This window comes from Amycolatopsis alba DSM 44262 (assembly GCF_000384215.1).
GTDB lineage: Bacteria > Actinomycetota > Actinomycetes > Mycobacteriales > Pseudonocardiaceae > Amycolatopsis > Amycolatopsis alba.
This window is the reverse complement of record NZ_KB913032.1, coordinates 6,040,522-6,501,894: the sequence shown is the minus strand read 5'-3', so window position 1 is coordinate 6,501,894 and position 461,373 is coordinate 6,040,522. Positions and strand designations below refer to the sequence as shown.

Here is a 461,373-nt window from a genome sequence, read left to right as displayed (position 1 = left end):
CCGCCCTGGGTGAGCAGCAGGAACGGGAAGGCGTACATCAGCACGAAGGTGGCGCCCTTGCCGATGTAGGTGACCTCCGGCGGGGCGAACCCGCGGCGCCGGAGCAGCAGCACGCAGACGCCCAGCACGGCCTCCCGTACGACCAGCGGGACCACCAGCCACCACGGGATGATGTCGCGGAGCAGGAAGGCGATGAGCGTCGCGAGGATGTAGAGCCGGTCCGCGGCGGGGTCGAGCAGCTGGCCGAGCCGGGACATCTGGTTGAGCCAGCGGGCGAGTTTGCCATCGAGCCAGTCCGTGAGGGCGCTGAACACGAGCAGTGCGAGCGCCCAGCCGTCCTCCTTCGGGCCGAGCAGGAGCCACAGGAAGACCGGCACCCCGGCGAGCCGGAGGATGGAAAGCATGTTGGGGACGTTCAGGGCCTGCCGCAGCAGGGAAGGCTCTTCGCTGGTCACGCTCGGTTCGGGGGGCGTACTCACCCGCTCAGCCTAGCCAGCGGCGGCAGGTCCTCCCGCGTCAGCTGGCCCTGGTGTGGGTCCAGCCGCGGCGTTGCAGGTCCGCGCTGGTCAGCGCCACGGGCCTGCCTCGATGGTCGGTGCCCATCCAGCGCGTGTGGCCGGCGGAGCTCTCGAGGACGTACGGGCGGCCGCCACACCAGACGACGGTGCACGGTGCCGTCGGTGGCAGCTCCGTGTTCGCCGGTGCGGTGGCCTGGGGTGACGCGGGATCGGTCTGTTCGTCGGTCTTCATCGCTCTCACGGTTTCGGTGACGGGGACTGGGACACGCCGGAGCGCTACCTTTGTTTTCGGCAGAACGGGGCCGCGTGTTAACGGTTACGGGCCGGATTCGTCCGATCGGTTCGCCACGGCAACAGGGTGTTGTCGTGCCGTGAACGGCATGTTAATTGTCCACAATGGACACTGCTTGGGCGGTCCTCGCGTATCACCGCGCGCTCGACGCGATAGCCTCCCGCGAACCGAACATGGCTCAATGCCACGTCATCGGGCCCGGCCGGGTCAGAATGGGCCGGCCACGACCGGCCGACGAAAGGATCGCCTTGCCCGTCTCGACGACCACGGGAACGTGCAGGCGCTTGTTCGCGGCCTGCGCCGCCGCCGGAACGCTCGCCGCCTGTTCGGGCGAGACCCCGCCACCGCCAGTCAACTCGATGACGGTCTCGCAGCCTTCGCACTCCTTACCCGTGTCCACCGTGCCGCTACCGCCGATCCCCTCGCAAACCGCGCCGAGTCCGTCCGCTGCCCCGGCTCCCGCCCCCAAACCGAAACCCGCTGAACCGGTACAGGGTTCGTGCGGGACGGTGACCGCGGCGAGCGGGCTGACCCTGCAGGTGCTCAACGGGCCGGGAGTCTCCTGTCCGGACGCGACAGTGATCGTCGGCTCGTTCCACAAGAGAATCGCCGGACGCCAGTCCGCGGGCTCGGACGAGCCGGTCAGCGAGACCGTCGACGGCTGGCTGTGCGTCTCCGGCGCTCCCGCCGCGCAAGGCGGCACCAGTTGCAGCAAGGGCGAACAGAACGTGTTCGCCGCCGTCGTCCCCGTCGAATGAACCATCCCCGAGAAGAAGGGCCCATGAAGACCCTCGCCGTACTTCCCGCCGCGCTCGCCGTCGTCCTGCTGAGCGGCTGCGGCGCCGATCCCGCCCCGGCGGCCGCGCCGTCGCCGTCCTCCCCCTCCGTCGCGCCCACCCCCGCCGGCACGCCCTGCGGCGAAGTCGCCGGGCTTCAGGGCTCGAAGAACAAAGTCATCGCGCACGGAAAGACCGACTGCGCCGAAGCGACACAGGTGCTCACGGACTACTTCACCAAGCTGACACCCGACGAAGCCGCGTCACCCCAGGGCCCCGGCCCGGTGGTGATCGGCGCCTGGACGTGCGGGAGCGGGCCGAACGATCCGGTGACGACCTGCTCGACCGAGGACGAACGGCAGATCGAAGCGACCCGGCCCTGACGGGCACCCGGCGGCGTCAGCTCTTCTGACGCCGCCGGATCGCGTCCAGCCGCCGGTACAGGACGCAAAGGGTGATCGCCATGCCCAGCAGCACCACGCCGATCAGGCCGGTGACCACCGTGGTCCAGATCAGCGAGGACCTCGACCGGTAGACGAATCCGTCGCCGGCGTAGATCTTGTCGCCTTTCGCGACCTTGTCCCCCTCGATGCTCCCGCTGCCGGTGCGTCCGTCGTCGAACCGCCACTCCCCCGAGCAGAAGGGGAGCTGACCGCTCATCGGCGGTCCGCCCTCGTCGCATCCCGAGATCTCGGTGACCGTGACTTCCTCGCCGATGTTCAGTTCACGCACGTGGGTGCCGAAGTATCCCCAGGCGGCACACAACAGGTAGACAAGCGGGGCTCCGACCAGCAACACCCGGAAAAGAATTCTGGACTTCCGCGATCTGTCCGGCACGCAGGTCCTTTCCGTCGGTCGTTTCAGGCTATTTCCCGAAGCGGCGAAACGGCACGGGATTTGTGCCCACGTGCCGGCGGTCACCCGAGTACCCCTTGCCGCCCCAGGTAAGAGTCGTCTAGACTCAAACTATGCTCACCAGGGACGACGCCGTGACACTGATCGAGAACTCGGTCGACGCGGCAACACTGTTCGCCCACCATCGCTACCGCGACCTGGCGGCGGCGCTCCATCCCGACCGCAACCCCGGCGACAAGCGGGCACACCAGGCGGCCGCGGTCCTCAATCGCCGCTACGACGACTGGAAACGCGCCCGGCGCCAGACCGTCACCACGGCGACATCGGCGTACACCCTCACGACCCCGCACGCCGTGGGCAGTGTCGCGACGACTTACCGCACCACCGGACCGCATCTGGTCAAACTCGTCCGCGACCCGGCGCTCAACCCGCTCGTCCACGCCGAGTGGACGGCGTTGCGCACGCTCGACGGCTTCACCGAACGGCACCGCTGGCTTCGCCCCTACTATCCGCGGCTGCTCGACACCTCGGGCCCGGTGGCGCGGGGCGACCGCGCGTTCAGCGTCCTCGATCCGCTCGTCGACGGGTTCACCACCCTCGCCGAGATCGGGAAGGCCTTCCCGGACGGGCTCGACGGCCGCGATTACGCCTGGATGCACCGGCGTCTGCTGCGCGCCGTCGCGGGCGCGCACCGCGCGGGGGTCGTCCACGGCCACCTCACCGCGGACAACGTGCTCGTCCATCCCGGACAACACGGCATCGTCCTGATCGGCTGGTCCTTCGCCGTCGAAAGCGGCACTCTGCCGCTGGCGGTGGACAACTCCGCCGAGTACCCACCGGAAGTCCACAAGGGACTGCCGATGACCGCGGCCACCGACGTCCACATGCTCCACAGCCTGATGCTTTCCCTGCTGGCGCACGGAGAAACCCGCCAACGCGAGTTCGCCAGGTGGTGCACGCAGGACGACCCGGCACAGCGACCCGACGCGGCCGACCTGCTCGACGAGTACGACTGCCTGCTCGGCGAGCTGTACGGCCCCCGCACCTTCCGCCCTTTCCTCATCCCCGAGACAGGAGCCTGACCATGGGACACGGACACTGGGACGACAACGCCTACGCCGCCGCGAAGACCTTCCGCGCGGCCAAGGGCGAGGACGATTTCGGCTACAGCGCCGACCTCCGCGCCAAACCCGCGAAAGACTGGAAGGCCGCGGCCGCGCTCGACCCGCGGAACGCCGTCCGGGAATGCCGGGATTCAGCCGACCACACCGATTCGACGCCGATCGCGGTGCTGTTCGACGTCACCGGCTCGATGCGCCGGGTACCGCGGATCATGCAGGGCAAACTCGGCAAACTGCACGGCCTGCTGAAGCGCCGCGGGTACCTGGCCGATCCGCAGGTGCTGTTCGGCGCGATCGGCGACGCCGACAGCGACCGGGTCCCGTTGCAGATCGGGCAGTTCGAATCGGACAACCGGATGGACGAGCAGCTGCGCACGATGTTCCTCGAAGGCGGTGGTGGCGGGCAGAAGAGCGAGTCCTACGAGCTGGCCGCCTACTTCATGGCCCGGCACGTGGTGACCGACGCGTGGCAGAACCGCGGCCGCAAGGGCTATCTGTTCCTCATCGGCGACGAGCTGAACAAGCCCGCGCTGGAGGCACGCCACATCCGCCGTGTGCTCGGCGACGACGTGCGAGAGGACATCGACCCGGCGTCGGTGTACCGGGAGCTGGCCCGCAAGTGGCACGTCTACTTCGTGCTGCCGAACCAGTCCTCGTACTACAACGACCCGGAGATCGGCGAGCACTGGAGCGGCCTGCTCGGCCAGAACTTCCTCAAACTCGACGATCCCGGCGCGGTGTGCGAACTGATCGCGGCCACGATCGGGCTGGAGGAACGGGTCGTCGACGTCGACCGGGCGCTCACCGACCTCGCGGACATCGGCTCGGTCGCCGAGAGCAAGGCTGTCGGCAAGGCGCTGGCGAAACTGGGCGCCAAATCGGTCGTCACCTCGGCGGTGCCCGAGCCGGACGGCCCGAGCGACGTGGTGCTGCGGTGAGCCTCCTGGACGGGCACGTGGTGGTGGTCGGGCTCGGGTTCGGCGACGAGGGCAAGGGGGCCGTGGTCGACGCGCTCTGCGCCGACCGGCCCACCACCGCCGTCGTCCGCTTCAACGGGGGCGCGCAGGCCGCGCACAACGTCGTCGTGGACGGACGGCACCACACCTTCAGCCAGTTCGGGGCGGGCACGTTCGCCGGCGTGCCCACCCACCTGTCGCGGTTCGTGCTGGTCGAGCCGTTCGCGCTGGCGGCGGAAGCGCGACAGCTCGAAAGCAGCGGCGTCCGGGACCCGCTCTCGCTGCTGAGTGTGGACGGTCGTGCGCTGCTCACGACGCCGTTCCACATCCACGCCAACCGGGCAAGGGAGGAGGCCCGCGGCGCGCGGCGGCACGGCTCGTGCGGGAAGGGCATCGGCGAGACCGTCTGGTACTCGCTGCTGTCCGGGGCCGTGCCGGGTGAGGTGGTGGAGAACCAGGAGGTGATCGGGACGCCGGGGGAAGCGCCCACGGTCGCCGACTGCGTGCGGCCGTCGGTGCTGCGGCGCAAACTGGACGCGCTCGCGCGGTTCTACGCCCCGCTCGCCACGCCGTCGCACGGCGTGGACGAACTGGTGGCGCTGTACCGCGATTTCGCGGGCGCGGTGCGGATCACCGGCGGGGACGAGACAGCACGGCTCGCGGCGGCCGGGCGGCTGGTTTTCGAGGGAGCGCAGGGGGTTCTCCTCGACCAGCACCACGGGTTCCATCCGCATACGACCTGGTCCACCACCACCCCGCACAACGCCCGCGAGCTGCTGGGCGGACATCCGCATACGGTCCTGGGGGTCACGCGGACCTATCTCACCCGGCACGGCGCGGGGCCGCTGCCCACCGAGTCCGCCGCCGTGCTGGCCCGCTTTCCCGAGGCGCACAACGGAACCGGCGAGTTCCAGGGCGCGTGGCGGGCAGGACACCTCGACGAGGCGCTGCTGGACTACGCGATCGCGGCCTGCGACGGCGTGGACGCGCTCGCGGTGACCCATCTCGACGCGACCGGGCTGAAGGTCGTCCCCGGTGACGGCTCCGCCGTCGACCTGCCGGACCCACTCGCGTGGTTCCGCGCGCGGAAGCCGGTGGCCGTCGCCGGGTACGGCCCGGACAGGGCGGGTTACCGGGTCGCCGGGGCAAGGTCGACAATCAACGCGTGATCGAGTCGACGCCGGTGTCCGTTGACGTGCTCGTGGTGCGGTTCGCCCCCGGCACCAGGACCGTGCTGCTGGGAATCGCGCCGCGAGCCGCCGAGCCGTTCGCCGGGGAGCTCGCCCTGCCGGGGGTGCTGCTCGGGCTCGGGGAGCGGCTGCGGGACGCGGCGGGGCGGGCGGCCGTCACCAAACTTGGGCTGCCGCCGGACGCGCTCTCGGCGACGGGACAGCTCGCCACCTTCGACGAGCCGAACCGTGATCCCCGTGGCCCGACGCTTTCGATCGCCTTGTGGGCCACCACGTCCCCCGCGCTCGACGAGCCGGGGAACGTGGTGTGGACTCCGTTGAACGAGGTGCCGCCGCTGGCTTTCGACCACGACCGGATCGTCGCGGATTGCCGTCCGCTGCTGGCGGACAAGCTGTGGCGGGACGTCGCCTTCACCGCCGGGCTGCTGGGCCCGGTCTTCACCACGGCGCAGGCGCTGGACGCGACCGAAGCACTCACCGGGGACCGCCCCTACCCGGCCAATCTCGGCCGGATCATGGAGCGCGTCCCTGGGTTGAGGCGTACGACGGAACACGCGGCCGCCCTCCCCAAGGGAGGACGGCCGCCGTCGTTGTGGCGCTGGGAATGACGCCGGTCAGATCCCGCAGGACGATGCCGACCAGAACCGGTTGGCCCGGTGAGCCACGTGCGTGTGGTCGCTGTGGCCGGGGTAGCCCGGCCCGAGGATCTCACTGAACCCGTGGTTGCGGGCCTGCTTGGCCAGCCCGCAGAAGCCCTGCGAGCCCGCCCCGAGGTCGACGGCGTCGCCGTAGAGATGACGGCTGGCGGCCGCTCCGCCGACCGCGTTGTTGCAGGCGACGCTGCGGAAGCCGCCGTTCACGGCGATCGGCCGGTCACCCATGGCGTGCCGCATCGCCTGCAGCTTCCACATCGACACCAGCGCGTTGGCCTTCGCCGTCGCGGGTGAGACGTTGCCGCCCGACCAGTCGGAGTTGCACCGGTTCAGTTCGGCGAAGGTGAAGTTGACCGGCGAGCAGTCGTTGTCCTGCAAGGCGTAGATCTTCGTGAACGTGGCCGGTCCGGCGATGCCGTCCGCGCCAAGCCCGTACGCCTGCTGGAAGCGGGTGACCGCGGCCTTGGTGCCCGCGCCGAACTGGCCGTCGATGGCGAGCACGCCACCGTAACCGGGGTAACCGGCGACCCGGATCTGCAGTTGCCGGACGTCCTCACCGGACGCCCCCTGGGACAGCGTGCGTCCCCAGCTGTAACAGGCGTCGGAGGCGGCGACGTCGCCCGCCGTCACCGGGCCGGGATCGGCGGCGGCCGGGGTGGCCACCGCGGTACCGAGGCCCGCCACGAGGGCGAGCATCGGCAGGAGGAAACGAATGCGCATGACAGGAACACCTTTCAAGGCAGGGAAGGTGAGACCCGTGACCCCCACGGGTTGTCAACGATTCACTGCACGGGATGCTAACGCGGTTCCTGTCACCATGCTGTGGGTCGTTCGACCCACACCCCTGCCCCCTCACGGCGATCACGCGTGATCAGATGGACATCTCGCGTGATTGGAGAGCGATCTCGCGTGATCAGAGACGGAACTCGCGTGACTGGATGCCGCACACGGGTGTGCGGTATTCGATCACGCGAGTTCCGCCCCCGATCACGCGAGTTCCGTCTCTGATCACGTGAGTGCGGCGGGGCGGGGTGTCAGCCTTTCAGGTGCGGGAAGTCCTCTTCGCGGAACTCGCCCGCCGGCCGCTCGGCCGCGGCGTTCTCGCGGCCCCGCAGTTCGACCCGCCGGATCTTGCCGGAGATCGTCTTCGGCAGTTCGGTGAACTCCAGCCGCCGGATCCGCTTGTACGGCGCCAGATGCTCGCGGGTGAAGGCCAGGATGGACATCGCGGTCTCGGCCGTGGGCTCATGCCCGTTCGCGAGGACGACATACGCCTTCGGCACCGCGAGCCGGATCGGATCGGGCGCCGGGACCACGGCCGCTTCGGCGACCGCGTCGTGTTCCAGCAGGACACTTTCCAGTTCGAACGGCGAGATCCGGTAGTCCGACGCCTTGAAGACGTCATCGGTCCGGCCGACGTAGGTGATGTAGCCGCGTTCGTCGATCGAACCGACGTCCCCGGTGTGGTAGTAGCCGCCTCCGAAAGCGGCGGCGGACCGCTCGTCGTCGTCCGCGTAACCGGTCATCAGGCCGACCGGACGCTTGTCGAGGTCGAGGCAGATCTCGCCCTCCCGCGACCGCTCACCGGTGACGGGATCCACGAGCACGACGGAGAATCCGGGCATCGGACGGCCCATCGACCCCGGCACGACCTCCTGTCCGGGGGTGTTGGCGACCTGAACGCTGCTCTCGGTCTGCCCGAAACCATCGCGAATCGTGACACCCCAAGCCTTTTGGACCTGGTCGATCACTTCGGGATTGAGCGGCTCGCCCGCGCCGACCACCTTGGACGGCGGCGTCTTCAGCACGGTCAGATCCGCTTGGATGAGCATCCGCCACACCGTCGGCGGGGCGCAGAAGCTGGTGATGCCGCATCGTTCCATCTGCGCCATCAGGGCGACGGCGTCGAAGCGCGCGTAGTTGTAGAGGAACACCGTCGCTTCGGCGTTCCACGGCGCGAAAACGTTGCTCCACGCGTGTTTCGCCCAGCCCGGCGAGGAGATGTTGAGGTGGACGTCGCCCGGTTCGAGGCCGATCCAGTACATTGTGGACAGATGCCCGACGGGATACGAGACCTGCGTGTGCTGAACCAGTTTCGGCTTCGCGGTCGTCCCCGAGGTGAAATACAGCAGGAGCGGGTCTTCCGCCCGCGTCGGGGCGTCGGGGGTGAAAGCGTCCGCTTCCTCGTAGGCGTCCACGAAGGACTGCCAGCCCTCCACCGGCTCGCCCACGACGATCCGGGTGTAGTCACCCTCGACGTCGTCGAACTTGGGCACGTCGACCGAGCGGATCACCACGTGTTTCGCGGCGCCTCGCTCGACCCGGTCGGTCAGATCCGCCGGGCCGAGCAGAGGTGAAGCCGGGATGATGACCGCGCCCAGTTTGATCGCGGCGAGGATGGTCTGCCACAGCTCGCCCTGGTTGCCCAGCATCAGGATGAGCCGGTCGCCCCTGGCGACGCCGAGCGACCGCAGCCAGTTCGCGACCTGGTTGGACCGGCGGGCCATCTCCGGATAGGTCCAGCGGTTCTCGATGCCGTCCTCTTCGACGATCCACAGCGCGTACCGGTCCTGATTGACCGGGTCGGCCGCGATGACGTCGAACCAGTCCAGCGCCCAGTTGAACTCGGCCTGCCGAGGCCAGGTGAAGTCGCGATAGGCGGTTTCGTAGTCCTCGCGATGGGCCTGCAGATAGTCCCGCGCCTCGCGGAACGTGCGGTATGCCTCCGAAACGCTCACGATCGTCCTCCTGGTCCTGGGTGGCCGCCGGTTCTTTCTACTCGCCCTTGAACTCGGGCGCGCGCCGCTCGAGGAACGCCTGCACGGCCTCGCCAAGGTCCTTGCTGGGCAGGAACGCCGCGTTCCAGGCCGAGACGTAGCGCAGGCCTTCGGCGACCTGACGCTCGGTGTTGGCCGACAGCACGTTCTTGGTGCCGTGCACGACCAGCGGCGGGTTGGTGGCGATCTCCCCCGCCATCTTGCGCGCCTCGGCCAGCACGGTCTCCTGGTCGGCGTAGACGTCGTTGACCAGGCCGATCTTCTCCGCGCGGGTCGCGTCGATGTCCTTGCCGGTGTAGGCCAGCTCCCGCAGGTGCCCTTCGCCGATGATCGGCGCGAGCCGCTGCAGGCTGCCGAGGTCGGCCACGATCGCGACCTTGACCTCGCGCACGCTGAACTTCGCGTCCGCGCTCGCCAGGCGGATGTCTGCGGCCGCGATGACGTCGACACCGCCGCCGATGCACCAGCCGGAAATAGCCGCGATGACCGGTTTGCGGCATTCGGCGATCGAGGACACGCTCGCCTGGAGGGTCTTGACCTCGTCGAGGAACTTCGTCCGCGGGCCCGCGAGCGCGTCGCCGCCGAGCATCTCACCCCAGCTGGGCATCATCGCGGGCAGATCGAGCCCGTAGGAGAAGTGCTTGCCGCTTCCGGCCAGCACGACCGCCCTGACCTGCGGGTCCGCGTCGAGCGCACGGAACACGATCGGCAGCTCACGCCAGAAATCGGGGCCCATCGCGTTGCCCTTGGACGGACCGAGCAGCGTCACTTCGGCGACGTGCCCGTCGATCTCCACCTTGAGCGAAACGAGATCGGGAAGACTGTCAGCTGTAGCGGTCATGAGGTCATCTTGACTCATGTGATTGGCAGGCTGCCAACGGCCACTGTGCCACGGTGGGTACAAGATGCTTTCCTGGTACCAGCGAGTACTACCGGTGAGTACCGACGATCGACGAAGGACGGTGGGATATGAGCCCGGCCAGCAGCGCCACCGCGGTCGCCGACCTGCCCGCACTCATCCCAGGGCGGCGGCGGGAGCGATCCTCCCGGCCGATCGAATTGTCGGGGTCTTTCACCCATGAGGGTCACCGGCTCGCCTACACCGAGTTCGGCTCCGGCGACCGGGTCGTGGTGCTCACCCACGGCATCATGCTGACCAGGCGGATGCACGCGCCGCTCGCCCGCAGGCTGGCGCGGGCGGGCTTCCGGGCGGTGACCCTCGACCTGCTCGGGCACGGCGACTCGGACCGGCCCACCGACTCGTGGCTGTACTCGATGCCCGCGTTCGCGGAGCAGACCGTCGCCCTGCTCGACCACCTGGACGTCGGCGCCGCCGTCATCGGCGGGACGTCGCTGGGCGCGAACGTCGCGCTCGAAGTGGGGGTCTCCGCGCCGGAGCGCGCGCTCGGCCTGGTCGTCGAGATGCCCGTGCTGGACAACGCGATCGTCGCCGGGCTGATCACCTTCACGCCGCTGCTCATGGCGGCCCGCTTCCTGCCGGTGACCGTGCAAGGGGTGGCGCTCGCGGCGAAACTCGTCCCGCACGGCAACCAGTGGGTCGACGTCGTCACCGACACGCTGTCCCAGCAGCCCGCGCCGATGGCCGCGCTCCTGCACGGCGTGCTCTTCGGCCGGATCGCACCGCCCAAGTCGATCCGGCGGACCATCGAGACCCCGGCGCTGGTCATCGGGCACGAGGGCGACCCGATCCATCCCTTCGGCGACGCCGACACACTGGCCGAGGACATGCCGGCGGCGGAGTTCGTCCAGGCCCGCAGCCCGGTCGAACTGCGCTTCGACCCGACCCGCCTGACCGACGCCATCACCGACTTCTCGGCGCGCTGCCATGACCGCTGACCCGGCGCCGACCCGCGACACGGGCGCCGAGGAACTGCGGGCCGGACGCCTGCTCCTGCGCCGTCCCGTGCCTGAAGACCTCGACGCGATCTTCGCCCTCCACACCGATCCGGAGGCCTGCGCGCACAATCCCTCGGACCTGCTGGAAACGCGCAAAGACGCGGAACTGCTACTGCTCCGCTGGTCGCATCAGTGGAACCGGTACGGGTTCGGGTACTGGACCGTCCGGCGACACGACTCGGCGGAGACGCTGGGCTTCTGCGGCGTGAAGATCGTCGGTTTCCGGCGCCGTCCGGTCCTGAACCTCTTCTACCGGCTCTTCCCGGCCTCCTGGGGTTCCGGGTACGCCAGTGAGGCCGCCACGGCGGCGGTGGACTGGGCCCGCGCCCACCGGCCGGACGACCTCGTGATCGCCCGTGTCCGGCCGGAGAACCTCGCCTCGCAGCGGGTGGCGCTGCGAGCCGGTCTGGTCCGGGCCGCCCACCTCGACACCGCGGGCGACGACGGGACCGACTGGCTCTACGTCGACGGCAACGAAGGCTGAGCCAGCCCCGCCACCGGCCCGAAGACGATCACCGCGGGCGGCCGCACGCCCGCCGCGGCGGCGTCCTCGACCACACTGTCCAAAGTGGAGCGGAGAACCCGCTGGGTGCGCATCGTGCCGTCCTCGACGATCGCCACCGGCGTGTCCCCCGGCCGCCCTTCCAGCAGCGCCTTGGTGAACAGCGGAAGCCGCTCGACCCCCATCATCAGCACGACGGTGCCGCGCATCTTCGCCAGCAATTGCCAGTCCACCAGCGACTTCTCGTCGTCCGGCGCGACGTGCCCGGACACCACCACGACCTCGTGGGCGACACCGCGATGGGTCACCGGGACGTCCGCGGCGGCGGGCACGGAGAACGCGCTCGTGATGCCGGGGACCATCGTCACCGGGATGCCCGCTTCCGCGCAGGCGAGGACCTCCTCGAAGCCGCGGCCGAAGAGGTACGGGTCGCCGCCCTTGAGCCGCACGACGAACTTGCCCGCCTTGGCCCGGTCGATCAGCGTGGAATTGATCACGTCCTGGCTGGCGGCGCGGCCGTACGGGATCTTCGCGGCGTCGACGATCTCGACATGGGGCGAGAGTTCGTCGAGCAGTTCGCGCGGGGCCAGCCTGTCGGCGACGACGACGTCGGCCCTGGCGAGGAGACGGCGGCCGCGGACGGTGATCAGTTCCGGGTCGCCGGGACCGCCACCCACCAGGGCGACGCCGGGGAGCTCGTCGCGCGCGTCCGGTACGCGGCCGTCGGCGACGGTACCGGCGCGGAGGCCGTCGAGGATGCTGTCCCGGACGGTGGCCGACCGCAGGGGCTCACCGCCGGAGAGGACGCCGACCAGCAGTCCGCCGTGCCTGCCCGACGCCGGAGTGACCGCGCTGCCGCGATCGCCGTCGTCGGCGCGGACGCAGAACACCCGCGCGTTTTCTGCCTCGGCGCAGACGGCGGCGTTGACCTCGGGGTCGTCCGTGCACGCCAGCGCGTACCAGGCGTCGGTGAGGTCGCCCTCGGCGTAGCGGCGTTCGTGCCAGACGATCTCCCCGGCGTCGGCCATGGCACTCACCGACGGCGTGGTGTGCGGCGAGACCAGTTCGACCCGCGCGCCGGCGCCGATCAACCGGGGCAGGCGGCGCTGGGCGACCGACCCGCCGCCGATCATCACGACACGACGGCCGGCCAGGTCGAGGCCGGAGAGGTAATGCGGGTCATCCATGCGGGGCAGTGTAAGGATTCAGTGGCCCGGACCGCGATCCGAGTGAGAACCGCCTCAGCGCTCGAGCAAGGCCAGCAGTTCGGTGTTGCCGAACATCCTGGCCGCGTCGATCGCCGACGGCTCTCCCGCCGCCGCGTCCGCGCCGCCCTTGAGGAGCGCCTTCACGACGTCGGGCTCGTTCTTGAAGACAGCGCCCGCCAAGGGGCTCTGCCCACGGTCGTTCTCACGGTTCGGGTCGGCGCCGCGTTCGAGCAGCGCCGTGACCGTCTCCGCGTGCCCGTGATAGGCCGCGAGCATGACCAGGGTGTCGCCCCGGTCGTTGGTCAGGTTCGCCGAGATGCCCGCGTCCACGTAGGCGATGATCTCCGCCGTCGCACCCGAGCGGGCGAAGCCGAACACCTTCGCCCACAGTTCCAGCAGTTCGGGATCGAATTCCTCGGCCTGTCCGGGGTTCTCCGTCATGGTGCCGATTCTTCCACGCCGAACCGCGGTCCGGGCGGCGTGTCGCACCGCCCGGACCGGCGGGGTCAGCGGCCCGCGTTGGGGTAGGGCAGCAACGCCATCTCACGGGCGTTCTTGATCGCCGTGGCGACCTGCTTCTGCTGCCGGGGGGTCAGCCCGGTGACCCGGCGGGCCCGGATCTTGCCGCGGTCGGAGATGAACTTCCGCAGCAGGTCGGCGTCCTTCCAGTCGACCTCGGTGATCTTGTTGGCGTGCAACAGGTTCGTCTTGCGCTTGAGGGGACGGTCCCGGTTCGGCCTGCCCATCGCGCTCACCAGCTCGACTTCGTGACGCCGGGCAGTTCGCCGTTGTGCGCCAGCTGCCGCATCCTGACCCGTGAGAGCCCGAATTTCCGCAGGTAGCCGCGGGGGCGGCCGTCGGCGGTGTCGCGGTTGCGGATCCGGGTCGCGCTGGCGTCGCGCGGCATCGCCTGCAGGGCCGACACCGCGGCCGCCTTCTCCCCCGGCGACGCGGACGGCGAGGCGATGGTGGCCTTCAGCTCGCGCCGCCGTTCGACGTAGCGGGCGGCGATCACCTTGCGCTGGTCGTTCTTGGCGATCTTGGACTTCTTGGCCATCAGCGCTCCTCCTTGAACTCGACGTGCTTGCGCGCGACCGGGTCGTATTTGCGCAGCACCATGCGATCCGGGTCGTTCCGGCGGTTCTTCTTCGTGACGTACGTGTAGCCGGTGCCCGCCGTCGAGCGGAGCTTGATGATCGGCCGGATGTCGGTGCTCTTGGCCATCAGAGCTTCACCCCTTTCGCGCGGAGCCCGGCCACGACGGCCTCGATCCCGCGCTTGTCGATGGTCTTCATGCCCTTCACCGAGACCCGCAGCCGGACCCAGCGCCCTTCGCTCGGCACGAAGTACCGCTTGGCCTGCAGGTTCGGCTCCCAGCGCCGGGACGTGCGCCGATGCGAATGCGACACCTGCTTCCCGTAGCCCGGTTTGCGGCCGGTGACCTGGCACACGGCGGACATACACCCTCCCGAGTTGATATCGATAGTCGTTTTCATTTACTGTACACAGCCGAACCAGCCCGCCATCGACGCCCCGGAGCTTCAGTGACCGACAACCCCCGCGTGCCCCTCGTCCTGATCAGTGGCCTCGCACCGGGACCGAACGCCGACCTCGCCGAACGCCTGCGCTCGGCCGGGCCCGGCACCGCCGTCGTGCACCACGACCTGAGGGAGATCCACTCCGGAGTGGTCCGGCGGCGGATCCGGCTCGGCGACCGCGATCAGCTGACGGTGCTCGAACTCGCGCACGGCTGTGTCTCGTGCACGCTGCGCGAAGACCTTCTGCCGTTGCTGCGACGGCTTTCGCGGATGCCGCAGGTCCGGCGCATCGTGGTGCGGCTCGACGAGGCCATGGAGCCCGAGCCGGTCAGCTGGGCGCTGCACCACGTCCTCGTCGGCGAGCGCCCGGTGATCGAGGACGTCGACCTGCGGGCCGTGCTGACCGTCGTCGACTGCGCCGGCTGGCTGGCCGACAGCACCGGCGACGACACCCTGGCCGAACGGGACCTGCGGGCCAGCCCCGAGGACGAGCGCACGGTCGCCCAGGTCGCGCTGTCGCAGGTCGAGTTCGCCGACCTGCTCGTCCTCGCCGGCGCGGCGACGGACGCCTGGTCCGCGGCGAAGGCGTCGGCGGTACTCGACCGGGTCGCGCCGTCGATCCCCCGCGTCGGACTGTCCGAAGTGGACGGGAAGACCGTGCTCGACGCGGTCCCGGCCGACGCCCGGCGCGGCGAGGTCACCGACATGCACGGACCGCTGCTGCGCGGCGAACCGCCGTTGCACACCGACTGCGGCATCGGGCTGCTCACCTTCACCTCGCAGCGCCCGTTCCACCCCGAACGGCTCCACGACGCGATCGACGTCCTGCTCGACGGCGTCGTCCGCACACGGGGACGGCTCTGGGTGGCGAGCCAGCCGGACATGGCGCTGTGGATCGAGTCCGCGGGCGGCGGTCTCGGCGTCGGGCACGCCGGGGCATGGCTCGCCGCCCCCGGCGGACCGGACTGGGCCGACGTCTCCCCCGAGCGCCGCACCCTGGCCTCCCTGCGCTGGGACCCGACGTTCGGCGACCGCGCCCAGGAACTGGTCGTCGTCACCGACCAGGCCACGCCCGACGAGATCGAGGCCGCCCTGAACGGCGCGTTGCTGACCGAAGACGAGCTCGCCGCCGGTGAACAGGAATGGCTCCGCTACCCGGACCCGTTCGGCGAGTGGCACGAAGAACCGTGCGAGGACACGGAAACCGACCCTGAGAAGCACGACGTGAACGCGTCGAACCGAAAGGACGAAACGCAGTGAAACCCGGAATCCACCCCGACTACCACCCCGTGGTGTTCAAGGACCTCTCCACCGGGGACGCCTTCCTGACCCGGTCCACCGCGACGTCGGAGCAGACCATCGAATGGAGCGACGGCAACACCTATCCGGTGGTGAACGTCGAGATCAGCTCGTGGTCGCATCCGTTCTGGACCGGCAACCAGCGGATCATGGACAGCGCGGGCCAGGTCGAGAAGTTCCACCGCCGCTACGGCCGTCGCGGAGGGTCGAAGTAATGGCCGTCCCGAAGCGGAAGATGTCGCGCAGCAACACCCGCTCCCGGCGCTCGCAGTGGAAGGCGGCCGTACCGGACCTGGTGCCGATCAAGGTGAACGGCGAGACGAAACTCGTGCCGCGCAAGCTGATGAAGCACTTTCATCGAGAGGGAGAGTGACGACGCCGGTCACGGTGCTGTCCGGGTTCCTCGGCGCGGGCAAGACGACCGTGCTCAACCACATCCTCGGCAACCGCGAGGGGCTGCGAATGGCGGTGATCGTGAACGACATGAGCGAGGTCAACATCGACGCCGCACTGGTGCGGGACGGGAACAGCCTGTCCCGCACCGAGGAGCGGCTCGTCGAGATGACCAACGGGTGCATCTGCTGCACCCTGCGCGACGACCTGCTCGAAGAGGTCTCGCGGCTCTGCGCGGACGGCCGGTTCGACTACCTGCTCATCGAATCGAGCGGGATCTCCGAGCCGATGCCCGTGGCGGCGACGTTCTCTTTCCTGGACGCCGCGCGTCTCGACACGATGGTGACCGTGGTCGACGCGGTGAACTTCGAGCGGGAACTGGCGTCCGGGGACGCGCTGACCGAACGCGGGCTGGACCAGTACGAGGACGACGAGCGGACGGTCAGCGACCTGCTGATGGACCAGATCGAGTTCGCCGACGTCCTCTTGCTGAACAAGGCGGACCTCGTCGCGGGCGCCTCCCTCGAACGGCTGACGGCGGTACTGCGGCGGCTCAACCCGGCCGCCGACGTCGTCGTCTCGACGCACGGCAGGGTCTCCCTCGACCGGCTGCTCGGCACCGGGCGCTACGACGTCGAGCGGGCGCAGGAAGCACCCGGCTGGGTGGCCGAACTCAACGGCGACCACGTCCCGGAGACCGAAGAGTACGGAATCTCCAGCGTGGTCTTCCGTGCCTCGCTCGCTTTCGATGCCGTGCGGCTGTGGGACTTCGTCGGGAGGCTCGATTCCGGGGAGTTCGGGACGGTGCTGCGGTCGAAGGGGTTCTTCTCGCTGGCGTCGCGGCCGGGGGTGACCGGGCTGTGGTCGCAGGCCGGGTCCGTCGTGCGGTTCGAGCCGCAGGGTGTCGAGGAAACGCCGCGGCAGGAACTCGTGTTCATCGGGGTGGGGCTGGAGAAGGACGCGCTGGTGGACTCTCTGCGGTCTTGCCTGGCGACCGGTTTCGCCGGTGCGGACCCGTTTCCGGAGTGGGAAGCGGTGCACGTCCACTGAAGCACACGATGCCCCGAGCGCCACGCTTGAGGCGGTGAGCGTCCCCAGCGTGGCGCTCGGGGCGTCAGCAGCAGCCGGAGGCGGAGGGAGTGGGAGTGGAGCCGTAGGCGTCGTGCCAGTTCCACCACTCGTAGGGCGGGCTCTGCGGGTGTCCGTCTGGCGAGTCTTCCCACTGTTCCTGCCGCCCCAGCGCGGTGATGTCGAGGTAACTCCAGGTCCCGCCCATCACCTCGTCACCGCGGTTGTTGATGAAGTACGTCCGGTACACCTGGTCGCCTTCGCGGATGAAGGCGTTGGTGCCGTGCCACTCACCGACGCCGAAATCGACGTCGAAGTCACTGGTGATCGTGTACCACGGCATCGTCCAGCCCATCCGTGCCTTCATGCGCGCGAGGTCCGGTTGCGTGCCTCGCGAGGCGAACGCCAGGGTGGTGTCGCGGGCGTTCAGGTGCGAGACGTGCGCGACCTGGTCGGCCACCAGTGAGCAGCCTTTGCAGGCGTGGTCCGGAAAACCTTCGACGCCGGGATCGAAGAAGGCCCGGTAGACGATCAGCTGACGGCGTCCCTCGAACAGGTCGAGCAGGTTCACCGTCCCGGACGGGCCTTCGAACTCATACGGCTTTTCGACCGCGACCCAGGGCATCCGCCGCCGTTCGGCCGCGAGCGCGTCACGGGCGCGGGTCAGCTCCTTTTCCTTCACCAGCAACCGAAGGCGCGCTTCTTCCCATTCGGCCGGGGACACGGTCGTGATCTTCATGATCCCTCCAGATGCTCTTTCAGAGCCGCGAGCGGCCCGTCCCAATCACGGGCGAGCGCGGCGAGGAACTGCTGGGCGACCTGCATCGGGGCGGAGCGGAGCGCGTACCGGATGCGGCGCCGCTCCCCTTGTTCAGGGATCACCAGGCCTGCGTCGGTGAGCAGCGCGAGGTGCTTGGCGATGGCCTGCCGCGTGATGGGCAGCCGGTCGGCCAGATCGGTCGCCGTGGCGGGACCGCCCGAGGCGAGGGTGGCGAGGATGCTCCGCCTGCTCGGGTCGGCCAGTGCGACGAAGACCTGTTCGGCGATCGCTTCGATGTCAGACGGCATCGAGGTATTCGATCAGTTCGCCCAGTTCGGCCGCCCACCCCTTCGTGTTCCCTTCGAACGCGACGCGGTGGGTCTCGTCCGGCAGCTGGGAGAACCCGGTCTCGACGACGGTGAGCCGCGTGCCCGCGCCGACCGGTTCGAGGGTGAACTCGACGTAGGTGCGGCGAGGGTCGTCGTCGGGCAGGCCGTAGATGTTCCAGGTGAAGCCGAAGATCTCCGGCTCCTCGACGCGTTCGACGCGCATGTTCGCCTTGTGCCCCTCGTCCCATTTCATCTCGGCGTCGCCGCCGGGCCGCAGGTCGATGCTCGCCTGGTTCCCGAACCAGGTTCCGAGTCCTTCGGCCGTGGTCAGCGCGGCCCAGACCTTCGCGGGCGGGTGGGCGATTTCGACAGTGCGTTCGATGCGGTCGGGGAATCCCATGACAGCCTCCTCAAGTAGCAATCAAGCGGTTGCTATAACTTTGTATAGCAACCGATCGATTGCGTCAAGGCTGGTTCAGGAAGCCGTGTACAGCGCGCCGAGGAACTCCAGCAGCAGCCGCTCCCGCAACGGACCGGGCGCGGTGGCCAGGAGCGCGTTGATCTCCGCCATCCGCGTGGGCAAACCCGCTTCACCACCGAGGCCCGCCGCCGCCAGCAGCCCGGCGAACTGCTCCGGTGTCAACGTCGCGGGGTCCAGCGCGGCGACGAACTCCGCCACCTGCGGGTCGACGACGACCGGTCCGGACTCGTGGGCCGCGGCGACGGAAGCCGCGAGATCGGCCAGGAACACCTTCTCACTCCCCCGGTTCGCCGCCGTGACGGTCAGGTGCAGATTGGCGGGCGACGTTTCGTGAGCGAACTGGGGCTGGACGTACCAGCCGCGCTCCCGCATCTCGTCCGCCACGGTGAACAGATCGAAGCCCGCGCCGGCGTCCACGGTGAACGCGAGCAGGGTCGACACCGGATCGCCGAGGACACGCAATCCTTCGATCGCCTCGACACCGGCGCGGAACTCCACCGCGGCCTCACGCGCGGCCGAAGCCAGCTTCGCGTATCCCTCGTCGCCGACGTGGCGCACGACCGCCCACGCCGCGGCGAGCGGGCCACCCGAACGCGTGCTTTGCAGCGTGGTGTTCAGCATCGTGTAGCCGGGCCAGTCCGCGCTGGCGAAGTACTGCGATCGGCGCAGCCCGGCGTTGGCGTGCAGGAGGACCGACACACCTTTCGGACAGTAGGCGTACTTGTGCAGGTCCACGGAAACACTCGTGACGCCGGGGACGTCGAAGCCGAACGGGCCGGCATCCAGGTACGGCAGCACCCAGCCGCCGATGCAGGCGTCCACATGGAACCGGACGCCGTCCAGCAGCGCGGCGATCTCCGGGATCGGGTCGAGGACGCCGTGGGCGTACGACGGCGCGCTCGCCACGACGAGCACCGTGCTGTCGTCGGCCGCCGCGGCCATCGCCTCGGGAACGGCGCGGAAGGTCACCGGATCGACCGGCACCGAAACCACGCGGACACCGAAGAAATGCGCCGCCTTGTGGAACGCGGCGTGCGCCGTCGTGGGCAGCACGATGCTCGGCGAGGGCACTTCGGGACGCGCGTCGCGGGCGGCCAGGACGGCGAGCATGCACGACTCGGTGCCGCCCGAGGTCACCGAACCGACCGTCTCCGCAGTACCGCCCAGCAGCCGCGCCGCGGTACCGACGAGGTCGTTCTCCATCCGCAGCAGGCTGGGGAACGCGGTCGGATCGAGGCCGTTGGCCGACGACGCCAGCGCGTGCGCCGCCGCCCCGAGTTCGTCCACTTCGGACAAACCGCTGTCGTAGACGTAGGCAAGGGTCCGGCCCCCGTGGGTCGGCAGGTCGCCCGCGCGCAGCTCCCGCAACTCCCGCAGGACGTCGTCGGCGGTCACGACCGGCGCTCCAGTACCGACTTCCGCAGCAGCGGGATACCGAACAGGATCAGCACCGCCGGAAGGATCGACGCGCCGAGCAGGATGGCCGTGAGCGCGCTGTCCGGCTGCGCGGCGCCAGGGGCGAGGCTGGCCTGGTAGCCGCCGAACTGCAGCACGAGCCCCCAGATACCAGGGCCGAGCGCGAGCCCCAGCGTCTCCGACGCAGTCCAGACCCCAGCCGCGACACCGGCCCTGGTCTCACCGGTCCGCTCCTCCTCGTCGCTGATCAGATCCGGCAGGATCGCCAGCGGGAACACCGAGATCCCCGCGTACCCGACACCGCAGAACGCGACGAACACCATCGTGACGGGGAACGGGAACACCTTGGCGCCGAGCAACCCGAACAAACCGACACCGAACGCGGCGGTGGCGAGCCGGAACCCGACCAGCTTCCCCACGCTCGCGCCGAGTTTCGGCCACAGGGGCATGGTCAGCAGCGCCGGGCCGACGAAACCGACGAACAGGACCGTCGAGTAGCCGGAGCTGCCGAGGATCCGCTCCGCGAAGAACGGGATCGCGGCCAGCACGGTGCCGATGCCGAGCGCCTGGATGAAGTAGACCCCGAGCAGCCAGCGGAACGGACGCCACTGCGCGAGCGTCCGGAACAGTTCGCGCGGGCTCACCGTGTTCGGTCGCAGCGCGCCGACCGGCGCGTCCTTCAGCCCGAAGTACACGCCGAGGGTCGCCAGCAGGATGATCACGGCGATGAACACGCCCATGACGCGGTAGCCCGCGATGCCGCCGACAGCCTCGGTGATCGCGGGCGCGCCGCCGCCGCAGATCAGGATGGCGACCGCGAGGAAACCGATCCGGATACTGGTCAGCTTCGTGCGCTCGTCGGCCGAGTCCGTCAGTTCGGCGGGCAGCGCGTTGAACGGCACCTGGAAGAACGCGTACGCGGTGGCACACAACAGGAATACGACGACGACGTAGATCGCGTCAGGCACCGGGCCGCCGAAGCCCGGATGCGCGAACAGGGCCGCGAAGAGGATCGAGACGCCGATGCCGCCGAAGAGCAGGAACCGGCGACGACTGCCGGTTCGGACCATGTCCGCGTCCGACAGCCTGCCCGCGATCGGGTTGAACAGCACGTCCCAGGCCTTGGGAACGAACACGATCAGCCCGGCCACGCCCGCCGCGACGCCCATCGTGTCGGTGAGGTACTTCAGGAGGAGCAGGCCGGGGACCGTGCCGAACGGGCCGGTGACGAACGAGCCGAGCGAGTAGCGGTACCTCGTCCGTGCTGGCAGCGATGCCATGATCCTCCTCGAGGCGATTCTCCCGATGAAGGCCTCAGTATTGGATCTTGGCCACCACCGGGTAGTGGTCGGAAGGAATCGTGCCACCGTCGTAATGCACGAGCTGTACCGGGCCGACAGCGGCGAGTGGACGGCCGCCCGCGCGCACGGCGCCAACGTAGTCCAGCGAGTCGCGATAGGTCGCCGGAACGGACTTCGCGGCGTTCGGGTTCGTCGCCGCGTCGAAGGTGTAGTCGCCTTCGCCGGCCGTGCGGAGGATACCGCCGAGGAAGGCTTCGCCCTGCTGGACCTGGGTCCGGCCGAGGGAGTCCTTGCGCCCCTGTCCCGCCCAGTACTCGATGTTCAGGTCGCCTGCGATGACGACCGGCTCGGCCGCGGGCGCGTATTTCGTGACCAGGTCCCGGATCTCGCCGAGCTGCGCCATCCGGACGTCGTGCGCCTTCGGCAGCGTCTCCGGTCCCTCGTCGGCCTGCATGTGGGTGCCCGCGATCCAGAGCGGCTTGCCGTTCACGACCAGCCGGGCGAGCGCGGCGCCCTTGTTGGACAGGTAGTCCGCGGTGCCCGAGTAGGAGTTGCGGAAGACCAGCTGGTGCTGTTCGGTCACCGGCGCCTTGCTCAGCACCGTGACGCCGCCGTTGACCACGACGGGCGAATTCGAGCAGTTCCCGTTCACCGTGGTCCAGCCCGGCGACGTCTTGCAGTACTGGCCGATCAGGGGCGTCTGGTACGGCCAGACGTCCTTCAGCCGGTTCCGCATTTCCTCCGCCTGGGCGCTGAAAGCCTCGTCCAGGACGACGACGTCGGCGTCGTTCGCGCGGATGACGTCTTCGGCGGCGCGGGCCCTTGCCTGCTTGTCCGAGGTGTTCGGGTTGGCGATCCAGGGCAGCTGCCAGATGTTGAACGCCATGACCTTGACCGAGACCGCCGCTTGGGCGGGGACGGCGGTTCCGGCGAACAGGGCGGCGGCGATGGCGACTACGGCGAGCTTCCGCACGAAAGACCTTTCCGGGGTCAGGAGACGACGAATGTCCGGGAGGTTCCGCTGAACGCGGAGATCGTCCCGTTCCAGCCGTTCTTCCAGTTGCCGAAGTGGACCACGCGATATTTGCCGATCGGGGCGTTCGCGGGGATCTTCCAGTGGACGACGGCTTTCGATTCGGCGACGAAAGTCCGCGCCCAGTGGTACTTCGTGTCCCAGTCGCCGTCGTCGGCGTGCCGGACCCACTTGCCGTCGACCAGGCGCTGGATCTCCAGGAACGTGCCGCCGCGCCGGAGGTCGTTCTTCGGGTGCCCGGTGACGAACTCGACCGCGACCTGCTCGCCGCGCGCGTAGGTGCTCTTCGCGTCGACCGTGACATCACCGAAGTTCTTGAACGCGGGCGCGCTGTCGAAGACGACACCGGGCTGGAAGTTGATCAGCTTGCCGCGCAGATCCCGCGGCGTCGGCCCGTGCGGGACGGTCTTCCCTGCCTTCATCGCGGCCGCGAGTTTGGCGAATTCCTGCTGGTAGGCCGGAAGCGTGTAGCGGCCGTACAGCGTCGACGCGCCTTCGTACTGCTGCGAGTCGTATTCCTCGGGCGTGGTGACGTACTGGCTGTAGGCGTTGGAGTAGCCCTGGACGAGCACGTTCTCCAGCGGGACGCCGAGTTCGCCTGCCACGGTCCGGCGCAGGCGCAGCCCGGAGACGATGGTCAGCTCGGCGGGCACGGCCACGAGATGCAGCTGTCCGATGCGGACGATCTGCAGCGGCAGGACCTCCGGCGTCCACGGATACGGTTTCATCGCGCCGAACGGCACCGCGATCACCTTCGGCGCGTGCGCGTCGGCGAGCGCCTGCGGGATCGGCGCGTCGATGCCGCCGAGCCAGTCGATGAACGGGTTCTTCACGCCTTCCGGGAGCGGCAGGCCGGGGCCGTCCTCGCGGCTGCCCGCGAGCATCGACACCCCGATCGCGGCCGTGCAGGTGCGCTGCGGCCGCCCGTTCGGGGTGTACTTCGCGTCGACGGCCACATCGGACATGTCCACGTAACACATGCGGTGGTCGACGCCGCCGGTCACGGCTTCGGCCGCGGCGTCGAAGGCGCTCTTCGCCGCGCGGAACTGGAGATCGCCGATGGTGCGGGTGTTCTCGAACTCCGTCTCCGGTGTCCCCGGCGAAAGGTTCAGGTTCGGGCTCATGTCGCCGGTGTTGGTCTGCGGGAACGCGGCGACGAACCGCGGGTTCCCGTCGAGGTAGCGCACGCCGACGTGGTCGTGCTCCCACTCGTAGGCGGCGTAACCCTTGTTGTCGCCGCTGATCAGGTGGTTCCCGTTGCTCATGGACGTGCCGTGCGTGGCGAACCAGCTGATCGCGCCGACGTCGACACCGTTCTGGCTGAACCGCAGCACCGTGACGGCCGGGTCGATCGCCTGCGGGAAGTGGTCCTTGTCGGCCTTCGGGTTCAGGTCGAAGGCCTTGCGGGAGCGGTTGACGCTCGCCTTGGTCAGTTCCGCGCGGCCGAGCCGGATCGAGCCTGGCGCGAGGTTCGCGTGCGCCCGGCTGATGGCTTCGAAGATCCCGTCGACGACGGCGTCGTAGACCTCCTGCTGGAACCCGAGGATCGCGAGATCGTAGGCGGCGTAGTGGGAATCGCCGCCGCACGCGGAGTGGGTGTGCGTGGCGTTGAGGAGCACGTTCTGCTCGGTGTAGACGTCGCCGAACGCGGCCTGGAGCTTGCGCATGACGCCCTGGTGGACGGACTGGAACAGGGCGCCGAGGTCGGCGGTCACGAAGGCGATCCGCTTGGCGCCGTCGTCGACCACGAAGGCCCGCGCCCTGGTGCGGAGGTGGATGCCGGCGGTCTGCTGCTGCGGCATCGAGTAGCCCATCATGCCGTTCTCGGCGGCGGGACCGGTGACGTCGGAGATGCCGGCGCCGACGCGGAAACCCTTCGATGGCGCCGCTTGTGCTTGCTGGGCACCGAGCACACTCGCCGCGACCGGCAAGGCCGCCGCACCCGCGAGAACCCGCCTCCGGCTCACCGTCATGAGTCGCACCTCCCGGCCACGAACATGAACCGACTTCATGTTCGTGGCCGGGACGCTACGTGATGGGCCTCACGGTCGCAACCCACGAACGGCGCGGGGCCGAAGGGGGCTTTCCCCGCGTCTCACGCAGCGAAGGGCGCTTTCCCCGCATGCGGCGCGGGGAAAGCGCCCTTCAGCTCCCAGCCGGCCCAGCCACAGCGGACTTGTCCCCAAGGGCCCCTTCAGGACGTTGAGCGTCTGAAAGGTGGCCTTCAGGACCTGTCCAGCACCATCCACCCAGCCCGTGAGCGGCAAGGCCATACCGGTTCGGTCAGGCTGGTCGTGAGTGGCGATTCGGGTTATCGGGCCGAAGGCAAAGGTGTCGTGCCCACCGCTCGTGCGGCTGCCGGGTTCGGGTGTCGCGAAAGCCACTTTCGGGACGTCCGATGCCCTGAAAGTGGCTTTCGCGACGCCGGAGCACCAGTGCGATACGCGCCGAGCGCCACGTTCGAGACGATGAGCGTCCCAGGCGTGGCGCTCGGGGCACCGCGACCAACCCGTCTACGAGAGGGTTTCGGCGACCTTCGTGAGTGTGGCGGCGTCGCCTCGCAGAAGCAGCGTGGTCACCACGGTCTCCTCCCAGCGGGCCAGCTCGTCCCGGATCTTTTCCGCCGGTCCGATCAGCGACGTGTCCTCGACCAGCGACGTCGGGATCGCGGCGGTCGCCTCGTCCTTGCGGCCGGCCAGGTACAGCTCCTGCACCTTGTCGGCGACGTCCTCGTACCCCATCCGGGCGAAGACGTCGTGGTGGAAGTTCACCGATTTCGCGCCCATGCCGCCGATGTAGAGCGCCAGCGACGGTTTGATCCAGCTCGCGGCCTCCTCGACGTCGTCGTGGACCAGCACCGGGACGGACGCGGCGACCTCGAAGTCGTCGAAGCCGTGCCTGGCACCGGGGCGCGAGAAGCCTTCCTGCAACGCCGTCCGATAGAAGGCGTCGCTCTTGGGCGAGAAGAACAGCGGGAGCCAGCCGTCGCAGATCTCCGCCGACAGCGCCACGTTCTTGGGCCCCTCGGCGGCGAGGAAGATCGGGATCTCCTTCCGGAACGGGTGCACCGTGGACTTCAGCGCCTTCCCCAGTCCGGCCCCGCCGTTGAGCGGCAGCTGGAAATGCTGCCCGTCGTGGGTCACCGGAGCCTCGCGCGCGACGACCTTCCGCACGATGTCGACGTACTCGCGGGTGCGGGCCAGCGGCTTCGGATACGGCTGCCCGTACCAGCCCTCGACCACCTGCGGTCCGGAAGCGCCGAGCCCGAGCACGAACCGGCCGCCGGACAGATGGTCCAGGGTCAGCGCGTGCATGGCCGTCGCGGTCGGGGTGCGCGCCGACATCTGGACGATGTTGGTGCCGAGCTTGATCCGGCTGGTCGACGCGCCCCACCAGGCGAGCGGCGTGAACGCGTCCGAACCGTAGCCCTCGGCGGTCCACACGGAGTCGAAGCCGAGTTCTTCGGCCTTCACCACCGCGTCCAGCGCGCCCTCGGGCGGGCCGGAGGACCAGTAACCGAGGTGGTAACCAAGCTTCATCGAGGCTCCTCGTCAGACGTTCGGTGAGTAGTGCTCGGGTTTGCCCCGCTCCGAAAGCGGCGGAAGGTTCCTCGCCGGAGTCTCGACCAACGGCGCGTCCGTGGCCAGTTCGCCACGCTCGCGACGCCAGCCCGCCCTGGCGCGAGGGTGGTAACGACGGTCTCTCGGAACCAGCTTGAACGCCGCGTTGATCACCTTCCCGGTCCGCCGGTGCCGCCGCTCGTCGCGTTCGGTCCAGGTGTAGCCGAGCCGTTCGCGGATCGGCGGGTCGTACAGTCCGACGGTCAGCCAGACGAAGTTCCGCGCGACCTGCCCGCGCACGAGTTTCCACGCGAAGTCCGGCAGCCACGGCAGGAAATGGGGCTTCGGGAGGTCCTTGATGTCGAGGACGTCGCGTGTGGCCTTGTTGTCCTCCAGGACGTCCTCGCACATCCGCTTCCAGTACAGCTGGAAGTCCTCCCACGATTCCGGCACCGGGCGCATGCTCATCCCGTACATCTCGTACCACTGCACATGCTCGTCGAACAGCTTCCGCTTCTCGGTCTCGCCGATGCCGCCGACGAAGTTGTCGGCGATGAGGATCGCGCTCATGAAGAACGTCGAGTGCGCCCAGTAGAAGGTGTCCGGGTTGAGCGCGTGATAGCGCCGCCCGTGTTTGTCGACGCCCTTGATCCGATCGTGGTAGCCGCGTACCTCCAACGCCGTCTGCCGCGCGCGAGGGCCGTCGTAGATGACTCCCCCGATCGGGTACAGCGAGCGGAACAGCCGCTGCCAGCGTTCCTCGAAGAACCGCGAGTGCTCCTCGACGCCCGCGCCCAGCTCGGGGTGCATGTTCTGCATGGATCCGGCCCAGAGGGCGATGAGCAGCCCTCGCCAGTCGCCGAAGTACTTCCAGGTCAGCGAATCCGGTCCCAGCGGCCGCGGCTGTGTCATCCCAGGTCTCCTCACTGAGCTGGTTAAATTGACCACAACTGTTGTCAGGTTAAAGTTGACAACAGTCGTAGTCAACTGTCGCGTCAAGGGGAGGAGCCGATCATGGCCGGCCGGAGCTGGGCAGGCACGACCCTGGACGACCGCAAGGCCGCTCGGCGGGAACAGCTCGTCGAGGCCGGGCTCGACCTGCTGGGCACCCAGGGCAGCGCCGGGGTGAGCGTCCGCGCGGTGTGCCGCCACGCCAAGCTGACCGAGCGGTACTTCTACGAGAGCTTCACCGACCGCGAGGAACTGGTCGTCGCGGTCTACGAGCACATCGGCGAACAGGCCCGGCAGGCACTGGTCGACGCCGTCAGCGACACGGCCGAACCCGCCGAACGGGCGAAGGCCGCCGTCCGCGCCTTCGTCGGATTGATGCTCGACGACCCGCGCAAGGGCCGCGTGCTCCTGCTCGCGCCGATCACCGATCCCGCGCTGACCACACGCGGGATCGCGCTCCTCCCCTCCTTCGCCGAACTGGTCAGCGGGCAGCTGTCCCACGGTGACGCGGCGGAACGGCAGATGACGTCGATCGGGCTGGTCGGCGCGCTGAGCAACGTGTTCATCGCCTACCTCGACGGCTCGCTCAAGGTGAGCCGCGACCGCCTGATCGACCACTGCGTCCGCCTCGTGCTCGGGGCCGACCGTCAGCCCTGAGACCGTTCGGCGACCAGCTGCAACGCGATGTCGATGATCATGTCCTCCTGCCCGCCCACGTACTTCGCGGCGCCGACGCGGTAGAGGATCTCGTGCGCCGGGACGTCGTAGCGCTCGGCGGCCCGTTCGGCGTGCAGCAGGAAGCTCGAGTACACGCCCGCGAAACCCTGCACGATCGACGACCGGTCCATCACCGGAAGCCGGGTGATGTACGGCTTCACGACGTTCTCGGCCGCGTCCATCAGCACGTCCTTGTCGACGCCGGTGCGGATCCCGAGCCGTTCGAACGTCGCCGCGAGGACCTCGGTCGGCGAGTTCCCCGCGCCGGCGCCGAGCGCCACCAGCGAACCGTCGATCTGCCGGGCACCGGCCCGGTAGGCGATGACCGAGTTGGCGACACCGAAGCTCAGGTTCTGGTGCCCGTGGTAGCCGACCTGGGCCTCGTCGCCGAATTCCGCCACCAGCGCGGCGACGCGTTCGCCCGCGTCCTCCAGGATCAGCGCCCCGGCCGAGTCGACGACGTACACGCACTGGCAGCCGGCGTCGACCATGATCCGGCCCTGCTTCGCCAGCGCCTCCGGCGTCGACATATGGGACAGCATCAGGAAACCGACCGTCTCCAGCCCGAGATCGCGCGCCGCGCCGAAGTGCTGGACGGAGACGTCGGCCTCGGTGCAGTGGGTCGCGATCCGGACCGCGCCAGCGCCGAGGTCGGCCGCCACCTTCAGGTCGCCGACCGTGCCGAGGCCGGGCAGGAGCAGCACGGCGATCTTCGCGTGCCGCGCCTCGTCGACCGCCGCGGCGATCAGCTTCCGCTCGTCGACCAGGGAGAACCCGTAGTTGAACGTCGAGCCGCCCAGCCCGTCGCCGTGGCTGACCTCGATCAGCGAGACGCCGCCGTCGTCCAGCGCCCGGACGGTGTCACGGACGTTCTTCTCGGTGAACTGGTGCGCCATGGCGTGGCTGCCGTCGCGCAGGCTGGTGTCGACCAGCCGGACCTCACGGTCGATCTCGTCCCACTTCACGCCGCCACCTCCTCCTGGGTCGCCAGCAGGTCGCCGACGCGGGCGGCCGCGGCCGTCATGATGTCGAGGTTCCCCGCGTACTTGGGCAGGAAGTCCCCGTTCCCGGCGACCTCCAGGAACACCGCGACCCTCGCTTGCCCGCTCCAGCCCTCTCGGGGTGGATCGAATTGCGGATCCGCCTTGAGCGTGTAGCCCGGCACGTAGCCCTGGACGGTCTCGACCATCCGGTGGATGGATTCGGTCACCGCGTCGAAGTCCGCGTCCGGGTCGATCGCGCAGAACACCGTGTCGCGCATGATCATCGGCGGGTCGACGGGGTTGATGATGATGATCGCCTTGCCGCGGCTCGCTCCCCCGACGAGCTCGATCCCGCGTGCCGTCGTCGCGGTGAACTCGTCGATGTTCGCACGGGTACCAGGGCCCGCCGAGCGCGAGGAGACGGACGCGACGATCTCGGCGTAGGGCACCGGCGTCACCCGCGACACCGCGTGCACGATCGGGATCGTGGCCTGACCGCCGCAGGTGATGAGGTTGACGTTCGGCACGTCGAGCCGCTCCGGCAGGCCCACGGCCGGGCACGTGAACGGGCCGACCGCGGCCGGGGTCAGGTCGATCGCGCGGATCCCCGCGGTCGCGTAGCGCGGCGCGTTCGCCAAATGCGCCTTCGCCGAGGTCGCTTCGAAGACCAGGTCCGGCAGTTCGTCGCGGGACAGCAGCCAGTCGACGCCGCCGGCGGAGGTCTCCAGCCCCAGCTCGGCGGCCTTGGCCAGCCCGTCCGAGTCCGGGTCCACGCCGACCATGTATCGCACCTCGACGTGTTCGCTACGCCTCAGCTTCGCGAGCAGGTCGGTGCCGATGTTTCCGGGACCGACGATCGCGGCCACCGCTTTCCGTTGCGCCATGTCAGGTGACGCTCCCCGAGCGGATAGGGCACACTCAACCCATGCGTGCCGCTGGGCGGAACGACGACCCGGAACGAACCGGAGCGGACGGCCTCGTGGCCGCCCGTGTCGCCGCGCTGCTCTCCGCCTTCCGTCCCGGCGACGACGCCCTCGGCGTTTCCGAGCTCGCGCGGCGGACCGGACTGGCGAAGTCGACCGTCCACCGGCTCACCGGCCACCTGGTCGCGACCGGGTTGCTGGAACGGGAGGGCTCGGCGCTGCGGCTCGGGCTGAAGCTGTTCGAGATCGGCCAGCTGGCGGTGCGGCGCCGTGGTCTGGTCGAGGCGGCGCGGCCGTATCTCGCCGATCTCCGCGAAGCGACCCGCAACACCGTGCATCTGGCGGTCCTGGAAGGCACCGAGGTCGTCTATCTCGACATCCTCCGCGGGCCCGACGCGCCGTCGCTGCCGTCCCGCATCGGCGGCCGTTTTCCCGCGCACGCCACCGGGGTCGGCAAGGCCATTCTCGCGTTTTCGCCGGAATCCGTGGTGACACAAGTGATCGACGCGGGATTGCCCAGGGTCAGCGTCCGGACGATCACCGCCGCCGGTCTGTTGCGCCGTCAGCTCGCGAAGGTCCGCGACGAAGGAATCGCTTTGGAGCGGGAAGAATCCGGTGTCGGCGTCGTCTGCGCCGCGAGCCCTTTGCTCGACTCACAAGGTGTCGCGGTGGCAGCCTTGTCGATCTCGGGCTGGGCGAATCGCATGCACACCAACCGGGTCGCGCCCGCGGTCCGGACCGCCGCGCTGGCCCTCTCTCGTACTTTGTAAGAAATTCTCCATGCCGACAACGGTTTCGCGTCCGGATGGAGCACTGCAGACCCATACCGGGAACGCGTTTTCGGGGCTACGCTTCGTGAGTGGCCCAGCACTGGGGGGACGCGCCACCGGGTCGATCCCCCGTCAGCGTCGACGGCCGTCTCCGGGTCGGGGCGGCCGCGCTCCGCCTGCTGTCGATCGACGTCGTCCTCACCCTCCTCGTGATCACAGGTGGTGCGCGCGTCCTCAATCTCGCCTCGCTGACGCCGTCCACCGCTACCGAACCGGCGACAGTCGCGCACGTCTTCGCGTTGAGCCACCTCACTTCCTTCACCGACACGGGCGTCACCGGGACGTCGCCGTTCGGCTGGGCGCAGCTCGCCGGGTACGCGCTGCTCTCGCGGGCGTTCGACCGGACCCCCGTCCCGGTCACGGCGGTCCGCGAGACGATGGTGCTCGCGGCCGTGCTGTGCGCGGTGCTGCTGTGGATGCTCGCGCGACGGCTGGGCCTGCCGTTCTGGGCGGCCACCATGGCCGTCGTGCTGATGGCGGTGTCCCCGCTCGCGATCGGGCTGCAGCGGGTGGTGCTCGTCGAGCACCTCGCGGTCGCCTGGGTCCTGGCGGCGCTCGTCCTCGTCACGACTCCCCGCGCACGGGCGCGGCCATGGCACGACGTCTTCGCCGCGTCGTGCCTTCTGGCCGCTGTCCTCACCTCACCACTGGCCTTGCTGGCGCTGCCGTCGGCGGGCTGGCTGCTCGTCCGGCGGCGTGAGGCGTCCCGCGTCGCGTTCACCGCGGTGACGTTCACCCTCGGTCTCGGTATCGCTTTCGGCCCGGCAGGTCCGGCGCTGCGCCCGAAGCTGCCGGAGCCGGGTCCGCCGGGAATCGCCGCCTGGGTCGCGTTGGATCCGGTGCTGGTCGTCCTGTCGATGGTCGCGATCGTCGCCGGGATGGTCTTTCCCCGCACCCGGCCGCTCGCCGTGACGGCGCTGCTGATCGCCGCGGTCCTCGCTCTTCCCTCGATCCCCGTCGAACTCCCGCTCGCACTGCTGATTCCGCTGACACCGCTGCTCGTCGCCGAGGTCGCGGCGACGGTCGCGGCGGGCAGGCCACCCGCCGGGCACCGGCTGGTCCCGACGCGGCGTCCCGTGTCGGCCGTCGTGCTGGCCACGGTGCTGACCTTCGTCTCGGCGGCGGGCTGGGTGCACGGGTTCGGCAGGCTCGGCCAGCCCGGCGACCCTGCGCTCACCCAAGCGCGGGAATGGTTGCAGGACAACGCTTCCGGTGACGTCATCCTGGTCGACGACGCGAGCTGGACCGAACTCGCCGCGGACGGCTGGCCGACCGGCTCCCTGATCCCGCTCGGTTCCTGCGCGGCCACCTGCGTCGTCCCGGACTGGGCCGTGCTGACCGCTTCCGGGCAACGCGACCGGCCGCGTTTCCGTGCCGCGTCGGCGGTTCTCGCCGGTGCCACCACGGTTGCGGTCTTCGGTTCCGTCACGGTGTCCCGTTTCGGCGAACCCGCGGATTCCCCCGGCGAGACCGAGGAATCCGGAGCACGCTCACGTGCCGGTGCGGCTTTGGCGGCGTCGGGCCAGGTTCAGTGCGAAGGACATACCCGCGACGCGCTGCACGCGGGAAAGGTCGATCCCCGGCTGATCGCCACCGTCGCCGCGCTCGCCACCCTCCAACCGGTCCGGCTGGTCGATTTCCCTTCCGCGCCCAGTGAAGCCGCCGCGGATCAGCCGCTGCGCCGGCTGGTCGTCTCCGGTAACGACGTAACCGCCATCGCCGACTTCTACACCGGTCAACGCGCGACGTTCCAGCCCGCGTCCGTCACCCGTGTACCGGGCGGGGTCCTCGTGACGTACCCGCTTTTCCCACCGTCCGGACTGCTCACGCCGTTCTCGTTTCCCTGATCCCCGGCAAAGAAAGGTCCCGTCATGCGTTTCCCCACCGTCCTGCTGAGACCCGCAGGCGTGCTCGCGGCCACCTTGCTGCTGCTCGGCGGTTCCTCGTTCGCCGCGCACGCCGCCCCTGGCCCCGGTGTCGGCTGGATCCGCGTCGGGCACCTCGCCCCCAAGGTCCCGCCGGTCGACATCTACTTCGCCGCTTTCGGCAAACCCGAGAAGGTCGTCATCCGCAAGGCGGGCTACGGCGCGGTGACCCAGTACTCCTCGGTCGCTCCCGGCGCGTACACGGTTTCGATGCGGCCCGCCGACGCGGCCGCGTCCTCGCCTCCCGCGCTGAGCGCGACGATCGAGATCAAGGAGGCGAGCGCGCACTCCATGCTGGTGTTCGCGAACGGCCCCGGCGGCGGGCTGCAAGGCAATCTGGTCCAAGACGATCTGACCGCGCCCTCGGCGGGCAACGGACGGGTGCGCGTCGTCCAGGGCTCGGCCGCCCTCACACCGGTGAGTGTCGCCGGATCGGACGGGAAGTCCGTGGTGAGCGGCGCCGCGTACGGCATCACGACGCCCTACACCGAACTTCCCGAGGGACGCTGGCCGCTGAAACTGACCTCCGGCAGCACGACCTCCGACTCCACGGTGGACGTCAAGGCCGGGTCGACGACCAGCCTGCTGGTGACCGAGAACGGCACCGGATTGAAGACCGAGGCGATCGCCGACGGCGCCACCCTGCCGGACCCGCCGAAGCTCGGGGTCGAGACCGGTGGCGGCGGGACCGCTCCGGAATCCTTGCCCTGGTGGCTTCTCGTGCTCCCGGCCGCACTCGCGTTCCTGGTGCTCCTGCGGCGCCCCGCCCGTGATCGCTGAGCGCGCCTTCTTTGTCCTTTTAGGACTCGCAGCGCTCACCGCTTGCGCCCCGGCCCCGACGGCTCCGGCCGGGGCTGTCGCTCCGGCCGGGACGGTCCCACCAGCCGTGTCCGGCCCGCTTCCGCTCCCCGCCAGGGCGAAGGTGTCCCCGGTCCGGCTGGCCATCCCGGCGATCGGCCTCGACCAGGCCGGGCTGATCCCGCTCGCGCTCGGCGCGGCGGGCGAACTCCAGCCACCCGGACGGTTCTCCGACGTCGGCTGGTACGAGGGCGGCCCGGTGCCGGGCGATCCCGGCCCGGCCGTCCTCGCCGCGCACGTCGACTCGCGTTCGGGACCGGCGCCGTTCTTCCGGCTGCGCGACCTGCGCTCCGGTGACGAGGTGCGGGTCACGCGATCCGACGGCGCCGACGTCGTGTTCCGGGTCGACTCGGTCCAGCGTTACCCGAAGAGCGAGTTCCCGACGCAGGCCGTCTACGGACCGGCGCCGGGAAACGCGCTGCGGTTGATCACCTGCGGCGGCAGTTTCGACCCGGCCAAGCGGTCCTATCGGGACAACGTCGTCGTCTACGCCTCACAGCGCTGGGACTAGGCCCCGGCGCGCCAGCTCCGGCCGCACGCCCTCGCCGAACCAGTAGGCCTCCTCCAGATGAGGGTATCCGGAGAGGACGAACTCCTCGATGCCGTGCGCGTGGTACTCCTCGATGAGGTCGGCGACCTCGCGGTGGCTGCCGACCAGCGCGGTACCCGCACCGCCGCGCACGAGACCGATGCCCGCCCACAGATTCGGGTGGATCTCCAGGCCCCGGACACCACCGTCGGTCTTGCCGCCGTGCAGTGCCGCCATCCGTTGCTGGCCGACGGATTCGCTGGCGGACAACTGCTTCTGCGTGTGGGCGATCCGCTCGGGATCGATCGCGTCCAGCAGTTTGGCCGCCTCGGCCCAGGCTTCCGCGGCCGTGTCACGGGAAAGGGTGTGCAGCCGGATGCCGAAGCGGAGCTTCCGGCCCTGTTCGTCGGCGAATTCGCGGACCTTGGCGATCTTTTCGGCGACCTGCGCGGGCGGCTCGCCCCAGGTCAGGTAGACGTCGGCGTGCTTCGCCGCGATCGGCAGCGCGGCCGGGGACGAGCCGCCGAAGTAGATCGGCGGAACCGGATCGGGTGCCGCTCGCGTGGTCGCGCCTTCGACCTTGAGATGCTCGCCTTCGTAGTCGAACGGCTTGCCGCTCCACACCCCGCGCACGATCTCGAGGAACTCGCCGGTGCGGGCGTACCGCTGGTCGTGATCGTGCCAGTCGCCGAAACGCCGCTGCTCGACCGCGTCCCCGCCGGTGACGACGTTGAGCAGCACGCGTCCCTCCGAGATCCGCTGGAAGGTCCCGGCCATCTGCGCGGCCAGCGTCGGCGAAACCGTCCCCGGCCGGAACGCGACCAGGAACTTGAGGCTTCTCGTCTCCCGGATGAGCGCGGCCGTGGTCAGCCAGGCGTCCTCGCACCAGGTGCCGGTCGGCGTCAGGACGCCTTCGAACCCGTTGGCCTCGGCGGCGCGGGCGACCTGGGCGAGATAGTCGAGACTCGGCTCGCGCGCGGAGGACGCCCCGGCGGCGCGACTGGCGTGGAAGTGCTCCACGATCGTCCGGCCGTCGCCGGTGGTGGGCAGGAACCAATGCAGCTTGAGCGTCACGGTTCCGAGCTTCGGCTTTTCGGGCGGGCCCGGTCAATCGGCGGGCTTCGCGTCCCGCGATCTGGACTCGTGCGTGGTAACTACCGGATTCTGGGCGCGTTTGCAGGTTCGGTCCGTGAAGGCCTCCTTGAGGGACTCAGAGTCCCTCAAGGAGGCCTTCACGGACTTGCGGCTGACGGTTGGAACCAGTCAGCCGCCGAACATCAGCCGCCATTCGGCCGGCGACTTCGGCTGGAACACGAAGTTGGTGTCCTTCACCCGCGAAAGGTTCGCCGACGGCTCGGCCGAGTACTGGTGTCCCGGATAGACGACCGGGTCCCCGTCCAGCCCGGCCAGCCACTGCAGGCTCCGGTAGATCGCGTCCACGTCGCCACCGGGGAAATCGGTCCGGCCACAGCCTTCGAGGAACAGCGTGTCGCCCGAGACGAGCCGTCCGTCGACCAGGAAGCACTGGCTGCCGGGGGTGTGCCCCGGCGTGTGCAGCAGCCGGATCGGCACCGCACCGACCTCGAGGACCTCGTCGTGCTCGTGCGAGCGCAGGTCGGTTCCGGAGACACCGGTGATGCGGCGAACCCATTCGGCTTCGGCGCCGTTGACGTGGATCGGCACCTGGACGCGCTCCAGCAGCTCCGCGATCCCCGGTAGCGAGAACCCCATCATCTCGCCGCCGACGTGGTCGGGATGGTGATGCGTGGCGAGGACACCGGTCAGCCGCATGCCGTCGGCTTCGAGCAGGTCCAGCAGATCGCCGACGGCGTACGCCGGGTCGACGATCACAGCCTCGTTCGTCTCCCTGTCGCCGATCAGATAGGCGAAGTTGACCATCTGCGTCGCGACCGGATCCCCCACCGCGAAGTCACGGCCCGCGAGCAACTGCCGGAAATACAGCCTGTCAGCCATGCGGACACCTTACGGCCCTATTCACCCGTGCTGCCGTCGGCCAGCTCCCGCAGGACGTCCAGATGCCCGGTGTGCCGCGCGGTCTCCTGGAGGACGTGCGCGAGCACCCACCGGACGGTGAACTTCCCCGATCTGCGCGCACGTTCGCCGGGCGAAACCCCGGCCAGGGCCGACTCCGACAACTCCCACTCCGCGCGGTACGCCTCGACGACCGAGCGCGGCTCGTCGTCCTCGGTCAGATCCCAGCTCGGATCCGGTGAGCCTTCCCACAGCGACGGCAGATCGGCGCCGCCCGCTTCGATCGAAAGCCACCAGCGCTCCACCGCGGTCAGGTGTTTGAGCACCCCCAGCGCGCTCATGCGCGGGGACGACGGAAGCGGTGTCGCGGCCGCCTGTTCCCTGGTCAGCCCGGCGACCTTGTTCACCGCTGTCGCGCGGAGGAAGCGCAGGAAGTCCCACTGGATCCCGGCCTCGTCCTCGGCGATCCCGTCCGGCCATGACCGGTCCACCGGCTCGGCTCTCGAACTCGTGTTCGACATCCGGCCACTCTACACATCGGGCAGGACTAGGCTGACCCGTCATGTGGTGGGGACTGATTTGCGCGCTCTTCGCGGCCTGTGCGTACGGCGTCGCTTCGGTGATGCAGGCGATCGCCGCGAAGGCGACTTCAGGCGCCGAAGACCGCGTCGATCCTCGGCTCCTCGTGCGCGTGCTGCGGCAGTGGAAGTTCGTCGCGGGCCTCGCGCTGGACGTCGTCGGGTTCGTCGCCCAGCTCGCCGCCTTGCGTGTGCTTCCGCTGTTCGTGGTCCAGGCGGCGCTGGCGGGAAGCCTGGCCGTGACGGCGGTCGCGGCACGGGTGCTCGGTGTCCGGCTGGGACGTCGTGAGTGGACGGCGGTCGCGGTCGTCTGCGCCGGTCTCGCGCTGCTCGGGATGTCGGCGGAGAGCGAGGGTTCGGACGCGACCGGGCTGGGGTTCCGGCTCGTGCTGATCGGCGCGGTCGTCGTACTCGGCACGGCCGGGATGCTCGCCGGCCGCGCGTCGCGGCGGATCCGGACACCGGCGCTGGGCCTGATCGCCGGGCTCTGTTTCGGCGTCGTCGCCTTGTCCGGCCGCGTGCTCACCGGTTTCGCCCCACTGGAGCTGCTGACCGACCCGGCCGTCTACACCCTCGGCGTGGCGGGCGCGCTGGCGATGTTGTTCTACGCCACCGCGTTGCAACGCGGCAGTGTCACCACCTCGACCGCGATGATGGTGATCGGCGAGACCGTCTTCCCGTCCCTGATCGGGGTTCTCGTACTGGGCGACACCACACGCCCCGGTTTCGCGGTCGTGGCCGTCGTCGGGTTCGCGCTCGCGGTTTCGGCGGCGCTGGCGCTCGCCCGCTTCGGCGAGCCCACCCCGATCGAACCGGTCAGCGCGCCGCTCGGCTGACTCCGCGCCGGGACACCAGCAGCCAGGCCAGGTACAGCCCGCCGATCGCCCCGGTCACCAGGCCGACGGGCAGGCCTGCGAACAGCTGCTGGGTGATCAGATCGCTCGTCACCAGCAGGAGCATGCCCATCAGCGCGGACGCGGCGAGTCCGGGGCCGGAAGACCGCGTGAGCCGTTTCGCCAGCTGAGGCGCGGCGAGCGCCAGGAACGCGATCGGGCCGGCGGCCGCAGTCGCGATCGAACACAGCCCGACGCTGACGCCGAGCAGTACGAGACGGCTCCGCTCGACCGGCACGCCGAGTCCCTTGGCCGAATCGTCGCCCATCTCCAGCAGTGAAAGCCTCCTGCCGTAGACGAAGGCTGGCGGAAGCAGGACGGCGATGGCGATCGCGACCGGGACGACGTGCTCCCAGCCGCGCCCGTTGAGCCCGCCGACCAGCCAGGCCTGAGCCGCCAGGCCGTCCTGATGGGCGGCACGGGTGATCAGGTACGAGTTGAACGCGATGAGCATCGCGTTCACGCCGATCCCGACGAGGATCAGCCGGAAGGCGTGCACGCCGCGTTTGAACGCGAGCAGCGCGATCAGCGCCGCCGTCGCGACGCCGCCGACGAGCGCGCCGAACGAGACCTGGAGCATCCCGCCGTGCACCACGATGATCGTCAGCAGTGCCCCGGAAGCGGCTCCTTCGGTGAACCCGATGAAGTCGGGGCTGCCCAAGGGGTTCCCGGACAGGCTCTGCAGGATCGCGCCGCTGACCGCGAGCGCGCCGCCGACCAGCAGCGCGGTCAGCAGCCGCGGCAGCCGCAGCGTGGTCACGATGAATTCGGTGCTCCGGTCACCGAAGCCGAACAACGTCTGGATGACCTCGCCGACGCTCAACGGGTAGTCGCCGGTCGTCATGCTCACCGCGCCGACGAAGAACACGGCGACGGCCAGCACCACGACGACGATCGCCGCCCTCGGGGTGACGCGCAGGGACAGTCCCCCGCCGGGGGTGCGCAGGACGCGGGTGGTCATCGGCGGGCGCTCCTTGGTCGTGGTCCGCTCGTTCGTCGTGGTCACAGCCGGGCCAGCTTCCTGCGGCGGCACAGCGCGATGAACACCGGCGCCCCGAGGAACGCGACGACGATGCCGGCCTGCAGTTCCTCCGGCGGGTTCAGCACGCGGCCGACGATGTCGGCGCCGATCAGCGCGATCGGCGCGAGCAGCATCGAGTACGGCAGGACCCAGCGCTGATCCGGGCCGACCAGCAGGCGGGCGGCGTGCGGCACGGCGAGCCCGAGGAACAGGACCGGTCCGATCGCCGCGGTCCCCGCGCCGCAGAGCAGCATCACGACGATCGCGCCCAGCACGCGGGTGCGGCCGACGTGGGCGCCGAGCGCCTTGCCGGTCTGGTCGCCGAGCGCGAGGACGTTGAGCGGCCGGGCCAGCAGCAGCGCGATGATCACGCCGAGCGCGACGAACGGCGAGATCTGCAGGAACACATCCCATTTCCGGCCGCTGAGCGAGCCGACGTTCCAGAACCGGAACTGGTTGAACGTCTCGGGCATCAGCAGCAGCACGCCGACGATGTACGCCTGGAGCACCGCCATGACGGCCGAACCGGCGAGCACGAGGCGGTCCGGGGTGGCGCTGCGGCCCGCCGAGCCGAGGACGTAGACCACGATCGAGGCGATCGCCGCCCCGGCGAAGGCGAACCAGATGTAGCCGAGCACGCTGGTGACCCCGGCGAACGCGATCCCGGACACGACCGCGGCCGCGGCGCCGGTGTTGACGCCGAGCAGGCCGGGGTCGGCGAGCGGGTTCCGCGTGAGTGCCTGCATCACCGCGCCCGCGAGGCCCAGCGCCGCGCCGACGACGAGACCCAGCAGGGTCCGCGGGATGCGGAGGTCGTGGATGATCACCGCGTCGGTCGAGCCGTCGTTGTGCCACAGCACCGACCAGGTGGAAGTGAACGGGATGCTCTTCGACCCCACCCAGATGCTGAGCAGGCACACCAGCGCCAGCACGGCGAGCCCGAGCACCAGGCCGCCGGCGCGGAACGTCCGTGCCGTGGCGCTCGGCGGGGACGCCGCGACGGGCGCGCGTTCGGTGACGACCACGGGGCCCTCCTTGTGAATGAGGCGCCGGAGTTCACCTCAACGAGCTATCAACTTAGACTAGCCTTACCTACCCCGAACGATCGGAGGCGCCGGTGCCCGCAACGGCCACCACCAGCCGGAGCGTCCTGCGCCAGGCGATTTCCGGACAGCGTCGGCAGGTCACCCTCGCGTCCGTGCTCGCCGCCGGGCATCAGGGCGGTGAAGCACTCGTCCCGGTGATCATCGGCGTGGTGATCGACCAGGCCGTCGACGGCGGTTCGGCGGGCACGCTCGTGTTCTGGCTCGCCGTGCTCGGCGTGGTCTTCGCCGGACTGTCCTACAGCTACCGGTTCGCCGCGCGGGCGGCCGAGAGCGCGTCGCTGCGGGCGGCGCACGACCTCCGCATCGCGATCAGCCGGCGCGTCCTGCATCCCGGTGGCGGCGCCGAAAACGGCAAGCTGGCGGGCGAACTGGTCAACATCGGCACCAGCGACGCGCAACGGGTCGGGGTCGTCAACGCGGTGCTGCCGTTCGGGATCGCCGCGCTCGCCGGGGTGCTGGTCAGCGCGGTCGCCCTGCTGCGCATCTCGCTGCCGCTGGGCCTCCTGGTCCTGCTGGGCACACCGCCGCTGCTGTACCTCGCGCATCTCATCGGCAAGCCGCTCGAACGCCGCAGCGAGGCCGAACAGGAGCGTTCCGCGCACGCTTCGGGGGTCGCCACCGATCTGGTCTCCGGTCTGCGGGTGCTCAAGGGCATCGGCGCCGAACCGGCCGCGGTCGCCCGGTATCGCGACACCAGCCAGAACTCGCTCAAGGCGACGTTGCGCGCCGCGCGGGCCAAGGCCTGGCACGACGGCGCCGTGCTCGCGCTGACCGGGATCTTCATCGCGATCGTCGCCCTCGTCGGCGGAAACCTCGCGTCGTCGGGATCGATCAGCGTCGGCGACCTCGTCGCGGCCGTCGGCCTCGCCCAGTTCCTGCTCACCCCGTTCCTGATCTTCTCGTGGGTCAACGGCGAACTGGCGCAGGGCCGGGCGTCGGCGTCCAGGGTCGCCGACCTGCTGACCACGCCGGCCGCGGTCGAAGCGGGTGACGGCGAACTCCCGGCACCGGCCACCGGGAACGTCCGGTTCACCGGGGTCTCCTACCGCAGCCTCCGCGGTGTCGATCTCGACATCCCCGCCGGGCAGCTGATCGGTGTCGTCGCCGCCGATCCGGCCGCCGCGACCGATCTGCTCGACTGCCTCGGCCGCGCGGGCGATCCTGCCGAGGGCAAGGTCCATGTCGACAGCGTCGATCTGTCCACTGTGGACCCCGATCGGGTGCGGGAGGTCGTCCTGGTCGCCGCGCACGACGCGGACCTGTTCGAAGGGACGCTGGCGGAGAACGTGGGGGCAGCCATGGACGAGGCGCTCGCCGCGTCGGCGGCGGACGAGGTCGCCGCCGCGCTTCCGGACGGCACCGCGACCGTCGTCACCGAACGCGGGCGCTCGCTGTCCGGCGGCCAGCGGCAGCGCGTCGCCCTCGCCCGCGCGCTCGCCGCGGACGCGCCGGTGCTCGTCGTCCACGATCCGACGACGGCGGTGGACACCGTGACCGAGGCGAAGATCGCCACCGGGCTCGCCCGGCTACGACAAGGACGGACCACGATCCTGGTGACCACGAGTCCTGCCCTGCTCGCCGTGACCGACCGTGTCATCGTCCTCGAAGGCGGCCGCGTCACCGGCGAGGGCGGCCACGCCGAACTCGCCCGCGATCGCGCCGACTACCGCGCGGCGGTGCTGTCGTGAACCGCGAACTCCTCCCCACCGCCGACGGCAAGCGGATCCGGGCCGTCCTCGGCGAACTGCTCCGCACCTCGAAAGCCCGCGCCGCCGGCGCGCTCGTCATGCTGGTCGGCGCGACCGCGATCGGGCTGCTCACCGTCCGCCTGCTCGGCCACATCGTCGATCTCGTCATCGAGAAACGGCCCGCGACCGAACTGACCACCCCGGTGGTGGCGCTGGTCCTGGTCGCCGTCACGCAGGCGATCGCGACGGCGCTGGGTGTTTCGCTGACCGCGAGGCTCGGCGAAACCCTGCTCGCGGAATTGCGGGAACGGTTCGTCGACCGGGCGCTGAGTCTCCCGCTGGAGCAGGTCGAACGCGCGGGCTCCGGCGACCTGACCGCCCGTGTCACCAACGACGTCACCGTGGTCGCGAGGGCGGTCCGCGACGCCTTGCCCGAACTGGGCCGCTCGGTGCTCACCATCGTGCTGACCCTCGGCGCTCTCGCCGTCCTCGACTGGCGGTTCCTCCTGGCGGCACTGCTGGCGACGCCGATCCAGCTGCACACCGTGCGCTGGTACGTCCGCAACGCCGTCCCCCTGTACGCGAAGCAGCGGATCGCGACGGGTTCGCAGCAGCAGCAACTGCTCGACACGATCGGCGGTGCGAAGACCGTCCGGGCGTTCCGCCTCGCCGACGCCCACGTCGAGCGGGTCCGGCAGCGGTCCGAGGGCGCGATGGACCTGATGCTGCGCGGTGTCCGGCTGATGACGAAGTTCTTCGCCCGGCTCAACCTCGCCGAGTTCGTCGGCCTCTCGGCCGTCCTCGCGGCGGGTTTCCTGCTGGTGGGCGCGGACGCGGTCACCGTCGGCGCGGCGACCGCGGCGGCGTTGTACTTCCACAGCCTGTTCGGCCCGATCAACTCCGCGCTGGCGCTGGTGGACGACGCGCAGGCCGCCGCCGCGAGCCTCGCCAGGCTGATCGGCGTCGCCGACCTTCCCGCGCCGCACGAGCCCGAGCGACCGGGGAAACCCCTTGACGCCTCGGTGAAGGCGGCCGGGATCTCCCATTCCTATGTGGACGGACATCCGGTACTGCGCGACGTCGATCTGAGCCTCTCCCCCGGCGAGCGGGTCGCTTTGGTCGGCGCGAGCGGGGCGGGGAAGACGACGCTGGCCAAACTGATCGCCGGGATCCACTCCCCCGGCTCGGGCACGATCTCCGTCGGCGGCGTGCCGCTCGACGAACTGGGGCCGTCCGCCACCCGGCAGGCGGTCGCGCTGATCAGCCAGGAGGTGCACGTCTTCGCCGGTTCGCTGGCCGACGACCTGCGGCTCGCCCGGCCCGGCGCGTCCGACGCGGAACTGTTCGCGGCGCTGGAAAAGGTCGGCGCGCGCGGCTGGGCGGAAGCGTTGGGCGAAGGTCTCGCGACCGTGGTCGGCGAAGGCGGGCATCAGCTGACGGTCACCCAGGCCCAGCAGCTCGCGCTGGCCAGGCTGGTGCTGGCGGACCCGCCGATCGCGATCCTCGACGAGGCCACCGCCGAAGCCGGGAGCGCGGGCGCGAAGACCCTCGAAGCCGCCGCGGCAGCCGCCCTCGAAGGCCGGACCGGCCTGGTCGTGGCGCACCGGCTGACGCAGGCGGCGGCCTCGGACCGCGTCGTCGTGCTCGACGCCGGCGTCGTGGTCGAGAGCGGGACGCACGACGAACTCGTGGCCTCGGGTGGTCGGTACGCAACGCTGTGGGCGGCCTGGTCGGACAACCGTTCACGGACGTGACCCGAGACGCAGCGTCGCCGGTTGCGTTCGGCCGTCCATCGTCTTAGGTTAGGCAAACCTGAATCTCGATTAATCCGGCATTTCGCCGGACCGCCGATCATGAAGGACGGACGATGGCCCGGATCCCCACTCTCTCCGCCGCGCGCGGGCGCCTGAAGACCGCCGGTTTGCTGGCGTCCACCCTGGTGCTGGCCGCCTCGCTCACCGCGTGCGGAGGAAGCGGCGATTCAGCCGCCCCGGCCGCGCAGAACTCCGCCGGCTCGGCGGTCGACGCGAACGCGTTCCCGACCACGATCGAGCACAAGTACGGCAGCACCACCATCACGCAGGAGCCCAAGCGGGTCGTCACGGTCGGCCTGACCGAGCAGGACGCGCTGCTCGCCCTCGGCGTGGTGCCGGTCGGTGTCACCGAGTGGCTCGGCAAGTTCCCCGGCACCATCGCCCCCTGGGCGACCGACAAGCTCGGCGGCGCGGCGCTGCCCGAGGTCCTCAAGGACGTCGACGGGCCGCAGTACGAGAAGATCGCCGCGCTCAAGCCGGACCTGATCATCGCGCTGTACTCCGGGCTCACCAAGGAGCAGTACGACAAGCTGAGCCAGATCGGCGTCCCGGTCGTCGCGCAGCCCAAGGAGTACAACGACTACGGCATCCCCTGGAACGAGGCGACCAAGAAGGTCGGCCAGGCCGTCGGGCGCTCCACCAAGGCGAACGAACTGGTCAAGGGCGTCGAGGACAAGTTCGCGCAGGCCCGCAAGGACCACCCGGAGTTCGCGGGCAAGACGGCGCTGATGGCCTCGACCTACGAGGGCTACTTCGTCTACGGCAGCCAGGACGGGCGCTCGCACATCCTCGAATCGCTCGGCTTCAAGCTGCCCGCCGACCTGGACGGCGTCATCGGTGACAAGTTCGGCAAGAGCCTCAGCGCGGAGCGGACCGACCTGCTCGACCGCGACGCGCTCGTGTGGCTCATCGACACCCCGGCCAAGGCCGCGGAGATCCTCGGGAAGGACGCGCTGTACACCGGCCTGAAGGTGGCCAAGGAAAAGCGTGAGGTCTTCATCGAGAACGACGGCACCTATGGCAGCGCGGTCTCCTTCGTGACCGTGCTGAGCCTGCCGTACGTGCTCGACCGGATCGTCCCGCAGCTCACCGCCGCGGTCGACGGCGACCCGAAGACCGAGGTCAAACCGGCCAGCTGAGCCAGTCCGGAAGGAAACGGGGCCGCGAGCTCGTCGCTCGCGGCCCCGTTTCGTTTCGGGTCAGCGCGACTCCGGCCGGGTGTCGCGAAAGCCACTTTCGTGACGTCTGATGTCCCGAAAGTGGCTTTCGCGACACGGTCGCCGGCGGTCCATGAGTAGCGAGTCCGTGAAGGCCTCCTTGCCTACCCTGAAGGTAGTGAAGGAGGCCTTCACAGCGAGTAAGCGTCGGTCGGGATGGTCGTGAGTGGTAGGACGCGCTCTACCACTCACGAGGTCCTGGACTGGGGCTGCGCGGGGCTTGAGCGCTGATGGCGGCGTTGCGAAAGTGGCTTTCGCAACGCTGCCTTCCCGCTGAACCGACGCGGTATCGGCACCCTCACGATCAGTGCGGGAAGCCCAAGGAGTCGTGCAGGGGAACGGTGATCTGCTTCAGCCAGGTCTTGGTGGTGAAGTCACGGGCCTTGATGACCACCGAGCCCGGCGCGACCTCGATCTGCAGGCCCTGGTTGAACGCGCCGCCGAGAGACACTTCCCCGCCCTTGCCGTCGTCGGTCCAGCCCACCTGGACGGCGGCGGTGTTGACCACGGTGAACCCTTCGAGGTTGCCGGTGCCGGGGACCACCCTGCGGACCACCCAGTCCGACAGGTTGAGATCCCAGTGGGTGTGCCCGGAGAACAGGAACACGTCCCGGTAGCGGCCGAGGATCGACAGCAGCCTGTCGGGCTGGAGATAGTCGGACCGGTAGAGCTTGTTGTGCGTGCCGGAGACGGTGTTGGGCAGCGGGTGGTGGGTCATCACCATCACCGGGCTGCGCCGGATCGACCAGTACCGGAGACGCTGTTCGAGCCAGGTGAACTGCCGGTCGCTCATCCAGACCTCGTCCCACAGCTTGGGGTCGTGGTACTTCGAGTACTGCTCGGTTCCGAGGCAGAGCACCGGAACCCCGCCGAACGACGTCTCGCTGTAGACGGTGTTGCGGCCCGCGAACCGGTAGAAACTGCGGAAGAGGGAGTCCTCGGTCGTCCCGTTGGGCCAGGTCTCCTGGGCGAGGGTGTCGGGATCCCGCCATTTCGGGACGTAGAACTCGTGGTTGCCGATGGCCCAGGCGACCTCGCGCGGATGCGGATGCTTGTCCAGGGTCGCGCGAAGCTGGGCGTATTCGAAGTCGTAGCCGCGCGGGGTGAGGTCACCCGCGATCCCGAGTCCCGCGCTGCCGGGGTTGATCGCGTGCAGATCGTCGAGCGCGCTGCCGAAGTCGGTGAGGTCACCCTGGATGTCGCTCAGGATGTTGAAGCGGACAACCGGCCAGTGCGGCCCCCACTTCGTTTGTGCCTGGGGTTGCGCCTCCGCCTGACCCGGCAGCATCGCCGCCCCTGCCGCGCCGCCGGCGGCCACCATAAATGCTCTTCGATCCATAAGCCGAACTTTAATCACGTTTCACATCGCCAGAAGAAACCGGGACCGGCGGCGCTGTTCGATGATTAACCGCGGCTGACGTGCGGCTTTCCGGTCACCGAATTCAAGGCGGACAAAGTGAGACGGGATTTTGAACAACGCGTTTCGGCGGGAGCGAAAACGCCTTTCCGGCGGTCGCGGCGAAAAGTCGTGGAGGTCACTTTACCAAGTAGTCGCGTCTCTTAAGTGGTAAGAGCGGTGAGACCAAGGGTGTCTTAGGTACCTACGGGCGGGGGTGTCGTGTGACCGGCGGGACGACACACGTGATCAGACGGACGACACACGTGACTGGACGGACGACACGCGGCGGAACTCGGCCGTAGCCAAGTGACGTCCATCTGGCCACGGGTGTCGTCCATCTGATCACACGTGTCGTCCACTCGGTCACGCGAAAGTACCGGGTCTCGTGAGTGGCGAGGACGGTGAGAACCATCCTTGCCACTCACGAGACCAAGACGGCTCAGGACTCCATGGCCTTGATGAGCGACGCCGGCCGCAGGTCAGTCCAGTTGGTCTCGACGTATTCGAGGCACTCCGGACGCGAGGCCGGACCGAACCTCGTGGTCCAGCCCGCCGGGACCTCGACGAACTCGGGCCACAGGCTGTGCTGCCCCTCGTCGTTGACCAGGACCAGGTATGTGCCGTCAGGATTCTCGAACGGGTTCGTCATTTCTTGCTCTCCTTCTGTGTATCCGATGATTCAGCGCGCCTGGTGAGCGCGTCCAGCGCGAGGAACCAGCCCTCCGCCAAGTCCCGCACCGACTCTTCGGTCAGCACGGCCTCCGGCCAGGACCAGTGAGCTCCCAGTTCGGGGCCACCGGGACGGTCCTCGGTCAGGGCGTTGATCGTCAGCGCGTGCGAGACCGGCATGCGATCGTCCGCACCGATCTCGGCCGCTTCGGCCTCCGCCGCGTACGACCAGTCGGTCGCTTCGGGGACACCGATCCGGCCCAGGTAGTTGAACTCGATCTGCGGCTTCGCGAACTTCGCGAGTTCAGGACCGGTCCGCGGGTCGAGGTACCGGAGCACGCCGTGCCCGATCCCCCCGTCCGGCAGCCCGTCGAGGTGCGCCTGGACCCGCTCGAGCGCGACACCGGCGGCGGCACCGCCCGCGAACGCGTCGCCCAGGTCGAGGTCGCCCAGGTCGAGGCACACCGGGACGACGCTGGTGAACCAGCCGACCGTCCGCGAAAGGTCCGCGCCACCGGCGAGGTCCTCCTCGCGGCCGTGCCCTTCGACGTCGACCAGCACCGCCTGTCCCCCGTCGCGGCGCCACCGGGCGACGGCGAGCGCGAAACCGGTGAGCAGGACGTCGTTGACCGTCGCCCCGAACGCCGACGGCACCCTGGACAGCAGCGGGGCCGTCCGCTCGGCGGGCAGCGTCAGTGACACCTTCCTCACGGTTCCCAGCACGTCACGGGCCGGGTCGAGCGGCCGGTCCAGCGGGATCGGCTCGCCGCCGCCCAGCACCGACTTCCACCGGTCCAGTTCACCACCACGCTCCTGTGTGGACAGATTCCGCGACCACCGCCGGAACGAAGTGGGGACCGGGGGCAGCTCCGGCGGCTCACCGGCAACGACCGATTCCCACGCGGAAGCGAGGTCCGGCAGCAGGATCCGCCACGAGACCCCGTCGACCGCCAGGTGATGGATCATCAGCAGCAACCGCCCTGGCCCGGCCGGTCCCGCGTCGAACCATGTCGCGCTCAGCATCACGCCGGCGTCCGGGTCCAGGCGGGACCTGGTCTGCTCCGCCTGCCTTGCGATCAGCGCGGCCAGATCGTCCTCGACCTCGACGCGTTCGATGAGGACGTCGGCGGAGCCGGACACCCGCAGCGCCCAGCCCGGCACCGACCGGTCGAGCCGGGCACGCAGCAGGTCGTGCTGTGCGACGACGGCGCCGAGCACGGATTTCAGCTGCGCGCCGGTCATCCCGGACGGCGTCTGCAGCAGCGCCGCCTGGTGGTAGCCCGCGATCGGCCCGCCGAGCTCGCGCAGCGCGTGCATGATCGGCGTGAGCGCGACCGTGCCGTCGTCCTCCAGGCTCTCGGCGACCTCGGCCAGGGCCGCGACCGTCCGGCGTGCGAAGACCTCGTGCGGGGTGATCTTCAGTCCTGCCGCGCGCGCACGGCTGACCAGCCGCATCGCGACGATACTGTCCCCGCCGAGGGCGAAGAAGTCGTCGTCGGCGCCGAGTTCCGGCACGTCGAGCACCTCCGCGAAGAGCGCGCACAACGTCTTCTCCCTCGCGGTCTCGGGTGCCCGGCCACCGGCGAGTTCCGCGTAGTCCGGGGCGGGCAGCGCCTTCCGGTCCAGCTTCCCGTTGGACAGCACCGGAAGCGCGGCGAGCGTGACGAACGCCGCCGGGACCATGTAGTCCGGCAGCCTCTCGGCCGCGAACCGGCGCAACTCCACTGCGTCCACAGTGGACACCACGTAGGCCACCAGCTGTTTGACGCGCGGCCGGTCCTCCCGCACCAGGACGATGGCCTGCGCGACCTCGTCGTGCCGCTCGAGCACGGCTTCGATCTCTCCCGGTTCGACCCGGAAACCGCGGATCTTCGCCTGGTCGTCGGCGCGGCCGCCGAAGTCCAGCCGTCCGTCCGCGGTCCAGCGGGCGAGATCGCCGGTGCGGTACATCCGGGCGCCCGCCGGACCGAACGGATCAGCCACGAACCGCTCCGACGTCAGCGTGGACCGCCCGAGGTAGCCACGGGCGAGACCGGACCCGGCGAGGTACAGCTCACCGGTGACGCCGGGCGGCACCGGGCGCAGCGCGGCGTCCAGCACGTAGGCGCGCGTGTTCGCGACCGGGCGGCCGACCAGCGGCCTTTCGCTGTCACCGATCCGCGCGACCAGAGCGTCCACTGTGGATTCCGTCGGCCCGTACAGGTTGAAGGCCTCGGTTCCGTCCAAAGTGGCCAGACGGCGCCACAGGCTCTCGGGCACCGCCTCGCCGCCGACGCCGATCACAGCCAGCGGGCACCGGTCGCCGTCGAGCAGGCCTGCCTCCGCCATCTGCGCGAAGAACGACGGCGTGACCTCGATGAAGTCGATGCCCTCCCGGACGATCATCGCGGCCAGCAGTTCGGGATCGCGCCGGGTCTCCTCGTCGACGACGTGCACGGCGTGCCCGTCGAGCAGCCACAGCTGCGGCTGCCAGGAAGCGTCGAAGGAGAACGACCACGCGTGCCCCACCCGCAGGTGCGGCTTGCCGGTGGCCTCGACCGCGGGCCGGTGCAGCGTGGCGCGGTGGCTGTGGAACAGGTTCACCACACCGCGATGCGGGACGACGACTCCCTTGGGCGTCCCCGTCGAACCCGACGTGTAGATCACGTACGCCGGATGTTCCGGATCGAGCGGGCGGACGCGGTCCCGGTCGGTCAGATCGTGTGCCTGCCGGTCCTCGGTGACCAGCGCGCACAACGCCAGCGTTTCGATTTCGTTCCGCGGCAAGGACTCGAGCAGCTCGGGTTCGGTCAGGATCACCTTGGGCCGCGCGTCGGCCAGCATCGCGGCCAGCCGCTCCGCCGGGTGATCCGGGTCGAGCGGCAGGTACGCCGCCCCCGCCTTGTGGACCGCAAGGATCGCCAGCAGGACGTCCGCCGAACGCGGCAGCGCCAAGGCGACAAAGTCCTCCGGCCCCACACCGTGGGCGACCAGCGCCCTGGCGAGCCGGTTGGCCCGCTCGTTCAGCTCGGCGAAGGTGTAACCGACCTCGCCGGACACCACCGCCGTCGCGCCGGGCGAACGCCGGACCTGCTCCTCGAACAGGCCGGCCACGGTGGACGGCGCGACGGCGAGCGCCGTTTCGTTCCACTCGCGCACGATCCGGTCGAGATCGCCTGCGGCCAGGATGTCGACCCTGCCGACCGGGGTGTCCACATCGAACACCATCGCGGCGAGCACCTGTGCCATCGCCACCGGAAGCCGTTCCGGCAGGCCCGCGTCGAACAGGTCGGAGCGGTACTCGGCGGTGAGCTTCAGCCGGGCACCGGGTTCCACCGCCCAGGTGAGCGGATAGTGCGTGGAGTCCTCGTGGCGCACGATCTCCCCGCGCAACCCGGCTCCGGTCTCGTCCTCCTCCGCGCCCGGATAGCTCTCGAACACCATCAGCGTGTCGAACAGCTCCCCCAGCCCGGCCCCGCGCTGGATGTCGGCGAGCCCGAAATGCTGGTGCGCGAGCAGGGCGGACTGCTCGTCCTGGACCCGGTCGAGGAGGGTGCCCAGCTTTTCGGCGGGGTCGAGCGTGCTCCGCACCGGGATCGTGTTGATGAACAGGCCGATCATCGCCTCGACCCCGGCCAGCTCGGGCGGGCGCCCGGCGACCGTAGCCCCGAACACGACGTCCGACCGGCCGGTCAGCCTGCCGAGCACGATGCTCCACGCGGTCTGGACGAGGGTGTTCAGCGTCAGTCCCCGCGAACGGGCGAGTTCGGCCAGCGCGCTGGTCGCCTGCTCCGGCAGCTCCAGTGACACGCGTTCCGGCGGGGCCGGGACCCGCTGCGGGTCGTGCGGGACGAGGTGGGTCGGCTCGGTCAGCCCGTCGAGTGCCTGCCGCCAGGCGGCTTCCGCCGCGTCGCGATCCTGGTCCCCGAGCCAGCCGAGATGGTCGCGGTACTGCCTGGCCGGTGCCAGGTCGGCGCCCGCGTACAGCTGGGACAGTTCGGCGAACAGTCGCGGCACCGACCAGCCGTCGAGCAGGACGTGCTGGTGCGTGAACACCAGCCGGTGCCGCCCGTCGGGCAGGGCCAGCAGCAGGAACCGCAGCACCGGTGCGGCCGCCGGGTCGAACCGGCGCCGATCGTGGGCAAGCTCCGCTTCGAAGGCGTCCGCCGCGTCCACGAAGCGCCAGGGAACCGTGACCGAACGCGCCACCAGCGCGACCGGACGGCCGGAAGCGAGGTAGCGGTACCCCGTGCGCAGGACTGCGTGCCGGTCGACGAGCGCCTGAGCGGCGTCACGCAACCGAGCCGGCTCCAGCGGCCCGTCGAGGTCGAAGGAAACCTGGACGGTGTAGACGTCGGGCGCGTCGCCGTCCATCGTCGCGTGGAACAGCAGCCCGGCCTGCAACGGCGTCAGCGGCCACACTTCGGCCGTGTCCGGCGCGACGTCCAGGATCTCGGCACGTTCGGTGGCGTCGAGCTCCAGCAGTGCTTTCTCTGCCGTGGGCGCGTCGAGCCGCACCGAGCTGACCTCGGCCAGCGCGGCGACGGTCCGGTGCCGGAAGACGTCACGCGGGCTGAGCAGCAGCCCGGCGCTCCGCACGCGGCCGACCAGCTGCATCGCGACGATGCTGTCGCCGCCGAGGCGGAAGAAGTCGTCATGGACGCCGACCTTCTCCAGCCCGAGGACACCGGCGACCAGCGACGCCAGCAGTTCCTCCCGTGGCGTTCGCGGGGCGTCACCGGAGACCTCGACGGCGAAGTCCGGGGCGGGCAGTGCCTTGCGGTCGAGCTTCCCGCTGGGTGTCAGCGGGAACGCGTCCACCACCACGAACGCCGACGGCACCATGTACTCGGGTAGCACCGCCTCGGCCAGCCGCCGGGTTTCTTCGACGTCGGCTTCCCCGGTCAGGTAAGCGACGAGCCTGCCTTCCCGCAAGACCACCCGTGCGGAAAGCACGGACTCGATCTCGCCCGGCTCGATCCGGAATCCCCGCAGCTTGACCTGGTCGTCGGCGCGGCCGAGGTAGTCGAGCGCGCCGTCGGCACGCCACCGGGCGAGATCGCCCGTGCGGTACAGCCGCTCCCCCGTCGCGAACGGGCTGGCGACGAACCGTTCGGCGGTCAGCCCGGTCCGGCCGAGGTAGCCGCGCGCGAGTTGCGCTCCCGCGAGGTACAGCTCGCCCGGCACCCCCGGCGGGACCGGGCGGAGCCTGGCGTCCAGCACGTGGACACGGGTGTTCCACACCGGACGTCCGATGGGGACGGTGTCGTCGACGATCGTCCAGGAGGTCACGTCGACGGAAGCCTCGGTCGGTCCGTAGAGGTTGTGCAGCGGGACGTCGACGCGGGCGGCGAGTTCCGGCGGCAGTGCCTCGCCGCTGCACAGGACCCGGCGCACGTCGTGCCATCGCGGCTCTTCGGCGAGGAAGGCTTCCAGCATCGACGGGACGAAGTGCAGGGTCGTGATCCGCTGGTCGCGGATCAGCGCTTCGAGGTACCGCGGGTCGCGGTGGCCGTCCGGTTTGGCGACCACGAGGGTCGCGCCGGTGATGAGCGGCCAGAAGAACTCCCACACCGACACGTCGAAACTAGACGGCGTCTTCTGGAGCACACGATCCTCGGCTGTGAGGCCGTATTCGCCCTGCATCCACGACAACCGGTTCACGATGCCCGCGTGGGGCACCACGACGCCCTTGGGACGCCCGGTCGAACCCGACGTGTAGATCACGTACGCCGGAGACCCCGGATCCACCACCCGGCCCAGGTTCTCGCCCGAATATCCGTCCAGAACGGGCAGCTCGTCGAGAACGACCGCGGGAGCGGCGTCTTCGAGCATGAAAGCGATGCGCTCGGCCGGATAGTCCGTGTCGAGCGGCAGATACGCCGCTCCCGCCTTGTGCACCGCGTACAACGCGACGACCAGATCGATCGACCGCGGCAGCGACACCGCCACCAGCGATTCCGCACCCGCCCCCTGCTCGACCAGCCACCGCGCGAGGCGGTTCGCCCTCGCGTTGAACTCGGCATACGACAGCTCAGTGGCCTCGAACACCACAGCGGGAGCATCCGGCGTCCGCGCCACCTGCGCCTCGAACAGTTCGGGCAGCGTCACCGCCGGGACGTCGTGCGCCGTGTCGTTCCAGTGCCCGAGCAGCCTGTGTTCGTCCTCGTCGAGGACGTCGAACGCGCCGACCGGGATCGCGGGATCGGCGGCCACCTGCTCCAGCACGGCGACCAGCCGCCGCGCGAACCCTTCGGCCGTGGTGTGGTCGAACAGGTCGGCGCTGTACTCGATCGCGCCCGAGATCCCGTCGGTGTGCTCCAGGAACCCGAATTCGAGGTCGAACTTGGCGACGCCCTGCGCGAAGTCCTCCTGCTCCGCGCGAAGGCCGGGCAGCCTCAGCCTGTCACCGGATTCGGGCAGGTAGACCACCATCACCTGGAACAACGGGTGCCTGGCCAGCGAACGTTCCGGGTTGACCGCGTCGACCAGGCGCTCGAACGGCAACTCCTGGTGCTCGAAGGCGGCCAGATCCGTCGCCCGCACCCGCGAGAGCAGATCGGTGAACGCCGGATCGCCGGTCAGGTCGGTGCGCAGGACGAGCGAGTTCACGAAGAAGCCGACCAGCGGCTCCAGCCGTTCGTCGGTGCGGCCGGAACTCGGCGCGCCGAGCGGGATGTCGTCCCCGGCGCCGAGCCGGTGCAGCAGGACCGCGACCGCGGCCTGCGCCAGCATGAACATGCTGATGTCGTGCCGCCGCGCGATCGCGCGCAGACGGCCGGTCAGCCCGGCGTCGATCGGGAACGTGACGAGACCGCCGTGATGACTAGATTCGGCGGGCCGCGACCGGTCCGACGGCAGCGCCAATTCGTCCGGCAGTCCCGCGAGGGCTTCCTGCCAGAACTTCAGGTGCCCGGACGCCGTCGAGCCGAGCAGTTCCCGTTGCCACAAGGCGTAGTCCGCGTACTGGACCGGCAAGTCAGTCCACTGTGGACTGCGCCCGTCCGATCGGGCTTCGTACGCGGTGGCGAGGTCTGCCATCAGCGGCTTCTCGGACCCCTCGTCCGTGGCCACGTGGTGCAGCACCAGCAGCAGGACATGTTCCCGTGGCGACACGGCGAAGACCGTGGCCCGGATCGGGAGCTCCTCGTCGAGGGCGAACCCACGACCGGCTTCCGCGGACAGTTGCGCAGGCAGATCCACGGCGTCGGTGAACACGACGTCCGGGCGCGCGCCGGTGAGGATCCGCTGCGCGACGACGTCGCCTTCCTCGACGAACACGGTCCGGAGCGTTTCGTGCCGTTCGACGACGTCGCCGATCGCCGCGCGCAGCGAGTCCGCGTCCAGTTCGCCGTGCAGGCGCCAGGCGAGCGGGATGTTGTAGGTGGGCGTGACCCCTTCGAGCCGGTACAGGAACCACAACCGTTGCTGCGCGGGCGAAAGCGGCAGCGTGTCCGGCCGGTGCCCGGCGGTCAGGACCGGGTGGGCCGACGGTTCCGCGAGCCGGTCCGCCAGCGCCGCGACGGTGGGGGCGTCGAAGACGTCGCGGACCGAAACCGTGGCGTCCAGGCTCGCCGAGATCCGGCTGACCAGGCGCATCACCAGCAGCGAATGCCCGCCGAGCGTGAAGAAGCCGTCGTCGATCCCGACCCGCTCGACGCCGAGCACGTCGGCGAACAGCGCGCACAGGGCCTCTTCCCGCGAGTTCCGCGGCCCGCGGCCTTCGGCGGTCGCGAATTCCGGTGCGGGCAACGCCTTGCGATCGAGTTTGCCGTTCGGGGTCAGCGGGATCTCGTCGAGCACGACGAACGCCGACGGCACCATGTGCTCGGGCAGCCTCGCGGCCACCTTCTCCCGCAGTCCGTCGGCGGAACCGACGACGTAGGCGACCAGCCGGTCTTCGCGGGCGACGACCACGGCACGGGTCACGGACTCGGCCAGGGCGGCCTCGACCTCGCCGAGTTCGACCCGGAAGCCGCGGATCTTGACCTGGTCGTCGATGCGGCCCAGGAACTCCAGCACGCCGTCCTCCGACCAGCGCGCGAGATCCCCGGTCCGGTACATGCGCTCGCCAGGCCCGCCGAACGGGTCGGCGACGAACCGCCCGGCGGTCAGCCCCGGCCGGGCAAGATACCCGCGCGCGAGCTGGACACCGGCGAGGTAGAGCTCACCGGGGACACCCGGCGGGACCGGGTTCAGCCGGGCGTCCAGCACATACGTCCGGGTGTTCCACACCGGCCGCCCGATCGGCACCGACGGCGTCGTCGCGATCCCGGCCCGCCAGGCCGTCACGTCGACCGACGCTTCGGTCGGGCCGTAGAGGTTGTACAGCGGGACGTCCACGCGGGCGGCGAGTTCCGCCGGGAGCGCCTCACCGCTGCAGATAACGCGCCGCAGCCCGGTGCAGTCCGGGCGGGCCTCCAGGAACAACGCGAGCATCGACGGGACAAAGTGGACAGTGGTGATCCCGGCGGTGCGGATCAGCTCGGCGAGGTACGCCGGGTCCTTGTGCCCCTCGGGCCTGGCGACCACCAGCGTGGCGCCGGCGATGAGCGGCCAGAAGAACTCCCATACCGACACGTCGAAACTCGACGGCGTCTTCTGCAACACCCGGTCCTCGGCCGTGATGCCGAATTCGTCCTGCATCCACAGGAGACGGTTCACGATCCCTTCATGAGGCACCACAACGCCCTTGGGACGTCCAGTGGAACCCGAGGTGTAGATCACGTACGCCGGAGAGGACGGATCCACCACCAGGCCCAGGTTTTCACCGGAGTAGCCGTCCAGAACGGGCAACTCGTCGAGTACGACCGCGGGAGCGGCGTCTTCGAGCATGAAAGCAATGCGCTCGGCCGGATAGTCGCTGTCGACCGGTAGGTAGGCCCCACCGGCCTTGTGCACCGCGTGCAAGGCGACGACCAGGTCGATCGACCGGGGCAGCGACACCGCGACCACCGACTCCGCACCCACCCCCTGGTCCGCCAGCCACCGGGCGAGCTGATTGGCCCGCGCGTTGAACTCGGCGTAGGAAAGCTCAGCGGACTCGAATACCACGGCAGGAGCATCCGGCGTCCGCGCCACCTGCCCCTCGAACAGCTCCGGCAGTGTCACCGCCGGGACATCACGGGCCGTCCGGTTCCACCCGGTCACCCGCGCGAGTTCGTCGCCGACGAGGACGTCGAGCAGGGCGACCGGCCGGTCCGGGTCGATGGTGACCTGCTCCAGCAGGGACGCGAGCCGGACGAGCAGCAGCCGGGCCGTCGCCCCGTCGGCGAGGTCCTCGGCGTACTCCAGCATCAGCGTGGCGGTGTTCCCGTCGTCGACCATCGTGAAGTGCAGGTCGAACTTCGCCATGCCGGTGTCCATCTCGAACCACTCGGCGGGCAGGCCGAGCACGTCGTGGGCACCGCTCTGCCGGTGGTAGCCCACCATCACCTGGAACAGCGGGTTGCGGCCCGGCACCCGTGGCGGGTTCAGCTCCTCGACGACACGCTCGAACGGCAGGTCGCCGTGCGAGAACGCGGCGAGATCGGCCTCGCGCACCCTGTCGAGCAGTGCCGCGAACGTCGGTTCGCCGGAGAGATCGGTCCGCAGGACCAGGGTGTTCACGAAGAACCCGACCAGATCGTCGAGTGCCGCGTCGGTGCGCCCGGCGATCGGGGCACCCAGCGGGATGTCGTCCCCGGCGCCGGTCCGGTGCAGCAGCGCGGCCACCGCCGCCTGGAGCACCATGAACGGGCTCGCACCGGCTTTCGCGGCCAGGTCGCGCACGGTGGCCGACAGCGCTCCGGAGAGCGGAGCCTTCACCTTTCCGCCCTTGCCCGTCGGGCGGAGCGGACGCGGACGGTCCAGCGGCAAGGACAGCTCGTCCGGCGCGCCGCGCAGGGAATCCGCCCAGAAGGCGACTTGCCCAGCGCCGTGCTGTTCGAGAAAGTCCCTCTGCCACAACGCGAAGTCGGCGTACTGGACCGGAATGTCCGTCCACACAGGACTCTGGCCACCGAGCCGCGCTTGATACGCCGAGGTCAGGTCGCCCAGGAACGGGCGGTCGGACCATTCGTCGGTCGCGCTGTGGTGCAGGACCAGCGAGATCACCTGGTCGCCGTCGCCGAGCCGCAGCACACGCAGCCGGACCGGGATCTCCCGTGCCAGGTCGAACGGTGCCCTGGAAAGCGCGGCGATCCGGGCATCCAGTCCGGCTTCGTCGCACTCCTCGACGGCGAACGGGATCTCCGGCGCGTCGAGAACGCGCTGGCAGGGCTCGCCGTCGTGTTCGGCGAACACGGTCCGCAGCACCTCGTGCCTGCCGAGGACGTCACCGAGCGCGGCACGCAGGGCTTCGAAGTCCAGGTTTCCCCGCAGCCGGAAGGTCAGCGGGAAGTTGTAGGCGACCGCGTTCGCTTCCATCCGGTCGACGAGCCAGAGGCTGCGCTGCGCGGACGACAGCGGGATCCGTTCGGGGCGTTCCGCGCGGACCACCGCCGGCCGCGCGGGTTCGCCGTCACCTGCGCGAGCGGCCAGTTCGGCGACCGTCGGTGCCTCGAACAGGTCACGGATGGCCAGTTCGGCGCCGAGTTCGGTCCGGGCCCGGCTGATGAGCCGCGTGGCGAGCAGCGAATGACCGCCGAGGTCGAAGAAGTTGTCCTCGACTCCGACCCCGTCCACGCCGAGGACTTCGGCGAACAGCCCGCACAGCGTCTCCTCCGCCGCGGTCTCGGCCGGGCGGCTTTCGGCGAGCCGCACGGTCTGGTCGGCGTCCGGGAGTGCTCGCGTGTTGAGCTTGCCGTTGTCGGTCAGCGGCAGCGCGCCCAGCGTGACGAACGCGGCCGGGACCATGTAGTCCGGCAGTTCCGTCTTGAGCCGGTCCCGCAGGCGCTGCACCAGTTCGCCGCCGCCGCGGGCCGCTGTCGGGCTGGTGGCGTACCTGGCCAGGTTCGTGCCCACCGAGACCGGCTGGTACACACCGGTGACCAGCGCGCCTGACTGTCCCTTGTGGACGAACACCGCCTCGAACGCGCCGTCGGCCGACCACGTGCCGTACACCCGGAAGCCGAGCCGCTCCCCGAGTTCGTGCACGTCGTCGGGCTCGATCCCGCCAGGGGCACGGAACAGGTCCAGGACGTCGATGAGCGGCGCACCGGCGTCCAGCGCGCGGGTCGCCTCGACCTCCGGGGTCTGCCGGGCGTCCGGGATCCGGCTCACGCGCAGCGTTCGGGCTCCGGTCAGGTGCTCTTCCAACGCGGCAAGAGAACCGATCTCGTCCCAGGACAAGCGTGGTGCCTGCGCGACGGACAGGGTCTCGGCGGGTTCCTTGACCAGGACGGCGTCGTAGCGGTACCGGCTCAGCTCGTTGTGCAGCCGGGCCCGTTTGAGCCTGACCTGCGCGGCGACGTCCGGAAGCCGCCGCGCGAGCGCGGTGAAGTAGTCCGGGTCGATCAGCAGTTCCTTCTCCAGTGCGGCGCCGCGTTCGATCGCGCGCCGCACCAGGGCGACGTCGGAGGTCGCGTCGGCGCGGGTCAGCTGGATCGCGGTGTGGAAGGCGCGGGCGAGCCGCAGGTTCCGGACGTCGCCGACGAACAGCGCGCCGCCTGGCGCGAGCAGGCCGATCGCCTTGGTGATGACGTCGGTCAGGTAGTCGACGCTCGGGAAGTACTGGATGACCGAGTTGATCACGATCGTGTCGAACCGCCCGGCGGGCAGGCCGTCGAACACGTGCGCCGGTTGCGCCCGCAGGTTCACCTTGGCCGCCAGCGCCGGATCCCGCTCCAGCTCGCGGTTCAGCTTCGCGATCACCGGCGCGGCGAGGTCGGTGCCCCAGTACTCCTGGGACAACGGCGCGATCTGCCCCATCAGCAGACCGGTGCCGACACCGATCTCCAGCACTCGTTCCGGTTTCAGTTCGGCGATCCGCTCGACGGTCGCCCGCCGCCATTCCCGCATGTGCTCCAGCGGGATCGGGTCGCCGTCGTAACTGGAGTCCCAGCCCGCGAAGTCCTCGGTGAACAGCGCCGTCGGGATCTCGGTGTACTCGTCGGAGTAGATCTGCTGCCATTCGCCGACCTGGTCGGCTTCCGCCTCGGCCCGCGCGTCCCCGCTCAGTTCGGCCGGGACGACGTACCCGATGAGCCGCTGCAGGCCGGGCGCCGACGGATCCGGCCGGGCGATGACGGCGGCCTGCGCGACCTCCGGATACCGGCTGAGCGCGGTCTCGATCTCGCCGAGTTCGACGCGGTAGCCGCGGATCTTGACCTGGTCGTCGGTGCGGCCGAGGAAGTCGAGGTTCCCGTCCGCTCGGCGGCGCACCAGGTCGCCGGTGCGGTACATCCTCCCGCCTCCGGGGACGAACGGGTCGGCGACGAACCGCTCGGCGGTCAGGCCGGGACGGCCGAGGTAGCCACGGGCCAGCCCCTCACCCGCGATGTACAGCTCACCGGCGACGCCGTCCCGGACCGGCCGGAGCCAGGCGTCCACGATGTAGGCGCGGGTGTTCCAGATCGGCTTCCCGACGGTCGGGGTGTCGCTGTCGGTCGTGCCGCCGCCGAGGGTGTTGATCGTGTACTCGGTGGGGCCGTACAGGTTGTAGCCGTAGGTCCCGTCGGTGTCCCGCAGCCGGTTCCACACCGACTCCGAGACCGCCTCGCCGCCGAGCAGGACGAGCGCGGGCCGGTGCCCGTCCAGCAGCCCTTCCTCGATCAGCAGGTGCGCGTACGTCGGCGTCACGTTGACGACGTCGACCTCGTGCTCGTCGCAGTACGCCACGAGCGCCCGCGCGTCGCGCCGCAGTTCCTCGTCGCAGACGTGGACCTCGTGGCCCTCGACGAGCCACAGCAGCTCTTCCCAGGACATGTCGAAGGCGAACGACACGGTGTGCGCGATCCGCAGCCGCCGCCCGCCCGCCGCCGCGATGGCCGGGGCGAAGATCGCGCCCTGGTGGTTGAGCTGCATGTTCGTCAGGCCGCGGTACGGCGTGACGACTCCCTTGGGCTTTCCTGTCGAGCCCGACGTGTAGATGACGTACGCCGGGTGTTCCAGGCGGTCCGCTCGGCCGCGCGCGAACAGGGGGCGTTCGGCGTCGGAGATCGGGCCGCCGCCGAACGCCGTGTCCTCGTGATCGTCGACGAGTACCCGAGGCGTGGCGTCGGGCAGCGTCACCGAGACGTCCTTTGTGGACACAAGGCACAGCGGTGCGGCGTCCTCCAGCATCACCGCCAGCCGGTCGGCCGGGTAGTCGAGTTCCAGCGGCAGATACGCGGCGCCGGTCCGCAGCACGGCGAACAGCGCGACGACCATGTCGATCGACCGGGGCAGCCCGAGCGCGATCACCTGTTCCGGCGCTGCCCCCTTCGCCAGCAGCAGCCGCGCCATCCGGTTGATCCGCGCGTCGAGTTCGGCGTAGGTCAGCTGTTCGTCACCGAAAACCAAGGCCGTCGCGCCGGGCGTCCGCCCGGCCTGCACGGCCAGCAGGTCCGCGATCGTGTCCTCGATGACCGGATGTTCGGCCTCGGCCCAGCTCGCCTCCAGCGCGGCACGGTCCTCGGTGGACACTGTCGCGAGCGCGGCGACGGGTTTCGCCGGGTCGTCGACGATCTGCGACACCAGCGAGGTGAACCGCGCCAGCACCGACGCGGCTTCTTCCGCGTTGATCACGTCGTCCCGATACGACAGCGTGATCCGGATTTCCTCGCCTGGCGTCACCACGAGCGTCAGCGGGTAGTGCGTCGCGTCGATGTTGAGCAGATCGGTGATGCCGTGCCGGTGACGGAGGCCGTCGCGCCGTTCGTCGCCGTCCGCGTTGCGCAGCACGAAAAGGGTGTCGAACAGGACGCGATGACCGGCTTCCCGCTGCAGGACACCGAGGCTCATGAACTCGTACGGGGTCAGGTCCATCCGCTCGGACTGCAGCCGCCGCACCAGATCCAGCACGGACTCGCCCGCGTCGAGCCGCACGCGCGTGGGCACGGTGTTGAGGAACAGGCCGATGGTGTTCTCGATCTCGGGCACGGCGGCGGGCCTGCCCGCGACCGCGGCGCCGAACACGACGTCGTGGCGCCCGGTCATGGTCGAAAGGACGAGGCCCCAGGCGGCGTTGAGCACGGAGTTGACGGTCAGGCCGTGGCGCCGGGCCTGTTCACGCAGCCCCTGGCTGAGGTCGCCGGGCAGCACGGTGTCCAGGTTGACCGGGGTGGCCGGGATCAGGTCCCGGCCCTCCGGTCCGATGACGGTCGGCTCCGCGAGACCGGACAGCGCCTCGCGCCAGGCGTTCGTCGCCGCCTCGATGTCCTGCCGGTCCAGCCAGCGCAGGAAGTCCATATAGGACCCGGCGGCGGGCAGTGTCCGGTCGTCCCCGCCGAGGTCGTACAGCGCGAACAGTTGCTCGATGAACAGCCAGGCGGACCAGCCGTCCCACAGCAGCAGGTGCCGGTTCAGCACGACACGATCGCGCCCGCCCCCGAGCCGCACCAGCTTCAGCCGGAACAGCGGCGGCGCGCCGAGGTCGAACCGCGTCGCGCGGTCCTCGGCCATCAGTTCGTCGAGCCTGGCCCGCCGCTCGGCCTCGGGCAGCCCGGAAAGATCTGCTTCGGACACCGGCGGTGCGACCTCGGCCGCCACGAACTGGACCGGCCCCCGCAGCCCCTCGCTGGTGAAACCGGCGCCGAGGCTCGGGATCCGGCGGAGCAGCGCGGACACCGCCGCCCGGAGCCGCCCGGCGTCCAGGCGATGATCGAAGTCGATCGCCTCCTGGATCGTGTAGATGTCGACGCGGTCGGAGTTGTAGCTGGAGTGGAAGAACAGGCCTTCCTGGAGCGGGGACAGCGACCAGACGTCGGCGACCGGCGCGGGGCTGAACCGCTCGACGCGGGTGATCTCCTCCTGCGTCAGCGAGACCAGTTCGAGGTCGGAGGGTGTGAGCCCCGGCGTCGCGCCCGTGTCCGTGGCGGCGAGTTCGCGCAAGGCGGCGGCCCAGCGTTCGGCGAGCACTCCGGCCGGGCCCGCGAAGGTCGCGGTCAGCCTCGGGCCGTCCCTGGTCTCCTCACAGGCGACCCCGATGCGCACGAGATGGTCCCCTGGCGGTGGCGTGGCCGTGTGCCCGGCGACCTGCCACTCCCCCGGTCCCGCCGGAACCCGGCCGTCGTACCGCAGCGCGATCCGCGGTTTCGCGAGCCCGGCGAGCAGCGGACCGGTCTGGGCGTTGAGGTAGCGCAGCGGCCCGTAACCGTCGGGCGTCCTCCGGACGGTCTCCTTGACCGCCTTGAGCATCGCGAGCGGTTCGCCGGTCGCGGTGATCCGCACCGGGCGCACCGACGTCAGCGCGCCGATGGTGTCCGAAGGGTCAACCCTGCCATGGAGATCGACGAGCAGATCGCCGTCGACAGCGGCTTTCAGCGCCGTCAGGAGGACCTCGGTCACCTCGCCGTGGAGGGCGACGAGCTTCCGGGTGTCCTCGACGGACAGCGAGATCCGGTGCTCGACGACGTCACCGCCGGCGGGAAGCTCGACGGCGCCGGGCGCCAAGGTCTCGGCCCAGTGCCCGATTTCGCCGAGCAGCGCGGGATCCTGCGCGCTTCCGGCGATCCGGCTGGCGATGGTCCGCAGCGAGGTCCGGACCGGGGTGAACACCGGCGGATGACCGCCGGTCACGGCTTCCCAGGCGATCGCGAGGTCGGCAGCCAGTGCCGTGAGGCTCCGCGCGTCCAGCAGGACCGGATGCGCGATGAGGAGCAGCCTGCCCGGTTCGTCGAACCAGACGGCTTGCAGCAGGTTGTCCGTCAACCTGTCGACGGCGGCCCTGTGCTCGGCCTCGATGGAAGCCGTCGCGTGCCGAAGCAGGTCCGCGGCCTGCACTGTCCCTTGTGGACGGACTTCGAGCGACCACAGCACCGAAGCGACCCGCGACAGTTCGAGCCGCAGGCCGTCGTGGTGGTCGAGCACGGCTTGCAGGGCGGCGGCGAGCGTCTCCATGTCGGCGCCGGACGGCACGGTCAGCAGCACGGACTCGGGCTGCACCGCGGCACCCATTTCCCGCAGACGCAGCATCTCCGGCAGAAGCGGGACCGCGCCGATGCCGTCCGCGTCGGCCGCCGGCCCGGCAGGCGTGACGGAGGCGGCGAGCGCGGCCGGGGTCCGGAGTTCGAAGACGTCCTTGGGGCTCAGTTCGAATCCGGCCCGCCGGGCTCGGCTCGACACGGCGATCGAGGAGATGCTGTCGCCGCCCAGCAGGAAGAAGTCACCGTGGGCGCCGACGGTGCCCACTCCCAGGACGTCCGCGAAGATCCCAGCCAGTGCGCGTTCCCGCTCGTTCTCGGACGCTGTCGCGGGCCGGCTGTCCTCCGGTGCGGGCAGAGCCCGGACGTCGAGCTTTCCGCTGGGGGTCAGGGGGAATTCGTCGAGGACGACGAACGCCTGCGGGACCATCGGCGAGGGCAGGGTCTCGCCCAGCGCGGCCCGCAGCAGCTCCGGATCCGCCTTGCCTGCCACATAGCCGACCAGCGCGCCGTCCTTCGCCACGACCGTGGCCGCCGTGACGTCCGGCTGCGCGGCGAGGACGGCTTCGATCTCACCGAGTTCGATCCGGTTGCCGCGGATCTTCACCTGGCGGTCGGTGCGGCCGAGGTACTCGATCTCGCCGTCGGCGCGGCGCCGCACGAGGTCTCCGGTGCGGTACAGTCGCTGTCCCGGTTCGCCGAACGGGTCGGCGACGAACCGCTCGGCGGTCAGGCCGGGCCGTCCGTGATAGCCACGGGCCAGCTGGACACCGGCGAGATACAGCTCACCGGCCACGCCGTCGGGCACCGGGCGGAGGCAGGTGTCGAGGACGTGCGCCCGCGTGTTCCACACCGGGCGTCCGATCGGGACTCCCGTGCCCTCGGCCCTGGCGGCGTCGAAGAAGGTCACGTCCACGGCGGCCTCGGTGGGGCCGTAGAGGTTGTGGAGCGGGACAGCGGTGAGCGAACGCCAGCGGGCGGCGGTCTCGCCGGTCAGGGCCTCACCGCTGGAGAAGACCCGGCGCAACGACCGGAGATCACCGGCGGCGGGCTCGCTCCCGAGGAACGCCGCGAGCATCGACGGGACGAAGTGCAGGGTGGTGATCTCCCGGTCCCGGATCACCCGAGCGAGATATGCCGGATCGCGGTGGCCGTCCGGTTCGGCGAGCACCACCGTGGCGCCTTCGCACAGCGCCCAGAAGAATTCCCACACCGACACGTCGAAACTCGACGGTGTCTTCTGTAGCACGCGGTCCGAGGCCGTGAGCCGGTACTCGTGCTGCATCCACGCGAGCCGGTTGACGATCGCGCGATGGGTGACGGCCACGCCCTTCGGCCGTCCGGTCGACCCGGAGGTGTAGATCAGGTAGGCGGTGTCGTCCGGCCCGGCGGGCGCGCCCTCGACGTCCTCGACGTCCGGCTCGCCGGTCACGGAGACCTGCGTCAGCCCGGCCACGACCGGGATCCGGGCGGCCGTCGCGGGTTCGGAGAGCACGAACCGGGCCCCGGAATCGGCCAGCATGAATTCGAGCCGGTCGGCCGGGTAATCGAGGTCGATCGGCAGGTACGCGGCCCCGGCCTTGAGGACGCCGAGGAGAGCGACCATCAGCTCGGCCGACCTCGGCACGGCGACGGCCACGATCTCGTCCGGACCGGCGCCCAGCGAGCGCAGCCTGCGGGCCAGCCGCTCCGCGCGGGCGTCGAGGTCCTCATAGGACAGTTCGGTGTCCTTGAACAACACCGCTGTGGCGGACGGGGTCCTGGCGGCCTGTTCGGCGAAGGCACCGGCCAGCGTGCGCTCGGGCACCGGATGCGCGGTCGCGTTGAGTTCGGCCAGGCGGCCGCGTTCGGCGGGCGAGAGCAGGTCGACGGCGGCGACCGGCAGTCCGGGGTTCGCGGTGAGTGTCTCCAGCAGCCGGGCGAAACGTTCGGCGAGCTGCCCGGCCGCGAGCGCGTCGATGCGGGCGGCGTCGAATTTGAGGGTGAAGCCCAGGTCCTCGCCCGGTGTCGCGATCACCGCGACCGGGAAGTGCACCGCGTCGGTGACCTCGACGCCGGTGAGGCGCACGGCCCCGGACGGATCCGCGTCACGCGGGAAGTTCTCGACGACCACCAGGGTGTCGAACAGTTCGTCCTGCCCGGCACCGGCGATGCGCTGCAGTTCGCCGAGGCCGAGATGCTGGTGGTCCAGCAGTGCCGCCTGCTCGTTCTGGAGCCGCCGCAGCACGGCGGCGACGGTTTCCGACGGGGACCAGCTCAGCCGCACCGGCACCGTGTTGATGTACAGGCCGACAGCCGAGTCGAGGCCGTCGGCGCCGGTGTCGCGGCCGGAGACCGTGCTGCCGAAAAGCACGTCGTCCCGGCCGGTCAGCCCGCCGAGCAGGAGACCCCAGGCACCGTGCAGGACGGTGCCGAGGGTGAGCCCCTGTGCGCGGGTCATGGCGGACAACTCCGCGGTGGCGCGCTCACCCAGGCTCAGCTGCACTCGCGACGGCTGTCTCCCGGCCGCGGGACGGCCCTCGATCAGCCGGGTGGGTTCGTCCACTCCGGACAGCGCGGTCCGCCAGGCGTCCCGCGAAGCCTCGCGATCGCGCGACGCGAGCCGCCGCAGGTGGTCCGCGCGCGTCGCCGGTTCCGGGAGCGGAGCGTCCACGCCGGCGCAGCCCGCCAGCAGTTCACGGAGCAGCACGACGACCGACCAGCCGTCGGCGATGACGTGGTGGAACGTGAGCGCCAGCTTGGCGCGATCCTCGCCGAGCCGGGCGAAGGTCGCTCGCAGCAGCGGCGGCCGGGCGAAGTCGAACCGGCGCGCACGATCGGCCTCGAACGCTGCCGCGGCGTCTTCGGCGGTCACTTCGCGCCAGGGCAGTTCGGCGTGCCGGGTCACCGTCTGGACGACCTGGCCGCCGTCGAGCTGCCGGAATCCGGACCGCAGCGACGAGTACCGGTCCAGCAGCGCCTGTGCCGACCGCCGCAAGGCGTCGGCGTCGACGTCTCCTTCGAGGTCCAGCACTTCCTGGACCGTGTAGACGTCGGCGGCCTGTCCGCCTTCGAACTCCGCGTGGAAGAAGAACCCTTCCTGCAACGGCGTCACGGGCAGCACGTCGGCGAACTCGGCGAGCGACGCGCGTTCGACGTCGGTCAGGTCCAGCAGCGGCCGGTCGTCCACAGTGGACTCGGCGGATACGGTCTCCGCGCAGGCGGCGAGCGCCTCGGGAGTCCGGTGCTGGAACACCTGGCGCGGCGTGATGGCGAGGCCATGGTCCGCCGCGCCGAGCACCAGCCGGATGGACAGGATGCTGTCGCCACCGAGAGCGAAGAAGTCGTCATCGGCTCCCGCCGAAGGCAGTCCGAGGACCTGCGCGACGACGTCACACAGGATCCGTTCTCGCTCGGTGCGCGGCGCGCGGCCGGTGGCGGAGGCGCCGAGATCCGGCAGGGGCAGCGAGGTGCGGTCCAGTTTGCCGTTCGGCATGATCGGCAGCCGGTCGAGCGCGACGAACGCCGACGGCACCATGTAGTGCGGCAACGCCGTTTCCGCGTGGGTGCGCAACTCCTTGAGCAGCGCCGGAGACGCGCCCGCTTCCGGAACGACGTACGCCACCAGTCGCCGGTCACCCGGCTTGACCTCGCGCGGTACGACGGCGATCCGCTCGACCCCTGGATACGCGGCGAGCGCTGTTTCGATCTCCCCCGGTTCGATCCGGAACCCGCGGATCTTGACCTGGTGATCGGCGCGGCCGAGGAAGTCGAGGTTCCCGTCGGCGCGCCAGCGGACCCGGTCGCCCGTGCGGTACATCCGCTCGCCACCGCCGGTGAAGGGGTCGGCGACGAACCGTTCCGCCGTCAGCCCCGGACGTCCGGCGTAGCCCCGCGCGAGACCGCGGCCGCCGACGTACAACTCCCCTTCGACGCCGACCGGGACCGGCCGCAGCGCGGTGTCGAGGACGTAGCACCGGGTGTTCGGATCCGGTCCGCCGATCGGGATGGGCCCGGTCCAGCCGGGTTCGGCCGCCCACAGCGTCGAGTTCACCGTCGCCTCGGTCAGCCCGTACGCGGCGACGACCTTCAGCTCCTCGGCCCAGCGCGCGATGAGTTCCGGCGGGACGGTCTCGGTACCGACGATCAGCACCGCGCCCTTCGGCAGTTCACAGTCCTCCGGCAACGCCGCGACCAGCGACGGCGGCAGGATCATGTGCGTCGCCGCGTTGCCTGCGATGTACCCGGTCAGCTCGGCGCCCGCGACGCGGCGGTGCGACGGCACCACGATCACCGTCCCGCCGACGCACAGGGACATGACCAGATCCCAGACCGTCACGTCGAATCCGGTCGAGGCGAACTGGATCACCCGGCTGTCCTCGCCGATGCCGATCCGTTCGGTCGCCGTGCTGATCAGGCTGCCGATCCCGTCATGCGACAGGACCACACCCTTCGGCTTCCCTGTCGACCCCGAGGTGTAGATGACATACGCGGCCCGGTCCAGCGAGATCCCGCTGACGTCCACAGTGGACGCTTTGAGTTCCGCGAGTTCCGCGGCGACGGCCGGATCGTCGAGGAGGACCCGTTCGACGTCCGCACCGGACGGCAGCTGCGCGGCTTCATCCTTTGTGGACACCACGACTTCCGCGCCCGCGTGCGACAGCATGTACGCGAGGCGATCCTCGGGGTGGTCGAGATCGAGCGGGAGGTACGCGGCCCCGGCCTTCATGACGGCGAGGAGCGCGACCACGAGATCGGCCGAACGCGGCATCGCCACCGCGACGACATCCTCGTCACCGACGCCGCGTCGCCGCAGCAGGCGGGCGAGGCGGTTGGCGGTGGCGTCGAGCTCGGCGTAGGTCAGCCGGACGTCCTCGCAGACGACGGCCTCGGCGTCCGGTTTCCGCGCCACGATCCGGTCGAACGCCTCGGGCCAGGACACCTCCGGCGAATCCGCCACCGCTGTCCCGAGCTCCAGCATCCGGGCCCGTTCCCCGGCCGTGAGCAGGTCGATCGCCGCCAGCGGCAGGTCCGGCCCCGCCACCAGGGCGTCCAGCACCGCGGCGAACCGGCGGCGATGTTCGGCGAGTTCACCGTCGGAGGAGACGGCCGCGTCCGCGTCGAAGTCGAACCGGAGCCCACGGCCCTCACCGGCGTCGTACACGGCGATGGCGACGTCGCTGATCGGCCCGAGTTCGAGGTTGTGCACCGTGGCGCTCGCGTCGCCGAACGCGAGTTCGCCGTCCACGGCCATGAAGTTCACGCTCAGCCCGACGAGTTCGTGCACCCCGCCGCTCGCGCCGAGGTCACGCGCGAGCTCCTCACCGCGGTACCGGCTGTGCTCCAGCAGCACGGACACCTTCTCCGCGACCTGAGCCACGAGTCGCGCCGGCGTCGTCTCGGGGCGCACGGTCAGCCGCAGCGGCAGGACGTTGGAGACCATGCCCGGCTGTTCACGCAGCGCACGGGTGGTGCGCGCGGTGACCGGCAGGCCGAGGACGAGGTCTTCGGCGCCGGTCACCCGGTGTGCGTACGCCGCCACGGCGGCGATCGCGACGCGGGACAGCCTCGTTCCCGTGTCGAACGCGAACTTCCGCAGGCGTCCGGTCTTCGCCGCGGGCAGCTCCCACGAATGCCGCCGCAGCCGGATCGGCCCGGACGACGCGCGGCCGAGCAGCCGCACCGGGTTCGGCCTGCCCGCGAGTTCGCCGGCCCAGTACTCGCGGTCGCCTTCTCCGTGGTCGACGGCCTCGGTCAGCCCGGAAAGCGGCCAGGAGATTTCGCCGGCGGTGCCCGAATAGAGGGCGGCCGCGCGGCGGGTCAGGACGGCCTGCCCGTGCGCGTCCATCACCAGGTGGTGGTAGCGCTGGACCCAGCGGACCCGGTCCTCGGCGAGGATCAGCAGCGCGTGCCCGGTGAGCGGACCCCGGCCGAGGTCGGCCACCACTGCCAGCTCCGCCTTGGCCCACTCGTCCGCCGCGTGGTCCGGGTCCGGCTCGCCGGTGAAGTCGAGGACGGCGACCTCTCCGGGGGTGACCGGACGCTGGACCGGCGTGTCCCCCTCCAGCCCGACCGTCACGTGCAGGCATTCGGCCTCCGCGACCGCCCTCCGAACGGCGTCACCCAGCCGGGTGACATCGATGTCGCCGCGGAGCTCCGCGACCCAGCCGATCGTGTAGACCGGATCGGCCGGGTCGAGCTGCTGCGCGAGCCAGATCCCCTGCTGTGCCGGGGTCAGGGGAAAGCCGCGGTCCATCGGGAGTGCCTCCACCATTCGAAGAGCGCGAAACGTCGTCTGCGGGTCAGGCGGGCCCTGTGCCACTCACCGCGTACTCGGGCCGGGAAGCGTCGGCGACCCGGCGGTCCACAATGGACTGGAGGATCTCCCCGACCCGGACGGCGGTGTTGGACAGCAGCGACGACGTGATGCCGTGCGTGTGCTCGGTGCCGCCCTGCAGGTAGATCCCGCCGTCCAGCGGCGGTTCGGTGACGATCCGGTAGTCGCGTTCGACGCGGAGCCTGCCCTCGTCGTCGCGAGCGCAGGCGGAGGCGAGTTCACCGAGGAGCGACGTCGGGTCCGCCGGGCTGTACCCGGTGGCGTACACGACGAAATCGGCGTCGATCCTGGTCCGCTCGCCGCTCTCCAGCGCTTCGACGGTGACCCGCACCTCGGAGCCGGTGTCGACGACTTCGGTGGGACGGGAGACGTTGATCAGCCTCAGCCGCTCGACTCCCTGGACCTTCTCGCGGTAGACGCGCCGGTACAACTCATCGATCAGGTCGATGTCCACGGCCGAGTAGTTGGTCGCCCCGTGGTAGCGCATCAGCCGGTCCTTGACCGCTTCCGGCGCCTCGTAGAACCGCCCGACCGCCTCGGGGTCGAAGATCCGGTTGGCGAACGCGCTGTCGTCGGCCGGGCTGTAGCCGTAGCGCGCGAACACCGCGCACACCTCGGCCTGAGGGAAGCGATCGTGCAGCAGCGCGCTGACCTCGGCCGCGCTCTGGCCGGCGCCGACGACGACGAACCGGCGGGGCTCCTCGGCGGCCATCCCCTCGACGCGGTGCAGCAGTTCACTGTTGTGCCAGACGCGAGTGCCCGGCGTCACACCTTCGGGGAGGTTCGGCCGCAGCCCGGTGCCCATCACCAGGTTGCGGGCGCGCAGGTTCACCAGCTCGCCGTCGGTGCGGGCGTGGACGTCGAAGAACTCGATCTCGTCGCCGTCGAAGACCGGCGTGACCGAAAGCACTTCCGTGCCATAGGAAACCAGGTCGTCGACCTTCTCCGCCGCCCATTCGAAGTAGTCGTGGAACTCGATCCGCAACGGGAACAGGTTCTTGTGGTTGATGAAGTCGACCAGCCGGTCCTTGCTGTGCAGATACGACAGGAAGCTGAACGAACTCGTCGGGTTCCGCATGGTCGCCAGATCCTTGAGGAAGGAGACCTGCATGGTGGCGTTGTCGATCAGCATCCCGCGGTGCCAGCCGAAACAGGCCTGGCGCTCGAGGAAGTGAGCGGTGACGGTCTCGGCTCCAGGCGCGGCGTTGTGCTCGGTGACCGCGATGGCGAGCGCCAGGTTCGAGGGTCCGAACCCGACCCCGACCACGTCGTAGACCGGAACCCGTTCACCGAACACTGCTCGTGCCATCTTGAACCCCTTGCGCGGCTCAGCCGCATCTCGGTACTTCGACAGGAAGACCAGGGAACCCTAACCTAAGTTAGGTGAGGCTCAACTAGTACTTTCAGTGGTGATGTTCATCCCTCGACCAGGAGGAGGCCGGTCCCATGCGGGTCGCCATGTTCGGATACCAGACCTGGGGACACCGCACCCTGCGGGCGTTGATCGACGCGGGCCACGATGTCGCCCTCGTCGTCACCCACCCGAAGAGTGACCACGCCTACGAGAAGATCTGGGCCGACTCCGTCGCGGATCTCGCCGAGGCCAACGGGATCCGCACCCTGCTGCGCCAGCGTCCCGACGACGCGGAACTGCTCGCGGAGCTGAAGGAAGCCGATCTCGACCTGATCGTCGCCAACAACTGGCGCACCTGGCTGCCGCCGGAGATCTTCGAGATGCCGCGCCACGGCACGCTGAACGTCCACGACTCGCTGCTGCCCGCCTACGCCGGTTTCTCACCGCTGATCTGGGCGCTCATCAACGGCGAGCAGGAGGTGGGCCTCACCGCCCACATGATGGACGCCGACCTCGACGCGGGTGACATCGTGCTGCAGCGCTCCGTCCAGGTCGGGCCGAAGGACACGACGACCGATCTCTTCCACCGGACCGTCGACCTCATCGCGCCGATCACCACCGACGCCATCGAGCTGATCGAGAAGGGGAACTTCACCCCGGTCAAACAGGACAGGTCGAAGGCCAGCTTCTTCCACAAACGCGCCCTCCAGGACAGCCTCATCGACTGGTCGTGGCCCGCTGACGAGATCGAGCGGCTGGTGCGCGCGCAGTCCGACCCGTACCCCAACGCCTTCACCCATCACCGCGGGAAGCAGCTGCGCGTCGTCCGCTCTTCGGTGTCGACGGGCCTCTACGGCGGCACTCCCGGCCGGATCTTCATCCGGGAGGGTGAAGGCGTCGTGATCGTCACCGGCCCCGAGTCGCGCCGCGGCCGGTCGCACGGACTCGTCATCGAGCGGGTCCGGACCGAGGACGGCACCGAACTCTCCGCGAACGAGTACTTCCGCACCCTGGGCGGCTACCTCACCAACCGTCCCTGACCTGCCGTTTCGCGGTCCCGCGAAAAAAGTCATCGCGGGACCGATGAGTTCTCGCGAAGGGCGCCGTTACATCGGGTAAGAACACTCGATGGGAGGCGCCATGATCGAAACGATCGCCGCGGCGAAGGCGGGGGACGAAACCGCCTTCGCCGCGCTCACCGGACGGCACCGGCGAGAGCTGCACGTCCACTGCTACCGGATGCTCGGCTCGTTCGACGAGGCGGAAGACGTCGTCCAGGAGGCGCTGCTCAACGCTTGGCGCGGGCTGGACACGTTCGACGGCGGGAACTTCCGCGCGTGGCTGTACCGGATCGCCACCAACGCCTGCCTCGACGCGATCCGCAAGAACGAGCGGCGCGTGCCGTCGCTGCGGTCGTTCGCCGAAGTCCCTTGGATCCAGCCGTATCCGGACCGGCTGCTGGACGAGATCGCGCCGTCCGAAGCCGGACCGGACGCGCTCGCCGTGGCCAGGGAGACGATCGAACTCGCCTTCCTCGCGGTCCTGCAGATGCTGCCGCCGCAGCAGCGCGCGGTGCTGATCCTGCGTGACGTCCTCGGCTGGCAGGCCGCCGAGACCGCCGCCCTGCTCGACCTCTCGGTCCCCGCCGCCAACAGCGCCCTGCAGCGCGGCCGCGCGACCCTGCGCGAACGCCTTCCGCAGCAACGCGGCGAATGGTCTGTCGCGGAGGCACCGTCCGAAGAGGAACGGGCGCTGGTGCGGCGGCTCATCGAGGCCCACGACAGCGGTGACTTCAGCACGCTGAGCAGCCTGGTCCGCGACGACGTCCGCCACACCATGCCGCCGGAGCCGAACTGCTACATCGGACTCGAACACCTCGCGCAGCACGGCCGGATCGCCGAGGAGATGGGCGAATGGCGCGCCGTCGCTGTCGACGCCAACCGGATGCCCGCCTTTGCCTCGTACCTCCGTCGCCCAGGCGACACTCTCTTCCGTGCCTTCAAACTCGACGTCCTGCGCGTCGTCGACGGCAAGGCCGCGGAGTTCACCACGTTCGACAGCCACCTGTTCCCGGCCTTCGGCCTGGACGCCACCCTGGAGGGATGAAGCCATGCCGGAGAAGATGACCGACGAACAGCGCCGCGCCTTTCTCGCCGAAGGCACCCGCACCGCCGTCTTCGCGACGGTCCGCCCGGACGGCAGGCCGCACGCGGTCCCGGTCTGGTTCGCCCTCGACGGGGACGACATCCTGGTCAACCTGGGCGCGGACACCGTCAAAGGCAAGGCGCTCAAGGAAAACCCGCGCGTTTCGGTGGTCGCCGACGATCCGCGTCCGCCGTTCTCGTTCGTGAGTGTCGAAGGAGTCGCGGAGATCGTTTCGGATCCGGGCGAGGTGCGCGCGGGTTCGTCGTTGATCGCGCAGCGGTATCTCGGGGAGGCGGGACCGGAGGCGATCGAGGGCTGGCTGGCGTACGCGACGTCGCCGGGGAAGGTGATCGTACGGGTGCGGCCGGAGAACATCGTGGCGATCGCGAAGGTCGGCGGCTGAGGAGCCCGGAACTCACGTGATCGAACCCGGAACACACGTGATCAGGGCCGGAACTCGCGTGACTGTATGCCGCACTCGGGTGATCGGCCTCTGATCACGTGAGTTCCGTGCTCAAGCACGCGAGTCCCGTGTCCGATCACGCGAGTTCGGTATCGCGTCACCCTGGGCACCACCCGATGTACCGCCGAGCGGGAGCCACCTGGCCCCCGTCACGATCCGGGGCCAGGATGGCGGCGTGGCCGAGATCGTTTACGACGAAAGCACCCGTTCCTGGCTCATCCGCACGGCGGCCACGAGTTACGCGCTCAGGCTGACCGAGGACGACGCGCCCTCCCACGTCTACTGGGGCCCGGCGCTCACTCCGGAGCAGCTCGCCGACGTCCTCCCCCGGACCAAGGAACGCTGGGACGCCTTCAACGATCCCAACGAGGGCCTGGACGAACTCGCCGCGGACGGCGGCACCCGCTACTGGACCCCCGCGCTCCAGCTCCGGTTCGCCGACGGCACCCGCGCCCTCGAATGGCGGTACCTCTCCCACGACATCGACGGCGGACAGTTGCGCGTCCACTTCCGCGATCGCCACTACCCCCTGCGGATCACGCTCGGCTATCGCGTCCCGGCGGGCACCGACGTCGTCGAGCGCTGGACCGAACTCACCCACGACGGCACGGAAGGCCCGGTCGAGGTCGTCCGCGCCGACTCGGCGACCTGGGTCGTGCCGCTCCGGCCGGACTACCGGATCAGCCACGTCACGGGCCGCTGGGCCGCGGAAAGCCAGCTGCTCCGCGAGCCTGTCCCCCACGGCGAGACGACTTTCGGCAGCAGGCGCGGCATCACCAGCCATCACGCCAATCCGTGGGTGATGCTCGACGACGGTGAAGCGACCGAGCGGTACGGCGAGGTCTACAGCGCCGTGCTCGCGTGGAGCGGTTCGTGGCGGATCACCACCACCCGCTCGTCCACCGGCCGCCTCACCGTGACCGGTGGCTCCGGTCAGGACGGCGTCGTCCCCCGGCTCGGCCCCGGCGACACACTCACCACACCGGTCTTCGCCGGGCTCTACACCGACGGCGGGTTCGGCGCCGCGAGCCGCGCCTGGCACGCGTACACCCTCGGCCACCTCCTCCCCCATCCCGGCGAGCTCCGGCCGGTGCTCTACAACTCTTGGGAGGCAACGGGTTTCGACGTCACTGAGGCCGGGCAGCGCGAGCTGGCGGAGAAGGCGGCAGCACTCGGTGTCGAACTGTTCGTGATGGACGACGGCTGGTTCGGCGCCCGCGGCGGCGACCACGCCGGGCTCGGCGACTGGCAGGTCAACCGGGACAAGTTCCCCGACGGCCTCGAACCACTGGTCGGCGAAGTGCACCGGCTCGGCATGAAGTTCGGGATCTGGGTCGAACCGGAGATGGTCAACCCGGACAGCGATCTGTACCGCGCGCATCCGGACTGGGTCCTGCACTATCCACAAAGGACACGTTCGGAGCTCCGGCGGCAGCTGGTGCTCAATTTCGCCCGCCCGGACGTCGCGGAGTGGGCGTTCGGCACGCTTGACTCCCTCGTCGGCGAGCACGGCATCGACTTCCTGAAATGGGACATGAACCGCCCGTTCAGCGAAGCCGGCTGGCCTGCCGACGGCGATCAGGACCGGCTCTGGGCAGAGCACACCCGCGCGGTCTACCGGATCATGGACCGCCTGCGCGCGGGCCATCCCGGCCTGCGGATCGAGGCGTGCAGCGGCGGGGGCGGGCGGATCGATCTCGGGATCATGGCCAGGACGGACCAGGTCTGGACCTCCGACAACACCGACGCGCTCGACAGGCTCGTCATCCAGCACGGCTATGGCCAGGTGTACCCGGCGCGCGCGATGTCCGCGTGGGTCACCGACGACCCGAACTTCGTCACCCGGCGGTCCACCCCCTTGCGGTTCCGGTTCCACGTCGCGATGGCGGGGGTGCTCGGCATCGGCGGCGACATCGTCAAGTGGCCCGAGGAGGACCTCGCTTACGCACGCGAGCAGATCGCGCTGTACAAGGAGATCCGGCCGGTCGTCCAGCACGGCAGGCTTCACCGGCTGGTGGCCCCGGCCACCGACGGCGTCTCCGCGCTGCAGTACGTGGCGGCCGACGGCGGGCGCACGGTCGTGTTCGTGTTCCGGCAAGCGGCACATTTCCACACTCACGAACGACCGATCCGGCTCGACGGCCTCGACCCCGCCGCCCGCTACCGCGACGAGGACACCGGACAGGTGCGCCACGGTGCCGCGCTGCTGGCACACGGCCTGGTCCCCGGCCTGCCGGACGGCGATTTCGCCAGCGTGATGATCCGGCTGACCAAGCTCTGAACCCGCAATAGATCAGATGTATCGCCCCAATTCACCCACGAATGACGCACCTGGTCGCTTGACATCGCCCTAGACATCCGATCGAATGCCGTCGTCTGCGCGACGCCGCGAGAAGGGTGACTGGGGTATGAGAAGGTCCTTCGCGTGGGGAGCGGCGCTACTGGTCGCCGCGAGCCTCACCGGCTGCACGGTCGGCGGCGGGACGACCGCCTCGGGCAACGAGATCACCTTCCTGACGTTCGAAACGCCGAACCTGCCACCGTCCTATTGGGACTCCGCGATCAAGCGGGTCACGGACCGGAATCCCGGTCTGAGCGTGAAGAAGCTGGTCGCCCCGTCGACCGACCGCACCGGCTACGCCAAGCAGCTGCTGCAGTCCGGCCAGTTCCCCGACGTCGCGATCGCCGTCGACTCGGCCGGTTTCGCCGAATCGGGCAACCTCTACGCGTGGACGCCCGAGGAACTCAAGGACTTCCAGTTCCCCGCGGCCAACCCGATCAAGGGCGGGCACCACCAGCTGCCGGCCAACACCCAGACCATCCCGCCGGTCTACTACAACAAGAAGCTCTTCGCCGACGCCGGGATCACGTCGGCACCGAAGACGTGGAACGAACTCCTCGCCGCGTCGGAGAAGCTGAAGGCGAAGGGCGTCACGCCGTTCACCATCGGCGGCGGCAAGGAAGGGTTCCCGTCCGCGATGCTGTTGGACGGCCTGGTCAGCGTCGAGGTCTACGGCAAGACCCCGGACTGGCTTTCCCAGCGCCGGGCCGACAGGGTCAAGTTCGCCGACCCGGCGTTCCAGCAGGCGTTCGGCAAGTTCGCCGACTTGGTCGCCAAGGGCTACATCGACAAGACCCAGGTCTCGCGCGACTACTCGGCGACCGAGGCGGCCTTCCTCAACGGCGAAGGCGCGATGTACCCGATGGGAAACTGGTTCGCCGCCAGCGCCGACGCGAAGAAGCCGCCGTTCGAGATCGGCGTCTTCAACTTCCCTTCCGAGGACGGGAAACTCGTCGTTCCCGCGTACACCGGCGGCGGCATCGTCGTCAACGCCAAGTCCCCGAACCTCGACGCGGCAAGGAAGTTCGCGCTCGCGTTCCAGCTCGACAAGGAACAGATCGACGCCTCGGTCAAGGCCGACGGCCTGTTCCCCGCGATCAAGGGCTACACGCCGCCGTCCGACGCCGGCCCCGTCTTCAAGGCGGGCTACGACCTCTACCAGGAGGCCGTGGCGAAGAACGCCGTCGTGAACGCCTTCAGCTGGGAGACCGCGGACGACGGGCTCCTGCCGGGGATGAAGGACAAGGTCTACCAGGCCGCGCAGGACGTCATCACCAGCCGTAAAACGGTGGCCGACGCGTGCGCGTTCCTGGACGCCGAGTGGGCGAAGGCGCGCTGACACCACGATGGGGAGAAAACCGATCCTGCCGCGGGTGTGGCATTTCGCCTCGTTCGGCGCGCCCGGAGTCGTCGTCTATCTCTGCTTCGTCATGGCGCCGATCCTCATCAGCTTCGGCTACAGCCTGACGAACCACAACCCGTTCAACCCACCCTCGGAGTTCGTGGGGCTCGCGAACTACAAGCTGCTGTTCCAGGACGAGCAGTTCCTGACCGCGCTCCGGGTCACCACGATCCTGACCGTGATCGTCGTGGTCGTGCCGAACGTGCTCGGACTCGGCGTCGCACTGCTGCTCGATCGGAAAGGCTGGCTGTACAACGCTTTGCGGAGCGTGTTCTTCACGCCCGTGATCCTCAGCTCGGTCGTGGTCAGCATCATCTGGACGAAACTGCTCGACGACCGGGGCCCGGTCAACGACGTCCTCCGCGCGCTCGGCGTCGAGCATCCGCCGGGCTGGCTCTCGGATCCGGATCTCGCGCTGTACTCGGTCGCGTCGATCGTGTGCTGGCAGATGCTGGGGTTCTGCGTGGTCGTCTACCTCGCGGGCCTGCAGGGCATCCCGGCCGAACTGCTGGAGGCGGCGGAGATCGACGGCGCCGGACCGGTCCGGCGGTTCCGCGCCGTGACCTGGCCGCTGCTCGCGCCTTCGCTGACGATCAACACCGTCGTCCTGCTGATCTCCGCGTTCAAGACCTACGACTACGTCAAGGTCGTCACCAACGGCGGGCCGGGTTCGGGAACCACCGCCACCATCGCGTTCAACGTCCTGGCCACCGGCCTCGACGCGAACCACGTCGGCTACGCGTCCGCGATGGCCGTGGTGATGCTGGTGATCGTGGCGACGCTGACCACGATCGTGCTGCGGTTCCTGCGGCGGCGGGAGGTCGACCTGTGACCACAAAGGACGGTTCGTGGCTCCGGCCGACTGCGGCGATCGTGGCGAGCGCGATCTTCTTCGTGCCGCTGTACTACGTGCTCGTCAACGTCTTCAAACCCGGCGACCTGATCGCCAGGGAACCGGCGTCGGTCCCGCTGCCGCCGACGCTGACCAACGTCCACGCCGTGCTCACCCGGCCCGACGGCCTGTTCTGGGTGAGCCTGGCGAACAGCATGCTCGTCACCCTGCTGTCGATCCTCGTGCTGACGGTGCTTTCGGCCATGCTGGGCCATTACCTGGCGCGCTCGGACAAGCGGTGGACCAAGGTGCTCGCGCTGATCCTGCTGGCGGGCTTGATGATCCCGCCGCAGGTGATCCTGATCCCGGTCACCGAGGTACTGCGGCTGACCGGGTTGATGGCGACACTGCAGGGCCTGGTGCTGTTCAACGTCGGGTACTACGTGCCGTTCGGGGTCTTCGTGTTCACGGGCTTCATCCGCGGGGTGCCGGTGGAACTCGAGGAGGCCGCCCTGCTCGACGGGGCGAGCCGGGCGCAGGTGTTCTGGCGAATCGTGTTCCCGCTGCTGCGCCCGGCCACGGCGAGCGTCCTGATCTTCCTCGGGGTGTGGATCTGGAACGACTTCATCGACCCGCTGATCATCCTCGGTCCCAGCCAGGGAACCACGGTCACCACCGGGATCTACCGGTCGATCGGCCAGTACCAGGCGGATCTCGGCAGCGTGTTCGCGCTGATGTTCCTGGCGACGCTGCCGGTGCTGATCTTCTACCTGGCTCTGCAGAAGCAGTTCGTGAAGGGCCTCACCGGCGGCGCTACCAAGGGCTGACTCTGGCGCGTTTCGGCGTCTATAGAGCGGTAGGGCAAAGGTGTCCTGTTAGGTGCCAAGTCCGTGAAGGCCTCCTTCGCTACCTTCAGGGTAGGGAAGGAGGCCTTCACGGACCGGTGTTAGGCGGCGGTCAGCGGGGCGAACGGGACCTTTCCCTCATCGCACGAGCGGAAAGTCCCCTTCACCGCGGATCTTGCGTTCTCGTGGGCGGCGGAGTCCCGGAAACGTTGCGAAAGCCCCTTTCGCAACCTTCAACGTTGCGAAAGGGGCTTTCGCAACACCCGAGGTCGGCCTGCGGGCGAGTGGCTGAGCCCCCCTTGCCTTGCCCCCAATGAAGGCTCAGAGCTCGGTGACCTTCCCCTCGGCGACCTCAAGCCGTCGTGTGGTCGCCACCGCGTCCAGCATCCGCCGGTCGTGCGTCACCAGCAGCAGCGTCCCCGGATACTCCGAGAGCGCCGACTCCAGCTGCTCGATCGCGGGCAGGTCGAGGTGGTTCGTCGGCTCGTCGAGCACCAGCAGGTTCACCCCGCGCGCCTGCAGCAGCGCCAGCGCCGACCGGGTCCGCTCCCCCGGCGACAACGTGGCCGCCGACCGCAGGACGTGCGCGGCCTTCAGCCCGTACTTCGCCAGCAACGTCCGCACGTCGGCGTCGGCGAGCTCCGGGACCTCGCGGGCGAAGGCCTCGACGAGCGGAAGGTCGCCGAGGAACAGCTTCCGCGCCTGGTCGACCTCGCCGACCACGACACCTGAGCCGAGCGACGCGGCACCCTCGTCGACCGGGACCCGGCCGAGCAGGGCGGCGAGCAGGGTCGACTTCCCGGCGCCGTTGGCCCCGGTGATCGCGACCTTGTCCGCCCAGTCGATCTGCAGGTCCACCGGGCCGAGGGTGAACTCGCCCCGCCGCACCATCGCGCCGCGCAGGGTCGCCACGACCGCCCCCGCGCGGGGTGCCGCGGCGATCTCCATCCGCAGTTCCCATTCCTTGCGCGGTTCCTCGACCACCTCGAGCCGTTCGATCATGCGGTCGGTCTGGCGCGCCTTCGACGCCTGCTTCTCCGTCGCCTCGCTCCGGAACTTGCGGCCCACCTTGTCGTTGTCGGTGGCCTTGCGCCGGGCGTTCTTGACGCCCTTCTCCATCCATGAACGCTGCATCGACCCACGGGCCTCGAGCGAGGCCTTGGTGTTCGCGTACTCGTCGTACTCCTCGCGAGCGTGCCGCCTCGCGACGGCGCGCTCCTCCAGGTACGACTCGTAACCGCCGCCGTAGGTCCGCACCTGCTGCTGGGCGTAGTCGAGTTCGACGACGCGGTCCACGGTGCGGGCGAGGAACTCCCGGTCGTGGCTGACCAGCACGGTCCCGGCGCGCAGCCCGGTCACGAACCGTTCGAGCCGTTCGAGGCCGTCGAGGTCGAGGTCGTTGGTCGGCTCGTCGAGCAGGAAGATGTCGTACCGGCTCAGCAGCAGCGAGGCCATGCCCGCCCGCGCCGCCTGCCCGCCGGACAGCGAGAGCATCGGCTGGTCGAGGTTGACCGTGAGCCCGAGGTCCGCGACGACCTCCCCCGCCCGGTCGTCCAGGTCGGCGCCGCCGAGCGCGAGCCAGCGGTCGAGCGCCACACCATAGGCGTCGTCCGAGCCGGGTTCACCCGCGGTGAGCGCCTCGGTGGCGGCGTCGAGCGCAGCTTGCGCGGCGGTGACACCGGTGCGGCGGGAGAGGAACGCGCGGACGGACTCACCCTCGCGCCGTTCCGGCTCCTGCGGGAGGTGACCGACGGTGGCCGTCGGCGGGTTCAGCCGGACGCTGCCCTCTTCCGGCGGCACGAGGCCGCCGAGGGTCTTCAGCAGGGTCGACTTGCCCGCGCCGTTCACGCCGACGAGACCGATCACTTCGCCAGGGGCGACGACCAGGTCGAGACCGGAGAACAGAACACGGTCGCCGTGGCCGGCGGCGAGATCCTTGGCAACGAGTGTGGCGCTCATGAGATCGGTAAGTCTACGGGGCCCGATTGAACAGCTCGTGGTCCCTCGGAAGAGTGGCAAGTATCCAAGCGATCACGGAACGTGGGTAGCCTGGATGTTCTTCTGGACCCGAACGAATCCCCGAGCATTGAGGTCGGTGACAGCAAATGGCGGACTCCGCCACCCCGGTCCCCGTCGTCCCCCAGCAGAAAGGCGGTACCCGTAGGCCGACGTTGAGCAGGCGGCGGGAAGTCAGTCATGCCAGCGCGCGGTCGCTGCTGATGACGATCCTCGGCGAGTACGTCCTGCCGCGTGACCAATCGATTTGGACATCGACGCTGGTCGAAGCGCTGCGAGTGCTGGACATCGAAGAAAAGTCCGCCCGGCAGGCGCTGGCCCGGTCCTCCGCGGAGGGCTGGGTGGTCTCCGAACGCGTCGGACGAAGAGTGCGCTGGTCACTCACTCCACCAGGCAGACGGCTTCTCACCGAAGGCGCTGAACGGATCTACGCCTTCGGTAACGAGGAGAACGAATGGGACGACCGCTGGCTGATGCTGATCGTGTCGGTCCCCGAGGCGAAGCGGGATCTCCGGCATCGCCTGCGTACGCGCCTGACCTGGGCCGGCTTCGGCTCGCCGGTGGCGGGCGTCTGGGTCAGCCCGGATCTCAGCCGTCAGCGGGAAGCCCAGCAGATCGTGCAGGAACTCGGCCTCGACGCGCAGGCGATGTCGTTCTCCGCCGCCTACGGCGAAGTCGGCGATCAGGAGACGATGGTCAGCCGGTCCTGGGATCTCAGCGATCTCAAGGACCGCTACGAGGACTTCATCGACCGTTTCACCGGTACGCACCCCTCCGGTGAACGCGGTGTCCTGCGCGCGCAGACCGAACTCGTCCACGAATGGCGCAGCTTCCCGTTCCTGGATCCACGCCTTCCGCTGAAACTCCTCCCGGACGGTTGGAGCGGCGTGCGCGCGGCGGATCTCTTCCATCGCAAGCACGTCGAATGGCGACCGGAAGCACAGGCGCAATGGGACGAACTCGCGGCCACCTCCGGCTAGGGTCACGGGAAAACGACCTACCGGGAGGTAACCCGCCTTGGCCACCTCGATCCGCCTCGACCGTGAAGACGATCTCGCCGTCCTGACCATCGCTTCGCCGCCGCTGAATCTGTACACGGCGGAACTACAGGACGAACTGGGCGAGGCGATCGGCGAATTGGAGACCACGCCGCCGCGCGCGGCCCTGATCCGGGCCGAGGGGAAGATCGTCAGCGGCGGCGTCGACGTCTCCCTGTTCGATGCCCAGGCCGATGCCGCCGAGGCCAAGGTGCTCTTCGACGAGATGCTGGCGATCCCCGACCGGATCGCCGCGCTCCCGTTCCCCACCGTGTTCGCCGCCCATGGCCTGTGCCTGACCTGGGCCTTCGAGGTCGCGGTCGCCTGCGACATCATTCTCGCGAGCGAAAAGGCCAAGTTCGGTCTCGTCGAGCGGGTCGTCGGCCTGACCCCGACGATGGGCGGCACCCAGCGGCTCGCCGCCCGCGCCGGCGTCGGCCGTGCCAAGGAGTTCGTGATGACCGGCGCGACCTACGACGCCGCGACCCTCGAACGCTGGAACGTGGTGAATCGGGTGCTCCCGGTCGAAGGCTTCGACGAGGCGGCGCGCGCCTTCACGACGGACCTCGCACAGGGGCCGACGCGGGCGCACGCGGCCACCAAGAAGGTCCTCGAGCACTACGAGCACGGCGGCGTCGCCGAGGCGAACGCGCACATCACGACGATCGCCGCCGGGCTGTTCGACACCGAGGACCTGCGCGGCGCGGTGAAGTCGTTCCTCGCCGACGGCCCCGGCAAGGCGACCTTCACCGGCCGCTGATCCCACTAGGGCCGCCGACCGACCGCGTCCACCACCCCGGACGCGGTCACCGCGGTCGAATTCGTGCCCAGGTACAGGAAGGTGTCGGCGGCGAAGACGATCACGACCGGCTTCGCCATCTTGGGGTCGTCCTCCGGCCTGAGCGGCCAGGTGATGCCTACACCGGGCCTGCCCGCTCCATCCTTGACGTGGTCGACGGCGCGGAGACCGGGCACCTTGGCCGCCGCGCCGTACAAGGCCGCCCGGACGGCGGGCGGAAGGTAGGTTTCGTTCGCCAGCGCGAGGATGTCCTTGCCCAACGCGTTGAAGTCGCCCTTACCGCCGCTGTGATGGGCGTTGAGGTAGGCGAACATCGCGTCGGCGTCGGTGGGGAGATCCTTCCGGTAGCCGGGTGACGGCGTGCACGGCTCCGTGACGCCCTTGAGCGGCTCTTCGCCCTTGTACACCTGCGCCTGCCCGTTCCGGCAGCCCGGAAGCGGGAAGGCGCTTCCATCCGTCATCTTGATCATCCCGTCGTGGGTGCCGTCCGCCGAAACCCACGATTCCCGCTCGCCGTCAGGCTGCTTGGTCTTCGTGTAGACGAATTGGCCCGGTTTCGGCGGTGTGTCCGGCGTTTTCAGCGCGGCCGCGGCGGCGTTGCGCAGGACCGCCACCGGATCCGCGGCGGCCGCGGGCGGTTCGAGGCCGACCTGTTCGACCGGTGCCAGCGCGACGACCGCGGTGATCGCCGCGGCGAGGCCGACCGCGCCGGCGCCGATCCAGACCCAGCGCCGCGGTTTCTTCAATGGCACCACGTTTTCCCCCAATGGCACCACGTTTTCCGCTTCGGCGGCGGCGATCTCGGCCATCAATCGCGCGCGGGCCGCGCCGAGGGCGCCGGATTCCGCCAGAGGCACCGAACCGGTCCGCTCGGCGATCAGCTGCAACTCATCCATGGGTGGTGATCTCCTTCGCGATCGTGATGTCCGGGCGCCCCAGCGCCTCTCGGACCTTTCGGCGGGCACGGTTGAGCCGTGACCGGACGGTGCCGAGCGGGATGTCCAGCGCGGCGGCGATCTCCTCGTAGCCGAGCCCTTCCCCGGCGAACAGCGTGAGCGTGTCGCGGTCGCCGTCGGCCAGCTCCGCCAGCGCGGAGTCCAGCAGCTTCCCCATCGCCTCGGCGGTCACCTGATCGGCGACACGTTCGGCGTGCCCTTCTTCGTCGGGCGGCGGGCCGAGGGCTTCACGGAGTTTCAGCTCCCTGACCTCGTCACGGCGCCGCTGCGCCACCAGGTTGGTCGCGATGCCGTAGAGCCATGGCCGGGCGTCGCGGCGCTGGACGTCGTAGCCCTCGCGTTTGCGGAAGGCCACCAGGAACGTCTCCCCCAGCGCGTCCTCCGCGGCCGAGGGCCCGATGCGCCTGACCAGATAGCGGTGGACGTGCGCGGCATGCCGGTCGAAGATCGCGGAGAACCAGTCCGGGCTGGTCACCGACCTCGCGATCACTTCCGCGTCTTCCAGATCGCCCGGATCCGCCCCAGATGAGCTCATGAACCACCCTTCGCCGTTCGTCAGTGTCACTTGTTGTCCGCATCCGGCGCCGAATGGGTTCACGACCGACGAATCGGTCTAGACCTTTTATGCATGCCGCGCTACATTCATCTGTGGTCTAGACCACACGCGCCATTTTCCGAGCAGGTCAGTCTCGCCGCCTCTTTGGAGAGAACCGCCATGAGACGCACCAGAAAACGACTACTCAGCGCACTCACCGTGACACTCCTCGCTGCCGGGCTACTCGTAGCCGCAGGTACTCCGGCGCTGGCGGCGGGCCGCCTCCGCGCCGCCTTCACCCTCACCGGGAACACCGGTGAGTACACCGTCACCAACCCCAGCAGCGAAACCGTCGCCGACTGGTCCATCACCTTCACCGTCCCCGCCGGCGTGACCGCCTCGAACGGCGCCAACGCCACGGTTTCCCAATCGGGCAACCAGGTCACCCTCAGCCCGGCCTTCTACATCAAGTCCCTCGGGCCGGGCCGGTCGACCTATCCGTACAGCCCGACGTTCCAGCTCAGTTCCGGGGGCACCCCGACCACGTGCCGGATCGACGACGCCAACTGTGACGGTTCGGGCGACGCGCCGCCGTCGACCCCGGCCAACCTGCGGCTCGTGGCGAAGACGACCACGACCGCCGCGCTGGCCTGGAACGCCTCGGCACCGGGTTCCCTGCCCGTCACCGGCTACGACGTCTACCAGGGCACGACGCTGGCGACCTCGGTCACCGGCACCGAAGCGAGGATCACCGGGCTGACGCCGAACACGGCCTACAGCTTCACCGTCGTCGCCAAGGACCGGAAGGACGCCAAATCCCCGCCCACCGCGGCGCTGGCGGTGACCACCAACAACCCGAGCGACGACACCCAGGCGCCGACCGCGCCGACGAACCTCCGCTCGACCGCGGTCACGTCGAGTTCCGTCGCCCTGGCGTGGAACGCGTCGACCGACAACACCGGCGTCGTCTCCTATGACGTCTACAACGGCTCGAACCTCGCCACCACGGTGAACGGGACGACCGCGACGGTGAGCGGGCTTTCACCGTCCACTTCGTACTCTTTCACGGTCAAAGCCCGTGACGGGTACGACAACGTCTCCGCGGCGAGCGCGGCAGTCAGCGCTCGCACCGGCGACATCGTGAGCGGGTACGCCCGTGTCGGCTACTTCGTCCAGTGGGGCATCTACGGCCGCCAGTTCTTCGTCAAGAACCTGGTGACCAACGGATCGGCCGCCAAGCTGACACATCTGCTGTACGCCTTCGGGAACATCGACCCGGTCAACCACACCTGCCTTTCGGGTGTCACCAAGGGAACGACGTCGAATCCCCAGGACCCGAACCAGGGTGACGGCGCCGGTGACGCGGAAGCCGACTACTCGCGGCCGATGTCCGCGTCGCAGTCCGTCGACGGCGTCGGCGACACCGGCTGGGAAACGTTGCGCGGCAACTTCAACCAGCTGAAGAAGCTCAAGGCCAAGAACCCGAATCTGAAGGTCCTCATCTCCCTGGGTGGCTGGACCTACTCGAAGTACTTCTCCGATGTCGCGGCCACCGCCGCGTCGCGGCAGAAGTTCGTCGCGTCGTGCATCGACACGTACCTCAAGGGGAACGTCAAGGCGTACGGCGGAGCGGGCGGGCCGGGCACGGCCGCGGGCATCTTCGACGGCATCGACATCGACTGGGAGTGGCCGGGCAGTCCCGACGGGCACCCCGGCAACCACTGGAGCGCCAACGACAAGACGAACCTGACCGCCCTGCTGGCGGAGTTCCGCACGCAGATGGACGCCTACGGCGCGACCACCGGCAAGCGGTACGAACTGCAGGCGTTCACCCCCGCCGACCCGGCGAAGGTGAGCGGCGGCTGGGAGATCCCGAAGATCTTCGACTACCTCGACGTCGCCAACGTGCAGGGTTACGACTTCCACGGCTCGGGCAGCGACAACTCGTGGGAGCCGAACATGACCGGCCATCAAGGGAACCTCTACCCCGACGCGGACGATCCGTACAAGTTCAAGTTCAGTGTGGAGGCGGCGATCAACGCCTACACCAGCGCCGGGGCCAATCCACGGAAACTGACCCTCGGGCTCGCCTTCTACGGGCGTGGCTGGCAAGGGGTCGCGGACGGCGGCAAGAAGGGTGAATGGCAGACCGCGACCGGCGCCGCGCCGGGCCAGTTCGCCGAGGAAGCAGGTACTCGTGGCTACGCGAATCTCTTGGCCAGTGTCCCGAACTGCACCGTCCAGCACGACACCGCGGCCGTGGCCACGGCGTGCTACACGGGCAACGGCGGGCAATGGTGGACTTTCGACGACGCCTGGTCCATCCAGCAGAAGGTCGCCTGGCTCAAGTCCAAGGGATTGCTCGGAGTCATGGCATGGGAGATGTCGGGTGACACCGGCGCCCTCATGACCGCAGTGGACAGCTCGCTGAAGTAAACCCTCGTGAGTGGCAGGGACGGTCAGAACCGTCCCTGCCACTCACGACGCGATCGCACCGGATGCGGTCAAAAGTGTTCTCCTCCGCCTCCGGTTGCTGCACAGTGTGCGTCGTGACTTCTGCGAACGACGACCGGACTCTGATCATCGTCGGCTCCTACACCGCCGCGAGTGACGGCAGCGGCGAAGGCATCGGCACCTTCTGGCGCGACGAGCGGGCCGGGGAGCTGACCCCGGCGGGTTCGCTCGAACTGGACTCGCCGAGCTGGCTGACCCCGCATCCCACGCTGCCGGTGCTCTATGCCGCGAACGAGACGGCTGACGGCGCGATCACCGCCGTCGCGGTCGCCGGAGACGGCACACTGGAGGCCTTGAACTCGCTCCCGACCGGCGGGGCCGATCCGTGTCATTTGGCGGCCACTCCCGACGGCCGGTTCCTGGTGTGCGCCAACTACAGCGGCGGCAGCCTGGCCGTGTTCGCGCTGGGCAAGGACGGGGTGCCCACCGTGCGGACGGCGCTCGTCCACCACGAGGGCACCGGCCCGAACCTCGAGCGACAGGAAGCAGCGCACGTCCACATGGCCGTGGTCGACGAGACCGGCACGCTGGTCAGCGCGGTCGACCTCGGCACCGACGAGATCCGCAGCTACTGCCTCGGCGAGGAAGGCGAGCTGATCCCCTTGTCGGTCTCGGCACTGCCCGCCGGAACCGGCCCGCGCCAGCTGGTTCGCCGCCCCGGCACGAACCACGCGTACGTCGTGGGCGAACTGGCCGCCTCGCTGGTGACCGTGCGCGAAGACCCGCCGGGCACGTTCGCCGTGGAGAACTCCATTCCCGCGACCCTCGCTCCCGGTGGCGACAACCTCCCAGGGCAGCTGACACTGCACGGAGACCGGCTGTTCTTGTCGAACCGCGGCCCCGAAAAGATCACGGAGTTCGCTTTCGACGGCGTCCTCCCGAAGGCCGTCGCCGACCACGGGACCGGCGCGTGGCCGCGGCATTTCTCCGTTGTCGGCGAGCATTGTTATGTCGCGTCGCAGAGCGATGACGTGATCCAGGCCTACGAACTCGCGACATGGCGCCTGATCGGCAGTTATCCGATCGGCAGCCCGGCCTACATCGGGCCTTGGCGTTCAGCCCGCTGAACAAAGACAGATCTCTTTCTTTGCGAGGCGAATTAAGGTCTTGACGCAACTGGTTCAGACCACGACACTGAATGACGCGCCGCCGGTGACCTGGCTCACACCCGTCCGAGGAGAACCATGTCCCTACCGAAGAAACTGTTCGCTCTGGCAACGCTCATCCCGTTGACACTAGGCCTTTTCAGTGCCCCGGCCCAGGCCGCGCCCGCCACCTTCACCCACCCCGGCGTACTGGTCAGCCGTCCGCAACTGGATTTCGTACGCGCCAAGGTCCAAGCCGGCGCGCAACCGTGGAAACAGGCATACGACGCGATGATGTCGAGTCCGTACGCCTCACTGTCCCGGTCACCGAAACCACGTGCCGTCGTCGAATGCGGTCCCTATTCGAATCCGAACATCGGCTGTACCGATGAACGGCAGGACGCGATCGCCGCGTACTCCCTTTCCCTCGCGTGGTACATCACGCGCGACGCGAAATACGCGACGAAGGCGATCGAGATCATGGACGCCTGGTCCGCGGTGCTGAAAGATCACACGAACAGCAACGCTCCCCTGCAATCGGCATGGTCGGCCTCGTCGTGGCCACGCGCGGCGGAAATCATCAAACACACGTACACGAGCTGGCCGAATTCCGGCCGCTTCGGCACCATGCTCCGGAACGTGTACCTGCCCAAGGTGATCAACGGCAGTCACAGCAACGGAAACTGGGAACTCAGCATGACCGAGGCCGCGATCGGCATCGCCGTGTTCCTCGACGACAAGGCGAACTACGACAAGGCCGTCGCGAAGTTCCGCACCCGCGTCCCCGCCTACCTCTACCTGACCAGCGACGGCGCGCTCCCGAAGACCGCGCCCGGCAGCGGCCTGGACACCCGCGACAAGATCGTGAAGTACTGGCAGGGCCAGACGACGTTCGCCAACGGCCTCTCACAGGAGACCTGCCGGGACTTCACCCACACCGGCTACGGCCTCGCCGCCATCGCGAACTTCGCCGAGACCACCCGCATCCAGGGCCAGGACCTCTACCCCGAGATCGCCGACCGCCTCCGCGAAGGCCTCGGCTTCCACGCGAAGTACCAGATGGGCGCGGCCGTCCCGTCATGGCTGTGCGGCGGCAACCTGAAGCTCGGCCTCGGCCCGATCACCGAGGTCGGCTACAACCACCTCCACACCCGCCTCGGGCTCACCATGGCCAACACCGAGGCCCTCACCCTGCGCCAGCGCCCGGCGGGCACCAACGGCCTGTTCGTCTCCTGGCAGACCCTCACGCACGCCGACAACCCACAGTGACTCCGTGAGGGCCGCCTGATTGCGGCAGGGCGGCCCTCACGGTCCGTTTCCCCAGCTCAGACGCACAGTGACCCCTGGTTGCAAGCCCCACTTCGGGACCCGCTAAAGTACTCACATCGCACTCCACGGAGTACGGGTCCGGGCTGTGGCGCAGTTTGGTAGCGCACTTGACTGGGGGTCAAGGGGTCGCAGGTTCGAATCCTGTCAGCCCGACGGACGAAGCGGGTTTCCGCAGCTCAACAGCTGCGGAAGCCCGCTTTTTCATGTGGTCAGACGTGTCGATCCGGTCTAGCACAGCGCTCGGTAACACCTTGACTGGAGGCTCTCCTCATGACCACGAATTTGACCAAACAGGGTCTACCCCGCCCGAAGGACGACATGTGGCGCTCCTACATCGAGGAGTGGGATCGCAGTCTCCGCGCGTCGAACCGCCCGCACACCACCCGGTACAACTATCAGCTCGCAGTCACCCAGCTGTCAGATTTCCTCGGCGGACCGGAACTCCCGGACTTCCTCACGAGGATGGACATGCCAGCCGACGACGACAGCGACGCCGCCCAGGACCCCACTGACGTCAGCCGTAAGCATGTCGAGTGGTACATCGCCTGGATGATCGACACACGCTCGGCATCCACCGCGCTGAACAAGTACAAGGGCGTCCAGCAGTTCTTCAACTACCTCGTCGAAGGCGAGGAGATGGACCGTCACCCCATGGACAAGCTCAGCCAGCCTGACACGCCTGCAAAGCTCATCCCGGTTCTCTCCGACGATGAGATCGTGAGCCTGCTGGAGACGTGCCGGGGGAAGACCTACAGCGATCGACGTGACACTGCCATCATCCGACTATTCCTGGATACCGGCGCCCGGCTCAGCGAGATCGCGGGTCTGCAGGTGGACAACCTTGATCTCAAGCGGGATGGAATCCTTGTCCATGGGAAGGGAGACCGTCAGCGCTTCGTGCCCTTCGGTGAGCGCGCAGGACAGGCTATGAGCCGTTATCTTCGCGTGAGGTCTCGCCATCCGGCGGCAGACCTTCCTGACTTGTTCCTCGCCGAACGAGGACGGAAAGCGTTCAAGCCGAACGGTATCAAGATCATGCTACGCCGCCGCGGTAACGCAGCTGGCGTTTCCCACATGCACGCTCACCGCCTACGGCACACGCTGTCCCACGTCTGGCAGCGCGAGCAGGGCAACGAATCCGACCTCATGGCCATCATGGGATGGCGCTCCCCCGAGATGCTCCGCCGATACGGCGCCAGCGCCGCTGCCGAACGAGCCGAAAACACGCACCGGACCCTGAACCTGGGAAATCGAATCTGACGTTCTCGCTGTATGCGGGCCGGTCAATATCAATCCGACCGGCCTGCTGCCGTCTCGTCTCCCCGCTGATCTGCGCATCCACAACATCCACCACTTGCGCTCGCCGTCGGCCAGCCGTAGACCAGCGACGAGACCCGCGCTGGCGTGGCGATCGCCGCGATCCTGGTCAGCGGAGTGCGCGACGAGGTGACGCAGGGCGCCATCCGGGACCTGGCGCTCGCACCGAAACGCACGTCAGGCCCGGCACGGTGCCCGGATGAAGCGAAGACGACCTGAACATCTGGTACACCGAACGACAACTCGACCCGATCCGGGAGTTGCCGCGCAAAGACATCCGCCGCTACCAGTTCCCGGTCTTCAGGAGGGTTTGCCAGGCTCAATACTCGCGAATCGCGTGACGTAGTCGGCGTCACCGACCAGCGCTTCCTGCGCACCGCGCCAAGCACTCATCGCGCTCGTGAACCGTTCCCGAACTGGCTCCGATACACCCCGGCAGGTACCTGTCGATAAGCAACTGACGTAGCGGCTGCGGCAGGCTTTTCTGGCGCACAGGTGGCATAAGTCCGGGAATGGCACCACGGCGGCCTCCACTTTGCGGCGTAACAGATCGAGCGGGCTTGGCCCAAGCCGCGAACGCTCGGCTCCGCTGCGTTCGTGCTCGATCCGCACCTCGCCGACCTCAGCGAGCAGGCTCGTTCGACGCCGTCGCACAAGGTTTCGACCGGTAGCTCGATACGCTGGGTCGCGGCGATCGCCGATGGGCGGATGGCCAAGGAGATCGAACCGGGTGACTCGAAGACGTTGAGATATCGGACGACGTCGGCGTCGCCAAGGTCGTCTTGGCTCAGGCGCGCCGCGTTCTCAGTGTTCTCGTCTCGCCAACCCCGCTCCACCGTGAGGTCTCTGGCTCGGAGTGCGACGCGGTACAGGAAGAACTGGGCGCCGCCGTCGTCCTGGTCACCCATCCGGCGCAGCATCGACTCGATCGCCGCTTCGTACGTGCCCACATGCAGTGCCAGATTCTCATGACGGGCACGGGCGCCCTCAGCCGCTCCCGCCGGCATGTGTTCCCGGTACGCCTCGATGGTCGCGGCCGGCATCGTGCGGCTCCCCACGGGCCAGTCGGAATACGTGCTGGTGTGATACCAGGCAACGGCGGTGAGGCAGCCGTCGTCGAGGACCGGGTCGTCGGCGTTGCGCAGCGTCATCACGGCTCGCCCGAAGTGGATGACGGCGCCACACCCGCGGCACGCAATGTGCGCCTCGTTGACTTCCTGGTGGTAGTCGGTGCTGGTGAGCGGGGTGATCGCCGGGCAGGCCGAGCACGCCATGTTGAAGTCGTAGCTAAACGTCACCGGTCTCTCAGCGAGGTCGCGCATGGCTCATTCTGCCTGTTGCGTGGTTTGCATGGCGGAGGTGGCATGGACGTGGGCGGGTCGGTGCTACCTGATCTCATCGGCGCATGGCGTTGACTAGCGATCGCCGCAGCCGTCTGCCTGCATCGTCGTCCGCCACGTCGGAACGCCGACGGGCTGCCCGAACACCCAGACAGCACCGACCTGATCATCGGCGAACCCGAATCACAGGTTCACGGCTCACCGCCCCTCGAAGTCCTCGATCACCTCGGCTGGCACAGGATCCCCGTGACCGCCTGACACCTGGCCCGAAACACGGGGTGCAGCGGTCCGTCCGGCGTGTCAGACAGCTGCTTCTGCCTCCGCGGCGGCGTAGATGATGTGATCGGCAGATGGCATCGACGTATACGTCACTGGAGACCGAGTTCACACCCGTCGGCGCCCACCAGGATTGGTGGCCTCGCGAGGCGATGAAGTCGATCACTCCCTATCCCACGCAGTGGGTGAAGATCGCCGAGCTGACACCCGGCCCGGTGTCAGACGTGCGTCAGTGTGCCCTGATCCCTCTGGCGGATGTGCCCGACGAGCTGGCGCGTCCGCACTCACGAGTCTTCCACGTCGGACAGGTGGAGATCTTCGACCGACGCGGCTTCCACGACGGGCTGCTCGACCTGTTCGGCGGCCGCGCCGAGTTCTTTTGCCACCTGCGCTGGGCGGCCTCCGTGGCGGAGCCGTCCATTGAGTGGGCGTGGCCGTTCCTCTGGTACTGGCGCGCAGTCCGCTGAGGTAACAGCTGGATCTACCTTGACGCCGCCGGACGTGACGTCGAGCTGGCCCGTGTGCGCGTCCAAGGCCAGGACGACTACTGCGTCGAGGTCCAAGCGATGGCCCTGCGCAACTACCTGCACACCCGCGGCATGGCCATGCTCCTCGCAATTCAGATCGATCAGGACCACACCGAAGCACCATCGGTCACCACCGAAGAACACACCATGCGGTGTGACTGGGCCTCCATGGAGTTCCAGACCTACGACTACGACGGCGATCGCGCCCGAGGCAAGCTCCTTGCAGCCAGCTCACTGCACGGCCAGTACGTGATCCTTCCCGCGAAGAACGCGCCCGGACCCGCGTGGTGCAGCGACGAGGAACCCGCCGACTACCCAGCTTTCATCTACGACACCGATGCCTCTACGGGAGGCCCGCTCACCGTGGAGCCCAGCCTCGCCAACGTCGGAACCGACGGCAGCCCCGGCCCGCACTTCTGGACACGGGTGTACTTCCAACCCCAGGTCCTCGACCGCTACCTCGACGAACCACGCCGCTACACCGTCACCGCAAGCCGGATCACCTGCCTCAACGTGTGGGGCCTCTCGATCGGGCGAAGCTCCGACGGACTCGTCGAAGTCGACCTCTACGACCTCTCACGAATGCCCACGCCGGAGTGGAGCCATTGGAAGAGCCACAACGTCCCGCCCTCCGGTGGCCAACCCGACTCCGGAAAGCGCGACCGAGAGCGCCTCAACAGAATCGCGTCGAGCCCTGACACCGTCCGAGATCTGCGAACCGCGGTCGCTCGTGCCAACGACGCCGCTCAACGCCACCAGAACTGGCCACTATGGCGGCCACTCGCCGAACCCGCGGCCACCGAATGGCAGACCCTGCATGCACCCGTCGTCAACGACATGAGCGCGCTTCTGAGCCCGCTGCTGACCTTGACGAAGGTCCTGGTCGACAGTCTCGACGAGGTCCGGATCAAAGGTGCGCTGTCCACACCGCCGACGGATCCTTCGACACGGAGCTTGGGGCTGCTCCAGCTCTACCTCACCGAGCGCGGTGGCACGCCAGACGCCGTCAAGCCGCTCAGGGACCTCCAGCGGCTTCGATCAAAGGGCGGCTTCGCCCACTACGGAGGCGGAGCCGTCCAACTCGAGATCTCGACGATAGCGCCGGGACTGCACACACCCGCCGAGATCTTCGACTACCTCTGCCGCAACATCATTCAAGCGCTCGACACGATCACCGAAACACTCACGGCAGCTACGGAAGCGGGACCATAGGACCGGGCCGAGTACTAGCACGTCTCCGTACGCGACCGGCCACGACACAGCGGCCGGTGACAGCTGGACAACGGTCACCGCGACGGCGTAACGCGAAGCCCTTCGCTCGTCGACCATGCGATGGCGCAACTTGTCGTCATCAGGTGCAGCAGGAGGTCAGCATGCGGCTCACGGTGAACGGCGACCACTTCGACCTCGACCAACCCACGGTGGAAGCCCGCCTTCGGGGCCGGCCGCCGGAGCCGATTCAGGTTCACTGGGTCGAGATCGAAGGAACCCGCTTCCCCGTCAAGCAAGCCCTCGAAACCATGCTCGGGATCAGCCGCGCCACCTTCACCTCACACACCGCCCGCTACCAGTTCGACAGGCTCGGATTCCCCACCAGCACCACCACAGCAAACGCCACCGGCGGGCCGACGCCACCATCGGCAGCGATCGAATCCGCAGCGACGGAACATCAGCCGACGGTCGAGGAGGCGGGAGCCGCGTTCGCGACCCTGGTCGCGTTCCTCCGCACAGGCCCGCTCACCACCGGCATCAGCGCACTCGAACACAACCTGCTCAACGCCGACCGCACCACCGCGGCCGACATCACTGCGGCCGCCGGCCTGACCGAAGAACTGCTACACGCCGCGCTGACCGTCCGCCGCGACGTCGGCAGGGTCAGCGACGTCATCCACGCCACCGTCATCACCCTCGCCCTGCCCCACATCCTCGAGGACGATGAAATCGTCTCCAACCGGCCCTCCCTCGGCCCAGGCAACGACCAGTCGCGACCCTTCGACCTCGAAACCAACAAGCGAGTCGCCGAGTTCAAAGTCGCCGTCTGGTCCGGCGGCGACATGATGCGCAAACGCGGCCTTACCAAGGATCTCGTCCACCTAGCCCTGCACGACGACCAACGCCGTCCGGAACTCTGGGTCACCGGCACCGACCCGATCCGGTTCCTCCAGACCAGCAGCAGCCCAGTCGGCAGTCTCCTCTCGCGAGCCTCACACCACCAACAGGCACGCTACGAAGCCCGCTTCGGAACTACCGAGATCGCACTCCGCGACTTCGTCACCGAACACGCCGCTCACATCCGGCTCCGCAACATTGCGGACGCGCTCCCGTCTCTCGCCGAGGCATTCCTCTGACATGCGCCCCGGGATCTCACGTTTCACACTTCGCGTAGCGGCCGGTCAGCCACAACTGCCTGCGCGGACTGCGCTTCGGAAGCGTCCGGCGGACCGCACACGAGACCGAGGCGTGTGCGGGAACAGGACAGGATCGTCGGCCGCCGTCGCGTCCGCAGCACCAGGCGACCTAGGGCCGTCATGAAGATCCGTTGAGGAAGTCCGTTGACGATGGGTGTCGTTGGGCAGAGCCCGCGTCGAGTATCAGATGCAGCTCAGTGGTCTTTCGCGGTTTGTCGACGCAGTGTTCATTGTCGTCGAACACCACCCAGTTTTCTTCGTTATCATTGCCGTCGAGGCTGCTCTTAAAGCGGATGGCTTCGGGTCGAATGGTCTCGGGGCCGTCAAGAAGAAACTTCACAAAAACCTGAGTTGGGGCGTAGTGGCGCGGGTCGTCGTCGTACTTAGGTTCACTCATCGTCTCAGCGAAGCGGTCGAGGAAGTCCAGTGCTTCTCTTCGCTCGCGACCATCTTCCGAAAATATACTGGGCCGATCTGGGGTTTCGAAGATGTCCAAGTTGCAGATCTCGCGAGACGGAGTGAATCTACCGGCGGCGAACGGTACGTCGTCGCCCTGCGATACTTCGCGCACCGCGCAGGCCAGCGTTTTGCTCCCGTAGAAAGCCGAGTGCCCTTTGGTTGTCATTCGGCCATGGTTGCCCCGGCCCAACGGTGGGCTTCCGAGCTCTTTGGCGACCAGCGGGAACGTGTTCCATGGTCGGCATCGCCATAAGGCTGGAGAGGACATTTGGAAGGTGTCGTACAGAAGAGCCACTTGCCGGATCTCCGTCAAGAGTCCGGCAGTCTCTTCAGGAAGGTGCTCCGTAGCGGCAGAATCCCTCGGTTCACCGGCTTTTTTAAGCTTGTGCGCCAGGCTTTTCCAGTGACTGGCCGTGAAGTCGTAAACTGTCGCCCAAAGGTCAGACTTCTTGACCCAACCGTAGTCTGTGCCGTCTCGGTCGGCGATGTATGCAGACAAGACTGGGAACAGATTCGCACATACCGCGCCATCCAGAATGTCGTCGACGATATCTTTGATGTCGTGCGTCGTCTCGCTTAGTTCGCCCTCATCGTGGTAAGCCCCGGACTCTGCCACCGTGGAATACCACTCGTCCACAACGCTTTCGACGACGCCGGCAAGCTCATGGAACGTGGTACAGGATTGCGCCTGCCCGCAGAACGCGCACGTCGCGTGGACCACGTCGTCTCCCGCGCGCCTCCACAGGTCGGCATCCAGTACGCAGGTCACGCAGACACGGGTCTCTGGATGCTTCAAGTTCTCTTGTTCAGCCGCGTACTCTTCAAGTGCGCTGTGGTAGTCCGCTCCCATAGCCGGTAATCCTAAGTCGTGCACCGTCCAGGACACCGCGATCTGTTTGTAGTCAGCGGATAGTCCGCTCCCTTAGATGGCAACGTCGGTTCGGTACGGCATACGCGGCGGGCGTACAGCATGGCGACGCCAGAGACTACTGGTGCGGTCCCGATGGTCCGGCCGAAGGCCGGTTCTAACCGGGTGCAGCTTGTCAGACCGCGGTGCCGGTGCGCCGGGCGAAGTCGTGCAAGCCCGGCAGCCGGTTGGCAGCGGGGTGGCTCAGCAGGGTGGCGGTCATTGTCGTGGTCGGTTTGCGGTAACGGACCTCGTCGGGCGAGGCATGCTCGGCGGCGAGCAGCGCGCGGTAGCAGTGTTCGGGTTTGCCCCATTGGTGGTAGGCGCGGGCGACGTCGACCCCGTAGCGGGCGCGGCGTTCGGTGCTGGGGATGCTGGCTGGGTTGATCCGGCGGGCGTGCTCGATTGCGGTGCCGGAGTCGCCCATGACGCGGGCGATGCTGAGCTGGTAGAGCCCGACGCCGGTGGGCCCGAAGCTGGTGTACCGGTGGTCGGCGTCGGTTCCCAGCCGGGTAGCGGCGTCGACGGCTTCGGCGATGAACGTTTTGGCGGTGTCGCGGTCGCCGTCCGCGGCGGCGGTGTAGGCGGCGGTTTCCATCAGCGACCCGTACACCGACAGCTGATCGGGTGTGCGCAGGTCGGGCTGGAGGGCGAGCGCGGTGTCGATCTCCATCTGCTGGGCGGTGTCGCCGTGCCCGGCGCGGCACAGCACGATCGCCCAGACCCGCCGCGCGGTGGCCTGGGTCAGCAGATCACCGCTGGCGTCGGCGGCCTGCGACGCGCGGTCGGCAACGGTCCAGGCGAGTCGGTCGCGGCCGGTTTTGATCGCGAGGTCGGTGGTCAGGGTGTAGAGCTCGGCGAGCTGGGCGTGCGCCGCCGTGGCGGTGTCGCCGGGGCGCGGATCGGCGCGGGTGGCCGTCGCGGCGGCGATCAGGTTGGGCAGCCGCGTGGGGTGCGCCGCACTCTGCCCCGGCCAGAACACGGCGGATCCGCAGCTCACGATCCGCAAGAGCGAATCCACCCGGACGGATGAACTAGCCGATCAGTGCTAACGAAGCAATCTGCTGCTTGTCGGCCTGAAACGACCGTTTGCCGCAGGACGCGGCGCGTGGATGGACTCGTCGACAGGAGCTCCGGCACGGTCGCATGACCTGCATGACGTGGGATCTCGATGGAGGAGCAACCTCGGTGCGTATGGATGATCTCAAGCGGCAACCTGAGGGCGTCCTCAGGCGTAGTGTCGGTTCACCACTCCTGAACTGTGTGCCTGGTCAGTTTGAGCTTGTTCCACTCCGAGTAGCCGCAGGCGGTCGCGAAGATCTGACCGACTTGCCTGCCTACGTTGTCCGCGAATTCGACGACGAGCTCCGGACAAGGATTGTCCGTGTCGCAGAAGGCTCAAGCAAAATGGTGACATTAGTCAGTGACTTCGCTGCGGGAAAGAAGCGAGCACTGTGGGAGTCCTTGTGGCAATCGGTCGAAAGAACCGGGGAACTGCTGCTGCGCGACTGGACCGTATGGCCAGCAGCTAGCCCTAGCAGTCCGGAGGCCTTGATTAACGCGGCGGAGACGGCATTGCCCAAGACGGTGTTCTTCTTGCCGAGTCTCGATCGATATCTCGGCGGGCACGATCGAGAGCTCGGAGACGCCGTCGCCCGCGTTCTACGTGAGACACTCAGCGATCCCAGACGGGGTCCGATCTTGATTCTCGGCACTATTCGAAATGACCCTCTGCGTGAACTAAGAGCCAACAGCACCCGTTTTCCACATGCGAAACTGCTTATTGAAGGTAGTGAGATCAGGGTCGCCGACGAGTTCAGCTTTCGAGAGATGAGAAGTGCGCTAGCATCCGAGGATCCTCGTGTAGTAGAAGCTGCGACGCGAGCCGATGATGATCGATATGTCATCCAGCACATGTTGGATGTCTACGACATAGACGACCGCATGGAGAATGCTGGCTTCCTTGAGCGTGCCATCTTCGAATTTGCTATCGCTGCAAGACGCTTTGGTCACGACCGCACATTGGCGCGCGATCTGTTAATAAATGGTGCTGGTGCATATCTAAAGCAGAAAGTTCAACATGTCGTGGACGAAGCTAGCATCGATGCCACGTTTGCAGAGTTGACGCGGCGGGGACCTGGGGGTGCGAGCGTAATGACTGAGACTGACTCAGCCATCGTTGACGACACCGTTATTATGCACTATCGGCTTGACGATTACATAGAGCGCAGATATGTTGCCAGTATTACGGATTCGGTGATGCCTGAACCGCAACTAATGCCCGTCCTGGTTGATACAGCAAATGACGCAAGTCTTGTGCCACTCGCTCGACAGTGTCGCAAACACTGCCTACTGTACTGGGCAATGCGTTTCTATCTACGCGCCGCAGAGGGTGGCGATCGGGCGGCTCGGTTGGAGTTGGCCGAGATGCTTCGGCTCGCGGACCGCATCGACGACGCGCTCGATCAGTACCGGCGCTTAGTGGATGGGGGTGACCAGCAGGCGATCATACTCGGAGCCGAGATGCTAATCGCGGCTGGCAGGAATTCGGATGCCGTCGACTTGCTAGGAGACTCAGACAGGCAGGGCCGACAGGAAGCTAAGTTGATGACTGCTAGAGCGTTAGAGGGCATGAAGAGACGAGGAGACGCGCTTCGGCTGTATCGTGAACTCGCCGAACAAGGTCATTTCGGTGCGGCGGCAGTAGCAGCGGACATAATGATCGATCAAGCCGAGGGGTCGCGGCGAACTGCAGCGAGAGACGAAGCCGTTGAATGGCTCATGAGGCTAGCTGATAGGTGTGGGTTCGAGGCTGTTGAACTCGCGACGGAACTATTGGTAGACAATCAGCAGGTTGACGCCGCCGTGCGCCGCCTCGACGTCTACGCGATGACAGGTAAGCGCTACGCCTGGCTACTTGGAGCGAGGATACTGTTTACGCAGGGCAGGGCAGAAGAGGCGTTAGAATGGTGTCAGGCAGCTGTAGAGTATGGAGTACCTCAGGCTGCCACCTTTGCCGCGAAGATCAACGCTCAGCTTGGCCTCGCCGAAGTCGCTATGGGGCACGCTTGGAAAGCGGTCGCAAAAGGGAGCCCTGAGGCCTTGACGGAGGTTGGAAACGTTCATGCCGAGAATGGTCTGACCGGGCGTGCTCTGGAGTGCTATCGCTCTGCTTTCGGCGCAGGAGACCGCCATGCGCTAGCTAGGGCGACTTTGGTTGCCGCAGCGGCAGGATGGAGCGGCGAAGCGGCCGAGTTTTATCGGCAAGCGTGTCGGGCGAGGTGCGAACCGCCGGTGGTGGAGGTTGCCGCCGCCTTGTGTAGGGCCAGCCAGCCAGGAGAAGCATTCGCCTGGTACTTTAAAGTGGTTCCGGATGTTGCAAACGCGGACATCATCGTTCCGTTGATAGATTTCTTCCTTACTCGGCAGGGTGGGTTAACGTTGCGATGGGATATCGCAGAACTTGCCATATCTGGCTATGTGAATGCAGTCAAGGTTGCTCGAAAAAATGCGATCTCTTGGTTAGCGGAAGGGTTCATACGGGCAGGCGAGCAAGAAGATCGAGCTGCGGCAGACCAATACGGCGGAAGGATGTATGCGCCGCCTGTATCACGAAAATTTCTTGCCGCTGCAGACTTACTAAATAGGGCTGCGGTTGATGGCGACTATGAGGCAAGGGTAAAACTTGTCGCAGTGTTGTGCCGAATTGGTCGATTCACTGAAGCTCACCGACATCTTGATACCATCAAAAGGAAAACGACGACAAATGTTGATGTCGAAATGACGGTCGCTTTAGCGGGGCAAGGCAGGCTTGACGATGCTGCGGCGGGCCTTTGGGCTCAATTAAAGAAGGCGAACGCTGTAGCTGTGGCGCCTGTTGCGAATTCTCTGCTGAAATACGACCACGAGGACGCGGCTGTCGCCTTCTTGGAGCAAGGCGTCGAGCTTGGCGACATTAATTCGCATATTTTGCTCGGTGATCACAAGTTGATTAAACGTCGATACGTCGATGCGCTTGATCTCTACTTGTTCGCACTGCTTCATGTTCATGCAGATGCGGAAAAAAGGATTGACGTGTTGTTCACCTTAACTAAAGATCATAACACGCAACGTGACCTGCGACGATACGGTGTCAATCTCGCGGCTCAGATTGCTGAACCGTGGTCAGTATCTGTGGATTCACAGTCTCTCTAGACATATCGACGTGCAATGCTTATCCCTATGAGCCAGCGTACTGAGCCTGGCGGCTTCGCGCTCGACGGGGACCGGGTTCGGAGCATTCCGGGAGCCGTGTCACGGAGTGTTCACGGTACAGAAAGTCCGGATGGGAACTCTCGCACTGCTCAGAACTCGCGTTGTCGGCGGACCTGATCACGAACAGGGATCTCCACTTCAACAAGCGGTAGCTAGGTGTGTGGAGCCCGCTACGACCGGGACACCGGCCAGCAGCCCACTGCCGTGTTCCAATGCCACCTCACCGACGAGAACAGCCGCCCGGCCACACTCTCGTCCCACGGCAACACGGGCACCGGTCTCGCCCGGATATGCGCCGGCTGGGCGGGCTGCCACGACGGCGACAACCTCCTCAGCCTCCGCATGGGCGTCCTGTCCGGCCTGATCACCCCGGAGACCGCCTACCTCACCGTCACCTACTCGTCGCCGGTCCCCTTGTGGGACTCCGGGGTCGCAGCCGCCGTATACGGCCTCACCTCGATCCTGAACCCGTCCGATGAGGCCCGCCGGGTCATCGACAAACTCGTCCGGGTGTACGGCAAAACCGGTCCCCAGGACTCCGACGGCACCTCGGCGATCTCCGGGGTGGGCGTTCTCTCGGCCGATGAGCAGGCCGAGTCAGCGGCCCATTCTGCAACAAGCGGGGTCCGGAGTCGGACAGCTACGGTCATTCACGGTTTCCTGGTCGACAACGTCGGGTTCGACGCCGGCGACCCTATGCTCGAGGACGCCGCCGAGGTCGCCGACACAGGGGTGCTCACCAGCCGAGCATCGACTTCGGGCCAAGACGCCGTTGCTGTGATCCGCAGCTACATCGTGGCCCGCAGCGGCGAAGACCTCGGCCCGCTCACCACCGACCAGGCCGAGCAGCTCCGCGACACCCTCGCCAGCGCCGGGCTATCGCGCGGGCCTGCGACGGTTCCTGGCCGAGTTCACGACAGGCTCCCCGTTCTCGGTCGTGGACCTGTTCGCCGCGGTGCACGAGACGTTGCCCGCCGGCGTCGACCCGGCGGTGCGGGCCTTGCTTGACACGCGCCTGGCCCGATTCGTCGAGGCCGGCGCGAACATCGCCGCGGCAAACGCCTCGCCGATCTGACCCGCCGAAGGGTGTCAGGCCATAGTGCTCAGGGCGTGCCGGGGCCACGGCGTCACCGCGCGGCCCCGGCACGGGTTCACTCAGTCGTCCTCGTCATAGTCGTCGTTGCGGTCGGCGGCGGCCTGGGCGCGGTCGTCGAAGCCGCTTTCCGCGGTCGGCGATGCCGGGTTACGGTCTGCGGCCGCCGAGATTCGGTCGGCCGCCTCGCGGTCCATCGGGGTCTCCTTGGCCATCACGATTCACCTCCCTCCCGGAGTCCGGGCGCGCGCGAGGGCACGGCTGGGTGCCGTGCGATGCGCACGGACGTGTTTCAGCGAGAGACGGAGAACATCATCGGGAGCGCCCGGCAGACGCGGGACCGTCCTCCCACACCATGCCCGCCTGATCAGGGCACGGTGTGCGCCACCCACGGAACGCCCGCAGGTGCGCTCACGCACCGGCTCCGGATGCCGGGCGCTACACATCCATCGTGATAAGGCCCCGATCGAGGACTCCCGGCCGTCACCCCGGGCCTGTCCTTCCCGCACGGACAAACCAATTACCGGCGAGCGGGCCTTACCCTCGCCGACACCATGCTCGGCCACCAGCTCGCGGCCGCTTCCCGATCGTGCGCTTCCTGCCGTGTCTCGTCCAGCACCGGACGGGTGCCCACGGCCGTCACCACGCGACCCGGTCAGCGGTCCTGCACGGCGAGGTAGTGGGCCGCCGCGCAACCTCAGGGCCGATGAGCACTCGACGACCATCGAGCGGTGATCAGGCCGGCGGAGCCGCCGGTCGAGACCTTGCCACCGAGCGAAGGTCTCGACCGCAGTGCGCTAGTAGACCTGCTGGCTGCATTTGAACGTGACGCCACCCAGCCATTTGACACTAAGATTGGCGGAGACCGACTTCGTGTGTCTGAGGGCCGAGTTGTAGTTGAAGTTGCCTGGATCGACCCTCTCTTTGCGATGCGTCGTTCCATCGGCCCGGTTGAAGCGCAGCTCCAACACTCCGTCAGGATCGCTGGAGCGGAACCCGCCGTCGAGGTACACCCGGTCGCCGCGAACGGTCACGGTGCCCCAGCTCCACATGGTGTTGGAGCACGACTGGTTCCACCCCCCGGCGCTCTTCGCGCCGGTCTCGGAGAACGCGATCCGAGAGGCCGAGCTCGGCTCGGCACTGGCTATGGCCGGTGTCAAGACCATAGCCGCGAGCACACCGGTCACCGCCAGCGTGACGAATTTCCGTTCCATGGACTGCTTCCTTTCCCGACTTTGCCGACCGGAATCAGGCATCTTCTCCGCATTCCGGGTCGCCAATGATTTCTCTTGTCTTTTCCGCACTTCTTCATCGTTCTCGGGGCAGCCTCGTCGGCAAGAACCCCGCCGGAGCGGCCCGAGCCATCCAACTCTCCCCAGAGAACCGCTGATCAGAGCCTTTTCCGGGCTTCCCGTCCGCCGATCCGCGGCATCGCGGTTGATGCCGCGGAGGCCAAGCCTCGTCGAAGTGCGCCGAGAACCCCCGCCTAATGCGTGTTGAATCGCCTGCCCGGAATCGCTCTCGAGCGATGAGGTGAGGCCTTGCCTGACCAGTGGGTGTCAGCTTGCCAAGGCTGCGGTTCGCGTCGCCAGCGTTGTCCACCGTCCCGGACAGAACTGCCGTGTCCTGCCTGGTCGGAGGGTTTTGTCCGGGCTGTCGGACAAACCCTCCGACCAGTCGATCCCTCGCGTGTGGGGTGTTCGGCCACGTTGGGATCGTGACCGGGGACTGCGTCCAGCCGGAATCAGCGCGGACGGCGGCGAACTCAAGTGACGGCGTTCCCGCCGCTGCCCGCGCCCGGTGACCTGGTGCCCAGCGAGCCGGTCTGGTCTTACCCGGCCACCGCCCGCAGCGGCGGCTACGCGCACCTGCGCCTGTTCACCGTGCCCGGCGGTGGGCACCTGGCCCTCGTCACCGACCCGGGACTCGGGACCTCGGTCACCAACGCGGCCGAACACATCCACGCCGCGCTCACCAGCCAGTACGGAGAGCCGCTGTGGATGATCGAGCACTACCCCGCCGCCAGGACCATGCCCGACGACGGCGAGACCCTCGACCTGGTCGACCTCGTCGGGCGCGAACCGGTGTGGCGGCAGATCTGGCCCCCGCTGCCACGGCACCGCCGGCGATCAGTCTCGGTAGCAGGGGTCGCCGACTGGTGAGGTCGCCTATTCAACTATCGCGAGTTCTCCGGTGGTTGTAGCGGAAAGTGATCGTCAGTGGCGTATCGGCTCGCATGTGGCGACCTAACTCGAGCGACCAACCAAGGCGGGGAACGGGCTTCACTGACCGGGTGACGGGGTGACGAAGAGTTCGAACGGGTCGCGGTCACCCCGAACGTGCTGTACCCGGTCTGCTTGAATCTCGCCTAAGCTGCGACAGCAGCCGATCGGTCCAGACTCAGGCAGGTGACGTGCCTTCGTGGTTCTTGGCGACCCTGCCTGTGGTCGCGAGCCTGCTCACTGCTGGGGCGGCCTATCTCGGGGTACGGCACGCCGCCCGAGGGAATGACCGCGCTACTGGGCAAAGGGAAGCCGCTGCTCGCAGGGAGGAGTGGTGGCGGCGATTCACCTGGGCCGTCGACCTTGCCAGGGACCAGTCCTCGGAGGAAAATAGGGTCCTAGGCCTGACCCTGTTGACCGCGCTAGCTGAATCAGATCTTGCTCAGGAGGACGAGCTACGCTTGCTGGAGGTTTTCTCACAACGTCAGTTGGAAGAGCACACATGCGGCCTATCCAACTTGGTCGAGGAACACGAAGCGCAGGCGGAAGAAGCATGAACAAGCCGCTGACGGTCACATCAGAGCAGGTCGCTGCCGCGAAGCTCCAGATTGTGCTCGACAGAAAACGCGGCCAGGCGTCCTCCGAGATAGTCCGACGCATCGCAGCCACAACCAGCGGCAACGTCGGAGTGGCCAGCCGCTCGGCGTCCGTGGCTGGGCAACCCCCAGCCAACCTGGTAGATGACACCGGAGGGCAAGTCGTCGAACTCAGCACCGGGCATAGCCATGTCAATCCCACGAGTCTCGCAAATCTTGCGGACGCCTTGCGCGCGTTCGGACGGCACGACGAAGCACTCGCAACTGTTCGGCAAGCCCATAGGGACGCATCAGAGCGTCATGATCGGTTTGGCGAGTCTAAAACACTGAGGGTTCTCGGAACTACCTTGAACCAGCTCGGACGCTACAAGGAAGCAATCGACGCTCATTCACAGGCACTGTTGATCGCGCGACAACTAGGCCACCTCCACGGCGAAGTCGAGTCGCTGATCGGCCTCGGCGACGCGTGGAAAGAGGAGGGTCGGCTGGAGGAAGCACTCGATGCATTCCAGCGAGCGGCTGACTTTGCCCATGAACTCGATAGTCCGCAGACCGAAGCGGAGACGAGGGTCGGCCTCGGTCGCGTGTTGCAGACCATGGGCCGCCATGACGAAGCACTCACTCAACTGCGAAAGGCTCTTGACCTCCATCAGAAGTTCAGCGAACGAACCACTGAGGAAACGTCAACACCGGTCCCTGAAGTGTAAAACGGTCGTGTATTCAGCTGTTGCGGGTTCGTCGTGGTTGTGGCGGTGAGTGATCGCCTGGGGTATCAGCGAAACACACGATCGTGAGCCAGGACAGTGTTGCTCAGCGCTTGAGGGCGGGGTCGTTCTGGCGGACCACGCGGCTCGCGGCGTTGACCATGTTCCGGGCGAGGTGTTCGTTGACTCGGTCGCCGGGGATGAGTGGCTGGCCGGAGAGGTCGTCCCAGTCGGCGTAGAACGCGCTCATCTTGCTGCCGGTCACGGCTTTGGCGAATGTGCTGTTGGGGATGGTCATGACGTCACGGGCGCGGTTCCAGGCGTCTTCCCCGCCGCCCCCGGGCGGCTGCATGCTGTCGAGGAGCTCCCCCGACCAGGCCCGGATCTTGGGGTCGTGGGTCTTCAGGGCGTGCCAGAAGGTGCTCCAGTCCGCGGGCGGGCTGATGGCGACCTGTTTGCATAGCTGGAACTTGCCGTACTCCTCAGCGGCGAGGGCAGCGAGGGCGCAGGCCCGAGCCCATTTGTGGTGATCGAGCAGGATCTTGGCGTCATCCAGCAGCGCGGCGGCGTTGGCCAGGGCCGCTTCCCCGAAAGCACGTGCTTGCTCGGGTGTGAGAGCTGATGTCCGCTGGGCCATGGCGTACTCCTCCGATTAGGAGGAGAAGCCTGATCGGTTGGTGATCGCCAGTCAAGCCGGTTACGGTGGCTTCGAGCGCTAGGCACGAGGCCGTCGTCGATAACCTGGATCCGTGATCTCCCGCTACCACCTCAAGTGTCCCGGCTGCGAGGAAATGTTTGTCGCGCGGCTCGGGGTTGGGCCGACCCGCGGCACTCGCTTCTATCTGCCGTGCCCCGAGTGCCGCTTGCCGATTCGAGGGTCAATGTCGGGTTCCGAGCTTTCGGACTACCGGATCGACATCGACTGCGAGGTGCTGAGCAGCCGCGATCCCGAGCCGGACGGCGTATCGGTGGTGACCATCGATCCGTTCGTGCCGTCGCTCTATGAAGCAGACTCGTTCGCTCCCGCCGGGGCGTTCCCCACGATGACGCTCTTGCGGATCCTCGGTCGCGACGTCCTTGGCGAGTTCGAGTCGGAGCGCCACCAGACCCTCGAAGCTGGCCGGGCCTTGTGGCCCAAGGTCCGGATGCTGTTCCAGTACTACCTCCAGGGCAATGCCGAGATGTTCACTCGCATCGCGCAGAAGCATCTCGGGCTTGAGTGGGAGCCGCGCACGAGCCACGAGCGGACCACCGTCGCGTACCACGCTCTGCAGGTTGTCACGACTACGATCACAGGGACCACCGGGAACTCCAGTGCGAGAGTGTTAGCCCGCTTCGCGCGGAAGCACGCCGCGGCGCTGGACCGGCATCCGGACCATGCCTTGACCTTCCGGCGTCGGGGGCAGGCGTCTGCCGTGTTGGAGCGAGATCTGTTCACCGAGCTCAACCGTTTCGTGGAACAGCAAGACTCGTGGGAGATGGGCCTGCTCGGCAGGTTCGTCGGCGCGGAGGAGAAGAGGGCCTTCGATGAGCTGGTGCTGTTCCGGGACGAGTTCTCGACGGTAAGGGATCTCTATCAGCATGGATTCGAGCTCGCTTGTAAGTGCCTATGGCCGTTGGTGGCAGCTCAGAACACTGTTAGGCGGGACAACCCCGATGACTTCGGGGACGTCCACCCCGAGAGCGTGCCCGTGAAGAAGCATCCCAAGAGCCTCAAGCAATTCGACAGTCTGTCGAACGCGTACAAGATCGCCTACGTGGCTCAGGTTCCTGGCTGGGAGTCGTTCGCGGTTCTGCTCGACAACCGTCGACGCAACACGATCGGGCACGCTACGGCGCACCACGATCTTCAGAATGGTCAGGTAGTCAGCGATAAGGACCCGGCAGGGATGACGTACCTGGAGTTCCTTGGCGAGACCCTCGGCGTCTTCGAGGCGCTCTCGACGCTCGCCCAGGTCTTGAGAGCAAGTCGCGTGGCTTCATCGCCGGACTTCGACCTGCCTGAGTAAGAGAGTCAGAGACTCGCCCTTCAAACACGGTCGTGGTCGCCTGGGGCGTAGCGGTTCCAGGTGGTTCCGGCTCTCGTGGCGATTTTGGTGGTGGTGACGGGGTGGTAGCCGACGGCGTCGGCGACCACGGGTGCGGGCATGGTGAGCACGTGGTGTCCGATGGCCGAGGTGCGTCCGGTGGTGGTGGGGACGCCGAGCCCGATCACCAGCATGCCGAGTGATCTGGGGTGCATTGGTTGTCCGGCGCGGCGGCAGGGGAACAGCCAGCGGGAATTCGGGTTGGTGGCGGTGTTCATGTTGTCTCGCTGGGCGATCCAGGCCAGGAGGAGGTCTGTGACTGGCGCTGGGACTGGTGAGGGTGGTTCGCCGAGGCGGAGCAAGGCTTCGTCGCCGTCGCGGGTGAGGTCGTCGACGGTGAGCCGGACGATCCGGCTGAGCGGTTGTGCGTAAAGCAGCACGATCACGCCGGCGACCTGGGGCCGCAGTGGCAGGTCGTGGCCGGAGAGTAATCGGCCCAGCAGCGCGATCCGCTCCGGTTCTGGCAGCGGGGCCTTGCGGGTGATGAGTTGAGCCGGCAGCCGTAGTGGCCGGAGGAGTTTGCTGGTCATGCCCCAGATCAGGAAGCCGCGAAGCGATCTCCGTTCGTGCTCGCTGTGGCTGGCGTGCCAGTCGTCGATGCCAGCTTGGTTGCAGAGCTCCAGGGTTCGTTCGTGGTCGGCGAGCCAGGTGAGGAACCGGGTGGCCAGCTTGACCTGGTCGGAGGCGAACGAGCGTGTGGATGGGGTGAGCGGCCTATGCGCGGCGCGGTTGCGCAGCCGGGGCAGGACTTCCCAGGTGATGAACCGGCGCACGATCTTCTCGTGGTCGGGGACGCTGATGCCGTCGAGGTGCGTGCGAAGCCAGCGTTCGAACGAGCAGATTTGCTTGTCCACCAGTGGCAGCACGCCGCAGGACATGAGCAGTTCCCGCAGATGCGCGGCCGCCCGCCAGGGCTGGAGGCGGTGGAACGCCTCGTGCGTGAGTTCGATGTCGCCGTTTCCCAGACCGCGCAACAGCTTCGCCGCCGCCCCAACGTTCGGTGGTCGCCCGTCGAGCCAGTTCAGCCCGGTGCGCGGGTTCTTCATCTCCACGAGCATGCGGTGCAGCGGAACCAGTTCGGGTCGAACCTGGCCGGTGCCGTCGTCCAGCAGCGCGGCGAGCTGGTCGGACAGGGTGCAGCGGAGGCAGAGGCGGCCCGCGCGCAGCTGGCTTTCCTGGCCGCAGCGCGAGCAGGCGTAGGACGGGCGGAAATCGGCGCAGCCGGTGCAGATCGCGACGGCGTCGGCAGGCCGGAGGCCAGGGAGGAGCCGGTGCTCGCCGCACTCGGGACAGCGCCCCTGAACGCGCAGGGCGCGGCATTCACAGGTGCGGCAGACCTGCCCGTCGGGCCAGACCGCGGCGAAGAAGCCGAACCGGCCGCAGCGCGCGCAGGTCCGCTTGTGCCAGCGTTCCCGCTGTTCGGGGGTGCGGTAGGCGGGACTCACTCGCCGGGCAGGATCCGGGCGGCGCGAGGCCGCAGCCTCGCGACCGCAGCCGACGATGCGGGGCGGTCATCGGTGGCGGTCTTGCGGACTCCGGCGTTCTCCGCAGTGATGGCCACCAGGTCGGCCGGCGTGCAGCCGAGGATGTCGCAGAACGCGGACAGCACCTGCAGTGAGAGTCGTTCCGGAGTGCCGGAGACCAGGCGGTGAACCTGGGACGCGGACAGGTCGATGCCCCGTTCCTGCAACAGCGGAACCAGCTCGGTGGCGGTGAAGATCCCGCGGCTGGCCATGACCTCCCGCAGCCGCCAGGCATAGCCGACTTTCCGCTTCATGACAGCACTTCCGGACCGGCCAGAGCCGCGGCGACCACGCTGTCGAGGTGACGACGCAGGGTGCGCTCGCGGAAGTCCGAGCCAACGCAGGTGTAGATCGAAGTCGTGGACGCGTGCTCGTGACCGACCTGCTCCTGAACGAAGCGGGGATCCCAGCCGCCCTCGATCAAGTGCGTGACGTAGGAACGGCGCAGCGAGTGGAAATCCAACCCGTCGTCCAGGCCCAGTTCGCGGCGGTAGGCGACGAACCGGGAATCCAGCCGCTGGCAACCCACCCGTGCTCCGCGCTCGGACGGCCAGGCCGCTGGGCTGCCATCCGCGCCGAGCAAGGGCCGGATCTCACCGAACCACTCGTCCAAGATGTCGGGGGTCCAGTCCCAGACGGTCATCACGCTGCGCTGCTTGGGCGGTGAGCCCTTCTTCGCCTTACCGAACCGGACTCGACACAACCCGTACTCGCCGAACTCCGCCCCGGCCACGTTGCGAGCGAAGTCGGCCGCGTCCAACATCCGGGTTTCGTTGCGCCGCAACCCGAAGGCGTAGGCGGTCTTGAACAGCGTCGCGTCCCGGAGCGCCGGCAGCCAGCCCTTGCGGCCGAACGCGCGGATGCGCGCCACCTGATCGTCGGCGTAGGCGAAGAACTCGTGCAGCTCCTTCCTCGTGAAGGCCCGCTCCTTCGCGTCCGCCTCGCTGGCCTGAACGTGCTGGGCAGTGTTCCACTCGTGCACGACCTGGATCGGGTGCGTGCCGAACCGCTCCTCGCAGGTCGCGGTCCATTCGTAGGCGGGGTCGGTGACGAAGTGGCAGAAAGACCGGACCGCTTCGGAGTATGACCGGATCGTCGAGCGCTTCAGCTCCCGCAGCGACCGCAGATCACCCAGCCACTCGTCGATCATCGCCGGGGACCACTGCCACGGGAAAGCGTTGACGTAGTGGGAGAACGCCCGAACCGTGTGCTCGCGGCCCTCGACCGTCGAGCGGGCCAGGTTGCGGGCGAGCTGCTGATTGGCGAACCCGGCCAGCATCGCCGAGAACACCTGCTCCTCCGGCCGCAGCAGTGACACCCCGCCCACCAGTTGCAGGCTCGCCGCACCCGGCGCCACGCCGATCGGCCTCACTCCGGCCACCACTCTCCGTTAATCGCATCAAACGCGACTGAATCGCATCTGATGCGAGTCGTCCAGAAAACCGCAGTACAACCAGCCGAACGAGTGACCGACGCGATCCGAGCTGGTCCGTCGGGTGGGCCGGTAGGCTCACCTCGCCGCGCCGCTTCGAGTGCTGGCCGCACGGCAAGCGCGGCATCCACTGTGGACGTCTTCGCGAACTGTCGCGAATTCGCATCTGCTGCAATTGGCGGCGCTTGTAGTATTCGCGGAATTTTGGGCGGATATACCCCTGACCTGCGAGAACTTGACTGCCGGAACGGCCTAGCCTCGCCGTCGTGGGCTGGACAGCGTCTCGGTAGCCGTGTGCACGGCGGCCAGACCGGGCTGGACGTAGCGCTGCACGCTGCGCAGCGACTTGTGCCCGGTCTTGGCCATGATCACGTTCGCGGAGGTGTTGGCCTCCCCGAGGTGGGTGGCTGAGCTGTGCCGCAGTTGGTGCAGTTCCAGCCCGTCGGAGTACTGGCCGAGCAGGATCCGGGCTCGGTTGTAGCCCGGCCGGGCCCGGCCGGTCTCCAGGCAGATGTCGTCCGGGTCGAGGGTCGCCCGCCGGTGCGGGCCGGGCCGGTACTCGGACAGGAACAGCGGCCCGCTCGTCCGACCGGCGATCAGCCTCGGCAGCAGACGGGCGGTGTCGGTGCCCCAGGTGATCCACCGGGTGTCGCCGCCCTTGACCACGACCGGCGCCTGCCGGTTGGCCAGGTCTAGCTTCTCGATGTTGACCGAGAGGACCTCGGCCGCCTGGGCGGAGGTCTCGTAGAGCATCCGCCACAACGTCTTCTCCCGTAGCGGGACGTCGCGCCGGCGGCACAGCCAGTCGATCCGGGACCTGGACACGGCCTTGGTCTCGTCGACGTGCTCGCGCCGCCGTTCGGCCGGCGCGGTCCAGTGCTTCTTGTCCGCGTACCAGGTCAGCCACGCGCACGGATCCGACCCGACGAAACCGCCCACCTAGACCACGAGCCCAGCCGCACTTGACGTTCGACACTGATGTTGCGCTTCGCGGTGTTCCGGCGATATATCCGGTGCGACCAGGCCCGCCGGGCACGAGCCCGCACCCGACGTGATGGCGATGCTCCACGCCTGGGCCAAGGACATCGCCAGCGAGCCCTTCTCCGACGCGGTATCGCTGGAGACGTTGATCGAGACGTGGCGACACCGGAAACGCTCGCCGCCAGGCGAGGCCAGCGCCGCGTAGACCCTCTTTGAAGGCGAGTTCCTCTAAGAAGGCCCATTCAGCAGGGGCCGCAGTGCCAGGGACACGGCCGGGTCGTCCCAGCTCTCCCCGCTCGGGTCGATGTCCGGGAACCGGTTCAGGTCCGCCCAGGCCCGTGTGGCGTGCGTGGCGACCCGGTCGCCGTGGCCGGTGAGCACGCGGGATCCGGGTAGCGGCCGCTCCCAGTCGCCGCCGGCGCTGTCGAGCCAGGCGGTGAACTCGGCGTCGGTGAGGGAGAGGGTGTGGTGGTCGACGGCGGCGGCGTAGCGCGCCACGGCGTAGCCCTGGGCCGCCGACATCGCCGAGCCCACCCCGGATGCCTCCAGCGCCCGGTGCACCCGTGCGCCCGGCTCCGGAACCGCGCCGACCGCGGTCGGTGTTAGGGCCGGGCGCACGTATCATCGTCTGTGGACGACGCAGCTCAGCCGGGCGTGCCGATCCGACCGGCGACCTCGTATGCACTGAGGCGGCTGTTGTGTTGGTAGAGATCGAAATCGTGCTGTCCGCGCCCGCGGTCGGCGTGGTCGGTGAGCGCTTGCGCGTTCAGGGCGCGGATCGTTCGCAGGGCCGCCTCGAGCGGTAGCCCGCCGGCGGGGGTCGCGGTGAGCGCGGCGACCGTGCTGGCGGTGAGCGCGATGGTGGCCCAGTTGACGGTCGTGAACGCCTGCAGCGGAATGTGGTCGTCGAGAACGTCGGTCAAGGCCAGGCGGATGCCGGTGTGGCCGACCGGGAGTTCACGCAGCCGCCGGAGGATGGCGGGGTGTCCGGTGAGGGCGTGGGCGGGAACGGCGAACTGGAGCCGGTCCGGCTGGATTCCGGTGTCGGCGGCGATGGTGGTGAGGTTGTCCAGCAGCGGCTCGTCGTGGACCGTGCTGCCAGGCAGCCCGAGCAGGATCGTCGGTGCCTCGCCGTGCGCGGACCAGGTGACGCAGTCACGGGCCGTGCGGGCCAGAACCGCGGGGATTGCCGCGGACAACAGCCCCGTGTGGTCGGCCAGGTCCGCGATGTCGCACAGGTCCCGTCGGGTCCCGTCGGGACTTCGCCAGCAGGGCAGGGGACGGACCGCGGCGAGCCGTCCGATGGCGGTGTGGATGGGCTGGTAGTCCACGTCCAGGTCGTCACTGTCGAGGGCCGTGGCCAGTTCCGCGAGGAGTTCGAGCTGGTGATGGTCGTCGCGGCCGGGCTGGTGCGCGGGCGGATCGGCGTGGATCCAGGGGGCGCGGGCGTCGTCGGTGTCGTGCAGGGCGCGGCGAGTACGGCGCAGCAGGTCGTCGAGGGTGTCGGCGGGGCGGGCTTCGGCGATGCCGATGCGGGGCCGCAGGCGGATCTGGTGCGCGTCGATCCGGACCGGGTCCCGTAGCCAGTCGGAGAGTTGTTTGACCAGGTGGATCACAGTGGTCCAATCGGTGAGATCGTAGAGCAGCACGAGAACGTCATCACCGCGGCGACCGACCAGTTGCCGGTGCCGGGCGGGGTCGTGCACGCCGCGGATCCGGGAGTGCAGCTGCGCGAGGAGCCGGGCGCGCAGGTCCTGCGGGAGGACGTGGTCGAGGTGGGCCCAGCCGACGAGGCGGATGGTCAGCAGCGCGGCGGGATCCGGGGTGTCGGCGAGGATCCGGCGGGTCTGCTGCGCGAAGGCCACTTCGGTGAGCAGGCCGGTGGTGGGTTCGAGGTCGACGCCGTGTTCCAGCGCCCGCAGGAAGGTGACGTTGGTCAGCACGACGGTGACATCGCCGTCCTCGCCCGCGTCGTGGTCGCGGCCGATGGTCGCGGTCGCCCACCGCGGCGGCTGCTGGGCGTCGGCGCGGATCCGAAACTCGGTGGTCACCTGAGGAAGATCGGGCAGGCCGCCACGGTCGCGCGGCAGGGTCGCCAGGGCGCGGCGGAGTTCCTCGGCGTCCTCGGCGTAGAACGCCAGATCCGGTAACGGGACACCGCGCACCTGGCAGAGCGGCCGGCCGAGCAGGGTCAAGGCCGCGGTGTTGGCTTCGGTGATCGCGCCGTGCTCGTCCACTCGCAGGATCGCGGTGACCGCGCTGGTGACCGCGGCGCGGAACCGGCGGGCCCGGGTGCCATCGCCGGTCACGGCCAGCCCCAGGTTCAGGACCGCGGAGGTGAGCGCGGTCTGGTCGTCGCGGACCCGTTCCTGCAGGCCTTCGGCGAAACCGCCGCTGAACTCGCCGATCACACGGGCGGTGACCGCCCGGCGGGCACGCGGGGTGAACTCGGCGGCCAGGTCCGACAGCAACGACACGCACAGGCCCAGGGTCTCCGCCGCGAGCCGGTGGCCGTAGGCGAGGTCATAGCCGATCTCGGCGGGACTCACCACCTCCCCGACCGGCGACACGGTGCCGCCGGGATCGGGGATCGGTGCTCCGAACGCGGCCAGCAGCGCGGCGGTCCAGCGGCCGAACAACCGCTCGGCCTCCGCGCGTTGCAGCGGCAGGCAGGTGCTCGCCGCGAGGGTCCGGTACCAGCGGCGCCCGAACTCGACAGTGTCATCCACGGTCAGTTCCAGGCCCGGCTGCAGCGGGTTGTCCGCCTCCGCCACCGCGGCCGCGACCATCGCCTCCACCGCCGGGTCGGTGATCTCCGGATCGGCGGTGACCTCCCACGCTGCGGTGATCGGAGCCTGCAGCGGGTCAGGCACCCCGGCCGCCTCGCCGCTCCCCTCCGCCGAGGACGGAGCAGGCACGGTGTGCCGGTCGTGGTGGTCGCCGCCAGGCGGGAGCGCCGCTGTGGTCATCGATCCGTCCCTTCACGAGTGCCATTGCCGGAATCAGGCGCGTAGATCTCGCGGGTCAGCTCCTTCTTCGCCCGGGAGATGTAGGACCGGACGGTCGCGCAGTTCACGCCCAGGTATTCGGCGATGTCCTCCAGGCGCCATCCCTTGTCCAGGAACGTCAACGTCAGCCCGAGATGACGCGGTAGCGCGCCGATCGCGTCGATGAACAGCATCCACTCCCCCGGCCGCGGCGGTATCCAGGACCCCACCAGCACCGACCGGCCCGGTATGAGTCCGGCCTCGTCGATCTCCGTGTGGCCGAAGTTCTTGTCCCGCATCGCGTCCATGGCCTTGTTCTGCGCGACCCGGTACAGCCAGGCGAGTTTCTCACCGCGGATCTTGTGCCAGTTCATGTACAGCGCGAGCAGTGCCTCGCCGACGACGTTGTCGTGATCCACCGACGGTGCGGACCTGCGGACGAACTGTGTGAGACCGGCGCGTTTCTCGCTGACGATCATCGAGCACTCCAGGTAGTCCTGCTCTGTCCACGGTGTCCGTGCCGGCGGGTGAGCCGAGTGGGTCACTCGACGCCCTGCGCCTGCTGCGAGGCCAGCACGACCGTCAGCGCGACACCCGGAGCGCGCAGCCCCACGGCCGCCATCCGCACACCACCGTGCGGCGCGCCGATCTCACGCAGGACGCGGACCGCCGCCCAGGTCTGGATCATCGCGACCCACCACGCCAGCAGCATCGTCGCGGCACACCGCCCGGCGCGGGCCAGGCCGGGCCGCGCAGGACCCCAGCCCATCGCGGCGAACACCGCGACGATCAGCAGCGGTGACCAGTTCGGGGACATCTCGGGGTTTTCCTTCCATCGGGATAGTGGATCGACAGACCCGCCCCGGGGAAAGCGCGCCGTCACCCTCTACTCGGAAGAACCCGGCGATTTTTGATCTCGTGTCCCTCGAAAGAACGCAGACAACCCCCACCGGATGAACGCGCGCCAGGAATAAGGCCCTGTTACCGAGTCGCGTCTCACTCGGATCGGTGACAAGGTTGGGCCGTTCCCGCGACCGTGGTGCACGCACCGGGCAACCCCCTGCCTGGAGGATGCAACCGGCAACATGCCATTGCTAGCCTGAATATTCGGGCGAAGGGAGCACAGGTGCCGGACGCGAATACTCCCCCGGCACACCGTTCCCTCGATCCAGAGAAACCCAGCATCGCCCGCGTCAACGACTACTTCCTCGGCGGCTCCTTCAACACCCCCGTCGACCGCGCCTTCGCCGCACGCGCACTCCGCGCCCTGCCCGCCATGAAAACGGCGGCCATGGCAAACCGCCACTTCCTCCGCCGCGTCGTCACCTACCTCGTCGAAAACGGGGTTCGTCAGTTCGTCGACCTCGGCTGCGGGATCCCCACCGTCGGCGGCGTCCACCACGTGGCCCGCGCGCTTACCCCGGACACCCCGGACACCGCGGTCGTCTACGTCGACAACGACCCCATCGCCGTCGCGCAGAGCAAGCGGCTGCTGCGCGACGACCCCGCCACCGTCGTCCTCGACGCCGACCTCCGCCACCCCACCGAGATCCTCGACCACCCGGCCGTCCACGGCCTGCTCGACTTCACCCGGCCCATCGCGGTCCTCATGATCGGTGTCCTGCACTTCATCCCCGACCGCGACAACCCACACCGAATACTCGCCGGCTACCGCGACAACCTCCCCCGCGGCAGCTACCTCGCCCTGTCCCATCTCAGCGACGAGGCGGCCTCGCCTGAACTTCAGGCACAAGTGCGTGACGGCATCCGGACCTACCAGAACGATGCCGGCCCGCTAGCCGCCCGCAGCCACGCCACCCTCGCCAGCTGGCTCACGGAACTCGAGATCATCCCGCCGGGCATCACCATCGCTAACGCCTGGCGCGCCACCACCAACGACCCCACCGGCACCGATCACGACCTCGTGCTCGGTGCCGTCGCCCGCCTGCCCTGACGGCCGCGGCGAACGAACCTCACCGGACCTGCGATACCGCGACAACAGGGTGCCGACTGGACCTCGCCTGGAGCGATGGTCCTGTGTCGTCTCGGCCCGTGCCGATCCGCCGGCCCCGGCGTGGATCGGCCCGAGGGCCGCGCCCAGGGCGAAACCATCCACGGCCGCGGTGACTGATCGACGGACCGTCACCTCTCCTTGTCTGACGGCTGGGACGAACTGACGTACTACCTCGACACCGGCGAACAATTCTACCCCGCCAACGCCGAAATCCCCGCGCCGGAAGTGCACGCCGCCGCACACCATCTCCCGACACACCAGCAACTTCCCGGCAATATCACCTAGGTGACCGAGAGCGGCGACATCCATCGCTTACCCGTCAGCCGAGGTTCAGAAAGGCCTGGACTATCCCGACGGCCCGTCGCCGACGGATCCAGCACCGTCGCTAGAGCGCCAGCTGAATCGACCCCTAGCTCGTCCGATTCTCCACGGTCAGCACGACCAGTTCCTTGCGTAGCCACGTTCCGATCGTGAAGCCGTCTGAGTAGTCACGGATCCACGTGCCGATGAACCGCATCCGCCCGTCGGTCCGGAGCTGAAGCGGTCATTATCCTCTTCACGGGCTTCCAGGGCCGTGGGCGCAGTCATCTGCTTGCAGCCGGACCAAGTACCTTATCGCAGTTCGATGGTGAAGGAGGCGTACCGGTGTGCCACATCGACCTCGCCGCGGCAGCGACGGCCATCACGGCTCTGACGGCGGCGTACCCGCAGCTCGCGCAGGAAGGCTCGCCGCATCCTGCGTTAGTCGGATGTGAGAATGTGGCGTGGTCAGCGATCCCCGGGTGCCCAGAGGGAGTCCCGGTCGTGTTGCGTGGCCTGCTCGACGCCGACGCGGCCGAGGAAGCCGAGCGGGTGTTGGGTTGGCTGGTGATGTCATCGCCGTTGCGCATCAGCGCTGTGATGCCGGCGGTTGTGCCGTTCCTGTTGCGGCTAGCGGCTGATTCCACTGTGCTCGGCCGACGGCAACTGTTCGACATGGTACTGGTGGCCGCCGCTCTCTCCGAGCCCACCGACCCCGACAACGCTACGGCCCTAGTGATCAACGGCCGCGAGGAAGACCACCCTGAACGAGCACTGTGCAGGTCAGCGTTCGTCGCGAACGCGGACCACGTGACCCGGCTGCTGGCCGATACCGGATTGTCGGCGGATATCGGGCTGTGCGACTACGAACGCACCTGCCTGCTCCAGGCCGCCGGACTGTAGAAACGAACAAATCTGTCGCCGCTCCGAGCTGCACCACACCGCAACCGCCTTCGCTGCAACCTGTTCCATTCCGCAGCGCAAGTGAACATCGTGTCAGCGATCCCGGTAAGCGAATGCCCACTGGTGTCCGGCGCCTTTCAGACAGGTCGCCGCAGCCACGGCAGCGTGGCCGCAGTGCCGACGCTGTGCCGTTCGCGTTCTCGACAGGATCCATCGATCGGTACATATGGGCTGAGAGGAAGGCTCGGATCGTTTCAATCGGCCACGAGGTGAACCGGGACGTCAGCGGCACCTCTCGTTCCACTGGCGGGAGTGTATGAGCCGGCACGGGTGACCCGTTGGCGCCGAGAGGAAAGGCGCTGGCGACGTAGCTGACGCCGGTGTCGGCGGCGGCCCTTCGTGGTGAAGATACCGTCAGGGCCACCGCCTTGGGATCGCGCGGTGTCAACGCCAGTCCGAAAACGCAGACCGGCTTCTAGAGTTCCGCGGCGAGACTCCGCGGTTTGCGGCACGGGTGCCGCGTTCGCCCCGGCCAGGTGAGGACCCTTGAGGGGTTCGCGCACGGCATCGTCACGCCGAACGCCGATCGACCACGACTCAGAGTTTCCGGCAGTACTTCGCTGTCACCACCGGGTCGTTGGTCTGACGCGCCCAGACAACCGAGCAGCACCCCGCACCTGTAGGTCGCGGTGGCCAGCAGAACGCGTGGATAGGCGGTCGGGCCCACGAGGGGCAGGTGATCGATCGTGTAGGGCCGGTAGCCGATCGGGGCACGCATCAGGGCAGCGGTGCTGAGACGGCGGTCGAGTATGCGGGTGGAGTCGCGGATCACTGTCGCGATCTCGTCCAGGGTCGCTCCGTCATGGGGGACGGGGTCGAGGGTGAGCCGGTTCGTCGCGCCGAGGTAGACCGTCCCGGCTGCGCGCGGGACGAGGTGCGTGCCGCAGGCGAAGGCGGAGTTCGGGGTACGCACGGTGTGTTCGGTCGCCAGCGCCGGGGCGTCCATGAGCAGGCTGGCCCCGCGTCCGGCCAGGATCGGCGGTAATTCCAGCTCCCGTCCGCGGTCATCGAGCAGAGCGGGGATGCCGGCGCCCGCCGCGAGCACCGTCTGCGCGCACGTCACGAGCTGGTGGTCCGCGCAGTGGACACGGACCTCAACGGCGCCGAGGTCGACGTCGGTCGCGGGCGAGGTGTGCCACCGGGCGTGGGGGTGTCTGGCCACCACGGCGGCGAGGACAGCCAGGAGCCGGGTGATGTCGATGCTCGGTTCGCTTGGCAGCCACAGCGCCGCCGCCGGCGGGATCTGCGGCTGGAGTCCGTCGATGACCGGGTGGTCGTGGACTTCGGCGGGATGAGCGGCCGTGTAGGCGGCGCGGGCGATCGTGGCGAGGTGGTCTCGGTCGGTGCTGGTGGCCGCCACCCACGTTCCTGGGGTCAGCGGGACGTCCGGCTGGCCGGAGAGTCCGGTGAGCTGGTCCAGCCACGCCGGGTAGCGGGCGAAGGCCTTGAGCCTATGACTGACTTCCAGCTCGACCCGGTCCGGAGGTTGCCCGGCGCCGGCCTCGGAGAACAGCGACAGCATCGCGCCCGCCGCCGCGCTGGCCTGCCCCGGCGCGCTGCCGGGACGCGGGCCGATGACGGTGACGGTGAGGCCGCGCGAGAGGAGTTCGTGCGCGGCGGCCAGCCCGACCACGCCGGTGCCGATGACCGCGACGTCCGCGGTGTCCCGGCCGGTCACGCCGCGCACCGCAGCGTCTCGTGGATGGGGGCGTCGGCGTCGAATCGGACCTTGGCCTGGCACAGCAGCCGCCGGGCAGCCGGGGCGACGTGGTCTTGGCGGCCCAGGGCGGTACGGCCGTGCGCGACCCGCCACTGATCGGCGATCAGCAGTTCCCCGCGCCGCAGCAGGGCCTGCCGCGCGGTGGTCTCCAGCAGGGACGCGAACCGTGTCAGGACCGGCAGGTAGGCGGCATTGCGGTCGTCGGTCAGCAGTTTCCCCGCCCAGCGGATCCACGTGTGCTCCGAGGACCGTTCGTTTAGAACCGAGAACGTCGACAAAGGCTCGCCTACCCCTTGCAGGCGCTCGGCTCGGCCCTCGGCGAACACAGGGCGGGTCAGCAACTCCCGGCCGTCCTCGTCGAGCTGATCCATGGCCGCGCGGAGATCGGCAATCACCGACTTCCCGCCGCCCGCCGGGTCCGGGCGCAGCGTCAGCAGGCTGGTGTAGTCCGGGGCCCGTCAGGCCCGAACGGGGTCGACGAGCGCCGCGAACACGAGGTCCACCTCCCTCTCCAGTTCCGCAATCCGTGCAAGCTCGCCTGGATCGCAGGCTTGCCCGTGGTGCTGCTGTGTCACACCGCAAGCGCCGCATACCTTCAGGTCGTCATCAAACACACATTTCACCCTACGGAACCGGTACCAGAAGCCGATCACGGGCACCCAGCCCCGCCAAACAACTCTGCCTTCAGGTCATCGCCGAACGGCGTGTACAAGGACGACAACTCCAGACGCGCCACCTGGCAACGCGCGACACACGGATTCCAGCGCACTGTAGTGGAGTTGCCCCCTGGGAGCGGACACCCTGATTCCAGACGTTGGTCTGGAGGGAGGATGTCCTGGTGTCTCGCAGGTCGAAGTATCCGGAGCAGTTCCGTCGTGACGCGATCGAGCTGGTCAACACGAGTGACAGGCCGTTGCGTCAGATCGCTCGTGAGCTGGGGGTCAATCACGAGACCCTGCGGTCGTGGGTGAATGCCGCCAAGCAAGCCGCTGAAGCCGGGCCGGCGGAGGATCCCGCAGTCACCGACGAGGTCCAACGACTGCGGAAACAGGTCGCTGAACTGCAGAAAGAGAAGGAGATCCTGCGCAAAGCAGCCGCCTATTTTGCCAAAGAGATGGATCGATGATCTACCGCTACCGGTTCATCTCCGAGCATCGCGCCGAGTTCGGCGTGAAGCGGCTGTGCCAGGTTTTGGGTCTGCGCCGGCAGGGCTTCCACGAATGGGCCGCCGCCGAAGCCGTCCGGGAGGCCGCCGCGGAACAGGAGCGGGAACTGATAGCGGTGATCGCCTCGATCCACGCGCAGCACCGAGGCGCCTATGGGCAGCCCCGCATCACCGCGGAACTGCGCCGCCGCGGACACGTGGTGAACCACAAGCGAGTCGAGCGGTTGATGCGGGAGCAGGGCCTGACCGGGATCACCCGCCGCAAACGCCGGAGCCTGACCAGACCCGCCGCCGCTGCGGTGACGGCGGTGGCGGATGTGATCCGCCGCGATTTCACCGCGCGGGAGCCGGGGCAGAGGTTTGTCGGGGACATCACCTACCTGCCCACGTTCCAGGGCTGGCTTTACCTGGCCACGGTGATCGATCTGCACAACCGTGAGGTCGTCGGGCACGCGATGGGCGATCACCTGCGCGCCGATCTGGTCTGTGACGCGATCACCCTCGCCGGCGCACGCGGCCTGATCGGCCCCGGCGCGGTGTTCCACTCCGACCGCGGCGTCCAGTACACCTCCGGCCAATTCCGGGCCGCGCTCACCGAGCACCGGATCAGGCCGTCGATCGGACGGACCGGATCCTGCTACGACAACGCCGTCGCCGAAGCGTTCTTCGCCACCCTCAAAACCGAGATCGGCACCACCATCTGGCGCACCCGCGACCAGGCACGACACGACCTATACCGCTACCTCCACTACTACAACCACAACCGTCTACATTCGACACTCAACCACCGAACACCCCACGAAACCCGAACCAGCTACCATCAGCAACAAGCCGCGTGAAAACCCCGTGTCCGGCAACCGGGGGCAACTCCAGTAGGGGTGAGGATCGCCCGTTCGTGTCACGCCCGGCAAGGCCAGGTTCCCTGGCACAACCGCGGAATCCACAGAGGTCATGGTGAACACGGAACTGGTCGGGACAGGATGGGGTGACCATGGGCAGAAGTCGTCGACGTCGGCGCAACGACCGCGCACGTCCGGCCGCAGCGCCCCAGGCCGCCTCGTGGCTCGTGGTGTCGGAGTACTTCGAACAGTTTCCGATCATGGTGTTGCACCGGGCGCTGATGGCCCGCGGTTGGAAGTGGAACTGGCCTGTGGGCCAGTTCCCGCCACCGGGAATGCGCCCTGAGGACGAGTGGGCCCGCTGCATCCCCGAGGACTGCGCTTGGCTCTATCCCGGATCGGTGGAAGGTCAGGGCGAGCCGGGGCCGTAGAGTTGAGCCGTGGTTGAGCAGCAGCGACTGGCCTCGGTCGAGATCGAGGACTTCACCTCGATCCGTTCGGCGCGCGCCGACCTCGGCGCGATGAACGTGCTCATCGGCGCGAACGGCGCCGGGAAGAGCAACCTCCTCCAGGCCATCGCGCTGCTGGGCAGTGTCGGCGACGGCTCGTTGAACCTGTTCGTCGGACTCAACGGCGGCGCCTCATCGCTGATCAACAACAGCGCCGAGCGACAGCGCCTCACTATGACCTTGACGTCGCCGCCCTTCACCTACCAGGTGAGCCTCACGGCGACCCCGAACGAGGACATGACCTTCGAGAACGAGGCGATCTCGTGCCACCGCCCTGGCAAACAGCCGTGGACGAAATCACTCGGGCAAGGACACCGGGAAAGCCGCCTCTCCTCCCCCGTTGACGATCCCGACCTCGTCGCAGCGTGCTCACGTGTCGGGGACCTGCTTCGCGGCTGCCGCGTCTACCACTTCCACGACAGCAGCACCGACACACCGGCCAGGAACGTGACATCCACCGCCGACAACCAAACCTTGCGACCGGACGCCGGGAACCTCGCCGCGGTCCTGTTGAGACTGCGTGACAGCACCCAGCCGGCGGACACGGCCGCGTATCGACGGATCATCGGCGCGATCCGGCTGATAGCGCCGTTCGTCAGCGACTTCGTCCTCCAGCCCGACACCACCGGCCGGATCCAGCTCCGGTGGCGAGACCAGAACACGGACACCGTCTACACAGGACATCAGATGTCCGACGGAACCTTACGGTTCGCAGGCCTGGCAACGTTGTTGCTCCAGCCCGAACTTCCGGCACTTATCGCTATCGACGAACCAGAACTGGGTCTTCACCCAGTGGCCATCGGACTGCTCGCCGACATGCTGACCGCGGCGTCGACGCGAAGTGAGGTACTGATCGCGACGCAGTCGGTGACGCTGCTGAACCAGTTCACCGCCGAGGACGTCATCGTCACCGAACTCCGCGACGGCGGCACGGCCTTCGCCCGGCCAAACACGGCTGCCCTGCGCCCCTGGCTCGCCGACTACTCACTCGGCGAACTCTGGGAGAAGAACATCATCGGCGGCCATCCGGGATCGTCGGGCAGTGTCCTCGATCCCCCGCGCAGGAACACCTAGCCCGCGACCTGCGGTTCCAAAAGGTGGACGACACCCAGGCCCGAACCCACCATCATCGCCACCGAAGTCAACCGGCCCCTCGCCACACCACAGGCATGGGGCACCGAACCTGGCCATCTACCCCACCGCTGAGAGCAAGTTGTCGCGCCTCACCCTCGCCGGGCTGCCGTGGCGCATCCGCGGACACCGTGTGCATGATGACGACACCCGCGAGTTCCTGAAGCAGCTTCGCAGCTCGGCCTCGAATCGCCGACGGAACACACAGGCCCGCAGTAGCACCGCGACTCGCGGGACCGGTTGCGCTCCTGCCCCTCCGGCATGACCGGCTAGGTGGCCACGATGTCTGCGGCAGTTGATCAGGTTGAACGCGGCGCGCCTGGGCAGTCACGATCCCTGGCGGTGTCTAGTGGTGTGTAGACGACGGGATGAACTCCACTGGGAGTTCGGTGAAGTCCCACCCGAGGATGTTGTCTTCGCCTGTGTTCGTGAGGATCTCGTAGAGGAGTCGCGTGACGGGGCCGGGATGTTCGCGCCACTCGTCCGAGCCTTGGCTGTAGTAGGTGATCCGCCAGGTGTCCGGATCGGCTGGTTCGGTGATCCAGCAGAAGGTTCCGCCTTGGCCGTCGCTTCCCCAGGGCAGCAGCCCTCCAGGTTCGGGAAAGACCCGATAGTTCACCTTTGCGAGATATTCGAGATCCTCGTCTCCGAGGATCTGCAGTTCCTGATCGAGATTGTTCTTGAAGTCGTTCCATGCCTGCTCGCTGGCGGCAGGGCTGTGGATGTTGATGTTACGGAACACGCCGCCGGGCAGCCGGGTCAGCAGCGCTTTGTAATCTGACGGGAGTCGTGTCCCCAGCTCGCGTTCGACGTCGGACCAGGGCTTTTTCGGCCTGGCCGTGTCATGCCAGCCGACGAGGCGGGCGATGTCCTCGACGAGCGAGGTGGGGTGCTCGTCAGTCATCGCCCCTCCAGACGAGGTTGCGGATATCAGGGCCGGGTTTCGGCTGCTTCAGCATCGGACCTTGGTCGCGTTTCCTTGCGGGACGTTCTGGATGTCGGCGGAGCAGGTGAAGCCGTTGGACCCTACCGCGTCGATGAACACCCACTGTGGCATGGCGGCTGTCGGGCTGGGGTACTGCAGACACCCGCCGCTGGTTCGACACCACCCAGCAGACTCGAGCCACCATGACCTCCGCTCCACGAGCCTGCTCCGCGCCCTGCGCACCGCCGTACGACCGGCATCGACAACCTGGCCGTCACGCTCGAGGAACACGGGCGACGGGCGCTCGAGGGGCCGCAACAAAGACATCTTCGCCTGGACCACAGCGACCACGCCGACCTGTATCAAGCTCTACAAGAAACCGACCGGCAGCGCGTCAAGCGGGAGTGGCGCGGACTCACCCACGCTGACGGCCTGGGCAGTACACCGACACCGCTCTGGCTCGACGATGATCCCAGCCAGGCCGCACTCGGCATGACGCTGCTGCCCGGCTCCCCCGTCGTCAGCCATCAAGGCGCTCGCTGAGACGACGCGCACGCTACAGAGCGTCCCGCTGAACGAGCCGCTGGCGAGTCTGGAACGCGTCGACTCCATCAGCCACTACATCGCCCGGCTTACCCACCCCACGCTGCCCAGCTACACCTGGAATGCCCCAGCGCACAACTCGCGCTCGGCTCCCCACCGGCGGCGGCATCCCCCTCTACCTCGGCCCCGGAACCTACGCCGCCACCGTCGAGCACCACGGCCGCGACGCCGCCGCCACACTCCGCCAGGCAATACGCCACCAGCGCACCTCATCCGACGACTTCGAAGCCCTTGTCGACGCCACAGGGTGACCGAGCAGTACACGATCACCCTGTGGCGCACCGGCGACATCGACGACACCGAAGACGAAGACTAGGCAGCGGCGAGTCGAGGCGGATTTTCTGTCGGTACCGCTCTGTAGGCTCGCCGCCGTGTTCGACACCAACCTCGAAGTCTGCGGCGCCTGTGGTGTGACAAAACAACACCACAGAGAAACCTGCGATCCCACCGCTCTTGAGCGAGTATCGCAACTGGAGGGGCACCTCGACCGCGAACTTGACGCACTGCTCAAACCCGCCACCCTGGCGTGACCCCTGTCGGGGCAGGATGCGCCCCCATCGGCGATACCTCAGCCCAGGAGGCTTTCTCCCATCAGGCGATACCTTCGCGGTTTTGACGATAGCCCTGTATCCCCCGGCGACACCGTCTGGTACCGACATTCACCACAGCCGCGAAGAGGCGAAAAACAGGGGTCACACTGCCTTCTGTGCGGGGCGTAGTCTCAGACGACCGAGCACACCCCCGTGTGCTCACGTCTCGAGCCCCCGGACGGTGCCGCACCACGGCAGCTTCACCGGGAGGTTCACATGGACTCACTCAGGAAGACCGCGGTCGTCGCGGGCACGTTCTACTTGATCACCTTCGTCTCGATCCCGATTCTCGCGCTCTACGGCCCGGTCCGGGACCGGAACTACATCCTCGGCTCCGGGCCGGACACCGCCGTCTTCGTCGGCGGGCTGCTGGAATCGATCGTGGCCATCGCCGGGATCGGCACGGCCGTCGCACTGTACCCCGTGGTGAAACGGCAGCACGAAGGAGTCGCGCTCGGGTTCGTCAGCGCGCGAGTCCTCGAAGCCGCGTCCAACGGCGTCGGCGTAGCCGCCCTCCTCGCGGTCGTGACCTTGCGGCGGACCGGAACCGGAGCGGACGGAGTGGTCACCGGACAGGCACTGGTCGCCCTCCACGACCAAGCCTTCCTCCTCGGGCAAAGCCTCATCCCCGCCTTGAACGCCGTGCTGCTGGGCTACCTGCTGTACAAGTCACGCCTGGTGCCACGGGCGCTGCCCCTGCTGGGCTTCGCCGGAGCTCCCCTGCTCATCGTGTCCACAACCTTGACCATGCTCGGCCTCAAAGAAATGAGCTCCGCCTGGTCCGCGCTCGCCGCACTCCCGATCGCCCTGTGGGAATTCTCCCTCGGCGTCTGGCTGATCGTCAAAGGATTCAACCCTTCACCCCTGACAACAGGGACGGCGGGTGTCACCTGACCCTCGGCATCACTATCCCCGCCGCCGGACATAGCCGCCGCAGCGGCAACGCGTCGGATCAACGTCGGGGTTGCTCACACCGTCAGCGCACGACGTACAGACACATACCCCGAGCGGCAGCGCTCGACTGTACTGCAAGTGCACCTCACCTGCTCCGCGTTTGGAGAGGGGCTGTTCCAAGATCACGGGATAGACCCTGGGGAACGAGGCGCGTGAGCCTGACAGCGGCCTCCACCTGACTTGCCGGCTGACGATTTTCAGGGCCAGGCGCTGGACGTTCAAGGTGGCCAAGTCGCTGACAGCCCACGAATTGAGCAGCGTCGTCAGATTCACGCCATGCGGTCAGCGCGGGACGGCTCGCAGACCGCATGGCCTCGCATCAGTCGCGTTCTCTGACCGCGCACCTCGACGAACGTCCGCTATTGCCGAAGATCGGACGTTCGGCACCACGACCGGCCGCTTGCGGAACATCGCATGGTGTCGGTTAGGTCGATCGCACCCTATCGAGGTTTAAGCGGATGGTCCTGGTGGCGGGGTGGTCGGGGCCCAGTACTCGCTCGCTGTCGGTGAGGGTGGCCTCGTACAGCGGGGTCGCCCGGCCTCTTTTAACAGCGATAGGAACTCTGCTGAAGTAGTCGGTCCGTCGGTGTTTGTTACATAGCTGACCAAGGGCTTAGCGCCAGCCCCTCCGATGCGACCACTAGCGTCACGGGGATGATGTAATCGCGGAGGCACCAGCGGATCCGTGGATGTACATCAAGAACCCTGCCGGGGTAAGAGCCACTCGAAGGCAGTCTTACATCACACTGTGCGAAGACCCAGTTTAGGGCTTAGCGGTGCAGGAGCTCGCTGCGAGAACCTAGGGCAACAGCCCGTTGGCGTGGAGGAACGCCAGCCCCACCTCTTCCAACTCATCGCTGGACGGTTCTCTCCGTACCGCCTCGTGCTGGCACGATCGCGGTGAGCGCGGTCAGGAGCAGCAGTGCGGGGGCGAGGTTCGCCGCCACCTGTCTCACCGAGAGCCAGGCGAGATCCATGGGATGGTTGAACTTCAAGGTCAGCACCAACGCTGTCAGCAGCGCTGCAGGCCACGCGCACGCGACACCCGCCGCGACACCTGCCCTGCCGCCGGCCACGACACAGATGAGGAACGCCACCAGTCCCGCCACCGACGCCACCACACCGTCGAGCAGCAGGTGATCGAGCGCGTTCTCCCGGAGTATGGGCGCCGAGAAGATCAGCCGGGACACGGCAACCGGCAAGGAGATGACCACGGCGAGGCACAGCATCCGAAGCCTGGCCCCAGTAGCGAGCAACCATGCCACTACCGCGATGACGATCTCGCCGGCGAGCAGTGCCCACCATGGCTCGGCCGTCATTCCCAGCCAGATTTCCACCACCCCGCCGAGCTTGACCGCCGCGCCTAGGGAGTCGATCAGTTCGATCGCACCGGTGAACACCAGGACCGCGACCAGACCGACCCACCATGGTGACGTGCCGGGCCGGTGCCGGTGCCACAGTGCGGCGATCCCGCCGCACAGGGACGCCGCCCCGATGAGCGCGGCACCGCCCAACGCCCAGTGCCAGAGAGTCACCGCCTCGAACGGCTCACTTCCGGTACCCGTCAGGGAGAACGCGAGCCCCAGCACCACCCCCGCCGGCAAGCCCAGCACGCTCACGACACGGTCGAACACCGGCTGGGCGTCGTCGGCGGTATGCGCGCGCCACACCGTCGTGCCCCAGGCATAGCCCAGCAGGAGCACCGCCACGAGCACGGTCATACGCAGATCGGCGATCGGCTGGAGCAGCGGTTCGAGGAAAAATGACAGTGTGGGCTGGACAACGCCGATCAGCGCGCCGAAGGCGAACCCTTCCTCGGCCCGGGTATGGCGCTCGATGTCGCCGCGGTCCAGGACGTCCAAGCGGCGTCGCAGCGGCGGATGGAGTGCCCACAGCGAGCGCCGGAACGATCTCGGCTCATCCCGGCCGCGACGTAGGAGCATGCCGAGCGCGGCTGGTGAGGCCCCCGCCGACAGCAGATCCGCGTCCGCAAGGAGATGGCGGACCTGCCGGTGCTGCGTGAGTAACGCGGCCATGCGCGCGTAACGCGTGACGTAGTCGGTGTCGCTCACCTGCGCTTCCTGCGCGGAATGCCAGGCCCCTACCGCGCCGGTGAACCGTTCCCGCACTGGCTCCGACACCCCCGACAGATACTGCTCTTCGAGCAGCCGGGGAAGCTGTCCTGGCAGTCCCCTGCGCCGCGCGCGTGACCTGTGGCCGAGAAGGGCCTCACGACGGGCGGACGCTTCGCGGCGTAACAGATCGAGCGGGCTTGGCTTCAGCTGAGCGCGCTCGGGTTCCCACCGATCATGCTCGGCACGAAGCTCTCCGACCTTCACGAGCAGGCTGGGTTCGACATCCCCGGGAAGAGTGCTGATGGGCAGGCCGATCCGCTGGATCGTCGCGATCGCCGACGGCCGGACGGCCAGGGAGATCGAGCCAGGGGATTCGAAGACGTTGAGGTACCGGACGACGTCGGCATCCCCGAGGTCGTCTTGGCTGATCCGCGCCGCGTCGTCGGTGTTCTCGTCACGCCAGCCCCGTTCCGCGGTCAAGTCTGCGGCGCGCAGCGCGACACGGTAGAGGAAGAACTGGGCACCCCCGTCGTCCTGGTCATGCATCCGGCGCAGCATCGCCTCAATCGCCGCTTCATACGTGCCGAGATGAAGGGCTTGGTTCTCGTGGCGGACACGAGCACGATCGACCGCGTCCTCCGGCATGTGCCGCCGGTGCACCGCCAGCGTCGCCGCCGGCATCGTCCGGCTCCCCCACGGCCAGTCCGAATGCGTGCTGGTGTGATACCAGGCGACGGTGGCGAGGTAGTCGTCGTCGAGGGCCGGGTCGTCGGCGTCGCGCAGGGCCATCACGGCGCGCCCGAAGTGGATGTCGGCGCCGCAGCCGTGACATGCGATATGCGCCTGGTTGATTTCGTGGTGGTAGTCGGTGCTGGTGAGCGGCGTGATCGCCGGGCAGGCCGAGCACGCCATGGTGTAGCCGTAGTCGAACGTCACCGGTCTCTCAACGAGGTCGCGCATGGCTCATTCTGCCTGCCGCAGGCCGGGCGCGGTGGCATAGGCCCCGTGTCGACGCGGCGTGAAAGGAAGTCGGGCGGGATCGGCGATACTTGATCGCATGAGTGTGCCTCGTTGGCTGGCGATCGCCGCGGCAGTCCTCGCGGTGGTCGCTGTCTGGGCGTTGTCGGTCGAGGTGTCCACCCAGAGATCCGCGGACAGGCCGGAGGTCGTCTGTGGCAGCGCGACAGGCTGGTCGGAGCAGATGCAGACCGTGCTCGGGGGCGGACTGGAGCCTGGGCAGGGCACACAGGCGCTGGTGTCCGAGGAAGCCCATCGGCAGATCGAAGCCTGCCGAGACGTACGCAATCGGCAGGCGCTCATCGGGGCGCTGTTCGGCGGGGGCGCAGTCCTCTGTGCCGGTTTCGCCGTATTCGTGTACCGCCGCACTTTTCAGCATCGACACTGACGCTTGTGGTCGTGAAGTGGACCTGAGAGGCGGGAACACCGGGGGGGTGCTACGCCGGGATGCGCCGGAACGGTGATCATGTGCCGGTGGCCTTCCACTCTGTGTGACAGCGCCGTGGGCGGCTGTGCGCCAGGCGATGGAATTTTGATCAAGCCCTGGCGACTCGATCGTGTGTCCTTCTATCGTGTCTCCTTGCGCGAGCGCCTTTCTGCGCCGTGCTTGTTCTGAGGGGATTCACGAATTCATGCGCCGAAGACTTTTCTCCGTCATCGCATTCTGCCTTCTCGTCGTCTCTCAGGTGGTCGCGCTTGCGGCGCCCGCGAGTGCGGCGGGGCCGAGCATCTGCCAGCGGGAGCCGCGAGACGCGGTCGCGCAACTGTGCGGCGACCAGGACGAACGCATGTACGGCATGTTCGTCACCTTCACCTACCCGACACCGTCGTACGGTGCGCCGCCACCGTTCGGGTACGCGGACTTCTACAACGAAACCCAGCTGTTCACCGACGACGCGATGACGAAATCGTTCGCGTTCGGGCTGAACATGCACTACATCGGATCCGGGACAGATTTTCAGCCGTATTGGATCGATTACACCGCCGGCTACTCCTACAACAAAATCGGTGCGCGGATGCAGCAGCCCGACGGCCGGCTGCACACGTTCATGGCGCTCCCGCGGTGTGACAACTGCGCGACGTGGGACATCTACTACGACTTCGCGCTGGTCGGCACCACCGGAACCCAGCCCGGCCCGGCCTCGCATCACCTGGTCACCGGCTGGTCCCTGGTCGACATGTCCGGCCTCGTCGCCTTGAGCTCGACCAGCAACCGGGTGATGTACCTCAACGGCAACAAGCAGTTCCTGCGCTTCGCCCAGGTCAACACCTCCACCCGGGCACCCGCGGGCAACTGTGCTCCCGGCGCGGACCCGAACTACTGCTTCCGCTTCACCACAGGCGTCACGACCACCGGCGGCAGCTACCCCGCCGTGGTGTCCTGGGACGTCACCAAACCCATCGTCCGGCCTGGATCGGCCCCCGCCCAAGCCCAGGCCTCCACCGCGGCAGTGACCACTGGTCCGTCGGCGCTCGAGCTGGAACAGCGGGCCCAGGCCTTCGCCGACGCCAAGTTCGGGGGTAACCGATGACCCGGCACACCACCGCCCGGCGGCGGGTGCGGCGCGCGCTCGCCACGGTCATGACCACCCTCGCGGTCTGCGGGGTGCTGGCCACCGCCCCGGCGGCGGCGAGCACGCTGGGTGTCAGCGCCGCACAGGCCGACGACCTGCGCACCGAATGCGGCCGCCACTCCACTGAGGCCGCCCGCGTGCAGGGTTGGGCCCGGAGCCGCTTCGAGCAGTGCTACCACTCCACCGAGAACGTGTACCTCTACGACACCAACGGCAACTACTACGGCAAGTTCGATTTCGAACTGTGGATCCTCGCCTTCGCCTACGACGGCAGCCGCCGGGTCGACTACGTCACCAGCGTCGAGAACGTCCACCAGGGCAGCAACCTCTCCGACGAGCTGACCTTCCTCACCATCAGGTTCGACTGCCGATCCACCGAGGTCACCTGCGGTGGTGGTCCCCTGTCGCGTGCGGACACCATCCGCGGCTGGTACACCAAATCCACGATGGACACCATCACCATCACCTCGCCCGACACCACCGGCGCCGACCCCTACAAGATCGTCAACTTCACCGAGACGATCGGGTTCACCGGCGAGTACCGCAACGGCAACACCCGCCCCCTCTACAAAGACACCCACGCCGTCAACCACGTCCGGTTCGACAGCGCGAACAGCGCCCTGGGCGCCGGCAAGTTCAAGGGCACCGTCTTCACCGACCACATCCCCCGCTTCGACCTGCACCTCACCGGCGCCGGCTACGACCAGGAAGCCCGCCACGTCGACGACACCCTGCACCACCCGGAACGCACCTTCCCCGCCCTGATCGGGAAAAACGCCCCCGGCGCCAGCGTCACCGACCCCCTCCACCGCCTCATGGACGACACCAAGAAGCGACAGAATCACGACCGTGCCGTCGACATCTGCCGCGACGTCTGGGGCCCCGGCTACGCAGCAGGCGACATGGAATGCGACGAATACCCCTTCAGAACTACCTACGAAGGCGCCAGCGAATCCACCGGCGGGCAACCAGGAAACTGGCACGGCTCAGCACGGCCCATCCCCCGCGCCGACAACGGCAACGGCGGCACCGAACTCGGCAAGTTCTACGGCGCCAACCGAGTCCTTGACCGCGACGCGTTCACCGTCGGCATCGTGCCCTGATCCATAACGAGCTGGTGGGGCGGGCGTCCACAGGATGCCGCCCCACCAGCCGCACGCCACAATCACAGCCATGTCCCACGACCACCCGGCCGCCCCGCTCACCACGTACCGGTTGACCTTCATCCCTGACTATCGGCTGATCTTCCTCAACGACCAGGACAACGACGCCGGACCAGGAGCCTCCGGCGTCCTCAACGAGGCCGCACAGGACGTCGCCGCCTCGGACGGCTACACCCTCGTCATCACCGTCGCCCAGGACCTTCTCCCCGTCGGCGTCACCGTCACCATCTCAGACACCGAGCCACACCCGGCGCCCGGCGTTCCTCAGCTACGCCTGGAATGTCCCAGCGGGCAACTCGCGCTCGGCTCTCCCACCGGCGGCGGCATCCCCATCCACCTCGTCCCCGGAACCTACGCCGCCACCGTCGAACACCACGGCCGCGACACCGCCGCCACCCGCCGCCAGGAAATACTCCACCAATACACCTCACCCGACGACCTCGAAGCCCTGCGCAACGCCACACCGCCGACCGAGCAGTACACGATCACCATGTGGCGCACCGGCGACATCGACGACACCGAAGACGACGACTAGACAGCGGCCAGCCAAGGCCGGTATCTGTCGGTGCCGCTCGTTAGGCTGACCACCGTGTTCGACACCAACCTCGAAGTCTGCGGCGCCTGCGGCGTGCCGAAAAAGCATCACGCCGAAACCTGCGACCCCGCCGCTCTGCAGCGCATCACCGAGCTGGAGGAACAACTCGACCGCGAGCTCGACGCGCTGCTCGCACCCACCAGCGTGACCTGACCACCTGCGCAACCGGAGACTCTGTCCCGCCGCGGGATCCGACGTTCCCCGAATGGAGACCTTGTCATGAGCAGTCCCATGGTCGCACTGGCAGCTTTGCTGGGCCCACCCGAAATCGGGCCAGGCCCCGTGGACTGGGATGCGGTCGAGCGGGCACTCGGGAGCACGTTGCCGCAGGACTACAGGGAATTCTGTTCACTCTACCCCGCCATCGTTGCGGACAATTTCATTCGGATCGATCATCCATCGTGCTCAAACGAAAGACTGAACCTCCTCAAGGATGGCCTGGAACGCACCGAGCAGCTGGGCGAATTGGTCGACGAGTTTTCGCACCATCACGCGTTCGGCGCGTTCCCCAGTCTTGGTGGTTTGCTCTGCTGGGGAAGCAGCACTTCGTCCGAGCAGCTTTACTGGCTCACAGTCGGTCCGGCTGATGACTGGAAGATCGTGGTCGGCGACTTGGAGGATGACCACCTGGTCTTCGATGGCGGTTTTGCCGCATTCCTGACCGAACTATTCTCAGGACGTTTGAACACACCTGTGCTGGGTGACTACGTCGCACCACTGAGCAAAGTCAGATTTTTCAAGTAACAGCAGCACACGGAACCCTTTGTCCCACGCACCTCACATAGTCATCAGAAACCGTCGCTACCAATCTCCGGACGGCGGTTGTCCTCGAGCTCGTTCTCCTCGCCACGCACCTGATCACCCGCGGCGCCGTCCTGACCGCCCACCGCGCAACGTGACGGACATGAACCGGCGATCGCGCGCAGCAGTACGCTGACATCCCCATCCGCACGATCGGCTGAACGCCGCCGGAGCACGCCTGGGAGGCGCGAGCGCAGATGTCGTCCGGATCCGATGACGTTCCTGCCGTTGCTGTCCGCCGAGACGTGATCGGTCCGCCCGCCGACGCACCGTGCCGGTCGTGCCCGTATCGGCGTGATGTGCCGTCCGGTGTCTGGGACGTCAGCGAGTACGAGAAACTCGCCCACTACGACCGGGACACCGGGGATCAGCCCCAGGCGTGTTCCAATGCCACCTCACCGGCCAGAACAGCCGCACGGCCACCCCCTCACCTCTCGCCCGCGCGGATACCGGGCTCGCCCGGATCTGCGCCGGGTGGGCAGGCTGCCACGACGGCGACAACCTGCTCAGCCTCCGCATGGCCGTTCGTTCCGGTCTTATCAGCCCGGAGACCGCTCACCTCGCCGTCACCTACGTCTCTCCGGTCCCGTTGTGGGAATCCGGGGTCGCGGCGGCCGTGCACGGCCTCGCCTCGATCCTGGACCCGTCGGACGAGGCCCGCCGGGTGATCGACAAGCTCGTCCGGGTGTACGGCAAGGACAGCCGCCAGGAGCCCATCAGCACCCTCGCCGTCTCCACGGCTGGCGGCTCCCTGGGCGACCTGCGGGCCGTATCCGCGTCTCCCGCGGCGACTGCCGCTTCCCGGCGTCGGGCGGCGCGGTTCATCCATGGTTTCCTCGTCGACAGCGCCGGGTTCGACGCCGGCGAACCGGTGGTCGAGCAAGCGGCCGACCTCACCGATCGCCTTGCCGACGCTGGGCTGCTCGCCCGCCCGACTTCCACGCCACCGGAGCGGGACGCCACGACCGTGATCCGGGACTACATCGTCGAGTGCAGCGGCGAAGACCTCGGCCCTCTTCCACCGGTGACGCTGAGCAGCTGCGCTACATCCTTGCCAGCGCCGGGCTCCTCGGGGACGCCGTCTCACACTCCGTGCCGCTCACCCGCCCAGCGAGATGACCGGCCTGGGGTGCCGGGAAACGGCGCACCCGCCAGCAGCCGGGTTCCGTCAGCGCGGTACCAGGTTCACGCCGAAGGGTTCGGCTCCAGCCGCAGGCCACGCACACCCCGCACGACAGACTTCCCTGGTGCCTTGATCGCCAGGCGCCACCGGCGATCGTGGGCCGGTCCGGCGTCGATGCTCGTCGCCCCGGCCGGAGTCTCGAGCAGACAGCTTTGCCCCGCGTCGGCGACGCGATAGCCACGATGCCGGTACCACCGCATCACCGGCATATCCCCCGCGTCGCCCTTCGCGACGAACAACTCCACACCCCGCTCGCCCAGGAACCGCTCGGCATGGCCCAGCAACGCCGTTCCCGCGCCACCAACGCGGCAACCCGCCTCGACCGCCACGATCTCGATCTCCACGACCGACCGGCCCAGCCAGGCGCGTTGCTCTCCCCGGTGCGACAGGACGAAATCCACTGGTGTGCACGCATACAGAACACCGACGAGGCGACCGGATATCAGCGCGCCGAAGCACCAGCCTGTCATGCCCGGCAGATCAGGAAGCTCGATCCGACCGCCGGACCGATCGAGCGCGGCCCGCAGGTCATCGCCTTCGCCGAAGCCGGGTATTCCGGCGTCGGCCGCGATCGCCACGGCGGCCGCTCCTTCACCGGCGCGGAGCAACCGCACCGTTGTGTCCGCGTGCCGATCATCGACACCCGCGACAACACCATCGCCTGCGGCTGCGGATTGTGGGGACACAAGAGACTTCAATCGTGTCGGACGAGGCTAACGCGCCTCGGCCCTCCGTCCGGCGCCTACCTGGCACACTCGCTGCCCGCCCGCTGGTGCCGCCGACCGTCCCCGGACGCCACGCCTCGCGGCAGTACGCTTCCCCGCATGGTGGCAGCAGGGCAGCCGGGACACTCCGCTCACGAACTGTCGCGCGCGATCGCGGTCCGCACCGAATACTTCGCGACCGAGCAAGCCGTGCACAGCCTGCGGCAGGCGATCAAACTCGGCCACACCGCCGAGATCGTCGCCGGCGTGAGCACCGCGATCACCACGGTCGACCACCTCGCCACCCTGGCCCAGGTGCGCCCCGGCGACACCACATCCGTGGAGCTGCGGAACGTCGTGCTGCGATGTCAGGACGCCCTCGACCGCGCAGTCCATCAGGGCGACATCGACGGTGTCATCGGCCACGGCGAACTCGCCGGTGACGCCGTCATGAACTACGCGATCTACCTGAGCAACCCCTGACCACGCGGGAATTTCCCCACGCGACGCGCCGACGTCCGGCCAGCGACCGGGTCCTCATCGCCGGAACGTCCCACCCGCCCTGGACCACGAGAGCCGAATGCCTGAACACGAGCCCCGCCACGAACCTGCGGGACCGCCGGTGCCGCCGATTTCGGTGTTCCCGTCATCGTCGAGGTCATCCCTCTGGCGACGCACCTGATCGACCGCGGCATCCCGCTGAACACCAACCAGCTCGCTACCGCCCTCTACCGGGTACCCGGCGACGACATGCCGATCCTGCTCGACGCCCTGCACCGGCACCGGCTCATCACCGACCACGACCCCAGCGGCGTCATCGGGCACGCCTGGTCCAACGCCGAACGCCCCGACCTCACGATCAGCCGCGACCGCTGGCGGACACTGTTCACCGCCGCCGGCTACACCGACAACGGCCGCCGCGTCCCACGCCCCGCCCAACCGCTGCGCCTGTACCGGGGATCGGTCGCCGACCGCCGCACGGACTGGTCCTGGACCGACTCCCACCAGGTCCGCACGCACCTACGCCGCCGGCGGCTTCGGCGGCCGCCTCCCCGGTGCCCTCTGGACCGCCCTCGCCGCCCCCGACCGGCTACTCGCACACAACACCGACCGCGACGAAGCCGAGTACGTCATCGACACCGACGGCCTGCCTATCGGACCCGTAGTAAGCGGACATGTTCTCATCCACGGGATCCATTGAGCGCCCGGATGCTCCGCGCATCTCCGAGAGGCCCCCGTGTCCACTGCTTCGTCCCGTCAACGGTGGACAGGCTGATCCGGAAACGATGCCAGCGCAGCACCTTACCCACCGGCTCGGAGCGCTGAGGACCTGGCCGGGAACCCCGACGACAGCCTTCAGTATGCGGCAATTCTCGTGTGCGGCCAGGCGAGTCGCGCAGTGATCCTGTTCGACCAGTTCAAGCACAGCCCGCAGCCGTTGCGCAGACGTGCGGGAAGACACCCGCAGGGCCGTGCGAGGCGCCCAGCAGGAACTGCTGACCTGGTTACGTCGTGTCAGCGACTTCTCCCCACACCGCAGCAATTCAAGTATCCGAACATCGAGACCCTGGTGATGTCCCTCGGACGGTGGCTCACCCCCGCCGCGCTCCCTCCAGGTCGTCCCCGCGGCCCTATACGTGCCTGCTACACCAACGCGACCAGCCACAGCCGACGCCACGGCCTCCTCTACGTGGAGGGATCCGCGCTCGCCGACACCGGACCCGTCACCCCTCACGCCTGGTGCGCCCACCCTGACGGCACTGCCGAAGACCCGACCTGGAACGACCCCGGTCTCGCGTACCTCGGCATCGCTTTCACCCCTGAATACCTCGCGGAGTTCGAGGCCCGCCGCGGCACCGTCACCGTGCTCTTCGACCAGCACCTCGACGACATGCGCTTCCTACGCGAAGGCCTGCCCCAGGCCGCCATCGCCGACATCGGCGTTCCCCACACCATCTGATCACCGTCGGCCCTGCGGCTGCGGCCCGGCACGTCGCACCGGCGCAGCAGGTCACCGATCTGAAACGGCAGCTCGGTGAAGTCGTCCCACCTAGCGCTCTCGGCCGACGGCAGGGAACACCACAGTGCCCTCATGACAGCGCACGCCCGTTTGATGCGAGGCTACTCATCAGAAGCACGACTCCCGGAGGTAGGCAGTGGAGCTTCCCGGCCCTGATCCCGACAGGATGCGAGCGGGCACGCAACTGGAGGCGGCCTTGATTGTCGCTGCCGCCCCCGGCGGCGATGCCACCGCCGCGATCGACATCGCCGACCAGATGGTGAAACGCGGGCTGTCCACGACCGGTCGTGGGCAGCTGCTGGCCTCGTCCTTGATGGAGCTGTCCCACCAACGGCTCACGGCCACCGACGCGGCTCCGGATCCGTACGCGACGCTGGCACACCGACTCGTCGGCACCGGTGTGTGCACGCAATCCGAGCTCGAGACCGCCTTCATGGCGCGGGTGCTGACCGCCGGCGTGGACCAAGGCTGGCTGGACGCCGCCTTATATGACCGGTTGGCGGCCGCAGGGGGCAACGACCCATCGTTTCAGGCCCTGCTGGCAAAAATCGAGCGCCGGTGAACGCCGAAACCAAGCCCTGACTACGGTCCGTACTCCGCTACTCCGACCGGTTTGCCGCCGCTGACGCAAAGTGGCTGGCATACGCAGCCGCCGGATGTCAGGCACACAGCGCTGGAAGCCGTAATCCCTGCCGCACGTAGGCCGGCTCTGCAAGTACTCCGAGCCCTCAGCGCCACCACCGCCCCGCGAGACCTCGGCACGAGGCCTCATCCTGGACCCCGCCACGTTGAGCGATCACTTCCCGGTCCTGCTTACAAACGCTTCCGCGCGCCTCGTCCGCCCAGTTGGTCTGACACCAGGACGTCCGGCCGTGTAGCGCAGGATGGGCGTTGAGACCGCGGAACTGAACGACGAACGCAGCCAGACGCGGGTGGATCTCCAGCACGCAGCAGCACGTTACGAGGCCGCCGTCGTCGGACCGCCGATCGGTGGCTTTCCTCCGCGAAGACCTACCCCAAAACGCCTTCGCCGCCTCTCCCCAGCCGGATCCTGAACTGGCGCTTCTCCACTCACAGTGAACGCGTATCTGCCACATCCAACGTCAGACGGCCTGAGACGCTCTCAGCGAGGCGCACGCAGCGGGCTTGGCGCACCCCCTCGGCCACTACTTAGTCATTTAGAGGGAAATCTTGAATTCTTTCGCATCTGATTAGTGCAACCCCAGTCACGAAGGCGTTAATACACTAATTAATGTGTACACGTAGGCTTACGTATAAGCACTCCGCCGCAGGTGGACGCGATACCCCGACCGCGAGCAGGCCTCTGACCCGCAATTGCCTCGTCGGCTGTATGAGGCTTTCCGAATAGCTCAACTCGGCGACCCCGCCGAGGCCGCCTCCGATCGCCTTCGCTAGGGTTATCAGGTATCGGCAGATGTCGAGTGAGTTGTGTGGATTTCGATCTCCATCACGGCTGGTTCCGGGGGAATCAGCCTGTCCGGCTTGATTCCCAGGAGTGCCAGAGCCGGACTGGAAGGAGCACGATGAAGCAGGGCTCAGAGGACGACGCGGAGCGCCGTGAGAACGATCCGCGGCGTTACCCCACCAAGTGGCAGAAGCTCACCCGGTCGGGTTCCGTCGTCATCCTGGCAAATCAGCTGGTGGACTTCAGTGAAGCACTGATCCGGCTGATGAACCACTGAGGTCGGGTGGCCAGTCGTAGCAGGGCCGGCCACCTGACAGGTTCACCCGAAAGGGCTTCCTGTTTTACTGTTTTGACACCCAGCAATTCCGAGACTAGCTCACGCCGTGTGCACGTGGGTACGGACCCCGCCAGAAGAGCTCGTGCACAGGCCCAAGCGGGTGGACGTTCTCCTTCCAGCGGGCCGGTCTGTTCACCAGCAGTGTTCCCTGTTCGGTATCCGTGTCGAGGGCGCGTGATCGACCACGACGTATGCCTCACACCCATGGGGAGCCGTCTGCGGGAACTCACCAGACGGGGCCCTTCCTCTGAGAACTTCGGTACGTGTGCGACTGCCCGGACGTCACCCCGGCGACCACGAGCGTGGTCGTGACGCCAGGTTTACCGCACCACGTCCGCCGAACTCTTCTGCCGTACCCCCTGTAGACCAACGCTACCGACCATGCAGACTGACCAGCTATGTCGCCGCCGGCCGGGTGTCGGCTTGCTCGCACCGTCCGGAAATTCCGGCTTCCTGGGCTTTCATGTGTTCCTGCCGACGACACGATGTCCTGGGAAGAGAGACCATCGGGTATTTCGGCACGATGGTTCCTCTTTCATAAAGGGTAACAGTTTGTTACGTCCTGATCGGCAGTCGCCGATAGCGTTCCGTCCATGACTGAGCAAGCAAAGGCAACCCACCGATCATCGACGCCGTGCCTCTCAAGTCGTGAGGACGCGTGTGCGCGAGCCTGACGCCATCGAGCTCCGGCTGTCTCCGGGTCACGGGGATTGCAGCTCGTTCTGGCGTTTCGGAGCCGTTGTCAGCTCGCCGCTGCCGCCATGGTCGAGCTGTGGTGGCAACTGCGGGAACAGGTACGCGTTCAGCTGGTCGTGCTGGACTGGCGCAGCGGCGCGGCGCAGATGACGCATTTCTCACGCAGCAAAAGCTGGCGCGGACACCCCAGACCAGCCAAGCCACCCGGACATCTGGTGCGGACCTCTCGATGCCCCCTTGGGAACCCAACGCTCCGCCCACGACCTCAATCCTGGTCCTGCGCGGACAGTCGCCCATGCTCACCTAGGTCGTGGCAGCGGCTCCCGCCCGAGTTGGCAGGAACCGACACCCATGCCTGATCTGGCGATGGTGGCATCGATAGCTGGCGCCGGGACGGTACCCGCGGGGATCTGGTTCGTCATGCGCTACTCAGACCGGTTAGCGGCCGCCGCCGCGACATGGCTGGCGGCGCTGGACCGCCGAGCGGCACGCAAAGCCGCGCTGAAAACCACAACCCCGGCCGCCCGCAAACACGCACTGGAAGTCCTGGGCGCCCTGACCACGGCACCAGCCGCGGCAGAGCGCTCACCAGCCGAACATTCGAACCAGGTGTCAGGCATCGACCAGGTCACATCTCCGTCGGCGCGCTCCAGATGATCAACAGCTCGCCGCAGCCCAGTTCTCTCCCGTGTTCAGCCCGGCCACATCGTCCACGGCGCACCATCGCGACTGCTCCCCCGTCCGCGACAGTGCCACGCGAACAGCTTGCGCTGGCCAGGCGGTCTCCCGCTCCGCGAGGGTTCGGTAGTGCGTGTAGCGGTCGTTGACGATCTGGGTGGTGTGGATCAGGGTTCCTTCTTCGCGGCGGAGGGTGGGTGTGGTGCTGCCGCGGTGGGAGAGCCAGTCGAAGCTGGTGGTGCGTGCCAGGCGGGGGGTGGGTCATGAGGACGGGATGCGAAAGTCGTCCCGCTCGTCGCCCCGACCTCTCAGTGAGGTGGACGCTGTGACCGTGATCGCCGAACCGTGGTTCTCCCCTGCCTGGCCATTCCAGTATCCCGGACAACGGCGCAACAGTCGTGTGGGGTCCCTCCACCGGCGCTCCCCGCCCCGCAGGCACGAGGACACGAAACCTCGCCGCGGGCGACAACGGACCGGGTTCGGCCGGGAGGTTCAGCACCGTCCAAAGCGGATCCGCACCGACCGGATCGCGTGCTCACTCCGGACAGCCGGATCTGCCCGAGCCCAGGCGTGCCGTGATCGCCCTTCGACAGGGGAAGCAACCTTGTAGTTCCCTGTCGAAGGTCGATCACGGCACACGTGGGCTAGTGCTTCTTGTGGTATGCCTCAACGACTTCGGATGGGATCCGCCCGCGATCAGACACACTAAACCCGTTTTTCCGGGCCCAAGCGCGGATAGCCTGGTTCTGCTCACGATCCACCGGCGTGGCCACCTTGACCGCACGGGAGCCCGCGACCGGCGGCGGGCCGAGTTTGGCGGTGCGCTTGCGACCACCGGCCCGACGGCCGTGCTCGACGAACTGCGCGAGAGCGTCACGGAGCTCTCCGGCGTTCCCTCCGGAGAGGTCGATCTGGTAGTTCACGCCGTCGAGGCCGAACTCGACGGTCTCTTCCGCTTCCGTGCCGTCAATGTCGTCGACAAGACTGACCGACACCTTCTGTGCCACGCTATGCCCTCCAGAGATAGGAATACTGAATCACTGAATACTACGTACTCGCATTCGAACCTACACCACCACACCACGAGCATTCCGATTATTCGGGTGCCCGAGCTCAACGTCTGTGAACGCAGCATCGACCCCTGCGGTCTGATCGATTAGGCCGACCGCACGGGCACATCGGGATCCACGTTCGAGGGTTCCCACCAACAGCGAGCTCCGCAGCGATGAACCGCACTGACATCCCGCATTCTGACCCGAATTAGCGCCACCTCTTAGGGCTGCGATCCACGTACCTGGCCGGGGCCCTGCCGGTTACGGGAGGTCGCGGCCATCACCTCTGAACCTGGCATGGGCAGTGTTCGCGCTGCCGGTCCCTTTCGGGGTTTACCCGGCCGCGTTGTCTGCGCCAAGCAGGGCGAACCACTTTGCGATCGAGGCCTTGTAGCCGGCGGGCATCACCAGATCGGGCACCTCGTCGGCAGTGAATTCGCCGACGCGCTTGTGTTCATGGCTTACCACTGGTGCGGCATCGGTGGTGGCGCGGCAGCCGTAGGTCACGATGAACACGTCCTTGTCCGCCACCTCGATGTGATACATCCACGAATCGAGGACATCCACGACATCGACGCCGATCCGGGTTTCCTCGTAGATTTCGCGGGCGACGCACTCCTCAGGGGACTCGCCGAGTTCGATGCGGCCGCCGGGCAGTTCCCATTCGCCACGTTCGTTGTGCAGCAGCAGCACACGGCCCGAGCGCACGACGACGCCTTTGATGGAGACGGGATAGTGAGGCATCGTCGGCAGATCTCCCTGTGCACGGAGCGGACGAGGTGGTCAGCACCCTAGCAGCCGTACCGGAGGACCGGACCGCCGACGACCTGTCAGTCGCAGGATCTGCCGAGTCCGAAGCACCCACCTTCGCCTGGTAATCGGCACCCGCGCACCAGGCCATACCGGTGTGTAGTGCGGCGCCTTGCTCGTGGAAGGCGTTGTTCCACGATGCGTCTGCGTCGGCCGGCTGTGTCCATAGTGGACGTCACTCGCGTCGTGCCGCAGTGTCGGGCGAGTGCCCGCGGCCGGATTCGCGGCCTGTGGAAGGATCGGCGTCAGAAGCGCGGCCGCCATACCGGATCACAGTCGGGTCCTCCGACAGGTTGAGAAATAGCGGGTTTGACAATGGGCAAGAACACCTCGGCACGGGCCGGTATCCAGCACCACGACCGGCAGGCGCAACGGCCGTTTCGGCTGCTCGTCACCGGCGGCGGGACGGGCGGGCACACCTATCCCGCGCTGACGGCCCTGCGGACGCTGCAGGAACGGCTGTCGGATCGGGGCCGGACGGTGGAGGTGTTGTGGGTCGGGAACGCTGCCGGTCTGGAGGCACGCGTCACCGCGGCGGAAGGAATTCCTTTCCAGGCCGTCGCCACGGGCAAGATCCGGCGTGCGCGCAACCCGCTGAAGATGCTGTCGCGCGCGAATCTGACGGATATGGCCCGAGTTCCATGGGGTGTGTTGCAGGCACGGTCGGCGGTCGCCCGTTTCCGGCCTGATGTTGTGCTGGCGACCGGTGGCTATGTCGCGGTGCCCGTCGGGGTGGCGGCCCGGGTGTGCGGGCGGCCGCTGGTCGTTCATGAGCAGACGCTGCGGCTGGGTTTGGCGAACCGGGTGCTGGCGCCGTTCGCGGCCAGGGTGGCGGTGTCGTCGGAGTCGACCCTGTCACTGCTGTCGGGCTCGGCTCGCGAGCGCGCTGTCGCGACGGGAAACCCGGTGCGGGCGGAGGTTCTCGCCGGTGATGCCGACCGGGCGGTGGACACGCTGGGCCTGCAGGGTTTCGACCGCGCGCGACCGACGGTGTACGTGACCGGCGGCGCGCAGGGCGCCAACCAGATCAACGAGCTAGTCGGCGCGATCCTGCCGTGGCTACTCGAGCACGCCAACGTCGTGCACCAGTGCGGCCCTGCCTCCCTCGACGCCCAGCGGGAACACACAACCGCGCTGCCGCCGAGTCTGGCTGCCCGGTACCTGCCTGTCGGGTTCGTCGGCCCGGAACTGCCCGACCTGTTCGCGCTGGCCGATGTCGTGATCTCCCGCAGCGGAGCGGGGACCATCGCCGAGCTGACCGCGCTGGGCACGGCGTCGGTGCTGATACCGCTGGCGTCCTCGGCCGGTGGCGAGCAGGCACACAACGCGCGGCATCTCGCCGAGCAGGGTGCCGCGACCGCGCTGCTCGCCACCGAGGTCACCGCAGCGGACCTGCGGGACGCAGTGGAACCGCTGCTGACCGATCCGCAGCGGCGGCGTGCGATGGCCGATCGTGCGCGCGTGCTGGGACGGCCGGACGCCGCTGACCGGCTCGTCGATGTCATCCTGGACGCCGCCGGCGAAGGACGCTGAGCGGCGTCGTCACCGTGTCGCGGTGGTCCTGGTCCAGCCGTCACGGTCGCCGAGCAGGTGACTGTCGCTGCGGTAGTGGGTGGTCGCGCTTGCCTCGTCCTGGGTTCTCGGCGTGAGGGTGTCGAGCCGGGGCAGCGTGTCGGTGATGAGCCGCCGCCCGTGGTCCATGGCCCGGTCCCAGACGTCGGCGACCTCGTCGATGTCCGGCCAGATGGAGAACACGACTTCCGCGAGGATGGGTCCGGAGTCGATGCCCTCGTCGATGACGTGGATGGTGATCCCGGCCAGGGTGTCGCGGTTGTGCAGGGCCCAGTTCACCGGGCGGGCGCCGCGGTAGGCAGGGAGCCGGCCTGGGTGGCAGTTGATGATGTGGCGTGTGGCGTCGATCAGGCTGGGGCCGATGATCTTGTCGTAGAGGACGCTGAAGACCAGGTCGCACCGTCCTGGTTCGAGGTCGCGCCAGTCACCGGACCGCAGCACGCGGGTGTCCGGCCAGTTCTGTTCGACGCATCCGGACAGCGAGATATCCCAGTCAGGTTCCGGTGCGGTGGGGATCACGGTGTCCAGGACGGTGCCAGGCAGCGCTGCGATCACCGCGCAGGCGTGCACCGCGAGACTCCCCTTTCCGAGGACGGCGGCACGGCGCACCGTCACCGGCGTGCCACCATTCCTGACGGCTGCTGGTCCAGGTCCTGGTCGTTCCCGGCCGCGCTCGCCGATGCGCGGCCGGCGGCGAGGCGGAGTGCTCGGCGCAGGGCCGCGGCGACGGTGTACACGTCGTTCTCGGTCATGTCGGGATGGAAGGGCAGGTTCAGGATCCGTGGCCAGACCGATTCCGACTGTGGCAGCGGCGTAGCCCATGGGGTGAACGCGGGCTGGCGGTGGTTGAGCGGGTAGTGCACGCCCACGGCGATGTCGGCGGCACGCAGGCGCGTGTGGACCTCGTCCCGCAGGGGCGCGGGAAGCAGGACCGTGCAGTTGAAGGGCACCGTGTTGGCGACGTCGAGGTCGACGAGGGTGACGTCGCCGATGCCGTGGAGCGCGGTCGCGTAGGTGGACCAGAGGGTTCGGCGGCGTGACTCCATCTCCGGGAAACGAGAAAGCTGGACGCGGCCGATCGCGGCGTGAAGTGTGGACAGGTGGTAGCGGAACCCAGGGCCCTCCACGGCGTAGGTCAGTGCATGACCCCGTTGGATCCGCGAGCCAGTGATGCCCAGGGCCCGCATCCGGTGCAGGACCGTCGCCTCGCTGGGATCGCGCGGGATGACGGCGCCGCCGTCTCCGCAGGTGAGTGCTTTGATCGCGTCGAAGCTGAAACAGGTCAGGTCACCGGTGGCGCCGACGCGCCGGTCTCCGGCGAAGGAGCCGAAGGCGTGCGCCGCGTCCTCTACGATGGCGATGCCCTGGGCGGTGAGGTCGTCGCGCAGGCTGGTGAGGTCGATGGCGCGGCCGCCGTAGAGGACCGGCATGACGGCGCGGGTGGCCGGGGTGATGCCGGCGCGGATGTGGTCGGCGGTGGTGCACAGGGTCGCCGGGTCGACGTCGACGAACCGCGGCCGCGCCCCGGTAGCGGTGATGGCCTGGACGCTGGCGCAGAAGGTCAGCGACGGCACCACCACTTCATCCCCCGGCCCGACACCCACGGCCAGGAGTGCCAGGTGCAGCGCCGCGGTGCCGGTCGAGACCGCGACCACGTCCGGAACATCCAGATAGGCGGCGAGGTCGCGTTCGAAGGCCTCGGTTTCAGTGCCGTGCCCGTACTGGCCGCTCTCCAGGACACGGGCGATGGCGGTGAGCTCGTCGCCGTAAAGGAACGGGCGGGCGTTGGCGCGGGGCCCGCTGGGCGCGGTCACGACCGTCATGCGCCCACCGCCGTCAGCTCCGCGCCCTCCGCCTGTGTACCAGGCCAGCGGTCGACGTTGCCGCGATACCAGTGGACGGTCTCGGCCAGCCCGGACGCCAGGTCCCGCAGGGGCTGGAATCCGAGACCGGCGATCTTGCTCCAGTCCATGCAGTAGCGGATGTCGTTGGCGGTGCGGTCCGGAACGGTGGTCACCGAGTCCCAGCCCGCCCCGACGATCCGCAGGAGGCGGCCGGTCAGTTCCAGGGTGGTGAGGTCGGTTCCGCCGCCGATGTTGTAGATCTGCCCGGGGACACCGCGGCGCAGCACCAGCTCGATCGCCCGGCAGTGGTCCTCGACATGCAGCCAGTTCCGCAGATGCTGACCGTGACCATGCACGGTGACCGGTTCGCCGGTGAGAAGCCGGCGCAGGAACAGCGGAATCAGCTTCTCCGGGTGCTGGCGCGGACCGTAATTGTTGGAACTGCGGGTGACGCACACCGGCACACCGAAACTGGCGAAGTAGGACAGGGCCATCAGGTCGCTGGCCGCCTTGCTCGCCGCATACGGGACCGTGGGCCGCAGCGGTGCGTCCTCGCGGGCCGCGCCGGTCGCCATCGGACCGTAGACCTCGTCGGTGGACACGTGCACGAACTTCCGGACACCGGAGCGCATCGCTGCGTCGAGCAGGGTCTGCGTGCCCATCGTGTTCGTGCTCACCGAGTTCCCGACATCGCACAGGGAACGGTCCACATGAGACTCCGCCGCCAGATGCACGACCGCGGAATGTCCCGGCATCAACTCGCCGACCAGGCCGGCGTCGCGGATGTCGCCTTCGACGAACCGCAGCTTCGGCGAGTCCAGGGCAGCGGCGAGGTTCCGCCGGTCGCCGGCGTAGGTGAGACAGTCCACGACGGTCACCTCGTCGATCTCGTCAGTCTGGATGAGACGGTCGACCAGATGCGAGCCGATGAATCCGGCACCGCCCGTCACGAGCACCCTGTGCATGATCAATCCAATCTGTCTCGACGCCATCAACCGGATTCTGCTTGTGCTGCAAACGTTTCAGGTTTGTCAGAGCGTGAAGACGGGCAGCAGCCCGGCCTGCTCCGCGTCGGCCAGCGACGGTGCGGCCTGATCCTTCGCCGATCGGGTCACGGTGACCTTGTCCGGCCACGTGATTCCGAGATCCGGGTCGAGGGCCTGGACCCGGACCTCGCGGGCCGGGTCGTGCGGCCGGGACAGCAGATACATCAGCATCGACGTGCCGGTCAGCGATAGGAACGCATGCCCGAGGCCCTTGTCCAGGTACAGCGAGACGTCGTGGTCCTCGTCCAGCTGTTCCTGGTGCCAGTGGCCGAATGTCGGGGAACCGGCCCGCAGGTCGACCACGACGTCCAGTACCGCTCCTCGTGCGCACGTCACGTATTTGGCCTGTCCGGGTGTCCCGGTAGCGACGCTGATCCCGCGCAGCACGGCCCGATGCGACACCGACCAGTTCACCTGCCGCGGCCGCCAGCCACCACACGTCTCCGCATACGTGGCGTCGTCTCGATACCACTCGCGGAAACTCCCCCGTTCGTCCACGTGGCGAAGGTTCTCGATCCTCCAGGCGCCGGGGATCGGTAGCGCGGTGACGCAGGCGGGCATGTCTGGATGTCCTCCTTCACGAGCGTGGGAGTGGCACGGTCATGCGGCGATGGCGATGCCCGTGGTCGATTCCGGGCGCGGGTGGTCTCTGCGCGGAGCGACGGCTGGAATGTCGAGCGTCCCCCGCACCGCGACGATCTCGTCACCGACCAGGACCTCGTGCGGCCGCGTCCCCAGCCACTCTGCACAGGGTTCGCAGACGTCGAAGCCGTTCCCGCGGTCATGGAAGCTTGCCGGGCCGATCAGGTCCGACAGATGAGCGAGGCGGTAGTCGAACACGTGATTGCACACCGGATGGACCTGAAAATAGCCCTGGTGCGCCAGATCGGCGGCGAGATAGACGTGGCGGCGCCCGTCGCCACCGTAGAACCTGATCACCACCCGAACCCGCCCGGCACCATTGATCATCGTCGCGTCCTCCCCCGCTCGCCGTCGTGGTGTTGCAGGTACGACACCGCGAACCCCCGGTGTGCCACTAGAGTGAGCCGCGACTCACGGTGCGTTCACGCACACTCACGGTTCGCGGACAGGTGGAGGCGGCAATGACGACGGGCGTTCCCGACAGCACGGGCGCCACCGCACCGGGAACCGCGGCGAACGTGTTCGCCGGTGAACTGGAACGCTGGCGCGACGTGCGCGGGCACTCCCGCACCGCCTTGGCCAAAGCGATGGGCTACGACCGCTCGTACGTGTCCAAGGTGCTCTCCGGAACCGAACGCCCTTCCGAGGCCTTCGCCCGCCAGGCCGAGTCCGCGCTACGCGCCGGAGGTGCCCTGCTCGCCGCCTTCCGCGACGTCGACGCCCAGCGCACGACCCGCACACGCCCCGCCCCACCACCGGCCACGGCCACCAGCGCGGCCGCGGGCACAGCAGGGCTGGTGGTCGATCACGACGACGCCACCCTCCGCTACGACGACGGCGTCTATCGGCTCACCCAGCGACGGCACCTGGTCAACCATGGCACCGAGCCGATCACCAGCTACCTGATCCGCATCTCCGTCGACCGCTTCCCCGGCGACCCGGAACGCTCCAACCAGCTCTACAGCGAGGACCCGCTCACCTGGGGCGAGATCGGTCTGCACGCGTGGCACGGCCGCTCCCGCGCCACCTCGATGGCCTGGACCGTCCACCACGACCGCGACGCGTTCAAAGAAGTCTGGCTGCTCTTCGAAGGCGACCACGGCCACTTCCCCCTCTATCCAGGGGAATCCTGCTGGATCGAATACGAATACACCGTCGCTGAACACCATTGGGGCAACTGGTTCCAGCGCGCCGTCCGGCTCCCTACCCGCACCCTGTCGGTGCGCCTGGACTTCCCCGCCGACCTCTCCCCCGCCGTCTGGGGCCTCCACACCTCCATGACCGCCCAGGCCTTGCCCTTCGCCACCGCCATCGACCGAGACGACACCGGCGACCGGCACCGCTTCTCCTGGGCCTGCGAAAACCCGCCCCTGCACGCCCGGTACCGCCTCGAATGGAACTTCCGCGGTCGTGTCGCCCCGGCCGACGACCCGCCGCCGCGGCCCAGCGAGGTCATGGCGTCCCTCGGCATCGTGCAGGACGTCGATCCCGCTCTGCGCCGCGTCGCCCGCCGGTTCGACCTGCCCGCCGAGGCCGAGGACGCCCGTCGCGTCGTGACCGCGCTGAACTCCGCCTGTGAGCGGGTCGCCCAAGCCCACACCTTTGGCAAAGGCATGGGCATCGCCGCCCCGCAGATCGGCATCGACCGCGCCGCCGCGATCGTCCGCACACCGGACGGCGAGGCCATCACCCTGTTCAACCCCACCATCATCGAGGCCAGCGGCTACGTCGACGAACAGTACGAAGGCTGCCTGTCCTTCTTCGACGTCCGCGGCCACGTCCCCCGCCCGCATGTGATCCACGTCGAGCACACCACCATCGACGGGACCACGAAAATCACCGTATTCGAACGCGGTGTCGCCCGTCTGGTCGCCCACGAAATCGACCACCTCCACGGCACGCTCTACACCGACCACATGCGAACCGGGGTCGACCCAATCCCCGTCGAGCAGTACCGCGGCACCGGCACCACCTGGAAATACTGATCCCCCTGGTGACCGATTCTCATCTGTTCCCACGGTGGGCGATGCCAGGCCTCACGTGAAGCCAAGAAAGGAAGGGAGTGTGACGAACCCTCCACGGGCCCAGACCCGCACGATTATCGTGGTTGACGTTGTGGGGATGGCCGTCCCAGACGGAAGCCAGTTCGGCCGTCTACCCATCCGCCAAGGCGTGTACGAAGTGCTGAGGACCGCGTTCGACGAGAGTGGCATCGACTTCGGCGCAGCCAGCACCGAGGATCGCGGCGACGGTGTGCTGATCCTGTTATCACTCGACACGCCCAGAAATCTCGTCGCCGACCAGCTGCCGGAGCGTCTCGCTGTCGGCCTCCGCCGCTACAACAGCACGCGAACCCCGCGGGCACAGATGAGACTGCGCGTGAGTGTGAACTTCGGCGAGGTCCTGAATGACGGTCACGGCTGGATCGGTGAGGCCACCGATATCGCCTTTCGCCAGCTGGATGCGGCAAGTGTCAAGGAAACGTTCATCGAATACCCTAGTCTGATCGCTGTTATCGCGTCGGAGCGGTACTTCGACGAGGTCATCGCTCATGACCCAGGGCTGCTGCCCGAGCTGTATAGACCGATCGAGGTGTCGGTGAAGTCGTTCGCGGGTACCGCCTACGTCCTGATGATCGGCGCAATCTCCACCCCGGCCTCCGATGCCGTGTCCATGGCGGACGGCCCGGTATCGGAGCTGCTCTCGGCCTCAGATCTGGCTTCGGATCTGGATGTGTTGCGCAGCTATCTGCGTTCACTGAATGTCCCTCATTTGGCGATCATGACCCACCGCGCGCTCGGTCCGGCAGTCCCCCTGCCCTCATTTGATCATGTCGCAAATCCATGGGACGTCGTTCAGTTGCTCACTGACTTCGATGCGGGCCCGGACGGGATTCCTCCGGTCATCACGTTCCTTCGACTTCTAGCAGAGGAGCTCGATGATCGAACCAGCGTTCTCATCGACGAATGGGTCAGTGAGCACGCCCGACGTCTTCGGCTGGAACCCATCCTGAAATCGTCGCCCCTTGACCAGGTTACGACCTCTGAGCAGCCCGTTCCAGTTCACCCTGCTCCCGAGACCAACGTTGATTGGGCCAGCGATGCCCCTGCCCTCGACGATCGTCTCAGCCGAGCGTCGCTGGCCGATGTCCTCGCCGCCCAGCTGCGCGATGTACGCGGAAGGGCTCCTTCGACCTCGTTCCTCATTCACCTGGACGGAGCCTGGGGAACCGGCAAAAGCACCCTGCTGAACTTCCTTCAGATCCGCCTCGAGGACGAGTTCACGATCGTCCGGTTCGACGCCTGGCGCCAATCGCGTCTCGGACCGCCCTGGTGGGCGCTGCTGTGCGCGACCCGCGAAGCCGTCGCCCGCGAACGCGGTGTCGTCTCCAGGGCCGCGCTCCGCGCCGCCGAAGCAGGGGTGCGGGCCCGGCGAGTCGGCGCGGGCGTCACACTGTCCCTCTTCTTGATCGCTCTTTTGGTCGCCGGGCTCGCCGTCTTCCTGTTACCGCGTGTCGCGGGAGGAGACGCGCTCGCCACCCTCGCCAAAGCCGTGACCGCCGTCGTCGCCACCCTGGCGACACTGTGGGCCGGCGCCCGCCTCGTCGGCCGGACACTGCTGTGGGACACCGTCCGCGGAGCCCGCCTGTTCGAGCAATCCATCCCCAACCCCATGGATCAGGTCGCCGCCCACTTCGACTGGATGCTGAGCAAAGCCCGCAAACCCGTCGTGTTCTTCATCGATGACCTCGACCGCTGCCAGAGCAGCTATGTGGTGGACCTCCTCGACGCGGTCCAGACCCTGATCCGCGACACTCCGACACCGACGACGACCGAGCATCCAGCCGCGTACTTCGTCGCCGCCGCCGACGGAGCCTGGCTCCGCAAAAGCTACGAAGACGCCTTCCCCACATTCCTGGGCTCGGTCTCCACCCCCGGCTACTCCCTGGGCTACCTGTTCCTGGACAAACTGTTCCAGCTGACCGTCCCCATCCCGATGCCCAGCACCCGAGCCCGCACGACCTACCTCGGGCACCTGCTCAACATCACCGACCCCCACCGCGACGGAACCCTCGACCAGGAAGTCACAGCCGGCAAGACCGCCCTCGCCGACGCCAGCGGCGAATCCGAGATCCTGGACATCGTCAAGGCCGCCACCCCCGCCGCGCGAGACCAGCTCGCCAGAGACGCCGCCCTCGCCCTCACCACGCCACAGAACCGCGCCCGCGCAGACCACAGCCTGCGGAAGTTCCTTCCGCTGCTGCACCCCAACCCGCGCAACATCAAGAAGTTCCTCAACACCTACAGCATTCTGCGGTCGGTGCGCACCCTCGAGCAGAACACCGTCCCCTCCGACGTACTCGCCCTCTGGACCATCATTCGTGTGCGATGGCCCTCGATCGCCGACCACCTCGAAACCAACCCCGACGCGATCCGCGGACTCATCGAACCCCTCTGGGCCTCCGAATGCCTCCCGGAGGAGCTCTGCGACCTGGCCACTGACCCCGAACTCCGCGCCGTGATCCTGCATCCTGAGGGCGGGCCCCTGACCGCCGACCTCATCCGGCAATGCTCAGGAACCGAATGGCAGTAGGCCTCCACACCCTGTCCCCCGCCCCGAGCGTGCCCGCGACGCCTAGTGACAACGGCCCAAGAACGACAACCATCCGCACAGTCGAGGACACCATCGCGGCTCACCCCAGGAGGCAGCTGTGATACCTACGGCCCAGAACCGTGTCCTCGACCGGACAGCAACCCCAGGCAGAGCCTGCTACCGCGAGGATGCCCGCCGTTCCCACGGTGAGTCGATCAGCCGCTGCTCGTCGTCCCGACCACCAGCGTGGCGGTCCTACCAGGCAACCGCCCGGCCACTTCTCCTCTGTACGCCGCAGCCAGAGCTGCCACCATCGCGTACGAAGTTTCTTCGCTAAGCCGAGGTCGCGCCGGGCCGTCAGCAAGAAGTCCTTCTGGGCCTCGCCGAGGCGGAGCATACTCGCGTGACGCGTGGCGCCACCGCCTCGCGCACCGCCACCTTGTACAGTCCTTGCTTCCCCGACGCGCCCGCGTCGTTGAGGACGAGGTGCCGGTTACGTCTACCGCAGCCGGGAGAAACCCCAGCGCCCCATACAACGACGCGACGCCCCGAACAGCCGAAAGCGTCCCGTGCCGATCACAGGCACCGACATCCGCACCGCCGTCAACGCCTACCTCGACCACCACCCCGACGTGGCCGCAGCCCTGGCCGAACCGCTTGCCCAGCTCGACCACGGCACCGGATTCGCATCACGACGCACCTTCCCCATGCACGTCACCGTCGGCGCGCTCCTGGTCCGCCGCAACACCCACATCCTGCTCATCGACCACCGCGCGTACCGAATCAAGCTCCAACCCGGCGGCCACCTCGAACCAACCGACACCAGCCTCGCCGAAGCGGCGCTGCGCGAACTGACCGAAGAAACCAGTGTCGACCCCACCAAGATCTCCCTGGCCTCGACGATCCCCACTTACATCGAGTACGGCGCGGTCCCCGCCCGGCCCGCCAAACACGAGCCACCCCACTTCCATCTCGACATCGGCTACACCGTCACCACCACAGACGCCAAGATCCGGCAGCTACAAGAAGCCGAAGTCAACGGTGCCTCCTGGCACGCTCTCACCGACGCCCAACAGCACCTCGGGGCCCGCATCGCCCGAGCCATGAATACTCCTTCCCGGATCAACTAACCCTTGGCACGAACTTCCGTCTTGTGCCACACCTACTCGCCCGCACCGCTGGCTGCCCAGTCAGACCGGTAGCCAGGATGGCAGCGGTGGCACCACGTCACCGGGTACGTGCGACACGCTGAGGGTGCTCGCCGGTGAGTTCCCGACCGAGTCGATCCAGACAGCTGAAGGACGTCCTCACCATCGCCGTCGCAGCTGCCCAGACGCAGGCGAAACCTGCCCCGGCGGCTGAGTTGCGAAATCGGACGGCCCCTTGATGTGGCCCCACCTCGTTCGAGTGTTTCTGCTGGTCGAGGGGTGTGCTCGGTGGCGAGGACGGCGTGGTGAGCTGACGTGAGCCCGGCCCGGTGGTGACGGTGATGTGGGCGCTGGTTGAGGTGTTCATCGGGTTCGCGGGCCGACCGGTCGCGATGGTCCGCCGCGAGCTGGAGGATGCCTGCGAAATCTGGGATTGCCGACTGGACGAGGACACGTTGGACGCGTTCGCGGCCGAGATCGCGGCGGGTGAGCGAGTCGAGATCGACGCGGGAACGATCCGCGTCCCGCTGGCCGGCCGGTCGAGGCGGACTGGCGGGACGCGCCGTTCTGACGGGCGTGTTCAGCTGGCCGGGAGGCCGCCGGTGTGATCAGGCAGTTGGCGCAGGGCGGAGCGACGACTCGAGTGTGGTGAAGACGCGGCCGTCGGCGAGCCGGAACTCGATGTAGTCGGGCTTGCAGGAGGCGGTCACCGTGGCGGGTGTGCCTTCACGCAGGCCGAGTTCGGGTTCGTCGTCGAGAAACACGACCTGGTCACCAACGTTCATGCCGTCATGATGCCAGCAAGGCAAGGTGGTCGGCGAGTTAGCTGGCTCGGCTGGTGCGACGGCGTTTGGTGGTGCGCAGCCGGAAAGATTCGGTGCTGGTCTCGATGATCGACGCGTCGAACGTGAGCCGGTCGACGATCGCGGCGCAGAGCCGCGGATCGGTGAAGGTGCGAGCCCACTCGCTGAACGCGGAGTTGCTCGCGATCGCGACGCTGGAACGTTCCTCCTGCGGGTTGTCGTCCTCGAGCGCGAAGGCGGCGATATTGCCCATGCATTGGGCCAGGCTGACGCGCGCCTCCGGCTGGTCGTCACCAAGCGCTCGATAGCTGTTTTCAGCTCGCCGGGCGATGGCGAGCGCGCGATCAGCCTGCCCAGTTCGCTCAGGCCGCAGCGCTTACACGGTGCCCGCCTCGAGGGCCCGCTGGTCGCGAGCCCGGACTTCGGCCCCCTCCGCGGCCGCGACGCGGACCTCGTCCACCTGCCTGCGCAGATCCTGCAGATGCGCATCGAGCCACCCCGACAACAGGTACGCCCAAACGTGCCGGGGCGACCTCGCCAACCCCGTCGTCGCACGCTCACGGACCGCCAGGCCGCCACCTACAGATTCTGCGCCGATATGCAGCCTGTGCCGACGGGCAGGGTAGCCCGTTTGGCCTTGTGCTCGCGCTGTCCGAAGTTGCCTGGAGGCCGCCAGGGGAATTACCGTGATGGAAGGCTGACGGCAAGCGTGATCTACGGCGACACAGTTCCGCTCGGGGGCGCCATCCGCGCGTGGCTGGGCCGAGGCTGCACTCAACCGGCGCGAACTGGCGCAAGCGACATCGCGGGCGAATTTTTTTGTGACTCCGCGATTCTGTCATGCCCTGACGTTCTGCGGACATCGTCCACAACGGACAGTGACGTTGTGGGCTCGTGGTCTAGTGCTGGCGTACAGCGACTCATTACGTTGTCACGAAAGGGAGGTCGTGCGGAAGAACCAGGCTAGGACCTGAGCGCGCTGCACCACGCCATCGACAACAACCCATCCCATCGCAACATATGACGATGTGGACCACACTAGGCCACTTCAGGCTCAGGTCATAGGTACAGCCTTTAGGCCAGGCCGAAGCGAACTAACCGCCCCCTGTCGTCCTCTCGGCCGGGTTGTGTGCCGAGCCAACCTGCGAACGCAGTGAGTGCATAGGGATGGCCGGTGGCGATGTAGTCTCGATAGACCCGCTCGGTGTCATCCTCTCGACCGGGCTGTGCTGCCAGCCACTCGGCGAACTCGCTGTACGCATCGGGGTCGCCGGTGGCGATCGCGTCCTGGTAGACCCGTTCAGTCTCTTTCTCGCGGCCGGGCTGTTTGGCCAGCCATCCAGCGTACGAGGTGAAGGCCTCGAGGTCGCCGGAAGCGATGTAATCGCGATGAACACGCTCGATGTCGTCCTCACGGCCCGGCTGCTCCCCCAGCCAAAACAGGAACGAACTGAAAGCGTGGCGGTGGCCGGCAGCGATCGCGTCTCGGAAGGTCCCCTCGATCTCCACATCGCGACCAGGCTGCTCCTCCAGCCACAGAGCGAACCACGCAAGCGCGCCAAAGTGGCCGGCCGCGATAGCACTCCGGTGTGCCCGCTCAGCGTCGCCCTCGCGGCCGGGTTGTTCGCGTATCCAACCGAGGAACGCCGTAAGCGCCATCAGGTCGCGTGCGGCGATAGCTTCCCGGTAAGCTTGCTCCGTCTCGTCCTCGCGGCCAGGCTGTCTCGACAGCCACACCACAAACCAGGTGCGCGTATCGGGAAGTCCGGTGGCAGCGGCCTCTCGATAGAAGTGCTCTGTTTCCGTCTCACGGCCAGGTTGCTCCTCCAGCCAACTGGCGAAGGCCCCGAGCGCGGAAGGGTCACCACCGGTAACGGCGTGCCAATAGGCCAGCTCAGTCTCGTCCTCGCGGTCCAACTGCTCCCTCAGCCAGCCAGCGAACTCGGTCCGCGCCCCTGGGGCGCCGGCGGCGATGGCCTCCTGGTACAGCTTTTCAGTCTCATCCTCGCGGCCAGGTTGACTCGACAGCCAGCGAGCAAACTCGACGAGGCAGTGAGGATGGCTCGTGACTACCGCGTCCCGGAAGGCCCGTTCCGCTTCCAGTTCCTGTCCCGGTCGCGCCGCGCGCCATCGAGCGAGTTCAGTGAGCGCCTCAGCGGTACCTGCGGATCGATAGAGCGCCTCCCCATGTTGGAAGTGGCCCCGACTAGTCGCAGCTCGCGCGAGTCTGGCGACGTCGGCGGTGTGCGTGGCGTGTCGACGCAGCGCGTCCCAGGCCGCGTCGGTGACGGGTCGGGTTCGGCGGGTGTGGCGGAGGTACTGCTCGAGATAGTCGGCCAGTTCGTAGGTGGCGTGCTCGGCGTCCGTGTCGCTGGAATCCACGTCATCGAGCGGGATGAGGGCTTGGACGCCTTGGGTGGAACGCAGGGCCTGCGTGGCGTGGGCGATCGCGGTGTCGAACCAGCCGGCGGGCGGGCTGGTCTGGCCACGTTCCTCCCTCCACAGGGCTGTGGCGATGTCGCGCAGCAAAGGCCGGGGCAGGGGGCTGGCGTGGCCGAGGCGTCGCCCGTCACCGGCGGCGTCCAGGACGAGCTGGTCCATGTGGTTCGGCGCGGTGAGGTAGTGCTGGAGGAGTTCATGCCCGCCCGCAAGGGTTTGGGCAAATCCGATCCTGTCGGGGTTGTCGAGGGCGGCTGCGAGGCGGTCGTCACTGGTACTGGCTACCAGGGCACGGGCTGTGTCGCGTTCAGAGCGGGTGAAGTCACGGGGAATGTCGTGCCAGCGCACCCACTGGTTGGCGGAGACAAGGAGGTCACGGTTGTCGCTGAGATCTTCATCAGAAGCCGTCGCGTCGCGGAGTTTCTCCGGCCACAACGTCGCCACCACGACCAGAGGCTGCCGGTGTCGGCGCTTCCCTGCGTCGCGATCGTCGCTGACAGCGAACAGGTCGCGCAGCACATCCAGCGACATTCCCGTCCCGTTGGGGCCGAGGAAGGTCTGCAGCTCGTTCAGCCACAGCACGCATCTCCGCCGGTGCAGCAGGCCGGACTTAACCAGGCCGCGAAGCGCCGCCGCCGACCGCGGGCGGATCACAGCCCAACCGGGCCCGAGAGCGTGAACGGCCTCGAACAGCGACCGGGTCTTCCCCGTCGACGGCCCGCCGCGCAACGCGATCATCGCCGCCAGCTCACCGCGGGCCGCGGCCCTGAGATCCGCGTTCAACAGCGCGTCATGGTCCCGAAGCACATACGAGGGAGGCGATGAGGGCTCATTCGTGGTGGTACCGAGACCGTGGCCGCGGCGGATCGCGGGGTGCACAGTCGCCTCGGCGGGCGTGAACTGCTTCACCTCCCACACCGTGCAGTCGGCCTCGGTCGCCTCCACCGCCCAGTCCACTGTCGCCAGATCAGGCATGCGGGACCTGCTGAGCCGATTCAGACGTAGCACCTCATCGCGTTCCTCCGTGGTGACGTGGAGGGTGGTGAGCAGCAGGTCGAGGATGTTCTCTGAACGCCGATGACCGGGCTTGGCGATGTAGTTCTCGGCCGTTCCCCGGCTACACGACGATAACTCGGCGAGTTTCTCGTAGGTCAGGCCGGAGCGGTCCTTGTACCCGGTCAGGAGCGCGCAGAGTTCTTGACCGGCAAGGAGGTCCGACTGCACCATCACCCTAGTTTCCCACCGAAGCTGCCACGGCCGGCCTCGGCACCCACCTGACACCCATCCCGACACGTCTCAGCGTGTCAGGCGACCGGGGCATTCATCGCCCACGTCTGCGCGGTACTCAATGGATGTGCTGACCAACGCCGCGAACGCCGTCATCGTGTAATCACGCTGGCCGACACGCGGCGGCGAAGACACGAGAGGTGGTGGTGATGGGCTCGAAACCGATCGCGCTGCTCGCTTCCGTGACTGGCGGTGCGGCCCTCAATACAGCCTTACCGATCTGGTGTGTGGTCATCGTGGCACTCGTCGCGGTCGCGCTCACTGCGACCCAGGTGGTCGTCACCCAGGTCATGCGGCTCCGCGCCAGCAACAAAGTCACCACCAGCGCACACGCGTTGCGGCTACTGGAAATGCAAGACAGAACCCGAGCCCCCAACCAGTAACCCGCCAGGACGGCCACGGAATCCACTCACAGACACTGCGCCACCCACCAGAACCAGACCTCACTTCCCACGACAAGGTGGTCGAGGTATCTGTCACCCGGCCTCTCGGCCAGGTCGCGGTCTACGTAGACACAGTCGACGGTCTGCCAGCTGTGGGTGACCTGGTCACGGTTCTGAAGGCCTGGTGTAGGTCTGGTGTGCGGTCTCCGCCGCCGATACCGGACGCGAAGGGCTGTTCACGCTGACGCCGCTATGCTGGCCTTTCTGTGGTTACCGGAAAGGGTTTCCGGCTCCGCTAGCGGTAGGAGTACGGGATGTATTCCACGGGCAGGTCAGTGAAGTCCCAGCGGAGCAGGTTCTCCTGTCCGGTATTGGTCAGGATTTCATAGAGGAGTTCAGTGGTCGGGCCTGCATGTTCACGCCACTGGTCCGCGCTTTGGTCGTGGTAGGCGATCCTCCACTGGTCGGGATCGCTGGAGCCGGTGATCCAGCAGAACGTTCCGCCTTGGCCGTCAGTTCCCCACGGCAGCAGGCCACCGGGTGCGGGGTACAGGGTGTAGTCGACGTTGTCGAGGTACTCGAGGTCCTCGTCGCCGAGGATCTGCAGCAGTTCGTCGAGGGCGTATTTGTACTCCGCCCAGGCCTGATCATTGGCAACGGGGCTGCTGACCACGATCTGTCGGAACAGCCCGCCTGGGAAACGGGTGAGCAGCTCTTTGTAGTCTGAGGGCAACGTGACACCCAGGTCCTGTTCCACCACTGCCCACGGCCTTTCAGGTGTGAACTGCGCCTGCCAGCCCAGGAGTCTGGCGATGTCGTCGACACGAGACGGGGTTTCGGCGTGGGTCATCGATCTTCCCAAAGCTGACTGGTTCGGGTGGCGTGATGTTCGGCTGTCAGCATCGGATCTTCGTCGCGTTTCCTTGAGGGACGTTCTGGATCTCGACGGAACAGGTGAAGCCGCTGGAGCCTACAGCGTCGATGAAGACCCACGCGGGCATCGCCGACGGACCGCAGATCAGCCAACTGCCCGTCCGCCGACGTTGAACAGAACTGACATCCGGTCACCAGGCATCGCAGGGAACGGTACGTCCGCGACCTCGCCGGATTCCGGTAACCGCAGTACCGGGTCTATGCCGGAGAAATTGGCTCCAGCCGAAGTCCACGCAGGCCGCGCACGACAGCCTTTCCTGGCGCTTTGATAGCGAGGCGCCACCGGCGAGCGTGAGCCGGTCCGGCGTCGATGCTGGTCGCCCCGGACGCAGTGACGAGCAGACAGCTCTCCCCGGCGTCGGCGACGCGATAGCCACGATGCCGGTACCACCGCATCACCGGCATGTCCGACGCGTCGACCTTCGCGACGAACACCTCCACACCCCGCTCGCCGAGGAACCGCTCGACATGGCGCAGCAACGCCGTCCCCGCACCACTGCCGCGGAAACCCTCCTCGACCGCCACGATCTCGATCTCGACGACCGACCGGGCGAGCCAGGCACGCTGCTCGCCCCGGTGCGAGAGAACGAAATCCACCGGCGTGCACGCATACACGACGCCGACCAGACGGTCGCCTACCAGCGCGCCGAAACACCAGCCCAGCATCCCCGGCAAACCGGGAAACTCGATCCGCCCACCGGACAGATCAAGCGCCGCCTCGAAATCCCCGCCCGCGACCAGACCAGGTATCCCGGCTGCCGCCGCGATCGCCACTGCCGTGGCTCCCTCACCGGCACGGAGCAACCGCACACGCACGTCCGCTCGCTGATCGCCGACATCCGGGACAAGGCCGTCGCCAGCGGCCACAGACTGTAGGAACACCAGAGGCTCCAATCGCTCACGGTAAGGCTAGCGCGAGGCAGCCGACCGCCCGCTCCCGCACGGATCGAGTGGTTCCCGCGGCATCTCGGGATCCACTCCGACGGCATGGCGCTCTCGAGAACACCAGTGTCGGAGGTAGTGCCGGTCGAGTGGGCCCGCATGGAAGGCCGCCCGATCCTGCTCCACGTCACCACCGACTACGAGCCAGAGCCACTCGTTTGCCAGACCCGAATATATTCCAGGGCTTGGATGAGAGCGCTATCCAGCCGCGTTACTCCACTGGTACCCAGCCTTCAGCGGTATAGATCGAGTGCACCCGGAAGATCGCGGGCTTGTCAGTTAGATCCCATCGGAGGATGTTGTCGGTCCCCTGGCTTGTCAGCACGTCGGCCAGGAGGTCCGCCGCTCCTCCTGGGTGTTCGGTCCACTCGTAGTCCCCCGGGCTGTAGTAGGCGGTCGGCCAGTCGTCCGGGCTGTCGCCGCGGGCGATCCAGCAGAAGATGCCACCGGCTCCGTCGTGTCCCCATGGCAGAAGCCCGTTCGGCTCCGGAAAGACGCGGTAAGCAGTTCCCTCGAGATACTCGAGGTCTTCGTCAGCGAAGGCTTCCAGGGTTTCTCGTATGTAGTCCTGAAATTTCTGCCAGTAGTCTTTTCCCTGGGTCGGGTTCGTCACCCAGACCGTGTCCCGGTACATTCCGGAGGGAAATATCGACAATAATGCTTTGTAGTCCGACGGCAGTGCGGTCCGCAACTGGCGTTCCACCACTGACCAGTCCCGAGCAGGCTGAAACTCTCCCTGCCAGTCAACGAGCTGGACGATCCTGTCGACAGCGGACTGAGATGACATGAGGTTCGCGCTTTCTCCGCAGCGTGACGTGGCGGGCCGACTCTAGCAGCTAGCATCGTTGCTTGGATAACGCGCCACCTGGAATGTTCTCGATGGTGGCACTGCATTCGAAGCCACTTGATCCGATGGCGTCGATGAAGATCCATTGCGGCAGATGCGCGGTGGGGCTGGCGTATTGCACCCAGACTTTGTAGATGATCTGCTTGTTCGTCTGCAGTGCGCGTTTCACGGCGAGCTCGATAATTTTGACGTCTGACCAGTTGACCGCGTGGTACTGGAGGACGATGTTCTCCAAAGAGTTGGATCCGGAGAACATCGCCGAGACCAGGTGGCCGCGATGTGTAACGCTCGGGTCCCAGCCGACCGGGGTGGCGGGATCGCCGAACCGCGGGACGATTTTTGTGATGCAGGTGGTTCCGCTGGTTGCCCGCTGGGCGGGAGAGCCCAGGTAGGTGAAGTTCTCCAGGGGCCCGTTGACCGGCACGTCGGCAGGGAACCGCCCGTTGGAGCAGTCGGCGATGCGGTTCTTGTCTTTGATCAGGTTGAGCCTGGGCCCAGGACGGGGGTCGACCTTGGGCTGGGGAGTCTTGATCTCTTTTTCCTTGTCGATGACTTTGCAGGCGGTCTGGTTGTGGACCAGAACGGGGGTGCCTGCGGTGATGACGTAGTAGGTGTGCAGGTCGGCGACACTGAGGTTGTAGACGGCGAGGGTCTCGGTGCGTGTGGTGATCGCGGTGACGGTGGTGGTGCCGGTGTCGGTGCGGAGGATGTCGCCGGATCGCAGATCACGTGCGTCGACCCACTTTCTGTGGTTCTCGGCCCAGAAGGGGTGCCCGTCGGTGGCTGTGAGGGTGCCGTCGGTCCCGCCCTGTCCCTGGATCCGGAGGTCGACGAGGTGCTTTTCGCCTGTCCCGGTGATGATGTCGGTGACCGGTTTGGTGTCGGTGCGCCCTGTTGCCGGGTCGGTGGCCAGCACCTGGTCGCCGGCGACGATGTCCTTGATCGGTTTTCGGGTGTGGTCGGCGAGCAGGACGAGAGTGTCCGGGGTGAAGCTGTTGCCGACGGTTCGGCGGCAGTTGAGCAACTGCCGGATCAGGTCGCGGAGGTTGGATGTGGTTCGGCGGCCGGCGACGACGGCGTCTTTGAAGCTGCGGATGCCTTTGACGATGCGGACGACGGCGGAGACGGCATCGGGGATCTTGCTGAGCACCGACGCGATCTTGAGGATCGGCAGGGCGTTGATGACTGTCATGACGCAGGCGATGAAGTCGCCTTCGGTGAAGCACTTCTTGGCGTCGGTATAGCCAATGATGTCGAGGATGATCTGTCCGCCTTGGTCGGCGATGAAGCCGAGCAGTGGCTTGTTCGCTTCGGCGCGGGCGCGGTTGTACTCGTCGACGCCGGCCTGGCCCCTCTCGTCACGGAGTGCCGCGGCTTCGTCGGGGGTGAGCTCGGGGATGTCGCTGTCGTCGGCGATCGCCTGCTCCACCTCCTGTCGCTGCCGGGCTTCGTTCTCCAGCCTCAGTTGTTCCTGGATCTGGGCCAGCTCGGCCTGGATATCACGCGAGACCTGCTCGACGTTGCCCGCGCGGGCCTCGGTGTCTTTGGCGTAGTTTTCGGCGTTGGTGGCCGCTTCGTCTGCGTCGCGGGCGTGTTCCGCGGCCCGGTCGGCGGATTCGCGGGCGGCGTCGGCGTCAAGCTGGGCCTGTTTGGCGGCGTCATTCGCGGCGGCCGCGTCTTTCTCGGCTCGGGTGGCGGCGGCGCTGGCCTCGTTCGCCGCGCGCGTGGCGGAGTCCGCGGCTTGGCGGGCCGCGTGGGCGTCGGCTTCGGCTTGGTCGGCGAGGCGTCCGGCGAGGGCGGCGTCGGCCGCGGCTTGATTTGCCGCTGCGCGGGCGGCTTGCGCGTCGGCTTGGGCACCGGCGTCGACGGCGTCGGCGTCGGCGGCCGCTTTCCGTGACGCGGCACCGTGGATGGCGGCCTCGGCCGCCGATTGTTGTGCCGCTGCGGCGGAGCGGGCGGCCTCGGCCGCGGAATTGGCCGCCGCGGCTGCGGCCTGGTAAGCGGGGGCGACGTCAGCGGCGGCGGCGCGTGCCGCGTCGGCGGCGCGCTGGGCCTGGTCGGCGGCGTCGGTTGCGGCCGCTTGGGCGGCTTTGACCTGGGTGTCCCCGACGTCCTTGGCGCGGTTGGCGACCATGACGATGAAGTCGGCGTCGATGTCGGCACCGGTGAAGGGGCTGACGATCGTGATGGCCTGATCGGCCGGGGCGGCGATACCGGCCGCGGACTGTACCGACGCGGCGGCGGAGCGGGCGGCGATGCCGGCCTGGGTGGCGGCGGTGGCTGCCTCGACGCCGGCGGCGTTGGCTTCGTCGCGGGTGCGGTGGGCAGCATCGAGCGTGGTGGCGGCTTCGACTGCGGCCTGCTGGGCGAGGTTCGCGGCGTTGCGCGCGTTCTCCGCCGCGCGGGCCTCGGCGGCTGTCGCTTCCTCCGCCGACGCGCGAGCGCGCAGCGCGTCGGCGTGCACGGCTGCGGCTTCTCGCTCGGCGATGGTGGCGGCCACGTCGGCGCGCGCGGCGGCGGCCTGGGCCTCGTTCGCCGCCCTACGGGCGTTCTCCGCGGCCACCTCGGCCTCACGTGCGGCGGCACGTGCCTGGGCGGCGGCGGACTGGGCGGCGTCCGCGTGAGCTCGGGCCCGTCCGGCGGCGGCGTCGGCCTCGATCGCGGCACCGCGGGCACGGCCCGCGGCGGCCTGGGCGTCGTCCGCGTGTTTACGGGCTGTCTGTGCGGCGCCCTTGGCGATGTCGGCATCGGTGCGGGCCTGCCGGGCTGCGGCCCAGGCTTTGTCTTTGTCCGCCTGGGTGACGTCGGTGGATTGCTGCATCCGCTGCGCCAGCCCTTGCAGGGCGGTGGCCTTCTTCTCCGCGCTATCGGCGGACTGGGCGATCGCGGCGGCCTCGTCCCGTGCTTGGAAGGCGTTGGCTTCCTCGGTGCGGGCGCTGGTGTTGGCGTCGCGGGCGATCTTCTCCTGGGCGCGGGCGTCACCGGCGGCGTCAGCGGCGATCTGTTCCTGGGCTTGGGCCTCGCTGCGTTTCCCGGACGCGATGCCCTGCTGGGCTTCGGCGTCCAGGCGTTTCTGGTGGGCGATCTCGGCGTCGCGTTTCGCGGCGTCACGGTGCTGGGCGGCCTCGAGTTGCTTGGCTTCGGCTTCTTCCCGTTTCGCGGCGGCCTGCTGGCGCCACTGCTCGGCTTCCTGGCGTTTCGCGGCGGCGACGTCACGTTCGCGTTCGGCGTCCACACGGGCCTGTCGGACGTTCGCGGCGTGCGCGCGGGCGCTGGTCAGTGCGGCTTCGGCGTCGACGCGGGCACGGCGCGCCAGCTCGGCGGCTTCCGCCGCGGCGGTGGCCTGATCTTTCGCGGCCTGGGCGAGCTGCGCAGCCGAGGCGGCGTGCGATTGCGCGTTGAGCAGCCATTGCCGGGCGTTTTCCTGATGGGCCTTGGCTTTCTCCGCGGCGTCGGTGGCCGCGGCGTCGGCGTGGATCGCGTCGATGGCGTGCGTGGCGGTCTCGGTGGCGTGTTTCGCCGCGTCCGCGGCGGCGGCCATGCCCTCCACGACCTTCGCCCACTGCGCGCCGTGCGGCATCCCGTTCTGCAACAGAATGTCGACCTGCGTCTTCGCCCCCGCGGACGCCGACTGCGCGGCCCGGGCATCGGTCACGGCCCGGCCGACCTCGCGGGCCACATCGTCCTTCGCCCGCTGATACAACTCCGGGTGGTAGCTGTGCCCGGCCTGATCCGAGGCCAGCAGGCGGGCGGTCTCGCGGGAGATGTTCGCCGCGGTGGTCATGTCGTTGGCGGTGCGTTCGAGAGCTTTGACCCCGTCGGCGTGCGCGGTGAGCAGGTTGGTCCGGGCGCGCATCGCCCGCGCGGTCCGCTGCGCCAGGTCCGACGCCGCGACCGCGTCCTTGCGTTTCTGCTCGAGCTCTGCCAGATACCGCTCCCGCGCGTCGGCGTCACGCCGGGCCGCGGCGAGATAACCGGTCTTGAGGAACTCCTCGATCGCCGCGTCACCGGCGGCGAGTGCCGCCTTCGCCGCCGCGGACACCTCCGGGGTGCCGCGGTCGGCGGCGGTCTGGACGTGCATCCGCCGGCGGTTCTTCAGTTCCTTGTCATACGCGCCGTCACGGCGGTCCTGTTCGGCGGCGATGTCACGGCCGAAGGCCAGGAAGTCGGCCCGGTCGTAGGCGTTGCCCGCCAGGGCGCGGGTGACCGCGGCGTTGAACACCGGGCCGCCCGTGCCCGCGAGCGGTTCGATCACGGCACGGTTGTTGGCGTCGGCGTCGGCTTTGCGTTTCCTCGCCGCCGCTTTCGCGTCCTGCTGGCCGTGGTCGAAGAACACCGGGATCGCGGTGGCGTCGCCCGCTTCGGTCTTGCGCAGGGTGTCGCGGGCGGCGGCACGGACTTCCTCGTCTTCGTCGAACGCGGCGATGTCGGCCAGCAGGTCCAGCTGCATCTGCCGCAGCAGGGCGTCCTGTTCCGGGTTCCCTTCCGGCCCCGACGCCGTCGGCGGGCGCTCGCTGGTCGCGGCGGTGCCGGCAGGTGGTTGCCACTGGCCGTGAGGTGCGCCGGGCGCGGAGAGCGCGGCGACGGAGCTTCCCGGCCCCGCTGCCCCGGCCACCAACGCCGCGGCGAGGGCCATGACCACGGTGCGCCGGCACCAGCGGCCGGTCAGGACTCCCTGTCTCGCACGACGCATCCGTCTCGGCATCCGCACAGCACACCCCCACCATCGAAAGGACTCGTGTCTGAAACGCCCAGCCGATGTCGGGTGCGGCGGGCGAGGAAAACGTCCGCCGGTCAGGGGCGGGTGGTCATCCGGTCGTATCCCTGCTGGGCCTGCTCGCGGGTACCGTCCCATCGGGTGGCTTCGTCGCCGGCGAACGTCGTCTCCGTCGTCCAGCCGCCGCGCTGCTTCTCCGCACCCGACGCAATCGCCGCCCAGGCCGGATCGGTTTCCACGGCAGCGCGGTCTTTCACCGTCTGCCAGTAGAGCGCCTGCTGCAGGCAGAGCAGCCGTTCGACCTCCCACGCCTGGCGTGCTTCCTCCGCCTTCTCCCGCGTGGTGGCCCAGGCACGGGCGGCGACCAGCCGGGCTTGTTCCGCGGCCGCCTCACCTGCGTTGCGGGCCTCGAACTCCGCCGCCTCGGCGTCGGCCACCAGCCTCGGGATCACCGCGTGGTACCGGATCCCCGCGTCCTGGGTGCGGAGCCGGAAGATCTCCACGTCCAGCGCCGCCGCCGCCATCCACCCGGTGGCATAGAACTCGCGGATATCGGCGTCGGTGCTTCCCGGCCGCAGAGCGTGCTGTGCGGCCAGCCGGACCTGCTCACCCGGATCGGACTCCGCCAGCAGCCGCACATAGTCACGCTCGGCCTGCGCGATCACCTGCCGATGCTGCTCGTCGGATTCCCGGGCGGCGGTGTCGAGTGCCTTGGCTTCGGCGAAGCCGGTGCGCACGAATCGATCCCGGTCCGCGTCACTTCCGAGTGAGGCTTGTTTCGCTGCGGCGTGGACCCGCGGCGAATAAGCGGCCGTATAGGTCGACAAGACCCGCTGCACGAAATCACGATTGCGCGCGGAATTCTGCTGGGCCCGTTCCCGCGCTTCGCGGAATCCGGATAGCACGAACTGCTGGAGCGCGGATTCGCCTTCTTCAGACCAGATGGCCTGCCAAGCCGAGGCGCGAACCAGGGTTTCCCCGTGATAGAGGGCGATCTGGCGCACCATCGGATACCACGGCGACTGCTCGACCCCCGCGACCCGCACCTGGCCCTCGCGAACGTCTGCGGCAGAAGCGCTGCCAGCAAAGGAAAGCATGATGATCAGCCCGATCGCGAGCGCCCTGCAACCGGCGGCGAACTTCCCCACGGCCCCACTCCCCCCAGTAGCCGCATGATCACAACACACGGCAGGGGAACTATGACACCCCCGAGAAGCGAACCCACTGAAACGTGACGCCGATCACAGCAATGTCCGGCAGTTGATCACGGCTATGTTTCAGTTGTCCACACCTGTTGACCACAATTCGCCACGGACGCTAGTTCTCGTCAGGATCGCGTTTTCTTCACGCTCGACAAACGCGATTCTCGCCAGCGGTAATACTCCATTTGTTCGATTCGCGATTCCATCATGAGGGGGAATTACTATGAGACGTTCCGGTAGATCGGCGGCGGTCTCCCGCCCGCCACGGCAACACGCGGGAATGACGGCCGCGATGTTCACCGCGGCCGTCATGACGTTCAGCACGCTCACCGCCGCGCCGGCCACCGCCGCGCCCGACGTCAGCCCCAGCACGACCACGGCTCCCGATCCCGCTCCGCCACCGGCCACGGCGCCGCCGGCCACGGTCCCCCTGACTGTGGGCACACCGCCCGGTGTCCCTGCAGAGCCGGTACCGGCCGCGCCGAAGGCCACCTTGGCGCAGTCGACCGATGCCGAGAAAGGCAAGGCCGCCGCCATTCTCGGCATCGTGGCCGGACCGGAGCTGCTGATCCTCACCGACCGCAACTTCACCGCCGCGATGTACTACGCGGCCGACGACCTCGACAAGCAGAAGCCACTCGAGCCCGAGCACCGGAAGGTCAAGGACGCCGCCGTCGCCGCGCTCGGCGAGAGCGACGACGCCTGCACCACGTTCATCAAGACCGGCATGGCCGCAGCCAACACCCAGGACCAGGCCATCAACGTCGAACGCCGCGCCCGCCAGGACGAGGAACGCGCCGCCAAAGCCAAAGCCGCCGGGCTACTCGGTGTCGCGGTCGACGACACGATCCTGTCGAAGTCGGTCCACGACTTCATCGTCCACCTCGACCTCAACGCCGACAACCGCAAGGACACCGCAGTCAAAGAAGCCGCCCGGACCGCGCTGCGCGGCACCGCCGACGCACAGTGGGCCTTCCTGACCGTCGGGATCTACGACGAACACAGCAAGGACGTCCAACGGCTGGTCCGCGAAGACGAAGCCAAGTCCGAAGCGGAGAAGGCCGCCGCGCTCGCGCGCGAAGCCAAGGCCAACGCCGCCTGGCACGCCCTCGGCATCCGTGACGACACGGCGCTGATCAACCTCAGCGACCACGACTTCGTCATCGAGATCTGGAGCCGCGCCAAACGCGACACCGAAGTCCACGGCGCCGCCGAAACCGCCGTCCGCAGCCGCAACCCCGCCGACTGGAAAGCCTTCATCGACCACGGCGCCAAAGACGCCCACCTGCGCGACATCGACAACGAACTCCGCAAACGCGACGAGGAATACGTCCGCCAGATCACCGAGATCCGCACCCGCGCGGTCAAAAGCCGCGTGCACACGGCACTGGTCACCGCCGCCGACGCGGCGCTGGCCGGAACACCGATCGACCGGGAACGATTCCTGCGCATCGGCCAGGACCAGAACCTGACCCAGTCACTGCGGACCCTCACCGCGACCATGGACGAGGCCTACCTCACCGACTCCAACGGCCGCGCGACCCTGACCCAGTGGCAACCCGGCAGCCACCCCGAGCAGGCATGGAAGATCGAACCCGGACTGGCCGACCCCGCCTGCTTCTCCCTGCAGTCGGTCTCCCACCCCAACAACTACGTCCGCTGGGACAAGAAGAAGCCGACACCGGCCGGCGTTCCCACCGAGGCCTACGTCACCGTCGCCCCCACCGACGGCACCCCCGAATTCAAAGCCGAGGCCACCTGGTGCCTCCACCCCATTCTGCTCCTGTTCAGCCCGAAGGGATCCGGACTCTACCTCCACCCAGAAGGCGGGCGCGGCGAGACCTGGGAGGTCGACACCCCCGTCCCGCCCACACCGTTCGACCTGCGCTACACCCGCGACGAGAAGGTCCGCGCCAACCTCGGCAAACCCATCGCCGACCCGGTCCTGGACGCCGACAACCTCGGCTACCGCGCCTACGAGAAAGGCCGTCTCTACCTCACCCGCTACACCACCACCCAGGTCCACCCCGTCTACAACGGACCGGTCCTCGACAAGCTCCTCGCCCTCGGCGGCCCCAAGACACTCGGCGGGATGCTCACCGACCAGACCGCCACCTCCGACGGCAAAGGCCAGGTCCTCCAGATCACCAACGCCCAGGGAAGCTACTACCCCCTGTCCATCCTCTGGAGCCCCGCCAACGGCGCCCACGAGGTCCACGGCGTCATCGGCGACACCTGGAGCAAGTCCGGTGGCGTGACAGGACCGTTGGGCTACCCCGCCACCGACGAAACCGCCTTCGGCACCGCAGGCGGTCAGTACAACCGGTTCACCGGCGGATCCATCTACTGGATGCCCGCCACCGGCGCCCGCACCATCACCGGCGACCTCCACACCAAGTTCGCCGCCCTCGGCTATGAGACCGGCCCCTTGGGCTACCCCACCGGCGAAGCAACCAGCTTCGCCGCCGAAGGAGGCGTCTTCCAGCGGTTCTCCACCGGCTCCCTCTACCGCACCACTTTCCACGGAGTCCGCGCCGTCACCGGCGACATCCACCGGAAATACGCCGAACTCGGCTACGAAGCCGGGTTCGTCACCTTCCCCGTCGGCGACGAAACACCCACCTCCGACGGCGTCGGCAAATACATCAACTTCAGCACCGGCGTCGCCATCTACTGGCACCCCGCCACCGGCGCCCACGCCATCTACGGCAACATCCGAGCCAAATGGGACACCCTCGGCTCCGAAAAGTCCTACCTCGGCTACCCCACCACCGACGAACTCCCACTCCCCAAGGGCCGCCGCAACGTCTTCCAGAACGGACGCATCGACTGGAGCAACGACGGCGGCGGCACCATCGACTACAAAACCGTCACCATGCCCCCCGGCTCGATCGAGCTCAAGAACGCCAACGCCGGACGGTGCATCCAGGTCGCCGGCGTCGGCCAGGACGCCCTGCGCGACAGCGCCGGCACCGAACTCTGGGACTGCCTCGCCAGCCCCAAACAGATCTGGAAACTCGCCCCACTGGGAGACAACAAGTACACCCTCAAGAACCAGAACTCCGGCAAATGCCTCGACCTGCCCCCCGACTACAACAACGGAACACCACTCGTCCAATACACCTGCCACAACGGCACCAACCAGCAATGGGAATTCACCACCGCCGCCAACGGCACCCTCGCCCTGCGCAGCGTCCACTCCGCCAAAATCACCGAAGCCCTCGGTAACGGCACCGCCAACGCCACACTCATAGGCCAGTGGGCCGACCTCGGCAACCCCAACCAACGCTGGAACACCATCCAGATCAACACCACCCCGTAACCCTGCACTGGGTGCTGGCTCCACGACGTGGAGCCAGCACCCACACCGCCGGATCACCACCACGGAACTGACCGTCACAAGCACGCCAGCCGGGCCAAGCCAGCCCGCACCACCGATCCCGTCCCGCGCGACCAGTGACATAGGGCCGCACGCCACGTGTCCTGATCCGGTGATGAGTGGCGATAACGGCCACGGTTGTCCCGAACAGCCGAGCCAGCTTCTGCCGAACCGCGCTGGTGCACGAGATCGGGATCGAGGACGACTTCCAGCGTCACGGGTACGGCACCCACGCGACCGAGGTGCTGCGCGCGGACTTCCGTACTATTGCCGGACGACCACTCCGCAGAAGCCCCGAAGCCGCCCGTGATGGCAGAAGCTGCAGCAGTCCTACCCCGGCGAGTACCAAGAAGGTCGATCCTGCCCGCACATCACTGCGCAGCTTTAGACGACGAGCCCGTGTTGATCTTCGTGGCCGACGTCGACAGGATCGGGCGGCGATGTCTGCCGGACAGTCCCACTAGTGGCGCTGTCCGGCAAAGACGGTTCGGCCGCCGGAGACCAGGTGAGAACCCCGGTTATAGCCGGGCCGCCAGAAGTCCTGCGAGGAGGCTGGAGCCCGTTGCCGGAAATCCGGGCAACGGGCTTCGCGGCCAGGTTCGAGCGGGGTTTCGCCGACGGCTCGCCCTCGTGTGTGTGACCGACGAATCCATCCGAGCGATCCCGCCGTGCTGGCCATCATCGCTCCGCCGACGATTATGAGGAGTGAAGCTGATGAGTGGGGCGAAGACCGCGCTGGGACGACGGTGGCGGGATCGCGGCGGCACGTGGTGGTGGGCGATCGTGGTCATCGTCGTCCCGGTCGCGCTGATCGCCGCCGCCGCCGTGACGACACTGCTGCTGCTCGTCGACCCAGGCAGCGACGAGAAGAACAAGATCGAGCTGATCAAGGTCGGTCTCACGGTCGGAGCCGGGACCGGCGGTGTGGTGGCGCTGGTGCTCACCGGGCGCCGTCAGTGGTCCACCGAGCACGACAACGCCGAGCGGCGGCTCACCGAGCTGTATGTCAAGGCCGTCGAGCAGCTCGGCTCCGACAGCCCCGCGGTCCGCCATGGCGGCCTGTACGCGCTCGAACGCGTCGCCCAGGACAACCCCGACCACCGCCAGGTCGTGGTCGACGTGATCTGCGCCTACCTACGCGCCCCCTTCGAGCTGCCCGGTGCGCCCCGGCCCCGGAACCGGCCTGGGATCCACCGCCCCCTGGCCCCTGGCCGGGGAGCGTCCCGACAGCGCGCTGCGAGCAGGGACGAGTCCGAGCCACCAAGGGTGGCCGAACTCGACAGCGACGCCCGACAGGAACGGGAAGTCCGTCTCACTGCTCAGCGCATTCTGCTCACGCACCTGAGACCCGGAGTCCCGGAGTCGAAACATCCCGCGAAGACCTTCTGGAAAGACATCGATCTCGACCTCACCGGGGCCACGCTCATCGACTTCGACCTGGCCGGCTGCCGGATCAGCCAAGCCGTGTTCGGCAGGACGACCTTCACCGGAGGCGCCGTGTTCGATGGGGCGACGTTCGCCGACGCCGTGTTCGACGGGGCGACGTTCACCAGCGACTCCGATTTCGACGGGGCGACGTTCACCGGAGGCGCCTGGTTCGACAGAGCGACCTTCACCGACGAGGCCGCATTCGGCGGGGTGACCTTCGCCGGCGTCGCTTCGTTCGATGGGGTGACCTTCGCCGACGTCGCCGATTTCGACAGAGCGATCTTCATCAGCGTCGCCGTGTTCGACAAGGCGACCTTCACCGACGACGCCGTGTTCGACAGGGTGACTTTCACTCACCGTGCCACGTTCAATAAGACGACGTTCGACGCGGGATTTGCGGCTTCTGGGGCACGTATTCGAGTTGACCCCAAGAACCCGGATTTCGAGGGTTCATCGTGGCCGCACGGATGGACCGTCGAACTGCCACGAGATGCGAAGCAGGTGTGGGCACAGCTAATGCCCCGTACCGGTCGATCCCATGCGACAGGTGAAGCAGCAGCCGGTCAGGCTGTGGAGCACGACATCACCAGGTGACGTGCTATCGCGCTCGTCCGGCGTGGCGGGCGCGGGCTTCTTAGGCGGTGCGCTGGGCGGCGTCGACTGACGGCGGCCGTAGCGGACGACGCTGCGGATGTCCCGGTGTCCGCTTTCGACCATGAGGTGGGTGACGTCCTGGCCGTCTTCGGCGTTGTGCGTCAGCCCAGAGTGCCGCAGGTCGTGCAGCGTCCAGCCGCCGCTGGCCTTCTTCAGCGTTCTGAGCGCGGCGTCGTAGCCGTAGCGGCCCCGGCCGGTCCCCGTCGACGAGCGGCTTAGTTCGGCCGAAGCACCACGCCGGGGCCGAAAAGGTCGTCGGCCGAGACGGTCGCGGGGTTACTGCCGCTCACCGCGACGGTGAAGAACTTTGAGCCGGTCGGTACTCCGGAGATGCGGAACCTGAACTCGCAAATCGAGACGTTCAACGGCGAGATCGCACCGAATTCGAGGACACCGGCGGCGACGATCGTGTCGGCGCTGTCCCGGACCGTCACGGAGGCGCCTTCGCGGATGTCGGGTTGTTGAGTGTTGTCGGCGAAACAGCGGCCTTGTTCCCGGCTGTAGTGGACGTCCTTGGACAGGGCGACGACTCCTTTGGCCGTGAGGCCGGGCCGCACGGGCGGGGTGTCGTCGGCCGACAAGGTGATCGCCGCGGCTACGCCGCCACCAACCAGGAGCACGGCAGCGGCCGCGCTCGTTCCGATGACGGCACCCTTGCTCGACATAGACGACTCTCCTTTGTGCGCGGGCTTTCCTGCTCGATGTCGGCTCCCCCGACGGGCTCGTTACCGGCAGGCGGACAAGCACGGCCGAGGCAGCGGCGAACGCAAGTGTCGTCACCACAAGTGTCGCCCGTACCTCGGACGCCCCGATCTTCGGCGACTCGCCTCGAGTCGACCGAGGCAAGGCACCACGACGGTGACGAAAGCGGCTGGACTCACAGCTTCACCAAGGCACCGAGACGCTGCCCGTGTCCGTCTACGACGGGGCCAGATGCGGGCCAAAACGTTGCCCTGTGACGACGTGATTGCGCAGGAGGCGGTCGTGGCCGTCAGTGATCCTCATCGAGAGCCCGTTATCGGACCAACGTCACCGACTTGGGTGACAGGAACGCTGCCGCGAATCAGGTGTCGGCACGCATGAAGGGCAGGTCGACGGAATCTTTCCCGCCTACTCATCACCGTCCGCTGCCGTCTATACACTCGTCGCCGTAATCGCGGAGGCAAGGCTTGCTGTCGTCTCACTGGAAGTCTGGCGCGGCGTGCGAGGGCCGAGTACTTCGCGAGTGCCATGGTGTATGTGCACCGGGGCCAACCCCTAGCAATCGTCCGGGTGACGGCGCGGCCTCGGGCAACCATCCGGGACTAGGCAACGTGACGTGCATACAGCAAGCCTCGGCATCTCAGCTGCCGAATCCGCGCACTGCATCGCACACGGTTCAGCTGTCCTCCGCTGCACGTTTCCCGGCGCGATCAACGATGATGCCGAGGTGGCCACCCGTGCCTGGCGAAGGCGCGGTGAGGATGACATCTGTGAAGAGGATCCTCTCGCAAGCCTCGGATTGATGACGGGGATGCCACCGACGAAGGCGGCCTGGTTGAACCGCATCGTGCGAGAGATCACTGTCTGATTAAAGGACGCGGCGCCGGTGAACGTCGCGGCAGTGAAGGTCGCGCCGCGGGTGAACGTTGCGCCGCCGAAGCTCACCGGCGGCGGAACCCACCTCGCCGGCCTGACCGGCGCGCTCGCGCTGTCCACCACCGGCACCGGGGGCTGGTGCTGGAGCGCGGCGCTGGGCGTGTGGGCGACCATCGGGCTCGGCACCGGACTCGTCCTGACCCCGGTCGGCCGGGTCCTGCGCAGGTCCAGGGCCGCAGAGACAAGCGGGTCACGTTGTCCGACGACGTCACCACGATCTCCGGTGCGGACATCAGCATCCCGTTCTGCGACACGACCGTCGCGAGGCTGGATCGCTGCCTGGCGGGTCTGTCCCGTGATCGGTGGTTCCGGCGTTGTTGATCAGTAGGTTTTGGCTCCCGACCAGCGGTCATCAAACGCGATGGCGAACGCGTTGATCACTGGCTTCCAGCGCATCGTCCATCGGGCGCGGCCTGTCCCGGTCGGGTCAGGTCTTCAGGCGGGCGCGTCGGCCTCGGCAGCGGCACGGCCGTGCGCCTCGACCACCCGCTGCGTGTCGGCATCTCCCTGTTTCCACTGGGCGATCGCCTCGGCGGCCTGGGCTTGGGCCCAGGCCAGGCAGTTGGCGAGATCGGTGAGCGCGAGCGCGGCGTTGTCCAGCAAGTCACCGGCGGCGCCCCAGCGCGGGACCCCGGTCTGATGATCGTCGTGGAACTGGTTCGACGACGAGCCCTGCCACGCCCCGGTGTCGATCCGCTTCAGCGCGTCCCCCGCGGCGAGGGCGTCGCGGGCCCGTTCGTGCAACACACGCGCGTTCTCGAACACCGCGTCCGGATCCCCCGGCATCAGCGCTTTCGAATCCTCGGACTGCCCGAGCTCGGCGACGGTCACCGGCCACTCCCGACGCGGGGCGGCGGGCTGACCAAGCTGAGCCCGGGATCGGCTTTCAGAGCGGCGAGGTTGGTGTGCTCGACCTCGCGGTAGGCCTTCGCCGCCGTCCCCAGCAGACCCCCGAGATCGCGAGCGCGATCCGCCAGCGCGTCCAGTCCGACACTCCACCGCCCGCAGAACTCCGCCAGCGCCCCGTGCACCCCGTCATGCCCATACAGCGACGGTTCACCGCCAGGCCGCGCAGCGCGAATCCCTCCTGGTCGTCCACGATCTCGCTCATGCTCGTCGCCGCGCTCTCCAGCACGTCAGCTCCACATGAAAACCCGGACCATCCACCCCTCGTCTTCCCTCCCCTGACATCGCCCGGCGCTCATCGGACCAGACGTTCCCTAGTCCCGCGACTTCCCAGCCCACATCCGCGCTACGGAATCCACAGGAAGAACTTTCGAAAACACTGGAAATCGGTGTTCGTCGTCGGGGTCGAGCATCGCCGCGACCCCCTCGGGCACTAATTCCATAAAATCGTCTCCCGTCGTGGACAAGGAGTCGCATTCGCCTGCGTGCATCGCGAGCCGCTCCAGCGAGGAGAACACCACCGTCCACCGCCCTCGGTCGCCCAATTCGGTCACCAGCAACGCGGTCCGCCGCAGCCGCCGGGCGAAGACCGTCGCAGTGGCGAACACATCGATCAAGGCCGGACAGGTCTCGCTGCCCGGCCTTGATCTGACGCATGACGGTCACCACACGCGATTCGTCGTTCTCTCGGTCACGATGCACGCACGGACCGCACTAGGGTTTGACGTCACGTGATCACCCGGCCCCTGACGGTGACTCCAGCAAGGAACACCACACACCAACCCCTTCGATGCACATCAGTGGAATCCGTCGAACACCACACTCACTCCGATCAGTTCATCGAAATCGCGGGCGACAGAGAATGAATTACCGGGGTGTTCGACTATTCCCGCCGAGCCAACCTTGCGGAATATCGGCGACAAGGCTACGGATTTCACACCGGTGACATCCGCCCCTTGATTGCCACATGGAGCACCATGGATCAGTCTCACGTAATCAGCATTCTTGGAATAACATGAAACTATCGTCACCCGGTTGGCGGTCGTCGAACACGTGAACGGTTCGACAGTCTTTAGCCGGCAGTCCTGACGTGACTGTGTAAACCATGATTCCATGGGGAGGATCAACGATTGTGATACGTCTCAGACATGCGCTCATGGCCCTGGGGGCCGTCGCCGCACTGGCAGTGGGTGCGATTCCCGCGCAAGCGAACGAGGCCGTAACGTACCGCTCGGAAATGTATGTGATTCGCGATCCGGCGCTGGCACAGAATCCGGATATCGTCCGGGTGACGCTGGAGCGTGACGGAAACCTGGACGCGCTCGGTATCCAGCCGAGCGCCGCGGCGGGGCAGGCACCCTCGGCAGCGAAGCCGCGGATCGCGGCCGCCGATCCACCGTATGCGGTGGACAGTTCCCGGTTCCCCGCAGGCCGTAAACCGGCGGATCCGTATGACTACATGAATCACGCGAATTGCCTGGCGAACGCCGCTACGGCGGGTCAGGACGCGGGATGGATCAAGAACCGTTTCTCTTACTGCCAGATCGATCTGGTGTGGGCGGTGGACCTGAAGTGCGGGCCAAGAGGATGCCAGGTCATCGGTGCGATTGGCGCGACCAGTGCCGTGGTCGGCTACGGCAAGATCGGGTCGCACCCGGAGAACGCCACGCAGCGCTTCGCCGATTTCCGTCTGGTCACCACCATCGTCTACACGAAGGGGGTATTCGACCAGCCCAACGCGACGATGCAGGCCACCGTCAGATGCGCGGGCGAGTACCGGGTCGGGTTCGGGATCCCCAACGACCGGGCATGCCACCCAGGCAAGTTCGAAACTCGTAAGGCGACCATCCCGCAGTGGCGCCTGGATCCGAACTCCTACTTCGATCTGCTCTCTGACGGCTACCAGCCGGGCGCGGAGTTCGGGGAGCAACTGGCCCAGGGGGTGTTCAAGTTCGAGTACGAGTTCACCCCGAAACGCGACGTCGACCTGAAGTCGGTCAGCCCCGAGGGCGGGCTGCGGTTCGACAGCGCGTTTTACCTGCGGGACAAGCAGGGAAGCATTTTCGACCGCGCCGTGCCGGGTATGGCTTACCGCAAGAGCGACGCGGGGGTGGCAGGGCACGCCGTGCACATCGACGAGGCACGCGCCAACCCCGACGCGACCGTGCCGACGAAGCAGGGCAAGCGTCTGCTGGGCGGGTCGTCGGCTCCCGGAGACTCGCTGCACCGGCTGACGTCCGCCCGCAGCGAGGACTCCCGGGCCCGCGCCGAGCGCAACCGCACCGTGTCGACGAACTTCTGCAAAACCGTGAAGATGCCGCCAAAACCACCGGAAGGCGGCCCCTTCGACTGCGACGAATACGCTTTCGCATCCAGCTATGAAGGCTCTGCGCGCAACGAATACGACGGCGCCCAGTACGCGCTGGACTACACGGTACGGTGGGTCAACAGCGACCAGAACCAGGAAGCCGGACGGCGGCTGTTCGGCTGGCAGGAAAACGACCGCATCCTCGATCTGGGCAGAGACCAGAAACTTGACCCCCACGATCAGGAACGGTTCTACATCCCGATCAACCCCTAACCAACTACGGCACTGACAACCGTGGTGGTTCGCCGGAACGACATCTCCCGGCGAACCACCATGCCATTGGACGATCACAGGGAGCGTGTGGACAGTGGACAGCAGTATCGACGCGGTCTGGCAGCAGATCATGGCCTGGCTGCGCATCCACACGCCGGTCACCGCCGCCACCATCCGGCCGCCTGCGCCCGCCGAACAGATCAAGGCGACCCGGAACGCGCTAGGGATGCAGCTGCCACGTGACCTGCTGTGGTGGTGGGGACTGATGGACGGTGTAGACGACGAACACGACTACCGCACCGCCTTCGCCGTCCCCGGCGGATACATGCCACTTACGGTGGCACGGGTCCGAGACGAATGGGCCCGCCTGAGCCGGTATCCCGACGACGACTGCTGCCGCCCCGGCGGGCACCACCAGCGTGCCGCCGGCGACGCCACCTTCGGCTACTGCTCCGCGCTCATCCCCATCTGCCGCGGACTCGACGGCGCCGTCCTCGCCGTCGACCTCCGTACCGGCGCCAACCACGGCCGGATCATGAACTGGATGGCTCAAGCAGGCGCCCACAGCATCCCCTGGGTCAATATCACCGCGATGCTCACCGATACCGCCCAGCGCCTCGACCGCTACCACCCCGCACCCGAGACCCCACCACGGCCAGGTTCCCCCGTGATCGGCGACGACGGCTCACTGATCTGGTCGTAGACCTGTCCCAGGCGCCATGATTCAGATCGAACCGATGATCGGCCGGTCCGCAGCGAATACACCACTAGCGGGGCTTCGTCCCCGCCGGGAAGCTCGAGGTGTCGGTCTGCATCGGCTGCGGCACTTCGGCGTCGACGACGGCAACTCGACTCTGCTGCCCGACGACCTCTGATCGGCCATCCGCGAACTCAAGGCGCAACCCGGCGGCGACATCATGACGAACGGCAGCGGCACCACCCGTCCGCTGGTGGCTGCCTGAAGGCCTCGTCGACGAACTGAAGCTGGTGATTGCACCTAGGCCGTGGTCGGGACCGGCAAGCGCCTGTTCCCCGCGGAAGACCCGAACTTCCCTCTCGCCTTGAAGACCACCACTGCCTTCGGCAACGGCGTCGCCCAGCAGACCTTGTGCTGCGCTGATCAGCCAGTACGGAGTGCTGCACGCTCGACGACAAGGTTGACCGCGTGAGGAACTCGCTGTTCCTCCGGTGATTCGCCAAAGCATCGTGCGAGTGCTTCGTACAGGACGTGCTCTAGTCGTTCTGGGGTGACGCGGCTGAGATCTGCGTATACGTCGGAGAGCAGGACGAGTGTTTCGCACACGACGTCCGGGTATTCCGGAGTCTGGTCGGCGTACACGATATCGAGGGGGTCCGCCTGTTCCAGGCATTCCAGTAATACTGCGGCGGTCTGCTGGAACGATCGGCTGACAACCGCTTTGACTGCCGCATGTTGCTCAACAGTATTCAGCAATGCCCAAAAGGGAGGGCTGAGCGGCCGTATATCTTCCGGAAGTTCGCTGCCGTCGAAATCGGTCGCCGCCCAGGTGAGGGCTCCCCAATCGATGGCCTTCGATTTGGCGTCGACCAGCTGGGTTGTTTTCTGCACGAGGTGGGGTTCGGGTACGTGGCCAAGGCTGCGGGTCATACCTTCGCCGAGGATGTCCTGCAGTTGTTCGGTGGATACTCGATCGAGGTTCCCGTTGACGTCTGCCAGGAGAACGAGAATCTCCACGATCACATCATTGTCACCGTCCGGGTTCCCAGGGTGGGCGATGTCGCAGGTGGACACCGCTGTAAAGCTGTCGGCGAGAAGGCCGGTCAAGCGAGGAAACCGGCGATACAGCACATCGCGGACGATGCGGCGTTCGTCCTCGGTGTCGAACCGCCAGAACGCGGCTACCGGCGAGTCGTTTTGCCCTGTAGTCACTTACCCTCTCTTCACCAGGATGGTCTTGAAGACAGCGTTGCCGTTAGGGGCGATCTGGTAGGTAGCGTAAACCTTGTCGTTCAGCGGTACCAGCAGCCGGTCGACACGAGCCGTGTCGGGAATGGTTCCCTTGGGGAACCCATCGCGTTCAATGGATTTCCCCAGCCCCTGCACTGCTTCCCGCGCCGACTTCTCGTCCGCGAACCCACCACGTTTCCAACGCTCATCATCGCGGAGGTGTTTCACGTTACTGTTCACGACCTTGCGCGGCTTCTCGCCGATTTTGGGGAGGACGACGCGGGCGGCTCCTTCACCGATCTTTCCTGCTTCGCGGATGATTTTGGCGCCGCGTCCGGCCGCTCCGGCGGCCATGGCGGTGCAGGCTTTCGCTTCGAGGAGCGCACAGGCCTTGATGTCGGAAAGGAAGACGTCGTAGATGAAGCCGGCGAAGCCGCCGAGAGGACCGTCGGGGCGGCATTGATCGGCGGTGCCGCCGAGGGCGAAGCAGACCTCGGCCTGAGGCCAGGGGCCGCGGGCGGCGAAGTCGAGTGCTTCTTGCCAGGTGAAGTGGCGGGAGCCGGTGTAGCCGAGTCCGCGGAGTGCTTCGTACCGTTCGTCGGACAGGTCACGTCCGAGAGCGGGCTGGGTGAGGTCGTCCGCGGTACTGGCGCCACTCTCGGCGGTGTTGTGCTCGTCGGGATTGGCCCGGTTGAGACGGGTCTCGGCGGCGAGTTTGGCGAGATAGGTGCGGTAGGCGGTGTCAGCGGCGTCGCGGGCTGCCGCGGCGTCGCTGGCTGCGTCGGCCGCCGCGGCGGCGGCGCGGGCCGCGGAGCCGGCGGCCTGTCGCGCCGAGACGTAGGCCGTGACGGCGAATCGATAGGCACGCCAGACCGCGGACGTGGCGGTGTTCTGCGAGTGGCCGGCTTGATCGGCGGCGGCGCGGGCTTTCTGTGATGAGGCCGCGGCCTGGGCAGCGGAGTCGGCGGCACGTTGGGCCGCGGCATGGGCCTGGGCGCTGTAGCCGGCGGCCTGGTTGGCATAGCCGCGGGCCCGTGCGGCCTGCTCTGCGGCCTTGTTCGCCGCGGCCAGCGCCGGGGCGACGGCGTCCCAGGCGTCGGCTGCTTCGCGGGCGGCGAGAGCGGCAGCCTCTCTGGCGAGGGTGAGCGAGTGCTCGACGCTGGCGACGTGGGCGGCAGCGACCTGGTCTTTGGCGAGGGCGAGGTACTGGGCGCGGTCGAGGAAGTCCCGGATCCCTGCGGCGGGCCCGGCGAGGGCTTCCTCAGCGGCGTTGGCCAGGTTCTGCTGTGTGTTCCCGCGTGCCTCGGTCTGGACGCGTGCGACGGTCAGGACGTCGTCGCGCTGCTGCCGGTAGGCCTGCGTGCGGGTCAACAGGGCCCGCACATCGGCTGGGGGCCCGGCCAGCGCTGTGGTCGCGGCATCGATAAGGGTCTGTTGCCCGGCGGTGCGGGCGGTGTCCAGAACCGTCCGCACCGCGGCCTGGTCGTCGGCGTCGCGGCCGGGGTACGTGGGGTTGGCGAGGAAGCCGCGGAGCTGATCAATCGTGCCGGCTGCCGCGGTCGCGGCCGCTGCTCGGAGTTTCGCGGGATCGCCGGAGTCGGGCACGACCGTCGCCGGAGCTGCCAGGGCGGCGATCCTGTCCCGGTCGTCGGCTTCGGCCGCGGCGTCGAGCCCGGCACGCGCGAACCCTTCGGCGGCGGCATCGTCGCCGACCAAGGCGGTCTCGGCGACCGTTTGGGTCCACGGGCCCGTAGTGGGATTACCGGCCAGCCGCAGCGCCACCTGTCGTGCCAACCCGGCCCGCGTCGCCGGTGCGTTGCGCGGATCGCGCGCTGCCGCGAGCCGTTCCTGGGTGATCGAGTCCCAGCGGCTGGTTTCGGGCCCTGTGGTGGGCTGGTCGTTGACGGGCTCGTCGGGGTGATCAGGGTCGGGCAGGTCGGCCGCAGCGCGGGCGAGAGCGAGTTTGTGCTCGTGCTCGGCGGCCAGCAGCTCGGTCTCGGCCTTCCGGGCGTTGTCGGTGATCGCCTGGGCCTTGTCCGCCGCCGCACGTGCGGCATCAGCCGCGGTGGTAGCGGCCTTCGCGGCTGTGACGGTGTCCTGGGCAGCGGTCGCGGAGCGCCCTGCCATGTCGGCCGCGGTCTCCGCCAACCGCGCGGCTACCTCGGCGTTGGTGGCGGCATAGCCGGCGCTGTCCGCGGCCTCTTGGGCGGCGTGGTTGGCCTGCGCGGCGAAGTTCGTCGCGGTGTTCGCCGCGGCCCGGGAATGGGCCGCTTCAGCTTGCGCCCGTGCGGCGGCGCGTGTCGCCTGACGATAGTGCGCACTGGCCGTGCCTGCCGCGCGCGCAGCCTTGGCTGCCAAAGCAGCGGCAGCGGCGGCTTTCTCACCGGCACCCGCAGCGGCGGACGCGGCGAGGCCCGCCTGCACCGCCGCCGCCCCCGCGGCCCGTCCGGCGTCCGCGGCGACACGGGCGCCGGATGCGGCGTCGCGGGCTGCCTGGGCCGCGATCCTGGCGTCGGCTGCCTTGCGCGCGTCCCCCGACGCCGCCGACGCGGCACGGGCGGCCTTGCCGGCCGCACGCGACGCGACCGTTGCCGCCGCCGCGGCCTTCGAGGCCGCCGACATGGCGGTGCGAGCCGCTGCCGCGGCGGCGCGAGAGGACGCCACGGCCTGCTGGCTGGCCTGCGCGGCCCGGCCCGCCAGGTCAGCGGCGCGGGCGGCCTGGCCGCCGGCCAATCCGGCCATCTCTTCTGTCGCCCCTGCGGCGTCTCCGGCCCGGTCCGCGAGCCATGCCGCGGAGTCGGCGAGACTGATCGCGCGGGCCGAGGCGTCCTTCGCGGTCTGCGTTTCCTCAGCGGCTCGCTGCCGAGCTTGCTCGGCCTGCTCGGCCAAGGTCTGCACCGAGAGCAGCTCGTTGTCCCGTGCGACGGCCAGCGAGTACCCGAAGTCCAGGAACTCCCGTTCCTCCTCCGGAGTCCCGTCCAACGCGACCTGGATGGCCTGGTAGACAGCGGACCCCTTCGGCGCGACATCCAGCAGCCGGGCGATCTTGATCTCCATGTCCACGATCTCGGCGCCGGCCCGCCCGCTGTCCACGAACTGCCGCAGCGCCTCCACGGTGCCCGCGTCAAGGGCCCGCTGGGCGCGAGCCCGGACCTCGGAACCCTCCGCCGCCGCGGCACGGACCTCGTCCACCTGCTTGCGCAGATCCTGCAGATGCGCATCGATCCAGCCGGACACCAGATACGTCTGGACGACCTGCTGCGACCCCGCCAACGCCGCCTTCGCCCGCTCCCGAACCACCGGGCCGCCACCGGAGGCCAACTGCTCCACCTGGGCCCGCACGTCCTCCAGCTCAGCGGTGGCCTGCCCGGCGTCCAGGAATGCCTTCAGCTGCGCCTCGGTGCCGGTCAGCGCCGCACCCGCCGCGATCTGTACCGCGGGCCCACCGTCCTTCCACGCCGCGAGCACCCGCTCCCGGTCTGTTGCGGCGGCCCCGTCCGGGACTGTGGGATCGGCGGATGCCGGAGAGGCACCTACCAAGCCCGCCGTGAGCGCAAGCGCCAGCGTGCCCGCCAGCAGGCGCGCGGCCGCGCGTCTGCGCCCGGCACGAGCCGTCCATGATGTCCGCATTTCCCCATCAACCCCTCAGAAACAGGCACACCGTTATCTGCGCGCGGCAGAATACGCACCGCGCGCGGATTTCAAGAGCACACCATTGTCGAAGTAATTCCGGCCACCCAGTCCCGGCGGACGGAGCGTACGCGTCGCGATGATTAACAGTCCAGGCCTGTAATCAACCTCACGCTTAGGCGCCCGAAACAGCTGCCTGCCAAGGGCTAACTCCTTGCCCAAGACCGCAATGCCGTCAATCGAGCGAAGGATGTAACAGATATCCATCTGCTTTCGATGGATCGATGGCGCCTCAAGATGGCGCGCAGGTATGGCCAGGTTTCGTGGGCCGTTGTACACGGTTTCAGTGACGTTGGCACAAATGACTGCATTACTGAGGGGAAATGGTGTTGCGCGTGTCTCGAATCGGCGTGGTCGCCGTGTGTGTCCTGATGGGGTTGAGCGTGCCGGCGGTGGCCGTCGCGGACCCGACACCGCTGGAGCCGGTAAGCTGCGCCGGGCGCACCGACGTGGTGCGAGTGAAGTCCTCGGCAGGCGATGGGCGGCCGGTGTGCTTCAAGATCCCGGACGACTTCGGCGAATACGCCATCGACGTCCCCGGCGCATACCTCCTCGCCGGGGACAACGCCCACCCCATCACCGTCACCCTCATCGACGGCTCGGGTACCGCAGGTGCCGTCGACATCGACCTCGGCGGCTGGACCGCGGTCGGGGCCGGCAAAGAACAGACGGCCGCGTCAGCCCTGCGGCTGATCAGCGCCGCCACCGCACGGGGCTACGCCGCGGTCACCGCCGAACGGCAGCGGCTCGCCGCCGACGAGGCAGCCGACTTCTTCCTCGGCGAAGCCTTCGGGCACATCCACCGCGCCAACCCGTCCGCCGCGGAAGCCCCCGAGAACGTAGGGTGGGAGCAGTATTACGACGGCGGCGCGATCTACTACACCGCCGCCATCGGCGCCCGCGCGATCTACAGCAGCGTTCTCTCCCGTTACCTCGAAACCGGCGGCCCCGCCGGCCCGCTGGGCTACCCCGCCACCAGCCAGGACACCGCCCCCGGTGGCGGCTGGTACGCCGACTTCACCGGCAACCCCAGCGCTGGCGGCGGCAACGGTGGCTCCATCTACTGGAACCCCGACAGCTACCCGTCCAGTGAAAACCCCTTCCGCGCAAACGCCTTGTACGGGCCCATCTGGGAAAAATGGGTCACACTCGGCCGCACCTGGCAGGGCCAGCCCCTCATCGGCCTCACCCCCACCCCCAACGCCACCGGCCCCAACGGCGCCGGAAGCTACGTGCACTTCGGCCAGCCCACCGAAGCCAATCACCTCGACCTCAATGGACCCACCAACGCCTCCATCTACTACAGCGACCAAACCCGGCAGGTCCACACCGTGCAAGGCTCCATCCGGCAAACCTGGCGACAGCACGGCTGGGAACAAGGACGCTTCGGCTTCCCCACCACCGACGAACAAACCACCCCCACCGGCTGGACCCAACGCTTCCAGCACGGCACCATCACCTGGAACCGCGGAGCCACCGCTCCCATCCTCACCACCTCATAGCACCCGGCTGCTGGGTCGGCACCCCTCAAACGCGAAGGCGCCGCCCCAGCGCGAGCCACAGGGGCTGTCGCAGCCTCGATGACGCTGTGGAACGCGCCGTCGGGCGGTTCCTGGGCGGGAACCTGGTCGTGGTCTCACCGCTTCGTCTGGACTGCCATCGAAGGATCCAACCGCTACCGGACCATGATTGGGAGCGGCGCGACCGTATGGGTTACCGCGGACCCGGCCTACAGCGCCCCGGTTGCGCCTGACCATCAGAAGCGCCGTGGCCAGCTGCCTGCGAATGCGGTAGGTCTCTTGGCGCTGCCTCGACGGATTGGCGGCTCAACGAGACCCCATCGGCCTCGTTGAACCGCTCTCTCCGAACACCGGAGCCGGAACTACGAAACGAGGGAATCAGAGCTCCTTGAGCTGAACTCCGGGGCAAATGGTCATCGCGGACCGCCGCTGGAGGTCGACCGGGCCACCAGGGAGTGCTCTCCTTACGCAGGTGTGATGGACAGTTCGGTGACGCCGGCGTGGGTGAGGGCCTCGACGACCCGGCCGGTGGCGGCGAAGTTCCAGAACTGGACGCCGTTGGCGAAGTGCAGGTCTTTGCCGGGGTCGTCGTCTTCGATCGCGAATCCGACGAAATCGCCCAGCGGCGACCCGTCGTGGTCGACGACGTTGACGGGGAAAGTGCGGTAGCCTGTGGCCCCGATCGAGGCCAGGACGTTCACGAACCGGCGGGAGGCGACCTTGGTGTCACCGGTGGTCCAGATGAGGTCACCCAGCCGGGTTCCCCGGTTCGTGTGCACGAACCGGGGAACGAAACTTAGCCGTTCGGTGCGGCCGTCGTCGATCAGCTGGAACACGTCGGACCCGTCCGGCAGCCGCCACGGCACCGGCGGGGCCTGACCGTCATGCTCGATCAGGACCCAGACATCATCATCTGTGGAGCGGGCCCCGAGAATGAACCTGTGGTCGTCTTCGGTGGGCATGTGTAGGTGTACCTGCCTTGGATCGATGTGCGATAGGCAAGGACCTCGGCGGCGGTCGGGTTCGGCTTCTGTGTGAAGAACGTGTCCCATAGTGCGTTGTACTCGGCCGCTTTGCTGGGGTGGTTTCCCGGAACCCCTGGGCGTGAGCACCACCAGCGCAGGTAGATCGGGTCGTGAATCGTCGGGATGCCGGCTTTATTGAACTTCGCCTCGAACTTCTGAGGCAGTGTGTGGTGCGCGGCCGACTCGGCGGGCTGGCCGTGCGTCTGCAAGATGAGGTTGTCTTTATAGTTGGTCTTGGTGAACGGCTTGCCGATCCAGTACAGGGACTGTTTCAGCCCGGTCGCCGGACCGACCGCCGGCCCCATTTCCGCGGCGAAATCACCGTCGTGGGTGATCGACCCCTGGTCGGGCTGCGGAGCGCACGTCGCGGGCAGCGTGATGCTCACGGTGACGGTTTTGAGGTCTTTCCCGCCCTTCGGCGGGTTCGCCGGGTCGCCTGGGACCGTGACGATCTGCGGATCAGACCAGACCGTCAGGAAGTCGATGTCCTTCGTGATGCACTTGGCGCGGAACCGGACCCTGGCCTGGGACGGGGTCGCGCTGTAGTTGCCCAGGGTGATCGACAACGAGACCGTCATACCTGGCAGCACCACGACGCGGGCGTTGACGTTCACCGACGAACCGGGACTGACCGTGTAGGCGGCGGTGGTGGACGGGACGGTCACGGAGCCAGGCTGGGCCGACGCGGCCGCGGGCGGGCCGAGTGTGAGTGTGGCTGCGCTGAGTGCGATCAGCGCGGCGCGCATCATCGTGCGCACGGATTCTCCTTCGCGTGGCCGGATAGCGTCGCCATCCGGCGAAGACGAAATGGGTCAAGGCCGTCCCGAGGGGCCGCACGATCGCATCACGTGATGGCGCGACCCTTGTGGGCCGCGGGTCAGTCGATCGGGATGCTGGTGCACGCCGCCTTGCCCTGCTCCTGGAACACCCCCGGCTTGATCCGCTCGAAATAGCGCAGGCAGATCAGGCCGGAGTTGAACGTCTTGTTGATGTAGAACAGGTGGTTCCGTTCCGTATTCGTGGGGCCGGTGCGCTTGCTGCCGTCGGGCAGGAACACCTCGAAGAACCCGGTGGTACCGAGAATGAGGTCGCCGCGCAAAGCGTCGACCCTGTTAATCTTCCCGTTCTTGCCGTCGGTCGAGTTGCAGTAGTACGGGTTGCACGCGACCTCCACGTCCGCTGACGCCGTACCTGCGAGAACCCCCGTTGACGCCCCCAGCGTGCAGACCAGGACCACCGCGGCCCTCTTCACATACACCGAAAAAGACATACCTCTCCCCTTCCCCGTCAGAACAGCTGCACAACACCGCGAACTCACCGACCACAATGGACACAATTTTCTACGCCAATACATGGGACGGCAATGCATGCCGGCGCCAGCACGAACTCGCGCCGCCGGATCACCCCGTGCCAGAAACTATCGAGATCAATAGAATTCCCCGACCCGCCACACACCGACCTTCAGTAGGGCATGCCGCCCGCCAGGTTCGCAGATCCCGGAACCCGCCCTCCCCGATGTGACATTTCCAATCCATCTGTCACCCGAGCTTCGCAGGTGCTCACCGACTCGTCAAGGCCCCCGGTCACCTGAAGGAGCTGGCCCGGCGACCCGGCCGCCCACTGCTTTCGGGGCATTCGCCCAGGCGATGATCACCGCCGGGCTATGGACACCGGTCTCGGTCTACACCTCCGCCGACGATGGCCTGGCGTTGAAGGGCGCCGTCGTACGGGTCTTGCGAGTTCGGGCTGGAGGTCGCTGTCGAGGAGCCCTCCGTCCAAGGTTCCTGGTGGCAGCGTTTCTGGGCTCGTGGTCGTGAAGTCGCCGACTCCGAACCGGTGAGGGACCGGCTGGCGAAACTGGAACGCGCGCTGGAACTCGAAGGGCTCGGCAAGCGCCAGGCCGAGATCGACAAAGCGAAAGCCGAAGCCGCCGCGGCGCTGCACGCGGTCGTGAGAGAGCAGGAGAACGCCGTCGTCCGCCTGGGTTCCATCGTCATGATCAAAAGAGCGGGCGATCTCGTCGTCTTCACCGTCAGCGAGATGCAGGCCGCCGTACTGGAGAAACACAGCGAACTGCTCCGCGATCCCTTGGCGGCACTGAAGTTCCTCCACGACGGCCAGTCACCCGGCCACGACACCTGGGACCTGGCCGCCGGACCGGACCCGACCACAACAGGAAACACGACACCGGATACCAACGCCGGGCCTGAATCTCCCGACGCCACTCCGACCTGACGTCCCTGACGGACACTAGAGCCGGGCGACTGCGGACTCCAGGTTTCCGCCCCAAGACGCCGCCACGGTCCCGACCGGGGTCCTCACGGTGACCAACGCGGCATCGCCGGGATTCCGGGAGAACCGCTCCACCTGAACCAGCATTGGATCATCGTTCCGTACGGCACGCGCCCTGCCGAGTGCGCCCTCATGCCGATGAGCGCACGTTGACGCGGGAGCCCCGGCACCTTGCGTCGGGGCGTGAGCTCCCCGGACCCGGCCCGGCTTGAACGGGCTGTCACCCTGCATGACGTGCCTATCGCTTGCTCGGGCCGGTGACCTCGGGGCCGCGACGCAAGCACTTGCCGACGATCCGACGGGCAGTGGACGGACTGACCGAATTCGGACGCACCACTCAGGAATCCGACTGCGGGCGATCCTCGACAACCACTTTCTCGGCGCCGCGCTTGGCGAACGCCGCCCATAGGCTGAAGCCCACGACACCCACCGCGACGGCCAGCCAGAGCCAGATGAACGGCTCGCGCAGCGGGAACCGCACCAGGACGAAGATGATCACCGCGACGCCGACAACCGCGCCGAACACGGCGGCGGGCTTGGACGGCTTGATCCGATACACGAGCACCACTCCCCAGACTGACGTTTCGTGTCGCTGGACTACCCCCTGGACGATCTAGCGAAACTTCACCGGCTACTTCGGGCGACCGCCAGCAGCACTGAGCCAGATCGTCCGGACACCCACACGCAGACGTCCTCTCGTGCCGATGAGCGAATGCTCCTGCGCATGATCCTGACTTGTCGGTGGGATGAGGCAGGGGCGTGCTCACCGTGCCAGACAGGTGAGTGCGTCTGCGGCGGTCCGCCGAACCTCGCGCCAGCCACTGTCACCGAACCAAGCCGCGTCCGAACTCATGGAGCCTTGGCGTGCCGACACGGAAATGATCGCGGCCACCACCTCTCGAACTGCGTTGGCCTCGTGGTCATCGCGGAGGATCGTCCCGATCGAAGTGATCGGATCCACCAAGTCCCACGGAGTGTCGTCCACCAACCAGTGGACAGCGTCGGTGAGGCCTGGCCATCGCGCGTCGCCGCCCGCACCATCCAGAACGAGAGGCTCCGCCGCGAGCACTCTTAGCGCGGAGAGTACATCCTCACGCCGTTCGGGCCGTGCCACATCCATGGGCCCATGGTGCCAGATGGTCATGGGGTTCTCCGCTCTGTTTCCGGCCGATGACGTCCGGTGGCATCGTGCGCTCATGCCGAGTTGAGTGTTCGCAGCGTCTCGGCCTGGCGGCGCTCTCGGTACGTCTGTGAACCGTGTCAGTGCCGTGTCAGCGCCATGTCATCGGACCGGACGACCATCCCCGGCATGGAGAACGAGAACACGCGGAAGCCTATGTCCGCCACAGAAGAGGCTCGACCGAGCCGAATCGCCGAGCGGTTGCTGGCCGACAGGCACTCCTTGCCGCTGTCCATCACGCTGCACCTCGCCCCCGGCGTCCTGATCGTCGCCGTTTACCTGCTCATCGGCGCACCTCTGGCCGAGTCCATCGGCTATCCGCCGTTCCTGGGCTGGGCGATCGCCATGCTCCTGGCCCTCCTGCCGTTCGAGCTCGGCCTGCTGCTGTGGCTGGGCCGCCGGCGCAACGGCCGGTTCACGCTACGTGGAGTGGTGCACTACCTGGACAAGCCACTATCCCGCGGGAAACTCGTCGCCATCGTCATCCCCCTGATCGTGTGGTTCCTTATGGTGTCATTCGCGTTGACGCCCATGGACAACTTCTTCTACGAGCGGCTATTCCGGTGGGTTCCGTTCGAAGGCGCGGGCGGTGGCGTCACCGACGTCCTCTCCGGATACCCGCACTCGGTCATGGTCATCGCGTTGGCGGTCTGCATTCCCCTGACCGGGCTGGCCTTTCCGGTCATCGAGGAGCTGTACTTCCGTGGATTCCTGATGGGCCGCCTGTCCCGGCTGGGCCGATGGGCGCCGGTTGTCAGCACGGTGCTGTTCTCGCTGTACCACCTGTGGTCGCCCTGGGTGTTCCTGTCCAGGATCATCTTCTTTCTCCCCGGGCCCTGGTTCGCCTGGCGGAAGAAGGATCTGCGGGTGTCGATCGGGATGCACGCCGGCCTGACCTTTCTCCTGCAGACATTCGGCACCATCGCCCTCCTGCTGAACCTCACACCGTGACATCCGGACCGCCGTGGGTGGACAGGAGGGGGTACGTACTCTCATGCCGCTTACCGGTCGTTCGGGGTAGGCGGCGTTCGCCAGCTGCCAGCGCGATAACCCGTTCCACTTCCGCGCTGCTGTCGATCGCTTCACGACTGGCAACGTGGTGGAGCCGCAACGAGGACGACGCCAGGTAGAGCCCCCGGCGCGAAGCGGAGGACGAATGGCCTGAAGACGCGTCAAGCAGCGGCCAGGCTTGATCACAAGCAATGCCATAGCGCGGTCGAAACTCGGCGACATTGCTTATGACAGCTGATCAAGATGTGCGGCCAGAATCCACGAACACGTGCGGTCAAAACCCACGGACATAATCACGCAGTGACGCGACGCGTCCGGGGCCGGCGCTAGGCACCCATGAGGGCGAGTACGGCGGCGTGGTAGATGGCTTGGACGGTGGGGATGGTGTCGATGCGGATGCGTTCGTCGGTGCCGTGCAGGCCGACGTAGTCGGCGCCGAAGCCCGCGGTGGCCGGGATGTTCAACCCGGCGAGGTAGTTGCCGATGTTGGACGGCCCGGCGACCTTGGGCTCGACCTCGACGCCGACCGTCCTGGCGGCGTCGAGGATGGCGGTGCGCAGACGGGAGCCCTCGGCGAGGGCGAAGGCGGGCCAGCGGGTGTCGACCTGGATGAGGGTGGGCTGGGTTCCGGGCCAGGCGTCGTCGACCTGGGCGACGAGGTGCTTGAGCAGGCGGGCGGCGTCCTCGTCGTCGAAGGTCCGGGTCGTGCGGACATCGACGTTGAGGGTGCACAGGTCCGGGGTGACCGAGTAGCCCTGGCCGCCCTCGATCGCGGTCACGGTGACCTTGCCCGCCATCGGGAATTCGGCGCTGGCACTGTCGGAGAGCTCGGCGGCGGACAGCACCCGGATCAGATTGGCGGCCTTCTCGATGGCGCTCGGGCTGGTCTTGCTGCCGCCGGAGTGCGAGGCCACGCCGTGCACATGCAGCTTGACGCGGTGCACGCCACGTCCGCCGACGACGAGTTTGTCCATGCCGGGGTAGCCGATCATCACGCCGGCCACGTCGTCGGGCGCGTCGGGACCCTCGAAGAATCGTTTCGCGCCACCGAAGCCGCCGGTGTGCTCGTCAACGTCGACCAGCAGGACCAGGCAGCCGTGGAGACGATCGGCGTCGGAGGCTAGCCGGGCGGCGATGTGGCAGAAGATCGCGGCACCGGACTTGGAATCGGCGCTGCCGCGCCCGTAGAGCCAGCCGTCGCTGATGGCCGCGGAGGTCGGCGGGTGGGTCCAGGCGGCCTCGTCGCCGAAGGGAGCGGTGTCCAGGCAGGCGTCGAGCACCCACCGCGGACCGGGACGAGCCCCATGGATCTCGCAGGTCAGGCCGACGGTGGCGCCGGTCTGGTCCTTGAGCACGGTGGCGGCCAGGTCGTGCCGGTCCAGCCAGCTGCCCAGCCGGGTGAGTACCGGTTCATAGGGGTCGATCCCGCCGCGGCTGGGGATGGCGACCAGCTCACGGGTCAGGGCGACGACCGAGTCGTGGTCCTCGCGGGCCGCGGCCAGCACATCGTGCTCACCGCCACGGTTGATGATCGCGTTCACGACCGGCACCTCCCTTCACCCACACTCTGCTGGGCGTCGTCTCAAGCGGTTAGCCTCGCACGATCGCCAGATCTCGCAGAGCCTGGTCGCTCTCGACCCGGCGGGCCCCGGCGTAGACCTGCCGTGCGTGGTCGATCAGCCGTTCGGCCACCGCTGCCTCGAACAGCACGCCCGGAGTCGAAGGCCTCCGACGAGGTCAACGACGGAATCGGCACGACGGCGGTGGACTCCGAGAAGTCCGGCGGCGCCACGCTCGTACCGAGTGATCACCGGTGAGGCCGGTGCCGCGCCGGTGGCTCTGGGAGGTGGTTCGGCCGCGGTGAAGGAGCGGGAGCAGTAGAACGCCCCCGGACCCAGGTGCTGATGTCCGAGGGCGCTACTGCTGGTCCTGCACCAGCGGGAAGGACTGCCGTCACGGCACGAGAGGGGGCCCAGCAGCGTGACGGTGCCTTCGTCCTGCGGCGTTGACCCATTTCCGGCCTGGCCCCGCAGGGGAAGTGAGGACGTCGGGCCGAACCTGGTACTCGCAGGAGCGTTTGAAGTTGTGGTTGAGCACTCCCGATGCGCGAGTATCGAGAGTGCCCACCGGCCGGGTCGACGCCAGTCGGTTTGGTGCACACGAACCCGGCTACGGAGCCGAGTTCTGCGCACCGAACCGTTTTCCACGACTTCCGGTGTCCGTGAAGTTCCCGGAGGCTGGAGAGAACGGGTCCACCTCCTGCAGGAGGCTGTTTGGGGGCGCTCCTGGGGGCAACCCGTGCGAGGAAGCTTCCCGGAAGCGCCTGGATCGGGTGGTGGTGCACGCGATGGGCTCACGACCGTCCGTGCACCGTGCCCATCTCCCCGGTCCTCAGGAAAGGACTGGGCGTTGAGCGGCCAGAACCTGAGGTGGAAAGAGGGGTAAAAGGGGCGCTCCCGAGAAGGTCCTACACAGGTATCCCAGGAGCGCCTGGTGTCCGCGGCCGCTTCTTCAAGGCGGCCCGTGCACCGTGCCCAGCTCCTGCAACCCTGAGGTAGGAGAACGATGAAGTTCACTCAGGGGAGGAGCGGGGTTCGGTGCCTCCGCCTCACGCCCGATCACTCTTTGGGGAGAGGGGAACGCTGGCGTGCCGTCAAGTTCGCCAATGCGTGAGCCGGGGGCTGATCAGGGGATGGGCAGCAAGTGCCGACCTCCTATTCGCCTCTGAGGGCGTCGAGGGCTGGGCAGGTCATCGCGGTCCGAATCGTCGACCGTGATGACTTCGAGGGGCAGGCCGCCGCGGTTCGCCACGACGACGTTGTGCTCGTCGCAGACGATCAGGTCGTTGCGGCAGACGACGATGTGCGGATGGGTCTCGAGCCAGTTTCGGCATCCGAGGCAGGCGACGAACTCGCCGCCGAGATGCTGCAACGGAAACCGGTTGACCATATCGCACATGTGCATGAGGCCGACGTTCGCGGGATCGGCGTGGCAGAGAGGACGGATCTTGTCGATCTCTCGGTGCTCCAGTTGCCTCAGCTGCGGATCCAGATAGGCGTGCCGTCTGTCGAGGTGGTTCCGAATCCCGATCCGGACCCGCATTCCTTGGCTATCGCTCATCACGTCCCCGCCGTCGCGTCGTCGCTGGCTACCGAGCAGCGGCAGGGAACTGCCCCCAGAAATCGGCACTCGTCGCGAGTCGCCAGGTGTGCCACGCGAGCCCACGAACCTGACCGATCGTTCGACGCGCTCGATCGCCGCACCGGGACCTCTGGGGCCTCGTTTGTGCTGGTAGAACGCTCGTCGTCGGTCACGGTGACGACGTTAGTACGGTTCGCCCGAAGTGGGTCCTACGCCTTGTAGCACTACTCTTTCGGACTAATGCACTACAAAGAGTTACGGCGCTTCGCTGTTTGCGCCGATCTTCTGCGCCAGCTCATGCAGCGGGGTCTTCACCAGGCGGTCATCGAGTTCGCCCACGACGGCCTTGTACAAGGTCTGGTGATTGATCCAGTCCGGGGCGGCCGTGGAGATCGACAAGACAGTGTTCGCCGCGTGGTCGTCCATGCCGAGCCGGGTCTGCGCGAGAGCGACGTCCGTGAGGTGACGGCTGCGAGCGGCCAACGGCAGGCCGGCGTCGCGGGGCATTGTTCGTGCGGTCCGCAGAACCTTGGAAAACTGCTCGGTGACCACCTGAACGTCGGCGGTTTGCATGATCACCTGGTTGCGCCCGAAGGCGGATTCGTAGTCGTTGCGCTCACCGGTCCGCTCTGCGATGGCGCGGGCCTCGGTGAGGAAGTCGTCTGCTTTTGCGGCTCGGGTTCGCAGCTTGATGTTTCGTCCTGTGGCGGTGGCCGCGGACAACATCAGGTTGCCGTACACGGATAGCTGCGGAAGCGAAGACTTTCCATCGATCTCGATTTTCTCGGCGGTCTTGGTCGCCACCTCCACCGAATCTTCGTACCGGCCTTCAGTCAGCAGGAGCCATGAGGCACTGCCCTGGAGCGCGGAAACACGAAGTGGATCACTGCCGCGCTTGGCGGCCTGCCTTGCCCGATCCCAGGCCAGCCATGCCGTGACCGGGTGGCCGAGATGCACCAGCGTGCAGCTGGCGACCTGATACAGCTGGGCGAGCTTGTCGGCTACTGCCTCGCGCTCCTTGGGCGAGCTGGCGTGTTCGGCCGCGCGGGCGCGGATCATTGCCTGTGCCAGCAGCGCGGACAGCTCTTCATACCGGCCACCCCAGTACGCACCCCACGCATAGGTGGAGTCTCGCGACGTCGCCCGAAGGCTGACCGGCTCATCGGTTTCGACAACGTCGTCAAGGAGGTCGTCAACGGAGGTCAGTACCCGCCGAATCGCCACGATGCCCGCGTCCGGACCATCCCCAGGAAGCGCCTTCGCCTTCCCCAGCAGGTCAGCGATAGTGATATCGAGCGCGTGGGCGACTGCTTGAAGCGTGCCGACCGACCCTGGCCGTCGGCCCTGTTCCAGCGCCCGAATCGTCGAGATGCTCAGGCCAGCGCGCAGGGCCAGATCCCGTTGATTCATCCTCACGTTGCCGCGCTTCTTCTTGATCGTCGCCGCAAGGAACTCTGCACGCTCGTCCATGACGGACCTGCCTTCTACGCGGAAGTGATCCTCTGCGCGTGCCTCCGGCGGCCAACCGGGGGCGTCCTCCGCGTAGAGGATGCACACGGGGTGCCTCCTCAGCGTAACGCCGTGGGGAGGTGTCCCCGTCCCCGCGACACGGGGACTCAGCGCACCGCGCCGGGTTCGTTCCTCGGCGACCTTCGTGTCCCCGTCCCTGTGGAAGGCTCCCACCGGCCTGCCCATGGGGACAGCGAGAAGCCGGGGCGCTACCGGGGATCGCGGTCACCCGCCACGAACGCGGGCATCCGGTCCGCGAGGACTGGCTGCCGGTCGGCACCGACGAGCCCACCGACGCCGACGACGAAACGCTGATCGCGGCGCTGCGGACCGCATGGCTCTGGAGCAGGCCAGCCGCCTGACCTTCCACCGGCCAGGCGCACTATTTGTGCTACCTGGCGCACGAAAAGTGCGCCCTCCGTAGACTCGCGTCGATCACCCGATGTCGAAGGAGGCTGGCTCATGCCGATGATGGCGTTGTCGGTGCGGTTCGAACTGAAAGACGAGGCCGCAGCCGCGGGGTTCGACGCGCTGGTCACGAGGACGCTGCCGCTCATCGTGAGCGAAGAGCCGGGAACGCTGCTCTACCTCGTGAACACGGTCGACGGCGCGCCGCTGTCGCGGGTCTTCAACGAGTACTACGCCAGCCCCGAGGCCTTCGACGCCCACGAACAGCAGCCGCACGTCCAGGCGTTCCTGGCCGAACGCGCCCTGTACGTGAAGAGCTATCACGTCGATCGCCTCACCCCCACCGTCGGCAAGGGCCTGATCCCGGGTGACTGAGGCCGCACGACGGGTCGGTGGCGCGATCCGCGCCAAACGCATCGAGCGCGGGCTGTCGCAGGGGGCGTTCGGCAAGCTGATCGGGCGATCCGGGTCCTGGGTGGGCCAGGTCGAGCGCGGCGACCGCAAGATCGACCGCATGTCCGTGCTGGAGAAGATCTCCGAGGTGGCGGGGATCCCCATCGCCGACCTCATGTCGGCGGCGGCGTTCGCGGCAGCCTCACCGGGCAAGCCCTTGGCCGTCAGCGAGCTCGCGATGGCGCTCCTGCGCAGCAGCGGCCTGCGCTTCGGGCTGCGCCGCCCGAGCGAGCCGAAGCCACACGCCCGCCACGAGCCGGCATCGCTCATTGAGCGGGCGGCGCAGGCCTGGGAGCTGGTGCACGGCTCCTCCTACGACACCCTCGCGAAGCAGCTGCTGGACCTGCTCCCCGAGCTGGAAACGGCCGTTCGCGCCACCGACGGCGAACCGAAGAAGGCGCTGTATACCGCGCTGGCCTCGGCGTATCACACGGCCGCCGCCGTCCTGTCCAAACTGGACGAACCCGCCGCCGCGTGGGTGGCGGCCGACCGGGCCATCAGCGCGGCCGAGCACACCGGCGATCCGATGCTGGTCGCCGCGGGCGCGTTCCGGCTGACGCTCGCTTTCCAGTCCGCGCGATCCCTGGAACTCGCCTGGGCGACCGCGGAGGACGCCGACGAGGCACTGACCGCGTTCGGCACCACCGACCCGGTCGCCGTGTCCTTGCGTGGTGCGCTGAAGCTGCAATTGGCGGTCATCGCGAGCCGCCTGGGCGACGCCGACACCGCCTACGCCCAGCTCGATCTGGCACACGAGCTGGCCGAGCGGAACGGGCGGAACCGCAACGATCACGGCACCGAGTTCGGACCGGCGAACGTCGGCGTGCACGAGGTGACGATCGCGCTGGCCCTCGGCGACTCCGGCCGTGCGCTGCGCGTCGGCGAAGCCCTCGACGTCTCCGGCCTGTCGGTGGAGCGGCGGGCCCGGCTGCTGATCGACCTGGCCCGCGCGCACGCCCAGCGCCGCAATCTCGCGGGAGTCGTCGCCGCGCTGACCGCCGCGGATGACCTGGCACCGCAACAGGTCCGCACCCACCCGGCCGTCCGGACCCTTCTGAGCGACCTCGGCGAGACCACGGCCGCGAACGACGACGAGGCCTTCACCGAGCTCAAGACCCGCCTCGCAACTAGCCCTATAGAGTGAACGCACTTTTTGTACTAGACCCTCACAAAAAGTATCAGTAGCGTCGCCTTTCGGAAACGGGAGGTGACGCTACGTGCTGACTTCGTCATTCACGTGCACCGAGCCGGGCACCGCGATCGACCTGGCCGCCCTGAATCCGCCCCAGGCGGAACCGCCACCGGCGACGCGCTCGTCCCGTTGTCCGCCCCGGTCCCGGCGGCCCCGCCGTGGCGCGGGCCGGAACGGGCTCGACGACAGAGTTCGTGCGCGAGCAGCGGCCCTCCCCCGCGAGGCTTCCGAGAGGCGGCTCCTGCGGGGCAGGCGAACGGAGGTGCCGACCATGACCCGTGCCGCCGTCCCATCGGCGTCCCCGGTCGTATCGCAGGAGGGACACGCAGCCGGAGGAACGCAGCCCACCGATGATCTTCCGCCCGACCTGACCCATCCCTATGACGCCCAGGTCCGGACCGCGGTCTTTCTCTACGACCACACCTTCACCTGGACCCCCGGCGATCAGTGGATCGCGATCCAGAAAGGCCGGGTCGCCAACGCGCGCCAGCGGTGCTGGGTCATCGACGACCCGTTCCCCACATCCCGATGCTGCTCGGGCGCAAACCGGTGATCGCCTACATCGAGGCACCACCGGGTGACTGGTGGCACGACCCCGTCGCCATCGCGACGAAACTGCAAGCCGCCGCGAGGAGATGGGCCGCAACCCGATCCCGCACCGCCACGCGCTGACCAGGCCCGCCCGCGCTGACCAAGACCACCGGTCCGGAATCCGCCACTTACCGCGGGCTTGTACGGACAGAAGTAGGGCGCCTACCGTCGGTAGATACCGAAAGGAAGGACCACGCATGGCCCCCGAGCCCATTCCCGTCGACGACACCTCGTTGGCGGGACCGCTGGCGACCGTTGAGATACGCCGGAGCACCAGGTCTCCGGAGTCATCCGGTGCCACCACGACGACACTGCCGGACGGCGCAGAACAGCCACTGGCGCTCCGCGCCCTGCGCCCGGCGCCGCGGCGGGAGCTCCCCGTCCACTCCTACGACCCGGTCCTGCAGGTCGCGGTCGACACCATGGGCCGGCCGCTGACGCCCAACATGGACAGGGAGTAAACCAGTCTCGAAGGGACACACACCGACGGCGACGGCGGCGACAACGAAACCTGGGACTGGGAAGAGAACAAGTAGTGACCGTTCTGGTGCTGGCCCGGGACTTCGACCCGACAGCTGACGCGGTGATCGCCGCGCTCGCCGCGCGACACGTCCCCGTCTTCCGCACCGACCTGGCCGCGTTTCCCGCACAGCTTCGCCTCGACGCGCGTCTGCGGAACGGCACCTGGACTGGTCGGCTGTGGAACGCTCATCACGAGGTCGACCTCGCAGACATCAGGTCGATCTGGAACCGCAACCCCAGCCCCTACCAGGTAGACAGCGCACTTCCCGCCGATGTGCAGGACTTCTGCCACCGTGAGGCGAAACTGGGATTCGGTGGTGTGCTGGCCGCACTCTACGTGCTGTGGGCCAACCACCCGAATCGCTGCGCGGACGCCATGTTCAAGCCCTACCAATGGAAAGTCGCCGCCGGGTGCGGCCTCACCGTCGCGGACACCGTCATCACGAACGACCCTGACGCCGCTGACCGCTTCATCAGCACCGCCCGCGGTGACACGATCACCAAAGCCCTGGGGCCCACCGGAATCCGGCGTGACGGGCAGGCCACCACCGGGGGCACCCGGCGCCTGACCGGCAGCGACCTCGCCACCCTCGGCGGCGTCACCCGCACCGCGGCCACGCTGCAGCCGTTCGTCCCGAAGGCGTTCGAGGTCCGGCTGACCGTGATCGGCGAGGACATGTTCCCCATCGCCATCCATGCCCACAGCGAAGCCGCCTACGTCGACTACCGCAGCGACCCGGACAACCTCAGCTACAAACTCCTCGATCTGTCACCCGACCTCGCGCAGGCCGTCGCCCGCTACATGGAGAAGACCGGTCTGGCCTACGCCGCGTTCGACTTCGTCGTGACCCCCGACGGTGAATGGGTCATGCTGGAAGCGAACACCGGACCGCAAATGGGCTGGCTCGAGGCCGCGACCGGCGCCCCCATCACCGAGGCGATGGCCACCCTGCTCGCGAAAGGCACGCCATGACGACCTCGACCACCGGCATCGGCCTGGGCAGCATCCCGGACTGGCGGGACCGCAGCACAGCGCTCGCCGCCGGCCTCGTCGCCGCGGGGAAGCTGAGCTCGCCACAGTGGCGGGCCGCGGTCGAGAACGTACCCCGGCACCTGTTCGTCCCCCGCTTCTACCGTCACCGCGACGGCCGGATGATCACCTTCTCCGCCGACGACCCGCGCACACGCCAGGAATGGGCCGACACCGTCTACACCAACACCGCGCTGGTGACCCTCGTCGACCAGGACGAGCACGCCGGGCCGGTGTTCCTGTCGTCCAGCTCCACACCCGGCTTGATGACCCGCATGCTGGAAGCCCTCGACATCCACGACGGTCACACCGTGCTGGAGATCGGCACCGGCACCGGCCTCAACGCCGCCTGGCTGACCCACCGCCTCGGCGACAAACACGTGTACTCCATCGACATCGAACCCGGCCTCGTCGACACCGCCCGCGCCCGGCTCGCCCAGCTCGGCTACCGCCCCACACTCGTAACCGGCGATGGATCCGCCGGACTGCCCGACCACGCTCCGTTCGACCGGATCATCGCGACCTGCTCCGTGCCTTCCATCCCCTGGGCCTGGATCGAGCAAACCCATATCGGCGGCCGGATCCTCGCCGACGTCCGCGCCGGGACCAACGCGGGCAACCTCGTCCACCTCACCCGCACCGCACGCGACCGCGCCGAAGGGAACTTCGACGCCACCGGCGCGACCTTCATGAGCCTGCGCCACCACCCCGGCGCGGACAGCCGCATCCCCTACACCCGAACCAGCACTGACCTTCCCGCCACGACGTCCACCACGACCCGCGACCCTCGGACACCATGGACCCAGCCGGTCGTGTGGTTCCTCGCCGCGATGCACCTCGGCAGCAGCTACCGTATCGGGTACGCTGGCGACCCCAACGACGGACCACGCGCGGCCACCATCACCACGCCCGACGGCTCCCGGGCCGAGATCACCCTCGCCACAGACCGCCGCGGTCACCACACCGTCCGGGAAACCGGACCCGTCCGGCTATGGCGGCACGTCGAACACGCCCACCACATCTGGGACCAGGCCGGCCAGCCACCCTGGAATCGCCTCGGCCTGCTCGTCACACCCGACAAACAGACGATCTACGTCGACACCATCGACGCACCTCTGGCAACGATCCAGCCGACATAGCAATCGTCGATGGGTCACCTCCCCAAGTCAACGAGGAACCCTTACACCACAACGGAAAGACTCCACTGATTCTGGGTAGCACGCAGTGACGCCGAGGAGGGCCGTTGCGCGGGCGGGGACTGGCCCAGAGCCGTTCGCGTTACAGTCCCGCCGCACCTGCCTGACGAGCACGAGGGCGTGGGGAGGTGAGGCGTAGCTGGTCTCGTTTTGGACGCAACCGCGCGGGTGAACCGCGGCAACGATGACCCGAATGCTGGGAGCAGTCGACCTCCTTGACGGGCACACCCGTGCTGAAGATCTGTATTTGCGGACAAGCGCGCCAGATCGCGGCTGGGTCACGCGAAGCTGATCGCGACGAGGGTTTTGTCGTCGTGGCGTTTCGCGCGGGGAAGTTCACGCGCGTCGGGGTCGACGTCGTGTTCCCAGTTGTGGCATCGGGTCAGGATGCGGTGCAGGCCGGTGTCGTCGAGGCCGCTGATGGCGGCCCAGTCGGTGATGTCGAGGTGCCGCAGGGGTGTGTAGGCGCCGTCGGTGGCCACGATGGCCCAGGGGATGTCGTCGATGGAGACGGTGACGCGGATGGCGTGGTGGGCGGCGGCCGGGTCGGCTTCCGCGATCCAGTACCCGCGGGGGTCGTTGCGGCGCGCGGCTTGCGTGCGCTGCAGGGTGGCCAGCAGCGTGCGGTGGGTGCCGTCGAATCCGGTGCCACCGGCGAGGCGCTGCCGGTAGTGCCGGCGTTCGGGGATGTCGAGATGGGCGAGGCGGGGGTCGGTGATCGTCCGGCCGGGCAGGACCACCAGGTTGTCGCCGAGCATGAAGATGTCGACCTGGTCGCCGCGGCGGCGCAGGATCGTCACCGTGCTGGACGGCGACGTCCCCGCGACCAGGCCCAGCCGGGCGGCGGTCGTGGTGATCGCGTCGTCGAGAGCGCAGGCCAGATCGGTCTCGGGATCGCGGTCCAGGTGGTCGCGCAAGGTTCCGCCGAGGGTGTCGGCGTAGGTGGACGGGCTGACCGGGACAGGCGCGAACGCGCTGGCACCATCGAGCACGATGACCGCGGTCCGGGTGGTGAAGACCTTGTCCTCGCTGTCGTGGCCGGGCGGGAGCTGGGCGGTGGCGACGCTGATCGGGTTCACCATGTGAAAGGTCCGGCCAGCATGTCGGTGCCCGTGATGCGCCGGTCCTCGAAGGTGCAGCGGATGATCGCCGAGAACTGAGTCTTACGGACTTTCTTGTGCAGGGCGGCGACGTGCCCGGCGAGGTGGTGGGCGGCGCCGAGCGAGCCGATGCTGTGGATCCCGGCGATGTGGATGATGACGCGGTCGTCCATCACGTGCCGTGCGAGGTAAGCGACGTCGCTCTGCTGCGGTTCAGGCTGGTCGGAGGGTGAACCGTAGCGGGCTGCGCTGCTGGTCACCTCGATCCACCAGCGTCCGCCTTCCTCCAGCATCGTCAGCGCGGGATCCCGCTCGATCAATCGTCCGGCGACCGGCGCGGTTTTCGGGCCGCAGATAAGAACCGTGTCGCCGTCGGGGACCTTTGTCTCGTCGGCGACGACCTGGAATCGATCCACCTCTACGCCCAGGGTGGACAGGAGGCTGCTGAGCGCGTCGGTGGTCGCCGCGTCCTCGCCCGCCACCAGGGGACGATCAAGGTCGGTGATCCCGTGCCGGACCGGGTATCCGATGTGGACCGTGCCGCTGTCGCCGAACAATGCGCGATACGGCGGAGGACTGGGCACGAGCTGCGACACCCGTGCCTCGCTGATCTGCAGCGCCACGGCCAGTTCCTTGTTGGTCATCCGTGCACCGGCGGCCTTCATCCACCGTGTCCGGAGATCGGCGAGGTCGGGCCGCAGCTTCTGATGCGCGTCGTAGACCTGATGAGCGACCCGAGCCGCCTTCCCAGGGTCCTCCAGCTTGTCGATCGCCGCCACGGTCTCGGTGTAGGCGGCGATGAACCGGCGAAGGATCTCAGCACCATCGTCGATGTCCTCACTCACACCCGCCAGTTTAGACCCTCTTGACCAATCCGCACCAACCGCCATACGCTCACTTAAGTCCCCCTTAAGTCACAGCTCACAGAGTTTCGAGCTGACACTTAAGGACCTCTTAAGCACATATGACGGGAGGAGGTGCGTCGGACATGACTCGTCGAGCGTGGCTGTGGTGGATCCGTTCCGGCACCTCGCCCACCTCACGCTGGTGCTCCGCGCCGGATCGGCGCGACGTGACGCTGTGCCACGCGGTCCCCGACACCGCGGCCAGCGCAGGCGGCCGCCTCCGTCCGCGCCCTTCCCATCCGGCGCGGAGCACCCACCGCCCTGACTCTCGTAAGGAACCGCAACCATGCTCCAGGCCCCGCCATCCGGCCCCTCTCAGAACGCCACGACCGGCGCACCGGAAACGACCCACGACACCCCTGCTCACGTCGCCGACGCGGTCACCGACCGGGTCCGGCACGCCAGATCCGTGCTGATCTGCTGCGTCCTGGCCGAGAGCTTCAGCCCGCTGCCGCTGCGGGGCCTGGACATCCCCGCCGTGCAGGTGCGCCACGCCGTCGACACCGCACTCCGCGGCCTCCCGCTCGAGTACCTGCTCGGCTGGCGGCGCCGGGTCGCGGCCTGGTCGGTGAGGTGGGACGCGGCACGACACGCCGCGAGCAGCTACTTCCCGGACGACCTGCCCGGCGAAGACGAGATCCCCGAGCTGGACGCCGTGGGCGAGTTCAGCCTCAGCGCGACCGAACGGATCGTGCTCACCCGCCTGTGCCAGGACACCCCCGCCCGGTCTGGGAGCCGGCCATGACCACTCTCGTGACCGGGATCCACACGACGGCCGGCGCCTGTCCCGTTCCTTCGGGCCGCGCTGTGCTCCTCGCCTTCGAGATCGCTCCCGCCGGCGCCGATCCGGTGCTCGCGGCCGCGCATGAGCTCGCCCTGCTGCACCTGGCTCACGCCGACACCGCCTGGGTTCCGGGCGAGGCGGACGACACGATCACGGCCGCGGCAGCACGCGCGCAACGACACCGGGACCGGGCCATCGCGAACCAGGCCGGCCTGATCGACGATCACGTCACCAGGGCCCTGTCCGATCCCCGCAGCGGTTCCCTGCACACCGAGACCGTCGGTGCCCTGCTGGCACGGTTGGCGCAGAGATGGCAGTACACCCAGCAGATGGCCGCCCTGCCCACGCGCGACCCGCGTGTCCGCGACGCGTCCGCGGCGCTCGCCGAACTCGCGCGCGCCTATGACGACCTGATCGACGACGTGCTGTGCGGACGCCGGTGCCTCCCCCGCCACCGGCAGCCGATCCCGCACATGGAGGTCTGACCCGTGAACGACAACACCGCCGAGCCGACAGCTCCCGCCCCGCCGCGGGAAGTCCCCGTGCTGGTGTCGCGATCGAGCAGGGTCGGCCACTCCGAGGATCCGATCAACACCGTCACCCGGCACCTGCCCAGCCCGGACACCCCCTACCAATGCCAGGTTTGCCGCGACTCCCGCGAATGGCCCTGCGGCCCGTCCGACACCGCCCTGCACCAGCTGGAGAACGCCGGGCTCCGGCGCTCCGACTTCGTCCCGGACTACCTGCACGATCGGCTCCCGCGCCCCGCGACCCGCCCACCCAGCTGGCCCAGGGAAACCCCGTGAACCACGTCCTGGCGGGTGCCTTCGCCGAAGAGCTGCGGACCCGCCTCGACGCCTACGACACCCTCGCCCAGCAACGCGGCCCCGGCTTCCGGGAGCACGACGCCAAAGACGCGATCCACGCCCTGACCGGCCTCGTGCGCGCCGTGCTCGCCGAGCACACAGTCGACCCTCATGGTCACTGCGCGGGTTGCCCCCGCACCGGATGGCGCCGACCGCGCGGATGCCGCCTGCTGCGCGACCTCGCTCAGCGCGTCGACCGCCCCGCCGGAACCGGCACGTCCGGCCGCCACGCCTTGCGCTCGTAGCGCACGGGAATCCCCGCCGTAGTCAACAGTCTCGTCGCGTCTCACCGCGGCCGGCGGTCTCAAGTCGCCGTCATCGATCGCCGCTGTCGTGTAATCCGAGCCGACGGCGCCGCTCGCGCACCCACGCGTCGACTGTGAGGGGTCGACGGTCACCGGCAGCCGGTGCGGCGGCGCAGTTTCTCGCAGTACCGGATCGCGCTGGCGATCCGGGCCCGGCTGCGCGTTTGATCGAAACAGACCGTGTTCATCTCGGCGAAATGCCGCACCACATCGCACCGTGTGCGCTCATCGCGGACCCGTGTGAAGTCGTTGGGTGTCAACGACTGCGCGAATACTGACTCGTGCCCGGCCGAGTCGTTGCAGGATCCGCACGCAGTGGGCCGGCTTCCTGGCAAGGTCACGCAGGTAGCGAAGCTGAGCGACCGCAGCAGCCGATGCGGTCTCGTTCTCCAAAGCGGTGATCGTGTCTTCGCTGATCACAAAGGACATCCGCACCGGCGGGCGGCGCCGCGCGATGGCCTGGCAGCGTGGCAGCAGCTCCACCACCGCGTCGGCGGCCGGGCGCCACATGTCGTACTGTGTCGCCCCCCGCAGGCGGGCATACGCGTCGGACCGCAGCAACTGAGGCACCTCGAACCCGCCGAAACCACGGATCGACGCCGCTGCTTCCTCCGCCTCGCAGAGCGTCAGAGCGTCAGCACGGACTCTGTCGACGCTGTCCATGGCGGTCGCGGTGTCTGCCTCTCTCGCCTGAGCTGGCGCCCCGCTCGCGGCTGCCAAATCCGCAGCGGGACCGCGACAGTTCGTCCGCGCGGCACACCGAACACCCTGTCCCAGGCAGCACGTGCGGCTCATGCGTCGGAAACAGCGGAATCCGGCACCGTGGTCACCGCGCGGCGGTGACGTCGCAGGGCCTCGTTGATCCGGGCCAGGCTGCTGCCCTCATCCAGGCCCGTGCCGCGCAGGGCGGCGAGAACGCGGAGGTTGGCGAGCACGGAAGAGTCGAACGCCCCGCCTTGGTCCGACCTTGTCAGCTACCGAGACGAACCCGCCGCTGGTGTCCTGCCTGTCCGGCGGGTCCGGACGAGCTGAGGCCGACGTGCACGCCGAGGCCCCGTGCTCGCACGGGGCCTCGGCCGACCTGGCGAGCGGCATGACCAGCTCGGAAACCGGAGCCTGGATCGAAACTGCTCCGGCACACCGTTGGATGCGCGAGCGTTACCGCCTTCGCTTCTATCGTCGGCAGTAGGGGCGGCTCGTGACGCCAACGGGCGCACACAGTGTTGACGCAAAGTGGGATACATCGCCCGCGCGCGTCCACACGGCTGACCTATCGGCACGTTCGCGTGAAAACCCCACAGTCAGGTTCCTCGCCCAGCACCGCAGGGAATCTCTGCAAGACTAGAGTTTCCGAGGAAGGGTTCAGCATGAACGACATCCGAAGCGGATCAGAGGGGCATGAGAAGCGAGCCGTCGAGGCCGTCGAAAAGAACCTCAACGCGGTCGCTCAGGTCCACGCGACCCTCGCGGTGTCGAAAGCCATCAACAGAATCGCCGACCTAGCCGATCCAGAATCCAAGACTGACCCCGTCAACGACCGTTGAAATTTCACCCGCGCCCATCCGAATCGTTTCTGGCCATGCCCCCTGCTCGCCCCAAAGCTGAACGCTACGGCAAGAACGTGAAACACCAACCTGTTCGCAACAGGAGACACGCCCCTACCTTGAACAGCGACACCCACAGATGGACAATTTATTCATCCGCAGGGCGTGCCCATCTCGCACAGCCAGCTCACCAATGAACAGATATACATGTGGCCGCGGGGCTTTAGTCAGCCAGTCTCAGGCGAGCAACCCGATCGATGTCATCAGAACCCGACTGGTCTGCTACTCGCGTCACGAACGCGAGTGTTCCCGTTCCTGCGGTCATTGCACTCAGGAAGGTCTTGTGTACCTCTTCGGCGCAAAGACAGCCGACAGCGTCAGGGACGCCGCTGGCCCCGAAGTTCGGCAACGTGGTCGCGACACGCCGCACATAGCGCCTCGCGCGCACGGTTACATCTCTATTCCGGGTAGGTTTACAACTGGCTCAAGGTCAGGTCATCAGGCCGCGACGGAAGCCATGCGCGACCGCTTGAGCGCGGTCGCGCACACCGAGTTTGACAAACATGCGCTTGGCATGGGTTTTCACGGTGTCTTCGGCCAGAAATAGTTCACGACCGATCTCACCGTTGCTCTTACCTTGGCTCATGCCATAGAGCACTTGCATCTCCCGCTGGGTCAAGTGGACATCCGACGCGGACGGGTCACGTGGCGCCGGCACGGAAACGTTGGCCAGAGTGCTCGCCACCGGGGCGACGACCTCCGGGCGAGAGGCGTCCCAGCGCAAATAGCCACGGGCGCCGCCAGCGATCGCCGTCGCGACAGTGGGCGCGTCACCCGGAGCGCCGAACACGATCACATTCGCCCCCGGGTCAGCGGCGACAAGTTTCCGCGCCGCCGTCAGACCGACCGACAGGGCCCGCTGCATGCCCACCAGCACGATGTCAACCGGTTCACGGACATACCTCAGGTACAGCTCCTCGTCCGTGGAGACGCAATCGATGCGCCCGACGCCAGGGAACGCGGACAACACCCGCGCCAGCCCGTCACGGACACTGCGGCGGTCATCGCAGATCAAGACAGTTGTCACCCGATGCTACTTCCCTGCTTCCAGAACTGCTGCACCGCGGGGCACAACCCGGCGATCCTGCGACAGAAAATCCGCGTGCGATGCGGCCATCTCCTGCCAGCGAGGCTAGCGCATACAGAGAGTAGCTGCTCGATGCGGGTCTCGTGATCGCTTGCCGCTGACGACATGGCTGTAGTCACTAGAAAGACATCCCAACAAACACCAGGTACAACCCCAGACACAACACGGCTGGTTCGACACGCGCCGCGTAGCCGTGTCCGGAATGTTCACACGGAGGTGCTGACCCTCCAGGGGATGCCCACGATGGTGGCGGCGCCGCGCTGGAACGCAGGCCCGAGCTTGTCGAGGTCACCACGCTCGGCGTGGCGGGTCAACAGCGCGCCTTGCAGCGCGGCGACGGTCATACCTTGGACGTAGACAGGATTGAAAATGCAGATCGAGTCGCCCAGGGCAATGAGGCGGGCAGGCCACCGCCGCATGCGGTCATAGCGGTGCCAGCGGTTGCCGATGGCACGGGTGCGGCGGATGGGGCCGCTGGGCGCACCCTCATCGATGATCGTCGCGAAGTCGGGGTTGCGCAGTTCTCGCGCGTAGGCGCGGAATCCCTCCTCATCGGTGGGCGGGGCCTCGTCCGCGGCGCCGAGCATGCTGACGATCCATTGATCCGGTCCGACGCGGGCTTATACTTCCTTCCTGCGCACTGCAAAGCACCGTGCCGATTCCGTTTCCAATGACCCAGCGTTCTCGTTAACAATAAGGCCGCACGGTGACTTTTTGATTTACCTCAACAGAGGACCCAGTCGCAATATCTACAGCGCGTTAATTTGCCATTTACCCTTTTTGACCTCCGCTGAAACACTGAACGAGTGACTCTGAGAAATCTGATCTTGTCGTTATGATGCGTGCCATTCTGGATGGATCAGAATTTAAGGCCCGAAGCGCAGTGAACGACACATCAAGAGATGGTTTCATTGACCACTCAGTGTGATCGCGGCCACGTGATGCTTTCGCCTGGCACAACGAGTCCGTCAGGACGATGGCTCGCGCCCCTCCCATCTCGGTGGGCGGATAAATCGCTGCCAAGCAGTGACCGTGCCGGTGGTTTCGATCATTGGGCGCGACATGTTATTGATGTGCCCGGAAGCTGCCTGAGTCGGGCCCACTGGCACACGGCACGGATCGTACTCGACGGGCCTGCATCGGGCGATTGTTGGTGATGCTATTTTTATTCGTGGCACGAACGGTTTTGGCGAGTTACCGGGTTAACGACATAGGGATCGCCCCGCGCCTCGGCGATAATTCGACGTAGAAGCTCATCGTCGACACGTTGGCGTGGTGCCACAGGTCTACCTCCTTGATGGGACCACCCAGCCGCCGACAAGAACGCGGCGGCGTTCAGCACCTCTTTCTGCCCTCTGTCGATACTTGCGGACCTCGGATTGACCTTGCCGCAAGCGTGCCCGGCCCGGCCGGGCCCTGCCCCCGGCACGTGCACATGTCCTGTCCGGTCTAACTTGACGGTGGTCCAAGCCGTTGAGCTGCGGTCCGAAAGGTAGTTCTGGACAGTGATCGCGCGGGTTGTCCGGACCTAGTTTGCGGATTCGGTGGTGTGGTCTGCCTGGGTTTGCTCCTCGGTGCACAGGTCCCCGGCTCAGAAGCCTGGTCAGCCATGTCCATCTAATTTCGGCGGATGCTATGGCGACGGCGTGTGGAGTGCCCGGCGGGGTTCTGCGGGCACTCCACACGCGGGGCCGGTATCACCAGGTGAGTGTCACGCGTCCAGGGGATCCCTTGCCGCCAAGAGTTCCTCCTATCCCGCTGTGGTTGGACTCACCGGGGTCCCCGTCCGCGCCGCGGGCGCCTCCGTCGGACACGGTCCCGGTGCGGCCTGCCCTGCCTGAGGGGGTGCCGCCACCGCCTCCGGCGCCGCTGCCACCGCCGCCGACGCCGTCGTGCCCGGTGCCGCCGTTGCCGCCGGCGCCACCCGTCCCTCCCCGGAGGTTGAACGGGCCGGAAGTGCCGGGGCCGCCGGAGCCTCCGGTACCGCCGGTGCCCCCGGAGACCGAGGTGAAGTCGGAGCTGGAGACGTCACCGCCGCTGCGGCACACCCCGTCACCTCCAGTGCCACCGGGACTCCCGGTGAAACTGCCCTCCTGGCCCTCCGAGCCGCCCAGGGCACCGACCACACTGTCGTGGACCACACCGAGGCCGATCAGAGCACTGGGCAGACCCTCCCGCGATACGGGCAGGGAAGGGACAACGACCTCGGCGAGAAAGGATCCGCCAACGCCCCTCACGAGGTCGTTCTCGGCTTCCTTGATGACGTCACCGACTACATGAAGGACGTCACCGACTAGTCCGTCGGGGTCGAACTCGCTCCGGCCGCCGGCGCCGACGTAGACCTCGAAGCTCTGCCCGGGGCGGACCCCGGTCAATGTGCAGGTGGTGTAGCCGCCGCCTCCGCCTCCACTGCCTCCGTCGCCCCCGCGGCCCCCCGTGTTGCTGAAGGGGCCGCTGTTGAAACTGCCGGACCCAGGGGTTCCTTCACCGCCTGCTCCTCCGCCTCCCCAGACCTGCACCGTGAGCCTGGTGACGCCCTCGGGCACGACGAACCTGGTCGACCCCGGCCGGTCGAAGATCCTCGAGCCGGCGGCGTGGGCAGCCGGAGCGGACACGACCACGCCGGTCACACCGCCCGCCACCACCATCACCGCGACCGCGGCACGACCGAACCGGCCTCTCCGCGACCCTGCCGCCCGCGTCGGGCCGTCGGCATGTGTGGACATCATCGGACTCCTCCTTGCCTCACCACCGACCCATCGGACAGAGGGTCACGGTCACCGGGCGGGGACGGACTCCGCGCACGACCGGTAACCACCACCCCGGCGGCAAGGGGACGTGTCCCGGCCGAAGTCCGCGACCGCGCCCCACGGCCGGGACCGGCCCGCCGCACGTCGGATCAAGGCCATGGTGAGCCGACTCCACCGGGCGCGCGACTCGAGGCACCGGTGCGGGTTACAGCGGGGCGGGCTGACCCCTCGCGTGCACCCGGCGGCCACAGCCGACACACCTCAGCTGCGGCCGCAGGTTCACCACGCGGTGCAGCTGCCCCACCCGACACCGGCGACGCCGAGGCCGAGGCCGAGCACGATCGTCCGGGGGGTCTGTCAAACGAACGTCAGTCCCTCCCCTCATGTCAGCCTGAAGATGACCGCCGTATTCGACGGCGATGCCATGGCCCCGAGGGGTTCGGCTGCCTCCACTGTCGAACGCCGCTCGAGCGGGTCACCTGATGGCTGCGAGAATCCGGCCTCCCCCGTTGGTGAAGCGCACCTGGGATACGGTGAGATTCGGGTCATGACGACACACGAGGACCTGGAGGATCTCTCGGTCGAGAGGGACCAGCTGCGCCGGGCGCTGGAAACGCAGCCGGTGATCGAGCAGGCCAAAGGGATGTTCATGCTGCTGCGAGGGTGGACCGCCGAGGAGGCATTCACCGCGTTGACGACGATCTCCCAGCACACCAACGTCAAACTGCACGACGTCGCGACGGTGATCGTCACCGCGGGCGGCCACGGCGAGCAATCTTTACAGAACCCTGAGACAGTGCGTGTCGTGCTGGCCGAGACCCGAGGAATCGTCCTCGGCGTCACCTTCGGCGGGTGAACCGAGCACCCGCCGGCACACACGGATCGAGCGAGCCCGCGATTGGTGCGCGGTGTTCCGCACAGGCGCCGCCTGTCGAAGCAGCGGTGCATGCCTCCCCTGCTTCAGAGGCCGCAGCGCGCGGACGATGTCGACGGAGAGCAAACCTCCGCCGCCACAACGCGTCCACACGGCTGACGCATTACCACTTTCGCATGAAAGAAGAAAATCGAGGTTCATGTCGCGACTACCTGGGAAACCCAATGACGCTACTACTTTCCGAAGGAGAGATTGACGTGAGCAATATTCGCAAAGAAATCAGAGAAGCACGAGGAGCGTGCCATCGAGGCCGTCGAAAAGAATCTCAACGCGGTAGCCCAGGTGCACGCGCCCCTTGCCGTGTCGAACGCCATCAACAGACTGGCTGACTCGGCAAGACCAGATGACGAAGACCTGTCCAGGAATGACGCCAACCGTTCGCCTGAGGTGAGCCAGCGAATCCGCTTCCCCGGAACCCGGTAATCCACCCGGCGCCGGGGAGACGGATGTCTGAAGCATCAGGTGGCAACCGTCGACCCGGACACGCGCTTAACCGGACTTCAAGATGATTTGATCAACAAAATCCGTTGAATACTGTGAAAGTGGCAACTTTTTCAGTTAAACCTTGGTAGAACTGAGTGAAATCCCAGTGGACTCTTTGATCAAGTGTCTCATAGGGAATACAGGAACTTCACAGCTTCGGCAACCGCTGCAGGTCGGTTCGTCACTACGCGGTTTACCGATGAACACGTGCCACGTATCGGCGACGTAGAGCCGCCCTGAAAGAGTGAGATCCGATGACATCTTCAGGTCACGTCGACTGTCCCGACCGGGTTCGCCTTTGGAACGCGACTTCTGTCGCTTATCCCGCGCTGCCGATCCCGGTGTTGTTTCGCGAACAGTGCGAAAAGCATCCGGAACGTGTCGCCATCCGGGAGGGGACGTCGACGTGGAGTTACCAGGAACTCCACGCACGTGCGTCCGGTGTCGCGGAAACGCTGCTCGCTCGCGGCGTCGGACGTGACGATGTCGTGGCCGTGTTGCTCGGTCGGTCGCCCGAGGCGATTGCCGTGATCCTCGGTGTGCTGATGACCGGCGCGGCCTACCTGCCGTTGGATCAAGAGCATCCGGACAGCCGGTTGACCAGGCTCGTCCACCAGGCCGGACCGCGGTTGGCGATCACCCGTAGCGTCGATCTCGGGCGAGAGCTGGGTTGCGACCTTGTCGCTGTCGAAGACGTGCCCGCCGTCTCTCGCACGCCGATTCCGGCCCCTCCTGTTTCGGTGGATGACCGGGCCTATGTCATCTACACGTCCGGCTCCACCGGCACCCCCAAGGGCGTGGCGGTGCCGCACCGTGCCGTGGTTCGGTTGGTGCGTGGTGGCACCTGGCTACGACTGAACTCTCTTGACGTGATGGTGGCCACGACGAATCTCACCTTCGACGTGTCCTGCTTCGAGATTTTCGGCGCCCTGCTCAACGGCGCTCGCGTCGTGCTACCGGACAAGCAGACGTTGCTGTCGTCGGACGATCTGCATCGGTTGTTGCGCGTGGAAGGCGCGACCGTGATGTGGCTGAGCGCCGGGCTTTTCCATCAGCACGCGACCAGCCATCCCCATATGTTCGCGTCCTTGGAGTGTCTCCTGGCGGGTGGCGACGCGCTGAATCCCGGTTGTGTGCGGGCGGTGCTCGCACACAGTCCTCCTGGGCGACTTCTCAACGGATACGGCCCTACCGAGAACGGCGTGCTGTCCACCACGCACGAACTCTCCCTCGCCGACGTACCCGAGGACACCCTGTCGGTTCCGATCGGCCGACCGGTCGGCAACTCCTCGGCCTACGTGCTCCGTTCCGACCGCAGCGTGGCGGAGATCGGAGAGGACGGAGAACTGTGGGTCGGCGGCGACGGCGTGGCACACGGCTACCACCGTGCTCCGGCGGCGACCCGCGAGCGTTTCCTCCCCGACCCGTTCAGCGACAGATCTGACGCGCGCCTTTATCGAACCGGTGACCTGGCACGATGGCGCCACGACGGTGTGATCGAGTTCCTGGGCCGCCAGGACCGGCAGGTCAAGATCCGGGGGTACCGGGTCGAGTTACGTGAAGTCGAACTCGCCCTGGCGGCCCATCCGCGGGTTCGCGAAGCCGCTGCCACCCTTCGCGAGCCTCGGGCAGGCGAACAGCAACTGGCCTGCTGGGTGGTACCCGAAGCGGATCTGAAAGACACACCAGAGAAGCTAGCCGGTCAGATTCGCCGGTATCTGCACGATCACGTCCCGTCCTACATGATTCCCGGCCGTATCACGGTGATCCCCGCCCTGCCCCTGAACGCCAGCGGCAAAATCGACCGGACCGCGCTGCCCACCCAGGTTCCACGAGCGGGACAAAGAGAAACCGGGAGCCGTCCGCGCGGCAAGATCGAAAAGGCCGTCGCCGAGGTCTGGCGAGACATCCTGGGTGTCGATGCCATCGCCCGCGACGACGACTTCTTCGCTTTGGGTGGACAATCCCTGCACACCACGCAGGTAGTCGCCGTCCTTCAGCACAAACTGGAAATCGACACTGCACACGGGCGCGATCTCATCGCACACCTGCTGACCACACCGACACTCCGCGAATTCGCCGCCACCGTCGCCGCGGCCAAAGCCGGTGTCGCCGAAGCCGCCGTAGTCTCCCGGCCCGATTACTGGGCGGACACCCGTCTCGGCACACTGGACGTCGCAACCTCGCCCGCCGCGTGGCCACCCCGATCGGTGTTGCTGACCGGCGCGACGGGGTTCCTGGGTGTGTTCCTCATCGACCGGCTCGTGCGCGCGGGCGTGGAGCGCGTCCAGTGTCTCGTCCGCGCGAGCGATGACACCGCGGCAGCTACCAGGCTGGCCGCGCGAATGCGTCGATACGGGCTGGACTGGACCCGCGTCCGAGACCGGGTGACCGCGCTCGCAGGCGATCTGACGACGCCCCGGCTGGGATCAGGACGCCGCTTCGCCGAGCTGGCCGAGGAAACGGACTTGATCATCCACAATGGCTCCCACGTGAACTTCGCCTACCCCTACAAGGCCCTGCGCGCGCCGAACGTGGAGGGAACACGGGAAATCGTCCGCCTCGCGTGCACGACGCGGCTCAAACCCCTGCACTACATCTCCTCCATCGCCGTTATCGCCGGCTTCGGCATCGCCGGAACCCGCCACGTCGCCGAGGACACTCCGCTGGCCCACGTCGAGCAAATTCGTCTGGGTTACCCGGAATCCAAATGGGTCGCCGAACAACTCGTCCACGCCGCGGGCGAGCGCGGACTGCCGATCGCGGTCCATCGACCGTATGAGATCACCGGCACCACCGACAGCGGGATCTGGAACACCGACACCATGATGTGCGCGCTTTTCCGCAGCATCGCCGACACCGGGACCGCACCCGGCATTCCCCTGCCGCTGGACTTCGTCCCCGTGGACTTCACCGCGGACGCCATCACCCACATCGCGCTGGATCGCCTGCCGGACGGGCGCGTGTACCACCTCGCCAACCCTCATGACGCCCGTCTCGACTTGGTGGTCGACCGCCTCCGCGCCCGCGGTCACCAGATCCGGACTTTGCCCTACCGGCGGTGGGTCGCGCGGATGAGCGCTCGCACCGCCGCCGACCCCGACGAGCCCATGGCCCCCTACCTGCCGATGTTCGAGCCCGCCGCTGACACCGGCGTATCCGTGAAGGAGATGTACTTCGCGGGCACCTTTCCCCGGTTCGGGCGGGAGAACTTCCAGGCCGCCATCGCCGAAACCGACCTGGTCTGCCCTCCCGTCGACGCGAACCTCATCGATCTCTACCTGGACCACTTCACCGAATCAGGCTTTCTGAGCCCGCCACAACGGTCGCGGCACACAGCCTGACTCTCTGCTGAAAGGTGTGGATCACCTGGGCGACCGCGCACGGCTCAATCCTCCGTCTTCGACACTTTGAGAGGTCGCCGGTGCGCCGACGGATCGCCAGGTTCGTCCAGGGGCGTTCCCTCATCGTCCGGATCCGCGCCCGAGGGCTGGGCGGCAGCCCGGCACGTCGGGATCGCCGTCTGCTTCACCGGCTTCAGCTTGTGGCGGCGAAGCACTGTGGCCGTGGCTCGTTTGACCGCTTCCTGGGCTGTTCCGGGGAGCTTGGCGGCCATCTCACAGATCGCCGCGTGGATGGTGTCCTTGATGTCCGGGGACGGTTGCGTGTCGACCGGTGGTGCCGGCTTTACCGCTGGCGCGGGTGCGGCGGCTTCCGCCACCGGCTTTTCGCCGGCTGGTCGCGCCGCGACCGGCGCGGCGGGCGCGGCGGGCGCGGCCGGTCCGGCATGCGGTGGCGCGGGAGCATCCACCGACGGCGCCGCGGGTGCCGTCGCAGGACGCTGCGGATCGACGACGGTCACCGAGGCCGGCGGCAGGTTCTGGACTCGACCGGGTTCGGACACCGTGCCGACGGGGTCAGCCGGCAGTTGCGCGGAGATGCCGTGCTCGTAGTCGCGAGCGAGCGACAGCACGGTCGCGACGTAGGACGCGGAATGGTTGTAACGGAACACCGCGGCGCGGGCTCCTGCGTCGGAGCGCAGGTCGCCGCCACCGGAACACAGGTAGCCGGCCGCGGCCAAGGCCGCGTCGTGGATGTTGTTCGGGTCGGCAGTCCCGTCACCGTTGCCGTCGGCGCCGGCGGCCCGCCAGGTGGAGGGAATGAACTGCATGGGGCCGACGGCCCGTTCGAACACGGGGTCGCCGGTCCATTTGCCGCCGTCGGTGGCTCGGATCAGCGCGACGCCCGGCCTGCCGTCGAGAGGGATGCCCCGGATGGGCGGGTTGGGATAGCCGTCGGCGCCCAGCGTCGCCCCGCCGAACCGGCCGTGATTGGACTCGACCCGGCCGATGCCTGCCAGCATCGACCACGGCAGGCCGCAGGACGGGTCGCGCCGGGCCAGTACCGCGGCGGCGTTGGTGTAGGCGGCCAGTGCGGTGGTGGGGATGCCCGTCGCCGACACGGCCGAAGGCGCGGACGACCCGGACTGATAGGCCGCGACCAGCTGGATCCGAGGGGCCACAGGTTCGGGCATCCCGGCGGGCGGCGGTTGCATGCCGACCCCCGGTTCCGAAGCGACCGGAACCTGACCGGCGACCGGAACCTGGTCGGCGCCCAGCGGGTGGCTGGGCACAGCCACGTTCTCGACCTGGCTGTACGGGCCTGAACCGACTGCACCGGCGACGACCAACGCGGCCGCCGCACAGGCGCCCGCCGTTCGCTGCCGGTACTTGCCAGCGGTGTGCGACCGCGTGCTTGTCATCGCCGATCTCTCCGTTTCGTCAAGAAGCCGTACTGGTGGAGCTTTCGATGGTGGTGAGAGGGGGTGTGTTCTCCCCGCCCGGCGGGCGGGGAGAACACACCCGTCCGATCAGCTGCGCCGTCGGCGGCGACGGGTCGCGATCAGCATCAGCGCGCCTCCACCGAGGAACCACAGGCACACCGCGGCGAGGCTGTACACCGACATGGACAACCCGGTGTTGGCCAACGGCGGGGCAGGCCGCGGCGCCGGCGGCGTGCCCGGAGGTGTCGGCGGCGGAGGAGGCGGAGGCGGCGGCGTCTTCTGGTTCAGCCGGGTCACTTCCAGCGCCTGACCGGAATTGGCTTCGGTCAGCGTGTGCGGGCCGCTGATCGCTTTGGCGGGCAGGAGGTATCCGGCGGGCGCGGAGATCTCCTGGAGGTAGTAGTCGCCCCACCGCAGGCCCGGGAAGTCACAGACTCCCTGCGCGTTCGTCGTGCACGGCTCGCCGATCTTGGTGTCCGCGTTCGGGCCGTCGATCTTGAGTCCGCCACCGTCACCGTTCGTCTTCTTCCACAACTGGAACACCGCACCGGACAACGACTTGCCGTCGCCCTCGCTCTTCTTCAGGAGACGGATCTCGCCTCCCTGCGGTTTGTTCACGACGGTGACACTGACGCCCTGGGCGAAGTTGTCCTTGGTCAGCGCGAGCGGACCGAAGATCGCCGGATCCGGCAGGACGTACCCGTCGGGTGTCTTGGTCTCCTGCCAGTAGTAGACGCCCAGCGCAACGGTCTCGGTGCAGATACCGCCGGCCGGTGTCGTGCACGGGTCGCCGATCTTGGTGTCCGCGTTCGGGCCGTCGATCTTGAGGCCACCACCGTCGCCGTTGGTCTTCTTCCAAAGCTGGAACACCGCACCAGGCAACGGTTTGCCGTCACTGTCGTGCTTCAGGACCCTGACCGTGCCGGTGGCGAGGGTGTTGACCGCTGTCACCCGGACACCTTGCGTGTAGTTGTCCTTGGTCAGCGTCAGTGGCCCGAAGATCGCCGGGTCCGGGAGCAGGTATCCGTCCGGTGCTTTGGTCTCTTGCCAGAAGTACTCACCGAGCGGCTGATGCGAGGTGCAGATGCCGTCCGCGCCCGTGGTGCAGGGGTCGCCGATCTTCGTGTCCGGGTTCGGGCCGTCGATCTTGAGGCCACCACCGTCACCGTTGGTCTTCCGCCACAGCTGGAACACCGCACCAGGCAAAGGTTTGCCGTCCTTGTCCTGCTTCAGGACACTGACGTCACCGGTCATCATCCGGTTGACAGCGGTCGCTTTGACGCCCTCGACGTAGTTGTCGGCGGTCAGCTCGAGGGGACCGAAGACCGCCGGGTCCGGTAGCAGATATCCGTCCGGTGCCGCGGTCTCCTGCCAGTAGTACGTGCCGAGCGGAACCGTCGCGCCGCACAAGCCGTCCGGCCCCGTGGTGCAGGCCGAGCCGACCTTCGTATCCGGTGTCGTGCCGTCGGACTGGAGACCGGGAGTCGTGTTGGTCTCTCGCCACAGCTGGAACACCGCGCCAGGCAAGGGTTTGCCATCCTGATCCTGCTTCAGCACGCTGACTTTGCCTTCGGGTTGGTTGAACCCGAAGTCGTAGGTGTGGTTGTTCTCCCCTGGCCCGCCGGTCGTGACGGCTTTCTCGGGGAATCTTCCCCCTGCGGGTACGACGCCGTCACTGTCGATGAACCGGTTCGGCCCGGCGTCGTTCTTGGTCACGTACCACTGGTGGAGCGGGCCACCCGGCTCGTAGTCCTCCGGCTTGTCCACCTTGATCGTGTACTGGGTGCGGGGCAGGAGGCCGCCGGGGACGTTGGTGTTGTCGAAGTAGTACTCGCCGCGGCTGGTGGTCACTGTGGTGCTGACCAGCTTGCCGGTCGCGTCGTAGAGCCGCACCGTCGCCCCTGGCACCGGCGGTTCGCCGGGATCCTGGATTCCGTCCTTGTCGACGTCGTACCAGACCCGGTTGCCGATCTGCAGCGGCGCCTCGTCGCACAGCACCTCCAGGTCCGCCATCGAGGCGCCCTTGCCGAAGCTGCTGCTCAACTGGTTGCCCGACCTGGCCTCCGGGGGACGGCTGCCGTCCCGGTTCGTCCANGCCGTGCCACCGGTGAAGGTGGTCCCGATCGGGTCGATGGCCGAGCTGGCGATCGTGGTCTCGACCTTGGACAGCGCGATACCGGAGAACAGGGCGTTGAAGTGGAAGCCCGTGCGCTGCTGGTCGTAGAAGCCGGCCCCGCGGGTCGTCTTGCCACACCCCATGTTCTCCGCCATCACGAACTTGCCGGTCGAGTCCGGGCACGCCCGGCTCAGCGCGCCACCCGCGGACGGGGTGAGCAGGCCTCCGCCCGCTACCGCGCGCTGGCCCTGCCCGATCTGGTCGGCGTAGCGGTCACGGAAGCCCAGGATCAGCGAACCGTCGGTGTCGACCACGACGTCGGCGAGCATGGGTTCCGGGTTGGACGAGTACGTGTTGCCGCAGGTCACGTTCCCCTGCTTCAGCGGAATCGTGTCCGACCAGGGGAACCAGGCGTCGCCCTTGCACGGGGCAACGGTGTACGTGACGGGGCGGGGGTAGTCCAGCTTCTGATCCATCACGACCGAGCCGAAGGCCTCCGCGGCGGGATCGAAGGTACGCACGACCGCGCGCAGGTCCGCGCGCTGCTGGCTCGATTCGGCCGAGCACACACCGCCGACATAGACGACGCCGTCCTGCACTCCCAGCCCGTAAGGCCGCCAGTCACCGGCGGCCGCGCACGGGGTGTCCGGGCCCGGAATGGCGTAGCTGGCCTTCGGAGCCGAAGCGGTCGGCTGTGTCGCGTCGTACCGGTACAGCTTGCGGTCGGCGAGATTGACCACGTACAGGTCCTTGCCGTCCTCGCTGACCTCGACGTCGCCGAGGGACTCCTTGGCCACATGAGGCGCGAACGCGAGGTCCATGTCCGTGGCGAAGTCGTGTGGCGTGCCCCCGGCGCCGGGGACCGTGGTGAACAGCGACGTGGCGTTGGTCTTGGTATCGGTGCGGTAGATCGCACCGGCGCCGGAGGGCCCGTAGGCCGATCCCCGGTGCGCGGTGGCACCACTGAAGATCCACTTCTTCTGTTTGCTGTATCCGATCCCGTACAGCGCGCCGGTGTCGGCGTGTGTGGCGAGGTCGGTCGTCTGATTGTTCACTCCCCTGGCGTTGTAGGGGAAGGACACCAGCGTCCGCGACGTCGCGGGTTCGGGGGTCACGTCGTTGCGGATACAGGCGGTGACCAGCGTCGCGTTCTTCTGGCAGTAGTCGCCTGGGTTCCAGAATCCTGTGGTGTAGGAGACGTTCTTGCCGCCCGAGAGGTCCACGAACTCTTCGGTGCTGCTCAGGTTGCCCGGTGCGTTGTCCAGGCCTGCGCGGTCCGCGAACGCCGAGAAGAACAGGTCCGGTTTCGGGTTCATCACCTGGACGCGATACTTGCCCCCGGCCAGCGGGCTGCCGGCGGGTGACAGGGTGACCGTGCCGTCCGCGGCGGTCGTCCCGGAGATCGTGGCGCCCGCGTCGTCGGTCAGGTTGACCGTGACACCGGACATCCCCGGCTCGAGCACGGGGGTGTACTTGCCGGAGTCGTCCACCGCCCGGACCACCCGCACGGTCACGGTTCCGTCGCCGTCCGCCCTCGGGGCCGCCTGAGCGGCGGACGTTCCGCCGGCCAGGCCGGGCGCGGCTGCGGAGGCCAGGGACAGAGTCACGATCGCCAGCCGCCGAATCCACGACAGTCTGCGCGGTCTCCGATGCGATTCACTGAGTCGCGACGCAGGGACGGAGTGGGTCATCGCATCACATCCGGTGTCGGGTCAGGGGTCTGACTTCGGCAAAGACAAGCCGGCGTATCCGCAGGCTCGACTGCCGCCTGGACGTATGCCGCGCGTAAAGAGCATGCCCCGAGCCAAGATCAACACGCCACGCGAATCGGTGTGAAACCGACGAAACCCACCCTATCGAGTCGGCTTGAAAACATTTCATCATCGCCGGACAGAGCCGAATTCTTTCGGCAGCAGAAGCGAATCAGCAGCGCCACCGGCTGATTCCTTGGCTATTCTTCATGTCTTTCGGTCCGCCACATTACCGATCTCCGGACGGCACAGACCGGAGAGCGCGATCATTTGGCACATCGTCAATTCCGTGCTGAGCGCGCTGATCCACGGATCGACCTGTTCCACTCGGTCGTCATCTGGACTGCCAGGGATTCACCGGGACTTCTCCCGCTCGCCCTCCGGGGAAATCAATGACCACTGTGCCGAGATCCGCCATTTTCCTGGTCACCCGGCGCAGCCCACCGGTGTCGTCGATCCAGTAGGTGAGCGGAGAGTGCCCGCCATCGGCCGCCGACCTCGGTCGCGGGCCCGCGAACACCTCGTAGGGTTTACCGTCGATCACCTCGCCGCGTAGCCACCGTGGCCCCTGCTCGGCCAGCACTTGGGCGTTGTCCGGCCGATCCTGCCCCATGAGCATCGACAGCCGCAGGGCCGCGTCCAGAGGATCGGGCGTGTACGAGCGCGGCGACCAGTCCGCAGGTGCCATGGTCCCCGCCGCGACGAGCGGGTCCGCTCGTTTGCCCGGAGCGACCGCCAGCCCCCTGTCGTCCCAGGCCACCAGGCCCTCCGACGAGCCGACGAATTCATAGGAACCGACCGCGTGGTGCCGGCGGTAGTCCACCACGCCCTCGACCACGACCGTACTTCCCGCCATCGGGGCTTGCACGCGCACTCGTACGGGGCTGTTCTGGTAGGTGGTGTACCGCGCCATCGCCAACCTCGCGGCCTCGTCGAGGGTCGCCGGCCGTGATTCCGGTTTCGCCTGCGGTGTCAGCGCCCACACGCCGACTCCCACGACGGCGACGACCACCAGCGCAGCGGCCAGCCACCGGACTCGTCGAGACCGCCAGTTCATGCGCACCTCATTCGGATCGGCGAAATCACCGAGCGGCGGGCAATGGATAGCCATCCGGGTCCACCTGGCCCGGCAGTCCCGTCGCCGCCCGCTGAGGGGCATCGGGACCGCCAGGGAGCCGTGGCTGGGCGGGCGGCTGTGGCAGGCCGCGGAAATCGGCACCCGGCGGCGCGGTGACGGCGGCCGGTGCCGTGCCGGGCTGGCCACCCAGCTGATTCGCCTTGCCCGCGGCGGTGAGAACCAGATCAGCACCGTTGCCGGTCACCAGACTGTCGGTGACGGTGTTGCCGTCGGCGGCGTAGCCCTGGACGTCACTGACGATGATCCCCGCCGCCGTATTGCCCTCGACCAGGTTGCGCACGACGGTGTTCGCGCTCCCCCCGCCGATTCCGATGCCGATCCCGAACCCGCCGTCGGCCTGCGCCGGGCTGTGTGGATCGTTGTTGTCGGCGATGGTGTTGCCTGCCAGCACAGCGCCGTGCTGCGGTGCCAGGGATTCGAAGTCGTTCGAGTTCACGGTCATTCCGACCCGGTTACGCACCACGCGGTTACCGAGGAACCACAGGTTCTCCGACGCGTTGGTGACCTCGATGCCCACCGCGTTGTGCTCGACCAGGTTGTCGCGCACGACGGTGTTGCAGGGACGGCACTGGCCGACGTAGATCCCGGAGTCGGCTTGGCCGGAGGCATAAGAGTCCTCGATGACCCCGTCTCGGGCGTCGAAGGAGTAGATCCCGTACAACGCGTTGTTGTAGGCCGTCACGAAGGAAGCACGAAAACCCTGCAATGGCGGGAAACGCTGAGGATCGAGCGGGTCGTAGTGGGCGCCACCGGCACCGGGGCCCTGCAGTTTCTGGTCGGTCACGCCGGTGAACAGCACACCGTTGGCCAGGAACCGCCGTACCGTCAGGTTCTCCACCACCGACTGCGCTCCGGTGACGGTGATGCCGTTGACCTTCGCGAAGTCCCCGTCCACGACGACACTGTTGCGATCGACACCCCGCAAGACCACCTGCGGCTTGGTCAGGGTGACGCTCTCGTGGTACTCCCCCGGCCCGACCAACACCAGGTCACCCGATTGGGCGGCGTCCAGCCCTTGCTGGATCGTCTTGGCATCTTCCGGGACCCGGATGACCTGCGGACTCGAATGCGCCGCCGGTGCCCCGGAGTCGCCGGCACATCCGGCGGACGAAGCGGTGACAAGGGCAACGAGAACGACCACCGCCGAACGTCGACATCGTCGACCAGACTTCACCATGTCGAGCTGAAACTTCCCGTTGTTCGCGCTGTGAATCCGGACAAGGGCACCCGAAAAAAGCCGATACGCGGCTGCCATCCCCCAAATCGGCCCGTGACCGCTTGAAGTTGAGCAGAACGGGAAACGAACACCCGAATGGGTAAGACCTCTCGAAGGAACCGGCACAGGTCTTCTCCTGCGGACCAGTCCGGACAAGGTCAGGTACCATCGTAGAACTTTGCGATGCCGTCCGGCGTCGGCGTTCACCGCGGTATTCAGTCGGCGCGAACCGGCCCGATTTCAGGAAATTCCTTCATGTCAGAAGCTTCACCAGGCAGCGCGACCACCGGCCGCCGGGCATTTCTGCTTGGCGCGACCGCTTCCGCCACGGGATTGGGCCTGAGCGCCTGCGCTCCGGCCGAACCTCGCACTCAGGTGGCCGCCGTGCCGCCTTCTTTCCGAGGCACACACCAGGCCGGAATCGTCGACCCGGCACCACGCAGCCTGCTGTTCCTGGCCCTCAACCTGGTCGGCGGAACGGACCGGCTGGCCGTCGACCGAGTGCTCGCCGACTGGTCACGCGCCATCGAACCCGCCACGCGAGGCATCCCGGACGCCCCAGAGCTTGTCGGCTTGGACACGACCGGCTTGACTGTGACCGTCGGCGTGGGACCGGACCTGCCAGGGAAGATCGGCCTGGCCGCGCCCAAGGAATTGGCGCCGATACCCGCTCTGCCGGGCGACCGGCTACAGCCGGCTTTCTGCGGCGGCGACCTCGCCGCCCAGATCTGCTCGAACGATCCTCTGGTGTCGCTGCAGACCGCGCAGACGCTCACCCGCCTGAGCCAAGGCGTGCTCACCACCCGCTGGCGGCTGACCGGGTTCACCCAGCCGGGACCCGCCACGCCACGCAACGCCTTCGGTTTCAAAGACGGAACCGGGAATCCGCGCACCACCACAGACGTCGACAACGCCGTGTGGATACCGGACGGCCCCTGGCGGCACGGCACCTTCCTGGTCGTCCGCCGAATCCCGATGGACGTCCAGCGTTTCGCCGCATTGCCGACCTCACGCCAGGAAGCGGTGATCGGGAGCAGGCGGGACACCGGAGCCCCGTTGACCGGGCACGACGAGTTCGACGAGATCAACCTGTTCGCCAAGCATCCCGACGGCACCTACGTACTGCCCGTCGACGCGCACAGCCGCCGGGCACACGCGCGTTTCGACGGCGGCCGCCAGATGCTCCGGCGCGGATTCACCTACTCGTCCGGAAACGACGAAACCGGTCTGCTTTTCCTGGCCTTCATGAAGGACCCAGCGCTGTTCACCAGAGTCCAGGCACGGCTCGCCGAACAGGACGCCCTCAACGACTTCGTTCAGCACACCGGCTCGGCGGTATTCCTGATGCTGCCAGGAACCGGCGACAACACCGTCCTGCGCCTGCCCGGCTGACCGGCCCCTCGGGTACCCACCGGCACCGGACGTCGTCGTCCCTGCGGCCGCTGGTCAGCTGACTCATGTCGCACCGGCGGTACGCGCACCGGAAGCGGACGCACGTTCACCGAGGCCCACCACTCACGCAGCCGCACGACGTCCGGACCGGCGTCGGTGCTCAGGAACGCGATGCCGCAATCACCGCCCCCGCCCCCGAGCCCGTCGTCCAACTTGCTCAGCAAGTGCCGGGCATGGCGAATCTGCCGGTTCGAGCACCTGTCGGGGCGTGCGAAAAGGACGACCGTCCTGGCCTGCCCGCCAGCGGCCGGCGCCGAACCACGGTTACCAGCGTGCTGTCGATCGGTGCCCGACCGCGGCCGGGCACCGATGGCGCACCTGCCATCCTTGACGGTGCAGCCGGTCGTCTTAGGATGGAGGGCGGCTGAGCAAGGAGCAAGGCATGGCGCGTGATGGGACACTGGGGCGTTACGCGGTGCTGCGTAACGCCGATGTCGATGGGTTCCGCACTGCCGTGTCCCGCTATCTGACCCCGCATCAGCTCACCCCGCTGGGACGTGGCGCGACTGTCCGTAGCGAGCTTGCGGTCGCCTCGCTGGGGCCGTTGTCGTTGGTCTACGGATGGCATCGCGGCGCCGAGCTCGGCGCCGAGCTGACGGAGCAGGTCGACTACTACGACGTCAACCTTTCGTGGGGCGGCCGCAACCGGATCACGTGCGGCGCCGACGAAGTGGTCGTGGACCTCCGGACAGCCGGGATCATCTCGCCGCGGATGCGGGCCAGGATGTCACTGAGCTCGGAGTACCGCCAGCTCCACGTCCGGGTGGAACGGCACGCACTGGACAGGCACCTCGAGGAGCTGCTGGGCAGGCCGATCGTCGCGCCGATCCGGTTCACCCCGGCCATGGATCTCCGCATGCCCGCGGCCGCCTCGTGGTCCAGGGCCGTACGGCTGCTCGTCGACGACCTCGACGCGATCGGCCTGACCGGTCATGTATCCGGGGCCACCCCGTGGTCGTCGTTCCTGATGACCGGTCTGCTGCTGGCACAATCGCACAACTACTCCGGCGAGCTCGAGTCCGGAGTGGACCGTGCTTCGCGTCCCTCCCCGTTGAAGCGGGCGATCGAGTTGATCGAAACGCACCCCGAGACCGATCTCTCCGTCGGCCGGATCGCGACGCAAGTCGGTGTCGATCCGCGGTCACTTCAACGGCATTTCCGTGACCACGTAGGGGTTTCGCCCCACGAGTACGTCCGGCAGATCCGGCTCACGAGAGTCAGGGAGGACCTGCTGGCCGCGGATCCGGTGACCGGGGTGACGGTGGCGGAAGTGGCCTTCCGGTGGGGATTCGGGCACGTGCCACGCTTCGCCGCCTTCTATCGCGAGCGCTACGGCGAAGCACCCGCCACGACGTTGCGACAGTGCCCGGTCCAGCGCGATCTGTGACTGCCCGCATAGCCCTGTCGCGAACCGGCTCTGGCTGTCGCGAAGAGGATCGATGTGGCGGAAAGCCGCGTTTAGCGTCGCCTCCCAGCAGCAGGAGCAGTGGCGCTCCTGGTCGACGCGGGAGTAGGCGACATGATCCACGAATACGACGTCGCGGTCGTCGGGTACGGCCCGACCGGTCTCGTTCTGGCCTCTGCCCTTGGCAAGGCGGGACATCGGGTGGTGGTGTTCGAACGGTGGCCGGGGCTGTACGGGCTGCCGCGGTTGACGCATATCGACGGTGAGACCGCACGGACCATCCAGGCCGTCGGCGACCTCGAACTCGCCTTGCGGGACGCGTCGCCGTTGGAGAACTACCGCTATTTCAACGGTCATGGCGAACTGCTGTTCGAGATCGACTGGCGAGGCACGTCAAGTGGTCACCCGGCGCATATCGCGATGTACCAGCCGGACATCGAGGACAGCATCGACAAGCACGTCCGGGCCTCGGGCACCGTCGAGGTCAACCAGGGCTGGGCCGTGGTGAACGTTCATCCGTCCGACGACGGTGTCGAGCTCACCGCCCGCCCGTGGACGAAGTCACGCACCGGCCAGTGGGCACACGCCGGGGAGGAACGGACCGTCACCGCGAAGTACCTCGTCGGCGCCGACGGGGCGAACAGTTTCGTCCGCGCCACTCTCGGCATCGAGCGCAGCGACCTCGGCGTACGGGACAGTTGGCTCAACATCGACTGTGAACGGCTGCGCCCGCTGCCGGAACGGTTCGACCGGACGACACAGTTCTGCGATCCGGTCCGAGGCCACATGTTCATGCCGATCGGCAAGAGCAGGCAACGCTTCGAGCTGGCCGTCCTGCCCGGTGAGGACGTCGCGATGTTCGAGGACCCCGGCTACGCCTGGTCGTGGCTGCGCGAGACGCACGGGCTCGGCCCCGACGACGTCAAAATCCTGCGGAACGTGGTCTACGGGTTCGAAGCCCGCATCGCCGAACGCTGGCGGGCCGGGCGCGTGTTCCTGGCGGGCGACGCCGCGCACACCACGCCGCCGTATCTGGGCCAGGGAGCCTGCTCCGGCATGCGCGACGGCATCACCCTCGGCTGGAAGCTCGATCTCGTGCTGCGCGGCCTGGCCGGAGACGGCTTGCTGGACACCTACGAGGCCGAACGGCGCCCGCACGCCACGACGATCACCGAAACGTCGACGATGCTGGGCCGGGTGGCCAACACCCATGACCCGGCCGCCGCGGCCGCTCGGGATCAGGCCTTCCGTGACGGCACGGCGCCCCCACCTCCGCCGTTCCCGGCGATCGTGGCGGGCGTGGTCCGGCATGGCGAGGACGGACGGCCGTCACCACTGGCGGGCACCCTGACACCTCAGGGTGTGGTGGTCAAAGACGGTGTCCAGGGGCTGTTCGACGACGTCGTCGGCCGCGGGTTCAGCCTGGTGAGCGCGACGGATCCGCGAAAGGCCCTGACCGGCGAACAGCTGGACTTCCTGGCCGGACTGGGTGTCACGATGGCGACCTTGGTTCCCGGCGCGCGGGACTCGGTGGCGGACGTCGATGGTACCTACCGCGATTTCCTGCGCGACCACGATGTGGAGGCTTTCGTCGGCCGTCCGGATTTCCATCTTTTCTGGGCGGGGCCGCTGGCTGAGCTGCCCGCGGTGATCGGAGAACTCCGCGACCGCTTGCACTGGGCTCCCGCATCGGCCGGGGTTCCGGCATGAACGCGCTCGCTCCCGCGGAAACCCTGTGGCGCGCCATGACTCCCACCCGCATGCTGGACTGCGGGATGGACTACGCCGACATTCTCGAACTCCAGACGCTCACCGGAGCGGGGATCGCGTGGGACGTCGCGGCCGAGGAGCTCGGCGACCGGCAGCGCGCTCGCGCCAGGGCCGCCGCGGAGGCTGGTCGAGTCGTCACCGCCGAGGAGGCGTATCTCGCGGCCACGGCCTGCTACCTGTTCGCGCAGATGGCCTACAACTTCGACGGGCCACGTAAACGCGAGCTCTACACCCGGCTCACCGACGCGTTCGAGGCGGCCGGGGCATCGCGGAATCCGCGATGGGAGCACGTCGGCATCCCGTTCGCGGGCGGGCGACTGTTCGGCTGGCTGATCCGCCCACCCAGCCCGGTGACCGGGACCGTCGTGGTCTTCGGCGGCCAGAGCGGGTGGGGCCCGGCTTACGTCCGGCAAGCCGAGGCACTGAACCGACGAGGCCTGGCGGCGCTGCTCGCCGAGGGGCCCGGACAGGGCGAGTCCAGGCTCGAAGGCGGAGTGCTGCTGGACGTGGACGTACGGGCGGCCTACAGCGCCTTCGTCGACCACGTCCTCGCGCGAGGTGGTCTCGGGCCCGTCGGACTGTGGGGGAACAGCAACGGCGGACTGTTCGCCGGCACGACGGCCGCCTCCGACCGCCGGGTGGCCGCGGTATGCGTCAACGGCGGGCCCGCCCGCCCGCGGCTCCTCGATTTCCGCACCTACGCCGAGCAAGCGGCGGCGATGCTCGGCACCACCGACACGGACGCGATCCGGCGAAACTTCGACCGCATCGCCTTGAAACCCGAGGATCGCATCGACTGCCCGGTTCTGGTGCTGCACGGCGGGCGGGATCCCATCGTCGCCGAGGCCGACCAGAAACCGTTCCTGGACGCCGCGACGCACGATGACACCACGCTGCGGATCTGGGACGACGGAGAGCACACCATCTACAACCACGCCACCGAACGAACCGCTTACGTCGCGGACTGGTTCGCGGACCGGCTCGCGCGGCGAGACTGAGAGGGCCGACATGGACTTCGACGAACACACCACCCTCGAAGCGGTCATGGACAGCTTCCGGAACACGCCCGATCCGCGGACGAAACAGATCCTGACCACGCTGGCCCGCCACGCCCATGCCGCCGTGCGCGAGCTGCGGCCCACCCACGACGAGTGGGAGCAGGCCATCGGCTTCCTGACCGCGGTCGGCCACAAGAGCGACGACACCCGTCAGGAGTTCGTGCTGCTGTCCGACGTGCTGGGGATCTCCACACTGGTGGAGACGATCAACGGCGACGCGCACGGCACCGAAGGAACCGTGCTCGGCCCGTTCCACATGGTCGAGTCACCGGAACGCGAACTCGGCGAGTCCATCGACCAGCTCGGGACGGGAACCCCTTGCGTCGTCACCGGAACAGTCACCGGTGCCGACGGAGTGGTTCTCGGTGGTGCCACCGTCGACATCTGGCAATGCGACGAGAACGGCTTCTACGACGTCCAGCGACCGGAGACGCAGCCACGAGGCAATGGGCGCGGCCTGTTCCGCACCGACGAGAACGGCCGGTTCTGGTTCCGTACCGTGGTGCCGAGCCATTACCCGATCCCGACCGACGGTCCGGTCGGGGAACTGCTCGCCGCGTCCCGGCGTCATCCCTACCGGCCCGCTCACATCCACGTGATCGCGGAAACCCCCGGATACAAGACCTTGACGACCCACATGTTCGTCGCCGACAGCCCGTACATAGACAGCGACGCCGTCTTCGCCGTGAAGGAAAGTCTCGTCGTGGACTTCCCGGAATCACGTGACCAGGCCGAGGCAGACGACTACGGCGTCGAAATTCCCTTCAGGCGCGCGCACTTCGACATCCGCCTGGCACCGGAGGAGGCGCCGGAATGACCCTCGATTCCTTTGTGTACGAAGCCCTTCCGATGCGTGTCGTCTTCGGCGCCGGCAGCATCGGGCACCTACCCGAGGAAGCCCGTCGACTGACGCTCCGGCGGGTGCTCGTGCTGTCCACGCCGGACCAACGGGAACTCGCCGAACGAGCCTCGGACCTGCTGGGCGACACGGCGGTGGGCGTTTTCGACCGCGCCCGCATGCATGTGCCGCGGGAGACCGTTATCGCCGCCGAGGGGTCGGCGGAGAAACTCGGCGCCGACGGCTGTGTGGCGATCGGCGGCGGATCGACCATCGGCCTGGGCAAGGCACTCGCACTGCGGCTGGGACTGCCGGTCCTCGCGGTGCCGACCACCTACGCGGGTTCGGAGATGACCCCGATCTGGGGGATCACCGACAACGCGCGTAAACAGACCGGCCGGGATCGGAGCGTCCTTCCCCGCACTGTCGTCTACGACCCCGAACTGACCCTGTCGCTGCCGGTCGCGATCTCGGCCACCAGCGGTCTCAACGCGGTGGCTCACGCCGTCGAGGCGCTCTACGCCCCGGACGGTTCTCCGGTCATCACGGCGATGGCCGAACAGGGAGTGCGGGACCTGGCCGCCGCGTTGCCCGCGATCGGGAAGCATCCCTCGGATCCGACCGCCCGGACCGCCGCGCTGCGGGGTGCCTGGCTGTGCGGCGCGTGCCTGGGCGCGACCGCCATGGGCCTGCATCACAAACTCTGTCACGTACTCGGCGGGAAACTCGACCTGCCGCACGCCGAAACCCACTCGATCGTCCTCCCCCACGTCGCCGCCTTCAACCTGCCCGCGGTACCCAGGGCACGAGCCGCGCTGGCCCGCGCCCTGCACGACGACGACCCGGTAGCGGCGCTGAAGTCGTTGGCGCGCGGACTCGGCGCTCCGCTCCGGCTGTCCGAACTCGGGGTTCGCGAATCCGATCTGCGCGCGGTGATCGACGAGGTACTGACCGGCCCGTACGCCAACCCCCGCCCTGTGGGGCGAGCCGAGCTGGAACAACTCCTGGCGGAAGCGTTATGAGCCGCGCCCTGCCGTCGGTCTCCGCAGCGTCTGACCCGGATGTCGAGCTGGAGAACAGCGGCAGTCCCACCTACGGCCTACACCTGTTCCGTCGTCTTTCTCCAGCCCCGGCCGCATTGCCGCGGTGACTGACCACGACCCGCACCCCTTGTCATGAACTTCCTCCACCGTACGAAAAATCTGCACTGTGTAGAAGTGTTGTGCCGAGCGTAGAGCTCGCAGCCGTGTCGCGCTCGACGGAGCAGTTCTCCGGGACTGCCTGAGCGTGGGACTGCCTGGGCCGCGCCCTCGTGAGCGCGACGTCCCGTTCCGCCCGACGGGACACGCGCTTGTCCCGTAGCGCCAATTGCGCTTGCCTTTAAGCATGGCGCGCGCCGGAACGAGAACCGAACGCCCCATCGCCCAAAAATCTGGAGGGCCACAATGACCAACGATGCCGACCTGACCTCCATACGGGAAACCCTGCGCGGATACATCGCCGAGCTCCTGTACTGCGAGCCCAATGAATTCGGAGCCGAAGACGCGTTCTCCGAGATCGGGATCGACTCGGTGACCAGTGTCGAGTTGATGGACAACATCAACAACAAATACGGGCTTCAGGAGCGAGCCGAGGTAGTGCACGATTCGACCACCCTCGAGAAGCTTGCCGAGTTCGTCGCGGAGAAGCTTGCCGACAGCAGGACGGCTCTGCGGTGATCCCCGCGCTCGTCAAGCCCGAAATCGCCCAGGTGGCCGCGGGTGCCCTGGTGCGCGAGGTGACCTTGACCCCGACGATGTGTGGGCACAATTCACTGTTCTTCGGGCAGCTTGGCGATTGGACCTGGGAGGCAGTCACGTCAGCGTGCGAGACCAACGTCTTCCGCGCACGCAACTCGTTCGACGATCCCACCTACCTCGCGTTCACCTATTTCCGGACCGTCGGCAGCGACCTGATCGATCCGTACCTGTTCACCATCGGAGACGAACTACGCGTCACTTCACAGGTCTTCGATTGCGGCAGCGAGTCGGTGCTGACCCTGCACAGAGTCGAATTCGCCGGTGACACACCACCGAGAACGCTGGACCCGGCCGAGTTCTACGAACGCCGCTCCCCGAAGTGCCTCTACGTGGAGAACTTCAACCGCTGGATCTCTCGCAGCCGCACGGGCAGCAACGCCGACCTCGTCAGATCCGCGCCGACGGATTTCCGGCACGACCATCTCCCCCGAATTCCGGGTGACCACTCGCCGCGAGCCATCTGTCAATCCGTGCGCAAGAAGGAAAGGTTCCCGGAAACCAGTGGCTACATACCGGTTTTCGGGGACTACACGACCACCTATCGCGTAGACGGAAATCGGGACATCAACGGCGTCGGACTAGTCTACTTCGCGTCGTTCTTCTCGATCATCGATACCGCGTTGCTCCGGCTGTGGCTTCACCTGGGCCGCCGCGAACGTGACTTCATCGGACGCCGGCTACTGGATCACCGGCTTTGCTACTTCGGCAACGCCGACCTGGAGTCGACCCTCGACATCGTCGTGCGGCTCCGTCAGTCCCGGACCGACCCGCACGACCATGTCGCCGAAGTGGTGATCCGGCATCAGGCCGAAAATCGACTGCTCGCGGTCGCGAGTATCCGCATGCTCACCGAGGAGTAGATCGGTCATGACCCAGACCGAACAGGAAGTGACACACACGCTGCACAAGGTGATTGCCGATATCCTGCCCGGAACCGGCCCGGAACAGATCCACCCCGACAAGCATTTGAGGGACCTCGGCGCGGATTCGGTCGACAGGGTCGAGATCATCGTCCAGGTGACCGACCTGCTCGGCATCGATCTGCCTCTCTCGAACTTCGGATCACTCCGTGACATCCGAGAGCTTGTCGACTATCTGGTGAGGTCCGCATGAGCACCGGCATCGAGGCCATCAACGTCTACTGCGGACTCGCCCGGATCCCTGTCCGCGCTCTCTTCGAGGGCAGAGGCCTCGATCTCTCACGTCTCGGCAACATCATGATGACGGAGCGCTCGGTCCAGCTCCCCTTCGAAGATCCGGTCACCAACGCCGTCAACGCGGCGAAGCCTCTCTTGGACACGCTCAGCCAGGAGGAACGGGACAGGATCGAACTGCTCGTCACGTCGACGGAATCCGGACTGGACTACAGCAAGTCGATTGCCTCCTATGTTCACGGCCAGCTCGGACTTTCACGTAACTGCAGGCTTCTCGAGGTCAAACAGGCCTGCTATGGCGCCACCGCCATGGTGCAGCTCGCGGCCGGCTTTCTTCCGCCTGGCGCCAAGGCTTTGATCATCGCCACCGACATCACGGTGCTTGACGCCGGCAACGGGTATGCCGAGCCCGCAACCGGTCACGGCGCGGCGGCGATCCTGGTCAGCGACCGTCCGTCGGTCATGACCTTGGATCCAGGCGCCGCCGGACTTTGCGGCTTCGACATCATGGACACCTCCCGGCCGACGCCGACACTGGATCTTTGGGACGCGGACCGATCGCTGCTGAGTTACCTGGAATGCCTCGAGGAAAGCTTCAAGCACTACGCACATCGTGTTCCCGGCACCGACTTCTCGGCATCCTTCGAGCATCTGGCGTTCCACACCCCGTTCGCGGGCATGGTCAAGGCGGCCCACCGCCGCATGGCTCGGAAGTTCGCGCCAGGCCTGACGATCGTCGATGATTTCGAGCGCCGTCTTCTCCCGTCCCTGACCTACCCACGCCTCGTCGGCAATCTGAGCTCCGGATCGCTCTATCTCGCCCTGTGCAGTGTCATCGACACCGCACCGGAGGTCGACGACAGCCCGATCGGGCTGTACTCGTACGGTTCGGGCTGCTCCTCGGAGTTCTTCAGCGGACGCGTTCAGGCAAGTGCCCGGACGACGGTGGGCCGTATGCGCATCGCCGACAGACTGCGCGATCGACAGGAAATCGACTTTTCCTTGTACTCCCGGCTGCTCGACGAGACGCATGAATGCCTCGTTCCCAAGCCCGACCGTCAGATCGACCTCCTGCGATGGCAGGACTTCCTCGGCGGTATCCCTGATCGTCCGCCGACGCTGGCACTCGGCAAGGTGGATCACTATCACCGTCACTACGAATGGTTGTGAAATGAAGTCGGTCATCGTGGACAACTCACGACCGCACGTGACACGGGTGACCCTCGCCAGTCCCGCGACGGACAACCGTCTCGACGACGAGCCGGTGCGCCTGCTTCTGGACTCTCTGGACCGCGCCGAGGCAGATCCCACTGTCCATGTGCTCGTACTCGCCGCGCGGGGACGGACGTTCTGCGCCGGCATGTCCCTCGGTGATCCGACCGCCGCGGATTGGGAATTGGACCCGACGCCGGTGCGAGAGCTGCTCACTCGGTTGAAACGTTCTTCTTTGGTGACGATCGCCGTCGTCGATGGTGCCGCCCTCGGCGGCGGCGTCGGGCTCGCGGCCGCGTGTGACCAGGTGATCGTCGGCCCGCGGGCGACCTTCCGGCTCACCGAGGTGCTGCTGGGTCTGATTCCCGCCGTGGTGCTGCCCCTCCTCGCTGAACGCATCGGGCTCCATCGTGCCTTCTCATGGGCCCTGACCGCCGAAGAAGTAACTGCGACCCGGTCGGTACAGAGCGGGCTCGCCGATCGCTGGGCACACGACCCCGAGGAAGAACTCCGGCGGCGGTTGAGGCAGCTCGGAAGCGCGAACCGCGTCGCTCTGGAAGCCCTCAAACGCTACCGGTGCGCGCTGTCCCCGCTCCCGGCAGGCCGGGACGAACTCATCTCCGCCGCGCTGGCCGAACGTCTCGAAGACCCTCGTATCCGGCATCGTCTCACGGCGCTGCACCAGCGGAAACCGAGCCGATGACACCCCCGGTCACGCTCCGGATCACGGCCCCCATCGCCCAGGTCACGATGGCCGACGTCGAAGGCCGCAACGCGTTGGGACCGCGGCTGTACCGGGGACTCGAACGCGTGCTGCCGGCCGCCGCCGACGACCCGGAGGTCAAGGCCATCGTCGTCACCGGGCTGCCGGACATCTTCTGCTCCGGCGCTCCGCGTGACGTCTTGCTCGAGACCGACGGCACACACGCGGACGACTACGAGAAGTTCACCCGAATCTTCGCCCGCTGCCCGCTGCCCGTCGTCGCCGCGATGAACGGTCACGCCATCGGCGGCGGCCTGGTGTTCGGCCTCTACGCCGATGTGCCGGTCCTGAGTGAGCGCTGCGTCTACGCGGCGAACTTTCTCCAGTACGGGATCGCTCCCTATCTGGGAACGACCCACATCGTCCCGTCCCGCATGGGCGAGTCCTTGGGTACCGAAATGATCTTCACCGCGCGAGGCTACCGAGGTGCCGAGCTTCGGTCCCGCGGCGCGCCCGTACTGATTCTCCCCCACGACCGCGTCCATGACATGGCCACCACCATCGCCACCCGCATCGCTCGGGCGCCGAGACGTTCGATCGAACTGGTGAAGCAGCAGCTCGCGCGACGCGTGCTCGCCGAGACCGACACCGCGATGGCCGTCGAACTCGAACCTCACCTCGCGTCGATGGAACTCGCGGCCGTGCGCGAACGCGTGGCGACCGGCTATGGACCGCCCACCAGTATGGAGGTCACGTGAAAGCCATCTACGCCGAGCGCTCCGAACCTCGGGATCCGCTGGCCGCCCTGCACGTGGGAGACCAGCCCGCCCCGGTCCCCTCCGACCACGACTGGACCGTCGTCTCAATACGGGCGGCCGCCCTCAATCACCACGACCTGTGGACCCTCAAGGGTAACGGGCTGGCTGCCGGCAAGTATCCCATGATTCTCGGCTGTGAAGGGGCCGGCGTAGACGACACCGGCCGCGAAGTGATCATCTGGGGCATGGAATGCGCTCACGAATGGCTCGGGCATCCTGCTCGCGATCCTGAGCACCGTCTGCTCAGCGACCATCGCCCCGGCACCTTCGCCGAACTGGTCGCCGTGCCGCGTATCGCCCTCGTGCGCAAACCCGAAGCGCTCTCCTTCGACGAAGCCGGCTGCTTGACCGCGACATGGCTCACCGCGTACCGCATGCTCTTCACCAAATCCGGCCTCACACCCGGCGACACAGTCCTTGTCCAGGGCGCCGGAGGCGGTGTGTCCGCGGCGCTGATCCGGTTGGCCACCGCGGGCGGGATACGAACGTGGGTGACCAGCCGTACGGCGGAGAAGCGCCAGGCGGCGTTGGACATGGGCGCCGACGCGGCTTTCCCGCACCGCGCATCGCTGCCGGCGCCGGTGGACGCGGTCATGGAGAGCGTCGGCCGGGCCACCTGGGCTCACTCCATCAGGTCTTTGCGCGCCGGCGGAACGGTCGTCGTCACCGGCGCCACGACCGGCGGCACCCCGCCCGCCCTGCTCAATCGCATCTTCTGGAACGAGCTGCGCGTGGTCGGCTCCACCAGCGGCACCTTGGAAGAACTCCGCAAGCTCATCGCGTTCATGGAGCGGGAGAATCTGCGGCCGGACATCGACAGCGTCTTTCACCACAGTGAGGCCCATGAAGGGTTTCGCCGGATGATCGCCGGAGAACATACCGGAAAGATCGTCTTCACCTGGTGAAACCGGCCAGGATTTCGCGGATGCCGGGCTGTCCCGCTGCTTGCGGGACAGCCCGGCAGCCGCTGTGTTCCGGTGTCAAGTCGTGCTCACGACAGGGTTCTCCGCGGCCCCGTGCCGCTGCCAGGCGGTAGCGATCGCCTCGGCCAGGATCGAAGCGGCCTCGACGAGCTCGGCAGGTTCGTGCGAGCTGGTGAGCTGAAGCCGGTATCGCGCCTGACGGCGAGGGACGATCGGGAACTCCAGCAGGTGGAGCAGAACCCCGTTCGATTGCGCGATGGCCATCGCCTCTCTTCCCACCGCGAGCGAGTCGACCGCGAGCGGCACGATCGGCGACGGTTGCCCGAGCAGGGTGCTCCCGGTGGCCTTCCCGAGTTCCTTGCGCAAGATCTCGGCGTTTCGCATGACCGCGGCTCGCCGTCGGCCTCCTTCCTCCGAGGTGATGACCCGCGCCGCGGCCAAGGCGGCGGCTGTCTGAAGCGGAGTCAGCGCGGAAGAAAACATGTGAGTGCTGCCGAAGTACCGGACGTATTGGGTGACCGTGTCCGAATTGGCCGCCAGATACCCTCCGTTGGTCGCGAAGACCTTGCTGAACGAACCCACGACGAGATCCAGCTGTCCCCTCATCCCCTGCTGGGCGGCCACCCCGTGGCCGTTGGGCCCCATGACACCGATGTCGTGGGCGGAATCGACCAGGAGAACGGCGTCATGGTCATGGCAGATCCTCTGCAGATCCGCCAGGTCGGGAGTGTCGGAATTGAGCGAGAACAGACTCTCGGTGATGACGAGGATTCCGTTCTTGGAGTCGCCGGATCGGATGCGTCGCAGCGTGGAACGCACTGACTCGTTGTCCAGGTGGGGGAACCGCGTCACATTCGGGCTGCGGCTCGCGGCGATCGCCTCCTGCATGCAGGCGTGCGTCAACTCGTCGACCACGACGTGGTCGGACCGCCGGACCAGCGCGTTCACCGCGCCGAACCCCGCGGCCCACCCGGTCGGGAACAACACGACGTCCTTCATGCCCGTGAGACCGGCGAGTTCGTCGCGCAGTTGCGCCGAAAGGCTTGTCTCACCTGCGACGACCGGTGATCCGCCGCTGTGCGGACCGTACGTCTCCAAGGTCTCGACGATCGCTCGGCGCACCTCCGGGTGCGTGCTCAGTGTCAGGTAGTCCTGACTGAGCAGGTTGACGCCCGAGGCTTCACGCGCGTACTCGTCACGAAGCGTCGGGCGTCGCAGGCTGGGCGCCGTGAGCATCTCCTGGTGATACCCCCACTGCCCTTTCTCCGAGTGAGTCCGGCGCCACCGCTCGAAAGGACCAATTCGATCGAGGAGGTGGTTTCCTCTCATGGTCGTGAACATGCCCAGGGCTCGTTCACCACTTGCCTGTTCCATGTCGCCTCGAGTCTCCTTTCACGAGATTGATTTCGGTGCCGACGGCGTCAAAGTGACGTGATGACCAACGACGCGTTGTGCCCGCCGATGCCGAAGGAATTGCTCATGACCGCCCGCAGGGGCGCATGACGCGCTTGGTCGGCCACCAGGTCCACTTTGATCGAGGGGTCCGGATCCGTCAGGTTGGCTGTCGGTGGCACGCAGGAGTCCCGCAGAGCGAGTATCGAGTACGCCGCTTCCAGACCGCCGGCGGCACCGCAAGTATGCCCGGTGACCCCTTTCGTCGAGCTCACCGCGGGCGAGTCGCCGAAAATCGCGGAGATGGCGGTGCATTCGATCTCGTCGCTCGAGCGCGTGGAGGTGCCGTGAGCGTTGATGTAATCGACGTCCCTCGGGCTCAAACCCGCATCGGCGAGCGCGGCCCGCATGGCGCTCTGCGCACCGGCCCCATCGGGATCGGGCTGGACGATATGGTAGCCGTCCGAGCTGTCGCCGTAGCCGGCGATCTCGGCCAGTTGTGGTGCCCCTCGTGCCATGGCGTGGCTTTCGCTCTCCAGCAGCAGAATACCCGCACCTTCGCCGAGAACGGCTCCATCGCGGTCGGCATCGAAGGGGCGTGAAGCTCGACCAGGGTCGTCGTTTCGCCGGGACAGCGCGCTCAGCCGGTCCAGCGCGGCCACCTGCAGCGGTGTCAGCGGAGAATCCGCACCCCCGGCCAGCACCACGTCCACCGTGCCCGATCTGATCAGCTGGCAGGCGGTTCCGATGGCGACGGTCCCCGAGGCGCACGCCGTGGACACGGTCAAGCAAGTGCCTCTCAGTCCGTGGTGAATCGACAGCGCGCTCGCCGCCACGCTCGTCATTCCCATGAGCATGGTGCGTCCCGATACCGTGCTGGATCCTCCCTCCAGCAGCCGAGCGTGCTGTCTCTCGATGGTCGTCATGCCGCCCGACATGGTGCCGATGACGACGCCGAACCGCGTCAGGTCGGTCTCGTCGAGGCGTAGCTTGGCCTCGGACACGGCTTCGTCGGCGGCGACGAGCGCCAGCTGAGTGAACCGGTCCGCGGTCGCGGCACCCCGTCTCCCCAGATAACGGGATGGCTCGAAGTCTGGTGCGCGGCAGGTGAAATCGATCGGGCAACCGGCGAGCGCCGGATCGCGAGCGGCGGTGGGCTCGCCCGCGATCACGCGCCGCCAGTTCTCGCTGAGGCTCGTACCGGCGGCGCTGACCAGTCCCATCCCGGTGACCACCACCCTGGGCGAGTTCACGCTGCGCTCGTTTGCTTGTCTTCCACCAAGGTCACGACGCCGACCAGAGTCGAGGCGGTAAGCACCTCGTCGTCCGTCACGTCCACCTCGAAGACTTCCTCAAGACGCATCGCGAGATCTATCTGAGCCACCGAATCGAGACCGAGTTCTTTGAGGGTCAGGGACCCTTCGATATTCCTTCGGTTTACGTCGAACTCGTCCACCAGCAGGTCGCGAACGGCATCGTAGGTTTGCACCTTTGCCACTCCAATCGTCGTAGGTCGAAACTGACAGCCGAAATTGCGCACGATGATTGATGCTTCCCTTATCGCGAGACCGACGTTACGGCCATCCCGCCGGAGTCGGCGAGCACGCGTTCCGTCCGACGGGACGAGCGCTCGACCCGGTCGCTCACTTGCTTCACGATGCGAAGTGTCCGCGAATATCGGCCTGCCGCAGGACCGATTCGACACCGAGCTACCGTCGGAGACGAATTCCCATGAACCCGATCAAGAACCCTTTGGTACACGGCCTTACACCGGAGAAACCCCGCCTCACCCCGCGAGCACGATCGGCATTCGTGACGCCGGTGTCGCCTGCGGCTCATCCGGCGCGGGCACGGGTGACCCTGACATGAGTCGAACGCAGGTCACGGTCACCGGCATGGGTATGGTCAGCGCGGCCGGAATCGGTGTCGAGGACAACTGGGCACGGATCAGGGCCGGGCAGCCGGCCGCGGCACCGCACCCCGCGCTGGCCGGACACCCCGTCGACTTTGCTTGCGGGGCAATGGACTTCGAACCGGCCGAGACCCTCGGGGAGAGACAGGCCGACAACACGGACCGCTCCACCCAGATGGCGCTTGTCGCGGCCGAGGAAGCCCTCGCCAGGGCTCGCTTGCGTCCTGCCGACACCGACGTGACCAGATTCGCGGTCGTTCTCGGCACCTGGGCAGGCGGCACGGCGACCATGGAGAACCAGCAGGCGCAGCTTCTGCGGCACGACGCCGCCGCGGTCGCGGCACGCACCATGATCACCGGACCGCTCAGTTCGTCCGCGGGTGAACTGTCGATCCGCTTTGGACTGCAGGGCCCGGTCATGACGATCGCCACGGCATGCGCGTCCGGTACCAGCGCCATCGGCATCGCTCGCGATCTCATCCGCGCGGGCATCGTCGATGTGGCGCTGGCGGGCGGGACCGACGCGTCCATCACGCCGCTCCAAGTAGCCGGTTTCTTCCGCCTGGGCGCTCTGTCCCGGCGCACCCATGACCCCCTGGGTGCGTCACGGCCTTTCGCCGCCAGTCGCGACGGGCTGGTGTTCGGGGAAGGCGCCGGAATCCTGGTCTTGGAGAACGACGCGCATGCCCGTGCACGGGGAGCCCCGCGGCTGGCCGATGTCGCAGGCTACAGCGCGACTTCAGACGCATACCACATGCTCCGTCCCGACCCGGCCGGAGCCGGTGCCAGGCGGGCGATCCGCGCGGCCCTTGCCGACGCCGACATCGGCAAAAACGACGTCGACTACGTCAACGCGCACGGCACGTCCACACGGCGAAACGACGAGGTGGAATGCAAGGCCATCTCGGCAGGCCTCGGTGACACTGTCGCGGTCAGCTCCACAAAGGGCGTCACCGGCCACACTTTCGGTGCCGCAGGAGCACTCGAAGCGGCCTACTCGATCTTGGCGCTGACGGAATCGGTCATCCCGCCCACCGCGAACCTGATCGACCCAGACCCGGACATCACCGTCGATCTCGTGGCAGGCACGGCTCGCCATCAACCGGTCCAGGCGGTGCTCAGCAACTCCTTCGGCTTCGGCGGCTTGAACGCGTCCCTGGTCCTGACTCGCCCCTGATGGCTGAATCGCGACTCGCGGAGTCAACGGTCATCTCGCAGTGAACCGCCTTGATCTGGACAACACTCAAAAATGACAACACTCAAAAATAGAGAGGAATTGAGGAACCGTGACCACGAGCACCACAAGGGATCATCGTATTATTGTTTCCGAGGCCGACCAGGGAAAACCGGGCGCTGTCGCCGACAGGCTGACCGAAATCATGAAGCACATCGCCGTCGACAACTCTTTCGTCACGAAGGCTCGACACGGTGAACTGAGTGATGACAATCTCCACGCTATCGTGCGGCTGGAGAACGCGACCCTGGACAACGTGATGGTTCCGCTCGCGCAGGCCATCGCCCGGTTTCCCAATACGCCGGTCATGGACTACCTGCTCGACCTTACTCAGATGGTCCGCGACGACAAGAAGGGCATCAGCGCTGCCGGCGTCGCCTATGGCACCCAGTTGGACGAACATCCCGGTCACCGGCTCGATTCAGCCGCTTACACCTACGCCGGATTCATCAACTGGCTCTGCTTGAACGCGAACTCCACGGCGATCGCGCTCGCAGTGTACGTCGACGTCACCCTGTGGCACTACGCCTCGGCCTTGCTGACGCCGATTCTGGAGAAGCACCCAGGGCTGCCCAAGGAGGTAGTCGACTACTTCGCCGCGTACCAGGAACGGCCGAATGAGGTTCTCGACAAATCACTGGCCGTCGTCGCGAACGGCGTGGCCAACGGTGAAAGCCTCCAGGAGGCGGTCGACACTGTCATGCTGATCGACGAGCACCTCGCCGCCTTCTGGCGCGCGGCCGACCTGTAGAGCACCGGTTCGCCCCTCGGTCCGGGGGCCAGAGCGAGCCCCGATGGCCCCTGGACCAGGCCGCCGCGGCGGCCGATCACGTGAGCGTCGCTTCGAATCGAGGAGCGTCCTGCGCCGCGGAACCGAAGACGAGAAGCAGCTCATTCCGCCTAATGCAGGCTCACCAGACCACGGAGGACAGGTTCTGTGAAAACCCACATCGACCGGCGCGTCCTTGCCTCCGAGCGGAACGCGACCACGACCCGGTACCCGGCGGATCAGCCGCTGCACCGGCTGTTCGAAGCCGTCGCGCGCAAGGCCCCGGAAGCACCCGCCGTCACGGATGGCAGCACGACACTGACCTACGGACAGCTGGACCGCATCGCCAATGCGACGGCCCATCGCCTGTGGCACAACGGGATCGAGCCCGGCGACCGGGTCGGCGTGCAGATCTCGACGACGACCGACGCCATCGCCGCGATGCTCGCCGTCTTCAAGGCCGGCGGTGTCTACGTGCCACTCGACCTCACTTATCCCGACAACCGGCTCGATCAGATGTGCCGTCAGGTCGGAGTCCGTGCCCTGGTCGCGGATCCGGAGGCAGCGTGCCGCTTGCCCTTGCTCAGGATCCCGTGGGGACCCGACTACCGTGGCACCGGCCCCGCGGCTCCCCCTGCCGCCGACCGGACCGCCACCGACGCCGCGTACATCATGTTCACTTCCGGCACGACAGGCCGGCCCAAGGCGGTCAGTGTGCCCCATCGCGCACCGTCGCGTCTCGTCGTCGGAAATCCGCAGCTGGAAACACACGCCGGCGACACCTGGCTGGCCTGTGCCAGCATGACCTTCGACGTTTCACTATTCGAGATCTTCGGAGCTTTGCTCAACGGAGCACGGCTGGTACTGCTCGACACCGACACGATGCTGTCTCCCGATGCCTTCGCCCACCGGATCGAGGCCGAACAGGCCGATGTCCTGGTATTGAGCGCCGGTGTCCTTCACGAGCTCGTCGCCTGGCGGCCGGGGATGTTCGCTCGCCTGCGCTACCTTGTCTCCACCGCCGACGCGCTCAATCCCACAGCGGCCCGATCAATTCTGCGCCATGGCAGGCCCCAGCGCTTCATCAATGCCTACGGCCCCACCGAGAACGGCATCTTCTGCACCATGCAGGAGATCACCGAGATCGGTGACCACGACAACGCCGTGCCCATCGGACGCCCGGCCGCCAATTCCGTCGCTCACATCGTCCTCCCTGATGGGCGCGAGGCGGACATCGGCGAAGACGGCGAGCTGTGGGTGGGTGGCAGCGGGCTGGCATTCGGTTACGACGGCGACCCCGCGCGCACCAGGGAACGTTTCGTGACCGGCCCGTTCCCCAGCGCCAATGGGGAACGCCTGTACCGCACGGGAGATCGTGCGCGCTGGCGCGAGGACGGAGCCATCGACTTCCTCGGCCGCGCGGACCGGCAGGTCAAGGTCAGCGGCTACCGCGTCGAACTCACCGAGGTCGAAAGCATGTTGACGACCCATCCCGATGTGGCCGACGCCGTCGCCGACGTTCGCGAATCCCGTGACGGACGAAGGCACATCGAGGCATGGACGGTGCGGTCCCGCCGAACCCGGAACGAGGACGGCGACCTCGACTTCGGCCGTCGGCTGCGCGCGCACATCGGTGATCGACTGCCGCGGTTCATGGTCCCCGCATCGGTACACGTCGTGGACGAACTGCCGTTGAACCGCAACGGGAAGGTCGATCGGGGCCGCCTCTCCACCACGCGCGAGCCCGGCTCCGGACGTGCACCCGAAGGAACCAACGAGCGGCTTGTCGCCGAGACCTGGGAAAGCCTGCTGGCCAGTCCGTCCTTCGGCCGTGACGATGACTTTTTCGAGCGGGGTGGGCAGTCACTGCACGTCGTGCACGCCGTCGCCTCGCTCCAGCACAAGCTCGAAATTCCTGCCGAAGACACACCCCAACTCGTCCGCGCGATGCTGGGCACCGGAACCGTACGCGGCTTCGCACGGGTTCTGGACGAGATCCTCACCGGCGACAATCAGCCCGAGGAGATCGACTTCGATGCTGAGGCAGGCCAGGAACTGGACCTCGACTTCCGCTCTCCATTGGCGGCGAGATCGGGCGAACCCCGCGAAATACTGCTTACTGGTGCAACCGGGTTCTTCGGCTCGTTCCTCTTGGATCGTCTGCTCGGTTCTACCGAAGCGACCGTCCACTGCCTGGTCCGCGCCTCCGACGAAGAGCATGCGCGCACACGGATCCGCGCCGCCCTGGACCGCTTCGGCCTTCGCGCACGCTTCCCGGAGCGTGTCGTGCCTGTCGTCGGTGACCTGGCGAGCCCCGGCTTTGGTCTGACCGGCGCGCGCTTCGACCAGCTGGCCCGGCGCGTCGACAGCGTGATCCACAGCGGTGCGCAAGTCAACTTCCTCTACCCGTACTCCGCGCTGCGTGCGGCCAACGTCGACGCCGTCCGGACCATTCTGCGGTTGGCCACCACGCACCACCTCAAACCGGTCCATCACCTGTCCACGATCGACATCCTCGCCGGGCGAGACCACCTCACCGAAGACCAGCTTCCCGAACGCCCGGAGCGCCTCTCCACCGGCTATCCGCAGACGAAGTGGGTGGCGGAGAGTCTCTTGCGCCGGGCCGCGGCCGAAGGGCTGCCGGTGAGTGTCTACCGTCCCTCCGAGATCAGCGGCAGCACCGACAGCGGCGCTTGGAACACCGACACGCTGGTCTGCGCGCTGGTGAAGACGATCGCGGACACCGGTATCGCGCCAGATGTGGACCTGCCGCTCGACCTGGTTCCAGCGGACTACGCCGCCGATGCCCTGCTCTACCTGGCGACGCGGCTACCGGCAGGGTTGGAAACATACCACCTCACCAACGCCCGCCCCGCCGACCTGTCCCTCGTCATCGACCGCCTCCGTGCCCGTGGACACGAGATCCGGACCCTGCCCTACCGACAGTGGATGGCCGAGACGACGAGGCACTCGAAGACCGACCCGGCTTGCCCGCTGGCTCCCTACCTTCCCCTGTTCACCGGTGGATCGACCTCGATGATCCAAGCCGGTCTCACTGAGACGTTCCCGCGATACGGCAGGCGGAAGACAGCGGCCGCTCTCGCGGACTCCGGTCTGCACTGCCCGTCGGTCGATGCTGCCCTGATAGACCACTACCTCGACTACTTCCACAGGATCGGCTTCCTGACGTGAAGGTCGTGCTGCCGACCAGTGCCGGGACACTGCGAGAGTGGTGTCACCGGCTTCGGCGTCTAAGGCTTTTGGCAGGCCGCCGGTGCCTCGTGTACGCCCCGGCGGCATGACACCGCGTGAGCAGGGTCACGTGATCGCGCGCGCGACGCAACATGGCACGCGCCAATCCGGACTGAAACCGATCCGAGTACGCACCGAGACTCAACGCCGCCACCGGCTTACGCTCGGCATCGAAAACCGGGATGGCGACAGCGGAGATACTGGCCCCCGTTTCTATCGCGATCTCCCGTTTTCTGATCGCGGACAGTTCGCGCTCCAATCCCGTCCCGAGTTGCGACACCAACCCGGTCGCAAGGTTCCGATCGTAGGCGAGAAGAATCTTTCCCGCAGCACTGTCCTGCAGCAGGGAGCTGCTTTCTATTCGCTTGATGGCCGGCAGGTAAACCTCGTCATATACGGTATCAATGAATCTTACCGTCGAGTCGTCTGGAACCGCGAGCCCAGCAATGTACCCGGTCCTCGAGTACAGTTGAACCAATACCGGCTTGATCGCCTGACGCAGAAATTCGGACCCTGGATAGCCTTCTTCCAGAAGGCGCCACATTGTCGGCCCCAGCATATAGCAATCGGCTTGACGCCGAACTACGTCATGCTCGACCAGCTTGACCAAAAGCCGATGAACAGTGCTCTTCGGAAGCCTCGTGCGCCGCGCGATGTCCGCCAATCCCGGAGGTTCCACCGAGACCTGAATTGCCTCGAGCACTGTCATCATTCTTCCGACAAACTGACTTATTCCCCCTTTTTCACGGTTCTTCGCGGACTTCAATTCCAGCTCAGGATCCATCGCAACGACCATTCGGATCAATAGGATGCATGTACACGACTTCGGACGGTAATTCCACATCAACCACCGTTTATTAGATCATGGCCCGCCGACTGGCTGACACCACCGATCGGTCGACCACGGAACGACTCCTTCGCCACAGATCGAAATGTGATTTCAATGCCAGATCAGCTTATCCACCACTGTCTTCAATACCCAAAGATCACCAGATGAGGCTCCCGACGCGACAGGGCCGAGGTTCAGAAATCGTATTTACACGGACGCGTTACCCGGAAACGCGCGACGCCACACCTGCCCGAAACACATCTGATGCGGTTAAGATTCCGATATGCACGGCCATACGACCGGTCGCGAAGTGTCCGACCCAGCGTCGGGAAGACACGCCATCACCAAGAAGAGCCACTACGGTGCGTAACCTGAAGTGATACGAGGTGGCTCTTGCGCTAAGACAACCCACTTGATGCCTACCGACCGCATTCACCCTTGTGGTGATGACCGGTACCCAGCGTCCGTGAAACTTGAGGGCAGTCACTCGCCTTGGCCCCACCTAGCAGGGCATGACCGTTCCGCAACCTGCCGCCACGAACCCGCAGGACCAGCCAGAGTAATCAGGCCCCGAGATGTGCTCCTACAGCGGAAATGGCTTGATCATTGTCGGCACCTTTCGGCTCGCCCGCGCGACACCACGAGTGCCGACGCCCCGCGAGCAGACCTGCCCCATACAGTGCCTCTGCTCGCGGAGTGGAGCTCGTTCCGCGAGCAGAGGGCCGGTGAGCGTGGCGAACACCCATTGGCGTCCGGTGCCTTTCAGCCATCTGTTCGCGATCTTGCGGTGGCTCACCGAGGCGCCGCTGCCCGAGGCCCGCGTCAACGGCGCGTGGCCCGCGCGGTGGCGAACCGGGCGGGTCGTCACTGACCTCCCCAGCAACCTGGCGCCGATCACCGGGCCGCAGCCAGGAAACGACCGATAGATCTCCGCGTGCGGGTGCGCGGTGAACACGGTGTCGAGTTCCGGCGAGATACACGACGCGGTCGCAGGCGGCGTTGAGCATGTCCAGCTCGGCGAGCGCGAGCGTGCCCATCGCGTCCTCGACCTCCCGCGACCACGTGATGACCGGTTCAGCGAAGCTGTCGGCGCGGTCAGTACCCGTCGTAACTGCCGCTGTTGTAACTACTGCTGTCATGGCTGCTGCTGTTGTTGTCGTGGTGACTGCTGCTGCCATGGTGGTGGCTGTTGCCGTGGCTACTTCTGCCGCTGCTGTGACTACCGCTGCCGTGGTGGTGGCTACCGCCGCCGTTGACGACGTTCCAGCCGTCACTGGTGCGGTGGTAGTCGTCGTTGACCGGGCTGACCGGGTTGCCGTCGCCCTGCGCGCTGGGCTTGGCCGGCCGGTGAGCCGCGGGTTCCGAACGGATCGGCGGATCGGGCACGGTCGACGGCCGCGCGGCGGGCACCTGCTGATTCTGCGGCGGCACCAGCCGCGGCGCCGGGGGCTTCTTCTCAATGACCTTCGTCTTCGCACCCGCGTCGGCAGTCCTTGCCTCTTCGTACTTGTCGTACTTGATGCAGCACCAGCCGGCAATCACGAGGAACGCCAGAAACGCCAGGATCCCCATAAAAGTAGCCATGCCGCGCCTCCGTGTCGCCGTAGGTCTGACGGTACGTGCCGTCCGCGCGCCGCCGATACCGCCCAGCGGCTGAAGGACTTCGCCGGAGGGGGTACCGAAGGAGTATTTGCCGAACCCAGTCGAATCGACCTTCACCAGATCCACCACGCCTGGCCTGGGGTCAATCCAGGACGGCCGCGCCGAGCTCGTGACCAGCTGCAACGTTCTACTTTGCAGCTGGCCGTAGCGTCGGCTGCCGAGACCTGGGCCGACGACACGTCAGACTACGCACAGCGGTCATCAAAGCGGTCATTGGTCAGTCTCAAACACCATTCACAACCAGGTGGCGAATGTGATCACCTATCGGGCGCCGTCGGCGATCCGCGATTCCGCCCGCGCCCTGGGCTACAGCCCCGGTCAGCTCTGAGACGGTCAGCCGGTCACCTGGCCGTGTGTACCGGGCCAGCTCGCGAAAGCCCTCACGCTCGAGCGCGGGAATCTTTTACGACGTCGCCGGGTCGGAGAACAGCCGCACCCCGTCCGCGCCGTCGACCAGCCCACCTCGGCGAGCAGGCATCGAGGCGAAAAGACCACTTAGGATTCCAGCCACGCAGCGGGAATCCGGCCTCGGCTTTCCACGACAGCCTACGCATCCTTGCCAGAGTAAGGAAACGCCTCACCGCCGAGCACGAACGGGTCGAATGAGTGTTCATACCGCGACATGTCCCAGCCGGGGACATTTTGCTTACCCTGACTCTTCGCGAGTTCGAGCATCACTGACGTCATCGTCCGTCTTCTTCGCATCCACGCGTCCGGACTGTGCCGACTCAGGTATATCACGTGCCACTTGTCGGGGTCGGACGTCCGAAGAAGTCAGAAGAACGCGCCACCCGCGTCGTCGGTAGCGAACGGTACAACTCCGCCGGATTCAGGAAAAGGCGGATAGGTATCGTATTCAGCCTGATCACGTGACGGAAGATTCCCGACGGAAACCTGGCCATGAATTCAGTTGAGTGCGGCGGCGATACCGTCTACCTCTGGATGGCGGTCGGCAGGCAAGACGAACTCCTTCAGGTATCTGACGCCAGGTCAGACCGTATTTCCTGGTTTCGCTGTACATGGTCGAGGTAGCGGTTGAGCAGTTCCGGGGTGAATTCGGGTTCGCGGACGCCTGTCGAGACGAGGTAGCGCTGCAGGTTGGTGGTGTCCCAGCGGTAGGTGTTCTGGTAGAGCTCGACGGTGGATTGTCCCTCGTGCATGTCGTCGGTGAACATGCTGCGCAGCGGATACAACGGAGCTGCGGGGTTCTGCTCCCACTGTGCCACCCAGTCCTTGAACGGCAGCACGGTGAAGTCCTGGCCGCAATGGCGGGTGAGCAGGTCGAAGAACTCGGTGAGGGTGATGGCCTGTTCAGGTGAGGGGACGAGGTTGAAGTGCTGTCCCAGAGCCTGCGGGCGGCGGGACACGGCGGCAATGGCCTGGGCCATGTAGTCGACGGTCGTCAGGCCCTCACGCAGCTCCCGCAGATCAGGGATGGCACGCAGGCTGGTGCAGGTCTGCACCAGCCGTCCCCACCACTGGTAGTCCGCGCACGCCCCGGTGCGGCTGTGACAGGTGGCGTAGCCCAGCCGGAAGGTCATCAGCGGCAGCCCCTGTTCGGCTGCGAGATCCGCGATCTTCTCCATGACCCATTTGCTGCGCACGTAGCCGATGTCGGTGCTGACCGCGGGCAGGTTCTGGTCGATGTCGTCGTCCTCGCGCATCCACGTCTTGCCGGTGAACAGGTGGCCCCAGCTGAACACGGAGATGGTCGACAGCAGGATCAGGGGCTTCGTCCTGCCTGCGACGGCGAAGGCGATCATTTGCCGCAGTCCGTCCACGTTGTCACGTTTCATGAAGGAGTACGGCTGGATGAAGTTGACGGCACTGGCGGAGTGGTAGACGAGGTCGACCTGTTCGGCGAGCCGCCGGTAGTCCGCTTCGTCGATTCCCAGTTCCCGTTCCGGCAGATCCGCGGGATAGACCGAGATGCGGCCGAAGTCGAGTTCGAGCCGGTGGCGGCGGGCGAGCCGGCGGAGCCGGTCGGTCGCGAGCGCGGTGCCGGCGCCGCGGATCGGCAGGTGCAGGTGTGCCTGGGTGGTGGTGAGCAGTTCGTCCAGCAAGTGGATACCGACGAATCCGGTGGCCCCGGTGAGCAGGATGTGCCGTGGCCTGGCCAGCGCGTCCGGCTCTGGCTCCCCGGATACCGTGAACCCGGCTGGGAGGGCGATGTCACGCCGCAGCTCACGGACCGGCTCGCCGTCGGTGACAGCGCCACGTCGGCTGGTGCGCCGGCCGAGTTCGGTGGCGAGCATCCGGATACTCGGGAACTCGTACACGTCGCGGATGTGGGTCTTCGCGCCGACGCGCGCACCGATCTTCTGGACTGCCGAGGCAGCCAGCATCGAGTCCCCGCCGACCTCGAGGAAGGCGTCGTCGGGACCGAAGTGACAATGCCCGAGGATTTCCTCCCACACAACGGAGATAGCCCGTTCGGTCTCGTTGCCGAACCCCTTCCGATCCGGGCGGGCAGGCTGTGTGGTCGCCGCGTTTTCACGCAGCGCGATACGGTCGATTTTGCCGGTGGCGGCGGTCGGTAGCTCCGTGACGACCCGGTAGACGGCGGGCACCATGAAATCGGGCAGTTCGGGCTGCAGACCTGCGCGGACGTCGGCGACGAGCTCGTCCTCCTGCGTGTCCGGGTCGTCGGGCACGAGGAACGCGACCAGCCGTTGATCCGCGCTCGCCGTGCCGGCCGCGACGACCGCCGCCGAGCGCACTTCCGGGAGTTTCAGCAGTGCCGCTTCCACGTCCCCTGGTTCCACCCGATAGCCGCGGATCTTGACCTGGTCATCACGGCGGCCGAGGAACTCCAGCGTGCCATCGTCCAGCCATCGGGCCAGGTCCCCGGTGCGGTACAGCCGCCGCTTGAGCCGACTACTTTGCACGAAGCGCCGGGCAGTGAGCTTGGGGCTGTTCAAATATCCCCTGGCCAGACCACCGCCCGCCAGACACAACTCACCCACCTCACCCTTCGGTACCTCGCCCAGACCCTCGTCGAGAACGAACGCCTCGGTGTCGGCGACAGGGTGCCCGATCGAAGGCCGGGCGTGCTCGCGCTGCTGCGGCAGCACCCGACAGGTCGCATAGATCGTCGCCTCCGTCGGGCCGTAGTAGTCCACGACCGTGTAGGGCAGCTCGGCGGTCGCCACCGGATGAAGCTTCTCCCCCGCGCAGAACAGATAGCGCAACCGCAAGGAGCCCGGTTGCTCGCTGCGCACCAGCCGAGGGACCAACGCGGTCGGCACATACGCGTGGGTGAGCGCCTGTTCGGCGTAGATATCGAGCAGTGCCTCAGGATCCGCGCGGATCTCGTCCTCGACGACATGTATCGTCGCCCCGGAAGCCAGCGCCGACCAGATCTCCCACTGCGAGACGTCGAAACCCACGCCGGCCATCAACGTGCTGCGACAACCTGGCCTCATCATGAACCGCGCGTTGTGCCAGTCGATCAACCTGGCGAGCGAATTGTGTTCGACGACAACGCCTTTCGGCTCACCGGTAGTCCCCGAAGTGAACACCACATAGACGGCGTCGAGGCCAGTTGCCGTGGCTGCTTCAGCCGGCACTCCGCCACCCTGACTGACAGCGTCCGCGATTCGGACGACGTCACCGGCAGGCACATCGACGTCGTCGTTCGACGTCGCCGCCAGTATCACCTTGGGCCGGCACTGCTCGATCATGCTCGAACGGCGCCTGGCGGGGAATCCAGCGTCGACAGGAGCATACGCGGCACCGCTTTTCGCGACGCCCACCGTCGCGGTGACCAGATCGACAGACCGCTCCGCCAAGACCGGCACCACATCGCCCGTTCCCACACCCCGGCTCGCCAGCCAGCCCGCCACCCTGTCGCTGGACTCCGCGAGCTCACGGTAACTCAAGGACCGATGCCGATCGACGACCGCCACTTTGTCCGGGACTTCCACCACAGCCCGTTCCAAGCAATCAAGAACAAGAGCGCCGCGCATCGATCATCCTCCTCGAATGTCGTATCCTCGGGAAATCAGCAAAGCCTTCGCATATGGAATTCCCACACCCGAACCTTCCCTAACACGGCCGATTCGGCGGGCGTCCACGGCCTCTGTCCGACGTGTGTCGCTGTCACGGTTGTCGCACGTCGCCGGACGACAGGAGAAGCGCGAACTACTCACACGAGCCCGGATCCCCGGACCCGGCAGACGCACCAACGCCACCCTGACCAAGGCGGGCTACGAGGTCGTGTGAAGGCAGCGCCAGGGCATGTCGCGGCCGTCCGGGAGTACCTGGTGGACGAGCTGACAGCACTGCGCCGGATCGGCACCGCAGTCGATGCCCGGATTCGGCCCGCCATGGCCCCAGGCGTCCTCGCCCCGCATCAACCTCCGGCTGTTGAGGTCACCGCGGAAGGTCCCGGAACCGGGTTCGCAGTGTTCGCCGAGCCGATCGGCACCGTTTCCGATCCGGCAGTCATCAAGCGCAGACAGTTTTCTCGCCAATTCCGTCAGATCAGATAACGATGACGTCCATTGCACCCACCGGGGAGGACGCCTGATTCTTCGCCCCAGGGGCACAGCAGGGGGCGGCCACATGCCGACAAAGCGGTTCCCACCACCGGTCGGCTGCCCCTTGAACAGTCCTCCGATAGCCAAGAAACCGACGGTGGAGCGATGTCGAAGCCGAACTCGGGCTGACACTCCTGCAGGACTACAAGGAGTTCTGTGACTACTACCCGGCCATGGAACCGGACGACTGGAAGGTCGTCGCCGGGACCTGGTCGACCACCACTTCGTCTACGACGGAAACTTCAGCTGACGAAGACGCCGGTGATGCCTGCACGTGCAAGCAGCGGCTGATCGTTGCGGATCACCTGGTCGGTGACGGCACCGCGACGATTCTCCTGGGCGATCTCGGGGGTGGCGTCGACCAGGAAGAGTGCGGCGCCGTCTTGACCGTGCTGGCCGGAGCCGACGGGCTGCCTGCACGATGAACCGGAAATCGGCGACGACCTTCAGAGCCGCACCGCAGCGTCAACTCGCCGCTTGATGGCACGTAATGGACTCGCACATTCGCCACTCCGACGAGCCGATCGCGGTAAAATTGCCGTCACCAAAAGCGTGCCGGTACGGATGCGAAACCAGATTACTCGGCAATGCGGAATACCGACCCTCGCCGATCGGGAAGTCATCATGATCCAGAACGGACAAAGCATCCTTTATGGATGGTCATGTCAAGGGCATCCACCCGGACCGGTCGAGCATCCGCCCTGTCGGAACAGCCCGATGACACGCATGGTGCACATGCGTGCGGTAATAATCGCTCAATGTCACCCAGATATCCTAGTTTTGACAACTTTCAGGAGGGAACCATCTGACCGCCCGTCACCGGCGACCCGGTCCAAGTCCTTCCATTTGAGTGGTATCCAGTGACGCAATTGCCGATCCAGACATGACCTGCAAAGCTGTGAAAAGTGGCGTAACCCACCAACGCACCGAAGTCGGGGGAAGGGTTCGCAGCACGCAAACTCGCATAGTTCGACAAGTGCGCGCGAATTCGAATCGACCATTCGACACCATTGTCGCGGGATAGGTACACGGTTCCGAAGAGACACCGAGGCCACCCGCGTGACCACGATGAACCATGGGACTCGGGGTGGGTGCGACCGCGGGGTCAGGTCGCTGCAGGGCAGACGTCTGGGAGACGAACATGCGTTTCGGGGTTCTTGGCACATTGCAAGTGGAGACCACGGCGGGTCTGGTGGCGATCCGCGCCATGCGGGTTCGCGCACTACTGGCGGTGCTTCTGCTCAGCGCTCCCCAGGTCGTTTCGATGGAGCGGATAGTGGGTGGCATCTGGCCGGTCAGGCCGCCGCGCTCGGCAGTGGACAACGTGCGGACTTACGTCTTCCAGCTGCGCAGTCTCTTCGAACAGATCGACCAACGCGACCGGCTGCTCAGTTACCCAGGCGGATACTGCCTCGCGGTAGAGCCCGAGGAAGTCGACCTGCTGCGGTTTCAGAGTCTCGCCGACCACGGGCACCGCGCGGTCTCGGCGGGCGATGTGGCGACCGGACGAGGTCTGCTGGAGAAGGCGTCCACGCTGTGGCGGGACCATCCGCTGCCCGAACTGGAACTGGGCGCGGTGGTACGGGCCAGGACGACGGCGCTCGACGAGCAGTACTGGCGGGTGCGCAGTGACCTGATCGCGGCCCGGCTCGCGCTGGGCGAGCACGCGGAGGTCGTACCGACCCTCTACTGGCTGGTCGGCGAACGATCCCTGGACGAAGCCCTGTGGGCACAACTGGTGACCGCGCTCTACGTGTCCGGCCGGACAGGCGACGCGCTCGCGGCACTGGCCACCGCTCGGCGGACCTGCCGAGAGGAACTGGGCGTCGACCCCGGTCCGGAACTGCGGGAACTCCAGGCCGTCGTGCTCGACGGCGGAGATCTGGCCAAGGCGCCACGGCGGCACCAGGTTGCCGGTGACAACGCGGTACTCAGCGCCACCAGGGCACTGCCTGCCGCACCGCGGAACCTGGTCGGCAGACAGGGCGAACTCAGCCGCGTCGAGTCCCTCGTCGGCTCCGGCTCGCCCCGGCCGAACCTGAGCGTCGTGGCATGAGCCTCGTCCTGGTGTCCGGCCCGCCCGGCGTCGGCAAAAGCGCCACCGCGCTCGCCGCCGCCACCGCGGCCGCCGAGAACTTCCCTTGCGGCCAGCTGTTCCTCGACCTGCGTGGTTCCCGCGAAGCACCGCTCAATGCCGCCGAAGCCCTGACCGAACTGCTCGCGGCGTTGGGGGTCCGTCACTCGGCCGCGGCCGACGGAGTGGATTCGTGCCGGTCGCTCTACCGGTCGCTGCTCGCGGAGCGGCCCACGCTCATCGTGCTCGACGACGCCGCGGACACCGACCAGGTCGAGCCGCTGGTGCCCGGTACGGGTGCGAGCCTGGTGATCGTCACGAGCAGGCGCCGGCTCGCGGGGCTGGAGACCGACCTCACCCTGGAGCTGGGTCCGCTGAGCATGGACGACGCGCTGGCGATGATCACGTCCGCGGTCGGGAAGGACATCGTCGACCAGGACCCGGCCGCGGCGCGCTCGATCGTGCTTTCCTGCGGGCTGCTTCCTTCGGCGATCCGGATCGCCGCCGCCCGGATCGCCGCGCGTCCGGTGCACCCGACTCGGGTGCTGGCCGAGAGGCTGCGGGACCCGAGCTCGTTGCTCGACGAGCTCGAAGTCGACGGGCTGAGCCTGCGTGCCGAATTGGCGCCGAGCTACCGCGCACTGGACCACGACGGGCAACGGCTTTTCGCCTCACTGGGCGGCTTCGATCCGGACCACATCAGCGCCGACGCGGTGGCCCGCCGCCTCGGCATGAGCACCCCCGTGGCCGACCGGCGCCTCGAAGCGCTGGTCTCCGAAGGACTCGTGGAGCCGGTGCTCGACGCCCAAGGAAGACCTGGCTACGGGATGTCCACCGTTCTGCACGCGTTCGCCCGTGAGTGCCAGGCCGAACATGACACCGTCGAAAGGAACTAGACCATGCGGGACTTCGAGATCCACGCGTTGATCAAGCAACTGCTGCTGGCCGACAACGCGTCGGTGGCCGAACTGGAGGTGGACGGCGCCACGTCGCTGGCCACCGGCGGGCTGGAGCTGACCTCGCTGGAGCTGATCCGGCTGCTGGTCGGGCTGGAAGAGTCACTCGACATCGAACTGGACGACGAAATGATCATGAATTCGCACTTCGGCACCGTCGACGACGTGGTGGAACTGGTCGGCCGAGGGCTGGCGAACTCCGGCCGCGAGCTGAGCACCACCAGCTCCTCGTGATGGTCCCCCATGCCTGGTACAACGCCCTTCCCGAGCTGGGGCTGACCCTGCCGCCGGACATCGGCGGACAGTCACGCCTGGCTCGCGCGAAGGGGATGCAGGTACCTGCTTCCCTGTTGCGCCAAGAGATGTCGACGCGCCGGTGGATTCCCATCCCGGAACCGGTGCGTGAGCACTACCTCGGATGGCGGCCGACGCCGCTGCGCCGGGCGTCGGCCTTCGAGCGCTCGATCGGCACCAACAGCCGGATCTACTACAAGTACGAGGGCGGCAACCTCTCCGGCAGCCACAAGCTCAACACCGCGCTGGCCCAGGCCTACTACTACAAGAAGGCAGGCGCGAGATGCCTGACCGTGGGCACCGGTGCCGGGCAATGGGGCACCGCCGTGGCCGCGGCCTGCTCGGTCTTCGGGCTGGAATGCCGGGTCTACATGGTGCGCTCGAGCGCCGAGGCGAAGCCCTACCGGCCCGCCCTGATGCGCATGCTGGGCGCGGAGGTGATCAGCAGCCCGAGCCCGCGCACCGAGGCCGGGCGCCGGGCCGTCGCGGAGGGCGACGACCAAGGCGGCAGTCTCGCGATCGCCTTGGCCGAGGCCGTCGAGGACACCACCGAACCGCACACCCACTTCTGCGCGGGGAGCGCCGAGACATACTCGCTGCTGCACCAGACCGTCATCGGCTTGGAAGCCATCGAGCAACTCAAGGCGGCCGGGGAGCACGCCGACGTCGTCGTGGCCTCACTCGGCGCGGGGAGCAACCTCGGCGGTCTGGTGCTGCCGTTCCTGTCGGATCTGGTCGAGGGCGGGCGGCCTCGGTGCGTGTCGGTGGAGTCCACCGCCTGTCCGAAGCTGACCCGCGGCCGCTACGCCTACGACTACGTGGACGCGTCCGGCTCGATCATGCAGAAGATGTTCACTCTCGGCTCGACGTTCGTGCCGCCGGACATGCACGCCGGCGGGCTGCGCTACCACGGCACGGCCAAGCTGGTGAGCGCGCTCTACGACCAGGGACTGCTGGAGGCGCGCGCCTACGGCCAGCGGTCGGTGTTCTCCAGCGCCGCCGAATTCGCACGGTGCGAAGGCGTCCTCCCGGCGCCGGAGAGCGCGCACGCCGTGCACGCCGCGGCGCTGGAAGCGCGCCGCGCCGACGACGAGGGTCGCGAAGACTGCGTCGTGCTGGGGCTGAGCGGCCACGGGTTGCTCGACCTGGCCGCCTATGACAGCTTCAGCTCAGGCGCGATGCTCGACGCGGTCGCCGACGACGCGGCGATCGCGCGGGCGCTCGACCGCCTCCCCAGCCGGCCCGATGCCCGGCGGGCAGTGACGGTGGACTGAGGATCGGAGTGGACGCATGGCCAGGGCCGCAGTGGACTGGCTGCTGGCGTCGGCCGAACCCGCCGTGCGGGCGCTGACCAAGCGGGACCTGCTCGACGAGGAACCGGATGAGGACGTCTTGTCCGGGCCGATCGTGCGGAAGCTCTTCGCCGGGCAACGTCCGGACGGCGGTTTCGGGGTGGCGCCCTATCGCAAGTGGACCGGAGCGCACTGGCGGCTGGTGTCGCTGGTCGAGCTGGGAGTGCCCGCAGGGGAACCGAGGGCGCTCGCCGCGCTGGAACCGGTGCTGACCTGGCGGCGGCGCGCACACGCGCGGGTGCCGGTGATCGACGGTCTGGCCAGGGTGTGCGGGTCCATCGACGGAAACGTGCTCGCCGTGTCCTGCGCGCTCGGCCTGGCCGAGGATCCACGGGTCGCCGGACTGGCCGAGCGGTTGCTGGAGTGGCAGTGGCCCGACGGCGGCTGGAACTGCGACCGGGCCGCGGGTGGGCATCGCTCGTCGTTCCACGAGACCCTGGTGCCCGCGTGGGGACTTCACGCCCACGGTATGGCGACGGGCAACGCCGACGCGCTGGCCGGTGCCGCCCGCGCGGCCGAGCTGTTGTTGTCACACCACCTTTTCCGGGCATCCGGTGGTGCGGTGATCGACCAGCGGTGGCTCGTGCCGCACTATCCGGTCTATTGGCACTACGACACACTCCAGGCGTTGCTGGTGCTGTCGCGAATGGACAAAGTGCGCGACGAGCGCGCCTCGGAAGCGCTCGATCTCCTGGAAGAAGCACGTGACGCGAAGTGCCGGTGGTCGGCAGGCCGTCCGTGGTGGCGGCCGCCGGGCAGCCGGGTGGCGCCCGAAGTCGTCGACTGGGGCGCGGACGGTCCACAGGAGATGGTGACGCTCAACGCCCTGCGGGTACTCCGCCGCGCAGGGCGTTGAGCGAGTCTTCAGCCGGCCGCGACGGTGAGGATGCCGGGCAACGCCGCACAGAACTCGGCCGCCTCGGCGGCGGTGAGGATCAGCGGCGGCGCCAGCCGGACGGCGTCGGGGCGCACCGGGTTGACGAGGAAACCCGCGGCGGCCGCCGCCTCGCACACCTGCACCGATACCGGTTCGGCCAGGGTGATCGCCAGCCACAGGCCCCGGCCGCGCACCCCGGTGAGCAGGGGATGTTCCACGGCCCGGATGCCCTCGGCCAGCGCGGCGCCGACCTGGGAGGCGTTCTCCAGCAGGCCGTCGCGCTCGATCACCGAGAGCACGGCCAGCGCGGCCGCACACGCCACCGGGTTTCCGCCGAAGGTGCTGCCGTGCGTGCCCGGTACCAGAATCCCGGCGCAGGAACCGAAACCGACGCACGCGGCGATCGGCATACCGCCCCCGAGCCCTTTGGACAGGGTCATCACATCGGGGACGATCCCTTCGGCCTGGTGGGCGAACCACCGGCCGGTACGCCCGATACCGCTCTGGACCTCGTCGAGGACCAGCAGCGCACCCGCGGCGTCGCACGCCTCACGGGCCGCGCGCAGGTATCCCTCGGGTGGGCTCACCACACCCGCCTCACCCTGCACGGGTTCCAGGAACACCGCGGCGGTGTCGTCCCGGACCGCGGCGGTCAAGGCGGCGACGTCGCCGAACGGCACGAACCGCACGTCGACACCGAACGGGGTGAACGGGTCGCGGATCGCGGGGACACCGGCCATCGGCAGGGCGCCCATGGTCCGGCCGTGGAAGGCACCCTCGGCCGCGATCACCATCGGCCGGTCCCGTCCCTGGGCGTGCCGAGCGAGCTTCAGTGCGGCTTCGGTGGCCTCGGTGCCGGAGTTGCACAGGTAGACGCGCGCGTCCGGGGCGTCGAGCAGGTCACGCAGCCGCTCCGCCAGTTCGACCTCGCGTCCGTGCAGGAACTGGTTGGACGTGTGCACCAGCTCGCCCGCCTGCCGGGCGATCGCCGCCGCCAGGTCCGGATGGCCGTGCCCGAGCGAACTGGCCGAGAGACCGCCGATGAGGTCGAGGTAGCTCCGGCCGTCGACGTCGCGGACCCGGCAGCCCTCGCCCGCGGCGAGCGCGATCGGGGGCGCGGGGGTGCCATAGGTGGGCATGAGCGCCCGGCCGAACCGGGCCCGCAGGCTGTCGGTCGCCGTACGCGTGGCGGTGCTGGTCATGACGCTCCTCGTGTGGTCAGTCCGGCGTCCTCGGGCAAGCCGAGCATCAGGTTGGCGTTCTGCACTGCCTGCCCGGCGGCGCCCTTGCCGAGGTTGTCGATGGCGGACAGCACGACACCGCGGCCGGTGCGGGTGTCCGCGCCTGCCTGCAGGAGGGCCGAGTTGGTCCCGGTCACCGCGGCGGTCGCGGGCCATCGGGAGGCGGGAAGCAGCCGGACGAAACGCTCGTCGAGGTAGGCCTCGGCCAGTGCGGCCCGCAGTTCGTCGCTTCCGGTTCCGTCACGTAGGCGAGCGCTGCAGCTGACGACGATCCCGCGCGGCATCGGCACGGAGAACGGGGTGAAGGAGACAGTGACGGGCGCTTTGGCGAACGTGGCCAGCTCCTGTTCCATCTCGGCGGGATTGCGGTAGGTCGCCCCCACCGTGTACGACCGCAACGCGCCGAGGACGTCGCTGGGAGACAAGGAGGCTTTGGCCGCTCGCCCGCCACTGGACGTACCGGAGACCGCGGTGACGACGAGGTCGTCCGGGCCGATCAGGCCCGCGGCGAGCAGCGGACCCAGTGCCAGGATCACCGCGGTGGCGTAGCAACCGGGTGTGGCCACGCGCCGGGCACCGGCGATACGTTCCCGCGCGCCGGGGATCTCCGGCAGCCCGTACGTCCAGCTGCCGGGGTGAGGGCCGCCGTAGTAGTGCTCCCACGCGAGCGGATCGGTCAAGCGGAAGTCCGGGCCCAGGTCCACCACGCGCACCGACGGCGTCAGCTCGGCGGCCAGCCGGGACGAGTGCCCCTTCGGCAGCGCGAGGAACACGACGTCGGCGGCCTCGAGCACCGCGGTGTCCGTGGGTTCGAAGACCCGGTCGCCCAGCTCCGCAAGGCCGGGATGCACCTCGGACACCGAGCTTCCCACCTGGGTCCCCGCGGTGATCGGCCCGAGGACCAGTTCAGGGTGACCTTCGATCAGCCGCAGCAGCTCGCCCCCGGCGTTGCCGCTGGCCCCGGCTACCGCGACCTTCACGCTCATCCCCATGCTCCTCGCCTCGGTGACCTGCTCGTCCCATGCTGGCGGAGCGGCATACGCGACGGGTACACGCGGACGTCACGCCGCTGCCCGCTCGCTCTCGTCGAGATGCCGGACGGCGGGGGCGAGCATCGGCAGGATCGACAGCAGGAGACCCGCGGCGATCACCCAGACCGACCCTGGGAACCCGAGCACGGTCGCCAGCACGCCGCCCGCGAGACCACCGAGCGGCATCGCCCCGTAGATCAGGAACCGCATGGTGGCGTTCATCCGGCCGAGCAGTTCCGGTGGGCAGATGCCTTGGCGGTAGCTCAGCTGCGCGACGTTCTGCATCGCGCCGCCGAAGAAGGCCAGGAACGTGCCCAACGGATAGAGGAACACCAGCCAGCCGCTGCCTGCCAGCGGCGCCAGCAGCAGGAAGGGATATCCCACGACCAGCGGCAGCCACATCGTGCGCCGGGTCCCGAGCCGGGCACCCGCCCAGGAGGCCGCCGAACTGCCCAGCAACCCGCCCACCCCCGCGGCGGCGACCACCAGACCGTAGGCACCCGCGCCGAGACCGAGATGTTCGAGCAGGAAGACCGGCTGCACCGCGAGCAGCGCCGACTCCCAGAAATTGCCGAGGAATCCGGCGAGACCCACCAGCCGCAGCACCGGATGACGCAGCACGAACCGGCCGCCTTCGGCGATCTGGCGGCGCAACCGGGTCTTGACCACCACCGGCTGGTCTTCGACGTGCCGGATACGTGCCAGCGCCACCGCGGACAACAGGAAGCTCACCGCGTCCACCGCGATACCCACGACGGCGTTGGTGAGCTGTACCAGCCATCCGCCGAGCGCCGGACCGCCCGCGCGCGCACCGGTCTCGACGGCTTCCAGCCGCGCGTTGGCGCTCAACAGGTTCTGGCGCGCGACCAACGACGGCACATAACTCATCGACGCGACGTCGAAGAACACCGTGGCCACACCGGCCAGCAGGGCCACGACGTACAGATGCGGCAAGGTGAGCACGCCGAACAGGGCCGCGATCGGTACCGAGCCCATCAGCAGGAACCGGGAGAAGTCCGCCGCCACCAGCACCGGCCTGCGCCGGAACCGGTCGACCCACGCCCCGGCGGGCAGTCCCACGAACGCGAACGCCGCGGTGCCTGCCGCGGTCAGCAGGCCGATCTCCAGCGGTGAGGCGTTCAGCAGCGTCAACGCGATCAGGGGCAGCGCCACGACGGCCACCTGGCTGCCGAGCTGGCTGATCGCGTCGGCGGTGAACAGCAGGCGGAAACCGCGGTGCCCGAGGAAAAGGCCGCTGCGGACGGGTGTGCTCGTGTTCATCGGCTCCCCCGGCATGTCCACGAATTTAACCGGCACTCGTCGTGATCGCGCGGTGGCGCGCGACTGCGATGCTCGCCACCGCGGATACAGACCGGCTACATCGCGCGCTCGCTGTACTGGACGTGTAGGTCGCAGCGGGAAATTGGGAGGCATGACTACAGAAACCCGACCCGATCGGGTTATCCCCATGCGCGACGAGCTGTCCGAGGAACAGATCCGGTCCTACCGGCGCGACGGTTTCCTGGTGATCGACGACTTCCTGGACGCGGACACGGTCGGACGGCTGCGCACGGTGCTGTCGGAAGCGGTGGTCGGACGCGGTGGCGCGCGGCTGCCCGGTGAAGGGCGCCGGTCGGCGGCCGCCACCGGCGCGGGCAGCGACGATCGCCGCAGGCTGCTCGACGCCCTGGGGAAACACCGGTCCAAAGCACTGAAAGTGCTGTCCCAGCACGTGAACCTATGGCAGGACGACGAGCGCGTGCGCCGCTTCTGCCTCGATCCCCGGCTCGGCAGGCTGGCGTGCCGTCTCGCCGGCATCGGCGGAGTACGGATCTGGCATGACCAGACGATGGTCAAACCCGCGTGGGGCGCGCCGACGGGGTGGCACACCGACACGCCCGTGTTCTCCTTCACCCACCCCGGCGCGTCGACGTTCTGGTTCGCCCTCGGCGACGCCGACCTGCGAAACGGTTGTCTGCACTACCTTCCGGGCAGCCACCACGACCGGGTCGAGGTCAAGGGCGACCTGCGGCGGCTGGACGGGTTGCGCCTGCTCAACCCGGCGTGGGAGCACGCCGAACCGACCCCTTGCCCGGTCCGTAAGGGCGCGCTGATCGTGCACAGCGGGGACACCGCGCACGCCGCAGGCGCGAACATGACACCGTTCGCCCGGTCGGCGTTCACGATCTCCTGGCAGCCCGAGGGCGCGGAGTTCAACGGCACGGCCAACATCCTGCCCGAAGAGATCCTGGCGACACTGCGCCCCGGTGACCCGCTGGACTTCGACGAGTGGAACCCGCTGGTGTACCGGAAGTGAACCGATGCCACTGTCCTGTCGGGTGCCGAGTCCGTGAAGGCCTTCACGGACTCGGCATCGGTCAACGACCAGCCCTGCTGCCTGCGAGACCGGCCAGTCCCCGCCGGTCGGTTTTGCCGTTGTCGGTGACCGGGAGAGCCTCCAGCCGGTCGAACCGCGCGGGCACCATGTAGGGCGGCAACTGCGCGCGAGCCTGCTCGGCGAGTTCGCCGGGCTCGGCCGCCCCCGTGTAGAACGCCCGCAGGTCGACACGTCCGGGCTCGGGCTCTCCGGCGACCACGGCGACGTCGTCCACGCCGGGGAGGACGCGAAGAACGGCCTCGATCTCACCCGGTTCGACACGCTGACCGTTCACCTTGACCTGGTCGTCGATCCGGCCCAGATGCAGAAGGTTCCCGTCGGCCCAGGCGACCCGGTCGCCGGTGAGGTAGTAGTTCCCAGCGGTCAGACCGTTCTCCGGGTGGGTGAACCGGCCGACGTTGTCGTTTTCGTCGAGGTAGCCGTCGAAACGCTGGGGGCCTCGCACGGCCAGCTGACCCTCGTCCGCGGGCCGGCCGCGCTCATCGAGAATCACGGCATCGAGGCCTTCGTTGGGCAAGCCGATCGGCACGGATCCGTTGGCGGTCGACGGCCATTCGCCCGCCGGGAGGCGATATCGCGTGCAGGTGATCGTCAGTTCCGTGGGTCCGTAGAGGTTTTCGACCGTGCTGCGCGGGGCGGCGGCCGACCAGGCCCGCGCCTGCTCCAGGGTGAGCCGTTCTCCCGCGAACAGACTCCAGCGCAGGTCCGGCATGCTCCCGGCGCGCAGCGCGCGCAGCCTGCGGGCGAGGGTGATGATCGACGGTACCGAGAACCAGTGCGTGATCGACCGCGATCGCACGAAACCCGTGGGTGTCACCAGATCCTGCTCGCCTGGGACGACGAGCGCCGCGCCGGAACGCCACGCGACGAACAGATCGAACACCGACGGGTCGAACGTCAGCGCGAAAGTCTGCGAGAGACGGCTCCCTGGGCCGACGTCGTAGCGGCGTACACAGTCGTCGAGGTAGCCGGTGAGGTTGCGGTGGCGCACAGGCACCCCTTTGGGGCGTCCGGTGGACCCGGACGTGAACAGCACGTAGGCCACGTCGTCCGGGTTGCCCACCCGATCCGGCCACGGGATGGGGCCGGTCGGCAGGTCGGCGTCGTCGGGCAGGGTGAGTCCACCGGCATCGGTCTCGACGTCGGTGAGGACGATTTGGACGTCCGCGGCACGGCTGACGGCCCGCACACGGGGAGCGGGCCAGCGTGGGCTAATCGGCACGACGGTCGCCCCGAGTGCCAGCACCGCCAGGTATCCCGCGTACGCGGCGGGTGTCCGTCCACAAAGGAGCCCGACGGTGCGGACCGGTCCGTCGACGCGGGCGCGGACGGCCGCCGCGATCCGGGCGGCCCGGTCGAGCAGTTCGTCGTACCGAAGGACCTGGGTGCCGGCTTGCAGTGCGATGGCGCCGGGATCTCGCCGCGCGGCTCCGGTGACACCGTCGAGGATTCCGGTCATGCCGTCCGTCCTGTCTTCGGGGCGTCCGCACGCAGGATGGCGTCGACCGCGGCACGGGCGACGCCCCAGCGGGGACGTCCGCGGGCGGCACTCTCCACCGCCATCTGCACCCACCGTGGCAGCGCCCCCCACAGTTCGGCGGTGGCCAGTTCGGTCTCGGTGTCCCCGGCCAGCGCCCGCCACCGGTGCGCGAACGCGCGATGACCGGCCGCGGCCCAGATGTCCGGGAGGTGACGGGCCGCGGCCGGGCCCTCGTCGGCGAGCCGGTTCATCAGGAGCGGCAGGACAAGCGAGTCGTCTTCGATGAGGCCGCTTTCCGGCGCCCGTTCCTCGCCGGAACCGAGGACTCTCCGGAGCAAGATCGAACCGGTTGTGGTGCCGGGCAGGGAAATTCTGGCGCCGAAGGCCATTTCGTTGCGCACGCGCTGGGGTGCGTCCCACTCGGGGAGGCCGGTGATGGCGGTCCGCAGGGCGGACCGGGCGACGGTGCCGAGGTACGGCTGCTGGGTTCCCTGTGGCAACAGCGCTTCGAACGCGTCCTCGACGAGGTAGTGGTCCGCCTCGGCGCCGGTGACGAGCAGCCAATGCGGAGCGTGAGCCGCGCCGAAGGCGACCGACCAGGGCAACCGGGCGGCGTCGGCGACGACCAGTGCCCGGCCGTACCGTCGGATCTCCTGGCGCAGCGCGTCTTCGGTGTCCGCGGCGGTGACGGCAGCGTACTCGAACCGGGTGCCGTCGGGCAGGTGATCCAGCGAGGGAGCGTGGTGAGAGAACACCAGTCCGACCTCGGTGGCGCGCACCGCGAGCCGGACCGACCGGCCCACCACGGCGGCCGAGTCGAACTCGCCCGCGAGATAACGCTCCAGATTCGCGGTGTAGCAACTCAATCCGGCTGTCACGTCACGACCTCCGTCAGCAAATCGTCGGCGTGCTGGGCGATGCCCTGCAGCAACGCCCCGCTCGCCCCGCCCGCGATGCCGAACATGGCTGTCTCGGCACGCAACCAGGCCAAGCCACCGTCTTGGAACGACTCGGCGCCGAGCAGGTCCACGCAACCGGAAAGCACCAGCTCCACGGTGTCCGCGCAGCGCACCTTCAGCAGCATCGCCGACGCGGGACGCAACGGGCCCGCCGACGCGGCCGCGACCTCGGCGTCCAGGGCACTCGACGCGACCAGGCAACGGGCGAACCGGTCGCGCACGGCCGCGTTGTCCCACAACACACCCGTTCCGCCAGGGCGTTCCCGGAGCCGCCGATACGTCTGGCGCAGTACCCGCCGGCAGAGCGCGCGAGCCCACAGACCTCCGGCCAGCCGCTCCCCCGCCATGGCCCGGACGAACTCCGCCATCGCCCGGCCGGGCCTGCCGACGACGTGGTTCGCGTCGAGCCGGACGTCGGTGAAGTCGATGTCGCCGATGCCCGCCCCGGTGAACAACGCTTCGGCGCCGGGCCTCACCACGGCCCGCCCGGCGGGCAGCAGTACCCAGGCGAAACTGGTGAAGTGCCGCGTTTCGCGTGATCGCGCCAAGACGAGCAGGTGATCCGCCCACAGCGCGTTGGTGATCCACCGCTTTCCGCCGTCCAGGCGCGGCCCGCCTGTTTCCTGGCGGATCCGCGTTCCCAGGTCCATCAGATCCGAGCCCGCCGCCGCCTCGTCGGTCGCGGCCAGTGCCACCATGGCCTTACCCGACAGCGCCGCATCGAACACGTCGGCGGCACCGCCGTCGCCGGGAGCGAGGGTGCGCAGCAACGGGATGACCGAGGCGATCTGCACACAGACCGACAGCACCACGCCCACCGGATAGCGGGAATCGAGATCGGTCAGCAGTTCACCCAGCGCTCGCGCGGAGTCCGGGCCGGAACAGCGCTCGATCGCCCCTGACCGGCCCAGTTCGCGCCAGACGGCAGGTGCTTCGGCCGTCACTGGCAGATCAGGCAAAACGCACCACCGGATCGCGGAGTGCGAGGGCGCCGTTGGTCTTGCGCAGCCGGTCGTCGGAGTAGTTGAGCGAGGCGGAGCGCAGGTCCCGGAACGAGCGTTCGAGACGCAGTTCGGAATCGGCGAAGTATCCGTGCTTCAGCCCGGCGATCTCGATCATCTCGTCGACCGCCGCAAAGCACTCCTGCGCCGCGTGGGTCTTGAGGGTGTTCACCAGCAGTTGGATCGAGAGCTCGGTGGGGTCCTCTGTGGACTCGACGGCCCGTGCGGTGTGGCGCAGGACGGCGTTGGCGACGTCGAGCCGTGAACGCACCGACGCCAGGCGTACCAGTGCCAGGTCCGATCCGGGATCGAAGCGCTTGCGCCCGGCGGACGAGCGCAAGTGGCGCAGCAACCTGCTGTACGCGCCCGCGGCGGTCCCCAGCCAGGCCGCGGCCCAGCCCAGGTGGGCCAGCGGGGCGAATACCGCGGCGGCGATCCGCGGAAAGGCTCCGTGACCGCCGACGACCTGGCTCGCGGGCACGTCGCCGGTCAACCGCATCGGTCCGCTCTCGGTGGCGCGCATGCCCAACGGCTGCCAGCCGCCGAGCGGGGCGACGCTCACCTGGTCACGCTCGACCCAGACCAGATCGACCTCGTTGGGTGAGGCCGCCCCTGGCGAGCGCATGGTGACCAGGAAGGCGTCCGCGTGCCTGCCACCGGTGACGATCGGCGCGGAACGGTCCAGCCGCAGCATCCCCTCGTCCAGCTCGGTCCGGGAGTCCGAGTCGAGCAGGCCACCGCCTTTGATCTCGGTCGTGACCGAGGCGACGTAGCACCGGCCTTCGGCGATCTCGGTGAGCGCCCGCTCGCGCAGGTCGCCCTCGGCGTAGCCCGCCAGGGCGGCGACCTGCTGGCCGTGCATGGCGAAGATCATCGCCACGGACATGTCGGTCCTGCCCAGCGCGACGGTGGCCTCGACCAGGTCCCCGATCGAACCGCCGAGGCCGCCGTGTTCTTTGGGCACCAGCATCCCGAGCAGTCCGGTGGCACGCATGGCTTCGAGCGCGCCTGCCGGGAACCGGGCCTCCCGGTCGGCGGCGTCGGCTTCGCGCTCGGCGGCGATCCGGACCTGCTCGACCGCGTCCACCGCCGTCATGCCGACCGCCTCGTCTCCGTGCCGAGCTCCGCCTCGATCACGGTCCACAGGCTGCCGACGGTGGCGAACGTCGCGTCCGTGAGCCGCTCGTCGGGGATGACGACGGCGTAGGTGTCCTCCACCGCGAACAGCAGCTCCACGGCACGCATCGAGTCCAGCCCGAGCGCGCGTAGTTCGGCGTCGGGGGTGAGATCCGCGCCGTCGCCCGCGTATTTCAGGTAGGGCAACAACATCGCGGCGAAGTCCTGGTCCACGGTCTCCATCGGCGGCACTCCTTCAGATGGCGGTACGGGCGGGGTGGGTGCGGACGAGTTCGAGGCGGGAGACGTCAACGACCCGTCCGTCCTCGACGACGACCTCGCTGGGCATCGGGTGGCTCAGGAAGGCGACCACGCTGGCCGTCAGGCCGTAGGCGCCGACGTTGGGGACCCGCAGTACTTGCCCACGGGCCACCTCGGGCAACCGCGCGCCGCGCGCCCAGGTGTCCAGTGGCGTGCACAGCGGTCCGACCAGCAGCACGGGGTCGGTGGACTCCGCCGGACCGCGGGCGTCGCCGGTCAGGACGTCCGGTACCAGGGGCGGCAGCCGCCGCAGGCCGGACATCCCGCCGAGATGGTTGATACCGCTCTCCAGCACCACGACTCGCTGCCCGTGCGAATGCTTGACGTCGGCGACCCGTACCAGCAGCGACCCACACGTGGAGGTGAGGTAGCGGCCCGACTCGAACGCGACCTCGGGAGTTCCCGAGCGCCAGCCGGGGAAGGCGGCGTCGAGCAGGTCGGCGACGCGGCCGCCCAGATCCGGGAACGGCACCAGATCACCTGCCTTGGCGAACGGTGCCGGGAAACCGCCGCCCAGGTCGAGCACCTCGGGATCGGCGCCGAGAACGTCGGCGAGGGTGCGCGCGGTGGCGATCGCGTGCCCGAACTGGGCGACGAGTGCGTCCGCGTCGGTCAGGTTGCTGCCCGCGTACAGGTGGAAGCCTGCGAAGCGGTCGCGGAAGGCACCGGGGTCGGCGGTGACCCACGCCGCGTCCGCACCGAAGGCGGAGGTCACCCCGGTCATCGCCAAACCCTGCCCGCCACCGGGGGCGGTCTCCGCGTTGACCCGCACCAGGCACCGGGCGTCCACATCGGACTCACCGGCCGCTCGGGCGACTTGGCCGAGGCCGGCGGGCGAGTCGACGGAGAACCACCGCACGCCGAGCCGGGCCGCGTCGAGCACCTCGGCGTCACGTTTGCCGGGTCCGGTGTAGAGCACATCGGAGGCGGGCACTCCGGCTGCCAGGGCGGCGGAGAGTTCCCCCGACGAAGACACCTCCGCACGGCAGCCGAGCGCGGCCAGCGCGCCGATGACAGCGGGATGCGGGTTCGCCTTGACCGAATAGAACAGAGTGCTCGGCTCGGGCAGAGCGGACCTGAGAAGGTCGTGTGCGCGCCGGACCTCGTCGAGGTCGTAGACGTAGGCCGGGGCGTGGGTGTCGGTGAAGCTCATCGTGCGGCCACCGTGTCGAGCGCGCGGCGGTCGATCTTTCCGTTGGGGGTCAACGGAAGCCGGTCGACCACGACACACCGGGCAGGCACTTTGGCGGCCTCCAGGTGCTCGCCGAGCGCGGCCAGGACGGCGTGGCCGTCGAGTTCCGATTCCACGAACAGCATCGCGCCGAACTCGTCTGCCCCCGGCAGGCGCACGGCGGCGGCGCGCACGCCGGGGACGCGGCAGGCGGCGGCCTCGACCTCTATCGCGCTCACGCGCGTACCGCGTTCCTTGTAGAGGTCGTCACGGCGCCCCGCGAAGTAGACGTAACCCTCGTCGTCGACACGGCCCTGGTCACCGGTGCGCAGTTCGGGGAACAGCCCCTCGGCGCGGGGAAACACCCGCCCGGTGAGTTCGGGGCGGCGCCAGTACCCGGCCATGACGTTCGGCCCCCGGACCACCAGCTCCCCCACCTCCCCCGGCGGCACTCGGGTGCCGTCCGCCCCGATGGCGAACACCTCGGTGCCGGGCAGCGCGCGTCCGCAGGAACCAGGGCGGTCGAGGTCCTCGTCCGGGGCCAGGATCGTGGCGCGTTTGCATTCGGTGAGCCCGTACATCAGCTGCACGCGCAGTCCGGGCGAGGCCGCTCGAAGCCGGGCGAGGAGCGCGGGCGGCATCGCGGCACCGGTGTTGGTGAGCAAACGCAACGACGGCGGCGCCGGACGGCGGGCGACCAACCGGGCGAGGTTGGCGGTGAGCGAGGGGACACCGGGCAGCACGGTGGCACCGGCGGCGGTCAGTTCGTTCACCAGCGCCGGCCCGGCTCCCTCGGCGAGCCACAGTCGCGCACCGGCGAGCGCGCACAGGAACAGTTGGTAAAGACCGTAATCGAAGGACAGCGGCAACGCACAGTACACGGTGTCACTGTCGCGATAGGACAGTCTGCTTTGGACGGCTCGGGCGGCGAAGCACACTTGCCGGTGCGTCGAGACGACGGCCTTCGGCAGTGCGGTACTGCCCGACGTGTAGATGAAGCAGGCGGCGTCGACCGGGAGTGGCCGGGCCAGGGGCACCGGGCCGCACGGCAGTTCGTGCGGGGTGCGCACCGGTACACCCATATCCCTCGCGACCGTCGACACCCCGGAGTCGTCGGTGACCACCAGTACGGGCCCGGCATCGGCGATCATGTGCCGCAGCACGGTTTCCGGTAGTTCCGCCCGTGTCAAGACGAAGACCGCGGCGACACGTGAGCACGCCCAGACCAGCGCCGGGACGTCCTCGGGACGGCTGAGGCAGAGCAGCACCCGCTCACCTCGACGGACACCGGCGCCGGCAAGGCCGGCGGCCAGCCGCAGACTCTCGTCCGCGAGCTCGCGGTAGGTCCGCTCACCTGTGGGCGACGCGACGGCGGGGGTTTCCGGGAACCGTCTGGTAACGGAGTCGAGCAGGTCGTGAAGCACCTCGTCGGACACCGGCCTACCTCCGGACCGTCGCACGGGTGAACAACCGGACGAGCCCGTCCACGTCGCCGAGGTCGTCCGCGCCCAGGTCATCGGGCAGCTCGGCGCTCAGCGCCCGCTCGACTCGTTCCAGCGCGTCGACGAGCCGGAACGAGTCGAACCCCGGCAGGTCCCGCAGGGTCGGCGCGGTCGCGACGGTGGACGGATCGATCGCGAGACTCTCACCGATCGCGGACAGCACCACCTCGCGGATCGCGGTGGGTTCGGCGGTATCGGTGAGTTCGGCGTCCATCCGCAACTGGTGACACACCTCGTCGACCACCTCTCTGCCGACCGGATGGCCGCGGCGGAGCCTGCGCAGTGCGAGATAGGTGCGCGCGGCCAGCCGCTGCCACGCTTCGACCCGGCCCGCCGATCGCCACACCTCGGCTTTCTCCGGTGAATGGTCGTCGAGCCAGCGCAGGTGCAGCCGCCGGTCACGTTCGATGAGCCACACGTCGAGTACCAGCTGCTCGACGGCGGTCTCCGAGGTTCGTCCGGCCAGCGCGTAGGCGTCGATCCCGTCGGCGGATGGTGCGGGCGGACGAGCGGGAACGGCGCCGGACTTCAGCGTGGTGACCAGGACCGGCCCATTCGCCAGCAGGTCCGCGACCTGGTCGTCGGTGCAGAACCGGACAGCCGGGCGAGCGGGACCCCATTGGGTGTCGTTGTGATAGGCGTCCACGAGGTCCCAGCCCTCGGGCGCGCGGGCGAGCACGAAGCTGTGCGACATGTGCTCGTGGCCTGCGTAAGGCAGCCACGGTAGGTCGTAGGCGTCGGCGACCACGTACAGCGGCCCGTCCCGGTCGTCGAGGCCTGCCATGTCCGTGACCTTCTCCGGTGGTGCCGAAATCAGCCCGAGCTCGTCACGGGCCTGCGCCAACCGGGCGGTCAGGTCAGCGGCTTCGGCATACCCGGTCCCGTCCGGAGCGGGGAACCACAATCGAGCACCGAGACCGCGGTGGGCACCCGGCCCGCCGACGACGTCGGCGAGGACCGCGACCCCGGTTTGCAGGCAGTCCAGCGCGTCGGCGGGCACGGCGGCGACGATCTCGTCCCACCGGGCGGCCGTCGGCGGGGTCTGCACCTGTTGTTCGGTCACCGGTCTCCTCGCTCCGTCTCGGAAATCACCAGTCGTCATCGCTTCGCCGCCAACCCTCCCCTCGGCGCATACACAGCGGATACGGCGGCCGGCGGTGTAGCAGGCCTGTAGCCGGGCCGGGCAGGGTCTGGACGGCCGGTGCACACGCCCGGTACCGGGATCGCACGAAGGAGCCGCCTGATGTCCGTCACCAGCGACGTCCCCGTCGAGGAGACCGTGCCGGTCGTCGACCTCTGGGACGACGACCGGGTCACCGCGTGGCAGGACTACCACCTGTCCGGGATGCCCGACCTGTTGTCCTCACTGAACCTGTGCCACGCACTGCTCGCGCTCGCCAACTCGGGCCTGCTGGACCGGTTGCGGGACAAGGGAAGCGTCCGCACGGACGAGCTGCTGACCGGAATGGACCAGCGCGTCGGGCGTGGCTTGCTGCGCTACCTGGAGGTGCGCGGGGTGCTCACCGGGCACGCCGGTGAGCACGCGCTGAGCCATCGCGGTGCGCTGCTCACCTCCGGGGTGGCGTTGGCCCGCCTCGGTTTCTACCTGGAGGCGTACGGCCCGGTGACCAGCCGGATGACCGATCTGCTCACCGGCGCGGCCACCTACGGCGTCGACGTCACCCGTGCGGGCGCACAGCTCGGCAAGCACTCCGGCACGGTCTCCACCGCCTCCTACACCCCGACCGTGCTGCACGCGCTGCGGTCGCGATCGGCCAGGACCCTGCTCGACCTCGGCTGCGGCGGCGGATCGCTGCTCGTCGAGGTCGCGATGCGGCATCCGGACCTGCGCGGCGTGGGCATCGACCTTTCACCGGACGCGATCGCCGACGCCCAGGCACTGGCCGAGCGGGCCGGAGTGGCCGACCGGGTCCGGTTCTTCGCCGGTGACGCGTTCGCCCCCGGCACCTGGCCCGAGGACTGCCGCGAGATGGACGTGGTGTGCGGGGTCGGTGTGCTGCACGAGCTCTTCCGCGACGGCGACCAGGCCGTGGTAGACGTGCTCGACCGCTTCGCCGCGATGCTCTCCGACGACGCCGTCGTGCTCATCGGCGAACCCGAACTGCGCTACGACGACCGGGAGAACGACTCCGACTTCTTCCTGATGCACGTGCTCACCGCACAGGGGATCCCGCGCGACACCGCCGGCTGGTTGCCGGTGTTCGAGGCCAGCGCGTTGCGCTGCACGACGGTCTACACGAACGCCGTCGCGGGCCCACGGACCCGGTTCTACGAGCTGGAACGCCGGTAACCGTGCGGATCGGGGTGCTGATCCTGCCCGAACGCCGCTGGTCCGACCAGGTCGCCCAGTGGCGTGCCGTCGAGGACCTCGGCTTCGACTCGGCGTGGACCTACGACCACCTCTGGTGGCGTTCGCTGAGCGAAAGCCCTTGGTACGGCGCCGTTCCGGTCCTCAGCGGAGCCGCTGTCGCGACCGAACGGGTGCGGCTGGGGCTGCTGGTCGGGTCGCCGAATTTCCGCCATCCGGTTCCGCTGGCCAAGGACGCGCTGACCCTGGACGAGATGTCCGACGGGCGCTTCACGCTGGGCCTCGGCGCGGGCTCCCCCACCGCGGGGGACGACGCCGTGCTGCAGCCGGGAGTGCCTGCCCCCGGCGAGCGTGCCGACCGGTTCGCCGAATTCGTCGAGCTGACGGATCTGCTGCTGCGCGAACCGGTCACCACCTACCGCGGCGAGCACTACCGGGCCGAGGGCGCGCGGATGATCCCCGGCTGTGTGCAGCGGCCGCGCCTGCCCTTCGCCATCGCGGCGACGGGCAGGCGCGGCATGGACCTGGCGGCGCGGTACGGGCAGTCGTGGGTCACTCTCGGCCCGGCGGCGCCCGGCGGCGTATCCCCTGGCGAGTGCCTGGAGCAGGTCGTTCCCGCACAGGTGACAGCCTTGGAGTCGGCCTGTGCCCGCGCCGGGCGTGACGTCGGCGAGCGGATCTTCGTTACGACCCCAGGTACCGGGGACCCGCTGGCGTCCTGGCAGGCGTGCCTGGATCTCGCGATCGGTTACGCCGCGGCGGGAATCACCCACCTGGTCGTGCACTGGCCGCGAGAGTCCGGGGTGTACGCGGGCGATGTGAAAGTACTGTCGGACATCTCGCGGCACGCGCTGGAGGAAATCCACTCGCTGTGAGCGACCTGGGTCGTCACCGGCAGATGGCGTAGGCCTGTTTGCCTCGGGGACCCGCGCCCGCGCGCAGGAAACCGTCGTCGCCGACGCCCACCATGCAGACCTTCGATCCCATCGAGTACGGCGCGACCAGTTCGACGTCGTGGCCGCGAGCACGCAGGTCCGCGACCGCCTCGGGTCCACAGTTGTCTTCCAGGACAACGGTTCCGGGCCGACAGCGGCGTGGGGTGAAGGACGGCGGGAAGTGATCGCTGTGGAACATGGTCGTCTCGGTCGCGGACTGGAGATCGGCGCCGAACTCGGTGACGGCGAGGAAGGATTCGAGCGTCCACACGTCTTGGCGGTCGCCGCCCGGCGTGCCGAAGGCCAGGTAGGGTTTTCCGTCACGCAAGGCGATGGTGGGGCTCAGCGTGGTGCGGGGTCGTTTGCCGGGCATCAGCGAGTTGGGGTGGCCATCCACCAGCCACAGGGTCTGGCCGCGGGTGCCGAGCGGAAAGCCCAGTCCGGGGATGACCGGTGAGCTTTTGAGCCAGCCGCCGCTGGGGACTCCCGCGGCCAGGTTGCCGTGGCGGTCGGCCACGGTGACCGAGCAGGTGTCGCCGGATTTCACCATGGCGCGCAGGACGATCGTGGGCATCCCGCTCTGCAGCTGGCCCATCCAGTCGGACTCGAAGGAAGGCGGCTCGTCCGGCGGCACGTCGGGCACCCAGCCCCGCACCCCGCCGATCGTGCTGGGGGCCGGATCCGACAGGGCGTGTTCACCGATCAGCGCGCGCCTGCGGGCGATCCGGGCGGGGTCGAGCAGTTCGCCGAGGCGGTCCGGGACGAAGTCGGGATCGCCGTACCAGGCTTCGCGATCGGCCATCGCCAGCTTGGCCGATTCGACGATCGTGTGCAGGTAGCGCCCGGAGCCGGGATCCATGGCCGCCAGGTCGATGTCTTCGAGCAGCGCGAGTTGCTGCAGGAACACGGGGCCTTGCGACCAGGGACCTGGTTTGTGCACGGTGAGGTCGCGGTAGCGCAGGCTCGCGGGCTCCTCGACCGTCGGGTGCCAGCGGTCCAGGTCGTCACCGCGGAGGAAAGCTCGGTGCCGGCGACCGGTGGAATCCAAGACCGCGGTGCGGCCCAGGTAGCCATCCATCGCTTCGGCGACGAATCCCCGGTAGAACGCGTCGATCGTCGCCTCGATCTTGGTCTCGCGGCCGCCTCGGGCTTGTTCGCCCTCGGCGACGAGCCTGCGCAGCGTCGCCGCGAGTTCGGGATTGCGCATCCGCGCGCCCACCGCGGGTGCCGCGCCGTGGTGCAGGAACGCGCGGCCGGATCCCGGCCAGTGCTCGGCGAACAGCGGCACCAGGGCGGCGATCGCTTTCTGCGAGTCAGCGGGCAGCGGGAAACCTGTCTCGGCGTAACCGATCGCCGGGGCCAGCGCGTCGGCCGCGCTGATCGTGCCGTGCTCGGCCAGCAGCCGAAGCCAGCCACCGAACGCGCCGGGAACGCAGGCGGCCAACAGCCCCGAACCGGGGATCTGGTTCAGCCCGAGCCCGGCGAACGCCGCGGTGGTGGCCGTCCGCGGCATCGGTCCCTGCCCGCACACCACCGCCGTGCGGCCGGGTCGCGCCTCGTGCAGGACGATCGAGACGTCCCCGCCGAAACCGTTGGAATGCGGTTCCACCACTTGGAGTACGAACCCGGCGGTGACAGCGGCGTCGAAGGCGTTGCCGCCCCGTTCGAGGGCGGCCATCCCCGCGCCGGTCGCCAGCCAATGCGTCGAGGACACCGCACCGAAGCCGCCGATCAGCTCCGGGCGTCCCGGCATCACGAGGTCACCGCCGCGGCGCTGCGAGACCGACCTGACTGTGCAAACCTTGATCGACCCCGATCGAAGGCGGTGGCTGATGGGATCACGGACCATCCTCTCCAGCGGGACGAAGACCGAGCAGGTCTTCGGCTATTCGCGTGCCGTAAGGGCGGGCGACTTCATTTTCGTCAGCGGTACCACCGCGATGGGCCCGGACGGCCCCGTCGGCGGCGCCGATATCGTGGCGCAGTCGGCGGAATGCCTGCGCCGTATCGAAGAAGCGCTGGCACATTTCGGAGCCGGGCTCGACACCGTGGTGCGCACCCGCGTGTTCGTCACCGACATCGACCAATGGCGCCGTGTCGGCGAGGCGCATTCGGCGCGCTTCGCCGAAATCCTGCCCACGACGACCATCGTCGGTATCTCCGCGTTGTTCGACCCCCGCCTGCTGGTGGAGATCGAGGCAGACGCCGTGCTGACGACCGGGTAGCACGTCAGGCCGTCCACTCGGCCGGGGCGGCCTGGAGCCGAGCCTGGATCTGCGCGGGCGCGTGGATCGCGATCTGCGCGAGGGTTTCCTCGAGGCGTGCCCGGCACCCCGCCACCGCGTCCTGCCACGGACCCGGTGCCTCCTCATGCGGAAAGCCTCCGTCGATGCCGTTGACCGTCAGATCCTGCGCGATGGCCACGAGCCGCCGGGACAACTGAGTCAGCACCTCCGGCCAGGACACCGGGGCACGCAGGGTGAAGAAGTAGTTGTCGTAGATCAGGTTCAGCAATCTGGTGTTGCGGTGACGGGTGGGCGACTGGCGCAGCAACGACACCCCACCGGGTACCAATCGGGCGGCGACACTCTCGTGCACGTGCCGGTGCAATTCGAGCGCGTCCGCGAGCGGCCGCCCGTCGGGCAGTACCTCCGGCAACCCGTCCCGCCCGCGGAAGACCTGCCGTACCGGACGGAAATCCGGTGCCCAGCTACCGCTGAAACCAGGGTGCTGACGGCGCATGCTGGGCCGGATGACGTCCTCGTAGACCGAGGTCGGGCACGAGCCCGAGTAGAGCAGCATCGCGCAGTAGCCACGCACGTAGAGCGGGAGCGTCTCCGCGAGCTCCTCGGGTGCGATCCGGCCGCCCGCGTGGTCGTCGAGGGCCTGTGCCATCAGCACCCAGAGCACGAAGCTGACCTGGTGGCCGGTGATCCACCGGAATCCGAACAGCTCGGCCGGGTCTTCCGACCTGGCCAAGTGTTCCTTGGCGACGCCGTCGGAATTGATGGCGCGGATGCGGCGGCTGATCGCCGACGGCCACGCCCTCGGCACCTGGGGTGCGGCCCGGCCGAGCTGCCCCGCCGAGTGCTGCGGCAGGGGCAGGCCTGCCGTGGGAAGGGTCAGCGGCTCCAGGCCGTAACTCAGGCCGCCGTAGTCCCACGCCGGCGCGGCAGGCAACTCGGCGAACGGCGCGGGCGCGGTCATCATGAGCCTCCCGGTACACAGGTGAACTCCAGCTCCAGACCATTGACGTCGTAGGCGTAGAAACTGTGCACGCCCTCGTCGTCGACCACGATGGGCGTGCTCCGCTCGGTCAGGGCGAAGGTGAACTCACCCGAGTCGTAGAGCCGTTCCCAGCGCTCACGCAATACTTCGAGGTCTCCTGGCGTGGACACCGCCAGGCACACATGCTGGAACTGGACCAGGCTCTCGGTCGGCGGGATCGGCGGACGGCCGGGACGGTGGAACAAGTGCAGCCGCAGCGTTCCGACGCCGATCTCGACCAGCTGGGTGATCCCTGGCAGCCGGGAGTGGGTGAGTTCGGAGAAGGTGTCCAATGACCAGGCCGGTTCGGCGCCGATGAACGCGCGGTACCAGGCGAGGGCGTTGGCCACATCCGCGGTCTGCACCCCGACGTGATGGATACCGGTGACAGTGGTCGTCGCGGTACTCAAGGCGCTTCACTCGCCCCGGCGCAAGGTGCAGTGCTCCCGCAGCTTGGCGAGATGGTCCATGACCTCGGTGTCACCGCCGCGGCGCGCGATCTCGGTGATCGTGCGCCAGGAGAAGTCCTCCCCACCGTCCTTCCGGTACTCCGTGCGCACCACGATGCCCGCCACCTGCGAGAGGGTGTCCATCGAGAGAACTCCGGAAAGGTTGTGCAGTGCCTCGCGCTCGTCCTCGGTGATTTTCGGGCGCTCCACAGTGTTCTCAGCCGGGATACCGCCACTGGCGGTCGCCGGGAAGGCGAACAGATCGGCCTGACCGGGAGCGTCGGCGAAGTCGAGGATCAGGTGGTAGCGGCGGGTGTCGGACAGCACGGCCGCGCTGTGCAGGTGGGTCACGTCGAGCGACCACACCTGCCCGACGGGCATCCGGTAGATCGTGCGGTCGTCCATGAACAGGCACGTCTCGTCGGTGGCGAGCGGGATGTGGAAGCGGTGTGCGGCCCTGGCCTCGATCGGGTCCTCGACGAACTCAACGAAGTCGCGATGCGGGATCAGCACGTTGTCGGTCATGAGCACCAACCGCGCGAAGAGCATGTGCTCGGTGTTGAACGAGCGGGTGATCAGTTCGTTGAGGTAGTCGAGCTGGGTGCCGTATTCGGTGGGCACACAGGGAAGTGTGCGGTCGTAGTGCGCGATGACACCGTCGCCGACTTCCCCGCCGACCGCCCAAAGCATGCAGCTCTTCCACGGCAAGCCGCTCTGGAACTCCCCGTACTGTTCGGCGAAGCCGAAGCCGTCGGTCGTCGCCAGCTCACGGTCCACGCGCTGCCGGTCGATGTCGATGTTCCCCAAGGTTTGTGTCTGCACGTCGAGGTCCTCTGGTCAGGGCGGATTGGTCATCATTCACTCTGGCGAGGTGGACTACAGGGCGGCTACATCAGCTTCGGCGGGCGCGGGCGGCGCCTCCACGGTCAACCCCATGGCGACACCCAGTCGTTCCACCGCGACACGCAGCTGCTCGTCGAGGGCTCGCGGCTCGTCGCCCCAACCGGCGACACATCCCGCCCGGCCCTCCTCGCTGACCGGGGTACGCACCCTCGCGCCCGGTCCGACGAACTGGCTGACCAGCCGGACGTCGGGAAGTCCGGAAACGACGGTCGCCGGCGGCACGAAGCGACGGACCAGCCCCGTGCCGACGAGGAAGCGGACCTGCGCGTACGGCGCGCACGCCGGGGTCTCGGCGGCTCCCGGCAACTCGGCCGCCGATCCCAGGGCGATCAGCGCCTGAGCGCGGTAAAGGTCGAGCCCGCCGACCCGGCGGGTGAGCTCGGGCACGAGCGCCCCGCCTGGCCGCAACGCGAATTCCAGCGGTGTCCACCGGTCGCCGTCGATCTTGAATTCCGCGTGGACCAGCCCATCCGCCAGCTTCAGGGCGGCCGCGATCGCGGCAAGCCGCGCCTCGGCCGCATCGTGATCGGGCGAACGACTCGCGTACTTGGCGGAAGTGGCGATGAATCCTTGCCCTCCCCCGTACTCACAGTCCACAACGGACACGAAGACCGGCCGCCCGGACACGATCACGGCGTCGACACACACCTCACGTCCCGGCAGGAACTCCTCGATGACCGCCGTGCGCGATGGCGAGAGCGACCGCACCACGGGCCATTGCCGCCGTGCCTCGGCCTCGCCGCCGACCGCGAGCACCCCCGCGCTGCCCGCCGAGTCCACCGGTTTGAGGACCGCGCGTCCGGTGGTCTCGGCGTAGAACTCGCCGATGTCGTCCGGGCCGGTCACTCGCCGCCAGCACGGCACCGTGATCCCCGCCTTGGACAGCAGCTCCCGCTGCCGCCATTTGGATCGCGCGACTTCGGCTCGCTCCGGGCCCACACCCGGAAGACCGAGTCGCCCGGCTATCCGGGCCGCGGTGGCCTGGGACGCGTCCGACAGGGTGGTCACGCCGTCGCAACCGCGGACCAGCTCCGCGATCCGATCCACGTCGGCACTGCCGTCGCGCGTGTCCACCGGGTGGAAGACGTCGGCCAGCAGGTCGTAGCGAGCCGGAGAATGCCCGTCGAGCAGCAGCACCCGCACCCCCATCGCCCGCCACTCCGCCAAGGCGGCCTCACGCATCGGACTTGCCCCGAGCACAGCCAGTCGCGCGCCTGACACTGGAGAGAAGACAGTCATGCGTACGACGGTCACAGCGGCGGATATACGCTCGCTACATCAGCCGATTCCCGGTCCCACTCCGCAGGTTCGGCCCCGGCGGCACCCTCATGAACGTCACGTTCACCGAAGAGACCCTGCGACAACGGCCCGAAGCACTTTCCGCCGCGGTGATGTCGACCATCCAGCAGGCCGTGGCCGAATCTGCGAGGAGTACACAGCGGCGGGTTTTGGGCATGGGTCACGACTCTCTCCAGAAGGGGCAGGCTGAGCGCGGTATCAGCACAGGAGTTACGCCGAGCGGGCCGAGTCCAGCTCTGCGAGCCTGCGTACGGACCGGTCGCGCCAATGTGTCGCCTGCAGGTCGGCATTGTGGTCAGCCGCCTGCCGGAAGAGGGAGACGGCCTGCTCGTGTTCGCCCGCTCCTGCGGCCACCTCGCCGAGAAAGTGGTCGATGGAGCCCCAGCAGAGGATTCCCGAACCGTTGGTGACCGCGCGTCCCGAGTACGGCAGCAGCCGTTCCAGGGCGTACCGGCAGGAAGCGGTGTCACCGCACAGTGCCCAGGTGTAGGCGCGCAGGACCATCTGGAGCAGCCATAGCCAGTCCTGCGGTGGCTCGGGGGTCTCCTTGGCGGGCTGGCAATGCGCGCGAGCCTCGGCGAGGTTGCCCTGGAGTGCCAGCGCCAAACCCAGGTGCGCGGAGGTGATCGGGCTTCCAGGGCGGTGCTTGGCCCGGATCACGGCCTCGAGTTCGCGATACCCGCGCCGGTCCAGCAGCCAGGACGCGACCTGGGCGGCGTAGGCGGGTTCGGCGCCCCACACGGTCCGCCGGTGCGCCAGGAACGCCTCGTGGGACAGCCGCTCGGCGGCGTCGGTGTCCCCGGTGAGCCCGGTGCGCATCGCGGACCACCACCGCAAGTGCACGTCGACCTCGGGCAGCAATACCTGCTCGTTGGCCTTCCGGCAGGCGTCGATGTCGCGTTGCGCGGCCGCGATGTCGCCGTTTTCCAGGACCGAATGTGCCCGGCGCAGCAAAGCGATCGGTGCCCACTCGGGTGCGCATCCGGGCTTGGCACTGAGCTCGACGAGCTCGTTCGCGATCCGCAGCCGGTCCGGCAGGGTGTCCGGTCGCCTGATCGCGTTGTAGCGCATGTGCAGGGTCCGGATCAGCAAACCCTGGTCATCGAGCCGCCTGGCCATCGACACGGCCTCGGCGGAAATCCGGCTCAGTTCGCGCGGATCGCTGTCCGGGGCGAAGTAGCCCTCGACGGCCAGAGCGGCCAGGCAGAGGCTACGGACGGGTGTGTCGTCCGAGGGCAAGCGCCGGGCCGCGGCTTGCAGTGCCTGGAAGGTGTCCGTGTCGCAGACGCCGTACTCCCGTGTGGACCCGATCGCTTCGGCGGCGTGCACCCCTGCGGCGGCGGCCAGTGCCGCCGGGTCGCCGGACCGCTCGGCGAGTCGGATCGCCCGCCGCAACGCCGTGGTGGCCTGGTCCTGCAAGCCGCTGCGACAGCTCGCCCGGCCGAGCCGCACCAGTACCTCACGCAGCCGGGCGGTGTCCTCGGCGTTCCGGGGCGGCACGTAGTTGTCGATCACGTCGACCACGCCGGACAACAGCCGCGCCTGGTTCGGGTGGGCGGACACGTGGCCGGCCCGCTCCGCGGCGGCCAGCCCGGCTTCGACAGCGCGCTCCGCGTGACCCGTGGGCGCCGCGGCCAGCCAGTGGAACGCGCGGGCGTCAAGCAGATCGGGATCCCCGCCGGTGCCTGCGCGCCGGTCCAGCGCCGTGGCGATATCCGCGTGTACCCCGGCGAGGCGCAGCCGGGAGACCGAGTGGCGCAGCGCGTCCCGGATCAGCGCGTGGTCGAACCGGTAGCGGTTGGCGACGCCGGTCTCGGTGAGCAGCCGGTGCCGCAGACCGGCCTCCAGCATGTCCAGCAGCGCGTCCCGCGGGGTGTGGGACACCTCGGCCACCAGGTCGACTTCGAACTCCTCGCCCAGTGCCGCGGCGATCAGCAGCGCGGACCGTGCGTCCCCTGGCAGTTGCCGCACCCTGCGCATGATCAGTTCCCTGGCGCCGTCGGGGAGGGCGGTAGCCAGGTCGACCGGCTCGATCTCGCGCGCCAGACGGGCCAATTCGACCGCGTGGAAGGGATTTCCGCCCGAGCGGGTGTGCAGCAACCGGGCGACGGCGGGGTCGACCGGTGCGCCGAGCTCGTGCTCGGCCAGGGTGGACACCTCCGTCTCGGTGAGGCGGCGCAACGGGAGGCGGGTGCCAGCCACGGCCGGGAGCGTGTCGTCCCGGCTGGTGCCCAGCACGACCAAGGGCAGCTCGGGCAGCACGGTGGCCAGCAGATGCAGCACGGTGAGCGAATCCCTGTCGGCCCAGTGCAGATCCTCCAGCACCACCAGCAGTGGTCGCCGCCCGGCCACCGCCACGAGCGCGGTCACGATCGCCGCATGCACACGGGAGCCGGGCACCCCGGCCCGGTCCGGTGGCGGGTCGGCTTCGCCGTCCAGGGTGCGCAGCACGGTCATCCAGGGCCAGAGATCGGGCACTCCCTCGCTGTCCGGACAGCGGCCGACCGCCACGGCCAGGCCGAGCTCGGCCGCCCGCCCGGCGGCCGCCTGCGCCACCCGTGTCTTGCCGATACCCGGCTCGCCGACGGCCAGCAGCAGCCCGCCCCGGCCCGCTCCCGCCGCGCGCAGTGCCGTGTCGACAGCGGCCAGCACGTCCTCTCGTCCTGGGATACTTTGCGGTGGAACGGTTTCGCCGGTGGCCGCAGGCCCAGGGCGAGGTGCCGGTTCGTCCCGCAGCAGCCGTTGCTGTGTCTCGACCAGCAGTGTGCCGGGGTTCAGCCCGAGGCCCTCGGCCAGCGCCGCGCTGTGCCGCCGGTACACCGCGAGACCGTCGGCGCTGCGGCCCGATCCGTGCAAGGCCAGCATCAACTGGGCGGTGAACCGGTCCCGCAGCGGGTGGGCCTCGGTGAGCGCGGACAGTTCGGCGACCAGTTCCCGATGGCGGCCCAGGCGCAGTTCATGGTCGATGCACTCTTCCCAGGCGGTCAGGCGCTGTTCGTTGAGGTCGAACGGACCCGCGGCAGGCCGCCTGCCGGGCAGTCCGTCGAGCACAGGACCTCGCCACAGTGCCAGCGCGCGGCGCAGCAGCAGGGCGGCCGACCGGGGGTCGGTGTCCCGCCGGGCCTGGGCGACCCGCGCGGTGAACAGGTCCGCGTCGAGCTGGTCGGCAGCCACCCTCAGCCGGTAGCCGGGGCCGTCCGTCTCCACCGCGCTTGCGCAGCGCGCCTCCGCCAGCCGCCTGCGGACCCCCGCGGCCAGGTTCCGGATCTGCTTGGCCGCGGTGGCCGGTGGCTGTTCATCCCACACCGCGTCCACCAGCCGGTCGACCGGCACGACCCGGTTCGGGTTCAGCAGCAGGGCGGCCAGCAGCCGTTCCTCACGCGGCCCGCCCAGCCGCACCCTTGTCTCGGCGGCCACGATCTCCAGTGGCCCCAGGATGGCGAACTCCACCACGACTCCTCCCCCTCGGCGAGTCTTCCGGCCGATTCCCGTTCGCTGACGCGCCGGGGCCTGCCGAAAGAATCATCGCAGAGGGCGAGGAGATCTCAGGGTGTCGTGAGGCGTGGTGAAGCTAGTTCCACGGGTTGGCGGCCTGGTCGTTGACCGCCGTCCAGAACCTGATCCCCTTGGTGAACTCGGGCAACTGCCCGCTCACCAGGTCACCGTAGGCCCACAGCGACCAGCCGCCGCCGTCGTGGAACTCGGCCATCCGGAAGCCGGAGCCGAAGCTGGACCGGCAGATGCCGTCGGCGGCCTCCCGGCTGATCAGCGCCGCACCCGGCACCGGTTTGGTGATCTTGACGGTGCCGTTGGCCCAGGCGTTGAACCCGCTGGTCGGGATGTCACCGAACGGCGGGGCCACGTTGAGGGTCACCAGGCACAGGATCGGCGCCTTCGCGGAGGCCGGGGTGTCGCCCTGGTACGGATCGCTGGCTGGCCCGTCACGACCGACGTGGAACACCGGGATATCACCGAATTTGCCGGTGCGCCGCGACTCCAGCACCGTCCAGGTCATCCCGGCGTGGGTGGCCGGGCGCGGGCCGGTGCGGACGTAGAGGAGCCGGTTGGCCGAATACGGTCCGGGGTCGGGGATCTTGTTCACGGTGGCGTCACCGATCAGCACCTGGCGCACTTCGTCCGGGCTCGCCGCCGGGTGGCTCTGCAGGTAGGCGGCCGCCGCGCCCGCCACCGCCGGCGCCGAGATCGAGGTGCCCGTGGTGACGCCGTACTGCCCGTCGCCGTCCTTGCCCGCGGTCTTGACGTCGACGCCGGGGGCGAAGATGTCGACCTTGCCGTAGTTGGCCCAGCCGGGCTTGTTGTCCGAGGAGTCCACGGCGCTCACCGAGATCACGCCGCCGGCTCGGGCCGGGCTCTGCCGGTCGGCGTTGTGACCACCGTTGCCCGCGGAGGCGACCACGGTGACGCCTCTGTCGATCGCCCGGCTCGCGGCCCTGTCGACCGGGGTGGGCTTGCGCATCCAGCGCCGCCAGAAACCGGGCCGGAACCCGTAACTGAGGCTGGCGACCGAGGGACCCTGATGGTTCTTGGCCACCCAGTCCAGGCCGAAGACCGCCGTGGACTGGAACAGGGAGATCAGCGGGTTGTACAGGTTGCCGTGGCATCCCGCGACCCGCACCGACCGCAGGTTCACGCCGGGCGCGACCCCCAGCGTGGAGCCGCCCGCGACACTGGCCGCCGCGGTGCCGTGGCCGTTGCAGTCGCCGTCCCGGACACCGCCGACCTTGATGAAGTCCATCGCGAGCGACGCCCGGCCGCCGAACTCCTGGTGCGTGGTACGCAGTCCGGTGTCCAGCAGGAAGACGTCCACGCCGACGCCGGTGCTGCCCCGGTCGTAGGGCTGGTGGTCCAGCGGGAGGTCACGCTGGTCGACCCGGTCGAGGTTCCAGCCGACGTCGTTGGGCTCCCCGTAGCTGTCCTGCTCGATGGTCTCCACCTTCGGGTCCGCGCTCAGCGCCTGCGCCTGCGCGTCGGTGGCGGTGAAGGAGAACCCGTTCGTGCCGGACAGCACGTCCAGCACCGTGCCGCCATGGCGGCCGACGAGTTCCGCGGCGGTCGCGGCGAGTTGGCTCTCCGGGATACTCGCGGGCAGCGAAGCGATGAACTGCCCCGGTACGGCCCACTCGGCGGTGAGGAACTTCGGCGGGGTGATCGACTCGGGTGCGGGCAGGGTGCCCGCGGAGTTCCACGGGTTGGCGGGCTGGTCGCTGATCGCGGTCCAGAACCGGGTACCGGCGGGAATCGAGCCGGCGCCCCAGAACGACCATCCGCCGCCGTCGTGGAACTCGGCCAGTTTCCAACCCGCGCCGAACGTCTCGGCGCAGACCACGTCGCCCTGGCCCTGCGAGGTCAGCACCGCACCCGGCACGGGCGGGGTGGCGCGGGTCTGCCCGCCAAGCCACCCGCTGTACTGGTCGAGTGACACGTTCGCCGGTTTGGGCCTGCCGTCCTTGAGGACGCACAGCACCGGCAGGGACTGATCGATGGTGGTGTCCCCGCGGTAGGCGTCGGTGCGCGAGTCGGCACCCACGTGGACGCTGCCGTCGACCTGGCCGAGGACGGTCCAGGTCATACCCGTTTTGATACCGGCCGCCTCGGCGGAAACCGCGCTCATGGTCGTCAGGCCCACGAGAACCACGGCCGCCGAGGACCAGAGTCTGGACAGAAATGTTGTCGCCAATGCGTTCCCCTTGATCGATTGGTCACGACCGGACCATTCATCCAGGGGACGGCACCGATCCGGCATCGGACCGTCACTCACCGGTCACGACCGTGTCCAGCGATCGGCCGCCAAGGGGCATCACGGCTGAATACGTGGTCATGGCATCGACGACCGATGCCGGCGTGGTCCGCTCAAGTACCGGCGGCTCGGTGATCGCCGGGACCTGTATGACGTCGCCCACGAGCAGGCCGGTCCGGTGCGGTCCACCCGTGCATCTGGCCTGCGGTGACACACAGGCGGCCCGATGACCGGGCTCTGCCGCCCTCGCCCGGTCTCAGTCAACGCGTCGAGACAGTCAGTGTTCCTGAATGTCAGCCTGTTGCGGTCGGTGGCGGCGTACGGCTTTGCCGTGTCCGCCGGAGGTAAGCCGACCAGGCACCGCCCCTTAGTCCCTTACCTCGCCTGATCAGGGAATGAGCGAAGGTAAGGGGTCGAATCAGGTGCGGCTTCAGGTGATCACCCGATGCTCCAGCGCACCCCTCAGGACGACTCTGAGCACTACCGACGAGACACAAAGTTCCTGAAGGGACAAGACCGTGATGAACAGCAACGACGTTCTTCTCACCGGCGTACTGGCCGAGGTCGACTACCGCGCCGAGCAAATGCTCAAGGCAGGCCGCAACGCCTGGATCGACCGGGCACGCCGCGCGGGCAAACGACTCCGCACACACCGCACCCAGAGCCGGGCGACAGTTCACTGACGTCGAGCCCTCACACTGCCTGGCCTCGTTCATGCCCTTCCAGGGGTGGTGAGGGCCTCGCAGCGGCTAACCTGTCGACCAACACAACGCGTAGCCATTCTTGCCGACACAGAGAAGAAGGTCCACCAAGCTTGATGAAGCAGCAGCAGATCCTCGACGCCCGGCTGAGCGATTGGCGAAAGCTCATCCGGGCCCTCCACGCGCGGTTCCTCACCGGTGACTTCGCCAAGGGCCTCGCGTTCGTCACCGCCGTCGGCAAGGCCGCCGAACGCGCCGGTCACCACCCCGACGTCAACCTGACATACTCCTTCGTAGACCTGAAACTGATCAGCCACGACGTTTCCCAGGTCACCCAGCGCGACATCGACCTCGCCCGGCAGATCAGCGAAATCGCCCGCGCACAAGGGATCGAATCCAACCCGAGCGGACTCGCCGAAATCGAACTCGCCCTCGACTCCGCCGACCTCGCCGCCGCCGGCCCGTTCTGGGCCGCCTTGCTCGACGGCGGATTCACCGGCGATGACGTCGTCGCCCCTGACGGACGGCTGCCGTCGCTCTGGTTCCAGCACACCGACGCACACGAGACTCCACGCCAGCGTTTCCACCTCGATCTGTGGCTACCGCACGACATCGCCGAAGAACGCATCGCGGCCGCCGTCGCCGCGGGCGGGCGAGTGGTCTACGACGACGAAGCCCCGGCCTTCGTCGTCCTGGCCGATCCCGAAGGCAACAAAGCCTGCGTGTGCACGTTCCTCAACCGCTGAGCCCCAGCAGCGCGCCGCCGACGATGGTGTAGCTAGTGTCCCGACGGTGAAGATCTGGACGGAGCCGCCCGCCAAGACCGACGTCGAAGCCGTTGTACGCCGCTACTTCGGCCTCCTGCGGGACGGGAAGACGACTGAGGCCGAGCAACTGGTCGATCACACGTCGGTCAAGCACGTGCTCAAATCGCTCTGGTCGGGTTCTGTCGGTGCGAGCCTCGATACGGAGCCGGCCGCCGGTGAGTGGGAACGCGACTTGTCCTGGCTGGCCGAGCTCACCCTGGGAAACTTCGCCTGGAACGACTCCAGGAGCAATCTCTACGTCGAGATCACCTTCCGCGAGCAGACGATCGAGGTGGCCTTGGGCTTCTGGGTCAAACCTGTCGATCACGGTTGGGTCGTCTCGGGACCGTCCACGCTCTGGTAGCTGGCAGGAATGGTCTGGGCTCGATCAACGAAGGACCGACGTGACCTCGCGAGGATGCGGGAGCCACCAGGCCCGCGCCCATGCGTGACGCCTGTGCTCTGCCCTCGACAAGCGGTGGCCCGGACCGAACTCGGTCTGGAGCTGTGGCTGCAAACCCCTTGCAAGGGAAGGACCCTCTGGGCTTGTCACGAAGCCCACCTGGCCTACTTGGAACGGTATGTCGCGGCCAGACTTCGCGAGCAGGTGCCGAACAGGAACAGCAGCCTGGCCAGCCGCCTTCCCGCCTGGATCAAGTCCGAGAAGAACCGTGACGCCGTCTCACGTGCCTTGAGCCGAATGCGTGCTTCCTTGCTCACCGGAGAAACGTCAGCCGGCCGCGCATAGTCGGCCAACCATGTCTCCGCAAAGGACACCTCCCACTCCGGGCGGATGGCTCGGCCAAGGAGCAGCAGCCATCAGCATCGCGCCCTGACAGCTAGCCAAGTACAAGGCCGCACGCGATCGCCCCTCGACAGGATCTGAATGGATTCCATCAGGGGCGATCGCAGCGTGCATGGGCTAGTTCTTCGTGTGGTAGGCCTCGACGGCCTCGGACGGGATCCGCCCGCGATCGGACACGGCGAACCCGTTCTTCCGGGCCCAGGCGCGGATGGCCTGGTTCAGCTCGCGATCGACCGCTGTGGTCTGCTTGGTTGCCACAGGGGCCGCAGCCACGGCGGGCGTGAGCCGACGCTTGCGGCCACCGGACCGACGGGCGTGCTCGACGAACTGCGCCATCGTGTCACGAAGCTCCTCGGCGTTTTCCGCGGAGAGATCGATCTGATAGGACACGCCGTCCAGGCCGAACTCGATGGTCTCTTCCGCCTCGGTCCCATCGATGTCATCGACAAAACTGACCGATACTTGCTGAGCCACGCTGCGCCCTCCAGAAATAGAAATACCGACCAGTCGAATAGTACTCGACCATATTCAATTCTACACCCGCACATTACGGTCGTTGCGGAAATCCTGCATGTCTGGGCTCGACCTTGTCGCCTGGATAGCCTGATTCCTCGCGATGAGACTCCGAGGCTCAGAGAGGTACTGAGCACCTGTCTCCCGGTCGAACCGTTCAGCCGACATCCGCGGTAGTGCGCGGATTCCCGGCCTACCACTGCTATCGGCTGATCCGGTAACGCCACGTGTGGCCGCACGGCAGTCCTGCAGGCACGGTGTACTGGTCGAGTGTGGACGGTGTGACGCCGGGGCCGCACTGCTCACCGGTGGCCGTTTCTGGCCAGCCGTGCCGCGCCGAGGACCGCTCAGCGGCGGGGATTCCTTGAGCGCGCAGGGCCGCCATTGGGTGTCCCGTTCGACTCGCGTTGACCGGGTGCCTGACCAGGCGTGGTCGAAGACGTCCGGGATGACAGAGAATCCTTTGTCCCCCAAAGATGGCGGTGCAGGTGATCTTTCCCCGGAGAGGAAGTCCGGGCCAGCGATGCGAGGAAGTTCCACATCGGACAGTGCTCTGACAAGCTCGCGGCTTTAGCGATGGCGTTCTGTGTCGCGGCCCGTCCGGAGCAGGAGGCGACACCGTGGACGTGGAGTGTGACGCGGTGCACGCCTCGTCCGCCGAGCCATCGGTGTCCAGCAGCAGCCGGGTCAGTGTCTTGACCGCGTCCGGCGGTGCTCCCGGCCGGCTTCGCTGAGAGCCGCTGGAGTGTTCTCGATGGACATGGCCGGGGACCATAGCCACGGTGACCGACAAGACCGGAGCGCCCGCTACACGATCTGGAGAACCGTCGCAGCAGCTTCACCGAACCGGGTGACAGAAGGCTGCCGCACAGGCGCTGCCGGCACGCGCGAAGCACAGTTCGCCGGAGCCACATGGCATCCATTGCCCGTCACTACCACCGTCGTCGCTCCTTACCTGCATCTGCCGTAGCGCAACGATGTCACTGACCAACCCGAGCAGGCCACAGCGCACCGATCGATCACTCGTGCTAGCCAGATCACCCTGGTCGCGTGGCCTCAGCCTTGCGACCAGGGTGGGAGAACGATTGCTGTGGCTAACGCCGTCGGCGCCTCCGCACCCTGAACGCCACCACGCCCACCACGGCGAGGACAGCCACACTCAGCCACACCGCGGTTGGCACACCGAACATCACGCCGGCGGCACTCAGCAGGGATCCGATCAACATGGGTGATGCTCCTTCGATGGTCATTATCGCGACGGCATAACCGTTGATGACGACGCTACGAACACCACCCCGGCTGTGTCGTCGGTTCGCGGGAGGACCCGTGGTGGAGCTTTCCCAGGCAGATGTCCACCCCATCTACACCTCCAGCACCAGGACACCCTGCCCGGAAACAGTCGGGGTGGTCGTGAATGATGTCGGAAAGCCGTGTGCGGGAGAACTGCATGCACGGTTCGAGGTGGCGGGGACTGGCAACAGAGCGTCAAGCGCCCGCGCCAGTCCCCTGCCCCGCTAATTCAGGAAGTCGCCGCGGTAGTCCTCGGCCCACTGGGCATAGGTGCGGCCCGGTCGGCCGGTGATCCTTTCGATGGTGTCGGTGATCGGTGCCGGGCGGTCGAGGTGACGGGCCCAGTCGTCGAGCAGGACGTCGGCGGGCGCGTGCGGGCCCATGGCCGTTCGGGCTTGCTCCACGGGCAGTTCCTCGTACCGGAGCGGTCGCTCGAGCGCTTCGGCCAGGAGCGCGATCTGCTCCGCGTGGGTCAGGGATTGCGGGCCGGTGACCGGGTAGGTCCGGCCGGCGTGGGCGTCGTCGGTGAGGGCCGCCACGGCGATGCCCGCGAAGTCGGCGGGGTGGATCGGGGCGCCGGCGGCCTGGGCGTACGGGCCTCGGACGACGTCACCTGCCCGTACCTGCCCCGGCACATCGAACGCCCATTGGATGGGGTTGGCGGCGGACAGTTCCAGACGCAGCATCGTCCATTCCAGACCGGAGTCGCGGAGCTGCTGCTCGATGTCGTGGTGGAAGGCGGCGACGGGGTGGGGCTGCTCGGCCGCGGTGTCGTCCACCGAGCCCGAGGACTGGAAGACGATGCGCCGCACGCCGGCTTCCTTCGCGGCGGCCAGGAACGCCGGTGCGAAGCCAGGTACGACGGCCAGCAGGAACACCGTTGACACGCCGCGCATCGCGATCGCCAGGGACTCGGGGTCGGCCAGGTCGCCGGCGACGACGTCGGTGGTGGCCGGGAGGCCGGTGTTCTCCGGGTCGCGGGTCAGGGCGCGCACCGGGTGGCCGGCGGCGGTGAGCTGGCCGACGATCTCACGGCCGACGGGGGCGGTGGCGGCGGTGACGAGGATCATGATGGTTCTCCTTCTGGTGAAAGGGATCGGTGGGGTGGGGACGCGACACCTGGGCGGGTCGCGTCCCCTGCGGGGCTCAGGTCAGAGGCTGGAGAGGTCGATGGCGTCGGCCATCGCCTGCAAGCCGGCGTCGTTGGGGTGCAGCCGGTCGCCGGCGTCGAACTCGGCGCGCAGTGCGGCCGGGTCGGCGGGGTCGGCCAGGACGGCGGCGAAGTCCACCACCGCGTCGTACTCGCCGCCCGTGCGGATCCAGCGGTTGACCTCGCCGCGGATCTGTTCGCCGCGCGGGCTGTCCAGCATCGAGCCCTTCATCGGGGTGACGGTGCCGCCGATGATCCTGACGCCGCGGTCGCGGGCGGCCCGGATCAGCTTCCGGTGCGCCCGGATCAGCTCGGCGCTGGTGACCTCGGGGTTGAAGCCGATGTCGTTGAGCGCCTGGGTGACGACGACGCTGCGCACGCCCGGCTGGTCGAGGACGTCGCGGCGGAACCGCGACAGCGCGCTGTCACCGCAGCAGTCGGAATCGTCGAGCACCCGGTTGCCCGCGATGCCCGCGTTGAGCACCGCCAGCGGCTCACGGGACGCGACCAGCCGTTCGGCCAACTGGTCGGGATAGCGGTTGTCGGCGTTCTTGGTGGCGCTGACACCGTCGGTGATCGAGTCGCCGAACGTGACGACCGCGGACCGGGCCGGACCGCCTGCGATGTCCACACCGGACAGGTAGTACCAGGAGTGGCTCTCGGCGGTGTACGCCCTTCCGGTGGCGTCGAACCGGTGGTCGCCCTTTGTGCGGTACGTCGTCGCGGTCGCCGCCTCGTGGAAGGTCGCCGGTCCGGTGGGCGCGGCGAAGTACAGCGTGACCGCCAACCGGTCCAGCGCGGACGTGGGCAGCAGCGTCACGTCGCTGACCGCCTCCGAGCCGACCGGGACCACTGTGGACTGCGAGCGGCCGAACCGCAGCGGGCGAACTGTGCCCGGCTGGATCGACGCGCCGTCGCCCGCCTTGGCGACTGTGGCGCCCGCCAGGCGCAGCGGCGACGTTCCGTAGCGGTTGGACAATCGGATACGCAACTGCGTGCCACCCCGGCTGATCCGTACGACTTGGCGGACCGACTCGCCTGCGAACCCGTCGAGCGACCAGTTCGCGCCCTGCCAGGTCGCACCCATGGGGCGCTGCATCGAGGTGGTCCAGGTGCCGGTCCATCGGTCGGCGGGGGCCGCGGCGGCGGGTGGTGCGATGAGGGCCCCGGCGACGCCGGCGGCTGCGAGGACGAGGCTCAATCCCTTGGTTCCCATGCCGACAAATCTCGTTCAAGCACCCCCTCGGCCACATCAGGAGAACTGTCCTCATCGGCAGACAGAACTCTTTACGCGCCCTCCGCCAACTCTTTAGGCCACCACGAGTGGTGGCATCATGGCGTCAGTGAACGTGCATGGGGTCGGGTCGGCCCTCGTCGGACGCGACGCCGAACTGGCCGCGTTGGGCGAGGTTTACGAGGTTGCTGTCGCAGAGGGGGCGGCCGTCGCGATCGTGGCGGGCGAGGCGGGCATCGGGAAGTCCCGGCTGGTCGCCGAGTTCACCGGCCGGCTCGGTACCGTCGCCCGGACGGTGCGCGGCGAGTGCCTCGAACTCGGCGCGGACAGCCTGCCGTTCGCGCCGTTCACCGCGGTGGTGCGACGGCTGCGCCGCGAACTCGGCGGCGACTCGATCCGGGACCTGCTGCCCGCCGGCGGGCTGAGCCTGGCGCGCTGGTTGCCCGAACTGGGCGAGCCTCCGGCCGATCAGGACCCGGCGCAGGGCAGGTCGAGGCTGTTCGACGAGGTGCTGACGCTGCTGGAAGGCGCCGCGGCACGGCACTCGCTGGTGGTCGTGCTCGAAGACCTGCACTGGGCCGATTCCGGCAGCCGAGACCTGCTCGCCTATCTGGTGCGCAACCTGGAACAGCCGGGACTGCTGCTGGTCGGCACCTACCGGTCGGGCGAGGTCGGCGGGGCTCACTTGCGCCCGCTGGTGCTCGACATCGCCCGCAGGCCCCGTGGCCTGCAGTTCGAGTTGGGCTCGCTGGACCGGGCACAGGTCGGCACGCAGTTGGCCGGGCTGCTCGGTCACGAGCCTGACCGCGCGCTGGTGGTACGCGTGCACGAGCGCAGCGACGGCAACCCGCTGTTCGTGGAGGCGCTGGCCGCCGACCCGGCGAACGTCACCCCGTCCTCGCTGCGGGACCTGCTCGCCGCGGTGACCGCGCGGCTGCCCGAGACCGGGCGGTCGGTGCTGCGCGCGGCGGCGGTCGTGGGTCACGAGGTCGGGCACGAACTGCTCGTGCTGGCCTGCCGGCTGCCCGACGAGGAGCTGGAACCGGCGCTGCGCGAGCTCGTCGACCGGCGGCTGCTGGTCGTGCGCGAGGACGGGTACGCCTTCCACCACGCGTTGCTCCGTGACGTCGTGTACGGCGACCTGCTGCCCGGCGAGCGGCGCAGGCTGCACGTCCGCTGCGCCGAAGCGATCCACGACAACCCGGCGCTGGTGCCCGAGGGGCGGGGTGCCGTCGAGCTGGCCGCGCACTGGAACGCCGCGGGCGATCACGCGCGGACCCTGGAAGCGTCCTGGCGGGCCGCGGCCGACGCGGGCCGCACCTACGCCTACGAACAGCAGCTCCGGCTGCTCGACCGGGTTCTCGACCGCTGGGACACGGTTCCCGAGCCCGCCGCCCGCCTGGGTGTGTCCCTGGCCGTCGTGCTGGACCACGCCGCGAGGGTGTGCGTCAACACCGGCGACTTCGAACGGGGCGTCACGCTGGCGAGCCGGGCGTTGGACGAAGTCGACCCCGCGACCGACCCGCAGGGGCCCGCCCGCGTACTGGCCACCCGCGGTCTGCTCAACCGCCGCGCCGGCCGCGACGGTGACGCGGACCTCCGCGCCGCCCTGGCCACCATGCCCGCTGACGCGCCGCCCGAGCTGCGTGGCCAGACGCTGGCCATGCTCGCGGTCACCGTGGGGCTGCGTGACCCCGACGAGGGCGGGCGCTACGCGAAGGAGGCTCTGGACATCGGCCGCGATCACGGGCTGCCCGTCGTCCAGGCCACCGCGCTGATCGCGGCCGCCAGGGTCGCGGCGGTGACGGGTGACGAGGATCGAGCGCTCGCCCTGTTCCGGGAAGCCGCCACGATCGCGGAGGTCACCTCCGACCACTACAACGCGCTCACCGCCCTGCTCGGCCAGGCGTACCTGCTCATGGGCGCCGGCGACTACGACTCAGCCGCCGTCGTCGCGGCGAAGGGCCGGGCGACGGCCCATCGTGTCGGACAGGCCCGGTCGCGAGGCGCTGCCCTCACGGGTGTCCTGGCCCAGGCGCTCTGGCTGCTCGGCCGGTGGGCGCAGGTACTAGAGGTCGTCGAAGACGCGTTGACCGACGAACCGCCGGCCATGACGACCGCGGTGCTGACCACCCTGCTGGGCGAGGTGCTGCTGGCCCAGGGCGACCCGAACGCGGCGGCGGAGGTCGCGGCCGGTTCGCCCGCCGATCCGACCGGGCAGGGGACGCCGGTGTTCGCCGCCGCGTTCCGGTGCCGGCTCGCGGTCGCCCGGCGTGACCTCGAAGCGGCTGACCGGCTCCTGGCCGACGCCCTGGACGACCCTGGTCTGCTCGGCCCTCTCGGCGACCCGTGGACGCTCCTGCGCGCGGGCGCCAGGGTACGGCGGGCTCTGCTCGACGCGGCAGGCCGCGACCAGCAGCGGCGCGAACTGGTCGAGCGGCGCACCGAACAGCTCCAGGACTTGGCGACGCGGGTGACCGCTGACCGCCCGGTACCGGCGGCGCACCTGGCCGCGTTCCACGCCGAGATCGCGCAGAACGATTCGCGGCTGTGGGCCGCCGCGGTGGCGGCGTGGCGTGGCCGGTCCCAGCCCTACGAACTCGCCCAGGCGCTGTTCGGCATGGCCGAGTCGGCGCTGTCGGCGGGCGACCGCGCCGCCGCGCAGGATCCGCTGCGGGAAGCCGCGTCCCTCGCCGACGACCTCGGCGCCGGGTACCTCGGTCGCGAGATCGACCTGCTCGCGGCCCGCGGCCGCGTCGATCTCGCCTCGCCCGAACCCCCACTCACACCACCGCCCGCGGATCCGTTCGGCCTGACCGTCCGGGAACTGGACGTGCTGCGTCTGCTGGCCGATGGGCTGACCAACAGCCAGATCGCCGCGTCACTGTTCATCTCCGCCAGCACAGCGGGGGTACACGTCTCCCGGATCCTGGCCAAACTCGGTGCAGGCCGCCGCACGGAGGCCGCCGCCATCGCCCACCGCGCCGGCCTGCTCCGGCGGCAGTAGGCGCCGCCGGGCGTGTCGTAACGGAGCTGGACGATGGCCAGCACGTGCAGCATCCGGTTGATCCCGCGGTTTCCCGCCCGCGACAGCCGACGCCGATCGCCCGAAGACGCCTCCAACGACGGCGTCCGTGGCCTCGCCGGTTTGCCGAAGAGCCGGGGCGGGCTTCCACCGCGATCCCCCTTGTCGTAGTGGGTGTTCTACCCGACCGACAACGAAGTCCGGCCGGCCGTCTGCCCGAACGTGCATGGTTGTCTATCCGTCCAGAAACTGTCGCGCTGCGGCATTCGTATGATCCACGCACCGAGCCGCCACCCGAGAACATGCGAAGAATTTCAGAGTCACGACCACGTCTTTGTCGAACGAATGCGCCTTACCAGGTGTTACGCCACAAGCGAGCGGCGCGTGCAATTGAGCAAGCGTGCAGATCATCCACTTGAAACAGGTCAACATGACTGGCGTCACAGTCTTGTCGACTCGGTTCCTTCGGATGATTCATGCCACGCTCAACCGAACGTTCCCGCAGTTTTGACCATGTCACGGGCCTCAGGCGGATGGCTGCCGGAGAGTCTTGCCAGAAAGGACAAAGTGCGATGAGCGAGGCGGAAACCTACGGCCCCCGCTTGTACCGCAACACCGAGAAGATGATGGCCTACAGCCTTCCGAACTGGACGGCAGCCGAAGACGCCGGCCTGATCGCCCTGCACGCCACAAGCAGCCCTGACGGGTCGCTTGTCGAGCGCAAAAGTGGTCACCAGTTCATCAATATGAGCTCGTATTCCTACCTGGGTCTCAATCGCCATCCGGCCGTGATTCAGGGTGCGATCGACGCTCTGCGTGAGGAACAGATCATTGAGCTGGGCATCGCACCGACGCGCATTCAGTCGTCGCTGATGTATGACGTCCAGGAGCGGTTCTCGACGCTGTTCGACGCGCAGTGCTTCCTGGCGATCTCCTGTTCCGTGGCCACGGCGGCGCTGCTACCACTGGTCACCTCGGGGGCGCTGATCGACGGCAAGCCGAGAGTCACCGTCTTCGACAAGCGAGCCCACTTCTGCATGGACCTGATGAAGCCGGTCTGTGCCGATGAGGCGCCCGTGTTCATCAGCCCGCACAACGACATGAACTACCTCGAAGACCTGTGCAAGAAGCATCCACGGGTGGCATACATCGCTGACGGGGCGTATTCCACCGGCGGTATGGCCGACATGGACGCCCTCCTCGAGTTGCAGGACCGCTACGGGTTGTTCCTGTGGCTGGACGACTCCCACGCCATGTCAGTCATAGGCAGCAAGGGTGAGGGCTTCGTGCGCTCACACATGGATGAACTCAATCCGCTGACCATCATCACCGGCTCGCTGGTCAAAGGCTTCGGATGCACCGGCGGGATCATCATGACCGGCCGCCAGGACATCGGGCGCATCGTCAACACCATGGCAGGCCCCATGTGCTGGTCGCAGACGATGAGTACAGCCAACCTCGGCAGCGTCCGGGCCTGCATCGGCATCCATGAAGGCCCTGAGTTGGCCCTGCTCCAAGGGAAGCTGCGGGAGAACCTCGCCTACTTCGACCACCGCGTTCCCACCGCCCAGACCGGCAGTCAGATGCCGGTTCGCATGCTGCTGGTGGGAGATCCGGCTCTTTCCGTCAGCCTGTCCAATACGCTGCTGGACAAGGGCTTCTACGTCGCGCCGGTGTATTTCCCGACCACCGCCCGCGGCAAGGAAGGACTCCGAGTCATGATCCGGGCCGACGTTGACCGGCCGGACCTGGAGCGGTTGTGCGACCTTCTCGACAAACACGTGGTGCCCCATGGCTGACACCTCGTTACTCGATGCTCCGTTGTGCCGGAGTCTGCTGGTCACCTCCGCGCTGCGCGTGGACCGATTCCGCCAGGGCCGTGCCAGCGGAGCCGATGTCAACCTCATCGACCTCGAAGACGCTGTCCCGGCAGGCGAAAAGGCGCGGGCCCGGCAGGCATATCTCCAGTTGACCAGCGAGGATCTGCCCGAGGTCTTGGGGGTGCGGATCAACGGCCTCATGACACGGGACGGACTGGAAGATCTACTGGCGGTCTGTGACGCAGAGATCGAGCCGGCGATCATCCACATTCCCAAAGCCGAGACTGCCGAGCAAATCGAGTTGGCCGATCGAATCCTCACTGCCGCAGGCCGCGCCTCGACGGTGTGGGCGGTGATCGAGACGTCCAACGGGGTGGCCAACGCGAGGGCAATCGCCTCTTCGAGTCCGCGGCTGAGTGGGCTGGTGTTCGGACTGGCCGATTACGCCGCCGAGATCGGCGCGTCCCTGTCGTGGGAGAGCGTGCTCTATGCAAGGTCACAGGTGGTCATGGCCGCCCGCGCCGCCGGGATCCAGGTCATGGACGCTCCCACCTTCGATCTCGACGACGTCGGACTGTTGCGCACCGAGGCGCGCCGGTCGGTGGACATGGGCTACACCGGCAAAGTCGCCGTTCACCCACGGCAAGTGCCGATCATCAACGAGATCTACAGCCCCACGGCCGAAGCGGTCACGTGGGCTCAGCAGGTGGTGGAGAAATTCGACGCCTCCTCGAAGGGCATCCACACCGTGGACGGGTTGATGGTGGGGCCGCCGTTCCTCAAGAGGGCCCAGGCGATTCTCGAACTCCAGGGGATGATGTGAAATCCGTACCGTTCTTTGAAGATCTGGGTGGCGGGCGCTACCGCGAAAACAAGGGTCTGTTCTACGAGCAGTTCGACGTCGGGGACATCATCGAACACCGGCCGGGCCGGACGGTCACCGAGACCGACAACGTGTGGCAGTCCCTGATCTCGCTCAACAATCATCCGCTGCACATCGACCACGAATACGCCCGCCACACCGAGTTCGGCAAGCCCTTGGTTTCGAGTCTGGTGACGCTGTCCATCGTCGGCGGGATGTGCACCAACGGCACCAGCGCCAAGGCGATCGCCAACCTCGGCTGGGAAAGCATTCGCTTGCCCAACCCGGTCTTCGTCGGCGACACCTTGTATGCCGAGACGACCGTGGTGGCCAAGCGGCGGTCGAAATCGCGCCCCGAAGCCGGGATCGTGACCTTCGAGTCCAGGGGGCTCAAGCCTGACGGCACCCTGGTGATGATCTTCACCCGGTCAGCGCTCATCCCGCTCAGCGAGGCCGTTGTCCGCGATGCCTCGATCACCTGATCCGGCGATGACATCCACCTCCCCCAGCGCGCCCCGTCAGGGCAGTCCAGCGGTTGTACGCGATGACATGACCGCACCCCGACGGCAGCGCCGGACGTGGCTCATGCTCGTGGCGCTGCTGACCGGGATGATCGTCCTGCCGATCTCGCAGACCTCGCTCCTGCCACTGCTGCCATCTCTGGCACGGGACTTCGGGGTTTCAGCGGCCGACATCAACTGGCTGATGATCGCCAACCTGGTGGCATCGGCAGTACTCACACCCCTGCTCGGGCGCCTCGGTGACCTCTACGGGCACAAGCGCCTCCTGCTGCTGGCGCTGCTGGGGCCCGTGGCCGGATCCCTCTTGGCGGCGCTGACACATTCCTTCGCCCTGCTCGTGCTTGCCCGCGTGCTGCAGGGTGCAACCGCCGGGGTGTTCCCGCTCGCGGTGGGCATCATCCGCACTCATCTCCCTCAGCCCGCCCGTGGCATGGCCTTGGTCAGCACGAGCATGGGTATCGGCAGCGGGCTTGGCGTACTGGCAGGCAGTGCGCTCATGACCGGGTGGGGGTATCAGGCAATCTTCTGGCTGCTGTTCGCCCTCAGCCTGGTGGCACTCCTCGCCGTGTCAAGGGCCGTTCCGGCGGACCACGTGGCCGGTCACGCTCGCGGCGTCGACCTCCTCGGTGCCCTCACACTGGTCAGCTGGCTGTGTGCACTGCTGATCGCAATCAGCAAAGGCAACACCTGGGGCTGGAGCGATATCCGCATCCTCGGCCTGATGCTCCTCACCGTCATAGGCATGGGAGCGTGGATCACCGTCGAGCGCCGCGTGCGCCACCCCTTGGTCGACCTGACCATGCTCACTCGGCGCACGGTCGCCCTTACCGGTATCGCCGCAACCCTGACCGGATTCGGCATGTACGGCGCTTTGATCATGGTAAGCGAGTTCGTCCAGACACCCCAAGAGGCCGGATTCGGCTTCTCCGCCACTGTGCTGGGTGCCGGTCTGATGCTGTTGCCCAGCTCCCTGGGCAACCTGGCCGCCGTCCCGCTCGGCCTCAAGATCGGACCGCGCCAGTGCCTGATCATGGGTGGTGTGGTGAGCGCTGTCGCCATGCTGCTCGTGCTCACGGGTCACGAGCACCGCATCGCCGTCTACCTGGCCAGCGCCATCATCGGTCTCGGCACCGGCCTGGCCTTCACCGCCATGCCCATCTGTATCAACATGGCGGTACCAGCCGACCAGACCGGTATCGCCAACAGTATGAACGTCGTCTTCCGCACCATAGGCTCAGCGACTGCCAGCGCCGTCATGGGTGCCATCCTCGTCAGCAGCCAAACCCTGCACGTCGTTCCGACCTTGGGTGCCTACCAGGCCGCTTTTCTCCTCACCGCCCTCGGATTCCTCACCGCCGGCCTGATTCCTCTGGCCATACGGGCTCAACGCCATCAAGCCTGAGAAAGGTGTCGGCCGCTCGGATTCATAAGCGCATGCCCGATGACCGATCCGAGGAGACCGGAAAGATGAATGCGGCTGGGAAGATGACGGACAGGACGACCACGACGGCATGTCGAGAACCGCGCGCCCAGCCGGCCCAGCGGCCGGGATGACCACCACTCCCCCGAGAAGAAACTGTCCCTGATTTCTGTACTTGCAGGTACAAAAAATGGCTCCTACGCTCGTTTCAGTGCAGGGCCGCCGATCGGGCGAGCCAGGGATTCAGCGTCGTTCTTCTCGGCGTGACAACGGATACAAGGGATTTCGATGCGTTCTGTAGTAGTGGAAGAGTTCGGCGGCCCCGAGGTGTTGAAAGTGCGGGACCAGCCGGATCCGGCGCCGGGACCGGGCGACGTGCTCGTGGACATCGAGTTCGCCGGTGTCAACTTCATGGACACCGGCTCCCGAGTCGGATACGGCCTGCCCAAAGGACTTCCGTTCGTCCCAGGGGTCGAAGGAGCCGGCAGGATCGCCGCGGTGGGCGGCGGCGTCACCGATCTCGCCGTCGGCGATCGGGTCGCGTGGGTCTACGCCTACGGCAGTTACTCCGAGCGCATGGTGATCCCGGCCGATCAGGTCGTCCCGGTTCCCGACGACGTGCCCGGCGACATCGCCGCCGCGATGATGATGCAGGGGCTCACCGCGCATCATTTCGTGACGGAGATCGCCCCGCTCGGCAAGGGCCAGGTGGCGTTGGTCCACTCCGCCGCCGGCGGTGTCGGCCGGATGGTCACCCAGTTGCTCAAGCTGCGCGGAACACGCGTGATCGGCCTGGTTTCCAGGGAGGACAAGGTTCCCGTCGCCCTGGCGGCAGGGGCGGACGACGTACTCGTCTCGACCGGTGGCGCCTTCGTCGGACGGGTCAAGGAACTCACCGGCGGCGAGGGGGTGCACGCGGTCTTCGACGGCGGCGGCGCTGCCACGTTCGACTCCTCGATCGAAGTGCTGCGACGGGCGGGCACACTCGTCTACTACGGTCCGCTGATCGGCGACATCCCCCAGGTGCGGATGACGGATCTGCCCAAGAGCGTCAAGGTCTCCTATGCCGTGTTCGCCGACCACATCCACACACCGGAACTGCTCCGCGAACACACCCGTGACCTGTTCCGGAAGTTCAGCGAGGGCAAGTTGAAGGTCGAGATCACGAAGCGTTACCCGCTGAGTGAAGCCGCACGAGCACACGCGGACATCGAATCACGCAGCACTTCCGGGAAACTGCTGCTGGACCCGTCCGCCCGTTGAGCCCTCAAGGACGGCGCTGCTGCTCGCTTCGGCGTGTTCCGAGGAAGGGCTGATGAGGCCGGAGCAGACGGCCTGGCGGCAGAGCCGTCTCGATTCCGGGCGTCCCGTCAGAGGCGGACATCGTGGCGGGAGGAGACGTTCAGCTTGCGGCGGACCTTGACCACGTACTCCTCGACCGTACGACGGGACAAGAACAGGGCTTGGGCGATCTCCCGGTTGGTGTGGCCTCCGGCCAGAAGGCGGGCGACATCCTGTTCACGAGGGGAGAGCTCGCTGCCGTAGCCGCGTCTGCCGCGGGGTGACGGAGTGGCTGTGCCGGTACTGCGGGCACGGTGGCGGCAGCGGGCGGCGTCGACCGTGGCTCCCAGGGCGTCGTAGGTCTGGGTCAGGGCTTCGAGCACTGTGGCGTCGGTGAGTGTTTCGCCCTCGGCCTGCTCGGCGAGCTGGGTGGCGCGGTAGGACAGGCCCAGGTCCCAGTGCAGGTCGATCGCCTCCCGGTAGAGCCGGTCGGCCTCGTCGCGGTCGTTCGTGGCCGCGGTCAGCCGGGCACGGCAGGCGGCCAGGCCCGCCTGGGCCAGTGGGGCGTCGACTCCTCGGAGACCGGTGGCTGTTTCCGAGACGAGCAGCCGTGCGGCCCCGACGTCGCCGACTGCCAAGTGGTAGTCGACGGCCTGGGGAAGAATATCGCCCGACCATACCCACGCGCCCTTGCTCCGCAGCATCGTCACGCCGCGTCGCACGTGCTCCTCCGCCGCGGCGGCCTTGCCCCGGCTGAGGAGCATGCCCACCATCCCGCCTGCCGCCGAGATGCCCACCGGGAACACCTGCGCCGACGGGTGCGCACCCGTCGCCGCCTGGAAGGCTTCCGCCGCCCGCACCCACTCGCCTCGTGCCGCCGCCAGCCAGCCTCGCGTGAGGTGCAGGTCCGTGGTCAGCAGCAGGTCCGCATAGGTTTCGATCAAGCGGTCGAGGCGCTGCCCCAATCCCGACCATCGCCCGCTGAGCCAGTCGAGCCGGGCCGCCGTGGCCTCGGCGGTGCCGACGACGTAAGAGGAACCGACCCGTTTGGCCAAGACGATCCCGTCGCGCAGGAACTCACGGGCCCTGGCGTAGTGCCCGATCCACGAGCACGCGTCCGCCAGGTTGCAATGGGCGCGGGCCAGGTGATGGAGTTCCTCGGGGTCGTGCACGTCCGACGGGGACGGCAGCCGGGCGATGCGGTCCCAGGTGCTCGGGTCGCCGGCGATCAGCCGTCCGCCGAGCGTCGTGGCCAGCAGCGCGGTGCGCAGTTCCCTGGTGGGCAGGTGGTCGATGACCTCCTCGACCCGATCGAGCGACCTCTGGTGCTCGGCGATGGACGCGGACCCCAGATAGGGCCCGGCCATCGCCGCCATACCGCGTACGGTGCGTTCCGGCTGGTCACCGAGCAGGCCGAGGGCCAGTGCGATCTCCTCGGCGCCGCGGTCGACCGACCCGGTCTCTCGTTGCAGCAGCAGTCCGAACCACAGGTGAACCTGGGCTCGGACGTCCGGGACCAGGCGGGGGTCCGCGAGGAGGCTTTCGACTCGCGCGGTCATCATCCCGCCGGGCAGTCCCGTCAAGGCGTGGTCACAGAGCTTGGTCGCCAGCCGGTTCGCGACCTCGGGACCGGTATCCGCATCGCTCAGGACCTCGACCAGCAAGTCGACCGCGGTGGAGACATCGTTGGCGTCCTCCGCGACTTTGGCGGCGAGTTCGCTGTATCGCAACCAGTCGGCTTTCATGCCCGCCGCTTTGGCGTGCGTGCACAGGCGGGCGACGGGGGCGTGGCCAAGGGCGGACAGCGCCGTGAGGGCACGCTCATGCAGTTCCCGCCGTCGCGGACCCGGCAGTGACGCGTACACCGCGCGTCTGGCGATGTTGTGCCGGAAGCCGTATCTGGTGGCCGTTTCCTCCACGAGCACACCGGAATCCACCGACGCGACCAGATGCGCCGCGGTCGCCTCTCCCGCCACGGCGCTCAGCACCTCAAGCGTCTCCGGGACGCCCAGCACCGCGGCGGCCTCGACGAGGATCCGCGCGGCGCCGGGCAAGGTCGCCAGCCGCTCCTTGATCGTGTCCGTCACCGAGGGCGGCACGTCGATCCCAGCGAGGACCCGCCGGGCCGAGTCACCTTCGGCGCGCACGTCCCGCATCGGGTCGCTCAGCGCCCGCACCGTTTCCTCGACCACGAAAGGGATCCCCGCGGTCTCGTCCAGGACGGCCTCGGCGAACCGGTGCGACGTCACGACGGCTCCCACCAGGGCGTCGATCATGGCGCGCACATCCGTCACGCCGAAGGGCCGCAGTACGAGATCGACCCCGGTCACTCCGTGCGGGACGTGGAAGGCGTGGCCGAGTGGTGCCACCGACGGCAGATCCTCGCGGCGGTAGGTGGCCACGATCGACAAGTCCGGCGGCGGGTCCGCCAGAACGAAGCGCAACACCCGGCGGGTCTTTTCGTCCGCCCACTGCAGATCCTCGAGCACGAGTACGGCCGGTCCCAGCGAACGGAGGAGATCGCGCACGGCGCGGAAGATCCGGTGCCGCTCCGCGTCGGGGTCACCGAGGGCGCGCGGCGCGGGTGGCAGGTGGTCGGCGAGTTCGGGTAGATGATCCCGTAGCGCACCGGTCACCGGGCCGGGCTCGCGCAGCAGGTCGCCGCACTGGCTGAGGCAGTCGAAGAGCACCCCGTACGGGAACGGGGCGGGCAGCGGCTGGCATGAACCCATGATCACTCGCGGGGCCCCGTCGCGGGCGGCCGCGGCGGCGAACTCGGCGACCAGCCTGGACTTGCCCACGCCGGCCTGGCCTTCCACGAAAGCAACCGATGGCGGGTTCCGCACCGCGCCGAGCAAAGCCGCGAGTTCGGCGTCCCGGCCGATCATCGGCGGCGGAATCGGCTGGAGAGGGAATTCGCGCAACCGTCGACCATGCTCGCTCCTGTCGGTGAACCGTCCGCAGAGGAATGCCCCGACATGGTAGGTCGGCGGGTGCGGGCGCCATAACCCCGCGAGCTACGGCACTTGCGTCCACACAGGATCAGGTACCGGTACGGGTCGCGACCACACTTGTTCCCCCGTCCGCCAGGCCGAAGGCTGATTGTTCGAGCGGCTCGATGTCACAAACCCCCTGCGGCCGTTCGAAACGCGCGATGGAGGAATCGATGCAACAGTGCAGAACGAGATGGATGGCGAACCTGTTCACCGTCGCGGTCGCCGCCGCGGCAGTGGTGACGACCGCGGGCGTGGCCGCGGCGCAGCAGGCGGAAGCGGCTGTCGTCCAGGCCGATCGGCCGTACTCCGGGCAGTACATAGTGGTGCTCGAAGGTGGCGCCCGTGCCGCGGCCGAAGGCCAGGCCTCGGCACTCACCGGACGTTACGGCGGCGAGGTGACCGACACGTACTCGGTCACGCTGAACGGTTTCTCGGTCCGCGGTCTTTCCGAGCGGCAGGCGCGGCGACTGGCCGCCGACCCGTCGGTCAAGGCAGTGCACCAGGACGGCACGACCAGGGCGGCGGGGGAACAGCCGAGTCCGCCGTCGTGGGGCCTGGACCAGATCGACCAGCGAACCGCCACTCTGGACAAGAAGTACACCTTCCCGAATTCGGGTGAGGGGGTGACCGCCTATGTCATCGACTCCGGGGTGCAGGCCCAGCACCCCGAGTTCGAGGGCAGGGCGAGCCACGGCTACGACTTCCTCGACAACGACACCGACGCCGGCGACTGTTACTGGCACGGCTCGCACGTGGCAGGCACGATCGCGGGCAAAACCGTCGGCGTGGCGAAGAAGGCCAAGGTCGTGGCCGTGCGCTCGCTGGACTGCAAAGGTTCCGGCCCGGACTCGGCCACGGTCAGTGCCATGGAATGGGTGGCCAAGAACGCCGTCAAACCCGCGGTGGTGAACCTGAGCCTGGGCATGGATGTGCCCGGCGTCGGTGACGAACAGGTCAAGGCACTGGTGGCCAAGGGAATCGTCGTGGCGGTCTCCGCGGGCAATGACGGCAAGGACGCGTGCGGCGTCAGCCCGGCGCGTGTCCCGGAGGCACTCACCGTCGGCTGGTTCAACAAGGACCGCACGCGCGGCGGGAACTACGGCCGCTGCGTCGATCTCTTCGCACCGGGCGGCAACATCCACTCCAGTGACAACACCGGATCGTTCCGCACCGCCAGCGGTACGTCCATGGCCTCCCCGCACGTCGCCGGCGCGGCCGCACTGTATCTCGCCGCGAACCCCGCCGCGACCCCGCAGCAGGTCAGCGACGCGCTGGTGCGCAGCGCCACCCCGGACCTGATCACCAACCCCGGAACCGGCTCGCCGAACAAGCTGCTCTACGTCGGCGACCTGGGCGGCGGCACGCCGACCAGATGCGGGACCAAGAGCAACGACCAGGATGTGGCCATCCCCGACGCGGACGCCGCGGTGGGGACCTCCGTGAGCCAGGATTCCTGCGACGGCAAGGCATCGGCCACGCTGGCGGTGCGAGTGGACATCGACCACGGCTACACCGGAGACCTCGCCGTCGACCTGATCGGGCCGAGCGGAACGCCCTATTCGCTCAACCGCGCGGGCGGCGTCGGCGAATCCGGCGGCATACACGAGAGCTTCACGGTCGACGCCTCAAACGAGGACGCGAACGGCACGTGGCGACTTTCGGTGCGCGACACCTACCGGTTCGACGTCGGCACGCTCACCGGCTGGTCGATCACATTCTGACCACAGTGGACGGACAGCGCCGTCCGCTCTTCCGCATCTCTTCATCCTTTGAAGGAGAACGATGAGAACACCACGCTTCGCACTGGCCCTCACTCTCGCACTGGCCACGGCGGCCCTGCCCGTCTTGAGCACCGCCGATGCCGCCCCGGCCGACAAGATCAGCGTCGCGGCGACCCCGACCGATCAGCTCCGTGCGGCGGACATGGGTACCCGGATCATCAACGGGGAACGCACCACGGTCAAGGAGAACCCGTCCGTCATCGCGGGCATGCGCGTCGGGGGCGGAGGTCCGCAGGGACAGTCCTGCACCGCCTCCGTGGTCGGCAAGCGCAAGATCCTGACCGCGGCGCACTGCATGGTCGATACCACCGGTGCCAAGAGCTACCTCTACGGCGACGACGACCTGAACACCCCCGGCGACGAGACGTTCCGCACGGCCGTCGCCTCGTTCAAGGCCCACCCCCAGTACAGCGGCTCCGGTGGCTGGCGGACGGGCAACGACGTCGCGGTGGTCACCACCGTCGACGACATCCCGGTGCCGGAAAGCCAGTGGGCCAAGGTGGCGGGCTCGGGAGACAGCGCGCTCACCAAGCCGGGCAAGTCCGGCATCTCCCTCGGCTACGGCAAGACCTCGGCGAGCGGCGGCTCCGGCGAACTCCGCAAGACCACCCTGCCGGTCAACGACCCCGCCGGCTGCCAGGTCTTCGACATCCGGGTCAACGGTGACCTGATGGTGTGCACGGGCTACAACGACGGCCGCACCGCCGACTGCTCGGGTGACAGCGGCGGTCCGTTCATCGTGGACGGCGTGATCGTCGGTGTCTCGTCATGGGGCTCCAGCGCCTGTGACCGCTACAGCATCATGGCGCGCCTGACCAACGCGATGGGCGACTGGGCCCGCGCCGAGATCGGCGGAACCCAGCCCGGCGACGGCAAGTTCGGCATCGCGTTGTCGCCATCGTCCGGCAAGGCCGATCCCGGTAAGCACGTCTCCACCAGCCTCACCACCACGGCAGGAGACCAGGGCCCGGAAAAGCTGGAGCTGAGCGCGTCCGCACTGCCCGCCGGAACGACCGCCACCTTCCAGCCCTCGTCGACCGTCGACTCCGGGCAGGTCGCCAAACTGACCATGCAGACCTCGGCGAGCACCCAGGCGGGCACCTACAAGGTCACCGTCACGGCCAAGGGCGTCTCCGGATCCAAGACCGCCGAGTTCACCCTCACGGTCGGAGACGGCGGTACCGGTGACGGTCCCAGACCGTCCGCCTCGCCGAACTCCGGCATCGTCCCGCCCGGCGGCTATGCGAACGCGACGATCACCGTCACCGGCGGCACGGGTCCCATCCGGCTCAGCGGCGCCGGACTGTCCTACTCGCCGACGTTCTCACCGCAGACCATCAACCCCGGCGGCACTTCGCGGATGACGGTCATGGGGCCGTATCAGCGCGGTAACCACAAGGTGACCATCACGGCGACGGACAGCACCGGCAAGGCCGGAACCACGGAGTACACCCTCACGGTCCGGTGATCCACGGATTCGAAACCTTTCCGCCCCTGTGGAACCCGCGGCCGCTCATGCGGTCGCGGGTTCCGCGATTCTCCGGCCGAGGGCAAGATCAGACGGCGTCAGGTCCGGCGGCAGGGGGTTCCGGTTCGGGGCACGCGATGTTCTCCGGCGGGGTGCGGGTGAACATGAAGGATTCCAGGACGGCGACCAGTTCAGGACGGCTCCGGGTCGTCCAGGTTCCGATGAACTCGACCTCGTCGGGCCCCCGCACCGCATTTCCCGTTCCCTTTCGAGGGCGGGGAAGGCGCAGGAAGTCGACCGTGTAGCAGCCCTCGGGGTCGCCTTCCGGCTCCCAGCGGGCATCGAAACTCAGCCGGGAATGATGGTCGTTGCCGGAGATCAGGACAGAGCCGTAGAACCATTCCATCGTCTCGGGCGACGGATCGACGGCGTAGAGACTGCTGATGTCGATCCGCCAGCCGGCAGCCACGCGAAGCGGTTGCAGAAGCCGCCAGTGATCCCTCACGAACCCGTCGCCTTTCGTGTCGTCAACGAGGGCCGTCGACAGGTGGCGCCACCCGGCCACTATCTCCGGCGATGATCCCAGGCCGGCACTGCCCCGGTGAACCGGCGCGGCGGAGAACGCAGGTCATCCGCCGATCTGCTGAGGTCGATACGCCCCGCGCTGGGTGCAGTGCAGCGGCCACCCCTATGGAACGGGTGGAACAGGAACAAAGCACGCAAGTACGCGGGGCCAGGAGATGAAGCGATCGTCTGGGTGTCGATGAACCCTCCAGACGTTCAAGCGGTCCATCACTCGCGCGGGGATCGCTCGCGGGAAAGGCGCAGCCATCTAGCGCACCTGACCTGCTACAAGTGCGGCAGGTTCCTGTGTCCAGGTTGCCGCGGAGCGACGAGCGCCACCGCCACGGCGGGCGAGGACGCGGCCACATGGCAGACCCGAGGCCAGACTCGCCACGGGCCTGCCGGCGCCAGGTGACTGGCAGGTCAGCTGTGTTTGTGGATGGTGCGGTGGATCCAGCCGGCGTAGGCGGGCACGCTGGTGTAGAGGCCGGGTCCGTTGGCGCAGGGGACGTCGTCGTCGCCGGGGCCGGAGGTGACGCCGATCAGTTCCCATCGGCCGCTCTTCCCGCGCTGGACCTGGGGCCCGCCGGAGTCGCCCATGCACGCCATGGCGTCAGGCTTGCGGCTGATCGTGCACAGCCGGGTCCGGTCCGCGTAGCCGGGCGAGCATTCGGACACCGCCCCGCGGCGGGTGTCGAGTTCCTGGAGCCGTTCGGGGAACACCGCCTTGGTCAGGTCGCCGGTGTCGACGGTGGTGCCGAAGCCCATCAAGCGGGTCGGCGTACCGGGGCGGCCGGGGCGCTCGGCGATCCGGATCGGCTGCTGGGAGACCGGGCGGTCCAGGCGTACCAAGGCGATGTCGTTCTTGTTCGGCGCGCCCGGTTCGTAGCCAGGGTGGCGCACCCAGCTGTCGATCGAGCGGACCGTGCCGCCGGAGGTCCGCCCTTGGCTGCCGATGCGGACCGTCCCTTCCGGCCTGGCCGGGTTGCGTCCCGGATCGACGCAGTGCGCCGCGGTCACCACCCACTGCGGATGGACCAGCACCGCGCCGCAGACACCCTTGGCGTTGTTCATCTCGGGCACGATCTCCGGGATCGAGGCCATGAACTCGTAGCGCTCGGTGGAGTCCTTCCCGTTCACCACGGCGCCGGCACTCCCTGGCACCGCGAGTGCGCAGGCGGTGCCCACCAGTGCGACACCGGCGGCACGAATCAGGTTGCGGCGCAAGGAACCCACTCTCGACATGCTTTTCCTTTGTTCGAGGACTTCGGATCGATCGGGTCCAGCCTCGTCGTCCACCGTGCCCAAGACCATCGGGCACTCCCCCCGAACCTCAGGGGTGGCGGCCAGACGCCGACTGGTGGCGCTGGCACCACCGGCACCTGGGCGCACTGATCCGAGACACGGCCCAGGCTGAGGGAAGGGGCGCTTGTCGACCGGGTTCCCCTCGTGGTCCGAGGGGAACCCGGTCGATCGTTACCGGCCGAACCAGTGGAGCAGCGCGGCTTCCGGGCTCTCAGCACCCGCCACCCAGCACACGTGGCCGTCCGGGCGAACCAGCACCGCCCGCGCGTCCACCGCGTCCCGCCAGTCCTCGGTCACGGTCGCCGACACGTGGTCGACCCGGCCTCGTGCGTGGCCGGCCAGCGTCGCCTCGCCGTCGAGTTCCAGCAGCAGGCCCCGACCGCCGCGGAGCAGGTCGTAGGTCCTGGTCGGGCCGACGGCCGTGGTCAGCCCGAGATCGGGCATCCGGGAGCCCACCAGTGGATGCTCCGAGTCGCCGTAGCGCACGTCGAGGCCGGAGATCATGCCGGCCAGGTAGCGGTTGCCGTCAGGTGTCCGCGCGAGATCGAGGACGATGTCGCGCAGCGCCGCGACGTTCTCGTCCTCGATCATGTTCAGCAGCACGCCCTGTGCCTTGGTGTTGTTCAGCACACGGGCGGCCACCGGGTGGCGCTCGGCGTGGTAGCCGTCCAACAACGCGTCTCCCGCCCGGTCACGCAGTCGCGCCGCGAGCTTCCAGCCGAGGTTGACCGCGTCCTGGATACCGAGGTTGATGCCCTGCCCGCCGACAGGGAGGTGGATGTGCGCCGCGTCGCCTGCGAAGAACACCCGGTCCACCCGATACCGGTCGACCTGCCGCGAGGCGTTGCTGAACCGCGATGCCCACCGGAGCTCCTGAAGGTCGGTTTCCTCGCCGTACACGGCCTGCAGCGCGGTGCGCGCCTCGGCCAAGGTGACCGGGGTATCACGGGGGACCCTGGACTGCGAGCCGAACATCAGCCGGTAGCACCCATTGTCCAATGGAGACAGTGCCGTCCAGTGGCCGCCCTTACCGCGGACGTGCCTGCTGAAATGCTCCATTGTGGTCGGTACCGCGTCCGACCGGCTGGTCAGCACGATATCGGAGACGACCGCGGAGATCGTGCCCGCCGTACCGGGGAAGCCGACGCCGACCAGCTTGCGCACCCTGCTGTGCGCGCCGTCGCAAGCGACCAGGTAGTGCCCGCGTAGCGGCACCGCCTCGCCATCCGGACCGGTCACGGTCCCGGTGACGCCCTCGGTGTCCTGATCCAGTGCGACCAGTTCGTGCCCGCGCAGCACCGGGATGCCGTACTCGACGACCCGCTTCTCCAGCACTTCCTCGACCCGTGCCTGCGGAATCGGCACACCCCACGGATGCCGGGTCCGCCAGGACCGGCAGTCCAGCGGAACCGGCAGCGCCGCGAAGTGACCGCCCGCCCCGTGCCGCGCCGACGCGCGGTCCAGCACGTTGTCGAGCAGGCCACGCTGGTCCAGCACCTCGGCGGTGCGCGGTTGCAGACCGCCGGCCTTGGACTGGCCGCTGCGCTCGACAAGCTTCTCCACCACCACGGTCCGCACCCCGGCCAGGCCCAGCTCGGCGGCCAGCATCAACCCGGTCGGCCCACCACCCACCACGATGACCTCGGTCTCCATCGCCCCTCCACTCCTTCGGTAAACCCGGTAGATATGTATACCAGGTTTACTTATCGCCTTGGTATAGGATTTACCGGTGACCGGGTTGCGAGAGCGTAAGAAGTTGCAGACCAGGACCGCGATCTCCAAGGCGGCGATCGCGCTGTTCCTGCGGTCCGGCTTCGACCGGGTTTCGGTCGCGGAGGTGGCCGAGGCGGCGGAGGTCTCCAAGCGCACCCTGTTCAAGTACTTCCCGACCAAGGAAGACCTGGTGCTGCACCGCTTCGCCGATCATGAGACCGAGACCGCACGGGTGGTCCTGGACCGCGAGGACGGGGAGACGCCGTTGGCCGCGCTGCACCGGTTCTTCCTGGACCGACTGGCCGAGCGCGATCCGGCCTATGGCCTGTGCGACGACCCCGAGGTGCTCGCCTTCTATCGGATGGTCTCCATGACCGACAGCCTCGGGGCCCGCTTGAAGCAGTACGGAACCCGCGGCGACGCCGCGCTGACCGACGCGTTGCGTGCGGCCGACACCGCTCAAACGACCGCGCACCTGGCCGCCCGCCAGATCAACCGGACCCTCCAGGTCCTGGTCGAGCTGAACTGGCGGCAACTGGCCGAGGGGCGCCGCGCCGACGATCTTTACCCCGAGGCCGTGGCCAACGCCAACCACGCCTTCGACCTGCTTCGTGGCGGTCTTGGCGACCATTTCGGCTGACCCGGAACTCCGGCAGGCCAGGACGCTCGTCCATCAGGGACGTGTTCGAGGCGCACCGTCGCCTGCAGTGGACAATGCTCCGGCAGCGCAGGAAGCTCGGCGTTCCCGTCGGTTTCCCCGCTCTTCACACACTGTCCTGCGCGGCGGCCGAAAGGACTGTACGGATGACGGGTACCGAGCCCCTTGTCGAGTTGCTGAGGGCCATCCAGGCAGGTGGGCGGCTCGCGTCGCCAGAGGTCGCCGACGACACGGTGGTGGACCGCGCGCGCCTCGCGCCGGCCGAGGTCGACGTCCTCGTCGAGATCGATCCCGACCTGGACGAGACTCCGGACACCGACATCATGGCGCTGACCGCACGTGCCACCGAGATCCTGGACCTCCCGGCGGCACGGTGGCGGCGAATCGTCGCCGCCGTGGCCGAGGAGATCGAGGCCGCCGTCGGCGATGCCTCCCACATCCAGGAACAGGCCGATCTGCGCGATGATCTGACCATCGTGTCGCTCACGGTCTGGCCGGACACGACACTGATCTCCTTCCACGCACCCCGTCAGTTCCCGGACTCGCGCATCGATGTGCAACTCGACGAGAACCTCGAAGTGGACGACCTCGCCGTCGGAAACAAGGACGACGACGGATAGGCACGCCTACGCTGCAGCGCCACCGGGCGTGCCCGAACAGGTGCCGTCCGCTCAGTCTTCTACATCCGCGAGTCTCGCGACTTCTTCTGGTGTCAGCACAAGCATGAGTCCGGCCGACTCGGGCAGTGCGAGGGCTTCCGCGACTCGATGCATCACCGGCACCGAGTTCGCCACCACGTCCTGGCGGATCGGGAATTCCGCCCGCGTGCCTTGCACGACGGAGATGGTGATCTGCCGCCCGCGGACCCCGTCGTCACTTCGTGCCGTGCCTGCGACCTTCCGGACTGTCGTCGCCACCGATTCGACATCCGCCGACTCGAGGAACAGCCAGATCGCGACGTTCGTGTTCGTCGGCAGCCCCGGATGCTGAACCTCGACCATCGCGCCATTGACCCCCGGTACAGCGGAGAGACGCGTCTCGAAACCCGCTGTATCGACATCGACGGACCGTGACGCGCAGCCCGCCAACGCCAAGATCGCCCACAACACGCACACGACGACCCTCATCGCGACCCGCCCCCTCGTCTTCGGCAGCACCAGAGATCTCCCCCGGCCTTGGCTCGCGGACGAACAGCTCGGCTCACCGGATTGCCCGGATCAGCGTCTGCAGTCAACGTCGAGGAAGACGAGGCGTGCCGGCGGCGAGCCAGCGCGCCGTCGGCGGGATCAGCGCCAGCAGGAGCGTCGCGGCCGCGGCGACCAGGACCACGGCGAACGGCCAGACAGTGCTGGTGATCGGAGTCAATTCGCTGTACGAGAAGGCGACACGCGAGCTGATCCACGGCACGAGCAGGACCAGCCCGGAGAATCCGAAAGCGATCCCCGCTCCGATCACGGTGAGCACCCGTCCAGGACCTTTACGCTGGAGCAGCAGGATCCCTCCGCTGGAGAGCAGCACCATGGCGACAAGATCGATCACCGCGGCGATCGCCAGGACCACGGGAACGACACCGGAGAGCTCGACGCCGGGGGCGATGGTTTTCGGAGCGATGGCTCCGACGGCGAGCACATAAAGGGACAAGACGCACTCGATGACGCAGAGCGCGGCAGCCACCAGGAAAACGAGACCGCCAAGAATCGCCAGGACCCCGGCAGCGACCCCGGTAGCGCCTTTCGGCTGCGACGTCACTTCCGGCAACGGATGCTGCTCGAGTGTCATCACAGTCCCGATCGCGTGGTCGCCCGCGTGTGGAGTTCGTTCCTCCCACCGCCGGTCGCGTTCCCGCGCTGGGCAGTCGTCATGGTGGCATCTCCGATGTCCGGGCGGGTCGGCTACACACGGTACTGGCCGGCGCGTCCGCATACTGTCGGTCGAACAGACCACAGTTCCCTGGGTCGACCGGTGATACCGGTCTCGCTCTGCCCGCCGTCCCGATCACGTACTCCTGAACAGCCGGTCCAGCTGCACGTCGATCGCGGCGAGCGCGTCCTGGGGCTCGATCACGTCGAGTTCGATCAGGGAGGTGAAGCCGGTGAGGGCGAGGAGCAGGTTGGTCTCGGTCGCCGGGTCGCGGCCGGAGTCGATGTGCCCGTCGGCGATCGCCTGGCGGACCGACTGCTCGACGAGGGCCCGCCCTTGGACGAGTCCCCGGCGCGCCTGCTCGTGCACGGCCTCGTCGTGCAGCGCCTCCAGGACGTAGGCGGCGCTCATCCGGCTGGTCGCGCGGGCGTCGGCATGCAGGGGGAGCATTTCCGTGAGCGTCAGTCGCAGCACATCACGGGGGTGCGGACGGTCACCGAGCTTTTCGAGCCCCTGGTGTACGCGCACCGAGGTCTGCTCGGACGCGAAATCCATGGCGAAGGAGAGCATGGCTGTCCGGGAGGCGAAATAGTGCTGCAGCTGCCCGAGTGACATGCCCGCCTCCTGCGCCACCACGCGCATCGTCAGCTGTGTGACGCCGCGCTGCTCCACCACCCGCCACAGTGCGCGGGCGATCGCTTCGCGGCGTCCGCGGTGATCCACCTGTTTCGGCATCTTCGGTCCCTCCCTCGTCCCCTGAGACTTTTCCAATACAGTTGACATAATACACCTGACCCATAACGTGGAGGTCCACTCGAGGGAAGGAACCGTCATGTCCGAACAGCCAAAGGTGCGGACCACGGAAGGCGTGGTGCAGGGGCTCCGTCGGCAGGGGCACGCGGTGTTCCGCGGCATCCCCTACGCCCAGCCCCCGGTCGGAGCACTCCGCTTCGCCGCGCCCGCGCCGCCACACCGCTGGGAGGGGACGAGGCAGGCGGTCGAGTTCGGCCCCGTGGTGCCGCTGTCCCTGCCGATCGACGTGCCCCCGCAGGGCACCGACTGGCTGACGCTCAACGTCGGCACTCCGGATCCCGGCGCGGCGGGACTGCCGGTGCTGGTGTGGATCCCCGTTGGCGGCTACCTCTCGGCGGCGTCGAGCGACCCGATGTACGACCCGGCAGCGCTGGCCGAGGCGGGAGTCGTCGTGGTGACCATCAACTGCCGCGTGGGCGCGGAGGGATTCGCGTTCCTCGACGACGTGCCGCCCAACCGCGGATTTCTCGACCAGATCGCGGCGCTGGAGTGGGTGCAGCGCAACATCGCCGCCTTCGGAGGCGACCCCGGCCGGGTCACCGTGGGCGGGGTGTCCGCCGGGGCGGGCTCGGTCGCCGCCCTGCTGACGATGAAGTCCGCGCGCGGCCTGTTCCGGCGGGCCATCGCCCACTCGGTGCCGGGGCTGCACAGCACCCCCGCGCTGGCACGGCAGGTCACCGCCGCGTTCGCGGACCGGCTCGGCGCGACGGCCCCGACCGCCGAGGCCCTGCGCGACATCGACCCATGGCACCTGGCCGCCGAGCTCACCTCGTTCAACGCGGGCCTCCACGCGCACCGGGAGAGCTGGGGACGCCTCACGGAGACCGGCACCGCGCTGTGCCCCGTCGTCGACGGCGAGGTCCTCCCGGAAGCGCCCTGGCCCGCGCTGACCGGCGCGCGCGCGAGCGGGACCGAACTGCTCGTCGGTCACACCCGTGACGAATTCCGGTACTTCAGTGTCGTGAGCGGACGGCACGGCACCTTCACCGAGGAGGACGCCCACGCGGCCTTGGAACTGCACGCCCCGCAGCCGGACGGCGCGCGGGCCTACCGTGCCGCGTTCCCGCAGGCAGGCCCGGAGGAACTGGTGGAGACGGTGTACTCCGACGCTCTTTTCCGCATGCCGTCACAGAAACTGGCCGAGGCGAACGCCGCGGCGGGCGGCACCTCGTACCTGTTCGAACTGTGCTGGGTCGCCCCGGCCCTCGGCGGCATCCTGGGCGCCTGCCACAGTCTCGACGTGCCCCTGGCGTTCGGCACGCTGGACAGCCCTGTCGGCACCCAGCTCATCGGCGAGGAGCCCACTCCCGAGGCCGTCGCGCTCTCCCGCGAGTTCCAGGAGGCATGGGTCCGCTTCGTCACCACCGGTGACGCGGGCTGGCCCGCCCACCGACCCGGCGAGAACCTCACCCGCGTCCTGGACACCGAGCCGAAGACTCTGCCCTACCCCGAACAGGCATCCCGCCAGATCTGGGAAGGCCACTCCCCCGCCCCCTTCGATCTCTCGTAATCGTCCAGGCAGGCCCAGGATCCGGGCGCGGTCGTACCCCGGCCGCGCTCGCCCGGTTCAGGGCAGATCAGCCAGCCTGGTCACCGGCGCCGCTCGCCGAGGAGGCCGCACGTAATCGATACCGAACGACGTGAAAGTCGCAGGGCAAAGATCTATCGATCGACCTCGACCTCGCCGTCCGGGTCGATCTCTTCCAGGAGTTCAGCGGCGACGACATCTCCCCAGGACGCGGCCCAAGCCAGGACATCCCGCGCTTCGTCGTTTCGATCTTGCTCGATCAGGAAGGACCCTAGCTCAAATCCCCAGCCAGGCTCGTCGTTGTCTTGCGCAAGGCGAAATTCCTGCTCCGCTCCAGCCAGGTCTTCCCGCTTGCCCCAAAGAAACAATGCGTAATTCTGGTGCACCTTGTTCGCATCGAGCGCGAGGGCTTCGCGGAATTTTTCCTCCGCCTCATCGAGCCGATCCTGCTCGGCGTAGACGTTGGCCAAAGCCACATAGGTACTGGGATGATCCTTGCTCAGGTACCGGAGCGCCAACTCCTCAGCCTTGTCCAGCTCCTCCAGATCATCGAAATACAGCGATACCAAATTCGCCGCGGCCAAATTGTCGCCTCCGGCGATCGCTCGCCGAAGAACATCGATGGCCTCGTCATATCGTTCGCGAGATCGAAGAAAAACGCCGTAGTCGTTGAGTGCGCCGGTGTCGCCTGCGTCGATCGCCTGCCGGTACGACGACTCGGCAAGCTCGTCGTCTTCGAGGTCGTCCGCGATGTCGCCGAGCAGACTTGCCAGGTGCGCCTGCCCTTTGGCGACAGCATCGATCAGTACCTGCTTAGCGCCCTCGAGGTCATTGATCTCCTTGAGCGTCAAGGCCAGGATCCGGTCGGCGTCCGGCTCGCGGGCCGCGATGGCCGCACGAAGGATCGGAACAGCTTCCTTGTGGCAGTCCTCGTCCCGCAGCGCTGCCGCCTGCGCAGTGAGCGCCCCGATGTCGTTGTGGCTTGTCATGCTGTTCCTGTCGTTTTAAGCGGATGCTCCAAAGCGATAGCGCAGAGCGGGATGGCGGGGCCACAAACGGGTGATGCGAGCTTACCCGCCCACAGATCACCCGCCGAGCCTCGTCGAGCGCGCCTGACTGTCACGCGGTGATCCGAACGCCTCGGAAACACGCGTGGCACGCGGTCACCAGCAAAAGGCCAAAGCCTGTCTCCGTTCCCGGACGGCCAGCGCGACCGAGGCCGCGGCCAGCCCGCTCATGACCACCATCGCGGCCGCCAGCCGTCGGAGCCGCCACGCGGATCGGTTCGCCCGTGCCCTCTCTTCTTCGCGGGCCCGGATGCTCGCGTCGAGGAACTGCTGTTCCCGGAGGGTCAATCTCGCCCATCCGGCCAACGTGATCGCTTCGTCGAGCTGGCTGCCAACCAAGTGCTCGGACGGCCACCGGGTCTACGGACCGCTGGCGGGACCGGGTAACTGGCTGTGGGGCGGCGATTGCTACAACCACGGCAACATCGTCGAGTTCGGCTGGTAGGACGGCTGAGCAGTGGCCTGAACGGCGGCTCGTTCCCTTATCGGGGGCGGGCCGCCCTCACCCGTCCAGGTCGATCAGAGGTCCTCTGCCTCCGGAAGCCCTGTCCCTCCTCGAAGACTTGACGGAGCAGGATCCGGGTTTCGGGACGTGGCAAGGCACGAGCAGCGAGTGGCTCCAGCGCATCCGCGACGATGTCGACGAACGCGGCGATATTCCCCACCACCTTCCGCCACGCCTGCCTGACAACGGTCTACCATGACGGCAACGACGTGGCGACGAGGGAGAACTGACATGTTCGGTCTCAGCCTCGAACATCTGCTGATCCTGCTGGTCGCCGGGCTTTTCGTCCTCGGCCCCGAACGGCTGCCGGAATCCGCCCGATGGCTGGCCAAGACCCTCACCAAGGCACGGGAGTTCGCCACCGGCGCTCAGAACCAGCTTCGGACCGAACTCGGCACCGAGTACCAGCAACTCCGCAAACCACTGCAAGACCTCAGCGCCCTGCGGAACCTCGATCCGAGAACCGCGGTCAGCCGCCACCTGCTCGATGACCCGCGCACCGGCACGCACCCGCTCGTGAGCAGCGACACGGAGTTCCCCAGTGCAGTCCCTCGCCGTAACACCGGCGCTCCGCTGACAACCGGAGAACGAGCACCTTTCGACCCGGACGCCACGTAAAGGAACCGAATCCACAGGGCGGCGAACCATCCCGACGGGGTCCGCGTGCTCGCGACCTGAAGTCGCGCCAGAGGCTTCGCCATCAACGATCAGCGCACCGGGAAGGCCTCACCGCGCTCGGAGTCGCTGTGCGGAGCCCGCACGGGCCCGCGGGCGGATTCCGGCTGTCCTACGCCAGACCGGTCGACTCGAACTCGTCACCGGCCGGGCCCATCACAGCTCCGATCCACCGGCATCCATTCCTTCTCGCCGGTCGTTCGCCTGGATCACCCATGCGGAAGGGTCCCGTGCGCTCGGGTCGCGGACACGGTCAGTGAGCAGGAAGCCCGGCAGCTCCACCCCATACTCTTCGGTGAGCCGGAAAGTGCCGCCGAGCACGCCGGGATCCCAGCCGAGGGCGAGCGCGCGCTCGATCAGGAACCGGACGTCGGCAGGCTCCGGGTACGAACCATCGGTCGCGGCCGGGGTCCAGCCCACGCTCATGGCCTTCGAGAGCAGATCGGCCTCCAGCGCACGGCCGTTCTTGCCGCCACCCCAGACACGCACCCTGACGCAGCGATGCCAGTCGACGCCGTCACCGGCAACCTGACCGATCGTGGCCCGCCAGGTGTAGGTCCGCTCCCCGACGCGCAGCGTCCGCAGCCTCGTTCGCACCAGACCACTCTAGAACGGCCACAACAGACGCTCTCTGGTGTGGCGACGCCACCTGGGAGCCGCGGGTTTGATGTCCCGGTCCTGACCGGGCTCACGCACCCCTGCCCGCCGCCATCGACCACGGCAACGCCGCGACACTGTCCCCCGCTTCGCCCGCGAAACCGTGCCCCCACTCGGATCGGCCGCGCGGCCTCCCTCCGCGGCGTCCTCAGAACCCGCGCCATCCGCACGCTGTTCAAAATCGCCGACCCGGCCCGAGGTTGAACGCTGCGGTTTTCGCCAGCCTCGACAAGGACATCGAGTTCACCGGCCGGTCGTCACCTCGACGGTGAACCGCAGGGTCACCTTGGAGGCGACCATGAGCCTGGTCGCGAAGTTCTGGTTCACTCCCCACCGATGGCGATCGATCGTGACGCTGCCCGCGAAAGCCACCCGTGACGTGGCGGTGTCGACCACTTCGACGACGATGCCGCGAACGGGGTTGGTGACACCCCGGATGGTCAGGTCCCCGGCGACCTCGAACCGGGTGCCGCCGAGGTGCCGGATCCCGGTCGAGGCGAAAGTGATCGCCGGGTGGCTCTCCACGTCGAGGAACGCCCCGCGCAACTGGTCGTCGCGCCGCGAGTTCCCGGTGTCGATGCTCGCGGCTTTCACGCTGAACCGGAGGCTGGACCTCGACGGTTCGCCGCCGTCGAGGTGAACACTGCCTTCGAAGTCGTCGAAGTGACCCGGCACGCGGCTGGACATGGTGTGCCGCGCGACGAAGCCGAGCGTCGTCCGGGCGATGTCGAGCCGGTAGTCACCGGTCAATTCGCTGAAGGTGGTCATGCTGCTGCTCCTAGCCGGTGGAGAATTCAATCTCGCCACTACGACGACACGGCCCGGCCGAATGTGAGGTGCCTCGACAGCCCGGACCCAGCACGCCACCGGGAAGTACTCCACCGGTACACCTCATCCGACGACTTCGAAGACGACGGGGCAGCGCCGTGCCAAGGCGGATTTTCTGTCGGTGCCCCTCTCTAGGCTGACCGCTGTGTTCGACACCAACCTGGAAGTCTGCGGCGCCTGCGGCGTGACGAAGCAACACCACGGAGAAACCTGCGATCCCGCCGCCCTTCGGCGCATCACGGAACTGGAGGAACAACTCGACCGCGAACTCGACGCGCTGCTCGCGCCCACCAGCGTGGCCTGACCGCCGGAGCAATCCGCACAGGACGGCACACGGGCATGGAAAACACAGCTCTGCCGACAGGCCGCGCGACCACCTGCGTTTGCTTGCGCCGCCCATTGTTTGCCCATCGCCGTGTCGCATCCTCTCCGCGATGAGACAGCGAACGGAGGGGGCCTGGTCAGCTCGACGGTGCGGCGGCGGAACCACACCGCGTAATCCAGTGTCTCCGCACGGGAACGCCGATCCGCGGCCAGGGCCCGATGTTCCGGAAACACACGCTCGTAGCCATCAAGCTCCGCCAAGGCGTTGGCGTCCGCCTGTTTCATCGAATCATTCAGTAGATCGCCCATAGGTCAGCTCGCTGCCGTGGTTGGCGGTGCTTCGTGCGCTGCGTGGCGGCGGACGCCGCGGACGAGCAGGTAGCCGATCATCCAGAACTCGCCCACGGTCGCGGGAACAGCGAGAGCATCCGCGACGAGCGGCAGGTCGGGGATGAGGTATTTGATGAACGCGCTGAGCAGGTATGCGACGCCGCCGCCGATGAGGAGCCGGCCGAGGGTGCGGGGCATCCAGCCCGAGCGGAGCACGCACCGGCCCATGGGGATGAGCCACAGGCCGAAGAACAGCGTTCCCACGCTCCAGAGGTTTCCGCTGAGCAGGTACAGGAGCTGGACGGTGGCTGCCGCGTCCCCGATCGGGTCGATCGCGAACTGGACCGCGGTGGCCAGCGTTGCCGCGCTGATGAGGATCGCCACCGCGTTGACGAGGCCGAAAGCGACGATGCCGGAGGCGGCGAGCGGGTCCGCGGTGCGGAACAGGCGATAGAACCACACCACGACAAGGGCTTTGGTGACGACGATGAGCAGTTCGACGGCGACGCCGGCACGGGCGAGCGATTCGTGTTCGACCAGGTTGACCAGTGTCGCGCCGGGGTCGTCGGCGGCAAAGAGTCGCGGCCGGATGACCAGGAAGCCGAGTGCACCGGTGACGGCGAGGCCGAGGTAGAGCAGTCCGGTCATGCGGGCGGTGCGGATCAGCGTGCGCATGGTGGCTCCTTCGGCAGCCGTACGGGCGCATGAAGGTGGTCGTGCCGATCAATTCTTACGTCGTAAGGTAACCAGGAAATCATACAATGTAAGGTGAGGGCAAGAGTAAGGAGATTCAGTGCCGTCGAAGGCGTCCCGGAAGCCGCTCAGCCGCCAGCGTGTACTGGCCGCGGCGGTCGTCCTGGCTGATGCGCAGGGAATCCAGGCACTGACGATGCGTCGCCTCGCCGTCGAACTCCACGTCGAGGCCATGTCGCTCTACTACCACCTGCGCGACAAGGAGGCCCTGCTCGACGGCGTCGTCGAGACCGTGATCGCCGAAATCGACGCGGCGATCTCCCGCCTCGACACGGATGACGGTGGCGAAGACTGGCGTACGCGGCTGCGGCAGCGGTTTCTCGCGGCACGTCACGTCATGCTGCGCCACCCGTGGGCGCCAGGGCTGCTCGGCTCGCGCCGGACCATCCCGGCCACCGTGTACGCCTACTACAACGAGATCATCGGCACGCTCGTCGGCGCCGGGTTCTCCTACCACCTCGCCCACCGGGCGCTGCACGCGTTCGGAAGCCTGCCGCTCGGGTTCACGCAGGAGGTCTTCAGCCCGGAGTCAGCCGGCGGGAACATGGAGGACGACGCTGCGGAGGCAGACCTGGCCGCGGCCACCGAGACCCTGCCGCATCTGATCGCCATGGTGGCAGCCGAGGTCCACGACAGCACCGACCCCACGCTCGGATGGTGCGACAGCCAGAGCAAGTTCGAGTTCACCCTCGACCTGCTCCTCGACGGGCTCGAACGCCTCCGCGGCTAGCCATCCCGCCGGCCGCATCCCCCACGATCGACGGGTCGCAGCGTCGCGGCCGCGAGCTCACCTCCGACGCAGGCCATCACTTCTCGACAGATCCAGGCCGGCGCCCACCTGGAGGAGCACCTCGTGCTCACGGGCGGAACTTCTCCAGCAGACGAGATGCGCTCGGGCTTCAAGGCGGGCCCGTGTACGACCACGGGCCCGCCTTGCTCCCACGCCGCGGCTCAGGCCCGCCGCCCGCCGTCCACCGACAACGCGATCCCGGTGACGAACGACGCGGCGTCCGAACAGAGCCACACCGCCGCCGCGGCGGCTTCTTCCGCCGTGGCCAGCCTGCCCAGCGGTGTGATCGCCGCCTGCATCGCGATGATGTCCGTTCCCGCCGCCCATTTCTCGAACCCCGGAGTACGGGTCGGGCCGGGACATACCGCGTTGACCCGGATCCCGCGCGAGGCGTAGTCGACCGCGGCGACCTTCGTGAGCCCGACGACGCCATGCTTCGCGGCTACGTAGCCGGGCGCGTTCGGAATCGCGGCCAAGCCGCCATTGGAGGCCACGTTCACGATCGCTCCGCCGCGTCCCAGCACGGGCAACTCGTGCTTCAAGCAGAGGAATGTCCCTGACAGATTGACGTGGACCACCCGCTCGAACTCGTCCAGGGTCATCTGGTCGAGCGGCCCGCGCGAAGACATTCCGGCGTTGTTCACCGCGAAGTCGAGGCCGCCGTAGGTCGCGACCGTGCGCTCGACGGCGGCCCGGACGGACTCTTCGTCCGCGATGTCGACCGCGATCGCCCTTGCTTCGCCGCCACTCTCGTCGATCAGGGCCGCGGTCTCGGCCGCGGCGGTCTCGTCGCGGTCGAGCACGGCGACCGACGCTCCTTGCCGGGCGAAGTCGATCGCCGCCGCACGGCCGATCCCGCTGCCCGCGCCGGTGACCAGTCCGCGCTTGCCGGAAAAGGCGCTCACGACAGCGGCTCGTGGTTCGCCCAGGCAACCTTGTACGGGTACCGCGACTGCCAGTGACCGATCACCGCGTGCAAGCCGGGCGCGGCGAAAGCCTTCGCCAACGTGTCGGTGTCGGCCACGGTGACCTGCACGATCGCGGTGGCGACCAGCGCCGGAATCGCCTCCTCGCCGGGGATCGGAAGGTGCCGCCGGACGGCGATCGATTGCGTGAGACCGGTGTCTCGCATCGCCCGTTCGATATCCGCCAGGTACTGGTCGAGCTCGGCGTCAGGGAGGGTTTCGTCGAACGCGACAATCATCGTATGCGTGATCATGTCCCGATTCTCGGCCAGGAAAGACGGCGGCGTCCAAGACCGATCGGACATCCGGCGATAACCTGCAGGCATGGTCGAACTGGAAACACGGGAACTCGAGTACTTCATCGCCGTCGCCGATGAACTGCACTTCGGCCGCGCGGCCGACCGCCTGTCGATCGCCCAACCCGCCCTCTCGAAAGCGATCCGGCGGATCGAAGCACGACTCGGAAGCCCGCTGTTCATCCGCTCCAGCCGTCACGTGTCGCTCACCCCCGCCGGTGAGGCGTTGCGGGAACACGGCAGGCACGCGCTCAACGCGGTCAGCGCCGCGGTCCGGAGCGCCCGCCGCGCCGGCGACACCGAGGCTCACCTGCGGCTCGTACTCAAACCCGGTGGCGACGCCGGCCTGCTCTCCGGGATCCTGGCGGGCTACGCCCAGCGGCCCCACGCGCGCCGGGTCGACATCCTGTTCAGCGGCCCCGCCGACCGCACCGACTTCCTGCGCGACGGCCGGGCGGACGTCGGCCTGCTCTACGCCCCGTTCGACGATCTCGACGGACTGGCCCACGAGACGCTCCGCACCGAGGACCGAGTGGTCATCGTTCCGCCAGGGCATCGGTTCGCGGGCAGGCGCTCGGTACGAATGTCCGAGCTGGAGGGTGAGTCACTGCCGCGTTGGAAAGGAGTTCCCGGCGGCGACGGAACCGGCCCCGAAGTCGCCGACGTGGTCCAACTGGTCGACATGATCAGGTTAGGCCGGATGGTCGGCGTGCTTCCCCGCTCACTGGTCGAACCGACTCGACGCGGCGTGGTGTGTGTACCCGTGATCGACGCACCGCCCAGTCGTCTCGTGCTCGCCTGGAACGAACAGGACCGCCGGCCGCTGGTCGCGTCGTTTGTGGCCGCCGTACTGGAAACCAAGTCATACGAGGGCGGCACCCAGTCAGCGCCGTGACACGTCAGGCAACTCGTCCTTGGTCACAAGCGCGTGCACTCGTCCGACCTGCGGCCTCGCGCTCGGCCGCAACTGGTCGACGACGACCGCGCAGCCCACCAGATCCGCACCGGCCTCCGTCACGAGCTGCCGCACGGCCAACGCCTGACTGCCCGTCTCGATCCAGTCATCCACCAGCAGAACTCGGTCACCAGGCCCCACGGACGACCGCTGAATCCGCAGAACGTGGCGGATGCCCCGATAATCCGGAGCTGTCTCGCGGGCGATCTTCTCGCCGGGAAACATCCCAGTGCCCTTCCTTACCGCCACGAAGCCGACGCCAAGCTCCACTGCGGCTGCCCCGCCGAGCAAGAACCCTCTCGACTCGATCCCGCACACGGCGGTCACCCCATCATCCCGGAACGGCGCCACCAAAGCCTTGATCACCTCGCCGAGCGCATGGCCGTCACGGAAGACAGGCCACATGTCCGCATGACCGCCAACCCACCGGAACCGCTGTAGCAGAAGATCACTCGCCGCTGTCGCCATGATGGCGATCTTCGCTCACCGCGCCATCACTCTGCCACCGATTTCCACCCAGGCCAGGAGAAGCGCAAACGGGCGCTTGTAGGTCACTTTTCCTGCGCTCAGTATGGAAAAAGCGACCAATCCACCAGCAGAGGGGAAACCATGATCCGGCATCTGGTCAGCGGCACGCTCGGCGTGCTCATCCTCTCCCTCGTCATCGCACCCCCGTCGGCCGCCGGAAACCTCACTCCCCAGGTGTCGACCACGGTGCTGATCAACGAGATCTTCCCCAAGGGACAGTTCGGGGAAACAGACGAGTTCCTCGAACTGCGCAACGTCAGCACTGTTCCCGTAGACCTCACCGGCTTCACACTGCGGTTCTACTCCTCGAACTGCCTTCCCGCCTACACCCTGGACCTTCCCCAGGACCTGGTGTTGCAACCGAAGAACTCGGTCGGGCAGTACGTGGCCCTGACCGGGCCGTACTTCTCCGGCACCATCGACGATCAGACCAACATCGTCCTGCTGCCCGACTTCCGTGATCTCATGCCTGCCTACAGCGGGTCGGTTGCTCTGCACAACCTTCCCGGCAGCCGGGTCGACGCGGTCGGATGGAGCACGCCGTGTCTGCGCGAAGGAGGGCCCGCACGCACCCCACCGCCAGGTCTCTCGCTGTCCCGCAACCACTTGAGCCGGGACACCGACAACAACCGAACCGATTTCACTGCCACACCACCAAGTGCCGGAGCACAATGACCGACGCCCCGGCAGCGGCCCGAGAACTCTCTTCTCGACACATACGCAGAAGCAGCTCATCCTTCTGCAGCCGGGCGGGGACATCCGGATCTTCGCTTTCCACATTCGCCATCGTCACCCTATCAACGAATCCGATGCCGCCGCGCCTTGACGCGGTTCACGAAAACCGAATATCGTCGAATTCGGCATTTCGAAAAATGGGGGAAGCCGATGCTTCTGAGCGGATCGCCGGCAGTGACTCTCGCTGTACATCAGGGAATCGGGACGATCCGTCTTGACGCTCCTCCTCTCAACGTCCTCGATGACCGAGGACGGGACGAACTGCGCCGAGTGGTCGAACAAGCCGCGGAGCGCCCGGATGTCAAAGCTGTGATTCTCTACGGCGGCCGCAACAAGTTCTCGGCGGGCGTCGAAGTGCGGCAGTTCGCCACCTTGACCTATTCCGAGATGCTTCCCTACGCGCTGCGAATACAGGAGACATTCACCGCCGTCGCCGAAATGCCCAAGCCGGTCGTCGCGGCGATCACCGGATTCGCCGTCGGAGGCGGCTGCGAACTCGCGCTCACCGCGGACCACCGGGTCTGTGCCGCGAACGCGCGGATCGGGCTGCCCGAGACGACCCTCGGCGTGATTCCCGGCGCGGGCGGGACGCAGCGGCTCAGCCGGCTGATCGGGGTCTCCCCCGCCAAGGAGATGATCTACACCGGTGCCGTCCTGAGTGCGTCACGCGCCAAGGAAATCGGCCTGGTCGACGTGGTCGTCCCAGCCGGCGAGGTGCTGGCCACGGCCACCACCTGGGCGGCCCGGTTCACCGGCCACGACAGGCATGCGCGGGGCGACGCGAGCCGAATCAGGCTTCGCGCTCGCGAAGAAGGAGGAAATTGAGGATAGTCGCCTTGAACACGGGCCGGTCCGCATCGTCGATCAGCTCCGCGAGCGTACGCACGAGACCACGATCGGGCTTGGAATTCGACACCTTGGTGTCGACGACGGTGACCCGCAGACGCAACCGGTCGTCCGACCGCACCGGTCGCAACCACCGTAGCTCGTCCACACCGGGACCGCCCAGGCTCGCGACACTGGAGAGATAGTACTGCGCGAACAAGCGCATCATCAGCGCGGAAGTCTGCCAGCCACTGGCGATGAGGCCGGCGAACGGACCGTTCGCGGCCGCGGCCGGATCCACGTGAAAAGATTGCGGATCGTATTCCTTCGCGAATTCGATGATCTGCGCCTCGGTGAGCGACGCCGATCCGAACTCGTACGTCGTCCCAGGAATGTAATCCTCAAAATAGCGCTGATCGATCGGGGTGGCGAACGCCTGCTTTTCAGCCGGTTCACTCATACGAGCTCCTCGCTTCTTCGGCAATTCGCCAACCCTAGCACGAGTGGTCGTGGTGATGATCACACGACCGTCATCGGGCCGACTGACCCGATTCCGTTGCGGCAGGCAGGAAACTGTCTCCGCTGTTCGGGTGAACGCTCGCGTCGGACAGCTTCAGCACCTCGAGCAAAGGGCCGGTCATCGCGGTCGTGACCACAGCCATGACCACCAGCAGGGTGTACAGCGAGCCGTCAAGGACCCCCAGCTGAAGCCCGACCGTGAGGATCACCAGTTCGGTGAGTCCACGGGTGTTCATCAGCACGCCGACCCCGAGCGCCGTCCGGTTGTCCAGCCCCGCGACGCGCCCGCCGAGATAGCCGCCGCCGAGCTTGCCACCCACGGCGACCAGCAAGATCAGCATCAGGGTCACCAGACTGCCGACACCTATTCCGGACAGATCGACCTGAAGCCCCGCGACGACGAAATAGATCGGCAGCAGCAAACCACCCAGCCTGCCTGCCTGATGAACGACTTCCGCAGATGTCTCCGAGGGAACATCACGCGGGATCAGCGCACCGAAAATGAACGCACCGAAGATGAAATGCAAGCCCAGGAATTCGGTGAACCCGGCCGAGACCAGCATGCCGATGAAAAGCACTACGAAACGATCTCTCGACAACCTTCGCGACGACCGTTGGCCGGACTGCCGCAACAGCCGCCGTAACAACGGGCGGACCGCCACGAGCGCGGCGAGGTACGGCACCAGCAGCACAAGCCGCCAGGGGCTGCCCCCGGACGGGTTGACGGCGGCGACCACCACGACCAGGAGACTCCACACGATCACGTCGCTGAGCGAAGCGGACGCGAGAGCCAGCGAGCCGAGCCGTCCGCGGTGAAGACCGCGTTCGATCAGGATACGGGCCAGCACGGGGAACGCGGTGACAGCCATCGAAACGGCGAAGAACATGACGAACGCGGTGCGGTCCGGCGTACTGCGGGACGACGCGACGACGAGCCCGAGCCCGGCGCCGAGCGCCAGCGGCAATACGGTGGCCATGACGGACACACTGACCGCCGCCCTGGCATCACCGGTGCGGGTCAGGTCGGCCTCGAGCCCGACAGCGAACATGAAGAGCGCGACGCCGAGGTTGGCCAGCGCACTCAGCTCCGGCCTGATGGCGGGCTGGATCACCATGTTCGCGAGCTCGCCGTGGAACAGTGTCGGGCCAAGCAGGATGCCCGCGACGATCTCCCCGACCACCGCGGGCTGGGCCAGGCGTACCGCCAGACCGCCGAGCACCCTGGCCAGCACCAGGATGAGCGCGAGTGCGGCGAACAACTGTACGGCGACACTCATGCCCTTTGATCCCCTTCAGCGAAGAACTCGGTGATCAGCGCGTTCACTTCGCCCGGCCGTTCGACGAAGCCGAAGTGCCCGCAATCAGGCAACTCCACATAGCGGCACGAGGGGATCGCCTTGGCGACGGCGGCCCCCTCGGCAGGCGGCATGATCACATCGTGCCCGAACGCCACGACGAGGCACGGACAGCGCACCCCGCGCAACTCGTTCACCCGGTCGTAGCCGATGGTCGCCTCGTATTGGGCCGCCGCACCTTCACCGCCGGGGCGAAAGAGCTCGTAGGCGGAAAGCCAGCTCCTCACGAAGTCCTCATCGGCCAGCGTGGCCGGCCCGAACAACTGGGACATCGACGCGACCGCCTCGAAGAGCGCGGTGTCCCGGCCCACCGCCCGCATCGCCTGCGCGTAACCCTGGCCGAGCGCGCTCCGGTACCCGTCCGCCCGGCCGCGAGTGCCCAGCAGGCAGGCCGCCCGAACGAGATCCGGGCGCGCGAGCGCGAGTTCCTGAGCGATCATGGCCCCCAGGGAAGCCCCGACCAGCCGGCATGGACCTAGTCCCAGCGCGGTGATCAACTCCGCGGCGTCCGACACCAGGTCGATCAGCGCGAACGGCTTCGGATGCTCCGGGCTGCGACGCGTGTGCCGGAGGTCGTAGGTCAGGACCCGGTAGCCCGCCGCCACCAACGCCGGGACCTGGTGTTGCCGCCAGACCGTGGCGCGTGCCGCGGCGGGCGGGATCAGCAGGACCGGCTCGCCGACGCCACGGTCGTGGTACGACACCGCCATGCCGTCGATCTCGATGGTCGACACGTTCGCGCCCGATCCGGCCAGGGCCACTCAGCCGGCAGGCCGCTGGCGGCCGATACCGAGCGGCTTGGTGACCAGATAGAGGCCGGAGGCCACGTCATGCAGATCGCTGGGATCGATCCGCAACGGCGCCAGATTCGACGGCTTACCGTCTTCGAGTTCCGCGTCAGCCCGGCGCTGCGCCCGCTCGGCCTCTTCGACGAGTTCGGTCATCACGCCCGACCCTTCGGCGGCCCCGGCGTCCCGGAGGTCGCTCAGCCCGGCGACGATCTCGACGAAGGCCGCGTTCGAGCCATCCGTCTCGAGGTGCCCCTTCTCCCGGACCATCCGCTGAGCCAGCCAGAAGTAGCTGTCCTTGCCTTCGTATTGCTCGTACACGCCGGAGACCAGGACGAGCAGGCGCGCATAGGCGTTTCGGTACAAGGTTTCGTAGAACCCTGCCGCTTCGGCCTCGGTGACCTCCTCACGCATCGTCGCGAGGACCGATGCCGAGGCGAGCATCGCGCTGTAGAGCGCCAGGTGCACTCCGGTCGACAACAGGGGATCGAGGAAGCAGGCGGCGTCGCCGACCTCGTAGTAGCCAGGCCCGCAGAACTGGTCCGCCACGTAGGAGAAGTCCTGCTCGATCCGCACCGGCTGCTCGAAAACGCCGTCGGCCATCAGGTCGCGGACCGTTTCGGAATCATCGACGATGCTCAGCAGCATCTCCTCGCTGGAACCGTACTTCTTCCGCTTCTCGAGGAAATTCGTCTGGTGAGTCACGAATCCCACGCTGTGCATGCCGTCACGCAGCGGGATGACCCAGTACCAGCCCTCGGGATGGGAGATGATGTCGATACCGCCGTCGGGTGTGTTGGGCAGGGTCCGGCCGCCCTTCCAATAACCCCAGATCGCGACGTTGCGGAAGATCTCGTGCGGGCGCCGGTTCTTGAAGTACTGCGAAGAAAGGACACCGGCTCGACCCGAGGCGTCGATCACGTAGTCGAATTCGGTGGTGATCAGTTTTCCGTCGTCCGCCTCGCTGGTCCACTCCGCGGCATAGGGGCGGCCGTCTTCGAAGAGGACACGCTTGACGTTCGCGCCCTGCCGGACGTCCGCACCCTGCTCCGCCGCGTGCTCGAGCAGGATCTGGTCGAAGTGTTCACGCTCGACCTGCCACGAGGAAACGTTGCTGCCGAACAGCTCCGACCAGTTGATGGTCCAGTCCTCTTCGGCACCCCACCGCAGGAGCGCGCCGCGTTTGGCCGGATATCCCTGTGCGTCGATCTTGTCCACCACTCCCGACAGATCGAGTACGACCCGACAGGACGAGGCCAGCGACTCGCCGATGTGATATCGCGGGAAGTGCTCGCGCTCCAGCAAAAGCACGTCGACTCCGTTGCGCGCGAGGAGTGCGGCCGCGGTCGACCCGCCGGGCCCGCCGCCGATCACCAGTACTTTCTTGGTCATGTGGCATTCCCTTGCTCATGGAGTACTTGTCTGTACGCATCGGCATACCTGCGCCTTTCGGAGAATATGGTTGACAATTCACACTTGTCAAGACAGCCACTTTTTCGGATTTTCTTAAGGTTGCCATAAGCGTCGCTTTAGCGCGAAACAACGCGATTCTTTAGCAATAGACTGTTACGGTCGGCAACGCGGTACGCATTCATCTCCCACCATTCGAGGAGTGTCATGTCCGACGTTCACGGTTGCGCCTTCGTGACCGGCGTGTCGCGGGGTATCGGCCGCGCGGTGGTGATCGAGCTGGCCGGCGCGGGCTATGACGTCGCCGGCTGCTTCAGGACTGGCGCCGAAGAAGCGGAAGCCCTGGCGGACGAGGTGAAGCAACTCGGCCGCCGAGCGCTGTTCGCCCAGTGCGACGTTCGCGACCGGCAGGCTGTCGAAGACCTCGTCGAACGCGCGGACACCGAGATCGGCCCGATCACCGCACTGGTCAACAACGCCGGGATCACGCGCAACGGGCCTGCCGCCCTGATGTCGGCGACGGCCTGGCAGGACGTCATCGACGTGAACCTCACAGGCGCGTGGAACGTGTGCCAGCCTGTCCTGTTCCGGCTCATGCGACGGCGCCGGGGCGCGGTGGTCACCATTTCGTCGATCGTCGGTATCCGCGGATTCGTCACCATGGCGAACTACGCGGCCGGGAAGGCCGGCCTCATCGGGCTGAGCAAGACGATGGCACGCGAAGCCGCGCCCTATGGGATCAGGGTCAATGTCGTCGCTCCCGGTATCACCGAGACCGCTCTGCTGGAAGACATTCCGCCGTCGGTCCGGCCGAAGGCGCTGGAGAACATCCCGCTCGGCCGCTTCGCCCAGCCCGAGGAGATCGCGGGCGTCGTGGCGTTCCTGCTTTCGGACCGGGCGTCGTACGTGACCGGGCAGGTGCTCCAGGTCGACGGCGGAGCCGCGATGTGACCGGACATCCGAACGACTCAGCTCATCGACCTAGGAGTGCGTGTGCCCATCGGAATCGTCGGCTTCGGTTCGTACCTGCCGGGACGCACGGTGACCAACGCGGAGGTCGCCTCTTGGTCGGGAACCACGGAGGACTGGATCGAAACGGCCACGGGCATCCGGGAACGCCGGTACGCCGACGACAACGAGGCGACCTCCGATCTCGCGATCGCCGCGGCCAGGGCCGCGCTCGGCGATGACGAAGGTCTCCGGTCGCGGCTGGCTGCGATCGTCCTGGCGACCTCGACTCCGGACCAGCCACAGCCCGCCACGGCGGCGCTGGTGCAACGAGCGCTCGGACTACCCGGCGTCCCGTCGTTCGACCTCAACGCGGTGTGTTCGGGCTTCCTCTACGCGCTGACGATCGTCGAGGCCATGCTGACCAGGTCGGCGCCGGACGCGACCGCGCTGGTGATCGGTGCCGACAAGTACTCGGCGATCATGAACCGGGCCGACCGGCGGACCGTCAGCCTCTTCGGGGACGGCGCCGGCGCCGTGGTGCTGGGCCAGGTCCCCGACGGATACGGGATCCACGCCACCCACCTGATCACCGACGGGCAGTACAGCGAGATGATCGAGGTGCCCGGCGGCGGCACCCGGCGTCCAGTGGGATCCCCTGGCACGACGGAACAGGACCTCTTGTTCCGGATGAACGGTTTCGCGGTACGCGAGTACGTACTGCGGACGCTTCCGGCAGCCGTGCACGCGGTCCTCGGCACGGCGGGCATGAAGCTCAGCGAGATCGACCGGCTGATCGTGCATCAGGCGAACCCGAACCTCGTCGAACTGTGCGCGGCCGAACTGGGAGTACCTCTCGAGAAGGTCCCGCTGACCGCCGTCGAACTGGGAAACACCGCTGTCGCGTCGGTGCCGGTGACGCTCGACTCGGCGCATCGGCGGCAGCCGCTACGCCGCGGTGAGCGAATCCTGCTCGCCGCCGTGGGCGGCGGCCTCAGCACAGGGGCCGTCCTGCTCACGTGGTACTGAGCAGGGCCGACCGGCCGGGTGACACATGTTCGCGGGCATCGGCCAAAGGTGCCCACAATCCAAGGAGGAGCGCAAAGCATGGCGATCGAAGACGGCTGGCGTGAGGTCGAGGCTTGGATCATCGACCAGCAGGACACGGACTCCCGGCGAGCGGAACTCGAACCCGACTTGGATCTGTTCGAGACCGGAATCCTCACGTCGTTGCAGGTGGTCGAACTGCACGTGGTGATCGAACGGGCAGGCGGGCAGAAGGTGGACCGGATGCAGATCGAACCCGACAATTTCCGTTCCCTGGAGGCGATTCAGCGCAAGTTCTTCCCCGGACTGCTACCGCAGGCGTCCCAGTAAGCCACCCACGATCGGTCGAACCAGGAGGGTGGGCATGGTCGAAGAAGGTTACCGGGTCCAGCTGAACCGTCCTGGTGATCCCGGCAGTCTCGAGCTGTCCGGCCACCCCCGGCGGGAGCCCTGCCCCGGCGAGGTGGAGATCGAGGTCGCGGCGGCCGGCCTGAACTTCGCGGATGTCCTGGTCGTGTTCGGGATGGCCGAGGCCGTCGGCAAGGGTGACGTACGCCGGCTCGGCCTGGACGGCTCCGGCACGGTCACGAGGACCGGTGCCGGAGTCAGCGAGGTGAGTCGCGGGGATCGCGTGGTCTTCTTCGCCGAAGGCGCTCTCGCGTCGCACGTGACAGTCGCCGCCGAACTGGTGGTGGCCGTACCGGACACGCTGTCCGCGACCGAAGCCGCGACGCTTCCGGTCGCCTACCTGACCGCCTGGTACGCGTTGGTCCGGCTGGCAGGCCTCCGCACGGGCGAGACGACGCTGATCCATTCCGCGGCCGGTGGTGTCGGCCTGGCCGCGGTGAACGTGGCCGCGATGCGCGGCGCCCGCGTCCTGGCCACCTGCGGTACCGAGAAGAAACGGAAGTACCTCGAGGAACGCGGCCTCGACCATGTCCTCCCGTCACGGTCCCTGGAGTTCGCCGAACAGGCACGCGCTCTTTCGGGCGACGGCGTGGACGTCGTGCTGAACTCCCTCACCGGTGACGCGCAACAGGCCGGTCTCGATCTGTTGCGCCTGCACGGACGGTTCGTCGAGATCGGAATGCGCGACATCCATGGCGGCGGGTCGATCGCCTTGGCGCCGTTCCGGAACAACATCAGCATGCACAGCGTCGACCTGATGCTGCTCTCCCGCGCCGACCGGCCTCTGGTGCGCGAATTGCTGAACGAACTCGCCCCGTTGTGGGCGGACGGAACACTGGAACCGCTCCCGCATTCGGCTCACGACGTGTCCGAGGCGGCGAGCGCGTTCCGCGCGATGACCACAGGGCGGCACATCGGGAAGACGGTACTGACGTTTCCCGCGGGGTGATCCGGTCAGCAGGTCTCACATCGTCATCGAAACCAGGCGCTGCGTTCCCGACTCCCCGTGACCCGCGTCGAGCCACTTGTCGCGGGCCAGCACGGACCGATGGAGCCGCTGCAGCTGAGCACTCGGCTCCATTCCCAACGCGTCCACCAGCGCTTCGCGCAGTTGCTGATACGCCCGCAGCGAATCGGCCGTACGCCCGGTTTGGTAAAGGGAAATCATCAGGTAGTAGTAAAGATTCTCCCAGAGCGGGTAACTCTCGATCAGCCCGTAGATCTCGCTGATCACCGTGGACAGCCGTCCGAGCCCGAATTCGAGTCCCAGCCGGCGCTCGCAGACGACAATCCGGCGTTCGTCGATCTGGCGGGCCACTCGCTCCACGGCAGGCAGTGACCGGAGGTCTCCCAGCGCGGGCCCCTCCCACAGGGTGAGCGCGTTGCCGAGCAGCTCCGACGCGCGTTCCGGAGAGCCCTCGGCCTCGGCCGAGGCGGCGATGGCGACCAAGGATTCGAACTCGTCCCGATCGGTCGTCAGGTGCCTGGCGTCCAACAGGTAGCCCGGCGATCGGGTGATCAGCACGGATCCCTCGACGCCCGCGGCACCCAGGAGTTTCCGCAGCTTGGACACATAGACCTGCACCGCGGTCTGCGCGGTCCGGGGGGCTTGGTCCCACAGGCTCCGCACGAGCTGGTCAGCCGAGACCACCCGGCCGGCATGCAGGCACAGCAAGGCGAGCAACGAACGCAACTTGAAACCGGGCAGTACGATCCTGGTCCCGGTCGCCGAAGTCATCTCGAACGGACCCAGCAGCTTGACCTTCATCCACTCGCCCCCAATAGCATGACAACGTCAGCTCGTCTGCCTGCATTTCAGTACGAATCCTTCGCTATTCCGCCTTTTCTCGAACTCCACCAGTGACAGAATTGACCACGAAGTCACTTCCAGGCGCCAGAACCGCGCCGTACCCCACCGAGATCCCGAAAGCGGGAGAACCCATCCATTGGTGACCATCCCAGTCGTCGCCGATATTACGCGAAGTTCGGTAGCCGTCAACCCATGTGGTCGCTACTATGAATGGAATAATCCGACAGCCGAGGAGCCGGGGTGACGAACGAAAGCCCATCCGGCGCTGGTCGCCTCGCGGCACGCCTGAATCACCTGTTTGCCACAGTCCATCCGCGTGAACGCGGCCCGTACAGCAACGAGGAAGCCGCAAAGGCGATTCGCGCACGCGGCGGGGACATATCCAAGGCGTACCTCGCCTACCTGAGAAATGGCACCCGGAACAACCCGACCATGCAGCACCTAACGGCCCTCGCCGCGTTCTTCGGCGTCAGCCCGGCCTACTTCTTCGACGACGAAGTGGCAGCCGACACGAATGCGAAGATATCCGAATTGGCAGCGCTCCGCGACGCCGGAGTCGACAGGGATCGATGGCAGAATCTGCAGAATGCGGAGATCAAGCGGGTCGCACTGCGCGCGACCGGGCTCTCCGCGCGAGGCCTGCGGGCCGCCGAGGTGATTCTCGACAACCTGCGTGCCATGGAAGGGCTCCCCGCCCCGGACGAAGATCCCCGATCCGATTCCGGGAAATCGAGCAACCGCTGATCCGCGGACCATCCTTACCAGCCCAGTCCCGATCACCGGTACGCCGCGACGCCCTCTTCCGCGATGCAGGCACCGAAAACCGTTGCCCCGGAACGCATTCAACTGTGCCAGAATGAATTCCGGGAGCGGGGTGCACATGCGTCGTCGAACAGTGGCCGAGGAGCGATCGCACCAGGCGACGTTGGTCGACGCGATGGATCGGGCCACGGATTAGTCCCTTGGGTCGCCGACGCCCCAAGTCCAGAACGCCCTCGCGCCGACTGCTGCGAGAGTGCGAAGGGTTGATAGACGGCCTGGACATCCCTGACCCCTTCGACGTTCAAGTGCTGTGCGACCGCCTCACGACGAGGCGCGGCCGCCCGCTCCGGCTCGCGGGAGCGGCGCTGCCGGCAGACAGCCCTGGCGGGCTCCTGGTGTCGACCGAGTCCGCCGACTACATCTTCTACGACAGCCGGCTCAGTTCCCTGCACCAGCTGCACGTGATCGCACACGAGATCGGCCACCTCCTGTTGGGACACCGGCCCGGCGACGACTGCGCCGAATCGTCCCGCATCCCACTGCCGGACGACTTCTCCCCCACGCTGATCCGGCACATGCTCGGCCGCAGCCACTACGACGACCCCGACGAGTTCGCGGCGGAGGTCTTCGCCACTCTCATCCTGCGCCGGGTCGGCAACCGGTCACCTGAGCCGCCCGAGGTCGCCCCGGAGGTCGTCGCTCTGGTCGCCCGGCTGGAGAGGTCTTTGCGACACCATGACGAGGGCCTGCGTTGATCGCCGCCGCCACGGCCCAGTTCGACATCCTGTTCCCGCTCTGCGCGCTGGCCAGTGTCGTCGCACTCGTTTACAAGCTGCGAGACCTGCGGCGTGACTGGGGCAACGCGGCCCTGCGGGCGCTCTGCGCCGGACGGCTGGCAACCGCCTTCGCGTACATCGTCCTGACCCCGGCGCTGTTCACCCGGCTCGACCAGGCTCTCGGCACGCACAACTTGGGCACGTTGCTGAGCAATTCGTGCATCGTCCTGAGCGCTCTCGCCTCCCAGGTGATGCTCCTGTACTGGTTCCATGACCAAGAGGTCGCGAGACGCCGCGCTCGTTGGGTGGGCGCATTCTTCCTGACAGTCGTGTGTGTCATGGTCACGCTCTTCGTGCTGGCGGCACCATCCGGCGAACATCCGGTGGATTTCGAGGTCCACTTCGCCACTGACCCCGAGGTCGCCGTCTACGTTGTGGTCTACCTCGGCACGTATGGCGCCAACCTGATCAACACCGCACGACTGACCTGGTCGTCTTCGCCGGACATCGTCAGCCGCCCTTGGTTGCGGCGCGGGCTCCGGCTGACCGCTCTCGGCTGCGTATTCGTGCTCGGTTACTTCGCGGGCAACACTCTCGGCGTCGTCGGCCGGTGGGCCGGGACGGACGTGTTCGACTTCGCCTCCATCCTGCTGGCACCGCTACTGGCAAGCGTGGGCTCGCTGGTCCTCGTGACCGGTTCGACCTTCCCAGGGTGGGGCCGGCGCGTCACCACCCACCTGAGCCGGGCACGATCTTTACGGCGTATCCATCCCCTCTGGTTTTCCCTGTGCGAGGCCGTGCCAGGGATCACCTTGTACGGCGGCGGATCACGCCGTCCACCCTGCCTGGTACGCGATCCGGAGATCCGGCTGTACCGGGCGATCATCGAGATCCACGACTGCAGGCGCGCCCTGCGCGTGTACCGGGACCAGCGGGTCGCGCGAGTGGCCAGGCAAGCCGGACACCGCTCCGGCCTCCAGGACGACGAACTGAGCGCGCTGGTCGAGGCCGTCACGCTCAAAGCCGCACTCCGGCAAAAGCTCTGCGGGGATCATCAGCACGAAGAACACGGCAGCATCGAAGACTCAGCGGCTCAGACGGAGGCGGACCTGAGTGATGAACTGGCTTGGCTGGAACGTGTCGCGCACGCTTTTTCCTGTTCGCCGCTGGTCGACCAGGTCCTCGCCGACGCCTTACCGGACCGAACGCCCCGCGAGTGACCGCTTACCGGGAAACATCCAGAACCAGCTTGCCGACCGTGGTCCTCGTCCGCAGGTCCTCGTGAGCCTGCCGTACTTCACTGTGCCGACCACCTCGCTGCCGAGAACGTAGGGCAGCGCGACAGATGCAACGTAATTGTCTTCTGTGATGTGGACATCCGCGTAAAACTGTTGATCACGACAGCGCGCACCCGCAGCCCACTGGTGCCGGCCACACTTCGACCGCGATGTTCAACGTACCGGCCATCGCCGGTCCCGTCTGGTGGCGCCGCAGGTGATCACTCGTACTACTCGAAACTGTGTCTCACGAAATCATTCCCTTTTCGCAGCCGCCGAGGCGGATCCCTCGGGCAGAGGAATCTTTTGCTGGTCGAAACTGTGCCGGCATCTATCCCTCTTCGGCATGCCGTCCGCTCAGGAGCCGGCTCACCCGGTGGAAGATTATGGACAGTTTGAGGAACAGCCTGGCTATTGGAAGACGCTTCGGCTTAGCTGGTCACCTGGCGTGCGGGGGTCGGTCGAACAGCCATCTGTACCGAGGAGGGGCTATGCGGGTGCAGCTGAAGGTGATCCGCAAGCGCGGGAAGATCTTCCTGTACCGCCTCAGCTGGCGGACTCGAGACGGCGGGTCGTTCAAGATTCACCTGATCGTGCAAGACGACGTCGACAGGGCGCACAGGCACCCGTGGAACTTCACCTCATTCGCGCTGCTAGGTGCCTACAAGGAGACGGTCGACGATGTCACCGTGGCACACCGTCCGTTGACCCTGATCCGCAGGAGAGCCGATCAGCGCCACCGCGTTCTTCTCTACAGGCTGTTCGGTTATCCGCTACCGTGCCTCACCGTCGGTCGGTACTCGCCCAAACTGCAGCCCTGGTGTGAACACCGGGCGCTATGCGACTTCTGCGCGCCTGTTGGCGAGTGCTCCGACAAGGCCTTTTGGAAGTCACGACACCAGCAGGAAAGCGGGTAACCCGGTCATGTGGGAAACATCTGTGGTCACTCTGGAAGCAGCCGGACAGGCCGCGACCAGCGAGCTCTCGCGCGCGGCGTTGCGCCACGCGGCGGCCGAGCTGGCCGGTGACTCCAGCGGGCACGACCCCTCTCACGTCGTCCGGGTTTACCGAAGCGCCCGTGACCTGGCGCGGGCCGAGGGTGCGCAAATGGAGAAGGTCGAGATCATCGCAGCACTCCACGACCTCAAAGACTTCAAGTTCACCGGTGACACGACGACCGGGCCCCGTGCCGCCCGCGAGTGGTTGCTGGCCAATGGAGCGGACGAGACCCTCGCCGCGGGCGTCGCAGACGACATCGCCGGGATCTCGTTCAAAGGCGCAGGCACACCACTCCAACCTCTGTCCCTCGAAGGCGCCTGTGTCCAGGACGCTGATCGGTTGGACGCATTGGGGGCAATCGGAGTCGCGCGGTGTTTCGCGTACGGCGGCTTCGTCGGCCGTCCCCTGTTCGACCCGACGGTACCGACTGTGGAACACACGAGCGTCGAGTCGTATCTCAAGACGCAGGGAACGAGCCTCAATCACTTCCACGAGAAGCTGTTCCTTCTCCGATCACGCATGAACACCGCAACAGCCAAGGGCATCGCCGACGCTCGACACGAGTTCATGGAGAGGTTCGTTGCGCAATTTTTGGATGAGTGGAACGGAGAAGGCCAGCGGTAGGATCGAGGACCTGGCAGCGGATCTGCTCGGTGTCGACGACTTCCGCGCATTGTGCGAGTCGGTCCTCGAACGCTGCATCCTGCCTCAACAGCGCTTCGAGGCCGACGAGTTCGGCCGGGACGAGCACTCATCCGCGTCTGCGGGCGCCGTCCTCAACGGCGTCGGGAGCCTGCCCACGATCGGTCCTGCCACCAGACAGGCACTTGTCGCGGCCATTCACGACTTGATCAGGCCGGACGGCACCCTGCGTGGGCACGACCGCCAGATGAATGTCGGTACGACGAGCTGGTCGCTCGCCCAAGTGCTGCTCGGGCTTTCCCGGTTCGGCGGCGAGGATGTCCGCGCGTCCACCCGGTTCGGGGCCGCGGTCGACCGATTGCTGAATTGCCAGGACGGCGAGGACGGTGCCTGGCTGCTCCGTGAAGGCGACTTGAAAGACCCGCTGTTCGCGTTCTACCCGTCCTTGCTGTTCGTCGACCTCTGCCGGACCCCGGACTGGCGCAACCTTGCCGAGCGTGTTCTCGCCCGTACCAGGTCCTATCTGGCGACCGCGCTCCTCGGCAACGTGACGCTGGTCGACAAGGTCCTCGCGGCGCACGTCATCGACCAGGTGGAAAAGGTGCTCCCGGCAGGCGAGCCGGACCGTCGCGCATTCGAGCGACGGCGTACCAGCCTGCTGAACTCGCTGGTGGGTGACTCGGGACTTCGGATCGAGGACCGCATCGTGCAGAACAACGTGCAGCCGCGGTGGCACAGTGTCACCTGGACAGGCGCGTTGTATCCGTGCACGCGCCGCTGGGGATCGGTCACCGCGCCGTACAACGTGATGATCGGCGACAGGGTGATCCGAGAGTTTGACGCGGAAGCCGGTGCGTGGCACGGCGTCGGGAGCTCGCGCGGTCTTGGGCGCTCATGGGCGACATCCCTCGGCCTGCTCTCCACGTATCTGCTCGCGTCAGACCTGCGGGCAGCAGATTTGAACGCCGAGGACTGGCACCGGCTGGTCGACGAGGTCGGCAACGGCCGCAAATTCGACGTCGTCATCTCATTCGGCGGCCCGGACCGCGCGATCGCCGAGGCGATCCGTAACCGGCTGGTCGCGGCGGGCCTCTCAGTCTTCTACGACGACGACTTCCAGCACCAACTGCTGGGCGAGGATCTCGCGGTCGTCCTCCAGGACATCTACTTCGCCCGGAGCCGCTACGCCATCACCATCCTGTCACGGGCCTTCGTCAAGTCGGAGTGGGCGGGGAACTGGGAGTGGCGCGCCGTGTTGGCGCGTATGAACAGACAGCGCGAGGGGTACCTCCTTCCCTACTTCCTCGAGAAGATCGACATCCCTGGTCTCAACCCGACAATCGGGCACTTGTCCGCCGAGAAGTTCACGGCGCTGGAGTTCGCCGACGTCGTCATCCGCAAGATCCGTGGCCACTGAGCACATGCCCAGTCGAGAGCTGCTGGGGACGTCGTCACGGGGGCCGATGAGCCGGACATCGGCGTTGCGGAGGCTGTCAGGACATGGCCGGTTCTGGGCCCCGTCGGACAGTGTCATGTCAGCGCTTGCCGTGGTCGTTGTCGTCGGCTCAGGTAGAATCGGCGCCATGTCTGCCGCTTCGTGGTCGAGCCGAAGCGGCGCGTTGGTGCTGCTCGGAACTTTCTTCTGAGCAACGGAGCGAGTAGCTTTCTGGCCATCGCCGGACTCGCTGTGGCCGGGTTCGTCACCTGGCGGATCGCCGTTCCCACCGCCGTGACAGCGGAATCGATCACCTGACCTCGAACAGGTCCCTGCCTGCCGAAGGCGCCGGGCTCCCGTCGGGTGCGTGCTCCAAGCAGTTGGCCGCTTGCATGACGCTGAATGGATCATCCGACGCCAGGCGTTCTGCTCTGTTCGAGTGGTTGTGATTTTCCGATACTGCGAGCGGTGATCGGCCGCCGCTAGCGTCGGCTGGGGAGAACTTTGGGATCCGAGGGGAGATTTTCCTTATCATGCAACGAAGATTCTTGCGGTCTCTGACGAAGATTCGACTCGTCGCCGCGCTCACCGCGGCCGGGCTGATCGCCACCACAGGCACCGCGCTCGCCGACACCAGCGCCGACCGCAAGGTCGTGCAGGAGGCGCTGGACGAGTTCGTCGCAAGCGGCGGAGCGCTCGGCGCGCAGGCCAGGGTGACCGACGGCCACCAGCGATTCACCGCGCGCTCCGGCAAGGCGGAACTGGGTTCGAACCGCCCGGTTCCGGAGAACGGCCGGTTCCGCGTCGGCAGCATCACCAAGACGTTCGTGTCGACGGTACTGCTGCAACTCCAGGGCGAAGGCAAGTTCGACCTGGACGCGCCGGTCGTCCGCTACCTGCCCGGCCTGATCGACAGCCGCATCAAGGTGCGCCAGATCCTGCAGCACACCAGCGGCCTCTACAACTACACCAACGCGCTGCCGCTCGACCCGGACAAGTTCGAGCAGATCCGCTACAAGCATTGGGAGCCCAGGGAGCTGCTCAAGATCTCCACCGACAAGCCGCTCGACTTCGACCCCGGCACCCGGTGGAGTTACTCCAACACCAACTACGTGGTCGCGGGTCTGCTGGCGGAGAAGCTGACCGGCAGGCCGTACGAGAAGGCGGTCGAGCAGCGGATCCTTAAGCCGTTGCACCTCGACGACACCGAGGTCCCCGGCGACAACGTCGACATCAACGGCCCGCACGCCCACGGCTACGTGTCCCTCGCGGGAAAGCCGAATGACATCACCCGCCTCAATCCGTCGGTCGCTTGGGCCGCAGGCGAGATCATCTCCACGACCCGTGACCTCGACACGTTCGGCGTAGCGCTCGCCAGTGGCAAGCTGCTCAAACCCGCGCAACAGCAGGAAATCACCAGGACCACCGCGGTCAGCCCCGAATACGGCCTCGGCCTGCAGGTGCAGACCCTGCCGTGCGGCACCAAGCTGTGGGGCCACGGTGGCGGCATCCCAGGGTACTCCTCGGAACTGCTGACCACACCGGACACCGCCAAGCGGCTGGAGCTCTCGGTCACGAGCGCACCGGCCGGCGGTAACCCCAACCCGGCGCTCCTCAAGCTGGTCAACGAAGTCTTCTGCTGACGTCCATCGGTGCAGGCTCTGCCCAAGTGCGAGCAGGGCCTGCACCTTGCCGTCCCAAGTGACGAACAAACCCCAGCCGGGTTACGCGAGTGTGTTGGGGACATTCTTGTGCGGGCCGAAGTAGCCGATGTAAACCTTTCCTGTCTCCCTCGACGGGAGGAAGTAAATGCGCGGAGCCAGCACTCCGCCACCTTCGGCGATTTTCAAGTGAGCCTCCATGTAGATGCTTCCCGAAGGGTCCACCGCGCGGTCAACCGGGAACACTCTCTTGGCGCGCAGGCGATCACTCCGCTTCACCGAGTCGCTTTCGACCATGGCCAGCTTTTTCGAGCTCGCGGGCCACGCATAGGAGTGACGAGAGTTCTCACACCAGGTCCAAAAGGACCCTGGATCCTCCGCACCGGCCAGCGCCTGCCCATACGCATGAAGCGCTCTGAAGCCCCGCCACGATGTCTCGCCCCATGCCCGTGCCTCCACCGCCGTGTCGATATCGTCGAGATCCTTGCAAGCGTCGTCCGGGAAGCTCAGAAAATCGATCAGATACTCTTGCGCGTACAAGGCGGCCTCGCCTGGTGAGTCGGCGTTGTCCGGCAGACGGCGGCTCTCCAGCTCCGTGACCGAATCCGCCTGGTCCTCCCACAGTTCGCGGCCTACCAGCCTCAACTTTTTCCACGCAAGTTCCAGGTCCGCGCGCAAGCGGTTGTTGTCTGCTTCAAGCTGCTGCTGTTCTTCGATGACACTCAGGTACTTCTGGTCCAGCACCGCCAAGCACAATCGGTGCTCCACGATCTCCGCCTCGGCCAGGTCCAGGTACTCGTGCAGCTCCTTGGGCTCGTCCGAGCGCGCCGAATCGAGTCGCTCGACTGCCGCGTCGTAGCTGTCCGGCGGCCGGCGAGCGCCGGCTCGCAACGCGATGGCCCGGCCGACCAGTCTTCCGGCGGCGTCCCGATACCGCAGGAACCGGGCAGGCACCGTGTAACGATGCCGCCACCCCTCATCGACAGCAGGGTCGACACCGGGAAGATAGATCCGGAACGCTCCGTCACGAACCTCGTAGGTGCTACCGACGATTTCGTTGAAGTACCGGGTTCCCTCCTCGTCGAGGCGGCAAACGAGCGCGAGCCCCGCGGTCATCGTCGCGGCCCGCGCTATCGCATCATCGAATCTCCCGGCCACGGAAACACCCTGCGGCAGGTCTCTGACCTGGAACCCCGATGGCAAAGCCGAGAACACCACGAGTGGCACATCCCGCTCGATATCCGTCACCAGCTCGGCCAGCTCCTCCGCGCCTTGCTCACCTGAGAAGACAGTGGGCTCCGGCGTCAGCGAAACCCCATGCCGGTGAGGGTCGCAACCACCGAGAAGGAGAGGCGCAACGAATTTCGGCGCCGCGATGGTGACGTTTTCAAGCAGGTCATCGGCCACCGCTTCGACGTCCAGCCATACCCAGCCGCCGAATTCACCTTCGGCTGAAACTTCTTCCCAGCTGCGCACCGAGGTTGTCCAGCGGGAGCCCTCTCTGCTCGTTTCGACGAAGGCCGCTCGTAGGACAGCACCTACCGGAATCCCCGCGCCGTCCGCATGTTCCACACAGACCCGCATCGCCCCGTCCGGTGTCGCCTCGGACGCCGTTCCCGATAGTTGCTCAAAACTTTTGTGTTTCACCCACTCTGAGAAAGCGGTTTGAACACGTGAGACCAGCTCTGGTCCACGGTCATTCCAAATCGCACGGTAGAGAATCGACACCTGCCACCTCACCATCCGGCGCCCTTGGTCAGCCGGACAATGGTGCGGGCGCCGATTGCCTACGATGTCGAGCACGCTCAGCCACATCGTTACAGCCCGGAGGAACCGTCTCGGATCCGTTAGGCGGAAGAGCTCACCCGAGGCTCCGTAGTCACCGAAGGTCGTCGTACTGTGATATCCCGGATCCGCTCGGCCCAGGGTCAGGAGGAAGCAGACGGTGAGTTCGAACGACCCGTTGGCGCTGTTCCACGCTCAGCTGCGTGACTTGTGGCACGACGTCGGCTCACCGGGGTATGAACAGCTCCGCGCGTACGCGGTTCTGCGGGGCTTCACCCTGCGCGCCACGACGATCGCGAGCCTGCTCACCAAGCCCATCGTGCCGCGGTGGAGAACCGTCGAAGCCTTCGTCGACGCTTGCCACGAGCACGCCCGGCACCTCGATCTTCCCCTGCCCGATTCGCTTTTCGACCAAGGACGATGGCGAGCAGATCACGCCCATGTATCCACGGTCGTGGCCTCTCGTTCCCAGTATCAGGAGCGAAGCGGACCGCGTAACGAGGTCTCCGGCATGGCCACGACCGTGCTGCAAGCGGGGAGCATCGCCGGTGGTGTGCACATTCACCCCACGTCGCCCTCTGCCGCGCCGGTTTCGGCGAAACCGATCATGGAGTGGGACCCGTTCGACCTGGATGTGCACCACGCGATCCGTCTCGACGACTCGACGACGACCGTCGGCGAGACCGCACTGCCGAAGTACCTGCGACGCGACCACGACGAAGAACTCACCACTCATTTCGGTGATCTGAACCGCAGCGTGATGATCGTCCTGACCGGCGGGTCGTCCACCGGCAAGACACGCGCCCTCTACGAAGCGGTGCGCGGCCACGAAGTCCTCCGCTCCTGGCCACTGGCCTACCCACGTTCCGCGGACGACTTGCTGCGGCTGGAAAATATCGCACCGAAAACCGTGCTCTGGCTCAACGAGACCCACAACCACCTGTCCGGTGCGACCGGTGAAGTGGCGGCGGCCTGGCTACGCGCCTTACTCGAGTCAAGCCCAGGTCCGGTCGTCGTGCTGGGCACGCTCTGGCCACGGTATTGGTCGGCGCTGATCGCGACACCACTCGGCGAGCGTCAAGACGACCATCCGCATGCCCGCGGCCTGCTTCAACACCGGGTGCATCGGGTTCGGGTGGCCGAGCAGTTCAGCGCCAAGGAGCTGAGCGCGCTGCGCGGGGACCGGTCGATCGATCCCCGCCTCAAGACCGCGGCCACCGCGTCGGGCACTGGCGGGCTGGTGATCCAGACCCTGGCAGGCGGGCCCGCGCTGGTCGAACGCCACGAGCACCCCGATCATCTCGAGGACAGGTACGCCGCCGCGATCGTCTCGGCGGCGATCGACGCGCGCCGCCTCGGTCACCGGCAGCCTTACCTCTCCCCCGCGTTGTTGGAGGCGGGCGCCTACGGCTATCTCGACGACCGCGATCGCGTCGACCCAGCCGAGGACTGGTTCGCACTCGGCATGGCACGTGCCGCGAAGCACCCGCTCTACGGGATCACCGCGCTCACCGCCGCACGCCGCGAACCAGGTGCCGGCCCCGCCGACGGCTACGTACTGCATGACTACCTCGAACAACACGGCAGCACGACCAGGCACGCGCGTCCGGTCCCGGACTCGCTCTGGGAAGCACTGGTGACGCACGTCGACGACACCGAAGACCGGCTCTTGCTGATGCAAGCCGCTTACCGTCGTCTGCGTTACCGATACGCCGACAGGCTTTTCCACCGCCTGACGGCCTCGGTCGAGCCGCTCCAGCGAGCCCTCATGCTGCCCACACTGGTCGAATACGGCCGTCTGGAGCTAGCGCTCACCTGGATCGAGCAGGCCGGCACACTCAGACATCCGTTCGTCCACCCGCACTCGACCATCCCGGCGCTGCGGAAGCTCGGACGCACGGCTGACGCGCTGACGCTCTTGGAACAGGCAGTGGAGAACAAGAACAACTCGCTCTGGGCCGGGCGAATGCTTGTGGATCTTCTCGTCGAACTCGACAGGGTGAACGATGCCTTGGCGGTACTCCGCCGCCTGAGCACCCTCGACGAGGACGGCGATCCTGAAAGGTTTTCGCTCGAACACGACGAGCACCCTTGGGACAGAATGCTGGCACACCTCTTGGCAGACCACAGCCGCACGGAAGAACTACAGGAGCTCGCTGAAAGCGGAAATCAGCACGCCCGAGAGAAACTAGCGGATCTGTGCGCCGAGAACGGGGAATGGGAGCAAGCTCTTCAGCTGGTTCGCCACGGCGCGAGCTGGTGGACTTGGCGCTGGCTGGCCAGGAATCTGGCGAAGGCAGGCAGAATTGATCATCTGCGAACCCTCGCAGAATCACACGGCACCCCGACCACCGAGCTTCTCATCGAGACGCTCCTTGCTCACGGGCACCTCGGCGAGGCGCTTGAGCGAATCGGACGGCAGACGGGAGACCTCGCCCATCTGCACAATGACCGCTTGCTGGCCCTGCTGATCGAACACGGTTGCGAAGACGTAGCCATCACACTCGTTTCACGTCAGACGATAGCTCACACGCTGGACCTTTCACCTCGACCCGATCGCACGACCACCTGGCAAGAGCTTCGCGGTTTCAGCCAGTTACTGGTTGACGCCGGCCATGCGGACAAGGCCGAAACGATGCTCAAACAACTCGTTCTCGACAACACGCCAAACGGAGCCGAGCTGTTGGCGGACTGCCTGGCTGATCGAGGGAAATGGGCCGACGCTCTGGAACTCGTTCGCAGCGGAGCGCCTTGGACCTTGGCCTGGTTACCGAAGCGACTGAGCCGCGCCGGCAATATCGGCAAGCTCCGTCAGCTGGCCGACAGCGGGAACTCCCACGCCCGCGAGGCCTGTACCGACCTGCTCATGGAACGCGGCCGCGTGGCCGAGGCCATCGAGATGCTGCGCGTGTACGCCGCGAACCGCGACGACCGGGCGGCCGAAAAGCTGGTCGAGATTTTGGCAGCGCGCGGCGAGGAGTCAGAACTGCGGGCACGGGCGGCCGGGGGTGATCGGTACGCCGCGCAATGGCTGGTCGCCCTGGCTCAGCAAGGCAAACTTGGCGACGCCGAGAACCTGTTGCGCTTCGGCTTGACTTTCGACGGCGCCGTCGCCACGGTCGCCCGCTAACCGTTGTGCAGTCCACCGTGCAGATGACCGACCTGGATCGCGGTGCCGGTTTGGATGCCGCTCATGACATTCCTGACGCTGCCCGCCGCCTGGTCTCGCGTGTCCGCCACCGGATCCGACGCCTCCTGGTGTGGCTCTTCAGAACCGAACCCGTGCCGCAACAGGTCACCGCTGGGATTCGGCACATAGAGATGGACCAGGCTCTCGAACTCCTTCACCCGGACAGCCGTCTGCACGACCCGCGAAGCCGGAAGGGCCGCATATCCGCTGGCGACCACGTCTTCGAAGACCCGATGCGACAACGCCACCGCGAGAAAGGTCTGCTCCGGGTCCGATCGCGCCAGCAGGTCACGCACCACGTCGGCGTCGAGCAGCCGGTGCGTGGCGATCACGGTGCGACCCACCACGGCGGTCTGGCCACCCGGATCGGGCTCGCGCACCGGCCCGACGTTCAAACTGGCCCGCATCCGCAGACGGAGGCGCCTGTCGACCGCACGCAACCTCGCGTCCCGCTCCGCCAGCACTTCCTGAAGCGAGTCGAACAACCTGGCCACCACCGCGGGCAAATGCACGGTGTCGAACCCGATGCCGAAGCCGTCTCCGGTGTTGTGCGGGAACAAGGCTTCCTGCCACAGCTTCCCGAGACCCGCCCGCTCGAACGCCAAGGCCATCACATCCGGGACGGCGGCGGCCAGCAGTTCCTGGCCGGGGTCGGTGTTGCCGCCGAACTCCTTGGTGTCGACCACGAGAACAGCTCGATACGGCGGAAGGCCGTCTTCACCGATGGCACTGTCACCCGACATCCCGATTCCCCACTCCCCTGGAAACGATGAGCCCGCATTCTAACCAGGCTCGAGTTCACCCGACAGATCCGCGACAGTGGCGGCGGGGCTGATCAACGTCGTCCACGCCAGGAGCGCCCGCAACCTGGTCCGGTCCGCCGGGGCGAGTTCGTCCTCCGACAGAGCCTTCGTGAGCGTTGCGACGACCAGGTCACGCTGACCGCATTTCACCAGGCACGATGCCGCGGTGACACCGTCTTGAACGACCTCGCCGTGGTAACGGACCACATCGAGCCACACCGGCGTCGCCGAGGCCAGCCAGCCACCGTCCGCCAGTTCACGCGCGACTTCCAAGCGACGCGACGTGTGCATATCCGCGGCCAGTATTTCGATCGCGATGTCCTCCGCCGCTTGTGCACCGCCGACGTGCAGCCACGCACTCAGAAAACGCGTCGGGAATTCTCCTGTCGAGACTCTATGAACGAAAGCCCGACGAGCGACATCGATGGCTTGCTCTGCGGAGCCCACGTCGAAAAGCGCGGTCACCAAGCCAGGTTCATAAGTTCGTTCGCTGGTGCGCTGCAAAGCCGCGCCAAGCAGGTCGCCGGCCAAGGACCATTCACCGAAACGAAGGAAGTCCGAAGCCATAGTGACGAGTTGCCCTGAAGCCACCGAAGCCTCAAGTATTTGACTGACAAGCATGGCGGCCGCTTCGCGATAGCCGGCCTTACATAATAACGGGGCAATTTCGGCCCAGTGCGCCGGCGATCGTTCGAGGGTCGCCTGTAGTATCTCTTCGGCGACTTCGTCATCTTCAGCGATGATCAGAGTTTCCCCAGCACGCCAAAAAGCGTAGTTGTCGCTCGACAGGTCGGCCAAGACTTGCTTGGCGCACCTGCAAGCCTCAGCTCGCCGCCCTCCGTCATTCAGCTCGGAAGTCAGGTCTGCCCACTGTTCACCGGTCAAGCCCTGGCGAGTTGCCAAGAGATCGCGGATTTCCTCGTCGGAGACACTCGAACAGGTACCCAGGATTCCGATCGCCCTGACGAACTCGTCCTCGTCCGTTGCTTTCTCGGTCAGGAGCAGTCGGATCAATCCCGCCGCCGCTTCAGGGAAATGCACCTCCGCGAGTTTGCTCGCGACGACGGTCAGTAAATCAGCCGGCCTTGACCTGGCCTTTGCGCTGATCTCGTCCACGACCGCGATGCCCCTGACTGACAGCAGCACCTCGGTTGCATCGCCGATTTCCTCTTCTTCCGGCTCCGCTTTTTCGAACACCTTCCACGCCGCCCAATACGCCTCATCCGTACATCCCGAGCGGGCCGCGATATCGGCGACCATGGCCCAGTTCGGCGCGGCTTTCTCGTTCAGTGACTGAAGAATCCGCACAGGCCCGGCATGATGCGTGGCACGTGTCGGCATCACTGGGCTGTCGCTCGCCCCAGAGTCTCTTCGCAAACGAGCTGCCAGGTCTCGGACAAGCGGCGCGGCCGCACCGCTTCGACCGATCGACAGGAGCCCCGCCGCCACAGTCAGCGTCACCACGTAATCGTCGCCTGCGTTTCCTCCCAAGCGCACAAGCAGTCGTTCGGCTCTGTCAGCACCATCCGGCAGGAAATCGATCATTCCATCGACGATATGCTCGAGCGACGACAGTTCATCGGTGGTGGCGCGCTGCTCCAACCACTCGGCGGCCTCGACTGGATCACTGAAGTGACCGAGGACCAAAGCGCATTCGACGCGAGTAGCGGCCGCCACTTCGGGCTGGTCACGGAGCCGGACGAGCCGCTCGATCACCGCGGCACCGACGACGTCCGAGCCGAGCAGGGTGAGCACCTTCCCTGCCCTCCTTGCCATCTCCCAGTTGGCGTCCTGGGTTCCGGCGCAGAGAATCAGCTCGACCAGGCGGTTCACCGTCGAGCCGACGAGATCGTTGTCGGCTGGCGTGTGCTCGGCGAGGAGCCGACCGGCCAGTAGAACCCGGTTGATGTCGCCGTCGAGCAGCCGACGGAACACCTTGCCGAGATCATGACTGTCACGCCGGGCCCACAACACGAAAGTGAACAGGACGAAAGCCTGGGTCGCCGGTCTCAGGCCACGAGCGATCCACGCATCCAGATCGGGAAAGTCCGGGGAGATCTCCTCTGATTTCCGCCGCGCGGCCAGAAATTCCGAGAACGAGTGATGCAGGAAACGCAGATCCTCGCGCGCACGGACGAACACACCGCTCCCCGCGAGCAACTCCCAGAGATCGTCACGCCACCCGTCAGGGCAGGCCGCGTCCTTGTATTCTTCGGCGACCCAGGCACAAGCCGCCTCGAACAGCCTGCCGTCGGTCTCCATTCGCTGCACCGCGAGATGTTCGATGATCGTGACGCGGTGCTCGTCGGTCCATTCGACCAGCCGCAGACGTGCCACGGATACGTTCTGCGATCGACGGAGGTCCGCGATCGTTTTCCGCCATCTGGCATTGCCGTCGAGCAGGTATTCCATGAACCGCTTGTACAGACCGGCCCGGTTGTTGGGCAGTTTCCGTTCGGGTTCCAGGGTGTCCGCGATCGCCGCGATCGTGGCGAGAAGCGGATTACGGACCAGTTCACGAAGACGGCCGTCATGGACCTGGCGAATGAACTCGGTTGCTCGATCATGCGCGCTTATCGGATCTTGCGCACGAAACCACGCATCGGCGAACCTGCTCAACTCGTCCGGACCGAAGGGCTGGATCGAGTAGAGGTCGACCCCTGGCTGCTCGAGGTCCTGCAGTTCGGCGTCCGGCAGCGGCCTCGTGGTGACCACCAGCCGATGGTCGGCACTCCGCCGCATCTGATAGGCGATCGCCTTGATCACCTTCCGGCGAGTGTCGATTTCCGCTATCTCGTCGAGCCCGTCGATGAACACCAGCCATCGCGCGCCCAGGGCGCGCTGCGCGAACAGTTCGGCCTTGGGCTTCGAGGCGAGGCGGTACTCGCACGCCTCCTGCACCCCGTCGGCCATTCGTTCACTCCACGAACCCCCTGTCGCCAACGCGCGCGCCGGAACACGGATGGCCAGCACCGGCTCGGACAGTGGCGGGCGAGTGCCGTCGCCCGCGAGCCAGAGCTCCGAGATCCGTTGCACGTACATATGGCCGAGGGTCGACTTGCCCGCTCCGGGTTCGCCCGTGATGACCAGGTGCCCTCCCCGGTCGAGAGCTTTGGTGACGGTGATCGGGCGCTCGCGGTTTTCGCTTACGGCACGGGGAGTTCGTTCTTCGACGGCTTTGCGGTCCGCGTCCTTGTCCGACTGACGTTCCACAACCTGCGGGCGAACGTGTTGCCGTACGTAGACTTTGGTCAGCTCAGGCTGTTTCACCCCCAGCAGCTCGTACGGCAGCGACTCGGTCGCCTCCCGCTGCGCGTCCAGGAGATCCCTCAGGGCGGGCGTCAGCTCGGAACGAGCTTCCCAGGACTCCAGCGGCGGATGGATCCTCGGCTCGGGCGGAGCGGTGATGTGCACGTTCTCGGCGTTGCCGATCTGGTAGGCCGAGCCGTGGATCTGCGAGTTCGTGATCTCGTTGTGCAACTCGGCCATCCTAGAACGTGACGTTCCCGTGGATGTCGCCCGCCTGCAGGACTTTCCCGCCGACATCGCCGGAAATCTGGTTGATCACTTTCGCGTCCTCGGCCTTCTGGGCTGTCGACACCTTCGCCCATTCGGCGCGCAGCCTCGCGCTGAACTCGGGATCGTCCCGCTCGGCCAGGCCCAAGCGTTCGGCCAGTACCTGGACCACACCAGGTGCCGAGGGGGTGGTCACTGCCGCCTCGAGCGCCGCGTCGGCCGCCGGTTCCTTGGCGAACTTCCGCTTCACCAGGTCGTAAAGGCCAACTGCGGCCTTGGCCGCGAGCGCGGCGGAGATCGAGATCAAGATCGGATCTGGCATGAACGACTCCCGGTTCGAACGACGCCGACCGGTTCACCGTAGCGTGCGCGCGGCCGTCACTCCCCTCACTGGACGGCGAGTGCCGCCGCCGGCGACGCTCCCGTGTCGAACGATCCGATGCTTCCGTTACTGGTGCACGAAATGCCGGCCGACCCGGTCTTCGACGTCCGGCTGCGCGATGTTCCTGCTTTACGCCAGCCCGTATCGGCCGCACCTGGCCCAGGCGCTGGTCTTCTTGAGTCGCTGCGCGTGCTCGGTGGGCCGCAGCAACGAACTCTCGTCGAAAAGCTGTACTGCGAGCCTCAGCCCGTCGAACAGCGGTCAGCCGCGGACGCGCTGACGAAGGAAGAGCGCGGCCCGGTCAAGAGCTTCGCCTGCCTCGTCGAGGATGCCGGTGAACGACTGGAACACGTGCGGCACCTTCGCGGTGATGTCGAGGATGACGTCGACCTCCGCGTCGGAGGCGCGCAGAGCGAGCCGACGTGCGTCGTCGAGGAGCATCTCGTTCGTGCCGACCTGCACCAGCATGGGCGGCAGGCCGGTCAGATCGGCTGACACCGCCGGGCTGAGCAAGGGGTCACGGCGGTCCTGATCGACGATGTAGAAGCCGCTCATCAGGTCGAGGTACGCCCTGTCGAGCAAGGGATCCGCATCCGCCTTGGTCACCATGCTCTCACCGGTACGTGTCGCGTCCACACCTGGCGAGAACGCGACGATCGCCGCAGGCATGGGAAGCCCCGCGTCGCGCGCCGCGAGTGCGCCCGTGATCGTCAGCCCACCGCCGGCGGAGTCCCCGGCGAAGGCGATCGACTCGGGAGCGCACCCCTGGTCGAGGAGATCCCGGTAGGCCGAGACCACGTCCTGGACGTCCGCCGGGAACGGGTGCTCCGGGGCCAGCCGGTAGTCAAGGGAGACAGCGGCGATCCCGGTCCTGACCACCAGGCCAGCGGTGAGGCCGAGGGCCGTCCGGGGAGAGCCGACCACATGTGACCCGCCGTGAAGGTAGAGCAGGGTCCCGGAATTGGCCGCGACTTCAGGACCGACCTGCAGCGCGGGGCGTCCGCCCAGCGAAGTCTCGTGCACGCGGACGCCTTCGGGCACCGGCAGCGCGTTCATCATCTGCGCGAAGTTTTCGCGCATCTCCCCGACGGACTGCTCTGACCCGGCCGCGGCGCCGCGTAGCTGCGCATCGAGTTGGTCGCGCTGGACTGTCGACATCGTCTTTACCTTCCGTTTCGAAGTTGCTGCCACTACAGTATATGCCATGGCAGATACTTCGAAGGAAGGTCATGCGGACCTCGACACGGTGTTCACCGACCTCGTCCGCGCGGAGACGCGGCTCTACAACGCTGTCGCCGAGCGCCTGAAGACGGAGACCGGTATCGGAGCCGGGCACTTCGAACTGCTGCGCCACGTCCGCGACCACCCGGACGCGCGCGTCGCGGATCTCGCTTCCGCCTTCGCGATCGGCGTCGGAACGACCAGCAAGATCGTCGACCGTTTGGAGAAGGAGGGCTGGCTGAAGCGTCGCCCGAATCCGGCGAACCGGCGCTCGTCCCTGCTCGCGCTGACCGCGGCGGGCGAGTCGGTCTTGTCACGGGCGGAGCCTGTTTGGCGGGCGGCGATCCAGGAGACCCTCGGCGGGGTCGTCGCAGCCGAGGAGCTGACGGCCCTTGCCCCGATCCTCGCCGCCCTGCGTTCGGATCTCGAACGACGCGACCTGGGGCTCCCGACCGGATGACGCGGACCTGTCCGGCCCTACGAAAGCGTGAACCCCAGCTCCCTGCCCAGCGTCACGAGTTCATCCCGGACGGCCGGATGCGCGACGTGGTCGACGATCTGCTGCGCCTGCTCGCTGGCGTCGTTGCCCCAGATGGTCGCGGCGCCGTGTTCGCTGACCAGGAAACTGTGCTGGAACGACGTGACCGGCCCGGCCAGCCGGGGTACGACCGTCGAGACGTCGGCTTTCGGATGCCAGGAGGGCAGCGCGATGATCGCCCGGCCGCCGGGTGAATGCAACGCCCCGACCACGAAGTCGGTCTGCCCGCCGAATCCCGAGTAGATCGCCCCTCGCACCCGACTCGCGTTGGCCTGCGCGAACAGGTCCACCTCGAGGGCACTGTTCACCGAGACCAGACCACGCTGACGCGCGATCACCGCGGGGTCGTTCGTCTTTTCCGTGCGCAGCAAACGGATCCGCGGGTTGCGGTCGAGCCACTGGTACAGCTCGGCGCTGCCGAACACGAACGACGCCGTCACCGGTTCCGCCGGATCCAGGGCCCCGGCGCGGTCGAGCGCGAGCACGCCGTCGCTGAACATCTCCGACCAGATCGCGAGCCCGCGCCTGCCGGTCACCGCCGCCAGGGTCGCGTCCGGGATCCCGCCGATGCCCAGTTGCAGCGTCGCGCCGTCCGCGACCAGTCCGGCCACCCGCTCGCCGATGGTCCGCGCTGTGTCCCCCACCGGCCGCGGGACCGGCGACAGGAGCGGCTCGGCCACTTCAAGGGCGTAGTCGATGTCTCCGACCGGCAGGACGCCGTCGCCGTAGGTGAACGGCATCTCCGGGTTCAGCTGCGCGATGACCAGGCCCCCGCGGGCCCGCACCGCCTCGACGGCCGCGGGCAGGATGTTCACCTCCGTACCCAGCGACACCACGCCGTCGACCGGAACCGACGTGTGCAGCAGGACGACGTCCGGCGGCAGCGCGTGCTTGAGCAGCTGCGGCACCAGCGACAGCCGGGACGGGAAGTACCGCAGACCGGCACGACCGCGCATCCCCGCACCCACGAACGGCGTCTCCAGCAGCACACCCTCGCGGTCCGGCATTCCGGCCTGCGCGTTCAACGCGAACAACCGGTACTCCGCCAGCGCCGAGTCCAGCACCTTCAGCGCCTGCATCGGTGTGGCGAAGTTCCCGCTCACCACCACCCGCGGCTGCGGCGCGGGCACGCGCGCCAGTACGGAACCGAGCTCACTCTCCGACAGGACGCGCATGAGTCGATCATGCCAGGTCAGGCTCGAGGGCGGCTCTTGCGGCCGGTCACCTTGTTGTAGATGACCAGGACGATCACCGCGCCGATGACCGAACCGATCCACCCCGCGGGCTGAAAGCCCCGGAATCCGACCGTGAGCAGGCCGAACAACAGGCCTCCCACGACCGACCCGACCACGCCCAGCACGATCGTCCGCAGCACGCCGATGTCGTCCTTGCCCGGCACCAGGGCCCGCGCGATGAACCCGGCGATCAGGCCGAACAGAATCCAGCCGAGAATGGTCCAGAACATTTCTTCACCTCGTGGTCGATTGGACGGCAAGACCACCCTACGGCGATACGGCACCCGCGCGCCAAACGGCGAATGTGCGGGCCGCCTTCGCGACAAACGCCCGACCTGACTGTTTTCCCATGCTAGTTTCATGCCCGATCGGGTCGGGTGACCCCGGCATCGGACTGACGAGATCGGAGATGACCGGCGTGACTCGTGCCGGACTGGAAACCGCGGCCGTCGGCCGCCGGAATTCGCGCTCGGCCGGTGTCTGGCCCTCGGCAGCGCTGCTCCTGTTCGCGACCGCCTGCAGCAGTCCCGTTCCCCCGTCCGCCGCTCCGCCTGCTCCATCGTCGTCTCCGGCGAGCACGGCACCCACGAGCACGACGCCGTCGGTCGACCTTTCGTCGCTGCGCCAAGGCAAAATCCCGGCGGATTACCCCAAGCCCGATCTGAGCGGCCTCCCGCCCAAGCCCGAGGACTCCGCGCCTCTGCGAGAGCGGCTCGCCTGGGAAGCGCTGCAGAAGGTGACCGACTTCGCCCATCGCGTCGACCCCGGAGCACGCTCGTCTTGCCCTGCCTTCGATGCCCGCCGCACCACCACGGCGACCTGTACGGTCACCTACCTCGGCGAGGGTTACGACTACGTCCTGCGCGACATCAAATTCCGTGGCACCGGGATATCCGACGGCCGGAATGAACAGGGCACCATCTCCTACACCGCGGAACTCGCCTCCGGGCCGATCATCCGCGACCAGGTCGAGTCGGTGCTGCGCTACCAGAACGCCACCGAGTACGAGGCCTGCGACATGCCCGAGCATCTGCGATTCGCCTTCAGTTCCACCCTGCGGCGGCCGTCCGGATCGTCGATCGCCGGCCAGTGGATCCACGTACCCGGCATCTCCTGCCGCCACCTCGACCCCAAGACCCGGACGATCAGCACCCTCCCCCTGGAACTCTACGAATCAGGCGCGCCTATCCACCCCTCGTCACGGATCGGCGGCTGAGGGGCGCTTCACCGTGAACTGCCCGCCGAGGTCGTCACGACTGAATGCTCGGCGTTGGAAGGAGACCGATGCCTGCCACGATGCTCCACCGCACCACGAGCAGTCTGCCCATCGAGGACAACGGCTTCTCCCTCGGAGACCGCAACGATCCGCGGAGCCCCCTCTGTCACGTCGGTGCACTCCCTTCCCCTGACAGCACGGGATTGCTCGCCGTAGCTCCTGGCTTCGTCGCGGTCACCTGCGGCGTCCACTTCGGCGACATCACCGTCACCACCGAGGTCTGGAGTGGTCGTCCCGAACCTGACCTCGTTCCCTGGCAGGACGTGGCCGAAGTATCCGTCACCTGGCCCACCGCTCGGATCGGGGTCTGCGGAACCGAAACCGACATCGCCGCCGACATCCCTGTCACGCTGCCACCGGCTCCGGAGAACAGCTTTCGGGTGCGGGATTCGGTGCGCCACCGCGACGCCGGCGAAGACCGCGGGCCGGACGACCTCCGCGAGAACCACTTGATCCAGATCTGGCCTGCCGCCCCACGCCAGGACGAACTGCTGAAGGCAACCGACAAGACCGGCGAACTCTGGCGCTCTCCCGCAGGCGCCGAAAGTCGGCTCAGCTCGCGTGGATCCCAGAATCCTAGTCCATAGTGGACAGTCACAGCAGCCGGAGAGCATCTCAATGTGACCGCCGTCACTGTTCGCCAGGTTGTGGCAACCTCCGATACCGGTGAACGCCTTCAAGCTCGAGAAGTACCGATACCGAAACCTGGGGAGCACATGAAGAGACTTTTCGTCATCCTGACCGCGATACTGGCGGTTCTCACGTTGACACCAGCCACGCCCGCCGGTGCGACGCCCCGCTTCGACCGGGAACTCCAGGCACGCATCGCGCGCGCCCAGGCCTACGCCGACAGCAGGCCCGGTGACACCGGGATCGTCCTTCGGGATCGGTGGACCGGTGCCGTCTACCGGAGCGCCGCCGCCGGTAGCCTCATCTGGGCCTGTTCCACCCCGAAGCTGGCCATGGTCGTCGACCTGTTGCTGCGCAACGATTCCGGGGCCGTCCAGCTCACCGCCGAGGACCGGGACCTGATCCACCGGATGCTCAACTCCAGCGACGACGCCGCCGCCCACACCCTGTGGACCCGGTACGGCGGGGAGGCCGAGTTCGCCAAGCGGTTCCCGTCGTACGGGATGACCGACATGCGGTTCACCGACCAGCACCCGCATCACTGGGGCTGGATCCTGACCACGGCGAACGACCTGGACCGGCTGGTCAACTACGTCCTGACCAAGCTGCCCCGTCAGCACCGCGACTACATCGTCGGCGAGATGCGCACCGTCGACGTCAACCAGCAGTGGGGGGTCTGGGGCGCCGGGCCCGCCGCGCGACCGGGGAACAAGGACGGCTGGTCCGACGACAACGACGACGGCTCCTGGATCATGAACTCGGTCGGCTTCGTCGGGCGGCACGAGCGATACACCCTCGCACTGATGAACAACACCAAGGTCATCCAGAACGGCTACGAAACCGGCCAGGAGACCACCACCAAGATCAGCGAGATCCTGTTCAAGGGATATTTCGGGAGCTGACCGAGCCCCACGTCGGGCCCGGCCGGTCTCTCCGGGCCCGACGCTGTCCGGTCTGAGTGCCGCATAGTCCGTTTCACCCATAATCCTTGCGCTGCCAGGGAAACCGGTATGCGCTTCGGTGCTAACAGTTCCCCGATCGTCGCGACTTGAGTACTGCAAGCCGACACGAAGGGGACGTGATGCGTGCTTTGGTTATCGCAGGCGTGACCGGTCTGCTCATCCTGACACTCACGCCACCGGCGAAGGCCTCCGGCGTGCCGGAACGGTGGTCGGCAGGCCCGTTCACGGCACAGGTCGCGGTCATGGCGGGAGACGTCGACGGCGACGGCAAGGCCGACCTGGTCAGTTACAACGAATATCTGGTCGGATGTCATGTGCTGCGGTCGACCGGTTCCGCCTTCAAGCCGCAGCAGAACTGGGGACCGGGTGGTCCCTTCAACGGCAGGTTCAACCTCGTCGGCGACGTGGACAAAGACGGCCGGGCCGACGCCGTCGCGGTCCGGCTGCCCACGGGTTCGACACGGCAGGGCATCTTCGTGGCGAGGTCGACCGTCGACGGCTCCGGCGTGGAAACCTTCGCGAAGCCCGCGCACTGGCTGGAGAACCGCATCGCCGGTGATTACGGGAACCTGGCGGCGGACGTGGACGGCGACGGGGACACCGACGTCATCGGCCTGTTCGCCGGGATCACGCTGGCGGCGAGGTCGGACGGCACCAAGTCGCTGCCGCTGGAGGCGTGGGGCCCGGACATCCGCGGCGAGAAGGCGACGCTGGCGGCGGACGCGACCGGCGACGGAAAGGCCGATTTCATCCTCGTCGACCAGGGCGGCACGAGAGTGGTGCCCGGCACCGCGAACAAGTGGTTCGACGCCCCGGCGTCGTGGTCGAAAACATCTTTCCACGGCAGTAAGAAGACCCTCACCGCGGACATCGACGCCGACGGCGACGCGGACCTCATCGCCGTCAACGACACCGACGTACGGGTGATGCGCTCCGCCCGTACAGGCTATTCCCCGCCGGAACTGTGGTACGCGGGCGCCTTCTTCGGCACGAAAGAGACCCTCGCGGCCGATGTGGACGGCGACGGCGACGCGGACCTCGTCGCGGTGAACAGCGGCGACGTCTGGGTGTTGCGCTCGCACTAGGGCCGTCCGAGTCGGCCACTGCGGTTCCACAACATTCCCGCAAGAGGGTGCTCCTAGCGTCGCGATCAAGTCGAACCCCCTTACGGAGGACACATGATCGCGATACGCAGGAGACACGGCGCCGGTTCCGCGGCCAGGCCGCCGAACCGGCGCCGGATACTGGTCAACGCCCTGGCAGGGGTGACCATGGCCGCGCTGGCCGGGATCGCGGCGCCGGGCACGGCCGCCGCCGACGCGGAACCGCTGGGCCCGGACGTCACCTTCAACAGCACGCCGGTGATCGACCCGTCGGGACTGTTCATGGTCTCCCGCGGGCTGGACAGGTCCATCCTGTACAGCCGGGGATTACCCAGCACCAACGGCTACGAGGACTTCCGTTCCCTCGGCCAGCAGATCATCGGTGACCCGACCGGGGTGACCGCACCCGAAGGCGCGCAGATCTTCGCCAGGAACACCGACAACCAGGCGATCACCAGCCTGATCGTCTCGTACAACGTCCCGACCGGTTTCCAGGTCATTCCCGGACTCCGGATCTCGAGCGAGGTCACCGCGGTCAAGATCCCCACCAGGGGTTCCCGGCTGCCGATGATCCGGATCTTCGCCCGCGACCTGGACACCGGGCGGGTCTTCACCAACCTGCTCGTCCAGGGCGCGCCGCAGGGCTGGTCCGATCTAGGCCTCTTCGCCACCAGCGAGCTTTCGGCGGCGGTCATCGATTCGCCGGGCCTCGACGTCAGTATCCGGCTCGTGGTGCGCGGGGTGGTCAACCGGTTGTACTCGACAGTCATCGACAACACCACCGGGTCGATCCCCGGCTGGACACAGCTCGGTGACCTGTTCACGACCGGCAACCCGACGCTCGTCAACGAGGGCGCCATGTTCACCTTCCGGGGCAACGAGGTGTTCACCCGTCAATCGGGCAGCAACACCATCTTCACCTGGAACTTCGACAGCCCCGGCTGGGTCAGCCTTGGCGGTATCGCCACCAGCGACATCGCCGTCTCCGTCGCCAAGGACAACGGGCTGCAGTTCTACCACCGGGGCACCAACCTCCGCATCTACCTGAACCGGCGCCCGCCGGGGTCGACCCGGTTCGGCGGATACATCGACCTCGGCGGCAAGTCGTTCGGCAACCCCGCCGCGAGTGGCGGAACAGCGGTGAACGTGCGGACGGTGGCCGACCAGTTCATCGTGCGGGGCACCGACAACCGGTTGTACAGCCGGATCCAGACCAACTTCGTCGGCGGCTTCACGGCGTTCTTCGCGTTCGGAGGACCGCTGCACGGCTGATCCGGGCACGGTCGGGGAAGACGGCTCGGGCACACCACGTGCCCGAGCCGTCTTTCCGGTTCAGCGCAGGTCTGCCAGTTCCTTCTCGATCACGTCGGCCGCGGGCAGGGTGAGGTCGCGGTAGAGCGTGGTGGCGCGGTCGTAATGACGGCGTGCGGTGCGGAGATCGCCCGTGTCCGCGGCGGCCCTGGCGAGACCGTGGTGGGCGCGGGCCGCCTGTTCCTGCGCGCCGGTTCGGTCGGCCAGGTCCAGCGCGGCGGTGTGATGCGCGCGGGCGGAAGCGGGAGCGCCGTCAGCGCGGCATGCTTCGCCGAGTCCGTTGAGTGCCCAGGTTTCGCCGTCGCGGTCGCCGTGCGCGACGAACAGGTCGAGGGCGCGGCGGTGGTGTTCGGCCGCTCTGTCGGGGTGGCCGCGGAGGGTGTGGGTCCGGCCGAGGCCGTCGATTCCCCAGGCTTCGCTTCCGCGGTGGCCGACGGTGCGGAACAGTTCCACAGCTTCGGTGTGCAGGGCGAGAGCGTCGCTCAGGTGGTCGCGGGTGATGGCGATCTCGGCGAGGCCGAGTTTGGCCCATGCCTGGCCGAAAGGGTGGCCCGCCTGCCGGTGCAGTGCCATCGCGTGGTCGAGGTTGGTCACCGCGGCGGCGTGGCCGATGCGGGCTTCGGTGGTGCCGAGCCTGGTCAGGACGTGCGCCTGGGCGACCAGGTCGGTGTCATGGCGGAACAGGGCCAGCGCCCGGCTGTAGTGGTCGATGGCGGGCCGGTAGTGTCCGGCGCGTTCTTCGACCATGCCGACGGCGGCCACGGCCCGGCCCTGCGACGACAGATCGCCGATCTCCTTGAAGAGAGCGGACGCCGCACGCAGATGCGCGACGGCCGCGTCGGCCCGCCCTGCCTGGAGATGGACGCCGCCGAGTGCGTGCAGGGCGGTGGCCTCGCCGGCGCGGTCGCCGGTGGTGTGGGCGGCGGCGTGCGCTTGGTCGTGGATGGAGATGGCGACGGTCTCGTTACGCCCGTCGAGATAGCGGAACAGCAACCGGGACAGCGTCACCGAGGTCTCCGGCCTGCCGTGTGCCGCCGCGTGCGCGGACAGGCCGGGCATCATGGCGAGTTCGGCGTCCAGCCAGTCCCGCGCGCCGTCGGTGCCGTCGAATCCGGGCACCGGGCTCGCCACGGCGGGGACCGCCGGTCTGCGGTGGGCTTCGCCGGGGTAGAGCCGGTCCATCGCCGCGGCGATGGTGGCGAGGTAGTAGGCGTAGACCCGGTCGAGCGCGGCACTCTCGTCGATGCTCCCGGTTTCCCTCGCGTAGGCCTTGAGCAGGTCGTGCATGAGATACCGGTCGACGCCCGCCGGGTGCACCAGGTGCGCGCGGACGAGGGTGTTCAGCAGGACCTGCGCCGTCTCGAGCGGTTGACCGGCGAGCGCGGCCAGGCCGTGGACGTCGAAGGTCGGGACTGGGTGGCGGCCGAGCGCGGCGAAGGCGTCGGTGGCCTGGTCGCTCAGCTGCCGCAGGGACCAGGAGAACACCGCCCGGATGGCGGCCCGCTGGTCTTCTCCGCTGCTCAGCACGTCGAGGGTGCGCTGGGCCGCGCCCAGTTCGGCGGCCAGCCGGGACAGCGGGACCGCGGGCCGGGACACCGCGAGTTCGGCGGCGAGGCGCAGGGTCAGCGGCAGCCGCACACACCGCTCGGCGAGCTCGGCGGCCGCCCCTGGTTCGGCGTCCACCCGCCGTCCGATCAGCCGCCGGAGCAGGGTGACCGCGTCGGCGACCGGAAGCTGGTCCACGGTGACCCGGTGCGCGCCGTGCAGCGCCACGAGACCGGGGAGCGCGTCACGGCTGGTCACCACGACGGCGCAGCCACCGGTGCCGGGCAGCAGCATGCGGACCTGCTCGACGGACGCCGCGTTGTCCAGCACCACGAGCATCCGCCTGCCGTCGAGCGCGGTGCGAAACCGCGCGGCGCGTTCGGTCGCACCGAGCGGAACCTCCGCGCCGACGGGCAGCAACGCGGTCAGGAACGCTCCGAGCGCGTCGTCGGGCGACACCGGCTTCTCCGGTGCGTAGCCGCGCAGGTCCAGGTAAAGCTGACCGTCCGGGAACCGGTCGCGCATCCGATGGCCCCACTGCACGACCGTCGCCGTCTTTCCCGCCCCGGCCGTACCGGTCAGGCAGGCGATCACCGGTTCGTCGCCTGCCCTGGCCGCCAGCCGGTCGAGCTCGGCGGTTTCGTCGGCCCTGCCGGTGAACTCGGCGACCGCGGCAGGCAGCTGCGCGGGCACCGCGGGCGGGCCCTGCTCCCCCGGCGGCAGATCGTGGCGCAGCACGGCCTCGTGGACCGCGGCCAGTTCCGGACCGGGATCGACGCCGAGTTCGTCGCGCAAGGCACGGCGGGTCCGTTCGTGCACGGCGAGAGCGTCGGCCGTCCTGGCCACCGCGTACAACGCGCGCATCAGCACGGCGGCGGCACCCTCGTGCAGTGGATGCTCCTCGACCAGTTCGGTCAGCGGGATGATTGTTGCGGCCGCCTGGCCTGCGCGGATCTCGGCCACCGCCCAGGCCACCACGGCGGCCTCGTGTTCCTGGCCCAGTGTGCGGCGGACGCGCTCGGCCCACTCGCCGGGAAGTCCCGCCAAAGGCTCGCCCCGCCACAGATCCAGTGCCGCGGTCAAGGCTTCGCGGTCGGTGGCGCCGTCCCGCAACGCGTTCCGGAAGCGGAACACGTCGACCTGGTCGGGGCTGATGTCCAGCCGGTAGCCACCGGCGTCCCGCGCGAGCCACGAGCTCCCCGGCTCGGCCTGCTCGAGCACCCGCCGGATGCGTGTGATGTGCGCCTGCAGTGAACGGCGGGCCTGCTTCGGCGGCGACTCACCCCAGACCCGGCTCACCAGGGTGTCGAGGCCGACGGTCCGCCCGGCCTCGAGCAGCAACACCGCCAGAACATGCTGCTGACGCGGCTCACCGACCGCGAACACCTGCCCGCCCGCCCGCACCGTGACGGACCCGAGAACCTGGAATTCCACTCCCTTGCCTCTCACATTCCCCAAGCATCGTAAAGCCGCAAATCGCGCTGTCACAACACTTTCGGAGCTGCGAGGCGTCCGCTGACCGGTTCGGCCGAGCGGGAATGTCCAACTGGACTGGACCACCGTGAAAACCTGAGCGAGGGGGCGCTGTCCGGTCCGGTGCGTGACGCGGGGGCCGGGCAGGCTAGTTTGCCCTGGTGAGTCTCCTCGATGATGTGGCCGAGCGCGACAGCTGGCGATGCTGGGTGTGCGACGAACAGGTCGACCCCGACATGTCGGTGAACGACCCGCGAGGGCCCAGCGTCGACAGCCGCACCGCCGACCGGAAGGCCAAGATCTCCGAGCGGCTCGCGCACCGCGGGTGCAACACCCGCAAGGGCGCGGTCAAAGTGGTCATCGCCTGGCCCGACCGCCTGCACGTGGTCGAACCCGCGCCGCTGATCACCGTCGCAGGCAGGCTGGAGCGCAAGGGCGGCCGCGAGATGGTGGCCCGCTGTCCGACCGAGCAGGACGCACGGGAAGCGGCGGATTGGCTGGTGGACCGGTTCTCCCGGCTGGTACCGGGGCTTCCGGTGACCGCCGCCGTCGAGCCGGGCGGCGGTCAGTTCCTCGTCATCCTGGCCGCCGGGCGGCGCTGACCGGCGCCGACGGGCTCACTGCCGGGAACGCCGGACCTCGACCGCCCGCCGGGCCGACCCGCCGACCGGATACCGGACGTCGCACGCCCTCATCATCTCGTCGTCGTGGGTCGCCACGATGACCGCGCAACCGCGGCGGGCCAGGCCCACGAGCAGTTCGATGACCCGCGTCCTGTTGTCTTCGTCGAGCGATGCCGTCGGCTCGTCGACGAAGACCGCCCGCGCGTCCTTGTAGAGGGCTCGCGCGATGGAGAGCCGCTGTTTCTCGCCCCCGCTGAGGTGTGAGGCCCGTTCACCCGCACGGCCGGTCAGCCCGGTCAGTTCGAGAACGGAGTTCAGCTTCTTCTCGTCTCCCACCACGCGCGAGCCGAAGACGGTCGACTTCATGACCACGTTGAAGGCGACGGACTCCTCTTCCATCACGCCGTAATCCTGCAGGACGAAAGCACCGGACTCCTTCCAGAACCGTCGCCGTTCCCTCGCCTTCCAGCCGGTGGTGTCGACCCCGTCCACCGACACCCGTCCCGAAGTGGGCCGTTGCAGCAAACCCAGGCAGTGCAGCAACGTCGTCTTACCGCAGCCACTCGGGCCGACCAAGGCCGTCAGGGATCCCTGGCCGCAGGTCAGCGAAACGTCGTGCACGATCTCCCGCCCGTCGATGACCACGGAGACGCCGTTCGCTTGTACTTCCATGGAAATCTCCCGTCTACAGTGAGCGCCGCCGGACTTCGGCGAAGGTCCAGCGAGTCGCCAGCAGATGCGCGACCGGTGACGCGAGCAGGCACAGGATCGCCGCGATCGCCGCGACCAAGGCACCTTCACCGCCGCGAAGCAGGATGACCATGAAGGCCAGCGCCGCGCCGACGAGCCATTCCGGAGCGACCCGCCCGGCCAGTATCTCCGGCCAGCGTTGTCCCGAAAGCCGCAGCGGGAAGTCCCGGCGAGCCCGCAGCACCGCCACGATGAACGCCGCGATGAGGGACGAGACCACCAGCGCCACCAGGAGGGCGATCAGCGAAACACTTTGAAGCCAGGCGAAGTACGCGGTGAACTGAGCGAGCAGGATCCCTTCTTCGGCCGCGTACTTCACGTTCGCCTTGTACTGCAGCCCGTGCTGCACGAGCAAAGCCTGGGTCGGGCCGAGCCCGGTGAACACCAGATTCCGGCTGGACGCGGCGGAAGCGAGGAAGTCGTCGTTGAGCAGGCCGTGCAGATCCGGGACGACCGCGATGACCGCGTCCTTCGGGAACACCAGCTGGCCGTTCCCTGCCAGGGCCAGCGGCAGCTGCGCCGATTCCGAGAAATGCAGGAAGGAGACCGCGCCCGTCATCTCGGCGGCGGACAAGCCACGACGCGACCACAGCGGCAGGTTCTCCCCCAGGAACTGCCGGGCACCCTCGGGGACCTGTTCGAGCGCCAGCGGCGCCAACCGGGAAGACGACCCGTTTCCCTTGTCCAGCATCAGCCGGAGCCAGCCCTCACTGACCATCGACACGGCGTCGTAGGATCCGATGTCCAGACCTTCCAGTCCCTCCCGGTCCCAGGTGTAGGAAAGCGCGACATCGCGACGCTGTTCCGCGTCGCGGACCACGTCGCCCACCGCGCCCATGATCCCCTGGAAGCCGTTCTCGCCCATCGCCGCGGGAAAGGACAGCGCGACCTGGTCGGCCAAGGACTTCCATTGGGCCTGTTGCTTGGCCGTGCTCTGGGCGTTCACGTACGCCGTGTACGCCGGCGCGACCGCGGCCAGGACCAGAACGAAGATGAGCGCCTTGAGCACCACCGAAACCGTGCGCAGTGACCTGACCGCGGGTTCTCGTTCGGCGAGCATCGCCGGACGCGGCCTGGAAGCGACCGACATCGCGAGCGCGCAGAGCATCGTCAAGCCGACGACGATGGCATCGAACAGCAGCAGGATCGACGCGTAGAGCGGCGCGAACGTCCAGCCCTGGGTGATCCCGACACACACCACGGCGATCGCGTCCACGACGACGGCGGCCAGCACCATCGAGCCGAGGAAGCCCACCAGGTCCTCGTACTGGACACGCGAGGCCGAGACCCCGCCGAGCACGCGGAGCGCCCGGCCTCTGGCCTTCACCGACAGCCAGTAGAGGACCAGCGACGCCATCAACGCGGTGGCGGCGAGCAGGCTCATGACGAAACTTCCCTGCCGCAGCACCAGTTCCAGCGTCGTCCCGAGGTCGTTGTCGTTCCACTGGGCGATCACCTGACGCGCCGTCAGCCATTCCCGGAACTCGGGCAGCTGGCCGGTCGAACCGGTGACCAGATACTCCCCGCTCGCATAGGAGTGCTCGAGTGCCGCTTTGCTTCTGATCTCGGCGCCGCTTTCGTCACCGAAACGGCTTATCCGCTCGGGCAGGTCACCCCGTGATCCCACCTTCACGAAAACCTGGCCCGACTGATCCCCGCCGAGATCCGGGGCGAGTTTGACGAGGCCGATTCCCAGCCGGTCGCTCAAATCCCCCAATCCGGCGATCGCCTCGGCGTCGGACAGGCCGGAATTGACGAAATCGAGAGTGACGACGGATTCCGCACCGAGCTCCCGCGGGTAGGTCCGGTCGTGCATCGTCGCCAGCACCGTCACCGCGACCGCCAGCAACGCGAACAGCACCGCCGAGACGGCGGCCACCACTTTTCTGTGCACCGGCTTCCTCTCGATCATTTCGCCGATCGAAGACCCGTGACCGTACCCGGCCGTCGCGCGACGGCCGGGTACGGCCGCTCATCGGATCAGCAGGTGCGGTAGTAGTAGGCGTCGTCGGCACCGGGGGTGTTGACCGCGTACTTCTCCGCGACGGACTTCCGGCCCGACGCGGTGTTGGCACTGCGCACCAGGTCCCCGTTGAGCTTCACCGAGGAACCGTGGCACTTGTTCACCGTGTAGTACGAGCGGACCTTCACGTTCCAGAAGCCGTACTCCCAGGTCCCGCCGCTCGACGGGTGCTGGGTGGTCGGGCCGGGGTGCAGCCAGGCCATCGCACTGGGTGCCGCCACGCCGAAGCCCACGAACCCGGCAGAGGCGATGATCGCCGCCGCCAGTCCCCTTCTGAACCTCTTCGTCTCCATTTTCGATTCCATGCCGAACACACTCCCCATCGTTGAACAGGCATCGATTTTTCGGATCCGAACGATCGGAGAACACGAAAGAGTGAATATGCTTCATGACCCGGAATTCATGATCACTTCGCGAAAACCCCGGAACCCCCCGCGCCGCCCCCAATCGCGCTAGGGACGCTACGAGCATCACATGATCGAGACAACCCGTGAACGAGTAACAAACCAGTAACACGCGCTTTTGTCCCGGCCTCAGCCGGTTACGTTTTTCGTAATTTACGCCGCACACTACGACGAGCGCTGCTGTTTCCGATTCGAATTCCTGAATGAGTAGTGCGCAGAGAGCACGCTTGGTGAATCGACAGCCGGTAGCGAAGGGGCCCTTCACGGACGAGCGGTTCCGGTCAGCGCGATACTCGTCAGGTTGGCCAGCGAATCGGTGCCGGGACTCAGGTAGTGGTCGTGATCGGCCACATCCGACGTGCCGAAGACGCGGGCACCGAAGGCCGGGGCCGTGGGCTTCGTGCCGTGACCGAGACCGAACAACCGGACGCCCGGCACCCACCGGATCCAGTCCTCAGTGGACTGCCCGGCCCAGACCCGCGCGGTGGTGCGCAACCGGATCACATTGTCCACCCCCATCCCCGGACTGCCGAACACCGCGATATCGGTCACCTGCCCCGGCAGGTCGCGGGCGGCCAGACCGATCACGGTCGACCCGTAGCTGTGTCCCAGCAACGCGATCGTCGCTTCCGGGCGAATCGTGGCGAGCCCGGCGATGAACCGCTTCAAGGCCACCGCACCCGCGCGCGCCGAATCCTCGCGTGCCGCGGAGATGGACACCCCGGCGGGAGTGTCGTAACCGAGCCAGGCGATCACCGCGAACCGGCCTTGCCTGCCGGCCGCTTCGTACAGATCGGCCGCTTGCACCGCGGGTGCCCGATGGCGTTTTCCGCCGACACCGGTCCAGAAGTTGTCCGCTCGCGTGGCCACGCCGGGTACCAAGACGGCTATCCGGTCGGCTGTGGACAGATCCCCGAACACCTGCGCCACTCGCCCGTTACCGCGCGGGTCGAACAGCAGGATCTGCCCTTCCTGGTCCTGGTACGGCGGCCCGGCCGCACGCATCCCCTGGTGGTTCGCCAGATACCGGAGCGACGGCGCGGCGCCGTCCAACGTGCCTATCACTCCGGGATACCGCGTCACCAGTTCACGCTGCCCGGCGGCGCTCACGGCGGCCAGAAAGCTCTGGACCGCAACAGGTTCTGCCTGTAAGGGATCCGGCAGATGCCGATCGTCGGCGAGCCACGCGGCGATACCCGGCGGCGGCGTCAGCCGCACCGCGCCAGGCGCCGCAGGCGACGGGCCCGCCATGGTCGCGAGGGCGGTGATGACGACCAGGAGATTCTTACGGCCAGGCCGGTTGCTTTCGATCACCCGGAAAACGGTGCCGATTCCAGGAGCGCGCGACATCGGCCCGCCGATCACAGTGCCCAAGGCGGCGGGTAGCCCGTCGGCGTACGTCCCCCGGCCGATGCCCGGCGGGAAACCGGCTGGCTACGATCGGCGCATGCCCGCCGAACCGCACCCGTCGCCGCCCGCACGGGGACCGGCGAAGGCCAGGACAGTCCTCGTCTGGTCCGGGCTCGTACTGTCTCCGCTCCTCCTGTTCCCGTGGATCACGCTCCGTGGCTCGTTCGACGCCGTACCGGTACTGGCCATGGCCTTGCCGTTCGGTGTCCTGCGCAGGAAACCGTGGGTGGCGCTGGGCGTCCTGCTCGTCGAGATGGTGGCGGTGGAACTGCTGCCGCTGCCACCCGCGAGCGCGTCCGGGTTGCACCAATTCCTTCGGTATCTCCAGATCGTGACCGTCGACCTCGCCGTCGGCTGCATCGCGGCCACTCACCGCCTGAAGGCCTCGGTCATGGCCGCCGCGTTCGCGCTCGCCGTCCAGCTCGCGGTGGCCGCTGCCTTCGAACTCCAGCCCGGCGATTTCGGAACCACCGCCGTTCTGTGCGTGCTCGCGATCGTCAGCGGCTGGGCGATCGGGACCGCGATCCGCCAGCGGCGGCAGTACCGCGACGCGCGGCGGGCTCAGGACGAACTCCTGGCGGTCCAGGCGGAGCGGCTGCGGATCGCCAGGGAGCTGCACGACATGATCGCGCACAGCATCGGCGCCATCGCCTTCCAGGCGGGCATGGGCAGCCGGGTCATCGAAACGCAGCAGGCGCAGGCCCGCGATGCGTTGCGCACCATCGAAAACACCAGCCGGGACACGCTGGCAGGCCTGCGCCGGATGCTCAGCGCGCTGCGCCGCCCGGAAGACGGACCCAGCACCGCCCCGCTGGGCCTGGCGCAGCTCGAAGACCTGGTCGCGCGGTCACTCGACGCCGGGGTGCGCGTGACCGTCGAGTGGCGCGGTGCTCGACGTCCGCTGCCGCCGGACATCGACCTGTCCGTGTACCGGATCATCCAGGAGGCGATCACCAACGTGACCCGGCACGCCGGCACCGACCGGTGCGAAGTGCTCATCGACCAGCAGGACGAGGACTTGACCGTCGAGGTGACCGACGACGGGCGTGGCGGTCTCCACGGCGACGGCTACGGCATCCCCGGAATGCGCGAGCGGGTCGCCCTGCTCAACGGCGAGTTCGCCGCCGGGCCCCGCCCCGAAGCCGGATTCCGGGTAGCCGCCCGGATCCCGGTCCCGGCGAGCGTCCCATGACGGTCCGGGTCGTGCTCGCCGACGATCAGCCGCTGATCCGCAGCGGCCTGCGCGTGCTCATCGCGGACACCGAAGACCTGACCGTGGTCGGCGAGGCCGCGACAGGCACCGAAGCCGTCCGGCTCGCCCATGCCGCATGCCCGGACGTGGTGGTGATGGACATCCGGATGCCGGAGATGGACGGCATCGAGGCCACCCGGCGAATCACCACCGGGACTTCCCCGCCACACGTCCTCGTGCTCACGACCTTCGACGATGACGAATCCGTCTACGGCGCCCTTCGAGCAGGCGCCGGTGGTTTCCTGGTCAAGGACATGGCGCTGGACGACATCCTCGGCGCGATCCGCGTGGTCGCCGCCGGTGACGCCCTCATTGCGCCGAGCGTCACCAGGCGCCTGATCGCGGACTTCGCAGGCCGCCCCGAGCCCGCGCCGGTGCGCCGGTCGGCCGACGGCATCACCGGACGGGAGCGCGAAGTACTGACGCTGGTCGGTCTCGGCCGGTCCAACAGCGAGATCGCCGGGGAGCTGTACATCACCGTGGCCACCGCCAAGGCACACGTGGCGCGGCTGTTCACCAAGCTCGACGCCCGCGACCGCGTCCACCTGGTCATCATCGCCTATGAGATGGGCTTGGTGACACCGCCGCGTTAGGCGCCACGTCCTCCCGCGGGCGTACGCCGGCGGGATACCGCGGATGTGGTCGCCGGGCGGATGTATCGAGGTTCTCCGGCAGGCACCTTGGGGTGACCGAAGAGAGGAACCCGATGCCCCGCCTGGACCGATCGAAGCTGACCACCGCCGTGACCACCCTGCTGGCCCGCCGGACGCCCTACCTGGAAACCGAACTGCACACGCTGCCGGGCCTGATCAGGCCCGGCGACGTATGCGTGGACGTCGGCTCGGCGGCAGGCCTGTACAGCCAGGCACTGTCCCGTCTGGCCGGACCGGCAGGACTGGTCCACAGCGTCGAACCGTTGTCCTTCTCCCATCCGGTGTGGTCCCGCGTCCTCGGCGCGTGGGAACGGCCCAACGTGATCCGCCACGCCAAGGCGCTGGGCGCCGAACCGGGGCGAGCGACGATGCGCGTACCGTTCCGGACCACCGGACCGGACACCAGCCGCTCCTTCCTGGCCTGGAAAACCCAAGGCCTGGGCTCCAATTCCGAGTTCCCGCACCACGCCGACATCGTCGTGGACGTGGACACTCTCGACGGCCTGGCCGCGAGCGCCGCGCTGACCCGGCTCGACTTCGTCAAGATCGACGTCGAAGGCGGGGAACTTCATGTACTGCAAGGCGGGCAGGAAACCATCGAGACGTTCCGGCCGACGATGCTCATCGAAATCGAAGCACGGCATATCGCGCGATACGACTACTCCGCGGATGACGTGGCGGACTGGCTGACGTGCCGCGGCTACACCATGTACGCCTGGCGGAACGGCTGGCACCCGACCGACAGAGTGTGCCCGCACACGAACAACTATCTGTTCCGCCCCACGGTGGCAAGTCCGTGAAGGCCTCCTTGAGGGACTCAGAGTCCCTCAAGGAGGCCTTCACGGACTTGCGAACGCACCCACGCCTGACGGCCGGAAGCAAATACGAGTCCGTCAGAATCGTCCGCACCACTCACGAGGCACTCGGCGTAGACTTGGATCTTCGCCTGTCTCAGAGGGGTTCGGATGAGCGTTGATTTCCTCGGCCTTCGCACCGTCGTCTACCCGGCGCCGGATCTCGCGGCCGCCAAGAAGTGGTGGACTTCGGTGCTGGGCATCGAGCCGTACTTCGACCAGCCGTTCTACGTCGGGTACACGGTCGCCGGCTACGAACTCGCGCTCGATCCCGACGGCGACCCCGAAGCCGGTCCGGTCACCTACTGGGGAGTCGAGGACGCCGAGGCCAGTGAAGAGGCCTTGCTCGCCGCCGGGGCGACCTCACATTCCGGAGTCAAAGAAGTCGGCGGGGGCATCAAGGTCGCCATCGTCCGCACTCCCGACGGCAGTCTGCTCGGCCTGATTTACAACCCGCATTTCAAGGCCGAATAGAGCAGCTCAGACGACGTCCAGCACCGCTTTGCCGTGCAGGCGGCGGTCGAGCAGCGCCGTGGCCGCCTCGTCGTGGGAGGTCCATGCCGCTCGCATGCTGATCCCCGGATCGAGACGACCGGCGGCGATCTCGGCGGCGAGCCAGGTCAGGTCCGCGGAGAAGTCTTCGGCCGGGTCGGCCAGCAAGAAGAAGGTGCGGATCGACCGGTCGTGCCGTCCGTCGGTCGGTGTCAACGCTTCGGCGGGGAAGACCGAGTCCGCCCCGGACGAGCGGCCGACACTCACCACCGTGCCCCCGGCCTGGACAGCGGCGAAAGCGTCCACGAGCTGCTGTCCCCCGACGTTCTCCAGCACCCCGGACACCGGCCGGTCCACGTGAGCCGGGTCGGCGTGCACCTCGTGCGCGCCGAGCGCCCGAAGGCCGTCCTCCATCGCGGGATTCCCGCTGATCGCGACGACTTCGGCGCCCGCGCGGGCCGCGAGCTGCACAGCGTAGCGGCCGACGCCTCCGGAAGCGCCGGTGATCATCACCCGGCGGCCGAGGAGCGGTCCCAGGCGGCGCAACACGTGCAACGCCGACAGGCCGGCGACGGGGATCGTGCTGACCGCGCCGAGGTCCGCACCGTCCGGCACGGTACCCAGCAGGGTGGCCGGGACCGCCCGTAGCTCGGCCCAGCCCGCGGTCGCGCCCAGCGTGACCACCGGGGTTCCGGCGGCGGGACCCGAACCGTCGGCCGCCGCCTCGACCACCACGCCCGCCGCGTCCCATCCGATCAGGGCGCCGTCCGGAGTACCAGGGTCGGTGGCGCCCTTGACCTCGCCGTAGTTGAGCGAAACCGCTTCCACCCGGACCAGCGCCTCGCCGGGCGCGGGAACCGGATCGGCCACGTCGGCCAGCGAGAGATGGGCTTTCGCGGCGTGGTCGACGACGAGTGCTCGCACGATCTGGTCTCCTCTGCTCAAAGTGCCACAGTGTGGCGTTTGCTCCATTGAAGCATATGCTCGCCCGAGGCGGGTCGGCTAGACTTCGGTCCATGACGACCTCCGGGGAGCCCGCGACACTGCGCGAGCGCAAGAAGCTGCGCACTCGCCAGGCCCTGGCGGAAACGGCGATCTCACTGTTCGGCGAGCGCGGTTTCGACGCCACGCCTCTCGACGCGCTGCTGGAGGCGGTGGAAGTGTCGAGGCGGACCTTCTTCCGCAACTACCGCTCGAAGGAGGACGTCGCCCTCACCGCCGTCAAGCTTCTCTGGAGCGATTTCCTTGTCACGCTGGACGAAACCGGGAAGTCCGGGTCGCTTGTGGACGTTTTCCGCGATGCGCTTCTGACCACCTTGGACCGGATGGACGACGACTGGTACCAGCGCTTCCCCGCGACGCTCCGGCTGATCGACCAGTCGGCCTCGTTGAACGGCCATTCCCTGCGGCACTGCGCGGAGATCCAGACGGAGGTCGCGGGACGGCTCGGCGACCCACGCGATCTCGAACTCCGCATGCTCATCGAATTCTGCGTGGCGACCTGGCGGTGCGCGCTGGACGAATGGTTGCCCGACTGCGCTCCCGGCGAACTGCCGGACCACGTCCGGCGCGCCTTCTCCGCCATGAAGGACAGCCTGCTCCTGCGAGCGTGACCCCGGAATCGCGGCCGCCTCAGATCGCTCCCGTCCGCAAGGCGTACGCCACCGCATGCGACCGGTTCCGCAGCTTCAACCGGGAAGTCATGGCGTAGATGATGTTCTTCACCGTCCGTTCCGAATAGGACAGTGCCGCCGCGATCGCGTTCGTGTCGAGCCCGTCGGCCATCAACCGCAGCACTTCGGTCTCACGCTCGGAAAGGTTAGTCGCGGCGGGCTCGGGAGTCCTGAGGTAATCCCGGTCGAATCGCTCGGCTTGCTCGATCAGCGTGCCGAGCGGTTTCGACGGCAGGCCCGCGGCGAACCGGACGGCGTCCGGCAACTGTTTGCCCGCCACCGCCGCACGCGGCAGGAGAGCGACCACCCGGCACTCCGCCGCGACCGGCAGCTCGCTTTCCCTGATCCGGTCGACCATCAGCACGATCGGTTTGCCCGCGCTCCGGCGTAATGCCGTGATCGCGGCGGCGGAAAGGCTTTCGAACGCGGCGATGACGACGTCGGCCTCATCGTGCCGCGAGCCGTCGACGACCTCCATGTCCGCACAGGACCCGAGATAGCTGACCATCCCGGCCGCCGTGAGGGGGTCCAGGGCACAGACCCGCACTTTCACGGCCGCCCGATCGTCGTGTCGATCAGTTCGTGGGCGAGGTCGAAGCGGACACCGTCGGGGTTGGTCAGGCCCGCGTCCTCGTACCAGGACTCGTCGGCCTCCGGATGGGGTCCGCTGACACCGACCCGGCCCTTGCCGTACGGGGCGACGACGACGGCGGCGGCTCCGTTGTCGTAGGTCGCCAGGACGGTCGCGTCCGCTCCCCCGTTCAGGCGGAAAGCCGGGCCGTCCTGGAAGTACATGTGCCGGGACTCGCCCCGCCATGTCACCTCCAGCACGGTGTCACGGTCGTCGGGGACGGTGGAGCCGGGGGAACCGGCATACCCGTAGCTGTCGCCGGGCAGCAGGCCGAACCCAGGGTCGCTTCCGGCGAGGTAGCCGCCGAAGCACAGGCCGAGGTAGCTGCCGCCTGCCTGAACCCAGTCGCGCACCACCTGGGCGGAGCCACGCAGATCCCGCCAGGTCCGCTCCAGGTCGGCACCGCCGCCGGGCTGGACGTACAACTGCGCCTCGGCCAGCGTGGCGGCGGTGAGGGGAATCCCGGTGCCGGGACCCACATACTTGACGTCGAACGGTTGCGGCGCCTTGCGCAACAACGCCGCCACCGTCGGCGCGCACTCCGTGCAGCCCTGCGGACCGTTGTACACCAGCGCGAGCCTCTTACGACCGACTTCGTCCCCGAGGGCCTGCCGTCCGCAGCCGACGGCCAGCAAAGCGGCGACGGGCAGCGCGCCGAGAAGCACCCGTCGTCGGCTCAGCCCGCTCGGCGAAGGGATGATCTTCGGATCTGTTCCAGACACTGCTTCACTCCTATCGTCGCCTTCCATGCTCGGCGCACGCGGGGGCACGCCGTCACCGGCGACCCGGCCCGAACAACCCGCCGACCGGCTGCCGCCGTCCACCCGATCGGCGGGTGCGGGCCTTCCCGCCTCGGGTGGTGCCCGCCGGCCGGGTGCGACGAGACTGGGCGCATGATTCGAGTGGTGGTCGTCGACGACGAGGAGCTGGTGCGCTCCGGGTTCCGCCTCATCCTGGAGGCCGCGGGCGACATCGAGGTCGTCGCGACCGTGACCGGTGCCGAGGCGGTCAAGGAGATCGGCCTGCACGGCCCCGACGTCGTGCTGCTCGACATCCGGATGCCCGACGTCGACGGGCTCACCGTCCTGCGGCATCTGCGTGGCCTGCGGAAAGCGCCGGCCGTGGCGATGCTGACGACCTTCGACTCCGACGAATACATCGCGACCGCGTTGCGCTCGGGCGCGGCCGGGTTCCTGCTCAAGGACACCGCCCCCGACCTGCTCGCGCATTTCGTCCGGACGCTGGCCGCCGGTGGCGTGGTGCTCTCCCCCAAGGTCACGCGCACCGTCGTCGACGGCTATCTCGAGTCGGGGGCGGGCTCGTCGGCGGCCGCGCAGGTCAGCGTGCTGTCCGAACGCGAGCGCGCGGTGCTCGTGCTCATCACGGACGGGTTGTCCAACGCGGACATCGCCGCGCGGATCCATCTGAGTGTCGGCACGGTCAAGGATCACGTGTCCGCCATCCTCACGAAACTCCGCGTCACCACCCGCGTCCAGGCCGCCCTGGTGGCGCAGCAGGCCGGTTTGCTGAGCAACGGCGACGGCCGCTCGTGAACCGGGTGCGCCCGCTGCTCGTCGACGCCGGGTTGATCGCCGTCGCCGCGATCGACGCGGGGCTGGGGCGGGCCGAGCCGCTGGCGTTCGGCGCCGCGCTGGTGGCTCTGGGGACCCTGCTGCTCCGTCGCCGGTGGCCAGTCTTCGTCTTCGCCGTCACCCTGCCCGCCCTCGCGATCTCGGGCTCGGTCATCGCGACGCTCATCGCGCTCTACTCCGTGGCACTGCTGCGGTCGAGCCGTGGCCTGCTCGTCGGATGCGGCGTACTGGCCACCGCCGGCTACCTGTTCCCCGGCCTCGATCTGCGGTTCGAGGAAACCGACGTGCTCACCGTCATCTACGCGGTCATCACCCCGGCCGCGCCGATCTTCCTCGGCAGGCTGGTGCACACCCAGCGCGAACTCACCCTGCGGCTGGACGAAATCCGGCAGGCCCGCGAACACGAACGGATCCTGGACGCCCAGGCGGTCCTCGCCAAGGAACGCACCCAGCTGGCCCGCGAAATGCACGACGTCGTTTCGCATCAGGTCAGCCTGATCGCCGTGCAGGCGGGCGCGCTCAGCGTTTCGACCGCGGACCCGGCCGCGAAAGCCACCGCCGAGAACGTCCGCAGGTTGTCGGTCGACACCCTCGACGAACTCCGCCACATGGTGAACCTGCTGCGTGCTTCGGGCAGTTCCACCACCGAGCTGATGCCCCAGCCGACGCTGTCCGACCTCGACCGCCTGATCGCCGGGAGCGGGATCGAGACGCGACGGACCGGAACGGCGCCGGACGGCATCGACACGGCCGTCCAGCGCACGATCTACCGGACCATCCAGGAAGCACTGACCAATGTGCGCAAACACGCGCCGGGAAGCACGGCGACCGTGGACATCGCGCACGACGGCGCCGATCTCACGGTGACCGTCAGCAACACCGCGGCGACCCGGCCGACGCTGGCGCTGCCCAGTGCCCGCCACGGACTGCTCGGGCTGCGGGAACGCGCGGCGTTGCTGGGCGGCACCGTGGTCACCGGCGCCGACCCCGACGGCGGCTTCCGCCTGCGGTTGCGGTTGCCCATCGCCGGTCAGCGAAGCAGCGTGGACTCCTGACAGGGACTTTCGGACAACCCTGCCGCGACAGACGGGCAATCCCCTTTCGATCGAGGAATGCGGACACGAAGCGCGGGCTTGGACCGGTCATGGTCACCCTTCGCCCGCTCGCGTCGTCCGATCTCCTCGTTTCCCCGTTGTGCCTGGGCGGGAACGTGTTCGGCTGGACAGCCGACGAAGCGGGATCGTTCGCGGTTCTCGACGCCTACCACCGCGCGGGCGGCAACTTCGTGGACACCGCCGACGCGTACATGTACCACTTCCCCGGTAACGAGGCAGGCCAGTCCGAGACCATCATCGGCAAGTGGCTCGCCGCCCGCCGTAACCGCGACGACGTGGTCGTGGCCACCAAGGTCGGCGACCACCCACGGTTCAAGGGTCTCGCACCGGCGAACATCAAGGCCGCCGCCGAGGAGTCCCTGCGACGGCTGGGCACCGACCGCATCGACCTCTACTACACCCATTTCGACGACGAGTCCGTCCCGGTCGAGGACATCGTCACCGCGCTCGACGACCTCGTGAAGGCAGGCAAGGTCCGCACGCTCGGGGCGTCCAACATCAGCCCGGAGCGCCTCGCCGCCTCGCTGGCTTTCTCCGACCGAGAGGGCCTCGCCCGCTACGCCGCGCTTCAGCCGCAGTACAACCTCGTCTCGCGCGACACTTACGAAGGCGAGCGGCGGGACATCGTCCGGCGCGAAGGGCTGGCCTGCGTCCCGTATTTCGCTCTCGCTTCCGGCTTCCTGACCGGCAAGTACCGGCCGGGGCAGACCGTCGAGAACATCCGCAATCTGCCCGGCCTCGCCGGCGGGTACGCCGATACGGAGCGGGGCATGAAGGTTCTGGCCGCCTTGGAAGAAGTCGCGACCGCCAGGGGTGTGGAGATGGCGACCGTCGCGGTGGCCTGGCTCGCGCAGCAGCCCACGGTGACCGCGCCGATCGCCTCGGCCCGTACGGTCGGGCAGTTGCCTGCCCTGCTCGCCCTGTTCGACCTGCGGCTTTCCGACGCCGAACGCCGGACGCTGACCGACGCCTCGGCCTGATCAGCTCACGTTCATCGCGGTCCGTAGAGCACGACGGTGGTGCCCCAGGGATCGCGCGCCACGGCCCGGACCTCGTGCGGGCCGCGTTCCGGTTCCCGGACGACGGATCCGCCGCCCGCCACGACGGCGGCCACCGCGGCGGCCACGTCGGGCACCTTGAACGAGGCCGCGGGCACCCCACCGGTGACGTCCTCGGCGGGGCCGGCGAGAGCCAGTGTGGTGCCGCCCGCGTCGAGGGCCGCGTAGCGGTCTCCGTCCACGAATTTCGTTTCCAGGCCGAGGGCGGTCGAGTAGAACCGGACGGCGGCGTCGACATCCGGCACCGGGTGCAGCACGTTCCCGATCCTGGCAGGCTCGTTCTTCGCGTTCTCGCTCATGAGGCGACCGTAGCGGTTTTCACCCCGCCGACGGCGGGACATCTCAGCGCACGAGGCCGGATTCCCAGGCCCACACGGCGATTTCGGTGCGGTTGCGGGCCGCGATCTTGCGCTGGATCGACGCGAGATGGGTCTTCACCGTCGACAGGGAGATCGTCAGCTCGCCGGTGATCTCGGCGTTCGTCCGGCCGCGCGCGACGGCTTTGACGACTTCCAGTTCGCGGTGGGTCAGCGCGGGATCGGCACGGCGGGCGCGGCGTTTGGCCGACGTGGCGGTGAAATGGGCCAGCAGCCGGGTGGTGATCGACGGCGAGACCAGGGCTTCACCGTTCGCCGCCGCGTGCACCGCCTCCACCAGCAGCCCCGGACCGGCGTCCTTCAGCAGGAAACCGCAGGCCCCGGCGCACAGGGCCTCGTGCACCAGTTCGTCGAGATCGAAAGTGGTGACGACCAAGACGCGCAACGGATCTTCGACGTCGGGACCGGCCAGCCGCCGGGTGGCCGCGAGACCGTCGACCAGCGGCATGCGGATGTCCATCAGCGTGACGTCCGGGCGCAGCCGCTTGGCCAGCTCGACCGCCTGCTCTCCGTTCTGCGCCTCGCCGACGACTTCCAGCCCTGGCACCCGCTCCAGGATCAGCCGGAATCCCGTGCGTACCAAGGCCTGGTCGTCGGCCAGCAGCACTCGCAGTGTCACCGCGCGGATCCCCTTTCCGGTGCGGCGGTGGCCGACACCCCGCCCGGCAGCGGCAGTTCGGCGAGGACCCGCCAGCCGCGTTCCCCGTGTCCCCCGGCGGTCAGCGTGCCGTCCAGCGCCGAGATCCGCTCGGCCATCCCGATCAGGCCGTAGCCGCCCGGCGAGCGCCGCACCCTGCCGGGCCGGAGCCCGTCGTTGCCGACCTCGACCCGGAGACACCGGCGGTCGTCGGCGGGCTCGACCACGACGGTGACCCGGCGGGCGTCGGGCGCGTGCCTGCGCACGTTGTTCAGCGATTCGAGAACCACCCGGTGGACGGTGGACACCGTTTCCGGTGCGACCGCGAGATCCTCGAGCCCGTCCGCCAGCAGCACCGTGACCCCCTCGTCGTCGCCGACCGCCGCTTCGATGGTCTCCACCAAGCCGCCCACGGTGACCTGCGACGCGAGTTCGGGGCTGCGCAACATCATGACCAGCCGCCGTACCGCGCCGAGGGCTTCCGCGCCCGCCTGCTCGATCTCCTTGATCAGATCGTGTTCCGGCCCGTCCGCCAGTACGACGCCCGCGGCCTGGGTGCGGACCACGACCCCGGTGATGTGGTGCGCCACCAGATCGTGCAGTTCCCTTGCCAGCGCGAGTCGTTCCCGGTCACGGGTCGCGGCCAGCGCCGCTTCGCGACGGGCGTCGCCGTCCCGGAGGATCAGCCCGACGATGACACTGCAGCCCCACAGCAAAGCCCACACCACCGCGACGGTCAGCGTCGTGGACGTACCGCCGAAGCGCAGGACCGGAGCCCCGGCCATGGTCAGCCCGCCGAGCACCGCGAGCACGGCGGCGTGACCACGCGGCAGCCGGTGGCATGCCGCCCCGACCAGCACCGCCAGCGCCACCGCCTCCGTGTCACCGCTGACCTCCGCGGCCGGCCGGCTCAGGAATCCCGCCGCGCTGCAGACCAGCGAAAGCGCGATCCCCGACGTGGTCAGCGCCGCCGTCCGTGCCGGGAAACGGCGTCGCAGCAACGCGAGCACACCCAGCAGCAGACCGGACGCGAAGTAGAGCACCTCGCCCGCCGGGGCCGGACCGGGCACGATCAGGCGGCGCACCAGCTGTTCGATGTTCAATCCGGCCAGCACCACGACCTCGGCGATCACCAGACCGCGGACGGGTGGTGGTGCGGCGGTCGGAAGCACGCGGCCGTCCTTCCTGGTTCGCGGGTCCGGTGATCATCATGCCTCAGCGGCCGTGGAGACGCCGGATGCGCCGACGGCACCCGGCGTCCCGGTGGTCATCGTGGTTCGGCCGCGCACTTCAGGTCGTGCTCCGGGCGCTGTCCCGTGGTCAGGAACGTGGTCGCCACCGTGTCGGCGCATTTGTTGCCGACGTAGGGATAGACGCCGTGCCCGCCCGCGTCGACGGTGACCATGCGCGCCCTGTCGCCGAACGCGTGCCGCAGCTTCTCGGCACCCGCCAGCGGGGTCGCCGGGTCACGCCGGTTCTGCAGCATGAGGACGTTGGACGGACCCCGGTCACCGACGCGCACCGGCGGCTCGGTCGGCGCGGGCCAGAACGCGCACGGCTGGACGTTGGCCCCGGCGGCGCCGAACATCGGATGGCGGAGCCGGTCGATCGCCACGGTGCGCTGATAGGTTCCGACCGAGCCGGGCCAGCGGGAATCGTTGCAGATCATGTAATAGCGGCCGGAGACCAGGTTCTCCACGCCGGGTACTTCGCCAGGACCCATCGGCGGGAGCGGCTGGTCGTTGTCGAGCGCCTGCCAGATCTTGCCGACGAGCGGCATCCCCGCGTCGCTGAAGAGGAAACCCCACGTGAGCATCCGGAACGTCGGGCCGTCGATGTCACGGACCGGGGCTTTGTCCAGCCGTGCGGCGAGGTCGAAGTACTTCGCGGTGATCTCCTCCGGGGTGGTGCCGAGCCCGTATTCGGGGTGGGCGGCGGCGAACTTGGCGAAGTCCGGGAAACGGTCGTCGAAGCCCTGGGCGTAGATCCGGTCGTTCGCGTAGTCCCAGCCGTCCGGGCCGACGTTGCTGTCGAGCATGATCCGGTCGCTGCGCTGCGGGTACAGCGTGGTGTACACGGCGCCGAGGTGAGTCCCCCACGAGTAGCCCGCGAAGGAGATCTTCGGTTCGCCCAGCGCGGCCCGGATGCGGTCCATGTCCCGCGCGGTGTTCGCCGTGCTGACGTGCGGCAGCATCCCCGCCGTCTTCGAAGTGGCGCACTGCCGCGCGATGGCCTTCGACTGCTCGGCCCGCTTCGTGACGTCGGCGGCGTCACGCGCGTACGGCGGGACGTTGCCCACCGCGCTCTGCTCCGGCGTCAGGTCACAGGTCACCGGGGTGCTGTGCCCGATCCCCCGCGGGTCGAACCCGATCAGGTCGTAGCTGTCCAGCACGCTTTGCGGCATCTTCGCCGCCGTCAGTTCGGCGGGGAACTTCAGCCCGGACGACGGACCGCCCGGATTGGTCAGCAGCACCCCGCGACGCTGCGCGGGGTTCTTGCTCGGCAGCCGGGAGATCGCGATGTCGATCTGCCTGCCACCGGGATCCTGGTAGTCGAGCGGGACCTTGATCGTCGAACACTCCAGGCCGGGCGCCGAGGCGTCCGCTGGGCACGGCCCCCACCGCACCGTCTCCGTCTCCGCTCCGGCCGGTGCCGCGGCGGCCGCTGCCGCCGCCAGGATGGCGATCGCGAGCGCGATGGACCACGTCTTCCTCATCCGAGACCCCTCTTCCGATCTGTTGGCGAATCTCCATCCTGTTCACCGGACGGTGAACGCACATCGAGCGCGCGAATGGTTCCGCCACCGCCTTTGGTCGGCCAAAAGGACTAGGCCTCGTGAGTGGCTAGGGCGGTTAGAGAGGGGTAAGTCAAACGTGTCCTGGCGGGCGGCGAGTCCGTGAAGGCATCCTTCGCGTCAAGCCCTGCCGGGTTCGGGTGCCCCCGCGCCGTGCTTCAGGATGTCCCAAAGGGGGCCTTCAGGACGTTGACCGTCCCACAGGGGGCCTTCAAGACATGACGTCGAGTCACCCGATCCCAGGTCGCCCCCAACGGCACGACACGTTTGCCTTACCTCTCAAGATAGAACCGCCTTTACCACTCACGAGGGGCAGCGGTCAGAGCATCGCGTTCACACCGGTCAGGTCGCGGCCGATCAACAGCTTCTGCACCTGGCTGGTGCCTTCGTACAAGGTCAGCACACGGGCGTCGCGCAGGTACTTGCCGACCGGGAACTCGTCGATGAACCCGTAGCCGCCGAAGACCTGGAGACAGTTGTTGCTGACGCGCACCGCGGCCTCGCTCGCGTGGTACTTCGCGATGGACGCGTCGGTCGCGTAATCCTTCGGCGAGACACCGGAATCGGCGATCCGCGCCACGTGGTGGGTCAGCAGGCGGGCGGCGCGGACGTCCACCGCGGAATCGGCGAGCAGTTCCTGCACCAGCTGGAACGACGCGATCGGGCGGCCGAACTGGGTGCGTTCGGTGGAATACCGCACGGCGGCGTTCACGGCGGCCTGCGCCAGCCCGACAGCGCCTGCCGCGACCGAAATCCGGCCGCGGGACAGCGCTCCCAGCGCGATCCCCAGACCGCGGTCGACCTCGCCCAGCCGTGCCGAATCGGGCACGCGCACGCCGTCGAAGGTCAGCTCCGCGGTCGCCTGGCCGCGCAGGCCGAGCTTGCCGTGGATCTCCCGCGCGGTCAGGCCCGGCGAGTCGGTCGGCACCAGGAAGGCGGTGAGGCCGCGTTCGCTGGTACGGGCGAAGGTCAGCGCCACCTGCGCCCAGGTTCCGTTGGTGATGAACATCTTTCCGCCGTCGAGGATCCAGTCGCCGCCGTCGCGGGTGGCGCGGGTGCTGACCGACGCCGCGTCGGAACCGGTGCCCGGCTCGGTGAGGGCGAAGCAGCCGAGTGCGTCGCCGCTGACGAGGCGGGGCAGCCACTCTGCCCGCTGCTCGTCCGTCCCGTGCGTCACGATGGTCTTGGTGACCAGACCAAGCGACACCGACACGATCCCGCGCACCGCGGAATCGCCGCGCCCCAGTTCCTCGGTCACCAGGACGTAGGACAGCATGTCCGCGTCCACCCCGCCGTAGGTCTCGGGGACCATCAAGCCGAGGAAACCCAGCTCTCCCAAGCGTTTCACGATGCCGCGATCGACCTGTTCGGCACGATCCCATTCCGCCGCGTGCGGGGCGATCTCCTCGTCGACGAACCGCGCGGCCATGGCGCGGATGTCGCGCTGTGTCTCGGCGAGGCCGAAATCCGGTGAAATCACGATGCTTCCTTCTCCAGCGGGTAGGCGGATGCGGTCAAGGGCAGGCCGAGTTCTGCTCGTTCCCGCAGCCAGCGCGTCGGCCGGTAGCGCGGGTCACCGGTGCTCTCGTGCAGCCGGTTCTGGAGTTCGAGCAGGCGGACGGCTCCGACGCGATCACCCCAGGCGAGCGGTCCGGCCGGATAGCCGAGCGCGGCCGTGACGGCCAAGTCGATGTCCTCCGGTGCGGCCAGCGAACGTTCCGCGATCGACGCCGCGACCGAGACGATCGACGCGAGCAGCCGCTGGGCGATCGAACCGGCGGTGTCCCGCACCACCGACACCGCTTCCGCGCCCAAGGCGCCGACGGCCGCATGGACCGCGTCCGGGTCCGACGCCGGTGTCACCGCCAGCACCCGGCGGCGGGTGGTCAGCGAAAGCGGATCGACGCCGAAGGTGCGGGACGCGGGCAGCCCGTGCGCGGCGATCTCCGCCGAAACCGTGGTGCCCCAGGTCGGCACCAGCACAACTGCGTCGGAAGTCAGCTCGTCCGACGCCGCCGGTAGCGCCGCGCGCAAGGCCTCGGCGTCCGGTCCCGAACCGGCGATCCACAGTGGACACTCGGTGGCGACGACGGCTGCTTCCGGGGTGGCCTCGGCGCCGGGCCGGTGGTCGTAGAACCCGCGGCCGCTCTTGCGGCCGAACAGGCCGGCTGCCACCCGGTTCGGGGTGAGGAACGAGGGCCGCAGCCGGTCGGAGTGCCGGAACCCGGTCCAGATCGAGTCGATGACGGCGGCCGTGACGTCGAGGCCGGTCAGGTCCATCAGTTCGAACGGGCCCATCCGCAGGCCGAGGACATCACGAGCGATCCGGTCGATCACCACCGGTTCGGCGGCGGAGTCCTCCAGCAAAGCGAACGCCTCGGTGACCAGCCCGCGCCCCGCGTGGTTGACCAGGAAGCCGGGGGTGTCGGCGACCGTCACCGCATGGTGGCCGGACGCGTGCACCAGTTCGGCCAGTACGCCGGGAATGCCGGGGCGGGTGGCCGCACCCGGCACCACCTCGACGATCTTCATCAGCGGTACCGGGTTGAAGAAGTGCAGCCCGGCCAGCCGCGACGGATCGGCCAGTGTCGCGGCGATCCGGGTGACCGGCAGCGAGGACGTGTTCGTCGCGAAGATCGTCGTGGACGGCAGCACCGCCTCCAGCTCACCGAAGAGGGCGGCCTTGGTGTCGAGGTCTTCGCGGACGGCCTCGATCACCAGGTCCACATCGTCACCCGGCGCCGAAACCGCGTCCAACGGCACGAGCCTGGCGCGAACGGCGCCCGACTCGGCTTCCGTCATGCGCCCCTTGACGACAGCGCGGTCGAGCAGCTGCCCGACGAAGTCGATCGCCTCGCCGACCGCCTCCGGCCTGGCGTCGGCGAGTTCGACGGTATGCCCGGCGGTCGCCGCCCACTGGGCGATCCCCCGGCCCATCACGCCGGTTCCGATGATCCTGATCCGCATGTTCACTCCTCAGCGCAGGTAGACGCGACCGGGGTCGACTTCTTCGCGCAGCCGCCGGAGTTCGGCGGCCGCGGGCGGCTCGATCGTGGCCAGGTCTCCGGCGACCTCCAGCGGCCAGCCGGTGGCCGCGCGCACCTGGTCGGCCGTCACGCCGGGATGGACGGCGACCAGCCGCAGCGGCTCGCCCACCCCCGGCCGCGCGAGGATCCCGAGTTCGGTGATCACCCTGGTGACCCCCGCTCCCAGCGGACGGATACCGTCGGCCAGCGCGCGATCAGGGCCGGGTGAGGTGCAGAAGTCCAGCTCGTCCACAAAGGACCTCGGATCGTGGCGGCGCATCACGACGAAGACCTCGCCGGAGTTGGCCATCACCTCCATCGCGCCGCCGGGGCCGGGCAGCCGCACCGCGGGTTCGGACCAGTCCCCGATCACCGACGAGTTCAGGTTCCCCCACCGGTCGATCTGCGCGGCGCCGAGGAAGCCGACGTCGATATGCCCGCCCTGCAGTACGTTCCCGAAGAGCGCGGGCATCGACAGCACAGCTTCGGCACCGGTGATCAGGACGGCGTCGGCGATCGTTTCCGGCAGCTGCGAAGGGTGCGCGCCGCAGACCCCGGACTCGTAGACGATCTCCAGTTCCGGCGCGACCGTGAGGTGCGCCAGTGACGCCGCCAGGGTGGGCAGGCCGATCCCGGCGAACACGGTGCGTTTCCCTGCCAGTTCACGGGAAGCCACCACCGAAAGCAGTTCGGACGAGGTAATGTCCTTTGTGGACGTCATCGCGCGTTCTCCCGTCGCTTCCCGTAGTTCACCGGCAGGCTCAGCGCGTCGTCGACGGCGAGGCCCGCCCAGTACCGCTCCCCCAGTTTCGCCACGTACTCCGTGTGATCCTTCGTGCCGAAGACCCACTCCGCCAGCCATGCTCGCAGGCGCGCCGGATCCGCGCTGATCGCCGACCAGCCGCGGTAGAACGCGTTGTCACGGTCGTAGTACCCCTGTGCGAACGACGGGTGCGCGCCGCGCGGGCAGGCCACCACGGCGTCGACCGCGTGCGAGGGAACGATCGTGCGGTTGGGATCGCGGCGGATGACGTCGTCGTCGACGATCTCCTCGACCACCACCACGGCCTTCTTCGCCGCGTACACGGCTTCGGCCTGGATGCCGGTCAGGCCCCAGATCTGGGTGTTGCCCGAACGGTCCGCCCGCTGGGCGTGGACGATCGTCACGTCCGGGTTGACCGGCGGCACCACGTAGACCTGCTCGCCGTCGTCGTAGGGCGAGCGCACCTTGCGGAGGCCGGGGTTGACCGACGGCAGATCGCTGCCCCCGTACGAGCGCACCGGGTAGAACGGCAGCCGCTGAGCACCGGCCAGGTAGCGGCCGATCATCCCGTAGTGGCTGTACTCCTCGAATTCCAGCGGTTCGGGATCGGCGCGCTCGATCCGCCGCCGCAGTTCCCCGAGCGAGCCCGCCGAGGAGTTGCCGACGAACGAGGACACCAGTTTGCGCACGCAGCCGCCCGCGAGCATCTGGTCCACGACGATGTCCGCGGTCATCCGGACCACGGTGAGGTCGCGGCGGCCCTGCCGGATGATCTCGTGCCCCGCCGCGGTCGGGATCAGATGCGTGAACCCTTCGAGCGCGACGGTGTCGCCGTCGTGGACGAAGGCGGCGATGGCCTCGGCCATCGTGGTGGTCTTGTCGGTCACGGGTTCACCGTGCCAGGTGGCATTGTGCAGAGTCCAATACCGAATTAAGGTCGGATTGATACTGAGCTGAGAATAATCGAGGTGCGACATGGAGTTCCGTCATCTGAACGCCTTCCTGGCGGTGGCCGAGGAGCTGCATTTCGGCCGCGCCGCGAAGCGCCTGCAGATGGCCCAGCCGCCGCTGAGCCAGCAGATCCGCCAGCTGGAACGCGAGCTCGGGGTCGCCCTGTTCGAACGCAACACCCGGTCGGTGCGTCTCACCAGCGCGGGTGAGTCGTTCCTCGCGCCGGTGCGCACCGTGCTCGACGACGTCGACCTGGCCACCCGCGCCGCGAAGGCGGCGGGCCGCGGCGAGTTCGGCCGGGTGACCGTCGGTTTCGCCGGAGCGTCGAGCCACGAGTCGCTTCCGCTGCTGACCAGGGCGGTGCGGGCCGCGCATCCGGGGCTCGAACTGGTGATGCGCGGGCAGACCTACGCCAACGTGGCCCTCGACCGCGTCGCGGACGGCTCGCTGGACCTCGGCTTCGTCCGCCTGCCGGTCACGCAGCCGGGAGTGCGGGCCAGGGTGATCGACGAAGAGGAGCTGATCTGCGCGCTGCCGTCGGATCACCGGCTGGCGGACTACGACCGCATCCCCATCGGGGAACTGGCCTCCGAGTCGTTCGTCAGCTTCCCCGCGAACGCGGGTTCCACGGTTCGCGAGGCCACCGTCAAGGCCTGCACCGAAGGCGGGTTCACCCCGAAGGTGGTCCAGGAGGCGCCGGACTCGTACACGATCCTGGCGCTGGTCGCGGCGGGCGTCGGCGTGACGCTGACCCTGACGTCCTGCCAGCACATCCAGCAGACCGGGCTGGTCTACCGGCGCCTCGCCGGGAAGGCGATGCGGCTGCAGGCGGCGCTGGCCTGGCGCGCCGACAACCCGTCCGCCGCGCTGCGGACCGTGCTCGCGGTCGCCAAGGAGGCACTGCCCACGCCCAGCGGGGATTGATACGCAGCGGCACATACTGAGTGGCCTATTCAGTATTGGACGTGTCTCGGTGGCGGCTGGCATGGTTCCGGCCAGACAGGGACGTTGGCGCCGGGGGCCGCCGTGCCCTGGAACAACGGCGATCCAAGGAGACGGTATGGGTGCGGCGAATGCGACCGCGAAACGCGCGGGAATCGGGGCGTTCATCGGCTCGACCATCGAATGGTTCGATTTCTACATCTACGGCACCGCTTCCGCGCTGGTGTTCGACAAGGTCTTCTTCCCCGAACTCGACGGTGCGCTCGGCACCCTGGTCGCGTTCGCGACGTTCTGGGTCGGCTTCCTCGCCCGGCCGCTCGGCGGCATCATCTTCGGGCATATCGGCGACCGCGTCGGCCGCAAGAAGACGCTGGTCATCACGCTGCTGCTGATGGGCGTCTCGACCACCCTGATCGGTGTGCTGCCCGGCTACGCGACCATCGGGATCGCCGCGCCGATCCTGCTCGTGGTGATCCGGATGATCCAGGGCATCGGGCTCGGCGGTGAATGGGGCGGTTCCGTACTCATCGCCTCCGAACACGCGCCCAAGGGGAAGTCGATCCTCTACGGCGCCTTCGCGCAACAGGGTTCGCCGGTGGGCAACACGCTCAGCACGGTCAGCTTCCTCGCCATCAGCCAGTTGCCGGACGCGGCGTTCGTCAGCTGGGGCTGGCGCGTCCCGTTCCTCGCCTCCGCGCTGCTGGTCGTGGTCGGGCTGTTCATCCGCCTGAAGGTCACCGAATCCCCGGCCATGGCGGGGCTGATCGAGGCCAAGAAGGTCGCCAAGCTGCCGCTCACCGAGGTGCTCCGCAACCACCCGATGCTCATCGTGCTCGGCATCGGCGCCTGCACCATCGGCCTGTCCGCCACCTACTTCAAGTCCACCTTCGCGCTTTCGTGGGCGACGTCGGACATCGGCTTCAGCCGCAGTTCCTTCCTCACCATCATCCTGGTCGCCAACATCACCCAGATCCTGGTGCAGCCGTGGGGCGCGGTGATCGTCACGAAGATGACCAGCTGGCGGCGCGCGGTGTCGATGATGCTGCTGCCCGAACTCGTGCTGATGCCGCTGATGTTCCTGCTGATCAGCACCGGGGACTACGCCTCGGCGATGGTCGGCGTCGTGGTCGCCACCGTTCCGCACTGCCTCTACTACGCCGCGCTCGCGGGCATGCTGGCCAGCCGGTTCCCCGCGCACGTCCGCTACACCGGGATCTCGCTGTGCTACCAGCTTTGCGGCACGCTGCTCGGCGGCACGACACCGATCGTGGGCCAGTTCCTGCTCAACGTCACCGGTTCGATCACCGCCGTGATCGCGTTCGCTGTGTTCCAGGTCCTGCTGACCATGGGCTGCATGCTGGCGCTGCTGAAGCGGCCCAGCTATGACGAGCGCGCCGAAGAGACCGCGCCCGCCGCCGCGGCGGTGACCCGATGATCACCGCGAACGGCATCGAAGAGCTCCAAGCCTTGGCAGGACACGATCTCGGCACTTCGGCCTGGCGAACGGTGACACAGGACCTCATCGACACTTTCGCCGAAGTCTCCGGCGATCACCAGTGGATCCACACCGACCCGGTGCGCGCCGCGGCCGGGCCGTTCGGCGGCACGATCGCCCACGGCTATATGACGCTCAGCTGGGGCATCCCGATGTTCGCCGAACTGCTGAGCGTCACCGGCGTCGGTATGGCGCTGAACTACGGGCTCAACAAGGTCCGGTTCCCCGCGCCGGTCCCGGTCGGCGGCCGGGTGCGCCTGCACGCGTCCGTGCTGGAGGTGACGGCCGTGCCGCGGGACGGCGTACAGATGGTGCGTACCTTCACCTTCGAACTCGAAGGGTCCGCCAAACCGGCCTGTACCGCGGAATCCGTGACGCGCTACTACGCGTGACGTGACTCGCGTGATCAGACTCCGCACTCACGTGATTGAAGGCGGAACTCACGTGATCAGACGGCGATCTCGGGTGTGCGGTGTCTGGACACACGAGATCCGTCTCCAATCACGCGAGTTCCGCAGCCGGTTGAACCGGAGTCTCGTGGCGCACGCGACATGGACCGGATCCGCGAGGCGCTGCACGAGGACAAGCGTTCCTGACCACGGGCGAGCGTCCGAAGACCGATCGCGTCTGCGGGTAAGACCAGCCGTTCGAGCGAATCGGCCAGGTATGACGCTGTATCACTGGTCCCGCCGCCGCCCCCGTACGAAAATCAAGCCGTCCACTCTCTTGTCGACGGCGCCGAGAACGGGGAGAACCATGCAGAACGACCTGCTGATCGTCGAGGATCTGCTCCTGCTGCTGCTCGACGACGAGACAGGGACCCCCGCGGCGGCGGGCACCTTGCCCTACACCCTCGGCGGCGCCGTGCTCACCGAACTCGCCCTGCTCGGCAGGGTCGAGACAGGGAAGGGCTCGGCGTTGAACGGTCCCGAAATCATCGCGGCGGGAGACGGCCCGCTGCCCGACCCGCTGTTGCAGGCCGCGTACGACCAGATCGCCGAGAAACCCCGGCGCGTGCAACCACTGCTGCTCGCGATCGGCGGCGACCTGTGGAAGACGGTGACCGACAGGCTGATCGAGCGCGGCCTCATCCGCCGTGAAAAGAAGCGGGTGCTCGGCCTGTTCCCCGTGACGAGACTGCCCGCGGCCGACACGCGGCGTGAGACGGCGCTCCGGGAGGAGATCCGTGCCGTGCTGCTGGAGGACAAGACTCCCGACCCGCACACCGCGGCGGTGACCGCCCTGCTCTCCGCGAGCGGCGCCCTGCCCTCCCTCCGGCCCGCCCTCGCGTGGTCGGCGAAGGTCTACAAGCGCGCGAAGGAGATCGAGAACGGCAACTGGGGTGCCTCGGCCGTCAACACCGCCGTGATCCGTACCGCCGCGGGAATCGCGGCGTCCACCGCCGCCGTGGCGGTCACCGTCGCCACCACCACGACGTAGCCGGAAGGCCGGGTCGACGCGCGTACCCTCGGGCCAAGAGGGTCGTTCACCACCAGGGGAGGCAGCATGTCGGAAGGCGTTTCGATCCCAGCCCGCCGGACAGCCGTCGCAGACGCCGCGAGCCGGTTCGGCGCGGATCACCGGGAGACGCTGAAAGCCAGGAATCTGCTCGGTTTCGCCCTGCACCGAGCAGGCAGGCTGGAGGAGGCCGAACGTGAGCTACGCGCCGCCAAAGACGACTGCGCCCGCGCTCTCGGTTCGACCGACACGGAAACCCTGTTCAGCCAAAGCCTGCTGGCCTATCTCCTGCTCGACTCCGGCAACGCTCGCGAAGCCGTCGACGAACAACGCGGGTTGGTCGAGGCCTCGGTGGCCGCTCTCGGCGAGCACGATCCGGTCACCCTCGGCCGCCGCGTGAACCACGGCGTCCTGCTCTACCACCTCGGCCGGCGCGAAGCCGCCGAGCAGGAACAACGCTCCACCCTGGCGGTCTGCGGCGAAGTCCTCGGCGCGCGCCACCCGATCACCATCAGCTGCCGCCAAAGCCTGGAAACACTCGAGAGGTAAGGGAAAGGTCAGACGGCCGCCGCGTGTTTCCCGCTGGGCTGGTCCTCGGCCGCCTGGTCCAGGATGCGGTTCGCGACCCGGCCGAGTGCCGCGTCGAGTTCGTCGTGTCCTTCCAGGCCCCAGTCCTTGAGCCGCTCGGCCAGCCAGGCCTTCCACGCCCGGATGAGCTTTTCGAGTTCGGCGCGTCCGGTCTCCGTGGTGGCCCATTCGCCGGACTTGAAGGCCAAGTGCCCGGTGAACTCCAGGCGTGCGAAGGCGGCTTCGAAAACCTCGGGCGGGATTCCGTAGCGATCGCCGATCACCTTCAGGGAGGTGGGTTTGTCCCGCCGTTCCCGTAGCCGGACCTGGCCCAGACACCACAGTCCACCGGTGTCGAGTTCGCAACCGGACTTCGCGAGGATCCCCGCGGAGGCCGCTTTTCCGTCGCGTGCCAGCAACCGGCCGACAGCGCGCTCGAGGTCTTGGTCGCCGTTGCCCGATTCCGGCATCGCGAAGCCCTCACCGAGATCCGGCGCGGCCGCTCGCGAGGTGTCCCGCAGCGGAACCTCCTTGAGGAAGAAGGCCAGTACCAACGCCACGAGCCCGACCGGTGCCGCGTAGAGGAACACGGTGTGCAAGGAATCGCTGTACGCCTGGACATACGGCGCCGAAACGGAATCCGGCAAGGCGTGGAGCGCGTTGGGGACCTGCACGGCTCTGGGGTCGATTCCGGGCGGCAGCGGATGTTCCGCGCCCGCCGCGGCCATGTTCGGCGCCAGCTGGTTGGCGTAGATCGTGCCGAAGATGGCCGCGCCGAAGGAAGAACCCAAGGACCGGAGGAAGGTCACGCCGGAGGTCGCCACCCCGAGATCGCGGTAGTCGGCGGTGTTCTGCACGATGATGACCAGGACCTGCATGCTCAAGCCGATTCCCAGGCCGAGGACGGCGAAGTAGAGGGACATCTCCCAGAACCCGCTCGTCGGGGTCAGGCGCGAGAGCAGGTACAGGCCGAGGGTCAGCCCGACCCCGCCGGCGATCGGGAAGATCTTGTACCGCCCCGTCCTGCCGACCACGTTGCCCGCGAACACACCGGCCACCAGCAGCGCGAGCACCATCGGCAGCATCCGCACCCCCGAGCTGGTCGCCGAGATGCCGTGCACGTATTGCAGATACGTCGGCAGGTAAGAAAGCGCGCCGAGCATCGCGAAGCCGACGACGAAGCTCAGGATCGCCGAAACGGTGAACACGGGATTCCGGAACAGCCGCATCGGCAGCGTCGGTTCCTTCGCACGCTTCTCCGCGAAGACGAACAGCACCAGCAGGATCACCGAGCCGATCGACATCCCGATGATCGTCGGCGAATCCCACGCGTACTGCGTGCCGCCCCAGCTGGTGACCAGGGTCAGCCCGGTCGCGGCGAGCCCGATGAGCAGGATGCCGAGATAGTCGATCACCGGCTTCGCGGCGGCCTTCACGCTCGGCATCGCGCTCGCTGCCACGATCAGCACGAGGACCGCGATCGGGACGTTGACGTAGAAGGCCCAGCGCCACGACAGGTGGTCCACGAACAGCCCGCCCAGCATCGGGCCGAGCACCGTGACGACGCCGAAGACCGACCCGAGTATCCCCTGGTACTTGCCCCGCTCCCGCAAGGGGACGACGTCGGCCACGAGCGCGGTCGCGGTGACCATCAGGCCGCCCGCGCCGAGCCCCTGCACCGCGCGGGCCACGATGAGCCAGATCATGTCGTCGGCGAACCCGCAGAAGAACGAGCCCACCGTGAACACGATCACCGACAGCTGGAACATGAGCTTGCGGCCGAACAGGTCGCCGAGCTTCCCCACGACAACGGTCATGATCGTCTCGGCGAGCAGGTACGAGGTGATCACCCACGACAGATGCCCGGCCCCGCCGAGATCCCCGACGATCGTCGGCAGCGCGGTGCCCACGATCGTCTGGTCCAGCGCGGCGAGCAGCATGCCGAGCATGACCGCCGCGAACACCGCGTTCCGGCGTTTGCGGCTCAGCACCGGTGGGGCGACGTCAGGCCTGCTGACCTCGGCGGTCGTGGTCATCGAGTCTCCCTCACGTCAGGCACACAACGTAAGACAGGCTCCGGGTGCGGCGCACTTCGATGATCACCCGATCCGGTGGTCCGAACTGCGCTGGTCCGTGAAGGCCTCCTTGAGGGACTCTGAGTCCCTCAAGGAGGCCTTCACGGACCTGTGACCGGGCTAGCCGAGCGTCCAGTACACCGCGTGGCTCTTGCCGGAGGCGGTGGAGGCGGTTCCGGCGACACGGCCGCCGTCGGTGATCCGGTAGGCCTGGCTGCGGGTGCCGCCGGGCAGCTTGCCGAGTTGCCTGCGTTCCCCGCTCCGGAACCAGACCGTCGCCTGGCTCTGGAAGGTGCCCGCCACGGTGCCGTCCGCGTTGACCGATTCGGCGTCGGCGCCCTTGCCGTCGTCGGACAAGGCTGTGACGTGACCGTCGAGGTCCCAGAGCACGGCCGACCGCTTGGGCGGATTGAGGTAGCCGGAGCCGACCACGTAGCCGGTGGAGCCGATGCCGTAGACCCAGACCGTGTGGGGACTCGGCCAATCCATCGGGTGCCGCACGCCTGCCTGGTCCCACCTCGCCGGGATGGTGGGCCCGCTGCTGGTGTCACGCACGGTCCCGGCGATCACGCCGCTGTTGTTGATCACATGCGCCCCGCTGCTCTGGGCCAGCGGCGCCAGCTCGGTGATCGGCCCGCCGTTCACCCATCGCGCGGACTGGTTCGCGCCGGTGCGGAAGGCGCCGCCCGCGATGATGGAGCCATCGGCGGAGATGTCCTCGGCCATACTCCAGGTCTCGCCGGGCAGGGCGCCCAGATCGGCGACCGTGCCGTCCGGGTTCCAGCGGAAGCCGTGGTACTGGTTGTCCGGTGTCGACCAGCTCCCGACGACGACGTTCGTGTCGCTGATCGCCCACGCGAGAGCGTTGTGGTAGCCGGCCGGAAGCTGGAGCAACGTCGCCTGACCCGCGGCGTCCCACCGGGCAGGCACGGCGGTGCCCGCGGTCAGCACGTAACCGGCGGAAACCCCGTTGCCGTTGATGTCGCGCACCTGACCCTCGGTGCCGCCCGGCGTGGGCAGTGCGGTGATCTGGCCGTTGGCGTCCCAGCGAACCGGATGATCGCGCCTCGGGTTCGTGCCCGCCTGCGACAACCCCACCATCACGCCGGCCTCGTTGACCGCCAGGACCGTACTTTCGTCGTCGCCCGGCAGCGTGCCCAGATCCACCGGCCCGATCGGGGTGGCTCGCGCCGTCCCCGTCATCACGCCGGTGGCCACCACCACCGCCGCCGCCAACGACAACGCCCGTCTTCGTCCCGTGGACACACGATTCCTCATCATGACGACTCCCCATTCCCGATCCGGTTGCGTGCGATGTGCAGCCCCCGGTGCGACCGTAAGGCACTCGCTTCGGAAATGGTTTCTGCCGCGATCACATTCCACACGAACAGCCGAAGGGCGGTATTTTTGCCCTCAGCGGCGAAGGATCGCTTATCCGGAAAGGATTCCGTAAAGGACACGGCGTGCGTTCGCGGATTCCTCATCGGACCGACCGACGGTCTGAGCACAGGCGACCAGCACCTTCCACAGTGCCCAGCCACGTCCGCGTGCCCAGGTCGCCTCGTCGACGGACAGCCGCTCGCGGAACGCCTGCCTGCCGTCGGCGGTCAGCAGCGTCCAGGCGATGGCCATGTCGCACGACAGGTCGCCGACACCGCAGGTCCCGAAGTCGATGACCGCCGCCAGCTCCCCGCCGTCGAGCAGGAGGTTCCCCGGCGCCATGTCGCCGTGGAACCAGCGGTCTCTCCGGTCCCATGGCGTGTCCAACGCGGTCTGCCAGATCTCGCGCGCCGAGTCGACGTCGACGTGGCCTTCCAAGGTCGTCAGCGCGCGTCGGGCCGTCGCGTCGTAGGTGCGCAGGGTGGCGCCCCGGAACCAGTTGTGCTTGCCCGGCTGAGGACCGTCCGCGGTATCGACGCCTTGCAGGGCCGCGAGGAACCCGGCCAGCTCGAGGGCGAAGCGGACCGGGTCGGCGATGCGGTCCGCGCTCGCCGGTTCGCCCTGGAGCCAGGGGTAGATCGACCACGGGAAGGGGTAGTCCGCGCCGGGACGCCCCTTCGCCAGCGGGACCGGGATGGGGAGCGGCAGTCGCGGGGCGAGCACCGGCAGCCAGTGCTGTTCCTTGTCGACGGCGAGGGCGTACTCGGACGCGCTCGGCAGCCGCACCACCATCCCGTCGCCGAGCCGGAAGGTGACGTTGTCCCAGCCGCCATCGGCCACGGGCCGGACCGGAAGGCCGTCCCACCGCGGAAACTGCTCGGCGATCAACCGGCGTACCTGCGCCACGTCCACGGTGACGCGCCGGGGCATGGGACCGAGATCGGGCGTAGTGCTCAAAGACGGGATCCTCACTCGGACGGCCGGTCGGTTCGACGCGGTCAGTCCGTCGAGCGTGACAGCTCCTCCCGCTCGCGCAAGTTCTTTTCGACCCGACCGGCGAGCTAGCGACGCTCGTTGAACGGCGTCAGCGGGTCCCAGAGCTTTTCGCAGTGGTGCTGCTTGGGAATCTCGGTGGTGAGCTGGCTGTCGCCCGCGGCGTTGAGCGCCATGACGACGGGATCATCCTCGGTGTAAGGATCCCAGCGGGGCGTGCCGTCCACGGTCGGATTACCGGTGCGGGCGAATCCCGTCCACTGCGCGAGCAATTGGTCCGAAAGGACCTGCTGATTGGGGGTGAGCTTGGCGTCGCCGGGGAGCAGCAGCATCATTTCGGCGATATGGTAGGCGCCGTTCGGTTTGGTGGGGTCGAGGAAGAACTGCGGCGGAGCGTCGGTGTCGTCGAATTGATAGGCGAACACCGGGATGTGCCGGGCCAGCCGCTCACTGTTGAGTATCGAGGGACAGACCGAATTGGAATCGGCCACGATGGTCCGGTAGGCGATGAACGGCGCGGGCGTCGGGAACCGCTTCAGCGGATAAGTACCGCGGACCTCGGTCGCGTGCTCGCCGTATTGCTGGCGCACCAGGTTTTCGTAGTCGGCCGGAGTCGTCGCGGAGGGCAATTGGGTCTCGTCGCGGTCCACGCCGTGGATCAGCGCGACGTCGTTGACGTGCCCGGTGACGAAGGCCTCCCCCGGTGACATCGGCAGGAACTTCCCGTCCACGATCGGCGCCACCGTGCCGTTGTCGGGCTCTCTTCCCTGGCCCGCCTGTTTGAGGACGGCCGCCGCCGGAACCTTGCGCAGACACGCCGCCGCTTCGGCGGCGACGCCGCAGCCGAGAGCGGCGGCGAACTTCGCCCCGGTGCGCTGCGCCTGTTCCTCGGTGGGCAGCTTCGCCTTGCAATCCTGCGCCTGCCAGACGGTGTCCGCGCCGAGCAGCGAGTTGTACTCGCCGCTCTGGGCGATACCGCGCTGGAACAAGCCCGCCGAACTCGGCGCCGCCGTATGGGCGCAGACGCTCGAGCCGCCGGCGGAAGCACCGTAGATCGTGACGTTGCGCGGATCGCCGCCGAACCGCGCGATGTTGCGCTGCACCCAGCGCAACGCGGCCTGCTGGTCCAGCAATCCGTAGTTGCCGGCGTGCTCGCCGAATCCCTCGTGAGCGAGGAAACCGAAGATCCCGAGCCGGTAGTTGACCTCCACGCTGATGACGTTGCCCCCGGTCACCAGGCGGGTGGCGTCGTGCGGCTTCAACAGCAGGAAGCCGCCTCCGTGGATCTGCACCATCACCGCGAGCGGCCCTGGCCCCAGTTTGGCGGGCGCGCGGACGGTGAGGTTGAGGCAGTCTTCGTTGTCCGAGCCAGGCCCCAAGCTCGGCGGTTGCGGGCACTGGTTGCCCTCGGTGGTCGCGGCGAAAGGCTCGGTCCACGGGGCGGGCCGTCTCGGCGCCTTCCAGCGCAGCTCCCCGGTCGGCGGTGCGCCGTAACGGATCCCCTGCCACGATGTGACCCCGGCGGTCGTCACACCGCATACCGGACCGTCGTCGGTCTTCACCGTCGTGCCCGGCGAGCAGACAGGCGCGGGTGGATCTCCCCTGGTCAGCTCGCCTGCCATGGACACCGAACCGGTCAACGGCGTCGCGATCAGCACGGTGGCCGCCACGGCGGCGACCACCTTTCGGTCGAATCTCATCCGTCCTCCTCGCGGTGGCAATGATCTCCAGTCTTGCCACCGCCGAGGAAGGCACAACCTCCATTCGGCCGCCCAGGAATTGTCATAACCACGGCCAAGATGGTCTTCGCCGGGGTCCGGATTTCAGCCGGAAAGGAATACGGAAATGAAGACCGCGAAAACGACGGAATTCACCGGTCAGGATTTGATTCGGATTTTCCCGGACCCGAGATCGGCGAGGAGCGCGGACTGTTCCCGGCGATAAGCCTCGACATTCGCCAGTTTGACGTCCTCATAGCCGCGGACCAGGTCGGGCAGCTCGGCCAGCGCCAGCAGCCTGCCACGATCGGCGGCCTCGGTGCCGAAAGCGGTGAGCATCGTTTCCCGGTACTGGGTGACGAGTTCCCGCTCCACCTGCCGGACGTGTGCCTTGCCGAACGGGTCCCAGCGCGTGCCGCGAAGTTTCCGCGCGGCACGCAGCGCGACGAACACCGGGCGGAACTTCGGCCCCAGCGCGATCTTCCGCTTCATCCCGAGCGCGCGGAGGACGGGCGGGTGCAGGCGGTAGGCGTAGCGGCTGCCTACGCCGAATTCCGCCTCGATCCCCGCGAGCACGGCGGGATCGAGCGAAAGCCGCGCGACCTCGTATTCGTCCTTGTAGGCCATCAGTTTATGCAGGTTGCGCGCCACCGCTTCGGTGACGGCCGTCGAGCCGTCTTCCAGGACCCGGACACGTTCGACGAACTCGGCGTACTGCCGCGCATAGCGGACATCCTGGTACCGGACGAGTTCGGGGACGCGGATGTCCAGCAAGCGCGCGAGTTCCGAGCCCGGCTCGGCGTGCACGAGCGCGCGGGCGCGGAGGGCTGCCGCCGACGGGGCGGGGGTCGCGGCGACGACGGGCGGGGCGACCGCCGCGTGCAGCGCGTCGGGGTCGGCGACGAGTTGCCTGCCGCGGCGGAAGGCCTGGAGGTTGCCCGCGACGGCGACCCCGTTGAGTTCGATCGCGCGTTCCAGGCTGGCCGCGTCCAGCGGGATGGCCCCGGTCTGGTGCGCCGCGCCGAGCTGGAGGATGTTGGCGAACTGGTCGTCGTCGAACAGGGTTTCCGCCAGTGCCCGCGCGTCGAGCGCCACCGTTCGCGCCGAATTCTCCGAGATCGCGCCCCGTACGGCGGCGGCGTCGGGGAAGGACACGGTGGTGTCGACGACCATCCGGCCGGTCGGCACCTCGGTCGTGGAGACGACGGCAGTGGTCCGGCCGGGGTCCGCCACCGTCAGATGGGCCGGATCCGCGCCGACGAGGACGTCACAGGCCAGGTAGAGGTCGCATTCCCCGGCCGCGAGCTTCGGGGCCTGCGGCGTCGGCTCGGCGGTGATCTTCAGATCCGAGACGACGGCGCCGCCCTTCTGCGCGAGCCCGGTCTGATCCAGCGTCCGGACCTGCCTGCCCTCGATCACGGCGGCGGTGGCGAGGATCTGCGCGACGGTGACCACGCCGGTCCCGCCGACCCCGGTGATCCGCACGGTGAAGTCGGTTCCGGTGGTCTCGGGCTCGGGCAGTTCGGCCGCGGTGATTTCGCCTGCCCGCCGCCGGTGCTTCCGCCCGGTGGGCAGCACCGTCATGAACGAGGGGCAATCCCCCGCCAGGCACGAATAGTCCACATTGCACGATGACTGGTGGATCGCGGTCTTGCGGCCGAATTCGGTGCTGACCGGCTGCACCGACAGGCAGTTCGACTTCTCGCCGCAGTCACCGCAGCCCTCGCACACACGCTCGTTGATTACGACCTTGGCGGCGGGGGTTTCCAGCTTCCCGCGACGTCGTTTGCGGCGCTTCTCCGCGGCGCATTCCTGGTCGTGGATGAGCACGGTCACGCCGGAAATACCGGCCAGTTCCTCTTGTGTGCTCAGCAGTTCGTCGCGATGCCGGACCTCGACGCCGTCAGGCAGGCTGACGCCGCGGAACCGTTTCGGCTCGTCACTGGTGATGACCACCTTGGCGACGCCTTCGACCAGGAGCAGCGACGCCAGGCGCTCCACCGAAAGCCCGCCGACGGCGTCCTGTCCCCCGGTCATCGCGACCGTCGCGTTGTAGAGGATCTTGTAGGTGATGTTCACCCCGGCGGCCACCGCGGCCCGCACCGCGAGGCTGCCGGAGTGGGTGAACGTGCCGTCACCGATGTTCTGCACGAAATGCGAGGCCTCGACGAACGGCTCCATCCCGAGCCACTGCGCGCCCTCGCCACCCATCTGGGTCAGGCCGACCACGTCCCCGACCTGTTCCGGTTCCATGAACAGCGCCATGGCGTGACAGCCGATGCCGCCACCCACGACAGTGCCCTCGGGCACTTTGGTCGAGGAGTTGTGCGGGCAGCCGGAGCAGAAGTACGGCGTCCTGGTCAGCAACGGGATCGAGATGCGCTCGCGGCGGCGTTGCTGCCGCCACGCGGTCACCGACGGGATTTCGTGGTGGTCGCTCAGCCGTCCGGCCAGCACCCTGGCGACGACGTCCGGGTCGAGTTCGCCGAGTTCGGTGCACAGGCTGCGGCCGTCGGGGCCGGTCTTGCCGTACACGGCGGGTGCCCCGGCGGTGCCGTAAAGCACCTCCTTGACCGCCGACTCGACGAAGGAACGCTTCTCCTCCACCACGACGATCTCGCTCAGCCCGTCGGCGAACCGGCGGACGATCGACGGTTCGAGCGGGTGGATGACGCCGAGTTTGAGGATCCGGATCCCGTGCCGGGACAACGCTTCCGCGTCCAGGCCGAGCAGTCGCAGCGCCTGCATCAGGTCCAAATAGGACTTTCCGGCGGTGACGATGCCGATGCGGTCCGAAGGTCCTTCCTGGACGATCCGGTTGACCCCGCTCGCCCGCACGTACTCGACGGCCAGCGGCAGGCGTTCGGTGTACAGGCTGCGTTCGAGCGCCATCAACGTGGTCCCGAGCAGCCGGGAGCTGGGCTTGTGCCGGTAGGGCGTGAAACCCTTGGCCAGCTCCGGCGCCGTCCACCGCGGCCGGACGTGGGCGGTGCTCGCGGCGTCGGCCACGTTCGCCACGAGTTTCATCGACGACCACAGCCCGCTCGCCCTGGACAGCTCGACGGCGTGCAGCCCGAAGTCCAGTACGTCCTGGGAATCGGACGGGAAGAACACCGGCATGGACAGGTCAGCGAGCGCGAGTTCGGAAGCGCAGGGCACCGACGACGATTTGGCGTTCGGATCGTCGCCGACCAGCGCGACCGCGCCACCCGCCGGATCGGTACCCGCGAGATTGGCGTGCCGCAGGGCGTCCGTCGCCCGGTCCAGGCCCGGTGCCTTGCCGTACCAGAAGCCGGTGACCCCGCCGGGTGAAGAGCCGACCGACGCGGTGAGCTGGCTGCCCATCACCGCCGTCGCGGCGAGTTCTTCGTTCAGGCCGGGGCGGTGCACGACGTCGTGCTTATCGAGCAGGACGGAACGACGGCCGAGTTCGAGGTCGTACCCGGCCAGCGGGGATCCCTCGTAGCCCGAGACGAACACGGCGGGTGACGCCCCGGCGGCGCGATCGTGCCGCACCCGGTCGAACAGCATCCGGACCAGGGCCTGGACACCGCTGAGGTAGACGGTGCCGTCCTCCCGCAGATACCGGTCCTCCAATGTGAACTGCTCCACCAGACCTGCCTCCTTCGGCACCCCGCGACGTCACGACAGAAGACCCGACCTCGCCAGGCGGCCGCAACAAGCGGCAGTCTATTGCTCTCGATCGCGCAAAAAATCCGACCCATCTTCACCTATGGCCGAGATCCGTTGCGTCTGCGTACCATCCTGGCTCATGGCGGAGCAGCTCATCGACGAGACCGATCGCGAAATCCTCGAACTACTGAGGGAAGACGCCCGGCGCACGCTGGGGGACATCGGGGCCCGTGTCACGCTGTCCACCGCGGCGGTCAAACGCCGCATCGACCGCATGCAGGAGAACGGCGTCATCGTCGGCTACACCGTCCAGATCGACCACACCAAACTCGGCTGGGGCATCGAGGCGTTCACCGAACTGCGGTTCACCGGGACCACGAAGGTCGGCGAGATCGTCCGCACGACCACCCGGATGCCGGAGGCCCAGGCGGTGTTCACCATCGCGGGCGACCCCGACGCGCTCGTCTGGCTGCGGGTCCGGGACATGGCCCACCTGCAGCGCACCATCGACGAGATCAGGCGGCATCACCAGGTGACGGGAACGAAGACGCTGATGGTGCTGGACTCGTGGACCCGCGGGCAGCAGTGGCCCCAACCGGGCGACGCCTGATTCCGCGAAGGCCCCCTTCACCACCTTCAGGGTAGGCAAGGAGTCCTTCACGACCGACCGCCCTTACGGCTCACGACAACCCCGGCCCGGTACGACCTGACGTCGCGAAAGCCACTTTCGGGACGTCAGGTGTCCCGAAAGTGGCTTTCGCGACACCGCCCGCAGCACTCGTGAGTGACAAAGCGCGTTCTAACGACACTTACCACTCACGAGGCCCACCGGACCCGCTCCCACGAAGCAGCCGCCGCCCGGTCCGCGCGAGGTACTCGCCGAACTCCGCCGGTTCCTCCACCGTGAAGCCGATGTCGGTGAGCGTCAGGACGACCGCCAGCCACTCGAAGGAATCGACGTGCGCGACGTACCGGCAACTGTCGTCGCCGAGGGCCTCGAAACTCCCGTCGACCCGGTGCAGCCGGGCCGCGGCCTCCTCCGCTCCGACGTCCAGGGTCAGCGTGATCCGGAGCGATTTCGGGCTGTGGAAGCGTTCTTGGAGATGGCCGGCGACGTCGTCGACCGGGAGGTCACGCGGCTCGAACGCCACCTCGGTCGTCCTCGGCGCGGCGATCCGGTCGAGGCGGAAGCTCCGCCAGTCCCGCCGTCCGAGGTCCCAGGCGTAGAGATACCACCGCCTGCCGAGCTGGACGAGGCGCATCGGCTCGACTGTCCGGGAGGACGGGCCGTCCTTTGCCGTGTACGTGAACTCGAGGCACCGGCGAGCCGCGATTGCCGCGGCGAGGACGGTGAGGACGTCGGGCGTGACCCGCGGCTGTTCGCCGATCCCGAACTCGACCGCGGCGAGCATCGCGTCCGTCCGCCGTCGCAGTGCCGGCGGGAGGACACGCCGGAGTTTCGCGGCGGCGCGGTCCGCCGATTCGGCGGTCAGGTCGATGCCGGTCCCGCCTGCGGCGGCGAGACGCAGCCCGAGCACGGTGGCGATCGCTTCGTCGTGTTCCAGCATGAGCGGCGGCAGCGCGGTGCCGGCGACGAGCCGGTAGTTGCCTCCCGGACCGCGGCTGCTCTCCACCGGATACCCCAGGCCGCGGAGGTGGTCGATGTCCCGGCGGAGGGTGCGTGGCGGGACTTCCATGGCCGTCGCGAGTTCGGCGGCGGGCCATCCCCTGCCGGTCTGCAGGAGCGACAGCAGCCGCAGCATCCGTTCCCGTGGTGCGGTCACCGCGCCTCCCGATAATTGTGGCCGTAAACCGGCCACATCTCATCGTAGCGTGGTCTCATGTCGAGGGTTCGAGATGAGCGCGGCCGGTGGATCACGGTGGAGGGTGCCCGGACGAACAACCTCCGCGAGGTGTCGGTACGGGTGCCGAAACACCGGCTGACGGTGTTCACCGGCGTATCGGGGTCGGGAAAGTCGTCACTGGCGTTCGACACGATCGCGGCCGAGGCCGAGCGCCTGGTGACCGGTTCCTACCCCGCCTTCGTCCGGAACCGGCTCCCGCAGCATCCGCCCGCGGACGTGGACCGGATCGACGGGCTGGTCTTCACCACGATCGTGGATCAACGGCGGTTCACCGGGAACGCGCGGTCCACAGTGGGCACGGCGAGTGACATCGCGCCACTGCTGCGCCTGCTGTTCTCCCGCCTCGGAAAACCGGGCGCCGGGTTCTCACCCGCCTACTCGTTCAACGATCCCAGCGGGATGTGCCCGCGCTGCGAAGGGCTCGGGATGGTCGACGACATCGATCTCGACCGGCTGCTCGACCGCTCGCGGAGCCTGCGCGACGGCGCCGTGCGCTTCCCGACGTTCGCGCCGGGGACCTACCGGTGGAAACGGCTCGTCCACTCCGGACTCGCCGACCCGGATGTCCCCTTGGGACGGTTGCCGTCGGCGACGGTCGAAACCCTGCTTCACGCCGAAGGGCTTCCCCTCGACAATCCCGGCTCTGACTACCCCAAACACGGTGTCTTCGACGGCGTCGTCCCCCGGCTGCGGGACTCGTACCTGCGCAAGACACCGTCGCGCCTCACCGCCGAGGAACAGGAAGGGCTCGCCGGAGTCGTCACCCGCGGCGTCTGCCCGGACTGCGAAGGGACCCGTCTGAACGAGACGGCGCGCGCCAGCCTGATCGACGGGCGGTCCATCGCGGACTGGTCGGCGCTGCCGGTCGGCGACTTGCGCGACGTCGTGGCGGGCGTGCGCCACCCGTCGGTGGCGCCGCTGCTGCAAGCGATCCGGGAACGTCTCGACGCGCTCGCGTCCGTCGGCCTCGGCTATCTCAGCCTGTCCAGGGAATCGAGAACGCTGTCCGGCGGCGAAGCCCAGCGCGTCAAGATCGTCCGTCACCTCGGCAGCGCGCTCAGCGACGTCTGCTACGTGTTCGACGAGCCCAGTACCGGCCTTCACCCGCACGACGTGCACCGGCTCCTCGAACTGCTGGCCAGGCTCCGCGACGCGCACAACACGATCCTCGTGGTCGAACACCATCCCGCGGTCATCGCGGCCGCCGACCACGTGATCGACCTCGGACCCGCCGGCGGTGACGGCGGCGGTCACGTCCAGTTCGAAGGCGGTCCCGGCGAACTCACCGCGAGCGGCACCGAAACCGGGCGGACCCTCCGCGCACCGCTCGGTTTCCGGAAGCGTCCCCGCGCCGCACGGGGAGTCGTGACGATCTCCGGCGCGCGGAGTCACAACCTGCGTGACGTCACCGTCGACGTGCCACTCGGCGTCCTGACCGTCGTCTCGGGCGTCGCCGGATCCGGCAAGAGCACCCTGATCACCGGCGAACTCCCCCGGCAGCATCCCGGTTTCGTCGTCGTCGAGCAGGCTCCGCTGCGCGGTGGCGTCCGGTCCACGCCCGCCACGGTGCTCGGTGTCGCCGAGCCCGTCCGCGACGCCTTCGGCAAGGCCACCGGGAAACCTCCGTCGTGGTTCAGCGCCAACGGCCGAGGGGCCTGCCCGGTCTGCAAGGGAAAGGGAGTCATCGTCACCGACCTGGCGTTCCTGGACGACGTCCAGACCGGCTGCGACGCCTGCGCCGGCACCCGGTTCAACCCGGAGGCCCTCGCCGCGCGCCTGAACGGCCGGACCATCGCCGACGTCCTGGCGATGAACCCCGCGGACGCCGCCGCCCTGTTCGGCGAGCGGTCCCCCATCGCACGGCGGTTGCGCTGGCTGGACCGGGTCGGACTCGGCTACTTGACCATCGGGCAGAGCCTCGACACCTTCTCCGGCGGCGAACGGCAACGGCTCCTGCTCGCCCGCCACCTCGCCGACGCGGGTCCGGCGGCCGAACTGCGCCTGGTGCTCGACGAGCCCACCTCCGGGCTGCACGGCAGCGACGTCGCGCGGTTGCTCACCCTCTGCGACGACCTCGTCGACGACGGGGCGACCCTCGTTCTGATCGAGCACGACCAGCAGGTGATCGCGCACGCCGACCATGTCATCGACATCGGGCCGGGCGCGGGTTCCGACGGCGGGACGGTCGTGTTCGAGGGCACGCCGTCGGCGCTGGCTGCGGACCCCTCGTCGCTCACGGGACGGTACCTGCGGAAAGGCTGACGAACGCGTTCCCGGCGCCGGACGGCGCCGGGAACACCCACCCGTCCGGGAACAGTTCCCGGACGAGCGCGATGATTCCCGATCAGGCTTTGCCCGACACGCCGGTACCGAACAGTTCTTCGCCCGATTCCGGTGATTCAGCCGACCGGTCCCTGACCTCTTCCCTGTCGACGACCTTGGTGAGGAAGTGCTGCTGCCCCAGCGTCCACACGTTGGTGGCCAGGAAGTACAGCAGCACCCCGATCGGCACCGGGAAGAACGAACCCGAGACCAGCATGCCGACCGGCGCCAGGTACATCATCAGTTTGGTGATCCCCGCGGCCTGCGGGGCCACCTCGGTCTGCCTGGCGAGGCCCGAGCGCATCGAGAAAAACGTGGCGAGACTCGCGATCAGCATCAGCGGTACCCCGACCGCGATCATGTGGACGTGGTCCGTGCCGAACGTGGCCAGCTCCGCGGCCGGTTGCGAAAGCCAGTTCCCGAGCTTCGCGCCGAACAGGTCGGCGTTCAGGAACGACTCCACCCCGGCCTGATCGAAGACGTGATTCGACCGGGCTCCCGGCGTGAAATCGCGCAAGACCCAGTACAACGACAGGAACACCGGCAGCTGGATCAGCGCCGGGAGGCAACCGCCCAGCGGGCTGACGCCGCTTTCGGCGTGCAGCTTCTGGATCTCCGTCGCCATCCGGCGGCGGTCCTTGCCGTACTTCTCCTTGATCTTCTGCATCTGCGGGGCCAGCGCCTGGGTGCGGCGGCCCGCGCGCAGCGCGCCGAGCGCGGGTTTGACCAGCAGGAGGCGCAGGGTGAAGACGAGGAACACAATGGACAGCACCCAGGCCAGGCCCGAATCGGGACTCGAAACGGCGCCGAAAACCTTGTGCCAGAACCAGAGAATGGCGGAAACGGGGTACAGGAAGACATCGAACATGACCAGGTCACTCCGTCGATCGAAGGTGGGTGGGCAGGAGTGACTGCCTCACCTTCGAACGCAGAGAGGTCAGGCAGCCGCGAAGCCCTGTGACGGAGCTCGAGGCCGGACACGGCCGCGCGCGTCGGGATCGCGCAGGCTCAAGAACAGCTGCGCGCGTTCGCGCAGGCTGATGGCACGCACCTTCATCGCGGCGGCCGCCGGTTCCAGGCGGAAATGCGCCGAGAGCGCGAGCAGGACGACGGCGAGGGACGCCGTCAAAGCGGCGGCGAGGCCGAGCGGATTGGCCACCGTCACCGACGCGGTCAGCGCGGTGACCAGGCCCAGCGGGTTGACCCCGCCGACGACCGGGAGCACGAGGAACAGCTCCGGCAGGAACAGCGCAAGCATCAGCTTGAGCCGCACGCCGAAGAAGGTTCGCTCCACGTCGATCACAGTACCGGAATTACGTTGCGTGCTTTCCGCAGGCACGGGCAGTCTGTCGAAATGGGACATGTGGAAGTCGCGCACGCCGAGTACTACCTGCCCGACGGGCGGCTGCTGCTCGGCGACGTCTCGTTCCGCGTCGGTGAGGGCAACGTGTGCGCGCTCGTCGGCGCCAACGGGGCAGGCAAGACGACCCTGCTGCGGCTGATCTCGGGCGAACTGGTACCCGACGGCGGCTCGGTGACCATCAGTGGCGGCCTCGGGGTGATGCCCCAGTTCGTCGGCTCGGTGCGCGACGAACGGACCGTGCGGGACCTGCTCGTGTCGGTGTCGCCGGAACCGCTCCGCGTCGCCGCCCGCGCTGTCGAAGAGACCGAACTCGCGTTGATGGAACGCGACGACGAAGCGGCCCAGATGGCCTACGCCCAGGCGCTCGGCGACTGGGGCGACGCTCGCGGCTACGAAGCCGAAGTCATGTGGGACAAGTGCACGACGGCGGCGCTCAACCTGCCGTACGAGAAGGCGCGCTGGCGCGAGGTGCGCACCCTGTCCGGCGGCGAGCAGAAACGGCTGGTCCTCGAAGCGCTGCTCCTCGGCGGTTGCGGTGTCCTCCTGCTCGACGAGCCGGACAACTATCTCGACGTCCCCGGCAAGCAGTGGCTGGAAGAGCGGCTGCGGGAGACCCAGAAGACCGTCCTGTTCGTCTCGCACGACCGGGAACTGCTCGCGCGGGCGGCGAAGAAGATCATCAGCGTCGAACCCGGTCCAGCCGGCGGCGACGTGTGGGTGCACGGCGGCGGCTTCGACACCTACCACCAGGCACGCGCGGAGCGGTTCGAGCGTTTCGAGGAGCTCCGCCGTCGCTGGGACGAAAAGCATGCCCAGCTCAAGAAGCTCGTGGCCGACATGCGTCAGTACGCCGCGCGCAGCGACGAGATGGCCTCGCGCTACCACGCCGCGCAGACCCGCCTGCGGAAGTTCGAAGAGGCGGGCGCGCCCGCCGCGCCCCCGCGCGAGCAGAAGATCACCATGCGCCTGCGCGGCGGCCGGACCGGCGTCCGCGCCGTCACCTGCGAAGGACTCGAACTCCGCGGTCTGATGAAACCCTTCGACCTGGAGATCTTCTACGGCGAACGGGTCGCGGTACTCGGCTCGAACGGCTCCGGCAAATCGCACTTCCTGCGCTTGCTGGCCGGTGAGGACGTCGCTCACGACGGACTGTGGAAGCTGGGTGCCCGTGTCGTCCCCGGCCATTTCGCGCAGACGCACGCCCATCCCGAACTGCTCGGGCACACGCTCGTCGACATCCTCTGGACCGGCCACGCGCGGAGCCGCGGGCCCGCGATGAACATCCTGCGCCGCTACGAACTCGACGGCCAGGGTGACCAGCGGTTCGAGAAGCTGTCCGGTGGCCAGCAGGCGCGGTTCCAGATCCTGCTGCTGGAGATCGGCGGCGCCACCGCCCTGCTGCTGGACGAGCCGACCGACAACCTCGACCTCGCTTCGGCGGAAGCGCTGCAGCAGGCGCTCGAGGCGTACGAGGGCACCACGGTGGCGGTGACGCACGACCGGTGGTTCGCGCGCTCCTTCGACCGGTACCTCGTGTTCGGCTCCGACGGCCGGGTCCGGGAAACCCCGGAACCCGTCTGGGACGAACGGCCGGTGCAGCGGCGGCGGTAACCACGGTCGGGCCAGGAAAGGCGACACGCCGACCGAAGGTGCCTTCGGCGGCTTCGCCGTGTGTTTCAATGCCGCCGCACCGCGTGCCGACACTCGAGTGCCCGCCTCGTCCGAAGCTGGAGTTCTCGTGAAGGCCGCTGCAATTCCCTTCGCCATCGCGACCCTGTGCTGCGCGGCGTTCCTGGTGAGCTTCCTTCGCGACCGGCGTCGGCTGAGGAACGGCTTCTACCTCTTCTTCGCGCTGCTGTTCCTCGGCATCACCTTCATCGCGCTTCTCGCTTCGGTGTCGCCCGAGGCCGCGGGCTTCGTCGCGCTCGGCGTGATCCTGCTGATCATCCCGACGGTCCTCGCGCTGACGGTCTTCCTGATCTGCAACGGGATCACCATGCTCCGCCGCGAAGGACGACGGCTGGCCAACGTGCTGTCGCTGCTGACGGGGATCGGCATCATCGCGCTCATCGTGTTCAACGCGACGGTCACTCAACTGGCCTGGGAACCTCTGGACATCGTCCGGGGCAGCCTCAACGGAATCCTCGTCTACGTCTCGTTCCTCTTCGTCTGCTTTCTTCTGTACTCCATCGTCTACGGCCGCATCCGCACCGAGAAGAACGTGGACTTCGTCGTGGTGCTGGGCTCGGGACTGCTGGACGGCCACCGGGTGCCGCCGCTGCTGGCCGGCCGCCTGAACCGCGCCAAACGCGTCGTGGACGCGGAAGCCCGCCGCGGCCGGGAGCCGATGGTGGTCACCTCGGGCGGGCAAGGACCCGACGAGGATCTGCCGGAGTCCCACGCCATGGCCGACTATCTGGTCGAGAACGGGCTGCCGAGGGAGCGGATCCTCCTGGAGGATCGGTCGCGGACGACGTTCGAGAATCTCACCTTCAGCGCCGAGATCATGCGGGAGCGGAAGGCGGGCTACCGGTGCACGGTGGTCACGAACAACTTCCACGTCCTCCGCGCCGCCCTCATCGCCCGCCGCGCCAAGGTGAACGGCCAGGTCATCGGGTCGCCGACGGCCTGGTACTTCTGGCCGAGCGCCACCATCCGCGAATTCGTGGCCATCCTGGTGGATCACAAGATCAAGAACCTGGTGATCTGCGGGCTCATCGTGCTTTCGCAGATTTCCCGCGCTTTCTAAAGCCTTTCGGCTGTCCGTGAAGGCCTCCTTGAGGGACTCACGACCGGTGCGGCCAGGCAGGCGACGTTGCGAAAGCCACTTTGCCAAGGCTGGAGGTTGCGAAAGTGGCTTTCGCAACACCTTGGGACCAAACGTATCGTGGTCGCAGGCGGTCGGCTGTCCGTGAGGGCCTCCTTGAGGGACTCTGAGTCCCTCAAGGAGGCCCTCACGGACTTCCCACAAGGGCCTTGAGCATCTTTGACATCTCGGCGCGAATTCCTGAAGCTCACGACCGGAGCACCGTGACAAATCCCGCGTCTTCGTTTGACAACACCGTTTTCGCCGGGTCATCGTCCTGCGCATGAGCACGGACACCCGGCAGGCGATGGCGCTGCTGTTCGACCGGACGGCGGAGACCTACGACGCCCTCGGCGTCGACTTCTTCGGCGTGTTCGCCGAGGAACTGCTCGACCGGGTCGACCTCGTGCCCGGTGAGCAGGTGCTGGACGTGGGTTGCGGACGCGGCGCGGTGCTGTTCCCGGCGGCCGAACGGGTCGGCGCGGGTGGATCGGTGCTGGGCATCGACCTTTCCGCCGAGATGATCCGCCGCACCGCGAAAGACATCGAGGCCCGCGGGGTCAACGCCTCGGTTTCCCTTATGGACGCCCAAGAACCGACGCTGGCCGACGCCTCCTTCGACGCGCTCCTCGCGTCCTTCGTGGTGTTCTTCCTGCCGGATCCGGTCGCCGCGCTGCGGTCGTGGCACCGCCTGCTCAAGCCCGGCGGCCGGGCGGGGGTGACCACGTTCGGCGCCGACGATCCCCGATGGGCGGCCGTGCGGGAGGTGTTCAAACCGTTCGTACCGCCGGAACTGGCCTGGACCCTGACCATCAGGGCCAGTCTGTTCGCCACCGTCGAGAGCTTCGGCCAGGCCGTGGAGTCGGCGGGCTTCACCGGCGTCACGTCCGTGGAACGTGTCTGCCCGGTGAAGTTCGCCGACCCCGTGCACTGGATCGACTGGTCCTGGTCGCAGGGCCAGCGGATGTTCTGGGAGCTGGTCCCGGAAAACCGTCTCGACGCCGTGCACCAGGCCGTGCTCGCCGAGCTCGAACCGCTGCGCGAACCCGACGGGAGCGTGGTGCTGGCGCAGACCGTGCGCTACACCATCGCCCACCGCGGTTGACGGCTCACAAAGCGAGCCTCGGCCAGGACTCGGTGTCGCGCGACAACTGCCTGTCGTGCGTGGCGATCACCACCGCGGCCGGGGTGGTCCCGAGCGCGGCGGTCAGCTCGTCGACGAGCGTGACGGACAGGTGGTTGGTCGGCTCGTCCAGCAGCACCACATGCGGACGGTGGGCCAGCACCAGTGCCAGATCCAGCCGCCGCCGAGCGCCGACCGACAGTTCGGCCACCGGCCGGTGCCGGTCGTAGCCGCCGAGCAGGCCCAGTTCACCCAGCCCCGGCCCGGAAATCCCCGCCCTGGCGAGCTGTTCGTCGTACAGCTCCGTCGCCGTGCGCCTGCCGGGCAGGTCGGACTCCTGCCCCAGCCGCCCGATCCGCGCCGACCGGGAGCGGGTGACCGTGCCCGTACTCGGCTCCAGTTCCCCGGCCAGCACGGTCAGGAGGGTCGATTTGCCCGCGCCGTTGTGGCCGGTGACCACCAGCCGGTCGCCGCTTTCCAGCACCAGGTCGACCGGCCGTGCGAGCCGCCCGGCCACCGTCACCCCGGCTGCGCCGAGCAGTATCGCGCCACCATGCGAAGGCAGCTCGGGCATGGCGAACCTGGCCGGTGGCGGCGGGATCGCCACCACGTGCGCGGCCAGTTCCTCCTGCCGCCGGTGGACCGCGCGGACGAGTCCCGGCGCACGGGTGGCGCGGGTATGCCTGCCGGTGCCTTTGGGCGGCCGCCAGCCGTCGCGCAGCCGGTTCCGCGCCGCGCTCAGGTCATCGGCAAGACGTTGCCGCTCGGCGATCTGTTCGGCGTGCGACGCCTCCCAGCGAGCCCGTTCGGCCCGGCGGGCCTCGCCGTAGGCGGCGTAGCCACCGCCGTAGACCCGCGGCCGTCCGTCGCTCGACGGATCGAGGTCGACCACCGTGGTGGCCACCTCCGCGAGCAACGCCCGGTCATGGCTGACCAGCACGATCACGCCGGGGTGCGCGCGCAACCGCTCGGTGAGGTGTTCGAGCCCGGCGGCGTCGAGGTGGTTGGTCGGCTCGTCGAGCAGCAGGACGGGATGTCCGGCGCCGAGCAGGCAGGCCAGCCGCACCCGGTGGCGTTGCCCGACCGACAGTGTCCCGAGTGGACGGTCGCGGTCGTCGACAGCGTTCAACGCGGCCAAGGACACCTCGACCCGCCTGTCCGCGTCCCACGCGTCGAGGGCCTCGGCCTTCTCCAGCGCGGCGGTGAAGAAGTCGTCCGCACCCGGAAGCCCGTCACTGAGCGCCTCCGTCGCGGTCTCCAGACGGGCCAGCGCGCCACGGACAGCGGCCAGTTCGAGATCGATCAGCGCGCCGACGGTGTCGGCCGGGCCGAGCGGGATCTGCTGGTCGGCGACACCGGCCGAACCGGAGCGGTGGACCTCGCCCCGGTCCGCGGCCAGGTCACCGGCGAGGAGCCGGAGGAGGGTGGTCTTGCCGCGACCGTTCTCCCCGACGACGGCGACGCGCTCACCGGCCCCGGCGACGAGGTCGACCCCGGAAAGCACGGGCCGTCCCCCGAGGGCGAGGTGGACGTCGGACAGGCGGACGTGCGCCGTGCGCACAGGCGACGGCGAAAGAGGGGATGACATGAGAGAACTGCCTCCGATGAAGTGATGAGCAGGAAGAACGAACCCCGGTACCCGCGGCTCGCGGATACCGGTGGAGGCGTCGTTCCTCAGAGGAACAGCATTTGCTGCATCACGGGCACGAGGTTAGGGCAAGCCCGAGGCCCGCGCATCCGATTTTCGGCAGGCCGGAGATCCACACCTTCGCGCCATCCCCCATGCGGGCCGGTCACCCCGCGAGCACCCGCTTCCACCTGCGACGACACGCCGGGCCTAGCCCGTGCGCACAGCCCCCAAACCCGCACTTTCCGGGGTCCCCCACGGGTGCACCACGACGGTTGCCATGATCACCGGCCCGGCAGACGGTGGCCTTCTGGAGCAGCATCGTTCGAGAGGAGCAAGACCGATGGCGAAGACCATGCAGCCGCAGGAACTCATCGACAGTGCCGTGGTCGACCCGACCGGCAACAAGCTCGGAAAGGTCGGCAACGTCTACCTCGCCGACGCGACGCACCAGCCGGAATGGATCACGGTCAAAACGGGCCTGTTCGGCTCCAAGGAGAGTTTCGTGCCGCTCTCGGGCGCCCACGCCGACCGGGACGGCGTGCACGTCCGTGTCGACAAGGACGCCGTCTCCGACGCGCCCCGCATCGACGCCGACGGCCACCTGTCCAGGGAAGAGAGCGCCCGGCTGTACGAGCACTACGGGCTGCCGATGCCGAGGACCTCGCCGGACGGGCGGATGGACGACCGGGCACAGGGCACCGGCCGAGGCAAGGCCGGGACGGACGCCGCCGCCGGGAAGTCCGACCGGGACGCCGAGCACACGATGACGCGCTCCGAGGAGCGGCTGAACGTCGGCACCGAGCAGGTCGAGACCGGCCATGTCCGCCTGCGCAAGTACGTCGTCACCGAGGAACAGCAGGTGACCGTGCCGGTCAGCCACGAAGAGGTGCGCATCGAACGGGAGCCGATCACCGGCGCCTCCGGCGGGACGGCCGAGATCGCCGAGGACGAGCAGGAAGTCGTGCTGCACGCCGAGAAACCGGTGGTGAACAAGGAAACCGTCGCGGTCGAGCGGGCGAGGCTCAAGACCGAGACCGTCACCGAGGAGCAGACTGTCTCCGGCAAGGTCCGCAAGGAGCAGTTCGAGGTCACGGACGACGAGGGCAAGCATCGCAAGTCCTGATCCCGGACCGGGGCGGTCCGTGCGACGGGCCGCCCCCGTGGGTTCAGCGAGCGCGGGCGGCCGCGACCACGAAACCCGTCGCCACCGCACCCGCGATCGAGCAGCCGATACCGAACAGCATCGCGGGTTCGTGCACCCGCAGCACCGAGACGCACAGCCACGCCGCCGCGCCGAACAGCAGGCCGAGCACCGGCCCGCCGACGAGCGCGCCCCGCCAGCGATGGCCGTTCCGGATGGTCCGCAGCCCGGATTCCAGGTACGCCAAGGCGAACAGCGCCAGGATCAGGCTGCCCGCGCCGAGCGCGCTCGCGAGCGGATGCTGCCGGGTGAGCAGCGTGAACGTCTCGGTGACGCCGTCGGCCGTCACCGTCGCGGTGACGGCACCACCGACGATCCACCGGGTGAGCCCAGGAAAACGGAGATCGGCGCTGTAAGAGCCGCCCTCGACCTTGGGTGTCGCCGTGGCGGACCCCAAGGGGATCCCCCCGGCTGTCAGGCCGAGGCTGACTTGCGCAGGAGTCCCCTTGCCCGTCAGGGTGAACGTCTTGCTGAGATCCACTTCCGGCGACGACGAAACGACCATGAGGTCGACAGCCAGGAGCGACGGCTCGTGTGGCTGCCGCTCCGGATTGAGCAGCGCGAGCACCACGAGCACGATGGCGGCGGCCGCCGCGGCCAGCCGGAACCAGAGCACCGGACCGGGACGCCTGCCGGCTTCGGGTTCGAACGTCGCACGGGTGGCCGAAAGCGTCGGATCCGGCGCGGGACGGCGAACCGGCCGTGTCGGGCCGTCCCCTGCCGGAGCCGGCGCGGCGACCGGGGTGCTGAGCGCGGTGATCACCCGTGGGGTGAGGTGGCGGACCGGCACCCGCGAGCGTTCCAGCCAGCCCGGCCCGTAGACGGCGGTCGCCGCCGAGGCGAGGTCTGCCGCGAAGGTCTCCGCGTCGCGGTACCGGGAGCCGAGCTCGCGCGCGAGGCTGCGCATGACGACCGCGGCGAGCGGCGCGGGCACGCCGTCGATCGGGCGCGGATCGGTGAACATGTGCTGGCGCATCATGCTGATCGCGCCACGGGTGTTGTCGAACGGCAGCTTCCCGGACAGCAGTTCGTAGAGCACCGTGCCCGCCGAGTAGACGTCGGCCGCCGGGCTCAGCGCGTTGCCCAGCGCTTGCTCCGGCGCGATGTAGGCGGGGGTGCCGAGGACTTCGCCGCCGTGCGTGACGAGGGTGGCGCCCTCGCTGATCACCTTCGCGATGCCGAAGTCGGCCACCTTCATCACGCCTTGCGTGGTGAAGAGCAGGTTCTTCGGCTTGACGTCCAGATGCAGGACGCCCGCTTCGTGTGCCGCGTGGAGCCCGGCGAGCATCGCCAGCGCGATCGCACAGGCCTGCTCGGCGCTGACTCCACCGCTTTGGAAACGGCTGTGCACCGTGCCGCCGTCGAGGCGCTCCATCACCAGCAGGTGCTCGCGGCCGGTGCGCACGTAGTCGTACACGGGCACGATGTGCGGGTGGTCGAGGCTGGCCAGCACGCGCGCTTCACGGTCGAAGAGCTCACTGCTGACAGCGTGGTTCAGCACGTCCCACGGCAGCTGTTTGATGGCGACGTCGCGGCGCAGCGAACGGTGGACGCCCGCGAAGACGACCCCCATCCCGCCCTGGCCGATCGCTGTCCCGATCTCGTACTGCGGCAGCGCGGCGACCACCTCGGCGGGTGCGCTCATCGGTTGAATTCCCTGGTGTCGCCGGAAAGGCGGACCGTCTCGCCGCTGTCGGGCCCTGGCGCCGGATGCGGCGTCAGGTAGCCGAGCAGGAACGCGATGACGGCGGCGCCGAGCACCACCGGGATCTCGATCGCCGGCTCCGGCGGGACGAGCCGCAGCACGGACAGCGAGACGACGGCGACGAGCCCGGTGCCGAATCCGGCGGGCAGGAAGCGCAGGCCGCGGCGCCAGCGGTTGGCGGGCAGGCGATGGCGGGCGAGCGCGAGCAACGCGGTCAGCCAGGCCAGCACGGTGAGCACGAGCATCGCGAGACCGAAGGCGCCGTAGACGGACCAGAAGGACCCGCGGATGTCGGCGACCGTGGAGGCCTCCCCGAGCGTGCCGCGCTGCGCGTCCAGCAGTTCGACGGTGGACGGCAGCAGCCCGATCGCCTGGCCGGAGAGGTCGGCCATGTCCAGCACGAAGGTCCTGGTGACCCGGCTGTGCGCGGGGACCTCGAACGGTGCCGTGGTGTCGTAGGCGAAGAAGGTGAGGGCGAGCGCGACGCCGGACACCCGCACGCTGCGGACCTTGACCGCCGTGCCGCCGCTGTTGGTCGCCGTGACGGTGAGTTCGATCTGCTTCGCCGGGTCGATCATGACCGTGGCGTTGCCGATCGGCCGGTCGTCGAGGGTGACCGCCAGGTCGAGCCTTCCATTTCCGGCACTGTCGACACCACCGCCACTGTCCGCAGTGGCCGGTGGCGAGACCGAGAGGACCGCGCACAGACCCAACGCAACCCCTGCCGCGATGACACGTCCCATTTTGCGTATCCCCTGTTTGCGTAATCCGACTGGTCCGGAATGCTACAGCGAGTACTTACCGGAGAGGGACGTCCCAATGCGTATCGTGGTTCGCCTGATATTCGGCACCGTGACCGGGTTGTTGTTCCTGCTTTCCCAGGTGGGAGCGGGCAACGCGCAACAGTCCCCTTATCAATCGACGGTTGGTTTGAAACCTTCGAGCGGCCCCGCCGGGAGTTCTTTTACCATTTCCTGGAATTTCTCCCCGTGCAAAGGACCGATTTCTTTCACCTGGGAAGGCGCGGCCATCACTTCGGTCAGTGCCCCCAGTGGACAGGTGGGGGCGACGGTCCCCGGCAACGCGACACCCGGTGGCCACACCGTGTCGGGCACCTGCACGAACGCGCGGACCGGCGGGCCGCTGACCGGGAGCGCGGTGTACAGCGTGACCGGGACCGTGACCACGCCGCCGCCGACCACGAAGGTGCCCCCGACGACGAAGCCGACCGTCCCGGTGACCACGCCGACCAGGCCGGGGACGACCACCACGCCGACCACCCCGGTCACCACGACGACGACACCCACCACGACCACACCGCCGCCGTCGTCCACAACGGACACTCCCCCGCCGACGGACGTCCCCTCGTCGAGCAGCACCCCGCCGAAGCCGGACGAACTGATCCTCGACCGGCCGAGTGTGCAGCCGGGCGACAAGCTGTCCGCGACCGGCAAGGGTTGTGCGCCCGGTGAGCCCGTCAACCTGACTTCGAACGGCGACAGCGTCGGCCATGCCTACGCCGACAGCACCGGGGCCTTCACCACGGCAGTCGAGTTCACCCGGATCGAGGCGGGCAGGCACACCGTCGTCGCGGACTGCGGTGTGCGGCTGACCGGCGCTGTCGAGCAGGTCGTGACCAGTTCGTCCGGCGGGCACAGCGGAACCCTGGTGGTGCTGGTGTTCTTCGTGCTGGCCGGGATCACCGTGATCCGCTTCCCCTGAGGTCAGCGGGGAAGCTTCACCACGGTGACGAAGAAGTTGTCGATCTGCCGGACCACGTCGATGAACCGGTCGAAGTCGACCGGTTTGGTGACGTAGGCGTTGGCGTGGAGGTCGTAGCTGCGGAGGATGTCCTCTTCGGCCTCGGACGTGGTGAGCACGACCACGGGGATGCTGCGCAGTTCCGGTGACGCCTTGACCTCGCTGAGCACCTCGCGACCGTCCTTGCGGGGCAGGTTCAGGTCGAGCAGGATCAGCCCCGGCCGTTCCGCGTCCTCGTACGGCGCTTCCCGGCGCAGGAACTGCAGAGCCTGCTCGCCGTCGGAAACGACCGAAAGGGTGTTGCGGATCTTGTGGTGCTCGAACGCCTCCTGCGTCATGAGGACGTCGCCGGGGTCGTCCTCGACCAGCAGGATGTGGATCGGTTCCAGGGAGTCTGTCATGCTTCTCCGTTTTCTTCGCTGGGGTTCTCGGCTACGGGCAGGGTGAAGCTGAACCGGGTCCCGGCTGTGACGGTGGTGTCCAGCCAGATCCTCCCGCCGTGGTGTTCGACGATCTTGCGGCACAGGGCGAGGCCGATCCCGGTGCCCGGATAGTCGCCACGGCCGTGCAGTCGTTGGAAGATCACGAAGATCCGCTCGGCGTACTCGTCCTTGATGCCGATTCCGTTGTCGGTGACGGAGAATCGCCAGTCCTCGCCGTCACGCTCGGCGGAGACGTCGATCTCCGGCGGGTCCTCCCCGCGGAACTTGATCGCGTTGCCGACCAGATTCTGCAGTACCGCCGTGAGCAGGGACTTCTCCCCCAGGACGGCGGGAAGTTCCCCGTGCGTGATCCGGGCGCCGGACTCGGCGATGGCGTCTTCGAGATTGCCCAGCGCGATGTTCAGCAGGTCCCCGGTCTCCAGCAGGACGTTCTCCCCTGGACGGCGTCCGACGCGGGAGAAGGCGAGCAGGTCGTTGATCAGCGCCTGCATCCTTTTCGCGCCGTCGACGGCGAACCCGATGTACTGGTCCCCGCGTTCGTCCAGTTTCCCCTGGTACCGCTTCTGGAGCAGCTGGCAGAAGCTGGCCACCTTCCGCAGCGGCTCCTGCAGGTCGTGCGAGGCGACGTAGGCGAACTGCTCCAGATCCGAGTTCGACCGCTCCAGCTCCCGTGTCCGCACGGCGATCGTCTCCTGCGCGCGCTCCAGGTCCGTGACCTCCGCGATGATCCGCGCGCGCAGCGATTCCACATCGGACGCCAGCTCGCGCATCTCCTTGGGCCCCGAGCCGCGGACCTCACGGTGGATGTCGGCGCTGGCGACGTCACGCACCTCGGTGGCGAGCCGCCGGATCGGCTTGATCAGTTTCCGGTGCAGGACAAGGAAGACCAGTGCCAGCGCGGCGCAGAGCAGGACCGCGATCACGATGAGCATCACGCGCAGGACGTCTGCCGAGGCCGACAGGTCCCCCCGCGCGTCCAGCCGTTCCACCTCCAGACGGCTCTGCAGCGTGCCCAGGGAACCGCGGACTTCGTCGAACAGCGGTTTGCTCGCGTCCACCTGCGCGACCGTGGCGGGAACGCCGGAGAGCACGGGTTCGATGACCGTCCGGCGCCAGGCCGTGGCGGCGTTCAGGACCCGGTCCAGGTCGTCACCGGTGGCGGTACCGGGGGTGGCTCCGAGCCGCCGCAACTCCGCGACGGCCGTGTCCTGCGCCTTCACCCCGTCCCGGTACGGCTCCAGGAACTCGGGCCGCCCGCCCAGGAGGTAGCCGCGGACGCCGGTCTCCTGGTCGAGCATCGCCGTCGAGAGGGCGGTGGACTGCAGCACCTGCGGACCGGTCACGTCCAGCAGCCTGGCGCGCGAATCGGTGAGGTTGGTCAGGGCCAGCGAGCCGGCCACGATCGCGCCGCCGAGCAGCAGGGTGGCGATCACCCCGGACAGCGACGCCCAGCGGCGGATCGACCAAGCGGGCTTCATCGAGGCGGCTCCCCGGAGTCGAACGTGAGCAGGGCAAGCGCGACATCGTCGTCCAGTGGCCCGCCGTGCAGGACGTCCATCTCGCTGATCAGGTGGTCGAGCACGGCGGCGGAGCCACCCTCGGCGGTCAGGCTGTCCACCGCGGCGGCGGCCATCCGTTCCAGCCCGACCCGTTCCCCGCTGCCCTCGACGCGCCCTTCGAACAGGCCGTCGGTGTACAGCAGCAGTGACCATCGCGGCCCCATCGGCACCGTCAGCTCCCGCCACCCGGTGCCCGGCGCGACTCCGAGCGGCGGGCCGAGTGCCTCTCTGGACAGCAGCCTGCCGCCCGAGTCGTCGACCAGCAGCGGCTGCGGATGACCGGCCAGGCTCATCCGCAGCGACCGGCGGTCCGGAGCGACGGTGATCATGCAGACGGTGGCGAACAGCGGGCCCAATGCCTCGTGCTGCAGCATCTTTTCCACCATCGCCAGCGTTTCCGCCATCGGCAGCCCGGCGAGCACCACCGAACGCCACGCGATCCGCAGCGCGACCCCGAGCGCCGCCTCGTCCGGGCCGTGCCCGCAGACGTCGCCGATGACCAGCTGCAGGGTGCCATCGGGGAGTTCGACGGCGTCGTAGAAGTCGCCGCCCAGCAGGGCCCCGTTCCGGCCGGGCCGGTACCGCACCACGAGACCGAGCCGGGGATCGGTCACCAGCGGGGTCGGCAGCAGTCCGCGTTCGAGCCGCGCGTTCTCCCTGGCCAGCAACTGGTGCTGGAGCAGTTGCTGCTCGACGCGTTCGGCCCGGCTGCGTTCCCATGAGTAGCGGAGGGTCCTTGCCAGCAGCTGGCCGTCGACGTGGTGCTTGACCAGGTAGTCCTGCGCGCCGGCCCCCAGCGCGGACACCCCGAGCGCCTCGTCCTCGCGGCCGGTCAGGACGATCACCGCCGTCGACGGCGCGTGCTGCCGCAGCCGGGTCAAGCCGGTCAGGCCGGTCGCGTCCGGCAACTGGAGGTCCAGGAGCACACAGTCGGCGGTGATCGGCTGGGCGAGGGCCTGTTCGAGGGTGGTCGCCCGGTCGAGCACGACCCGTTCGAGGGTTTCGGCCGCGTCCGCGAGCATCTCTTCGACCAGGAGCGCGTCGCCGTCGTCGTCCTCGATCAGCAGGACATGCAGGCGATCCAGCTGCGGTGAGGGTCTACGAGGTGGGGACTGCTCGCCGTGCCGCACGGCGTTGGACACGGACAGCCACCTTTCCTCACCGGTTTTCCGGCGCGCGAACAGAAGACGGCTGTCTTCTCAACCACCGGGAGCGTACCGGCCGTACCGGACATGCCGCCCCGACACGCCAGCGTTCGATCACGGCGGCGGCCTTGGCGGCCGCATCGCCGCGAAGACCAGGACCAGCGCGGCCAGGAAGAGCGCGGCGACCGCGAGATCGACCAGGAAGCCGACGACGAGTCCGGTGATCATCGCTCACTCCTTCGCCGCCTTGGCCGCTTCGCGACGGCGCGCGTACAGACTGGTGAAAGAGACCGTGACGAGGACGACGACGATCACTCCCAGTGAGACCGGGGTCGGGACCTGCGGCACGGCCGGCCAGATCCCGTGTGCCCAGTGCAGGACCAGCTTCACCCCGATGAACGCGAGGATGATCGCGAGACCGTGGTTCAGGTGGACGAGCTTCGCCAGCGCGGAGTGGAGCACGAAGTACAGAGCACGCAGGCCCAGCAGGGCGAAGGCGTTGGTGGCGAACACGAGGTACGGGTCCTCGGTGATGCCGTAGACGGCGGGCACCGAATCGACCGCGAACACCACGTCGGTGGCGAAGACCGCGACGACCACGACAGCCAGCGGGGTGAGGGCGCGACGCCCTTGTTCACGCACGGTGAGCCGGGTGCCGCGGTAGTCGTCGGTGACCGGCATCAGCCGTCGCAGCAACCGGACCGACCGCAGCTGGGAGAGATCCAGTTCGCTCTGCCCGTCGGACATGGCTTCGCGCAGGATCTTGACCGCCGAGGCGAGCAGGATGACCCCGAAGACGAGGAAGGCCCAGGTGCCCGCCGACAGCATCGCGGCCCCGGCCGCGATGAACACGCCGCGGAGCACCAGCGCGCCCACGATGCCGTACAGCAGCACTCGTTGCTGTACGGCCGGCGGGACCGCGAAGGCGGCGAGCAACAGCATGAAGACGAACAGGTTGTCCACCGACAGGGACTTCTCGACCACGAACCCCGTCATGAACTCGAGCGCCTGGCCGCCGCCGAATTCGAGCCACAGCCAGAGCCCGAACACCACCGGGAGCGCGAGGTAGAAGACCGACCAGCCGGCGGCCTCCCGCATCGACACCTCATGAGGTTTGCGGGTGACGGCGAAATCGGCGACGAGCAGTGCCAGCAGGACGGCGATGCTGATCGCCCACAACCCCGGCGATCCCACGGAACCAGCGGACTCGGGCATGGAGCCTCCTCGAACTCGAAGTTCGAGGTCTCCTTCACCCCTGCGGGGCGGCCTCCCGAGGACACTGGCGGAGTGTCCGTACTGACCGGGCAGACCCTTGGGAAGTACTCCCCTCGTCGGTCCAGTATCGCACTTGGTAAAGAGTTATTAAAGGTGGGGTCAAGCAGGGCCCTCCCTCAGTACGCCGCGCACCGCGTCGACGGACAGGTCGTCCCACGGGAATTCGGCCATCCACCAGGTCGCGCCCGCCTTCGCGTACGGCTCGAGATCCGTGCCCGCGGGAACGCCGATCGCGAAGTCGTACGGCTTCTTGTCGTCTTCGCGCAGCGCGGTGATCGTCTCGACCGCCTCGGCGAACTCGTCCGCGTGCGGCAGATTCACCGGGAAGAACCCGTCGTACCGCGCGGCCCTGCGCATCGGCTTCGTCTTCCCTGGAAAACCCGCCAGCCAGACGGGAACCGGGCGCGCGGGACGGGGCAGGAAGGTGATGTCGTCGACCGTGTAGTGCACGCCGTGGTGCCGCACGGGCTCCCCGGACCAGGCGGCGGTGAGGATCTCCAGCGACTCGTCGAGCATCTCGCCGCGTTTGCGGTCGTCCACCTCGTCACCGGTCTTCGAGAACTCCGCGCCGAACCGGTCGCTTCCGAGCCCCGCGCCGAGAATCAGCCTCCCGCCGCTCAACCGGTCCAGCGTGGCTGTCTCACGGGCGAGCTTGACCGGGCGCCGCCGCGCCAGTGGCGTGACCATCGGACCGAAGGCGAGCTTTTCGGTGGCCGACGCGACGGCGGCGAGCGTGATCCACGGGTCGGCGACGGCACGCACCGGCTCCTGCCAGCGGACGTGGTCCCAGACGAACAGGCCGTGCCAGCCCGCCTCCTCGGCCTCGGCGGCGAGGCGCGCGACGATCACCGGGTCGGCGAGCTCGTCGAAGATCGGCAGCCAGAGTGCTGAGCGCAATTTCATGCCTGCGACCGTACGACGCCGCACCGACAATTGTGGCGCTTTTCGGCCTCGCGAGCGGGAAGGCCGGTTCCAACGACACTTACCACTCACGACCAGCCGGACCGCCCGGTATGCCCCGAGGGGAAGGTGGTCGTCGCCTCCGACACTCACGCACCGTCGCCCTCGCACAGGTCAGGCGTGCGAACCCTCTCGCCCGCCAGCATCAGGTGTCGCGAAAGCCACTTTCGGGACGTCAGATGTCCCGAAAGTGGCTTTCGCGACACCGCCCCCACTGCCGCGCTAACCCACCTCCCGCAGCACCTCGCACGCACGCGCCACCCCGTCCTCCTCGCGCAGCCGCGCGGCGACGTACTGCGCCTCGCGACGGAACAGGAGGTTCCCGGACAGCTCCAGCAACCGCGCGGTCAGGGCGTCCGCGGTGAGTTCCCGCAACGGCAGCGGACGCGGCCCGGCGCCGAGGCGGGCCACCCGGTCGCCCCAGTAGGGCTGGTCGGCGAAGACCGGGCAGATCAGCGACGGGGCACCCGCGCGCAACGCGGCCGCGGTCGTACCCGCGCCGCCGTGATGCACCACCGCGGCGGTCCGCGGGAAGAGCCACGCGTGCGGGACGTCCTGAACCATCAGCAGATCATCGTCGTCTGCCCCGGCGTCGGTGGCGAGCAGGCCGCGCAGCCCGACACGACGCAACGCCGTGCGGACGGCGGCGAACGTCCGCTCCGCCTCCGACGGCCGCATACTGCCGAAACCGACATACACCGGAGGCGGCCCCGAGGCCAGGAAGTCCCGCAGTCGCGGGTCCGGCCGCCACCCGGCGGGGGTCTCGAGGAACCAGTACCCGGTGACGTGGACCCTCGCGGGCCAATCCTTCGGCCGGGGCACCACGGCGCCGGAAAAACCGCACAGCACGGGGGTTTCCGACCGCCGGGGGCCACGCCATCCCGCCGCCGGGAGACCGAGTTCCGCACCACGCCACCGGTCCACCTCGGGCCGCAGCACCTGCCAGGCGACGGCGTCGACGGCGCGGAAGCTCAGCCGCCGTCCGCACGGGCCTGCCTTGGCCGCCCACGGAAGCAGCGGATGCGCGAACTTCCTCGTCGGCACACTGGGCTGGTAATGCAGTTCGACGTCGGGGACGCCGAGCGCGGCACCCAGGTGCGCGCCGAGGAAACCCAGCGTCGGGGCGAGCACGAGGTCCGCCCCTGTCGCTCCTTTGCGGACATCGGCAAGCAGGCGTTCCAGCACCGGGGCCAGCGCACCTCGCAGACCACGCAGGAACGTCGCGGGAGTGCGCCCGCCGTCGGTCCATTCGCGGCCGCCGTCCGAACCGAGGATCTCGCCGGGATCCGCCGAGAGCGGCGCGAACTCCAGGCCGTGCCCGGTCACCCAAGCCCGGAATCGCTCGGCCGCCAGCACCCGGACCCGGTCACCGTGGAGCCCGCGCCCCAGGGCGATACACGGCTGGACGTCGCCGCGCGAACCGGGAGCGACGATCACGACAAGCCGGGTCACCGCTTCGCCGCCGTCAACCGGTAACGGAGCCGGAACGGCAGGTTCGCCAGCACCGCCGCGGCACGCGCGTCCCGGCCGACCAGGTAGCGCGGCGCGGGACGGCGGGCGGTGAGCGCGTGGACCACGACCCGCGCGGCCCGCTCCGGCGGCACACCGTTCCGTGCGGAACGCTCGGCACTGCGTTCGGCCTCTTCCAGTTGCGCCGCGTACCTTTCCCGCGCGACTTCCGGCAAAGCCGCGCGTACTTCTTCGGCGGCGGCGCGGGCACGCGGCCAGATGGCGGTGGCGACCGCGCCGGGTTCGACGAGGACGACGTCGATCCCGGACGGCGCCAGTTCCGCACGCAGGCTGTCGGTCAAGCCGACCAGGGCGAACTTCGACGTGTGATAGGGCCCGACCATCGGGCCGGCGATCCGCCCGCCCATCGACCCGACCGTCACCACCCTGGCGGCGGGTGCGGCTCGCAGGGCGGGCAGCATCGCCTGCGTGACGGCGAGCTGACCGGTGACGTTGACCTCCAGCTGCTGCCGGAAATCCTCGAGCGGGACATGTTCCAGCGGTCCGGGCCGGGCGATCCCGGCGTTGTTCACCAGGCCCCGCAACGGTCCCGCCGCCGCGACCTTCTCCCCGCACGCCGCGATCGACGCCGCGTCACGGAGATCCATCCGCAGGACGGTGACCGCTTCGCCGTGGGTGCGGGCGAGTTCCGTTTCGTCCGCGTCGGTGCGCACACCGGCCCAGACATGGGCGCCCCGCCGGATGAGTTCGGCCACGCAGGCGCGGCCGATCCCGCTCGAAGCCCCGGTGACCACAAAGGATGGACGGGTCACGACGCCTCCCCTGTCTTCACCGGCGCGGCGAGCGCGTTCAGCATCCGCGGCCAGGTCTTGTGCAGCTGGTCCTGCCAGTACGCCCAGTGGTGCGTCCCCGGCCCGTAGAAGTCCGTCGTGACCGGGACACCGAGCCGGTTCAGCCGGTCCGCCATCGCGGTGGTCTGGCCGGAGCACAGGAATTCGAGCAGCATCGCGCCGGGGAGGACGTCGATCGGGAGCTTCCCGTCGAACGGGCCCGGCAGGCCGTTGCCCGTCGACAGGTACAGCTCGGTGCCGCGCAGGCGGTCGGCGTTCACCAGCGGATCGTGCGCGTCCCAGCGGGACGCCTCGCGCCGCCGGTCACCCCAGAGCGCCTCGGGATCCTGCCGGGCCGAGGCGACGATCGCGCTGGTCAGCAGCTCGCCGTACGGACCGGTCGGATTGAGGTTGCCGCTGAACGATCCGGCGAACCGGAACACGCCGGGCCTCCGGGCAGCCAGTTCCACCGCGCCGTAGCCGCCGAGCGAGAGCCCCGCCGCCACCCGCCGCCCGTCCCCGCGATAGCCGCGATCGATCAGCTGCGGGATCTCGACGGCGGTGAACGTCTCCCAGTGATTCAGGACGACGCTCTTGCCGTAATTCCACCAGTCGGAAAAGAAGCCCGCGGAACCGGACCCCGGCATCACCACCAAAGCGCCGGAGTCGTCGGCGAGTTTCCGGATGTCGGTGTTCGCGGTCCAGCCGCGATAGTCCTGCAGCCGCGTCTCCCCGGCGAGCAGGTACACCGCAGGCCATTTCCGGTCCGGTTCGGCGTCCCACCGAGACGGCAGGATCAGCCGCACCATCGCGTAGCCGCCGACGCCGACCGAGCGCACGGTGAGATCCAGCATCCGCGGATCACCGTCCACAGTGGTCTGGGCGACGACGTGTGAGCCGTCGTCGGCGCGGGCGTCCGGGACACCGCTCTCGGCACGGGCCGGGGCGACGGCGACGGTCGGCAGCAAGCAGGTCACGGCCGCCAGCACCGCGACAGCCCGCGGCCGCCTCGAAGTATTGCGCATACGTAATCCTTTGTCCCGGTCGTTCGATCGAATTCGAAAATGTGACGGCGATTACCCGCAAAGGAAATCCGGAGAGCCGACACGTTAAGCGGAAGAGCCCCCTCCAGGCAATTGTCCTGTCCACGATCCGGGAGGACAATGTGAATGCCAGGGAAACAAGAAATGCACCGGCCTCCCCCGGCAGGGTGACCCGTCGCTCACGCACAGTGAGCGACTGTGGCACGGGAGTACCAAACTGGCTCGCACACCAGCGAAAAGCTCGAAAGTCGCAGCTCACGCCCAGTACACGAAGGATATTGACGTTCTCTTGACACCTTCCGGTATTCGATTTCCCGTCGTAGCCTTCGTCGTGCCGCCCCGGTTCGGCGTCCCCTGACGCAACCCCGGCGCCTGCGTCCCACCGAAGGGACCGTGACCCCCTCAGGACCCTTCCGAAAGGGCTATTCATGACTGCCCGAATTCGTGCTCTCGTCATCTCCGCCGCCGCGGTGGCCACCATTTCCGGCGTGCCGGGAGAATCGATTCAGGCGGCCGCGACGCCGCGTTCTCCCGCCGTTCCGCCCGCTGCTCTGCTCCCTCCGGAGACCGTCCCGCACGCGTCCGCGCGCGAAGATTTCGATCTGACCGCGGCACTGTCCACAACAGACCGGGAAGAGAGCCGGGTCGACGTCGGTGGCTGCGAGGACGTCGTCCGCGGCAGGCTGGTCGGCACCGGCGCCGCCGGTCGGGGTTTCCAGTCCGCGGTGCCCGGCGGCCAGGTCTCCGAACTGGTCGCACGCAGGACGAACCCGCCCGATCTGGCGGCGTGGACCGCGCAGGCCGGACGGTGCTCGAAGGTGACGGTCGACGACGCGACCGGTACCGCGTTGTCGACCGTCACCGTCCACCCGGCGCCCGTCGTTCCGGATGCGAAAACCCTTTCCTACCAACAACTCCTGACGTTACCCGGACAGCCCCCCGAACTGCCCGGACTGCGTCTGCGCACCGTCGCCATCGCCGCCGACGACGTACTGGTCGTGCTTCGTGACGCCGGGACCACCGGCCTCGACCTCGACGCTCTCGCCGTCGCCGCCTGGCGGCACGCCGCCGGACCGCTCGGCCGCTGAAACCCCGACCCCCGAACCCGCCTCGGCCGCCACCGTGACGTAGCTGACCGGGCCGCGCCCTGCCGACGTCGATCGCGGTCGCGGGTTCACCACCAAACACCGAGGAGACGCCATGTCCCTGGCCCCCGAAAACCTGCCCGCCATCCCCGGCCCCACCCTCCCCGCCTGCCTCCGGCATTGGGCGGACACCGACGGCGACCGGCCCGCGCTGACCTTCGCCGACTTCGCGACCGATCGCGCCGGGCGGCGGCGGACCCTGACCTGGAAGCAGCTCCGGGAGCGCGTCGACGCCGTCGCGGGCGCGCTGCCCGTCCGGCCCGGCGACCGGGTGGCCGTGCTGTGCCCGCAAAGCGCCGACTACGTCGTCGCCTTCCTCGGCGCGATCACCGCGGGCGCGATCGCCGTACCGCTGTTCGACCCTGGGCTGCCAGGGCACACCGGACGGCTCGCCGCCGTGCTGACCGACTGCTCCCCCACCGCGGTCATCACCACCTTCTCGGCCGAGGACGCGGTCCGCGAATTCCTCGCCGGGCTGCCCGGCGGCGAACGCGTCGCCGTCGTCGCGGCCGACAAGCCCGCCGAAGGCCCGGCCCGCGCGTGGCCCGCCCCGGATCCGGCGCCGGAGGACGTGGCCTATCTGCAGTACACCTCCGGTTCGACCCGCAGCCCGGCGGGCGTGGTCCTGACGCACGCGAACGTGCTGGCCAACGTCAGCCAGGCGGTGCGGGGGCTCGGCATCGACCCGGCGACGGGGACCACGGTGTCCTGGCTGCCGTTGTTCCACGACATGGGTCTCGTGCTCGGCCTGATCACGCCGCTGGCGATGGGCATGCGGTCGGTGCTGATGGATCCGCTGGCCTTCATCGAACGACCGGTGCGCTGGCTTGAGTTGCTCGGCGACCACAACGGGAGCTGGAGCGCCGCCCCGAACTTCGCGTTCCACTACGCCGCGAGCCGGGTGCGCGAGGAGGACCGTGCCAAGCTCCGCCTCGACCGCGTCGCCGCGATCGTCAACGGCGCGGAACCGATCAATCCCGACGTCCTCGACAGGTTCCACACCACCTTCGCCGATTCCGGCTACCTGCCGGAGAAGACGCGCCCCTCGTACGGGCTGGCCGAGGCGACAGTCTTCGTCACCACCGGCCCTGGCGCTCCCCCGCGCGTCACCACCTTCGACCGCACGGCACTGGGAGCGGGGACGGCACGGCAGGCGGACGACGGGCTCCGGCTGGTGGCCTGCGGTGTGCCGGTGGGTCAGCACGTCGCGCTGGTCGACCCGGAAACCGGTGTCGCGCTGGAAGACGGCTCGGTCGGCGAGATCTGGGTACACGGGCCCAACGTCGGCACCGGCTACTGGCAGAAACCTGTGGAGAGCACCGAGACCTTCGGCGCCCGGCTGACCGGCGACCACACCGGGCTCCCGGCAGGGCCCTGGTTGCGCACCGGGGACCTCGGCGTGCGGTACGACGGCGAGGTCTACATCGCGGGCCGGATCAAGGACCTGCTCATCGTCGACGGCCGCAACCACTACCCGCAGGACGTCGAAGCGACGGCGGCCGCGGCCGACCGCGACATCCGCCCCGGCAGCGTCGCCGCGTTCGCCGTCGAAGGCGCCGACACCGAAGCCGCGGTCGTCGTCGCCGAACATCGCGGCCACACAGCGCTGACCACAGAGGACGAACGGGCCCTCGCCGTGTCGATCCGGCGGCTGGTCTCCGACGCGCACGGGCTCGCGCTGCGTGCCGTCGTGCTCGTCCCGGCGGGCCTGGTCCCGCGGACCTCCAGCGGCAAGATCGCGCGGAGCGCCTGCCGCGACCGCTACCTCGCCGGCGACTACGGAAAGGCACTGGCGCGATGAGAAACCCGTCGTTCGACACCCCCGCGCTGCGCCGCTGGCTGCTCGACACCGTCGCCGAGCACACCGGCGTCGACGCGGCCCGGCTCGAAGCCGACCGCCCGCTCAGCGACTACGGCCTGTCCTCCCGCCAGGCCGTCGGTATCGCCGCCGACCTCGAAGACCTGCTCGGCACCCCGCTTCCCGCCACCCTGTTGTGGGAAAGCCCGACCATCGACCACCTCGCCCGCAGTCTCACCGGCAGCGCCGAACCGGAACCGGAGCAGGCGGGCACTGACCGTCGCCGGACCGATCCGATCGCCGTGATCGGCCTCGGCTGCCGCTGGCCGGGAGCGAACGGCCTCGACGAGTTCTGGGACCTGCTGCGCAGCGGGCGGGACGCCGTCCGCACCGCGCCGCCGGGCCGCTGGAACGCCGACGCGGCACCGATCGTCGGCGGCTTCCTCGACGACGTCGCCGGATTCGACGCCGAACACTTCGGCATCACCCCGCGTGAAGCGTCCACAATGGACCCGCAACAGCGGATGCTGCTGGAGGTCGCCTGGGCTGCACTGGAACACGCCGGGATCGCCCCGGCGTCCCTGCGCGGCAGCCGGACCGGCGTGTTCACCGGGATCTCCACCCACGACTACGGGCATCTCACGATGTCGGGCGGCGGCGTCGACCTCTGGACGGCCACCGGCGCGGCCGGGAGTATCTCCGCCAATCGGCTGTCCTACGTCTACGACCTGCGCGGGCCGAGCATGGCGGTGGACACCGCCTGCTCGTCTTCGCTGGTCGCGGTGCACCACGCTGTCCGCGCGCTGCGCGACGGCGAGGCGGATCTTGCCCTGGCCGGAGGTGTGAACCTCATGCTGCTACCGGGACCGACGGCCGCGTTCGCCGCGGCCGGGCTGCTCGCCGGCGACGGCCGGTGCAAGACGTTCGCCGCGGACGCCGACGGCATCGCGCGTGCCGAAGGCTGCGGCGTCGTCGTGCTCAAACGGCTGACAGACGCCGAATACGACGGCGACCGGGTGCTGGCGGTGATCCGTTCCACCGCGGTCAACTCCGACGGCCGGTCACAGGGTATGGCGGCGCCGAACCCCATCGCCCAGCAGGACATGCTGCGCACGGCGTACCACGGCGCCCGGCTCGACCCGTCCACTGTGGACTACGTCGAGGCGCACGGCACCGGCACCCTGCTGGGCGACCCGATCGAGGCTCGCTCGCTCGGCGCGGTTCTCGGCAAGGACCGCCCGGCCGACGCACCGCTGCTGATCGGTTCGGTGAAGACGAACATCGCGCACGCGGAGGCGGCCGCGGGGATCGCCGGGCTGATCAAGGTCGTGCTCGCGCTGTCCCGCGACGAACTGCCGCCCCAGCTGCACTTCTCCGCGCCCAATCCGCACATCCCGTTCGGCGACCTGCGCCTGAAGGTGGTCACCGAACCGACGCCGTGGCCGCGGCGGTCCGGCCGTGCCACGGCGGGGGTGTCGGCGTTCGGATTCGGCGGGACCAACGCGCACGTCGTCCTCGAACAGGCCCCGGCGCTGGAACCGGCCGGGGACCACACAGACGTCCGGATCGGGCTGCTCTCCGCCCGCACCCGCGACCGTCTCACCGAACGCGCGACGCAGCTGGCGAACTGGCTGGAAGCCACGCCGTCGCTTTCCCTCGCCGACGTCACCCACACGCTGTCCCGCCGTGACAACGGCGGACCGCACCGCGCCGCCGTCGTCGCCGGGGACACCGCCGAACTGGCGGTCCTGCTGCGCGCTGTCGGCGCCGGCGCCGATCCGCTGCCCGCGGGCGCGGCCGCCGGGACCGCGCTGAGCACCGACGGCCCGGTGTTCGTGTTCTCCGGCCACGGCTCTCAGTGGCCGGGGATGGGCCGCGGGCTGCTGGCCGCCGAGCCCGCCTTCGCCGCCCAGGTCGACAAGCTCCATGACCTGTTCACCGAGCACACGGGCCGCTCGCTGCGCGCCTTGCTCACCACCGGGAACTCGTTGTCCCTGCCCGAAACCCAGACCGCCATCTTCGGGACGCAGATCGCGCTGGCCGCCCAGTGGGAGGCGCTCGGGGTGCGGCCCGCGGCCGTCGTCGGGCACTCCCTCGGCTCCGCGGCGGCCGCCGTGGTGAGCGGCGTGCTCACCCCCGACGAGGCCGTCCACCTGGTGGCTACCCGTGCCCGGCTCCTGGGCACCATCGGACCGGGCGGGGCGATGGCGGCGGTGGAACTGGCGCCGGAGGAACTGGAGCTGTACCCGGACATCGAACTCGCCGTCGAATCCGCGCCGGGTCAGCTGACCGTGGCCGGGGACGCGACCGTGCTCGATCTGCTCGTCGCGGAACTCGAGGCCGCCGGGCTGACCGCGCGGCGGCTGCCGGTCGAGGTCGCCGGGCACTCCGCCCGTGTCGACCCCGTCCTGCCCGAGCTCCGGGAGGCGCTCGCCGAACTGGGCGGTGGCCGTCCGACGGTGCCTTGGTACGACACGGTTCTGGCCGATCCGCGAGAGCTGCCGGATTTCGACGCCGGGTACTGGGCCGCACATCTGCGCCGTCCGGTGCGGTTCCGGCAGGCCGTGGCGGCCGCCGCCGCGGACGGGCACCGGGTCTTCCTGGAGGTGTCGCCGCATCCGATCCTGCGGGGTTCGGTGTCGCGGACGCTCGACGCCGAAGGGATCCACGACGCCGTCGTCACCGGGACGCTGCGCCGGGGTCAGGACGAGGCCCGCTCGCTGGGCGCCGCCGCGGCCGGGCTCTACTGCGCGGGTACCCGGATCACCACCGCCGATCCGGACGACGGCGCCCGGCTGGTCGACGTCCCGCCGATGCCGTGGCGGCACGAACGGCACTGGTACACCGCCGCCGAGGAGCCACCGTCGTTCGCGGCACGGACGCCGGAACCCGAACCGGTGCGGAGCGGCGGCGACCGGCTGACCGAGATCGTCGCCGCCGTCATGGGGCTGCGCCCCGATCGGATCGACGCCGACGTCCCGCTCGTCGAACTCGGGCTGGATTCCCTGATGGCGAACCGGATCCGCGACGCCGTCCGGCGGGAATTCGGCACCGAACCCGACACCGTCAGCGTGCTCCGGGGCGCGACCCTCGCCGACCTCAGCCGGGATCTCGCACCTCGCGACGACGAGGAGCCGCGTCCGGCCCGTGGCCGTGCCTGGGACGCGGCCGACCGCCTGGTGCTGCGGCTGTGGCAGGAGCACACCGGCGCCGACGCGAGCGGCACCCACGTCCGGCTGACCGAGACCGACACGCCGGACCGGCTGGCCGAACTGCTCGCCGAAGGCCTCGGCACCGAACTCGACACGCCTGTCGACGCCGCCGAACTCCGCCGGCACGACTCGCTCGCGGCAATCGCCGACGTCGCCCGCGCCGTCCTCGACACGAGGGAGGAACGCGGTCCGGTCCACATCCTCGCTCCTGGCTCAGTGGGAGTCGCGCCGCTGCTGCTGTTCCACCCCGGCGGCAGCACGTGCACCGTGTACCGGCCGCTGCTGGACCGGCTGCCCACCTCGGTGCCGTGTGTCGGGTTCGAGCGGGTTCCCGGCGCCGGCATCGAGGAGCGGGTCGAGCAGCTGTTGCCGTTGGTGCGGGCACAACGCCGCGACCGGCCGTACCGGCTGGCGGGCTGGTCGTTCGGCGGGGCGCTGGCCTACGGCGTCGCCGCACGGCTCGCCGAAGAGGGCGAAGAGGTCGAGTTCGTCGCGCTGATCGACACCATGCTCCCGCTCCCGGAACCGGACCTCGATCCGCGCGCGTCGTCCGCCCGGCGGTTCCTGCGGTTCACCGGCTATGTCGAGGGAACCTATGGCCGCGAAGTCCGGCTCGGCCACGAGGAACTGGCTCCGCTGCCCGAGGAGGAGCAGATCGAGCTGACCATGCGACGGGTCGCCGAAGCCGGTCTGCTCAGCCCCGGCGTGCTCCGGCACCAGCGTCAGTCCTTTTTGGACACCCTGGCGGCCGAACGCGCGACGCCCCGTCGCTACGACGGCCGGGTCGTGCTCTATCGGGCCGTCGAGCAGTACGCGGCCGGACTGGCGATGGAACCGCGGTACTCGCGCACGGATCTCGCGGCGGGCTGGGCCGAGCTGTGCCCGGAGCTGGAGATCGTGCCGGTCGAGGCGCATCACCTGTCGGTGGTCGACCCGCCGCACGTCGATGTCGTGGCGCGACATCTGGCGGGACTCCTGTGACCACGGCCCGGACCGAGCGAGCGGCCGACCGCGCCTGGCCGCTCCTGGCGGTGCTCGGCGCCGGGCTCTTCCTCGTGGCGGTCGACGCGACGGTACTGCATGTCGCGTTGCCCGACCTCGTCCGGCAGTTGCGTCCCGGTGCGGCGGCGCAGGTGTGGATCGTGGCGATCTACCCGCTGACCGCCGCGCCGCTGCTGCTGCCGTTCGGCACCCTCGGCGACCGGTACGGACGGCGACGCGTACTGGTCGCCGGGTACGTCGTGTTCGGGATCGCGTCGCTCGGATGCGCTTTCGCGCCGAACGTCCCGGCGTTGCTGGCTTTTCGCGCGCTGCTCGGCTGCGGCGGCGCGATGATCATGCCGGTCACGATGTCGCTGCTCCGCGAACTCTTCCCGGAGCAGCGGCACCGCCGCACGGCGATCGCGGTGTGCAGCGGGATCGCGGGGACCGGCTCGGTGTTCGGGCCGATCCTCGGCGGCGTGCTCGTGGAGACGTGGGGCTGGCGGGCGACGTTCCTGCTGAACCCTCCGGTGATCCTGGCCGCCGTGGTCCTGGCACTGCGCTGGCTCCCCCGGAATCCACCGGGACAGCGGCCGTGGGACGCGCGCAGCGCCGCCCTCGCCGCGGGCGGTGTCCTCGGAATCGCTTTCGCCATCGGACATCCGGGGTCCTGGCTGCCGGCCGTCGCTTCGGGCGTGACCGGCTGTGTCCTCATCGGACTGTTCGTGCGCCGCCAGCGCCGGACCGATCCACCACTGCTGGATCTCACCCTGTTCCGGGTGCCGGGCGTGCGGGCGGCCGTGGGCGGGGTCCTGCTGGTGATGAGCACACTGGTCGGTCTCGGACTGCTGTTCGCCCAGTATCTGCAAGTGGTGCTCGGTCTCTCGCCGACGGCGGCGGCAAGCCGGCTGCTCCTGGTGCTGGGCGCGTCGGCCGTCGGGAGCGTGGTGACCCCTACGCTGCTGGGACGGTTCGGCAACGCGCGGGTCCGCACGGCCGGGTTCGCGGTGGCGGCGGTGTCGCTGCTGGTCCCGGCCTCGGGGTCGGCCGCGCTGACGTCACCGGTGCTCCTCGGTGCCGGGCTGACCGGACTGGGGCTGGGGATGGCGCTCGCGCTCACGTCGAGCACCGACACCCTGCTTTCGGCGACCTCGGCGGACCAGGCGGGCGGCGCCGCGGCGGTCGAGAAGACGGGCTACGAACTGGGCGCCGGTTTCGGGACGACGGTGTTCGGTTCCCTGGCGGCCGTGGTGTACGCGGGACATCTGGCCGTCCCGGCCGGGGTGCCCGACGCGGCACGACAGCTCGCCTTGTCGGGACCTGCTCAAACGGAGGCGGCCGTGTCCGGCCTCGCCTCACAGGTTGGCGGCGAGTTGCTCGACGCCGCCCGAGTTGCTTGCACTATCGGGTTGCAGGTGTCCGCTGCGGTCGCTTGTGGACTGTTCGTGGTGGCAGGTCTCGTGAGTGGCGCCGCTGTCAGCTCTCATATGAGACCGGCGAAGTAGCGATAAACTTCAGCGATTTTCAGAGTCGAAGTCTCTGTGCGCCGCGCATCCATTGATTCACGGTTCCTGAATTCAAGCGATCGATCGCTGAGTGAACCCAAGCGCGAAGCCGAAGACGGCTATCACCAGCAAGAAAGTTTGTCATGAGGCGAGGGCTCCGAGCAGCTAAGCCATCGACCCGTCCGTCGGTGAGCCACTTCGCGTCCAGTAGCCGGGTCAGCATCAGGTACAGCACCCCCCCCCCACGAACCTCGGCTCGCTTGCTCGGGCTATTTGCCGTTCGATTATCGGTCGCTCGATCGGCTGCGCTGCTCAGCGTTTCGCGGCCTGGGTGAGGATCACCGGAAAGTGGGTTGTTACCTGCGGGTTCACCGGAGGCAGTCCACAGACTGTGCCCGATCGACTACGATGACATGCGCCGCCGATCGGTCTAACCGATCAAGCGCGATAGGTCGCACCGATCACGCACATTGACGAGGGGTCAAGAGGGGCATGAGCGAGGGTGGGGATAGAGCGTCCGAGCTGGCGAAAGAACTGTTCGCCGCCGGGGCTGCGGGGTACTACGAGACGGTATCGAAACTGGGGCATCGCGCCGAGTTGGCTGCTAACGACACGACCTCGACAGTCGGTCAAGGTTTCACACTCAGCTCCGACCAGGCCCACGCGGCACTCGAAGACGTGAACGGGTTCCTGATTCGACTGGGCCAGATGAAATTGTCGGCGAAAACTTTACAACGCCTCGAACCGCCTGCGCAGGATGTCGTGAGCGTCGAATACAACGGGAAACTGACCGGGGGCTCTTTGGATGCCCTGACCCCGTGGACCAGCGCGGCAGCGTTCGACAAAGCGGTTCAACAGATCGACGATGAGATTCGATACCTTGAAACCTTGCGCAAGAAACTTCGCAAGGCGCTGGGGATGACCACCGAAACCGATGCCGATAACAAGACTGCGATCAACCGCGTGGGCGCGGATACCGAGACCCAAGGGGGCATGGCCGGATGATGACCAAGGCGGCGAAATGCAGTGCGCTGGCGGCTGGTATCGCCGTGCTGCTCGGGGCGTGCGCTACGGGCGACCCGACAGATACAGTCAGCCAAACCCCCTCAAGTGCGCCTGCATCTTCCAATAGTCCCAACACGTCGTTGCCATACGCCGGCGCCCCAAAGGTAACTAATCCTCTGCCCGCTTCCGTGTTGTCGGGCGACCCTTGCTCAACCGCGCTCACCCCCGGACAAGTAAAGCAAGCCATCGGGGTCGAGGTTCCAGGCAAGCCCAACAACCTGGTCGAGACAGTGGGCAACGGCTGCACATGGGCCAACTCGGCCACTCTTGGTCAAATTCTCGTGACCTACGTAACGAAAACTCACGACGGTCTTAGCGGCGTCTACAAAAACAGTCAGCCCAAGAATCCGATTTGGCGCCCATTGGCCGATATTCAAGGATTCCCCGCTGTCGCGTACTCGAACAACAAAGACCAAGACTGCACTGTCACGATCGGCATAGCCGACGATCTCTCGGTCGATGTCGGCGGCTTTCTCGGTGACGGCAAGCGCGGTAAGGCTGATTCCTGCGAGGTGACCGCGCAAATGGCCGGACTCGTGGTGTCCACGTTGAAACAGCGGGCGGGAGCGTGACACGGTGAGCCTGTGGGACGACGCGCGGAACCTGGTCACCAAAGCCGCGCACACGGTCGAGGGCGGTGTGAAGGCCGGTCTTCATGCCGCCGCCGAATGGGCCGGCGGCCTGTTCGGCGACGGTGGCCGGCTAGGGCGGGCAACCTCCATTGACGAAGCAGTGAAGGCGATGCTCGCCGGGTCAAGCAAGCTGTGGCACATCGGCGCGCGTACCGCGTCGGACTTGGCTGAGGATCACCGCGCGCTGTCGTCGGAAGTGCTCGCGTTCGCGGGAAAGTTCGAATCCGCCTGGACCGGTCACGCTTCGGACGCCGCGCAGGCCCGGATGAAGAAACTCAGTTCCGTGCTCAATGTCACCAGTGACACGCTCGCCGACAACAGCGGCAACGTGACCAACGTGGCGAGCCATTTTGACAGCACACAGAAGAAAATGGTGCCACTGCCGGACAAACCACCGGAGAAGAGCTTCCTGGATGCGGCTCTGCCGTGGGACACCGACACGGAAAAGTCGATTGGCGACTACAACCAGACCTCCAAGCAGAACGCGGAAGCTTATAACTCCTATGCCACCAGCACCCGCACACAAGCGAAGCTGTTAACCGGCGACTACGGCACGCTCGGAGAGTTTGACGCCGGAGAGGTCACGCTCATTCCCGGCCCCGGCACCCCGGACGCGAAACGCGGCCCGGTCAAGGGATTCGGTGCTGACCGCTCCGACCGCGATACCGGACCGGGAACAGCGACCCCACCGTCGTCGAGACCTGCGCCGTCGTCGGGACCTGCGCCAGTAACGCCGGGGTTTTCCACGAACGCGGGACCAGGCGAGCACACCGCAACTCCTGCCCCTGTGCCGCACCCGGCAGCTCACGAGGAAACAACCACCTCCGGATGGACACCACCCGCGACCAGCCCCGGCCCGGTCAGCCCCGGCCCCGGCGTTCCTTCCTTGGGTGTGCCCTCCGGACCCGAGACGCGCGCGGCAAACCCGTACTTCGAGGGCGGCTGGAACCCCGGCGCGGTCCCTGGCAGCGGACCAGGCGCAGGCGGAAGGACTCCGGGCGGAGGCGGTTCCGGCAGTGGAACCGGTGGTGCTCCGGGCGCGGGGCGGCAAACGGGGATGCGCGGCGTTCCTGGAGAGCCCGGCCCTGTCAGTGGTGCAGGATCCTCGCGCGCCGGCGGCCGCCCCGGTAGCACTCCCGGCATGATGCCGCCCGGTGGAGCACGAGGTAAAAGCGAGGAAGACCGCGAGCGGCAACGCAAGTACGTCCAAGACGACGACGCGCTGTTCACCGAAAAGGGAGACAAGCTGGTCGACCCCGAGACCGGGTACCCGGCCGTTCCACCGACCATCGGTAAATAGGCATCGCCCTCGGTCCCCGCAGCCGGCGAACGCTCCCTCTTGTCGACCCATACCAAAGGGTGTGCCCGTGAGTGTGCTCGAACACGCCGTCGTATTGCCCCGTCAAGGATTCCTTACCGCATGGTCGATGATCGACCTACCCGACCCGCACCCGATCATCGGGACCGATCGGCATCTGTGGACCGATGACGAGAGCACCCGCGCGCTACACGAAGAAACCCTCAAACTGTTAGCAGAGAAGGGCTTGGCGCGTGGCGGCAGGCTGAACCCGCTCTGGATCAACACGCTGACCCTGATAGCTGCCCCCTCCCGCGAGTTCTACGCGTTCAGTCATTACCGCGACGACTCCCACGGCGCGGTACTGGTCGCCGCGAGCGACACCGACGGGCTACGCGTCATCGCAGACCCACAGGCGGTGATCATCGAACCTATCCCCGCGACCCGGCTGGCGACCACGCTATTCGATTCGCTGCCGCCGATCGACCCGGCAGGCGTGCGAGCGGTATCGATGACGAGGGCGGAAGCAGAGAACGGACCAGCACACCCCGACGACCCGTTGGCCGAAGCCCCCGATACCCGCGACTACGACGAGCTGGTGTCCGTGCTCGGTGCGCCGCGTGACGCCGCACACCAAGTTTATGCCGCATGCCGGCGCGACGGGGAGCGCGTGCGGTCGAGCCCTATCACGGCGTTGGACCTGACCGGGCGGGGACGCGTGCTGACCTACGCCACTGGCGACGACCGGGTAGTGATGCACCCGGCCACATTCCGAGACTCCATACTCACCCTGAACGACACCCTCAAGGGACTGAGCTGACCCAGCTACGGCCGCCTCACGGGACTTTGCGGTTGGCATTGGCAATGTCAACCAGGCGGCAGCGGATGCGGGACTTCGACGGCCTGGCCGGCTGCGTCGCTTCCGGTGAACCACAGCCCGACCGGAGTCCACCGCCGTTGCCTTTTCGCCCGGTTGGAGGCTGGGCATCCGGCGATCACAACACCGACAAAATTCAGGGGCGTGACTCCGGAGAGCCACGCCCCTGGCGTGAATTTCATGGGTTCTGACGATACCCTTTATGTGGGCGATACTGGGATCGAACCAGTGACCTCTTCGGTGTGAACGAAGCGCTCTCCCCCTGAGCTAATCGCCCGCGGTACGAACTCCGGTTCACCTGGGGAAGTGAACCTGGTGCGCGATACTGGGATTGAACCAGTGACCTCTTCCGTGTCAGGGAAGCGCTCTCCCGCTGAGCTAAACGCGCGTGTGTTGTTCGTTCGTACTGGAGACAGCTTAGCGGACCCGTTTCCGGGCCCGCACAGGGGTTCCCTTTCTCCATCAGACCTCAGGGCTTCGGGAGCTTCGGCACGATCGAGCTCGCGATCTCCTTCGCCCGGCCGCAGGGGCTTTCGCTCCCCTCACGTGCGAGCAACCGGACGGCGACGTGTTCGGCCTCGCGGTCCTGGAGTGCGCGGTGCTGCCACGTCACCGCGCAGTTCGAGCCACCGAACTCCCGGACGTCTCCGGTGAAGCCGTTGCCGAGGTCGACTGGCGAACCTTCGGGCACGTACGCGCCTCGCTGCAGCTCGACGGTCAGGGTGTCCCCGCCGCCCACCCACTCGCAGATCCGCAACGTCCGCGGCGCGGTCTGCGCGTTGGGCAGGTTCTTGCCGAGCACCGCCGGATCGGCGACCGCGCACGGGTCGAGCGGGAGGATGCTCGCCGGGTCGCCCGCGCGGTCGACCTCGTGGGTGCGCAGCCGGGTGAGGGCGGCGGACAGCATGTCGTCGGCGGCCTGGCAAGGATCGCCGTCCCGGCCCGGTTGGGAGACGACGACGCCGAGCCGCCGGTCCGACGGCAACTGGGCGATCGAGTCGCATCCGCCGCTGACCGTGCTGCGCAGCAACGGAAACCCCTCCGCGGTACGGTCGGTCCGCTCCAGACTGCCGGCCGTCACGCCTTCGCCGAGCCGGAGTTCGAAGTCGACCCCCTTGAGTCCCGTGTACTTGCAGCGGGCCGGGTAGCTCGAGTCCGTGTCCGCCTTCAGGGTGCCGAACTCCTGCACGAACCGGCCCGCGAGCACCTTGCACGGGTCCACCAGGCGCAGCCGTTCCGGGCTGAGCGCCTCGGCGGCGGCCAGCGACGTCGTGCCGGGGCTCTCGGGTTTGGCGTAGTCGGCGATGGAGAGGCCGAGCGCCACGATCCCGGCGGCCACCAGGAGAACGACCGCGGCGAGCGAGCCGAACAGGATCTTCTTCGTCCGCGGCGCCATCTTCTTGGGCGGCGGCCGCCAGATCGGCAACGGCAGGGCCAGCACCGAGCGCACCTCAGTGTCCTGCCGCTGGATCCGGGCGTGCACGGCGGGTGGCCAGGGTGCCGCGCCCGGCGGCACCGGGCCGAGGAAGTCCAGGATCTGTTCCGGCGTCGGCCTCCGTGCGGGGTCTTTGGCCAGGCAGGGCTCGGCGAGGCGCCGGATCTCTTCCGGAACGTCGCTGAAATCCGCGGTGCTGTGCACGACGTTATACAGCGTTTGAGGGGCGGTCGGCCCGGTGAACGGGCCGCGTCCGGTCGCCGCCATGACCAGGATCGCGCCGAGGGAGAACACGTCGCTCGCGCCGGTGACCTGCCCGCTGCCCGCCTGTTCCGGGGACATGAACGCGGGCGAACCGATGATCGCGCCCGTCCCGGTGAGGTCCTGCGCCTCCTCCGTCACACGGGCGATGCCGAAGTCGATCACCCTGGGGCCGTCACTCGTCAGGATGATGTTGCCGGGTTTGAGATCCCGGTGGATCAGCCCGGCACGGTGGATCTCGGTCAGCGCGGCGGCGAGCCCGGACGCCAGCAGGCGGACCGATTCGGCGGGCAGCGGCCCGGCGGCGTCCACCGCCTCCTTCAACGACGGCCCGGTGACGAAGACCGAGGCGAGCCACGGGGTTTCCGCTTCCGCGTCGGCGTCCATGACCGCGGCGGTGTAGGCGCCGGAGACCAGCCGCGAGGTGGCGACCTCGCGCCGGAACCGTTCACGGAAGCGTGGATCGTGCGCGAACTGGGCGTGCAGCTGTTTGACCGCGACGAGCCTGCCGTCCGGGGCCAGGCCGAGCACCACCCGCCCCATCCCGCCTTCACCGAGCTCGGCGATGATCCGGTACGGGCCGATCTGCCGGGGTTCGCCGGGGTTCAACGGTTTCACTGACCAGCCCTACGTTTTCGGAAGTTTCTGCATCAGCGCCCCGGCGAAGCCCTTCGCCTTCTCACAAGCTTCGTCGGCGGTCATCTTCGTACCACTGGTACTGACGGTCAGCTCGACGTTCTCCCCGTCACGGTCGCTGACGGATCGGTGCTGCCAGGTCAGCGAACAGGTCGAACGGGCGACGCCGTCGTCCTTCTTCGCCAGGTAGACCTTGGCGCCGCCGAGATCCAGGGTCGCGGTCCCCGTGTAATAGGAGTCCTTCGACTGGACCGGCGGGTACGCCCGCACGAGGCTCACCCGGACGCTGCCCGCCGCGTCGTACCGGCATTGGTGCAGATGTTCGCGGATCGTCTCGACGACCGGGCCGATCAGCCGGTCCGCGGTCGCGGGGCCGACCAGGGCGCACGGGTCCAGCGGAGCCAGGGTGCCCGCCGCGGGCTCACGGTCGTGTCCACCGGCCCGGATCCGCTTGACCGCGTCGGTGAGCGCGGCCTTCACCACCGAGCACGCCTCGTCCTTTGAGGACATCGAGTTCACATCGGCGCTGAGTTTGGTGTTCGGCAAGCCGCCGACCGGGACGGCGACCGCGCACGAGTCGCCGGAACCCTTGATCCGCAAGGGAAGTCCTTCCAGCTCACCGCCCGCTTCGCCTTCGACCAGGTCGCCGCCGACCCCGAGCTCCAGCCATTTGCCCGCAGGCGAGGAGTAGGTGCACGAGTCGAAATGGATGTCGATCTCCGTGCTCAGCTTGCCGAACCCCGGCACGTCGCGCCCTTCGAGCACCTTGCACAGGTCGACCTTGCGCAGGTTGTCCGGGCCGAGCGGATCCGGGTTGACGGGGGTGGTGACCGGCACGTCCGGTACCGCGGACGCGCTCGGCGCGGCCACGGCCGGTGGCGGATCGTCGCCGGACAGGGAGACCGCCGCGACCGTGCCACTGGCCAGCAGCACCACCGCGGCTGCGGCGAGTCCCGCGTACAGGCCACGCCGGAATCGCTTCGGCGGAGGGGGGTTCAGCAGCCGCCCGACCTCGGCCTGCTGGGTCTCGATCAGCCGCGAGACCACCGGCGGCCACGGACTGGCCATCGGCGGGATCGGGCCGAGCCGCTCCAGCACCCAGGCCGGGGACGGCCGGTCCGCCGGGTTCTTCGCCAGGCAAGGCTCGATGATCTGCCGGAGTTCAGGCGCCAGCTGCCGCAGGTCGGGCCGGCCGTGCACGACGTTGTAGAGGGTGTGCGGGGTGGACGTCCCGGTGAAGGGATTCGACCCGGTCGCGGCCATCACCAGCAGCGCGCCGAAGGAGAACATGTCGCTCGCCGAGGTCAGCGGCTTGCCCTCGGCCTGCTCCGGCGACATGAACCCCGGCGACCCGATCACCGCGCCGGTGTGCGTGAGCTCCGAGTCGCCTTCGATGGCGCGGGCGATCCCGAAGTCGATCACCCTGGGGCCGTCGCCGGTGAGGATGACGTTGCTCGGCTTCAGGTCCCGGTGGATCAGCCCGGCGCGGTGGATGTCGCCCAGCGCCAGCGCGAGTCCCGCGGCGAGATGCCGGACCGCCGTCGGGGGCAGTGGCCCGCCCGCCGAGACCGCCTCGGACAGCGACGGCCCCGGCACGAACACCGAGGCCAGCCACGGGGTCGGCGCGTGCGGATCGGCGTCCATGACCGGAGCGGTGTACGCGCCGGACACCAGCCGCGACGTCTCGACCTCGCGGCGGAACCGCTCGCGGAAGCCGGGGTCGTGCGCGAAACCAGGGTGGACCTGCTTGATCGCGACCAGGCGGCCGTCGGACGAGATCCCGAGCAGCACTCGGCCCATCCCGCCCTCACCGAGCGCGGCGAACACGCGGTAGCGGCCCACGCCGGTGGGTTCGCCGGTGTTCAACGGCTTCACGAAAGGCCCCCTTGGTCCGGGCGATGGTACAAAACCACCCGGAAGTGTCACGCAGGGCGTCGGTCCGTCCGGCCGAAATCCTTCAGACGCAGGCTGTTGGACACGACGAGCACCGACGACAGCGACATCGCCGCCCCGGCGATCAGCGGGTTCAGCAGCCCCAGCGCGGCCAGCGGGATCGCGGCGACGTTGTAGCCGAACGCCCAGGCCAGGTTCCCCCGGATGATCCGCAGCGTGCGATCGGCGAGCCGGATGGCGTCGGGGACCACTCGCAGGTCCTCACGGACCAGCACGATGTCGGCCGAACGCAACGCGATGTCGCTCCCCTTGGCCATCGCCATGCCGAGATCCGCGGTGGCCAGCGCCGGGCCGTCGTTGATCCCGTCGCCGACCATCGCGACCCGCGCTCCCCCGGCCCTCAGCTCCTCGATGACCTGGGCTTTCTCCGCGGGGAGCACGCCGGCACGCACGTCGGAGACGCCCACCTCGACGGCGACCGACCGGGCGGCGGCCTCGTTGTCGCCGGTCAGCAGCACGGTCCGCAGGCCGAGCGCGTGCAAGGCCTCGACCGCGGCTCGCGCCGACGGCTTCACGACGTCCCGGATGACCAGATGCCCGGCGACCCCGCCGTCCACCGCGACGAGGATCGCCGTCGCCCCGTCCTGTTCGGCGGCCACGAAGCCGTCAGGGACGGCGATCCCCCGCTCGGCGAACAAGCGCGCGTTGCCGACGAGGACTTCGCGACCCTCGACCTCGCCCTTCGCGCCGAGCCCCGGCAGAGCGCCGAACCCTTCGACCGGGGGCAGCTCCGGCAGTTCGGCCAGCGCCGCGGTCACGACGGCGGCCGCGATCGCGTGCTCGGAACCGGCCTCCACCGCCCCGGCGAACCAGAGCACCTCGCCGACGGTGAACCCGTCGGCGGGACGGCACTCGGTGACGGTCATCTTCCCGGTGGTGACGGTGCCGGTCTTGTCCAGCACCACGGTGTCCACCGCGCGGCTCGCTTCGAGCGCGTCGGGTCCCTTGATGAGAATGCCCAGCTGCGCGCCGCGGCCGACGCCCGCCATGAGCGCGGTCGGCGTGGCCAGCCCGAGCGCGCACGGGCAGGCGATGATGAGGACGGCGACAGCCGCCGCGAAACCTTCGCGAGCCGGAGCCCCGCCGAGCAGCCAGACCGCGAGCGTCAGCACGGCCACGCCGAGCACGACGGGAACGAACACCGCGCAGATCCGGTCGACCAGGCGTTGCACGGTGGCCTTGCGAGCCTGCGCGCGTTCCGCGAGCGCGGTCATCTGGGCCAGTTGGGTGTGCGCGCCGACCGCGGTCGCGCGGACGACCAGCCTGCCGTCCCGGTTCACCGACGCGCCGATGACCCGGTCCCCCGCGCCGGCCTCCGCGGGCACCGGCTCACCGGTCACCGCGCTGACATCCACAGTGGACAGTCCACTCTCGACGATTCCGTCCGCCGCGATCGACTCCCCCGGTTTCACCACGAACAGGTCGCCTGCCGCGAGCTCGCCGATCGGGACCATCCGCTCGGCTCCGTCCCGCAGTATCCGGACGTCCTTGGCGGCCAAGGCGTCCAGCGCCGCCAGTAGCCCGGCGGCGCTGCGCCGGGACCGGCTCTCGAAGTACCGGCCCGCCAGCAGGAAGGTGGTCACCCCGGCGGCGACGTCGAGGTAGATCGCGTCCGCCCCGGCCGCGGTCGGGCCGAAGCCGATCCAGTATCCGGGTTCGGTACCGCCGGCGAAAGCGGACCACGCCGACCACGCGAACGACGAGATCACCCCCAACGACACCAGCGTGTCCATACTGGACGAACGATGGCGCAGGTTTCGCAGCGTGGCCCGGTGGAACGGCAGCGCCGACCAGAACACCACCGGCACCGCCAGGACGAGACACAGTATTTCCCAGCCGGGGAAGCGCAGTCGTGGCACCAGGGCGAGGGTGATCGAAAGGTTCCCCAGCGGGATCGCCAGCAAGGCGGCGACGACCAGCCTCCGCCGAAGATCGCGGACCCTGGCGAAACCGGTGTCCGGATCCTCTTCCCCGCGGATCTCCGCCGTGTAACCGGACTTGCGGACACGCTCGATGAGGACGTCGTCGGCCAGCGCTTCGGGCACCTGGACGGTGGCGCGTTCGGTCGCGTAGTTCACCGACGCGCGGACACCGTCCAGTTTGTTCAGCGTGCGTTCCACCCGCGCGGAACAGGCGGCGCAGGTCATCCCCGACACGGTCAGTTCCACCGTGCGGACGGCGGCCTCCGGCGCGGAAATCGTCATTTCGTGGCACTCCCAGGATTCACCAGTGGTTCCTTGGTGGTGGAACAGGTGCCCCGAGTGGTGTCGCGACGCAGATTACCGCCGCCGGGAACCGGACCCGCGTCCGGGCCGACTACTGCGGTGGTGGTGGAACAGAGGTCCTGGGGTCTCGTGAGTGGCGAGGACTGTTGGAGTCAACCGTGTCTCAGGTACCTACGGGCGGGGTTTCGCGTGACCGGCGGGACGACACACGTGATCAGATGGACGACACGCGTGACTGGACGGACGACACGCGACGGGACTCGGCCGTCGCCGCGTGTCGTCCATCTGATCACGAGTGACGTCCATCTGATCACACGTGCCGTCCACTCGGGCACGCGAAAGTACCGGGTCTCGTGAGACGGAAGGTCATGCCTTCCGCGGGGTCAGCACCAGATCGAACGTATTCCCCTCCCCCTGCACGAACGTGCTCAGGTACGGGGTGAACGCGCCGCAACCGGTCAGCGGCGCCAGCGAGTAGGTGCCGGTGAGCGCGCCGCCTGCCGCCAGGGTGAAGCCGGTGCCGGTGCGCAGTTCCGCCGTCGACGGGGCCGACGTCTTGCAGTCCGGCCCGCTGCTGACCGGCATGCCGACGAGGGTGACGAGCGGGAGGACGGTGGTGAACCGGGGCCGCGCGACGAAACCGGTCCCGGTGAGGTCGCCGCCCTGCGGTCCGTCGGCGACGAATTCGAGATCGGCCGCGCCCGGCACGAAGCCGAACAGCCGGAACTCGGTGTGTGCCTTGTCGAAGACCGGGCCGCCGCTGAACACCGTGGCCGCGGTGGGGCTCAGGTCGAACGCGCCGGTCAGCGGCGCGGTGGCGCCGAGCGCCTTGACGCCGGTCTTCCCGCCGATCGAGTACCGGTGTCCCGCCGGCTTGTCGCCGAGGTCGAAGGAGAGCAGGACCGCGTCCTGACCGGGGTCGAGCGCGCAGTCCGAGGTGAACGAGCCGATCCCGGTGAACGAGCCGTCGGCCTTCTTCGGGGTCAGGCGGGTGGTGAAGTCACCGACGGTCAAGGTGGTCTTGCCCGGCTTCGCCAGTGTCACCGTCGGCACGGAGCCTTTGGCCACCGTGCTGAAGGAGCCGGACGGCGGAAGACCGGTTTTGGCGACGTCCAGCGGGATGCGTACCGGGAAGGGATTCGCGTCGCCGTTGACCAGCGTCACGCCCGCCGCCGCGGTGCCTTCGATGGTGGCGGCGCCGACGAGGTTGAGCCCGCGCGCGGCCTTGTCCGGCACGTTCACGGTGATCGTCAGCCCCGAGGTGCTGAGTGTGCCACCGGGCGCTGTCGGGACCTCGAAGTCGGCCTTGATGTTCACGTCGAGCTTCTGCAGCCCGATCAGCGGGAACGGGCAGGTGAACGACAGTTTCTTGTCCACGGGGGTGCTCGCCGCCGCGCCGCGGACGGCGACGAACAGCAGGCAGCAGGCGGTGAGCAGGACGATGACGCCCGCCGCGAGCAGCATCCGGACGTTGATGCGAAGGGGCATGGTCGCCTTCCTGACGGCGCTGAGACGGCACCGGTCCCCGCCGCGGCGTGCGACGGGGACCGGCTTGCCTGACTACTTCTTGGTGAGGTTCAGGTCGAGCGTGTTGCCGTCGCTCTTGGCGAACGCGCTGACCCAGTCGTTCAGCTGACCGCAGTTCTGCAGCGCCGACAGCGAGTAGGTGCCCGTCAGCTTCCCGCCCTTGAGCAGGTCGAAGTCGGGACCGGTGGTCATCTCGCTGGTGGACGGGCTGACCGTGCCGCACTTCGGGTCACTGCTGATGGGGATCCCGAAGATCTGCACGCTCGGCAGGAACACGTTGAACTTGATGTGCGCCTTGAAACCGGTGCCGACGAGCTCACCGGTCTGCTTGCCGACCTGCTCGACCTTGATGTCCGAGCCACCCTGGAGGAAGCCGAACAGCTTGAAGTCCGTGTGCGACGGGTCGAGCTTCAGGTCGCCGGTGAACGTCTTCGAAGCCAGGTCGACGTCCGCGTCGAAGCCACCGTTGATCGGCGCGGTGCTGCCGAGCGACTTCAGCGCGGTCTGACCCTTGATGCCGAACGAGTACTTGATCGCGCCGCCACCGGGGGTGGTGGTGGGCGTGGTCGGAGTCGTCGGCGTCGTGGTCGGCGTCGTGGGGGTGGTGGTCGGCGTGGTCGGAGTGGTGGTGGGCGTGGTGGTGCCACCGCCACCGTCACCGATCTTGATCGTGGCCAGGGTGTTGTTCTGGCCGGGATCCTGTGTGCACGGCGCGTCGATCGTGCCGTCCGGCGTGATGCCGGTGACCGAACCGTCGGCCTTGCGCGGGGTGACCTTCAGCTGCAGGTCGCCCACGGTGATCTTCGCCTCGCCGGGCTGGTTGAAGGTCAGCGAAGGGGTCTTGCCCGCCGCGTTGACCGTCATCTCGCCAGTGGCGGGGATGTTCTGCTTGGCGATGTCGTTGGGGACCTTGACCGGGAGGTTGAGCCCCGGTGCCGCCACGGTCGCCGCCGCGATGGCCTGGCCTTCCAACGTGGTGGCACCGATCAGGTTGAGCCCGCTGACCGTGTCCGCGTTGATCGTGGAGATGGCCTTGATGTCGAACGTGCCGGTCGGCTGACCGGTCTTGACCGACAGCGGAAGATCGGTGTTGATCACCACCTTCAGCGACTGCGACCCCACGAGCGGCAGATTGCAGTGATAGTTGAGCGGCAGCGAAATGGGATCGGCGACACTGGACTGTGCCCCGACCACGAGTACCGCGGTGGCAAGCCCCACGGCACCGGCAGCGGCGGCGGCGACCGCCTTCTTGGTTCCTCTACGGTGACTCACGATCGTCCTTCCGTGGTATCAACGATGATACGAAACGGCGTACAATTCCCCAGAGCAATGAATATCGGCCCGAGAGAATTCTCCGGGTAGCGACGATGTCTGACGGATCGCAACCGAACAGTAAACTAACGACGCGTCCGCACCGCTATCAAGTGCTTCCCCGGAAAAGTTGACGGCTCGCCGGTAAATTGTCACCCTGGCACGGTACACCCGCCTGGTTCCTAGTAGCGGCACATGGGTTTCCCCAGTACAGAGCCATTAGAGGCCGTCAGCGGAACCGCTGACGCAGGTGACAATCGCGCCGCATGAAACTATCTCGCGCGTGCCAATCGCCCTTTTTCAGCCGCAGGCTGTCTTGCCTGCCGGATTCTATCGTGAGTAACCTCGCGGTTCAGCAAGCCGGTCACCGGCCCTCTTTCGCCGAATTCGACGGGGAAATCATGAAAAGAATGCGCCGCACGGCAGCGCGAATCGCGTTCGCCACCGTCTCCGCGACGGCCGCCGCGGTCCTGCTGAGCGCCTGCGGGTCCGACAAGCCCGCCGACACCGGACGGCACGCCGACCCGGCCGCGCTCGCCTGGGTGGACAAGGTGTGCTCCGGGGTCGCGACGGGCTCGGCGAAGCTGTCCCAGCCGCCCGCCTTCGATCCCGCCAACCCTCAAGGGACGAAGACAGCCATGGTGGGCTTTCTGAATTCCCTCACCGCCGCTCTCGACGACATGGCCGGCGGGATCCGGAACGCCGGGGTGCCGCCGGTCCCCGATGGACAGTCCGCTGTGGACAAGGCCACCACCACGCTCGGCGAGACCAAGTCGAAGGTGTCCGCCACCCTCACGAAGATGCAGGACGCGAAGGTCACCGACCAGGCGAGCCTGCAGAAGGTGGTCGCCGACGCCGACTCCACGATGAGCGGCTTGAGCGAACCCGAGGGCCCGATCAAGCACCTGCGCGCCAACCCGGAACTGAACCTCGCGTTCGCCGAGTCCACGACCTGCCGTCAGGTCTACGGCGGCAACGCCTGAGTGCCGACCGCGGCTTCAGGTGTCGCGAAAGCCACTTTCGGGACATCAGACGTCCCGAAAGTGGCTTTCGCGACACCCTCAAGCCCGTCCATCACCGTCTTCGACCTTCCCCTCGGGGGACGTCATCCATCCGCGCTCTGGAGGCCCGGCCGTGCCGATCTCGTTCCCCCGCCCGTCCCGGCGGCTGCTCGCCGCCGCGGTGGCGATCGTCCTGTCCGCCGGTCTGCTGACCGTGCTGGGCTGGAGCCCGGCGAACTCCGCCACCCCGGCGGCGTCCGACGATTCGTTCTACACCCCGCCGTCCCCGCTCCCGGCGGGCAAGCCGGGTGACGTCATCCGCTCGCGGGTCTCGAAAGCCGGTCCGCGCAAGGATTCCGTCAACGCGTGGCAGGTGATGTACCTGTCGACGGACGCCCTCGGGCGGCCGGACGCGGTGACCGGGACGGTGCTGGTGCCGAAGAACGCGGACCCGGCCAAAGCGCCGATCGTCTCGTTCGCGGCAGGCACGCACGGTCCGGCGTTCGACTGCACGCCGTCGAAGATGATCGACATCGGCGCGTTCTACGAGCAGTCCGGCCTCGACGACGCGCTCGACGCCGGATACGCCGTCGCGCTCACCGACTACGAGGGCTACCGCCAGGATCCGAAGACGACGTACGTGGTCGGGCGTTCGGAAGGCCCGGCGGTGATCGACGCCGTCCGCGCCGCGCAGCGCCTGCCGGAGGCGAAACTGTCCACCGACGCCAAGGTGGCCTTCCGCGGGTATTCGCAGGGTGGCGGGGCGGCGGCCTGGGCCGGCGAACTGCAACCGACGTACGCGCCGGAGCTGAACCTCGTCGGCGTCGCCGCCGGCGGTGTGCCCGCCGACCTCGTCCAGGTCACACTGCAACTCGACGGGAAAGCGGGTTTCGGCGTCTTCGCCTACGCCCTCGTCGGCCTGGACAACGCGTACCCCGAGCTGAAACTGGACTCCTTCCTCAGTGACAACGGCCGCGTGAAGCTGGCGGAGATGCAGAAGAGCGCGTGCACGTTCGAACTGCTCACCACCTACGCGAACCAGAAGATCGCCGACTACACGACCAGCGCCGGGTACGTCCGGCCGGAATGGGTGAAGCGGCTCAACGAGAACAAGCTCGGCGTCACTCCCCCCAAGGTCCCGGTGTTCCTCTATCACGCCACCCAGGACCAGCTCGTGCAGTTCGCCCAGGCCGACGCGCTGCACAAGGCCTACTGCGCCGCCGGGGTCAAGACCACCTGGAAGACCTTCGACACCGACCACATCACGGCGGTCTACACCGGCAACGCCGACGTGCTCGCCTTCCTCAAGGACCGGGTCGCGGGCGTCCCGGCGACGTCGAACTGCTGAGCCCGCGGTGCTCAGAACCGCCCCTGCGTCCTTTGTGGACCAAGTGGCGACCGGCGGTGCGCGAGCCGGGAAGCGGCGTGAGCTGCTCCGGTTCGCCACCGTCGGCCTCGCCGCTTTCGTCCTCACCCTCGGGACCAACTACGGGCTGAAGCTCACCGTCCTGCAAGAGAAACCGGTCACGGCACTGGCCATCGCGACCGTCGTGGCGACGGCCTTCGCGTATCTGCTTTCCCGGCGCTGGGCGTTCCACACCCGCGGCGGCAGGCGCGGCCTCCACGAGGCGACGCTCTTCTTCGCCGTCAACGCGATCGCCGTGACGATCAACCTGTGCCCGCCGCTGATCTCGCGCTACGTCCTGCGTCTCGAGGTCCCTGAGGTGAGCTTCGTCGCGCAGGAGATCGCCGACTTCGTCAGCGGGATGCTGCTGGGCACCGCGGCGGGTTCGGCGTTCCGCTGGTGGGGCTACCGGCGCTGGGTCTTCCCGGTCGCCGGCGCCCGTCAGGCGTCCGCGGGCCGCAGCCGTTCCGCGCGCAGCGCCAGTTCGATCCGCAGCCGCTGATCCGGATCGTCCAGCCGTTCGCCGAACAACTCCGTGAGCCGCCGCAGGCGGGCCCGCACCGTCTGCGGGTGCACGGCGAGCTGCCGGGCGATCTCGGGCGCGCTCCCCCGCGTCTGCACCTGCGTGAGCAGGGTCGCCGACAGCTCGCCATGCTGCCGCGGCGCCAGGCCGGACAACGGTTCCAGCGCCTCTCCGGCCAGCTGGTCCAGCAGGAACTCGTCGGCGAGCAGCAGCAGTGTGGTGAGGTGCTCCTCGCACCACAGCACCGGCCCGACCGTGGTGATCATCCCCCGCTGGGCCAGCTCCGACGCGCGGCGCGCGATCCGGAACGATTCGGCGGCCTGCTCCGGCGGGACGGCCACCCCGACCGTCGCCGTCCAGCCGGAAGGCAGTTCCCGCAAGGTGTCGAGGTCGGCGTCGGGACAGGTCACCAGCGCGCCGGGCGTGTCGGAGACGAGGTCCGCGGGAACCGCCGGGGGCAGGAGCGCCGACGGGAACGCGGGCGCGCCGGGCGCCGCGGTGAAGACGACCGCGGTGACGCGCCGTGGGATCCGCCAGCCGATGGCGACGGCGAGCGCGCCGGCGTCGGCCTGGCTGTACCCCGCGCCACCGGTCAGCAGCCGGAACAACCGGGCCCGCTGCTCGGCCGGTCCTGTCGACTCGGCCTCCGCGGCGTTGTATCCGTCCGTCAGCGCCATCGTCACCTCGACGACGTCACCGAAGAGGCATTCCGCCGCGCCGTAGAGGACGTCGCCCGAGAGCCGGAGCTGACGGCCTGCCGTCGCGATCGAACGCCACAGCACCCGGCTCGAGACCCTGAACGCCGCCTGCGCGGCCTCACGGCTGAGTCCTTGATGGAACGCCGTCCGGCCCTGCGCGCGGAAATCCGCCGGCAGGTCGTTCTGCAACAACTCGGGGACGCCGACCCTGTCGATGGCGCGTTCGATACTGCGCCTGGTCAGCTCGACAGCGGCCGCACGGGCCTCGCCGTCGCTGAACACTTCGGCGCATTCGCCGATCTCGGACATCACGCTTTCGACGCAGTGCCGGGCGATCACCGGGATCCGCGGCCGGACGGCGTCACCGAGTTCCCTCGGCAGGCGTGCCCACAACGCGCCAACGGGCTGCCAGGTCACGTGTGGGGTCCCCCGCTCGGAAGTAGGCCGACGATGACGGGCACCAATTCCCTTTCGTCCGCACTCGAATGCACGGAGCGTAGAACCGGCGCCACATCCGTGTCAAAAGCCGCCGCGCCCCAATTCAACGTCACATTCGCGGTACGCGCCGACGGTCGATCCAGTAGAAACACTGCGGCACCCGTTCCCGTCGATCCGACGCGGTTGTGCAAAGGGATTCATGTTTCCCTCCCTGGTTCGAAAAAAATCAAAGGTGGTCTTCGTGGTCGAGTACCGCAGTTTCGGCATGCTGGCGACGCTGCCGCGTTCGCTCGGCGAAGAACTGCGTCCGTATACCGGTCACGCCGCGGCCGCCATGATCAAGCAGGTGCAGCGGTCGGTCAGCGCGTACGCGCAGCCGTTGCGCGGCGTCTTCGGCCGCGCACTGGTCGTCTCCTGCGAGCGGGCGGTGCGGCATTACGTCGACTGCATCGGCACCCCGGACCTCCCGCACGATCGCTGGATCGACTTCTACCGCAGGCGCGGGCGGATCGAGTTCACCGAGGGCCGGAACCTGGAACCGTTGCACGACAGCGCGACCATCGGCGCGCGGACGGCGTGGCGGGCGATGCTGCCCATCGTGCGCGGGCTCGGCGTCAGCCCAGGGGTCGTCGCCCTCGCGGCGGAGTCGGTCTTCGTCTACGTCGACGAACTGTGCGCCACGGCGATCGAGGGATACCAGCAGGCGGAGGCCAAGGCGGCGGGCGCGATCCCGCTCCGGCGCCGTCGCCTGCTGGACCTGATCGCCCAGGCACCGGAAGGGTCCGCGTGCAGTATCGCCAGCCTGGCCGACGGTGCCGGCTGGCGGGTTCCGGGGGCCGCGGCCATGGTCGCGCTTCACCGCGCTCCGGGCGCGCCGGAGTTCCCCGCTCATCTCCTGGACGACACCGTGCTGCTCGACCTGGACGCCGACGAGCCGTACCTGCTCACCGCGGATCCCGACACCGATCTCGCGCCGCTGAAGGGCGCGCTGGACGGGTGGCGCGTGGCCGTCTCCCCCGTCGTCCCGCTCGCCGATGCCCCGGCCGCCCTCCGCACCGCCCGCCGCGCCCTCCTGTTGACCAGCGAGGACGCGCCCGGCCCGGTCATCTGGTGCCGGGACCACCTCGCGACGCTCTGGCTGCTGGCCGAGGACTTCCTCGGCGCCGAGATGGCCAAGCAGAGCCTCGACCCGTTCACGTCGCTGAGCGCGAAACAACAGGAGCGGCTCAGCGAAACCCTGCTGGCCTGGCTGGAGACCCGCGGCGGGGCACCGGAGATCGCCCAGCGGCTGGGCGTGCATCCGCAGACCGTGCGGAACCGTCTCCGTCAGCTGGAAGAGCTGTTCGGCGACCGGCTCAGGGACGCGGACGACCGGCTGGGCATGCAACTCGCGCTGCGCGCGCAGCGGCTCATGCGCGCCCACCGCCGCGACGGCGAGCGAGGGAACTGACGCGCCGGACCCGCCGTTCCGGTGGCCGCACGGTGGGCAGCACCCAGCGAAGGCCGCGGCGGGCACGCTTCGCCCTCGGCTGGTCGACATGGAAGTCCGCCCGGCAGGCCATCGCTTTCCCTCCCCGTGGTGACGGGTGTTTACCGACGCTTTCCTGAATACCGGGACGGTGGGAAAATGTCGATGCGGAATTGCCCTGTCCGCACGGTTTTGGCATCCGGATCGGGGTCCGCTGCGGAATTCTTGTCACTCGGATCGCAATTGCCGGACGTGTCCGGCGACACGCTGACGCAACCGCCGTTCTCCACGTTATTTTGACGCCTGACCACGGAAAGGCGGAACATGGCCCTCGAAGCGCGCACACTGACCCTGCACGGGCAGGAAATCCGGCTGCGGGAATACCTTCCGTCCACAAAGGACTCCATCGGTGAGCCGCTCGTGCTGCTGCACGGGATCTCGGGCAGCGGTGACACCTGGGCCCCGCTGCTCGAGCACTTCGAGCGGACCGGGTTCGGGCGCCGCGTCCTCGTCCCCGATCTTCCTGGCCACGGCGATTCGGGAGCACCACGGGCCGACTACGGCCTCGGCGCGATGGCCAGCGTGGTCCGGGACGTCCTCGCGCTCACCGGGAACCGGCACGCGACCATCGCCGGTCATTCCCTCGGCGGCGGGATCGCGATGCAGTTCGCCTACCAGTTCCCCGAGATGTGCGCCCGGCTGGTGCTCGTGGGCAGTGCCGGGCTCGACCCGCAGGTGACCCCGGTGCTGCGCGCGACGGCACTGCCGGGAGCCACCGTGACACTCTCCCTCGCGGTCAACCGGGGCACCGTCGCGATCGCGCGCGGACTCGCCGCGGCCTGCCGCTCCCTCGGCGGGAAGCTCTCCCCCGAGACACGTGAGCTGACCAGGCATCTTTCGTCACTGTCCGATCCGGGCAGGCGGCGGGCGTTCCTGTTCATCGCGCGCAGCCTGATCGACCTCCGGGGGCAGCGCGCGAGCGCGATCGACAAGCTCTACCTCGCCAGGGAGGTGCCGACGCTGGTCGTCTGGGGCGCCCACGACCAGCTCATCCCGGTCGCCCACGGCCGGAAGACGGCCGAGCTGCTGCCGAACAGCCGCTTGACGGTGTTCGAAAATGCGAAACACTTTCCACATGTGGCCGACCCGGCCCGGTTCGGCGGCGAGATCGAACGCTTCCTCGCCGAGACCGTGCCCGCCCGGTTGAGCCTCGACGAGGTCGTCGAGGTGCTCATCCGCGCCAGTGAGGCGGCGGAGGCGCTCGAGAAGGTCCCGGAAAAGTTGTCATCCGGACGCCATTTGAGGCCCGCCTAAATGTCACTCGCCACCGGATCGGACCACCCGTTCGGGTGTAGTCCATCCAGGTGGCCGATCAAGGTCCCGCCAGCCGTTGACAGTCCTCTCGGCCGGATTTTATGTTGCGTGAGCCACAAAATCTGGATCGGCTTCACCGTTGAAGAGGCTGATTTTGTTGCCAGCAAGGATAAAAAACATGACCGACTTGGATACCGGGTTCTCGCGGCACGATCTGCGGACCGCACGGCCTGACCCCGACGTGCGCCACCCCGCCACCCCGCACCGCCAGCCACCGGGTCCGGTCCAGCGACCGCGCGCCTTCACGCCGGCACCGAGAACCCCAGTGGAGAACCGACCTGTGCGCAGCACCGGTGCGAACGGCCTGTGGGCGTCGCTGCCCAGAGACCTCGGCGAGCGGTTCCGGCCGCGCGCCGACCCCTTGGCACGAGCCATCCTTCAGGAGGTGCAACGAGCCGTTCCCGAATACGCGCAGCCGTTGGAAGGCGCGTTCGGACAGATCATCACGCAGGGTATCCGGCAGGCGATCCTGCACTGCCTCGACACCATCGGTCAGGGGACGGCCGCGCTCGACAAGTGGTCGGCGGTGTTCCGCAACCTCGGCAAGGTCGAGTTCAAAGAGGGCCGCAGCCTCGACTGCCTGCAGACGGCCTACCGCGTCGGCGGTCGCGTCGCGTGGCGGCACGTTTCGGAATTCGGGCAGGCGATCGGAGCGGACGCCGATCTCCTGTGCACCGCGGCCGAGGCGATCTTCGCTTACGTGGACGAGATTTCCGCACTGTCCATCGAGGGCTACACGGCCGCGCAGGAACGGGCCGCGGGCACCAGGGCGAGACGCAGGCGCAGGCTCCTCGAACTGATGCTCTCCGATCCGCCGTCCTCACCGCAGTCGATCGCGTCCCACGCGGCGAACGCCCAGTGGGCGCTGCCCGCCGAGGTCACCGTCGTCGCGCTGGAGCGGCGGCCCGGCCCGATGGACCCCGACAGCGCCGACCTGGACGCCGCCGTCCTGGTCGACTTCGAGGGCACCAAGCCCTGCCTGGTCACCGGAGACCCCGAAAAGCACCTGAAGGACCTCGCTGAGCGGCTTCCCGGCTGGCGCGCGGTGATCGGCCCGTCCGTGCGGCTCACCGAGGCGCCGCGCTCCCTGATGTGGGCGCGCCGCACGCTGCGGCTGGTCCAGCGAGGGGTCCTTCCGGACAATCCGGTCACGAGGTACAGCGATCACCTGTCCACCCTGTGGCTGCTCGCCGACGAGTTCCTGGTCCGTGAGCTGTGCACGCGCAGCCTCGCCCCGTTCGACGACCTCACGCCCAAACAGCGGGCGCGGCTCGGGGAGACGTTGCTGATCTGGTTGCAGTCCCGTGGCAGCGCTCCCGAGATCGCGAAGAAGCTCAAGGTCCACCCGCAGACCGTCCGGTACCGCATGCACCAGCTGATCGATCTGTTCGGCGACCGGTTGAACAACGCCGACGACCGGCTCGACATGGAGATCGCCCTGCGTGCGGAGGCGTTGCTCGCCGAGGACTGACCAGCGTTTCCCACTCACAACGAGGTGACGAGGTGACCCGACCGCAGGATGGTCGCAGCGGGGTCGAGGCGACGTACGGCCCGCTCCTCACGCCCGCTCGGCCGGGCGGGTCGAGCGGGCGTCCCGTCCAGCTCTGGGCGTTGCTGCCGAGAGAGCTGGCGACCGTGTTCCGGCCGGTACTGGCCGACGTGGCCGGGGAAGTGGTCCGCGAGATCCAGCGGACCATCCCCGACTACGCGCGACCGCTGGACGGCGCGTTCGGGAAGGCGCTCAAAACCGGCGTCCAGATGGCGTTCATCCAGTTCGTGGAGCGGATCGGGAACCCGGAAGCGCCGTCGGAGGACCGGCGGGCCGTGTTCCTGAGCCTGGGTGTCCAGGAGTTCCATCAGGGCCGCAACGTCGACGTCCTCCAGGCGGCGTACCGGGTCGGTGCCAGGGTGACCTGGCGCCGGGTGGCCGAGGCCGGACGCCGCGCGGGTGTCCCCTCGGCGACACTGTGCCTGCTCGCGGAGGCCATCTTCGCCTACATCGACGAGCTGTCCGCGCTGTCGGTCGAGGGCCACGCGGAAGCGCGGGAGAAGGCCGCGGGCGCGCTGGAGCGCCGGCGCCATCGGCTGATGGAGCTCCTGCTCACCGAGCCGCCTTCACCGCCCGAAGTCGTCAAACACGCCGCCGAACTGGCCCGCTGGCAACTACCGGACCTGCTCGTCGCCGTCGCCCTCGACCAGTCAGCGGACGAGGCTCCGGCGGCCGCCGCGACCGCACTGGCCGACTTCGAGAGCACCTTCCCCTGTCTGCTGCTCCCCGCGCCGCAACCGGAGGAACGGGAGCAGTTCGCCGAAGACCTGGCGGGCTGGCGGGCCGCGATCGGCCCCGCCGTCCCGCCCGCTTTCGCCGCGCGTTCCCTGCGGGCGGCGCGGGAAGCCCTGCGGCTCGTCGATTCCGGCGCGCTCGCCGACGAGCCCGTGACGTGGTGCGTCGACCATCTTTCGCGTCTGTGGCTGCTCAAGGAGCCGTTCCTGGCCGCCGAGCTGGTCCGGGAACGACTCGGCCCGCTGGCCGGGTTGACCGGGAAGCAGCATTCGCGCCTGGCCGGGACGCTGCTGGCGTGGCTGGAGACCTGCGGGAACGTCCGCGAGGTGGCCGAACGGCTCGCGGTGCATCCGCAGACTGTGCGGTCGCGCGCTCAGGAACTGGAGGCGCTGTTCGCGGACGGGCTGCGGGATCCCGAACGGCGGTTCGAGATGATCCTGGCCCTGCGGGCCGCCCCCTCCTGAAGGCTGGGTTTGTACGTGAAGGCGGAACTCACGTGATCAGACAGCGAACTCGCGTGCTTGAAGGCGGAACTCACGTGATTGAACACCGAACTCGAGTGTGCGGCATCTGATCACGCGAGATCCGCCTCCAAGCACGCGAGATCCGTCTCTGAGCACGCGAGATCCGGGTCTGAACACGCGAGTTCGGAGGGGGGTCAGGCAGCGGCGAGGGCGGTGACTCGCCAGCGGCCGTCGGAGCGTTCGGCGCTCACGCTCAACTGGGCCGCACCGGTGGAGCGCTGCCCGTCCCCGCGCACACCGGTCTGGTCCAGGAACACGAGAAGCGACGCCCGGTCTCCGTCGAGAACCTTGACGCCCGAGACCACCGGGGTCGACGTCACGACCAGCTTCTGCTCCGCCGCCAGCCCCCGGACCTGCGCGAACAGCTGGTCGTATTGCCCGAGCGCGGGCCCCGTCAGGACCTCTTTCGCGGCCTGCTCGCTCTTGGCGGGATCGTCGAAGCGGTAGGAGAAGACCGTGCCGAGTGCCTTGCCGATTTGATCGCTCACCTCGGCGGTGGTGGCGACGTCGGTCAGCGCGGTGTTGTGCGCCAGGACCGACGTCGCGTCCCGCGCTTCGATGGCGAACCACCCCGCGAGGCCCGCCATCACCACCGCGACCGCGCCGAACACCACGGCGCCCCGCCGCCGCGCAGGCGGCGCAGCGACCTCAGGCTCCGAAGGAACCACAGCGTCCTCTACCGACGCTTCGGACTCTTCAAGGGCTTCGAGGACGCGCGTGCTCCCGCCCATTTTCCCGGCCACCTTCACCGCGCGCCGCACCGGTTTCCGTTTCGTGGTCATCCCGGTCTCTCCTCAGGACTTTCCGGTGTCGGTCACCGGCACCTGGCCGAGTGACGTGACGCGCCACCCGTCCGGTGTCCGGTTCAGGCCGGCGCGGAACCGGTTGTGCTTGGTCACGGCTTCTCCGCCGTCGGGCCGGACCTCGAGTTCGACCGAGGCGATCACCTCGGCGGTCCCGCCGCCACTGTCCACTTCGGTCACCGCGGCGTCGACGACCCGGCCGGTGGTGACGGTCTTCGCCTGGCCAATGCGGCCGAGCCCGCCTTCCCGGTCCCGCGCCAGTTCGTCGTGCAGCGCACCGCCCGACAGGTTCAGCCAGTTCTGGTAGCCCTGCTCGGCTTGCCGGTAGTCCAAAGTGGTCAATGCGGCCACGGACTGTCTGCCCGCCTGCAACGCGTCCTCGCGGACCGTGGCCCGCGCGACGCCGTCGTCCCGGCTCGCGTCCCACCAGGAGTAGCCGAACCAGGCCGCGAACGCGGTGGCCACCACCGCGAGCAGGACCGCGAGTCGAGTCATCGTCTTCACCTTCCCGGCACGTTCTGCGAACCGCGCACGTTCGTCGGATTGCCCTTGGGCAGTGCGCAGCGCGCCGAGGTGTTCAACGGACGTGCCGACGTGTCGAGCCCGTCGCGGTAACCGGTGCCGTAGCCGGTGACGCACGGCGGCGGATCGAAGAACGTCAGCGACAGGCCGACGTGCGCGCCGTCCGGGCCCATGATCGCGTGACCCGCGGCGACCGCTTTCGGGGCGGTGACCAGCAGCTGCTCGATACCGTCCTGTCGCGTTTCCAGGACGTCCGCGGTGGTCAGCAGGTTCGCCAGCAGGACACCGAGACTCGGCCCGGTCTCCCGCAGGAGCGTGCTGACCTCGTTCGCGGCCGCCGGCACGGCCGGGATCAGCCGCCGCAGGTCCCCGTCGGAGCTTTTCAGCGTCGCCGCCAGCAGTTTCGCGTTGGCGCCGAACGAGCGGATCGCGTCCGCCTGGGAGACCTGGGTGTCGAGCACGGTCTGCGCGTCGGTCACGAACCTGGTCAGCGGGCCGACGTGCGCGCTCGCCTCCTTCACGAACTCGATCCCCCGCCCGACCAGCTGGTCCAGTGCCGGGCCCGCGTCCGACGTCGCGTTGTACAGCTCGTCGACCACGGTCCGCAGTGCGGGCTTCGGCACCGAGTTGGCGAAAGAGTCCACACTGGACAGGACGACGTCCACCGGGAGCGGGATCTTCGTGTCCGCCTCGGCGATCACCGAGCCGCCCTGCAGCCGGGCACCGTCGGCACGGCGCGGACGCAGGTCGACGTACTGCTCGCCGACGGCGGATCGGTTGGCCACAACGGCTTCGGTGTCCGCTGGTACTTCTGGGCCGCCCGGATCGATTTCGAGGTCGACCTCCATCCCGGAGGCGGTCAGCCGCAGTTCGCCGACGCGGCCGATCGGCACACCCCGGTAGGTGACCTCGGCGTTGCTGAAGATGCCGCCTCCGGTGGCGAGCCGCATTTTGACGGTGTACCCGCGGTCGAGCACCAGCTTGTCCAGCCCGGCGTACGTCGCGCCGACATACGCCGTGCCGAGGACCGCGATGACCACGAAGATCACCAGCTGGACGCGGACGAACTTGGTCAGCATCAGCGGCCACCACTGTTCTTGAAGGTCAGGAAGGTGTTCAGGTAGTCACCGCGGATGGCGTCGAGCGCGGCGTCGGGGAACGGGAAGGTGAAGATCATCTCCATCGCCTTCGGCAGTTTGTCCCCGGAGTCGGCCAGGCGCCGCAGCAACGGTTCGAGCGCTTTGAGATCGGCGACGAGGTCGTCCTTGCTGCGGTTCACCGTGTCGACCGCGACCGACGTGAGCCCGTCCAGCGATTTCAGCATTCCGACCAGCGCTTGACGCTGCTGGTTCAGCACCTCGATACCGGGGGTGAGCCCGTTCAGTGTCGCCTTGATCTCGTCGGTGTTCGCGTTCAGCGTCGCCGCGAGCTTGTTGACACTCTCGATGGCGCGGGTGATCTCCGCCTTGTGCTCGTCCAGTCCGCGGACGAAAGTGTCCAAATTGGACAGCAGGCTGCGGGCCGCGCTTTCCTTGCCGCCGAGCGCGTCGTTGAGTTCGCGGGTGATGTTCTGCACCTGCGCGACGCCTCCACCATTGAGCAGCAGGGAAAGCGCGCCGAAGACCTCTTCGATCTCCGGGGTCAGCGACGAACTGGCGATGGGGATCACCGCGCCGTCGGCCAGCCGCCCGCTCGGGGTGCCGTCGTCCGGCGGCGCGAGCTCGACGAACTTCTCGCCGAGGATGCTCGCCTGCCGCAACCGCGCGACGGCGTTGGCAGGCAGATTCACGTCCCCGTTGATCAGCAGGCCGACGATCGCGCTGCGGCCGTCCGGCGCCAGATCGACCGTCCGCACCTGGCCGACCGGGACGTCGTTGACCTTCACCCCGGACTGCGGCACGAGGTCCAGCACGTTGGTGAAACTCGCGGTGACCCGGATCGGATGCGGACCCAGCGCGGCACCGCCGGGCAACGGGATGTCGTAGACGTCGACACTGCTGCTGCAGCCCGTGGCCGCCAGCGTGACGACCAGGACGGCCGCGCACTTGAGCCGGGACTTCATTTCGCCCCCGAGAATTCGGTGATGTTCCCTCGGCCGTCCAGCGTCCCGGCGCCCTGGTTGTACGCGCCGAGGACGTTCGCCAGGGCGTTCGGCGCGGCGTCGAGCGCCTCGCTCAGCGACGCCTTCTGCTGACTGAGCGTCTTGGTGATCTCGGCGAGTTTGTCCACATCGGACTTGACCTTGCCCCGGTTGTCCTTGATGAAGCCCTGGACGACGCTGAGCGCCTCGGTGAGCTCGGTCATCGCGCCGGAGAACTGGTCCCGCTGATCGGCCAGGATCTTGCTGATCGAGGAGATCTGCTGGATCGCCTCTTTCACCTTGCCGTCGTTCGAGGCGAGCATCGCGGTGAACTTGCTGATGTTGTCGACCGAGTTGAACAGGTCGTCCTTGGAGTCGCTCGCCGTCCTGGCGAACTCGCCGAGGTTCTTGATCGCCTCGCCGAGTTTGCCGCCGTTGCCGTCGAGGTAGGTCGCGGCCTTGGTCAGGACGTCGCTGACCGCGCCGTCCCGGTTCGCGCCCTTCGGCCCCAGCGCGGTCATCAGCTGGTTGAGGCTGCCGAGGAGTTCGTCGACCTCCACTGGGGTCACGGTGCGCTCGGGCGGGATCCGGGCGTCGGCGCCCAGCTCCGGCCCGCCGAGGTACACCGGGGTGAGCTGCACGTACCGGTCGGCGACCAGGCTCGGCGTGATCACGACGGCGCCGACGTCGGCGGGCAGTTTCACGTCGGGCCGCACCGACATCGTCACCTCGACGTTCGTGGCCTTCGGCTCGACCTTGGTCACCGAACCGATCGGGACGCCGAGCACACGGACCTCGGTGTTCGGGTACACCCCGACGGTCGCGGTGAAGTACCCGGTCAGGACGCGGTCGGCCTGCCTGGTCACCAGGGGCCAGGCCGCCGTGACGAGCAGCCCCGCGACGACGGCGAGCGCGAGCCGCCGCATCCAGGCACGCCGCTTGGCGTGGGCTCCGAGATCGGACAGCGTGAAGTGGCGCCCCATCAGCGTCCCCCGTTCCTCGACGGCATGCAGCTGCCGGGTGTACTGCCGGTCGAGACGAGCCCGCAGATGTAGGTGTCGATCCAGCGGCCGTTGCCGACCGCGTTGCCGAGCAACCGGTAGAACGGCCCGGCCAGCCGCAGGCTCTCGCTGAGCTTGTCCTGATTGCGCTGCAGCACGGTGGCGACGCGGTCGAGCTGGTCGAGCGCCGGGCCGAGCGTCTTCTGGTTGTCCGCGACGAGTCCCTTGAGCTGCACCGACAGGTTCTTCACGCCGCTGAACAGCTTCGCGATGGCGTCCTTGCGCGCGTTCAGCTCCTTGAGCAGGGTGTTGCCGTCACGGATCAGCGCCTCGATCTGCTGAGACCGGTCGCCGAGCGTCTGGGACACCTTGTTGGTGTTCTGGAACAGCTTCACCAGTTCCTCGTCCCGCGAAGCGAGCGTCTTGGACAGCGCGGTGATGCCGTCGAAGGCGGTCCGGACGTCCTGAGGCGTGGAAGCACCGAGCGTTTCCGACAACGTGCCGAAAGCCTTCGCCAGCTGATCGGTGTCGATCGCGCCCACCGTGGTGGCGAGGTCGTTGAACACCGCGGTGACGTCGTAGGGGGAACTCGTGCGCTCCGCCGGGATCGGCTGGTCCGGATCCAGTTCGGCGTTGCCGACCGGGTCGATGACCAGGTTCTTCTGTCCCAGCAGGGTTTTGATCTTGATCGCGGCGGTGGTGCGGTTGCCGATCCAGGTGTCCTTGACCCGGAACAGGACCTTGACGCGGCCGCCGTCCAGCAGGACGTCGGAGACCTCGCCGACCTTCACCCCGGCGACCCGGACCTCGTCGTTGCGCTTCAGCCCGGCGGCTTCGGTGAACTCCGCCGCGTACGTGGTTCCGCCGCCGATCAGCGGGAGATCGTCGGAGAAGAACACCGCCGAACCGGCGACGGTCATCAGCACGGCCGTGATGGTGCCGACCACGATCGGGTTGCGACTGCGGAAGGGTTTGATCCTGGGCGCTTTCACCGGCACCGTCCCTGCGTCAGCGGGATACCGACCGGTGGGCCGCCGGGGGCGGGTGGCGCGTCCGATTTGACCGAGCACAGGTAGAAGTTGAACCACGAGCCGTACGAGACCATCGCGCCCATGCGGTCCAGCTTCTTCGGCAGGTTCGCCAGGAACTGCTCGAACACCGGCGTGTTGTCGGCGAGGTTCTTCGACAGGTCGCCGAGGGTGTCGATACTGGCCTTCAACGGCGCCCGGCCTTCCTGGAGCAGCCCCGCGGTGGACGTGGTCAGCTCGCCGAGCCCGCCGATCGCCTGCCCGATGGGCTCAGCGTCACCGGCCAGCCCGGAGACGAGTTGCGCGGTGACGTCGACGAGTTTGTCGAACTGATCGCCCTGGGAGTTCAGCGTGTCGAGCACCGTGTTGAGGTTCCCGACCACCTGGCCGATCACCTCGTCCTTGCCCGCCAGGGTGTTCGTGAGCGACGCGGTGTGCTCCAGCAGGCTGTCGATGGTGCTTCCCTCCCCCTGCAGCACCTGGACGATCTCGAACGACAGCTGGTTGACGTCATTCGGCGACAGCGCCTGGAACAGCGGTTTGAACCCGTTGAACAACGCGGTGAGATCCAGCGCCGGCTTCGTGCGCTCCGGCGGGATCAGCGCGCCCTCGTCCAGTGCCCCCGGCCCGTCCGGACCGGGGTCGATCGAGAGATAGCGCTGGCCGACGAGGTTGCGGTACCTGATGGTGACCGTGGCGCCCGCGGTGAGACGGCGCTTGTTCTCGATGGAGAACCGCACGTCGGCCAGCCGCCGTTCGACCACGCCGATGGACTCCACCTGGCCGATCCGGACACCGGACATCCGGACCTCGTCGCCGGGGTTGACCGACGTCGCGTCGGTGAATCTGGCGGTGTAGCCGACCGTCGTGCCGACCCCGGAGTTGGCGATGGTGATCGCCAGGATCCCGGTCGCCACCGCGGTGATCACGAAGAAGATCAGGCCCTTGATCGCCGGGCCCGCGACGCTCCTCATCGGACGGTCACCTCCGTTCCGCGCAGGGCCGGGCCCACGAGCACACTGCTCCAGTCCGGGACCTCGGCCGGTTTCATCCCGAGCGACGGCGCCAGCAGCTCGGCGACCAGCCCTCGCTCCCCCTTCGAATTGGCCGGGCCGAGGTCCCCATCGGCGGCGAACTCCACCGCCGCCGAAGCCTGACCCCCGCCGAAGCACCGCGGGCCGCCCTTCTGGTCGAACCGCGGGTCGTCCCGGCCCGGCACGTACTTGTCGCGCGGATCGTGGACGGACAGCGTCACGTGCAGGCCCGGCTCGCCGGTGCCCTTGCCCAAGGCCTTCTCCATCACCGGTTTGAGCCGGTTCACCGCGTCGAACAGGCACGGGAACTCGGGCGAATAACGGGAAAGCAGTTCGAGCGTCGGCCTGCTCTTCACGCTGACACCGATGATGTTGTCCTTGTTCTGCACCAGGAACTTGTTCAGATCGCCGCTCGCGGTGGTGACGCTGGTGTACAGCTTGTCGAGGTCGGCGCGGGTGTCCACAATGGTCTTCGCCGTGGTGGAGAGATCCGAGAGGGCCTTGAGGATGTCCGGCGCGGCGCCGGTGTAGAGGTCGGCCACGTCGGCGAGACCGCTGATGTCCGCCTTGAACTGCGGCATCAGCGGGTTCACCTGGCCGAGCAGGTCGTTGAGCTGGACAATGCTGTCCCCCAGGGATTTCCCGCGATTGTCCAGCGCGAGTGAGATCGCGCCGAGCGAACTGTTGAGCTTCTGCGGCTGCACGGCTCGCAGCAGGGGCAGCAGATCGCCGAGGACGCGTTCCAGTTCGATCGCGTTGGCCGACCGGTCCTGGCCGATGACGTCGCCGTCCTGAAGCGAGCCACCGGCAGGCCGGTCCGGCAGCACGAGATTGACGTAGCGCTCGCCGAACACCGTCTTCGGCAAGAGCCGCGCCGAGATGTTCCTCGGCAGCTGGTCGATCTTCGCCGGATCGATGGCGAGGTCGATCTCGGCGCCGTCCGCGCTGCCCCGGACCGCCCTGACCTCGCCGAACGGGACACCGCGGACCTTGACCTCAGCGGGCGGGGCCAGCTGGTTGCCGACCCGGTCGGTCTTGAGCGTGACCAGTTCCGCGCGGTCGAAGTCCTTGTTGAAGATGGCGACCGCGACCCAGCCGAGCAGCACCAGGATGACGAGGAAGACCACCCCGGCGGCCTGCGTCCGTGCCCGCGCGCTCATCCGGAGACCTTCACCGTCGTGGTGGCGCCCCAGATGGCCAGGCTGAGGAACAGGTCGAGCACGCTGATCAGCACGATCGACGTCCGCACGGCGCGGCCGACCGCCACCCCGACACCCGCCGGGCCGCCCGCGGCGCGATAGCCGTAGAAGCAGTGCGTGAGGATGACGCCGACGCTGAACACGAGCACCTTGCCGAACGACCACAGCACGTCCTCCGGCGGCAAGAACAGGGAGAAGTAGTGGTCGTAGGTTCCGCCGGACTGCCCGAAGAAGACGACCGTGGTCACCCGCGAACCGAGGTACGAGATCAGCAGGCCGATCACGTAGAGCGGGATGATCGCGATGAACCCGGCCACGATCCGCGTGGTGACGAGGTACGGCATGCTGCGCACCGCCATCACTTCGAGCGCGTCGATCTCCTCGGAGATCCGCATGGCGCCCAGCTGCGCGGTGAATCCGGCGCCGACCGTCGCGGACAACGCGAGCCCCGCCGAAAGCGGCGCGATCTCGCGGGTGTTGAAGTACGCGGTGAGGAAGCCTGTCATCGCGGAGATGTTGATCTGGTTCAGCGCGCTGAACCCCTGCAATCCCACGGTGATCCCGGTGAACACGCACAGGCCGACCATCACGCCGACGGTGCCGCCGATCACCGCGAGCGCGCCGCTGCCGAAGGTCACCTCGGCGAGCAGGCGCACCACTTCGCGGAAGTAGCGGGTGACGGCCATCGGGATCGCCGCGAGCGCGCGGACGTAGAACAGCAACTGGTCGCCCAGTTCGAAAAGACTGTTGCCGGGGCGTTTGAACGCCTCGCGGGCCCGTTCGGGGACGCTGGTCACGGGATCAGGTTCCCTTCGCGGGGACGAGCTGAAGGTACAGCGCGGTCAGGACCGTGTTGACGAAGAACAGGAGCAGGAACGTGATCACCACCGACTGGTTGACGACGTCACCGACGCCTTTGGGACCGCCTCTGGGGTTCAGCCCGCGGTAGGCCGCGACGACACCGGCGAGGAAACCGAAGATGAACGCCTTGATCGAGCTGACGACGAGGTCGGGCAGCTGGGCCAGCGCGTTGAAGCTCGCGAGGTACGCGCCCGGTGTCCCGCCCTGCACGATGACGTTGAAGAAGTAGCCGCCGAGCACGCCGACCACGCTGACCAAACCGTTGAGCAGCACGGAAACCCCGATGGCCGCCTGGACACGCGGGACGATCAGCCGGTGGATCGGCGAGACGCCGAGCACCTCCATCGCGTCGATCTCCTCGCGGATGGAGCGGGCGCCGAGGTCCGCGCAGATCGCCGAACCGCCCGCGCCCGCGATGATCAG

At 68.1% G+C, this 461,373-nt stretch carries 399 protein-coding genes, 3 tRNA genes and 3 pseudogenes (2 of these 405 cut by a window edge); 199 read left to right on the top strand and 206 right to left on the bottom strand.

Features of this window, described 5'->3' with window-relative positions; translation table 11 throughout:
- From clsA to AMYAL_RS50480, 3 genes are all read right to left on the bottom strand, one after another.
- Positions 1–479, bottom strand: partial view of a cardiolipin synthase ClsA gene (gene clsA, locus AMYAL_RS0130470; protein WP_020635069.1) — the 5' portion only. It extends 157 nt beyond the left edge of the window; only the first 479 of its 636 coding nucleotides appear in the window; the start codon lies at positions 477–479; its stop codon lies beyond the left edge, outside the window.
- A 37-nt stretch (positions 480–516) separates the two neighbouring features.
- Positions 517–750: a hypothetical protein gene (locus AMYAL_RS0130465; RefSeq protein ID WP_005150017.1), complete on the bottom strand. Its 234-nt coding sequence runs from the start codon at positions 748–750 to the stop codon at positions 517–519.
- Between the two features lie 238 nt (positions 751–988).
- A complete protein-coding gene (locus AMYAL_RS50480) occupies positions 989–1,210 on the bottom strand; it encodes a hypothetical protein (protein ID WP_020635068.1) in 222 nt (73 codons plus the stop codon).
- A gap of 109 nt (positions 1,211–1,319) precedes the next feature.
- On the opposite strand from AMYAL_RS50480, the gene AMYAL_RS0130455 reads away from it, so the two are divergent.
- Positions 1,320–1,568, top strand: coding sequence for a hypothetical protein (locus AMYAL_RS0130455; RefSeq protein WP_020635067.1), 249 nt, complete (start codon positions 1,320–1,322; stop codon positions 1,566–1,568).
- 23 nt (positions 1,569–1,591) lie between these two features.
- Complete coding sequence (locus AMYAL_RS0130450) at positions 1,592–1,969, top strand: hypothetical protein (RefSeq protein WP_020635066.1); 378 nt, start codon at positions 1,592–1,594, stop codon at positions 1,967–1,969.
- Between the two features lie 16 nt (positions 1,970–1,985).
- Here AMYAL_RS0130450 and AMYAL_RS0130445 read toward each other — a convergent pair whose 3' ends face one another.
- A complete protein-coding gene (locus tag AMYAL_RS0130445; RefSeq protein WP_020635065.1) occupies positions 1,986–2,384 on the bottom strand; it encodes a hypothetical protein in 399 nt (132 codons plus the stop codon).
- Between the two features lie 170 nt (positions 2,385–2,554).
- Here AMYAL_RS0130445 and AMYAL_RS0130440 point away from each other — a divergent pair, with 170 nt between their 5' ends.
- The 4 genes from AMYAL_RS0130440 to AMYAL_RS0130425 are packed head-to-tail and all read left to right on the top strand — an operon-like array spanning position 2,555 to position 6,316.
- Complete coding sequence (locus AMYAL_RS0130440; protein ID WP_020635064.1) at positions 2,555–3,523, top strand: hypothetical protein; 969 nt, start codon at positions 2,555–2,557, stop codon at positions 3,521–3,523.
- Positions 3,524–3,525: 2 nt separating this feature from the next.
- Positions 3,526–4,500: a hypothetical protein gene (locus AMYAL_RS0130435; RefSeq protein WP_020635063.1), complete on the top strand. Its 975-nt coding sequence runs from the start codon at positions 3,526–3,528 to the stop codon at positions 4,498–4,500.
- Positions 4,497–5,687, top strand: a complete 1,191-nt coding sequence (locus tag AMYAL_RS0130430) for an adenylosuccinate synthetase (protein WP_020635062.1) — start codon at positions 4,497–4,499, stop codon at positions 5,685–5,687. The genes AMYAL_RS0130435 and AMYAL_RS0130430 overlap by 4 nt, the downstream gene beginning before the upstream one ends.
- Complete coding sequence (locus AMYAL_RS0130425) at positions 5,684–6,316, top strand: NUDIX domain-containing protein (protein ID WP_020635061.1); 633 nt, start codon at positions 5,684–5,686, stop codon at positions 6,314–6,316. Before AMYAL_RS0130430 ends, AMYAL_RS0130425 begins: the two co-directional genes overlap by 4 nt.
- A 6-nt stretch (positions 6,317–6,322) precedes the next feature.
- On the opposite strand, the gene AMYAL_RS0130420 is transcribed toward AMYAL_RS0130425, so the two are convergent.
- From AMYAL_RS0130420 to AMYAL_RS0130410, 3 genes are all read right to left on the bottom strand, one after another.
- Positions 6,323–7,081: a D-Ala-D-Ala carboxypeptidase family metallohydrolase gene (locus tag AMYAL_RS0130420; protein ID WP_020635060.1), complete on the bottom strand. Its 759-nt coding sequence runs from the start codon at positions 7,079–7,081 to the stop codon at positions 6,323–6,325.
- A 314-nt stretch (positions 7,082–7,395) separates the two neighbouring features.
- Positions 7,396–9,099 (bottom strand): AMP-binding protein, encoded by a 1,704-nt coding sequence (locus AMYAL_RS0130415; RefSeq protein ID WP_020635059.1) that lies wholly within the window; start codon positions 9,097–9,099, stop codon positions 7,396–7,398.
- A 37-nt stretch (positions 9,100–9,136) separates the two neighbouring features.
- The gene (locus AMYAL_RS0130410; protein WP_026467578.1) at positions 9,137–9,979 is read right to left on the bottom strand and encodes a crotonase/enoyl-CoA hydratase family protein; all 843 of its coding nucleotides are present in this window, start codon (positions 9,977–9,979) and stop codon (positions 9,137–9,139) included.
- Between the two features lie 128 nt (positions 9,980–10,107).
- On the opposite strand from AMYAL_RS0130410, the gene AMYAL_RS0130405 reads away from it, so the two are divergent.
- On the top strand, positions 10,108–10,995 hold the full coding sequence (locus tag AMYAL_RS0130405) for an alpha/beta fold hydrolase (protein WP_020635057.1): 888 nt from the start codon (positions 10,108–10,110) through the stop codon (positions 10,993–10,995).
- Positions 10,985–11,539 carry a GNAT family N-acetyltransferase gene (locus AMYAL_RS0130400; protein WP_020635056.1) on the top strand — a complete coding sequence of 185 codons (555 nt, stop codon included), beginning with the start codon at positions 10,985–10,987 and terminating at the stop codon, positions 11,537–11,539. Before AMYAL_RS0130405 ends, AMYAL_RS0130400 begins: the two co-directional genes overlap by 11 nt.
- Here AMYAL_RS0130400 and cobA read toward each other — a convergent pair.
- From cobA to rpmB, 6 genes are all read right to left on the bottom strand, one after another.
- Positions 11,515–12,744 carry a uroporphyrinogen-III C-methyltransferase gene (gene cobA, locus AMYAL_RS0130395; RefSeq protein WP_020635055.1) on the bottom strand — a complete coding sequence of 410 codons (1,230 nt, stop codon included), beginning with the start codon at positions 12,742–12,744 and terminating at the stop codon, positions 11,515–11,517. The genes AMYAL_RS0130400 and cobA overlap by 25 nt on opposite strands.
- Before the next feature lie 54 nt (positions 12,745–12,798).
- Positions 12,799–13,206: an ankyrin repeat domain-containing protein gene (locus AMYAL_RS0130390; RefSeq protein ID WP_020635054.1), complete on the bottom strand. Its 408-nt coding sequence runs from the start codon at positions 13,204–13,206 to the stop codon at positions 12,799–12,801.
- Positions 13,207–13,271: 65 nt separating this feature from the next.
- Complete coding sequence (rpsR, locus tag AMYAL_RS0130385) at positions 13,272–13,520, bottom strand: 30S ribosomal protein S18 (RefSeq protein ID WP_020635053.1); 249 nt, start codon at positions 13,518–13,520, stop codon at positions 13,272–13,274.
- The gene (rpsN, locus tag AMYAL_RS0130380; RefSeq protein ID WP_020635052.1) at positions 13,517–13,822 is read right to left on the bottom strand and encodes a 30S ribosomal protein S14; all 306 of its coding nucleotides are present in this window, start codon (positions 13,820–13,822) and stop codon (positions 13,517–13,519) included. Before rpsN ends, rpsR begins: the two co-directional genes overlap by 4 nt.
- A complete protein-coding gene (rpmG, locus tag AMYAL_RS0130375) occupies positions 13,822–13,989 on the bottom strand; it encodes a 50S ribosomal protein L33 (RefSeq protein ID WP_005149953.1) in 168 nt (55 codons plus the stop codon). Before rpmG ends, rpsN begins: the two co-directional genes overlap by 1 nt.
- Positions 13,989–14,225 (bottom strand): 50S ribosomal protein L28, encoded by a 237-nt coding sequence (gene rpmB, locus AMYAL_RS0130370; RefSeq protein ID WP_020635051.1) that lies wholly within the window; start codon positions 14,223–14,225, stop codon positions 13,989–13,991. Before rpmB ends, rpmG begins: the two co-directional genes overlap by 1 nt.
- Positions 14,226–14,309: 84 nt before the next feature.
- Here rpmB and mrf point away from each other — a divergent pair, with 84 nt between their 5' ends.
- From mrf to AMYAL_RS0130350, 4 genes are read left to right on the top strand one after another with little or no spacing between them, the layout of a single operon-like run.
- Entirely contained in the window at positions 14,310–15,563 is a 1,254-nt protein-coding gene (gene mrf, locus AMYAL_RS0130365; RefSeq protein ID WP_020635050.1) for a ribosome hibernation factor-recruiting GTPase MRF, read from the top strand.
- Positions 15,560–15,817, top strand: coding sequence for a type B 50S ribosomal protein L31 (locus AMYAL_RS0130360; protein WP_020635049.1), 258 nt, complete (start codon positions 15,560–15,562; stop codon positions 15,815–15,817). Before mrf ends, AMYAL_RS0130360 begins: the two co-directional genes overlap by 4 nt.
- Positions 15,817–15,975, top strand: a complete 159-nt coding sequence (gene rpmF, locus AMYAL_RS0130355) for a 50S ribosomal protein L32 (RefSeq protein ID WP_020635048.1) — start codon at positions 15,817–15,819, stop codon at positions 15,973–15,975. Before AMYAL_RS0130360 ends, rpmF begins: the two co-directional genes overlap by 1 nt.
- On the top strand, positions 15,972–17,045 hold the full coding sequence (locus AMYAL_RS0130350) for a GTP-binding protein (RefSeq protein WP_020635047.1): 1,074 nt from the start codon (positions 15,972–15,974) through the stop codon (positions 17,043–17,045). Before rpmF ends, AMYAL_RS0130350 begins: the two co-directional genes overlap by 4 nt.
- A gap of 64 nt (positions 17,046–17,109) precedes the next feature.
- On the opposite strand, the gene AMYAL_RS0130345 is transcribed toward AMYAL_RS0130350, so the two are convergent.
- The 9 genes from AMYAL_RS0130345 to AMYAL_RS0130305 all read right to left on the bottom strand — a co-directional run bounded on the left by AMYAL_RS0130345 (position 17,110) and on the right by AMYAL_RS0130305 (position 26,855).
- Complete coding sequence (locus AMYAL_RS0130345) at positions 17,110–17,802, bottom strand: DUF899 domain-containing protein (RefSeq protein ID WP_020635046.1); 693 nt, start codon at positions 17,800–17,802, stop codon at positions 17,110–17,112.
- Complete coding sequence (locus AMYAL_RS0130340) at positions 17,799–18,131, bottom strand: ArsR/SmtB family transcription factor (RefSeq protein ID WP_020635045.1); 333 nt, start codon at positions 18,129–18,131, stop codon at positions 17,799–17,801. The genes AMYAL_RS0130345 and AMYAL_RS0130340 overlap by 4 nt, the downstream gene beginning before the upstream one ends.
- On the bottom strand, positions 18,121–18,552 hold the full coding sequence (locus tag AMYAL_RS0130335; protein WP_020635044.1) for an SRPBCC domain-containing protein: 432 nt from the start codon (positions 18,550–18,552) through the stop codon (positions 18,121–18,123). Before AMYAL_RS0130335 ends, AMYAL_RS0130340 begins: the two co-directional genes overlap by 11 nt.
- A 75-nt stretch (positions 18,553–18,627) precedes the next feature.
- Positions 18,628–20,028: a pyridoxal phosphate-dependent decarboxylase family protein gene (locus tag AMYAL_RS0130330; protein WP_020635043.1), complete on the bottom strand. Its 1,401-nt coding sequence runs from the start codon at positions 20,026–20,028 to the stop codon at positions 18,628–18,630.
- Complete coding sequence (locus tag AMYAL_RS0130325) at positions 20,025–21,329, bottom strand: MFS transporter (protein WP_020635042.1); 1,305 nt, start codon at positions 21,327–21,329, stop codon at positions 20,025–20,027. Before AMYAL_RS0130325 ends, AMYAL_RS0130330 begins: the two co-directional genes overlap by 4 nt.
- Positions 21,330–21,363: 34 nt before the next feature.
- The gene (locus AMYAL_RS0130320) at positions 21,364–22,323 is read right to left on the bottom strand and encodes a sphingomyelin phosphodiesterase (protein WP_020635041.1); all 960 of its coding nucleotides are present in this window, start codon (positions 22,321–22,323) and stop codon (positions 21,364–21,366) included.
- A 17-nt stretch (positions 22,324–22,340) separates the two neighbouring features.
- Entirely contained in the window at positions 22,341–24,356 is a 2,016-nt protein-coding gene (locus AMYAL_RS0130315) for a neutral/alkaline ceramidase (RefSeq protein WP_020635040.1), read from the bottom strand.
- 540 nt (positions 24,357–24,896) lie between these two features.
- Entirely contained in the window at positions 24,897–25,922 is a 1,026-nt protein-coding gene (locus tag AMYAL_RS0130310; protein WP_020635039.1) for an LLM class F420-dependent oxidoreductase, read from the bottom strand.
- 12 nt (positions 25,923–25,934) lie between these two features.
- On the bottom strand, positions 25,935–26,855 hold the full coding sequence (locus AMYAL_RS0130305) for an oxygenase MpaB family protein (RefSeq protein WP_020635038.1): 921 nt from the start codon (positions 26,853–26,855) through the stop codon (positions 25,935–25,937).
- A 102-nt stretch (positions 26,856–26,957) separates the two neighbouring features.
- Here AMYAL_RS0130305 and AMYAL_RS0130300 point away from each other — a divergent pair, with 102 nt between their 5' ends.
- Complete coding sequence (locus AMYAL_RS0130300) at positions 26,958–27,551, top strand: TetR/AcrR family transcriptional regulator (protein WP_020635037.1); 594 nt, start codon at positions 26,958–26,960, stop codon at positions 27,549–27,551.
- Here AMYAL_RS0130300 and dmpG read toward each other — a convergent pair.
- Both dmpG and AMYAL_RS0130290 read right to left on the bottom strand, forming a co-directional pair.
- On the bottom strand, positions 27,542–28,576 hold the full coding sequence (dmpG, locus tag AMYAL_RS0130295) for a 4-hydroxy-2-oxovalerate aldolase (protein ID WP_020635036.1): 1,035 nt from the start codon (positions 28,574–28,576) through the stop codon (positions 27,542–27,544). The genes AMYAL_RS0130300 and dmpG overlap by 10 nt on opposite strands.
- Positions 28,573–29,478: an acetaldehyde dehydrogenase (acetylating) gene (locus tag AMYAL_RS0130290; RefSeq protein ID WP_020635035.1), complete on the bottom strand. Its 906-nt coding sequence runs from the start codon at positions 29,476–29,478 to the stop codon at positions 28,573–28,575. The genes dmpG and AMYAL_RS0130290 overlap by 4 nt, the downstream gene beginning before the upstream one ends.
- A gap of 41 nt (positions 29,479–29,519) precedes the next feature.
- Here AMYAL_RS0130290 and AMYAL_RS0130285 point away from each other — a divergent pair, with 41 nt between their 5' ends.
- From AMYAL_RS0130285 to AMYAL_RS0130270, 4 genes are all read left to right on the top strand, one after another.
- Positions 29,520–30,287, top strand: coding sequence for an IclR family transcriptional regulator (locus AMYAL_RS0130285; RefSeq protein WP_020635034.1), 768 nt, complete (start codon positions 29,520–29,522; stop codon positions 30,285–30,287).
- A gap of 89 nt (positions 30,288–30,376) precedes the next feature.
- Positions 30,377–32,194 (top strand): phospholipid carrier-dependent glycosyltransferase, encoded by a 1,818-nt coding sequence (locus AMYAL_RS0130280; protein WP_020635033.1) that lies wholly within the window; start codon positions 30,377–30,379, stop codon positions 32,192–32,194.
- Positions 32,195–32,218: 24 nt separating this feature from the next.
- On the top strand, positions 32,219–33,052 hold the full coding sequence (locus tag AMYAL_RS0130275; RefSeq protein ID WP_039794393.1) for a DUF4397 domain-containing protein: 834 nt from the start codon (positions 32,219–32,221) through the stop codon (positions 33,050–33,052).
- Positions 33,053–33,158: 106 nt separating this feature from the next.
- Positions 33,159–33,641 (top strand): class F sortase, encoded by a 483-nt coding sequence (locus AMYAL_RS0130270; protein WP_020635031.1) that lies wholly within the window; start codon positions 33,159–33,161, stop codon positions 33,639–33,641.
- Here AMYAL_RS0130270 and AMYAL_RS0130265 read toward each other — a convergent pair.
- The 3 genes from AMYAL_RS0130265 to AMYAL_RS0130255 all read right to left on the bottom strand — a co-directional run bounded on the left by AMYAL_RS0130265 (position 33,624) and on the right by AMYAL_RS0130255 (position 36,172).
- Positions 33,624–34,733 (bottom strand): LLM class flavin-dependent oxidoreductase, encoded by a 1,110-nt coding sequence (locus tag AMYAL_RS0130265; RefSeq protein WP_020635030.1) that lies wholly within the window; start codon positions 34,731–34,733, stop codon positions 33,624–33,626. The two genes, AMYAL_RS0130270 and AMYAL_RS0130265, sit on opposite strands and share 18 nt — an antisense overlap.
- 189 nt (positions 34,734–34,922) lie before the next feature.
- Positions 34,923–35,633, bottom strand: a complete 711-nt coding sequence (locus tag AMYAL_RS0130260; RefSeq protein ID WP_020635029.1) for an MBL fold metallo-hydrolase — start codon at positions 35,631–35,633, stop codon at positions 34,923–34,925.
- A 17-nt stretch (positions 35,634–35,650) separates the two neighbouring features.
- Positions 35,651–36,172 carry a DinB family protein gene (locus AMYAL_RS0130255; RefSeq protein WP_020635028.1) on the bottom strand — a complete coding sequence of 174 codons (522 nt, stop codon included), beginning with the start codon at positions 36,170–36,172 and terminating at the stop codon, positions 35,651–35,653.
- Between the two features lie 41 nt (positions 36,173–36,213).
- Between AMYAL_RS0130255 and AMYAL_RS0130250 the strand changes: the two genes are divergently transcribed.
- The gene (locus tag AMYAL_RS0130250; RefSeq protein ID WP_020635027.1) at positions 36,214–37,065 is read left to right on the top strand and encodes a DMT family transporter; all 852 of its coding nucleotides are present in this window, start codon (positions 36,214–36,216) and stop codon (positions 37,063–37,065) included.
- Here the strand turns inward: AMYAL_RS0130250 and AMYAL_RS0130245 are convergent.
- Positions 37,046–38,083: a FecCD family ABC transporter permease gene (locus AMYAL_RS0130245; protein WP_039795885.1), complete on the bottom strand. Its 1,038-nt coding sequence runs from the start codon at positions 38,081–38,083 to the stop codon at positions 37,046–37,048. The genes AMYAL_RS0130250 and AMYAL_RS0130245 overlap by 20 nt on opposite strands.
- Positions 38,084–38,124: 41 nt before the next feature.
- Positions 38,125–39,168, bottom strand: a complete 1,044-nt coding sequence (locus AMYAL_RS0130240; protein WP_020635025.1) for a FecCD family ABC transporter permease — start codon at positions 39,166–39,168, stop codon at positions 38,125–38,127.
- Between the two features lie 92 nt (positions 39,169–39,260).
- Between AMYAL_RS0130240 and AMYAL_RS0130235 the strand changes: the two genes are divergently transcribed.
- The 3 genes from AMYAL_RS0130235 (at position 39,261) to AMYAL_RS0130225 (ending at position 43,890) form a co-directional block, all read left to right on the top strand.
- Positions 39,261–40,937 (top strand): ABC transporter ATP-binding protein, encoded by a 1,677-nt coding sequence (locus AMYAL_RS0130235; protein ID WP_020635024.1) that lies wholly within the window; start codon positions 39,261–39,263, stop codon positions 40,935–40,937.
- Positions 40,934–42,691, top strand: coding sequence for an ABC transporter ATP-binding protein (locus AMYAL_RS0130230; protein WP_020635023.1), 1,758 nt, complete (start codon positions 40,934–40,936; stop codon positions 42,689–42,691). Before AMYAL_RS0130235 ends, AMYAL_RS0130230 begins: the two co-directional genes overlap by 4 nt.
- Positions 42,692–42,804: 113 nt before the next feature.
- Positions 42,805–43,890 (top strand): iron-siderophore ABC transporter substrate-binding protein, encoded by a 1,086-nt coding sequence (locus AMYAL_RS0130225; protein WP_020635022.1) that lies wholly within the window; start codon positions 42,805–42,807, stop codon positions 43,888–43,890.
- 382 nt (positions 43,891–44,272) lie between these two features.
- Here the strand turns inward: AMYAL_RS0130225 and AMYAL_RS0130220 are convergent, their stop codons facing one another.
- The 4 genes from AMYAL_RS0130220 to AMYAL_RS0130205 all read right to left on the bottom strand — a co-directional run bounded on the left by AMYAL_RS0130220 (position 44,273) and on the right by AMYAL_RS0130205 (position 69,623).
- Positions 44,273–45,307 carry a metallophosphoesterase family protein gene (locus AMYAL_RS0130220; RefSeq protein WP_026467576.1) on the bottom strand — a complete coding sequence of 345 codons (1,035 nt, stop codon included), beginning with the start codon at positions 45,305–45,307 and terminating at the stop codon, positions 44,273–44,275.
- A gap of 499 nt (positions 45,308–45,806) precedes the next feature.
- Positions 45,807–46,016 carry an MbtH family protein gene (locus AMYAL_RS0130215; protein WP_020635020.1) on the bottom strand — a complete coding sequence of 70 codons (210 nt, stop codon included), beginning with the start codon at positions 46,014–46,016 and terminating at the stop codon, positions 45,807–45,809.
- Complete coding sequence (locus tag AMYAL_RS0130210; protein WP_084702182.1) at positions 46,013–68,251, bottom strand: non-ribosomal peptide synthetase; 22,239 nt, start codon at positions 68,249–68,251, stop codon at positions 46,013–46,015. The genes AMYAL_RS0130215 and AMYAL_RS0130210 overlap by 4 nt, the downstream gene beginning before the upstream one ends.
- A gap of 28 nt (positions 68,252–68,279) precedes the next feature.
- Positions 68,280–69,623: a lysine N(6)-hydroxylase/L-ornithine N(5)-oxygenase family protein gene (locus tag AMYAL_RS0130205; protein ID WP_039794392.1), complete on the bottom strand. Its 1,344-nt coding sequence runs from the start codon at positions 69,621–69,623 to the stop codon at positions 68,280–68,282.
- Positions 69,624–69,760: 137 nt separating this feature from the next.
- Between AMYAL_RS0130205 and AMYAL_RS0130200 the strand changes: the two genes are divergently transcribed.
- From AMYAL_RS0130200 to AMYAL_RS0130170, 7 genes are all read left to right on the top strand, one after another.
- A complete protein-coding gene (locus AMYAL_RS0130200; RefSeq protein ID WP_020635017.1) occupies positions 69,761–70,708 on the top strand; it encodes a methionyl-tRNA formyltransferase in 948 nt (315 codons plus the stop codon).
- A 100-nt stretch (positions 70,709–70,808) separates the two neighbouring features.
- Entirely contained in the window at positions 70,809–71,774 is a 966-nt protein-coding gene (locus AMYAL_RS0130195) for an RNA polymerase subunit sigma-70 (protein WP_020635016.1), read from the top strand.
- 4 nt (positions 71,775–71,778) lie between these two features.
- Positions 71,779–72,216, top strand: a complete 438-nt coding sequence (locus tag AMYAL_RS0130190) for a PPOX class F420-dependent oxidoreductase (RefSeq protein ID WP_020635015.1) — start codon at positions 71,779–71,781, stop codon at positions 72,214–72,216.
- Between the two features lie 235 nt (positions 72,217–72,451).
- Positions 72,452–74,557, top strand: coding sequence for an alpha-galactosidase (locus AMYAL_RS0130185; protein ID WP_020635014.1), 2,106 nt, complete (start codon positions 72,452–72,454; stop codon positions 74,555–74,557).
- A 127-nt stretch (positions 74,558–74,684) separates the two neighbouring features.
- The gene (locus AMYAL_RS0130180) at positions 74,685–75,956 is read left to right on the top strand and encodes an extracellular solute-binding protein (protein ID WP_020635013.1); all 1,272 of its coding nucleotides are present in this window, start codon (positions 74,685–74,687) and stop codon (positions 75,954–75,956) included.
- A 34-nt stretch (positions 75,957–75,990) separates the two neighbouring features.
- Positions 75,991–76,851: a carbohydrate ABC transporter permease gene (locus AMYAL_RS0130175; protein WP_020635012.1), complete on the top strand. Its 861-nt coding sequence runs from the start codon at positions 75,991–75,993 to the stop codon at positions 76,849–76,851.
- On the top strand, positions 76,848–77,678 hold the full coding sequence (locus tag AMYAL_RS0130170; RefSeq protein ID WP_020635011.1) for a carbohydrate ABC transporter permease: 831 nt from the start codon (positions 76,848–76,850) through the stop codon (positions 77,676–77,678). The genes AMYAL_RS0130175 and AMYAL_RS0130170 overlap by 4 nt, the downstream gene beginning before the upstream one ends.
- A gap of 339 nt (positions 77,679–78,017) precedes the next feature.
- Here the strand turns inward: AMYAL_RS0130170 and AMYAL_RS0130165 are convergent, their stop codons facing one another.
- Positions 78,018–79,655 carry an ABC-F family ATP-binding cassette domain-containing protein gene (locus AMYAL_RS0130165; protein WP_020635010.1) on the bottom strand — a complete coding sequence of 546 codons (1,638 nt, stop codon included), beginning with the start codon at positions 79,653–79,655 and terminating at the stop codon, positions 78,018–78,020.
- Between the two features lie 146 nt (positions 79,656–79,801).
- On the opposite strand from AMYAL_RS0130165, the gene AMYAL_RS0130160 reads away from it, so the two are divergent.
- Together AMYAL_RS0130160 and AMYAL_RS0130155 are read left to right on the top strand one after the other, a co-directional pair.
- Entirely contained in the window at positions 79,802–80,692 is an 891-nt protein-coding gene (locus AMYAL_RS0130160; protein ID WP_084702181.1) for a PaaX family transcriptional regulator, read from the top strand.
- A gap of 37 nt (positions 80,693–80,729) precedes the next feature.
- Positions 80,730–81,509 (top strand): enoyl-CoA hydratase/isomerase family protein, encoded by a 780-nt coding sequence (locus AMYAL_RS0130155; RefSeq protein WP_020635008.1) that lies wholly within the window; start codon positions 80,730–80,732, stop codon positions 81,507–81,509.
- Between the two features lie 5 nt (positions 81,510–81,514).
- Here AMYAL_RS0130155 and AMYAL_RS0130150 read toward each other — a convergent pair whose 3' ends face one another.
- Positions 81,515–82,444: a CU044_5270 family protein gene (locus AMYAL_RS0130150; RefSeq protein ID WP_020635007.1), complete on the bottom strand. Its 930-nt coding sequence runs from the start codon at positions 82,442–82,444 to the stop codon at positions 81,515–81,517.
- The gene (locus AMYAL_RS0130145; RefSeq protein ID WP_026467575.1) at positions 82,437–83,039 is read right to left on the bottom strand and encodes an RNA polymerase sigma factor; all 603 of its coding nucleotides are present in this window, start codon (positions 83,037–83,039) and stop codon (positions 82,437–82,439) included. Before AMYAL_RS0130145 ends, AMYAL_RS0130150 begins: the two co-directional genes overlap by 8 nt.
- A gap of 219 nt (positions 83,040–83,258) precedes the next feature.
- Here AMYAL_RS0130145 and AMYAL_RS0130140 point away from each other — a divergent pair, with 219 nt between their 5' ends.
- From AMYAL_RS0130140 to AMYAL_RS50860, 6 genes are all read left to right on the top strand, one after another.
- A complete protein-coding gene (locus tag AMYAL_RS0130140) occupies positions 83,259–85,475 on the top strand; it encodes a glycosyl hydrolase family 18 protein (protein ID WP_020635005.1) in 2,217 nt (738 codons plus the stop codon).
- A 113-nt stretch (positions 85,476–85,588) separates the two neighbouring features.
- Entirely contained in the window at positions 85,589–86,620 is a 1,032-nt protein-coding gene (locus AMYAL_RS0130135) for a lactonase family protein (RefSeq protein ID WP_026467574.1), read from the top strand.
- Positions 86,621–86,737: 117 nt separating this feature from the next.
- A complete protein-coding gene (locus AMYAL_RS0130130; protein ID WP_020635003.1) occupies positions 86,738–87,907 on the top strand; it encodes an alginate lyase family protein in 1,170 nt (389 codons plus the stop codon).
- A gap of 139 nt (positions 87,908–88,046) precedes the next feature.
- Positions 88,047–88,120, top strand: a tRNA-Pro gene (locus AMYAL_RS0130125).
- Between the two features lie 117 nt (positions 88,121–88,237).
- Positions 88,238–89,227, top strand: coding sequence for a site-specific integrase (locus tag AMYAL_RS0130120; RefSeq protein WP_020635002.1), 990 nt, complete (start codon positions 88,238–88,240; stop codon positions 89,225–89,227).
- Positions 89,228–89,371: 144 nt separating this feature from the next.
- Positions 89,372–89,503 (top strand): hypothetical protein, encoded by a 132-nt coding sequence (locus AMYAL_RS50860; protein ID WP_020635001.1) that lies wholly within the window; start codon positions 89,372–89,374, stop codon positions 89,501–89,503.
- A 170-nt stretch (positions 89,504–89,673) separates the two neighbouring features.
- On the opposite strand, the gene AMYAL_RS47890 is transcribed toward AMYAL_RS50860, so the two are convergent.
- Positions 89,674–90,606 (bottom strand): hypothetical protein, encoded by a 933-nt coding sequence (locus AMYAL_RS47890; protein ID WP_051137569.1) that lies wholly within the window; start codon positions 90,604–90,606, stop codon positions 89,674–89,676.
- A 446-nt stretch (positions 90,607–91,052) separates the two neighbouring features.
- Here AMYAL_RS47890 and AMYAL_RS0130105 point away from each other — a divergent pair, with 446 nt between their 5' ends.
- From AMYAL_RS0130105 to AMYAL_RS46485, 3 genes are all read left to right on the top strand, one after another.
- On the top strand, positions 91,053–91,367 hold the full coding sequence (locus AMYAL_RS0130105; RefSeq protein ID WP_143267654.1) for a hypothetical protein: 315 nt from the start codon (positions 91,053–91,055) through the stop codon (positions 91,365–91,367).
- Positions 91,368–91,421: 54 nt separating this feature from the next.
- Positions 91,422–92,639, top strand: a complete 1,218-nt coding sequence (locus AMYAL_RS0130100) for a hypothetical protein (RefSeq protein ID WP_020634998.1) — start codon at positions 91,422–91,424, stop codon at positions 92,637–92,639.
- Between the two features lie 161 nt (positions 92,640–92,800).
- Positions 92,801–93,775, top strand: a complete 975-nt coding sequence (locus tag AMYAL_RS46485; RefSeq protein ID WP_020634997.1) for a hypothetical protein — start codon at positions 92,801–92,803, stop codon at positions 93,773–93,775.
- A 178-nt stretch (positions 93,776–93,953) separates the two neighbouring features.
- On the opposite strand, the gene AMYAL_RS0130090 is transcribed toward AMYAL_RS46485, so the two are convergent.
- Together AMYAL_RS0130090 and AMYAL_RS46480 are read right to left on the bottom strand one after the other, a co-directional pair.
- Positions 93,954–95,144, bottom strand: a complete 1,191-nt coding sequence (locus AMYAL_RS0130090; protein WP_020634996.1) for an RES family NAD+ phosphorylase — start codon at positions 95,142–95,144, stop codon at positions 93,954–93,956.
- Between the two features lie 193 nt (positions 95,145–95,337).
- On the bottom strand, positions 95,338–96,210 hold the full coding sequence (locus AMYAL_RS46480) for a hypothetical protein (RefSeq protein WP_020634995.1): 873 nt from the start codon (positions 96,208–96,210) through the stop codon (positions 95,338–95,340).
- A 179-nt stretch (positions 96,211–96,389) separates the two neighbouring features.
- Here AMYAL_RS46480 and AMYAL_RS49450 point away from each other — a divergent pair, with 179 nt between their 5' ends.
- Together AMYAL_RS49450 and AMYAL_RS47885 are read left to right on the top strand one after the other, a co-directional pair.
- A complete protein-coding gene (locus AMYAL_RS49450; RefSeq protein WP_143267655.1) occupies positions 96,390–99,395 on the top strand; it encodes a tetratricopeptide repeat protein in 3,006 nt (1,001 codons plus the stop codon).
- A gap of 216 nt (positions 99,396–99,611) precedes the next feature.
- Complete coding sequence (locus AMYAL_RS47885; protein ID WP_020634992.1) at positions 99,612–100,463, top strand: DUF6283 family protein; 852 nt, start codon at positions 99,612–99,614, stop codon at positions 100,461–100,463.
- 147 nt (positions 100,464–100,610) lie between these two features.
- On the opposite strand, the gene AMYAL_RS49445 is transcribed toward AMYAL_RS47885, so the two are convergent.
- Together AMYAL_RS49445 and AMYAL_RS0130060 are read right to left on the bottom strand one after the other, a co-directional pair.
- Positions 100,611–100,763, bottom strand: coding sequence for a hypothetical protein (locus AMYAL_RS49445; RefSeq protein ID WP_020634991.1), 153 nt, complete (start codon positions 100,761–100,763; stop codon positions 100,611–100,613).
- A gap of 582 nt (positions 100,764–101,345) precedes the next feature.
- On the bottom strand, positions 101,346–101,762 hold the full coding sequence (locus AMYAL_RS0130060) for a hypothetical protein (protein WP_020634990.1): 417 nt from the start codon (positions 101,760–101,762) through the stop codon (positions 101,346–101,348).
- Positions 101,763–102,317: 555 nt separating this feature from the next.
- On the opposite strand from AMYAL_RS0130060, the gene AMYAL_RS0130055 reads away from it, so the two are divergent.
- Together AMYAL_RS0130055 and AMYAL_RS48625 are read left to right on the top strand one after the other, a co-directional pair.
- Positions 102,318–102,710, top strand: coding sequence for a hypothetical protein (locus AMYAL_RS0130055; protein ID WP_020634989.1), 393 nt, complete (start codon positions 102,318–102,320; stop codon positions 102,708–102,710).
- Between the two features lie 613 nt (positions 102,711–103,323).
- On the top strand, positions 103,324–104,073 hold the full coding sequence (locus AMYAL_RS48625; RefSeq protein WP_167336171.1) for a tetratricopeptide repeat protein: 750 nt from the start codon (positions 103,324–103,326) through the stop codon (positions 104,071–104,073).
- Positions 104,074–104,176: 103 nt separating this feature from the next.
- Here the strand turns inward: AMYAL_RS48625 and AMYAL_RS0130035 are convergent, their stop codons facing one another.
- Positions 104,177–104,707: an AbiV family abortive infection protein gene (locus tag AMYAL_RS0130035; protein WP_020634985.1), complete on the bottom strand. Its 531-nt coding sequence runs from the start codon at positions 104,705–104,707 to the stop codon at positions 104,177–104,179.
- Positions 104,708–104,819: 112 nt separating this feature from the next.
- On the opposite strand from AMYAL_RS0130035, the gene AMYAL_RS0130030 reads away from it, so the two are divergent.
- A complete protein-coding gene (locus AMYAL_RS0130030; RefSeq protein ID WP_020634984.1) occupies positions 104,820–106,079 on the top strand; it encodes a hypothetical protein in 1,260 nt (419 codons plus the stop codon).
- Between the two features lie 20 nt (positions 106,080–106,099).
- On the opposite strand, the gene AMYAL_RS0130025 is transcribed toward AMYAL_RS0130030, so the two are convergent.
- From AMYAL_RS0130025 to AMYAL_RS46470, 4 genes are all read right to left on the bottom strand, one after another.
- Positions 106,100–107,602, bottom strand: coding sequence for a hypothetical protein (locus AMYAL_RS0130025; protein WP_020634983.1), 1,503 nt, complete (start codon positions 107,600–107,602; stop codon positions 106,100–106,102).
- Complete coding sequence (locus tag AMYAL_RS0130020) at positions 107,599–107,934, bottom strand: helix-turn-helix domain-containing protein (protein WP_020634982.1); 336 nt, start codon at positions 107,932–107,934, stop codon at positions 107,599–107,601. Before AMYAL_RS0130020 ends, AMYAL_RS0130025 begins: the two co-directional genes overlap by 4 nt.
- A complete protein-coding gene (locus tag AMYAL_RS0130015) occupies positions 107,931–109,061 on the bottom strand; it encodes a tyrosine-type recombinase/integrase (RefSeq protein ID WP_245193147.1) in 1,131 nt (376 codons plus the stop codon). Before AMYAL_RS0130015 ends, AMYAL_RS0130020 begins: the two co-directional genes overlap by 4 nt.
- Positions 109,062–109,364: 303 nt before the next feature.
- Positions 109,365–110,051 (bottom strand): site-specific integrase, encoded by a 687-nt coding sequence (locus tag AMYAL_RS46470; protein ID WP_020634980.1) that lies wholly within the window; start codon positions 110,049–110,051, stop codon positions 109,365–109,367.
- A gap of 121 nt (positions 110,052–110,172) precedes the next feature.
- On the opposite strand from AMYAL_RS46470, the gene AMYAL_RS50855 reads away from it, so the two are divergent.
- Positions 110,173–110,298 (top strand): hypothetical protein, encoded by a 126-nt coding sequence (locus AMYAL_RS50855; RefSeq protein WP_280632812.1) that lies wholly within the window; start codon positions 110,173–110,175, stop codon positions 110,296–110,298.
- A gap of 23 nt (positions 110,299–110,321) precedes the next feature.
- On the opposite strand, the gene AMYAL_RS0130000 is transcribed toward AMYAL_RS50855, so the two are convergent.
- The 4 genes from AMYAL_RS0130000 to AMYAL_RS0129985 all read right to left on the bottom strand — a co-directional run bounded on the left by AMYAL_RS0130000 (position 110,322) and on the right by AMYAL_RS0129985 (position 113,897).
- Entirely contained in the window at positions 110,322–110,711 is a 390-nt protein-coding gene (locus AMYAL_RS0130000; RefSeq protein ID WP_143267656.1) for a hypothetical protein, read from the bottom strand.
- 26 nt (positions 110,712–110,737) lie between these two features.
- Positions 110,738–113,062, bottom strand: a complete 2,325-nt coding sequence (locus tag AMYAL_RS0129995; RefSeq protein ID WP_020634977.1) for an EAL domain-containing protein — start codon at positions 113,060–113,062, stop codon at positions 110,738–110,740.
- Positions 113,059–113,559, bottom strand: coding sequence for a sigma-70 family RNA polymerase sigma factor (locus tag AMYAL_RS0129990; protein WP_020634976.1), 501 nt, complete (start codon positions 113,557–113,559; stop codon positions 113,059–113,061). The genes AMYAL_RS0129995 and AMYAL_RS0129990 overlap by 4 nt, the downstream gene beginning before the upstream one ends.
- A 62-nt stretch (positions 113,560–113,621) precedes the next feature.
- Entirely contained in the window at positions 113,622–113,897 is a 276-nt protein-coding gene (locus AMYAL_RS0129985; RefSeq protein WP_020634975.1) for a hypothetical protein, read from the bottom strand.
- Positions 113,898–114,206: 309 nt separating this feature from the next.
- On the opposite strand from AMYAL_RS0129985, the gene AMYAL_RS0129980 reads away from it, so the two are divergent.
- The 3 genes from AMYAL_RS0129980 to AMYAL_RS0129965 all read left to right on the top strand — a co-directional run bounded on the left by AMYAL_RS0129980 (position 114,207) and on the right by AMYAL_RS0129965 (position 116,297).
- On the top strand, positions 114,207–115,034 hold the full coding sequence (locus AMYAL_RS0129980; protein ID WP_020634974.1) for an SAM-dependent methyltransferase: 828 nt from the start codon (positions 114,207–114,209) through the stop codon (positions 115,032–115,034).
- 198 nt (positions 115,035–115,232) lie between these two features.
- A complete protein-coding gene (locus tag AMYAL_RS49440) occupies positions 115,233–115,379 on the top strand; it encodes an Imm1 family immunity protein (RefSeq protein ID WP_020634973.1) in 147 nt (48 codons plus the stop codon).
- 519 nt (positions 115,380–115,898) lie between these two features.
- Positions 115,899–116,297, top strand: coding sequence for a hypothetical protein (locus tag AMYAL_RS0129965; protein ID WP_209447257.1), 399 nt, complete (start codon positions 115,899–115,901; stop codon positions 116,295–116,297).
- Between the two features lie 475 nt (positions 116,298–116,772).
- On the opposite strand, the gene AMYAL_RS0129960 is transcribed toward AMYAL_RS0129965, so the two are convergent.
- Together AMYAL_RS0129960 and AMYAL_RS46465 are read right to left on the bottom strand one after the other, a co-directional pair.
- The gene (locus tag AMYAL_RS0129960; protein ID WP_143267657.1) at positions 116,773–118,035 is read right to left on the bottom strand and encodes an NAD(P)/FAD-dependent oxidoreductase; all 1,263 of its coding nucleotides are present in this window, start codon (positions 118,033–118,035) and stop codon (positions 116,773–116,775) included.
- Positions 118,032–118,520: pseudogene (locus AMYAL_RS46465) on the bottom strand (TauD/TfdA family dioxygenase); the annotation flags it as partial. The pseudogene AMYAL_RS46465 and the gene AMYAL_RS0129960, both read right to left, overlap by 4 nt.
- A gap of 395 nt (positions 118,521–118,915) precedes the next feature.
- Between AMYAL_RS46465 and AMYAL_RS0129945 the strand changes: the two are divergent.
- The 4 genes from AMYAL_RS0129945 to AMYAL_RS0129935 all read left to right on the top strand — a co-directional run bounded on the left by AMYAL_RS0129945 (position 118,916) and on the right by AMYAL_RS0129935 (position 121,664).
- A complete protein-coding gene (locus AMYAL_RS0129945) occupies positions 118,916–119,203 on the top strand; it encodes a transposase (RefSeq protein WP_020629722.1) in 288 nt (95 codons plus the stop codon).
- Positions 119,200–120,081, top strand: coding sequence for an IS3 family transposase (locus AMYAL_RS0129940; RefSeq protein ID WP_020629721.1), 882 nt, complete (start codon positions 119,200–119,202; stop codon positions 120,079–120,081). Before AMYAL_RS0129945 ends, AMYAL_RS0129940 begins: the two co-directional genes overlap by 4 nt.
- A 260-nt stretch (positions 120,082–120,341) precedes the next feature.
- Positions 120,342–120,512 carry a hypothetical protein gene (locus AMYAL_RS49435; RefSeq protein ID WP_157358223.1) on the top strand — a complete coding sequence of 57 codons (171 nt, stop codon included), beginning with the start codon at positions 120,342–120,344 and terminating at the stop codon, positions 120,510–120,512.
- A gap of 9 nt (positions 120,513–120,521) precedes the next feature.
- Positions 120,522–121,664: an AAA family ATPase gene (locus AMYAL_RS0129935; protein WP_020634967.1), complete on the top strand. Its 1,143-nt coding sequence runs from the start codon at positions 120,522–120,524 to the stop codon at positions 121,662–121,664.
- A 403-nt stretch (positions 121,665–122,067) separates the two neighbouring features.
- Here the strand turns inward: AMYAL_RS0129935 and AMYAL_RS0129925 are convergent, their stop codons facing one another.
- Positions 122,068–122,625 carry an SMI1/KNR4 family protein gene (locus AMYAL_RS0129925; RefSeq protein ID WP_020634965.1) on the bottom strand — a complete coding sequence of 186 codons (558 nt, stop codon included), beginning with the start codon at positions 122,623–122,625 and terminating at the stop codon, positions 122,068–122,070.
- Positions 122,626–123,620: 995 nt separating this feature from the next.
- Between AMYAL_RS0129925 and AMYAL_RS49960 the strand changes: the two genes are divergently transcribed.
- Together AMYAL_RS49960 and AMYAL_RS0129910 are read left to right on the top strand one after the other, a co-directional pair.
- A complete protein-coding gene (locus AMYAL_RS49960) occupies positions 123,621–123,779 on the top strand; it encodes a hypothetical protein (RefSeq protein ID WP_167336170.1) in 159 nt (52 codons plus the stop codon).
- Between the two features lie 276 nt (positions 123,780–124,055).
- Complete coding sequence (locus tag AMYAL_RS0129910) at positions 124,056–124,733, top strand: DUF4386 domain-containing protein (protein WP_020634962.1); 678 nt, start codon at positions 124,056–124,058, stop codon at positions 124,731–124,733.
- A 911-nt stretch (positions 124,734–125,644) separates the two neighbouring features.
- On the opposite strand, the gene AMYAL_RS47880 is transcribed toward AMYAL_RS0129910, so the two are convergent.
- Positions 125,645–127,828 (bottom strand): hypothetical protein, encoded by a 2,184-nt coding sequence (locus tag AMYAL_RS47880; RefSeq protein WP_051137567.1) that lies wholly within the window; start codon positions 127,826–127,828, stop codon positions 125,645–125,647.
- Between the two features lie 97 nt (positions 127,829–127,925).
- Between AMYAL_RS47880 and AMYAL_RS0129900 the strand changes: the two genes are divergently transcribed.
- The 8 genes and pseudogenes from AMYAL_RS0129900 to AMYAL_RS51100 all read left to right on the top strand — a co-directional run.
- A complete protein-coding gene (locus AMYAL_RS0129900; RefSeq protein WP_020634960.1) occupies positions 127,926–128,273 on the top strand; it encodes a hypothetical protein in 348 nt (115 codons plus the stop codon).
- Positions 128,274–128,517: 244 nt separating this feature from the next.
- Positions 128,518–129,417 carry a hypothetical protein gene (locus tag AMYAL_RS0129895; protein ID WP_020634959.1) on the top strand — a complete coding sequence of 300 codons (900 nt, stop codon included), beginning with the start codon at positions 128,518–128,520 and terminating at the stop codon, positions 129,415–129,417.
- Positions 129,414–130,562 (top strand): NucA/NucB deoxyribonuclease domain-containing protein, encoded by a 1,149-nt coding sequence (locus tag AMYAL_RS0129890; protein WP_020634958.1) that lies wholly within the window; start codon positions 129,414–129,416, stop codon positions 130,560–130,562. The genes AMYAL_RS0129895 and AMYAL_RS0129890 overlap by 4 nt, the downstream gene beginning before the upstream one ends.
- A gap of 70 nt (positions 130,563–130,632) precedes the next feature.
- Complete coding sequence (locus AMYAL_RS46455) at positions 130,633–131,157, top strand: hypothetical protein (RefSeq protein ID WP_020634957.1); 525 nt, start codon at positions 130,633–130,635, stop codon at positions 131,155–131,157.
- A 54-nt stretch (positions 131,158–131,211) separates the two neighbouring features.
- Entirely contained in the window at positions 131,212–131,370 is a 159-nt protein-coding gene (locus AMYAL_RS49955; protein WP_167336169.1) for a hypothetical protein, read from the top strand.
- Positions 131,371–131,436: 66 nt separating this feature from the next.
- Complete coding sequence (locus AMYAL_RS0129875; protein WP_143267894.1) at positions 131,437–131,961, top strand: SMI1/KNR4 family protein; 525 nt, start codon at positions 131,437–131,439, stop codon at positions 131,959–131,961.
- Positions 131,962–132,215: 254 nt separating this feature from the next.
- Positions 132,216–132,404: pseudogene (locus AMYAL_RS51105) on the top strand (DUF6283 family protein); the annotation flags it as partial.
- A pseudogene (locus AMYAL_RS51100) lies at positions 132,398–132,622 on the top strand (DUF6283 family protein); the annotation flags it as partial. The pseudogenes AMYAL_RS51105 and AMYAL_RS51100, both read left to right, overlap by 7 nt.
- On the opposite strand, the gene AMYAL_RS49430 reads toward AMYAL_RS51100, so the two are convergent.
- On the bottom strand, positions 132,589–132,756 hold the full coding sequence (locus AMYAL_RS49430) for a hypothetical protein (protein WP_157358222.1): 168 nt from the start codon (positions 132,754–132,756) through the stop codon (positions 132,589–132,591). The pseudogene AMYAL_RS51100 and the gene AMYAL_RS49430 sit on opposite strands and share 34 nt — an antisense overlap.
- A 447-nt stretch (positions 132,757–133,203) precedes the next feature.
- Positions 133,204–133,779: a GNAT family N-acetyltransferase gene (locus AMYAL_RS0129860; RefSeq protein ID WP_143267893.1), complete on the bottom strand. Its 576-nt coding sequence runs from the start codon at positions 133,777–133,779 to the stop codon at positions 133,204–133,206.
- Positions 133,780–134,025: 246 nt separating this feature from the next.
- Between AMYAL_RS0129860 and AMYAL_RS0129855 the strand changes: the two genes are divergently transcribed.
- From AMYAL_RS0129855 to AMYAL_RS49420, 5 genes are all read left to right on the top strand, one after another.
- Positions 134,026–134,388, top strand: coding sequence for a hypothetical protein (locus tag AMYAL_RS0129855; protein ID WP_020634951.1), 363 nt, complete (start codon positions 134,026–134,028; stop codon positions 134,386–134,388).
- Between the two features lie 1,207 nt (positions 134,389–135,595).
- Positions 135,596–135,865: a hypothetical protein gene (locus AMYAL_RS46450; protein WP_020634948.1), complete on the top strand. Its 270-nt coding sequence runs from the start codon at positions 135,596–135,598 to the stop codon at positions 135,863–135,865.
- Between the two features lie 196 nt (positions 135,866–136,061).
- Positions 136,062–136,487, top strand: coding sequence for a hypothetical protein (locus tag AMYAL_RS0129835; protein ID WP_020634947.1), 426 nt, complete (start codon positions 136,062–136,064; stop codon positions 136,485–136,487).
- Positions 136,488–137,469: 982 nt separating this feature from the next.
- Entirely contained in the window at positions 137,470–137,628 is a 159-nt protein-coding gene (locus AMYAL_RS49425) for a hypothetical protein (RefSeq protein ID WP_020634946.1), read from the top strand.
- Positions 137,629–138,735: 1,107 nt separating this feature from the next.
- Entirely contained in the window at positions 138,736–139,041 is a 306-nt protein-coding gene (locus tag AMYAL_RS49420) for a hypothetical protein (protein ID WP_143267891.1), read from the top strand.
- A gap of 665 nt (positions 139,042–139,706) precedes the next feature.
- On the opposite strand, the gene AMYAL_RS0129825 is transcribed toward AMYAL_RS49420, so the two are convergent.
- Together AMYAL_RS0129825 and AMYAL_RS0129820 are read right to left on the bottom strand one after the other, a co-directional pair.
- Positions 139,707–140,069 (bottom strand): histone-like nucleoid-structuring protein Lsr2, encoded by a 363-nt coding sequence (locus AMYAL_RS0129825; RefSeq protein WP_020634945.1) that lies wholly within the window; start codon positions 140,067–140,069, stop codon positions 139,707–139,709.
- A 378-nt stretch (positions 140,070–140,447) separates the two neighbouring features.
- A complete protein-coding gene (locus tag AMYAL_RS0129820; RefSeq protein ID WP_020634944.1) occupies positions 140,448–140,858 on the bottom strand; it encodes an NUDIX hydrolase in 411 nt (136 codons plus the stop codon).
- 381 nt (positions 140,859–141,239) lie between these two features.
- On the opposite strand from AMYAL_RS0129820, the gene AMYAL_RS0129815 reads away from it, so the two are divergent.
- Complete coding sequence (locus AMYAL_RS0129815; protein ID WP_020634943.1) at positions 141,240–142,457, top strand: UDP-N-acetylglucosamine--N-acetylmuramyl-(pentapeptide) pyrophosphoryl-undecaprenol N-acetylglucosamine transferase; 1,218 nt, start codon at positions 141,240–141,242, stop codon at positions 142,455–142,457.
- 9 nt (positions 142,458–142,466) lie between these two features.
- Here the strand turns inward: AMYAL_RS0129815 and AMYAL_RS0129810 are convergent, their stop codons facing one another.
- The 5 genes from AMYAL_RS0129810 to AMYAL_RS0129790 form a co-directional block, all read right to left on the bottom strand.
- Complete coding sequence (locus tag AMYAL_RS0129810; RefSeq protein WP_020634942.1) at positions 142,467–143,111, bottom strand: formyl transferase; 645 nt, start codon at positions 143,109–143,111, stop codon at positions 142,467–142,469.
- Positions 143,108–144,319, bottom strand: a complete 1,212-nt coding sequence (locus tag AMYAL_RS0129805) for a DegT/DnrJ/EryC1/StrS family aminotransferase (protein ID WP_020634941.1) — start codon at positions 144,317–144,319, stop codon at positions 143,108–143,110. The genes AMYAL_RS0129810 and AMYAL_RS0129805 overlap by 4 nt, the downstream gene beginning before the upstream one ends.
- Positions 144,316–145,305 (bottom strand): dTDP-glucose 4,6-dehydratase, encoded by a 990-nt coding sequence (locus AMYAL_RS0129800; RefSeq protein WP_051137715.1) that lies wholly within the window; start codon positions 145,303–145,305, stop codon positions 144,316–144,318. Before AMYAL_RS0129800 ends, AMYAL_RS0129805 begins: the two co-directional genes overlap by 4 nt.
- 66 nt (positions 145,306–145,371) lie before the next feature.
- The gene (locus tag AMYAL_RS0129795) at positions 145,372–145,947 is read right to left on the bottom strand and encodes a dTDP-4-dehydrorhamnose 3,5-epimerase family protein (RefSeq protein ID WP_020634939.1); all 576 of its coding nucleotides are present in this window, start codon (positions 145,945–145,947) and stop codon (positions 145,372–145,374) included.
- A 39-nt stretch (positions 145,948–145,986) separates the two neighbouring features.
- Positions 145,987–146,355, bottom strand: coding sequence for a hypothetical protein (locus AMYAL_RS0129790; protein WP_143267890.1), 369 nt, complete (start codon positions 146,353–146,355; stop codon positions 145,987–145,989).
- 134 nt (positions 146,356–146,489) lie between these two features.
- Here AMYAL_RS0129790 and AMYAL_RS0129785 point away from each other — a divergent pair, with 134 nt between their 5' ends.
- The 4 genes from AMYAL_RS0129785 (at position 146,490) to AMYAL_RS0129770 (ending at position 152,377) form a co-directional block, all read left to right on the top strand.
- On the top strand, positions 146,490–148,013 hold the full coding sequence (locus tag AMYAL_RS0129785; RefSeq protein ID WP_020634937.1) for a peptide deformylase: 1,524 nt from the start codon (positions 146,490–146,492) through the stop codon (positions 148,011–148,013).
- Positions 148,014–148,149: 136 nt separating this feature from the next.
- The gene (locus AMYAL_RS47875; RefSeq protein ID WP_084702176.1) at positions 148,150–150,621 is read left to right on the top strand and encodes a P-loop NTPase fold protein; all 2,472 of its coding nucleotides are present in this window, start codon (positions 148,150–148,152) and stop codon (positions 150,619–150,621) included.
- A gap of 569 nt (positions 150,622–151,190) precedes the next feature.
- Positions 151,191–151,751, top strand: coding sequence for an NUDIX hydrolase (locus AMYAL_RS0129775; RefSeq protein WP_020634935.1), 561 nt, complete (start codon positions 151,191–151,193; stop codon positions 151,749–151,751).
- Positions 151,752–152,110: 359 nt separating this feature from the next.
- A complete protein-coding gene (locus AMYAL_RS0129770) occupies positions 152,111–152,377 on the top strand; it encodes a hypothetical protein (RefSeq protein WP_143267889.1) in 267 nt (88 codons plus the stop codon).
- On the opposite strand, the gene AMYAL_RS49415 is transcribed toward AMYAL_RS0129770, so the two are convergent.
- The 4 genes from AMYAL_RS49415 to AMYAL_RS0129750 form a co-directional block, all read right to left on the bottom strand.
- Complete coding sequence (locus AMYAL_RS49415) at positions 152,378–152,554, bottom strand: hypothetical protein (protein WP_020634933.1); 177 nt, start codon at positions 152,552–152,554, stop codon at positions 152,378–152,380.
- Between the two features lie 37 nt (positions 152,555–152,591).
- Complete coding sequence (locus tag AMYAL_RS0129760) at positions 152,592–152,825, bottom strand: ATP-binding protein (RefSeq protein ID WP_020634932.1); 234 nt, start codon at positions 152,823–152,825, stop codon at positions 152,592–152,594.
- A 123-nt stretch (positions 152,826–152,948) separates the two neighbouring features.
- Complete coding sequence (locus tag AMYAL_RS50850; protein WP_280632811.1) at positions 152,949–153,077, bottom strand: hypothetical protein; 129 nt, start codon at positions 153,075–153,077, stop codon at positions 152,949–152,951.
- 569 nt (positions 153,078–153,646) lie between these two features.
- Positions 153,647–156,238 carry a hypothetical protein gene (locus tag AMYAL_RS0129750; protein ID WP_020634930.1) on the bottom strand — a complete coding sequence of 864 codons (2,592 nt, stop codon included), beginning with the start codon at positions 156,236–156,238 and terminating at the stop codon, positions 153,647–153,649.
- Between the two features lie 209 nt (positions 156,239–156,447).
- On the opposite strand from AMYAL_RS0129750, the gene AMYAL_RS0129745 reads away from it, so the two are divergent.
- Entirely contained in the window at positions 156,448–156,681 is a 234-nt protein-coding gene (locus AMYAL_RS0129745) for a hypothetical protein (RefSeq protein WP_039794383.1), read from the top strand.
- Positions 156,682–156,976: 295 nt separating this feature from the next.
- Here the strand turns inward: AMYAL_RS0129745 and AMYAL_RS0129740 are convergent, their stop codons facing one another.
- The 5 genes from AMYAL_RS0129740 to AMYAL_RS0129715 form a co-directional block, all read right to left on the bottom strand.
- Positions 156,977–157,531, bottom strand: coding sequence for an SMI1/KNR4 family protein (locus tag AMYAL_RS0129740; RefSeq protein ID WP_020634928.1), 555 nt, complete (start codon positions 157,529–157,531; stop codon positions 156,977–156,979).
- Positions 157,532–157,812: 281 nt separating this feature from the next.
- Positions 157,813–158,388 carry a GNAT family N-acetyltransferase gene (locus tag AMYAL_RS0129735; RefSeq protein ID WP_020634927.1) on the bottom strand — a complete coding sequence of 192 codons (576 nt, stop codon included), beginning with the start codon at positions 158,386–158,388 and terminating at the stop codon, positions 157,813–157,815.
- A 379-nt stretch (positions 158,389–158,767) separates the two neighbouring features.
- The gene (locus tag AMYAL_RS46435) at positions 158,768–159,262 is read right to left on the bottom strand and encodes an SMI1/KNR4 family protein (RefSeq protein WP_167336168.1); all 495 of its coding nucleotides are present in this window, start codon (positions 159,260–159,262) and stop codon (positions 158,768–158,770) included.
- Between the two features lie 130 nt (positions 159,263–159,392).
- Complete coding sequence (locus AMYAL_RS46430; protein WP_157358221.1) at positions 159,393–164,096, bottom strand: polymorphic toxin-type HINT domain-containing protein; 4,704 nt, start codon at positions 164,094–164,096, stop codon at positions 159,393–159,395.
- A gap of 101 nt (positions 164,097–164,197) precedes the next feature.
- A complete protein-coding gene (locus tag AMYAL_RS0129715; RefSeq protein ID WP_020634924.1) occupies positions 164,198–165,268 on the bottom strand; it encodes a hypothetical protein in 1,071 nt (356 codons plus the stop codon).
- Positions 165,269–165,545: 277 nt separating this feature from the next.
- Between AMYAL_RS0129715 and AMYAL_RS47870 the strand changes: the two genes are divergently transcribed.
- Together AMYAL_RS47870 and AMYAL_RS46420 are read left to right on the top strand one after the other, a co-directional pair.
- Positions 165,546–168,644, top strand: coding sequence for an RICIN domain-containing protein (locus tag AMYAL_RS47870; RefSeq protein WP_084702175.1), 3,099 nt, complete (start codon positions 165,546–165,548; stop codon positions 168,642–168,644).
- Between the two features lie 771 nt (positions 168,645–169,415).
- The gene (locus AMYAL_RS46420) at positions 169,416–170,723 is read left to right on the top strand and encodes a pentapeptide repeat-containing protein (RefSeq protein WP_143267968.1); all 1,308 of its coding nucleotides are present in this window, start codon (positions 169,416–169,418) and stop codon (positions 170,721–170,723) included.
- Between the two features lie 275 nt (positions 170,724–170,998).
- On the opposite strand, the gene AMYAL_RS46415 is transcribed toward AMYAL_RS46420, so the two are convergent.
- Both AMYAL_RS46415 and AMYAL_RS51095 read right to left on the bottom strand, forming a co-directional pair.
- Entirely contained in the window at positions 170,999–171,448 is a 450-nt protein-coding gene (locus AMYAL_RS46415) for a hypothetical protein (RefSeq protein ID WP_020634922.1), read from the bottom strand.
- A gap of 592 nt (positions 171,449–172,040) precedes the next feature.
- Positions 172,041–172,430, bottom strand: a complete 390-nt coding sequence (locus tag AMYAL_RS51095) for a pentapeptide repeat-containing protein (protein WP_425332217.1) — start codon at positions 172,428–172,430, stop codon at positions 172,041–172,043.
- On the opposite strand from AMYAL_RS51095, the gene AMYAL_RS50980 reads away from it, so the two are divergent.
- Positions 172,372–172,749 (top strand): hypothetical protein, encoded by a 378-nt coding sequence (locus AMYAL_RS50980; RefSeq protein WP_084702174.1) that lies wholly within the window; start codon positions 172,372–172,374, stop codon positions 172,747–172,749. The genes AMYAL_RS51095 and AMYAL_RS50980 overlap by 59 nt on opposite strands.
- Before the next feature lie 107 nt (positions 172,750–172,856).
- Here AMYAL_RS50980 and AMYAL_RS0129695 read toward each other — a convergent pair whose 3' ends face one another.
- From AMYAL_RS0129695 to AMYAL_RS51090, 3 genes are all read right to left on the bottom strand, one after another.
- Positions 172,857–173,252 (bottom strand): putative T7SS-secreted protein, encoded by a 396-nt coding sequence (locus AMYAL_RS0129695; RefSeq protein WP_020634921.1) that lies wholly within the window; start codon positions 173,250–173,252, stop codon positions 172,857–172,859.
- A complete protein-coding gene (locus AMYAL_RS50475; protein ID WP_020634920.1) occupies positions 173,249–173,452 on the bottom strand; it encodes a hypothetical protein in 204 nt (67 codons plus the stop codon). The genes AMYAL_RS0129695 and AMYAL_RS50475 overlap by 4 nt, the downstream gene beginning before the upstream one ends.
- A gap of 189 nt (positions 173,453–173,641) precedes the next feature.
- Positions 173,642–173,887 (bottom strand): SseB family protein, encoded by a 246-nt coding sequence (locus AMYAL_RS51090; protein WP_483413474.1) that lies wholly within the window; start codon positions 173,885–173,887, stop codon positions 173,642–173,644.
- On the opposite strand from AMYAL_RS51090, the gene AMYAL_RS50470 reads away from it, so the two are divergent.
- The 3 genes from AMYAL_RS50470 (at position 173,787) to AMYAL_RS0129675 (ending at position 176,611) form a co-directional block, all read left to right on the top strand.
- Entirely contained in the window at positions 173,787–174,062 is a 276-nt protein-coding gene (locus AMYAL_RS50470) for a hypothetical protein (protein WP_245193142.1), read from the top strand. The two genes, AMYAL_RS51090 and AMYAL_RS50470, sit on opposite strands and share 101 nt — an antisense overlap.
- Positions 174,063–174,483: 421 nt before the next feature.
- Positions 174,484–175,908, top strand: a complete 1,425-nt coding sequence (locus AMYAL_RS0129680) for a NucA/NucB deoxyribonuclease domain-containing protein (RefSeq protein ID WP_020634918.1) — start codon at positions 174,484–174,486, stop codon at positions 175,906–175,908.
- Between the two features lie 94 nt (positions 175,909–176,002).
- Entirely contained in the window at positions 176,003–176,611 is a 609-nt protein-coding gene (locus AMYAL_RS0129675) for an SMI1/KNR4 family protein (RefSeq protein ID WP_020634917.1), read from the top strand.
- 417 nt (positions 176,612–177,028) lie between these two features.
- On the opposite strand, the gene AMYAL_RS0129665 is transcribed toward AMYAL_RS0129675, so the two are convergent.
- Positions 177,029–177,817 (bottom strand): hypothetical protein, encoded by a 789-nt coding sequence (locus tag AMYAL_RS0129665; protein WP_020634915.1) that lies wholly within the window; start codon positions 177,815–177,817, stop codon positions 177,029–177,031.
- Positions 177,818–181,465 carry an ALF repeat-containing protein gene (locus AMYAL_RS0129660; protein WP_084702173.1) on the bottom strand — a complete coding sequence of 1,216 codons (3,648 nt, stop codon included), beginning with the start codon at positions 181,463–181,465 and terminating at the stop codon, positions 177,818–177,820. It lies immediately after the preceding gene.
- A 383-nt stretch (positions 181,466–181,848) separates the two neighbouring features.
- Here AMYAL_RS0129660 and AMYAL_RS0129655 point away from each other — a divergent pair, with 383 nt between their 5' ends.
- Positions 181,849–183,027 carry an LGFP repeat-containing protein gene (locus tag AMYAL_RS0129655; RefSeq protein WP_245193140.1) on the top strand — a complete coding sequence of 393 codons (1,179 nt, stop codon included), beginning with the start codon at positions 181,849–181,851 and terminating at the stop codon, positions 183,025–183,027.
- Between the two features lie 482 nt (positions 183,028–183,509).
- On the opposite strand, the gene AMYAL_RS0129650 is transcribed toward AMYAL_RS0129655, so the two are convergent.
- From AMYAL_RS0129650 to AMYAL_RS0129640, 3 genes are all read right to left on the bottom strand, one after another.
- A complete protein-coding gene (locus AMYAL_RS0129650) occupies positions 183,510–183,911 on the bottom strand; it encodes a hypothetical protein (protein WP_020634912.1) in 402 nt (133 codons plus the stop codon).
- A gap of 26 nt (positions 183,912–183,937) precedes the next feature.
- On the bottom strand, positions 183,938–184,819 hold the full coding sequence (locus AMYAL_RS0129645; RefSeq protein WP_245193398.1) for a hypothetical protein: 882 nt from the start codon (positions 184,817–184,819) through the stop codon (positions 183,938–183,940).
- Between the two features lie 128 nt (positions 184,820–184,947).
- Positions 184,948–185,340, bottom strand: coding sequence for a hypothetical protein (locus AMYAL_RS0129640; protein ID WP_039794306.1), 393 nt, complete (start codon positions 185,338–185,340; stop codon positions 184,948–184,950).
- A gap of 566 nt (positions 185,341–185,906) precedes the next feature.
- On the opposite strand from AMYAL_RS0129640, the gene AMYAL_RS0129635 reads away from it, so the two are divergent.
- A complete protein-coding gene (locus AMYAL_RS0129635; protein WP_020634909.1) occupies positions 185,907–186,305 on the top strand; it encodes a hypothetical protein in 399 nt (132 codons plus the stop codon).
- Between the two features lie 394 nt (positions 186,306–186,699).
- Here the strand turns inward: AMYAL_RS0129635 and AMYAL_RS0129625 are convergent, their stop codons facing one another.
- A complete protein-coding gene (locus AMYAL_RS0129625; RefSeq protein ID WP_039795866.1) occupies positions 186,700–186,921 on the bottom strand; it encodes a hypothetical protein in 222 nt (73 codons plus the stop codon).
- Between the two features lie 204 nt (positions 186,922–187,125).
- Positions 187,126–187,506, bottom strand: coding sequence for an SCO4402 family protein (locus AMYAL_RS46400; protein ID WP_020634906.1), 381 nt, complete (start codon positions 187,504–187,506; stop codon positions 187,126–187,128).
- A gap of 192 nt (positions 187,507–187,698) precedes the next feature.
- On the opposite strand from AMYAL_RS46400, the gene AMYAL_RS0129615 reads away from it, so the two are divergent.
- Positions 187,699–188,493 carry a CPBP family intramembrane glutamic endopeptidase gene (locus AMYAL_RS0129615; RefSeq protein ID WP_026467571.1) on the top strand — a complete coding sequence of 265 codons (795 nt, stop codon included), beginning with the start codon at positions 187,699–187,701 and terminating at the stop codon, positions 188,491–188,493.
- A gap of 386 nt (positions 188,494–188,879) precedes the next feature.
- Here AMYAL_RS0129615 and AMYAL_RS0129610 read toward each other — a convergent pair whose 3' ends face one another.
- The 3 genes from AMYAL_RS0129610 to AMYAL_RS0129595 form a co-directional block, all read right to left on the bottom strand.
- Entirely contained in the window at positions 188,880–190,094 is a 1,215-nt protein-coding gene (locus AMYAL_RS0129610; protein WP_245193139.1) for a M20 family metallopeptidase, read from the bottom strand.
- Positions 190,095–191,238: 1,144 nt separating this feature from the next.
- Positions 191,239–191,673 (bottom strand): hypothetical protein, encoded by a 435-nt coding sequence (locus AMYAL_RS0129600; protein ID WP_143267996.1) that lies wholly within the window; start codon positions 191,671–191,673, stop codon positions 191,239–191,241.
- A gap of 276 nt (positions 191,674–191,949) precedes the next feature.
- On the bottom strand, positions 191,950–193,164 hold the full coding sequence (locus AMYAL_RS0129595; protein WP_020634900.1) for a helix-turn-helix domain-containing protein: 1,215 nt from the start codon (positions 193,162–193,164) through the stop codon (positions 191,950–191,952).
- A gap of 501 nt (positions 193,165–193,665) precedes the next feature.
- On the opposite strand from AMYAL_RS0129595, the gene AMYAL_RS0129590 reads away from it, so the two are divergent.
- The 6 genes from AMYAL_RS0129590 (at position 193,666) to AMYAL_RS0129565 (ending at position 198,538) form a co-directional block, all read left to right on the top strand.
- The gene (locus AMYAL_RS0129590; protein ID WP_020634899.1) at positions 193,666–193,986 is read left to right on the top strand and encodes a putative quinol monooxygenase; all 321 of its coding nucleotides are present in this window, start codon (positions 193,666–193,668) and stop codon (positions 193,984–193,986) included.
- Entirely contained in the window at positions 193,979–195,208 is a 1,230-nt protein-coding gene (locus AMYAL_RS0129585) for a helix-turn-helix domain-containing protein (protein ID WP_020634898.1), read from the top strand. Before AMYAL_RS0129590 ends, AMYAL_RS0129585 begins: the two co-directional genes overlap by 8 nt.
- 319 nt (positions 195,209–195,527) lie before the next feature.
- A complete protein-coding gene (locus AMYAL_RS0129580) occupies positions 195,528–195,809 on the top strand; it encodes a hypothetical protein (protein WP_020634897.1) in 282 nt (93 codons plus the stop codon).
- Between the two features lie 235 nt (positions 195,810–196,044).
- Positions 196,045–196,308 carry a hypothetical protein gene (locus AMYAL_RS0129575; protein ID WP_020634896.1) on the top strand — a complete coding sequence of 88 codons (264 nt, stop codon included), beginning with the start codon at positions 196,045–196,047 and terminating at the stop codon, positions 196,306–196,308.
- A 74-nt stretch (positions 196,309–196,382) separates the two neighbouring features.
- On the top strand, positions 196,383–197,342 hold the full coding sequence (locus AMYAL_RS0129570; protein ID WP_020634895.1) for an MvdC/MvdD family ATP grasp protein: 960 nt from the start codon (positions 196,383–196,385) through the stop codon (positions 197,340–197,342).
- A complete protein-coding gene (locus AMYAL_RS0129565) occupies positions 197,339–198,538 on the top strand; it encodes a methyltransferase domain-containing protein (RefSeq protein ID WP_020634894.1) in 1,200 nt (399 codons plus the stop codon). Before AMYAL_RS0129570 ends, AMYAL_RS0129565 begins: the two co-directional genes overlap by 4 nt.
- Positions 198,539–198,873: 335 nt before the next feature.
- On the opposite strand, the gene AMYAL_RS0129560 is transcribed toward AMYAL_RS0129565, so the two are convergent.
- On the bottom strand, positions 198,874–199,677 hold the full coding sequence (locus tag AMYAL_RS0129560; RefSeq protein ID WP_020634893.1) for a hypothetical protein: 804 nt from the start codon (positions 199,675–199,677) through the stop codon (positions 198,874–198,876).
- Complete coding sequence (locus AMYAL_RS0129555; protein WP_020634892.1) at positions 199,671–200,540, bottom strand: hypothetical protein; 870 nt, start codon at positions 200,538–200,540, stop codon at positions 199,671–199,673. Before AMYAL_RS0129555 ends, AMYAL_RS0129560 begins: the two co-directional genes overlap by 7 nt.
- 346 nt (positions 200,541–200,886) lie before the next feature.
- Between AMYAL_RS0129555 and AMYAL_RS0129550 the strand changes: the two genes are divergently transcribed.
- Genes AMYAL_RS0129550 through AMYAL_RS0129535 form a run of 4 tightly spaced genes read left to right on the top strand, consistent with a single transcriptional unit; the run spans position 200,887 to position 202,495 of the window.
- Positions 200,887–201,345: a hypothetical protein gene (locus AMYAL_RS0129550; RefSeq protein ID WP_020634891.1), complete on the top strand. Its 459-nt coding sequence runs from the start codon at positions 200,887–200,889 to the stop codon at positions 201,343–201,345.
- Positions 201,342–201,869 (top strand): hypothetical protein, encoded by a 528-nt coding sequence (locus tag AMYAL_RS47860; RefSeq protein ID WP_020634890.1) that lies wholly within the window; start codon positions 201,342–201,344, stop codon positions 201,867–201,869. Before AMYAL_RS0129550 ends, AMYAL_RS47860 begins: the two co-directional genes overlap by 4 nt.
- 3 nt (positions 201,870–201,872) lie before the next feature.
- Positions 201,873–202,190 carry a hypothetical protein gene (locus AMYAL_RS0129540; RefSeq protein WP_020634889.1) on the top strand — a complete coding sequence of 106 codons (318 nt, stop codon included), beginning with the start codon at positions 201,873–201,875 and terminating at the stop codon, positions 202,188–202,190.
- Positions 202,187–202,495, top strand: a complete 309-nt coding sequence (locus AMYAL_RS0129535) for a hypothetical protein (RefSeq protein WP_020634888.1) — start codon at positions 202,187–202,189, stop codon at positions 202,493–202,495. Before AMYAL_RS0129540 ends, AMYAL_RS0129535 begins: the two co-directional genes overlap by 4 nt.
- Before the next feature lie 285 nt (positions 202,496–202,780).
- On the opposite strand, the gene AMYAL_RS0129525 is transcribed toward AMYAL_RS0129535, so the two are convergent.
- On the bottom strand, positions 202,781–203,218 hold the full coding sequence (locus tag AMYAL_RS0129525; RefSeq protein WP_020634886.1) for a Scr1 family TA system antitoxin-like transcriptional regulator: 438 nt from the start codon (positions 203,216–203,218) through the stop codon (positions 202,781–202,783).
- A gap of 128 nt (positions 203,219–203,346) precedes the next feature.
- Positions 203,347–203,490 carry a hypothetical protein gene (locus AMYAL_RS49400; protein ID WP_020634885.1) on the bottom strand — a complete coding sequence of 48 codons (144 nt, stop codon included), beginning with the start codon at positions 203,488–203,490 and terminating at the stop codon, positions 203,347–203,349.
- 432 nt (positions 203,491–203,922) lie between these two features.
- On the opposite strand from AMYAL_RS49400, the gene AMYAL_RS49950 reads away from it, so the two are divergent.
- On the top strand, positions 203,923–204,099 hold the full coding sequence (locus AMYAL_RS49950; protein WP_020634884.1) for a hypothetical protein: 177 nt from the start codon (positions 203,923–203,925) through the stop codon (positions 204,097–204,099).
- A gap of 490 nt (positions 204,100–204,589) precedes the next feature.
- Here the strand turns inward: AMYAL_RS49950 and AMYAL_RS0129510 are convergent, their stop codons facing one another.
- The 3 genes from AMYAL_RS0129510 to AMYAL_RS0129500 all read right to left on the bottom strand — a co-directional run bounded on the left by AMYAL_RS0129510 (position 204,590) and on the right by AMYAL_RS0129500 (position 207,975).
- Entirely contained in the window at positions 204,590–205,186 is a 597-nt protein-coding gene (locus AMYAL_RS0129510) for a response regulator transcription factor (RefSeq protein ID WP_020634883.1), read from the bottom strand.
- A 266-nt stretch (positions 205,187–205,452) separates the two neighbouring features.
- Positions 205,453–205,833, bottom strand: coding sequence for a hypothetical protein (locus AMYAL_RS0129505; RefSeq protein ID WP_020634882.1), 381 nt, complete (start codon positions 205,831–205,833; stop codon positions 205,453–205,455).
- A gap of 1,110 nt (positions 205,834–206,943) precedes the next feature.
- A complete protein-coding gene (locus tag AMYAL_RS0129500) occupies positions 206,944–207,975 on the bottom strand; it encodes a hypothetical protein (protein ID WP_020634881.1) in 1,032 nt (343 codons plus the stop codon).
- A gap of 568 nt (positions 207,976–208,543) precedes the next feature.
- Between AMYAL_RS0129500 and AMYAL_RS0129495 the strand changes: the two genes are divergently transcribed.
- Together AMYAL_RS0129495 and AMYAL_RS46390 are read left to right on the top strand one after the other, a co-directional pair.
- On the top strand, positions 208,544–208,852 hold the full coding sequence (locus tag AMYAL_RS0129495) for an ANTAR domain-containing protein (protein ID WP_020634880.1): 309 nt from the start codon (positions 208,544–208,546) through the stop codon (positions 208,850–208,852).
- A gap of 815 nt (positions 208,853–209,667) precedes the next feature.
- Positions 209,668–212,757, top strand: a complete 3,090-nt coding sequence (locus tag AMYAL_RS46390; protein WP_020634879.1) for an amino acid adenylation domain-containing protein — start codon at positions 209,668–209,670, stop codon at positions 212,755–212,757.
- 44 nt (positions 212,758–212,801) lie between these two features.
- Here AMYAL_RS46390 and AMYAL_RS0129485 read toward each other — a convergent pair whose 3' ends face one another.
- The 4 genes from AMYAL_RS0129485 to AMYAL_RS0129465 all read right to left on the bottom strand — a co-directional run bounded on the left by AMYAL_RS0129485 (position 212,802) and on the right by AMYAL_RS0129465 (position 220,342).
- Entirely contained in the window at positions 212,802–214,175 is a 1,374-nt protein-coding gene (locus AMYAL_RS0129485) for a lytic transglycosylase domain-containing protein (RefSeq protein WP_020634878.1), read from the bottom strand.
- 108 nt (positions 214,176–214,283) lie between these two features.
- Positions 214,284–216,209 carry an MSCRAMM family protein gene (locus tag AMYAL_RS51085; RefSeq protein WP_425332240.1) on the bottom strand — a complete coding sequence of 642 codons (1,926 nt, stop codon included), beginning with the start codon at positions 216,207–216,209 and terminating at the stop codon, positions 214,284–214,286.
- A gap of 2,188 nt (positions 216,210–218,397) precedes the next feature.
- On the bottom strand, positions 218,398–219,120 hold the full coding sequence (locus AMYAL_RS0129470; RefSeq protein ID WP_051137562.1) for a hypothetical protein: 723 nt from the start codon (positions 219,118–219,120) through the stop codon (positions 218,398–218,400).
- 25 nt (positions 219,121–219,145) lie between these two features.
- Positions 219,146–220,342, bottom strand: coding sequence for a right-handed parallel beta-helix repeat-containing protein (locus tag AMYAL_RS0129465; RefSeq protein WP_020634874.1), 1,197 nt, complete (start codon positions 220,340–220,342; stop codon positions 219,146–219,148).
- A gap of 459 nt (positions 220,343–220,801) precedes the next feature.
- Here AMYAL_RS0129465 and AMYAL_RS0129460 point away from each other — a divergent pair, with 459 nt between their 5' ends.
- From AMYAL_RS0129460 to AMYAL_RS0129400, 13 genes are all read left to right on the top strand, one after another.
- Positions 220,802–221,809: a Dyp-type peroxidase gene (locus tag AMYAL_RS0129460; protein ID WP_245193136.1), complete on the top strand. Its 1,008-nt coding sequence runs from the start codon at positions 220,802–220,804 to the stop codon at positions 221,807–221,809.
- A 442-nt stretch (positions 221,810–222,251) separates the two neighbouring features.
- A complete protein-coding gene (locus AMYAL_RS0129455; protein WP_020634872.1) occupies positions 222,252–223,256 on the top strand; it encodes an AraC family transcriptional regulator in 1,005 nt (334 codons plus the stop codon).
- A 99-nt stretch (positions 223,257–223,355) separates the two neighbouring features.
- Positions 223,356–224,984 carry a bifunctional 3-(3-hydroxy-phenyl)propionate/3-hydroxycinnamic acid hydroxylase MhpA gene (gene mhpA / locus AMYAL_RS0129450; protein WP_020634871.1) on the top strand — a complete coding sequence of 543 codons (1,629 nt, stop codon included), beginning with the start codon at positions 223,356–223,358 and terminating at the stop codon, positions 224,982–224,984.
- Entirely contained in the window at positions 224,981–226,042 is a 1,062-nt protein-coding gene (locus AMYAL_RS0129445; RefSeq protein WP_026467564.1) for an alpha/beta hydrolase, read from the top strand. The genes mhpA and AMYAL_RS0129445 overlap by 4 nt, the downstream gene beginning before the upstream one ends.
- Positions 226,043–226,052: 10 nt before the next feature.
- Entirely contained in the window at positions 226,053–226,919 is an 867-nt protein-coding gene (locus AMYAL_RS0129440) for a dioxygenase family protein (RefSeq protein WP_020634869.1), read from the top strand.
- Positions 226,916–227,962 carry a maleylacetate reductase gene (locus tag AMYAL_RS0129435; protein WP_020634868.1) on the top strand — a complete coding sequence of 349 codons (1,047 nt, stop codon included), beginning with the start codon at positions 226,916–226,918 and terminating at the stop codon, positions 227,960–227,962. The genes AMYAL_RS0129440 and AMYAL_RS0129435 overlap by 4 nt, the downstream gene beginning before the upstream one ends.
- Before the next feature lie 423 nt (positions 227,963–228,385).
- Positions 228,386–228,658, top strand: a complete 273-nt coding sequence (locus AMYAL_RS0129430; protein WP_020634867.1) for an acyl carrier protein — start codon at positions 228,386–228,388, stop codon at positions 228,656–228,658.
- Entirely contained in the window at positions 228,655–229,599 is a 945-nt protein-coding gene (locus AMYAL_RS0129425) for a biosynthesis cluster domain-containing protein (RefSeq protein ID WP_020634866.1), read from the top strand. Before AMYAL_RS0129430 ends, AMYAL_RS0129425 begins: the two co-directional genes overlap by 4 nt.
- A gap of 7 nt (positions 229,600–229,606) precedes the next feature.
- Positions 229,607–229,852, top strand: a complete 246-nt coding sequence (locus AMYAL_RS0129420; protein WP_020634865.1) for an acyl carrier protein — start codon at positions 229,607–229,609, stop codon at positions 229,850–229,852.
- Positions 229,849–231,063 (top strand): hydroxymethylglutaryl-CoA synthase family protein, encoded by a 1,215-nt coding sequence (locus AMYAL_RS0129415; protein WP_020634864.1) that lies wholly within the window; start codon positions 229,849–229,851, stop codon positions 231,061–231,063. The genes AMYAL_RS0129420 and AMYAL_RS0129415 overlap by 4 nt, the downstream gene beginning before the upstream one ends.
- A 1-nt stretch (position 231,064) precedes the next feature.
- Positions 231,065–231,808 carry an enoyl-CoA hydratase/isomerase family protein gene (locus AMYAL_RS46385; protein ID WP_020634863.1) on the top strand — a complete coding sequence of 248 codons (744 nt, stop codon included), beginning with the start codon at positions 231,065–231,067 and terminating at the stop codon, positions 231,806–231,808.
- The gene (locus AMYAL_RS0129405; protein WP_020634862.1) at positions 231,805–232,566 is read left to right on the top strand and encodes a polyketide synthase; all 762 of its coding nucleotides are present in this window, start codon (positions 231,805–231,807) and stop codon (positions 232,564–232,566) included. Before AMYAL_RS46385 ends, AMYAL_RS0129405 begins: the two co-directional genes overlap by 4 nt.
- Positions 232,563–233,531: a zinc-binding dehydrogenase gene (locus tag AMYAL_RS0129400; RefSeq protein ID WP_020634861.1), complete on the top strand. Its 969-nt coding sequence runs from the start codon at positions 232,563–232,565 to the stop codon at positions 233,529–233,531. The genes AMYAL_RS0129405 and AMYAL_RS0129400 overlap by 4 nt, the downstream gene beginning before the upstream one ends.
- 75 nt (positions 233,532–233,606) lie before the next feature.
- Here AMYAL_RS0129400 and AMYAL_RS46380 read toward each other — a convergent pair whose 3' ends face one another.
- From AMYAL_RS46380 to AMYAL_RS49945, 3 genes are all read right to left on the bottom strand, one after another.
- Positions 233,607–234,785, bottom strand: a complete 1,179-nt coding sequence (locus tag AMYAL_RS46380) for an aminotransferase class I/II-fold pyridoxal phosphate-dependent enzyme (RefSeq protein ID WP_020634860.1) — start codon at positions 234,783–234,785, stop codon at positions 233,607–233,609.
- A gap of 185 nt (positions 234,786–234,970) precedes the next feature.
- Entirely contained in the window at positions 234,971–236,194 is a 1,224-nt protein-coding gene (locus tag AMYAL_RS0129390; RefSeq protein WP_020634859.1) for a beta-ketoacyl-[acyl-carrier-protein] synthase family protein, read from the bottom strand.
- Positions 236,191–236,481, bottom strand: a complete 291-nt coding sequence (locus AMYAL_RS49945; RefSeq protein ID WP_167336167.1) for an acyl carrier protein — start codon at positions 236,479–236,481, stop codon at positions 236,191–236,193. The genes AMYAL_RS0129390 and AMYAL_RS49945 overlap by 4 nt, the downstream gene beginning before the upstream one ends.
- Positions 236,482–236,806: 325 nt before the next feature.
- Here AMYAL_RS49945 and AMYAL_RS0129380 point away from each other — a divergent pair, with 325 nt between their 5' ends.
- From AMYAL_RS0129380 to AMYAL_RS46375, 3 genes are all read left to right on the top strand, one after another.
- Positions 236,807–238,030: a beta-ketoacyl-[acyl-carrier-protein] synthase family protein gene (locus tag AMYAL_RS0129380; RefSeq protein WP_020634857.1), complete on the top strand. Its 1,224-nt coding sequence runs from the start codon at positions 236,807–236,809 to the stop codon at positions 238,028–238,030.
- A gap of 109 nt (positions 238,031–238,139) precedes the next feature.
- Positions 238,140–238,838 carry a thiaminase II/PqqC family protein gene (locus AMYAL_RS0129375; protein ID WP_209447256.1) on the top strand — a complete coding sequence of 233 codons (699 nt, stop codon included), beginning with the start codon at positions 238,140–238,142 and terminating at the stop codon, positions 238,836–238,838.
- Between the two features lie 186 nt (positions 238,839–239,024).
- Positions 239,025–242,048 carry an amino acid adenylation domain-containing protein gene (locus AMYAL_RS46375; RefSeq protein WP_020634855.1) on the top strand — a complete coding sequence of 1,008 codons (3,024 nt, stop codon included), beginning with the start codon at positions 239,025–239,027 and terminating at the stop codon, positions 242,046–242,048.
- Between the two features lie 43 nt (positions 242,049–242,091).
- Here AMYAL_RS46375 and AMYAL_RS0129365 read toward each other — a convergent pair whose 3' ends face one another.
- Complete coding sequence (locus AMYAL_RS0129365; protein ID WP_167336166.1) at positions 242,092–242,892, bottom strand: IclR family transcriptional regulator; 801 nt, start codon at positions 242,890–242,892, stop codon at positions 242,092–242,094.
- A gap of 770 nt (positions 242,893–243,662) precedes the next feature.
- Between AMYAL_RS0129365 and AMYAL_RS0129360 the strand changes: the two genes are divergently transcribed.
- Positions 243,663–243,863 carry a hypothetical protein gene (locus tag AMYAL_RS0129360; protein WP_020634853.1) on the top strand — a complete coding sequence of 67 codons (201 nt, stop codon included), beginning with the start codon at positions 243,663–243,665 and terminating at the stop codon, positions 243,861–243,863.
- Positions 243,864–244,032: 169 nt separating this feature from the next.
- Here AMYAL_RS0129360 and AMYAL_RS0129355 read toward each other — a convergent pair whose 3' ends face one another.
- Together AMYAL_RS0129355 and AMYAL_RS46370 are read right to left on the bottom strand one after the other, a co-directional pair.
- Positions 244,033–244,722 carry a hypothetical protein gene (locus tag AMYAL_RS0129355; protein ID WP_143267733.1) on the bottom strand — a complete coding sequence of 230 codons (690 nt, stop codon included), beginning with the start codon at positions 244,720–244,722 and terminating at the stop codon, positions 244,033–244,035.
- An 848-nt stretch (positions 244,723–245,570) separates the two neighbouring features.
- Positions 245,571–248,567, bottom strand: a complete 2,997-nt coding sequence (locus tag AMYAL_RS46370) for an amino acid adenylation domain-containing protein (protein WP_051137561.1) — start codon at positions 248,565–248,567, stop codon at positions 245,571–245,573.
- A gap of 297 nt (positions 248,568–248,864) precedes the next feature.
- Between AMYAL_RS46370 and AMYAL_RS50140 the strand changes: the two genes are divergently transcribed.
- From AMYAL_RS50140 to AMYAL_RS0129310, 7 genes are all read left to right on the top strand, one after another.
- Positions 248,865–249,092, top strand: coding sequence for a hypothetical protein (locus tag AMYAL_RS50140; protein WP_209447255.1), 228 nt, complete (start codon positions 248,865–248,867; stop codon positions 249,090–249,092).
- 221 nt (positions 249,093–249,313) lie between these two features.
- Positions 249,314–249,565, top strand: a complete 252-nt coding sequence (locus AMYAL_RS0129335) for a hypothetical protein (RefSeq protein ID WP_020634849.1) — start codon at positions 249,314–249,316, stop codon at positions 249,563–249,565.
- Positions 249,566–250,281: 716 nt separating this feature from the next.
- Positions 250,282–251,196, top strand: a complete 915-nt coding sequence (locus tag AMYAL_RS46365) for an AfsR/SARP family transcriptional regulator (protein ID WP_167336165.1) — start codon at positions 250,282–250,284, stop codon at positions 251,194–251,196.
- Positions 251,193–252,110, top strand: a complete 918-nt coding sequence (locus tag AMYAL_RS0129325) for an NB-ARC domain-containing protein (RefSeq protein WP_020634847.1) — start codon at positions 251,193–251,195, stop codon at positions 252,108–252,110. Before AMYAL_RS46365 ends, AMYAL_RS0129325 begins: the two co-directional genes overlap by 4 nt.
- Positions 252,111–252,113: 3 nt before the next feature.
- Positions 252,114–252,404: an acyl carrier protein gene (locus AMYAL_RS0129320; RefSeq protein WP_020634846.1), complete on the top strand. Its 291-nt coding sequence runs from the start codon at positions 252,114–252,116 to the stop codon at positions 252,402–252,404.
- Positions 252,404–253,738, top strand: a complete 1,335-nt coding sequence (locus AMYAL_RS0129315) for a TrpB-like pyridoxal phosphate-dependent enzyme (RefSeq protein WP_020634845.1) — start codon at positions 252,404–252,406, stop codon at positions 253,736–253,738. Before AMYAL_RS0129320 ends, AMYAL_RS0129315 begins: the two co-directional genes overlap by 1 nt.
- A 16-nt stretch (positions 253,739–253,754) precedes the next feature.
- A complete protein-coding gene (locus tag AMYAL_RS0129310; RefSeq protein ID WP_063712260.1) occupies positions 253,755–254,672 on the top strand; it encodes a hypothetical protein in 918 nt (305 codons plus the stop codon).
- A gap of 8 nt (positions 254,673–254,680) precedes the next feature.
- On the opposite strand, the gene AMYAL_RS0129305 is transcribed toward AMYAL_RS0129310, so the two are convergent.
- From AMYAL_RS0129305 to AMYAL_RS46360, 3 genes are all read right to left on the bottom strand, one after another.
- Entirely contained in the window at positions 254,681–255,895 is a 1,215-nt protein-coding gene (locus AMYAL_RS0129305) for an acetylornithine transaminase (protein ID WP_020634843.1), read from the bottom strand.
- Entirely contained in the window at positions 255,892–256,920 is a 1,029-nt protein-coding gene (argC, locus tag AMYAL_RS0129300; protein WP_020634842.1) for an N-acetyl-gamma-glutamyl-phosphate reductase, read from the bottom strand. Before argC ends, AMYAL_RS0129305 begins: the two co-directional genes overlap by 4 nt.
- Before the next feature lie 75 nt (positions 256,921–256,995).
- A complete protein-coding gene (locus tag AMYAL_RS46360; RefSeq protein ID WP_020634841.1) occupies positions 256,996–258,261 on the bottom strand; it encodes an MFS transporter in 1,266 nt (421 codons plus the stop codon).
- A gap of 172 nt (positions 258,262–258,433) precedes the next feature.
- Between AMYAL_RS46360 and AMYAL_RS0129290 the strand changes: the two genes are divergently transcribed.
- The gene (locus tag AMYAL_RS0129290) at positions 258,434–259,282 is read left to right on the top strand and encodes a phytanoyl-CoA dioxygenase family protein (protein ID WP_020634840.1); all 849 of its coding nucleotides are present in this window, start codon (positions 258,434–258,436) and stop codon (positions 259,280–259,282) included.
- A 61-nt stretch (positions 259,283–259,343) separates the two neighbouring features.
- On the opposite strand, the gene AMYAL_RS0129285 is transcribed toward AMYAL_RS0129290, so the two are convergent.
- Genes AMYAL_RS0129285 through AMYAL_RS46350 form a run of 8 tightly spaced genes read right to left on the bottom strand, consistent with a single transcriptional unit; the run spans position 259,344 to position 267,976 of the window.
- Positions 259,344–260,822: an AMP-binding protein gene (locus AMYAL_RS0129285; RefSeq protein WP_020634839.1), complete on the bottom strand. Its 1,479-nt coding sequence runs from the start codon at positions 260,820–260,822 to the stop codon at positions 259,344–259,346.
- A complete protein-coding gene (locus AMYAL_RS0129280) occupies positions 260,819–261,721 on the bottom strand; it encodes a hypothetical protein (protein WP_020634838.1) in 903 nt (300 codons plus the stop codon). The genes AMYAL_RS0129285 and AMYAL_RS0129280 overlap by 4 nt, the downstream gene beginning before the upstream one ends.
- Complete coding sequence (locus AMYAL_RS46355) at positions 261,718–262,746, bottom strand: acyl-CoA dehydrogenase family protein (protein WP_020634837.1); 1,029 nt, start codon at positions 262,744–262,746, stop codon at positions 261,718–261,720. Before AMYAL_RS46355 ends, AMYAL_RS0129280 begins: the two co-directional genes overlap by 4 nt.
- A gap of 7 nt (positions 262,747–262,753) precedes the next feature.
- The gene (locus tag AMYAL_RS0129270) at positions 262,754–263,899 is read right to left on the bottom strand and encodes an acyl-CoA dehydrogenase family protein (protein WP_020634836.1); all 1,146 of its coding nucleotides are present in this window, start codon (positions 263,897–263,899) and stop codon (positions 262,754–262,756) included.
- Complete coding sequence (locus AMYAL_RS0129265) at positions 263,896–264,162, bottom strand: phosphopantetheine-binding protein (RefSeq protein WP_020634835.1); 267 nt, start codon at positions 264,160–264,162, stop codon at positions 263,896–263,898. Before AMYAL_RS0129265 ends, AMYAL_RS0129270 begins: the two co-directional genes overlap by 4 nt.
- A 13-nt stretch (positions 264,163–264,175) precedes the next feature.
- Positions 264,176–265,393 (bottom strand): type III PLP-dependent enzyme domain-containing protein, encoded by a 1,218-nt coding sequence (locus AMYAL_RS0129260; protein WP_020634834.1) that lies wholly within the window; start codon positions 265,391–265,393, stop codon positions 264,176–264,178.
- A complete protein-coding gene (locus AMYAL_RS0129255; RefSeq protein ID WP_020634833.1) occupies positions 265,390–266,847 on the bottom strand; it encodes a class I adenylate-forming enzyme family protein in 1,458 nt (485 codons plus the stop codon). The genes AMYAL_RS0129260 and AMYAL_RS0129255 overlap by 4 nt, the downstream gene beginning before the upstream one ends.
- 4 nt (positions 266,848–266,851) lie before the next feature.
- Complete coding sequence (locus AMYAL_RS46350) at positions 266,852–267,976, bottom strand: hypothetical protein (RefSeq protein ID WP_020634832.1); 1,125 nt, start codon at positions 267,974–267,976, stop codon at positions 266,852–266,854.
- A gap of 180 nt (positions 267,977–268,156) precedes the next feature.
- Between AMYAL_RS46350 and AMYAL_RS0129245 the strand changes: the two genes are divergently transcribed.
- Positions 268,157–269,224 (top strand): SAM-dependent methyltransferase, encoded by a 1,068-nt coding sequence (locus tag AMYAL_RS0129245; protein WP_020634831.1) that lies wholly within the window; start codon positions 268,157–268,159, stop codon positions 269,222–269,224.
- A gap of 2 nt (positions 269,225–269,226) precedes the next feature.
- The gene (locus AMYAL_RS0129240; RefSeq protein WP_020634830.1) at positions 269,227–270,117 is read left to right on the top strand and encodes an LLM class flavin-dependent oxidoreductase; all 891 of its coding nucleotides are present in this window, start codon (positions 269,227–269,229) and stop codon (positions 270,115–270,117) included.
- A 13-nt stretch (positions 270,118–270,130) separates the two neighbouring features.
- On the opposite strand, the gene AMYAL_RS0129235 is transcribed toward AMYAL_RS0129240, so the two are convergent.
- Complete coding sequence (locus AMYAL_RS0129235; protein WP_020634829.1) at positions 270,131–271,930, bottom strand: gamma-glutamyltransferase family protein; 1,800 nt, start codon at positions 271,928–271,930, stop codon at positions 270,131–270,133.
- A 79-nt stretch (positions 271,931–272,009) separates the two neighbouring features.
- Here AMYAL_RS0129235 and AMYAL_RS0129230 point away from each other — a divergent pair, with 79 nt between their 5' ends.
- Positions 272,010–272,402 carry a RidA family protein gene (locus AMYAL_RS0129230; protein ID WP_020634828.1) on the top strand — a complete coding sequence of 131 codons (393 nt, stop codon included), beginning with the start codon at positions 272,010–272,012 and terminating at the stop codon, positions 272,400–272,402.
- Between the two features lie 4 nt (positions 272,403–272,406).
- Here AMYAL_RS0129230 and AMYAL_RS46345 read toward each other — a convergent pair whose 3' ends face one another.
- The 6 genes from AMYAL_RS46345 to AMYAL_RS47855 all read right to left on the bottom strand — a co-directional run bounded on the left by AMYAL_RS46345 (position 272,407) and on the right by AMYAL_RS47855 (position 281,727).
- The gene (locus tag AMYAL_RS46345) at positions 272,407–273,387 is read right to left on the bottom strand and encodes a hypothetical protein (RefSeq protein ID WP_143267731.1); all 981 of its coding nucleotides are present in this window, start codon (positions 273,385–273,387) and stop codon (positions 272,407–272,409) included.
- Positions 273,384–273,854, bottom strand: a complete 471-nt coding sequence (locus AMYAL_RS0129220; RefSeq protein WP_020634826.1) for a VOC family protein — start codon at positions 273,852–273,854, stop codon at positions 273,384–273,386. Before AMYAL_RS0129220 ends, AMYAL_RS46345 begins: the two co-directional genes overlap by 4 nt.
- A gap of 6 nt (positions 273,855–273,860) precedes the next feature.
- Positions 273,861–274,715 carry an aspartyl/asparaginyl beta-hydroxylase domain-containing protein gene (locus AMYAL_RS0129215; protein WP_020634825.1) on the bottom strand — a complete coding sequence of 285 codons (855 nt, stop codon included), beginning with the start codon at positions 274,713–274,715 and terminating at the stop codon, positions 273,861–273,863.
- A gap of 54 nt (positions 274,716–274,769) precedes the next feature.
- Positions 274,770–275,978, bottom strand: coding sequence for an ATP-grasp domain-containing protein (locus AMYAL_RS0129210; protein WP_167336164.1), 1,209 nt, complete (start codon positions 275,976–275,978; stop codon positions 274,770–274,772).
- Between the two features lie 327 nt (positions 275,979–276,305).
- A complete protein-coding gene (locus AMYAL_RS0129205; protein ID WP_039794291.1) occupies positions 276,306–279,545 on the bottom strand; it encodes an ATP-binding protein in 3,240 nt (1,079 codons plus the stop codon).
- Positions 279,546–279,666: 121 nt separating this feature from the next.
- On the bottom strand, positions 279,667–281,727 hold the full coding sequence (locus AMYAL_RS47855; RefSeq protein WP_167336163.1) for a S8 family peptidase: 2,061 nt from the start codon (positions 281,725–281,727) through the stop codon (positions 279,667–279,669).
- 647 nt (positions 281,728–282,374) lie between these two features.
- Between AMYAL_RS47855 and AMYAL_RS49940 the strand changes: the two genes are divergently transcribed.
- The 3 genes from AMYAL_RS49940 to AMYAL_RS0129180 all read left to right on the top strand — a co-directional run bounded on the left by AMYAL_RS49940 (position 282,375) and on the right by AMYAL_RS0129180 (position 283,724).
- Positions 282,375–282,536 (top strand): hypothetical protein, encoded by a 162-nt coding sequence (locus tag AMYAL_RS49940; protein WP_020634820.1) that lies wholly within the window; start codon positions 282,375–282,377, stop codon positions 282,534–282,536.
- A 134-nt stretch (positions 282,537–282,670) separates the two neighbouring features.
- Positions 282,671–283,300, top strand: a complete 630-nt coding sequence (locus AMYAL_RS0129185; protein ID WP_020634819.1) for a VOC family protein — start codon at positions 282,671–282,673, stop codon at positions 283,298–283,300.
- Between the two features lie 46 nt (positions 283,301–283,346).
- Positions 283,347–283,724 (top strand): hypothetical protein, encoded by a 378-nt coding sequence (locus AMYAL_RS0129180; RefSeq protein WP_020634818.1) that lies wholly within the window; start codon positions 283,347–283,349, stop codon positions 283,722–283,724.
- A 203-nt stretch (positions 283,725–283,927) separates the two neighbouring features.
- Here AMYAL_RS0129180 and AMYAL_RS49395 read toward each other — a convergent pair whose 3' ends face one another.
- The 4 genes from AMYAL_RS49395 to AMYAL_RS0129155 all read right to left on the bottom strand — a co-directional run bounded on the left by AMYAL_RS49395 (position 283,928) and on the right by AMYAL_RS0129155 (position 288,334).
- Positions 283,928–284,080: a hypothetical protein gene (locus AMYAL_RS49395; RefSeq protein ID WP_020634817.1), complete on the bottom strand. Its 153-nt coding sequence runs from the start codon at positions 284,078–284,080 to the stop codon at positions 283,928–283,930.
- A 202-nt stretch (positions 284,081–284,282) separates the two neighbouring features.
- Positions 284,283–284,639 (bottom strand): histone-like nucleoid-structuring protein Lsr2, encoded by a 357-nt coding sequence (locus AMYAL_RS0129170; protein WP_020634816.1) that lies wholly within the window; start codon positions 284,637–284,639, stop codon positions 284,283–284,285.
- A 1,553-nt stretch (positions 284,640–286,192) separates the two neighbouring features.
- Positions 286,193–287,038, bottom strand: coding sequence for an NAD(P)H-binding protein (locus tag AMYAL_RS0129160; protein ID WP_020634814.1), 846 nt, complete (start codon positions 287,036–287,038; stop codon positions 286,193–286,195).
- Between the two features lie 81 nt (positions 287,039–287,119).
- Entirely contained in the window at positions 287,120–288,334 is a 1,215-nt protein-coding gene (locus tag AMYAL_RS0129155) for an SGNH/GDSL hydrolase family protein (protein WP_020634813.1), read from the bottom strand.
- A gap of 118 nt (positions 288,335–288,452) precedes the next feature.
- On the opposite strand from AMYAL_RS0129155, the gene AMYAL_RS50845 reads away from it, so the two are divergent.
- The 6 genes from AMYAL_RS50845 to AMYAL_RS0129125 all read left to right on the top strand — a co-directional run bounded on the left by AMYAL_RS50845 (position 288,453) and on the right by AMYAL_RS0129125 (position 297,263).
- Positions 288,453–291,359: a helix-turn-helix transcriptional regulator gene (locus AMYAL_RS50845; RefSeq protein ID WP_020634812.1), complete on the top strand. Its 2,907-nt coding sequence runs from the start codon at positions 288,453–288,455 to the stop codon at positions 291,357–291,359.
- 590 nt (positions 291,360–291,949) lie between these two features.
- Complete coding sequence (locus AMYAL_RS0129145) at positions 291,950–293,176, top strand: aminotransferase class I/II-fold pyridoxal phosphate-dependent enzyme (protein WP_020634811.1); 1,227 nt, start codon at positions 291,950–291,952, stop codon at positions 293,174–293,176.
- The gene (locus AMYAL_RS0129140) at positions 293,169–294,020 is read left to right on the top strand and encodes an HpcH/HpaI aldolase/citrate lyase family protein (RefSeq protein WP_020634810.1); all 852 of its coding nucleotides are present in this window, start codon (positions 293,169–293,171) and stop codon (positions 294,018–294,020) included. Before AMYAL_RS0129145 ends, AMYAL_RS0129140 begins: the two co-directional genes overlap by 8 nt.
- Complete coding sequence (locus tag AMYAL_RS0129135; protein WP_020634809.1) at positions 294,017–294,541, top strand: MaoC family dehydratase; 525 nt, start codon at positions 294,017–294,019, stop codon at positions 294,539–294,541. Before AMYAL_RS0129140 ends, AMYAL_RS0129135 begins: the two co-directional genes overlap by 4 nt.
- A 103-nt stretch (positions 294,542–294,644) precedes the next feature.
- Positions 294,645–295,982, top strand: coding sequence for an MFS transporter (locus tag AMYAL_RS46335; RefSeq protein WP_020634808.1), 1,338 nt, complete (start codon positions 294,645–294,647; stop codon positions 295,980–295,982).
- A gap of 306 nt (positions 295,983–296,288) precedes the next feature.
- Complete coding sequence (locus AMYAL_RS0129125) at positions 296,289–297,263, top strand: quinone oxidoreductase family protein (RefSeq protein ID WP_039794288.1); 975 nt, start codon at positions 296,289–296,291, stop codon at positions 297,261–297,263.
- Positions 297,264–297,370: 107 nt separating this feature from the next.
- Here AMYAL_RS0129125 and AMYAL_RS0129120 read toward each other — a convergent pair whose 3' ends face one another.
- Positions 297,371–300,205: an ATP-binding protein gene (locus AMYAL_RS0129120; protein ID WP_245193124.1), complete on the bottom strand. Its 2,835-nt coding sequence runs from the start codon at positions 300,203–300,205 to the stop codon at positions 297,371–297,373.
- Positions 300,206–300,471: 266 nt separating this feature from the next.
- Here AMYAL_RS0129120 and AMYAL_RS0129115 point away from each other — a divergent pair, with 266 nt between their 5' ends.
- Together AMYAL_RS0129115 and AMYAL_RS0129110 are read left to right on the top strand one after the other, a co-directional pair.
- Complete coding sequence (locus AMYAL_RS0129115; protein ID WP_020634805.1) at positions 300,472–301,998, top strand: S8 family serine peptidase; 1,527 nt, start codon at positions 300,472–300,474, stop codon at positions 301,996–301,998.
- 61 nt (positions 301,999–302,059) lie between these two features.
- The gene (locus tag AMYAL_RS0129110) at positions 302,060–303,526 is read left to right on the top strand and encodes a trypsin-like serine protease (RefSeq protein WP_020634804.1); all 1,467 of its coding nucleotides are present in this window, start codon (positions 302,060–302,062) and stop codon (positions 303,524–303,526) included.
- 88 nt (positions 303,527–303,614) lie between these two features.
- Here the strand turns inward: AMYAL_RS0129110 and AMYAL_RS0129105 are convergent, their stop codons facing one another.
- The 3 genes from AMYAL_RS0129105 to AMYAL_RS0129095 all read right to left on the bottom strand — a co-directional run bounded on the left by AMYAL_RS0129105 (position 303,615) and on the right by AMYAL_RS0129095 (position 307,048).
- Entirely contained in the window at positions 303,615–303,995 is a 381-nt protein-coding gene (locus AMYAL_RS0129105; RefSeq protein ID WP_245193122.1) for a hypothetical protein, read from the bottom strand.
- A gap of 518 nt (positions 303,996–304,513) precedes the next feature.
- Positions 304,514–305,335 (bottom strand): S1 family peptidase, encoded by an 822-nt coding sequence (locus tag AMYAL_RS0129100; RefSeq protein ID WP_026467558.1) that lies wholly within the window; start codon positions 305,333–305,335, stop codon positions 304,514–304,516.
- Between the two features lie 231 nt (positions 305,336–305,566).
- On the bottom strand, positions 305,567–307,048 hold the full coding sequence (locus AMYAL_RS0129095; protein ID WP_020634801.1) for an FAD-dependent monooxygenase: 1,482 nt from the start codon (positions 307,046–307,048) through the stop codon (positions 305,567–305,569).
- A 76-nt stretch (positions 307,049–307,124) separates the two neighbouring features.
- On the opposite strand from AMYAL_RS0129095, the gene AMYAL_RS0129090 reads away from it, so the two are divergent.
- Positions 307,125–307,748, top strand: a complete 624-nt coding sequence (locus AMYAL_RS0129090) for a TetR/AcrR family transcriptional regulator (RefSeq protein WP_026467557.1) — start codon at positions 307,125–307,127, stop codon at positions 307,746–307,748.
- A gap of 164 nt (positions 307,749–307,912) precedes the next feature.
- Positions 307,913–308,386, top strand: coding sequence for a hypothetical protein (locus AMYAL_RS46330; protein WP_020634799.1), 474 nt, complete (start codon positions 307,913–307,915; stop codon positions 308,384–308,386).
- 51 nt (positions 308,387–308,437) lie between these two features.
- On the opposite strand, the gene AMYAL_RS47850 is transcribed toward AMYAL_RS46330, so the two are convergent.
- From AMYAL_RS47850 to AMYAL_RS0129070, 3 genes are all read right to left on the bottom strand, one after another.
- Complete coding sequence (locus AMYAL_RS47850) at positions 308,438–308,923, bottom strand: hypothetical protein (RefSeq protein ID WP_020634798.1); 486 nt, start codon at positions 308,921–308,923, stop codon at positions 308,438–308,440.
- A 73-nt stretch (positions 308,924–308,996) separates the two neighbouring features.
- Positions 308,997–309,545, bottom strand: coding sequence for a hypothetical protein (locus AMYAL_RS0129075; RefSeq protein WP_020634797.1), 549 nt, complete (start codon positions 309,543–309,545; stop codon positions 308,997–308,999).
- Between the two features lie 216 nt (positions 309,546–309,761).
- Complete coding sequence (locus AMYAL_RS0129070) at positions 309,762–310,361, bottom strand: TetR/AcrR family transcriptional regulator (RefSeq protein ID WP_020634796.1); 600 nt, start codon at positions 310,359–310,361, stop codon at positions 309,762–309,764.
- A 97-nt stretch (positions 310,362–310,458) separates the two neighbouring features.
- Between AMYAL_RS0129070 and AMYAL_RS0129065 the strand changes: the two genes are divergently transcribed.
- Complete coding sequence (locus AMYAL_RS0129065) at positions 310,459–311,949, top strand: carboxylesterase/lipase family protein (RefSeq protein ID WP_020634795.1); 1,491 nt, start codon at positions 310,459–310,461, stop codon at positions 311,947–311,949.
- A gap of 152 nt (positions 311,950–312,101) precedes the next feature.
- Here the strand turns inward: AMYAL_RS0129065 and AMYAL_RS0129060 are convergent, their stop codons facing one another.
- Complete coding sequence (locus tag AMYAL_RS0129060; RefSeq protein WP_020634794.1) at positions 312,102–312,956, bottom strand: tetratricopeptide repeat protein; 855 nt, start codon at positions 312,954–312,956, stop codon at positions 312,102–312,104.
- Positions 312,957–313,119: 163 nt separating this feature from the next.
- Between AMYAL_RS0129060 and AMYAL_RS49390 the strand changes: the two genes are divergently transcribed.
- On the top strand, positions 313,120–313,479 hold the full coding sequence (locus AMYAL_RS49390; RefSeq protein ID WP_020634793.1) for a hypothetical protein: 360 nt from the start codon (positions 313,120–313,122) through the stop codon (positions 313,477–313,479).
- 291 nt (positions 313,480–313,770) lie between these two features.
- Entirely contained in the window at positions 313,771–314,157 is a 387-nt protein-coding gene (locus AMYAL_RS0129050; RefSeq protein WP_020634792.1) for a twin-arginine translocase TatA/TatE family subunit, read from the top strand.
- 213 nt (positions 314,158–314,370) lie between these two features.
- On the opposite strand, the gene AMYAL_RS0129045 is transcribed toward AMYAL_RS0129050, so the two are convergent.
- Together AMYAL_RS0129045 and AMYAL_RS0129040 are read right to left on the bottom strand one after the other, a co-directional pair.
- Positions 314,371–314,811 carry a hypothetical protein gene (locus AMYAL_RS0129045; protein ID WP_020634791.1) on the bottom strand — a complete coding sequence of 147 codons (441 nt, stop codon included), beginning with the start codon at positions 314,809–314,811 and terminating at the stop codon, positions 314,371–314,373.
- A gap of 303 nt (positions 314,812–315,114) precedes the next feature.
- On the bottom strand, positions 315,115–315,639 hold the full coding sequence (locus tag AMYAL_RS0129040; protein ID WP_020634790.1) for a YceI family protein: 525 nt from the start codon (positions 315,637–315,639) through the stop codon (positions 315,115–315,117).
- A 205-nt stretch (positions 315,640–315,844) separates the two neighbouring features.
- On the opposite strand from AMYAL_RS0129040, the gene AMYAL_RS49385 reads away from it, so the two are divergent.
- Positions 315,845–316,003 (top strand): hypothetical protein, encoded by a 159-nt coding sequence (locus tag AMYAL_RS49385; RefSeq protein ID WP_020634789.1) that lies wholly within the window; start codon positions 315,845–315,847, stop codon positions 316,001–316,003.
- Between the two features lie 332 nt (positions 316,004–316,335).
- Here the strand turns inward: AMYAL_RS49385 and AMYAL_RS0129030 are convergent, their stop codons facing one another.
- Positions 316,336–317,028: a DUF4386 domain-containing protein gene (locus AMYAL_RS0129030; RefSeq protein ID WP_020634788.1), complete on the bottom strand. Its 693-nt coding sequence runs from the start codon at positions 317,026–317,028 to the stop codon at positions 316,336–316,338.
- A gap of 118 nt (positions 317,029–317,146) precedes the next feature.
- Between AMYAL_RS0129030 and AMYAL_RS0129025 the strand changes: the two genes are divergently transcribed.
- On the top strand, positions 317,147–317,836 hold the full coding sequence (locus tag AMYAL_RS0129025) for a TetR/AcrR family transcriptional regulator C-terminal domain-containing protein (protein ID WP_020634787.1): 690 nt from the start codon (positions 317,147–317,149) through the stop codon (positions 317,834–317,836).
- Between the two features lie 221 nt (positions 317,837–318,057).
- On the opposite strand, the gene AMYAL_RS0129020 is transcribed toward AMYAL_RS0129025, so the two are convergent.
- The gene (locus AMYAL_RS0129020) at positions 318,058–318,801 is read right to left on the bottom strand and encodes an SDR family NAD(P)-dependent oxidoreductase (RefSeq protein ID WP_020634786.1); all 744 of its coding nucleotides are present in this window, start codon (positions 318,799–318,801) and stop codon (positions 318,058–318,060) included.
- Positions 318,798–319,115 (bottom strand): hypothetical protein, encoded by a 318-nt coding sequence (locus tag AMYAL_RS0129015; RefSeq protein WP_020634785.1) that lies wholly within the window; start codon positions 319,113–319,115, stop codon positions 318,798–318,800. The genes AMYAL_RS0129020 and AMYAL_RS0129015 overlap by 4 nt, the downstream gene beginning before the upstream one ends.
- 70 nt (positions 319,116–319,185) lie before the next feature.
- Here AMYAL_RS0129015 and AMYAL_RS0129010 point away from each other — a divergent pair, with 70 nt between their 5' ends.
- On the top strand, positions 319,186–320,052 hold the full coding sequence (locus tag AMYAL_RS0129010) for a LysR family transcriptional regulator (protein ID WP_020634784.1): 867 nt from the start codon (positions 319,186–319,188) through the stop codon (positions 320,050–320,052).
- On the opposite strand, the gene AMYAL_RS0129005 is transcribed toward AMYAL_RS0129010, so the two are convergent.
- Entirely contained in the window at positions 320,041–320,580 is a 540-nt protein-coding gene (locus tag AMYAL_RS0129005) for a phosphoribosyltransferase family protein (protein WP_020634783.1), read from the bottom strand. The genes AMYAL_RS0129010 and AMYAL_RS0129005 overlap by 12 nt on opposite strands.
- A 141-nt stretch (positions 320,581–320,721) precedes the next feature.
- Here AMYAL_RS0129005 and AMYAL_RS0129000 point away from each other — a divergent pair, with 141 nt between their 5' ends.
- Positions 320,722–321,315, top strand: coding sequence for a lamin tail domain-containing protein (locus AMYAL_RS0129000; protein WP_020634782.1), 594 nt, complete (start codon positions 320,722–320,724; stop codon positions 321,313–321,315).
- Positions 321,316–321,525: 210 nt separating this feature from the next.
- Positions 321,526–322,200, top strand: coding sequence for an enoyl-CoA hydratase/isomerase family protein (locus AMYAL_RS46315; protein WP_039795843.1), 675 nt, complete (start codon positions 321,526–321,528; stop codon positions 322,198–322,200).
- Here AMYAL_RS46315 and AMYAL_RS0128990 read toward each other — a convergent pair.
- From AMYAL_RS0128990 to AMYAL_RS0128975, 4 genes are all read right to left on the bottom strand, one after another.
- Positions 322,166–322,660, bottom strand: coding sequence for a MaoC family dehydratase (locus tag AMYAL_RS0128990; protein ID WP_020634780.1), 495 nt, complete (start codon positions 322,658–322,660; stop codon positions 322,166–322,168). The two genes, AMYAL_RS46315 and AMYAL_RS0128990, sit on opposite strands and share 35 nt — an antisense overlap.
- Before the next feature lie 70 nt (positions 322,661–322,730).
- Positions 322,731–323,996 carry a cation:proton antiporter gene (locus AMYAL_RS46310; protein WP_020634779.1) on the bottom strand — a complete coding sequence of 422 codons (1,266 nt, stop codon included), beginning with the start codon at positions 323,994–323,996 and terminating at the stop codon, positions 322,731–322,733.
- Complete coding sequence (locus tag AMYAL_RS0128980) at positions 323,993–324,808, bottom strand: alpha/beta fold hydrolase (protein WP_026467555.1); 816 nt, start codon at positions 324,806–324,808, stop codon at positions 323,993–323,995. The genes AMYAL_RS46310 and AMYAL_RS0128980 overlap by 4 nt, the downstream gene beginning before the upstream one ends.
- Before the next feature lie 27 nt (positions 324,809–324,835).
- Positions 324,836–326,254, bottom strand: coding sequence for an NAD(P)/FAD-dependent oxidoreductase (locus AMYAL_RS0128975; protein WP_020634777.1), 1,419 nt, complete (start codon positions 326,252–326,254; stop codon positions 324,836–324,838).
- A gap of 225 nt (positions 326,255–326,479) precedes the next feature.
- Between AMYAL_RS0128975 and fabG the strand changes: the two genes are divergently transcribed.
- The 4 genes from fabG to AMYAL_RS0128955 all read left to right on the top strand — a co-directional run bounded on the left by fabG (position 326,480) and on the right by AMYAL_RS0128955 (position 329,624).
- The gene (fabG, locus tag AMYAL_RS0128970; protein WP_020634776.1) at positions 326,480–327,223 is read left to right on the top strand and encodes a 3-oxoacyl-ACP reductase FabG; all 744 of its coding nucleotides are present in this window, start codon (positions 326,480–326,482) and stop codon (positions 327,221–327,223) included.
- A gap of 42 nt (positions 327,224–327,265) precedes the next feature.
- Positions 327,266–328,249, top strand: coding sequence for a 3-oxoacyl-ACP synthase III family protein (locus tag AMYAL_RS0128965; RefSeq protein ID WP_026467554.1), 984 nt, complete (start codon positions 327,266–327,268; stop codon positions 328,247–328,249).
- 78 nt (positions 328,250–328,327) lie between these two features.
- On the top strand, positions 328,328–328,597 hold the full coding sequence (locus AMYAL_RS0128960) for a hypothetical protein (RefSeq protein WP_020634774.1): 270 nt from the start codon (positions 328,328–328,330) through the stop codon (positions 328,595–328,597).
- A gap of 34 nt (positions 328,598–328,631) precedes the next feature.
- Positions 328,632–329,624, top strand: coding sequence for a zinc-binding dehydrogenase (locus tag AMYAL_RS0128955; protein WP_020634773.1), 993 nt, complete (start codon positions 328,632–328,634; stop codon positions 329,622–329,624).
- A 15-nt stretch (positions 329,625–329,639) separates the two neighbouring features.
- Here AMYAL_RS0128955 and AMYAL_RS0128950 read toward each other — a convergent pair whose 3' ends face one another.
- Positions 329,640–330,443 (bottom strand): AfsR/SARP family transcriptional regulator, encoded by an 804-nt coding sequence (locus AMYAL_RS0128950; RefSeq protein ID WP_020634772.1) that lies wholly within the window; start codon positions 330,441–330,443, stop codon positions 329,640–329,642.
- Positions 330,444–330,725: 282 nt separating this feature from the next.
- Here AMYAL_RS0128950 and AMYAL_RS0128945 point away from each other — a divergent pair, with 282 nt between their 5' ends.
- The 7 genes from AMYAL_RS0128945 (at position 330,726) to AMYAL_RS0128915 (ending at position 338,019) form a co-directional block, all read left to right on the top strand.
- Complete coding sequence (locus tag AMYAL_RS0128945) at positions 330,726–331,229, top strand: helix-turn-helix domain-containing protein (RefSeq protein ID WP_026467553.1); 504 nt, start codon at positions 330,726–330,728, stop codon at positions 331,227–331,229.
- Between the two features lie 281 nt (positions 331,230–331,510).
- The gene (locus tag AMYAL_RS46305; RefSeq protein ID WP_167336161.1) at positions 331,511–332,002 is read left to right on the top strand and encodes an ImmA/IrrE family metallo-endopeptidase; all 492 of its coding nucleotides are present in this window, start codon (positions 331,511–331,513) and stop codon (positions 332,000–332,002) included.
- Positions 331,999–333,243: an MAB_1171c family putative transporter gene (locus AMYAL_RS0128935; RefSeq protein ID WP_020634769.1), complete on the top strand. Its 1,245-nt coding sequence runs from the start codon at positions 331,999–332,001 to the stop codon at positions 333,241–333,243. The genes AMYAL_RS46305 and AMYAL_RS0128935 overlap by 4 nt, the downstream gene beginning before the upstream one ends.
- A gap of 548 nt (positions 333,244–333,791) precedes the next feature.
- Positions 333,792–334,217: a hypothetical protein gene (locus tag AMYAL_RS0128930; protein ID WP_020634768.1), complete on the top strand. Its 426-nt coding sequence runs from the start codon at positions 333,792–333,794 to the stop codon at positions 334,215–334,217.
- Between the two features lie 7 nt (positions 334,218–334,224).
- A complete protein-coding gene (locus tag AMYAL_RS50455; protein ID WP_143267725.1) occupies positions 334,225–334,923 on the top strand; it encodes an HD domain-containing protein in 699 nt (232 codons plus the stop codon).
- Entirely contained in the window at positions 334,895–336,358 is a 1,464-nt protein-coding gene (locus tag AMYAL_RS47845) for a TIR domain-containing protein (protein ID WP_020634766.1), read from the top strand. Before AMYAL_RS50455 ends, AMYAL_RS47845 begins: the two co-directional genes overlap by 29 nt.
- A 551-nt stretch (positions 336,359–336,909) precedes the next feature.
- Positions 336,910–338,019, top strand: a complete 1,110-nt coding sequence (locus AMYAL_RS0128915; RefSeq protein ID WP_051137558.1) for a serine hydrolase domain-containing protein — start codon at positions 336,910–336,912, stop codon at positions 338,017–338,019.
- Between the two features lie 81 nt (positions 338,020–338,100).
- Here the strand turns inward: AMYAL_RS0128915 and AMYAL_RS0128910 are convergent, their stop codons facing one another.
- Positions 338,101–339,765: a hypothetical protein gene (locus AMYAL_RS0128910; protein WP_143267724.1), complete on the bottom strand. Its 1,665-nt coding sequence runs from the start codon at positions 339,763–339,765 to the stop codon at positions 338,101–338,103.
- Positions 339,766–340,048: 283 nt separating this feature from the next.
- On the bottom strand, positions 340,049–340,264 hold the full coding sequence (locus tag AMYAL_RS49380; RefSeq protein ID WP_157358220.1) for a hypothetical protein: 216 nt from the start codon (positions 340,262–340,264) through the stop codon (positions 340,049–340,051).
- A 69-nt stretch (positions 340,265–340,333) separates the two neighbouring features.
- On the opposite strand from AMYAL_RS49380, the gene AMYAL_RS47840 reads away from it, so the two are divergent.
- Positions 340,334–342,952, top strand: a complete 2,619-nt coding sequence (locus AMYAL_RS47840) for a tetratricopeptide repeat protein (protein WP_157358219.1) — start codon at positions 340,334–340,336, stop codon at positions 342,950–342,952.
- Here the strand turns inward: AMYAL_RS47840 and AMYAL_RS0128895 are convergent.
- The 4 genes from AMYAL_RS0128895 to AMYAL_RS0128880 all read right to left on the bottom strand — a co-directional run bounded on the left by AMYAL_RS0128895 (position 342,949) and on the right by AMYAL_RS0128880 (position 348,871).
- Positions 342,949–343,755: a hypothetical protein gene (locus AMYAL_RS0128895; protein ID WP_026467551.1), complete on the bottom strand. Its 807-nt coding sequence runs from the start codon at positions 343,753–343,755 to the stop codon at positions 342,949–342,951. The two genes, AMYAL_RS47840 and AMYAL_RS0128895, sit on opposite strands and share 4 nt — an antisense overlap.
- A 39-nt stretch (positions 343,756–343,794) precedes the next feature.
- The gene (locus tag AMYAL_RS0128890) at positions 343,795–347,295 is read right to left on the bottom strand and encodes an NACHT domain-containing protein (RefSeq protein ID WP_143267722.1); all 3,501 of its coding nucleotides are present in this window, start codon (positions 347,293–347,295) and stop codon (positions 343,795–343,797) included.
- Between the two features lie 10 nt (positions 347,296–347,305).
- On the bottom strand, positions 347,306–347,653 hold the full coding sequence (locus tag AMYAL_RS0128885) for a hypothetical protein (protein WP_020634759.1): 348 nt from the start codon (positions 347,651–347,653) through the stop codon (positions 347,306–347,308).
- A gap of 321 nt (positions 347,654–347,974) precedes the next feature.
- The gene (locus AMYAL_RS0128880; protein WP_020634758.1) at positions 347,975–348,871 is read right to left on the bottom strand and encodes an alpha/beta hydrolase; all 897 of its coding nucleotides are present in this window, start codon (positions 348,869–348,871) and stop codon (positions 347,975–347,977) included.
- Between the two features lie 46 nt (positions 348,872–348,917).
- Between AMYAL_RS0128880 and AMYAL_RS0128875 the strand changes: the two genes are divergently transcribed.
- Complete coding sequence (locus tag AMYAL_RS0128875; protein WP_020634757.1) at positions 348,918–349,394, top strand: MarR family winged helix-turn-helix transcriptional regulator; 477 nt, start codon at positions 348,918–348,920, stop codon at positions 349,392–349,394.
- A gap of 17 nt (positions 349,395–349,411) precedes the next feature.
- Here AMYAL_RS0128875 and AMYAL_RS0128870 read toward each other — a convergent pair whose 3' ends face one another.
- Complete coding sequence (locus tag AMYAL_RS0128870) at positions 349,412–350,647, bottom strand: acetyl-CoA hydrolase/transferase family protein (RefSeq protein WP_020634756.1); 1,236 nt, start codon at positions 350,645–350,647, stop codon at positions 349,412–349,414.
- Between the two features lie 17 nt (positions 350,648–350,664).
- Positions 350,665–350,937 carry a GlsB/YeaQ/YmgE family stress response membrane protein gene (locus tag AMYAL_RS0128865; RefSeq protein ID WP_020634755.1) on the bottom strand — a complete coding sequence of 91 codons (273 nt, stop codon included), beginning with the start codon at positions 350,935–350,937 and terminating at the stop codon, positions 350,665–350,667.
- A 179-nt stretch (positions 350,938–351,116) separates the two neighbouring features.
- Between AMYAL_RS0128865 and AMYAL_RS50450 the strand changes: the two genes are divergently transcribed.
- The 5 genes from AMYAL_RS50450 to AMYAL_RS0128840 all read left to right on the top strand — a co-directional run bounded on the left by AMYAL_RS50450 (position 351,117) and on the right by AMYAL_RS0128840 (position 355,950).
- On the top strand, positions 351,117–351,923 hold the full coding sequence (locus tag AMYAL_RS50450) for a hypothetical protein (protein ID WP_020634754.1): 807 nt from the start codon (positions 351,117–351,119) through the stop codon (positions 351,921–351,923).
- Between the two features lie 68 nt (positions 351,924–351,991).
- On the top strand, positions 351,992–352,570 hold the full coding sequence (locus tag AMYAL_RS0128855) for a hypothetical protein (RefSeq protein WP_051137557.1): 579 nt from the start codon (positions 351,992–351,994) through the stop codon (positions 352,568–352,570).
- 129 nt (positions 352,571–352,699) lie between these two features.
- Entirely contained in the window at positions 352,700–353,515 is an 816-nt protein-coding gene (locus tag AMYAL_RS0128850; protein ID WP_020634752.1) for a serine hydrolase, read from the top strand.
- Positions 353,516–353,694: 179 nt separating this feature from the next.
- Entirely contained in the window at positions 353,695–354,660 is a 966-nt protein-coding gene (locus AMYAL_RS0128845) for an FG-GAP repeat domain-containing protein (RefSeq protein WP_084702163.1), read from the top strand.
- A 93-nt stretch (positions 354,661–354,753) separates the two neighbouring features.
- Entirely contained in the window at positions 354,754–355,950 is a 1,197-nt protein-coding gene (locus AMYAL_RS0128840) for a DUF8189 domain-containing protein (RefSeq protein ID WP_020634750.1), read from the top strand.
- Between the two features lie 60 nt (positions 355,951–356,010).
- Here the strand turns inward: AMYAL_RS0128840 and AMYAL_RS0128835 are convergent, their stop codons facing one another.
- The gene (locus AMYAL_RS0128835) at positions 356,011–358,968 is read right to left on the bottom strand and encodes an AfsR/SARP family transcriptional regulator (protein ID WP_020634749.1); all 2,958 of its coding nucleotides are present in this window, start codon (positions 358,966–358,968) and stop codon (positions 356,011–356,013) included.
- A gap of 200 nt (positions 358,969–359,168) precedes the next feature.
- Here AMYAL_RS0128835 and AMYAL_RS0128830 point away from each other — a divergent pair, with 200 nt between their 5' ends.
- Entirely contained in the window at positions 359,169–359,609 is a 441-nt protein-coding gene (locus tag AMYAL_RS0128830) for a hypothetical protein (protein WP_026467549.1), read from the top strand.
- Between the two features lie 15 nt (positions 359,610–359,624).
- On the opposite strand, the gene AMYAL_RS46285 is transcribed toward AMYAL_RS0128830, so the two are convergent.
- From AMYAL_RS46285 to AMYAL_RS0128810, 4 genes are all read right to left on the bottom strand, one after another.
- A complete protein-coding gene (locus AMYAL_RS46285) occupies positions 359,625–360,302 on the bottom strand; it encodes an ABC transporter ATP-binding protein (protein ID WP_020634747.1) in 678 nt (225 codons plus the stop codon).
- 13 nt (positions 360,303–360,315) lie between these two features.
- Positions 360,316–362,292: a hypothetical protein gene (locus tag AMYAL_RS0128820; protein WP_020634746.1), complete on the bottom strand. Its 1,977-nt coding sequence runs from the start codon at positions 362,290–362,292 to the stop codon at positions 360,316–360,318.
- A gap of 68 nt (positions 362,293–362,360) precedes the next feature.
- Positions 362,361–362,696: a lactococcin 972 family bacteriocin gene (locus AMYAL_RS0128815; protein WP_143267721.1), complete on the bottom strand. Its 336-nt coding sequence runs from the start codon at positions 362,694–362,696 to the stop codon at positions 362,361–362,363.
- Positions 362,697–363,068: 372 nt separating this feature from the next.
- Positions 363,069–364,121 carry an alpha/beta hydrolase gene (locus AMYAL_RS0128810; protein ID WP_167336160.1) on the bottom strand — a complete coding sequence of 351 codons (1,053 nt, stop codon included), beginning with the start codon at positions 364,119–364,121 and terminating at the stop codon, positions 363,069–363,071.
- Positions 364,122–364,131: 10 nt separating this feature from the next.
- On the opposite strand from AMYAL_RS0128810, the gene AMYAL_RS46280 reads away from it, so the two are divergent.
- From AMYAL_RS46280 to AMYAL_RS0128790, 4 genes are all read left to right on the top strand, one after another.
- Positions 364,132–365,409, top strand: a complete 1,278-nt coding sequence (locus AMYAL_RS46280) for a sensor histidine kinase (protein WP_209447251.1) — start codon at positions 364,132–364,134, stop codon at positions 365,407–365,409.
- Positions 365,406–366,062 (top strand): response regulator, encoded by a 657-nt coding sequence (locus tag AMYAL_RS0128800; RefSeq protein ID WP_020634742.1) that lies wholly within the window; start codon positions 365,406–365,408, stop codon positions 366,060–366,062. Before AMYAL_RS46280 ends, AMYAL_RS0128800 begins: the two co-directional genes overlap by 4 nt.
- 113 nt (positions 366,063–366,175) lie before the next feature.
- Positions 366,176–366,922 carry an FkbM family methyltransferase gene (locus tag AMYAL_RS0128795; RefSeq protein ID WP_020634741.1) on the top strand — a complete coding sequence of 249 codons (747 nt, stop codon included), beginning with the start codon at positions 366,176–366,178 and terminating at the stop codon, positions 366,920–366,922.
- A 165-nt stretch (positions 366,923–367,087) separates the two neighbouring features.
- Positions 367,088–367,450, top strand: coding sequence for a VOC family protein (locus AMYAL_RS0128790; RefSeq protein ID WP_020634740.1), 363 nt, complete (start codon positions 367,088–367,090; stop codon positions 367,448–367,450).
- 6 nt (positions 367,451–367,456) lie between these two features.
- Here the strand turns inward: AMYAL_RS0128790 and AMYAL_RS0128785 are convergent, their stop codons facing one another.
- A complete protein-coding gene (locus tag AMYAL_RS0128785; RefSeq protein ID WP_020634739.1) occupies positions 367,457–368,392 on the bottom strand; it encodes a zinc-binding dehydrogenase in 936 nt (311 codons plus the stop codon).
- A gap of 92 nt (positions 368,393–368,484) precedes the next feature.
- On the opposite strand from AMYAL_RS0128785, the gene AMYAL_RS0128780 reads away from it, so the two are divergent.
- Positions 368,485–369,081 (top strand): TetR family transcriptional regulator, encoded by a 597-nt coding sequence (locus AMYAL_RS0128780; RefSeq protein WP_020634738.1) that lies wholly within the window; start codon positions 368,485–368,487, stop codon positions 369,079–369,081.
- A 19-nt stretch (positions 369,082–369,100) separates the two neighbouring features.
- On the opposite strand, the gene AMYAL_RS0128775 is transcribed toward AMYAL_RS0128780, so the two are convergent.
- The gene (locus tag AMYAL_RS0128775; protein ID WP_051137709.1) at positions 369,101–369,649 is read right to left on the bottom strand and encodes a helix-turn-helix transcriptional regulator; all 549 of its coding nucleotides are present in this window, start codon (positions 369,647–369,649) and stop codon (positions 369,101–369,103) included.
- Positions 369,650–369,690: 41 nt separating this feature from the next.
- Complete coding sequence (locus AMYAL_RS0128770; RefSeq protein ID WP_245193111.1) at positions 369,691–370,494, bottom strand: BPL-N domain-containing protein; 804 nt, start codon at positions 370,492–370,494, stop codon at positions 369,691–369,693.
- A 180-nt stretch (positions 370,495–370,674) separates the two neighbouring features.
- Here AMYAL_RS0128770 and AMYAL_RS0128765 point away from each other — a divergent pair, with 180 nt between their 5' ends.
- The 3 genes from AMYAL_RS0128765 to AMYAL_RS0128755 all read left to right on the top strand — a co-directional run bounded on the left by AMYAL_RS0128765 (position 370,675) and on the right by AMYAL_RS0128755 (position 373,459).
- On the top strand, positions 370,675–371,325 hold the full coding sequence (locus tag AMYAL_RS0128765) for a response regulator (RefSeq protein WP_020634735.1): 651 nt from the start codon (positions 370,675–370,677) through the stop codon (positions 371,323–371,325).
- Complete coding sequence (locus AMYAL_RS0128760) at positions 371,322–372,419, top strand: sensor histidine kinase (RefSeq protein WP_020634734.1); 1,098 nt, start codon at positions 371,322–371,324, stop codon at positions 372,417–372,419. Before AMYAL_RS0128765 ends, AMYAL_RS0128760 begins: the two co-directional genes overlap by 4 nt.
- A gap of 89 nt (positions 372,420–372,508) precedes the next feature.
- Complete coding sequence (locus AMYAL_RS0128755; RefSeq protein WP_020634733.1) at positions 372,509–373,459, top strand: aldo/keto reductase; 951 nt, start codon at positions 372,509–372,511, stop codon at positions 373,457–373,459.
- Between the two features lie 11 nt (positions 373,460–373,470).
- Here the strand turns inward: AMYAL_RS0128755 and AMYAL_RS0128750 are convergent, their stop codons facing one another.
- The 8 genes from AMYAL_RS0128750 to AMYAL_RS0128715 all read right to left on the bottom strand — a co-directional run bounded on the left by AMYAL_RS0128750 (position 373,471) and on the right by AMYAL_RS0128715 (position 382,000).
- Entirely contained in the window at positions 373,471–373,836 is a 366-nt protein-coding gene (locus AMYAL_RS0128750) for a VOC family protein (RefSeq protein ID WP_020634732.1), read from the bottom strand.
- Between the two features lie 43 nt (positions 373,837–373,879).
- Positions 373,880–374,533, bottom strand: a complete 654-nt coding sequence (locus tag AMYAL_RS0128745) for a response regulator (protein WP_026467542.1) — start codon at positions 374,531–374,533, stop codon at positions 373,880–373,882.
- Positions 374,530–375,723, bottom strand: coding sequence for a sensor histidine kinase (locus AMYAL_RS0128740; RefSeq protein ID WP_020634730.1), 1,194 nt, complete (start codon positions 375,721–375,723; stop codon positions 374,530–374,532). The genes AMYAL_RS0128745 and AMYAL_RS0128740 overlap by 4 nt, the downstream gene beginning before the upstream one ends.
- 95 nt (positions 375,724–375,818) lie before the next feature.
- Entirely contained in the window at positions 375,819–377,267 is a 1,449-nt protein-coding gene (locus AMYAL_RS0128735; RefSeq protein WP_020634729.1) for an alpha/beta hydrolase, read from the bottom strand.
- 397 nt (positions 377,268–377,664) lie between these two features.
- Positions 377,665–378,825 carry an acyl-CoA dehydrogenase family protein gene (locus tag AMYAL_RS0128730; RefSeq protein ID WP_020634728.1) on the bottom strand — a complete coding sequence of 387 codons (1,161 nt, stop codon included), beginning with the start codon at positions 378,823–378,825 and terminating at the stop codon, positions 377,665–377,667.
- Positions 378,822–380,312, bottom strand: a complete 1,491-nt coding sequence (locus tag AMYAL_RS0128725) for a 3-hydroxyacyl-CoA dehydrogenase (RefSeq protein WP_026467541.1) — start codon at positions 380,310–380,312, stop codon at positions 378,822–378,824. Before AMYAL_RS0128725 ends, AMYAL_RS0128730 begins: the two co-directional genes overlap by 4 nt.
- 9 nt (positions 380,313–380,321) lie before the next feature.
- Positions 380,322–381,092, bottom strand: a complete 771-nt coding sequence (locus tag AMYAL_RS0128720; protein ID WP_020634726.1) for a CoA-transferase subunit beta — start codon at positions 381,090–381,092, stop codon at positions 380,322–380,324.
- Entirely contained in the window at positions 381,089–382,000 is a 912-nt protein-coding gene (locus AMYAL_RS0128715; RefSeq protein WP_039795826.1) for a CoA transferase subunit A, read from the bottom strand. The genes AMYAL_RS0128720 and AMYAL_RS0128715 overlap by 4 nt, the downstream gene beginning before the upstream one ends.
- Before the next feature lie 109 nt (positions 382,001–382,109).
- Between AMYAL_RS0128715 and AMYAL_RS0128710 the strand changes: the two genes are divergently transcribed.
- The 5 genes from AMYAL_RS0128710 to AMYAL_RS0128690 all read left to right on the top strand — a co-directional run bounded on the left by AMYAL_RS0128710 (position 382,110) and on the right by AMYAL_RS0128690 (position 386,529).
- Entirely contained in the window at positions 382,110–383,009 is a 900-nt protein-coding gene (locus AMYAL_RS0128710; RefSeq protein ID WP_020634724.1) for a LysR family transcriptional regulator, read from the top strand.
- Positions 383,010–383,145: 136 nt separating this feature from the next.
- Positions 383,146–384,462, top strand: a complete 1,317-nt coding sequence (locus AMYAL_RS0128705) for an MFS transporter (RefSeq protein ID WP_020634723.1) — start codon at positions 383,146–383,148, stop codon at positions 384,460–384,462.
- Positions 384,459–384,914 (top strand): MaoC family dehydratase, encoded by a 456-nt coding sequence (locus tag AMYAL_RS0128700; protein ID WP_020634722.1) that lies wholly within the window; start codon positions 384,459–384,461, stop codon positions 384,912–384,914. Before AMYAL_RS0128705 ends, AMYAL_RS0128700 begins: the two co-directional genes overlap by 4 nt.
- 364 nt (positions 384,915–385,278) lie before the next feature.
- Positions 385,279–385,962: a GOLPH3/VPS74 family protein gene (locus tag AMYAL_RS0128695; RefSeq protein WP_020634721.1), complete on the top strand. Its 684-nt coding sequence runs from the start codon at positions 385,279–385,281 to the stop codon at positions 385,960–385,962.
- 66 nt (positions 385,963–386,028) lie between these two features.
- Entirely contained in the window at positions 386,029–386,529 is a 501-nt protein-coding gene (locus AMYAL_RS0128690; protein ID WP_020634720.1) for a tetratricopeptide repeat protein, read from the top strand.
- A gap of 8 nt (positions 386,530–386,537) precedes the next feature.
- Here AMYAL_RS0128690 and AMYAL_RS0128685 read toward each other — a convergent pair whose 3' ends face one another.
- The 5 genes from AMYAL_RS0128685 to AMYAL_RS0128665 form a co-directional block, all read right to left on the bottom strand.
- Complete coding sequence (locus AMYAL_RS0128685; protein ID WP_020634719.1) at positions 386,538–388,583, bottom strand: MDR family MFS transporter; 2,046 nt, start codon at positions 388,581–388,583, stop codon at positions 386,538–386,540.
- A gap of 159 nt (positions 388,584–388,742) precedes the next feature.
- On the bottom strand, positions 388,743–389,903 hold the full coding sequence (locus AMYAL_RS0128680) for an HAF repeat-containing protein (RefSeq protein WP_245193109.1): 1,161 nt from the start codon (positions 389,901–389,903) through the stop codon (positions 388,743–388,745).
- A gap of 150 nt (positions 389,904–390,053) precedes the next feature.
- On the bottom strand, positions 390,054–390,932 hold the full coding sequence (locus tag AMYAL_RS0128675; protein ID WP_020634717.1) for an aminoglycoside phosphotransferase family protein: 879 nt from the start codon (positions 390,930–390,932) through the stop codon (positions 390,054–390,056).
- A gap of 131 nt (positions 390,933–391,063) precedes the next feature.
- Complete coding sequence (locus AMYAL_RS0128670; protein WP_020634716.1) at positions 391,064–392,695, bottom strand: carboxylesterase/lipase family protein; 1,632 nt, start codon at positions 392,693–392,695, stop codon at positions 391,064–391,066.
- Between the two features lie 177 nt (positions 392,696–392,872).
- Entirely contained in the window at positions 392,873–396,325 is a 3,453-nt protein-coding gene (locus tag AMYAL_RS0128665) for an indolepyruvate ferredoxin oxidoreductase family protein (protein ID WP_026467539.1), read from the bottom strand.
- Between the two features lie 160 nt (positions 396,326–396,485).
- On the opposite strand from AMYAL_RS0128665, the gene AMYAL_RS0128660 reads away from it, so the two are divergent.
- Positions 396,486–396,956, top strand: a complete 471-nt coding sequence (locus tag AMYAL_RS0128660; RefSeq protein WP_020634714.1) for an Lrp/AsnC family transcriptional regulator — start codon at positions 396,486–396,488, stop codon at positions 396,954–396,956.
- A 199-nt stretch (positions 396,957–397,155) separates the two neighbouring features.
- Here the strand turns inward: AMYAL_RS0128660 and AMYAL_RS46270 are convergent, their stop codons facing one another.
- The gene (locus AMYAL_RS46270; RefSeq protein ID WP_245193107.1) at positions 397,156–398,130 is read right to left on the bottom strand and encodes a helix-turn-helix transcriptional regulator; all 975 of its coding nucleotides are present in this window, start codon (positions 398,128–398,130) and stop codon (positions 397,156–397,158) included.
- Between the two features lie 57 nt (positions 398,131–398,187).
- Between AMYAL_RS46270 and AMYAL_RS0128650 the strand changes: the two genes are divergently transcribed.
- Entirely contained in the window at positions 398,188–400,473 is a 2,286-nt protein-coding gene (locus AMYAL_RS0128650) for an excinuclease ABC subunit UvrA (protein WP_209447250.1), read from the top strand.
- A gap of 82 nt (positions 400,474–400,555) precedes the next feature.
- On the opposite strand, the gene yidC is transcribed toward AMYAL_RS0128650, so the two are convergent.
- On the bottom strand, positions 400,556–401,401 hold the full coding sequence (gene yidC / locus AMYAL_RS0128645; RefSeq protein ID WP_020634711.1) for a membrane protein insertase YidC: 846 nt from the start codon (positions 401,399–401,401) through the stop codon (positions 400,556–400,558).
- A gap of 69 nt (positions 401,402–401,470) precedes the next feature.
- Positions 401,471–401,827: a DUF6412 domain-containing protein gene (locus AMYAL_RS0128640; RefSeq protein WP_026467538.1), complete on the bottom strand. Its 357-nt coding sequence runs from the start codon at positions 401,825–401,827 to the stop codon at positions 401,471–401,473.
- Positions 401,828–401,887: 60 nt separating this feature from the next.
- Here AMYAL_RS0128640 and AMYAL_RS0128635 point away from each other — a divergent pair, with 60 nt between their 5' ends.
- The 3 genes from AMYAL_RS0128635 to AMYAL_RS0128625 all read left to right on the top strand — a co-directional run bounded on the left by AMYAL_RS0128635 (position 401,888) and on the right by AMYAL_RS0128625 (position 405,807).
- Positions 401,888–403,507 (top strand): ABC-F family ATP-binding cassette domain-containing protein, encoded by a 1,620-nt coding sequence (locus AMYAL_RS0128635; protein WP_026467537.1) that lies wholly within the window; start codon positions 401,888–401,890, stop codon positions 403,505–403,507.
- 127 nt (positions 403,508–403,634) lie between these two features.
- Positions 403,635–404,645 (top strand): YdcF family protein, encoded by a 1,011-nt coding sequence (locus AMYAL_RS0128630; RefSeq protein ID WP_020634708.1) that lies wholly within the window; start codon positions 403,635–403,637, stop codon positions 404,643–404,645.
- 340 nt (positions 404,646–404,985) lie between these two features.
- Positions 404,986–405,807: a class I SAM-dependent methyltransferase gene (locus AMYAL_RS0128625; protein WP_020634707.1), complete on the top strand. Its 822-nt coding sequence runs from the start codon at positions 404,986–404,988 to the stop codon at positions 405,805–405,807.
- A gap of 4 nt (positions 405,808–405,811) precedes the next feature.
- Here the strand turns inward: AMYAL_RS0128625 and AMYAL_RS0128620 are convergent, their stop codons facing one another.
- Positions 405,812–407,413, bottom strand: coding sequence for an ABC-F family ATP-binding cassette domain-containing protein (locus tag AMYAL_RS0128620; protein WP_026467536.1), 1,602 nt, complete (start codon positions 407,411–407,413; stop codon positions 405,812–405,814).
- Positions 407,414–407,795: 382 nt separating this feature from the next.
- Here AMYAL_RS0128620 and AMYAL_RS0128615 point away from each other — a divergent pair, with 382 nt between their 5' ends.
- Positions 407,796–408,578: a DUF2382 domain-containing protein gene (locus AMYAL_RS0128615; RefSeq protein ID WP_020634705.1), complete on the top strand. Its 783-nt coding sequence runs from the start codon at positions 407,796–407,798 to the stop codon at positions 408,576–408,578.
- A 43-nt stretch (positions 408,579–408,621) separates the two neighbouring features.
- On the opposite strand, the gene AMYAL_RS0128610 is transcribed toward AMYAL_RS0128615, so the two are convergent.
- On the bottom strand, positions 408,622–410,301 hold the full coding sequence (locus tag AMYAL_RS0128610; protein WP_020634704.1) for a serine/threonine-protein kinase: 1,680 nt from the start codon (positions 410,299–410,301) through the stop codon (positions 408,622–408,624).
- On the bottom strand, positions 410,298–411,104 hold the full coding sequence (locus tag AMYAL_RS0128605) for a hypothetical protein (RefSeq protein ID WP_026467535.1): 807 nt from the start codon (positions 411,102–411,104) through the stop codon (positions 410,298–410,300). The genes AMYAL_RS0128610 and AMYAL_RS0128605 overlap by 4 nt, the downstream gene beginning before the upstream one ends.
- 316 nt (positions 411,105–411,420) lie before the next feature.
- Here AMYAL_RS0128605 and AMYAL_RS50445 point away from each other — a divergent pair, with 316 nt between their 5' ends.
- Positions 411,421–412,083 (top strand): hypothetical protein, encoded by a 663-nt coding sequence (locus AMYAL_RS50445; RefSeq protein WP_245193105.1) that lies wholly within the window; start codon positions 411,421–411,423, stop codon positions 412,081–412,083.
- A 2-nt stretch (positions 412,084–412,085) separates the two neighbouring features.
- On the opposite strand, the gene AMYAL_RS0128590 is transcribed toward AMYAL_RS50445, so the two are convergent.
- The 8 genes from AMYAL_RS0128590 to AMYAL_RS0128550 form a co-directional block, all read right to left on the bottom strand.
- The gene (locus tag AMYAL_RS0128590; RefSeq protein WP_020634700.1) at positions 412,086–412,523 is read right to left on the bottom strand and encodes a response regulator; all 438 of its coding nucleotides are present in this window, start codon (positions 412,521–412,523) and stop codon (positions 412,086–412,088) included.
- Positions 412,520–414,043 (bottom strand): sensor histidine kinase, encoded by a 1,524-nt coding sequence (locus AMYAL_RS0128585; RefSeq protein WP_020634699.1) that lies wholly within the window; start codon positions 414,041–414,043, stop codon positions 412,520–412,522. Before AMYAL_RS0128585 ends, AMYAL_RS0128590 begins: the two co-directional genes overlap by 4 nt.
- Entirely contained in the window at positions 414,040–415,266 is a 1,227-nt protein-coding gene (locus AMYAL_RS0128580; RefSeq protein WP_020634698.1) for a PP2C family protein-serine/threonine phosphatase, read from the bottom strand. Before AMYAL_RS0128580 ends, AMYAL_RS0128585 begins: the two co-directional genes overlap by 4 nt.
- A gap of 234 nt (positions 415,267–415,500) precedes the next feature.
- A complete protein-coding gene (locus AMYAL_RS0128570; protein ID WP_020634696.1) occupies positions 415,501–416,484 on the bottom strand; it encodes a TerC/Alx family metal homeostasis membrane protein in 984 nt (327 codons plus the stop codon).
- A 159-nt stretch (positions 416,485–416,643) separates the two neighbouring features.
- Positions 416,644–417,447: an LLM class flavin-dependent oxidoreductase gene (locus tag AMYAL_RS0128565; RefSeq protein WP_020634695.1), complete on the bottom strand. Its 804-nt coding sequence runs from the start codon at positions 417,445–417,447 to the stop codon at positions 416,644–416,646.
- A gap of 279 nt (positions 417,448–417,726) precedes the next feature.
- The gene (locus AMYAL_RS0128560) at positions 417,727–418,956 is read right to left on the bottom strand and encodes a glycosyltransferase (protein WP_020634694.1); all 1,230 of its coding nucleotides are present in this window, start codon (positions 418,954–418,956) and stop codon (positions 417,727–417,729) included.
- The gene (locus AMYAL_RS0128555; RefSeq protein WP_039794212.1) at positions 418,953–419,786 is read right to left on the bottom strand and encodes an SDR family NAD(P)-dependent oxidoreductase; all 834 of its coding nucleotides are present in this window, start codon (positions 419,784–419,786) and stop codon (positions 418,953–418,955) included. Before AMYAL_RS0128555 ends, AMYAL_RS0128560 begins: the two co-directional genes overlap by 4 nt.
- Positions 419,783–420,829: an alpha/beta hydrolase gene (locus AMYAL_RS0128550; protein WP_051137556.1), complete on the bottom strand. Its 1,047-nt coding sequence runs from the start codon at positions 420,827–420,829 to the stop codon at positions 419,783–419,785. The genes AMYAL_RS0128555 and AMYAL_RS0128550 overlap by 4 nt, the downstream gene beginning before the upstream one ends.
- A 446-nt stretch (positions 420,830–421,275) precedes the next feature.
- Here AMYAL_RS0128550 and AMYAL_RS0128545 point away from each other — a divergent pair, with 446 nt between their 5' ends.
- The 8 genes from AMYAL_RS0128545 (at position 421,276) to AMYAL_RS0128510 (ending at position 433,302) form a co-directional block, all read left to right on the top strand.
- Positions 421,276–421,935: a hypothetical protein gene (locus tag AMYAL_RS0128545; protein ID WP_020634691.1), complete on the top strand. Its 660-nt coding sequence runs from the start codon at positions 421,276–421,278 to the stop codon at positions 421,933–421,935.
- Between the two features lie 112 nt (positions 421,936–422,047).
- Positions 422,048–423,793: a fatty acyl-AMP ligase gene (locus tag AMYAL_RS0128540; RefSeq protein WP_020634690.1), complete on the top strand. Its 1,746-nt coding sequence runs from the start codon at positions 422,048–422,050 to the stop codon at positions 423,791–423,793.
- A complete protein-coding gene (locus AMYAL_RS0128535) occupies positions 423,790–427,983 on the top strand; it encodes a type I polyketide synthase (protein ID WP_020634689.1) in 4,194 nt (1,397 codons plus the stop codon). Before AMYAL_RS0128540 ends, AMYAL_RS0128535 begins: the two co-directional genes overlap by 4 nt.
- Positions 427,980–429,488, top strand: coding sequence for an MFS transporter (locus AMYAL_RS0128530; RefSeq protein WP_020634688.1), 1,509 nt, complete (start codon positions 427,980–427,982; stop codon positions 429,486–429,488). The genes AMYAL_RS0128535 and AMYAL_RS0128530 overlap by 4 nt, the downstream gene beginning before the upstream one ends.
- Before the next feature lie 492 nt (positions 429,489–429,980).
- A complete protein-coding gene (locus tag AMYAL_RS0128525; RefSeq protein ID WP_020634687.1) occupies positions 429,981–430,493 on the top strand; it encodes a hypothetical protein in 513 nt (170 codons plus the stop codon).
- Entirely contained in the window at positions 430,490–431,125 is a 636-nt protein-coding gene (locus AMYAL_RS48595; protein WP_245193103.1) for a DUF3558 domain-containing protein, read from the top strand. Before AMYAL_RS0128525 ends, AMYAL_RS48595 begins: the two co-directional genes overlap by 4 nt.
- Positions 431,126–431,129: 4 nt before the next feature.
- Positions 431,130–432,485, top strand: a complete 1,356-nt coding sequence (locus AMYAL_RS49375) for a hypothetical protein (protein WP_143268013.1) — start codon at positions 431,130–431,132, stop codon at positions 432,483–432,485.
- A gap of 67 nt (positions 432,486–432,552) precedes the next feature.
- Positions 432,553–433,302 carry an ESX secretion-associated protein EspG gene (locus AMYAL_RS0128510; protein ID WP_026467533.1) on the top strand — a complete coding sequence of 250 codons (750 nt, stop codon included), beginning with the start codon at positions 432,553–432,555 and terminating at the stop codon, positions 433,300–433,302.
- Positions 433,303–433,564: 262 nt separating this feature from the next.
- Here the strand turns inward: AMYAL_RS0128510 and AMYAL_RS0128505 are convergent.
- The 7 genes from AMYAL_RS0128505 to AMYAL_RS0128475 form a co-directional block, all read right to left on the bottom strand.
- Positions 433,565–433,636 (bottom strand) — tRNA-Val (locus tag AMYAL_RS0128505).
- Positions 433,637–433,672: 36 nt separating this feature from the next.
- Positions 433,673–433,747 (bottom strand) — tRNA-Val (locus tag AMYAL_RS0128500).
- A gap of 81 nt (positions 433,748–433,828) precedes the next feature.
- On the bottom strand, positions 433,829–435,673 hold the full coding sequence (locus AMYAL_RS0128495; RefSeq protein ID WP_020634683.1) for a serine/threonine-protein kinase: 1,845 nt from the start codon (positions 435,671–435,673) through the stop codon (positions 433,829–433,831).
- 9 nt (positions 435,674–435,682) lie between these two features.
- Positions 435,683–437,566, bottom strand: a complete 1,884-nt coding sequence (locus AMYAL_RS0128490; protein WP_020634682.1) for a serine/threonine-protein kinase — start codon at positions 437,564–437,566, stop codon at positions 435,683–435,685.
- Positions 437,567–437,613: 47 nt separating this feature from the next.
- Positions 437,614–439,848: a heavy metal translocating P-type ATPase gene (locus tag AMYAL_RS0128485; RefSeq protein ID WP_020634681.1), complete on the bottom strand. Its 2,235-nt coding sequence runs from the start codon at positions 439,846–439,848 to the stop codon at positions 437,614–437,616.
- A 387-nt stretch (positions 439,849–440,235) separates the two neighbouring features.
- Entirely contained in the window at positions 440,236–441,357 is a 1,122-nt protein-coding gene (locus tag AMYAL_RS0128480; protein WP_020634680.1) for a DUF6801 domain-containing protein, read from the bottom strand.
- A 72-nt stretch (positions 441,358–441,429) separates the two neighbouring features.
- Positions 441,430–442,668: a DUF6801 domain-containing protein gene (locus AMYAL_RS0128475; protein WP_026467532.1), complete on the bottom strand. Its 1,239-nt coding sequence runs from the start codon at positions 442,666–442,668 to the stop codon at positions 441,430–441,432.
- A gap of 449 nt (positions 442,669–443,117) precedes the next feature.
- Here AMYAL_RS0128475 and AMYAL_RS0128470 point away from each other — a divergent pair, with 449 nt between their 5' ends.
- The 3 genes from AMYAL_RS0128470 to AMYAL_RS0128460 all read left to right on the top strand — a co-directional run bounded on the left by AMYAL_RS0128470 (position 443,118) and on the right by AMYAL_RS0128460 (position 445,615).
- The gene (locus AMYAL_RS0128470) at positions 443,118–443,690 is read left to right on the top strand and encodes a hypothetical protein (protein WP_020634678.1); all 573 of its coding nucleotides are present in this window, start codon (positions 443,118–443,120) and stop codon (positions 443,688–443,690) included.
- Between the two features lie 151 nt (positions 443,691–443,841).
- Positions 443,842–445,056: a lipase family protein gene (locus tag AMYAL_RS0128465; protein WP_020634677.1), complete on the top strand. Its 1,215-nt coding sequence runs from the start codon at positions 443,842–443,844 to the stop codon at positions 445,054–445,056.
- A gap of 7 nt (positions 445,057–445,063) precedes the next feature.
- Positions 445,064–445,615, top strand: a complete 552-nt coding sequence (locus tag AMYAL_RS0128460) for a GtrA family protein (protein WP_245193101.1) — start codon at positions 445,064–445,066, stop codon at positions 445,613–445,615.
- Here AMYAL_RS0128460 and AMYAL_RS0128455 read toward each other — a convergent pair.
- Positions 445,555–446,751 (bottom strand): PucR family transcriptional regulator, encoded by a 1,197-nt coding sequence (locus tag AMYAL_RS0128455; RefSeq protein ID WP_039794208.1) that lies wholly within the window; start codon positions 446,749–446,751, stop codon positions 445,555–445,557. The two genes, AMYAL_RS0128460 and AMYAL_RS0128455, sit on opposite strands and share 61 nt — an antisense overlap.
- 253 nt (positions 446,752–447,004) lie before the next feature.
- Here AMYAL_RS0128455 and AMYAL_RS0128450 point away from each other — a divergent pair, with 253 nt between their 5' ends.
- The 5 genes from AMYAL_RS0128450 to AMYAL_RS0128435 all read left to right on the top strand — a co-directional run bounded on the left by AMYAL_RS0128450 (position 447,005) and on the right by AMYAL_RS0128435 (position 452,362).
- On the top strand, positions 447,005–448,222 hold the full coding sequence (locus AMYAL_RS0128450; protein ID WP_020634674.1) for a PucR family transcriptional regulator: 1,218 nt from the start codon (positions 447,005–447,007) through the stop codon (positions 448,220–448,222).
- A gap of 342 nt (positions 448,223–448,564) precedes the next feature.
- A complete protein-coding gene (locus AMYAL_RS0128445) occupies positions 448,565–449,554 on the top strand; it encodes an alpha/beta fold hydrolase (protein ID WP_020634673.1) in 990 nt (329 codons plus the stop codon).
- Between the two features lie 108 nt (positions 449,555–449,662).
- Positions 449,663–449,788, top strand: a complete 126-nt coding sequence (locus AMYAL_RS50840) for a hypothetical protein (RefSeq protein WP_255414878.1) — start codon at positions 449,663–449,665, stop codon at positions 449,786–449,788.
- A gap of 106 nt (positions 449,789–449,894) precedes the next feature.
- Positions 449,895–451,085, top strand: a complete 1,191-nt coding sequence (locus AMYAL_RS0128440) for a PucR-like N-terminal domain-containing protein (protein WP_020634672.1) — start codon at positions 449,895–449,897, stop codon at positions 451,083–451,085.
- 32 nt (positions 451,086–451,117) lie between these two features.
- Positions 451,118–452,362: a PucR family transcriptional regulator gene (locus tag AMYAL_RS0128435; RefSeq protein WP_020634671.1), complete on the top strand. Its 1,245-nt coding sequence runs from the start codon at positions 451,118–451,120 to the stop codon at positions 452,360–452,362.
- 194 nt (positions 452,363–452,556) lie between these two features.
- Here AMYAL_RS0128435 and AMYAL_RS0128430 read toward each other — a convergent pair whose 3' ends face one another.
- The 10 genes in view from AMYAL_RS0128430 to AMYAL_RS0128385 are tightly spaced (at most 12 nt apart) and all read right to left on the bottom strand, a layout consistent with a single transcriptional unit that may run on beyond the window.
- On the bottom strand, positions 452,557–453,204 hold the full coding sequence (locus tag AMYAL_RS0128430) for a hypothetical protein (protein WP_020634670.1): 648 nt from the start codon (positions 453,202–453,204) through the stop codon (positions 452,557–452,559).
- A gap of 12 nt (positions 453,205–453,216) precedes the next feature.
- Positions 453,217–453,720, bottom strand: a complete 504-nt coding sequence (locus tag AMYAL_RS0128425) for a hypothetical protein (RefSeq protein ID WP_026467531.1) — start codon at positions 453,718–453,720, stop codon at positions 453,217–453,219.
- Positions 453,721–453,725: 5 nt separating this feature from the next.
- Complete coding sequence (locus AMYAL_RS0128420; RefSeq protein ID WP_020634668.1) at positions 453,726–454,826, bottom strand: MCE family protein; 1,101 nt, start codon at positions 454,824–454,826, stop codon at positions 453,726–453,728.
- Positions 454,826–455,809, bottom strand: coding sequence for an MCE family protein (locus AMYAL_RS0128415; RefSeq protein WP_020634667.1), 984 nt, complete (start codon positions 455,807–455,809; stop codon positions 454,826–454,828). The genes AMYAL_RS0128420 and AMYAL_RS0128415 overlap by 1 nt, the downstream gene beginning before the upstream one ends.
- On the bottom strand, positions 455,806–456,810 hold the full coding sequence (locus AMYAL_RS0128410; RefSeq protein ID WP_020634666.1) for an MCE family protein: 1,005 nt from the start codon (positions 456,808–456,810) through the stop codon (positions 455,806–455,808). The genes AMYAL_RS0128415 and AMYAL_RS0128410 overlap by 4 nt, the downstream gene beginning before the upstream one ends.
- Positions 456,810–457,820 carry an MCE family protein gene (locus tag AMYAL_RS0128405; RefSeq protein WP_245193099.1) on the bottom strand — a complete coding sequence of 337 codons (1,011 nt, stop codon included), beginning with the start codon at positions 457,818–457,820 and terminating at the stop codon, positions 456,810–456,812. Before AMYAL_RS0128405 ends, AMYAL_RS0128410 begins: the two co-directional genes overlap by 1 nt.
- Entirely contained in the window at positions 457,817–458,830 is a 1,014-nt protein-coding gene (locus AMYAL_RS0128400; RefSeq protein WP_020634664.1) for an MCE family protein, read from the bottom strand. Before AMYAL_RS0128400 ends, AMYAL_RS0128405 begins: the two co-directional genes overlap by 4 nt.
- Complete coding sequence (locus AMYAL_RS0128395) at positions 458,827–460,050, bottom strand: MCE family protein (RefSeq protein ID WP_020634663.1); 1,224 nt, start codon at positions 460,048–460,050, stop codon at positions 458,827–458,829. The genes AMYAL_RS0128400 and AMYAL_RS0128395 overlap by 4 nt, the downstream gene beginning before the upstream one ends.
- Positions 460,047–460,886, bottom strand: coding sequence for an MlaE family ABC transporter permease (locus AMYAL_RS0128390; protein ID WP_005167235.1), 840 nt, complete (start codon positions 460,884–460,886; stop codon positions 460,047–460,049). The genes AMYAL_RS0128395 and AMYAL_RS0128390 overlap by 4 nt, the downstream gene beginning before the upstream one ends.
- A gap of 4 nt (positions 460,887–460,890) precedes the next feature.
- Positions 460,891–461,373: the 3' portion of an MlaE family ABC transporter permease gene (locus AMYAL_RS0128385; RefSeq protein WP_039794205.1), read on the bottom strand. Its footprint extends 321 nt past the window's final position; only the last 483 of its 804 coding nucleotides appear in the window; the start codon falls outside the window, past its right edge; its stop codon occupies positions 460,891–460,893.

Excerpts from the sequence above, each read along its gene's own strand:
- AMYAL_RS0130465 (WP_005150017.1), bottom strand. The coding sequence starts at position 750 with ATGAAGACCGACGAACAGACCGATCCCGCGTCACCCCAGGCCACCGCA.
- AMYAL_RS0130450 (WP_020635066.1), top strand. The coding sequence starts at position 1,592 with ATGAAGACCCTCGCCGTACTTCCCGCCGCGCTCGCCGTCGTCCTGCTG.
- AMYAL_RS0130440 (WP_020635064.1), top strand. The coding sequence starts at position 2,555 with ATGCTCACCAGGGACGACGCCGTGACACTGATCGAGAACTCGGTCGAC.
- AMYAL_RS0130435 (WP_020635063.1), top strand. The coding sequence starts at position 3,526 with ATGGGACACGGACACTGGGACGACAACGCCTACGCCGCCGCGAAGACC.
- AMYAL_RS0130420 (WP_020635060.1), bottom strand. The coding sequence starts at position 7,081 with ATGCGCATTCGTTTCCTCCTGCCGATGCTCGCCCTCGTGGCGGGCCTC.
- AMYAL_RS0130410 (WP_026467578.1), bottom strand. The coding sequence starts at position 9,979 with ATGACCGCTACAGCTGACAGTCTTCCCGATCTCGTTTCGCTCAAGGTG.
- AMYAL_RS0130405 (WP_020635057.1), top strand. The coding sequence starts at position 10,108 with ATGAGCCCGGCCAGCAGCGCCACCGCGGTCGCCGACCTGCCCGCACTC.
- AMYAL_RS0130400 (WP_020635056.1), top strand. The coding sequence starts at position 10,985 with ATGACCGCTGACCCGGCGCCGACCCGCGACACGGGCGCCGAGGAACTG.
- cobA (WP_020635055.1), bottom strand. The coding sequence starts at position 12,744 with ATGGATGACCCGCATTACCTCTCCGGCCTCGACCTGGCCGGCCGTCGT.
- AMYAL_RS0130390 (WP_020635054.1), bottom strand. The coding sequence starts at position 13,206 with ATGACGGAGAACCCCGGACAGGCCGAGGAATTCGATCCCGAACTGCTG.
- rpsN (WP_020635052.1), bottom strand. The coding sequence starts at position 13,822 with ATGGCCAAGAAGTCCAAGATCGCCAAGAACGACCAGCGCAAGGTGATC.
- rpmG (WP_005149953.1), bottom strand. The coding sequence starts at position 13,989 with ATGGCCAAGAGCACCGACATCCGGCCGATCATCAAGCTCCGCTCGACG.
- rpmB (WP_020635051.1), bottom strand. The coding sequence starts at position 14,225 with ATGTCCGCCGTGTGCCAGGTCACCGGCCGCAAACCGGGCTACGGGAAG.
- rpmF (WP_020635048.1), top strand. The coding sequence starts at position 15,817 with ATGGCCGTCCCGAAGCGGAAGATGTCGCGCAGCAACACCCGCTCCCGG.
- AMYAL_RS0130345 (WP_020635046.1), bottom strand. The coding sequence starts at position 17,802 with ATGAAGATCACGACCGTGTCCCCGGCCGAATGGGAAGAAGCGCGCCTT.
- AMYAL_RS0130340 (WP_020635045.1), bottom strand. The coding sequence starts at position 18,131 with ATGCCGTCTGACATCGAAGCGATCGCCGAACAGGTCTTCGTCGCACTG.
- AMYAL_RS0130335 (WP_020635044.1), bottom strand. The coding sequence starts at position 18,552 with ATGGGATTCCCCGACCGCATCGAACGCACTGTCGAAATCGCCCACCCG.
- AMYAL_RS0130325 (WP_020635042.1), bottom strand. The coding sequence starts at position 21,329 with ATGGCATCGCTGCCAGCACGGACGAGGTACCGCTACTCGCTCGGCTCG.
- AMYAL_RS0130315 (WP_020635040.1), bottom strand. The coding sequence starts at position 24,356 with ATGACGGTGAGCCGGAGGCGGGTTCTCGCGGGTGCGGCGGCCTTGCCG.
- AMYAL_RS0130310 (WP_020635039.1), bottom strand. The coding sequence starts at position 25,922 with ATGAAGCTTGGTTACCACCTCGGTTACTGGTCCTCCGGCCCGCCCGAG.
- AMYAL_RS0130305 (WP_020635038.1), bottom strand. The coding sequence starts at position 26,855 with ATGACACAGCCGCGGCCGCTGGGACCGGATTCGCTGACCTGGAAGTAC.
- AMYAL_RS0130300 (WP_020635037.1), top strand. The coding sequence starts at position 26,958 with ATGGCCGGCCGGAGCTGGGCAGGCACGACCCTGGACGACCGCAAGGCC.
- AMYAL_RS0130290 (WP_020635035.1), bottom strand. The coding sequence starts at position 29,478 with ATGGCGCAACGGAAAGCGGTGGCCGCGATCGTCGGTCCCGGAAACATC.
- AMYAL_RS0130285 (WP_020635034.1), top strand. The coding sequence starts at position 29,520 with ATGCGTGCCGCTGGGCGGAACGACGACCCGGAACGAACCGGAGCGGAC.
- AMYAL_RS0130275 (WP_039794393.1), top strand. The coding sequence starts at position 32,219 with ATGCGTTTCCCCACCGTCCTGCTGAGACCCGCAGGCGTGCTCGCGGCC.
- AMYAL_RS0130260 (WP_020635029.1), bottom strand. The coding sequence starts at position 35,633 with ATGGCTGACAGGCTGTATTTCCGGCAGTTGCTCGCGGGCCGTGACTTC.
- AMYAL_RS0130255 (WP_020635028.1), bottom strand. The coding sequence starts at position 36,172 with ATGTCGAACACGAGTTCGAGAGCCGAGCCGGTGGACCGGTCATGGCCG.
- AMYAL_RS0130250 (WP_020635027.1), top strand. The coding sequence starts at position 36,214 with ATGTGGTGGGGACTGATTTGCGCGCTCTTCGCGGCCTGTGCGTACGGC.
- AMYAL_RS0130245 (WP_039795885.1), bottom strand. The coding sequence starts at position 38,083 with ATGACCACCCGCGTCCTGCGCACCCCCGGCGGGGGACTGTCCCTGCGC.
- AMYAL_RS0130225 (WP_020635022.1), top strand. The coding sequence starts at position 42,805 with ATGGCCCGGATCCCCACTCTCTCCGCCGCGCGCGGGCGCCTGAAGACC.
- AMYAL_RS0130220 (WP_026467576.1), bottom strand. The coding sequence starts at position 45,307 with ATGGATCGAAGAGCATTTATGGTGGCCGCCGGCGGCGCGGCAGGGGCG.
- AMYAL_RS0130215 (WP_020635020.1), bottom strand. The coding sequence starts at position 46,016 with ATGACGAACCCGTTCGAGAATCCTGACGGCACATACCTGGTCCTGGTC.
- AMYAL_RS0130210 (WP_084702182.1), bottom strand. The coding sequence starts at position 68,251 with ATGGTGGAGGCACTCCCGATGGACCGCGGCTTTCCCCTGACCCCGGCA.
- AMYAL_RS0130205 (WP_039794392.1), bottom strand. The coding sequence starts at position 69,623 with ATGGCACGAGCAGTGTTCGGTGAACGGGTTCCGGTCTACGACGTGGTC.
- AMYAL_RS0130200 (WP_020635017.1), top strand. The coding sequence starts at position 69,761 with ATGCGGGTCGCCATGTTCGGATACCAGACCTGGGGACACCGCACCCTG.
- AMYAL_RS0130195 (WP_020635016.1), top strand. The coding sequence starts at position 70,809 with ATGATCGAAACGATCGCCGCGGCGAAGGCGGGGGACGAAACCGCCTTC.
- AMYAL_RS0130190 (WP_020635015.1), top strand. The coding sequence starts at position 71,779 with ATGCCGGAGAAGATGACCGACGAACAGCGCCGCGCCTTTCTCGCCGAA.
- AMYAL_RS0130180 (WP_020635013.1), top strand. The coding sequence starts at position 74,685 with ATGAGAAGGTCCTTCGCGTGGGGAGCGGCGCTACTGGTCGCCGCGAGC.
- AMYAL_RS0130165 (WP_020635010.1), bottom strand. The coding sequence starts at position 79,655 with ATGAGCGCCACACTCGTTGCCAAGGATCTCGCCGCCGGCCACGGCGAC.
- AMYAL_RS0130160 (WP_084702181.1), top strand. The coding sequence starts at position 79,802 with ATGGCGGACTCCGCCACCCCGGTCCCCGTCGTCCCCCAGCAGAAAGGC.
- AMYAL_RS0130150 (WP_020635007.1), bottom strand. The coding sequence starts at position 82,444 with ATGGATGAGTTGCAGCTGATCGCCGAGCGGACCGGTTCGGTGCCTCTG.
- AMYAL_RS0130145 (WP_026467575.1), bottom strand. The coding sequence starts at position 83,039 with ATGAGCTCATCTGGGGCGGATCCGGGCGATCTGGAAGACGCGGAAGTG.
- AMYAL_RS0130130 (WP_020635003.1), top strand. The coding sequence starts at position 86,738 with ATGTCCCTACCGAAGAAACTGTTCGCTCTGGCAACGCTCATCCCGTTG.
- AMYAL_RS0130120 (WP_020635002.1), top strand. The coding sequence starts at position 88,238 with ATGACCACGAATTTGACCAAACAGGGTCTACCCCGCCCGAAGGACGAC.
- AMYAL_RS47890 (WP_051137569.1), bottom strand. The coding sequence starts at position 90,606 with ATGCGCGACCTCGCTGAGAGACCGGTGACGTTTAGCTACGACTTCAAC.
- AMYAL_RS0130105 (WP_143267654.1), top strand. The coding sequence starts at position 91,053 with ATGAAGTCGATCACTCCCTATCCCACGCAGTGGGTGAAGATCGCCGAG.
- AMYAL_RS46485 (WP_020634997.1), top strand. The coding sequence starts at position 92,801 with ATGCGGCTCACGGTGAACGGCGACCACTTCGACCTCGACCAACCCACG.
- AMYAL_RS0130090 (WP_020634996.1), bottom strand. The coding sequence starts at position 95,144 with ATGGGAGCGGACTACCACAGCGCACTTGAAGAGTACGCGGCTGAACAA.
- AMYAL_RS49445 (WP_020634991.1), bottom strand. The coding sequence starts at position 100,763 with ATGGCCAAGGAGACCCCGATGGACCGCGAGGCGGCCGACCGAATCTCG.
- AMYAL_RS0130060 (WP_020634990.1), bottom strand. The coding sequence starts at position 101,762 with ATGGAACGGAAATTCGTCACGCTGGCGGTGACCGGTGTGCTCGCGGCT.
- AMYAL_RS48625 (WP_167336171.1), top strand. The coding sequence starts at position 103,324 with ATGAACAAGCCGCTGACGGTCACATCAGAGCAGGTCGCTGCCGCGAAG.
- AMYAL_RS0130035 (WP_020634985.1), bottom strand. The coding sequence starts at position 104,707 with ATGGCCCAGCGGACATCAGCTCTCACACCCGAGCAAGCACGTGCTTTC.
- AMYAL_RS0130020 (WP_020634982.1), bottom strand. The coding sequence starts at position 107,934 with ATGAAGCGGAAAGTCGGCTATGCCTGGCGGCTGCGGGAGGTCATGGCC.
- AMYAL_RS50855 (WP_280632812.1), top strand. The coding sequence starts at position 110,173 with ATGCTCCACGCCTGGGCCAAGGACATCGCCAGCGAGCCCTTCTCCGAC.
- AMYAL_RS0129995 (WP_020634977.1), bottom strand. The coding sequence starts at position 113,062 with ATGACCACAGCGGCGCTCCCGCCTGGCGGCGACCACCACGACCGGCAC.
- AMYAL_RS0129990 (WP_020634976.1), bottom strand. The coding sequence starts at position 113,559 with ATGATCGTCAGCGAGAAACGCGCCGGTCTCACACAGTTCGTCCGCAGG.
- AMYAL_RS0129985 (WP_020634975.1), bottom strand. The coding sequence starts at position 113,897 with ATGTCCCCGAACTGGTCACCGCTGCTGATCGTCGCGGTGTTCGCCGCG.
- AMYAL_RS0129940 (WP_020629721.1), top strand. The coding sequence starts at position 119,200 with ATGATCTACCGCTACCGGTTCATCTCCGAGCATCGCGCCGAGTTCGGC.
- AMYAL_RS49435 (WP_157358223.1), top strand. The coding sequence starts at position 120,342 with ATGGTGTTGCACCGGGCGCTGATGGCCCGCGGTTGGAAGTGGAACTGG.
- AMYAL_RS0129925 (WP_020634965.1), bottom strand. The coding sequence starts at position 122,625 with ATGACTGACGAGCACCCCACCTCGCTCGTCGAGGACATCGCCCGCCTC.
- AMYAL_RS0129910 (WP_020634962.1), top strand. The coding sequence starts at position 124,056 with ATGGACTCACTCAGGAAGACCGCGGTCGTCGCGGGCACGTTCTACTTG.
- AMYAL_RS47880 (WP_051137567.1), bottom strand. The coding sequence starts at position 127,828 with ATGCGCGACCTCGTTGAGAGACCGGTGACGTTCGACTACGGCTACACC.
- AMYAL_RS0129900 (WP_020634960.1), top strand. The coding sequence starts at position 127,926 with ATGAGTGTGCCTCGTTGGCTGGCGATCGCCGCGGCAGTCCTCGCGGTG.
- AMYAL_RS0129895 (WP_020634959.1), top strand. The coding sequence starts at position 128,518 with ATGCGCCGAAGACTTTTCTCCGTCATCGCATTCTGCCTTCTCGTCGTC.
- AMYAL_RS0129890 (WP_020634958.1), top strand. The coding sequence starts at position 129,414 with ATGACCCGGCACACCACCGCCCGGCGGCGGGTGCGGCGCGCGCTCGCC.
- AMYAL_RS46455 (WP_020634957.1), top strand. The coding sequence starts at position 130,633 with ATGTCCCACGACCACCCGGCCGCCCCGCTCACCACGTACCGGTTGACC.
- AMYAL_RS0129875 (WP_143267894.1), top strand. The coding sequence starts at position 131,437 with ATGAGCAGTCCCATGGTCGCACTGGCAGCTTTGCTGGGCCCACCCGAA.
- AMYAL_RS0129855 (WP_020634951.1), top strand. The coding sequence starts at position 134,026 with ATGGTGGCAGCAGGGCAGCCGGGACACTCCGCTCACGAACTGTCGCGC.
- AMYAL_RS49425 (WP_020634946.1), top strand. The coding sequence starts at position 137,470 with ATGAAGCAGGGCTCAGAGGACGACGCGGAGCGCCGTGAGAACGATCCG.
- AMYAL_RS49420 (WP_143267891.1), top strand. The coding sequence starts at position 138,736 with ATGCCTGATCTGGCGATGGTGGCATCGATAGCTGGCGCCGGGACGGTA.
- AMYAL_RS0129820 (WP_020634944.1), bottom strand. The coding sequence starts at position 140,858 with ATGCCTCACTATCCCGTCTCCATCAAAGGCGTCGTCGTGCGCTCGGGC.
- AMYAL_RS0129815 (WP_020634943.1), top strand. The coding sequence starts at position 141,240 with ATGGGCAAGAACACCTCGGCACGGGCCGGTATCCAGCACCACGACCGG.
- AMYAL_RS0129805 (WP_020634941.1), bottom strand. The coding sequence starts at position 144,319 with ATGACGGTCGTGACCGCGCCCAGCGGGCCCCGCGCCAACGCCCGCCCG.
- AMYAL_RS0129800 (WP_051137715.1), bottom strand. The coding sequence starts at position 145,305 with ATGCACAGGGTGCTCGTGACGGGCGGTGCCGGATTCATCGGCTCGCAT.
- AMYAL_RS0129795 (WP_020634939.1), bottom strand. The coding sequence starts at position 145,947 with ATGCCCGCCTGCGTCACCGCGCTACCGATCCCCGGCGCCTGGAGGATC.
- AMYAL_RS0129790 (WP_143267890.1), bottom strand. The coding sequence starts at position 146,355 with ATGATCAATGGTGCCGGGCGGGTTCGGGTGGTGATCAGGTTCTACGGT.
- AMYAL_RS0129785 (WP_020634937.1), top strand. The coding sequence starts at position 146,490 with ATGACGACGGGCGTTCCCGACAGCACGGGCGCCACCGCACCGGGAACC.
- AMYAL_RS47875 (WP_084702176.1), top strand. The coding sequence starts at position 148,150 with ATGGCCGTCCCAGACGGAAGCCAGTTCGGCCGTCTACCCATCCGCCAA.
- AMYAL_RS0129770 (WP_143267889.1), top strand. The coding sequence starts at position 152,111 with ATGTGGGCGCTGGTTGAGGTGTTCATCGGGTTCGCGGGCCGACCGGTC.
- AMYAL_RS49415 (WP_020634933.1), bottom strand. The coding sequence starts at position 152,554 with ATGAACGTTGGTGACCAGGTCGTGTTTCTCGACGACGAACCCGAACTC.
- AMYAL_RS0129760 (WP_020634932.1), bottom strand. The coding sequence starts at position 152,825 with ATGGGCAATATCGCCGCCTTCGCGCTCGAGGACGACAACCCGCAGGAG.
- AMYAL_RS0129750 (WP_020634930.1), bottom strand. The coding sequence starts at position 156,238 with ATGGTGCAGTCGGACCTCCTTGCCGGTCAAGAACTCTGCGCGCTCCTG.
- AMYAL_RS0129745 (WP_039794383.1), top strand. The coding sequence starts at position 156,448 with ATGGGCTCGAAACCGATCGCGCTGCTCGCTTCCGTGACTGGCGGTGCG.
- AMYAL_RS0129740 (WP_020634928.1), bottom strand. The coding sequence starts at position 157,531 with ATGACCCACGCCGAAACCCCGTCTCGTGTCGACGACATCGCCAGACTC.
- AMYAL_RS46430 (WP_157358221.1), bottom strand. The coding sequence starts at position 164,096 with ATGCGTCGTGCGAGACAGGGAGTCCTGACCGGCCGCTGGTGCCGGCGC.
- AMYAL_RS47870 (WP_084702175.1), top strand. The coding sequence starts at position 165,546 with ATGAGACGTTCCGGTAGATCGGCGGCGGTCTCCCGCCCGCCACGGCAA.
- AMYAL_RS46420 (WP_143267968.1), top strand. The coding sequence starts at position 169,416 with ATGAGTGGGGCGAAGACCGCGCTGGGACGACGGTGGCGGGATCGCGGC.
- AMYAL_RS46415 (WP_020634922.1), bottom strand. The coding sequence starts at position 171,448 with ATGTCGAGCAAGGGTGCCGTCATCGGAACGAGCGCGGCCGCTGCCGTG.
- AMYAL_RS0129680 (WP_020634918.1), top strand. The coding sequence starts at position 174,484 with ATGGCCCTGGGGGCCGTCGCCGCACTGGCAGTGGGTGCGATTCCCGCG.
- AMYAL_RS0129660 (WP_084702173.1), bottom strand. The coding sequence starts at position 181,465 with ATGCGGACATCATGGACGGCTCGTGCCGGGCGCAGACGCGCGGCCGCG.
- AMYAL_RS0129655 (WP_245193140.1), top strand. The coding sequence starts at position 181,849 with ATGGTGTTGCGCGTGTCTCGAATCGGCGTGGTCGCCGTGTGTGTCCTG.
- AMYAL_RS0129645 (WP_245193398.1), bottom strand. The coding sequence starts at position 184,819 with ATGATGCGCGCCGCGCTGATCGCACTCAGCGCAGCCACACTCACACTC.
- AMYAL_RS0129640 (WP_039794306.1), bottom strand. The coding sequence starts at position 185,340 with ATGTCTTTTTCGGTGTATGTGAAGAGGGCCGCGGTGGTCCTGGTCTGC.
- AMYAL_RS46400 (WP_020634906.1), bottom strand. The coding sequence starts at position 187,506 with ATGACCATCTGGCACCATGGGCCCATGGATGTGGCACGGCCCGAACGG.
- AMYAL_RS0129615 (WP_026467571.1), top strand. The coding sequence starts at position 187,699 with ATGTCCGCCACAGAAGAGGCTCGACCGAGCCGAATCGCCGAGCGGTTG.
- AMYAL_RS0129600 (WP_143267996.1), bottom strand. The coding sequence starts at position 191,673 with ATGAGCGATAGCCAAGGAATGCGGGTCCGGATCGGGATTCGGAACCAC.
- AMYAL_RS0129595 (WP_020634900.1), bottom strand. The coding sequence starts at position 193,164 with ATGGACGAGCGTGCAGAGTTCCTTGCGGCGACGATCAAGAAGAAGCGC.
- AMYAL_RS0129590 (WP_020634899.1), top strand. The coding sequence starts at position 193,666 with ATGCCGATGATGGCGTTGTCGGTGCGGTTCGAACTGAAAGACGAGGCC.
- AMYAL_RS0129580 (WP_020634897.1), top strand. The coding sequence starts at position 195,528 with ATGACCCGTGCCGCCGTCCCATCGGCGTCCCCGGTCGTATCGCAGGAG.
- AMYAL_RS0129575 (WP_020634896.1), top strand. The coding sequence starts at position 196,045 with ATGGCCCCCGAGCCCATTCCCGTCGACGACACCTCGTTGGCGGGACCG.
- AMYAL_RS0129565 (WP_020634894.1), top strand. The coding sequence starts at position 197,339 with ATGACGACCTCGACCACCGGCATCGGCCTGGGCAGCATCCCGGACTGG.
- AMYAL_RS0129560 (WP_020634893.1), bottom strand. The coding sequence starts at position 199,677 with ATGGTGAACCCGATCAGCGTCGCCACCGCCCAGCTCCCGCCCGGCCAC.
- AMYAL_RS0129550 (WP_020634891.1), top strand. The coding sequence starts at position 200,887 with ATGCTCCAGGCCCCGCCATCCGGCCCCTCTCAGAACGCCACGACCGGC.
- AMYAL_RS47860 (WP_020634890.1), top strand. The coding sequence starts at position 201,342 with ATGACCACTCTCGTGACCGGGATCCACACGACGGCCGGCGCCTGTCCC.
- AMYAL_RS0129525 (WP_020634886.1), bottom strand. The coding sequence starts at position 203,218 with ATGGACAGCGTCGACAGAGTCCGTGCTGACGCTCTGACGCTCTGCGAG.
- AMYAL_RS49950 (WP_020634884.1), top strand. The coding sequence starts at position 203,923 with ATGAACGACATCCGAAGCGGATCAGAGGGGCATGAGAAGCGAGCCGTC.
- AMYAL_RS0129505 (WP_020634882.1), bottom strand. The coding sequence starts at position 205,833 with ATGCTCGGCGCCGCGGACGAGGCCCCGCCCACCGATGAGGAGGGATTC.
- AMYAL_RS0129500 (WP_020634881.1), bottom strand. The coding sequence starts at position 207,975 with ATGATGTCCACACATGCCGACGGCCCGACGCGGGCGGCAGGGTCGCGG.
- AMYAL_RS0129495 (WP_020634880.1), top strand. The coding sequence starts at position 208,544 with ATGACGACACACGAGGACCTGGAGGATCTCTCGGTCGAGAGGGACCAG.
- AMYAL_RS46390 (WP_020634879.1), top strand. The coding sequence starts at position 209,668 with ATGACATCTTCAGGTCACGTCGACTGTCCCGACCGGGTTCGCCTTTGG.
- AMYAL_RS0129485 (WP_020634878.1), bottom strand. The coding sequence starts at position 214,175 with ATGACAAGCACGCGGTCGCACACCGCTGGCAAGTACCGGCAGCGAACG.
- AMYAL_RS51085 (WP_425332240.1), bottom strand. The coding sequence starts at position 216,209 with ATGGCGGACCTGGAGGTGCTGTGCGACGAGGCGCCGCTGCAGATCGGC.
- AMYAL_RS0129470 (WP_051137562.1), bottom strand. The coding sequence starts at position 219,120 with ATGAACTGGCGGTCTCGACGAGTCCGGTGGCTGGCCGCTGCGCTGGTG.
- AMYAL_RS0129455 (WP_020634872.1), top strand. The coding sequence starts at position 222,252 with ATGGCGCGTGATGGGACACTGGGGCGTTACGCGGTGCTGCGTAACGCC.
- AMYAL_RS0129445 (WP_026467564.1), top strand. The coding sequence starts at position 224,981 with ATGAACGCGCTCGCTCCCGCGGAAACCCTGTGGCGCGCCATGACTCCC.
- AMYAL_RS0129440 (WP_020634869.1), top strand. The coding sequence starts at position 226,053 with ATGGACTTCGACGAACACACCACCCTCGAAGCGGTCATGGACAGCTTC.
- AMYAL_RS0129435 (WP_020634868.1), top strand. The coding sequence starts at position 226,916 with ATGACCCTCGATTCCTTTGTGTACGAAGCCCTTCCGATGCGTGTCGTC.
- AMYAL_RS0129430 (WP_020634867.1), top strand. The coding sequence starts at position 228,386 with ATGACCAACGATGCCGACCTGACCTCCATACGGGAAACCCTGCGCGGA.
- AMYAL_RS0129420 (WP_020634865.1), top strand. The coding sequence starts at position 229,607 with ATGACCCAGACCGAACAGGAAGTGACACACACGCTGCACAAGGTGATT.
- AMYAL_RS0129415 (WP_020634864.1), top strand. The coding sequence starts at position 229,849 with ATGAGCACCGGCATCGAGGCCATCAACGTCTACTGCGGACTCGCCCGG.
- AMYAL_RS46385 (WP_020634863.1), top strand. The coding sequence starts at position 231,065 with ATGAAGTCGGTCATCGTGGACAACTCACGACCGCACGTGACACGGGTG.
- AMYAL_RS0129405 (WP_020634862.1), top strand. The coding sequence starts at position 231,805 with ATGACACCCCCGGTCACGCTCCGGATCACGGCCCCCATCGCCCAGGTC.
- AMYAL_RS46380 (WP_020634860.1), bottom strand. The coding sequence starts at position 234,785 with ATGCTCACGGCGCCCAGCCTGCGACGCCCGACGCTTCGTGACGAGTAC.
- AMYAL_RS0129380 (WP_020634857.1), top strand. The coding sequence starts at position 236,807 with ATGAGTCGAACGCAGGTCACGGTCACCGGCATGGGTATGGTCAGCGCG.
- AMYAL_RS0129365 (WP_167336166.1), bottom strand. The coding sequence starts at position 242,892 with ATGGATCCTGAGCTGGAATTGAAGTCCGCGAAGAACCGTGAAAAAGGG.
- AMYAL_RS46370 (WP_051137561.1), bottom strand. The coding sequence starts at position 248,567 with ATGCGCGGCGCTCTTGTTCTTGATTGCTTGGAACGGGCTGTGGTGGAA.
- AMYAL_RS0129335 (WP_020634849.1), top strand. The coding sequence starts at position 249,314 with ATGGAACCGGACGACTGGAAGGTCGTCGCCGGGACCTGGTCGACCACC.
- AMYAL_RS46365 (WP_167336165.1), top strand. The coding sequence starts at position 250,282 with ATGCGTTTCGGGGTTCTTGGCACATTGCAAGTGGAGACCACGGCGGGT.
- AMYAL_RS0129325 (WP_020634847.1), top strand. The coding sequence starts at position 251,193 with ATGAGCCTCGTCCTGGTGTCCGGCCCGCCCGGCGTCGGCAAAAGCGCC.
- AMYAL_RS0129320 (WP_020634846.1), top strand. The coding sequence starts at position 252,114 with ATGCGGGACTTCGAGATCCACGCGTTGATCAAGCAACTGCTGCTGGCC.
- AMYAL_RS0129315 (WP_020634845.1), top strand. The coding sequence starts at position 252,404 with ATGGTCCCCCATGCCTGGTACAACGCCCTTCCCGAGCTGGGGCTGACC.
- AMYAL_RS0129310 (WP_063712260.1), top strand. The coding sequence starts at position 253,755 with ATGGCCAGGGCCGCAGTGGACTGGCTGCTGGCGTCGGCCGAACCCGCC.
- AMYAL_RS0129305 (WP_020634843.1), bottom strand. The coding sequence starts at position 255,895 with ATGACCAGCACCGCCACGCGTACGGCGACCGACAGCCTGCGGGCCCGG.
- argC (WP_020634842.1), bottom strand. The coding sequence starts at position 256,920 with ATGAGCGTGAAGGTCGCGGTAGCCGGGGCCAGCGGCAACGCCGGGGGC.
- AMYAL_RS46360 (WP_020634841.1), bottom strand. The coding sequence starts at position 258,261 with ATGCCGGGGGAGCCGATGAACACGAGCACACCCGTCCGCAGCGGCCTT.
- AMYAL_RS0129290 (WP_020634840.1), top strand. The coding sequence starts at position 258,434 with ATGCGCGACGAGCTGTCCGAGGAACAGATCCGGTCCTACCGGCGCGAC.
- AMYAL_RS0129285 (WP_020634839.1), bottom strand. The coding sequence starts at position 260,822 with ATGACCGGAATCCTCGACGGTGTCACCGGAGCCGCGCGGCGAGATCCC.
- AMYAL_RS0129270 (WP_020634836.1), bottom strand. The coding sequence starts at position 263,899 with ATGACGGCGGTGGACGCGGTCGAGCAGGTCCGGATCGCCGCCGAGCGC.
- AMYAL_RS0129265 (WP_020634835.1), bottom strand. The coding sequence starts at position 264,162 with ATGGAGACCGTGGACCAGGACTTCGCCGCGATGTTGTTGCCCTACCTG.
- AMYAL_RS0129260 (WP_020634834.1), bottom strand. The coding sequence starts at position 265,393 with ATGAGCTTCACCGACACCCACGCCCCGGCCTACGTCTACGACCTCGAC.
- AMYAL_RS0129245 (WP_020634831.1), top strand. The coding sequence starts at position 268,157 with ATGTCCGTCACCAGCGACGTCCCCGTCGAGGAGACCGTGCCGGTCGTC.
- AMYAL_RS0129235 (WP_020634829.1), bottom strand. The coding sequence starts at position 271,930 with ATGCCGGGACGCCCGGAGCTGATCGGCGGCTTCGGTGCGGTGTCCTCG.
- AMYAL_RS0129230 (WP_020634828.1), top strand. The coding sequence starts at position 272,010 with ATGGGATCACGGACCATCCTCTCCAGCGGGACGAAGACCGAGCAGGTC.
- AMYAL_RS46345 (WP_143267731.1), bottom strand. The coding sequence starts at position 273,387 with ATGATGACCGCGCCCGCGCCGTTCGCCGAGTTGCCTGCCGCGCCGGCG.
- AMYAL_RS0129210 (WP_167336164.1), bottom strand. The coding sequence starts at position 275,978 with ATGCGTGAGGCCGCCTTGGCGGAGTGGCGGGCGATGGGGGTGCGGGTG.
- AMYAL_RS47855 (WP_167336163.1), bottom strand. The coding sequence starts at position 281,727 with ATGAGCGCGGTTTCCGCCGAGGCGGCCGGTATCAAAACGGGTATGACC.
- AMYAL_RS49940 (WP_020634820.1), top strand. The coding sequence starts at position 282,375 with ATGAACAGCAACGACGTTCTTCTCACCGGCGTACTGGCCGAGGTCGAC.
- AMYAL_RS0129185 (WP_020634819.1), top strand. The coding sequence starts at position 282,671 with ATGAAGCAGCAGCAGATCCTCGACGCCCGGCTGAGCGATTGGCGAAAG.
- AMYAL_RS0129160 (WP_020634814.1), bottom strand. The coding sequence starts at position 287,038 with ATGATCCTCGTCACCGCCGCCACCGCCCCCGTCGGCCGTGAGATCGTC.
- AMYAL_RS0129155 (WP_020634813.1), bottom strand. The coding sequence starts at position 288,334 with ATGGGAACCAAGGGATTGAGCCTCGTCCTCGCAGCCGCCGGCGTCGCC.
- AMYAL_RS50845 (WP_020634812.1), top strand. The coding sequence starts at position 288,453 with ATGGCGTCAGTGAACGTGCATGGGGTCGGGTCGGCCCTCGTCGGACGC.
- AMYAL_RS0129145 (WP_020634811.1), top strand. The coding sequence starts at position 291,950 with ATGAGCGAGGCGGAAACCTACGGCCCCCGCTTGTACCGCAACACCGAG.
- AMYAL_RS0129140 (WP_020634810.1), top strand. The coding sequence starts at position 293,169 with ATGGCTGACACCTCGTTACTCGATGCTCCGTTGTGCCGGAGTCTGCTG.
- AMYAL_RS46335 (WP_020634808.1), top strand. The coding sequence starts at position 294,645 with ATGCTCGTGGCGCTGCTGACCGGGATGATCGTCCTGCCGATCTCGCAG.
- AMYAL_RS0129125 (WP_039794288.1), top strand. The coding sequence starts at position 296,289 with ATGCGTTCTGTAGTAGTGGAAGAGTTCGGCGGCCCCGAGGTGTTGAAA.
- AMYAL_RS0129115 (WP_020634805.1), top strand. The coding sequence starts at position 300,472 with ATGGCGAACCTGTTCACCGTCGCGGTCGCCGCCGCGGCAGTGGTGACG.
- AMYAL_RS0129110 (WP_020634804.1), top strand. The coding sequence starts at position 302,060 with ATGAGAACACCACGCTTCGCACTGGCCCTCACTCTCGCACTGGCCACG.
- AMYAL_RS0129100 (WP_026467558.1), bottom strand. The coding sequence starts at position 305,335 with ATGTCGAGAGTGGGTTCCTTGCGCCGCAACCTGATTCGTGCCGCCGGT.
- AMYAL_RS0129095 (WP_020634801.1), bottom strand. The coding sequence starts at position 307,048 with ATGGAGACCGAGGTCATCGTGGTGGGTGGTGGGCCGACCGGGTTGATG.
- AMYAL_RS46330 (WP_020634799.1), top strand. The coding sequence starts at position 307,913 with ATGACGGGTACCGAGCCCCTTGTCGAGTTGCTGAGGGCCATCCAGGCA.
- AMYAL_RS0129075 (WP_020634797.1), bottom strand. The coding sequence starts at position 309,545 with ATGACACTCGAGCAGCATCCGTTGCCGGAAGTGACGTCGCAGCCGAAA.
- AMYAL_RS0129070 (WP_020634796.1), bottom strand. The coding sequence starts at position 310,361 with ATGCCGAAACAGGTGGATCACCGCGGACGCCGCGAAGCGATCGCCCGC.
- AMYAL_RS0129065 (WP_020634795.1), top strand. The coding sequence starts at position 310,459 with ATGTCCGAACAGCCAAAGGTGCGGACCACGGAAGGCGTGGTGCAGGGG.
- AMYAL_RS0129060 (WP_020634794.1), bottom strand. The coding sequence starts at position 312,956 with ATGACAAGCCACAACGACATCGGGGCGCTCACTGCGCAGGCGGCAGCG.
- AMYAL_RS0129050 (WP_020634792.1), top strand. The coding sequence starts at position 313,771 with ATGTTCGGTCTCAGCCTCGAACATCTGCTGATCCTGCTGGTCGCCGGG.
- AMYAL_RS0129040 (WP_020634790.1), bottom strand. The coding sequence starts at position 315,639 with ATGACCACCTTCAGCGAATTGACCGGTGACTACCGGCTCGACATCGCC.
- AMYAL_RS0129030 (WP_020634788.1), bottom strand. The coding sequence starts at position 317,028 with ATGCGCACGCTGATCCGCACCGCCCGCATGACCGGACTGCTCTACCTC.
- AMYAL_RS0129015 (WP_020634785.1), bottom strand. The coding sequence starts at position 319,115 with ATGATCACGCATACGATGATTGTCGCGTTCGACGAAACCCTCCCTGAC.
- AMYAL_RS0129010 (WP_020634784.1), top strand. The coding sequence starts at position 319,186 with ATGGTCGAACTGGAAACACGGGAACTCGAGTACTTCATCGCCGTCGCC.
- AMYAL_RS0129005 (WP_020634783.1), bottom strand. The coding sequence starts at position 320,580 with ATGGCGACAGCGGCGAGTGATCTTCTGCTACAGCGGTTCCGGTGGGTT.
- AMYAL_RS0129000 (WP_020634782.1), top strand. The coding sequence starts at position 320,722 with ATGATCCGGCATCTGGTCAGCGGCACGCTCGGCGTGCTCATCCTCTCC.
- AMYAL_RS46315 (WP_039795843.1), top strand. The coding sequence starts at position 321,526 with ATGCTTCTGAGCGGATCGCCGGCAGTGACTCTCGCTGTACATCAGGGA.
- AMYAL_RS0128990 (WP_020634780.1), bottom strand. The coding sequence starts at position 322,660 with ATGAGTGAACCGGCTGAAAAGCAGGCGTTCGCCACCCCGATCGATCAG.
- AMYAL_RS46310 (WP_020634779.1), bottom strand. The coding sequence starts at position 323,996 with ATGAGTGTCGCCGTACAGTTGTTCGCCGCACTCGCGCTCATCCTGGTG.
- AMYAL_RS0128975 (WP_020634777.1), bottom strand. The coding sequence starts at position 326,254 with ATGACCAAGAAAGTACTGGTGATCGGCGGCGGGCCCGGCGGGTCGACC.
- fabG (WP_020634776.1), top strand. The coding sequence starts at position 326,480 with ATGTCCGACGTTCACGGTTGCGCCTTCGTGACCGGCGTGTCGCGGGGT.
- AMYAL_RS0128960 (WP_020634774.1), top strand. The coding sequence starts at position 328,328 with ATGGCGATCGAAGACGGCTGGCGTGAGGTCGAGGCTTGGATCATCGAC.
- AMYAL_RS0128955 (WP_020634773.1), top strand. The coding sequence starts at position 328,632 with ATGGTCGAAGAAGGTTACCGGGTCCAGCTGAACCGTCCTGGTGATCCC.
- AMYAL_RS0128950 (WP_020634772.1), bottom strand. The coding sequence starts at position 330,443 with ATGAAGGTCAAGCTGCTGGGTCCGTTCGAGATGACTTCGGCGACCGGG.
- AMYAL_RS0128930 (WP_020634768.1), top strand. The coding sequence starts at position 333,792 with ATGCGGGTGCAGCTGAAGGTGATCCGCAAGCGCGGGAAGATCTTCCTG.
- AMYAL_RS50455 (WP_143267725.1), top strand. The coding sequence starts at position 334,225 with ATGTGGGAAACATCTGTGGTCACTCTGGAAGCAGCCGGACAGGCCGCG.
- AMYAL_RS47845 (WP_020634766.1), top strand. The coding sequence starts at position 334,895 with ATGAGTGGAACGGAGAAGGCCAGCGGTAGGATCGAGGACCTGGCAGCG.
- AMYAL_RS0128915 (WP_051137558.1), top strand. The coding sequence starts at position 336,910 with ATGCAACGAAGATTCTTGCGGTCTCTGACGAAGATTCGACTCGTCGCC.
- AMYAL_RS49380 (WP_157358220.1), bottom strand. The coding sequence starts at position 340,264 with ATGGGCGTGATCTGCTCGCCATCGTCCTTGGTCGAAAAGCGAATCGGG.
- AMYAL_RS47840 (WP_157358219.1), top strand. The coding sequence starts at position 340,334 with ATGGCCACGACCGTGCTGCAAGCGGGGAGCATCGCCGGTGGTGTGCAC.
- AMYAL_RS0128895 (WP_026467551.1), bottom strand. The coding sequence starts at position 343,755 with ATGTCGGGTGACAGTGCCATCGGTGAAGACGGCCTTCCGCCGTATCGA.
- AMYAL_RS0128885 (WP_020634759.1), bottom strand. The coding sequence starts at position 347,653 with ATGCCAGATCCGATCTTGATCTCGATCTCCGCCGCGCTCGCGGCCAAG.
- AMYAL_RS0128880 (WP_020634758.1), bottom strand. The coding sequence starts at position 348,871 with ATGTCGACAGTCCAGCGCGACCAACTCGATGCGCAGCTACGCGGCGCC.
- AMYAL_RS0128875 (WP_020634757.1), top strand. The coding sequence starts at position 348,918 with ATGGCAGATACTTCGAAGGAAGGTCATGCGGACCTCGACACGGTGTTC.
- AMYAL_RS0128870 (WP_020634756.1), bottom strand. The coding sequence starts at position 350,647 with ATGCGCGTCCTGTCGGAGAGTGAGCTCGGTTCCGTACTGGCGCGCGTG.
- AMYAL_RS0128865 (WP_020634755.1), bottom strand. The coding sequence starts at position 350,937 with ATGTTCTGGACCATTCTCGGCTGGATTCTGTTCGGCCTGATCGCCGGG.
- AMYAL_RS50450 (WP_020634754.1), top strand. The coding sequence starts at position 351,117 with ATGACCGGCGTGACTCGTGCCGGACTGGAAACCGCGGCCGTCGGCCGC.
- AMYAL_RS0128855 (WP_051137557.1), top strand. The coding sequence starts at position 351,992 with ATGCCTGCCACGATGCTCCACCGCACCACGAGCAGTCTGCCCATCGAG.
- AMYAL_RS0128850 (WP_020634752.1), top strand. The coding sequence starts at position 352,700 with ATGAAGAGACTTTTCGTCATCCTGACCGCGATACTGGCGGTTCTCACG.
- AMYAL_RS0128845 (WP_084702163.1), top strand. The coding sequence starts at position 353,695 with ATGCGTGCTTTGGTTATCGCAGGCGTGACCGGTCTGCTCATCCTGACA.
- AMYAL_RS0128840 (WP_020634750.1), top strand. The coding sequence starts at position 354,754 with ATGATCGCGATACGCAGGAGACACGGCGCCGGTTCCGCGGCCAGGCCG.
- AMYAL_RS46285 (WP_020634747.1), bottom strand. The coding sequence starts at position 360,302 with ATGGAAGTACAAGCGAACGGCGTCTCCGTGGTCATCGACGGGCGGGAG.
- AMYAL_RS0128820 (WP_020634746.1), bottom strand. The coding sequence starts at position 362,292 with ATGATCGAGAGGAAGCCGGTGCACAGAAAAGTGGTGGCCGCCGTCTCG.
- AMYAL_RS0128815 (WP_143267721.1), bottom strand. The coding sequence starts at position 362,696 with ATGGAGACGAAGAGGTTCAGAAGGGGACTGGCGGCGGCGATCATCGCC.
- AMYAL_RS0128800 (WP_020634742.1), top strand. The coding sequence starts at position 365,406 with ATGACGGTCCGGGTCGTGCTCGCCGACGATCAGCCGCTGATCCGCAGC.
- AMYAL_RS0128795 (WP_020634741.1), top strand. The coding sequence starts at position 366,176 with ATGCCCCGCCTGGACCGATCGAAGCTGACCACCGCCGTGACCACCCTG.
- AMYAL_RS0128790 (WP_020634740.1), top strand. The coding sequence starts at position 367,088 with ATGAGCGTTGATTTCCTCGGCCTTCGCACCGTCGTCTACCCGGCGCCG.
- AMYAL_RS0128780 (WP_020634738.1), top strand. The coding sequence starts at position 368,485 with ATGACGACCTCCGGGGAGCCCGCGACACTGCGCGAGCGCAAGAAGCTG.
- AMYAL_RS0128775 (WP_051137709.1), bottom strand. The coding sequence starts at position 369,649 with ATGGTCAGCTATCTCGGGTCCTGTGCGGACATGGAGGTCGTCGACGGC.
- AMYAL_RS0128755 (WP_020634733.1), top strand. The coding sequence starts at position 372,509 with ATGGTCACCCTTCGCCCGCTCGCGTCGTCCGATCTCCTCGTTTCCCCG.
- AMYAL_RS0128750 (WP_020634732.1), bottom strand. The coding sequence starts at position 373,836 with ATGAGCGAGAACGCGAAGAACGAGCCTGCCAGGATCGGGAACGTGCTG.
- AMYAL_RS0128735 (WP_020634729.1), bottom strand. The coding sequence starts at position 377,267 with ATGAGGAAGACGTGGTCCATCGCGCTCGCGATCGCCATCCTGGCGGCG.
- AMYAL_RS0128725 (WP_026467541.1), bottom strand. The coding sequence starts at position 380,312 with ATGCGGATCAGGATCATCGGAACCGGCGTGATGGGCCGGGGGATCGCC.
- AMYAL_RS0128720 (WP_020634726.1), bottom strand. The coding sequence starts at position 381,092 with ATGACGTCCACAAAGGACATTACCTCGTCCGAACTGCTTTCGGTGGTG.
- AMYAL_RS0128715 (WP_039795826.1), bottom strand. The coding sequence starts at position 382,000 with ATGGCCGAGGCCATCGCCGCCTTCGTCCACGACGGCGACACCGTCGCG.
- AMYAL_RS0128710 (WP_020634724.1), top strand. The coding sequence starts at position 382,110 with ATGGAGTTCCGTCATCTGAACGCCTTCCTGGCGGTGGCCGAGGAGCTG.
- AMYAL_RS0128705 (WP_020634723.1), top strand. The coding sequence starts at position 383,146 with ATGGGTGCGGCGAATGCGACCGCGAAACGCGCGGGAATCGGGGCGTTC.
- AMYAL_RS0128700 (WP_020634722.1), top strand. The coding sequence starts at position 384,459 with ATGATCACCGCGAACGGCATCGAAGAGCTCCAAGCCTTGGCAGGACAC.
- AMYAL_RS0128695 (WP_020634721.1), top strand. The coding sequence starts at position 385,279 with ATGCAGAACGACCTGCTGATCGTCGAGGATCTGCTCCTGCTGCTGCTC.
- AMYAL_RS0128690 (WP_020634720.1), top strand. The coding sequence starts at position 386,029 with ATGTCGGAAGGCGTTTCGATCCCAGCCCGCCGGACAGCCGTCGCAGAC.
- AMYAL_RS0128685 (WP_020634719.1), bottom strand. The coding sequence starts at position 388,583 with ATGACCACGACCGCCGAGGTCAGCAGGCCTGACGTCGCCCCACCGGTG.
- AMYAL_RS0128680 (WP_245193109.1), bottom strand. The coding sequence starts at position 389,903 with ATGATGAGGAATCGTGTGTCCACGGGACGAAGACGGGCGTTGTCGTTG.
- AMYAL_RS0128675 (WP_020634717.1), bottom strand. The coding sequence starts at position 390,932 with ATGCCCCGGCGCGTCACCGTGGACGTGGCGCAGGTACGCCGGTTGATC.
- AMYAL_RS0128670 (WP_020634716.1), bottom strand. The coding sequence starts at position 392,695 with ATGAGATTCGACCGAAAGGTGGTCGCCGCCGTGGCGGCCACCGTGCTG.
- AMYAL_RS0128660 (WP_020634714.1), top strand. The coding sequence starts at position 396,486 with ATGGCGGAGCAGCTCATCGACGAGACCGATCGCGAAATCCTCGAACTA.
- AMYAL_RS0128650 (WP_209447250.1), top strand. The coding sequence starts at position 398,188 with ATGTCGAGGGTTCGAGATGAGCGCGGCCGGTGGATCACGGTGGAGGGT.
- yidC (WP_020634711.1), bottom strand. The coding sequence starts at position 401,401 with ATGTTCGATGTCTTCCTGTACCCCGTTTCCGCCATTCTCTGGTTCTGG.
- AMYAL_RS0128635 (WP_026467537.1), top strand. The coding sequence starts at position 401,888 with ATGGGACATGTGGAAGTCGCGCACGCCGAGTACTACCTGCCCGACGGG.
- AMYAL_RS0128625 (WP_020634707.1), top strand. The coding sequence starts at position 404,986 with ATGAGCACGGACACCCGGCAGGCGATGGCGCTGCTGTTCGACCGGACG.
- AMYAL_RS0128620 (WP_026467536.1), bottom strand. The coding sequence starts at position 407,413 with ATGTCATCCCCTCTTTCGCCGTCGCCTGTGCGCACGGCGCACGTCCGC.
- AMYAL_RS0128615 (WP_020634705.1), top strand. The coding sequence starts at position 407,796 with ATGGCGAAGACCATGCAGCCGCAGGAACTCATCGACAGTGCCGTGGTC.
- AMYAL_RS0128610 (WP_020634704.1), bottom strand. The coding sequence starts at position 410,301 with ATGAGCGCACCCGCCGAGGTGGTCGCCGCGCTGCCGCAGTACGAGATC.
- AMYAL_RS0128605 (WP_026467535.1), bottom strand. The coding sequence starts at position 411,104 with ATGGGACGTGTCATCGCGGCAGGGGTTGCGTTGGGTCTGTGCGCGGTC.
- AMYAL_RS0128590 (WP_020634700.1), bottom strand. The coding sequence starts at position 412,523 with ATGACAGACTCCCTGGAACCGATCCACATCCTGCTGGTCGAGGACGAC.
- AMYAL_RS0128585 (WP_020634699.1), bottom strand. The coding sequence starts at position 414,043 with ATGAAGCCCGCTTGGTCGATCCGCCGCTGGGCGTCGCTGTCCGGGGTG.
- AMYAL_RS0128570 (WP_020634696.1), bottom strand. The coding sequence starts at position 416,484 with ATGCCCGAGTCCGCTGGTTCCGTGGGATCGCCGGGGTTGTGGGCGATC.
- AMYAL_RS0128565 (WP_020634695.1), bottom strand. The coding sequence starts at position 417,447 with ATGAAATTGCGCTCAGCACTCTGGCTGCCGATCTTCGACGAGCTCGCC.
- AMYAL_RS0128550 (WP_051137556.1), bottom strand. The coding sequence starts at position 420,829 with ATGCGCAATACTTCGAGGCGGCCGCGGGCTGTCGCGGTGCTGGCGGCC.
- AMYAL_RS0128545 (WP_020634691.1), top strand. The coding sequence starts at position 421,276 with ATGACTGCCCGAATTCGTGCTCTCGTCATCTCCGCCGCCGCGGTGGCC.
- AMYAL_RS0128540 (WP_020634690.1), top strand. The coding sequence starts at position 422,048 with ATGTCCCTGGCCCCCGAAAACCTGCCCGCCATCCCCGGCCCCACCCTC.
- AMYAL_RS0128535 (WP_020634689.1), top strand. The coding sequence starts at position 423,790 with ATGAGAAACCCGTCGTTCGACACCCCCGCGCTGCGCCGCTGGCTGCTC.
- AMYAL_RS0128525 (WP_020634687.1), top strand. The coding sequence starts at position 429,981 with ATGAGCGAGGGTGGGGATAGAGCGTCCGAGCTGGCGAAAGAACTGTTC.
- AMYAL_RS48595 (WP_245193103.1), top strand. The coding sequence starts at position 430,490 with ATGATGACCAAGGCGGCGAAATGCAGTGCGCTGGCGGCTGGTATCGCC.
- AMYAL_RS0128485 (WP_020634681.1), bottom strand. The coding sequence starts at position 439,848 with ATGACGATTTCCGCGCCGGAGGCCGCCGTCCGCACGGTGGAACTGACC.
- AMYAL_RS0128480 (WP_020634680.1), bottom strand. The coding sequence starts at position 441,357 with ATGCCCCTTCGCATCAACGTCCGGATGCTGCTCGCGGCGGGCGTCATC.
- AMYAL_RS0128470 (WP_020634678.1), top strand. The coding sequence starts at position 443,118 with ATGCGCCGCACGGCAGCGCGAATCGCGTTCGCCACCGTCTCCGCGACG.
- AMYAL_RS0128445 (WP_020634673.1), top strand. The coding sequence starts at position 448,565 with ATGGCCCTCGAAGCGCGCACACTGACCCTGCACGGGCAGGAAATCCGG.
- AMYAL_RS0128430 (WP_020634670.1), bottom strand. The coding sequence starts at position 453,204 with ATGACCACGAAACGGAAACCGGTGCGGCGCGCGGTGAAGGTGGCCGGG.
- AMYAL_RS0128425 (WP_026467531.1), bottom strand. The coding sequence starts at position 453,720 with ATGACTCGACTCGCGGTCCTGCTCGCGGTGGTGGCCACCGCGTTCGCG.
- AMYAL_RS0128420 (WP_020634668.1), bottom strand. The coding sequence starts at position 454,826 with ATGCTGACCAAGTTCGTCCGCGTCCAGCTGGTGATCTTCGTGGTCATC.
- AMYAL_RS0128415 (WP_020634667.1), bottom strand. The coding sequence starts at position 455,809 with ATGAAGTCCCGGCTCAAGTGCGCGGCCGTCCTGGTCGTCACGCTGGCG.
- AMYAL_RS0128410 (WP_020634666.1), bottom strand. The coding sequence starts at position 456,810 with ATGGGGCGCCACTTCACGCTGTCCGATCTCGGAGCCCACGCCAAGCGG.
- AMYAL_RS0128400 (WP_020634664.1), bottom strand. The coding sequence starts at position 458,830 with ATGAGGAGCGTCGCGGGCCCGGCGATCAAGGGCCTGATCTTCTTCGTG.
- AMYAL_RS0128395 (WP_020634663.1), bottom strand. The coding sequence starts at position 460,050 with ATGAGCGCGCGGGCACGGACGCAGGCCGCCGGGGTGGTCTTCCTCGTC.